Genomic DNA, 457,985 nt, shown 5'->3' with positions numbered 1-457,985 from the left:
GGCCATCGACCCGACGAAGGGGGTCAGGGCGCCGGGGAGTCGTGCCTCGACGAAGGACTGCACATGTCCAACGATAGCCGGGTGGACGTGCACACGCCGACGTTTCGTCCGCGCGTGCACCTCCACCCGTGGGGGTCGCTACTACTTCTTGGCCTTCTCCACGGCGCCGGCGTCGGAGGAGAGCGCCGCGATGAAGGCCTCCTGCGGAACCTCGACGGTGCCGATGTTCTTCATCCGCTTCTTGCCCTCCTTCTGCTTCTCGAGCAGCTTGCGCTTGCGGGAGATGTCACCGCCGTAGCACTTGGCGAGCACGTCCTTGCGGATGGCGCGGATGGTCTCGCGGGCGATGATCCGCGATCCGATGGCGGCCTGGATCGGCACCTCGTACTGCTGTCGCGGAATGAGCTCGCGCAGCTTGCCGGCCATCATCGTGCCGTAGGCGTAGGCCTTGTCCTTGTGGACGACGGCGCTGAAGGCGTCGACGCCGTCGCCCTGGAGCAGGATGTCGACCTTGACCAGGTCGGCCGACTGCTCCCCCGCCTCCTGGTACTCCAGCGAGGCGTAGCCACGCGTGCGGGACTTCAGCTGGTCGAAGAAGTCGAAGACGATCTCGGCCAACGGCAGCGTGTAGCGCATCTCGACGCGCTCCTCGGACAGGTAGTCCATGCCGCCGAGCTGGCCGCGCTTGCCCTGGCACAGCTCCATGATCGGGCCGATGAACTCGCTCGGGGCGAGGATCGTGGCCTTGACGATCGGCTCGCGCACCTCGGCGACCTTGCCGTAGGGGAACTCGCTCGGGTTGGTCACCTCCACCGCGGTCCCGTCGTCCATCGTCACCTCGTAGATGACATTGGGCTGGGTGGAGATCAGGTCGAGGTTGAACTCGCGCTCGAGGCGCTCGCGCACGATCTCCAGGTGGAGCAGCCCGAGGAAACCGCATCGGAAGCCGAAGCCGAGCGCGGCGGAGGTCTCCGGCTCGTAGGCCAGGGCGGCGTCGTTGAGCTTGAGCTTGTCCAGCGCGTCGCGCAGCGTCGGGTAGTCGCTGCCGTCCATCGGGTAGAGGCCCGAGTAGACCATCGGCCGGGGCTCCCGGTATCCCCCGATGGCCTCGGTAGCCGGTGCGGCGGCAGCCGTGACGGTGTCACCGACCTTGGACTGGCGCACGTCCTTCACGCCGGTGATCAGGTAGCCGACCTCGCCGACACCCAACCCCTTGCTGGCGACCATGTCCGGTGAGATCGCCCCGATCTCGAGGAGCTCGTGGGTGGCCCGCGTCGACATCATGACGATCTTCTCGCGGGGGTGGAGGGCTCCGTCGACGACGCGCACGTAGGTGACGACACCGCGGTAGTTGTCGTAGACGGAGTCGAAGATCATCGCGCGAGCCGGGGCGTCGGCGTCGCCCACTGGCGGGGGGAGCTGGGTGACGATCTCGTCGAGGAGCTCCTCGACCCCTTCGCCCGTCTTGCCGCTGACCTTGAGCACGTCGGACGGGTCGCAGCCGATGAGACCGGCGAGCTCCTGGGAGTACTTCTCCGGCTGGGCGGCCGGCAGGTCGATCTTGTTGAGCACCGGGATGATCGTCAGGTCGTTCTCCATGGCCAGGTACAGGTTGGCCAGGGTCTGCGCCTCGATGCCCTGGGCTGCGTCGACGAGCAGGACCGCGCCCTCGCAGGCCGCGAGCGAGCGGGAGACCTCGTAGGTGAAGTCGACGTGCCCCGGGGTGTCGATCATGTTCAGGCAGAACGTCTCGTCGACCGCCTCCCACGGCATCCGCACGGCCTGGGACTTGATGGTGATGCCGCGCTCACGCTCGATGTCCATCCGGTCCAGGAACTGTGCCCGCATCTGCCGCTCCTCCACGACCCCGGTCATCTGGAGCATCCGGTCGGCGAGCGTGGACTTGCCGTGGTCGATGTGGGCGATGATGCAGAAGTTGCGGATCTGCGCCGGCGGGGTCGCATTCGGCGGGAGGGCCTCGCTGGCCTTGGGTGACACGGGTGGCGGACCTCGGGGTTCGTCGGGACAGGGGTCGGTCACCCATCCTCCCACGGCCGGCCCACCGAGCCGAACGACACCGCGACGCGGCCGGGCTACGGTGGCCCCATGGACGGCTACCCCGGTGACTACGACGGCGACCCACCGTTGGAGTGGGCCCCCACGCCGAGGGAACCCACGCCGTCCCCGGGCGAGATCGTGTGGGCCCGCGTGCCCTACGAGGAGGACCACACCCAGGGCAAGGACCGCCCGGTCCTGCTCATCGGTCGCGACGGCCCGTGGTTGCTGGCACTGCAGCTGACGAGCGTCGACCATGACCTCGACGAGGCCCAGGAGGCCTCCGTCGGACGCTACTGGATCGACATCGGCTCCGGTGGCTGGGACCACCGCGGTCGGCGCAGCGAGGTGCGCGTCAACCGGGTCGTCCGGGTCGATCCCGCCGCGGTCCGCCGTGACGGCGCGGTCCTGGACGAGCAGCTCTTCGTCGCCGTCGCCGAGGCCGTGCGGGCCGTCGCGCGGGGACGGGAGTACGACGACGACCCGGTCTGAGCGCACGAAGAGGGCCGGTCACCACTGCGGTGACCGGCCCCCCATCGAGGTTCAGTGGTGCTCGGCTCAGAGCGTGTTGACCTTCTTCGCCATGGCCGACTTCTTGTTGGCGGCCTGGTTGGCGTGGATGGCGCCCTTGGTCACGGCCTTGTCGAGCTTCGTGCTCGCGGTGACGAGAGCCGACTTGGCAGTCTCGGCGTCGCCGGCCTCGACGGCCTTGCGGACCTTGCGGATCCAGGTGCGCAGCTCCGACTTGATCGCACGGTTGCGCTCGGTGCGCTCGTTGTTGGTCTTCACGCGCTTGATCTGGGACTTGATGTTTGCCACAGGTGTACTTTCTTTGCTCGGTCGATGGTTGCCGTTAGAGGGCGGCAAGGCGTCTCGGGACCGGCGTGGGGACACCGTGGGAGAGACACCCTGGGTGGTGCTCGCTGTACGCACACGACCATGCGCGCACGCAAGGAGCAAATCTAGCAGCGCCGCCCACCCCCGCCAAACTTGGCGGTCAGGAGCCGTTGCGCTCCCGCGAGATCGTCAGGATCGCCTTCTCCACCGAGTACACGGGGTCGCGACCGCCGCCCTTGACCTCGACGTCGGCCGCGGCAATGGCCTGGATGCTGCGTCCGAGCGCGTCGCCGCTCCATCCCTGCAGCGCTCGGCGGGCCTTGTCGATCTGCCACGGCGCCATCCCGAGGTCGCGGGCGAGATCGGCGCTGCGGCCACGCCCCGCTCCCCCGACCTTCGCCAGCTGCCGCAGCTGCATGGCGATGACGGCGACGATCGGCACCGGGTCGACACCGACGTCGACCGCGTGCCGCAGCAGCCGCAGGGCCTCACCCGTACGGCCGGCCACCGCGGCGTCGGCCACCTTGAAGCCGGTCGCCTCGACCCGCCCTCCGTGATACCGCTCGACGACGTCGGCGTCGATCGTGCCGGTGGTGTCGTCGACGAGCTGCTGGCAGGCCGAGGCCAGCTCGCGCACGTCCTTGCCGACGGCCTCGACAAGGGCCTGGACCGCCTCCGGGCTCGCCTTGCGCCGGGCCGTGCGGAACTCGTTGGTGACGAACTCAGCCTTGTCGCGGTCGCTCTTGATCGCCGGAGCCGGGATGACGAGGGCCTTGGCCTTCTTCAGCGTGTCGAGGACCTTCTTGCCCTTGTTGCCCGAGGCGTGCGTGACGACGAGGGTCACCGAGTCCGCCGGGTCGGAGAGGTAGGTCAGCAGGTCGACCTGGAGCGCGTCGGGTGCCTGGTGCAGGTCGCGCACGACGATCAGCTTGTCCTCGCCGAAGAGGGAGGGACTGGCCTGCACGGTCAGCTCGCCCTCCTGGTAGCCCTCCGCGGTGAGCGTGACGACGTCGACCTCAGGTGCGGTCACGCGCACGTCGGCGATGACCTGCTCGACGGCGCGGTCGGCGAGCACCTCCTCCGGTCCCGAGACGAGGACGAAGGGCGGGGCGCCCTTGCTCAAAAGAGCGCCACCCTCGGCTCCGGCGGGAAGATCTCGTCGAGAGCGGCCTCGTCCTCGGCGGTGGGTACCCACCTGATCGCGTCGGCGTTCTGCACGACCTGCTCGGGACGGGTGGCTCCAGCGATGACGCTGGGGACGCTCGGGCGGGAGGCCAGCCAGGAGAAGGCGACCTGCAGCTCGGTCAGGTCGCGCTCGCGGGCGAAGTCGCCGAAGGCGCGCAACTGGTCGAGGTCGGTGCGGTCGAGGACGTGCTGCGACTGCGCCAGTCGGCTCTCCTCGGGCGCGGTCCCCGAGGAGTACTTGCCGGTGAGCAGCCCGCTGGCGAGCGGGAAATAGGGCAGGACGCCCAGTCCGTAGGCCTGCGCCGCGGGCATGACCTCGAGCTCGGCGCGGCGGTCGAGGAGGTTGTAGTGACTCTGGCTGGAGATGAACCGTGACCCACCACGCGCACGGGCGACGAACTCCGCCTCCGCGATCTGCCACCCGGCGCGGTTGGAGTGGCCGATGTAGCGGACCTTGCCGTCGCGGACCAAGTCATCGAGGGCCGCCAAGGTTTCCTCTATCGGCGTCAACGGGTCCGGGCTGTGGAACTGGTAGAGGTCGATGTGATCGGTGCCCAGGCGCCGCAGCGAGGCCTCGACCGCCGTCATGATGTAGCGCCGCGAGCCGCGAGCGCCGAAGTCGGGGCCGTTCGTTCCCCTGACATCCATGCCGAACTTCGTCGCGATGACCACCTCGTCGCGGCGGCTGCCCAGGGACGCGCCGAGCATCGCCTCGGACAGGCCGGGCTCGGCGCCATAGGTGTCGGCGGTGTCGAAGAGGGTGATGCCGGCGTCGAGCGCGGCGTGCACGACGGCGTCGCTGCCCTCCTGGTTCTGGGTGGCGGCTCCGCGACGACCAAGGTTGTTGCACCCCAGGCCGACGGCGGAGACGGTCAGGCCGGAGCGTCCGATACGGCGAAGTTCCATGGGCGACAGGCTAGCCCCGGGAGGGGACAGCGAGTCCGAGCGCCTTCGCGCGGGCCGCGACCGCCGACTCATCGCGCGCGAGTGAGGCGGCGAGCTCGGTCAGCGGCAGTCCGAGGTCGACGCCGTCCCGTAGCTCGTCGTCGTCCTGGCTGGACCACCCTTCGCCCTGCGTGACGGCCGTGCGCACCCCGTCGGCCGGACCGGGGTCGGCGGCGACCGGCTGTCCGGTCATCCCGCGCTTCGCCGGGTCGGCGACGGGCTGCACCTCGGGGGCGATCTGGTCGAGGCGTCGCAGCGCGCCGAGGACGAGCCCACGGTCGGTCGTCGGCCAGAAGGGAGGCAGCGAGCGCTGCAGGAAGCCGGCGTAGCGCGCCTTGATCATCCGGTTGTCGAGGAAGGCGACCACGCCGCGGTCGTCGCCCTTGCGAATGAGTCGGCCGGCGCCCTGGGCGAGGCGCAGGGCGGCGTGCGTGGCGGAGACCGCCATGAAGCCGTTGCCGCCACGGCGGGCGATCTCCTGGGTGCGCGCCGACGAGAGCGGATCGTCGGGTCGGGGGAAGGGAATGCGGTCGATGAGCACGAGCTGGCAGGCGCTGCCGGGCACGTCGACGCCCTGCCAGAGGGTGAGTGTCCCGAACAGGATCGTCTTCGGGTCCCGCGCGAAGTCGCGCACGAGGGTGCCGATCATCTCCTCGCCCTGGCAGAGCACTGTGAACTCGTCGTCGAGGCGCTCGCGCATGGCCTCGCTCGCCTCCTTGGCAGCGCGCATGGAGGAGAAGAGCCCCAGGGTGCGACCGCCCGCCGCACGCACGAGTGCCTCGATCTCGTCGAGGGTCTGCGAAGCCAGCCCGTCCCGGCCGGGAGCGGGCAGGTGCTCGGCGACGTAGGCGATCCCCTGCTGGGCATAGTCGAAAGGGGATCCGACGTCCAGACCGGTCCACTCGGGAGCACCGGGGCCGCGCAGGCCGAGCGTGCCCGCGACGGCGTCAAAGGTCCCGCCGAGCTCGAGGGTGGCCGAGGTGAGGATGACTGTGCGGTCGCGCACGGAGTCGTCGTCGTCGGTGGCACCGGTACCGAAGATCCGCTCCCGCATGCGCATGGCAACACTCATCGGTGCCACCCGCAGCAGCGGTCCGCGTCGCGGGTCGCGGCTGACCCACATGACGTCCAGCTCGTGCTCTTCGAGCATCCGCGCTGCGGTCTCGTGCAACTCGTCGACCGCGGCGAGGGCGATCTGGCGGGGCCCGTCGACGTTCTCCCCCTTCGGTGGCTTCATCTGGGTGAGCAGGGTGCGGGCGACGTCGCGGCACCGACCGAGGATGCTCGCCAGGGAGTCGGGGATGCCGGCCGTCAGGCGCCCCTCGGGGGCCTGCTCCAGCACCGCCTCGAGGTCGCCGGCGAGGTCATCGAGGTCGTCGGTGGACTCTGCGTACTTGCGCGCCCGCTTGGCCGCGGCGCGGATCGAGCCGGGGGTCAGCTCGTCGGTGACCGTCGAGGTGACCCGGTCGACGAGCTCGTGGGCCTCGTCGATGACCAGGACGTCGTGCTCGGGCAGCATCGGCCGCCCCTCGAAGGCGTCGATGGCCATGAAGGAGTGGTTGGTGACGATGACGTCGACCTCCTTCGCCGCCTCGCGCGAGCGCTCGACGAAGCACTCGGCGACCATCGGACACTTCGAGCCGAGGCACTCCTGCGCGGAGACGGAGACCTGGCGCCACGCCTTCTCCGAGACGCCGGGGACGAGCTCGTCCCGATCACCGGACTCGGTCTCGGCCGCCCACTCCCGGACCCGCACGACCTCCTTGCCCAGGCGACCGGCGACAGCATCGACCTCGCCGACGTCGAACATGCCCTCGTCCTCGTCGGGGAAGCCGCCCTCGACCTTGTGCTTGCACACGTAGTTGCGGCGGCCCTTGACGATCGCGTACGTCGGGCGGCGCGTGAGGTGACCGGCCAGGGAGTCGGCGAGCCGGGGCATGTCCCGATCGACGATCTGCGCCTGCAGGGCGAGAGTCGCCGTGGCCACGACAGCGGGGTGTCCGGTCCGCTGGGCGTGCTCGACCGCGGGCACGAGGTAGGCCAGTGACTTGCCGGTGCCGGTGCCTGCCTGGACGAGCAGGTGCTCCTCGGTGTCGATGGCGCGGGCGACGGCGTTGGCCATCTCGACCTGCCCCGGGCGGGTGGTGCCGCCCACTCCCCCGACGGCGGCGGCGAGCAGGGACTCAACTGACGAGGACACCGCACCACCCTAGGTGCCCGAGCCGACCCCCCGCACCGGCCATCCACACACTTGCCCGCACCCAAAACGCCCCAAGGTTGTGTACCTTGGGTTCACAACCTTGGGATCCAATTGGGGGGACCGATCATGACCACCACCACCGAGCGCCTCGCCGGGACCACCACCTCGCTGCAGCACTACGCGCTCGCCGTCATCGCCGCGAGCCTGGCCATGCAGCTCGTCCTCGCCGCGTGCGGACACGCCGTCGGCATCCTCGCCGGCGTCCTCACGGCCCTCATCGCCCTCGGGTACGCCGGCTTCCTGCTGCGCAACCGCGACCGACTGGGCAAGGTGCGCTTCGGCCTCCTCGCGGCCCACGTGGTCACGTTCGCCGCGGTCGTCGGCGGCTACCTCGGGCACTTCTTCCTGCTCGCCGTCTCCGGCAACGCTGCGGTGGCGGCCCCGTCGGCCGGCGAGGACTTCGTCATGGACCCGGGGTGGTTCGGGGTCGTGGTGGGCATGCCGACCTTCTGGCTGATGGGTCTGCTCGCCCACTCCCTCGGCGCGATCCTCGGTCGGGGCTTCGAGGCCCCCCGGTGAAGGAGCCCACCGAGGCGCAGGAGTGGCTCGACGAGCTGGTCACCGGGTGGGTCGAGGTCTACAAGAAGTCCATGACCACGCTCGTCCTGCTCCAGATCATCGACGAGCTGTCGGCAGTCCCCGCCGCGACGATCCGCACCGAGTTCACCGACCGCACCAGCTGGCAGATCACCGAGCGCGGCCTCTACCGCACCCTCAAGCGTCTGGCAGGCAGCGGCCTGCTCAGCGTCGAGGCGGTCCCCGTCGAGCGCACGGGCCGGCCCCGCAAGGACTACTCGCTCACGGACCTCGGACTGGACTTCCTCGCCCGGCTCCAGTCGACCACCGCGGCGGTGGATCCATCGAAAGGTTGATCGCAGGACCAACCTCCAGCGCGATGTGGCCAGGCCCCCTCCGCGGCTGGAATGGATGGCATGACAGCGACCCTGCGGCCCCATCGTCCCGACAGCCCTCCACCCGGCCCTGCACGAAGTCCGGCAGCCCGCCTGACCGGCCGCCGCGGCGCCGCCATCGTGCTCGTCCTGGCCCTCGTCGTCATCGGCCTGGCCAGCACGCTGCTCGGCTCCACCCAGGCGCCTCCGCGGGGCGACAACTATCCCTCGACCGCCGAGTCGGCGCTGGTGGCGGAGCAGCTGGACAGCTTCCCCGACAGCGACCAGGTACCGGTTCTGCTCGTAGCGACGAAGGGGGGCAACACGCTCTCCGATCAGGACGTGTCCGCCTTGGACGCCATGGCCGGCCAGCTCCCCTCCGCCGACGCACCCTCCCCGGCTCGGGTCTCCCAGGACGGCGAGGCCGCAGTCATCACGCTGCCCGTGACGACCTCCGCGGACTCCGACACCACCGTGGAGAAGATCGCGACGCTGCGCAGCGACGTCGCCGACCACACCCCCTCCGGCATGACGGTCGAGGTGACCGGTGGTCCTGCCTTCGGCGCCGACATCACCTCCTCCTTCGACGGGGCGAACTTCACCCTGCTCGCCGTGACCATCGGGGTCGTCGCCCTCCTGCTCCTGCTCACCTACCGCTCGCCCGTGCTCTGGCTGGTGCCGCTGCTCGTGGTCGGGATAGCCGACCAGCTCGCGGGCACCATCACCACTGCCGTCGGTGACTTCAGTGGCCTGCCCTTCGACGCCGGAATCGTCTCGGTGCTCGTCTTCGGGGCCGGCGCCAACTACGCCCTGCTGCTCATCTCCCGCTACCGCGAGGAGTTGCACGAGCACGAGGACCACCGTGCCGCTCTGGCCGCCGCCTGGCGCGCCACCGTCCCCGCGATCCTCGCCAGCAACGCCACCGTCGTCCTCGCCCTGGGCACGCTCCTCCTCGCGAGCGTCCCCGGCACCCGTGGACTCGGCCTGGCCTCGGCCGTCGGTCTGGTCATCGCCCTGCTGGCGATCACCTTCGTCCTGCCCGCCGCGCTCGCGCTCGTCGGTCGCAAGGTCTTCTGGCCCTTCATCCCGCGTCCCGGTGACGACCTCGACCACGAGGGCCTGTGGGCCAAGGTCGCCCGCCGCGTCGTCGCCCGACCGGCCGCGCACCTCGTCAGCGGCCTGGTTCTGCTCGCCGTGCTCGCCTCCGGGCTCTTCGGCGCGAGCATCGGCCTGAGCCAAGCGGACTCGTTCCGGACCGCCTCCGAGTCCGCAGACGGTCTCGTCACCGTCGGCGAGCACTTTCCCGCCGGGGCAGCGGCTCCCTTCACCATCACGACGGACACCACCGCCACGGACGCGACCATCACCGCCCTCGAGGACGTCGACGGCGTGACCAGCGTGCACCCCACCGGCACCAACGGTGCCGGCCTGACGCAGCTGACGCTCACCGGTGAGCCCGCACCGGGCTCCCCCGCGAGCCTCGACCTCGCCATGGAGCTGCGCGAGGCAGCCCACGGCGTCACCGACGCCAACGCCCGGGTCGGTGGCGGCTCGGCCGAGCTGCTCGACGCCCGCACCGCGGCCGAGAGCGACCTGAGCACGGTCGTCCCGCTCGTGCTCCTCGTCAGCCTCGCCGTGCTGGCGCTCCTGCTGCGCGCCGTGATCGGCCCGCTGGTACTGCTCGCCCTCAACGCCGCCAGCGCTCTGGCCGCGCTGGGTCTGGGCGCCTGGCTCGACGAGCACCTCCTGGGCCACCCGGCCCTGGACGTGCAGGTCCCGCTCGTGGCCTTCCTCTTCCTCGTCGCCCTGGGGATCGACTACACGATCTTCCTCATGCACCGGGCCCGGGCGGAGTCGGCCGAGCACGGCACCCGGGAGGGCGTCGCCCGAGCGGTGGCCCGAACCGGCGCCGTCATCACCAGCGCCGGCATCGTCCTCGCCGCGGTCTTCGCCGCACTGGGGGTACTCCCGCTGGTCGTCCTGGGCCAGCTGGGCCTGATCGTCGGACTCGGAGTGCTGCTCGACACCCTGATCGTGCGCACGGTCATCGTCCCGGCGGCGACTGCTCTGATCGGGGACCGCTTCTGGTGGCCCTCTCGCCCCAGCCGGGTAGCGTCGCGTTCGTGAACGCTCCAGACGTCGCGGAACCGGCCACGCCCCACACCCAGCACGCCCGCGTGGCCGGTCCCATCGGCGTTCCCGGCGAGGACTCCGTGGCCTCGGGTACGACCCGCTGGTTGAGGTGGGGACAGCACGCCCTCCTGGCCGCCCTCGTCGTGATCTGCGCGACCCGGGCCATCGGCGCCGGGGCGCACCCGGTCGCCGAGGTCGGTGCCCTGGCGGCCTTCGTCGGTTGGTACCTCGTAGGGATCCCCCTCGGCCGGCGCGGGGTGGGTGGCGCGGCCTGGTTCGTCGTGCTCGCCCTCGTGTGGGGAGGCCTCGTCCTGGTCTCCCCGGAGAACGTCTGGCTCGCCTTCCCCCTGTGGTTGCTCGCCGGCCACCTGCTACCGCTCGGCAGCGGCATCCTCCTCTCGCTGGCGATCCTCGTCGTGGTCGTCGCCGAGCCGATCCGGCAGGCGAGCGCGACGAGCTTCGCCGCCGTCATCGGACCCTTCATCGGCATGGTCGTCGCGCTGGGGATCTCGCGGGCGCAGATGGCCCTCGTGCGGGACGGCATCGAGCGCCAGCGGCTCATCGCCTCGCTCTACAGCGCCCAGGAGGAGACCGCCGCCCTGAACGACGAGCTCGCCCGTGTGCAACGGGCGGCCGGAGCGACGAGCGAGCGCACCCGACTCTCCCGCGACATCCACGACGGCCTCGCCCAGGGGTTCTCCTCGATCCTGCTCCTGGCCCGCGCCGCCCGCGCCGAGGAGGACCCCGCTCGGGTGCGCGAGCTGCTGGAGCACCTCGAGAACGGTGCTGCCGAGGGACTGGAGGAGTCACGCCGGGTCGTCGGCGCCCTGGCCCCCGCCGATCTGGACGAAGGGGGTCTGACCGCCGCTCTGCACCGGGTCACCGACCGCTTCGAGGTCGAGAGCGGCGTGCAGGCGCGTGTCGTCGTCAGCGGCAACGTCCCGCCCGTGGCCACCACCACCGAGGTGGCTCTCCTGCGGTGCGTTCAGGGCACCCTGGCCAATGTCCGCTCGCACGCCCGGGCCTCGAGCGTCGTCGTCAGCCTCGACGTCACCGGCGACGCCCTGCGCGTGGACGTCGTCGACGACGGGTGCGGCTTCGATGCCAGCGACTGGACCACCCGCTCGCCCGCCGGCGACGGCGGCTACGGGCTGCGCGCCACGCGGGCCCGTCTGCGCGAGCTGGGCGGCGGCCTGGCCGTCGAGTCGGGCCCGGGTGAGGGGACGGCGATCTCGGCCTGGCTACCCGTGCACACCCACGCACCCGAGGAGGGGCAGCGATGAGCGCTCGCGTCGTCGTCGTCGAGGACCACCCGGTCACCCGGATGGGGATCATCGCCCTGCTCCGGCAGAGCGAGCAGATCGAGGTCGTCGGCGAAGCCGGGACCGGTGAGGATGCGATCGCCGTCGCCGCCCGGGAGACGCCTGACGTCGTCGTCACTGACCTGCGTCTGGGCGAGGGCCTCGACGGGGTCGGGGTGACCACCGCCCTTCGCTCCCGAGCGAGCGCGCCCGCGGTCCTCGTCCTGACCACCTACGACACCGACCGTGACATCGTGCGTGCGGTCGAGGCCGGGGCCGCCGGCTACCTGCTCAAGGACGCCGACCCTGCAGAGATCACCTCCGCCGTCGTGCGGGCAGCCGCCGGTGAGACGGTGCTCTCCCCCGCTCTGGCACAGCGGGTCGTCGCCCGCATCTCACGGCCGCAGGCCGACCTGTCCACGCGTGAGGTGGAGATCCTCGCCGCCGTCGCCCGTGGACTGCCCAACCGGCAGATCGCCAAGGAGCTGGTCATCTCCGAGGCGACCGTGAAGACCCACCTCGTGCACGTCTTCACCAAGCTCGACGTCGACTCGCGCACCGCCGCTGTCGCCCGCGCACGCGAGGACGGTCTGCTCAGCTGAGCGGCTTGAGCCGGTAGCCCACTCCCCGCACCGTCAGGATGCGCTCGGCGCCGATCTTGGAGCGAAGGGAGCGCACGAAGACGTCGACGACGTTCGACCCGGGGTCGAAGTCCATGTCCCAGACCATGCCGAGCAGCTGCTCGCGGGAGAGCACCTGGTCGGCGTGCTCGACGAAGGCCTCCAGCAGCGCGAACTCCCGGGCGGTCAGCTCGACCTCGCTCCCACCGATGAGCACGGTGCGCCGGCGGACGTCGAGACTGAGGTCACCGGCGGTCAGGGTCGCCTCCTCGGCGGGGGCGGCACCCCCTTCGCGCAGTCGTAGTCGCACCCGGGCGAGCAGCTCGGCGAACTGGAAGGGCTTGGTCATGTAGTCGTTGGCCCCGCCCTCCAGGCCGGTGACCGTGTCGTCGACGCCGTCCCGGGCGGTGAGGATGATGACCGGGATCTCCACGCCGTCCCCGCGCAGGCGGCGCAGCACCTCGAAGCCGTCGAGACCCGGCAGCCCCACGTCGAGGACCAGCAGGTCGAAGGCCCCGGTGGAGGCCAGCGCCCACGCCTGTCGTCCGTCGGCCGTCAGCGTCGTGACGTAGCCGCTGGCCCGCAGCCCCTTGTCGATGAAGCTGGAGATCTCCGGGTGGTCCTCCGCGATGAGGATGGCGCTCATCTAGTCCTCCGATGTGCTCGGCGCCAGGTCGTCCTGGCTGCTGTGGTCCTGCTCGTCCGGGATGAGGAGGGTGAAGACCGCGCCCTCCCCGGGCACGCCGCCCACCCGGACACCGCCATCATGTCCGTCCGCGATGGCGCTGACGATGGCCAGCCCGAGGCCGGCACCGCTGTGGCGGCGGCCGTCGAGTGGCTCACCGTGGGTGAACCGCTGGAAGATGCGCTCCCGGTCGGCCGCGTCGACACCGGGTCCGGTGTCGGTGATGCTGATGGCCAGGCAGGGCCCCAGCTCCGGGTCGTCGGTGAACTGCGAGGTCAGGGTGATCGCGTCGCCGTCGGCGGTGTGCTGGACGGCGTTCTGCGCAAGCTGCAGCACCGCCTGGGTCACCCGATCGGCATCCAGCCGGGCCTCGCCCTCGGCGATCAGGTCCACCCGCCAGCGCCGGTCGGCCAGCGCCGAGATCTTGGCCTCGAGGGCGACGGTGAGCATGGAGACGTCCACGCCCTCGACAGGGCGGATGAAGTCGGGACGATCGGCCTTGGCCAGGGCGATCAGGTCGGTGACGATCCGGCTCATCCGGTCCAGCTCCTGGGTGACCACGCGCATCGTCACCGCTCGCGAGGCGGGGTCGTCGTCCATCAGCTCGAGATGCCCCCGGATGACGGTGATCGGTGTGCGCAACTCGTGGCCCGCATCGTCGACGAAACGCTGCTCCGTCCGGAACGCCTCCTCGAGCCGGTCGAGCATCCGGTTGAAGGTCGAGGCCAGGCCCGACACGTCATCGTGCCCGACGTCGATGCGACGGGTGAGGTCCTGCTCGGTGATCTCCTCGGCCGCCGCGTGGACGAGGCGCACGGGGCGCAGCAGCCGACCGGCGACGATCCAGGAGACCACCCCCGCGAAGAGGAGGGCGGACACCGAGGCGATCACGAGCATGCGGGTCGAGCGATCAACCTCCACCATCGCCGGACCGGTGAAGGACGTCACGAGGAAGACGGCGTCCTCGCCATCGGCGACATCGACGATGGCTCTGGCCCACCGCATCTCACCGGCCGGGGTCTCGTGGATCCCGGAGGAGGACCGGGCTGTCTGCTCGAGCAGCTCCTGGTCCCGGGTGAGGTCGTACTCCTGGGCCGTCGGCGCCTCGGCCCCTCGGGAGATGGTCACGGCGCCCTCGGTGCCGACGTAGCCGACGAGCATCTCGTCGGCGCCGGGCTGCTGCCGGGAGAGGTAGGACTGCAGGAGCCGTTCGGCCGAGGTGAAGGGACGCGAGGTCTTCGGGTCAACACCGTCCCGGCTGAAGGCACGAAACTCCTGGACCTCCTGCGTGACATCGGCGTTGGCGCGCTCGGTCACGGTCAGGTGCAGGGTCTCGTGCACGACGATGACGACCGAGAGCAGGGTGACGAAGAGGATGAGCACGATCCACGCGACGATCGTCTCGCGGGACAGCCGGGGCCGGCGCCGCCGCGGGACCACCTCAGCGGACATCAGTCGTCGTCATCGTCATCGTCGTCGTCATCGTCATCGTCATCGTCATCGTCATCGTCATCGTCGTAGACCGGCGGTGGCGGCGCCTGGGTCCGGGTCACCGAGGGCTCCGGTGTCCACGTGGGTCGGGTCGTCGACGTGGGCTGGGGCGTCGCTCGGGTGGTCGAGGTCGGGGTCGGCGTGGACGAGGACGACGGTTGCGAGGAGGACGTCGACGATGAGCCCGACGTCGGTGAGATCGTGCTCGTCGTCAGCTCCACCGGCCCCTTCTCGACGGGCGGGGGGTCGGCCGGCGCGGCGGCGACGCGGAAGCCGAGGAAGACGAGCAGGGGCACGCTGAGCAGTGCCACGACGAGCAGGCCCTCGCGTCCGATGCGCCAGCGGCTCACGACGGGACTCCGGTGCTGGTGCGGTCTGGACGGGTCATCAGGACGGTTCCTCGGTCGGTGAGTCGATGCACTCGACCATAGAGAAGAGCCATGAGCCGTGCGTGAAAAACACATGAGGAGATCCTCATCAACCACGCTCAGGTGGGTCGAGATCGAGGCGGGAGGACTCAGCGACCGAGGATCTTCCCCCAGAACCCGCCACGGGGGGGCAGCTGCGCCAGCCCTGGCTCGGTGTCCGGGGTGGGTGGTTCTGCTCGCAGGGCGCCGACGAGCAGTGCCGACCCGGGCGCGGGACCGGCCAGTGTCGTCGGGTCGAGGCTCCACTCCGCCGCAACGCCCGGCAGACCTCCCTCGACGACGTCGACCTCGCGCTGTACGGCGCCGCGCTCGACGAGGAGGCAGTGACGCGCTCCGTGCTCGGCTGTCCCGAAGAGCTGTACTCCGGTCCCGAGCATGGCCGACAGCGTCGTGATCCGGGCCGTGGAGGGACTGGCCATGTCCTGACCGACGACGAGCGTCCACCTACCGCCTGCTCCCGGGATGGGAGGCAACACGGCCGTCGCGCTGCCGAGCGCCTCGCGGACGGCCTCGTCGACCTCGGTGACCCGACCGTCGGTGAGGCCGAGCGCCTCGACGACGCTGTGCTGCGCCTGGTCCCGCACGGCCAGCCAGGTCTGCTCGTGGCCGAAGGGCACCAACTCGCTCACAGCGACCTCGCCATGATGACGCCGTCGCGGTCGTCGTCGGCCGCCACGCGCAACGCCCCCGGCACCCGACCGACCTCGGCGTAGCCGTAGCGCGTGTAGAACTCGCCCAGGCCGGTGCCACCCCGGTAGTCCAAGGTCACCAGCTCCACGTCCCGCTCACGGGCCGCCCGGTGCAGGCCGGCCATGAGGAGTGCGCCGTGGTTGGTTCCTCGCCGGGCCGGGTCGGTCATGATCCGCTCGAACGTGGCTCCGTGACGCGTGAGCTGCCCGGTGGAGCCGACCACGAAGCCGAAGCCGAGCAGATCGCCCACCGGGGAGTTCAGGGACACGCATGCCGTCTCGCCCGCCTCCGTGCGCGTCGCGTAGCCGTCGAGCACCGGCGCGACCTCCTGGGCAGAGGCTCCGGGCAGGAACCCGACCGCCCCACCGGCGTCGTTCACCTCGACCCACATGGCGAGCATCGCCTCACGGGCACGCGAGGGGATGCGTTGGGCGACACGGACGTACGGCAGCTCCAGGACCTGCCAGTCCCCCTCGTCGGTGGTGTGGTCGAGATCCGTCACGTGCACCATCCCGGCCGACTCGAGGGTCGAGCGGGTCGCGGCATCCTCCGGAGCGATCCGCATGCGGACCGGAAGGTCGGGCAACCACTCGATCGCGTAGGCGGTGGCCAGCCGCAGGGCCCGAGCCTCGAGGGCCCGGCTGCCGGCCGTCTCGACCGTGCGCAGGGTGAGCCGGATGAACTGGGCATGGGCGCGCAGACCGACGAAGCCGACCGCATCGCCCTCGACGTCGCGAATGACCAAGGTGCCGTACCCGTGCTCGTCCCAGTGTTCCTGCCACGTGGCGATGATCTCCGCCGGTCGCTCCGCCTCGGCGGGGACGCCCATCAGCTCGGCCACGAGTGAGATGTCGGCGACGGCGGGCGCGTGCATCGTGATCGTGTCGGTGGTGATGGCACGGGGCAAGGAGTGCCCGTGCTCGTCCGTGGTGAACTGCGAGTAACTCACAGCCCCATGGTGCACCACCGCTGCGTCACTGGGACCATGTGGTCACGATGACGTCGACACACACAGCCCCCGAGCACCTGTCCATCCCGACCGGGACGGACGCCGATGACGTCTTCGAGCGCTTCACGCAGTGGTCAGGCGATCGCGGGCTGACTCTCTACCCTCACCAGGAGGAGGCACTGCTCGCGCTCCTGGGGGACGACCACGTCGTGCTGGCGACGCCCACCGGCTCGGGCAAGTCACTCGTGGCCACCGGTGCCATCGCGCACGCGCTCGCCCAGGACCAGGTCGCCTTCTACACCGCACCGATCAAGGCCCTGGTCAGCGAGAAGTTCTTCGACCTGTGTGCCACCTTCGGCGCCGACAACGTCGGCATGCTCACCGGGGACGCCTCGGTCAACGCCGACGCCCCGATCATCGTGTGCACCGCAGAGGTGCTGGCCAACCTCGCCCTGCGCGAGGGCAGCACGGCCGATGTCGGGCTCGTGGTCATGGACGAGTTCCACTACTACGCAGAGCCCGAGCGTGGCTGGGCGTGGCAGGTACCGCTGCTGGAGCTGCCGCAGGCGCAGATGTTGCTGATGTCGGCCACGCTCGGCGACACCCGCGCCATCGAGGAGGACCTGGCCGAGCGCACCGGCCGCGGCGTGGTCGTGGTCAACGACGCCGAGCGTCCTGTGCCGCTGACCTTCTCGTGGGCGATGACGCCGCTGCAGGAGACGATCGAGGAGATCATCGACTGGCGCCGGGCGCCGGTCTACGTCGTCCACCAGACCCAGGCGAAAGCCTCGGAGCACGCCCGGCTCCTCCAGACGCTCAAGCTGCTCAGCAAGGACGAGAAGGAGGCCATCGCCGACCGCCTTGCGACCTTCCGCTTCTCGGCCGGCTTCGGCCGCACCCTCTCGGCCATGCTGCGCCGCGGGGTCGGTGTGCACCACGCGGGGATGCTGCCGCGCTACCGGCGGCTCGTCGAGCAGATGGCCCAGGCGGGACTGCTGAAGGTCATCTGCGGCACCGACACCCTCGGCGTCGGCATCAACGTGCCGATCCGCACCGTGCTGTTCACCTCGCTGACGAAGTTCGACGGCACCCGCCACCGCGTGCTGCGCGTGCGCGAGTTCCTCCAGATCGCCGGGCGCGCCGGTCGTGCGGGGTACGACACCCAGGGCTACGTCGTCGTCCAGGCACCCGAGCACGTCATCGACAACCACCGCGCCCTCGCCAAGGCCGGGGACGACGAGAAGAAGCGCAAGAAGGTCCAGCGCAAGAAGGCGCCGGAGGGCTTCGTCGTGTGGACCGAGGACACCTTCACCAAGCTGACGACGGCACAGCCGGAGACGCTGCGCTCGCGAATGAAGGTCGACAACGCGATGATCCTCAACGTCGTCGCCCGTCCCGGCGACGCGGTCGCGGCCCTCTCCCGCCTCACCAGGGACAACCACGAGGAGGCGAAGGGGAGGGCTCGCCTCGCCCGTCGCGCCATCCGTCTGGGGCGCAGCCTCCTCGACTCCGGTGTGCTCGAGCGCCTGGCCGAGCCGGACGGGACGGGTCGCACGGTGGACCTGACGCTCGACCTGCCGAAGGACTTCGCGCTCAACCAGCCTCTCGCCCCCTTCGCCCTGGCCGCTCTGGACCTGCTCGACCCGGACGACCCGGGACGCGCCCTGGACGTCGTCTCGACGATCGAGTCGGTCCTGGAGGCACCACGGGCGATCCTCATGGCCCAGCAGCACGCGGCCCGCGGTGAGGCGATCGGGGAGATGAAGGCCGACGGCATCGAGTACGACGAACGGATGCGCCTGCTCGACGAGATCACCTGGCCGCAACCGCTCGCGGAGGAGCTCGCGGCCGCCTTCGAGACCTACCGGCAGACTCACCCCTGGCTGCCGGAGGAGGCTCTGGTCCCCAAGTCGGTCGTGCGGCTGATGTGGCAGGAGGGCATGTCCTTCGCGGACTTCGTGCGCCGATTCGAGCTCGGCCCGCGCGAGGGACTCGTGCTGCGCTACCTCACCGACGCCTACCGGACCCTGACGCGCACGGTGCCCGAGGCCCACTCCTCCCCCGAGCTGGAGGAGATCATCGAGTGGCTCGGCGAGACCGTGCGCCAGACCGACTCCTCGCTGCTGGACGAGTGGGAGGCGCTGGCCAACCCGGACGAGCACACTGCGGGTCTGGTCAGCCACGAGGAGGCCGCTCCTCCCCCGCGCCCGCTGAGCGCGCGCCGGGGTCCCTTCCGCGCGATGGTCCGCGGTGCGATGTGGCAGCGGGTGGACCAGGCCTCCCGCGACGACCTCAGCGCCTTGGCCGGCATCGAGAGCGCCGCGGCCGGGCTAGCCGACGACGGCCGCACCCCGGTCATGCGATACGAGGACTGGGACGTCGCGCTCGGCGACTACTGGGACGAGCACGATCGGATCGCAACCGACCAGGACGCCCGCGGACCCCATCACCTGCACATCGAGGAGGAGACCGGCCCGCCACCGGGAGTCGACGACACGAAGGACCCGCAGGACGTGCGGTTGTGGTTCGTGCGGCAGACGCTGGCCGACCCCGCGGGTGACCACGACTGGGTCATCGAGGCCACCGTCGACCTCGACGCCTCCGACCGGGTCGGTGAGGCCGTCGTGCTGGCCACCGCCCTGAGGCGACTGTGATCCTCGTCGACCCACCCACGTGGCCCGGCTGGGGCCGCACGTGGAGCCATCTGGTCTCGGACGACTCGATCGAGGAGCTGCACGACTTCGCCGGGCGGCTCGGTATCCCCGGCCGGCTCTTCGACGAGGACCACTACGACGTGCCGGTCGAGCGCTACGACGAGGTCGTCGCGGCCGGGGCGGTCGAGGTCAGCGGGTCGCAGCTGATCCGCCGACTGCTCGCCAGTGGGCTGCGGGTCACGCAGGCGCAGCGAGCCGGTCGATCTCGCGGGTGAGGTTGACCCGCGCGCGCCTCGTCCACTGCTCGTGGGCGTGGTCGGTGAGGTACAGCCGCTCGCGTGTGGCGAAGGGGGTCAGCACAGCGGTCCGCCCCCTCGCGTAGTCCATGGCCCGCACCTGCCGGTACTCCAAGCGCACCTGGTGGCAGTAGGCGTCGAAGCGCTGGGCGGGCGCTGCGAGGATCCACAGGTCCGCGTCGTGGAAGGCCTTGGTCGCCGGGTCATCCGTCGTCATCTCGTGGGTCGCGCTCTCGCGAACCAGCCGGGCGACCCGCCCGACGTCGTCCTCCGCCAGGCCCAGCCGCGGCAGGTGGTCCTCGGCGAGCACCGCCGAGGATTCCTCGTTGGCTCCTGCGGACGCAGCGGCGTCGTAGACGGCGTCGTGGAACCACGCCGCCAACCCGGCCAGGTGACGATCGCGCGATGGCAGCTCCCCCGCGTCGTGCAGCTCGTCCAGGGCGGCGAGCACCTCCGCCAGGTGCACCGCGTCGTGGTAGCTGCGGTGGTCCTCCAGCCAGCGGTCGAGCAGGTCCGTACCCTCCGCGAGCAGGAGTTCTCGCCCGGCCTCGGCGCCCAGGGCACTGACGTCGGCGAGCCACCTGCTCCGGAGGGTCTCCACGCACAGAACGCTAGTCCGCCGCAACCACTGGTGGTGGAACAGCCCCCCGTCGGGCGGGTCGCAGGCGTCGGGCGGCGTCGTGGACGGTCTCCCCCAGGCGGGTCATCCGCGGGGTCGCGAGGGTCCACACCTGCCAGTACAAGGGCACGTCCCGATGGGCGCGCCGGCGCAGCAGGACGAGCGCACCGGTCTCGAGGTCATCAGCCAGTTGTGCCTCCGGGACCATCGCCCAGCCGAGCCCGGCGCGCACTGCCGCCACGAAACCCTCGGAGGAAGGAACCTGCGAGCACGGCGGGTCGGTGGTGACGCCGAGGGTGCGCAGGACACCCCGCTGCAGCTCGTCCTTGGCGTTGAAGCGCAGCACCGGCATCGAGGCCCAGTCGACTCTTCTTCCCCGGATGAACCGCTGCGCCAGCAGGGGCGAGGCGACGGGCAGGTAACGCATCGCGCCGAGGGGCTCGGTGCGGCAGCCGGCCACCGGGGTCGGGTCGGCTGTGATGGCCCCGACGACCGACCCCCGGCGCAGGTGGTCGGCGCTGTACTCCTCGTCCTCGACCTCCAGCTGGAGCCGGACGTCGTCCCAGGCCGCGGCGACCCGCAGGACCGGCTCGAACCACGTCGCGAGGGAGTCCGCGTTGACTGCGACCGGAAGGTCGACGGCGGCGCCACCCCCTTCGCCCATCGCCGCGCGGGCGTCCTCCTCGAGGACGACCATCTGACGGGCAGCTCGCATCAACGCCTCACCCGCGGTCGTGGCGCGGCAGGGCGTCGCGCGCTCGACGAGAACCCGCCCAGTGTCGCGCTCCAGTGCCTTGATGCGCTGGCTCACCGCGGACGGAGTGACGTGGAGGGCACGGGCCGCGGCGTCGAAGGTGCCGTGGTCGACAACGGCCAGGAGGGCGCGCAGCTGATCGATCTGCATGAAGCAATACTAATGATCATGCAAGATCATTCGCTGTGCTTCACACAGCGAACCGCCTAGCGTGAAGGGGTGCCGACCACTGCCCTCGCCGGGATGCTCACCGGCCTCGCCCTCATCGTCGCCATCGGCGCGCAGAACGCCTTCGTCATGCGGCAGGGCCTACGTCGGGAGCACGTGGCGCAGGTCGTGCTCATCTGCATCGCGGCCGACGCGACGCTCATCCTGCTCGGGACGGCGGGGGTCGGTGTCGTGGTCTCGTCCCACCCCGGCCTCGTGCAGGGGGTGACCTGGCTCGGCGCCGCCTACCTCGTCGGCTACGGCCTGCTCGCGCTGCGCCGGGCGGCCGCCCCCGGGCGCCTCTCCGTCGGCGCCGCCCCGGCCTCGCGAGGGTCGGTCGTGCTGACAACGCTCGCGCTGACCTTCCTCAACCCGCACGTCTACCTCGACACGGTGCTCATGCTGGGGTCGATCGCCAACGGCTTCGGCGACCAGCGCTGGGCCTTCGCCGGCGGTGCGGTGGTGGGCAGCATCGTGTGGTTCACCGGCCTCGGCCTCGGTGCGCGCGCCCTGGCCGGCCCACTCGGCCATCCCCGCACGTGGCGAGTGGTCGACGGGGTCATCGGGGTGATGATGATCGCCCTGGCGGTGCGGCTGACGACCGCCTGAGGTCAGGCGGTGGTGGTGGCGAAGGGGGCGAGCTCGGCGGCGAGGTCGGGCATCACCTTCGCGCGGACCCGGGTGCCCTGCGCGATGTGCTCCTCGGTGATGAGCTCCGCCTCGTCGTGGAGTCGGCTGACGAGGTCACCGCGGGAGTATGGCAGGAGCACCTCGACGTCGATGTCCGGCTTGGGCAGCTCCTCGGCGATGAGGTCGAGCAGCGCGGGCACGCCCTCACCGGTGCGCGCCGACACGGCGATCGAGTACTTCTCGTGACGCAGGATCCGGTCGACGACCTCCGGATCGGCCAGGTCGGCCTTGTTGACGACGATGACCTCCTTGACGTCCGTGGCGTCGACATCCGCCAGGACGCCGCGGACCGCAGAGATCTGCCCCTCCGGGTCGGGGTGGGAGCCGTCGACGACGTGCAGCAGCAGGTCGGCGTCGGCCACCTCCTCGAGCGTGGAGCGGAAGGCCTCGACGAGCTGGTGCGGCAGCGCACGCACGAAGCCGACGGTGTCAGTGAGCGTGTACTCGCGCCCGTCGACGGTCTCGGCGCGGCGCACGGTGGTGTCCAGGGTGGCGAAGAGCTGGTTGTCGACGAGCACACCGGCGTGCGTGAGCCGGTTGAGCAGCGTCGACTTGCCGGCATTGGTGTAGCCGGCGATGGCCACCGCGGGTACCGCCTTGCTGATCCGCCGGGAGCGGCGGGTGTCGCGGTGGGTCTTCATCCCCGCGAGGTCGCGCTTGAGCTTGGCGATGCGGGAGTTGATCCGACGGCGGTCGAGCTCGATCTTGGTCTCACCGGGTCCGCGCGAACCCATGCCGAGTCCGCCGGCGGCCTGGCCGCCGGCCTGCCGGGACATCGACTCACCCCAGCCACGCAGGCGCGGCAGCAGGTACTGCAGCTGGGCGAGCTCGACCTGCGCCTTGCCCTCCCGGGACTTGGCGTGCTGGGCGAAGATGTCGAGGATCAGCGCCGTCCGATCGATGACCTTGACCTTGACGACGTCCTCGAGGGCCCGGCGCTGGCTCGGGGCGAGCTCGGTGTCGCAGATGACCGTGTCGGCGCCCTCCGCGAGGACGATCTCGCGCAGCTCGGCGGCCTTGCCCGAGCCGAGGTAGGTGCTCGGGTCGGGGTTCTGCCGGTGCTGCAGGACGCCGTCGAGCACCTCGGAGCCGGCGGTCTCGGCGAGGGCGGCGAGCTCGCGCAGCGAGTTCTCCGCGACCTCGACGCTCCCGTCGGTCCACACGGCGGCCAGGACGACCCGTTCCAGACGCAGCTGGCGGTACTCGACCTCGGTGATGTCCTCGAGTTCGGTCGAGAGGCCGGCCACCCGGCGAAGGGCGGTCCGCTCCTCGCGGTCGAGCTGGTCGCCGTCGAAGCCGCCGTCGACGAAGCCATCGGCGTCATGGGTGGGGTCGGCGAGCGCGTCGGCGCGTCGGGAGAGGACCCGATCGATCGTCGGGTCGAGATCCGGCTCGACGTGGCTCATACCCTCATCAGGGCTCTGGTCGCTGTTCAGTGGTTCTGTCATGTTCTCCTCAGGGTCTCACCATGGAACGCCTGAGGGCCACTGATTACTCCCGCGGAGCGCGCCGAGGTTACTCCGAGCCGACTGTGACCTCGCGCACCCAGCCCTGGCCGCCGCGGACGTCGACGACTCGGGTGTGACGACGGTCGGGCGACCCCTGCCAGTGCTCGACACGGGCTGGCCGCAGGTGCCACAGTCGCCAATCCCCCGGCGCGACGGCTGCGCGGGCGTCCGGACCGCGCGCGGCCAGGTCCGCCTCGGCTTCCTCGCGTGGGGCCTCGACCACCTCACCCCGGACGCGGACTGCACGCATGACCGGCTGCCACCAGAAGCCGAGCGCGGCCGCTGGTGAGTCGGCGAGCTGCAGGCCCTTGCGGCTGGAGGCCGTGCTGGCGAAGGTCCACCCTTGCTCCGAGACGTCCTTGAGGATGAGCACCCGAGAATCGGGCAACCCGTCGCCGTCCACCGTGGACAGCGTCATCGCACGCGGCTCCGGCGCACCCGCGGTCACGGCTTCGTCGAGCCAGGTGAGGAAGAGCTCCACCGGGTCCGCCGGCAAGGTCGCGGTATCCAACGCCGGCGGCGTTCCCGTCAGGGACCGGATCGACGCCAGCCGGTCGCGGGCGGATCGAGCCGGGCTCACCCCTTCGCCAGGGTCCGGATGTCCGTCGCCTCGGTGCGCTCCGCGTCCGCCCGCTCGTCCTCGGTCATCTGCTGGCTGTCGATCTCGGCCTGCACGCGTCGCAGGTAGTGGTCGATCTCGGAGCGGGTGCGATCGTCGTCCCAGCCGAGCTCGCGGGCCAGAATCCGACCGGCCGACTGTGCGGCCTCCACACCCCGGTCCGTCGTCTCGATGGAGATGCGGGTGCGGCGGGTGAGCAGGTCGTGGAGGTGGATCGTGGCTTCGTTGCGGGCGGCGTGGACGACCTCGACCGTGAGGTACTCCTCGGCGCCGGGCAGGGGCGTGGCGAGGGAGCGGTCCTGGTCAATGAGCGAGAAGAGGTCGACGGCCAGCGACCCGTACCGGTCGAGCAGGTGGGTGATGCGCCACGGCGGCAGGTCATGGCGACGGCTGAGGGTGTCGAGCTGGTTGACCAGCGCCTGGTAGCCCTCGGCGCCCACCAACGGGATGTGCTCGGTGACGCTGTCGGGGACGCCGGCGGACAGGTCCTCACGGGCGGCGTCGACGGCATCGGCGGCCATCACCCTGTAGGTCGTGTACTTGCCGCCGGCGATGGAGATCAGCCCCGGCTGTGGACGGGCCACGGCGTGCTCGCGGCTCAGCTGCGAGGTCTCCTCGCTCTCCCCCGCGAGCAGCGGCCGCAGCCCGGCGTAGACGCCCTGGATGTCCTCGCGGGTCAGCGGCGTGAGCAGGACGCCGTTGATCTGGTCGAGCAGGTAGTCGATGTCCGCGGCGGTCGCGGAGGGGTGGGCCCTGGAGAGATTCCAGTCGGTGTCGGTGGTACCGATGATCCAGTGGGTGTTCCACGGGATGCAGAAGAGGACGGAGGACTCGGTGCGCAGGATCAGCCCGGTCTCGGAGTTGATCCGGTCACGGGCGACGACGAGGTGCACCCCCTTGCTCGCCCGGACGTGGAAGCGGCCACGACCGCCGGCCATCGTCTGGATGTCGTCGGTCCACACGCCGGTGCAGTTGATGACGACGGACGCGCGGACCTCGGCCTCGTCCCCGGTCTCCACGTCGAGGACCTTCGCGCCGACCACCCGCTCGCCCGCGTGGAGCAGGCCGGTGACCTTCGCGGAGTTCAGGACGGTCGCGCCGTAGGCCGCTGCCGTGCGGACCACGGTCAACGTGTGGCGGGCGTCGTCGCACTGCGCGTCGTGGTACATCAGCCCGCCGTGGTGCGCGGAGGGTTTCAGGCCGGGCGCGATGCGGCGCACTCCCCCCTTCGTCAGCTGCTTGGTGCGCGGGACCGACCGGGCGCCGCCCATCGTGTCGTAGAGGGTCAGCCCGGCGGTGACGTAGGGACGCTCCCAGACCGGGTGCGAGAGCGGGTAGAGGAAGGAGACCGGCTTGACCAGGTGGGGCGCGATCCGGGTGAGCATCAGCTCGCGCTCCTGCAGTGCCTCACGCACGAGAGAGAAGTTCAGCTGCTCGAGGTAACGCACCCCGCCGTGGAAGAGCTTGCTCGAACGCGAGGAGGTCCCGGAGGCGAAGTCGCGCTGCTCCACCAGCGCCACCTTCAGGCCCCGGGTGGCCGCGTCGAGGGCGACCCCGGCGCCGGTGACGCCGCCACCGACCACCAGGACGTCGAGGTCCTCCTGCGCGATCCGACGCCAGGCCGCTGCGCGCTGGTCGGCGTCCAAGGGGGTGGCGACGGGCATGGTTCCTCCGGAGGATGTGGGCGAAGGGAGTGACTCCCCTTGCCCGCCAACGGTACGTGCCGATTCGCCCGGCTCGCGATGCAGACCTGAGAAGATGCTGACATGAGCAGCTCCACGACGTACGTGCTGGCCATCGACCAGGGGACGACGAGCACCCGCGCCATCGTCTTCGACCGGGAGGGAAGCGTCGTCGCGACCGACCAGATGGAGCACGAGCAGATCTTCCCGCGGGCCGGGTGGGTCGAGCACGATGCCCTGGAGATCTGGGACAACACGCGACGGGTCATCGGCGGGGCTCTGGGCAAGGGCAATCTCAACTCCGGTCACATCGAGTCCGTAGGTATCACCAACCAGCGCGAGACGACCGTGGTGTGGGAGAAGGCCACCGGGCAGCCGATCCACAATGCCGTCGTCTGGCAGGACACCCGGACACAGGCGCTCGTGGACTCGTTGGCGCAGGACGGGGGGACCGAGCGCTTCAAGGACGTGTGCGGGCTGCCGCTCGCGACGTACTTCGCGGGGCCGAAGATCGCCTGGATCCTCGACCGCGTCGAGGGAGCCCGCGAGCGCGCCGAGGCCGGCGAGCTGCTCGCCGGGACGATGGACACCTGGGTGCTGTGGAACCTCACCGGTGGCGCGGACAACGACGGGGTGCACGTCACCGACGTGACCAACGCGTCCCGGACGATGCTGATGGACCTGCGCACACTCGAGTGGGACGAGTCGACGTGCGCGGCGATCGGGGTGCCGATGCAACTGTTGCCGCAGATCCGCTCCTCCTCCGAGGTGTACGGGCAGTGCCAGCCGGGTGTGCTCAACGGCACGCCCGTCGCCGGGATCCTTGGTGACCAGCACGCGGCGACCTTCGGGCAGGCGTGCCTGACTCCGGGGACGGCGAAGAACACGTACGGCACGGGCAACTTCATGCTGCTCAACACGGGCACCGAGATCGTCACGAGCGAGAACGGACTGCTGACGACGCTCTGCTACAAGCTCGGAGACGCCGACGCGGTGTACGCCCTCGAGGGGTCGATCGCGGTGACCGGGTCTCTCGTGCAGTGGCTGCGCGACAACCTGGGCCTGATCAGCTCATCACCGCAGGTCGAGGAGCTGGCCACGAGCGTGGAGGACAACGGCGGGGTGTACTTCGTGCCGGCGTTCTCCGGCCTGTTCGCGCCGCACTGGCGCCCGGACGCGCGTGGCGCGATCCTGGGCCTGACACGGTTTGCGAACAAGGGGCACATCGCCCGGGCGGCGCTGGAGTCCACGGCGTACCAGACGCGGGACGTCCTCGACGCGATGCAGGGTGACGCCGAGCGGGCCGGTGGCCGGTTGAGCGAGTTGAAGGTCGACGGCGGCATGGTCGCCAACGAGACGTTGATGCAGTTCCAGGCGGACATCCTCGGCGTGGACGTCGTGCGGCCGACGATCGCCGAGACGACGGCCTTGGGTGCTGCCTACGCGGCCGGCCTGGCCGTCGGGTACTGGGAGTCGACCGACGAGATCACGGCGAACTGGTCCGAGGACGCACGCTGGAGCCCGCAGATGGATTCCGCTGAGGTGGAGCGGCTGCTGCGCAACTGGTCCAAGGCGATCACCAAGACCCTCGACTGGGTCGACGAGGACGTGGTCTGAGCAGCGTCAGACGGAGTCGATGAGCAGCGCGGCCGCCTCGGGGTCGTAGGCCTCGAGTGATGAGTCGGCGAAGAGGTGTGGTGGATCACGCTGCGCGCAACCCCTCGTAGTAGATCTCCAGTCGGGACCGGTCATCGCCCAGTGGCGCTCGGCCATGGCCGAGCAGGGGTGCAGCCTCGGAGGTGAACTCGGAACCTGTCGGCGTGGTCAGTCGAACCGTGTGCGGCCCCCCGCCGCCCGGGTCCAGACCGGTCGAGACGACCTCCGTCCGCCATCCGGGTTCCTCCTTCACGAGGTTGTGTCGTTGGCAGGCGCCCATAGCGTTGGCTGCTGAGGTCCCTCCCCCGCGGGCGTGCGGGGTGACGTGATCGACCTGTCGTGCCGGCGCATCGCACCAGGGCACCCGGCAGGTCGCGTCACGCAACCCGATCAGCTGCCGCAGCACCCCGCTGAAGAGTCGGCGGCTGGAGTCCATCGCGACCAGGTCACGATCACCGGGAGCCGTCCACAACCGGCGCAGCCACACCTCGGTCCCCGTGTCGCACAGGCGAAGCAGATGCTCCCTGGCCATGTCACCGGGCACGGCACCCCAGCCGGGAATTTCGACCTCGTCGTCCAGGTCGTCGGCGGCAGCCGCCCGACCAGTGCGTGCCTCTGCCCGCGGGACGATCGCGTCCTCGCGCATGACGAGCCCGACCTCGACGGGCTGCACCTGCCCCTCGTCGCGGCCGGACAGCAGCTCCAGCGCGGTGTCTACCATCCACGCACCCCGCCCGCGCTCATCAGCGGCTCGAGCCGCGTCGACCTCGGGGTCCCCCGTCGCGACGAAGCGAGCCTGCTCGGCTGCTGTGAGTGCTGCGTAGGCACCCACGACCTCGGGGAGCGGCCCAAGGATGCTCAGACGGGCCATGCCATCCGGCGCAGGCCGCACACCGACATGACGGGAGCCGGCGGCACGACGACGCCGCTCCACGATCGCCTCCTGGTCGAGGTCGATGGCGACCCGCTGCGCAGCGGCTGTGAGCGCCCGGTCACCCAACGTCGAGAGGTCCCCCGCGAGACGCCGGTCTGCCTCGATGCGGTCCGCATGCGAGAGGCAGGCCGTCTCGCGCACGACGATCACGGCTCGTGACTCGCTGATCTCACCGGCGGTCAACGCGGACATCGTGCACGTCAGCTCGTGGACGAGCGCCTTGGCTGCCCCCACGTGCCGGTCCGCCTGCCACGGCGAGCAACGACGGGCCAGCGCGACCTCCGCGCGAGTGGCGCTGCGGCGACACGAGGCGTCCCGCCTGGCGATCTCCTCCCGCACGACCGCCTCAGCAGCCCGTGAGTCCCGGTCCTCGACGAAGCGCGAGGTGGCGCGCGCCTGCAGAGCGGCAGCCGCTCCCTTCGTCGACTCGAGCGCGGTGATGACGCGCAGGAGGTCGGCCTCGGACAAGCCGTCGACCGCTGCCGCGCTCAGCGCCCTAAGGACGTCATCGAGCTGGTCCGGCAGCATGGCAGCATCCTCGATCTCGGGTGCTCCCTCTGCCGTCTGCTCGATCATCGACGCCTCCTGTGGCTACTCTTTCATTATCGAACATATGTTCGAATACGTCAAGGGTTTGCGGGAAGAACCTGTGATGTGTCAGGACATCGGTGACAGTTGCCCAGCGGCGCCGGCCCCACATCCCACCTTCTCCGGCAGTGTGGCGCGCAGCACCGACAACTCGCCCTAAGGTGTCCCCGTGACAGAGCCGACCGACCACTACTTCACGGACAGCCCCGCAGCGAGCGACACCGAGCGCCGCACGCTGCACACCCACCTCGCGGGGCAGGACGTGACCGTGGAGACGGCCGGCAAGGTCTTCTCCCCCGGCGGTCTGGACAAGGCGACGGCGATCCTCCTCGACGAGGTGCCACCGCCCCCTTCGTCCGGGGACCTGCTCGACCTCGGCTGCGGCTGGGGCCCGGTCGCCCTCACCCTGGCCATGCGCTCCCCCGACGCCACGGTGTGGGCGGTCGACGTCACCGAGCGCGCCCTCGACCTCACCCGCCGCAACGCCGCCTCCCTCGGCCTGACCAACGTGCGAGCAGTGCGCCCCGAGGGCGTGCCGGCGGACCTCCCCTTCGCCGCCATCTGGTCCAACCCCCCGATCCGCATCGGCAAGCCGGCCGTCCACGAGCTGCTGCGCATCTGGCTCCCCCGCTTGGCGAAGGGGGCCGACGCGCACCTCGTCATCGGCAAGAACCTCGGCGCGGACGGCTATGGCCGCTGGGTCACGGACGAACTGGGCCTTCCGACGCAGCGGGTGACGACGAGCAAGGGATTCCGCGTGCTGCGGGTCAGTCGCCCCGGGGCGGGTTGATCGTGTCGCCCTCGTAGGTCAGGTCGTCGTCCTCGCGGACCTCGAAGGCCTCGAACCGTTCGTCCGCGAGCACCACGTCGACCAGTGAGCGGGGCCCCGCCACGACCGTGCTGTCCCAGTCGATCTCGCTCGCCACGACCCACGCCCGGTCGGTCGGCCAGAGCAGTTGCGGGCTGATGCCGGACAGGCCCGGCTGCACCCCGATCCCCGCGTGCTCCGCCCACGTCGGGTCGGCCAGTTCGGCCGTCGACGTGGCGAAGGGGAGCATCTCCCGCTCCGGCCACTCCAGCCACGGGCCCCGAGCAGCCGCTGCGCGGACCTCCGGCGCCACCGACCACCGGTGGCTGGCATCCATCTCATTGCGCCACACCCGCCGGGCGAGCCAGCCCCGCAGGCCACGGCCTTCCTCGACGTACACGGACCACCCGTGACCGCTCAGCTCGCCCCAACCGGTCCAGATCCCGGCCACGAGGTCGCCGGGTGACCTGGTCGCTGCGGCCAGGTGCTCCGTCAGCGCACCAAGCAGGTCGAGATCGAAGTACCCCTCCTGCGTCTGGCCGACCCGCCAACCATCATCGAAGTCCACGCCCTGATGGATGTCCGCCAACCGGTTCCACTGCACGAGCGGGTGCATGGTCGCTCCGACCCGCTCGGCCACCTGCGACCATTGCCAGCGGGTCTCCTCCAGCACCGGGTGCATCCCCCACTCGTCCGTGACGCTGAGATCCTCCAGCCTTGCGGGTACGGGGTGCAGGAGTCGCGCGTAGGCCTCGAAGCCGGTGCCCGCGACTCCACCGACCCGCGCCCAGTCACCGACTCGGGCCAGCAGCCAGTCGCCGGACGTGATGTCAGTCAGCAGCTGCACGTCACACCAGCGTCGTCGTCCCGTCGGCCACGAGGGCCGCGGGGCCGGAGAGCGCCACCTCGCGCCCGGGCAGCAACCGCACCTGCAGCGTGCCACCGGGCACCTCGACCTTCACCTGCCCGGCCGCGTCGACGTCACCGGACCAGAACGCCAGGCCGATCGCGGCGGCGCACACACCGGTCCCGCAGGAGCGGGTCTCCCCCACGCCGCGCTCGTGAACGCGCATCGAGATGTGGCCCGGTCCGAGCACGCGGACGAACTCGACGTTGCTCCCCTCCGGCGGGGTCGGGTTGACCACGGGCGGCGTGCGCAGCCGAAGACCGTTGAGCGAGACCGTCTCCGGCAGGGCCACGACGGTGTGCGGGTTGCCCAGGTCGAGGGAGAGCGCCGAGTACGGCTCGGTGACCTCCTCGGCCTCCTCGACGTGGACGAGCGCATCGAACCCGTCGGCGTGGGCGGTCGCCTCGTCGACGAAGCGCCACGTGCCCATGTGGGTGACGACGTGGTCCCCTTCGAACCGGATCCGCTTCAGCCCCGCCCTCGTCGCGATCGCGAACTCGTCCCCGACGAGCCCCTCCCGCCGCAACCAGACCGCGAAGACCCGCGTGCCGTTGCCGCACATCTGCGCCGGCGACCCGTCGGCGTTGCGGTAGTCCATGAACCACTCGGCCTCCCCGGCCATCGCACGCACCGACTCCTCGTCGGCGGCAGCGGTCGGCACGATCCGGATCACCCCGTCGCCACCGATGCCGGCGTGCCGGTTGGCGAGCAGGACGACCTGCTCGGGGGTCAGGTCCAGCTCGGCCTCGAGGTCGGGGATGAGGACGAAGTCGTTCTCGGTCCCGTGGCCCTTGGTGAAACGCAGCGTCATGGGGCTCATTGTGTCGGACGTCGGGCGAGCTCCAGCGCTGCGGCTCGCAGTCCGGCGTCCGCGGCGTCCAGCCACTCCACCCGGTGGTCGGGGCGCCACCACGACTCCTGCCGCCGGGCGTACCGTCGCGTCGCCTGCGCGGTCTGCGCGATCGCCTGCTCGCGGGTGATCCGACCGTCGAGATCGGCCAGGGCCTGCGAGTAGCCGATGGCCCGTGAGGCGGTCCGCCCGTCGCGCAGCCCAACTGCATCGAGCGTGGCCACCTCGTCGAGCAGCCCGTCGTCCCACATCGCCCGGGCACGACGCTCGATCCGCGTGGTCAGCGCGTCCCAGTCGTCGCGCAGCCCGATCACGAGCGAAGGGCGCCGGTACCGCTTCGTCGGTGCCGTCGCCGAGAACGGGCGGCCGGTGATCTCCACGACCTCCAGCGCCCGGATGATCCGACGGAGGTTGTTGGCCTGGATAGCCTCTGCGGCAGCCGGGTCCACCCCCTGCAGCCGGGCGCGGAGGGCCTCCGGACCCCCTTCGTCCTGCGCCTCGGACTCGAGCCGCGCCCGCACGGCGGGATCGGTCGGCGGGATCTGGAGGTGGTCCAGCGCGGCTCTTGCGTACAGGCCCGACCCTCCGGCGAGCACCGGCACGAGCCCACGCCCTCGGATGTCGACGATGGCCGCCTCGGCGCGCTCCTGGTAGTCGGCCAGGGTCGCCTCGTCGGTGACCTCGAGCACGTCGAGCACGTGGTGCGGGATGCCGCGACGCTCCTGGGGAGGCAGCTTGTTGGTACCGATGTCCATGCCGCGGTAGAGCTGCATGGCATCGGCATTGACGACCTCACCCCCGAGCGTCTCGGCGAGGTCGAGCGCCAGGTCGGACTTGCCGGTGGCCGTGGCGCCGACGACGGCGATGACCTGCGGGATCACAGGCTCTCGTCGGACTCCTCGTCGTGGCCGAAGGGGTCCGGTCCCTCGCCGGGCAGCCAGGTCAGGCCGGGCACACCCCACTCCTGCGCCCGCACGACCTTCTTGGCCTTCTTCTTCCACTTCTCGTTCAGCCGGTCGATGTAGAGGAAGCCGTTGAGGTGGTCGTACTCGTGCTGCATGCACCGCGCGAACCACCCGGTCGCACTGAAGGCGATCTCGTTGCCGTCCATGTCGTAACCGGTGACCTCTGCCCGCTCGCCCCGGCGAAGGGGGAAGGAGTACCCGGGCACGGACAAGCACCCCTCCGACTCATGGTCGCGGTCGGGCTCCCCCACGGCCGGCTTGGTGGGCTTGACGTACGGGTTGATGAGGTGGCCGAGGGTGGGCACACCGTCCTCGTTGTCCATGTTCCACGTGAAGATGCGTAGGCCGACCCCGATCTGGGGGGCGGCCAGGCCGACACCGTGGGCGGCCTCCTGGGTGGCGTACATGTCCTGGATGAGGGTGCGTAACGAGTCGTCGTACTCGGCGACCGGCTCCGCTCGGGTGTGCAGGACCGGCTCACCACAGATGGTGATCGGGTGGATGGTCATGAGCGGTATCTTCCCGCACCGCCCGGACGTGACGAAGCCGGGGCCGGCTCAGCGGTGCCGGCCCCGGCTTCGCGGGGTACCGAGTCTCAGGCCTGCTTGATGGCCGAGACCTCGAGATTGAGGGTGACCTTCCTCGAGACGAGGACGCCGCCGGTCTCCAGGGCGGCGTTCCAGCTGAGGTCCCAGTCCTCGCGCTCGACCGTCGTGGTGGCGGTGAACCCGGCGCGGACGTTGCCGAAGGGGTCCTGCGCGGTGCCGTCGTACTCGACCGCGAGGGTGACCGGCTTGGTGGTGCCCATGATCGTCAGGTCGCCGGTGAGGTCGAAGGACCTGCCCGAGACGTTGGAGACTCCGGTCGATACGAAAGTGATCTCCGGGTGAGTGTCGACATCGAAGAAGTCGGCGGACTTCAGGTGGGCGTCACGGTCGGCACTGCCGGTGTCGACGGAGGCGGTCTTCATCGTCGCGGTGGCGCTGGACGAGGCGAGGTCATCGCCGATGGTGATGGTGCCCTCGAGGTCGCGGAAGTAGCCGCGGACCTTGGTGACCATCGCGTGGCGGGCGACGAAGCCGATCTCGGTGTGGCTCGGGTCGAGGACGTAGGTGCCGGCGGCGAAGGTGTTCAGGTCTGTCATGGGGGTGCTCCTTGTGGGGAATCGGGTGCGCGTGGCGTTGTGAGCACGACACTAGTTGAACCTTAATTGAATTGTCAACTACATTCGTTCGTCGACGCGTCACCCGTTTCGGTTGAGCCGACCGTGCACATCGTGTTTGAGTGGATTCAGCCCCACAACAGGTATCCCGACGAGTAAGGAGTCGACAATGGGTTTCGATGACCTCGCAGGCAAGGCCGGCGACGCGCTGAACAGCGAGAAGGGCGAGGAGCTGAGCGACCAGGGCCTCGACAAGGCCGGTGAGTTCGCCGAAGGCAAGGGCGTCGACGGGGACAAGGTCGACAAGGCTCGCGACTTCGCTGACGACAAGGTCGGTGGCGGCGACGACGGCGGGGACGGCGACAACTGAGCCCTCCCGCAACGCTCGAAGCGTCGCACTGAGCTGCGACGAAGGAGCCTCGAAGTGGGGGCGGATCACCACATGGGTGATCCGCCCCCTTCGTCGTGCTCGGGTGGGATGAGCGGCTACGCGCCGCAGGCAGGCTCCGACGCCTCAACCGGTTCGGGAGCGCCGATGCGCGGCATCCCCAGGGAGACGTTCGGCTTGGCGACGGCGCCCTCGCCTCCCTGGTCCTGCAATGCCGCCCAGGCATCGCCGCCCCTCGTCCGGCGCACCGAGAAGGCGCCACCCTCCAGCGCGGAGTCGGCGACGAGGTGGTGCGGTGCGCCGTAGGTGACGCCGACGGTGACCATGTCGCCCGGACGGGGGCGCTCGGCCTCGGGCAGCCCCTCCGGCAGCGCGAAGTGCACGAGCCGGTTGTCCCGGGATCGACCACTCAGGCGGGCGGTCTCGGAGTCCTTGCGCCCCTCCCCCGTGGCGACGAGCACCTCGAGGTCGCGTCCCTCCTGTGCCCGGTTGCCGGCCCAGGAGATCTCCTCCTGCACCTGGATCAGGCGCTCGTAGCGCTCCTGGACGACCTCCTTGGGCACCTGGTCTGCCATCGTCGCCGCCGGCGTGCCGGGACGGATGGAGTACTGGAAGGTGAAGGCGGAGGAGAATCGCGACTCGCGCACCACGCGCAACGTCTCCTGGAAGTCCTCCTCCGTCTCCCCCGGGAAGCCGACGATGATGTCGGTGGTGATCGCCGCGTCCGGGATCTGCTCGCGCACCCGGTCGAGGATCCCGAGGAACTTCTTCGAGCGGTAGCTGCGACGCATCGCCTTCAGCACCCGGTCCGAGCCCGACTGCAACGGCATGTGCAGGCTCGGCATGACGTTGGGCGTCTGCGCCATCGCGTCGATGACGTCGTCGGTGAAGGCGGCCGGGTGCGGGCTGGTGAAGCGCACCCGCTCCAGCCCCTCGATCTCGCCGCAGGAGCGCAGCAACTTGCCGAAGGCGTACTTGTCGCCGAACTCCACGCCGTAGCTGTTGACGTTCTGCCCCAGCAGGGTCACCTCGACGACGCCCTGGGCGACCAGCGCCTCGAGCTCGGCGAGGATCTCTCCGGGACGGCGGTCCTTCTCCTTGCCGCGCAGGGCCGGGACGATGCAGAACGTGCACGTGTTGTTGCAGCCCACGGAGATCGACGTCCAGCCCGAGTAGGCGGAGTCGCGGCGCGTCGGCAGCGTCGAGGGGAAGGTCTCCAGGGACTCGAGGATCTCGACCTGTGCCTCCTCGTTGTGGCGGGCGCGGTCGAGCAGCGCGGGCAACGAGCCGATGTTGTGCGTGCCGAAGACGACGTCGACCCACGGGGCCTTCTCGACGATCGTCGCGCGGTCCTTCTGCGCCATGCAGCCACCGACGGCGATCTGCAGGTCGGGGTTGCGCTGCTTCAGCGGGCGGAGCATGCCGAGGTTGCCGTAGAGCTTGTTGTCGGCGTTCTCCCGCACCGCGCAGGTGTTGAAGACGACGACATCGGCGACCTCGCCGCGCTCGTCGCTGGGCAGGCTGGCGATGTCGGTGTACCCGGCGGTCTCGAGGAGGCCGGCGAGGCGTTCGGAGTCGTGGACGTTCATCTGGCACCCGTGGGTGCGCACGTCGTAGGTCTTGGGCGTCGCAGTCATGGCAGATCAAGGGTACGTCGGGCGAAGGGGGCGACCACACCCCTCCTTCGAGGTTCCTCCCTCACGCCTCAGGACGACGCTTCGCCCGGACGACGCCGAATGAAAAGGATTCATCACGAAGGCCCGGCAGGTCCCCACGCATGACCTGCGCCACGTTAGGTTGACCGCATGACCGTCACCTCTCCCGACAGCATGACCGCTGCCCGAGGCCAGCCGCTCGTGGTGCTCGACGACGTGCAGAAATGGTTCGGGGACCTCCACGTCCTGCAGGACATCGACCTGACGATCAAACGCGGCGAGGTCGTCGTCGTCATCGGCCCCTCGGGGTCGGGCAAGTCCACCCTGTGCCGCACGATCAACCGCCTCGAGCCGATCGAGGCGGGCACGATCGCCCTCGATGGTGAGAAGCTGCCCCAGGAGGGCAAGGCCCTGGCGCAGCTGCGCGCCGAGGTCGGGATGGTCTTCCAGGGCTTCAACCTCTTCGCCCACAAGACGATCCTGCAGAACGTCACCCTCGGACCGATCAAGGTCCTGGGCAAGAGCAAGGCGGATGCCGAGAGGCGGGCCAAGGAGCTGCTCACCCGCGTCGGCATCGCCGAGCAGGCCGAGAAGTACCCGGCCCAGCTCTCCGGTGGCCAGCAGCAACGCGTCGCCATCGCGCGGGCCCTGGCCATGGACCCGAAGGTGATGCTCTTCGACGAGCCGACCTCGGCGCTGGACCCGGAGATGATCAAGGAGGTCCTCGACGTCATGGTCGACCTCGCCGAGCAGGGCATGACCATGGTCGTCGTCACCCACGAGATGGGCTTCGCTCGCACGGCCGGTGACCGGGTCATCTTCATGGCCGACGGGCGCATCGTCGAGGAGAACACGCCGAACGAGTTCTTCACCAACCCCCAGTCGGATCGCGCCCAGGACTTCCTCGGCAAGATCCTCTAGTACTCACCCCACCCACCACCACAACGCCACACAGCTCGAACGTCGAGCCCGTAGGGAAAGAGGACAACCCATGGCACTGAAGAAGACCAAGGCCTTCGCCACGATGGCCGCCCTGGCGCTGACGTTGGCCGCCTGCGGTGGAGACAGCGGCGGTGACGTCGACGTGGCAGACAGCCCGGAGTTCGACTCGGGCACGACCATGGCCGAGCTCGCCGACTCCGGGAACATCACCATCGGCGTGAAGTTCGACCAGCCCGGGATCGGTTTCATGCCGCCGGGCGCCGATATCCCCGAGGGCTTCGACATCGAGATGGCCAAGATCGTCGCCGGCAAGCTCGGCATCGCGCCGGAGGACGTCACCTGGAAGGAGACGGTCTCCGACAACCGCGAGCCCTTCCTGGAGAACGGCACCGTCGACATCGTCGTCGCGTCCTACTCGATCACCGACGATCGCCGCGGCGTCGTCGGCCAGGCCGGTCCCTACTACGTGACCGGGCAGCAGCTGCTCGTGCGCGAGGAGGACAAGGACAAGATCACCGGTCCCGACGACCTCGAGGGCGTCAAGACGTGCTCCGTGACCGGCTCGACGTCCATCAAGACCGTTACCGAGGAGTACGGTGCGGAGCCGGTACCCTTCGACACCTACTCCGCCTGCGTGACCCAGCTGGAGAACGGGTCGGTCGACGTGGTCACCACCGATGGTTCGATCCTGCTCGGCTATGCCGCCGAGGCGCCGGACGAGCTGGAGGTCGTCGGCGACACCTTCAGCGAGGAGCGCTACGGCGTGGGCTTCTCGAAGGGTGACAACGACATGTGCACTTTCCTCCACGACACCATCCAGGAGTCCTTCGAAGACGGGTCGTGGGCCAAGGCATTCGAGTCCACCCTCGGCAAGTCGGGTGTGGACACGCCGGAGCCGCCGAAGCTGGACGAGGGCTGCAAGGCCTGACCGGTCGACGCATCCGGCTCCCGGGGCCGACGGACACACCACCCGTCGGTCCCGGCTAGCCGCACAGAGACCTCGCCCCATCCCATCCCGAGGCCACGAGAGGACGTCCGTGGGTCCTGATTACTTCTCCGAGCTGATCGCCAGACTCGCTGATGGCTTCTTGGTGACTCTCCGCCTGCTCGGCTGGTCGCTGCTCTTCTCCACCGTCCTCGGCACGGTGCTCGGCGCGATGCGCGTCTCCCCCCTCGCGCCGTTGCGCTTCGTTGGGACGAGCTACGTCAACATCTTCCGCAACACGCCGCTCGTGGTGCTCTTCCTCATCGTGGTCGTCGGTCTGCCCGGGATCGGTTTCCTCCCGGACTTCTTCTGGCGCGCGGTCATCGCACTGTCGACGTACACGGCGGCCTTCGTGTGCGAGTGCGTGCGTTCGGGAGTGAACACGGTCGACCCGGGGCAGGCCGAGGCCGCCCGGTCCATCGGCATGGGCTTCGGTGCCTCACTGCGCTTCGTGGTCCTACCCCAGGCCTTCCGGGCGATCATCCCCCCACTCGTGAGCGTCTACATCGCCCTGACGAAGAACACCTCCGTGGCAGCCGTCTTCGGCATCACCGAGGCGACCTACCAGCTGAGCAACCTGATCAGGGACTTCCCCGGGTCCCTGTGGCTCAACTTCTTCGGCATCGCCCTGGGCTACATCCTCATCGTGGCGGTGCTGTCCACCATCGCGAGCTGGTTCGAGCGTCGCGTGGGGGTGGCCGCATGAGCACCGTCCTCTTCGACACGCCGGGCCCACGGACACTGGCACGGCAGCGGATCTACACCGTGATCGCGGTGCTGGTCATCGCTGCCCTCCTCGCCGCGGCGCTGCGACAGCTGTGGACCAAGGAGATGATCACCCCCGACCAGTGGGAGGCCTTCGGCGAGCCTCGGATCCTCATGGCGCTGCTCGAGGAACTGATCCTGGGCACCCTCGCCGCGGCAGTCGTCGCCATCCTGTTCGCGGTCACGTTCGGGGCCGTCTTCGCTGCAGGGCGCCTGTCCGACCGGGCGTGGATCCGTCTGCCGTCCCGGGCGATCGTCGAGTTCTTCCGGGCCGTGCCGGTGCTGCTGATGATCTTTGTCGCGTACTTCGGCTTCGGCAGCACGCTCGGACTTTTTTGGTCCCTCGTCCTCGCCCTCACGCTCTACAACGGGTCGGTGCTGGCGGAGATCTTCCGCGCCGGGATCCAGGCCGTCCCCACGGGGCAGAGCGAGGCCGCGTACGCCATCGGGATGACGAAGTCCCAGGTCATGGTGCAGATCCTCGCCCCCCAGGCCGTGCGGTCGATGCTGCCGGCCATCATCAGCCAGTGCGTCGTCGCACTGAAGGACACGACCCTCGGCTTCGCCATCGGCGCGCCCGGCATCGTCGACGTCGGGGAACGGATCTACCTCGCCAGGGTGTACAACAACCCGTTCGCGGTGGGCATCGTGCTGGCAGCCGTCTTCATCATCATCAACTACAGCCTCTCGAAGCTCGCCGTGTACCTCGAGAGCCGGATGCGTCAACAGGGCACCAAGGCGCTCCACCTCGTCGACGCCGGGGGAGGTGGCGGCTAGCCACCTGTCGGGCGTTTCAGCCCACGCGCGTGTAGGTGATCTCGAGATCGAGCTCCGCCAGCGGTGACCCGACGAACATGCCCCGGAAGGGCGAGACGTCGTCGTAGTCCCGGCCACGGCCGATGACGACGTGGTCGAGGCCGACCGGGCCCGGGTTGGTCGGGTCGATCGGGTACCAGTCGCCGTCCCACACCTCGACCCAGGCGTGGTTGCGGGCCACGACACTGCTCCCCCGCTCGATCTCCCCGGACTCGTCCGTGACGTAGCCGCTGACGTACCGAGCCGGGATGCCGATGGAGCGCAGCCCGCCGAGGGTGATGTGGGCGAAGTCCTGGCAGACGCCACGGCGCTGCCCCCACACCTCGGCGGCCGTCGACTGCCAGCCGGTGATGCCCGGCTCGTAGGTGAGGGCCTCGTGCACCCGGTCGGCCAGGGCGATAGCCGCTCCCCGCGGGGTGGGCTCGTCGGCGGCCTGCGCCGCGAGCTCGGCCACCTCCGCCGGAGGTGCCGTGCGCGGGGTCTGCGCGAGGAACTCGCTCAGTCGGTCCTGGGTTTCCGCGGATCGCACCACTTCCCAGCCGGTGTCCGGCGCCTCCACCGCCACCTCGGAGCGCTCGACGAGGCTGATGGCCTCGATCTCGAGCACGTCGTGCGGGGTCTGTGCCTCCATCGACATCACTTGGGTGCCCCAGTGGTCCTCGTAGACGTTGCTCCACGTCAGGGGCCGCACGCGGACCCGGGCCTCGAGGGTCGCCTGACCCGGCTCGTCGACCGGGGTCATCCGCAGCTCGTTGTGCGAGGTCGACACCTCGCCCTCGTAGCGCATCGTCGTGTGGTGGACGATGCGGTAGCGCCTGCTGCTCATACGATCTCTCCCGTCCACTCCTGGACCGGCGCCGACATGAAGTAGCGCGCGCCGACCGCGTCCGATGCCGCCATGACGGCCTCCTGGACCTCCTGCATCCGCTCCGGCAGGTCGCGCAGGACCACCTCCGGGTTGCTGAACTCGAGCGAGGTGCGGATGTGCCCGAGGATGCGACGGGCCTCGTCGGAGAATCCGACCCGGTCCTTGTCCGGGGAGAGCACGATCAGCCGGTCCTCCGCCTCCTTCAACGCCGCGATCACCGAGCGCGGGAAGCGCCGGTCGAGCGTGAGGAAGGCCGCGGCAGTCCGGTCGGTGACCACGCCCCGCATGGTGCGCAGCATGGCCTGCTGAGCACCGCAGCTGGCCAGCACGGACCCCCAGGCGGGACCGAAGTCGCTGGCACCCGTGGCGACCAGCCGCGCGGTCATGTCCGCGCGCTCCAGTGCCCGTCCGAGGACGAGGAAGTCCCATGCGTCGTCGTGGCTCATCGTCGTGTCGGCGAGACCTGACACGAGCGCAGCGCGCTCACGCACCCAGCCGAGGTGGTGCTGGGTCGCCCGACCCGGCGTGAAGACGTTCCATCGGTGGTAGGTCGTGTTGATCGTCTCCCACATCTCGGTGGACACCGTCTCGCGGGCCCGGCGGGCGTTCTCCCGGGCCGAGTGCCACGAGCCGGAGATCGCGTTGGGGTTGGCCGCGTCGAAGACGAGCATCCGGCTGGTGCCGGTGTAGTCGACCTCGCCGACGTCGTCGTAGCCCATGATCCCGCGCAGCACCATCGTGCAGGCCGTCTGCTCATCCGTCGCGGGATCATCGAGCAGCTGCAGGCGCAGCGTGTCGACGATCCGGGCGGTGCCATCCGCGCGCTCGACGTACCGGCCGATCCAGAAGAGGGCGTCGGCGATCCGGCTGAGCATCATGACCGGTCCTCCTGGGTCGATGGACTCTCGTTGGGCGCACCAGAGCCGAGGAAGATGACCTCGCCCTCGTCGGACTCCTGCGACAGGCGGTTGTAGCGACCGGCGAGCACCCAGGTGTCCTTCGACCCGCCACCCTGGCTGGAGTTGACGACGAGCTGCCCCTCGGGGAGTGCGACGCGGGTCAGGCCACCGGGCAGCACCGAGACCTCGTCGCCGTCGTTGACCGCGAAGGGCCGCAGGTCGACGTGCCGCGGCTGCAGCGCCCCGTCGATCAGGGTCGGGACCGTCGAGAGCTGGACGACCGGTTGGGCGATCCACCCGCGCGGGTCGTCGAGCAACTTGGTCCGTAGCTCGTCCAGCTCGCCGGGGGCGGCATCGGGACCGACGACCAGCCCTTTACCGCCGGAACCGTCGACCGGCTTGACCACCATCTCGTCGAGACGCCCGATCACGTCCTGGAGTGCCTCCGGCTCGTTGAGCCGGTAGGTGTCGACGTTCGCCAGGATCGGGTCCTCCTCGAGGTAGTACCGCGTCAGGGCCGGGACGTAGGAGTAGACGAGCTTGTCGTCGGCCACGCCGTTGCCGATGGCATTGGCCAGGGTGACCCGGCCGGCTCGGATCGCGGAGACCAGCCCGGTGACCCCGAGCATCGAGTCGCGGCGGAAGTGCACCGGGTCGAGGAAGTCGTCGTCGATGCGTCGGTAGATCACGTCGACCCGCTCCTCGCCGTGGGTGGTGCGCATCCGCACCTCTCCCCCACGCACGACGAGGTCGCGGCCCTCGACGAGCTCCACGCCCATCATCCGCGCGAGGAGCGTGTGCTCGAAGTAGGCGCTGTTGTAGACGCCGGGGGTGAGGACGACGACCGTCGGCTCGGCCGTCCCCTCGGGCGCCGAGGCCCGCAGCGCCTGCAGGAGCATCCGCGGGTAGTCGTGCACCGGGCGGATGCGCATCGTCGCGAAGGCCTCGGGGAAGACATTGGTCATCGCCCTGCGGTTGGCGATGACGTAGGAGACCCCGGAAGGGACCCGGACGTTGTCCTCCAGCACCCGGAAGGTGCCCTCTTCGTCCCGGATGAGGTCGATGCCGCTGACGTGGGCCCGTACACCGTTCGGCGGCCGCAGGCCGGCGACCGCGCGGTGGTAGTGCGCCGAGGTGGCGATGAGCTTCCACGGGATGATGCCGTCCTCGACGGCCCGGGGCAGGCCCTGGGGGCGCGAGTAGATGTCGTCGAGGAATGCCTCGAGAACCTTCACCCGCTGGGCCACTCCGAGCTCCACCGTCTGCCAGGCGTCGGCGTCGATGACGCGCGGCACGGCGTCGAGCGGGAAGGGCCGCTCCTCGCCGGCGTGGTCGAAGGTGACGCCCTGCTCGAAGAACATCCGGGCGAGCGCGTCCGCCCGCTCCTTCAGCTCACCCGGTTCCATCGAGCGCAGCGTGTGGTGGATGGGCTTGTACGGTGCCCGTGGCTCGCCCGACTCATCGAGCATCTCGTCCCAGGCCGCTCGGGGGGCATAGTTGCCGAAGAGAGAGTCGAGATCAGTCACGAGCCCACACTAACGGCGCCGGGCCCCGCCTTGGCCGCGGAGACGGCCACGGACCCGGACCGGTCTGCGCACCGCGCACGAGTCGCGCTCCGGTGGAAGAATCGACAGCGACACAGATCGATGTCCTCATCGTGTCGATCCCACAGCTCGCCGTTCGACGAAGGTGCAGGAGGGCGCACCCGGCGCCCCCGAACAAGCGCAGAACACAGGAGAGTGTCATGAAGTTCATGCTCATCATGCGGGCCACCCAGGCGGCAGTCGACGCCATGGCCGACCTCGACATGGAGACGGTCATCAACGCCATGGGTGCGTACAACGAGAAGATGGTGAAGGCCGGCGTCCTGCTGGCCGGCGACGGGCTGGCCGATGACCCGGAGAACAGTTTCGTCGTCGACTTCGACGCCGACCCCCCTGTGGTCACCGACGGCCCCTACGGCGAGGTCCACGAGCTGTTCAACGGGTTCTGGATGCTGCAGGTCTCGTCGAAGGCGGAGGCGGCCGAGTGGGCCCGGCAGTGCCCCCTCGGCCCCGGCAACAAGTTGGAGGTCCGTCGGGTCACCGACGAGAGCGACTTCGCGGACTTTGCCGACAACGAGTTCCTCCGCAAGGAGGAGGGCTGGCGGCAGGAGCAGGCCGCGCGGACCGCCGGTGGGCCGACTGAGTGACCTCGTCGGCGGAGGTCGCTTCCCGTCTGGAGGCGGTGTGGCGAAGGGAGTCGGCCCGGGTGGTCGGCTCCCTCGCCGCATTCACCGGCGACCTCGGTCAGGCCGAGGACCTGGCGCAGGAAGCCCTGGCGCAGGCGCTCAGCCAGTGGGAACGTGATGGCGTCCCGACCAGCCCGGGTGCGTGGCTGACCGCGGTCGGCAAACGTCGCGCCATCGACGGGTGGCGCCGGCGGGGTCGCCTGGCCGAGCGGGAACGCACCCTCGCCCGCGAGCTCGAGCAGGACCAGCAGGAGAGCACCGTCGCCGACGAATGGGAGCCGATCGACGACGACGTGCTCCGTCTCGTCTTCACCGCCTGTCACCCGGTGCTTTCGCGCGAGGCGCAGATCGCACTCACCCTCACCGTCGTCGCCGGGCTGTCCACCACGGAGATCGCGCGGATGTTCCTCGTGCCGGTCCCGACCGTGCAGCAGCGGATCGTGCGCGCCAAGAAGACCCTCGCGGCGGCGAAGGTACCGTTCGAGGTGCCCGACTCCGCCGAGTGGCAGGCCCGGATGGGCGCGGTCCTGCAGGTGATCTACCTCGTCTTCACCGAGGGCTACGCCCCGACGAGCGGGACCGCCACCCTGCGCCGGGACGTGGCGGGCGAGGCACTCCGTCTGGGGCGGGTGCTCGCGGGGCTGCTCCCCGCCGATCCGGAGGTGTGGGGCCTGGTCGCACTGATGGAGCTGCAGGCCGCGAGGTTCCCTGCACGGGTGTCCCGGGACGGGGCCCCGATCCTGCTCGAGGACCAGGACCGCACCAGGTGGGACCGCAACCAGATCCGCTTGGGCACTGCGGCGCTCGAGCGGTCCGATGCCCTCGGCCGCGGCCGAGGGCCCTACGCCCTGCAAGCGGCCATCGCCGGCTGCCATGCCGTCGCCGCGAGCGTCGCGGACACCGACTGGGACCAGATCGTCAGCCTCTACCAGGCCCTGGAGTCCCTCGGGCGCAATCCGGTCGTGGCCCTCAACCGCGCGATCGCCGTCGCGATGGCCTCGGGTCCCGAGGAAGCACTGGCCATCGTCGACGAGGTGGCTGCGTCCGGTGCACTGGACCGCTCGCACCTCGTGCCCAGTGTCCGGGGCGAGCTGCTCACCCGACTCGGCCACACCGAGGAGGCCCGGCACGCCCTGAAGCAGGCGGTGTCACTCGCCACGAACGACCGTCAACGCGAGCTGCTCGAGTCGAAGGTCGCCGCCGTCAGTCGCGCTGGTGCTCCGGCTGGGCGTCGAGAGCCTCGTTGATGACCAGTCGGGAGACCTCGGGCCCGTATCCCTTGCGGGCGAGCATCCCGGCCAGGCGTCGTGTCTGGACGGCGCGGTCCAGGCCGTGCATCGAGCGCAGCTTCTTCTCGACGAGCTCGTGGGCGCGGGCACGCTCGTCCTCGGGCTCGATCTCGTCGAGGACCGCCTGTGCGAGCTCCTCGTCGACCCCCTTCTTGCGCAGCTCGTGCGAGAGCGCCCGTCGGGCCAGCCCCCGACCGGCCTGCTTGGACCGCACGAACGTCTGGGCGTAGGCCTCGTCGTCGACGAGGCCCACCTCCTCGTAGCGGTCGAGTACCTCGGCAGCGACGTCGTCGGGGCAGCCCTTTCGGCGCAGTGCCTGCTCCAGCTCGGAGCGCGACTTCGGCGCCCCGGTGAGCAACCGCAGGACGACGGCACGAGCGATTGCGTACGGGTCGGCGTCCTCGTCGGTTGCCTTGGGGTCGGGTGGGGGGATCCTTCGAGGCTCACCGGCAGAGCCGATTCGCACCTCAGGGGCCGCGCCCTCGTCGGCGCCTCCACTCTCAATGGCGGAGACCGCCTCGCGCAGCCCTTCGAGGCTCGTCGCTGGCGCTCCTCGCACCTCAGGACGACGCTGCTCAAGCGTGCGCGTGGCGGTCTCCGTGGCGTCGTGATCGCTCATGACCAGCTCAGAAGTCGACCGGAACCTCGGCCGGCTCCGCCGTTGCCTCTTCCTCGACGGGCGCGACACCAATGCCCAGCTTGGTCTTGATCTTGGCCTCGATCTCGTCGGAGAGCTGCGGGTTGTCCTTGAGGAACTTGCGCGCGTTCTCCTTGCCCTGACCGAGCTGGTCGCCCTCGTAGGTGTACCAGGCGCCGGCCTTGCGGACGAAGCCGTGGTCGACGCCCATGTCGATCAGGCCTCCCTCGCGCGAGATGCCCTGCCCGTAGAGGATGTCGAACTCGGCCTGCTTGAACGGCGGGGAGACCTTGTTCTTCACGACCTTGCAGCGGGTGCGGTTGCCGACCGGGTCGGTGCCGTCCTTGAGGGTCTCGATGCGTCGGACGTCCAGGCGGACCGAGGCGTAGAACTTCAGCGCCTTGCCACCCGTGGTCGTCTCGGGCGAGCCGAACATGACACCGATCTTCTCGCGGAGCTGGTTGATGAAGATCGCCGTCGTACCGGACGTGCTGAGCGCACCGGTGATCTTGCGCAGCGCCTGGCTCATCAGGCGGGCCTGCAGACCGACGTGGCTGTCCCCCATCTCGCCCTCGATCTCGGCGCGGGGCACGAGCGCGGCGACGGAGTCGACGACGATGATGTCCAGCGCGCCGGAACGGATGAGCATGTCGGCGATCTCCAGGGCCTGCTCACCGGTGTCCGGCTGGCTGACCAGGAGGGCGTCGGTGTCGACACCGAGCTTCTTCGCGTACTCCGGGTCGAGCGCGTGCTCGGCGTCGATGAAGGCCGCGATGCCGCCGCCCTTCTGCGCATTGGCCACGGCGTGCAGGGCGACGGTCGTCTTGCCGGAGGACTCCGGGCCGTAGATCTCGACGACACGACCGCGGGGCAGGCCGCCGATACCGAGGGCGACGTCGAGGGAGATCGACCCCGTCGGGATGGTCGCGATCGGAGGGCGCACGTCATCGCCGAGGCGCATGACCGCACCCTTGCCGTGTGCCTTCTCGATCTGCCCCATGACGCTGTCGAGGGACTTCAGCTTCTGCTCGTGCTGCTTGCTGTCGATGGTCGTGACCTCAGCCATGCCACACCTTCCTTGTCATCGTGTCGGGCGCGCCCACCGGCGACCGGATCCGCACTGTCGGACGTCTCGTGCTTGTCTGGTCAGACGCTAGGAGCCACCACCGACAACGGTCCGCAGCTGCCGTGGGGCTGTGGACACCGGTGCTGTCGGATGAGCACCTGTGTACGACGCTACCCGAACACGTGTTCGAGGTTGGGAGCGGCGCGCCGACACGCCGCACCGGATGCCGCGAGCGTGCGGCTACTCCCCCGACAACGCGAGCCGGGCGACCGTCTCGTACCGGGGCCGACGCCTCGGCCCCTCCCCCAGGTGCGAGGCGATGAGCTCGATCTCGCGCACCCGCCACCGGGACGAGGAGAAGGTGTCGAGCACGCGCAGCCACTTCGTCGCCTCGATCGAGCGCTTCAGGCGGGCCAGGGACAGATGGGGGACGAAGGCCTTGCCGTCGGGGGTCGCGCCCGAGACGTTCGCCGCAGCCCGCGCCCCGGTCGCCAACCTCGTGAGCGACTCCCCCGCCACCTCGTCGACGCCGAGCCACAGCACCTTGGCCCGGGACGGCTCGGGGAAGCACCCGGCGCCCCCGAGCACCACGTCGAAGGGCGTGACCCGCGCCGCCGCCACGCCGAGGTGATCCACGAACTCGTCCTCGCGTGCGTCGGGCACCGAGGCCAGGAAGGCGAGCGTCAGGTGCCACTGCGAGGGGTCGATCCACGGCATCCCCTCCCGGGGAGCCAGGAAGTCGGCCAGCTCGTCGAGCACGTCCTGCGGCGGCACCACCGCGACGAACATCCGCTGTCCCACCCGCCCAGACTGCCACGCTCCCGGGCGCTCAGGAGGGCCTCGCCCACGAGAGGCGGGGCCGGCTCACTCCGAGGGCTCGTTCGCGATCCGAGGCGGGACCGGCATGGGCGCCCGGTCGATGCCGAGGCGCCGGTGCTCGGGGATGTCGAGGTCCTCGCACAGGGACTCCCAGACGGTGCGGGGTGACATGCCCTCCGCCAACGCGGCGGCTGCGGTGCGGTCCCCGAGGGCGTGCACGACGTGACCCCGGGCGAGCGTGTCGGCGTAGGCCGCACCGAACTCGTCCGTCATGAGGGTCCAGAATCGACTCACGCGCACCCGCACAGGCTAGTTGCTGTCGAGAGTGTCGGTGACAGGCGGCATACTGCAGCCACGACGACGAAGGAGGACGCCGCATGGGGCGCCCGACGACCCGGTGGCACATGCCCGCCGAGTGGCAGACGCACGAGCAGACGTGGATGGCCTGGCCGAGCCACGGCTACACGCTCGGCGACACCGAGGCGGAGGCCGATGAGGCACGGCGTACGTGGGCGAACGTCGCCCGTGCGGTGGCCGCCTTCGAGCCGGTGACCCTGGTCGTCCAACCGCGCGACATCCACGAGTGCCGTGAGTACCTGCGCAACGATACCGCCCACCCGATCGACATCGTCCTGGCCGATCTCGACGATGCCTGGATGCGCGATATCGGCCCGACATTCGTTCTCGGCCCCCAGGGGGAGCTCGGCGGGGTCGACTGGGTCTTCAACGGCTGGGGCGCCCAGGCTTGGGCCTCGTGGGAGCACGACGCCCGGGTCGCCGCGCAGGTGGCGGACGCCTCGGGAGCCCACCACCTCCCTTCGCCCATCGTCAACGAGGGTGGCGGACTGCACGTCGATGGCCGGGGCACGGTCCTGCTCACCGAGACCGTCCAGCTCGACCCCGGCCGCAACCCCGGCGCGACGAAAGCGGACATCGAGGCGGAGGTCGGCCCGCTGCTGGGTGTGGACACCTTCATCTGGTTGCCGCGCGGCCTGACGCGCGACTACGACGAGTTCGGCACCCGAGGGCACGTCGACATCGTCGCGACCTTCACCGAGCCGGGACGTGTCCTGCTGCACTGGCAGGAGGACGAGTCGCACCCGGACCACGCGGTCTGCCGCGAGCTGGAGCAGGTACTGCTCGCCGCGAGCGACTCGGCCGGGCGCTCCCTGCAGGTCACCCGCATCCCCGCGCCCACCGCGCTGACCGACGAGGAGGGACCGGTCGACTGGTCCTACGTCAACCACCTCGTGTGCAACGGCGGCGTCGTCGCGTGCGTCTTCGACGACCCCAACGACGAGCGTGCGCTGCAGGTGCTGCGCGAGGTCTACCCCGGCCGCGAGATCGTCGGCGTCGACGCCCGTCCTCTCTTCGACCGAGGTGGCGGCATCCACTGCATCACCCAGCAGGAGCCGTTGTCCGCATGAGAACCGATCTGCTCGCCTACGTGCCCGCGGCGGTGACGACAACCGTGGCGGCGATGGCCGGACGGGACCGTATCCACCTGGTCAGCAAGCTGGCTCTCGCCCCGACGCTCGCGGCCGGCGTCGCCGCGACCCGGTCGACGCGTCCGCGCGGACGCACGACGACACTGCTCGCCGCGCTCGGCGGCTCCCTCGTCGGCGACTGGTTCATGTACCGCTCGGGCCAGACCGAGGGAGCGACCTCCCGGCAGCAGATGCGGCTGGGCGCGAGCGCCTTCGCCGTCCAGCAGGTGGGGCTGATCCGCACGTTGCTGCGCGACGGTGCGCGGCCGCAACCGGTCCCGTCGGCGGCTGCGGCAGGGGTGATGGGCGTGCTCGCAGTGCTCGACTCCGACGGCGGCGGCCTCCCCGACCCCGTCCTGGGCGGGTACGGCGTGCTCCTGGGCTCGATGTCGGCACTGGCCATGGGCGAAGGGGGCCCACCGCGGCCTCGTCGCGGGGTCGCCCTGGGCGGGGCCCTCTTCCTGCTCTCCGACGCGGCGATCATCGTCGGCCAGCAGTACGCGACCACACCCCGACGGCGGATGGTCGCCGACGGCGTCATCCTCTCGACGTACACGGCGGCCCTGGCGTTGCTGGTGCACGGCCTGCGCGATTGAGAGGTAGCGGGGAGCCGGCTTCGTTGTTACCTTCCAGTAATGAGCCTCCATCCGCTGCCCAAGTACACCCCCGCCCTGCGTGGCCGTCGCGTCCTGATCACCGGCGCGGCCCGGGGCATCGGCGCCGCGACCGCCGACCTGCTGACCGCCCACGGGGCGCGCGTGGCCGTGATGGGCCTCGAGCCCGACCTCCTCGCCGGTGTTGCCGCGCGCAACAACGCCCCATGGCGTGAGTGCGACGTCGCCGATCCGGGCGCCGTGGACCGGGCGGTCGAGGATCTGGTGACCGAGCTCGGCGGTCTCGACGTCGTCATCGCCAATGCCGGTATCGCCAAGCAGCTGCCGCTCATCGGCGGGCAGCCGGGCGTGATGGAGGCCCACCTGCGGGTCAACACTCTCGGCACCTTCTACACCCTGCGCGCCGCTGGTCCGCACATCAGCCACCCGTCCGGGTACGCCCTGGCCACCGCGTCCTTGGGCGGGGCCGTGCACGTGCCCCTGCTGGGGGCCTACAGCGCGAGCAAGGCCGCGGTCGAGGCCATCGGCAACACGCTGCGCCAGGAGATCAGGCCGAGCGGGGCGAAGGTCGGGGTCGCCTACTACTCCGAGCTGGAGACCGACATGACCGAGCGGGGTTTCGCCACCAAGGCCGGCGAGAAGCTCACCGGCGGTGGCACCGTCAGCGGTGTCGCGCCCATCGAGGCCGGCCTGCGCGCCCTCGAGCGCGGCATCGCCCGGCGCAGCCGGCGGATCACTGCCCCGGCCTGGGTCGCGCCGGTCGTGCCGCTGCGCCATGTCGCACAGCGGGTCATCGAGCTCAAGCCCCTGCCCGATCTCGAGGAGTCGCTCGAGATCGCCCGCACGGAGCAGATCGGCTACACCACCGAACAGCCGAGTACCGGGCCCGCGACGCTCGGGTCGGGCGAGTCGGCATGACTGCGCGGATCGCCCCGGGCGGCCTGAAGGACCTCGGCCCGATCCGCTGGGGGTTCTCCCGGGCCGCAGGCAAGGTCACGGGCACCGAGCCACCGGCGATCTTCACCACCCTCGGCCGCACCAAAGGGCTGTTCACCGGCTGGCTGCACTTCGCCGGTCGGCTGATGCCCTTCGGCTCGCTGCAGCGTCGGGAGTCGGAGATGGTCATCCTCACCGTCGCGACGCAGCGGGCGTGCGAGTACGAGCGGGAGCACCACCGCCTGCTCGGAAGGCGCGCCGGCCTGACCTCCACCGAGATCGAGGGGATCCTCGCCGACGAGGTCGTCGAGTCGCTGAGCCCGCGCGAGCGAGTGCTCCGCGAGAGCGCCCGAACCCTCGTGCGGGCCAAGGACCTCGATGACGAGCAGTGGGCGGCCTTGCGGCGCATGACCACCGAGCGCGAGGCGATCGAGCTGCTCCTGCTCGTCGGCCACTACGACATGCTCGCGACGACGTTGATGACGCTACGTCTGGAGCCTGACCAGCACCGGTGACCGTTGGGCTGGTCCTTCTCCGGCCCGGCCCGTCAGGAGGTTGTCCACCGGAAGGTCGCGAGACCTCGGCGTGTCGGCACCCGAGCGCCTATCGTGGGGACATGACAGCGATCGATCTGGAACGCAAGGTGCGTCAGCACGACAACGACATCTCTGCCGTCTACACGATGATCGCTGACATCCAGAACACCCAGCGGCGCCACACCAACCGCTTCGACGAGTTGACCGAGGACGTCGGGTCACTCGACGGACGCATGTCCTCTCTTGAGAAGCGCACGTCCTCGCTGGAGGCAAAGGTCGACTCGCTCACCGGCAAGGTCGAGTCTCTCGAGGGCAAGGTCAACTCTGTGGACGGCAAGCTCGATCAGGTGCTGGACCTGCTGAGGCGCTGAGTCGGCTCGACCACCGCGGGACAGCGACGCTGTCGGCGGTCGGTGGCAGGCTGACCCCGACATGACCGACGACGTCCTCGACCGCTTCTCCCCTGCCACCGCTGCGTGGTTCGGGAGCAATTTCGCCGCGCCCACCGCGGCGCAGGAGGGCGCGTGGCGGGCGGTCAGCGCCGGCTCCCACGCACTCGTCGTCGCCCCGACCGGCTCGGGCAAGACCCTCTCGGCCTTCCTCTGGGCGCTGGACCGACTCGCCTCGCAGCCACGTCCGCAGGAGCCGCTGCGGCGCTGCCGGGTCCTCTACATCTCCCCGCTGAAGGCCCTGGCAGTCGACGTCGAGCGCAACCTGCGCTCCCCGCTCGTCGGCATCGGCCACGCGGCCGACCGCCTCGGTCTGGCCGCCCCCGAGGTCAGCGTCTCCGTGCGCTCCGGTGACACCCCGGCGAAAGAGCGCCGGGCCTTCGCCAAGGCCCCCAGCGACGTCCTCATCACGACCCCCGAGTCGCTCTTCCTCATGCTCACCTCCGGGGCGCGCGATGCGCTCGCGGGGGTCGAGACCGTCATCGTCGACGAGATCCACGCCCTGGCCGGCACGAAGCGCGGCGCCCACCTGGCACTCTCACTCGAGCGGCTCGATGCCCTGCTGGACCGGCCTGCCCAGCGAATCGGGCTGTCGGCCACCGTGCGACCGACTCAGGAGGTCGGCCGCTTCCTCACCGGCGGTCGTCCCGTCGAGATCGTCGCGCCGACCTCGCACAAGCAGTGGCAGCTCGACGTCGTCGTCCCCGTCGCCGACCTCACCGAGCTCGGCGGGTCCACCGGGGACCTCAGCGGTGCTGCCGCGAGCGAGCCGCAGCGCACCTCGATCTGGCCACACGTCGAGGAGCGGGTCGTCGACCTCGTCTCGCAGCACCGCACGACGCTCGTCTTCGTCAACTCGCGTCGGGTCGCCGAGCGCCTCACCGGACGGCTGAACGAGATCTGGCACGAACGCACCGCTCCGGCCGAGGATTCCCCGCCACCGAGTCGTCCGCCGGCCGAGATGATGGCCCAGGCCGGGTCCGACGCAGGCGCGCCGGCGGTCCTCGCCCGCGCCCACCACGGCTCGGTGAGCAAGGAAGCACGCGCCGAGATCGAGGAGGACCTGAAGTCCGGGCGCCTGCCCTGCGTCGTCGCCACCTCCAGCCTCGAGCTCGGCATCGACATGGGTGCGATCGATCTCGTCATCCAGATCGAGTCACCCCCCTCGGTGGCCTCCGGCCTGCAACGGGTGGGCCGCGCCGGGCACCAGGTCGGCGCCGTCAGCCACGGCGTCGTCGTCCCCAAGTTCCGCGGCGATCTCGTCCAGTCCGCCGTCGTCGTGGAGCGCATGCGCGAGGGCGCCATCGAGGCCCTGAGCGTCCCGGCCAATCCGCTCGACGTCCTCGCCCAGCAGGTCGTGGCGATGTGTGCCCTCGACGACTGGCAGGTCGATGACGTGGGCGAGCTGGTGCGGCGGGCCGCCCCCTTCGCGTCGCTGCCGGAGAGCCTGCTGCACGCGACCCTCGACATGCTCGCCGGGCGCTACCCCTCCGAGGACTTCGCCGAGCTGCGCCCGCGCATCACCTGGGACCGGGTCGCCGGCACCGTCGTCGGCCGCCGTGGCGCACAACGGCTGGCGGTGACCAGCGGCGGCACGATCCCCGACCGTGGCCTGTACGGCGTCTTCCTCGCCAGCGGGGACGGTCCCGGTCGTCGGGTGGGTGAGCTCGACGAGGAGATGGTCTACGAGTCACGTGTCGGCGACGTCTTCACCCTCGGCACGAGCAGCTGGCGGATCGAGGACATCACCCACGACCAGGTCCTCGTCACGCCGGCACCGGGCCAGCCGGGCAAGCTGCCGTTCTGGCACGGCGACCAGATCGGGCGTCCGGCCGAGCTGGGCAGAGCCGTCGGCGCCTTCGTCCGTGAGGTCTGCGGCCTGGACGCGAAGGGGGCGACCGCCCGCCTGTCCGAGGCCGGGCTGGACCCGTGGGCGGCGGATAACCTCCTGCAGTACCTCGCTGAGCAGCGCGAGGCGACCGGTCTGCTGCCCGATGACCGCACGATCGTCGTCGAGCGCTTCCGCGACGAGATCGGTGACTGGCGGATGGCGGTCCACTCCCCCTTCGGCGCGCAGGTGCACGCGCCGTGGGCGCTGGCGGTCTCCGCGCGGATGCGCGAGCGCTTCGGCGTCGACGTGCAGGCGATGCACGGTGACGACGGGATCATGCTGCGTCTGCCGGATGTGGAGTTCGGGGACGAGACGGGGCTGCACGCAAGCGAGCTGCTCGACCTGATCACCCTGGATCCGGCCGACGTCGACACCCTCGTCACCGACGAGATCGGGGGTTCGGCGCTCTTCGCGGCGCGGTTCCGAGAGTGCGCAGCCCGCGCCCTGCTGCTCCCCCGCCGACGTCCGGACAAACGCCAACCGTTGTGGCAGCAGCGCCAGCGCGCTGCCTCCCTGCTGCAGGTCGCCAGCGGGCACTCCGACTTCCCGATCGTGCTCGAGGCAGTGCGTGAGTGCGTCCAGGACGTCTTCGACGTACCCTCCCTGACCGAGCTGATGACCGCGATCACGCGACGACGGGTCACGCTCGTCGACGTCGAGAGCCCGCGGCCTTCCCCCTTCGCCACGTCCTTGATGTTCGGCTACGTCGCGCAGTTCCTCTACGAGGGCGATTCGCCGTTGGCCGAGCGGCGCGCTGCCGCCCTCACCCTCGACCCGACGCTGCTGGCCGACCTGCTCGGGCGCGGTGAGCAGCTCTCCCTGGCCGACCTGCTCGATCCCCGGGCCGTGGAACGCACTGCGGCCGAGCTGCAGCACCTCGTGCCCGCGCGTGCCGCGCGGGATGCTGATGACCTCTCCGACCTCGTCCGGGTCCTCGGCCCGCTGGGGCTCGCCGCTCTCGTCGAGCGCAGCGTCCCCGAGCTCGATGAGCCGTCCGTTCGTTCGGCCCTGGCCGCGCTCGAAGCGGCTCGCCAGGTCATCCGTGTCCCGGTCGCGGGCGAGGAGCGGTGGGCGAGTATCGACGACGCCGCCCGCCTGCGGGACGCCCTCGGTGTCTCCCTTCCCGCTGGTCTACCGGGCACCGCACTCGAGCCCGTCGCCGACCCGTTCGGCGGCCTCGTCACCCGCTACGCCCGCACGCACGTGCCCTTCGCCGCCACGGACCTCGCCGAGCACTACGGCATCTCCCGGGCCGTCGCCGTCGATGCCCTGCGCCGGCTCGTCCACGCGGGGCGGCTCGCCGAGGGCGACCTGTTGCCGGTCGAGTGCGGGGGCCGAGGTGGCGAGTTCTGTGATGTCGAGGTGCTGCGGACCCTGCGTCGGCGCTCGCTCGCGGCGCTCCGCCACGAGGTGGAGCCGGTGGAGCCACGGCAATACGCTCGCTTCCTCACGGCGTGGCAAGGCATGGGGAGGAGGATGCGCGGGCGCGATGGCGTGCTCCGCGTCGTCGAGCAGCTCAGCGGTGTCCTGCTCCCGGCCAGTGCGCTCGAGGCGCTCGTGCTGCCGGCGCGCGTCGACGACCCGGTCGCACCGTTGCTCGACGACCTCATGAGCAGCGGTGAGGTGCTCTGGGCCGGGCACGGACCGCTGCCCGGCGACGACGCCTGGGTCAGCCTGCACCTCGCGGACGGGGCGGCGGCGACCCTGCCCGTGCCCACGAGTGACGACCTGACCGAGCTGGAACGGGCCGTGCACACGGTGCTGGGAAGCGGGGGTGCGTACTTCTTCCGGGACATCGCCGACGCGGTCGCACGAGCCGAGGTCGAGCACGCAGGTGGCGGCTCGCCCCGGAGTCCGGCGACCGATGACGAGCTGGCCGACGCACTGTGGTCCCTCGTCCACCGTGGGTTGGTCACCGGCGACACCCTGGCCCCGGTCCGCGGCCTCCTCGCCGGTGGTCGCTCGGCGCACCGCGCTCCCCGTCGCCCGATGAGTCGCAGCCGGTACGGGGGTCGCCCCCGCCTGGGCAGGTCAGGAGTCCCGAGCCGTAGCGGACCGCCGCGTGTGGCCGGCCGCTGGTCTCTCCTGCCCGCCGCCGAGACCGATCCGACGATCCGCGTGCACGCAGCCGCCGAGGGACTGCTCGACCGGTATGGCGTGGTCACCCGCGGAGCCGTCGTCGCGGAGGAAGTCACGGGCGGATTCGCAGCGATCCACCGGGTGCTCAGCGTGGCTGAAGAAGCCGGACAGGTGCGCCGCGGGTACTTCGTCGAGGGGCTGGGTGCGTCCCAGTTCGCCGTGCCGGGCGCAGTGGACGAGGTCCGGTCGACCCGTGCGAGCCAGGAGGCGCTCGTCCTCGCCGCCACCGACCCGGCCAACGCCTGGGGAGCCGCCCTGCGGTGGCCCGAGCGCTCTGCGGACCGGTCCGGGCACCAGCCCGGGCGCAAGGCCGGTGCACTCGTCGTCATCGTGGACGGGGAGATCGTCCTCTACGTCGAGCGCGGAGGTCGCACCCTGCTGACCTGGGGTGATGACCCGGGGGTGCTGGGAACTGCGGCGCAGGGGCTCGCCGATGCCGTGCGCCGTGGTGCCCTCGGCCGGATCACGGTGCACAAGGCCGACGGCACGCCGGTTCTGGGCTCCACCGATCCGCTCGCGCTCGCGCTGACCGACGCCGGCTTCACGATGACCCCGCGCGGGTTGCGACTGCGGCCGACCGGGGGTCGCTGACCGTGCCCGAGGGTGACACCGTCCGGCGCTCAGCGCAGCGTCTGGGACAGGCGCTCGCCGGGGCGCAGCTGACGCTCGTCGACATACGCTGGAGCACCACCGGGGAGGACCCGGTGCGCGACGCACGGGTCGAGGAGGTCGTCGCCCGGGGCAAGCACCTGCTCCACCGCTTCGACAGCGGATGGACCCTCCACACGCACCTGCGGATGGAGGGGGCCTGGCGCATCGAGGCGAGCAACTCACCGGCGGCGATACGGTACCTGCGTCGTGCGGACCTACGCGTGGCCCTCGGGACCGCGTCGTGGACGACCCTGGGCCTGCGCCTCGGGGAGGTCGACCTCGTGCGCAGGGAGGACGAGCACCGGCTCGTCGCGCACCTCGGGCCCGATGTGCTCGGCCCGGACTGGGACGTGGCGGCCGCCGTCGCGCGCCTGTCCGCGGCTACGAACGACACGCTGGCCTCGGCTCTGCTCGACCAACGCAACCTGGCGGGGGTCGGTACCTTCTGGGCCAGCGAGGCGCTCTTCGCCCAACGGTTGCACCCGTGGCAACCCGTGGGGCAACTCACGCTCCCCGAGCTCACCGCCCTCGTGGAGCGGGTACACGCACTGATGGGTCGCGGCTTCGACCTGGCGATGCAGTCCTCGACCGGCGAGCGCCGCTCCGATCGCCGGAGCTTCGTCCACGGTCGCGTCGCTCGCCCGTGCCGACGGTGCGGCTCGACCATCCGGGTGGCCCCATTGGCCGTGGGTGGACAAGAACGCGCCTTCTTCTCGTGCCCCGGCTGCCAAGGGGGACTGGCACCCGCCGATGACGGGCGGGATCAGCCGCCCTTGGGCCACCGTCGTCAGTGAGGCCCGACCGGATGGTCAGGCTGCGGAGACGACCGTCTCGTCGCGGTTGGCCACGGGTAGTGCGACCGGGGCACTCGCACGCTCGGCACGGTCGGCCCGCAGGGCGATCTCGGAGAAGACGACGGACATCGGCAGGTCCAGCGCCTGGCAGATGGAGGCGACGAGCTCCGAGCTCGCTTCCTTCTCACCGCGCTCGACCTCGCTGAGGTAGCCGAGGGAGACCGAGGCCCTGGCGGACACGTCCCGCAGGGTGCTCCCCCGGGCACGCCGGGCACTGCGGAGCACGTCGCCGAGCTCTTCTCTCAACAGCACCATCGGGGCCCACCTCCTCATGTCCTTCGTCACGCTCCACCGTACATCGGGCCACCGTCAGCAGACAGGGCGACCTCGTGACCGAGAACGAGCGCGGCCAGGACGGCATCGGTACGCACCTGCGGCCGGTCTCCGGTCAACGCCAACACGCGCGTTGTCACTCCCGTGGGAGCCGCGCACGCCAGCCACACGGTTCCGGCCGGGTGGCCCTCGCTCGGGCCCGGTCCGGCGACCCCGGTCGTCGCCAGGGCGACGTCCACCCCGAGCACGCGGCGCGCGCCCAGGGCCATCTGTGCGGCGACCTCCTGGGCGACCGTGCCGACGCGCTCGACAAGCTCCGCCGGGACACCCAGAACGTCGATCTTCACACCAGGGTCGTAGGCCACCACGGAGCCGCGGAAGACCTGCGATGCGCCGGCGACCGCGACGAACGTCGCCGCGAGGAGGCCCCCGGTCAGCGACTCGGCAGTGCCGAGCGACCAGCCCCGAGCAGTCAGACCCTCCAGCAGGCGGCCGGCCTCGGTGTGCGGCTCAGTGGCCACCGTTCGCCTTGCGGTCGCGCTTCATCCGGGCCCGCTCGCTCGTCGTGCGCAGAGTCAGCGCCTTGATCACGTAGTCGACCCCAGTCGCGATCGTCACGACGAGCGCGGCGAGGAGGACGCCTCCGGCCAACAGGCGGAAGAAGTCCTCTGCGGGGAAGGTCTGCAGTGGCATGACGAACAGGCCGATCGCCACACCCTGCAGGACGGTCTTGATCTTGCCGCCACGGCTGGCCGGCATGACCCCGTGGCGGATGACCCAGAAGCGCAGGGCGGTGATACCGAGCTCGCGGGCGAGGATGACGATGGTGATCCACCACGGGATCTCGTCGATCATCGCCAGGGAGATGAAGCCGGCCCCCGTGAGCGCCTTGTCGGCGATCGGGTCGGCGACCTTGCCGAAGGTGGTGACGAGCCCCTTGGCCCGCGCCAGGTCGCCGTCGATGCGGTCGGTGATGATCGCGACGGCGAAGACACCCCACGCCCACCAGCGCGAGCTCGTGTCGTCACCGCCGTAGCGCAGCACCAGCCAGACGAAGACGGGCACGAGCAGGATGCGCAGGACCGTCAGGGCGTTGGGCAGGTTCCACGGGCTCGGCTCGGGCGTCGTGGTGCTCGGGTCGGCCGACGGGGACGGCTCGTTGCTCATGCCGACACCTCCGCGATGAGGTCGATCCCCTCGGTGTCGACGACCGTCGCGGTGACGAGCGTGCCCGGCCTGAGCGCGTCGACCGCTCCGGTGAGCACGGTCGCGCCATCGATGTCCGGGCCCTGGTGGTCGGCCCGTCCGACGGTCTCACCGGTTTCCTCGTCGATCTCCTCCACGAGCACGGTGATGCTCTCCCCGATGCGCTCCTCGGCGCGCTGGGCGGTCAGCTCCTCGGCGAGGCGCGTGATCCGCTCGACCCGCTCGGCGATCACGTCGGGCTCGACCTTGTCGGTGAGTCCCTCGCCCTCGGTGCCGTCCTCGTCGGAGTAGCCGAAGACGCCGACGACGTCCAGGCGTGCCTCGACGAGGAAGCGCTCGAGCTCGGCCACGTCCGCCTCGCTCTCGCCGGGGAAGCCGAGGATGACATTGGAGCGGATCCCGGCCTCCGGCTGGCGCTCGCGCACCGAGCGGATCAGCTCGAGGAAGGAGTCGGTGTCACCGAAGCGACGCATCCGGCGCAGGAGCGGTCCCGAGGCGTGCTGGAAGGAGATGTCGTACCAGGGCACGACACCGGGCGTGGCGGCCATCGCGCGCAGCAGGCCGGGACGGATCTCCGCGGGCTGCAGGTAGGACACGCGGACCCGCTCGACGCCCTCGATGGCGACGAGCTCGGGCAGCAGCTGCTCCAGCAGGTCGAGGTCGCCGAGGTCCTTGCCGTAGGACGTGGAGTTCTCGCTGACGAGGAAGAGCTCGCGCACGCCCTGGGAGGCCAGCCATCTCCCTTCGGCCACGACGTCGTTCGGCCGGCGGGAGACGAAGGCTCCACGGAACGTGGGGATGGCGCAGAAGGAGCACCGGCGGTCGCAGCCGGAGGCGATCTTCAGCGGGGCCCACGGCCGGTCGTCCAGGCGGGCACGCGGCAGGTCGTTCGCACCGTGCCCCGGCACGGCGACATCGGCCGTAGCGGCCTCCCGCTCGACCGGCGAGATCGGCAGCAGCTGGCGTCGGTCACCGGGCGTGTGGGCCTCGGGCGCGTGCCCGTCGAGGACGGCGCGCAGGTGGTTGGACATGTCGGTGTAGGAGTCGAATCCCAGGACGGCATCGGCCTCGGGCAGCTCGTCGGCGAGCTCCTTGCCGTAGCGCTCGGCGAGGCACCCGACGGCCACGACCTTCTGCGTCCGACCGTGCTCGCGCAGGTCGCCCGCCTCGAGGATCGCGTCGATCGAGTCCTTCTTGGCCTGCTCGATGAAGCCGCAGGTGTTGACGACGGCCACATCGGCCATAGCGGCATCGTCGACAAGGGTCCAGCCCTCGGCGGTCAACCGCCCGGCGAGTTCCTCGGAATCAACTTCATTGCGCGTGCACCCGAGGGTGACGAGAGCGACGCTACGGGGCACGGACATGCCCTCCACTGTATGTGGCCCGCGCCCGTGCTCGGTCCCCAACCGTGGTCAATTGCGCGCTCGCATCACCGTCAGGGCCACCAGGCGGGAGATGACCATGGCCACGTAGAGCACGCCGGTCAGCTGCTCGATGATCGTCGCGGCACGGGCGTGGGGCTCGACCGGGACGATGTCCGAGAGGCCGACGCTGGTGAGGTTGGCCCCGGAGAAATACAGCAGTTCCAGGAAGGAGCGCTGCGGACCTCCGCCGTCGCCGGCCATGAATGAGCCGGGGGCCATCGTCTGGATGGCGACGTAGAGATAGGCAAAGGCGAAGAGCAGCACGGTGAAGGCTGCGGCGACGGCGAAGAACTCGTCCTTGGTCACCCACGTGTCGGCGAACATGTACGACACCAGGCCGTAGGCGACGTAGACGTAGAAGATCGCCAGCAGCAGGTGTGCAACGAAAGTCACCGTGGTGTTCGAGGGGTCGACGACCGACCACACCTCCAGGACATAGGCCGGAAAGCCGATGAGCAGGGCCAGCCAGGTCAGCGCCGGAGTCGAACGCACGGTCCAGACACCGAAGGTCACCGCGAGCAACGACATGCCGGCGATGGCGGCCCGCCCCCAGGACTCCGACTCCACCCACGGCAGCAGGGCTATCGCGAAGAGCTGGACGAAGACGAGCACCGCCGACGGCTGCTTGCGGATGACTGCCGCCCAGTAGTGCGCGCCCGTCGGACGGCTGTCGAGCTCGTACCAAGCCTTCGTCATGCGTCCAACTGTAGGTGTCGAGCGGCGATCTAGACTGCCCGACGTGTTCACCGGGCCTCTTCTGCTTCCGCCGCTCCTGCTCCTCGTACTCCTCCTGGTCAGCGGGGCGGCCAAGGCGCGCCACACCGACGCCACACGCAGCGCCTTCTCCCAGCTCGAGCTGCCGCGGGTGCTGACCAACTCGCCCGCGCCCCGCGCGCTCCCCTGGGTCGAGATCCTCCTGGCGGCCGCTCTGCTGGTGGCCCCGCCCCCCTTCGCCTTGCCCGTGGCCGTGATCGCCACTCTGCTCTTCGCCGGCTACCTCGTCGTCATCGCCCGCGCGCTGACCTTCGACCACCCGGTGACGTGCAGCTGTTTCGGCGAGCTGGGCCTCGGTCAGGTCACCCGTCGGACCGCCGTGCGCAACGTCCTGCTGGTCATCGTGGCCCTGCTGGGCGTCTGGTCCGCCACCGCCGAGGCGTCCGTGGCGAGTCGGCTCGTCGACGCCTCCGGCGTCGAGTGGATGTGGCTGGGCCTGGTCGTGCTCACCGGCGCAGTCCTCGGGACCACCTTCGGTGGGCCGAAGGGCGGCTCCCCCACCTCGTCGGTGGTCGGCGCCCACCCCTCCGACGCCGAGGGCGAGCTGGACTACCTGCGCCAGCCCCTCCCCTTCGCCACCCTCGCGGACGCCGACGGCAGCCTGCACAACCTCACTGAGCTGACCCGCACGGGTGCCGTGGTGCTCGTCTTCATCTCACCCGGCTGCGGATCGTGCCGGGCGGCGATCGAGAGCATCCCGCAGTGGTCCACCGACCTCGCGCCGGTGCGGGTCATCGGCGTCGTCGCCCAGACGATCGAGGCCACCGTGGCCGCCGTCCCGGAGCTCGAGGGCCACCTCATGCACGACTCGAAGGGCGTGACCATTCGCATCTTCGGTGCCCGCACACCGAGTGCGGTCCTGCTGGGCGGGGACGGGATGCTCGCCGGCGGGCCGGTCATGGGCGGCCACGAGGTCACGGCCTTCGTCGAGGACGTGCGGGGGGAGCTGCTCGCGGCCGGAGTTCTTGCCCCCGCCTGATCACCGGTAGTTGTCGGTCAGTGTCCAGGCGTCCTCGTCGTCGTCCTCGGTCCACTCCTGCGCAGGCGGGTCGGTCCCGATCGGGTCGTCCGCATAGCGGTCGCCCCGTGCGGGCACGGCCGTGGTGTCGACCATCTCGCCCTGCTCGACCTCGTCGGCAGAGTCCTGGTCGAAGGCCTCCTCGGTCCGGCCCCCCTCGGGCTCCGGCGGGTCCTCGCCCTTCATCAGGGCCAGCGTGGTCGGCAACTCCTCCGGGGTGACGAGCACGTCGCGGGCCTTCGACCCCTCGGAGGGACCAACGACTCCGCGGGACTCGAGCAGGTCCATCAGACGGCCGGCCTTGGCGAAGCCGACCCGCAGCTTGCGCTGGAGCATCGACGTCGAGCCGAACTGCGTCGTCACGACCAGCTCGGTCGCCTGGAGCAGGACGTCGAGGTCGTCGCCGATGTCCTCGTCGATGTGCTTCTTCGGCGCCTCCGGGGGCGCCACGTCCTCGCGGTAGGTGGGCTTGAGCTGACCGGTGACGTGCGCGACGACGTCCTCGATCTCGGACTCGGTCACCCAGGCGCCCTGGACACGCATCGGCTTCGACTTGCCCATCGGCAGGAACAGCGCATCCCCCTGGCCGAGGAGCTTCTCTGCGCCCTGCTGGTCGAGGACGACCCGGGAGTCGGCCAGCGACGACGTCGCGAAGGCCATCCGTGAGGGGACGTTGGCCTTGATCAGGCCGGTCACGACGTCGACCGAGGGACGCTGCGTCGCCAGCACGAGGTGGATGCCGGCGGCACGCGCCAGCTGGGTGATGCGCACGATCGAGTCCTCGACGTCCCGCGGAGCGACCATCATCAGGTCGGCGAGCTCGTCGACGATCACCAAGAGGTACGGGTAGGGCTCCAGGACCCGCTCGCTGCCGGGGACCGCCTCGACCTTGCCGGCCTTGACGGCCTTGTTGAAGTCGTCGAGGTGCTTGTAGCCGTAGGTCGCGAGGTCGTCATAGCGCATGTCCATCTCGCGCACGACCCACTGGAGGGCCTCGGCGGCCTTCTTGGCGTTGGTGATGATCGGGGTGATCAGGTGCGGGATGCCCTCGTAAGCGGTCAGCTCCACGCGCTTGGGGTCGACGAGGACCATCCGCACCTCGTCCGGGGTGGCCCGCATGAGGATGGAGGTGATCATCGAGTTGACGAAGGAGGACTTGCCGGAGCCGGTGGCGCCGGCGACGAGGATGTGCGGCATCTTCGCCAGGTTGGCGATGACGTAGCCGCCCTCGACGTCCTTGCCGACGCCCATGACCATCGGGTGCTCGTTGTTGCGCGCGACATCGGAGCGCAGCACGTCACCGAGGCAGACCATCTCCTTGTCCGCGTTGGGGATCTCGATACCGATGGCCGACTTGCCGGGGATGGGACTGAGGATCCGCACGTCCGCGGAGGCGACGGCGTAGGCGATGTTCTTGCTCAGGGCGGTGACGCGCTCGACCTTCACGCCGGGGCCGAGCTCGACGACGTACCGGGTGACGGTCGGACCGCGGTGGAACCCGGTGACCTGGGCGTCGATGCCGAACTCGTCGAGGGTGTTGGTCAGCGCCTCGACGACCTGGTCGTTGGCCTCGGAGCGCTCCTTGTGGGGCGGGCCCGGCGTGAGGTACGTGCTCTCCGGGAGGGTGTAGGTGACGTCTCCGGCGAGGGCCAGCTGCTCCACCCGCTGCGGCAGCTGCGCCGTGGGCGGTGCCTCGAGCACGGTCTTGCTCTCGGCCTTGACCGGGGCGACGACGGGGTTGGCCGTCGGGCGCTTCTCCCCGGGACGCGGGCCACCGGCCTCAGGCTGCTCGATCGGGGTCGTCGCGGCGGACGCGGCGGCGGCCTTCTTCTTGCGGCCCTTGCCGTCGACCGGCTGGACGACGGCTGCCTGGTCGTAGGCGGTGTCGCCGTCGCGTTGACCGGAGAGCGCCTCGTCGTCCGCTGAGCGGCGTCGACGCCGGGCCCGGTTGACGGCGGTCCCGGGGGCATCACCGGCGGCCGGCTGCTCCTTGACGTGTGCGGGTACCTCACCGGTGAAGGCGGCGCGGACGTAGGCCAGCCGCTGCGGGACCTCGTGCAGCGGGGTCCCCGTGAGCAGCAGCAGGCTGAAGAGGCCGAGGAGGATCAGCAGCACCGTCGCGGGCCACGGTGTCACGGCCGTCGCGAGCGGATCGGAGGCGAGGAACCCGACGATGCCTCCGGCATCACGCATGGGGGCAGCGCCGACCGGGGGCTGCGGGATGTCCTTGGCGATGTGGGTCAGCCCGGAGGCCGCGAAGAGAGCCATGACGGTGCCGAAGCCCAGGCGGGCATCCGCCGCCTCGTTGCTCGGGGTGCGCAGCAGGCGCACGCCCAGGAGCAGCAGCACGATGGGCAGGGCGTAGGCGACCCGACCGAAGGTCCCCGCGAAGACCGCGTGCACGACGTCGCCGAAGGCGCCGGGCAGGCCCCACCACTCCCGCACGGCGACGACGAGGGCAAGGGCGAGGAAGAGGAAGCCGAGACCGTCACGACGGTGCTCCGGCTCGATCTGGCTGGCCCCGTGCCCCATCCGGCGCACGCCCGAGCCCGTGGCGTGCGCGACACCCATCCAGGTGCGCTGGACGGCCGCGAGCGGCAGGGGCAGACCGCCCCCGGACGCACCCTTCTTGCGGGCGGCGGGGGCCTTGCGCTTGGCAGCCGGCTTCCGCCCCGAGGGCCGCGTGCTGCCACGGGGTCGCGAGGCGGCGCTCTTGCGAGCGGTGGTCGACGGGCGAGTGGCCATGTTTGCAGGGTAGGGGAAAGACACGCCTGACACACGCGTCACACGCGCAACAGGCGGTAGCCTCCCCCGGTGGACTCCCGCACGATCCTCGTCATCCTCGTGATGGGCGCGCTCGGCATCGGTGTCCTCCTCGGGCTGCGCAGGGGCACCTACCGTCGCGCCGACGAGACCGGTCCGCTCCCCGACCACTGGTGGGTGGTGCCGCTCGCTCCCTTCGCCGGCGTCCTCGTCGACCAGGCCCTCGCCGACCGCCCGTGGCCGGTGCTGCTGCCCTACCTCGCGCTGGTGCCCGCCGGGCTGGCCCTGGCTGCGATCGACGCGGACGTGCACCGGCTGCCCAACGCGATCACCCTGCCGCTCGTGCCGATCGAGCTCGTCCTGCTCGCCGGGGCGAGCGCTGCGACCGGCGACTGGGACTCCCTTCGCCGGGCCGGTCTGGCCGCGCTCCTCGTCGGTGGCGCCTTCCTCCTGCTGGCTCTCGTGCTCTACGGGCGCTCGATCGGGATGGGCGACGCCAAGCTCGTCGTCTCACTCTCGGCCGCCCTCGGCTGGCTCTCGTGGGGCCACGTCCTGGCCGGACTCTGGCTCGGCTTCGTCCTCGGCGGCGTGGTCGCCCTGGGACTGCTGCTGGCCCGTCGGGCGAGCCGGGGCACCCACCTGGCCTTCGGCCCCTATCTCGTGAGCGGCGCGCTGCTCGCCGTCCTGCTCGGCTGACGTCCCACGACCCGAGACGTGCACCGCCCGAGTGGACACGACGAGCCCGACATCCGCTACCGTCTCGACCCAAGGTCACGAGTACCAGCGACAAGCCCCGGCTAGCTGGTCGGCAACCCTCCTTCCGCGGTGGGGTGCTCCGGGTGACGACCTGGCCGGCGACGCAGTGTCGTCCGGCAAGCGCGGACTCACGGTCGACACCTGGGTCCACGACCCGATGGAGTCCCCCATGACCGTGTCCGACCTGCGTCCCACCACCACCACCGCCCTGCCCCAGCTGGTCTCCGCGGGCCTGAGCTACCGCGACCACGACGGCTCGAGCGTCGAGTACGCCCATCTCGACCACGGCGCGACGACCCCCGCCCTGGTCGCCGTCACGCAGGCGGTCACCGCCGCCGCGCTCACCTACTCCTCCGTTCACCGTGGTGCCGGCTTCGCCGCCAGGGTGACCAGCTCGCGCTACGAGGCGGCCCGCGAGTCCGTGGCGGCATTCGTCGGGGCCCGCGATGATGACCAGGTCGTCTTCACCCGCAACACGACCGACTCGTTCAACCTGCTCGCCCGGGCACTGCCGACCGGCACGACGGTCTTCGTCTTCGCCTCCGAGCACCACGCCGCGCTGTTGCCGTGGTCCGACGCCGTGCGCCTGCCCATCCCGCACAGCCATGCCGAGGCGATCACCCTGCTCGACCAGGCTCTGCGCGCCCACCCCGGTGAGCACCGCCTCGTCGTCGCCACCGGTGCATCGAACGTCACCGGCGAGCGCTGGCCCATCGAACGGCTCGCCGACCTGGCGCACGCGCACGGGGCCCGCTTCGCGCTCGACGCCGCCCAGGTCGCTCCGCACCGTCGCGTCGACATCGCGGCCCTGGGCATCGACTGGGTCGCCTTCTCCGGTCACAAGATCTACGCGCCCTTCGGCGCGGGTGCCCTGGTGGGCCGCAGTGACTGGCTCGACGCGGCGGATCCCTACCTCGTCGGAGGTGGCGCCACGGCCCGGGTCGGTGACGGTGCCGTCGAGTGGACCGCCGGCCCGGCCCGCCACGAGGCCGGCAGCCCGAACGTCCTCGGCGCGGTCGCCCTGGCCACCGCCTGCGACGTCATCAGCGAGCACGAGGAAGTGATCGTCGCCCACGAGCACGCCCTGCGCACGCGCCTGCTCAGTGGCCTCGCCGCCATCGACGGAGTGCGCGTGCACACCCTCTTCGGCGGACGGACGGGGGCACCGGTCGCGATGATCACCGTGGACGGGCGCGACAGCGCCGAGGTCGCGCGCGTCCTCGGGGAAGAGCACGGTATCGGGGTGCGCGACGGGAGGTTCTGCGCGCACCTGCTCGTCGACGAGCTCCTCGCCGACCGTCCGCAGACGACCGCCGTGCGGATCAGCGCGGGACTGGGCACGACGAGCGAGCACGTGGACCGGCTGCTCGCCGCCCTTCGCTCGTTGTAGGCGGGACTCAGGCCTCGACGACCACCGGGATGATCATCGGACGGCGACGGATCTTGCCGCCGACCCAGCCGCCGACGGCGCGGCGCACGACCTGCTGCAACTGGTGCGGGTCGGTCGTGCCCTTGCGGGTGGCTTCCTCGATGGCGGCGATGATCTTGGGCCGCACCTGGGTGAAGATCTCCTCGTCCTCGGCGAAACCACGCGCGGTGATCTCCGGGCCGGCGACGATCTTGCCGCTCGAGGAGTCGACGACGACCATGACGGAGATGAAGCCCTCGTCGCGCAGGATGCGACGGTCCTTGAGCAGCTCCTCGGTCGCGGCACCGACGCTCGAGCCATCGACGTAGGTGTAGCCGCAGGGCACCGCCCCGACGATGCGCGCGCGACCGTCGATGAGGTCGACGACGATGCCGTCCTCGGCGAGCACCACGTGCTCGGGGTCGACACCCGTGTCGATGGCCAGCTCGGCGTTGGCCACGAGGTGGCGCCACTCGCCGTGGACCGGCATCACGTTGCGGGGTTTGACGATGTTGTAACAGTAGAGCAGCTCGCCGGCGCTGGCGTGGCCGGAGACGTGCACCGTGGCATTGCCCTTGTGCACGACGTCGGCTCCCAGGCGCATCAGGCCGTTGATGATCCGGTAGACGGCGTTCTCGTTGCCGGGGATCAGGCTCGAGGCGAGCAGGACGGTGTCGCCATCGCCCACGTCGATGCGGTGGTCGCGGTTGGCCATGCGCGACAGAGCAGCCATCGGCTCGCCCTGGCTACCGGTGCACACCAGGACGACCTCGTCGTCGGGCAGCTGATCGAGCTTCTTGACGTCGACGAGGACGTTGTCCGGGACGTGCAGATAGCCCAGGTCGGCGGCGATGCCCATGTTGCGCACCATCGAGCGGCCGACCATCGCGACCTTGCGCCCGGAGCGCTCGGCGGCATCGAGCACCTGCTGGACGCGGTGCACGTGACTGGAGAAGCAGGCGACGATGACCCGGCGACGCGCCTTGCGGAAGACGTCGTCGATCGAGCCGGCGATGTCTCGCTCGGGCGTGGTGAAGCCCGGGACCTCGGCATTCGTGGAGTCGGTGAGGAAGAGGTCGACTCCCTCCTCCCCCGCGCGGGCAAAGGCACGCAGGTCCGTCAGGCGTCGATCAAGCGGCAGCTGGTCCATCTTGAAGTCGCCGGTGTGCAGCAGGGTGCCGCCGGGCGTGCGGAGGAAGAGCGCCAGCGCGTCAGGGATCGAGTGGTTGACGGCGATGAACTCGCAGTCGAAGACGCCGAGCTTCTCGCGGCCGCCCTCACGCACGCCCAGGGTGTAGGGCTTGATCCGGTGCTCCTTCAGCTTCGCCTCGATGAGCGCCAGCGTGAGGGTCGAGCCGACGAGCGGGATGTCCGGCTTGAGCTTCAGCAGGTACGGGACCGCACCGATGTGGTCCTCGTGGCCGTGCGTGAGGACGATCGCCTGGATGTCGTCGAGGCGATCGGCGATCGCATCGAAGTCCGGCAGGATCAGGTCGACGCCGGGCTGGTGGTCCTCGGGGAAGAGGACACCGCAGTCGACGACGAGCAGCTGCCCGTCGTGCTCGATGACGGTCATGTTGCGACCGACCTCACCGAGCCCGCCGAGGGCGGTGACGCGCAGCGCGCCCTTCTTCAGCGGCGGCGGCAGCTGCAGGTCGGGGTGGGGATGGCTCATCAGGCGGCTCCGATTCCGGATGCGTTGAGCCCGGCGCGCAGGACCTCTAGGTGCTCCTCGGGGCCCTGAACGTAGGGCAGGCGGACAGTGGCGTTGTCGATGATCCCGAGCTCGACGAGGGCGGCCTTGACCATGATGGCGCCCTGCGAGGTGCCCATGATCGCGTTTACCACGGGGATGAGGCGGTGGTGGACGGCCCGGGCGCTCGCCAGATCACCGGCGTCGAGCGCGGTGACCATCTCGCGATAGTGGTTCCCGGCCACGTGGCCGACGACGGAGACGACACCGTGGGCGCCCTGGGCGAGGAGGGGGAGGTTCATCTCGTCGGCACCTGAGTACCAGAGCAGGTCGGTCGCGGCCATGACCTGCGTGGAGGCCCACAGGTCCCCCTTCGCGTCCTTGACGGCGAGGATGCGCGGGTGCGACGACAGCGCAATCAACGACTCCGTCGCGAAGGGAGTGGCCGTGCGCCCCGGGATGTCGTAGAGCATGATCGGCAGGACCGCGGCGTCCGCGATCGCGCGGGTGTGCGCGATCAGGCCCGCCTGGGTCGGCTTGTTGTAGTACGGCGAGACGACGAGCAGGGCGTCCGCCCCGGCCTCGGTCGCCTCGGCGGCCATCTGGATCGCGTGGGCGGTGTTGTTCGAGCCGACGCCCGCTGTGACCTTCAGGCGGTCACCCGCGGCGGCCTTGACCTCGCGGACCATGGTGATGCTCTCGCCGGCGGTCAGGGTCGGCGACTCACCGGTCGTGCCGTTGACCACGACCCCGTCGTGGCCGGTCGCGACGAGATGCTCGACGACCGCGGCCACGGCCGTGGTATCCAGCGCGCCGTCGGGCGTCATGGGGGTGACCATCGCCGTGATCACCCTGCCGAAGGGGGAAGTCGTCGTCATGCGTTCAGGGTAGCCGTCAGTGCCCCCGTCTATCGTGGCGCCATGCGCCAGTACCTCGACCTGATGTCCCATGTCCGCGACCACGGTGTCGAGAAGGACGACCGGACCGGTACGGGGACCCGCAGCGTCTTCGGTCACCAGATGCGCTTCGACCTCGCCGAGGGGTTCCCGGTGCTGACGACCAAGAAGCTGCACCTGCGCTCGATCATCGGCGAGCTGCTGTGGTTCCTGCGTGGCGAGACCAACGTCCGGTGGCTGCAGGAGCGCGGCGTCTCCATCTGGGACGAGTGGGCGGACGAGTCCGGCGACCTCGGCCCGGTCTACGGGCACCAGTGGCGCTCCTGGCCGGACCCGGACGGGGGCACCATCGACCAGATCGCCGCCCTGATCGAGGGTCTGCGCACCACCCCCGACAGCCGTCGGCACATCGTCTCCGCGTGGAACGTCGCCGAGGTCGGCGAGATGGCGCTGCCGCCGTGCCACACGATGTTCCAGTTCTACGTGGCCCCCGGGGTCGACGGCGCCCGTCCTCGTCTGTCCTGCCAGCTCTATCAACGCAGCGCCGACATCTTCCTCGGCGTGCCCTTCAACATCGCCTCCTACGCGCTGCTGACGATGATGGTGGCCGCGCAGGTGGACATGGAGCCGGGCGAGTTCGTGCACACACTCGGCGACGCGCACCTCTACCTCAACCACCTCGAGCAGGCCGACCTGCAGCTGACCCGCGAGCCCGGGCCGCTGCCGAGGATGGAGATCGCTGCCCGGGAGTCCATCGACGCCTACGAGATCGAGGACTTCACCCTCGTCGGCTACGAGGCCGCGCCGAGCATCAAGGCACCGATCGCCGTATGAGCCTGCCCCGCCCCCTTCCCCGGTCCCTGCGCGGCCGCGTCCCGCTGACCGCTGCCGCCTACGCGGTGATCACCCGTGCGGGTGAGCACGGCCGTGAGGTGCTGCTGCAGCTGCGCCGTGGCACCGACTACATGGACGGCTGGTGGGCCTGCGGCGCCGCTGGTCACCTCGAGGACGCCCAGTCCCCCAGCGAGGCGCTGGCACAGGAGGCGCAGGAGGAGCTGGGCATCACGATCGAGGCCGCCGAGCCGTTGACGACGCTCCAGCGTTCCAACCCCTTCGGTCCGCTCGAGCAGCGCGCCGACTTCTTCTTCCACGTCACCCGGTGGTCCGGCGAGCCGAGGCTGCTCGAGCCGGACAAGGCCGCTGACCTGCGGTGGTTCCCCCTGCAGACGCTGCCGGACCAGGTCGTCCCCCACGAACGGGTCGTTCTCGAGGCACTGCGGGAGGGAGAGGTGCCTCCCTTCATCGAGCGGGGCCACGACCAGCGGCTGACGCTCGTCGCGGCCCTCGGCTCCAACGGCGCCATCGGCGTCGACGGGGGCATGCCGTGGCACCTGCCGGAGGACCTCGCCCACTTCAAGGCCGTGACCATGGGCGGGGTGATGATCATGGGCCGGCGCACCTGGGACTCCATCGGCCGGGCCCTGCCGGGACGCACGACCATCGTCGTGACCTCCGACCGCGAGTGGTCCGCGCCCGGCGCGCTCGTCGTCCATGCCCTGCACGAGGCGATCTCCGTGGCCGGCCCCGGTCAGACCTTCATCGCCGGCGGCGGCGAGATCTACCGGCAGACGATCGACCTGGCCTCCCGTCTCGAGCTGACCGAGGTCGCCGCCTCGCCCGAGGCCGAGGTCTTCTTCCCCGAGGTCGACCCGAGCGACTGGCGCGAGGTCTCCCGCACGCCACGGGGAGGCTTCGACTTCGTCACCTACGAGCGTCAACCGTCGACGTTCACCTGACTCTACATGAACCTATATGGTTCATAATGAACGAAATGAAGCTATGATGTTCATATGACAGTGGTGGTCACACTCATCGGTGACGTCGTCTCCTCGCGCAGCGCGCCGGACCGGCGGGAGTTGCACGCGCTCCTGCAGGAGACGCTCACCGCCGTCACCGCGGCGACCGCCCCCATCCACCCCCTGCGCATCACCGTCGGTGACGAGTTCCAGGGCGCCTGGGAGCGGCGGGGCCAGGCACTGCACGCCGCCTTCCTGCTGCGACTGACCCTCCTCCCCCGGGTCGAGACCCGTTACGGCCTCGGCCGGGGCGAGGTGACCGACCTCGAGCAGGACGGCACCGTGCAGGACGGGCCGGGCTGGTGGAGCGCCCGCGAGGCCATCACCACGACGAAGGGGGCGGAGGCCGACGTGCGCTCCGACGGCCTCGTCGTGCGCACCCGCTGGCACGAGGGTGGCCCCACGGGCCTGGCCGTCGACGCGGCGGTCCGGCACCGCGACCTGCTCGTCGCCGGTCTGGACGAGCGGTCGCTGCGGCTGCTTCGCGGCCTCCTCCTCGAGCGGACCCAGCGCACCCTCGCCGCGGAGGAGAGGATCAGCCCCACCGCGGTCTCCCGGCGGGTCCATCGCGACGGGTTGGCGCAACTCATCGCGATCGACGCCGATCTGGCGGATCTGCCATGAGTGTCTTCGCGATCCTGCTCGTCGCCATCGGTGTGGCCGACCTCGCTCGCAGCATCATCGAGCAGCGGAGCACCCGCGAGGGCGACGCCACCCGCTGGCGGGTCCACCGCATCGGCACCGAGGCGGGCATCGTCTCGCTCTGGTTCGGCGCAGCCCTGGCCGGCCTGCTGACCACGACATCGGGCTGGCTCCTCGTGGCGTTGGCGACCGTCTCCCTCGCTGCGTGGCTGCTCGTCTCCGGGTGGGCTCTGACCCGCGATCGCGGCCACGTCATCGCCCTGTCCACGCTGGCCGGTGGGCTCGTGGCCCAACTCGCCCTCGCCGGGTGGGCGCCGCAGGCCGGTGGTGCACTGGCGCGGTGGATCACCTGGGCGGACCTGCCCTGGTCCCCCGAGCCGGGCCGGGCGCTACTCATCGCAGGTCTGGCGCTCGTGCAGCTGAGCACGGGCAACCTCATCGTGCGACTCGTCCTGATCAGCACGGGGGCCATGGCTCCCGGACCACCGATCGACCGGACGCAGGCTGCGGACCGGGCGCAGGAGCCGGACCAGCCGTCCGACACGCTCAAGGGTGGCCGTCTCCTGGGACCGCTGGAGCGGATCTTCATCCTCGGCCTCGGCCTCGCCGGACAGGTGACGGCCGCGGGGATCGTCATCGCTGCCAAGGGCCTGATCCGTTGGCCGGAGCTGCGCTCGTACGCACGGCCCGGGTCCGCCGGCGGACGCCACTCGGACATCGACACCGTGACCGAGTACTTCCTCGTCGGCAGTTTCGTCAGCTGGCTCGTCGCGCTCGGCGCTCTCGTCCTCGCCCTCTGACGCGGTGCATCAACGAGACAGGTCGATGTGGGCGATCGCCGGCTCGACCAGACTGCCCAACCACACCCGGCCGTCCTGCTCGCGCACGCCGGTGGCCATGTGCCAGCTGGTGGCGTCTGAGGACAGGTCGTGCACCAGCGAGCCGGCGGAGTCGTGGGCGGTGAAGCGCACGGTGCGCTTCGGCGTGGGCTTGACCGCGTCGGGCAACCGCAGGGCGAGGTCCCGCACCCGCTGCGGCGCCTTCTGCAGCATGCCCAGGACCGGGTCGGGCGGGGAGGCGATGGCCGACCAGATCAGCCCGTCCGACCCACGCGAGATGTTGTCCGGATAGCCCGGCAGGCCGGTGACGAAGAGCTGCTCCGCGGGCGGCACGACGCCACTCCCTTCGCTGCCGACGACGTGGTCGGCCACCGGCAACCCACCGCTGAGCTCGACCCGGCGGATGCGCTGCAGCGCGGTCTCCGCGACGAGGACGGCGCTCTCGTCCGGCAGCAGGGCCACACCGTTGGCGAAGGCAAGCCCGTCCAGGACCGTCGTGACGCTGCCGTCGACCGCGCGCCGCAGCAGCCGTCCGCTGCGGGTGTGCTCGATGAGTTCGGACTTCCACACCTCGACGCCCCAGTGCCGGGAGGAGTCGCTGAACCAGATCGTCCCGTCGGCGGCGACGGCGGCGTTGTTGGTGAAGACCATCGCGGCACCATCCACGTGCGTGACCAGTTCCTCGATCGCCCCGGTCCCGTGCACGTCGACGGCGAGCAGGCCGCGCCTCGCATCGCACACGAGCAACCGCCCGTCCGGCAGCCACTCCAACCCGAGGGGCCGGCCTCCCGTCTCGACCACCCGCTCACTGCTGCGCCCGTCCGGGGTCACCGCGATGACGGCCCCATCGACGGTCCCGGTCCACACCCGCCCATCGGGCCCCACGAGCACGTCCTCGGCCCCGAGGCCGGGGACCGGCACGATCGTCAGCGGCATCATCGTCTCCATCACCCCACCGTAGGGCTCCGGCGGGGACGAAGGGAGGGCTGCGCCGTGGCCTTCGCCGCCTTTCGTATGCTGGCGGGCGTGCCGATCCTCAGCGAGACCACCGATGCCGTCACGACCCTGACCATCGACCGGACCCACCGCCGCAATGCCCTCGACCTGACGACCCTCGAGGAACTGGACGCGGCGGTCACCGCCGCCGTCGAGTCCGGCTCGCGGGCACTCGTCCTCACCGGCGCGGACGGACACTTCTGCGCCGGGGCTGACCTGACCGAGCTCGAGGACGTCACCTTCACCGAGCGGCTCGCCGAGGTCCTCGAGCACCTCGCCGGTGTCCCGATCACGTCGATCGCGGCGATCTCCGGCTCGTGCATGGGTCTGGGGATGCAGCTCGCGGTCGCGTGCGATGTCCGGGTCGTCGAGGACGGTGCCCGCTTCGCCATCCCCGTGGCCAAGCTCGGCCTGATGGTCAACAAGTGGACGCTCGAGCGCGCCGCACGCTTCTGGGGTGAGGGCGCAGCCCGGCACATGGTGCTCACGGCCGCGGTCCTGGACCACGAGGACGCGTGGCGCCTGGGCTTCACCCAGCGTCGGGGCGGCCTCGACGTCGCTCTCGACCTCGCCCGGGCAGCCGTCCCGCTGGCCCCGTTGACCCAGCAGGGGTCGAAGGTCGGGATGGACTCCCCGACCGGCCCCGATGCGGCCTACGAGGAGGCATTCGCACGTGCCTGGGCCAGCTGTGACCTCGCCGAGGGTCAACGTGCCTTCACGCAGCGCCGTTCCCCCGTCTTCCAGGGCCGCTGATGCCCACCGCCGACGCCAGCGTGCGCGCCGCCAGCGCCAACGACGCCCCGGCCGTGGGGCAGGTCCAGGCCCTCGTGTGGCAGGAGGCCTACGACGGCATCGTCCCGCCGCAGGTGCACGCAGCCTTCGACCCCCAGTCCTTCGCCGCGGCCTGGCGCGACTCCCTGCGCACACCGCCCGAAGGGGTGCACCGCCTGCTCGTCGCCTGCGCCGGGGAACAGGTGGTCGGCTTCGTGGCCATCGGGCCCAGCCAGGACCCCGACACCGGCCAGACCACGGGCGAAGTCACCGCTTTGGGCGTCCACCCGATGCACCGTCGGCAGGGCCACGGCTCCCGGCTGCTCAACGCCGCCGTCGACATGTTGCGCGACGCCGGCGCCGACCACGTCACCGTCTGGTGCCTCGTCCAGCACGAGGGCGTGCGGGCCTTCCTCACCGGCTCCGGACTCGAGCCCGACGGCGCCTACCGGGACCGGGTGATCTCTCCCGAGGAGGACACGGCCCGCGAGGTGCGACTTGTCGCGACCCTCACCGACGACGCCAGCCCGGAAGCGGCTGGGTGACCCACCCGTCGCCTGCGGCGCACGCAGACGCTCGTCGGCAGGGCCTGTCCGTCGGCGTGGCCACGGGGGTCTACGGAATCAGTTTCGGTGCCCTGGGTGTCGCGTCCGGCCTCGACGTCTGGCAGACGATGGCCCTGTCGCTGCTGTTGTTCACCGGTGGGTCGCAGTTCGCCTTCATCGGCATCATCGGATCCGGCGGAAACCCGGTCACGGCCGTGGCCACCTCCACCCTCCTGGGGATCCGCAACGGCCTCTACGGCCTGCAGCTGGCCAGGGTGCTGCAGCTGACCGGGTGGCGTCGGGCGGCCGCAGCCCACCTGACCATCGACGAGTCCACGGCCGTCGCGCTGGCGCAGACGCAGCCGCAGGTCCAGCGCACCGGGTTCTGGGCGGGAGGGCTGGGCGTCTTCACCTTCTGGAATCTCTCGACGCTCGTTGGCGCGATCGTCGGCAACGCCATCGGTGACCCGCGCGTCTGGGGGCTCGACGCCGCAGCGGCCGCCGCCTTCGTCGGCCTCATCTGGCCCCGCCTGCGCGAACGCACCGGAAGGGTCACGGCCGCGCTGGCGGCAGTCATCGCCCTCATCGCCTTCGCCCCCACACCGGCCGGTGTCCCCGTGCTCCTCGCCGCCATCGCGGCGGTCGTCGTCGGGCTCGTCGACTCGGCCCCGAGCCGGGCCCGTGACATCGAGCAGCCGGAAGGGGACTTCCTGTGAGCACCACCACCTTGTGGCTCGCCGTCCTCGCCGCCTGCGTGCTGGGCTTTGCGGCGAAGTACGCCGGGTATCTCGTACCCGAGTCCGTCGTCGACGGTCGGCGTCGTTCCCGGATCATCGGCCTCCTCCCGGTCGCCCTGCTCGCCGGGCTGGTCGTCACCCAGACGGTCGGAGGCGAGGGCGACATCGTCGTTGACGCCCGGCTGGCGGCCGTCGCCCTCGCCGTGGTGCTGCTGTGGCTGCGGGCCAACTTCGTCATCGTCGTCGTCGCGGCAGCCGCCCTGGCCGCCGGCCTGCGAGCGCTCGGCTGGGGCTAGAGCTCCAGGCCGGCGGCCGCTGCGAGGGTCCGGTCGACGAACTCGATCGCGGTGGGCGGTGGACGCTCCGCGACGTGCGCCAGCAGGATGCTGCGTGCAGGCAGGGCGGGCGCGATGGGCAGCAGACGCACTCCGGGGTCCTGCGGGTCGACCGACAGTGCAGGCATCACGGCCGTCCCGATACCTGCTCGCACCATGGCCTGCACCGCAGCATTGTCATTGCTGCGGAAGGCAAAGGCCGGCTGGATGCCCGCGGCACTGAAGCCCCGCTCCACCAGCTCGTGACATGCGCACTGGTCGTGTCCGATTAGTGGGCGGTCCCCCAGGTCCCGGATCGAGAGCGCCTCCTGTGCCGGGTCGCCGGCCCGGACGACGGCGACGAAGGTGTCGCGCACCACCTCGCGCACCGTCAGCCCCGGGGCATCGACCGGGCCGACGAGGAAACTGACGTCCAGCCGGGCGCTGCGCAACGCCCGGATCAGCACGTCGTTGTCGTTGCTCTCCAGGACGGTCACCTCGACAGCCGGACTGTCCTGACGCAACTCACCCAGGACAGCCGGGAGCAACCGGGCCGACACCGACTGGAACGTCCCGATCGCGAGTCGACCCCAGGTCCCGTCGCGCAACGACGCGATGCGCAGATCCAGCAGGTCCGCGGTGGCCAAGAGGTCCCGGGCGACATCGAGGACCTCCAGACCCACTGCGGTCAGGACCACCGGCCGAGGCCCTCCGGGTCGGTGGAAGACCGTGGCCCCCAACGTCTTCTCCAGGGTCGCGATCTGACTGGTCACGGCCGCCTGCGAGAAGCCGAGCCGTGCGGCCGCCCGCCGGTAGGAACCCTCCTCGTGGATCGCGACCAACGCCGCGAGGTGGCGCAGACTCAGGTCGGTGGCGGCCATGGGCACACTCTAGCCAGCGATCGACTTTCCCGAACAGCATGGGCGGAAGTGACCACTTTTGTCAGTCACACGCCCCTGCCAGCATGGAGGCAACCCACGGATGATCAGGAGTGCCACATGACAACCGCAGCCCTACGGCCGTCCGCCGTCGTCGACGCGACCACGGCGGAAGAGTTCGCCGCGACCGGGGCCGTCATCGTGCGCGGCCTCTTCAGCCCCGAGGAGGTCGCGACCATCGAGCGGGGCATCGAGCGCACGCTGGCCGAGCCCAGCCCCCGCAAGAAGGTCGCGAGCAGCGCCACCGACCCGGGGAGCTTCGTCGAGGACTTCTGCAACTGGCAGCGGATCGAGGAGTTCCGCCGGGTGGCGTACACCTCGCGCGCTGCGGACGTGGCCGCAGCGCTGACCGGGAGCGAGCGCATACGCCTGTACCACGATCACGTCCTGGTCAAGGAGCCCGGAACCCAGCAGGAGACGCCGTGGCACCAGGACCAGCCGTACTACAACGTCGACGGCCTCGACAACTGCTCGATGTGGGCTCCCGTCGACCCGGTGGCGGCGGAGTCGACGCTGGAGTTCCTCGCCGGGTCGCACCGGCAAGGATGGCTCATGCCACGCACGTTCATGTCGAACGAGGCCAGGTGGTTCCCGGAAGGTTCGCTCTCCGAGCTACCGGACATCGAGGCCCACCGCTGCGACCACGACATCCGTGGCTGGGCGATGCAGCCGGGGGACGCGGTCTTCTTCCACATGCTGACGCTCCACCACGCCTACGGCGTCCCGGGCACCACAAGGCGTCGCGCCTTCTCGCTGCGCTTCCTCGGGGACGACATGGTGCACGCGCCGCGCCGATGGGTGACCTCTCCCCAGTTCGACGGGCTCGAGGACGAGATCGCGGCCGGAGCCCCCATGGACCATGGCCTGTTCCCCGTGCTGCGCGAGGGCCGCGCCGCGCAGGCAGGCCCGATCGACTAGAGCCCTCGCCTCAGAGGCCGAGCACGTTCTCCAGCCCCACGGTCACACCGGGGTGCTTGCCGACCGCGCGCACGCCGGCGAGGACGCCGGGCATGAAGGAGACCCGATCGAAGGAGTCATGGCGGAGGGTGAGCATCTCGCCCTCGTTGCCCAGGAGGACCTCCTGGTGGGCGACGAGGCCGCGCAGGCGGACCGCGTGCACCGGCACCCCCTCGACCTGTGCGCCACGGGCCCCGTCCGGGTCCTGGGTCGTCGCATCGGGGACCGCCCCCAGCCCGGCCTCCTCGCGCGCGGCGCCGATCATCTCGGCGGTGCGCGTCGCGGTGCCGCTCGGGGCGTCGACCTTGCGCGGATGGTGCAGCTCGATCACCTCGACCGACTCGTAGAAGCGCGCGGCCTGCTTGGCGAACTGCATCATCAGGACGGCACCGATGGCGAAGTTCGGCGCGATGAGCACCCCGACGCCCCCCTTCGCCTCGACGTCGCTGCGTAGCTCCCCGGCCTTGGCATCGGTCCAGCCCGAGGTGCCGACGACGACGTGGACGCCCCTGGCGACACAGTGGCGCACGTTGCCCTCGCTGGCAGCGAGCACGGTGAAGTCGATGGCGACGTCCGCGCCGCCGAGGTCGCCGAGGTCGTCCCCGTCGTCGTATCGGCCGACGAGCTCGAGGTCATCGGCTCCCTCCACCGCGTCGCACGCCGTCGAACCCATGCGCCCTGCGGCGCCGATCACTGCCACCTTCGTCGTCATTGCCACAGCCTACGAGCGACGGCCAGCACCCTTCGCCCCCGTCCGCGATCGAGCCGCGAAATTGCCCAGGACACGCACCGGACAACCGTCGTTCACCTGGAATTCACCTTGATGCTAGGGTCAAGGTGAACAAACGATGAACACGAGGTGTCCGACATGGCCGTTACTCCCCTGACGAAGAAGTCCGAGGCTCGTCCGGCTCCGCGCCTGACCTGCACCTGGGTCGCCGTTCGCGGGGATGGCGGCCGGACCCGCATGGAGATGCGCTGGGTGGAGCAGGCCGCTCCCCGCTCCACCCGATCCGCCGCCTGAGCCCGGTGCGCACTGCCGTCGAGCAACGCCGGCCGAGGAGTGGGCGTGCACGACCTCGGCGTCACTGACCGGCGGCAGCCACAACCTGCTCCCAGGTGACCTGTCGAGGGGCGCCGGCCCGATCCGGCGTCGCCAGGATGGCGATGGCTCGCAGTCGCTCCCGCTGCCCCAGGTCTGCGCCGAAACGGTCGAGGACGAGGACGGCACGTGGACGGGCGAGACCACCCATCACTTCGCGCACCGTCTCCATCAGCTCCACCGCGACGCCGTCCAGGTCCGGGTCCGGGCCGACCTCGGAGCTGAGGCTGACCGCGGCGACGAGCGAGCGCCCGAGATCGGGGTCCTTGCGGGAGGTCACCTCGGCGGCCTCGACGAAGGGGTGGTCCGCCAGGACCTCACGGACCTCGCGGAGGGAGACCAGCTGCCCGGAGATCGAGACCACCTCGTCGGTGCGCCCCAGGAAGTCCATGCGTCCGTCGCCCCGACGAACGACCAGATCACCCGTGGCGTAGCTACCGGGGTGGCGGGTCCAGTGCATGTCCGCGACCCCCGCCTGCGGGCCCTCCACACCGACCATCGTGCCCGCCCACGGGAGCCGAAGGATCGCCTCGCCGGCCTCACCCTCCGCGACCGGCCTCCCCTCGGCGTCGACGATGTCGAGGCCACAGTCCGGCACGGGAGCCACGTCGTCACCACCGCTGCCGTCCACCTGGACGATTCCGCCGAGCTCGAGCTGGCCCCAGGCGTCGACGACATCGATCTCCCTCGAGGCGAAGGCCTGCCCCAACCAGGACCGCAGCTCCTCCTCGACCGGCTCACCGGCCGTGGTGACCCGGCGCAGCGAGGGCAGCTCGGAGGCCTCGGGCAGCTCACGGGCCCAGCCCCGCACGGTCCGCGCCACGGATGGGGTCGTGACCATGCTGTCCACTCCGTATCGGGCGACGATGTCCCATGCCCGGGTCTGCGAGGGCTGGTCGAGCGTGCCCTCGTACATCACGACCGTGTCGCCGTAGGCCAGCGGACCGTAGATGCCGTGGAACTGGGTGACGGTCCAGGCGATGTCAGCAGCGCACCAGAAGACGCCACCGGTGCGCAGGCGACGGTGGACGGCCGTGGCCCCGGCCAGCATGGTCGCGGTGCCGTGCACGATGGAGACGGTCTGACCACCTCGGTGGGCCAGGGGGATTGCCGCGATCGGGTGGTCGGCCGGCAAGGACGCGGGCGCCGATGGGTCACCCACCGGCGGCGTCACGCCGCCGGGCCGTGCCGGGGCCACGAGGTCGTGGTACCAGCGATCGCCCTCGAACCACGCGACGTCCATCCCCGTGCGGCGCACGACGATGGTGTGCTCGACCGATCCGCCGGCAAGGAGTGCGTCGTCGGCGCGCGACTTCAGGGGAAGCACGGTCCCGCGCCGCCAGGCACCGTCCTGGGTGAAGAGCACCTTCAGGTCGAGCAGCTCCAGTCGGTCCCCGAGGGGCTCGACCGGCAGAGGGGCCGGCAGCACGGTGTGGATCGCACCGATGCGGGCGCAGGCGAGCATGATGACGACGGTCTCGGGGAGCCACCCCAGGTGCAGACCGACGCGATCGCCCCGGTCGACACCCATCCCCCGCAGTGCGGCGGTCAGCGCCAGCACCTCGTCGTGCAGCTGGGCGTAGGTCAGGGTGCGCCGGTCCCCCGGCTCCCCCTCCCAGTGGATGGCCGCCTGGTCGGCCCGGTCGGCGAGGTGCCGATCGACGCAGTTGGTGGAGAGGTTGAGGGCACCGCCGACGAACCACCGCCCGGAGCGTCCGCCGGGCAGCCACAGGTCGGCGAAGGGGGTGTCGAAGGAGATCAGGTCGGCGATCTCCTCCCACGAGGACGGCGGGGCAATCTGCCAGATGGCTGCGGGGTCCGGCTCAGGCATGGCCGAGCGTCCTTCCTGCCGCGCGCGCTGCGCGACCGAGCTTGCCCGCGACGGCCTTGACGACGTGGTCGTCATCGGGATCGTCGATGTTGGCCGCCAGGACGGCGACCGTCACCCCCTGCCCGTCGACCACCGGGACAGCCACCTCCGGTGGCATCGTCGGGTCCTCCGGAGCCAGGGCGAGGTGATCGGCCGCCGCCCACCGGGCGCGGGCCTCGTCGGTGGCTGTCTGGCGGTCGTGGTCCTCGGCGCGGTCCAGGGAGCGCTGCCACACGTCGTCGTCCTCGGCACGCGCGGCGAGCAGTCGGCCACCGGCGCACGAGAGCGCCGGCGTCACCCGGTGCGCGTCCCGGTAGGGGCCGGGACCGGTCCCGTCGACGCGGTCGACGTAGATGACCTCGCCGTGGACCAGGATCTCGACGTGGATGGTGTGCTCGAGCTGGTCGCGCAGCTGCGAGAGGTAGGGGCTGAGCGCTCCGAGCAGGGGCAGCCGGGAGAGGTAGTGGTTCGCCAGCCGGGTCAGCTCGGGCCCGAGCCCGTAGCGGGATGAGCGGGGGTCCTGGACGACGAGGTCGGCCAGGACGAGTGAGCGAAGCAGCCGGTGGACGGTGGGCACCGACAGCCCCGACCGTTCGGCCAGGTCGGTCAGCTGCTGGTAGGCGGGCCCCTCACCCAGCAACTCGAGCAGGCGCACGGCATTGCGCACCGTCCCGAGACCGCCCCGACCGGCCGTTGCCGACTCAGGCACGTGCGATGCAGTCACCACGACCCCCCTCTTCCGACGTCATTGCGCGAACGCCATCGAGTCAATCATGTTCGGAGACACATTTCTGAACAAGGTGCTTGATTTTCACATAATGAAAACCTAGTGTCACTTCCAGCAGTTTCACCGTCGAAACCCGAAAAGGGAGGGTCAGTGCTGACCAGGGCCTACCAGCACTCGCTACGCGGAAGCCACCTGCCCGCAGGCGAGACGCTCCTTGACGTCGATGACGTCACGCTCCGATTCGGCGGGGTCACCGCCTTGCGTGGGGTCTCCTTCTCCGTCACCGAGGGGCACATCCACTCGATCATCGGCCCCAACGGCGCCGGCAAGTCCTCCCTGCTCAACTGCATCAGCGGCCTCTACCGACCGCAGGAGGGCCAGATCCGTCTGCAGACCGCCGCTGCCCCTGCGGGTGACGGCAGCGCCGGGAGGGTCAGCACCCACCAGCTGACCACGCTCCCACCACACCGGATCGCGCGACTGGGCGTGGCCCGTTCCTTCCAGAACATCGAGCTCTTCCACGCGATGAGCGTCCTGGAGAACCTCATGCTCGGCCGCCACATCCACATGGACCACAGCGTGTTGAAGTCGCTGCTGTGGTTCGGCCCCGCCCGCCGGCAGGAGATCCGGCACCGTCACCTCGTCGAGGAGGTCATCGACCTGCTCAACCTGCAGGCGGTGCGCAACACGCCGGTCGGCTCGCTCGCCTACGGCATCCAGAAGCGCGTCGAGCTCGGACGCGCCCTGTGCCTCCAGCCGTCCCTGCTCCTGCTGGACGAGCCCATGGCCGGGATGAACGCAGAGGAGAAGGAGGACATGGCTCGCTTCGTCCTCGACGTCCACGAGCTGGCCAGCGTCTCCGTCGTCCTCATCGAGCACGACATGAACGTCGTCATGGACATCTCGCACCGGATCAGCGTCCTGGACTTCGGCGCGCTGATCGCCGACGGCACCCCGGCAGAGGTCATGGCCGATCCGGCAGTCATCGAGGCCTACCTCGGAGCCGAGGGCGAGGAGGACGCGCATGTCTGACGTGCGAGGTGACACCTTCCCCCAACTGCTCGCCGGACTTGCCGCCACGCGCGGCGACGACGTGGCGATGCAGGAGAAGCAGTACGGCATCTGGCAACCGCTCACATGGAGCGAGTACGAGCGCCGGGTGCACGACACCGCCCACGGACTGGCTGCCCTGGGCATCTCCCGTGGCGAGATCATCGCCGTCCTCGGCGACAACCGACCCGAGTGGCTCATCGCAGAGCTCGCTGCCCAGAGCATGGGCATTGCCGTCGTCGGGATCTACCCGACCTCGATCGGTGAGGAGCTGCGGCACATCCTGACCACCTCCCGCGCGCGGATCGTCGTCGCCGAGGACCAGGAACAGGTCGACAAGCTGCTGCGTCTGCTCGAGGAGGAGACGCCGAACGATGCCGAGCCACTGCGCATCGAGAGGATCGTCTACTACGACCCGCACGGTCTGGAGCAGTACCGGGACCAGGTCCTGATGGAGTTCACCGAGCTCGAGGAGCTGGGCCGTGGTCGTGCAGCCGAGCACCCGGGGTGGTTCCACGAGCAGATCACGGCCGGGTCCGCCGACGACATCGCGGTGATCTGCACCACCTCCGGCACGACCTCGCGACCGAAGCTCGCCGAGCTCTCGCACCGCAACCTGCTGGCCATGGCCGACCACCTCACGAGCATCGACCCGATCGACCGGAAGGACCGCTACGTCTCCTTCCTCCCCTTCGCCTGGATCGGGGAGCAGATGCTCGCCGTCGCCTGCGGGCTGTCCCGGGGCTTGACGATCTCCTTCCCGGAGGACTCCTCGACCCAGCGCAGCGACATGCGCGAGATCGGCCCGGACGTGATGTTCTCGCCGCCGCGGATCTGGGAGTCGATGCTCTCGGAGGTCCAGGTGCGCATCGACGAGGCCGGCTGGCTCAAGCGTCGCGTGTTCGGCTGGGGCTACTCCATCGGCGACACGGTCGCAGAGATGCGGGTCAGCGGCCGGAAGCCCGGGCCACTCCTCTCGGCCACGCATGCACTCGCCGATGCCGTGTCCACACGTCCGGTGCGTGACCAGCTCGGGCTGACGCGCATCCGCCGCTGCTACACCGGTGGTGCTCCCATGGGCCCGGACGTCTTCCGCTTCTTCCACGCCATCGGCGTCAACCTCAAGCAGATCTACGGCCAGACCGAGATCTGCGGCATCGCCGTCGTCCACCGTGACGACGACGTCCCCTTCAACACCGTCGGCACCCCCATCCCGGGGACCGACATGCGCATCAGCGACGACGGAGAGGTCATGCTGCGCTCGGACTCCGTCTTCCGTGGCTACCACCGCCAGCCGGAGGAGACGGCGAAGATCGTCGATGCCGACGGATGGCTGCACACCGGGGACGCGGGATACCTCGACGACAACGACCACCTGGTGATCATCGACCGCGCCAAGGACGTGCTCACCGCATCGGACGGCACCCGCTACTCCAGCGCCTTCATCGAGAACAAGCTGAAGTTCTCCCCCTATGTCGAGGAGGCGGTCGTCTTCCCACCGGAGGACAGCGCGGACGGCATGACGGCGATGGTCATCATCGACCCGGCCACGGTCGGGTCCTGGGCGGAGAACGAACGCCTGAGCTACACGACCTACACCGACCTCGCCGGCAAGCCGGAGGTCCAGGAGCTCATCGCCGAGGAGGCCAGCCGAGCCAACGAGGACCTGCAGGAGGGGATTCGAGTGCGTCGATTCGTCCTGCTGCACAAGCAGCTCGACCCCGACGACGACGAAATCACCCGCACCCGCAAGGTCCGCCGCAACGTCATCGCCGACCGCTACGGCGACATCATCGCGGCCCTCGCACGTGCCGACGACAGGGTCGACGTGCGCAGCCGCATCACCTACCAGGACGGCTCGAGCACCGAGCGCGTCCTCGAGCTGGGCATCTTCGACCTGACCACCTACTCGGTCCCTGAAGGCAGGGGCCGTCGACCCGTCTGGAGTGGCCGCCGATGAGCACCTTCATCAACCAACTGGCCTACGGGCTGGCAGATGGGTCGATCCTGGCGCTGGCCGCCCTCGGCTTCGTCCTGATCTACAAGGCGACGGGCGTCATCAACTTCGCCCAGGGAGAGTTCCTGCTCGTCGGGGCATACATGTTCTACACGGCGTTCGTCGTGCTGAACCTCCCCCTGGTGGTTGCCGTCGTCTTCGGCGTGGTCGTCGCGACCCTCATCGGTGTACTCGTCGAACGGCTGATCCTGCGCCCGATGGTCGGCGAGAACCCGATCAGCATCATCATGGTCACCATCGGTCTGTCCTCGCTGCTGAAGGCCCTGGTCCAGGCGTTCTACGGGACGTCCCCCAAGCGGCAACCACCCATCCTCCCCACGGGGTCGGTCGAGATCCTCGGCGCCACGGTGCCCGTCAACCGGCTGGCCGCGATCGCCATCGCCGCGATCGTGCTCACCGCGTTCACGGTGTTCTTCCGCAAGTCGCGCCACGGCATCGCCATGCGCGCTGTCGCCGACGACCAGCAGGCAGCCATGACGATGGGTATCTCGGTACGACGGATCTTCGCCCTGGCCTGGGCCCTGGCCGCCGTGAGTGCGCTCATCGCGGGTGTTCTCGTCGGTGACATCTCTGCCGTGGACAACAACATCGCCGCCTTCGGTCTGCTCGTCTTCCCGGTCGTCATCCTCGGCGGCCTCGACTCGGTGCCGGGCACGATCATCGGTGGTCTGACCATCGGCCTGCTCAAGCAGTTCACCGCCGGATACCTCGACCCGGGGCTGGCAACCGTCATCCCGTACATCGTTCTCGTCCTGATCCTGCTCGTGCGCCCGTACGGCATCTTCGGCGAGACCCGCATCGAGAGGGTGTGACCTGACGATGGCCGCCACGGCAACCGGAATCCACCACCGCAGCTACACCTCCGAGCTACGACTGCGGGCCACACGGGCCGAGTACTTCCGTCTCGGTCTGATGACCGTCCTGCTGCTCATCCTGCCCTTCGTCCTCGACAACTTCTGGCTCTCCCAGGCCAACCTCATCCTCATCGCCGTCATCGGTGCCGTGGGGCTGAACATCCTGGTCGGGTACACCGGCCAGATATCCTTGGGACAGGGAGGCTTTCTCGCGGTCGGTGCGTACAGCTCCGCGATCCTCTCCGACCGGATCGGGCTGCCCACCCCGCTGGCGATCCTCGTGGCGGTGCTGCTCACCGCTGCGGTCGGCACCTTCTTCGGCCTCCCGGGCCTGCGGTTGAAGGGCCTCTACCTGGCCATCGCCACGCTCGCCAGCCAGATGATCATCGAGTTCGTCATCCGTCGGTGGGACTGGCTGACCCTTGGCCAGGGCTACCTCAACGTCGAGCGGCTGAACCTCTTCGGCTTCCAGATCGGTGGGCGACAGGTCTTCGAGCAGCAGTGGTACTGGGTCCTGCTCGTGCTCGCCGTCCTGACGGTGCTGACCGCCCGCAACCTCTTCCGGACCGGTCTCGGCCGCTCCTTCATGGCCGTGCGTGACCAGGACATCGCGGCCGAGGCGATCGGCGTGAACATCCCGCGGGCCAAGCTGACAGCCTTCGCCGTCTCCTCCGGGTTCGTCGGGCTGGCCGGCGCACTGACCGCCCACTACAGCGAGGTCGTCTCCTGGGAGAAGTTCACCCTCGACGTCTCGATCCTCTACCTGGCGATGATCATCGTCGGAGGACTGGGCAGCATCGCCGGCGCCGTCTACGGGGCGATCTTCATGACGATGCTCCCCGAGCTGATCCGCCAGCTCTCGCTCGGGCTCGGGGACACCCTCCCCTTCCTCGCCGACGAGCTGCCGGCCGTGCGAAATGCCGTCTTCGGGCTCGTGATCATCCTCTTCCTCATCCTCGAGCCACGCGGCCTCGACCGGATCTGGCATCGGATCAAGGACTACTTCCGCTACTGGCCCTTCCGCTACTGACCACCAACCGACCCACCGCTGGTACACCCACACAAGGAGACAACGATGTCTGCACGAACCCGCTCGCTCGCGGTGGCCATGGCCGCTGCCTCCGCTCTCGTCCTGTCGGCCTGCGGTGGCGGTGGCGGCGGGGGAGGCGCCGACTCCGACGAGGCCATCCCGATCGGCATCATCGCCGACCTGACCGGCGCCACCGGTGACGTCGGCAAGCCCTACAACGAGGGCATGCTCGCCTACGTCGACTGGCGCAACGAGGAAGGTGGCATCGAGGGCCGCCAGATCGAGGCCAAGTCGAACGACTACGCCTACGAGGTACCCCAGGCCGAGCAGCTGTACAAGCAGTACGTCAACGACGGCGTCGTCGCCATCCAGGGCTGGGGCACCGGTGACACCGAGGCCCTCTCCGGCAGCGTGTCCAGGGATGAGCTGCCCTTCATCTCGGGGTCCTTCGCCGAGCCGCTGACCGATCCGGAGGAGGCGCCGTACAACTTCATCATCGCGCCGACCTACTCCGACCAGATGCGCATCGCGCTCAACTGGATCTCCGAGGACAGCGGCGGCAAGAGCGACGTCGCCGTCTTCCACAACGACAGCCCCTTCGGCGAGGCCCCCGTCGCGGACGGCAAGAACTGGATCGAGGAGGAGGGTCTGGAGCTGGGCTACGAGGCCTACCCCATGCCGAGCGGCTCGCAGAACTTCGTCGGCCTGCTCTCCCAGGCGAAGGACCAGGGGGCGAAGTACATCGTCATCCAGAACGTCGCCTCCCCCGCGGCGCTGGTCGCCAAGGACATCGCAGCCCAGAAGCTGGACATGAAGATCGTCTGCCTCAACTGGTGTGCCAACGAGTTGTTCATCGAGTCCGCCGGACCCAAGAACGCCGAGGGGCACGTGCTCGTGCAGCCCTTCGCCCCGATGGCCGCCGACAAGGAGGGCCACCAGGTCATCAAGGAGTACGCCGAGGCGAATGGCATCGACACCGCCGACATCGGCACCTCCTGGGTGCAGGGGTGGTACGCCATGGACGTGATGGCCGAGGGGATCGAGGCCGCGCTGAAGAACGGTGACGACCTCACCGGCACCGCCATCCGTGAAGGCCTGGAAACCATGGGGGCGATCGAGACCGGCGGCGTCGTCGGCGACGGAAGCGTCGAGTTCAGCGCCGACAGCCACCGTGGCTCCACCGCCACCGGCATCTACCGGGCCGAGGACGGGAAGATGGTCGAGATCGAGGACGGCGCCACGCTGTGAGCCAGTCCATCGACGCCCACTCCGCGGGGGCGGCGGCTGCCGCTCCCGCGGGGGGACTCCTCGCCCTGAACAACGTCGAGGTCATCTACGACGACGTCATCCTCGTCCTGCGCGGTCTCTCCCTGTTCGTCCCGGATGGCGAGATCGTCGCCCTCCTGGGCTCCAACGGAGCCGGCAAGTCGACCACCCTCAAGGCCGTTTCGGGACTGCTGCCCAGTGAGCGTGGTGCGGTCACCGACGGTTCCGTCACCTTCGCGGGAACGGACATCACCACGATGGACGCGCCCGACCGCGTCCGCGAGGGGATGAGCCTGTGCATGGAGGGGCGCCACGTCTTCGAGCACCTCACCATCGCGGAGAACCTCACCGCCGGTGCCTACACCCAGAAGAACACGGCCGACGACCTCGACCTGGTCTACGAGTTCTTCCCCAAGCTGGCCGACATGCGCAACCGCGTCGCGGGCTACCTGTCCGGAGGCGAGCAGCAGATGCTGGCCATCGGACGTGCCCTGATGGCACGCCCCAAGCTGCTCATGCTCGACGAGCCGTCCCTGGGTCTGGCTCCCCTGCTCGTGCAGGAGATCTTCGGCTACATCAAGCGGCTGAACCAGGAGCAGGGACTGACCGTGCTCGTCGTGGAGCAGAACGCCCGCCGCGCCCTGGAGGTGGCCGACCGCGGCTACATCATGGAGCAGGGGCGCATCGTGCTCGAGGGGTCGGCCGCCGAGCTGCGGGAGAACCCCGACGTCAAGGAGTTCTACCTCGGCCTCGGCGAAGAGGGCGGGCGCAAGAGCTACCGCGACGTCAAGCACTACCGGCGCCGCAAGCGCTGGCTCTGAGCCCACCACCTTCACACCACTGACGAGGAGCTGGTATGTCCATCAAGGCTGCCCTGCGCACTCATCTCGCGGACCACGACCTCGATGCTCGTGTCGCGACCCTGATCGCGCGGGCCGTCAGCGTCCCCGGCCTGGCCGACAGGTTCACCCGGGCCGGGCTCGACCCGCAGGACGTCCGCGGTGTCGCGGACCTCACCTCCCTACCGGTCCTGCCCAAGGACGCGGTCATCGCCCAGCAGGCGCAGGATCCCCCCTTCGGCGGTCTGCTGGCTCCCGACGCCCGGGTGGCGCGGGTCTTCCAGTCCCCCGGCCCGTTGTACGAACCCCAGCTCGTCGGTGACGACTACTGGCGCTGGGGGCAGGTCTTCACCGACCTGGGCGTCGGCGCCGAGGACACCGTGCTCAACTGCTTCGGCCACCACCTCTCCCCCGCCGGGGCGATGATGGAGGCCGGGGCGCACGCGGCCGGGGCCACCGTCGTGCCCGGCGGGATCGGTAGCCAGGACCTGCAGGTGCGTGCGATCGCCGATCTGGGCGTGAGCGCCTACTGCGGACTGCCCAGCTACCTCAAGGTCCTCATCGAGCGCTTCGACGAGCAGGGTCTGCCGGCCGACCGGTGGCGGCTGGAGAAGGCCATGGTCACGGCCGAGCCCCTCCCCGACTCCCTGCGCGGGCTGCTCACCGAACGGGTAGCGACGGTGCGGATGGCGTACGGCACCGGGGAGACCGGACTGCTCGCCTACGAGAACGGCGACGGGCACGGGCTGGCCCTGGCCGACGGGGTCCTCGTCCAGGTGTGCGACCCCACCGGCACACCCGTCGAGGACGAGACCGAGGGCGAGGTGGTCGTCACCGTCCTGCGTCCGCAGTACCCGCTCGTGCGCTTCGGCACGGGCGACCGCTCCGGGTGGACGACGGCTCCGGATGGATCGCTGCGCCTACGTGGGGTCCTCGGCCGCACCGGCGCCGCGGTGAAGGTCAAGGGGATGTTCCTCCATCCCAGCCAGGCCGCCACCCTCATGTCCGGCATCGAGGGGGTGACGGACTACCGGTTCGTCATCGGCCGCGAGGACCACGTGGACACCCTTCGCTGCGAGATCGTGCCCACCGGCGGCGGTGACCCCACCGCGCTGGCTGCGCTGACCGGGCAGGTCGCGCAGCGGGTGCGTGAGGGGCTGCGCTTCCGCGCCGAGGTCGTCGCCGTCTCCCGGCTCACCCCCGGTGACGGACCCCTGCTGGACGAGCGCGACTGGGACTGACCGCTCGGCAGTGCCCCATCCCATGACGAAGGGGGCGGACCCTCCCCTCGGGAAGGTCCGCCCCCAACGTGTGTGGGCTGACGTCAGTCGGCCTGTCCGGACTCCGGGGCGTCCGTGGACTCGCCACCGTCGTTGTCGCGGCGACGACGGCGGCGACCGCCACCGTCACGACCGCCGTCACTGCGGCCGCCACGACCACCCTCGTCGTCGCCCTTCGAGCCGGAGGAGAGCTCTTCCTCCTGCTCGGGGGTGAGGACCGCGGCGAGGCTGAGCTTGCCGCGCGGGTCGATCTCCTTCAGCTCGACCTGGACCTTCTGGCCCACGCCGAGGATGTCCTCGACCGCGTCGATCCGCTTGCCACCGACGAGCTTGCGCACCTCGGAGATGTGCAGCAGGCCGTCCTTGCCGGGCAGCAGGGAGACGAACGCGCCGAAGGTCGTCGTCTTCACGACGGTCCCGAGGAAACGCTCGCCGACCTCAGGCATCTGCGGGTTGGCGATCGCGTTGATCGCGTTGCGCGCAGCGTCGGCGGAGGGGCCGTCGACCGCACCGATGAAGACGGTGCCGTCGTCCTCGATGCTGATGTCGGCGCCCGTGTCGTCCTGGATCTGGTTGATCATCTTGCCCTTGGGCCCGATGACCTCACCGATCTTGTCGACGGGCACGTTGACCGTGATGATCCGCGGCGCGGTCGGCGCCATCTCGTCGGGCGCGTCGATGGCCTCGTTCATGACGTCGAGGATGTGCATCCGGGCGTCACGAGCCTGGGTCAGCGCGCCACCGAGCACCGAGGCGGGGATGCCGTCGAGCTTGGTGTCGAGCTGGATGGCGGTGATGAACTCACGCGTGCCGGCGACCTTGAAGTCCATGTCACCGAAGGCGTCCTCCGCACCGAGGATGTCGGTCAGGGCCGCGTACTGCGTCTCCCCGTCGACCGTGTCGGAGACCAGGCCCATGGCGATGCCGGCCACGGCGGCGCGCAGCGGCACACCTGCGTTGAGCAGCGACATCGTGGAAGCGCAGACCGAGCCCATCGAGGTCGAGCCGTTGGACCCGAGGGCCTCGGAGACCTGGCGGATCGCGTACGGGAACTCCTCACGCGTCGGCAGCACCGGCAGGAGCGCGCGCTCGGCGAGCGCTCCATGTCCGATCTCGCGGCGCTTCGGGCTGCCGACCCGACCGGTCTCACCGGTCGAGTAGGGCGGGAAGTTGTAGTTGTGCATGTAGCGCTTCTTGGTGACCGGGCTCAGCGAGTCGATCGTCTGCTCGAGCTTGAGCATGTTCAGCGTCGTGACACCCATGATCTGGGTCTCGCCCCGCTCGAAGAGCGCCGAACCGTGCACGCGCGGCAGGATCTCGACCTCCGCGCCGAGGGCGCGGATGTCGGCCAGGCCACGGCCGTCGATGCGGACCTTGTCGCGCAGGATGCGCTGACGGACCTGCGCCTTCTGCACCGAGCGGTACGCGGCGGACAGCTCCTTCTCGCGGCCGGCGAACTCTCCCGGAGCCTCATCGGTGCCGGCCAGGGACGCCTTCATGGCGTCCTTGATCTCGTCCAGACGGTCCTCACGCTCGGCCTTGCCGGCGATCGTCAGGGCGGTGGCGAGGTCGCCGGAGGTGGCCTTCTCGACGGCTGCGTAGGCGTCGTCCTCGTAGTCGAGGAAGATCGGGAAGTCCTCGACCGGCTTCGCGGCGCGCGTGGCCATGTCGGCCTGGGCGTCGCACAGGACCTTGATGAACTTCTTCGAGGCCTCCAGGCCCTCGGCCACGACCTCCTCGGTCGGGGCCTGCTTGCCCTGGTTCTGCACCAGGTCCCAGGTGGCGAGGGTGGACTCGGCCTCGACCATCATGACGGCGACGTCGCCCGTCTCGGTCAAGCGGCCGGCGACGACCATGTCGAAGGTCGAGCGCTCGATGTCGCTGAAGTTCGGGAAGGCGACCCACTGGCCGTCGATGAGCGAGACGCGCACCGCGCCGATCGGGCCCGAGAAGGGCAGACCGGAGATCTGGGTGGAGGCGGACGCCGCGTTGATCGCGAGGACGTCGTACTGGTGGTCCGGGTGGACCGACAGGACGGAGATGACGACCTGGACCTCGTTGCGCAGGCCCTTCTTGAAGGTCGGGCGCAGCGGGCGGTCAATGAGGCGGCAGGTGAGGATGGCGTCCGTGCCGGGACGGCCCTCACGGCGGAAGAAGCTCCCGGGGATGCGGCCCGCGGCGTACATCCGCTCCTCGACGTCCACCGTCAGGGGGAAGAAGTCGAGGTGCTCCTTGGGGTTCTTGCTCGCGGTCGTGGTCGACAAGAGCATCGTCTCGCCGTCCAGGTAGGCGCTGACGGCGCCACCGGCCTGCTGGGCGAGGCGCCCGGTCTCGAACCGGACGGTGCGGGTGCCGAAGGCGCCATTGTCGATGGTGGCTTCGGCGGCAGTGATCTCAGGACCCTCCATCGGGTCCTCCTTTTCTCTCTACGTACCGGGTGCATCGTCGTTGTGCCCCGGTGTTTCAGTTGTCGTGCTGATTTCCGGGTGTCTGACCGACCCCGGATACGCGAAGAAGCGGCTCCCGATGGCGGGAACCGCTCTCCACGACGTCCTTATCGGCGCAGACCGAGGCGCTTGATCAGCGCACGGTAACGCCCGATGTCGGTGCTCTCCAGGTAACGCAGGAGGCGGCGACGCTTACCCACCAGGAGCAGCAGCCCGCGGCGGCTGTGGTGGTCGTGCTTGTGGTCGCGCGAGTGCTCGGTGAGATCGGTGATGCGCTGGGTGAGCATCGCGATCTGGACCTCCGGGGAGCCGGTGTCGCCCTCGACGGTGGCGTAATCGGCCATGATCTGCTTCTTGACTTCAGCGGTCAGCGGCATGCTGCGACACTGCTCCTTCTCTGGGGTTGTTGCGCGGCGCGCCCGGGCTGGTTCACCGGGGCTCTGTGGATCCGCGGCCGATCTAACGGCAACCCTTGGAGATTACCAGTGCGCCACTTACCTGCCCTAATCGAGGCTCATAGGTGGGTCATGTGCCCTGCGATGCCCTCGACGGCCTCCTTGACCGCCTCGGAGAGCGTCGGGTGGGCGAAGACGTTGCGGGCGACCTCGTCGGCGGTGAGGTCCCACTGCTGCGCGAGCGTGAGCGCCGGCAGCAGCTCGGTGACGTCCGGGCCGATCATGTGCGCGCCGAGGAGCTCGTTGTACTTCGCGTCGGCGACGACCTTGACGAAACCGGTCGAGTCGCCGAGACCCACCGCCTTCCCGTTCGCGGAGAAGGGGAAGGTCGCGGTCTTGACGTCGTACCCCTTCTCCTTCGCCTGCTCCTCGCTGTAGCCGAAGGAGGCGATCTGCGGGTGGCAGTAGGTCGCCCGCGGGATGAAGTCGTAGGCCACCGGCATCGTCTCTGCGCCGGACATGTGCTCGGCGGCGACGACACCCTGCGCCTCCGCGGTGTGCGCGAGCATCAGCTTCGCGGTGCAGTCACCGACGGAGTAGATGTTCTCGACGTTGGTGCGGCAGTACTCGTCGATGGCGATGGCGCCGCGCTCGGTCAGCTCGACCCCGGCGGCGTCCAGGCCGAAGCCCTCGACCCGCGGGGCGAAACCGATCGCGGAGAGGAGCTTGTCCGCCTCGAGGACCTCACGCTCGCCCCCCTTCGCCGGGGTGACGGTGACCTTGACACCGGATCCGGTGTCCTCGACGGCGTCGACCTTGGTGTTGAGCATGACCTTCACACCGAGCTTCTTGTAGTGCTTGGCCAGCTCCTTGGAGATGACCGGGTCCTCGGTGGGGACCATCCGGTCGAGGAACTCCACGATCGTGACGTCGACGCCGAAGTTCTTCATGACATAGGCGAACTCGACGCCGATGGCGCCGGAGCCGGCGATGATCATCGAGCCCGGGAGGTTCTCGTCGAGGATCTGCTCCTCGTAGGTGACGACGTTGTCACTGAGCTCGACACCGGGAAGCATCTTCGTCGTGGCGCCGCTGGCGATGATCAGCTTGTCGAAGGTCACCGACTTCGTCTCGCCGTCGTCGAGCGCGACGTCCATCGACGTGGACGAGGTGAGGGTGCCCCAGCCGTCGATCTCGGTGATCTTGTTCTTCTTCATCAGGAAGTGCACGCCCTTGACGATGCCGTCGCTCACCTGGCGGGAGCGGGCGTGCGTGGGGCCGTAGGACATCGTGGCGTCGCCCTCGATGCCGAACTTCTTCTTGTCGTGGGTGAGCATGTGCGCGATCTCGGCATTCTTGATCAGCGCCTTGCTCGGGATGCACCCGACGTTGAGGCAGACACCGCCCCAGTACTGCTTCTCCACCACGGCAACGCTCTTGCCGAGCTGCGCCGCACGGATCGCCGCGACGTATCCACCGGGTCCTGCACCGAGCACTACGAGGTCGAAGTCAGCCATGCGGGACAGCCTAACCACCAGAACGTGGCCTGCACCACGCAGGTGGTTCGCCTCTCCTGCGGGCGTGGAGTCAGGGCGTGTCCTCGGCCAGCTCCTCGTGGATCTGCCGGGCGATCGGTGCCGACGTCGCTCCCCCGGTCCCGCCCTGGGAGACGACGACCCCGACGACGTACCGCGGGTCCTGCACGGGTGCGTAGGAGAGGAACCAGGCGGTGTCCTCCTGACCGTGGACCTCTGCGGTCCCGGTCTTGCCCGCGACCGGCCACCGCTTCAGGGGGAAGTCGGCGAAGGCCGAGTGTGCGGTCCCGTCGGGCTGTGCCACGACGTCCTGCAGCGCCCGGCGCAGCAGGTCGCCCGACCTCCCCGGTAGATCGATGCTGTCGACGTCCCCGACGGCGAGGTGGGTGCGGGTGCCTTCGGCGGTGACCTCGGCTCTGCCCAGGTGCGGCTTCGCGACACGCCCCTCCTGCGCGATCGCGCCGAAGACGCTCGCCATCTGCAACAGGGTCGCGGTGACGTCGCCCTGCCCGATCGACAGGTTGGCCTCGTCACCGGGGCGGAAGAGATAGCCGCTCTCGCAGTTCTCCCGGGCCAGTGCCTTGAGGTAGCGCGCATCGGCGCGGTCGGTCATGTCCGGGTAGCCCGTCTCCGCCCGTCGGCAGGTCTCCTCCTTCGTCGACTCCCACCACTGGCGCTTCCACTCCCGGTCCGGGATGCGGCCCGCGGACTCGGTCGGCAGGTCGATCCCGGTGGGTGACCCGAGGCCGAGCAACCGGGCGGTGCCGATGAGCGGGTCACCACCGTCGTCCTGTGCGTCCAGGCCGCCCTGGGCACGCCACACTGCCTCGGCCACCCGGTAGAAGACCGTGTCGCAGGAGACGGTGATCGCCCGGCGCCACGAGATCCACCCGTAGGCGCGCGACTGGTAGTTGTGGAAGGTGCGGTTGCCGATCCGGTGGGACGAGGTGCAGTTGACCTCCTGGTCGAGGTCGACCCCGGAGGCGACCGCTCCCGGCAGGGAGACGACCTTGAAGGTCGACGCCGGTGGTTGTGCCACGCCGGTGACGCGGTCGATCAGTGGGCTGTCCGCCCCCTTCGTCAGGCGGTCGTACTGCTCCTGGGTCACGCCCCGCGACCAGACCGAGGGGTCGTAGGTGGGCAGGCTGGCTGAGGCCAGGACGCCACCGTCACGCAGGTCGAGGACGAGCGCCGCGGCGGTGTCGGCCGTGTGGCCGCGCTCGCGGGCTGCCCGGACGCCGTCGGCGAGCGCTTCCTGGGTCGCGCGCTGGATCCTCAGGTCGAGGGTCGTGACGAGGTCCTTGCCGGGGACCGGGTCGGTGCGATCGACCTCGTCGACGGCGACACCGCGCGCGTCGACGCGCACGGTGCGCTGACCGGCGCGGCCGCGCAGCAGGTCGTCGTACTGCAGCTCCAGGCCGGCCGCCCCGACGAGGCCCTCCCCGGTGATCTGCCCGTCCGACTCCGCCACGGTCTCCGCGCTCGGTCGGGCCAGGTAGCCGGTGGTCTGCGCGGCGCCACCCCGCTTCGGTCCGAGGTAGGAGCGCACCGGCTGGGTCGTCACGACCACTCCTGGGTAGTGCTCCGGGCGCTCGGCCAGGGCGGCAGCGCGCGCGGGGTCCGCGTCGACCACCAGCGGCACCGGCACGAGCGGCGACCCGGGCCAGCACAGCGGCGGGTCAGCGGCGCCGGGGGCACCGCAGAGGGTCGTCCTCCCCCACAGCCGGGCGAAGGGGAGGTCCAGCGCCTGCGCGATCCGGCGGACGGTCGCGCGTCCCCCGTCCGGCGCGTCGGCGAGCGCTGACCTCTCGATCGTGACGTCGGTACGCACCGCGTTGTCGACGATGGGCCGTGAGTGCCGATCGAGGATGCGACCACGCAGGGCGGGCAGCGGGACGCTCGCCGTCACGGGTGCGTTCACGCCGGCACCCTCCTCGTGGTCGGTCAGCTGCATCTGCCCGAGGCGCCCGAGCAGGACTCCCGCGAGCAGGAGCAGGACGGCGAGGGAGGCGAGCATGCGCACCTGCAGTCGTGGGGCGTTGCGGCTCATGCCCACCGCCGGGTGACCAGGCCCGCCTCCAGTCGCACGATGAGTGCGACGAGCACGAGAGACAGGGTCGCGGTGGCGAGCACCTCCCAGGCGAGTCCGGCCCAGGCGATCGGGCGCGCGCTGGCCAGGTCGACGAGCACCGGCAGGGCGCGGGCGACGAGCAGGGAGACGGTGACGACGGGGACGGGCCACCACCACGGGTGCCCGGCTCGGCGGCGGGCCTGCCCGGCGAGCCAGCCCGCGGCGGCGTAGCCGAGGGCGGAGATCGCGAGCGGGTCGGCGACCGGCGGGGCGAGGTCGAGCAACCATCCGCCGACGAGACCGAGCAGGGCACCGGCCGGCGACCCCGAGACGAGGGCGACGCCGACGACCACCACCAGGACGAGGTCGGGCGGGCCCGCCACCCCCCGCGCCCCCAGCGCGAGCATCGCGACGAGTGCCGCCGCGACGAGCAGCAGCCGCACGGGCCAGCGCAGTCCGCTCACGAGGTCGACTCCGCACCGGTGACGACGGCGACGACGTCGAGCGAGGTCAGGTCGACGGCGGGGTCGACGAGAGCGGTGTCGGTGAGTGTGCCGGGTGGCCGCGCGACGTCCGTGACGGTACCGATGGTGATCCCCGGCGGGTAGGGACGGGCGCCCGGGCTACCGAGGGTGACGACCTCGTCACCGGTCTCGACCTCGTCGCGTCCCAGCTGGGTGACGACGAGCTCGTCCGCATCGTGGGAGGTGGTGGGGTCGGACCCGGTGAGGGTGCCGATGATCCCCTCCTGCCCCGTGCGCACACCGACGACCGCGCGGGGAGAACCGACGACCTCGACGTCGGCCGTCCACCTGCCGACCTCGACGACGCGGCCGACGAGGCCCCCCGGGGCGATGACGGCGCTGTCGGCCCGGATCCCGTCGTGTCGTCCGACGTCGATGGTGACCCGCTGCGGACCGGACGCACCGGCCCGGTCGAGGGCGACGACCCTGGCCGTGGTGGTGCCCGTCTCGAGGGCCGGCAGGTCGTCGGCCTGCTCGGCGACCCGACGCTGCTGGCGAAGCCGGCGCACCTGTTCCGCCAGGCGGAGGTTCTCCTCCACCAGGCTGGAGGCCTCGTCCCTCCCGGGCGCCACGAGACGCTCGACCGGGCCGAGGACGGCGGCACCCGCACCCCGCACGGGGCCCAGGGGCGCTCCGGCCAGGTCCGCGAGGAGGACGAGCAGGGTCAGCCCCAGCAGGGCGAGCAGGAGGCGACGCATCAGAAGCGGTGCCCGTCGACGAGGACGGGCTGGAGGGCGGCGAAGTCGTCGACGCACCGGCCGGCGCCACGGGCGACCGCGCGCAACGGGGCAGGGGCGACGGTGACCGGAATTCCCAACTCGTGGCGCATCCGCGCATCGATCCCCTGCAGGAGCGCGCCACCGCCGGTGAGGGTGATCCCGCGCTCGAGGACGTCCCCGGCCAGCTCCGGCGGACAGCGGTCCAGGACCTCGCGCACGAGTGCGATGACCGTCCCGACGGGCGCCGCGATGGCCCGTCGGATCTCCGCGGAGCCGACGTCGACCGTCTTGGGCAGACCGGTGACGAGGTCGCGTCCCCGCACGCGGGTGCTCACCTCGGTGGCCAGGGGGAAGGCAGACCCGACCTTGACCTTGATGTCCTCGGCGCTGCGCTCCCCCAGCAGCAGCGAGAGGTTGCGGCGCACGTGCTCGGCGATCGCCTCATCCACCGCGTCACCGGCCGTACGGGTGCTGCGGGAGGCGACGATGCCACCCAGGGCGATCACCGCCACGTCGGTCGACCCGCCACCGATGTCGACCACCATCGAAGCCTGGGTGTCGGTCACCGGTAGCCCGGCACCGATGGCCGCCACCATCGGCTCCTCGACGAGGTAGACCCGCCGGGCGCCCACGCGCAGCGCAGTCTCCTCGACGGCGCGCCGCTCGACACCGGTGATGTCGCTGGGGATGCAGACGACGACGCGCGGACGCACGATGCTCGACATCCCGACGCGCTCGGTGAACCAGCGCAGCATCTGCTCGGCCGCGTCGGGCTCGCTGATGACGCCGCCCCGCAGGGGGCGCACGGCGCGCACGGCTCCGGGAGTACGACCCAGCATCTCCTTTGCCCTGCTGCCGGCAGCCACGAGCCCACCGGTCTCGACACTCAGGGCGACGACGCTGGGCTCGTCGAGGACCACCCCCTGCTCCCGCGCATGGATCAGGGTGTTGGCCGTCCCCAGGTCGATCGCGAGATCACGCGACATGCCCTGGAACGCGCGGCGCACGCGGGACCGCCCGGCCACGTCAGAGGCCGGGGAACCAGATGCCGATCTCGCGCGCGGCGGACTCCGGGGAGTCCGAGCCGTGCACGATGTTCTCGTCGACCGTGCCCGACCACTTGCGGCCGAGGTCGCCACGGATCGTGCCCGGGGCCGCCTCGGTCGGCTTGGTCGCGCCGGCGAGGGAACGGAACCCCTTGATGCACTCCTCGCCCTCGATGACGAGCGCCGCGGCGGGCCCGGAGGACATGAACTCCAGCAGCGGCTCGTAGAAGGGCTTGCCCTCGTGCTCCGCGTAGTGGGCCGCGAGCTGCTCGCGGGTCGGGGTGACCACCGCGAGCGCGACGAGGGTGTACCCCTTCGCCTCGATCCGGCGGATCACCTCGCCGGTGAGGCCTCGGCGGAAGCCGTCGGGCTTGACGAGGATGAGGGAACGTTCGGTCTGCACAGTCTCGGTCACGGGGCCCAGCGTAGTCACGCCGCGATCGTGCCCGTGCCCAGCAGGGCGAACAGGCCCAGGGCGAGGATGATCCGGTAGATCATGAAGGGGGTGAAGGTGTGCGTGGTGATGTACCGCATGAACCACGCGATGACGGCGTAGCCGACGACGAAGGCCACGATCGTCGCAGCCCAGATCGGGCCCCACGCGGTGCCCGATCCCACGGCCTCGCCGCGCAGGACCTCCACGACCTGGAGCCCGCCGGAGGCCAGGACGGCGGGGATGGCCAGCAGGAAGGAGTAGCGGGCCGCGGCCTGACGGGTGTAGCCCATGAAGAGGCCACCGGCGATCGTGCCACCGCTGCGGGAGACGCCGGGGACGAGCGCCAACGCCTGCCACAGGCCGTAGAAGATGCCGTGCTTCCAGGTCAGCTGCGTCAGCTGACGCTCCTGTCGGCCGACCCGCTCGGCCACCATGATGACCAGCGCGAAGACGAGCAGCATGGTCGCGGTGAGCCACAGGCTGCGCAGACTGGTCTCGATGTGGTCCTTGAAGATCAGGCCGAGCACGCCGATGGGGATGCTGCCGACGATGACCAGCCACCCCATGCGAACGTCCGGGTCGCTCTGCGGGACCTTGCGCGCGAGGGCGAGGACCCACTTGCGGATGATCGTGACGATGTCCCGCCAGAAGTAGATGAGCACGGCCGTCTCCGTCCCCAGCTGGGTGATCGCCGTGAAGGCCGCTCCGGGGTCGTCCTGCCCGATCAGCTGCCCGATGATCGAGATGTGGGCGCTGGAGGAGATCGGGAGGAACTCGGTCAGCCCCTGCACGAAGCCGAGGACGATGGCGGTCAGGTAGTCCATCAGCCGTCCTGCTCCTCGCTGAGGGCGCGGGCGATCTGCTCACGGTCCACCCGCCGCCCCACGCGCTGGCAGTAGCCGTACAGCAGCGCGAAGATGAGGCCGACGACGAACATCATCGTCACCCAGAACCCCGAGAGGATCGACAGGATCTGCACGACCCAGCCCAGCGCGGGGCCGAAGGGACGCTTCATCAGACCGGCGGCGATGACTGCGAGCACCGCCAGCGCGCTCATCAGGACGAAGGGGGTCAGGACAGGTAGACCAGCGATGACCGGGCCCTGGTCCGGGTTCAGCCCGCGGCCGGTCAGGGCACCGAAGAAGATGACCAGCGCCTGGCCACCGAGGACGGCGGCGAGCATGCGCCACATGAACTTGCCCTGCGGGCGAGTCCGCCCGGGTGGGGTGCTGTCGGAAGTCACGGACGACAGGGTATGTCGCGCACCGCCGTCGGCCACATCGGTCAGTCCTGGTCCGGCAGCTCGAGTGGCTGGACCTCCGGCTGCTTGACCGGTACCTCGACCTCGGTCACCCCGAGGAGCAGGCGTACCTCGCCGACCGTGACGATCGAGCCGGTGGCGACGACGCCGCCCGACACGCCCCCTTCGTCCGCCAGCTGGGCCGCGTGGTCCAGCGCATCGGGCAGCTCGTCGACGATGGTGACGCGGTGGTCACCGAAGACCTCGGCAGCGATCTCCCCGAGGCGCGAGGGGCGCATCGCCCGGGGTGACGTGCTGCGGGTGATGACGACCTCGTCCAGCGCCGGCTCGAGGGCCTCGAGGATCCCGACGACGTCCTTGTCGCTGAAGATCGAGACCACCCCGACGAGCCGACCGAAGGTGAAGGAGTCCTTCAGCGCCTCGGCGAGCACGGCCGCCCCGTGCGGGTTGTGGGCGGCGTCGACGATGACCGTGGGGCTGCGGCGCACGATCTCCAGGCGACCGGGCGAGGTGGCCGCGGCAAGACCGGCGGCGAGCACCTCCTCGGCCAGCGGTTGCTCACCGCCGCCGAGGAAGGCCTCGACGGCTGCGACGGCGAGCGCGGCATTGTCCGCCTGGTGCGCGCCGTGGAGATGGAGCAGCAGGTCGCGGTGGTCCCCGGCGAGGCCGCGGAAGGAGACCATCTGCCCGCCGACGGCGACGTCGCGCTCCAGCACCCCGAAGTCGATGCCCGCGACGGCGAGCCGGGCGCCGACCTCCTCGGCCCGGTCGGCGAGGATCGCGGCGACGTCCGGGTCCTGGGGCGCCGAGACCGCGATGGCGTCGGGGTGGATGATCCCGGCCTTCTCGTGGGCGATGTCCTGCACCGAGTCACCGAGGAAGTGCTGGTGGTCCACCCCGATCGGGGCGATCACGGCGACCTCGGCCTCGACGACGTTGGTCGCGTCCCAGGACCCGCCCATGCCGACCTCGACGATCGCCACGTCGACGGGGGCGTCGGCGAAGGCGGTGTAGGCGAGTGCGACGAGGACCTCGAAGTAGGTCATCCGCGGCCCGTCCTGCGAGGCCGAGCGGGTGTCGACCGCGTCGACGAAGGGCGCGATGTCCGCCCAGGCGTCGAGGAAGGCCTCTCGCGTGATCAGCTCACCGCCGATGGTGATCCGCTCACGGACGTCCTGCAGGTGCGGGGAGGTGAAGCGGCCGGTCTTCAGGCCGGACTCGCGCAGGATCGACTCGATGATCCGCGCGGTCGAGGTCTTGCCGTTGGTGCCGGTGATGTGGATGACGGGCAGCGCCCGCTGTGGCTCCCCGAGCAGGTCCATGACCGCCCGGATGCGCTCGAGGCTGGGCTGCAGGTCGTGCTCGGGCGCGCGGGCGAGGATCCCGTCCTCGACCTCGCGCATCCGCTTGCGCAGCTCGAGCTCTTCGGCGGCCTGTCGCTGCTTGGCATCGGGGGCTGGGCTCATGGGCTGATTGTCGCAGCCGCGCGGCTCAGGGGCTGGCCGCGGGGTCGAGCATGACCAGCTGGAAGACGGCGTCGGTCACCGCCCGCACCTCGTGCAGGACCAACGCGTCGAGGTTGGCCAGTCCCCCGGGGCCGAGGGTTGCCGTCTGGTCGCCCGCGACGAAGTCGACGGTGCCGCGCAGGCACTGGACGAGGATCGGGAAGTTCGCCTTGTGCTCGTCGAGGACCTGGCCGGCGGCGAAGCGGAACATCACCACCCGGGCGCCGTGACCCACCAGTGCCTTCTTCACTCCCGGTCGGGCCCCCCTGCCCTCCGGAGGCAGGTCCAGCAGGCCGTCCACGTGGTGCAGTGTCGTGTCCATGACCCGAGGTTAGCCCGTTGACATGTGACCATTTGGTCACCTATCGTCGTTGACGTGTCTGATGACGACCTCGTGTTCAAGGCCTTGGCGGATCCCACTCGCCGGGCGCTGCTGGACGCGCTCTTCGAGCAGGACGGGCGCAGCCAGTCCGAGCTCGAGGAGGTCGTCCAGGAGCACACGGAGATGACCAGGTTCGGGGTGGCCAAGCACCTGCGGCTGCTCGAGGAAGCGAACCTCGTCCTCCCCCGCAAGGAGGGGCGGAGCAAGCGGCACTTCCTCAACGCCGTCCCCATCCAGGCGATCCACGAGCGCTGGATCGACAAGTACACGGCAGCGCGGGCCTCCGCGCTGCTCGATCTCAAGAGAGCACTGGAGGACGAGTCATGAGCGAGACACAGATTCACCGCATCTTCATAGACGCCACCCCGGAGAAGGTCTGGCAGGCGATCACCACCCCGGAGTTCAGCCGTCTCTACGGCTATACCGGCGACGTCTCCTACGACCTCACCCCGGGTGGCCACTACGAGCACCGGGCGAGTGCGGAGATGCTCTCAATGGGCATGCCCGAGGTCGTCGTCACCGGCGAGGTCCTCGAGTCCGACCCGCCCCGTCGCCTCGTGCAGACCTGGGGCCCGGTGTGGATCGAGGACGAGGAGCCGGGCACGCTCACCTGGGACATCGAGCCCACCGCGGACGGCGCCACCCGCCTGACCCTGACCCACGACCTGACGGGTCGTCCGACGACGGCCGAGCAGGTCGCCGGCAACCCCGACCCGATGGCCGACGGTGGCGGCGGCTGGCCGTGGGTCCTCTCCGGCATCAAGACCGTGCTGGAGACTGGCGAGCCGATGGAGTCCGGAGTGTGGGAGCGGCAGGCCTCCGCCACCTCCTGACCATGGGCGAAGGGGGTGGGTCACCGCTGCGGTGACCCACCCCCTTCGCGCATGGGTGGGTGCGATTCAGGCAAGCCCCATGGCCCCCTTCATGTGGTCGATCACCTCGCCGTGCAACTCGGCCGGGCTGAAGAGGATGACCTCTGCGTCGGTGATGACCCGCACGCTGTGCCCCCCTGGCCAGTGGAAGGCATCGCCGGCGGAGCAGCGCTCGGACTCACCGTTGGCGTAGCTGACCTCGACCTCACCGGCGAGGACGTACCCCCAGTGCGGCGCGTAGCACAGGTCGTTCTTCAGCCCCTTCAGCAGCGGCGCGATGTCGGTCCCGGTGGCGAGCGAGAAGTACTCCGCGGCCATGGTGCCCGAGGCCGCACCGAAGTCACCCTGCTGCCGGGCCACCGCACCGGGTGCGTCGATGTGGACGGGAATCTTGTCCTTGAGAATGTGCATGATCGTCATCTCCCTGGTGCCCCGCCCTGGCGAGGCGGTGTGTGTTGGCACCTGATGGGCGTGACACACCGCTGTCACACTGTGACAAGGCGGGGTGTGGCTCCTTGGAGGGGACATGGCAGACCAGTGGTCCGACGTGGAGCTGCGCGCGCAGGCGGCCTACGGGGCCGGCGACCTCGAGGGGTGCGTCGGGGCGTGGGAGCAGTTGTATGCCCTGCGGCTCGAGCACGGCGATCCCGTCGGCGCGGCCACTGCCGCCACCAACGCGGCACTCTTCCTGCTCATCGACACCGGCCTGATGGCACCGGTCCGTGGGTGGGTGGCCCGCGCGGGCCGCGCGCTCGAGGACATCCGCGAGCCGAGCGGGGCGAGCGCGATGATGGCCGCGGTGCTCACCTACGAGCGCTTCCTGTCCGGGGACCGCGAGGCAGCCGCACGTCACGCCCGGGTGGCCGTTGACCTGGGATCCCGGCTCGGGCTGTCGCTGCCGCTCGCCTTCGGGCGGCTGGCCCAGGCGCGCCTGACGATCCTGACCGGTGAGGTCGCACAGGGCCTGAGGCTGCTCGACGAGGTGGGCTCGACACTGATGTCGGGTGAGGTCGACGACCTCGCGTCCGGGATGTTGATGTGCGAGGTGATCTGCGCTGCCCAAGGCATCGGTGACCACGAGCGGGCCCGCGAGTGGACCCTGATCATGGACGAGTGGCGTGGCGAGCGCGGCTTCGGCACGATCCACGGCCGGTGCCGTCTGCACAAGGCCGAGCTGCTTCGTCAGTCGGGACCCGGTAGCGCAGCCGAGGCCGAGGCACTGGCCGCGTGCGCGGAGCTGCGCCCCTGGATGCGTCGTGAGTTCGGCTGGCCGTTGACCGAGCTGGGGACCATCCGGCTCCGGCGGGGTGACATCACCGGGGCGATGGAGGCATTCGACGCGGCCGATGACCACGGTTGGGCCCCTCAGCCGGGGGCGGCCCTCCTGACAATGGCCGGTGGGGATCCTGACGCCGCCGCACGGGAGATCGCCGGGGCGCTGGCTGCACCAGCGCGCGTCCCCTCGAAGGAGCAGCCTCCCTTCGGCGAGCTGCGGCTGGCTCCCCTGCTGGAGGCGCAGGTGGAGATCGCCGCGCTGCAGGGGGACACCGCGACAGCAGTTGCTGCATCCCGACATCTCGCCGATACGGCACGACGGTTCCCCAGCCTCGGACGCGAGGCAGCCCTCGCGCTCGCCATCGCCAGGGTCGAGCTCGTCACGGGACACCCCGAAAGGGCACGGGACCGGGCGTTGAGCGCAGTACGGCTCTTCGACCAGGCGGAGGAGACCTTCCAGTCAAGCTGTGCGAGAGGCGTCCTGGGACAGGCACTGGCGATGCTCGGGGACGAGGGCGCAGAGCAGATGTGGGCCGCGGCGTCCGCGGGCTTCGCGCAGTTCGGACCCTCGTACTGGGCGCATTCGCTGACGCGACCTGTCATGCCCCGCGAGGGGTCGGTCCCGATCCGCACCGGGCCGGTCCAGACCGGAGCATTCACCGCGTCCGGCGGGCAGCGGACAGTCGAGTTCCTCGGCCGTGAGGTCGTCGTCCGTGATCTCACCGGGTACCGCGCCATCGGCCGCTTGCTGGAGGTGCCCGGGAGGCACATCTCGGCGATCGACCTGGTCGAGGCGAGTCCTGGTCGGACCGTCTCCTGCGACCACGGGGAGTTGACGGCCCGGCACGGCCCGGACGCCGGACTGCCCGTTCTGGACGACCAGGCACGAGCGGCCTACCGACGCCGTCTGGCCGAGATCGATGCGGACATCGCCGACGCAGACGTGCGAGGCGACGCGGACGGCTCCGAGCAGGCTCACGCGGACCGTGAGTACCTTGTCGGGGAGCTGTCCCGAGCCATTGGTCTGGGTGGGCGCGATCGAACTACCGGAGGCACCACCGAACGGGCCCGAACCAGCGTGACTCGCACGATCAAGTACGCCATGAAGGCACTGGCGGAGCACCACCCCGAAGCCGCCGCGCACCTGCGTTCCCGAATCCGTACGGGCAGCTACTGCTGGTACGAACCCGACCCGGCGGCACCGGTGAGCTGGGCGACGAAGGACCTCACAGCAGGGCGATGACCACCGGGACGAGCAGGCTGGTCAGCAACGCCGTCAGACCCATCGACAGCCCGGCGAAGGCGCCCTCCGTGGGGTGGTCGTGCAGGGCCCGCGACGTGCCGACCCCGTGCGAGACGGCGCCCAGGGCCAGCCCCCGGGCGCGGTGGTCCCGAATGCGCAGGCGGTCGAGGAGGCCGGGCCCCAGGACCGCACCGAGCAGCCCGGCGAGCATCGTGAAGACCGCGACCAGCGCCGGCACACCCCCGATCTGATCGGCGATACCGATCGCCACCGGTGTCGTCGCGGACTTGGGCGCCACGGTGAGCTCGAGCGCCCGATCTCCGCCCAGCGCCCGGACCGTCAGCACGGCGGAGCCGATCGAGACGATGGCGCCGACCGGCAGGGCCACGAGGAGGGGCACGAGCATCTCCTTCAGGTGGTGCGCCTGACGGTGCAGCGGGACCGCCAGGGCCACGGTCGCCGGACCGAGCAGTACGTGGATGAGCAACCCGCCCTCCATGTACGTCTCGTACTCGACGTCGACGGCGGCAAGCAGCGCCATGACGAGGCCGGCGGCGATGAAGACCGGTTGGGCCAGCGGGTGGCCGCCCGTGCGATCCCGCAGCCAGACCCCGGCACGGTAGGCCAGCAGCGTGACGAAGATCCACGTCAACGGCGACGTACGCAGGTAGTCCAGAGCAACACTCACGACGACTCCCCGGACAGGGACTCATCCGCTGCGCCGCGGCGACGCACGAGCAGCGTCGCCAGACCCGCCACCGTCACCAGCCCGGCGGCCCAGGACAGGACCAGCCCACCGGTCACCGGCAACCACTCCTGCCGGATCGTGCCCGCGTGCACCATGATCCCCACCGTCACCGGGACGAATAGCAGCTGCAGGTGGCGCAGCAGGCCGTCGGCCACGCGCAGGGTCCCCGACTGCTGACCGGGACGGCGCACGGACAGCACCCCGAAGAGCAGCACCATGCCCAGGACCGGGCCGGGGACGGGCAGGTCGAGCCAGCGAGCCACCACCTCGCCCACGAGCTGGCACCCGAGCACCCACAGCGCGCCGTTGATCATGGGGCCATTGTCACAAGTCGTCTCCGCTCGTTCGACGGCTCAGATCTTGCTGACCTTGATCCGCACGGGCTCGCTGCCGGAGAGGTCGGCCTGCGTGACACCGTCACCCAGCGCCAACGCCTCGAGGTTCGGCGCGGAGCCGAACTGGCTCGCGAGCGTCTCCTCGAGGACGAGGTTCTGGTGCGTGGCGACTGCCTCCCAGACCGGTTGACTGCCGGTGATCGTCAGGCTGATCCGGTCGGAGACGTCCAGGCCGGCATCACGACGAGCTTGCTGGACCGCGCGGATGACGTCGCGGGCCAGGCCCTCGGCGGCCAGCTCGTCGGTGACCTCGGTGTCCAGGACGATGAAGCCACCGATGGCGGCGGGCAGCATCGCGGTGGCGCGCTGGCTCCCTTCGTCATCCGCCGCGACGGTCTCGAGCGCGTACTCGCCCTCGACCAGCTCGATGCCGCCGGAGGTGACGGTGCCGCCCTCGGCGACCGACCAGTCCCCCGACTTCGAGCCCTTGATGGCCACCTGGACCTGCTTGCCCAGACGCGGGCCGGCGGCGCGGGCGTTGACGGCCAGCTTCTGGCTCACGCCGAACTCCTCGGCGGCCGGGTCGGTGATGTCGAGCAGGCTCACCTGACGCACGTTGACCTCATCCGCGACGATCGCACCGAAGTCGGCGAGCGCGGCCGCCTCCGGTACGACGACCGTGAGGTCACGCAGGGGCAGGCGGTTGCGCAACTTGTTGGCCTTGCGCAGCGCGCTCGCTCCGGAGCAGACCTCCCGCGCCGCGTCCATCGCCTGGACGAGGTCGTGGTCGGCGGGCAGCTGGGTCGCGTCCGGCCAGTCGGCGAGGTGCACGGAGCGCTCCCCCGTCAGGCCCCGCCAGATCTCCTCGGTCGTCAGCGGGAGAAGGGGGGCGGAGACCCGGCAGAGCACCTCCAGTGCCGTGTAGAGGGTGTCGCAGGCACGCTTGGCGTCGGCCATCGAGTCGGACACGGTGTCGGCATCCGCTGCATCGGTGGCCCAGAACCGCTCCCGGCTGCGCCGGATGTACCAGTTCGTCAGCACGTCGGTGAAGGAACGGGTGCTGTCGCAGGCACCGGCGATGTCGTACTCGTCCAGGCGCGCGGTGGCCTCCTCGACGAACTCGCGCAGCTTGGCCAGCAGGTAGCGGTCCAGCGGGTCGGTGGAGTCGGTCGACCACGTCGCCTCGTAGCCGGACCCGAGTGCGTTGGCGTAGAGGGAGAAGAAGGAGTAGCTGTTCCACAGCGGGATGAGGACCTGGCGCACGCCCTCCCGGATGCCCTGCTCGGTGACGACGAGGTTGCCACCGCGCAGGATCGGGCTGGACATGAGGAACCAGCGCATCGCGTCGGCGCCGTCCCTGTCGAAGACCTCGTTGACGTCGGGGTAGTTCTGCAGGGACTTCGACATCTTCTGCCCGTCGTTGCCCAGGACGATGCCGTGGCTGACGACGGAGGAGAAGGCCGGCCGGTCGAACAGCGCGGTCGCCAGGATGTGCAGCGTGTAGAACCAGCCGCGCGTCTGGCCGATGTACTCCACGATGAAGTCGCCCGGGAAGTGGTGCTCGAACCACTCCGCGTTCTCGAAGGGGTAGTGCACCTGGGCATAGCTCATCGAGCCGGAGTCGAACCACACGTCCAGCACGTCCTCGACGCGGCGCATCGTGCTCCTGCCGGTCGGGTCGTCGGGGTTGGGCCGGGTGAGGTCGTCGATGAAGGGACGGTGCAGATCCGGCTCACCCTCGGAGTCCACGGGCAGCCGGCCGAAGTCGCGCTCGATCTCCTCGAAGGAGCCGTAGACGTCCAGGCGCGGGTGGGCCGGGTCGTCGGACTTCCACACTGGGACGGGACTGCCCCAGAAGCGGTTGCGGGTGATCGACCAGTCGCGGGCGTTCTCCAGCCACTTGCCGAACTGGCCGTGCTTGACGTGCTCGGGCACCCAGGTGATCTGCTCGTTGTTGGCGAGCATCCTGTCCTTGATCGCCGTGACCTCGACGAACCAGGACTCGACGCCCTTGTAGATCAGCGGCTGGCGGCAGCGCCAGCAGTGCGGGTAGGAGTGCTCGTAGGACTCACGGCGCAGCAGGATCGTGCCGGGGCTGATCGAGTCGGCCTGCTCCCCACGCGTGGTCGCCTTGAGCGCGTCGATGATCGGACCGTTGGCGTCGAAGACGAGCAGGCCCGCGTAGTCGGTGACCGGCGCGGTGAAGGTGCCGTCCTTGGCCACCGGCATGACGGCCTCGATGCCCTCGCGGTCGGTGACCTCCTTGTCGACCTCACCGAAGGCGCCGGCGGTGTGGACCAGCCCGGAACCGTCCGTGGTCGTCACGGCGTCGTCGGCAGCAACGACCCGGAAGGCATTGGCGTGCCCCGCGTAGTACGACATCGGCGGCGTGTAGGTACGACCGACGAGCTGAGCACCGGTGTAGCGACCGACGATCGTGGGCTCGTCACCGAGCTCACGCGCGTAGGCACCCAGTCGGGCCTGCGCGAGGACGTACTTGGCACTCGCGCCCTCGACGCCGGGTACGGGCGCCTCGACGACGACGTAGTCGATCTCGGAGCCGACCATGACCGCGAGGTGGCTCGGCAGGGTCCACGGGGTCGTCGTCCACACCAGCAGGCGTGCCCCGTCCAGGACGGGGTCCTCGCCGGTGGTGTCCATCTGCACGCCGACGGTGACCGCGGGGTCCTGCCGCTGCTGGTAGACCTCGTCATCCATCCGCAGCTCGTGGTTGGACAGCGGGGTCTCGTCCTGCCAGCAGTAGGGCAGGACGCGGAAGCCCTCGTAGACCAGGCCCTTGTCGTACATCGACTTGAAGGCCCAGATGACCGACTCCATGAAGCCGGGGTTGAGCGTCTTGTAGTCGTTGTCGAAGTCGACCCAGCGCGCCTGGCGGGTGACGTACTCGCGCCAGTCACCGGTGTACCTCAGCACCGACTCGCGGCACTTGGCGTTGAACTTCTCGATGCCGAGCTCGCGGATCTCGTCCGTGGTCTTCAGACCGAGCTGCTTCATCGCCTCCAGCTCGGCGGGCAGGCCGTGGGTGTCCCAGCCGAAGCGCCGCTCGACGCGCTTGCCGCGCATGGTCTGATAGCGCGGGACGACGTCCTTGACGTAGCCGGTGAGCAGGTGGCCGTAGTGCGGCAGCCCGTTGGCGAAGGGAGGCCCGTCGTAGAAGACGAACTCGTTCGTCCCGTCCGTGCCGGGGTCGCGCTGATCGACCGAGGCCTGGAACGTGCCGTCGTCCTCCCAGTACCTGAGCACGTGCTGCTCGATGTCCGGGAAGGACGGGGAGGAGGCGACAGTGGTCGCGTCGGTGGTGGAGACCTTGGGGTAGGTCATCGCGGCGGCTCCGGGGGTGCTCGGCGTGGTCAACTCGTTGTCTGCCACGAGGACGATGGCTCGGCCACCGCGGTACCACCCCGCTTGTCCACCCCCTTCGCGCGAAGGGAGGAGACCGCTCTTGGTCGATCGGTCGTGACGTGACCATCCGTCCGGGTCTAGTGAGGTGCGTGTGCTGCTGGGCTGCCCAGCACCCGTTCTTCCGGAAGGCTCGCCGCTGATGACGGCTCGAACGCCTGTGGTCACCAGTGTAGGGCAGCGCGAACGAAGGCTGAGATGCCACTGCGTGCCGCGGACGCAGCCCCGAGTCCACACGGAGTACGATGAGGCCCAGCACTGCCGCGAGGCAGTCGCGCGCCTCAGGGGAAGCCGGTGGAATTCCGGCGCTGTCCCGCAACCGTGAGCCCACCGGGCGAGTCGGAAAACCTGAGTCGACGCGAGGCTCCACCACAACCCGTCGAGGACAGCGGGTCGAGCCCGACGCAGACCGCGACCGGGTGTAGGCACCAGTCCCAGCTCGAAAGGTCGCGACATGCGTTCTCTGCCCACCCTGGCCCTCACCGCCTCCATCGGCGTCGTGGGCCTGGCGCTCGCCCCGGCCGCGTCCGCGGCCAGCCCGGACGACTCCGTCGCCTACCTCGCCGCTGAGCTCGAGGCCGGCGGCGACCGACTCACGGGTTCAGGCGGCGGACAGACCTTCGACGACCTCGGACTGACGATCGATGCCGTCCTCGGGATGACCGCGGCCGGCACCGGTGGCGACGCCTCGGCCGCCGCCGCTGACTACCTCGTCGCAAACGTGACTGCGTACACCGGCGCCGGTGACGAGATCTACGCCTCGGCCACCGGCAAGATGCTCACCTTCACCGGCGCCCGCGGCCTCAACCCGAAGGACGTCAACGGGGTCGACCTCGTCGCGCAGCTGCAGGGTCTCGAGCAGGCCAACGGCCAGTTCACCGACCAGTCCGAGTACGGCGACTTCTCCAACACCCTCGGCCAGTCCTTCGGCCTCATCGGTCTGAAGCGCGCGGGGGTCAACCCCTCGACCGAGTCCGTCGAGAGCCTGCTGTCCCAGCAGTGCTCTGACGGTGGCTTCGTCCTCGACTACCCGGACGAAGGCGAAGAGGGCGTGGAATGCGTCTCCGACCCGGACGCGACCTCCCTCGCCGTCCAGGCTCTCGATGCCGTCGGGGGCCACGACACCGAGGTGCAGTCCGCGGCAACCTTCCTCGAGGACAACCAGGACGGTGCCGGCGGTGTCGGCGGCGGCACGTCGACTGAGGCGAGCAACGCCAACAGCACCGGCCTGGCGTCCGTGGCCTTCGGCCTGGCCGGCCGCGACGCGGCTCGCAGCAAGGCCCTCGGCTACCTCGAGTCGCTGACACTCGGCTGCGAGACCCCTCAGGTTGCCGGCGGTATCGCCTACGACCAGGCCTCCTTCGACGCGATGGGGGCCGACTCCGAGTCCGACGCGATCACGACCCGCGCCACGGCGCAGGCACTCATCGGCGTGACCGGGACGTCCTACGCCGCGGTCACGAACGAGGGTCAAGCCGCCGCGACCCCGGTGATCGACTGTGACAGCGCCTCGACCCCGACCGACCCCGAGCCAGGCACCTCCGAGCCCACGGACGAGGCCGAGCAGACGGGCGACGACGGCCAGAGCGACGACGCGAGCGCCCCGGTCCGTCCGGGAGTCGTGCAGACCGACGGTGGCTCCGCTGCGGGCTCCAGCACCCCGATGCTTCTCGGGGGCGCCGGTCTCGGCGTCCTGGCCGCAGGCGCCATTCTCGTGGCCCGTCGGCGTCTGGCCGAGCAGCGCCACTGATGCGCCGTCTCGTCGCTCGTCTGGGCCTGGCCACCCTGCTGGCCGGGGGCGGTCTGTCCATGACCGCCCCGGCCCAGGCGGCGGCCTGCACCGGTACGAGCGGCGTGACCGTCGTCGTCCAGAGCGGTTCCGGCGCCGATGTCCGGTGTGCCTCCGGCGACCACCCGTCGGCCCGCGACGCCCTGGTAGCCGCCGGCTTCTCCGTCGAGCAGGTCCAGACCCAGCCCGGCGCCGTTTGCAAGATCAACGGCCTGCCGGACACCCCCTGCGTGCGAATGCCGCCGAAGAGCCAGTACTGGGCCTTTTTCCACGCGCCGGCCGGCGGGTCGTGGAGTTACTCCAACACCGGAATCTACGCCTATGACCCTGCGCCGGGCACGGTCGTCGGCTTCAAGCTGGGATCCGGAGGAGCGCCGAGCATCGCCCCTCCGAAGGTGGCCGCTCCAGCACCCCCCAAGCCGAGCACAAACCCCAAGCCCAAGCCCAAGCCGAGTCCCCCGGCGAAGCCCTCGGCGCCCGCCAAGCCGAAGGCAACACAGGGCTCAGGGTCATCAAACGGCCCGGGGTCGAGCGCGCCGAGCAGCTCACCTGCCGCCGGTGGAGCGACGCCCTCGGGCGGGGACGGCGCCAAGCCGTCGTCTCCGGCGGCCTCATCCTCGAGTGCGTCCAAGGACGCCAGCGCGTCGAGCACATCCCAGGCCAAGAAGAAGAAGGCTGAAGCCAAGAAGAAGGCCGACGAGAAGAAGAAAAAGAAGGCCGAGAAGAGCAGCACGAGTTCGTCGTCGAGCACCACCGCGGCCAGCGAGTCCTCGACCTCCGGTGGCGACCCCACCGACACCGCGAACGCATCCAGCACGTCCGACTCAGCCGATGACGGTGGCGGCGCCCTCGTGCCGACCCTCGTCGGCGTCGCTCTGCTGGTCCCCCTGGGCGGAGCTGCCCTCGTGGTGGCCCGACGACGCGGAGCCTGACCCTCTTCGTGTCCTCGTCGACCCCCCGAGCGCTGCACCCCGGGGCCTGGTGGCTCTGGGCCATCGGACTCGCAGTGGCGGTGTCGCAGACGACCAACCCGCTCGTGCTGCTCATCGCGGCCGGGGTGGTCACCTTCGTCGTGGTCAGTCGGCGCTCGGACTCCCCGTGGGCCCGCGCATTCAAGCTCTACGCCGTCCTCGGGGCCTTCATCATCGGACTGCGCGTCATCCTGCACGTCCTCGTCGGCCTGAAGTGGGGCGAGATCACGATCCTGCCGCTGCCGCTGATCGAGCTGCCCAGCTGGGCTTCGGGTATCAACCTGCTCGGTGACGTCGGCCTCGAGGGTCTGCTCGCCGCGGTCTTCGAAGGCATGCGGCTGGCCACGATGATCCTGTGTGTCGGTGCGGCGAATGCGCTGGCCGACCCGAAGCGGATGCTCGCCGCCCTGCCCGGTGCCCTGCAGGAGATCGGCACGGCCGTCATCGTCGCGATCAGCGTCGCCCCGCAGCTGGCCCAGTCGGTCAAGCGGGTGCATCGGGCACGCCTGCTGCGCGGGGACTCCGCCCGCGGACTGCGCGCGTTTCGCCGCGTCGCGATGCCCGTCCTCGAGGACACCCTCGAACGGTCCATGGCCCTGGCCGCGTCGATGGACTCCCGTGGGTACGGGCGACGAGGTGAGGTCTCGCGCGGTCAGGACCATCTGACCGGGATCTTCACCCTCGGCGGCCTGCTCGGGATGTCCGTCGGCAGCTATGGCCTGCTCGACCGGGAGAGCCCGGACTGGGTCGGCCTTCCGCTCCTCCTCGTCGGCATCGGCCTCGGCGGCCTGGGCCTGGCCCTCGGCTCGAAGGCCGTCTCCCGCACGGTGTACCGCCCGTCACCGTGGCGGGCGCCGGAGACTCTCACCGCGGCCTGCGGGCTGCTCGCCGCAGCCGCCGCCTTCGCCAGCCTGAGGTGCGAGCCGAGTGCGCTGACGATGCCGTTGAACCCCATCGGGCCACCACCACTGCCGTGGCTGATGACTGCCGGCCTGCTCGTCGCCGCACTCCCCGCAGTGCTCACCCCACCACCCCCGCTGGCCCGGGTGCGTGACCGGCCGCGACGCCGCGTGGACCCCTGCGAGAGCGAAGGGAGTCCGGCATGACCTGGGCGCCGGACCACTCGATCCTCTTCGAGGACGTGACGATCACCTACGACGGTGCCGCCACCCCGGCGCTGACCGGGGTCGACATGGCGGTCGAGGAGGGCGAGCTCGTCCTCGTCATCGGCCGGACCGGCTCCGGCAAGTCGACGCTGCTGCAGGCGATCAACGGCCTCGTGCCGCACTTCACCGGCGGCCACCTCGACGGTCGCGTGCTCGTCGCGGGACGGGACACCGCCACCCACCGCCCGCGCGACCTCGCGGATGTCGTGGGGGTCGTCGGGCAGGACCCGCTCGCCGGATTCGTCACCGAGCACGTGGAGACCGAGCTGGCCTACGGCATGGAGCAGCTCGGCCTGCCGCCCGCGACGATGCGCCGCCGGGTCGAGGAAGTCCTGGACGTCATGGACATCGCAGAGCTGCGCGATGCGCCGCTGCGCGACCTCTCGGGGGGCCAGCAGCAGCGGGTGGCCATCGGCTCCGTGCTGACCCAGCACCCCCAGATCATCGTGCTCGACGAGCCGACGTCCGCACTCGACCCGACGGCCGCGGAGGACGTGCTCGCCGCGATCTCCAGACTCGTGCACGACCTGTCGACGACCGTCGTCGTCGCGGAGCACCGGATCGAGCGCGTCATCCACCACGCCGACTCCGTCGTCCACGTCGCCGACGGACGCGTCGAGCACGGCAGCCCGGCGCAGATCATGGCGCGCTCGAGCGTCGCGCCGCCCGTGGTCGACCTGGGGCGGCTGGAGCACTGGTCCCCGTTGCCCCTGTCCGTGCGGGATGCTCGCCGGGCTGCCGGGCCGCTGCGCCGTCAGCTCGGTGAGGTGGCGCCCCCCACTCCCCCGCCGGCTCGGTCCGGTGGTCTCGAGGCGAAGGGGGTCACCGTCACCCACGGACGGCTGGTCGCCGTCGACGACATCGACCTGGCGCTGCGGCCCGGGACGATCACCGCACTCATGGGCCGCAACGGGGCCGGCAAGTCCTCCCTGTTGTGGGCTCTGCAGGGCTCCGGGGCCCGGACCCGGGGCACCGTGTCCGTCACGGCCCCGGAGGGCGACCTCGACCCAGCACAGCTCAAGCCGGCCGAGCGCCGCGAGCTGGTGGGGCTGGTGCCCCAGACGGCCAGTGACCTGCTCTATCTCGAGACGGTGGGCGCGGAGTGCGCGCGTGCCGATGCCGACTCCGCGGTCACCGACGGCACCTGCGCCGATCTGCTCGAGCAGATCGCACCGGGCATCCCCACCGATCGGCACCCGCGCGACCTGTCGGAGGGGCAGCGACTGGCCCTCGTGCTGGCCGTCCAGCTCACAGCCGACCCCCCCGGTTCTCCTGCTCGACGAGCCGACCCGAGGCCTGGACTACACCGCCAAGAGTGCGCTGCACCGGGCCCTGCAGGGCCTCGCCGCCCGCGGACGCACGGTCCTGCTGTCGACCCACGACGTGGAGTTCGTCGCCGAGGCCGCCGACCGAGTCGTCATCATGGCCGACGGTGAGGTCATCACCGACGGCGCGACGGCCGAGGTCGTCGTCTCCTCCCCCGCCTTCGCCCCACAGGTCGCCAAGGTCCTCGCGCCCGCGCCGCTGCTCACCGTGGATGACGTCCGGGCCGCGCTGGCCGCACGGCGGACGGGCGAAGGGAACCTCTCATGAGTCGCTCGACGGCGATCGAGTTGCGCCCCCGAGCACTGGTCGCGATCGGCCTGACCAGCGTGGCCGGGATCGTCGCCTTCCTCTGGCCCCTGTTCATCTCCGAGGATGCGGCACTGGCCCACTCCGGCGATGCTCCGCTCGTATTCGCCGGAATCCTCGTCGGTGTCCTCGCGGTCGTCCTCGCAGAGGTCAGCGACGGCGGACTGGACACGAAGGCGGTGGCGATGCTCGGGGTGCTCTCTGCGGTCGGTGCCGCCCTGCGCCCCCTCGGGGCGGGCACCGCCGGCCTCGAGACGGTCTTCTTCCTGCTCATCCTCGCCGGACGGGTCTTCGGGCCGGGGTTCGGCTTCATCCTCGGCGCGACGACGCTGGCATCGAGCGCCCTGCTCACGGCCGGCGTCGGGCCGTGGCTGCCCTTCCAGATGCTGGCTGCGGCGTGGGTCGGTCTCGGGGCAGGGATGCTCCCGCGCCTGCGCGGGGCGGGCGAGATCGCCCTGCTCTGCACCTACGGGGCCGTCACGGGTCTGCTCTACGGCGTCGCACTGAACTTCTCCTTCTGGCCCTTCACCGTCCAGGGCGAGGAGTCGCTCTCCTTCGTCCCCGGTGATCCGGTGCGGGAGAACCTGACCCGCTTCTTCGCCTTCTCGCTCGCCACCTCACTGGGGTGGGACCTCGGGCGGTCACTGACGAACGTCGTGCTCATCTCCCTCACCGGGCGGCCGATCCTCGCCGCACTGCGCCGCTCCGCCCGCCGGGCCTCCTTCTCCCCACGGTGACGGCCTTCCCACCGGGGCCCACGCGAAGCACACAACTGCGGTGTCTGCGAGAATCGCGACCATGCCGACGGACCTCGACCGACATGAAGCGTGGCTCAGCCGCGAGGACCTGGACAACATCCGCGGACGGGTGCCCATCCTCTACGTCGCGGCCGTCCCCGTGCGCGTGGCCGACAACGGCTCGGTGACCCGCGTCGGGCTACTCCTACGGGCCTCGGACACGGGGACGATGGATCGTGAGCTGATCGCCGGGCGGGTCAACTACCACGAGCAGGTGCGCGACGCCCTCGTGCGTCACCTCGAGAAGGACCTCGGACCGATGGCCCTGCCGTCGGTGCCCGCATCACCGGTGCCCTTCACCGTCGCGGAGTTCTTCCCCACGCCGGGGGTCACGCCCTTCCACGACCCGCGCCAGCACGCGGTCGCGCTGAGCTACATCGTGCCGGTACGCGGTGACTGCGCCCCGCAGCAGGACGCCCTCGACCTCGCGTGGCTCACGCCGGAGGAGGCCGGCGAGACCGGTCTGCAGGCCGAGATGGCCGGAGGGCACGGCGCGCTGCTCCAGCAGGCGCTGGCGCACCTGGGGCACAGCGGCTTCTGAGCCGCCCGCCTACTTCTTCCTGCTGAACTGGTCCTTCTTGCGACGCATGTCGCTGAAGTCCTTGGTGTGGGCCTCCTCGTACGTCGGTGCCGTGCCGCCGAGGCGGGCCGGGTGGAAGCGCAGCGCCTCCCCCGTCGGCTCCGGGTAGGCAGCGATGGTCTCGTCGAGCATCCGCTTCATCACCTCGCGAAGGTGGGTGGTCACCTCGGCGACGTCGTCGTCCGGGCCGATGTGGATGGGGTCCCCGATCGTGATGTGGATCGGCGTGCCGGTCCGGCCCAGCCGCTTGGGCACGTCCTTGGTCCAGATGCGCTGCGCCCCCCAGACGATGGTCGGCAGGATCGGCACGCCGGCGTCCTGGGCCATGCGTGCGGAGCCGGACTTCAACTCCTTGATCTCGAAGGAACGGGACATCGTCGCCTCCGGGTAGACACCGACGATCTGTCCCTGACGCAGCCGCTGGGTCGCCTCGACGAGGGCGCCGGCGCCGGCGTGACGGTCGACCGGGATGTGCTTCAGGCCGCGCATGATCGGGCCGGCGACCTTGTGCTGCCAGATCGACTTCTTGGCCATGAAGCGCACCCACCGCTTGCTCTTGCGGGCACCCAGCCCCGCGAAGACGAAGTCCATGTACCCGGTGTGGTTGATCGCCATGACGGCACCACCACGGCGCGGGACGTGGGCCTCACCCTTCATGGTGAAGCGGTAACCGTTGATGAGGAAGAGGGCCCGGGCGACGATGATGATCAACCGGTACAAGGGCTCGGGTGCACGCATGCCGACAGAGTACGACGTCTGCGCCCGAGGGTGGCCCCGACTGGCAGCGCAGTCGGCGCGGATGGGAAGATTCGGCTCATGACCGAGCACTCCCTGGCCCCTGACGCCGCCCGCATCCCGGAGCGTCCCTCCCTCGACGGGCTCGAGGAGAAGTGGGCAGCGGTATGGCGCGAGCAGGAGACGTACGCCTTCGACAAGGCTGGTGGGCGCGAGCGGGTCTTCTCCATCGACACCCCTCCGCCGACCGCGAGCGGGTCGCTGCACATGGGGCACGTCTTCAGCTACACCCACACCGACTGCATGGCGCGCTACAAGCGCATGCAGGGGTTCAACGTCTTCTACCCGATCGGGTGGGACGACAACGGCCTGCCGACGGAGAAGCGGGTGCAGAACTACTACGGCGTCCGGGGCGACTCCTCGCTGCCCCACGACCCGGACTTCACTCCCCCCTTCGCCGGGACGACGAAGACGATCAAGGCCGCCGACCAGGTCACGGTCAGCCGGCAGAACTTCATCGAGCTGTGCGACGAGCTGACGGTCAAGGACGAGGAGGCCTTCGAGTCCCTCTTCCGTCGGCTGGGCTTCAGCCTCGACTGGAACATCCAGTACCGCACCATCGACGAGCACTCCCGCGCGACGGCCCAAACGGCTTTCCTGCGCAACCTCGCCCGCGGTGAGGCATACACCGCCGAGGCCCCGGGCCTGTGGGACGTCACCTTCCAGACCGCGGTCGCCCAGGCCGAGCTCGAGGCCCGCGACCACCCCGGCGCCTACCACCGCATCGCCTTCCACGGCCCGAGCGGGCCCGTGCACATCGAGACCACCCGTCCCGAGCTGCTGCCGGCGTGCGTGGCGCTGATCGCGCACCCGGACGACGAGCGCTACCAGGGGCTCTTCGGCTCGAGCGTCACGTCCCCGATCTTCGGGGTCGAGGTCCCGGTCGTCGCCCACCGCGGCGCCGAGATGGACAAGGGCGCCGGCATCGCGATGTGCTGCACCTTCGGTGACCTCACCGATGTCATCTGGTGGCGCGAGCTGCAGCTGCCGACCCGCTCGGTCGTCAACCGCGCCGGACGGATCGCCGCCGAGGTTCCCGGCTGGGTCGCATCCGCGACCGGGACGCGGGTCTACCAGGAGATGTCGGGCAAGACCGTCCACTCCGCCCGCCAGGTCGTCGTGGACGCCCTGATCGAGTCCGGCGACCTCATCGGCGAGCCGGAGAAGACCCAACGCAAGGCGAACTTCTACGAGCGCGGTGAGAAGCCGTTGGAGATCGTCACCTCGCGCCAGTGGTACATCCGCAACGGCGGCCGCGACGCGCAGCTCAACGAGACCCTCCAGTCCCGGGGCGATGAGATCGCCTTCCACCCGGACTTCATGAAGGCGCGCTACAAGAACTGGGTCGCCGGCCTCAACGGCGACTGGCTGATCTCCCGCCAACGTTTCTTCGGCGTGCCGATCCCCGTCTGGTACGCCCTCGACGCGGACGGCGAGCCGCAGTACGAGTCACCCCTCGTGCCCCAGGAGTCGCAGCTGCCGATCGACCCGACGGCGAGTGTGCCGAGCGGGTACACCCAGGACCAGCGCGACCAGCCGGGTGGATTCACCGGTGACCCGGACGTCATGGACACCTGGGCCACCTCCTCCCTGTCGCCGCAGATCGCCGGCGACTGGCTGGGCACCGAGCGCGGCGAGAGCGACCTCTTCGACAAGGTCTTCCCGATGGACGTGCGCCCACAGGGACACGACATCATCCGCACGTGGCTCTTCGCGAGCGTCGTGCGTGCGCACTTCGAGCACGGCAGCGCCCCCTGGAAGAACGCCGCGATCTCGGGCTGGATCCTCGACCCCGACCGCAAGAAGATGAGCAAGTCCAAGGGCAACGTCGTCACGCCCGAGGACGTCGTCGTCGAGCACAGCGCCGACGCGGTGCGCTACTGGGCCGCCTCCGGGCGCCTGGGTACCGACGCCGCCTACGACACCGGTCAGATGAAGATCGGCCGCCGACTGGCGATCAAGCTGCTCAACGCGAGCAAGTTCGCGCTCGGGTTCGGCACCGTCGAGGGTGACCTCGTGGCCGCCGTGACCAACCCGCTGGACCAGTCGATGCTCGCCGGGCTCGCCCGGGTGATCACCGACGCGACGGCCGGCTTCGAGGGCTGGGACTACACGCGCAGCCTCTCGGTGACCGAGACCTTCTTCTGGACCTTCTGCGACGACTACATCGAGCTGGTCAAGGACCGTGCCCACGGCGGGGACGGACGGGACCCGGCGGGAACGGATTCCGCGCGCGCCGCCCTGCGCCTGGCGCTCGATGCCCTGCTGCGCCTGCTCGCGCCGATCCTGCCCTATGCCACCGAGGAGGTCTGGTCCTGGTGGCACGAGGGCTCGGTGCACCGCGCCACCTGGCCGACCGCCGACGAGCTTCCTACCGGCGGCAACCCGGCCGTCCTCGGCGCCGTCGGCGAGGCCCTCGGCCAGGTCCGCAAGGCCAAGTCCGATGCCAAGGTCGGCATGCGCAGCGAGGTCACCTCGGCCACGCTCGTCGCCCCGGCCGGAACGGCCGAGCTCGTCCGGGTCGGTGAGGCCGACCTGCGCAGCGCGGGGCGACTGACCGGGTCCTTCGGGCATGCCGAGGGCGAGGAGATCGAGCTGCGCGACGTCGAGCTCATCCCCTTCGTCAAGCCGAAGAAGAACTGAGCGTCCCCCCGACCGGCGCCCGGCGCAGCGCCTCCGGAGTCGGATCGGGACTCAGCTGCGGCACCCGCCACGGGGCCGTGGCCGGCACCCCGGCGCCCGCCCGACGGTGCCCGGTGGGCTGGATCAGGATCCATGGGACCGGCCAGCCGCCCAGGTCGAGGCGTCGCCGGGCGAACGCGTCCTCGGCCAGGGCCAGCACCCGGCCGGAGCTCGGCTCGTACACCATCAGCTCGCCGGGACGTGCACCCGGGACGACGAGGACGATGTGGCGCGGCAGCAGGGTGTTTCCCACGTAGAGGGCAGCCGGCTCCCCGTCGACGACGAGGTCGGTCAGCCGTCGGTACCGGGCGCGCAGCGACTCCTGCGAGTGGCCACGGACCGAGACCAGCCGATAGCGCGTCCCGACCCGTGAGGAACCGTGCTCCAGCTCGTGCTTCAGGCCCCACGGAGGTGTCCCCAGAGCCCGCGGCCAAGCCATGGCCAGTCCCCCGCCCGGGGTCGCCCAGCCATTCGTGCGGGCCTGGACGGTGCGCTCCCAGGACGCGAAGCGCTCGGCCTGCGTGCTGCCCTCCGCGCCGGGGACCGGGTGCCCCTCACCATGGACGACCCACCGAGCGAAGGGCGCGTCGACGAGCATCCGCGCCACGGTCGCGCACGCCGAGCCACAGGTCGTCGGGCTCTGCTGTCGAGGGCCCGATGACCCGGTCGTCAACCGGAAGGGTGCGCTCACCCGTCCATCCTGTCAGGTGGGTCAGGCGGAGCGCTTGTGCTTGCGCTTGCCGCTCTCCTCGTGACGCACGATCGTCGGCAGGACGTTGTCGCGCACGACTTCCTCGGTGACGACGATCTGCTTGATGCCCTCGTCGCTCGGGGCGTCGAACATCACCGGGAGGAGCACCTCCTCGAGGATCGCACGCAGACCGCGGGCACCGGTCCCGCGGGCGATCGCGGACTCGGCGATCGCCTCGAGGGCATCATCGGTGAACTCCAGCTCCACGCCGTCGATGTCGAACATCTTGCGGTACTGCTTGACCAGTGCGTTCTTCGGCTCGGACAGGATCTCCACCAGGGCCTCGCGGTCGAGCGGGCTGACCGTGGTGATGATCGGCAGGCGCCCGATGAACTCCGGGATGAGGCCGAACTTCATCAGGTCCTCGGGCATGACCTCGGTGATCGCCTCGGCCAGGTCCGTGGACTTGTGCAGCTCGGAGCCGAAGCCCAGCCCCTTCTTGCCCACGCGCGACTCGATGATCTTCTCCAGGCCGGCGAAGGCACCGCCGACGACGAAGAGGACGTTCGTGGTGTCGATCTGGATGAACTCCTGGTGCGGGTGCTTGCGTCCACCCTGCGGCGGGACGGAAGCGGTCGTGCCCTCGAGGATCTTCAGCAGCGCCTGCTGCACGCCCTCACCGGAGACGTCCCGGGTGATCGAGGGGTTCTCCGACTTGCGGGCGACCTTGTCGACCTCGTCGATGTAGATGATCCCCTGCTCGGCCTTCTTGGTGTCGTAGTCGGCCGCCTGGATGAGCTTCAGCAGGATGTTCTCGACGTCCTCGCCGACGTAACCGGCCTCGGTCAGTGCCGTGGCGTCGGCGATGGCGAAGGGGACGTTCAGCATCCGTGCGAGCGTCTGGGCGAGGTAGGTCTTGCCGCACCCGGTCGGGCCGATGAGCAGGATGTTCGACTTGGCGATGTCGACGTGGTCCTCGTCGCGCTTGGCCGCAGCACCGTCGTCGGCCTGGATGCGCTTGTAGTGGTTGTAGACCGCGACCGCCAGCGCCTTCTTCGCCTTGTCCTGACCGACGATGTACGTCTCGAGGAAGTCGAAGATCTCGCGCGGCTTGGGCAGCTCCTCGAGGCCGAGGTCACCGGAGTCGGTCAGCTCCTCCTCGATGATCTCGTTGCACAGGTCGATGCACTCGTCGCAGATGTACACGCCCGGACCGGCGATGAGCTTCTTGACCTGCTTCTGCGACTTGCCACAGAAGGAACACTTCAGCAGGTCGCCACTCTCTCCGACTCGTGCCACGTCCGGTCCTCTCTGCCTGGTGGGTCGACCCGTCCGGTCGCCTGTGTGTCGACGGTACCCAAACGGGGTGTCTCGACCCCCATTCGACACCCCCGGACGGGCGCACGTCCTCCTTGTCCGCTATGAGCGCAACGGTGGTGACCGGGCCCGAGCAGCACGAGGGGCCCCGGTGGTCCGGGGCCCCTCGTGCTGGTGGTCGCTCAGTCCTCGAGGGAGGCCTTGCGTGGGCTGAGCACCTCGTCGATGAGGCCGTACTCCTTGGCTTCCTCGGCGGAGAGGATCTTGTCGCGCTCGATGTCCTCGCGCACCTCCGCGGCGGTCTTGCCCGAGTGGCTCGCCCAGGTCTCCTCGAGCCAGGTGCGCATCCGTAGCACCTCGTTGGCCTGGATCTCGATGTCGCTGGCCTGGCCGTACTCACCGCCGGCGAGCGCCGGCTGGTGGATGAGCACGCGGGCGTTCGGCAGGGCGAAGCGTTTGCCCTGCGTGCCGGCGCCCAGGAGCACGGCAGCCGCGGACGCCGCCTGGCCGATGACGAAGGTCTGGATGTCCGGACGGATGTACTGCATCGTGTCGTAGATCGCCGTCATGGCCGTGAACGAGCCGCCGGGGCTGTTGATGTACATGAGGATGTCGCGCTCGGGCTCCATCGACTCGAGCACGAGCAGCTGGGCGATGACGTCGTCGGCGGAGGCATCGTCCACCTGCACCCCGAGGAAGATGATCCGGTCCTCGAAGAGCTTGGTGTAGGGATCCGTGCGCTTCATGCCGTACGAGGTGCGCTCCTCGAACTGCGGCAGGACGTAGCGGTTCGACGGGCCGGGACGCATCGGGGCGCCACCCGGCTGATTGGTACGGAGCTGGGGGTCGAAGTTCATGGTGTCTCCTGGTGGCTCGCGGGGAAGGGGCTCAGTCGCTGACGGGGTTGGCGTCCCCGCGACCGGCCTGATCGGAGCGCTCGAAGACGTGGTCGACGAAGCCGTACTCCTTGGCCTCCTGCGCGCCGAACCAACGGTCACGGTCGGAGTCGATGTGGATCTGCTCCTGCGTCTGCCCGGTGTGCTCGGCGATGAGCTCGGCCATCTGGGTCTTGACGAACAGCATCTGCTCGGCCTGGATCTTGATGTCGGAGGCCGTACCACCGATGCCACCCGAGGGCTGGTGCATCATCACCCGTGCGTGCGGGGTCGCGTACCGCTTGCCGTGCGTGCCGGCCGACAGGAGGAACTGGCCCATCGAGGCGGCCAGACCCATCGCGACGGTGGCGACGTCGTTGGGGATCCACTTCATCGTGTCGTAGATCGCCATGCCCGCAGAGATCGAACCACCGGGGCTGTTGATGTAGAGCCAGATGTCCTGCTCGGGGTCCTCCGCGGCCAGGAGCAGCATCTGGGCGCAGATGGCGTTCGCGTTGTCGTCGCGCACGTCCGACCCGAGGAAGATGATGCGCTCCTTCAGGAGGCGCTGGTAGATGTGGTCGTCGAGTCCCATCCCGCCCTGCGGGCCGGCCGCGACGATCTCGCTGCTGTTGCTCACGCTCACTCGCTTCTCCGCCGTGACGGCGGTGCCTTCGATCAATGGCCTGTACCTGACTGTCCTTTTCACTGACCCTAACGCTCGTCGGCCCGGACTGTTTCCCGTCCTCGGTACGTGTTCGCCGTGAGCGCAACGCATGCAGCGAAGGGGGTGTGGCTGCGCACACCAGGCAGCTCGCTCACGGCGCCTGCTCGGGCGGGCTGACCAGGAGGGCGAGACCGGCGAAGCCATCGAGCTCGACGTGGAAGCCGTGCAGCTGGTCCACCTCGCCGAACGCCGACCCGTCACCCAGGTCCATCAGGCGCGACCCGGGCTCGAGACACTCGCTGATCACCGTCCCGGCGACCGGCTCGGCGGAGAAGTTGAGCACGGTCACCTGCAGCTGTCCGGGGACCTGCTCGTACTCGTGCACCAGGACGAGCATCGCCTCGTGGGCGACGTCGGGGATGTCCACCTGACGGGTCGTGGCGATCGCGAAGTAGCCGCGCAGGTGGAGGATCTCGCGCAGGCGGGTGACGAAGGAGTCGCGCTCCTGCAGCTGTCGGTCGACCGGTCCGTAGAGACTGCGTGCCCGGGGCATGCCTGACGTCGACCCCTGCTCGTCCGGCGCGACGTCGAGCAGGTCGTAGGCCGGCCGGTGGATCCACCGCGTGTCGCCCTCGTGCAGGAGACCCTCGATCTCCTCCGCCGCGATCGGCAGCGCCCCGACGAGATCCCACCCCGACAGCGCGAAGACGCCGGGTTGGAGTGCGTTGAACATCACGAGCAGGAGGTGGGCACGACGCACCTGCTCGACCTGCTCGTCGGTGATGGTGTCGAGATCGGTGATCCCCAGCGCCGCGGTGATCACGGACGCGGTCGTCGAGGCGATGCCGTTGGTCGTGAAGACGAGGTTGTAGGGAGCTGCGTCCCCGGTCAGCGCGTCGGTCAGCTCCCCGCGGACCGTCTCGGCCAGCTCCTCCCCCGTCACCTCCTCCTCGCGGAAGGTGTAGACGTCCTCGCGGTGGCGACTGGCGAAGTGGACGAGCTCGTAGGTCAGCTCGTCGTGGTTCTGCAGCGCGTGCACCAGCCCGGCCGCGTCGACGCCCAGGCGCTGCGCCTCGCGCAGGGTCAGCCGCAGGAACTCCGTGTCCCCCGTGGCGAGCGCGTGGTGGTAGGCGGGCCGGGTGATGAAGTCGTAGGACAGGTCGGCGCCGCCGGCCGCGGTGTCCCTGATGTCCTCGATCGAGAGGTTGAGCTCCTGGAAGGTGAAGCCACCCACCTTGCGCACCATCGAGCCGATGAGCTGGTTGGCGGCCTCCGAGAGCGGGTGCCCCTCGGACCAGGCCGGGCCGACCTCGAGGGTGCGCTCCACCCCGAGGAAGCCGTTGGCGTCCAACCGCAAACCCCCGGAGCCCAGGTCGCCGATGCTGTGGAGGGCGTCCCCGATGACCAGGCGCATCCCGGCGAAGGTGGGGTCGAGCCAGTTGACCGAGGGCTGCCCCTCCTTGAAGTAGTGCAGGTAGACCCAGCGGCGGGTCACGCCGTCGGGACCCGTGACCGGCGCCGTGGCCGACCAGTTGGTGTCCTTGACCCCCGGCACGTGGAAGATCACCCGCTGCAGCTCGCCGATGATGTGTCCGGCCTCCGTGAGGGCCATCTCGTCGACCTCGTCGAGGTTCGCCGAGTCCCTGCCCTCGGGGACCTCCGGGAGCAGGTGCCACTCATCGGCAGGGATGGAGATCATGTGGTAGATCCCCGGGTAGTCGTCCACGCCGAGCTCGGCGAGACGGAAGTCGGCACCCTTGCCGGTGTGTCCCGGGACGACGTCGTCGATGACGGTGCCCTCGTGCTCGGCGGCGACCCGGCACATCTCCCGGAAGTCCTCCTCGGTGCCGAAGAGGTCGTCGATGTGCGTCCCGATGCGGTCGAAGTGCCCGTCGACGCTCGGCGTCGGGTTCCACCCGGACAGACCTCCGGCTCGCTTGACCGGTCCGGTGTGCACCGCGTGGATGCCGATCTGCTCGAAGGCGGCCCACAGCTCCGGGTCGGCGAGTGTGGCGAGGAAGGACTCCCCGCGTCGGGTGATCATCGAGATCGGGTAGGCGGTGAACCACACCGAGGCCGTCTGCACCGCCGCCCGCGGGTCGGGGCGGGCGTAGGGGTTCTGCCACATGGAGCCCAGACCGCTGAACTGGTTGGAGATGTCCTTGGCGTCCTGGAGCATCGACTGACTGCGCAGCCAGTCGACGTAGACCGGGTTGGACCCGACCGGATCGCCCGAGCGCTGCTGTGCCGACGAGGGCGATGCCTGGGAGCGGAGCCGGGCCCGGGGACGCAGGGCCTTCGGCCGTGCCGGGAAGAAGATCCGGGCGAAGTTGGGCTCTCCGGGGTCCTCGACCTCGAGCGCTTCGGGTGCCTCGGGCGGATCGTCGTCGAGCTCGCTCATGGCGCCAACGCTACGACGTGGCGACGTCGTGCGCTGCCGTGTCCCCCGGATCGACCCCGCCAGCGTCCCCGGTCGGCGTACCAAGGTGCTCACGGGCCCACCGCGGCACCACGAAGAGCGCGTCGGCCTCAGCCGTGACCCGACCCTGCGGATCGCGGATGTCGCCGCGGGCACGCACCTTCCATCCGTCCACCTCCTCGACCCAGGCGCGGGCGACGTGCTCGATCCCGAGCAACGTCGGACGTCGGTAGGTGGTGTTGAGGTAGGCGGTCAACCCCGGGCGCCCGACCCTCGCCGGCGCCGAACCGACGACCTGGTCGAGGACGGCCGCAATCATCCCTCCGTGGACGCACCCCGGGGGGCCCTCGTAGCCGGCACCCAGGCAGAAGGTGGCGCTCATCGTGCCCTCCGTGTCGCCCGTGACCGCCAGGGGTGGAGCGATGGGGTTGCGCATGCCGGCCATCGGGTTGCCGTGATCACGCAAACGCCCCCCACTCGTGGTCTCGAGACCGAGAGGTTCGCTCTGGGCCCGTACGAGAAGCCGCTGCGTCAGCGTCCGGACCTCCTGCGCGACGGCCGTCAGCGTGTCGTCATCGACACGCGTGCGCACGCACGCATCGACCATCTCCCGAAGGCTCACGGCGAGGTCACCCTGGGCCTGCTCGGTGGCCGCGAGCGCGTCCGGGTCCTCGACGGTGGCGGGAGAGGCGAAGACGCCGTCGGTCATGGGTGGTCCTCCTGGTGGGCGGGTACTGAACGAGTGTGCAACGACGAGGGCGCGGAGGCAACGGCCACGGCGTGGGCGAACGACCGCTCGCGCACGGCGGCCACCGCGACGAGAGCCGGCAGGGACAGCAGACCCACGACCAGCAGGGAACGCAGCACGCCCACGTGGTCCCCCAGCAGGCCGAGCAGGGGCGGCCCGACGATGAAGGCGAGATACCCGATCGTGGAGACGACCGACAACCGGGCGGCCGCACGCGCCGGGTCGTCCGCGGCCGCGCTCATGCCCACCGGGAAGCCGAGGCTGGCTCCGACCCCCCAGAGCACGATCCCGGCGAAGGCGAACGGGGTCGACCCGAGGACGACGAGGAGGGAGCCGACACCGGCGAGGGCGAAGAGCCCGCGGAGTACCGGCACCCGACCGAAGCGGTCGAGGAGTATCACTCCGGCCAGGCGCCCGCAGGTCATGGCGCCGAGGAAGGTGGCGAAGGCCAGGACACCGACCCAGCCCTGCTGCTGATGGCCGTCGGTGACGGCGACGGCGATCCAGTCGTTGGCCGTGCCCTCGGTGAGCGCGGCCACCAGGACGACCAGGCCGATGACCAGGGTGCGTGGCTCGAGCCAGGCACTCCCCCACACGGCGGTGGCCCTCGCCTCGCCGGTCGGCTGGTCCCCGGTGGCCAGGAAGGCGCGCGCCGTGGGCAGCCCCAGCATCAGGACGAGGAGCCCGGCACCGGCGAGGTGTACTAGGACGGGCACGTGCAGGGCCACCAGCACCGTCGCGACGAGGGCACCCAGGACCGTCCCGCCCGAGAAGCAGGCGTGGAAGAGCGGCATGACGGTCCGGCCGAGACGCTGCTCGACGGCGGCGCCCTCGTGGTTCATCGCCACGTCCCACAGCGAGACCCCGATGGCGAAGACGAGGAGTCCCAGAGCAGTTGCCCCGGCCCGCCCGGCGAGGTCGAGTCCGGCGCCGAGGCCCACGAGGCCGAGGGCAGCGACGAGGATGCCGATGATCGTCGTGCGGGCAGCGCCCAGGGCGGTGATGATCCGGCCGGCCATCGGCAGCGCGAGCACGGACCCGAGCGCACCGGCGAGCAACGTGCGGCCGAGCTCCCCCGGGGTGAGCGCGAGGTCGGACTTGATGTCGGGGATGCGCGATGCCCACGAGGCGAAGCCGAAACCGTTGACCGCGAAGGTCACGAAAACCGCGTTGCGGGCACGACGAAGGCGGTGTCCTGAGGCGTGAGGGCCCCCGGGCCCGAACCACGAAGGGGGGTCACCACCCGTGGGCGATGACCCCCTTCGTCGTGGGGTGGGAGCGGTCAGGCCTGCTCGTCCTCAGTGGTCTCGGACGCCTCGGCGGACTCGTCCTCGACGACCTCGTCCGCACCGTCGTCCCCACCGGGGGTGATCTCCTCGAGGTCGACCGCGTTGCCGTCGGCGTCGACGATCGTGGCCTTGTCGAGCGCAGCGGCCAGGGCCTTGCGGCGGGCGACCTCACCGACCATGCCCTCGACCTGGCCCTGCTGGTCGAGCATCTGGGCGAACTGGTTGGGCTCCATGCCGTACTGCTGGGCCTGCATCATCAGGTACTCGATGAGCTCGGGCTGACCGACCTCGACCTCCTCGGCCTTGCCGATGGCGTCGAGGAGGAACTGGGTCTTCAGCGCCTTGCGGGTCTGCTCGTCGACCTCGGCACGGTGCTCGTCGTCCTCGAGGCGGCTCTCCTGCTCGAGGTGGTTGTGCACCTCGGTCTCGACGATGCCCTCGGGGATGGCGATGTCGGTGTTCTCCAGGAGGTGCTCGAGGACCTTGTCCCGGGCCTGGATGCCCTGCTCGAACTTCTTCGCCTGCTCGGCCTGCTTCGCGACGTCCTCACGCAGCTCGGCGGCGGTGTCGAACTCGCTGGCCATCTGGGCGAACTCGTCGTCGACCTCGGGCAGCTCGCGGACCTTGACCGACTGGACGGTCACGGTGCAGTCGGCGACGGTCCCGGCCTGGTCGCCACCGGCGAGCGGGGCGGAGAAGTTCTTGGTCTCCCCCTTGCTCATGCCCAGCAGCGCCTCGTCGATGCCCTCGAGCATGTTGCCGGAGCCGACCTCGTAGGAGACGCCCTCGACGGAGTCGACCTCCTCGCCAGCGGCTTCGGCCCTGAGGTCGATGGAGACGAAGTCGCCGTTCTCGGCGGTGCGGTCGACGCCCACGAGGGTGCCGAAGCGCTCACGCAGCTCGGTGAGCTTCTCCTGGACGTCGGCGTCGGTGACCTCGAGGTTGTCCACCTGGATCTGCAGGCCGTCGTAGTCCGGGAGGACGACCTCCGGGCGAACGTCGACCTCGACGGTGAACTTCAGGTTCTCCTCGTCGGTCATCGGCACCTCGGTGATGTCCACCTCGGGCTGGCCGATCGGGTCGATCTCGGTCTCGTCGACGGCCTTGCCGAAGAACTCCGGGAGGGCCTCGTTGACTGCCTCCTGGATGACCGCGCCCTTGCCGACGCGCTGCTCGATGATCCGCGCGGGCACCTTGCCCTTGCGGAATCCGGGAACCTGGATCTGGTCACCGATGGACTTCAGGGCCGCGTCGACGTGCGGCTGGAGCTCCTCGCTCGGGACCTCGACGGTCAGCTTGACCCGGGTCGGGCTGAGGTTCTCGACGGCACTCTTCACTGCAGGCACTCCACACGATCTTTGACGACGACGGGGGTTGGGGCGCTGGCCTTCCGGTCGGACTATCGACCCTTGGGCGCGCACGCACCGTCCCGGCTGTCCGGGACACGAGCAACCACTGTATCGGCTGGACTCCCACAGACCGAATGCGCCGGCACTCAGTCCTGGCGCGGCACCAGCGAGATGAGGGTGAGCTCGCCCTCGATCGACGACTTCTCGGTGACGACGCCGACCTCGTCACCGCGCACGGTGAACAGGGCGATGGCCTTGCCGTCGTACATCTTCTGGAAGTGCTTGTAGGTGTACTTCGCCGTCAGTGAGGTGCGGCGCACGTCCATGCCCTTCGCCCGGTCGGTGAGCTCCTTGTACTCCAGGACGGGTGCGAAGGGGGTGCGTGCGGTCAGGTGGGAGGCCGTCTCCGTGCGGTCGGCACCGACGTGCTCGAGGGCCGCGGGGGCCAGCTGGAAGACGTGCGCCCGGCCGAGCACGTGGGAGAACTCGCGGGCGGCGATGGTGTTGCGTTCGTCCTGGTCGGTGGCCGCGACGAAGGTCTTCAGGCCCGCCATGTCCATGTCGCGCACGACGTAGTCGCTGAGCAGGTTGGCCATCTCGACCCGCACCCCGGCCATCCGGGCCCGGTGGAGCGCCGCGCGGTAGACGGTGACCATGACGACGTCGACACCCTCCTCACCGAGTGCCTTGGCCACCCGCACGATCCACTCGTCACCCCCGGCGAGGATGACCCCCTGGGGCGAGGTCGTCGCCAGGCCGAGACGCTCCGCGAGCCGTCCGACGCCGAGTCCGTAGATGGCGACCGTGGCGACGATGACGAGGAAGACCAGCGGCACCATCTGGCCGGCCTGCTCCCCGAGCTGACTCAGCCGGGCCGCGTGCTCGGGGTCGGACACGCGATCCGCCGCGTGGGTGAGCTCGAGCGCGAAGACGCTCGTCACCGCGGCGGCGACGATGCCTCGCGGCGCCATGAAGGCAAGCAGGCGCCGCTCCTCCTTCGTCGAGCCGGTCCCCAGGAGCCCCAGGAGGATGCTCACGGGGCGCACGACGAGCACGAGCGCCAGGACGAAGATCCCCGCGACGGGCGCGACCTGGAGGACCGCGTCGGGCGCGACCCGGCCGGCGAGGACGATGAAGAGGATCCCGACGAAGAGCACCTGCAGGTGCTCCTGGAACTGGGCGACGTGCTCGAGGTGGAGGTTGGGCCGGTTGGCGAGGTAGACGCCCAGGATCGTCACCGTGAGCAGCCCGCTCTCCGACGCGATGGCGTTGGAGAGGGCCAACGACCCCACTGCGGCGGAGAGGAAGACCGCGCCGTGGAGGAAGTCGGGCACGAGGTGGCGCTTGATGGCGAACTCGAGCAGTGCACCCAGGACGAGGGCGATGACCACGGCCGTGACGATGGTCGTCCCGAGGGAGGTCAGGACCGCACTGACGGGGTCGGCGGAGGCGCCGGCGAGCACGGCCTGGAAGACGAGGACCGCGAGGATCGCGCCGATCGGATCAACGACGATGCCCTCCCAACGCAGGAGGGCTGCGATCCGCCGGGTCGGGCGCAGCTGACGCAGGATCGGCCCGATGACGGTCGGTCCGGTCACGACGAGGACGGCCCCGACGAGCAGCGCGAGCTCGATGGGGAATCCGAGCAGCCACCCCGTCAGGGTGATCAGTGTCCAGGCCACCAGGACCGTGACGGTGCACAGCCGCACCGTGCTGCGCCCAAGATCGGCGATGTCCTTGAACCTCAGCGACAGGCTGCCCTCGAAGAGGATCACCCCGACGGCCAGGCTGACGCCGCCGAAGAGGACGTCCCTGCCGAGCACCGCGTCGGGGGTGACCACCTGGCCGAGGCCGAAGCCGACGAGGAGGAGGATGAGGATCGAGGGGATTCGCACGGCCCACGCGATGACCTGGCAGGCCACCGCCAGTGCGGTCACGAGCGCGAGGTAGCTCGCCGGGTCGGTGATCACGGCGACAGACTGCCATCCCGGCAGTGGCGCGCACCAAATGATGGCCACCGTGGTCGGGGTAGCCGGATTCGAACCGACGGCCTTCCGCTCCCAAAGCGGACGCGCTACCAAACTGCGCCATACCCCGTTGACCCGATTGCGCTCGGGCCGTGTGCGGGCACTAGGCTAACCCCTGCCGCTCCGGCCGTTGCGCCCCAGGCCGACTCACGGAGGGCGCGCGGGTGTAGCTCAATGGTAGAGCCCCAGTCTTCCAAACTGGCTACGCGGGTTCGATTCCCGTCACCCGCTCCATCTGTCCGCGGCGATCTGCGACAGGACACGGTCGCTTAGGTGAGGCTCTCCAAAGTAGGAGTACAGTCCTCCCCGTGCTTGCCAACTACCTGATCGGACTGCGCGAGGGCCTCGAGGCCGCCCTCGTCGTCAGCATCCTCATCGCCTACCTGGTCAAGTCCGAGCGGCGGCACCTCCTGTCGCGGATCTGGACCGGGGTCGCGCTGGCAGTGCTGATCAGTCTCGCCTTCGGGGCGCTGTTGACCTTCGGTCCTCGCGGCCTGACCTTCGAGGCCCAGGAGCTGATCGGCGGCAGCCTGTCGATCATCGCCGTCGGCTTCGTCACGTGGATGATCTTCTGGATGGCCCGCACCGCCCGCGGGCTCGCAGGGGAGCTGCGCGGCCGCATCGACGAGGCCGCCGGAGGCCAGCACGCCTGGGGGCTCGTCGTCGTCGCCGTCCTCGCCGTGGGACGGGAGGGCCTGGAGACCGCGCTCTTCCTGTGGGCCACCTCCCGCGCGGTCAGCAGCGACGGCGGCTCCACCTGGACACCCCTCGTCGGAGCCGCACTCGGCATCGCCACCGCAGTCCTGCTCGGCTGGCTGATCTACCGCGGCGCGATCTCGATCAACCTGTCCACCTTCTTCACCTGGACCGGGGCCTTCCTCATCTTCGTCGCAGCCGGCGTCCTCGCCTACGGCATCCACGACCTGCAGGAGGCGCACTTCCTGCCCGGACTGAACACCCTCGCCTTCGACGTCTCCCACATCATCGACCCGAACACCTGGTACGCCACGCTGCTGAAGGGGATCTTCAACTTCACCCCGAGAACCACGGTCCTGCAGGCCATCGGCTGGGTGGCCTACGTCGTCCCCGTCCTGACCCTCTTCGTCCTCGGTGCCCGCCGGCGGACACCCCGCCCTTCGCACGCCACCCCCGTCACCACTGCCTAGAAGGAACCCGACCGATGAACCTGCGACACCTCGCCACCGGTGCCTCCGTTGCCCTGCTCATCCCCACCCTGGCCGCCTGCACCAGCAACTCAGCGCCCGCGCAGGACGAAGGGGGAGACGACCGGGCCATCTCCGTCACCTCCACGCAGGACGCCTGCGACGTCTCCTCCACCCAGGTGCCGGCCGGCACGTTGACCTTCGACGTGACCAACGAGGGCTCGCAGGTCACGGAGTTCTACCTCCTCGGTGAGGACGGCCTGCGCATCCTGGGTGAGGTCGAGAACATCGGCCCGCAGCTCTCCCGCGAACTCGTGGTCAACGTGCCTGCCGGTGCCTACACGACAGCATGCAAGCCGGGCATGAAGGGCGAGGGCATCCGCGCGGACTTCACCGTCGCGAAGTCCGAGGAGGGCGAGGTCCCGGTGGCCGACGAAGCCACCGTCACGCAGGCCGAGGCCAACTACGCCACCTACGTGAAGGACCAGTCCGATCAGCTGCTGACCACGACACAGGAGTTCGTCGAGCTGTACAAGGCCGGCACGGACGACGAGGCCAGGGACCTGTACCCGCGGGCACGTGTCCACTGGGAGCGCATCGAGACGGTCGCCGAGTCCTTCGGTGACATCGACCCGAAGCTGGACGCCCGTGAGGCCGACCTCGAGGAGGGCCAGAAGTGGACCGGCTGGCACCGCATCGAGAAGGACCTGTGGCCGCAGGACGCGCAGGACTACACCCCGCTGACCGATGCGGAGCGCGCCACCGTCGCCGATGATCTGCTGGAGACCACCACGACGCTGGACACGCGCCTGCAGGACATGACCTTCACCATCGACCAGATCTCCAACGGGTCGATCGGTCTCCTCGAGGAGGTTGCCATGGGCAAGATCACCGGCGAGGAGGAGATCTGGTCCCACACCGACCTGTGGGACTTCCAGGCGAATGTCGACGGGGCCCGCGTGGCCTACGAAGGTGTGCGACCCGTTCTCCAGGCCAAGGACGAGCAGCTGGCCACCGAGCTGGACAGGCGCTTCGAGGCACTCCAGAAGGAACTGGACCGGCACCGCACGGGCAAGGACGGTTTCGTCTTCTACACCGAGCTGTCCGACTCCGACGTGCAGGCACTCGCCGATGACGTCAGCGCCCTGTCCGAGCCGCTGTCGAAGCTGACGGGAGCGATCCTGTGAGGCGCCGCAGATCTCCTGACGAGCCCGACGAGGCCAGTGAGGCCAGTGAGGCCGGCGAGGCCAAGGACACGGGCCACCGGCCCTCCCGTCGCGCTGCGCTCCTCGGGGGCAGTGGACTGCTCGGGGCCGTGGGCCTGGCCGGTGGCTTCGCCGCAGGGCAGGCGGTCGCGGATGACAGCGACGAGGGCCACCCGACGGTCTTCGACCTCTACGGCACCCACCAGCCGGGGATCTCGACCCCGGTGCAGGACCGGCTGCACTTCGCCGCCTTCGATGTGACCACCGCGTCCCGCGACGAGCTGATCGAGATGCTGAGGGAATGGACCAAGGCCGCGGAGCGGCTCATGCACGGTGACTCCGCGGGGCCGGTCGGCCCCACCTCCGGTGACTACCGGATGCCTCCGGACGACACCGGTGAGGCGATCGGGCTGCCCCCCTCCCGCCTGACCCTGACCTTCGGTTTCGGTCCGAGCCTGTTCACCGACGAGGAGGGCGTGGACCGCTTCGATCTGGCCGGTCGCCGCCCAACGATGCTCGCGCCACTGCCGCACTTCCCCGAGGATGCCCTCGATCCCGAGCGCAGCAACGGTGACCTGTGCGTCCAGGCGTGTGCCGATGATCCGCAGGTGGCCGTGCACGCCATCCGCAACCTCGCCAGAATCGGCTTCGGCACGGTCCGGATGCGCTGGTCCCAGCTCGGCTTCGGCAAGACCTCGAGCACGACCACCGGCGAGGAAACGCCCCGCAACCTCTTCGGGTTCAAGGACGGAACCATGAACATCACCGCCGACGAGGATGCGGAGCTCGACGAGCACGTGTGGGTCTCTCCCGAGGACGACCCCGGCGCCGACTGGCTGGCCGGCGGGTCGTACCTCGCGGTGCGCCGGATCAACATGCGCATCGAGACCTGGGACCGTCAGCCCCTGGGCGCCCAGGAGGAGTTCATCGGACGGACCAAGGGCGGCGGCGCACCACTGTCCGGAGGCAAGGAGCACAGCCAACCCGACTTCGACATGGAGGGATCCACCGGGCCGGTCATGCCCCAGGACTCCCACGTGCGGCTGGTGCACCCGTCCCACAACGGCGGCGCACGGATTCTGCGGCGGGGCTACAACTTCGTCGACGGGTCGAGCGCGCTGGGCGATCTGGACGCCGGTCTGTTCTTCCTCGCCTACGTGCGCGACCCGGACCGGCAGTTCATCCCGATGCAGAACGCGATGGCCAAGAGCGACGCGATGATGGAGTACCTGAAGTTCACCGGGTCGGCGCTGTTCGCCATTCCCCCGGGCGCTCGGAAGGGCGAGTACATCGGGCAGGCACTCTTCACCTGATCCGACGCGAGAGGCAACCCACATCCCCCCTCGCGCGTCTGGTTCCACATGACGTGGTTCACACGTCGCTCCGCGGGGCACCGCGCCCCCGGCCGAAGGGGAAGAGATCATGGGTACTCGTCGTCAGTTCACTCGTCTGGGCATCGCGGCCGTGGCCGCCGCTGCCACCGTCGCCGCCGTACCGGCGGCCGCACCAGCCAGCACCTCCGGGCCCTACTGCGGGATCTGGTGGGGGTCGACCGCCACATCGGCCCCGACCCAGACGACCGGCACGCTGACCGACGTGCGTTCCGGTCGGCACGCGTGCTTCGATCGGCTCGTCCTCGACGTCGACGACGTCCCGGGCACCCTCGGGTACAGCGTTCGCTACGTCAACTCGGTCCGCGCCGATGGCAGCGGTGCCCGGGTCCCGTTGCGGGGAGGTGCTGACCTGCAGGTCGTCCTGAGAGCACCGGCCCACACCAACCACGGCGTCCCGACCTACCAGCCGTCCCACCCGCGCAACCTGGTGGACGTTACGAACTACCGGACCTTCCGTCAGGTGGCATGGGCGGGCAGCTTCGAGGGGCACACGACCATCGGGCTGGGGGTGCGGGCACGACTGCCGTTCCGCACGTTCGTGCTCGACGGTCCCGGTGACGGCGCCCGTCTGGTCATCGACGTCGCGCACCGCTGGTGACGGTGGTGATCCCGGCCGCCGGTCGGTCAGCTGCGCGGGGGTCGGTCGCCCGTTCGTGGTGAGCCTTCGCACGTGGATCGACCGGCCGGCGTCTTGGGATCACTGGTCCGACGCACACACCGCACCGACGGCGGGTGACGCGGACCCGGTCATCGCTGTGGCCGTCTCCTCGATGAGGCGGGGCGTCACCCGTCCACCTCCGGTTCCGAAGGGATTCGCCAGGGACACGACGATGAGCAGCAGGACGACCGTGAAGACGCTCGACATCGACACCAGCAGCGCCTGCGTGTTGCGTCGTGCAGGCAGGGTCACGGCGAAGATCAGCATGACGACGAACACACCGCCGCCGACGAGCAGCGCCCAGAGCATCGGGGGCATTCGCGTCTCCGCAGCCACGATGCGGATCTCTCGGGCGGTGGAAATACTGCCGATCTGCGAGGCCAGGTTCGTCGCCGACGCGGCATGCAGGGCGCCTGTCGCCGGCTCGTCCCGCTCGCCGAGCGAGAGGACGAGGTCGAGGTACGTCGCGTCGACCTCGGGGGACCCGCCGGTGTGCTCCGCAAGTGCCGGCCAGTCGTGGGTCGGCACCGAGCGGGCGTAGCAGATCAGCGCGCGCTGGACCGCGGGCCGCGAGCCGGGGAAGAGCTCAGCCTGGTTGTAGGCCGTCCCGATCGACGTCGCCTCGGCGCCGACCGCCTGCCGCGCGTCGGCGAACTGGCCGAAGAGGAAGAGGATCGAGAAGCCGACGACGACGCCATAGGCGGTCGCGATGTACGACAGGGTCGATGCCCACGAGTTGACGTGGACCTCTCGGTCCCCGACGAGCTTGCGGGCCCCCACACACAGCGCGAAGGCCACGAGGAAGGCGACGACGAGAAGCACTGCATTTCCTTCGGGGCTGCTCATGGCCGCTGCCCCTCCTCTCTGGCCGACTCCTCACGAGGCAAGGATCCGCGCCTTCTGCGCGGCGAACTCCTCGTCGGTGAGAATCCCCTGAGCCTTCAGATTGGCCAGCTCAGTGAGCCGGTCGATGATCGCGTCTCCACTCCCCCCTGCCTCCGCTACCGGCGCAGGTGGACTCACTGGTGGAGGGGCGGCGGCTGGGGCGTATACCCGTGGCTCGGCCGCCGGAGGGGAGGCCTGTGCGTCCTGGGCGGCGAAGCGTGCCGCCTGTCGTCGTTGCACGCGTCCACTCGCGGCCGACGCGGTACCGGCGATGACCGCCGTGCGTGCAACGCCTCGAAGTAGTCCCGGCATGGTGTCCTCCTGGGTTGGTGATGGCGTTGATCGGTGAGGCTGTCAGTGCTCGGACTCAGCGGCGTCCAAGGCATCCAGGAGTAGCTGGGCCGGGATGCGCTCGCTCGCCGCCACCCGTCCACCCGCGGCATCGACGGCGGCCACGAACCCGCTGGCCCACGTGTTCTCGATGGCGATGAGCAATCCGGTCATCCCGGGCTCGAGGGCCTCGCCTGCCTGGTCCAGGTCCGAGGAGTCGAAGAGACCACTCTCGGCGCCCGCGAAGGCCTCGAAACCGTCGAGCCCCGGGGCCGCGTCGCTGACGCCCACCCGTGTCGCTCGTCCGGTGTCGTCCTTGCGCACGGCGGCCACGTCGAACAACCGAATGAGCCCGCGGTCGAGCACAGCGGCCAACTCCGTGGCCACAGGGCTCGTGGTGGCGTGCTCGGGAAATTCGATGAGAAAGAAGTCGAGGGGCCCGAGGGCTGTTCCGTGCGTCATCAAGCGCTCCTGGTGTCGTGGGCGGCTGAGGATCGAGCGTCGCACTGCGAATCGCCGGCCGCATCATGCGAGATGGGTGATCGCGGCGTCGGACTCTCATGGGGACCAGACACACCGTCGGCTCCTCGGGATGCACAGAACGGCCCCCAGAGCGCTGGGCGATGCTCGGTCCGCGTCGCGATGCGCAGCGAGCGCCCGTCCGCAGTACCCAAGTCGGCGACCGCAGGGTCGTCGCCCAACCAGTGCAGTGCCCTCCGCTCGTCATCGGCAGCGGCCCGAACGAGGGTCGCGACGACGTGGAAGTGCTCGTCGCGCCACGCTGCTGGGCTCCCACGCCAGGCGAGAACGTCGGAGACCCACACGGCGTGCCCGCGCATCCAGCGATGGTGGCCGGGCAGACAGATGCGTGCCGGGATGTCCCCCTCGCGCTTGCGCAACTTGCGGTTTCGCAAGATGAAGACGGAGATCCCCATGACGCACAGCCACAGCGGGACACCCAGCATCAACAGCAGCGTCCAGATCATCAGGTGCCTTCCGCCGCGGTGATCGAGTCATCCTCATTCTCCGCCCCACCGCGACTGCGGGAGTCATGCTATGTGGGTGACGTGCAGCCGCAGCGCACGTGGTGGGCTGTGTCGATGGACAGCGATGGCGCGTCAGCAGCAGTGGTCCCGCAGGTCGCCGCATCGGAGAGTCGAGCACTCGACAGCACACCCTCGGGGGTGCTCCAGGACGTGACCAGCACGAGGACGCTGAGGCTCCTGCTCGGCGCCGCGGCGATCGCATTCCTCGCTGTGACGATCAAGGCCGCCAGCGACATCGTCGGACCGTTGATGCTCGCGCTCGCGTTGACGATCGTCTTTCACCCACTGCGCAAACGCCTGTCCCGGCACGTGCCGGGATGGTTGGCATCAGTGAGCGTCCTCGTCGGCGTCTACCTCCTGCTCATCGTCCTCGGGCTGATGCTCCTGGTCTCATTCGCTCGCATGGCGCAACTGTTGCCGCAATACCAAACTCAACTCAACGAGGAACTGGCAATCATCGGAACCACCCTCCACTCGTGGGGGATCTCGCAGAGCCAGTTGGAGACGATGAAGGACTCCGTGAACACCGCACGCGTGGCATCGGCTGCGGCCTCGGTACTCGGCGCGCTGCTGGGCGTGCTGTCCAACTTCTTCTTCATCGTGGTTCTGCTGCTCTTCCTCGCCTTCGACGGCGCGCAGACCGAACGGCTCATGACACACGCCGCGCGTTTTCGGCCCAATGCCGTCGAGGCGATGTCCTCCTTCGCTCGGGGGACGCGGGCCTACCTGAGCGTGTCGGCCGTCTTCGGGCTCATCGTCGCAGTGATCGACACCGGCGCCCTGTGGATCATGGGGGTGCCCGGCGCCTTCGTGTGGGGTGTACTCGCGTTCGTCACCAACTTCATCCCCAACATCGGTTTCGTCATCGGGGTGGTCCCCCCGGCGCTCATCGCACTGCTTGACGGAGGACCGAGCCTGATGATCGCGGTCATCATCGTCTACAGCGTGATCAACTTCGTCATCCAGTCGATCATCCAACCGCGGTACATCGGCAACTCAGTCGGCCTGTCGACGACGTTGACCTTCCTCTCCCTTGTCTTCTGGACCTTCATCCTCGGACCGCTCGGGGCCATCCTCGCGGTGCCGATGAGCTTGCTGCTCCGAGCGGTGGTCGTCGAGGCGGACCCCGCGAGCCGATGGCTCCTACCACTCGTCAGCGGCCAGCTCGAGCCGGAGCTCGACCACCCGCTCGCACCCGACGAGCCAGACCCCGAGCCCGAGCCCGAACCCGCCTGACACTCATCCCACCTGCATGATGCGCGCAGGCACGGCACGGCGTTGACTGGTGGCCAGCCACCGAAGGAGCAGAGGGCCCATGGACCACGCAGAGCAACTTCGACACCTCGCCCTCGACAACCACGACGAGCTGACTCCGCTCGGGGCGATCGATCCCAAGACACGTTCGCTCGTACGCTTGGGCGCTCTCGTCGCAGTCCTGGCCGGGGTCCCCTCGATCCGGGTCGAGATCGATACGGCTGTGGGTGCGGGGGCGACCGAGGCAGAGATCCTCGGCGTCCTCGACGCACTGCTGCCGGTCGTGGGTCGCCCCAGGGTCGTGGCGGCCGCACCGAAGGTGGCCCTGGCCTTGGGCGAGGACGTGGACCTGCTCCAGCTCCCGGGGTTGAGCTGACCTACGTCAGTGTCCGAGCAGGCCGATTTCGAGGGCACGGTCGACCGCGGCACCCCGGGTGGTGACGCCCAGCTTTCGGTAGATGGATCCCACCTCCGAGCTCACGGTGTTGCGCGAGATGAAGAGGCGTTGGCCGATGCCGGCGAGCGTCAGATGCGTCTGCAGGTAGGGCAGCAGCCTCAGCTCCGCCGGGGTGAGGGGGACAGTCGCCACCCGCTCCACCGTGTCCACGAGCGTTCTGCGGAATCGGTCGATGTCCTCGACGAGGGCTCCCATCGCGGGGCGTCTGACGAGGATCTCGTCGATCTCGCGGAGGACGTGCACCGCAGCCGTGCGGTTGCCGTCGTTGACGAAGGCCTTGGCGAGCTGCAGATGGACGCGGATCGCCAGGAAGGGCAGCACATGAGTGCAGTCGACACGGGCGCGCATCGCTCGGGACAGATGACCCTGCGCCGTCGACGTGTCCTCCCGGTGCTGTGCGACCCGGGCAGCGACCGCGTAGACGAAGGCCGACAGGGCATAGCCCTCCAGGTGGTGCTCCTCGATCATCCGGACGGCCGCGTCCACTCGTGCCTCCGCCTGCGACCACCCCCCGTCCTCCATGGCCAAGAGCGCCAGCTCGGCTTCGCTCAACATGACAGACGTCGACGATCCGACCTCGAGCGCGCACGCCGACGACCGGGAGAACGCGTCTGCCGCCGCGTCCCTGTCGCCGACGAGCAGGGCCGTCGACCCGAGTGCGTACAGGGCGGTGGCCCGCCATGGACTCCACTCCGGCTCGTACGCCGCAGCGAGCGCCGCGTCTTCGTACGCCATACGGGGACCGTGCAGGCACATCACGGCACGCACCAGCGCACGGGTCGACGCGAACTCGGCTCGGCGCCGCTCGGGCAGCGTGTCCTCGTCGATGTCCTCGAGCACGGCAGCCCACCGTTCCGAGCTCGGCGACTTCCCCTGCAGGAGCGCGGTCCACGTCGCGACAACGAGCAGATCCGGCGACGCCTGGATCACCGCGTCCTCGATTCGTGAGAGCCACCCGATGATCACCGCGAAGTCCCCCCGCGCATAGGCAGGCACCGCCGTGGCCGCGATGAGTCTCGCCGCACGGGTCGGCTCCCCGGCCGCTAGTAGGTGATCAACAGCCGCTTGGGGGCGACCGTGCTCTTCGAACCACGTGGCGGCCCGCACGTGCAACTCGCCGACGATCTCGCCCTCATCACGGTTGAGTTGTGCGACCAGGAAGTCACGGAACAATGAGTGGTAGCGAAACCGGAGTCGGCGGCGGTCAAGGGGAACGAGGAAGAGGTTGAGCTCCTCGACACGTCGCAGGTGTGCGGACGAGTTGGAGATCCCCACCACCGCGTCGCACAAGGGAGCGGACAACTCCTCAAGAATTGCGGTGCGCCGCAAGAAGCTCTTCAGATCTTCCGGTAGGCGGGCGAAAGCCTCGAGGTGGAGGTAGTCGGAGATGGCGCGCTCATCGCCGAAGAGCGACTGCGCATCTCCTCCGGCGCGGACGGTCAATGCGTAGAGGAAGAGTCCGGCCGGCCACCCTTCGGAGCGAGCAACCGCTGCGGTGACGTCTTCGTCGGACACGACGACCCCGCTGTCGCTGAAGATCTGCCGAGCACCGTCGGCATCGAGTCGAAGGTCGTCGGCACCGATCTCGAGCATGTCCGCACGCAGCCGGCGCCGCGTGACAAAGGTCTGCTCGTACCGACTCGTCAGGACGAGCTGTGAGCCCTCGGGTACGTCGGCGAGGGCGACCTCCAGAGCGTCCTGGCACTCATCCGAGCCCACGGCGTGCAGGTCGTCGATGAACAACACGAAAGGTTCCGGGGCTTCGCGTATCACGGCCGCGAGCAGGGGCGCGGCCCCGCCGAGAACGGCGACCTCGGTCCCCCGCATCTTCGGCACGATGTCCGCTGCCCGTGGGGTGATGGACCTGCAGGCCATCGCCAGGACCGTCAGCAGCGCACCGGCCTCGTCATCGAATCGGTCGAGTGATGCCCACGCGACACGACGGTTCTCCAGGTGGGCCCACTCGGCAGCCATGGTGGACTTCCCGTACCCCGCTGGCGCAGTCACCGTGACGACGCGCCCACTGCTTCGCTGCGCCGCTTCGATGAGCGGACGCCTGGTCACCGTCCCCCGGCTCGGCCGGTTCACGATGACCTTGCCTTCCAGAGAGACGGACGCCGGACTCACCGCTAGTAGGGGCGAGACCCCGTGGGACTTCGTCATGGCGTTCTTCCCCCCCCCGACCGACAACCGTGTCCTGCCCTTCCTACCATCACGGCCGTGGTTCGGGGTATAGCAGGACGACGCGGCTGACCAGTCGCTCGTCCATGCAGGGTCACTGCAACGCGGAGGTCAGACGGGCCAGGCCGTCCACCACAGTGCGTCTGGTCGGTTCCATCGCCCACTGCTGCGCGGTCAGCTCGGTGCTGATGCTGCGGTACTCGTCCTCGACCCGTCGCATCTGCTCCACGTAGTGCCGCGACCTGACCATGAGGGAAACCTCGCAGTTCAGGCCGAACGAGCGCATGTCCATGTTGCTCGACCCGATCACCGCGACGTCGTCATCGATGCTGAAGTGCTTGGCGTGCAGAATGTACGGCGCCGGGTACTGGTAGATGCGCATGCCGGCGTCGAGCAGCGACGCGTAGTACGAGCGTTGCGCGTGCCAGACCAGGGCCTGGTCCCCGATCTCGGACACGAACAGCTCCACGGTGACTCCGCGTGCGATGGCGGCCATGATCCCGCGCAGCATGGACTCCTCCGGGACGAAGTACGGGCTCGTGACCGCCACCCGCTCCCGGGCGGCGTAGAGCAGGCTCAGGAAGAGCTGGAGGTTGTTCTCCACGGGGTATCCGGGGCCACTGGGCACCAGCTGGCACTCGAGGAGCTCGCCCGCCGGGGTCGTGGCGGTCACCGACGGCGGGTCCGTGGCGGGCAGGCGCTCGCCCGACTCCATGTACCAGTCGGTCGCGAACACGAGATCGACCGACGCGACGACCGGGCCCTCGATCCGGGTCATGAGGTCCTGCCACTTCAGTCCGCGCGAGATGTTCCCCTTCTTGTTGTAGGTGCGGTCGATGAGGTTCTGGGAGCCGATGAAGGCAGTGCGTCCGTCGACCACGAGCAACTTGCGATGGTTGCGCAGGTCCAGTCGCTGGTAGCGGCCCTTGAGCGGCTGCACGGGCAGCATGAGATGCCATTGCGCACCCATGGCGTCGAGACGGGCGATCGTCGCCTTGTAGTCGCGACAGTGCGAAGAGGCCCAGTGGTCCAACAGCACACGAACGGTCACACCACGCTCCACGGCTGCTTCGAGCGCGTCGAAGAACGGGGAGGTGCTCTCGTCGAGCGACAAGATGTAGAACTCGACGTGCACGTAGGTTCGCGCACCCGCGATCTCCTGGGCCATCGCGTCCAAGGATTCGGCGTAGTCCCCGATGAGTGAGCCCCGGTTGTCGGCCAGCAGGGGCATGGCGGTGTGCTCTTCGTTCATCCGGACCACCCCGGCCACCCACTCCGGCCACTGCGAGGTGTCCGGCTCGGGCGACTGCGCGGCGTGCTCGGCGATGACGTCGTCCATCTCCTCCTGCTTGTGCAGCCGATGACGCGGCAACTTGGGATTCCCGATGAGCAGGAACAGCAACCCCCCGAGCACCGGGATGAAGAAGATCGCCAGGAGCCAGGCCATGGCCGCCGTGGGGCGTCGGTTGGGCGGTACGTATATCAACGCGAGGAGCCGCAGCCCCAGGTCCAGCAACAGCAACCCGCTGCCAAGAGAGGCGACGTAGAGCAGTGACATGGGTATCGCCTTCGTGGGAGCCGGATGGGTCGCCGTGCGTTGGCGTTGGCCGAGTGCGTGGCGATCCAGACTCACACGACCCAGTCGTCCCCGCGTCCCCCAATGAGCGTGAATCGGTCGGTATGAGGGACGACCCGGTGCCGCACGACGGTGTCAGGTGGGCCGGGTCAGTCCTGACCGGTGACTCGGAATTCGTGGATCGACCGGCCGGCACCCCTGCCCTTCTCCTCGAACCCGGCACTGGGTCGCCAGGTCGGGCGCTCCCCCTCGACCACCACGACATCGCCGTGCTCCTCGAGCTGACCGCGCACGTGGTCGGCGTAGGCGGCGTGGTCGGTGGCGATGAGCAGGTGGCCGCCGGGGCGCAGTCGGTGCAGCAGCATGTCCAGGGTGTCCTGCTGGATGAAGCGCCGCTTGGCATGACGTGCCTTCGGCCACGGGTCCGGAAAGAACAGGTGCACCGCCTCGAGCTGGTCCGCGCCGACGCACTGCACGAGGTACTCGATGGCATCCCCCCGGTGCACGCGGACGTTGTCCAGACCTTCCTCCTCGGCGCGGACCATCAGCCGCGCGACTCCGGGTACGTGCACCTCGGCGGCGACGATCCCGTGGTCGGGCCGCTCGCGTGCGTAGGCGATCGCAGACTCCCCGTACCCGGAACCGATCTCGAGGACGACCGGCACGTCCCGACCGAAGACCTCGGCGGAGTCGAGCGGCGTCGTCGGGACCGCGAAGCGCGGCAGGAGCGTGTCCATCCGATCCTGGATCTGCTGGGACATCCGCCAGCGGGGGGTGAACGTGCGCACGGTGGCACGGTGGCGCCCCTCCTGCGTCAGCGGGGTGTCCGTCAGGGGTGCCTTGTGGGGGTCGGGCTCGCAGGTGCTCACGGCCGCACAGGCTATCCCGCCGCAGGCAGTGACCGTCAGTCGCGCCAGATGATCACGGCGGCACGGTCATCGTCGGCTCCCGCACGTCCACCGTCGACGAGGGCCTTGGCCAGCCCGGGGTAGCCCCGGGTGAGCCGGGCCTGGGCGGCGCCCAGCATCCAGTCGATGCCGTCGTCGAGGTCACGGCCACGTGACTCGATGATGCCGTCGGTGTACACCAGCAGGGCGTCGCCGCGGTTGAGGACGGTGTGTGCCTGGGGGTACTCGGCCTCAGGGATGAGCCCGAGCGCCGGGCCGCGATTGCCCTCGAGCGGGACCCAGCGCCCGGAGCCGGCGTCGTAGCGCATCGCCGGCGGGTGGCCGGCCGAGGCGACCGAGGCCTCTCCTGTCTCCAGGTCGAGGCAGACGTGCACGGCGGTGGCGAAACCCTCGTCCCACATGTCGCGCTCGAGGAACTCGTTGGCCATCGGCAGCACCCGGTGCGGGGTGGCCGAGCCGATGACGCCGCCGAGGGCGCCGGCGAGGACGAGCGCGCGGGTCCCGGCCGCCTGTCCCTTGCCGCTGACGTCAGCGAGGACCATCTCGAGCTGACGGCCGCACCGACTGCTCGAGGTGATGTTGAAGTCGCCGGCGAAGGCGTCTCCGTGCGCGGTCGCGAAGGACCGCTCCGCGTGCCACCCGGACGGCAGCCGTGGGATGTCACCCATCGCACGCAGGCGGGAGCGCAGGTCCGAGAGCATGCGGTCACCCTCGAAGGTGGCCGCACCGTGGTGCGAGCGCGAGGTGGCGACCGCGTACATCAGTGCGAGGGAGACCATCAGCGGGAGGGCGCCTCCCATCCCGCCGCCGGAGAAGATGAAGGACCATGCGACACAGGCGAGGACAACCCCGAAGACCATCCGCACCTGCTGCAGGGTGCACAACGTGGTCGCCAGGAGGCACACGGGCACGAGCGTCACGAGCGGGATCGTGGCGGCCCAGACCTGGTGGGCGACGGCGATCGCGAGGACGGTGGTCAGGACCGCCAGCAGCAGCGGCGTCCCCTCGACTCTTGGCAGCGACCGCGGCAACCACCGCCGCTCCGCCCACGCAGGAATGCGACTCGGCAGGATTGCAGACACGCTCTACTCCCCCGGTCGTCCTGTGCCCCACCAAGTGGTGGGACCTGACCGCACCATAAGCGCGCAGACGCCGTCTGTGAAGTGGCCGTGACCGATCGGAAACCTGGTGAGCACCCGTGTCAGGGGCGCGGTTTCGACCTCAGGGCAGCGGCGGGAGGGTGCCGTCCCCCTCGAAGGCGCTCACCATGTCGATGCGCCGCTGGTGGCGCTCCTCGCCCGTGAAAGCGGTCGCGAGGAACACCTGCACCATCTCCTTGGCCTCGGCGAGCGACTGCATCCGGCCGCCCATCGACAGCACCTGGGCGTCGTTGTGCTCGCGGGCCAGACGGGCCAGCTCGGCGTTGTAGCACAGCGCCGCCCTGATCCCGGGGACCTTGTTGGCGGCCATCTGCTCACCGTTGCCGGAGCCCCCCAGGACGATCCCACGGCTGCCCGGGTCGTCGGCCACGGCCTGGGCGGTCCGCAGCACGAAGACGGGGTAGTCGTCAACGGCGTCGTACTCGAAGGGGCCGTGGTCGGTGACCTCGTGGCCCTCCGTCGCGAGGAAGGTGAGCAGCTCCTGGTGGAGCTCGAAGGCCGCGTGGTCGCCGCCGATGTGAACGCGCAAGATCTCTCTCCGGTGTGTGGAAGGGGTGGGCCGACGTCAGTCGAAGATCGGCTCGCGGGTGCGGGTCCGCTTCAGCTCGAAGAAACCCTCGGTACCGGCCACGAGGACGCAGCCGTCGAAGAGGGCGCCGGCAGCCTCCCCCTTCGGGGCCGGGGAGACGACGGGGCCGAAGAAGGCGACCTCGCCGACCGAGATCACCGGGGTGCCCACGTCGTCGCCGACGAGGTCGATGGCCCGGTGGTGACTTTCGCGCAGGAAATCGTCGTGCTCATCGGTGTCGGCGGCCTCGATCAGCTCGGCCGGCAGGGAGACCTCGGCGAGCGCCTCGGCGGCAGCGGCGCGGAAGTCCTGCTGCTCCTCCAGGTGCAACCGGGTGCCGATCGCGTCGTACAACGGCTTGGTGACCTCGTCGCCGTGGGCCCTGCGGGCTGCGGCGATGACCCGGACCGGCGTCCAACCGCGCTCCATCACGAGGCGGTAGTCGTCGGGCAGGTCACGGCCCTCGTTGAGCACCGACAGGCTCATCTGGGACCAGGTGACCTCGATGTCACGGACCTGCTCGACCTCCATGAGCCACCGAGAGGTCATCCATGCCCACGGGCACAGGGGGTCGAACCACATCTCCACGGACTGCTTGGGCATGTCCTCATCGTTGCAGACCCACGGGGCAGATCCCTCGCCGGGCCCGGTGCGTGAAAGCATGGGAGAAACCGTCGATGCGAAGGAGCCCCCGTGCCCGGGAAGAACCTGACCCGTGAGGAGGCCGCGGAACGTGCGGCCATCGTCGCGGTGGACGACCACGCGATCACGCTCGACCTGACGACCTCGCAGACGACGTTCGCGACGACCAGCACGATCCGCTTCACCGCGAAGGGAGGGTCGAGCACCTTCGTCGACTTCATCGGCGATTCCGTGGACGAGGTCGTGCTCAACGGCGCCGCCCTCGATCCCGCCGAGGTCTTCGCCGACCACCGCGTGCGCCTGGATGACCTCGCTGCGGACAACACGGTGACCATCCGCGCGACCGGCCGCTACATGAACACCGGCGAGGGCCTGCACCGTTTCGTCGACCCGGTCGACGGCGAGGTCTACCTCTACACGCAGTTCGAGGTGCCGGACAGCCGTCGGATGTACCCGGTCTTCGAGCAGCCGGATCTCAAGGCGAGCTTCACCCTCACCGTGACCGCTCCCGCGCACTGGCAGGTCATCGGCAACTCCCCCACGCCGGAACCGACGCCCGTGGAGGATGCTGCGGGCCGGGGGCTGGCCACCTGGGCCTTCGCGCCGACCGAGCGGATGAGCAGCTACATCACCGCCCTGGTCGCCGGCCCCTACGACGTCGTGCGCGACTCGCTGACCTCGGGTGGCAAGGAGGTGCCGCTGGGCATCTTCTGCCGCAGGTCGCTGACGCAGTACCTCGACGCGGACAACCTCTTCGCGCTGACCAAGGCCGGTTTCGCCTTCTACGAGGAGGAGTTCCAGCAGGGCTACCCGTTCACGAAGTACGACCAGGTCTTCACGCCGGAGTACAACATGGGCGCGATGGAGAACGCCGGCTGCGTGACCTTCCACGAGATGTACGTCTTCCGTTCCAAGGTCCCCGACGCGCTGGTCGAGCGCCGCGCCCTGACGGTCCTGCACGAGCTGGCGCACATGTGGTTCGGCAACCTGGTGACGATGAAGTGGTGGAACGACCTGTGGCTCAACGAGTCCTTCGCCGAGTGGGCGTCGACGACGTGCCAGGCCGAGGCCACGCAGTGGTCCGATGCGTGGACCACCTTCTGCACCCACGAGAAGGCCTGGGCCTACCGTCAGGACCAGCTGTCCTCGACGCACCCGATCGTCGCGCCGATCCGTGACCTCGAGGACGTCGAGGTCAACTTCGACGGCATCACCTACGCCAAGGGGGCCTCGGTCCTCAAGCAGCTCGTCGCCTACGTGGGACGCGAGTGCTTCCGCGAAGGCATCCGGGCCTACTTCGTCAAGCACGCCTGGGGCAACACGACCCTCGACGACCTGCTCGTCGAGCTCGAGGCCACCTCCGGCCGGGACCTGCGGTCCTGGTCGCAGCTGTGGCTGGAGACGGCCGGGGTCAACACCCTGCGTCCGCTCGTGGAGGTCGACGAGCGCGGCCACTACGTCGACGCGGTCATCGAGCAGACCTACGCCGAGGGCTTCCCGACGCTGCGTCCACACCGCCTCGCGGTCGGCCTCTACGACCTCGTCGACGGGACCCTTGTGCGCCGCGAGCGCATCGAGGTCGACGTCGACGGTGAACACACGCCCCTCCCCCAGCTGGTCGGCCAGCGCCAGGGCGACCTGCTGCTGCTCAACGACGACGACCTGACGTACGCCAAGCTGCGTCTGGACGAGCGATCCCTCGCGACGCTGCTCGCACACCCGACCGCCTTCGATGAGTCGCTGCCGATGTCGCTGTCGCTCGCGTCGGCGTGGGACATGACCCGTGACGCCGAGATGGCCGCCCGCGAGTACGTGGAGCTGGCCCTGCCGGTCCTCGACGGGCTGGACGACTCGACACTGCTGCGCACCCTGCTGTCCCAGGTGTCGACGTGCGTGGGAACCTACTGCGCACCCGAGCACCGGGAGACGCTGCGCGAGGAGGTCGTGACCTCATACCGCTCCCTCGCGCAGGCGGCGGCGCCCGGCAGCGACGCGCAACTGCAGCTGGTGACCGCGCACTCGGGCATGCTCGCGCCGGGGGACGACACCAGCCTCGTCGCGGGCCTGCTCGACGGCAGCACCCCCTTGGCGGGGCTGGCCGTCGACACCGACATGAGGTGGACCCTCCTGACCGGCCTCGCCGCCGCCGGCGAGGCCGACGCCGAGGCCATCGCACAGGAGGCGAAGGGGGACAACACGGCCACCGGCCGTGAGCGCGCCGCGCGAGCCGCTGCGAGCATCCCCACCGCGCAGGCCAAGGAGGCCGCCTGGCAGGCCGGTGTGGTCAGCACCGACACACCCAACTCGGTCGTGGACGCGCACGGACTCGGTTTCGGCCGCACCCACGACCCGGCGCTGCTCACCCCCTTCGTCCAGCGGTACCACGACGCCCTGGAGCAGGTGTGGCAGCAGCGGACCCACGCCATCGCAGAGGGCATCGTCCTGGGGTTCTACCCGATGGCCCTGGCCGGGCCGGACCTGCTCACGGCCACCCAGTCGTGGCTCGACGAGCACCCGCAGGCCCCCGACGGCCTGCGCCGGCTCGTCGCGGAGGGCCGTGACACCGTCGCCCGTGCCGTGCGGGCACAGGAGCGTGACAGCCGTTGATGTCGAGCGGTATCCCGATCATCGACCTCCCGAAGGCCGTTCAGCCGCCATTCGACGATCTCCCCTGGGCTGCCGTGCTCGATTGGCTGCTCGGGGCACCGCTGAGGATCGTCGTGACCATCGTCCTGGCCTACGTGGCCCGGCGTGTGGTGAACCGGGCGATCAACAAGGCCATCGAGAAGTCGATCGAGCGCAGCGAGGCGGCCCAGGCCAAGCGGGACCACAAGCGCGCCAAGGGGATGTCCGCGAACACCGTGCGCGAGCGCTCCCGGCAACGCGCCCTGACGACCGGTTCCCTGCTGCGCAGCATCGCGACGATCGTCATCGGTACGATCACGGCGCTGACCGTGCTGGAGCTGATGGGTATCCCGTTGTCTCCGCTGCTCGCGTCCGCGGGTGTCGGTGGTGTCGCCCTCGGTTTCGGTGCGCAGGCACTGGTGAAGGACTATCTGTCGGGCATCTTCATGATCCTCGAGGACCAGTACGGCGTCGGTGACTACATCGACACCGGCGAGGCCGTCGGTACCGTCGAGGAGGTCTCCCTCCGGGTGACGCGGCTGCGCGACTTCGACGGCGTCGTCTGGTACGTGCGCAACGGCGAGATCCTGCGCATCGGCAACCGCAGCCAGGGCTGGTCGACGGTCATGGTCGACCTGCCCTTCTCCTATCGGGAGGACGTCGACCACGTCATCGACATCATCCGGCTGGCGGTCTCGGCGATGGACGCGGACGAGCACTGGGGCCCGAAGCTGCGCGAGGCGCCGAGCGTGCTCGGTGTCGAGACGATCACCGCCGGGACCGTGAGCGTTCGCGTCTTCGCCACCTGTGCACCCAACGAGAACTGGGGACTCCAGCGCGAGATCCGCCGCCGGGTCAAGGACGCCTTCGACCGCGAGGGCATCGCCGGGCCCCCGCTGCCGCCCATCGGCGGCACCCACACGATCTGAGAGGCTTGACGAGAAGTGGACGCACAACCTTCCGGCACCTTCTACGAGCAGGTCGGGGGCCACGAGACCTTCGTGCGCCTGGTACACGCCTTCTACGAGGGAGTCGCCCAGGACCCGACGCTGCGTGCCCTCTACCCCGAGGCCGACCTCGGTCCCGCCGAGGTGCGTCTGCGGATGTTCCTCGAGCAGTACTTCGGCGGTCCGACGACCTACAGCCAGCAGCGTGGCCACCCACGCCTGCGGATGCGCCACGTCCACTACGCGGTCACGCCGGAGCAGCGCGACCGGTGGATGCGGCACATGCTGGCCGCGATGGACACCCTCCAGCTGCCCGAGTCACACGACGCGGCCATGCGCGACTACTTCCGCCGGGCCGCCGACAGCCTCATCAACGCCGACGACGAAGGAACCCGACTGTGACCGCCCCGGTCCCCGCCCCCCTTCCCACCCGAGACCTGCACCCCGCCTCCGCAGCGGACGCCCCATGGTGGCGCGATGCCGTGATCTACCAGATCTACCCGCGCTCGTGGGCCGACGGCGACGGCGACGGGGTCGGTGACCTGCCGGGCACCACCGCCCGGCTGGAGTACCTGCGCGACCTCGGGGTCGACGCGGTGTGGCTCTCCCCCTTCTACCGCTCCCCCCACAACGACGGGGGCTACGACGTGTCCGACCACCGGGACGTCGACCCGCTCTTCGGGAGCATCGCGGACGCGGACGCCCTCATCACGCGCGCCCACGAGCTCGGCCTGCGGGTCGTCGTCGACCTCGTGCCCAACCACACCTCCTGGGAGCACGAGTGGTTCCGGGCGGCGCTGGCTGCCGCGCCCGGCAGCCCCGAGCGGGATCGCTACATGTTCCGCGACGGCCTCGGCGAGGACGGCGAGCTGCCGCCGACGGACTGGCTGTCCAACTTCGGTGGGGGCGCGTGGACCCGGGTCACCGAGCCCGACGGTACGCCCGGCCAGTGGTACCTCCACCTCTTCGACCCGAGCCAGCCGGACCTGAACTGGCAGAACCCGCAGGTGCGCGCCGACTTCGAGGGGATCCTGCGCTTCTGGCTCGACCGAGGCGTGGACGGCTTCCGGGTCGACGTCGCCCACGGACTGGTGAAGAAGGAGGGCCTGCCCAACTACGACAAGCACCCGGGCGGCCTGCTCGAGGTCACGCACGAGGCCCCGTACTGGGACCAGGACGGCGTCCACGAGATCTACCGCGCCTGGCGTGAGCTGCTCGACTCCTACGGCGTCCCCGAGCGGATCATGTGCGCCGAGGCCTGGGTGGCCCCGGCGGACCGGCTGGCCCGCTACGTCCGTCCGGACGAATTCCACCAGGCCTTCAACTTCGATTTCCTCGAGACCCCGTGGCTGGCCGAGCCGCTGCGCGACGTCATCGCCAAGTCCCTGGCTGCGAGCGACTCCGTGGGCGCACCCGCGACCTGGGTGTTGAGCAACCACGACGTGCTGCGCCACGCGACCCGCTTCGCCCTCCCCCAGGACGCTGCCCGCCCCAACGGAATCGGCGCGCAGGACCCGCAGCCGGACGCCGAGCTCGGGCTGCGCCGGGCCCGGGCGGCGACCGCGCTGATGCTCGCGCTGCCCGGTGGGGCCTACGTCTACCAGGGCGAGGAGCTCGGTCTGCCCGAGCACACGAGCCTGCCCGATGCCGTTCGCCAGGATCCGACCTTCATGCGCACCGGTGGCCTGGAGCGCGGACGTGACGGGTGCCGCGTGCCGATGCCGTGGACGAAGGGGGCCCGCGCCCTGGGCTTCAACACCACCGGGGCCGCATGGTTGCCGCAGCCGCAGAGCTACGCAGACCTGGCCGTCGACGTGCAGACCGGCGTCGAGAGATCGACGCTGGAGATGTACCGCTCGCTGATCGCGCTGCGCAAGGAGCGGGCGCTGGGCCGCGGCGCCCTCGCCGAGGTCGAGGGCCTGGGCGCGGACGTGCTCGGCTACCTCGTCACCGCGCCCGACGGCGAGCGCACCCTCGTCATCGCCAACCTCTCGACAACCCCCGTCGAGCTGCCGGAAGGCGCCACCGCGATCGCGGCCTCGGGCATCCTCGACGGGCGGCAGGTACCCACCGACACGACGGTCTGGGCCACACTCGGCTGAACGACGAAGGAGTCCTCATGGCATCGATCCTGCTGCTCCACTCGGCCCTCGGGCTGCGCCCGGGGGTCCACGACTTCGCGGAGCGGTTGCGCGGGCACGGACACGAGGTCAGCGTGCCCGACTTCTACAGGGGCCACGTCTTCGACGTCGAGGCCGAGGGGATCGCCCACCGGGACGCGCACCCGGAGTACTTCGAGCACGTGCGCGCCGTCGCCGACGAACTGCCCGATGACACGGTGCTCGCCGGGTTCTCGCTCGGGTCCTTTTTCGCGCAGCGCCTGGCCGCCAAGCGGCCCGGGGCACGCGCGGCGATCCTCATGCACTCGGTCGCCGCGCCGCGGCCCCCGTGGTCCGGGGTGCCGGTGCAGGTGCACCGGTACGCCACCGATCCATGGATCTCGCCACCTGATGTCGATGCCCTGGCCGAGGCGGTGCGGGACAGCGGCGCCCCCTTCGAGGACCACGTCACCTCCGGGCGGGGACACCTGTTCACCGACCCGCAGGGCCCTGACTTCGACGAGGCGGCCCGGGACGCGACGATCGAACGCATCCTCGGTTTCCTCGACGAGGGCGAGGCGGCATGAGCCGCGCACTGCCGGCCGAGCGCCTTCCCTACTTCGCCGATGGGGCGCCCATCGGGCTGGCCCACCGTGGCGGGTCGACCTACGAGCCCAATGTCGGCCGGGAGAACACCGTCGCTGCCTTCCGTGAGGCCGTCGAGATGGGCTACCGATACCTGGAGACCGATGTGCATGCGACCGCCGACGGTCGCCTCGTCGCCTTCCACGACGACGTCCTCGACCGGGTCACCGACCGACGCGGCACCATCGCGGACCTGCCGTGGAGCGAGGTGTCCGCCGCCCGCATCAACGGCACCGACGCAGTACCGCTGATGGACGAGCTGTTCGAGACCTTCCCGCAGGCGCGCTTCAACATCGACATCAAGGCGCCGGCAGCCCTCGCGCCCCTGACCGAGGCGATCCGCCGCCACGACGCACTCGACCGCGTGTGCATCGGCTCATTCAGCGACTCCCGGCTGCGCGCGGCACGCAAGGCCCTGGGCCCCCGCCTGGCGACGTCCGCGGGCCCGACCGACGTCGCCACGATGCGGCTGCTGCCCTCGGTCGTCTCCCGCCTGCTGCGCTCCCCTGCGCAGGCCCTGCAGATCCCCGTGACCCACCGCATCGGACCGCTCACCCCCACCGTCGTCACCAGGCGTCTGGTCGAGACCGCCCACCGGTTGGGCAAGCACGTCCACGTGTGGACCATCGACGAGGCCCCGGAGATGCACCGGCTGCTCGACCTCGGCGTCGACGGCATCGTCTCCGACCGGATCGACACCCTCCGGGACGTGCTCGCCGAGCGGGGGCACCCCCTTCGTCCCTGACGGCGATGTCGGCGCCTGTCACGAGAAATACCGGGACACGGGTGCACACAACGCCGTACGGCCGGCGCGCGTCAGCGATGCAGCGCAGCGAGGACCTGCTCGACCGCGGTGGGGCGCCCGGCCACGCTCCACACGTGTCCACGCACCTCGACCTGCTCGGTCCGACCGCCCGCGGCGGACACCAGTGCGGCCCCGGGCAACCAGTCCCACTCCGGGACCGACTGCTGGGCCCACACGCCGACCCGACCGCCCGCGACCGACGCCAGATCGCACGAGCCGGAGCCGAACATCCGCACCGTCGCAGCGCCGGAGATCGCCGCCAGCCACGGCTCGCGCAGGTCGGCATCGGGCAGGACCGCGGGGTGCAGGTAGGTCGCCATCGCCACCTCGGCCAACGGCAGGTCAACCAGCGGCTCCAGCGCGGTGCCGTTGAGCCGCGTCGGCAGCGCACGCCCACCGACCCACGACTCGTCGACCGCGTCCTGGTGGACCGCTCCGAGCACGCGACCGTCCTCGTCGCGCAGTGCCAGAGCGCTGCACCACGTGGACAGCCCCGCCAGGAAGTTGTAGGTCCCGTCGACGGGATCGATGACCCATGTCCGCCCGGACACCGACCCCGCCTCGGCACCCTCCTCACCGACGATCCCGTCATGGGGCCGCAACCTCAGCAGCGCGGCCTCGACGAGCTCCTCGGCCGCGTGGTCGGCCGCCGTGACGATATCGGAGACGGAGGTCTTCTGCTCACCGGCGAGCCCCTCGGAGCGCATCCGCGCCGCGAGCCCCGCAGCACGTCTGGTCAGCTCCACGGCGAGGGTGACGTCGTCGACGTCGACGGGGATGTCCGCAGTCAGGGTGTCCACGAAGCCCACCCTAGGCCGGGATCATCGAGCGATGACGAAGCCCCGGTCGGTGGCCACACGCGTCCACGGCCCGGCCGCGTGGACACTTGCCGCGGACTGCTCGTCGGGTCGCAGGAAGCCCAGGACGTGCAGCCCGAAGGCGGTGCCCGCGGGCACCGGCGGGACCGTGTCGGTGTGCCGGCCCCAGACCCGGGACCGCAGGTCCGCCACGGCGGCGCTGCCGGAGCCCTCGGGAGCCCCCTGTGCGACCTCCTCGATGCCGGCCAGCGCCACCTCCCCCAGCCGGGCATCCGGGACCGCGCCGACGGGTTCCCAGCCGGAGCGGGGCGGGCTCAGCGCGCCCCACGTCGGCTGGGTGGTCATCGGCGGGTCGGGGATCTCGGTTCCGCTGCGGGCCAGGCGGTCGGTCACGGCCCCGAGCGGGACGGTGCGGTCACTGGTCACCGGCTCGGCGAGCGCGAAGGTTCGCAGACCGAGCACCAGGCCGGCACTGCCGAGCCCGCGTCCGGGGACCACGCAGGTCCACACCGCCAGGACGTCACCGACGGCCTGCAGCCGCACGTCCCCGGAGTCGTCGACCCGCCTGGCCCGCGCCAGGTAGGTGGTCAGGTCCTGGGCACTCGCCTCGTCGACCAGCCGAAGTGTCATCGACGTCGCCTCATCGCTGCCGGCTCGCCGAGGTAGGCCCTCAACGCCGACCGCTCGTCCTCGCCGAGCTTCCTCGGTCGTTGTGCTGCTGTATCAAAGGCAACCAGCGTGCTCTCGGCACGGGCGTAGACCGTCTCGCTGTCAGGGTCACCGATGTCATAGGCCATCTCCCAGCTGGCGCCGCCGATGCGGGTGATCCACATCTCGATGCTGACCGGCTCGGGGCGGTAGGTCAGCTGGCTGAGGAACTCGATCTCCTGCCGGGCGAGGAGCACGCCGGACCTCAGCATCCGCTCGCTGCCGCTGGCGTGGAACCAGTGGCTGAAGGCCCTGATGCGCGCCTCCTCGAGGAGACGGTGGTACTGGACGTTGTTGACGTGCCCGTAGGCGTCCATGTCCCCCCACCGCAGGCCGATCTTGGCGGTGAACCGTGAGGAGGACGACGGGTGATCGCTCATGTCCACATCCTCGCACCGCGGTCGTGCTCGTCCCCACCCCGTGCGGTGGGGACGGCGTGGTCACCGGGCTCACCTACGGTGGCTGCATGACCTCCTCCCCCGCGGCCACCACGCTTCTCGACGACGCAACCACGGTCCTGCGACGGCTCGTCGGTCGGGACGACGTGACCTTCCGCGAGGGGCAGTTCGAGGCGATCGAGGCGCTCGTCGGCGGCGGGTCACGGGTGCTCGTCGTGCAGCGCACCGGGTGGGGCAAGTCGGCGGTCTACTTCGTCGCCTCACGGCTGCAGCGGGCGAAGGGGGCCGGCCCGGCCCTCATCGTCTCTCCCCTCCTCGCGCTGATGCGGGACCAGATCGCGGCGGCCGAGCGGGCCGGCGTGCGTGCCGTGTCGATGAACTCCGCGAACGCCCAGCAGTGGGACGAGGTCCGCGGTCAGCTCGCCCGGGACGAGGTCGACGTCCTGCTGGTGAGCCCCGAGCGGCTGAACAACCCCCGCTTCCGCGCCGAGCAGCTGCCTGACCTGACCCGCCGATGCGGCCTCCTCGTCGTCGACGAGGCGCACTGCGTCAGCGACTGGGGCCACGACTTTCGCCCCGACTACCGCCGGATCAAGGACCTGCTCGGCGAGCTCCCCGAGGGCACGCCGGTACTCGCGACGACGGCGACCGCCAACGAGCGCGTCGTGCTCGACGTGGCCGAGCAACTGGCCGCCGGGGCCACCAGCGAGGTACTGACGATCCGCGGCCAGCTCGCCCGCGACAGCCTGCGGCTGGCCGTCCTGCCCCGCTCGGGGATGGACCACCACCTCGCGTGGCTCTCCACCCACCTCGGCCGGCTCCAGGGCAGCGGCATCGTCTACACCCTGACCGTCAGTGCCGCCGAGGACGTCGCCGCGGCACTCACCGCCGCCGGGCACACGGTCGCCGCCTACACCGGTCGCTCGGACGCGGAGGAGCGGGCCGGCATGGAGGAGGCGCTGCGCCACAACCAGGTCAAGGCGCTGGTGGCGACAAGTGCCCTGGGCATGGGTTTCGACAAGCCGGACCTCGGCTTCGTCGTGCATCTCGGGGCGCCCTCGTCGCCGGTCGCCTACTACCAGCAAGTCGGCCGTGCCGGCCGTGCCACCGAGCGGGCGGACGTCGTGCTGCTGCCCGGGCACGACGACGTCGCCATCTGGAAGCACTTCGCCTCCTCGTCGATGCCCCGGGAGGACCAGGCGGCTGCGGTGCTCACCGCCTTGGCGGAGGCCGGCAAGCCACTGTCCACGGCCGCCCTCGAGACCATCGTCGACATCCGCCGCACTCGCCTGGAACTGCTGCTGAAGGTCCTCGACGTCGATGGTGCCGTCCAGCGCGTCAGCGGTGGCTGGATCAGCACGGGGCAGCCGTGGGTCTACGACGCGCAGCGGTACGAGCGCGTCGCCGCCGCTCGCGAGGCCGAGCAGCAGCACATGCTCGACTACATCGCCACCGACGGTTGCCGGATGGCCTTCCTCCAGCGCACCCTCGACGACCCGAGCGCGACGGACTGCGGGCGGTGCGACCGCTGCGCGGGTCCGTGGATCGACGCCGATGTCGCCGAAGACGCCCTGGGTTCGGCCCGTTCCACGCTCGACCGGGCCGGCATCGATCTCGACCCCCGAGCCCAGTGGCCCACGGGGATGGACCGGCTCGGGGTGCCGGTCAAGGGAAAGATCCCACCGGAGGAGGGCATGTCCCGCGGGCGAGCGCTGGCGCGCGTCACCGACCTGGGGTGGGGCCCACGGGTGCGTGAACTGCTCGCGGACGACCAGCCCGTGCCGGAGTCAACCGTGCGTGCCGTCGTGCGAGTGCTCGCCGAGTGGGGGTGGGGCACCCGTCCCGCCGGCATCGTCACCATTCCCTCCCGAAGTCGTCCCTCACTCGTCACCTCACTCGCCGAGCAGCTCGCTGCGATCGGGCGACTGCCCGTCCTCGGCTCCCTCGACCTCGTCGACGGAGGACCCATCGGGCAGCCGGGCGGCAACTCGGCCTACCGACTCTCGGGCGTGTGGGAGCGACTGGAGGTCGGACCGGAGCTCGCGGCCTCGCTGCCCGGGCTGTCCGGCCCGGTCCTGCTCGTCGACGACGTCGCGCACTCCCGGTGGACGCTCACCGTCGCGGCCCGGGCCCTACGACGCGCCGGGGCAGTCGAGGTCCTTCCCTTCGTGCTGGGCATCGACGGCTGAGGACGCCGACATCGCATAGCCTTCGTGCCTGACCCGATGAATTGGAGACGGCTCGTGACCGACGACCTCACCCCCGCCGAGCGCCAGGCGCGCTCCCTGGCAGACCTGCTGTCCGTCCTCGAGCTGCAGCGACTCGGCACCGCGACGATCACCGTCACCGGCATCGACGACACCGACAACGTCAGCAGCCGCGAGGCCGACGTCTACATCGCGGACAGTCTCGTGCAACCCCACCATCGGGTCTACGGCGGCCAGGTCCTGGCCCAGTCCCTCATGGCGGCCAGCCTCACGGTGCGCGACGAGCACCCGCAACGACTCCCCCACTCGCTGCACGCCTACTTCATGCGACCGGGTGACGACACCCAGCCGATCCGCTTCTCGGTGGAGCGGATGCGTGATGGTCGCTCCTTCTCCGCGCGTCGGGTCCACGCGATGCAGCACGGCCGCCCGATCCTGTCCCTGAGCGCCTCCTACGAGGACCCGGCCAACGGCCTGGACCACCACGACGAGATGCCCGACGTCCCGGCACCCGAGGACCTGCCCGCGGTCGCGGACAAGTTCGCGGCCATCGACCACCCACGCGCCCAGTACCTCGTCGGCCGCCCCGTCGACCACCGCTACGTCGACGGCGACATCACGATGCAGCCCGGCGACGCCCGCCGGGCCCGGCAGGACGTGTGGTTCCGTCTCCTCGGCGAGGTCGGCACCGATCCGTACCTCCAGGCCTCGGTGCTGGCCTACATGTCCGACTACACCCTGCTGGAGTCGGTCCTGCGACGCCACGGACGAACGTGGACCGATCCGAGCCTGCGCGTGGCGAGCCTCGACCACTCGATGTGGTTCCACCGGATCGTCGACCCCGCGCAGTGGCTCCTGTACTCGCAGGAGTCCCCCTCCGCCCAGGGCGGTCGTGGGCTGGGCGTCGGGAAGGTCTTCACCCGAGATGGACTACTCACGACGACCATCGCCCAGGAAGGCATGATCCGGGTCAAGGACGACTGATCCGAGGCCTTCATTTTTATTCGCCATTTCCACTACCCGGGGAAATACCACTCCCCGGACTGCCACGCGTCGCCGCCGGACCCCGGCCATGCCGCAATCCCCATGAGATCAAGGGATTAGACCACTAACCTGTTGCGTAATTCACCGCGACGCGGCGACACGACCCTTGCTGGGTCAATTCCTCTTTATCTGGCAGAGTGACGTCCGTGACAGTCTCCGAGGGGTCCACGCGCGGGAGCGCCGGTGCCGGTCGTCCCGGCGCCGGTCTGCTGCGGTCGGCCGTGCGGCGGGACATCGTCGACACCCTGGCCAACCTGCCCGGTCCGCAGCGGACCGAGGGCCTGAGCGCCCGCGAGCTGGGTGACCTCGTCGGACTGCACGTCACGACCGTGCGATTCCACCTGACCCAGCTCGTCGAGGGCGGACTGCTCACCAGCCGCTCGGTACGCACGCCGGGCGCCGGCCGACCGACGAAGAAGTACGTCGTTGCTGCCGGTTCCCTCGACCGCCTGCCGCTTCAGGCCTACCGCCTGCTGGCGACCCTGCTGACCGAGACCTTCGATGCCCGTCACGCGGATGGCCGACACCTGGGCCCTGAAGAAGTCGGCATCGCCTGGGCACAGGAGCACGTGGCCCATCCCGACGCACCCGCACCCGCACGCACCGCCGGCGAGTGGTCGAGCACCGTCGGACGCCTCGTCGACACCCTGCGGGTGTGGGGATACACCCCCAGCGTCCGCACCGAGGACTCCGGACGCACCGCCCGGATCGACCTCGTGGACTGTCCCTTCATCCAGCTCGCCAGAGCCCACCCCGAGGTCGCCTGCGGTATTCACCGCGGGCTGATCCGCGGCACCCTCGACGTCCTCGGCGAGCGCGACGCCGAGGTCTCCCTCGAGCCCTTCGTCGGCCCGACCCACTGCTTGGCCCACGTCACCACCCGGGCGGACTTCGCCCCTTCAGGAGGCAACTCATGACCACCACCCCACGACCCGCCTCGGAGCTCCCCCGCTCCGCAGGCCTGGACGGCTCGCTCTCGTCCGCCCTGGTCGGCACTCGACGCTTCTTCACCAAGGCGGGCATCTCCCAGGACCAGCGCTCGATGTTCGTCGAGGGTGGTCGCGAGGGTGATGTCTTCTACCGGGACCGGTGGAGCCACGACAAGGTCGTGCGCAGCACGCACGGCGTCAACTGCACCGGTTCGTGCTCGTGGAAGGTCTACGTCAAGGACGGGATCATCACCTGGGAGGCGCAGCAGACGGACTACCCGACCACCGGCGCCGACCGGCCGGAGTACGAGCCGCGCGGCTGCCCGCGCGGCGCGGCCTTCTCCTGGTACACCTACTCCCCGACCCGGGTGCGCTACCCGTACGTGCGCGGGGTGCTGCTCGACATGTACCGCAAGGCCAAGGCCACCTACGGCGACCCGGTCGTCGCGTGGGGATCGATTGTCCAGGACGAGGACCTGACCCGCACCTACAAGGCCGCCCGCGGCAAGGGCGGCCTCGTGCGCGCCTCGTGGGCAGAGGCCGTCGAGATGGTCGCCGCCGCGAAGGTCTACACGATCAAGCGCTGGGGACCGGACCGCATCGCCGGCTTCTCTCCCATCCCCGCGATGTCGCAGGTCAGCTACGCCTCCGGTGCCCGCTTCCACGAGCTCATCGGCGCCCCGATGCTCTCCTTCTACGACTGGTACGCAGACCTGCCCAATGCCTCGCCGCAGATGTTCGGCGACCAGACCGACGTGCCCGAGTCCGGTGACTGGTGGGACGCGGCGTACCTGATCATGTGGGGCTCCAACGTCCCGCTGACCCGCACACCCGACGCCCACTGGATGATCGAGGCCCGTTACCGCGGGCAGAAGGTCATTGCCGTCTCGCCCGACTACGCCGAGAACGTGAAGTTCGCCGACGAGTGGGTCGCGGCCGCTCCCGGCACCGACGGCGCCCTGGCGATGGCCCTGGCCCACGTCGTGCTCAAGGAGTACTTCGTCGACCAGCAGGTCGACTTCTTCACCGAGTACAACCAGACCTTCACGGACCTGCCATACCTGATCAGCCTGGAGCAGTCCGAGGACGGGACCGCCTACCGTCCGGGCAAGTTCCTCGTGGCCGGCGACCTGGACCACCCGGAGGCCACGAGCGAGAACGCCATGTGGAAGCCGGCGGTCCTGGACGAGAGCACCGACGAGATCGCGATCCCGCGTGGCTCGATCGGCCACCGCTTCGGCGAGGAGGGCGTCGGCCAGTGGAACCTCGATCTCGGTGACATCCGTCCCCGCCTGAGCCTCTACGGGTCCGACGAGGCCGTCGAGGTCGAGCTGCCGCGCTTCGACAACCTCGAAGGGGCCGCGATCCAGGAGCGCCGGGGGGTTCCGGTGCGGCGCATCGGCGGCCACCTGGTCACGACCGTCCTCGATCTCATGCTCGCCCACTACGGCGTCGGCCGTGACGGCCTGCCCGGGACCTGGCCGAGCGACTACACCGACGCGAGCGTGCCGGCCACGCCCGCATGGGGCGCCGAGCTCAGCGGTGTCCCCGCCGAGCAGATCGTGCGCCTGGCGCGGGAGTGGGCGCAGAGCGCCATCGACACCAACGGTCGCGGCATGATCATCATGGGCGCCGGTGTCAACCACTGGTACCACGCCGACCAGGCGTACCGGACGATGCTCGTCCTCTCCACGATCACCGGCTGCCAGGGCCGCAACGGCGGCGGCTGGGCGCACTACGTCGGCCAGGAGAAGGTTCGCCCGCTCATGGGCTTCCAGCAGATGGCCTTCGCGCTGGACTGGGTCCGCCCGCCGCGCCACATGAACCAGACCGCGTACTGGTACGTCAACACCAGCCAGTACCGCTACGACACCTTCTCCGCCGAGGAGATCAACGGCAGCACCGGGGCCTTCGACGGTCGCACGACCATGGACCTGCTCGCTCAATCGGCCCGGCTGGGCTGGGCCCCGTCCTACCCCCAGTTCGACCGCAGCAGCCTCACCGTGGCCGACGAGGCCGCCGCTGCCGGCGTCCCCGTCGGTGACTACGTCGCCTCCTCCCTGAAGGAGGGCAGCCTGCAGTTCGCGATCGAGGACCCGGAGAACCCGGACAACTTCCCACGCGTGCTCTCCCTGTGGCGCTCCAACCTCTTCGGCTCCTCCGCGAAGGGCAACGAGTACTTCCTCAAGCACCTGCTCGGGACGAGCAACGCGGTCAGGGCGAAGCAGGCCCCGCAGGACCTGCGCCCGCAGGAGATCGCCTGGCCGGAGGAGCTGCCCGAGGGCAAGCTCGACATGCTGATGACCATCGACTTCCGCATGACCAGCTCGACGCTGCTGTCGGACGTCGTCCTGCCTGCGGCCACGTGGTACGAGAAGCACGACCTGAACACCACGGACATGCATCCCTACGTCAACTCCTTCAACCCGGCGATCGCGCCACCGTGGCAGTCCAAGACCGACTGGGAGGCGTGGAAGGAGATCGCCAAGCGCTTCTCCGAGATGGCCGTCGACCACCTCGGCACCCGTACGGACGTCGTGGCGAAGCCGTTGTGGCACGACACCCCCGAGGCGATGTCGGCGGTCCACGGCCGAGTCCTGGACTGGAAGCACGGTGAGTGCGAGCCGGTCCCCGGCAAGACCATGCCGACCATCGCCGCCGTCGAGCGGGACTACACCGCCGTCTACGCCAAGCTGACCGCCATCGGACCGCTGCTCGAGGACGTCGGCATGGTGACCAAGGGCGTGAAGTACGACCCGACGCGTGAGATCACCGAGTTGCGCCAACTGAACGGCGAGGTCCGGGGTGGTCCCACCGCGGGTCGGCCGAAGCTGGACACCGACATCAACGTCGCCGAGGCGATCCTGCGCCTGTCGGGTACGACGAACGGGCACCTGGCGACCGAGGGATTCAAGGACCTGGAGAAGCGCACCGGCCAGTTGATGCACGATCTGTCCGCGGAGCACGAGGGTGCCCACGTGACCTTCGCCGACACCCAGGCGGGGCCGGCACCGGTGATCACCTCACCGGAGTGGTCCGGCAGCGAGTCGGGTGGTCGCAGGTACGCCCCCTTCACGCAGAACATCGAGCGGCTCAAGCCCTTCCACACCCTCACGGGGCGCCAGCAGTTCTACCTCGATCACGACTGGATGCTCGCGATGGGCGAGGGGTTGCCGACCTACCGTCCACCGCTGAACATGACCCGCCTCTTCGGTGAACGCCCCATCGGCGACACCCACCAGGCCGAGGGCGAGGCGGTGTCCGTCGCGGTGCGCTACCTGACGCCGCACAACAAGTGGTCGATCCACAGCGAGTACCAGGACAACCTCTTCATGCTCAGCCTCAGCCGTGGCGGCCAGGCGGTGTGGATGTCCGACCAGGACGCGGCCAAGATCGGGATCAAGGACAACGACTGGATCGAGGCGGTCAACCGCAACGGCGTCGTTGCCGCACGTGCCGTCGTCAGCCACCGGATGCCCGAGGGCACGGTCTTCATGCACCACGCACAGGACCGGCTCATCGACGTCCCCCTGACGGAGACCGATCAGAAGCGAGGCGGCATCCACAACAGCCTGACGCGCATCCTCGTCAAGCCGAGCCACATCATCGGCGGGTACGCGCAGCTGTCCTACTTCTTCAACTACATCGGTCCGACCGGCAACAACCGCGACGAGGTCACGATGATCCGCAAGCGAACGGCTCCGGTCGAGTACTGACACCCACAGGGGCTCCGCCCCGTGCACCCCCGAATAGCTTAGGAGACGACATGCGCGTCATGGCCCAGATGTCGATGGTGATGAACCTCGACAAGTGCATCGGATGCCACACCTGCTCGGTCACCTGCAAGCAGGCATGGACCAACCGGGCAGGCATGGAGTACGTCTGGTTCAACAACGTCGAGACCCGGCCCGGCCTGGGATACCCGCGCGGGTACGAGGACCAGGAGGAGTGGAAGGGAGGCTGGGTCCGTTCCCCCAACGGTCGCCTCAAGCTGCGCGCCGGTGGTCGGATCAACAAGCTGCTCAACATCTTCTCCAACCCGAAGATGCCCAGCATCAGCGACTACTACGAACCGTGGACCTACGACTACGAGACGGTGCTCAACGCACCGGCCCAGAAGAACTTCCCGGTCTCCCGGGCGTACTCGTTGATCTCGGGCAAGCCGATGAACATCGAGTGGTCGGCCAACTGGGACGACGACCTCGCCGGCAGCTCGGAGCACGCCGCCAAGGACCCGATGCTCAAGGGCATCGAGGACAAGGTGAAGTTCGAGTTCGACCAGACCTTCATGTTCTACCTGCCGCGGATCTGCGAGCACTGCCTCAACCCGAGCTGCGCGGCCTCCTGCCCCTCTGGCGCGATCTACAAGCGCGAGGAGGACGGCATCGTCCTGGTCGACCAGCACAAGTGCCGCGGCTGGCGCATGTGCGTCACCGGCTGCCCGTACAAGAAGGTCTACTTCAACCACAAGACTGGCAAGGCGGAGAAGTGCACGTTCTGCTACCCCCGGATCGAGGTTGGCATCCCGACCGTCTGTGCCGAGACCTGCGTCGGGCGACTGCGCTACATCGGCCTGATGCTCTACGACGCCGACGCGGTGCTCGACGCGGCGTCCGTGGAGGACGACCACGACCTCTACGAGGCGCAGCGCTCGGTCTTCCTCGACCCGTACGACCCCGAGGTCCAGCGCGAAGCCGAGAAGGCCGGCATCCCGGGTGACTGGATCGAGGCGGCGAAGAAGTCCCCGGTGCGCCGGCTGATCATGGACTACAAGGTCGCCCTCCCGCTCCACCCGGAGTACCGCACGATGCCGATGGTCTGGTACATCCCGCCGCTGTCCCCGGTCGTCGATGTCATCAAGGACACCGGCTACGACGGGGAGGACCACGACAACCTCTTCGCCGCGATCGACACCCTGCGCATCCCGGTCGAGTACCTGGCCAACCTATTCACCGCCGGGGACGTCGAGCCCGTCGACCGGGTCCTGCGCAAGCTCGGTGCGATGCGCGCGTACATGCGCGACATCAACCTCGGCCGCGACCCGAAGGCGCACATCCCCGAGTCGGTCGGCATGGAGGAGGAGGACATGTACGACATGTACCGCCTGCTCGCGCTGGCCAAGTACGACGAGCGGTACGTCATCCCCACAGCCCACGGCGAGCAGGCCCACTCCCTCGAGGAGCTGGCCACCGACTGCGCCGTCTCCGGCTACGACACCCAGCCGGACGAGGGCTCCGGCCCCTTCGGCGAGGGTTCCGGCAGCGGGTCGCTGACCCCCGTCGCGGTGGACAACTTCCACATGCTGCAGAATCGTCAGACCTCTGACGAGCTCGTCGGGGGCGGCGACAAGTCCGGCCGGGTCAACCTGCTCAACTGGGACGGCAAGGGCACCCCGGAGGGCCTCTTCCCCGAGTCGGACCGCGAGAAGGCGGGTGACTCGCGATGATGCCGTGGCGACGGCACCGACGCAGCGCACCGTCCCTCGGTCCGCAGGCACAGGCCGATGCCTGGCAGCTGATCTCTCTGCTGCTGGACTACCCCGACGAACGGCTGGCCTCCCTTCGACCGCTCCTGCGCGAGAGCGCCAGCGGCCTGCCCGAGCACGTCGGCGGCCCGCTGCTCACCTTCCTCGACCGCTTGGAGACCGTCCCGCTGCAGCAGGTGCAGAGCGAGTACGTCGACACCTTCGACGTCACCCGCAAGTGCTCGCTGCACCTGACGTTCTTCCTCCACGGGGACACCCGCAAGCGCGGAGCGGCCCTCGTGCAGTTCAAGCAGGCCTACCGTGCTGCCGGGGTCGAGATGGCCGAGGAAGGGAGCGAGCTGCCGGATCACCTGTCCGTGATCCTGGAGTTCGGAGCGACCACGGACTCGGCCAGTGCGTGGAAGCTGCTCAACGACCACCGGGTCGGGATCGAGCTGCTCCATCGCGCCCTCACCGACCGTGAGTCGCCGTGGCGTCCGGTCGTCGTCGCACTGCGGGCGACGCTGCCCACCCTCCAGGGCGACGACGAGCAGGCCCTCGCCCGGCTCATCGCCGAGGGCCCACCCCAGGAGGAGGTCGGCATCGACCAGTCCCCGTACGCCATGGACCCCGCTCTCGAGGAGGCAACCGCTGCCCAACCTCCCACGCCCCAGCCGTCCGCCCGGGCCGACCTCGGCCCGACCATCCCCGTAGGAGCCCCCCGTTGACTGACTTCCTCTGGGTCATCGTTCCCTACCTGTGCCTGGCGACCTTCGTCATCGGGCACATCTGGCGCTGGCGCTACGACCAGTTCGGGTGGACCACCCGCTCGTCGCAGCTCTACGAGAGCAAGCTCCTACGCATCGGCAGCCCGCTCTTCCACTTCGGCATGCTCGGTGTCCTCGCCGGGCACATCATCGGCCTGGTCATCCCGAAGCTGTGGACCGACTTCCTGGGCATCAGCGACAGGGCCTACCACGTGCTCGCCCTCGCCGGCGGTATCCCGGCCGGCATCGCCGCTCTCGTCGGACTGGTCATCCTCGTCTACCGTCGGCGCATGACCGGCCCGGTCTTCTCCGCGACGACGGTCAACGACAAGGTGATGTACTTCTTCCTCGGCGCGGTGATCATCTTCGGGATGTGGAACACCATTGCCGGGTCGCTGCTGGAGTTCGGCGGTCACTACAACTATCGCGAGGGCGTCTCCCCGTGGTGGCGCAGCATCTTCCTCTTCCAGCCGGAGCCACAGCTGATGGCTCAGGCACCGTGGGGCTTCAAGGCGCACGCCATGAGCGCGATGATCCTCTTCGCGCTGTGGCCCTTCACCCGCCTCGTGCACGTCTTCTCCGGGCCGATCGGGTACCTCACCCGGCCCTACATCGTCTACCGCAGCCGTGATCGCGTCCGCGGTGACGAGGCCGGGATCAGCGGGCCGCAGCGCGGCTGGGACCACCCGGAGCTGCAGAAGCGCAAGTGAACTACGGTCGGGACATGACCCTGCCAGCCCTCGTCGACCCGGGTCCCGCGCTGACAGGCGAGCAGGTCAGCCGATACTCGCGTCACCTGCTCATGCCGACCATCGGCGAACTCGGCCAGCGCCGCCTGCTGGCGTCCCGGGTCGCCGTGGTCGGTGCCGGCGGGCTGGGCTAGCCGTCGCTGCTCTACCTTGCCGGCGCGGGCGTCGGATCGATCACCGTCATCGACGACGACCTCGTCGACGAGACGAACCTGCAGCGCCAGGTCATCCACGCCTCCGCTGACATCGGTCGGCCGAAGGTCGACAGCGCACTTGAGCGGGTGCGGGCACTCAACCCGGACGTCGCGGTCACCGGCGTGGGCGACCACCTGGGCGCCGCCAACGCGGCACACATCCTGGCCGACCACGACCTCGTGCTCGACGGCAGCGACAACTTCGACACCCGCTATGCGGTGGCCGACGCCTGCGCCGAGCTCGGGATCCCCCTGGTGTGGGCGGCGGTGTTCCGGACCGAGGCGCACCTGACCGTCTTCTGGCCGAGTGCGCCCGAGGGGGTCGCGGCGCCCGGTCTGCGTGACCTGTTCCCGCAGCCACCTGCTCCGGGCACCGTCCCGGCCTGCGGTGACGCCGGGGTGGTCGGTCCCCTCGTCGGGCAGGTCGGCTCGATGATGGCGACCGAGGCGATCAAGCTGATCACCGGCGTCGGTCGATCGCTGCTCGGTCGGGTGCTCTTCATCGACGTCCTCGCCGCGACCCAGCGGGAGATCCCGCTGGCCGCGCGCGCCGGGCGCACGCACTCGCCACGGAAGCCACGCCGACGCGCGACACCGGCGCCGACCTCTGGTGGTGGCGTGACTGCCGTCGTATCCCCCACGGACCTGGCGAGCCGGTTGGACGGGGCACAGGCCCCCTTCGTCCTCGATGTGCGGGACGCCCACGAGCTGGCCGACGGTGTCGTCCCGGGCGCCGCACACATCCCCGTGTCGATCCTCACGTCCGACCCTGCCTCGAGCGCGGACGTCCCGACCGACCGTGACGTCGTGCTCGTGTGCCGCGCCGGCCCACGCGCCGAGCTGGCGGCCACCGCCCTGCGGGCCCGCGGGTACGAGCGGCTCTTCGTCCTCGAGGGCGGGATGCTCGCCTGGTCCGCACCCGTCCCGCACGAGCTGGAGATGCCATGACCACCACCCGACGCACCCTGCTGACCGTCGAGGAGTACCTCGCCGAACTGATGACCGACCTGCTCGGCGGGACCGGGCCGATCCGGCAGACGCAGGACGTGCCGCTGGCGCAGGCCCTCGGACGGGTGCTCGCCGAGCCGGTGCGCGCGGTCGGGGACGTGCCGGCCTTCGCCAACTCGGCCATGGACGGCTACGCCGTGCGGCACACGGACCTGACCACCCTGCCCACGTCTCTGCAGGTCGTGGCCGATGTCGCGGCCGGCTCCGCCGACGACCCTGCGCTCGAGGCCGGGCAGTGCGTGCGCATCATGACCGGCGCCCCCCTACCGAGCGCCGCTGACACGATCGTCCCGGTCGAGCTCACCGACGCCGGGACCGAGGTCGTCGCGATCAACGAGGCACCCGAGCCGGGACGCCACGTGCGCGGCGCCGGTGAGGACGTCCGCGCCGGTGACGTCATCGTCCCCGCCGGCACGAGTGTCACCGGCCGCGTCCTGGGCAGTATCGCCGCTGCGGGTACCGGGACGGTCACCGTCCGCCGCCGCCCCGTCGTCGCCGTCGCGGCGACGGGAGACGAGCTGGTGGCCCCGGGCGGGAGCCTTCGGCGCGGTCAGATCTTCGAGTCCAACGGGACCCACCTCGCCGCGACCCTCCTGGAGCTCGGCGCCGAGGTCAGCCGCTCGGTCGTGCTCTCCGACGAGGCCGACGCCTTCGCCGCCGACCTCGACGAGCTCGCCGACGGCGCCGACCTCGTCCTGCTCACCGGTGGCGTGAGCGTCGGCGCCTTCGACGTCTCCAGGATCGTCCTCGAGCGCTCCGCGCAGGGAGTCTTCCGGCACGTGCGCATGCAACCGGGCAAGCCCCAGGGGTGGGCCCGCTGGAACGGCGTGCCCGTCCTCGCCTTCCCCGGCAACCCCGTGAGCACGGCGATCTCCTTCGAGGTCTTCGGGCGTCCCGTCATCGACCACCTGCTCGGTCGGGAACAGCCGGACGGGCCGACCACCGCGGTCGCTGCCACCGGATGGCGCTCGCCGGCCGGCCGTCGCCAGTTCGTACCCGTGGGCCTGACCAGCGACGAGACCGGACGCCTTCTCGCAACGCCGACCCACCGCCGCGGTTCGGCCTCGCACATGGTCACCTCCCTCGCGGGTGCCCGCGCCGTGGCGATCGTCCCCGAGGACACCGACGAGGTCACCGCCGGCGACCTCGTCGAGATCAGGAGCCTGTAGATGGAGCATCCGCTGACCCACCTCGACCACCGGGGCAATGCTCGCATGGTCGACGTCACCGACAAGACACCCACCGTGCGCGCCGCCACAGCAGCCGGGCGCGTGGTCACCTCCCCCGAGACCGTCGCCCTCCTTCGTGATGGTGCCGTGCCGAAGGGAGACGTGCTCGCGGTCTCCCGCATCGCCGGCATCCAGGCGGCGAAGAAGACCCCCGAGCTGCTCCCGCTCGCGCACGTCATCGGCGTGCACGGAGCGGTCGTGGACCTGCAGATCACCGACAACGGCATCGAGATCACCGCGACGGTGCGCACCGCCGACCGCACCGGTGTGGAGATGGAGGCACTGACGAGCGTCACCGTCGCCGCCCTGTCGGTCATCGACATGGTCAAGGGCCGTGACCGCACCGCCCACATCACCGACGTCCGGCTGCTGGAGAAGACCGGCGGCCGCAGCGGTACCTGGCGGCGGGAGGACAGGTGATTGCCTTCGACGCCGTGGTGCTCGCCGGCGGCGCCGCACGACGCCTCGGGGGGGTGAGCAAACCCGATGTCGAGCTCGCCGGACGCCGCCTCATCGACAGGGCGCTCGTCGCTGTCTCGGACGCCCGCGAGATCGTCGTCGTCGGCGACGTCGACGTCCCCGAAGGGGTGCACCGCACGATCGAGGACCCGCCCCTCGGTGGTCCGGTCGCCGGTGTCGCCGCGGGGGTGGACGTCCTGGCCACGACCGCACCGACGGCCGGCTGGACCGTGCTGCTCGCCTGCGACCTCGCCGACCCGCTGCCGGGGCTCGGCCGCCTCATCGCCGCGTGGGCACACGCCCAGCGCACGGATGCGATCGACACCGACGAGCACGACGGCTGGTGCCTCGCCGACTCGACCGGACGCCCGCAGTGGCTCTTCGGCATCCACCGCACCGAATCCCTGCAGCGGGCCCTGGCCCGCTTCGACAGCCCGCGCGACCGCTCGATGCGCAGCCTGCTCGCCGAGTCGACCCTCGTGACCGTCCCCGCCGCCGACGACGACGTGGCCGACATCGACACCTGGACCGACCACGCCCGCTGGGTCGAACGACTGGAGGACGACGATGACTGACCTGGACGCCGAGCAGACCCGCTGGGCCAACTGGATCGAGGACGCCTGCGCGGCGGTGGGCATCGAGCCCGAGTCGGTCGACGTCCCCGGGATCCACATCCTCACCCGGCAGATCGCGCACGGCTTCGAGCGGCCGATGGCCCCCGTCGGCGCCTATGTGCTCGGGGTCGCGGTCGGGCACCTCGAGGCACAGGGCCGACCGGTGGACCTCGAGTCGATGCGACGGGCCATCGCCGGGACGATCAAGGACCAACCAAACAAGGACGGTGCGTGATGGCACGGGTTCGCTACTTCGCCTCAGCCGCCGAGGCCGCCGGGACCGACGAGGAGCAGCTCGACGGAGCGAGCGTCGGCGAGGTCCTCGCCGCCGCGGAGCGCGCCCACGGTGACCGGCTCGCCGAGGTGTTGACGCGGTGCTCGGTCCTGCACGAAGGCCGCTACGTGGACGACCACGGCGCCCTCGTGCAGGCGAGCGACACGATCGACGTGCTTCCCCCCTTCGCCGGAGGCTGATGACACAGCGCCGGGGGGGTGGGACTCAGCCGCCGATGGCGCTCATCGGCCGCGGCGGCTGGAGGAAACCGGGCTCATTGATCCCGTGCCCGGGCTTCTTGCCCGCCAAGCAGAAGTGGATCAGGTCCACGATCTCCTCCGGGTCGCCGCTCTCACGCAGCGGAGTACGCAGGTCGGTCTCGCCCTGGGCGAAGAGACACGAACGCAGCTGACCGTCCGCGGTCAGCCGCAGGCGGTCGCAGGCCCCGCAGAAGGGCATCGTCACCGACGCGATGACGCCGACCTTGGCCGGACCGCCGTCCACGTAGAAGAGCTCGGCGGGAGCGGCGCCGCGGCCGGGCACCTCGGTGAGAGTGAACTCGGTGCGCAGCTTCGCCAGGATCTCCGCGCCGGTGATCATGTTCGTGCGCTGCCACTCGTGCCCGCCGTCGAGCGGCATCTGCTCGATGAAGCGCAGCTCGAAGCCGCGCCGCAGCGCCCAGCGCAGCAGCTCCACCGGCTCGTCGTCGTTGAAGCCCGGCATCAGGACGGTGTTGATCTTCACCGGGTGGAAACCGGCCTCGTCCGCGGCGTCGATGCCGGCCATCGTGTCCTCGAACCGGTCCCGACGGCTCAACTGCTTGAACCGGTCCGGATCCAGTGTGTCCAAACTGATGTTGACGCGCGACAAACCCGCCTGGCGCAACGGCTCGGCCAACTTCGGCAGACGGATGGCATTGGTCGTCATCGACACCTCGACCGGACCGGCACCGCCCTCCATCGCGGAGATGCCGGCGACGATGTCGACGACGTCGGGACGCAGCAGCGGTTCACCGCCGGTCAGGCGCACCTCCTCGACCCCCGCGTCGACGGCGATGCCGACGACCCGCAGGAGCTCCTGCGTGGTCAGCAGCTCCTGCTTGGGGAGCAGCGGCACGCCCTCCGCGGGCATGCAGTAGGTGCATCGCAGGTTGCACTTGTCCGTCAGCGAGATCCGCAGATCGCGGTGCAGGCGGCCATGGGTGTCCATCAGTGGGCGGGTCATCAGCAACTCATTCCTGACCATACGTGGGAGCCGTCGACCTCGAACTGCTGCTTCCAGACCGGCAGCTCGTGCTTGATCGCCTCGACGACGGCGCGACAGAGGGTGAAGGCGAGATCACGGTGGGCGCTGCCGACCACGACGACGAGCGCGAGATCACCGACATCGAGGTCCCCGATGCGGTGGGTGGCGGACACGTCCGTCTCGCCCGCGGAGTCGTGCTCCGCGACGGTCCGCGCGACGACCTCCTCGATGAACCGCCCAGCGTCCGGGTGGCAGGTGTAGCGCAGTGCGACGACCTCACCCGCGGCCTCGGGATCGTGGTCCCGGACCTGCCCGACGAAACTCGCGACCGCACCGTGGGTGGGCCGGTCGACGCTCGTGAGCATGGCGGCCAGGTCGATCGCCTCGGTGGAGATCCACGCGCTACGTGTCATCAGTGATCGCCTCCGGACAACTGGTCGAGGATGTGACCCACGAGGGGCAGCAGGACGTCGAGCCCCTCGCCGACGGCCTTCGGGCTGCCAGGCAGGTTGACGACCAGGGCGCCGGGAGAGTCGGGGCCCGCGTCGACGACACCCACGAGCCCGCGGGAGAGGGCGGCGAAGGGGGTGTTGCGCGCCCCTTCGGCCCGCAGCAGCTCGGCCACTCCGTGGAGCTCGCGGTCCAGAACGGGCGCGGTGCCCTCCGGGGTGCGGTCGTGGGGCCCCACGCCGGTGCCGCCCGAGGTGATCACGAGCCGGGCACCGGTGGCCAGCGCAGCGCGCAGGACCTGCTCGACCTCATCGGCCCCGTCGGGCACGAGGCTGGCGCTCGTGTCATAGCCGCCGGCCCGCAGACGCTCGACAGCGGGCGGTCCGGAGAGGTCCTCCCGCACGCCGGCGGCAGCGCGGTCGGAGACGGAGATGACATGTGCCGCAACGGCCACGGTGCCTCCCTCCATTCGATGTTCACTCCAGTGTCTCAGGTCTCATCAAGCCCCCGACCCGGGGCTCGCCCCATCATCGCCGCGACGCCGACAAAAGACGAGTGCTGCCGGCCACACCCTCTCGGGTCCGGCCGGCAGCACGTCGTGCAGGGGGGAGGTCAGAGGCCCAGGTCGCGGCCGATGAGCTCCTTCATGATCTCGTTGGTGCCCGCCCAGATCTTGTGGACGCGGGCGTCCTTCCAGGCGCGGGCGACGCGGTACTCGTTCATGAAGCCGTAGCCACCGTGCAGCTGCACGCACTCGTCGAGGACGTCGCACTGGATCTCACCGGCCCACCACTTCGCCTTGGCGGCATCGACTGCGGTGAGCTTGCCCTCGGCGTGGGCCACCACGCAGGAGTCGATGTAGGCCTCGGAGACCTCGACCTTGGTGACGAGCTCGGCGATCTTGAACTTGTTGTGCTGGAAGGTGCCGATCGGCTGACCGAAGGCCTTGCGCTCCTTCGTGTACTCGATCGTCTCCTGGAGGATCTGCTTGGCGCCGGCGATGTTGGCGATCGCGTTGCCCAGGCGCTCCTGGGGCAGGTTCTGCATCATCGAGATGAAGCCCATGCCCTCGGGGCCGAGGAGCCGGTCGCCGGAGACGCGGACGTTGTCGAAGAACAGCTCGGAGGTGTCCGACTCGGGCTGGCCCACCTTGTCCAGGGGCTTGCCCTTGGTGAAGCCCTCGTCCTCCTTCTCGAGGACGAACAGGGAGATGCCCTTGGCACCCTTCGTCGGGTCGGTCCGCACCGCGACGACGGCCAGGTCGCACTGGTAGCCGTTGGTGATGAAGGTCTTCGACCCGTTGATGACCCAGTCGCCGGAGCCGTCGTCGGCCTTCACGGCGGTGCTCTTGAGGTTCGCGAGGTCCGAGCCGCCGGACGGCTCGGTCATGCCGATGGACAGAATCTTCTCGCCGGTGACGACACCCGGCAGCCAGCGCTCCTTCTGCTCCTGGGTGCCCATCGAGACGATGTACGGCGCGGTGATGTCGGAGTGGATGCCGAAGCACGACGAGGTCGCGGCGTTGAACTTCGACAGCTCCTCGGCCACCACGGCGTTGAAGCGGTAGTCGTCGATGCCCGCTCCGCCGAACTCCTCGGGAATGGTCAGGCCGAAGAACCCCTGCTGACCGGCCTCGAGCCAGACCTCACGGGGGATCGTGTGCTCGGCGATCATCGACTCGGCGCGCGGCACGAGCGAGCGCTCGACGAACTGCCGGACGGAGGAACGGAAGGACTCGTGGTCCTCGTCGTAGATGTTGCGGGGCATGAGCCCACCTCTCTGGCACCGACGTGCCGAAAACTTGTGCTAAGCGCTTGCTTAGTCTTACTCCGAGCGGGCATGCTGTCAAACGTGACGGTGCCGACGCCATCCCTCCCCGCGCACGACAACCCGACGGTCGTGCGCCTCTTCGAGGCCGCCGCCGATGCCTTCGCGGACAAGGGGTTCCACGCGACGACGACCCGGGACATCGCCTCGCGGGCCGGACTGTCCCCCGCCGGGGTCTACGTCCACTTCGCGAGCAAGGAGGACCTGCTCTTCCAGCTCAGCCGCGTCGGGCACGAGGGCGCGCGCGATGCCCTGGCTGCGGCCGCTGCCGAGGCCAACTCGCCCACGGAGGCCCTGTCCGAAGTGATCTCGACCTTCGCCCAGTGGCACGCGGAGCAGTACCAGGTCGCGCGGATCGTCCAGTACGAATTCCGCCACCTCTCCCCCGACCACCAGCGCGAGGTCCTCACGCTGCGTCGCGAGATCGACGGGGTCGTCGAGGGGATCATCACCGAAGGCGTCGCGTCCGGAGAGTTCTGTGTCGAGGACACCCGCGTCACGGCCCTGGCCGCGCTGTCACTCGTCGTGGACGTCGCGCGCTGGTACCACCCCGGCGTCAGGCGCACCCCCGAGGACATCGGCGCTGACTACGGCCGACTCGTGCTGCGGCTCGTCGGGGCATCATGAGCCTGCCCCGCGTCGTCATCGCCGGCGGGTCCGGGTCCCTCGGGCGGCTGCTCGCCGCCCGACTGGTCGAGCACGGTCACGACGTGCGCATCCTCACCCGCCGGGTGGACCCCGGGAATCCCTTCGAACAGGTCGTCTGGGACGGCCGCACCGTCGGCGACTGGGGCGATGTCCTGCGCACGGAGGACGAAGCGGGCGTCGCCCTGGTCAACCTCGCCGGCAAGCTCGTCGACGTGCGCCCGACGGAAGCCAACGTCGCCGAGCTGCGCCGCTCACGGGTGGAGTCCACCCGGGCTCTCGTCGAGGCGAGTCATCGTCTCGAGCGGCCGCTCGTGGCATGGGTGCAGGGTTCGACGACGGCGATCTGGTCCGATGCCGGGGAGGAGCGGGTCACCGAGACCACTCCCCTGCCCGACCCCGGCCTTCCACAGATGACCGGCGTGGCCCGACCGTGGGAGTCAGCGACGCAGGGAGCGAATGCCGACCACCTCGTGCTGCTGCGCACCTCGATCGTGCTCGACCGGAACGCCCCCGCACTGCAGATCCTCGCTCGCCTGACGCGCGCGGGTCTCGGGGGTCGGGTCGGGTCCGGGCAGCAGTGGTTCAGCTGGATCCACCACGAGGACTGGGTGCGGGTGGCCATCGCCGCGTTGGGTCTCGACCCGCAGGTGGGCGTCCCCGAGGGGCCGCTCGTCGCGGCGGCGCCCCACCCCCTTCGCAACGCAGACCTCATGGCCGCCCTGAGGCGCCATCTGCGCCGCCCCCCGGCACCACCCACTCCCGCACCGCTGCTGCGCCTGGGCGCGGTCGTGCTGCGGAGCGACCCGGCCCTGGCACTCACGGGTCGGCACTGCACGTCGGCGGTCCTGGCGGACGCCGGCTTCACCTTCGCCCAACCGGACATCGACTCCGCCCTGGCCCAGATCTACGGCTGATCCCCGTCCGCGGTCACTCGACGGAGATGGCGAAGGGGGCAAGCAGCCCGAGCGCACCGACCGGGTCGACCCGCAGGCCCTCGACGCGGGTGGAACGCACGTCGATGACGTAGTCGCGGGCACCGCGCAGGTCGGCGCCCCGCAGGTCGGCCCGCACGAAGCGGGCGCCGGCCAGCGAGCAGTCCTCGACCACGACGTCCGTGAGGATCGCCCCGTCGAAGTCCACGTCCACGAGCACGCACCGTTCGAACCGCGCCCCGGTCAGGTCAAGACCGCTGAAACTACCCATCGACAGCTGGCAGTCGGCCCAGGTGGACGGCTGGGGCGAGATCACGGGCGCGCCCATCGTTGACCACGAGGTGGCCAGTGCCTTGCACCCGGTGAACGTGCACCCGTCGAGGACGCTGTCGGGCAGGCTCACCCGCGAGAGGTCGACCCGCTCGACGGTGCACTGCTCGAAGCGGACCCCGGACAGCTGCGCACCTGCCCAACTCGCATCGCGCAGCGTGCACCCGACGAGCTCGACGTCGGCGAGTCGTTCGCCGTCCTCGAGACTCCCGGTGAGCACCTCGTCGACGATGCTCGAGCGGCCGTTGATCTGGTCGGCCAGAGAACGCATCGACTTTCAGTCGCGGGTGAGGCGACGATAGGTGACGCGGTGCGGCCGCGCGGCGTCCTCACCGAGGCGCTCGATCTTGTTGGCCTCGTAGCCCTCGAAGTTGCCCTCGAACCAGTACCACTTGGCGGGGTCGGCCTCGGTGCCCTCGTAGGCGAGGATGTGCGTCGCGACGCGGTCGAGGAACCACCGGTCGTGGGAGATGACCACGGCACAGCCCGGGAACTCCAGCAGGGCGTTCTCCAGCGAGCCGAGGGTCTCGACGTCCAGGTCGTTGGTCGGCTCATCGAGCAGCAGCACGTTGCCGCCCTGCTTGAGCGTCAGCGCGAGGTTGAGACGGTTGCGCTCACCACCGGAGAGCACACCGGCCTTCTTCTGCTGGTCGGGGCCCTTGAAGCCGAACTGGCTGACGTAGGCACGCGAGGGGATCTCGACATTGCCGACCTGGATGAAGTCGAGCCCGTCGGAGACGACCTCCCAGACGTTCTTCTCCGGGTCGATGCCCGCACGGCTCTGGTCGACGTAGGAGAGCTGGACCGAGTCGCCGATGTCGACCACGCCGGCGTCCGGCTCCTCGATGCCCACGATGGTCTTGAAGAGCGTGGTCTTGCCGACACCGTTGGGGCCGATGATACCGACGATGCCGTTGCGCGGCAGGCTGAAGGACAGGTCCTGGATGAGCACCCGCTCGTCGAAGCCCTTCTTCAGGCCCTCGACCTCGATGACCTTGCTGCCCAGGCGCGGGCCCGGCGGGATCTGGATCTCCTCGAAGTCCAGCTTCTTGGTGCGCTCGGCCTCGGCGGCCATCTCCTCGTAGCGCGCCAGACGCGACTTGGACTTCGTCTGCCGGGCCTTGGCGTTGGAGCGGACCCACTCGAGCTCGGACTGCAGTCGCTTGGCGAGCTTCTGGTCCTTCTTGCCCTGGACCTGCAGACGCTCCTGCTTCTTCTCCAGGTAGGTGGAGTAGTTGCCCTCGTAGGGGTAGAGCCGGCCGCGGTCGACCTCGGCGATCCACTGGGCGACGTTGTCCATGAAGTACCGGTCGTGAGTGACGGCAAGGACGGCGCCGGGGTAGCTTGCGAGGTGCTGCTCGAGCCACAGCACCGACTCGGCGTCCAGGTGGTTGGTGGGCTCGTCGAGGAGCAGCAGGTCGGGCTTCTGCAGGAGGAGCTTGCACAGCGCGACGCGGCGGCGCTCACCTCCGGAGAGGTGAGTGACCGCCTCGTCCGGGGGCGGGCAGCGCAGTGCGTCCATCGCCTGCTCGAGCTGGGAGTCCAGGTCCCACGCATCGGCATGGTCGATGTCCTCCTGGAGCTTGCCCATCTCCGCCATGAGCGCGTCGAAGTCCGCGTCGGGGTTGGCCATCTCCTCGGAGATCTCGTTGTAGCGGTCGAGCTTGGCCTTGATCTCGCCGGCGCCCTCCTCGACGTTGCCGAGGACGGTCTTCTCCTCGTTCAGCGGCGGCTCCTGCAGCAGGATGCCCACCGTGGCGCCCGGCTTGAGGCTTGCCTCGCCGTTGCTCGGCTGGTCGAGCCCGGCCATGATCTTCAGGATGGTCGACTTGCCGGCCCCGTTGGGCCCGACCATCCCGATCTTGGCCCCGGGGTAGAAGGACATCGAGACGTCATCGAGGATGACCTTCTCGTTGTGCGCCTTGCGTGCACGAACCATGGTGTAGATGTAGTCGGCCATGGAGGCAGGCTATCCACTCCTGCCCCCATGCCCGAATCGCGCCGCAGCTCAGGCAGGCAGGGCTTCCGCCTCCTCCGGCTCCTCGGGTACGGCCCCCGAGAAGGACGGGGACTCCCCCTTCGCGTCGGCCGTCACCGGGGGCAGCCCCCAGCTCTGACCGTCGCTCTCCTCGAGCCGCTCCTTCATGCGGGTGTATCCGCCCTCACCGGCGGCCTCCTTGGCAGGGTCGCTGCCACGGCCCGACTTCGCGTACTCGGTCGTCCCGAAGGTGAGGTCGTGACCGACGCTGTAAGCGTCGATGTCGGCCGAGGACCCCCAGGACTCGTCGGCTCGCTGGAAGTCGTTGATCGTCAGGCGGCCGCGGACGACCACCGGATCACCCTTGTGCAGCGAGGTGTGCGAGTTCATCCCCAGCGAGCGGTAGGTCGCGACGTTGTAGTAGCTCGTCGGGCCGTCGATGAAGACCCCCTCGCGGTTGCGTCGACGAGCATTGGTGGCCAGCCGGAAGGTCGTGAACTGCACCCCGGCTCGGGTGGTGCGGTGCTCGGGGTCGGCGACGAGGCGCCCGGCGACGGTCAGCTCGGTCTCATTCATCACGTGATCCTCTCTCCAGCCCACCTCGGCCGGTGGGCTCGTGGGAACCACCCTCACGAGCCTGCGGCGAAGGAACCACGCCTCGCCCGGGGGCTGTGGACCGCGTCGGTGGACGCGGCGACCTTGTGGACGCTCAGCCCAGGACGCGGCGCAGGTCCGAGCGGGTGTCCGCGTGCTCGGAGAGCACTCGGTGTACCGGCTCGACGACGTGCTCGTCGGCCACCGAGCCGATGGACTCACGCAGTCGACCCCTGATCACGGCAGCGCGCCGACGGGCCCCGGCACTGGCCAGCCACCGCGACAGTGCGGCGAGGAGCAGACCGGCGAGCAACCCACCGGCGAGCAGCAGGAAGGGTGCGGCGAAGGGTCCGACATCGACGGTCGGGATCTCGGGCAGCTGCAGCCATGCGGCCGCTGCGATGACGAAGAGCCAGACCAGGCCGACCACTGCGGCCAGGGCGAGGACGACCTGCAGCGCCCCGAAGAGCGGCCACCACAGCGGCTTGCGCGCCCGCAGCGACGTCGCGAGCACGGCCTGGTCGAGGGTGTCGGCGAGGTCGTGCTCGGCCGGCCGGGCGGCGTCGGCGACGGCATCCGCCCATCGGGTCGGCAATCCCTCGCCCGCGCTGGTCCCGATGCGTCGCGCGGCGAGGTCGACTGCGGCCCTCGCAGCCGGCGCGGGCGGAGGGATCGAGGAGCGGCCCAGCACCGCGCGCATGTCCTGCTCGGTGATGTCGGGGGTGTCCGCGTCCTCACGGTCGAGTCGCAGCCGTTTCAACGGCGCCGGGCGGAAGGCCCGGATCCACCGTGTGAAGGGCCAGCCCGTGCGCGCCCACGACTCGAGGCGGTAGTCGCGGGCGACGGCATCCACGACGGTCGGGACGCCGGCGCTGCGGCACAGGGCGTCGACGAGCTCATCGCGAGCGCGATCAGGGACGCCGGCGTCCACGTCCGCGACGGAGTCGCCCAGCCCGTCGGCAGCGGTACGCAGGTCCGCGGCCAGCCGGTGCCGGACAGCGTCAGCGTGCGCCACGGCTCCCTCCAAGTGCGTACGCAACTCGTCGATCCCGGCCCCGGTGACGGTCGAGGTGCCGATGACATCGTGGCGCTCCAGCCCGTCGCGCTCGAGCAGCTGGGTGAGGTGGGCGGTGATCTGCTCCTGCCCGCCCTGCGGCAGACGGTCGATCTGGTTGAGGACGACGAGGGTGACCGCGCCGTAATCGCGCAGCACCCCGACGTAGTCGTCGTGCAGGACGGAGTCCGCGTACTTCTGCGGGTCCGTGACCCAGACGAAGACATCGACGAGCTCCAGGACCCGGCGCGCCTCCCGCCGGTTGGACTCCTCCCGGGAGTCGAAGTCGGGCAGGTCGACGAGCACGAGGCCGTCCGGACCGTCGTCTGCCGTCGGGACCTGGTGGCGGGAGCCGACGGACAGCCAGTCGAGCAGCTCGCCGGCCGGTTCGTCACCCCACACTGCTGCGGTCGGTGTGGAGGTCGTGGGGCGACGCAGGCCGACGGTGGCGACGTCCGCCCCGATCATGGCGTTGAAGAGGGAGGACTTGCCGGACCCGGTCGCCCCGGCCAGGGCGACGACCGTGTGCCCCCCGACGAGGGAGCTGCGCTCCGAGACCTTGCCCAGGACTTCCCGTGCCCGCGCGGCCGGCCCGGGCTCGAGGCGGGCACCGCCTGCCCGCAGTGCCCGAGAGAGCGCGTCAACCCTGGCGGAGATCTCCTCCGCGGCGAGCGGGGCGCCGTCCTTGCGACGAAGGGAGGGCAGTGGGCTCATCGCAGACCCTCCTCGACGGCGGTGACGGCCTTCTGCAGGCGCCGGATCTGGGCCTCGCTGACGGTCAGATCGCCCGTCACCTCGGTGTAACGCCCGCGCTCGCCCGTGAAGAGGTCGTCGACGCGCTCGAGGAGTAGCGTGCGGGCCTTCACGGCCATCTCGCGCACGGCCTGGTCGCCGAAGATCGCCTCCAGCACCTTCTGCGCCAGGGCGGTGGTCCCACCGGCGATCGCGACCTCGGGGGCGACGAGTACGCCACCGGTGTGGGCGAAGGAGACGAGCATGAGGAACAGGCCGATGCCGTTGACGCCGTAGGCGGCGACCCGCGCGTTGGTGCGGCGATTGGCCCCCTCGGACCGGACGATGTCGAGCACGTCCCCCTGCCAGTCCCGCACGAGTCGCTCGACGTCCTCCTCGATGCCACGCGAGGACCGGGCCAGTCCGGGGTGCTCGTCGAGCACGATGGGGCCGGCCTCCGTGCCCCGCCAGGTGCGCGCGACCGTCGCCGCGGCAGTGTCGGCCTCGGCCAGCAGCAGGGCCGAGACGCCGGTCTGCAGTGCCTCGTCGAGCTCGGCGGTCGGCTCCGGGCCACGCACCGAGGCGGTGACGCGGTCGCGGATCCTGGCGACTCCCTTCTCCACCTTGCGGAAGAACTCACCGGTGCCGACGAACTCCTGCCACCGGGCCAGGACCTCGCCGCGCAGGAGCTGCCCGTCCGCCATCCCCTCGGTGACGCCCTCCTCGGCGCGGTCGTAGGCGTCGTAGGCGACCTTGGCCAGACCGCCGACCTCCTCTCGCTGGGCTCGGGTGGCCCCCACGAGTGCGTCGAGCCGGCCGTCGAGGGAGCGCAGGGCACCCTCGAGCGTCTGGCGGACGATGATGCTGCGGGCCTTCTGGTCGCCGGCGAGCGCGGTGAGCCAGCCGTGGACCCGGGCGATGTCCGCCTCCGGGATGAATCCCCAGGCGTCGAGCTCGGCCTCGGGAACCGTGAAGACCGGCGAGGTGCCCATCCCCTGCTCGCGCAGCATCTCGATCAGGTGGGAGCGCACCTCGTCCATCCCCGGGCGGTCGACGCGGTCCAGGACGATCGCCACGGCGGTCCCCCGGTCGCAGGCCTGGCGCAGCAACCGCCACGGGATGGCGTCGGCGTAGCGCGCCGCCGTCGTGACGAAGAGCCACAGGTCGGCGGCGGCCAGGAGCTGGGCGGCCATCTCGCGGTTGGCGGAGACGACGGAGTCGATGTCCGGTGCGTCCAGGATCGCCATCCCGGACGGGAGGTCCTCGGAGGGCTCCAGGCGCACGGTGCCCGGCTGGGGCTCGGCGTCGCCCCCGGTGACGCGGGCGAGCGAAGGGAGGACCCGCCCGTCGCGGAACCACGGCTCGTCATCGGGGTGGTGGATGAGTACGGGGCTGGTCGTGGTCGGCCGGAGCACGCCGGAGCGGGAGACCTCGCGGCGGAGGATGGAGTTGATCAGCGTCGACTTGCCCGCACCAGTCGATCCGCCGACCACGGCGAGCAGAGGCGCATCGATCGAGGACAGCCGCGGGATGACGTAGTCGTCGAGCTGGTCGAGGAGCGCGGCGCGCTCCCGGCGCGCTTCGCGTGTGGACGCGAGGTCGAGGGGGAGGTCACTGCGCTCGACCTCGTCACGAAGCGCCGAGACCCGCGCGAGCATGCCGTCGAGGTCGACCGGTCCCGTCGTCATCTCGCCCATGCGCACACCTTATCCAGCGCGACGCGTCCTCCCGGAATCCGCTGCGCGCCGTGGCACGTGGTGTCAGGATCACGTGCATGGCAACGACGAAGGCACTCCTGGTGGGCGCGGGTCATGCGCACCTTCACTTGATCAGGCGCGCCGACGAACTTGCTGCCGCAGGATACGAGATCCATCTGCTGGCGCCGCGGTACTTCGACTACAGCGGAGTTGCCTCGGCGATGGCCGTCGGTGGTCTGCCTCGCGGTGCGGGGAGAGTGGATGTGCGGGCCCTCGCCGGCTCGACCGGAGTGAACTTCCACGAGGGCAGGTTGCTCAGCCTCGACCCGGTCCGTCGGATCGCCACGGGCGCGGATGGCGCCCAGCTGGCCTATGACGCGCTCTCGCTCAACATCGGCAGCGTCGTCTCGCCGCAGGGCATGCGGGTTCATCCCAGCGTCGTGCGCGTGAAACCTCTGGCCGCTCTGATGGCTCTGGATGCCCGCCTGCAGGAGTCGACCCGCTCTGCGACCACCGTCACGATCGTCGGCGGGGGCGCTACCGGCATCGAGCTGGCCGCCCAACTGGCGACCCGGTGGGGTGTGGGTCGGGTCCGGCTCGTCGAGTCCGGCCCCGCCATCGGCGCGGACCTGCCCCCCGGAGCCCGCGAACGGGTGCTGCGTGTCCTCGCGCGGCGGGGCGTGGCCATCCACACCGGGTGCCTCGTGCAGGAGATCGGCGAGCGAGGCCTGGTCTGCGCCCACGGGTGCGAGATCGCACACGACGTCGCGGTCCTGGCCACTGGACTGTCAGCGCCCCCCGTGCTCGAGGAGTGGGGACTCGGTGATGAGCGCGGCGTACCGGTTCGTGCGACCCTCCAGCACACGCATCGCGATGAGATCTATGCCGTGGGCGACTGCGCCCAGTTCCTCCCCCGCCCGCTGCCACGGCTCGGGGTCCACGGAGTGCGTCAGGGACCGGTGCTGCACCAGAGCCTGCTCGCTCGGATCCATGACCGCGACCTGCCGCAGTACACACCACGACGTCGCGCGCTCTCCATCCTCGACCTCGGTGGCGGTGTGGGCCTCGCCGTCCGAGGACGCTGGTGGTGGTACGGCGCTGGCGTGCTCCGGCTCAAGCGCCGCATCGATGAGCGGTGGCTGACGATGTATCGACTGCGATGAACACGACCCTGACGCACCGGTCCGGCAGACCGGGAAGGAACGCCACTCCCAGGGGGTTACCCAGTCGTGAATGACTCCCAGCCCCAGGACAGCGCGCCTCGCAAGGCCCGCTTCCGCGAGTGGGTGGAGCCCGAGATCGAGGTACTGCTGCGGGTGGCGCAGTCCATCACCGCGAATCGGGCGGACGCCGAGGACCTGGTCCAGGAGACGTTGCTGCGCGCGTACCGGGCTGTCGACCGCTTCGACGGCAGGCATCCACGGGCGTGGCTGCTGACGATCCTGCGTCATACGAACGCCAACATGCACCGTCGGCAACGGCCGGGCACCATCGGGGACTGGGAACTCATCCGCGCCGCACAGCCGGCGTTCGGACGCTCGGAACTGCCCAGCGCCGAGGACAGTTTCGTCGACCAACGGCTGCACGAGGACCTGGCGGCCGCCATCCGCGCGCTCGACCCCCGATTTCGGGCGGCGCTCATCCTCGTCGACGTCCACGACCTCAGCTACGGCGAGACCGCCGCGATCATGGGGGTCCCCGTGGGCACGGTGATGTCTCGCCTGAGCCGGGCACGCCAGCGCGTGCGCACGTCGCTGAGGTCCAGCTCACTCGTTCGAGGAGGCCTGTCATGACAGGGACCCTGCGGCAGATGCTGACCTGCCACTGGTCCGCCCGCCGTATCCAGCGCTATCTCGATGCCGACCCCGCTGCACCCCTGACGCCCGGGGAGATCTCGCGCCTCGAGGGGCACCTGGCCACCTGCGCACGGTGCACGCGGGTCGTCGCCGAGCACCGGACGCTGCACCGGGCGCTGTCGCTGTGGTCGGGCGGGATGGATGTTGACCCCGGGTCGGTCCAACGCATCCGGGACTTCCTGACCACGATCAACGACGAGGACCACGCATGAACGCCGGCCGAACCAAAACCGCGCCCGCCGACGACGACCTGTGGGACCTGCTCGTTGTGGGCGGTGGCACGGCCGGAATCGTGGGAGCGAAGACCGCCGCACACCTGGGTGCCCGCGTCCTGCTCGTGGAACAGGAGCGCACCGGAGGAGACTGCCTGTGGACGGGCTGCGTGCCATCCAAGGCGCTGCTGGCGGCCGCGTCCGTCGCCGCCAGCGCCCGCACTGCCCACCGGTTCGGCGTCGGCGTGGGCGAGATCTCCGTCGATTTCACCCAGGTGATGCGTCATGTGCGCGCAGCGATCGACCACATTGCCCCCGTCGACTCGATCGAGGCACTGGAGGAGTCCTCGGTCGCGGTCACCGAGGGCACCGCCCACTTCACCACAGCGGACTCGGCCGAGATCGACGGGACGAGGGTGAGGTTTCGGCAGGCCCTCGTGGCCACCGGGGCCGCACCGGCGCTCCCGCGCATCCCTGGCCTTGCCGACGTGGGGTACCTGACCAGCGAGACCGTCTGGGATCTGGATGAGCTCCCTGCCGACTTGGTCGTCCTTGGTGGCGGCAGCATCGGCTGCGAGCTGGGTCAGGCCTTTGCCCGCCTGGGCAGCCGGGTGTCCGTGGTCGAGGGCGCGCCCTCGATCCTTCCGCGCGAGGACCCCCGCGCGGCCGAGGCGCTCGCCCGTGCCCTCGTCGACGACGGGGTGGAGCTGCACACCGGCTCCGGCGTCGAGGCGATCGAAGCCACCACCGGAGGGGCCGGGGTCCTCCGTCTCGGCAACGGGCGGCAGGTCCCCTTCACCCGCCTCCTCGTCGCCGTCGGGCGCACCCCCCGCACCGTCGACCTCGGGCTGGACGCCGCGGGGGTCGAGGTCGATGACCGCGGCTTCGTCGTCGTCGATGAGCTGCTGCGCACCACCAACCACCACATCTGGGCGGCCGGGGACCTGACCGGCCATCCCCAGTTCACCCACACCGCTGGAGTGCACGCGAGCCTGGCTGCCTCGAATGCCATCGTGGGAGTGCGCCGCAAGGTCAACCTGGCCGCGGTGCCCAGGGTGACGTTCACCGATCCGGAGGTCGCGGCCGTCGGCCTCGCGAGCGACACCCGTCTGCCGGGCCTGCACTGCGTCGAGTGGTCGCACAGCCACGTCGACCGAGCTGTGGCAGAGGCCGCAGTCGATGGCACCACCCGACTCGTGGTCGGCAAGCGCGGTCGCATTCTCGGTGCCACCGTGGTCGGCCCACGAGCGGGTGAGACCCTCGGTGAGCTCACTCTGGCGATCACCCGGGGACTGACCACGCGCGACCTCACCGGCGTGATCCACCCCTATCCCACGTACAACGACGGGCCGTGGAATGCGGCGGTCTCCGACGTGCGGGACCAACTCGCACGGCCCACCGCCCGACGCGCCCTGGGAGTGCTCGTGCGGACTCGTCGCTGGCGGCTACGCCGGGCTGCCTGACGACGGATGAGAGGCATCGACAGACCGTCCGCGGCGAGCCCACTCACGACAGATCGCGAAATCCGGCCACGATGCGCTGGGCGGCACTGATACCGACGACCCCCGCCCACACGGTGGCGATGGTGCCGGAGTGCACGGGCACGAGCAGCCACAGCGCGTGCACTGCGACGGTCTCGGTGCCCTCGGCGAGACCGCCGAGGAAGCTGAGCGAGCGCCCGTCGTCTCGTTGACGACCGGTCCGCTCCGCGATGGAGGAGAACGCCAAGAAGGCCGCGCCGTTGATGTAGTAGGCGAAGAGAACCCCGAGGAAGGGCAACCAGCCGACCTCGTACTGGGCGGTCGCGCCGACGGCCACCCCGATCACGGTGGCGCCGTACACCACGAAGTCGGCCGTGATGTCGAGGAAGCCGCCGGCCTCTGGCCGTGGACCCTCCTCGCCACCACGAGCGGCCGCGCGGCGCCGCCGAGCAAGAGGGCCATCGAGCCCGTCCATCAGCCGGGAGAACACCCACAGTGCCAGTGCCCACCACCACAACCGACCGGCGGCGGTCGCCGCACTGGCCAGCCCGGTGGCCAGGCCGAGCAGGGTCAATCCGTTCGGGGTCACCCCCGGTCGATCGAGGAGCCCGGCCAACCCGGACAAGGGCGGGTCCAGCAGGCGGCGAGCCGCTGTGTCAAACATGGGCCCGCTCATCGCTGCTGTGCTCGCCGCGAGGCTCGTTGAGTCGTCGCGCCCACCACGACCCGCCCACGATGAGCAGGACCAACGCAGAGAGGGCGGCCGCCAGACCCCACGGGTCGGAGCCGTAGGCACCCAGGGCAGCGTAGGCCAGGCATCCGGGCACCATCCCGATGGCGCTACCCAGGACGTAGTGCCGCACCCTGACACCGGTCAGCCCGGCGGCGTAGTTGACCGCATCGAAGGGGACCAGGGGCACCAGCCGAACCAGCAGCACCGCCGACAGTCCGTGGGCGGTCAGCAGTGCGTCGACGCGCTTCACCCGTCCACGAGTGAGCCGATCGACCGCCTCCCGCCCCAGCACCCGCCCCAGGCCGAAGGCGACGACGGCGCCGACCAGCGCGCCGGCCAAGGAGAGACCGGCTCCCGCCCACAGGCCGAAGAGGGCACCGCCGGCGATCGTGAGCAGCGATTTGGGGCCGGGAACGAGAGCCAGCACCGCATAGAGGCTGACGAAGAGCACGGGCGCCCAGATGCCGGCGACGGCGACCCGTGACCTCAGTGCCGCGATGTCCGGGGGCCCCAGCACGATCGCGAGGACAGTGACGCCGAGCAGCATGAGCGCCAGGAGTGCTGCCTTGACTCCAGCGACGCGCCCCATGCGTGCTCCTGACTGGTGCTGAACGGTGTGTACTACTGCGGGAAGTCCCCGAGCATCCCGAAGTGTTCCTGATGTGACATGTTGCCTGCCCCGGAGGTCCGATGCACCGACGTTCTGCTCGACTTCTCCTGCCGGCCGCGCTGCTGATGTCCATGATCTCCGCCTGCGCCGCTCCGGTTGCGCCCGGAGGCTCCACGACCGGGAACCGCTCCTGGACGCAGATCTCTGACCAGGCCACGGGGCAGACCGTCGACCTGTGGATGTACGGAGGCGACCAACAGGGCAATGCCTACGTCGACGACGTACTCGCGCCCGCCGCAGCCGATCTCGGAGTGACCCTACGACGAGTCCCGGTGGCTGACACCTCCGACGCCATGACCCGGATCCTGGCCGAACGCCAAGCCGGTGAGGAGGATGGCGCGGTGGACCTCGTGTGGGTCAACGGAGACAATTTCGCGACCGGCAAGCAGGCTGACGCCTGGCGCTGTGGCTGGTCCTCCCAACTACCGAACATGACGTACGTCGCACCGGATGACGCTCTGGTCACCCACGACTTCGGGACCCGGGTCGACGGCTGTGAGGCACCGTGGCACAAGGCGCAGTTCACCCTGGTCTACGACTCCGCCCGGATCGCGGAGCCTCCCACGACGCTCTCCGGCGTCCTGCAGTGGTCACAGGACCACCCCGGACGCTTCACCTACCCGGCCCCACCTGATTTCACCGGCTCGGTCTTCCTCCGGCAGGCGCTCTACAGCACCTCCGGTGGAGTCGACGAGATCCCGGCACGATTCGACCAGGCCACGTACGACGACCTGGCCCCGGCCTTGTGGGAGACGCTGGACGACGTGGCCGCGTCCCTGTGGCGCCAGGGACGAACCTACCCCCGCGACTCCGTCGCCCTGGACCGTCTCTACGCGGACGGCCAGGTGGACCTGACGATGACCTACGGTCCCGCAAGGCTGACCGGACTCGTCGAGGACGGCACCTTCCCGCCGACCACACGCGTCCTCCCTCTGGAGGAAGGAACGATCGGCAACGCCAGTTTCCTCGCCATACCGGCCACGGCCGGTGACGCCGAGGGCGCGATGGTGGTGGCCAACGTCGCGCTCTCGCCCGAGCAGCAGGCGATCAAGGCCGACCCCGGCACATGGGGTCAATTCACCGTGCTCGACACCGACCTGATGAACGCGTCCGACCGGGCACGATTCGAGGACCTACCCACCTCTGACATCGTTCCGCCGTACGAGGTCCTTTCACGCAATGCCCTCCCCGAGCTGGGTTCGTCCTGGGTGACCGAGCTCGACGAGGGCTGGCGTCGGGCGGTCCTGGGAGCCGGGTCATGACGGATGGCGGCTCCGGGGCCCGACTCGTTGCGCCAGCAGTGGTCCTGGTCGTGGCGGTCACCGGTACGGCACTGGGCGCCGTCCTCGCCACGAGTCTGGGCCTCCTGCCCCTCGTCGGCCAGCCCCGACTGAGCGCTGATGGCTTCACCGTCGTGGCCGGCGACCTACGCGGTGCGGCGCAGGAGTCCCTCGTCACGGCCACCACGGCGACCGTCCTCGCCGCGATCATCGGTCTCACCACCGCCACGGTCATCGTGCGCGCCGGTGGCGGAGCCCGTCTCGTCATCGGGTGTGCCGTCGTGGCGCTCACGGTGCCGCACCTCGTCGGAGCGGCCGCGACGGGGCTTCTCCTCTCCGACGTGGGGCTGGCTCAGCGCTGGACCGGGATCCCGGCTTCATCGTGGCCTGATCTGGTCGGCGGCCGATGGCCGTGGGCCACCGTGCTGGAACTGGCGTGGAAGGAGTCGGCCTTCGTGGCGCTGGTGGTGGTCGCCGCCATCGGGCGCCCCTACGCGGAACTGCGGGAGGCGGCAGCGGTGCTCGGCGCGACCCCGAGGGCCCAATGGCGGCGCGTCATGGTGCCCTTGGCCGCGCCCGCCCTCACCGCCTCGTCGCTCATCGTCTTCCTCTACTCACTCGGTACCTACGAGGTTGCGCGACTGCTGGGTCGCGCCTACCCGGAACCGCTGCCGGTCATGGCCTACCGACTCTTCACCAACATCGACGTCACCGCCCGACCCCAGGCAGCCGCCACCGCGGTCGTCGCGACGGCACTGGCGCTGACGGCAACACTGATCATCCTTCCGGTCCTGCATCGACTCGGAGCCGAGCGATGAGGCGCCGGCAACCCAACCACCTCACGATGCGCTGGACACGCCCAGCGACGGTCACGGCGCTGCTCGTGCTCTGGCTGGTCATTCCCCTGGTTCCGCTGGTGATGTGGACCGGCGCCGCGCGCTGGTCGGGCACGGCTCGGGTGCCCCAGGAGCTCGGGCTGGACGCGTGGCACGATGCGCTGGACTCGGGGGTGCTCACGGCGTTGGGCCTGTCCGTGCTGCTGGGAGCGGCCGTGGCGCTGATCGCAACACCTCTGGGGGCCCTGGCCGGGCGGGCACTGGGGTGGCGACTGCTGCGCCGGCCCACCCTCCCTTCGCTCGTGCTGCTCGGTCCGGTCGCTCTGGCCCCCTTCGCCGTCGCGATGGGGCTGGACATCGTCATCCTGCGACTGGGCATCCCCGGAGAAGTCGCCGTGGTCCTCGTCCTGAGCGTGTTCGCACTGCCCTACACCACCTTCACCCTGAGGGCCACGTACCTGTCCCTGGACCCGGCGCTGGAGGAACAGGCCCGTGTCCTGGGCGCCACCCCGGCCCGGGCGCGGCGGCGGACGACGCTGCCGGCGGCAGCCAACGGCCTGGTCACGGCAGCGGGTCTGGCCTTCCTCGTCGGGTGGAGCGACTACGCCGTCACCCTGCTGATCGGGGGCGGTCAGATCATCACCGCTCCCATCCTCATCGGCTCCGCGGCCGCCGGCTCGGGCAACGACGCCCTTACGGCGACCTTGGCCGTCCTCGCCAGCCTGCCACCGCTGGCCGTCCTCGCCGTCTACACCTACGTGGTGGCACGCACCACGACGAAGGGGTATCGATGACCCTCGCCCTGCGCCTGTCCGCCATCACCCATCGGCACCCGTGCGCGACCGGCGCGACCCTGACCGACGTCGACCTCGACGTGTGGGCCGGCCAGATGGTCGCCGTCCTCGGCCCCTCGGGCTCCGGCAAGACCACGCTGCTGAGGGTCGCAGCCGGCCTGGAATCTCCCGAGTCCGGTGAGGTCCTCCTCGACGGGGTGGACGTGTCGGGTGTGCCACCGGAGCGACGTGACCTGACCATGATGTTCCAGAAACCACACCTCTTCCCGCACCTGAACGTGCTGGACAATGTCGCCTTCGCCGACCGGCTGCGCAGCCGGGACAGGACGTCCAGCCGGGTTGCCGCGCAGCGATACCTCGACCTCGTCCACCTCGGAGGCCTCGGCCGCCGCCGGCCGCGGCAGCTGTCCGGTGGCCAGGAGCAACGCGTCTCGCTGGCGCGAGCTCTCGCCGCCCAGCGCCGGGTGATGCTCCTGGACGAGCCCTTCAGCAGTCTGGACACCGGCTTGCGTGCTTCGATGCACCGACTGATGGATGAGGTCCGCGCCACCCTGCAGCCCACGATCGTCATGGTGACCCACGACCTGGGCGAAGCCGAGCTCGCTGACCGTGTCGCCGTGCTCGTCGAAGGACGTATCGAGCAGGTCGATGTCATCGAGAGGCTGTACGCAGCGCCGCGGACACTCGCCGTCGCCCGCCTGGTCGGCGGCTTCAACGAGTTGCCCGGCAGGATCGAAGGGGGTGTCCACCACTCGAGCTTTGGGTCCTTTCCCCTCCCCGGCGAGGTCGAGTCGACGGGCCCGTCGATCCTGGTGGTGCGCAAGGAAAGACTCGAGCTGGCCCCCCTCGGCACGTCCCCGACGCTCACCGGCCTGGTCGTGCACGTCCGCCAGTCCGGCGCCCATCAGGACGTGGTCGTGGCTCTCGAGCACCAGGGCGTCGCGGCCGGGCCCAGGATCACCGTCGAGGTACGACTGGGCTCGACGCTCCGTCCCGGCGACCGCACCGGTGTCCGACTGCCCGGGGCACACGGCCTGTGGGCGGTGGCCGATACGGAGAGCGCGGGGTCGGCGACAGCACAAGAGGAGCCGGGACCACGTGACCGGGTGTCTCTGCGGGGCGCCTGATACTCAGGCTCACCACCTCGCAACATCGGTGATCGTGCGCCTCCGGCGAGACTCGAACTCGCGACCTCGGGATTAGAAAGCCCTTGCTCTGTCCAGCTGAGCTACGGAGGCACTCCCCGACCGCGGGTGGCCACGGTCGGGGCGGGTTTCAGTGTAGTGAGCCAGCCGACCTGACATGATCGGGACCATGTCCGCGAGAGTCATCGTGCGTGAGGCGGAGGTCGACGACGGCCTCGCCGACTTGGCGCTGCTCGACGACGGCGAGCGCGCCAGGGCCGGACGCAAACGCGACGCCGCCCCCTTCGTCACCGGCCACGCCCTCGTGCGACGCACGCTGGGCGAGCTCCTCGGGGAGGACCCGGCGAGCCTGTCCTTCGAGCGGCGGTGCACCACCTGCCGCAGCGAACTGCACGGCAAGCCGAGCCTCGTCGACGTGCCGGGGTGGCACTTCTCGCTCTCCTACACCTCCTCGCTGGCCGTCGTGGCCGTCGCGCAGGGGATCGACGTCGGTGTCGACACCGAGGACCTCACCGACGCCGACTTCGAGGGCTTCGCGGACATCACGCTGGCGCGCGAGGAACTCCTGGCCTTCGAGCACCTGGACGGGCAGGATCTGCTGATCTCCCGGGCCCGGGTCTGGGCCCGCAAGGAGGCCATCCTCAAGGCAACCGGCCACGGCCTGGTCGTGGACCCGTCCGAGGTCCTCGTCACCGGTCCGCTCGACCCGCCGGGGCTGCTCGCCTGGCGCGCCGATGAGCCCGCGCCTGCGTCGGTGTCCCTGGTCGACCTCGATCTCACTACCGCCAACCACCGCGCGGCCGTCGCCGGCCTCACCGACGAGCGGCTCGAGGTCGTCAGCGGCTGACGGCGCCGGCGAACTCGCGCCGTCGAGCGGTCATCGAGTCGAGTAGGACCCGCTCGCGCTGCAGCGTCTCCGCGTCGAAGGTGTGCCGGTGCATCCGTCGACGCAGCAGGGCCAGCTCCGAGGCGCAGTCCTGGAAACTGCGCATCGACGCCGTGCCGGTCGCTCCGCCGTGGTGCTTCGCCCACGAGCGTGCCCGGCGGCGTGCCTTCATCGTCGAGAGCATCCCGACCTCGTCGCTGGAGAGCCACCCGGTGGCGGCGTAAGGCATCAGGTACTCCCCGATGATCCGGCCCTCGCGACGGCGGGCCCACACGAGGAAGATCACGAAGGCGACGAAGGCGACGAACCCGCAGGCGAGGCCGAGGAGCAAACCGGCGCCGCCCCCCGCCGACGCCGACAGGTTCCACAGTCCGTGGCACAGCACGGCCCCGCACCAGCCGAGGACCGGGGCGACGGCCTTGGTCGCCCGAGAGGCCGAGACGGCGGCCAGGCCGACGCCGATCCCGGTCAGTGTCGTGAACATCGGGTGCAGGAACGGGCTGATGATCCCCCGCACGACGAAGGTGGTGGCGAACCCGCCGAGGCCGTGCTCGATCGCTGCCCCGGCGAAGTACTGGATGTTCTCGGTGAAGGCGAAGCCCGCGGCGACGATGCCCGCGTAGACGATGCCGTCGGTCAGTCCGTTGAACTCGTGGCGCATGAACCACCACATGATGAGCAGGAAGAGGCCCTTGAAGGTCTCCTCCGTGAAGGGCGCGATGAGCACGGCCGTGAGCACGTCCGCGGACTGCGCACTGGTGACGCTCATCAGGAAGGCGCCCCCGAGCGAGTTCGCGACGAGTGCCAGCGCGGTCGACCCGAGCGCCCCGTACAGGAAGGCCGTCACGAGGTAGCGCCACGGCTCGGCCTCGAATCGGTCGAGCCAGAGGAAGAACGGAACCACCAGCGTCAACGGCAGCAGCGCGGCCAAGAGGCTGATGGCCGTCCACACGAGACCGAAGCTGTAGCCGTAGAAGAGGGCGAAGAGGGCACCCAGCACCACGGACATGGCGACGACGAGGCCGCTGAGCAGCCACGTACGCAAGGTCGGTCGCGGGGTCGGGTTCGTCTGGGCCTGGGTGGTGACGTACTGGTGGGTGTACCACTCCGGAGAGGGCGGTACCCCCACGGCAGGGGGCTGGGGAGAGGGCAAGCTCATGCCCACACGCTAATCGAGTGCGGGGCGCTCCGGCAGCGGTCGATATGGTGATCGGCGTGACTGCACCAACTCAATCCCCGTCCGAACGCATCGTCTGGATCGACTGCGAGATGACCGGCCTCTCCCTCGAGCACGACGCGCTCATCGAGGTCGCCGCGCTCGTCACCGACTACGAGCTGGAGCAGGTGGGCGACGGCATCGACGTCATCGTGCGTCCACCGGACGCCGCCCTGACCCAGATGAACGACTTCGTACGCGACATGCACACCACCTCCGGGCTGCTCGACGTGCTCGCCGAGGGCATGTCGTTGACCGACGCCCAGCAGGCCGTGCTCGCGCACATCAAGGAGATCGTGCCCGAGGCCGGCAAGGCCCCCCTCGGCGGGAACAGCGTCGCGACGGACCGCGCCTTCCTGCAGCGGGACATGCCCGATCTGGAGGGCCACCTCCACTACCGGATGATCGACGTCTCCTCCATCAAGGAGCTCGCTCGTCGTTGGTACCCCCGCTCCTACTTCGCTTCACCGAAGAAGAACGGTGGCCACCGGGCCCTCGCCGACATCACCGAGTCGATCGCCGAGCTGCGGTACTACCGCGAGGCGGTCTTCCTGCCCCAGCCCGGCCTCGAGACCGCGGAGCTGAAGAAGATAGCCGATCGGTACCAGGTCGGCTGACACCCCGACACGAGAAGGCCCCCGGACGAACTCGTCCGGGGGCCTTCTGCACTGGGGTGAGTAACGGGACTTGAACCCGCGACCCTCGCGACCACAACGCGATGCTCTACCAGCTGAGCTATACCCACCATGTGCCTGTCTTGGGCAGCGCGGACCATCGTACCTGCTCCCAACCGGTGCTCATGACCACCCTGCCTCCAGCAGGTTGCCAGCTCGATCAGGCACGATGGTCGGGTGACGACTTCAGCCATCCCACATCCCCCCTTCGCCCGCGTGCTGGGCTCACTCCTGGCCCTGGCCGCCCTCTTGGGCGCCATGGTCCTCACCGCCGCCCCCGCGGACGCACATGCCCGCCTGGAGGGGTCCAGCCCCCAGGACGGCGCCACGCTCTCGGCCGTGCCGCCGGAGATCATGCTGCGCTTCAACGAGCCCATCCAGGAGGGCCTGAACCAGGTCAGCGTGAAGTCCGGCTCGACCGACGTCGCCAAGGGAGACCCGCAGGTCGACGGCTCGAAGGTCTACCAGCCGGTGGAGTACACGATGGACCCCGGGGAGTACACGGTCACCTTCAAGGTGGTCAGTGCCGACGGGCACCCCGTGAGCGACTCCTTCACCTTCACCTACGCGCCCGCGGACAACGAAGGCAAGGTCGAGGAGGAGCCGGACGCCGCCCCCGACTCCCCGTCGGAGACCTCCTCCCCTGCACAGGAGCCGAGCGAGTCCCCCAGCCCGAGCGAGACCACCGGCGAGGACGAGGGTGACTCGACCCCCAGCGAGAGCTCCACGAGCAGCGACGAGTCCGCGACGGCCCAGGACGACCCGAGCGACCAGGCCGCCGACGAGACGGCCCAGGAGGGCACCTCCCCGTGGTGGTGGGCCCTCGCCGCGGGTGCACTCGTGGTGGTCATCGGTGGACTCGTGATGCTCGTCCGCGGGCGCCGCGACTCCGATGACGACGAGGCCCCCCGCGACTGACCCGTCCCGACGCAGGAAGGCCCCGGAGAGATCTCCGGGGCCTTCCTCGTGTGTGGTGCGCCAACAGGGACTTGAACCCCGAACCCGCAGAGTATGGGGCACCTAGATCAGGATGGATCACGAATCCTCAGTTTCGCCCGGCATATCAAGGGAGTTCGTCATCTGTGACATCATGGCGGTTCATCTTCAATGTAGGTAAATCAGGGGGTTTATGGGTAACAACATCGGTAGCGGGAGGGCCCACCACGGGCCCAGACGAGAGGGAGCAGCATGCACAGCACGACGATGAGCACAGCGGCACACACAGCCGTCCTCGACCCGATGACAGGTGAAACGCTGTTGATTCGCCCGAACCGAGACGAGGACGTGCGCGATCCGTTCACGCCGTTGTCATCGGCACACGTTGCCGACTGGTCCGCCATGGTGCAGCGGCTCGACGGGATGGGCTGGGAGCCCTCCGAGGACGACAACGGGGGCACGCTCGACGCTGGCGAGACTGCGGACGGTCGGGCGATCTTGGGCCTGTACTGCCCCGAGCCGATCCATGAGCAGTGCGACCTAGACCGGCTGGCGGCCGCCAGTGCTGACCTGATGCGTGAGGTTGACAGGCTGACAGCCATGCCCTAGATTTCTATTTGCGCCCCCTTGATTTGGGGCTATTTGTATTGCCTTGACATGTACAGAGATGATCTGTAATGTCGAAGGAGTAGGACAAACACGGGGAACCACTCCCCGTCATACAGAACGTGAGCACCTACCTAGACGACCTCTAGCGGGTGCTCTCGCATTGCTGAGAGGCGATCTCTATATCGGCTCGAAGCACTGGACCAGTCCTAACGGGCTGGTCTTTTTTTATGCACAGACGAGAGAGAGGAGCAGGAAGTGAGTGAAGACAGCGGACAGCGACACATGACGCCCAAGGAACTGGCGGAGCGCTGGGGATGCAGTACAGGACACCTGGCCAACCTGCGCACCGAGGGCAGAGGGCTGCCATTCCTCAAGTTTCCCGGCCGCGTGCTGTACCGGCTAGCCGACGTACTCGCCTACGAAGACGCGCACGTCGTCGGGCCGGTGAGTGCGTGAAGCGGTCGGAGCAGCTAGAGGCGGAGTTTCTTGCACTGGACAGCGACGCGGCTAAGTGGAACGCCGCCCGGACTGAGGTCTGGTCGGCAGAGATGTCCCTCAAATCCACGAGGTCTAAGGCTCCCCAGTGGGCCGACATGCCGGATATCGCGGACTCAAGGGAGCGGGGCGCAGTGGAGCGGCTAGAGGCGGCACGGGCGCACCTGTCCACGCTGAGGACTCCCGCCGAAACCCTGATGCGGCGCATGGCGCTTATCAATGCGATCTATGAGGCAGAGGAGCGGGCCTAGTGGACGAGCGCAAGGTTTGCAGGGACTGCCGTAAGTGGTTGCCCATTGAACGGTTCGGAGTGCGCAGAAACAGCAAGGACGGACGACGTAGAGACAGGTGCGGGGTCTGCCTCGACGTGTGGATATTGGAAGGAGCGAAGAAGGAATGAGCGAGGTACTGACGAGCGGACTAGTGATCATCTGCCCAAGTTGCGGGACGCCAAAGAGTGAGGGCGAGTACAGGAATCGCAGGCGTACCGGCTTGCGTGTTCGGGACGAGGGTCAAGTCCCCGGTAGTGGTGTAGCGCTGCGTGATCCTTCGGGGTGGGGTTAGGCGGTCAGGGCGGGCATGGTTTCGGCTCCGATCTCGGGGTCGGTGGTGGTGATGAGAGTGACGCGGCAGCGGGCCAGGACGTCGAGGCCGAGGTAGCGCCGTCCTTCGGCCCATTCGTCGGTCTGTTCGGCCAGGACGGCTCCGACCAGACGCACGATGGCGTTGCGGTTGGGGAAGATCCCAACGGAGTCGGTCCGGCGTCGGATCTCGCGGTTGAGGCGCTCCTGGGGGTTGTTCGACCAGATCTGGGTCCACACGTCCTTGGGGAAGGCTGTGAACGCGAGGATGTCCTCCCGCGCGCCGGCGAGGTGCTCGGCCACCTGTGGGAGCTTCTCGTCGACGTACTCGATGAGCCGGTCGAACTGGGCCTGCACGCTGGGTGCGTCGGGCTGGTCATAGACACTGTGCAGCATCGCCTTGACGGCCGGCCACATCGACTTGGGCGTGACGTCCATCAGGTTCGCGGAGTAGTGGGTGCGGCATCGCTGCCACGCGGCGCCGGTCAGGTTCGCCGCGATCGCTTCCTTCAACCCTTGGTGGGCGTCGGAGGTGACCAGACGTACCCCGGTCAGGCCGCGGGCGGTCAGGTCGGCGAAGAACTCGTTCCATGCGGACCCGGTCTCGGAAGTGGCCACGCGCAGTCCGAGGACTTCGCGGTGCCCGTCGGCGTTGACCCCGGTCGCGAGCAGTACCGAGGTGGCGACCACGCGCCCGCCCTCGCGGACCTTCATCGTCAGCGCGTCGGCGGCGACGAAGGTGAACGGTCCCGCCTCGTCAAGGGGGCGGTGGCGGAAGTCCTCGACGATCTGGTCCAGGTCGGCCGCCATCCTGCTGACCTGCGACTTGGACAGGGAGTTGATGCCGAGGGTCTTGACGAGCTTGTCCATGCGGCGGGTGCTGACGCCGGCGAGGTAGCAGTCGGCGACGACGGTGATCATCGCCGACTCGGCCCGCTTGCGGCGCTCGAGCAGCCACTCGGGGAAGTAGCTGCCGGTGCGCAGCTTCGGGATGGCGACGTCGACGGTCCCCACGCGGGTGTCCAGGTCGCGGTGGCGGTACCCGTTGCGCTGCGCCGAGCGGCCCGGTGTGGGGCGGCCGTACTCGGCGCCGACGACGGCGTCGGCGTCCGCGGACAGCAGCGCGTTGATCATCGTCTGCAACAGCGAACGCATCAGATCCGGGCTTGCTTCGGTCAGGGCTTCACTCAGCAGGCCCGCAGGGTCGACAATGTGTGGTGCGGTCATCGTGATGACTCCGTTCGAGGATTCGGTAGAAGGTTGACTCGAAGGATCACACGGTGGCCGCACCTATGCCCTCAGGGGCACCTAGTCTGCCACCGCGCTACACCACTATGCGGGACTCAACTGGGACGAGTGCCACGCCTGCTTTTACAACAGACAGAAGCGATGGGAGCGACGAGATAGGAAGGAGGTTCAGGACGGGAATGGTTTGGGCTGAGCGTGACGAGCCGGTGCGTGAACTACAGCGCATGCGACTTGGCGGGGACTATCTCCAGCGTGAGCGGATGATCTGTTATGTGCCACCGCGTCACCTGCGCGGGATGACAGGTGAGCAGGACGGCAGAGGCCAGGTGTCGCGGGATCGGTGGCTGTCGGTCTGGGAGACATTGTCAGTACGTCGTGAAGTGAAGAACACCGCAGCGCAGCTGTCTCTATGCGGCTGGGATCACGTGTCAGGATCGCCAACTCATCCCCGGACAGTCGGCCTCATGGCGGAGGATGCCCAAGTCTCTAGGGCAACCATGGAGCGGTTCATCTCTACAGCGAAGGGATGCCAGATGCTGACGCAAGAGCGGACCGTTACATATCGGGCTGGGATGAGAGCCACGCCGGTATACGCGCTGACTGTGCCAGCGGAGAAGGTCGGAGCACCGAGCGACCTCGACAGCGAGTTTCAGGCACTGGCTGAGATGAGCCTGCAAATGGCCGACTTGGATGGCTGGCAGAACCGGTCAGATGAGCCGCCAGACTGGGCCATCGGCCGCTAAGTGAGGCATACATAGTTAGTAGTAGTCAGTGGCTGGAAAGTTTGGGGGGACAGGTGCCAGGCACCTAACTCTCAGCGGCTGAGACTGTCTCGGCTACGCGCCCCTTTGGGGGGCGCGGGTCCCGACCGCAGCGGCAGCGGCTGTGTGTTCTCACCAGAGGGCCAGCCGCCAGCGTTAGGGGGGCCTTCGGCCCCACAGAGACAGGCGGTAAGCAGCCAGCGCTTGGGGGCCCTCCGGGCCCACAGAGGCAGGCACCTATCGCCAGCGCTAGGGGGGCCCTCCGGGCCCACTGGACCTAACCCTTACTGCCGATGCCCTAACCCTCTGCCGGTGCGGTCGGTTCCGATATGCGGATGCCCTCCGGGCCCGCACGTCGGTTCCGATGTCACTGGCAGGAAGCAAGACCCCGTTGGCGATACCGCTAGCGGACAACTCAACAGAGAAGGAGAACAGAGCATGACGACCAAGACGAGCACCAAGAAGACCACGAGCACCCACGGCTACGTTCAGGACGTGGCAGACCTGACGCTCAATCAGAGCGCCATCGACGAGCACCGCGAAGCGGTGGCTACGGCAGCGGCTGAGGTTCGCGCCAGCGCTGAGCGTGTGCAGGACACGACAGACGCACTGGACGACCTGCGAGCCGATGCTGGCGCAGCCGGTGCCAACGTCACAGGTGCTGACATCGCCGCTGCCCGTGCTGAGATTGAGGCTGCCGAACTGGCACAGGCCGGAGCGGTGAAGCGTCAGCGCAGCCTCTCCCGTCAGAAGATCGTGACTGACCTCGACTACATCACTGCCGCTGAGCCTGCCGTCTCCCGTCTCCTCGACGGGCTGGCACCGACCTACTACGGCGTGGGCGCTGCACCTACCCGTCTGCCGGACGGCATGGACCTGCCTGCCCTCCTCCTCACCCATGAGGCGGACACAAAGCCTGTCGACCGGAGCGGCAGGGAAGAGGCCGTGCTCACGCTGTCGTGGTTCCGTAACAGCCTCACTCGCTCCATGGATGAGTTTCACGTGCGGGAGGTCTTCGAATCCACGTTTAGGGACGCTGGCACTGTCCGAGCACGCACCGGGCGAGAGGTTGGTGATGGGGTCTACCTCGACGTCGTGAGCGTCACCCCGGCCATTGCACCGGAGATTCCCAAGCTGATGTACCTGCCCCGAGTCGGCAAGGCGGACTACAACGCCGCCCACTCGATCATGCAGAGCCATGTCCTGCCACACTTCGGCACCTACGAAGACGGGATGGGGGTGAGCCGTCGCAGGCTCACCCTCCACTACCTCGCCAACGTGGGTCCCGACGCTGAGGCTCAGGTGAAGTCCGTCAAGGAGGACAACGGCAAGCGCTCCACCGAGTACGTGGCCACCATGCGCTACACGCTGGCACCGGCAGAGCGGCAGCGGTTCGGCCGTGAGATCGCGGACAACGTTCGCCGCCTGCGGGAACTACCCGCCTACGTTGCCGACGCTGGCAAGGCCGCCGTGGGCATGGAGACGCCACACGGTCGCATCACTGAGTGCAAGGCCACCGTCGAGAACGAAGTAGAGGGCAGCATGGTCGGTCAGCCGACCACGGCAACCGTGCGCATCACCTACACGGCTCAGTCCCGAGTCTGAGGACGGGAGTCCCTTCCGCCTCTATCGGGAGTGCCAACCACGTGGCGTCTCCCTGTCTGAGACTGAGCGACTGCCCCGGCTGGACCTGATCCGTCCGGCTGGGGCAGTCCCCCGGCTCATCGACTCCTCAACCTGCGCGCCAAACTCAGGAGTCCCACGGCAGACAACCCGAAAGCGCTACAACCTGCACTCACCAACGGCGACATGCCGACGACTTCCCCGGCATCATGGGGATCCAGTGCATGAGAACCATTCTCAAAGGACTTTCCAACTTGCGCGCAAGCGCAGCAGCTATGACCTACCGAGCAAGAGGATCCTACGCAGGGGGTCATACCCCCACAGTCCGGGGCATGGATGGCTAGCGCAGCGCATAAGGCACCTGTGAGCGATTCTGAGCGACCCTAAAGAGGTTCGGGCACCAGACACCCAACCGTCAGGTAAACGCCTGTCAGGGCCCTTTACGGCAATCGACTAGAGGACGGCAGGTCTGGAGCAAGTCAGGGCGAGCGCTGGCACCGGCTCGACGTCAGGACGAGCACGAGAGGCGGCCGGGAGTAATCAGCCAGGTCGATCTATCCGCTGGCAGGACGAGACGGGCCGGGGCACTACTCCCCTACTGCCGTGGCATGGGTGCCGTGATGCTGTGCCCTGAGTGGCAGCCGTAGCGTTGCCCGCATGATTCTCAACGCGCTGGCCCTCTCCTTCCTCGCGGTCGCTGCGGTGCTTGAACTCTGGGCACTGTGCATCAACTGGCGCCCCCCTCAGAGCATTGGCCCGAACACACCCGGCGCGATCGCAGTGTCTCCCGATGCCAAGCGCCACCACCGCGCCCAGACTCTCGCCATTCTTGGCGTGCTAGCTGCGACGCTCGGATCAGCCGTGTCTATGTGGGCACCTGGGTTCATGGACTAACCGGCGCGGGAGCCAGCGTCAGCCCGACCCAGCCGAGAGCGCTTGAACACCGAACCCGTTACCGATAAACTCTCACCCATGAGCAGACCAAGACTGGAGCCAGGTACGGCCGGGGATGTTGAAATCTTCGGGCTGTACCTCGACGGGGCAAAGTGGCGCACCTACGGCAAAGACAAGCCGCAACCAAAGCGCTGGGAGCAGGTGGAGCGCTGGCGCGCCCGTTGCTACTACCGGGGACATGACGGCGTGCGCGGTGAGGTCTCCCGACAGATCGACGGTGGCAGGCGCAAAGCCACCGTCGTGGCTGAGGCAACCGACGCAGTGAACCGGGCCGTAGCCGAACGGCTCGACCGTCACGGCGTCATCGGTGGTGAGAACATGCCGCTAGTTGAGGCCGGTAGGCAGTGGCTCGACTTGGTGGACAGGCCCGACTCTGGACTGTCGGAGGCAACACGCACCGCATACCGGGGCGCATGGTCCCGTCACGTTGACGCTGCCGGCTCATCCGTCCGTGGCTTGACGCTGGCAGAGGTCAACCGCCCGCCTGTCCTGCGTCGTCTCCTCCAGTCCGTAGCCGACGAGCACGGCACCGGATCGGCAAAGATGACGCGCTCTGTCCTGTCAGGGATCATCGGGCAGGCAGTCAACGACGGCGTACTAGCGGCTAACGCCATGCGGTCTGTGAAGCCGGTCAAGGCGAAGGATGGGCAGTCTCGCCAGCGTCGCAAGTCTGAGGACGAGCGGGACACTGAGCGGGCCCTGACGAGGGCTGAGCGTGAGGAGATACTGACCCACGCTGACACGCTGGCGGAAGCCAAGACGTGGCACCGGGTCGGCCGTAAGGCGCAGACGACAGCGGACTTGCTGCACTTCCTCGCAGGGACTGGCGTGCGCATCGGTGAGGCGTGGGACCTGCGCTGGGAAGACCTCGACCTCGACGGCCGCTCAGTGAGGATCAGGGGCACCAAGACGCAGGGCTCACGTCGCACGCTCGGCTTGCCGGATTGGCTGTGTGAGCGTCTGAGGGCACGTGTTGAGCGTGAGGACACGTCGGGGCTGGTCTTCCCTGCACCTGCCGCCGATGATCCGGAGCGTCCGTGGGATCGGTCTAACTCCAGTCGTGCCGTGGCCGCTGTGCTGCGTAGCGCTGGGTATGGCTGGGCAACACCGCACGTGTTCCGCCGTACCGTGGCCACGCTGTTGCATGAGGCGGGTATGCCGCTAGTGAAGATCGCAGACCAACTGGGCCACGCTGACCCGTCGATGACGATGAGGGAGTACCTGGGTCGCACGTGGGACAACGCCGATGACGACCTGTCAGCGCATCTCTGAGGGGTTTATGGGTAACAAAGTAGGTAACGGGTCCTACCGGAGGGCAGTAGTTGCCCCAGAGAACCCCGGAAAATCAACGTTCTTGGTGCGCCAACAGGGACTTGAACCCCGAACCCGCTGATTAAGAGTCAGCTGCTCTACCGCTTGAGCTATTGGCGCGCGAGGAGAGACATTAGCAGCATGGGAGGCCGCGCGCGAAATCGGCTCTCACGAGCCGGCTTCGGCGATGGCGAAGGGGGTCGGTCCAGCTGGACCGACCCCCCCTTCGAGGCTCCTTCGTCGCACCTCAGGACGACGCCTTCGCCTCGTGCGTCGTGGCTCACCAGGAGCGCTTCTCGCGCTGGCGCTCCCACTTCTTGCTCTTGCGCTTGCTCGAGACGACCTTCAGCACGATGACCACGCCCACGGCCGCCGCGGCCATGGCCACACGGTCCATGCGCAGCTCGCCGGAGTCGGTCTTGATCGCCCTCTCGAAGGACGCCTTCGCCGACTCCTTCTGCCGGGAGATGACGTTCTTCGGCGCAGCCCGCACGCTCAACTCGTCGATCGTCTGGGCCAGTCGGTCACGGGTGGTGACGATGTCGTTCTCGAGCTTGGTGATGCTCGGGTTGTCGTTGCTCACGTGGTGTTCCGTCCTTACTCGATGCCGAGGTCGCGGCGGATACGGGCAACGTGGCCCGTCGCCTTGACGTTGTAACGGGCGTGGGTGACCACACCGTCTTCTCCGACGACGACCGTCGAGCGAATGACTCCCTCGACGACCTTGCCGTACAACTTCTTCTCACCATATGCGCCCCAAGCCGTCATCGCGGACTTGTCGGCGTCGGAGAGCAGTGTGATCGTCAGCCCATCGCGCTCACGGAACTTCGCGAGCTTCTCGGGTTCGTCCGGGGAGATACCCACGACCTCGGTGTCGGCGGCGCGCAGCGCCTCCAGGGAGTCACTGAAGTCGCAGGCCTGTGCCGTGCAGCCCGGCGTCATCGCCGCCGGGTAGAAGTAGACGATGACCCGCTTGCCGCGGAAGTCACTCAACGACACGTCCGTGCCGGTGTCATCAGGGAGGGTGAAGTCCGGGGCGTGGTCGCCCGGGGTGAGTCGCTCGCCCACGAATGCCTCGCAATCTGCCTGCGCGTCGGTGCCGGAGGACGGGTCAAACCTATCCCAGCGTCGACCGCTCGGGCAGCCCAGCGACCGCTGCATCAGGTGCAAATGCTGTGCAATAGTGGAATTCCTGCCCCGATGACACGAGGAGATGCAGCGATGCACGTTCCTGACGGATTCCTCGACGGCCCCACCTCCGTGGGCACCGCCGCGATCGCAGCCGTTGGAATCGGGGTGGCCCTGTGGCGCAGCCGCGGATCGCTCGACGACCGCAGCGCGCCGATGGCGGGGATGGCCGCCGTCTTCGTCTTCGCGGCCCAGATGCTCAACTTCCCCGTCGGTGCCGGCACCTCCGGGCACCTGCTCGGTGGAGCACTCGCGGCAGTCCTCGTGGGGCCGTGGACGGCAACGTTGTGCATCACGGTCGTGCTCGTCGTGCAGGCCCTGCTCTTCGCCGACGGCGGCATCACTGCGCTCGGGACGAATGTCACGCTCATGGCGGTGGTCGGCGTCTGGGCGGGCTGGGCCGTCTTCCGTGCTGTCTTGCTGCTCCTGCCACGGCGCACCGGCTCGGTGCCGGTCGCTGCCGCCATCGCCGCCTTCGTCTCCGTCCCCGTGGCGGCCCTGGCATTCGTCGGGCTGTATGCCGTGGGCGGCCAAGCCGCCATCCCGCTCGACGCGTTGGCCACGGCAATGCTGTCGTGGCACGCGCTCATCGGCATCGGCGAGGCGGTCATCACCTTCCTGGTGGTCGCCTCGATCACCGCCGCCCGTCCCGACCTCGTCGTCGGCGCGGCAGGCCGACGACCGGCGGACCTGACCCGAGCAACCCCGAAGGTGGCGGCATGAAGTCGAAGATCAGCACCCGCACGGTCGTCCTGGCCGGCGTCGCCGTCGCCGTGCTGCTCGCGGCGGTCGTCTCGTTCTACGCATCGGGGTCGCCCGACGGCCTGGAGCGCGTGGCCGAGTCCCTGGGCTTCTCCACCAGCGCGAGCGACCACGCAGCCGATGGTTCCCCCTTGGCCGACTACGGCGTGAGCGGGATCGCGAACGCCCGCCTGTCCAGTGGTCTCGCGGGCATCATCGGTCTCGCCGCCGTCGGCATCCTCATGGCTGCCCTGACCCGTGTGCTGCGCCGGGGCGACTCCGACTCGACGGAGGACTGAGTGGGCGGCCACCACGGCCGCACCCTGCACGTCGCCGGAGCCTCCGCCGTGCACCGACTGCCCGCCCACGTGAAGGTCGTCGCGCTCCTCGTCTTCGTCGGCGCGGTCGTGGCGACCCCACGTGAGGCGTTCTGGGCCTACGGGTTGCACGCCCTCGGGCTGCTGGTGGCCATCGTCGTCTCGACCGTCCCCTTCCGGGTGCTGCTGCCGCGACTGGTGATCGAGGTCCCGTTCGTCGTCTTCGCGCTGCTCATGCCCTTCGTCGCGGTCGGACCACGCACGCAGGTGGGTCCGTTGGCGTTGTCCATCGCCGGCCTGTGGGGGGCGTGGGCGCTGCTGGCGAAGGGGACGCTGGGCGCCTTGGCATCGCTCCTGCTGGCGGCCACGACCTCACCGACGGAACTCGTGGGCGGGTTGGCCCGGCTGCGGTTGCCGCGACGGCTGGTGGAGATACTCGCCTTCATGATCCGCTACCTCGACGTCGTCACCGGGGAGTTGCGGCGCATGCGCATCGCTCGGGAGTCCCGCGGTTTCGCCGGGAGGTCCCTGGCCGCTTGGCCGGTGGTCGCGAGCTCGGCGGGCGCGCTGTTCATTCGCTCCTTCGAGCGGGGCGAGCGCGTGCACCTGGCGATGCTCTCGCGCCGCTACACCGGAGACCTGCACCTCGGTGCGGGGGCGGAAGCACCCCAGGCCGCGTGGGTGCGCGCACTTGCGCTGCCCTCGGTCGCTGCGCTCGTCGCGGTCATCGCCCTCGGGACGGGGGTGTGGGCGTGAGCACACCGGTCGTGGAGCTGCGGGGGCTCCGGCACGCCTACCCGGACGGGCACGAGGCGCTGCGTGGTGTCGACCTGCACGTGCACCCGGGCGAGCGGGTCGCGTTGCTCGGTCCGAACGGCGCCGGCAAGACCACCCTCGTTCTCCACCTGAACGGCGTGCTTCGTCCCGACTCGGGGACGGTGACGATCTCGGGTCTGCCCGTCGCCCAGGACTCCTTGTTGGAGGTGCGCCGGCGGGTGGGGATCGTCTTCCAGGACCCGGACGACCAGCTGTTCATGCCGACGGTGCGCCAGGACGTCGCCTTCGGTCCGCGCAACCTCGGGCTACGCGGCGGGGAGCTCGACGCGCGCGTGGACGCCGCCCTGGCAGCGGTTGACGTGTCGGACCTCGCCGATCGGCCACCCCACCACCTGTCCTTCGGACAGCGTCGACGCGTCGCGGTCGCGACGGTGCTGGCGATGGAGCCGGAGATCCTCGTCCTCGACGAGCCCAGCAGCAACCTCGACCCGGCCGCGCGCCGGGAGGTCGCCGACATCCTGCGAGGACTGGACGTCACCGTCCTGATGGTCACGCATGACCTGCCCTACGCCCTCGAGCTCTGCGAGCGGTCCGTCCTGCTCTCGGATGGCCTGGTGGTCGGTGACGGCCCGACGGCCGACGTGCTCGGTGACCGTGCGCTCATGGCCGCGCACCGGCTCGAGCTGCCCTACGGGTTCGACCCTGCGTCGGTACCGGCGCTGAAGCGGCGCTGAGACGGCACTGAGACCGTGATGGCGCTGGGCGACGTCGCCGGGTGCCATCACGCACGTCACCGAGTAGCCGTCAGTCGGTCACCCCGACAAGCGTCGGCTCGATCAGGAGCTCACTGCGCAGGCTCGCCGCGATGAAGCACTCACGGTGGGCGACCTCGATCAGCCGTTCCACCTTTGAGCGCGGCGCGGGGGCACCGAGTGTGATCCGTGGCCGCAGGACGATCCGTGTCACCCACATCGGCCGGTTGCCCCTCGGCATGTGGCCGACGGCGTCGTCGCGGTAGTCAACGACATCCAGCCGAGCCCGCGCGGCCACGGCGAGGAAGGACAGCAGCTGGCAGCTGCTCGTGGCAGCCACGAGCAGCTGCTCGGGATTGGGCCGGTCCGCGTCCCCCATGAAGGCAGCGGCGCTGCTGGCCCGCACCGCGTCACCCGCCAGTGCCAGCTCGTGCTCACGCGGGTAGTCGTCGTAACCGACACCAGTCGAACCGGTCCAGTTGAGGGAGGTGACGAAGGAGTGGTCGCTCACTCCGCCTAGACTGCCTGATCGAGCCGAAGTGGCGGAACAGGCAGACGCGCCAGGTTTAGGTCCTGGTGCCCGAAAGGGTGTGCGGGTTCAAGTCCCGCCTTCGGCACTCAGCCCAGATGCTCCCTCAGCAACGGGACCATCCCCCGGAAGGCATTGCCCCGGTGGCTGATCGCGTTCTTCTCCTCGTCGGTGTACTCGGCCAAGGACCGCGCGCCACCGTCCGGCACGAAGATCGGATCGTAACCAAAGCCGTTATCCCCCACCGGCGCCCGTGCAATGACACCCGGGGCCATCCCTTCGCTCACGACCGTCGCCCCACCGGGGACAGCGAGCACGGCCGCACACCGGAAGGCCGCCCGGCGGTGCTCGTCGGGGACGTCCGCGAGCTGGTCGAGGAGCAGCTGCAGGTTGCGACGGTCCTTCTCGGCACGGGGCAGGTCCTCGCCCCCGTGCAGCCCGGACCACCGAGCGGAGAAGATGCCCGGCGCACCTCCGAGGACGTCCACGGCCAAGCCCGAGTCGTCCGCGAGCGCCGGCAACGAGGTCGCCCGGGCGACGTGCTCGGCCTTCAGCCGTGCGTTTCCGGCGAAGGTCACCTCGGTCTCGGGGATCTCGCCGACCTGCGGGAAGGCGGCCATCGAGACCACCTCGAGATCCAGGTCGGTCGCTGCCTCAGCGAGGATCTGCCGGAGCTCGTGCACCTTGTGCTCGTTGTGCGTCGCGAGGACGACCCGACGAGTCACCGTTGGCGCTCCCGCGGGGTCCCGGCGAGCGCGGCCTGCTGCTTCTCGGTCAGGTCCGCGCACCCCGTGGTCGCCAGATCGAGCAGCTCACCCAGGAGCGCCCGGTCGAAGGGGGCGCCCTCGGCCGTCCCCTGCACCTCCACGAATTCGCCGGTGCCGGTCATGACGACGTTCATGTCGGTCTCGGCGGTCGAGTCCTCCGGGTAGTCCAGGTCGCACACGGCGCGCCCGCCGACGACGCCGACGGAGACCGCGGCGAGGGAGCCGGTGAGCGGCTTCGCCGAGGCGGCGACGAGGCCACGGGCGCGGGCGTCCTCGATCGCGTCGGCCAGGGCGACGTAGGCACCTGTGATGGCCGCGGTTCGGGTACCACCGTCGGCCTGGAGCACGTCACAGTCGAGGACGATCGTGTTCTCCCCCAACGCCTTCGTGTCGATGACCGCACGCAGGCTGCGACCGATCAGGCGGGAGATCTCGTGCGTGCGACCGCCGACCTTGCCCTTGCGCGACTCGCGACCGCTGCGGGTGTTGGTGCTGCGCGGCAGCATCTCGTACTCGGCGGTGACCCATCCGGTGCCCTGGCCCTTCAGCCAGCGTGGCACGCCGGCTTCGAATGACGCGGCGACCAGGACGCGGGTCTTGCCGAACTCGACGAGGACGGACCCCTCCGCGTGGTCGAGCCAGTTGCGGGTGATGCGCACCTCGCGCAGCTGCCCGGGGGTGCGTCCGTCATGGCGGGGGGTGGTGTCAGTCATGGGCTCAGGCTAACGAGCCCATGGCGACATATGCTCACTGCCGTGGAGAAGCTGAGTGAGATCCCTCTGCCCGATGGGGGCACAACCGTCCTGCAGGTCTCCGAGGCAGCGGATCCGGGCGCACCCCTGGTCATCGTGCTCCCGGCCATGGGCGTGCCCGCCGGCTACTACGGCCCCTTCGTCGACGAGTTGGCCAGCCACGGGGTGCACGCCGCGGTGGCCGACTACACCGGGCAGGGAGAGTCCGTCCCCGCGACCGGTCGTGGTCGCGACCACGGCTACGCGCACCTCGCCCACGAGTGGCTTCCCCGTGTCCTCGACGAGCTGCGCACGGGCCATGACGGCCCGGTCATCGGCCTGGGCCACTCCCTGGGCGGACACATCCTCCTCGCCCACCTGGCCCGCGCCGACTCAGTTCTGGACGGGCTGGTCCTCGTCGGGTCGGGTACACCGCACTGGCGCGCCATCGATGGCCTGAAGACACTCGGCCAGACCCAACTCGTCGGCGTGCTCTCCCAGGTCCTGGGGTACTGGCCGGGTGATCGGCTCGGCTTCGGCGGGGTCCAGCCCCGCACCCTGATGCGCGAGTGGGCGGCCTTCTCCCGCACGGGACATCTACGCCCCGGGGGCAAAGGCATCCGGGAGGGTCTGCGCGACCGCGTCCTGCCGGTCCTCGTCGTCGACCTCGACAACGACACGCTCGCTCCGCCGAGGGCGATCGACGCTCTCGTCGGAATGCTCAGTGGCGCGGACCCGCAGCGGTGGACCTTCACCAAGGGGCCCGATGACCCCGGCAAGCCGGTCAACCACTACTCCTTCCCCGCTCCCCCGAGATCATCGGCGAGCGCATCGCGAGTTGGGTGACCGGCGCAGTCGTCAGTGACGGGTCAGGTCCTGCGTGATCCGTTGCTCGGCACCGACCTCCACCCGGGTGGGCGCACCGAGGACGAGTGGCATCATCGGCTGCTGGTGACCGAAGTCCACGTCCAGCACCACGGGGACGTCGAGGTCACCGAGGGCCTCTCGCACGGCCTCGTGCTGGGTCAGGGTGGCGCCGTCCGGTGCCGGTGTGCGGCCGATGAGCACGCCGGCGCATCTCTCGAACCATCCGGCGAGCCGGAACCCGTGGAGCGCCCGGGCGATTGTGAAGGCATCGTCCCCGCCGGCCTCGAGCAGCACGATCGGCGGTCTCGACTGCTGCTGCGCCCAGGTCGGCACATCGGCGAAGGGAGTCCCCACCAGGGGTGAGAGCACCTCGATGCACCCACCGACGAGTGGTCCGACGACGTCGACGGACGAGCCGTCGAGGAGCGACCACTGCGTGGGTACGGTCAGGGTCAGCTCGTCGACCTCGGGGTCGGCGACGTAGTCGTCCCACCCGTCTGCCCGACGGTGCGTGGCGGCGCGCTGGGTGAGCTCGCCCCCTTCGGCCATGGCGACGTCCAGCCAATGGACCAGGCCGGGCGCGGGAGCGTAGGGCGTGTCCATGAGATTCATGCCGTGCAGGGTCGCCCAGCCCGAGCGCAGGGTGAGCGCCAGCATGGTCGTCGTGGTGTCGGAGAAGCCCACGTACCAACCCGGTTCGCACTCGGCGAGCAGCTCGAAGTCCAGGAACGGCAACAGGTCGATCCCTGTCTCGCCACCCCAGGGCGGCACCACGGCGGCAACATCCGGGTCGACGAGCAGCGCCATCAGTTCGTCGGCACGAGCCTCCCTCGACGCGCTCACGTGGTGGTCGTCGCGATCGCGCAGGCAGACGCCTTCGATCACCTCGAAGCCCGCGCGCCGCAGGTAGGCGATCCCGGCGTCGAGACGCGGCCACAGCTCGGGCGTCACCCCCGAGCTGGGAGCGGTCACCGCGATCGTGTCACCGGGACGAAGGGGGGCGGGCAGTCGCGTGGACATGGTGCAAGTCCATCAGATGGACCTGACGGCGGCGAATGACATCGTGAGACGGGAATTTGCTTAGGTTCACCTAACCACTAGTCTGCCTCCTGCCCTCGACCAACCCTGCCCCGGAGCCCATCGATGACCACACGACGTCGTGCGCTGGCGATCACCGCCGCGCTCACCCTTCCCCTGGCCGCCTGCGGCACGTCCGATGGCCCGGCGGACCCGGGCCAAGGGGACTCGCAGGCGAGCGTGTCGGTCGAGCACGCCATGGGAAGCACCGAGGTGCCCTGCACACCCAAGAAGGTCGTCACGCTCGGCCAGGGACAGACCGACTCCGTCCTCGCCCTGGGTGTCACGCCCGTCGGCGTCGTCGACCCCTGGACCGATGACTGGTACGAGTACCTTCCCGACGAGGTCGAGGAGGCCGAGGTCGTCGGTACGGAGATCGAGCCGGACCTGGAGAAGGTCGCCTCCCTCCAGCCGGACCTCATCGTCGGCTCCAAGCTTCGCCACGAGGCCGTCTACGACAAGCTCTCCAAGATCGCGCCGACGGTCTTCTCCGAGACGATCGGTGTGACGTGGAAGGAGAACATCTCCCTGTGGGCGCAGGCCCTCTGCATGCCCGAGAAGGGCGAGGAGATCGTCACCGACTACCAGGAGCGGGCCGACCAGCTCGGCAAGGACCTCGAGGAGGCCGGCAAGCAGGACCTCGAGGTCTCGATCATCCGCTTCATGCCCGACCAGGTGCGCATCTACCTCACCGGCTTCCCGGGGTCGATCATCCGTGACGCCGGCTTGGAGCGCCCCGAGTCGCAGCGCGTCGATGACTGGGAGAAGTCCGAGCAGCTGGTCGAGATCTCCGAGGAGCGCATCCCCGACATGGACGGCGACGTCATCTTCCAGATGGTCTCCTCGGAGCACTACGCCCAGCAGGGCACCTCCACCGTGGACGAGCAGATCGAGCGGTGGACCTCCACGGACCTGTGGAAGGGCCTCTCCGCCGTCACGCAGGACGATGTCGTCATCGTCGACGAGAGCCACTGGAACCTCGGTGGGGGCATCGGAGCCGCCAACGCGATGCTCGACGACCTCGAGGGCAACCTGCTCACCGACAAGTGAGCCTGACCGTGCGTCCGGCCGGGGCACGTGGGGCCACACGCGTGCCCCGGCCGGGTGCCACCCGGGTCCTCCTCGTCCCGGTGGCACTGCTGATCGTTCTCGTGGTCATGGTGCTGGGCAGCTTTGCCATCGGATCGGCCCGCCTCCCGACGAGCGAGGTCGTGGAGGCCCTCCGTGGAGTGAGGACCAGCGAGGCACACCTGATCGTGCTGGACCTGCGACTGCCCCGGACCATTGCCGGCGTCATCGCCGGGCTGTGCCTGGCCCTCGCCGGCGTGCTCCTGCAGGGTGCGACGCGTAACCCGCTCGCCTCCCCGACCCTGCTCGGGATCACCGCCGGCGCCGGCTTCGCCGTGGTGGTGACCGTCGCACTGCTCGACGTCCCGTCCCGGTTTGCCGTCTGGGCGGCCTTCGTCGGTGGTGCCGCTGCCGCGAGCCTGGCACTGGCACTGGCCGGCACCGGTCGGGACGCCATGTCCCCGGTCCGGCTGGCCCTGTCGGGCGCCATCATCTCGCTGCTGCTGTCGGCGTGGACCCAGGCGCTGCTCGCCCTCAACCAGGCGAACGCCGATGAGGTGCGCCACTGGCTGGCGGGGTCCCTCGCCGGACGCGACGCCGCATCAGTCCCACCCCTGCTGCCCGTCGTCGGGATCGGCCTGCTCGCCTGCGCCCTCCTCGCGCGGCCGCTGGACGCGCTGTCCCTCGGCGACGAGACCGCCGTCGGCCTGGGGCAACATCCCGGACGCGTGCGCCTCCTCGCCGGTGCCGCGGCCGTCGGCCTCTCGGCCGTTGCCGTTGCTCTGGCCGGCCCGATCGCCTTCCTCGGCCTGATCGTCCCCCACGTGGCCCGTGCCCTCGTCGGGTCCGCACACCGCGACGTACTCATCACCTCGGCCCTGCTCGGTCCGATCGTGCTCCTGATGGCTGACATCATCGGCCGGGTCATCGCCCGACCGACCGAGGTCCAAGCGGGCGTGCTCACCGCCATCATCGGTGCACCCGTGCTCATCCGGGTCGCCAGCCGGGTGAAGGGATCCCTGTGACCACGCTGCCCCACCGGGCCCCGCCCCGGTCACTCGTCCTCCCGTCGTCCCTTGCGTTGGGCGTGCTGTGTCTGATGGCCCTCGCCATCACCCTCGGCTCCAGCGACCTGTCGCTCAGGTCTGCCGTGCCCGCGGTCTTCGGGCTGGGCGACCCCGGCGAGATCTTCATCGTGCGCGAGCTGCGCCTCCCCCGGGTCCTCGTGGCAGTCGGCGTCGGCGCCACCCTCGGCGCCTCCGGCACGCTGATGCAGGGCCTCATGCGCAACCCGCTGGCCTCCCCGGACATCATCGGAGTCACCGGTGGCGCCAGCCTGGCGACCGTGCTGGCGATCAGCGCCGCCGTCGGGCCCGCCCTGCTGCCCCTCGCCGCAGGTGCCGGCGCACTGCTCGCGACGATCGTGCTCCAGGTTCTCGCGCACAGCAACAGCTCCGGGGCTCGGCTGGTCCTCGTCGGCATCGGGCTGCATGCCATCGCAAGCGCCGGGGTGACCCTGACCATCGCCCGCATTCCCGCAGACCGACTCGGTGCGGCCGAGGTGTGGCTCGCGGGCAGCCTGCACGGCAGGACGTGGACCCACGTCACCACCATCCTTCTCGGCGCCGCCCTGACCCTGCCGTTGGCCTACGGCCTGCTGCGCCATCTGAAGACACTCGAGCTCGGGGACGAGCTCGCCGTGGGTGCGGGCGTGCGGGTCACCAGGACCCGGCACCTGCTCCTGCTCTCGTCCGCGCTCCTCGCCGGGGTGGCGGTGGCCGTCTCGGGACCGATCGCCTTCGTGGCCCTGGGCGCACCGCACATCGCGCGGCGTCTGGTCGGACCGACCTCACCGGCCACGCTCACGACCGCCGTCCTCGTCGGCGCGCTGCTCGTGCTCGCAGCCGACCTCATCGGCAAGAACCTGCTCGCCCCCACCTCGCTCGCTGCGGGCGTGGTGACCGCCGCGCTGGGGGCCCCCTACCTCCTCTGGCTCCTCCATCGGATGGGACGCACCTCATGACGACCTCGATGACCTCCGCACTCCCCCAGCGACCGCTCGTCCAGGCGCAGGGCCTGCACGTCGGCTACGGCGACCGTGCCGTCCTGAATGGTCTGGACCTGCACCTGCCGGACGGCGCCATCACCGCCATCGTCGGCCCCAACGGTTGCGGCAAGTCGACGCTTCTGCGATCCGTCGGCCGGGTCCTGCGGCCCAGTAGCGGAGCCGTACTCCTCGATGGTCGGCCCGTCCACGATCTGCCCACCCGGGAGGTCGCCCGCAGTCTCGGCCTGCTCCCCCAGACCAACGTCGTGCCCGAGCAGCTGACCGTCCGCGACCTCGTCTCCCGTGGCCGCTTCCCGCACCGGGGCGCCTTCGGTCGGTGGTCCCCGCAGGACGAGGAGGCCGTCCTCGAGGCGATGACCGCAACGGGTACGACCGAGCTCGCGGACCGGGCCGTCGACCAGCTCTCCGGCGGGCAGCGCCAGCGGGTCTGGGTCGCGCTCGTCCTTGCGCAGCAGACGCCCGTGCTCCTGCTCGACGAGCCCACGACCTACCTCGATCTCGCTCACCGGCTGGAGATCCTCCACCTGCTGCGAGAGCTCAACGTCGAGCGTGCGATCACCGTCGTCATGGTGCTGCACGACCTCAACGAGGCCTGCCGCTACGCCGACCACGTCATCGCCATGCGCGAGGGCGGGGTCGTCGCAGAAGGTTCGCCGGTGGACGTCGTCACGCCCGACCTCGTGCGGCAGGTCTTCGGGGTCGAGTGCCTCACCGTCCCCGACCCGGTCGCCGGGACTCCGATGGTCGTCCCCACCTGATCACCACAGCACGCACAGCGGGCTAACCTCCTCGTCATGACCCGACTCGCCATCTGCTTCGACCTCGACGGGACCCTCGTGGACTCCCTTCCCGACATCATCGGCAGCATCCGCGACTCGCTCGCCGAGCACGGGTTACGCGTGCCCGCCGTCGACGACGTCCGGCCCCTCATCGGCCTCCCCCTCGAGGACCTCTTCGCCGACCTCGCCGAGACCGACGCCGTGACGGGTCTCTGCGACACCTACCGACGGATCTACCCGCTGCGGTACACGGACAACTCCGCCCCCTTCGCCGAAGTTGCGCAGGTGCTCACCGGCCTGCGCGAGCGCGGGTACCTGCTGGCCGTGACGACGACCAAGCGCAGCGCGATGGCGCGCGACGTCGTCGCCGCACTCGGCCTGACACACCACCTCGACCATGTCCAGGGCACCGACGACTTCCCGGCCAAGCCGGAGCCGGACGTCATCGAGCACGCTCTGCGGGCCCTGGGTGCACGAGGTGCGTGGATGGTCGGTGACACGACCCACGACATCCACGCGGGGCAGGCAGCCGGGCTGTCCACCTTCGCCGTCTGCCGCCCGGAAGCAACGCACGACCGTGCGACGCTCGCCGCGTCCTCACCCGACCGGCTGGAGGAGTCGCTCCTGCCACTGCTGGATGCCACCTGGGGCAGGACGAAGGCGATGTCCTGAGGCGCGATGCAGGAGCCTCGAAGGGGAGCGGGACCCTCAGATCTCGTAGGTGGTGTCCGGCCGGGCCAGCTCGACCTCGCCGGGCCAGACCTGGGCAGCCTGCGCCCGGCAGACCTCCGGGTCGTTCCACGCCGGGATGTGCGTGAGCATCAGCCGCCCGACTCCCCCGGCGTCCACGGCGGCCTGCGCGGCGCGGCGGCCCGTCAGGTGGATACCCCGTGCCTCGTCACGCCCCTCGACGAAGGCCGAGTCGACGAGCGCCAGATCGGCACCCGCGAAGAGGGGAACGAGGGAGTCGCAGGTGTCGGTGTCACCGCTGTAGGCGAGAACCCGGCCACCGGCCTCGACCCGGAATCCGTAGGCCTCGACGGGGTGCTCGACGAGGAAAGGGCGCACGACGAAGGGTCCGATGTGCGTGGGAACGCTCGTGGAGAGGCGACGGAAGTCGAGAACCGCCGCCATCCCCCCTTCGTCCAGGCCCTCGTAGGCTGCGGCGAGTCGCTCGGCCGTCCCGCCGGGGCCGTACACGGCCAAGCGCCGTGACAGCGGACCGTCGGGGTCATAGGTGCGCGTGACGTAGAGCCCCGTGACGTCGATGCAGTGGTCCGGGTGCAGGTGGGAGATGACGACCGCGTCGAGATCCGCGAGCTTCGTGTGCCGTTGCAGCGCACCGAGTGCGCCGTTGCCCAGGTCGAGGACGAGCCGCCAGGTACGCCCCTCGTGGACGGCCGTGACCAGGTAGCACGACGCCGGTGAGTCCGGACCGGCGAAGGAGCCGGAACAGCCGACGACGGTGAGCCTCATGCCTCGTCCCCCGTGTTGCCGATGACGGTCGCCACCTCGGGTCCGAGGAAGCGGCGGGCCAGCGACCTGAACTCGTCCGGGTCCCCCGTCGTGGTGAACCCGTGGTTGGGTCCCGGCAGGGTGTCCGGGCGCAGCAGTCCGCGGTCCGCAAGGACACGGTAGACGTCTTTGGCGGTCTCCTCGGCAGATGAGACGAGCGTGACACCCTCACCCATGACGTAGGACAGGGCACCGGTCAGCAGCGGGTAGTGGGTGCAGCCGAGGACCAGGGTGTCCACGTCGACCTCGCGGAGGGGGTCGAGGTACTCGTGGGCCACCGCCAGGACTTCGCTGCCGGACGTCGTGCCGGCCTCCACGAGCTCGACGAAGCGAGGGCACGGCTGGGAGAACAGCTGCGCCGTGGGCGCCGCCGCGAAGGCATCGAGGTAGGCGCGCGAGCGGTGCGTGCCCTCGGTGGAGATGACGCCGATGCGGTGGTTGCGGGTGGCGAGCACCGCCCGACGCACCGCCGGCCGGATGACCTCGACGACGGGGACGGAGTACCGCTCGCGCGCGTCGTGGAGGACCGCTGCCGAGGCGGTGTTGCAGGCGATGACGAGCACCTTCACGCCATGCTCGACGAGCCGGTCGAGACACTCGAGGGCGAACTCGCGGGTCTGCGCGATCGGGCGGGGTCCGTAGGGTGCCCGGGCGGTGTCACCGAGGTAGGCGATCGACTCGTGCGGCAGCTGGTCGATGATCGAGCGGGCGACGGTCAGCCCGCCGAAGCCGGAGTCGAAGATCCCGATCGGCTGGGCCGCGGCGTCCACGCAGTCGGTCACGCGTCGCCCCCCGGCCCCGCGTCGCTCGTGAGGGCTCCGGTGAGCGACTCCTGCAGCCAGGTGAGGAAGTCGTAGACGCTCAGGGCGAAGACCGCGGGGTCGTCCGGCTCGAGGTCCGCCGCGACCTCCTCGAGTCGCTCGGCGTCCTCGTCCGTGCGCAGCCCGAGCCGCTCGCCCATGACCAGCCGCACGTCGGTCAGCGCGATCATCACCGCGGGGGCCTGTCCCCGGGTGAGCACCCACTCGTCGTCGACGGCCTCGTCGAGCGTGCGCACCGTCGTCATGAGGTTGGCGTGCTTGCGGCTGCGCAGCCCCTGCTCGGTGAAGCGACGGAACTCCGCCGCCTCCTGCTCGTCCTCGCGGTTGCCGGTGGGAAAGAGCCGGTCCAGCGCCGGGTCACGGTCCTCCAGCGACCCGAAGGCCCGGTCCGGGACCTCGCCCGAGTCGGTCACGGTGTCAGTCAACAAGTCACCCAGCCCGGCGACGATCGCGTCGAAGGGGTCGGTGCTCTCCCCCTTCGCCCGCGACGTGGGCTCGACGAGTGCGGCGACCTGCGTGCACAGGCCGGCCACGACCGATCGTTCGTGCTCGTCGAGGACGGCGACGAGGCGATCGCCCTCGGGTCGGAAGGCGCGGGCCATCAGTCGTCCTTCTGGAAGGTCGCCCACAGGCCGTAGCCCTGGAGCGCCTCGGTGTCGGCTTCCATCTGCTCCTTGGGACCGTGCGCGACGACGGCGCGCCCCTTGAGGTGGACGTCCATCATCAGCTTCTCGGCCTGTGCCCTCGGGTAGCCGAAGTGGGTCTGGAAGACCCAGGTCACGTAGTTCATGAGGTTGACCGGGTCGTTCCAGACCAGCGTGATCCAGGGGACGTCGAGGGACTCGACGGCATCGGGTTCGACGGCCTGCTGCTCGACGGGGGCGGTGGACACGCCCTCCACCCTAGAGTGGCTGGCGTGACGAACCGACCCAGCACCGCGCTGCTCACCGATCACTACGAGCTGACCATGCTCCAGGCCGCGCTGCACAGCGGAGCCGCGTCCCGCCAGTGCGTCTTCGAGACCTTCGCCCGACGCCTGCCCTCGGGCCGCCGCTACGGCGTGCTGGCGGGCACCGGACGCGTCCTCGACGCGATCGAGGACTTCCGCTTCGGCGATGCCGAGCTGGCCGACCTGAGCGAGCGGGAGGTGGTCGATGCCACCACCTTGGACTTCCTCGCCGACTACCGGTTCGAGGGCAACGTGTGGGGATACGCGGAGGGTGAGACCTACTTCCCCTACTCCCCCGTGCTCGTCGTCGAGTCCGACTTCGCCCACGGCGTGATCCTCGAGACGATCATCCTCTCGATCCTCAACCACGACACGGCCGTCGCCTCCGCCGCCTCGCGCATGACCGGCGCGGCGGGGGCCCGCCCGGTGATCGAGATGGGCAGCCGTCGCACCCATGACGGGGCCGCGGTCTCGGCTGCACGGGCGGCCTACATCGCCGGCTTCGCTTCGTCGTCCAACCTCGAGGCTGGACGTCGTCACGGGGTCCCCACCGGCGGGACCGCCGCGCACGCCTTCACGCTGCTCCACGAGAGCGAGCGGGAGGCCTTCCGGGCGCAGGTCGCCTCCCTCGGCACCGACACCACCCTCCTGGTGGACACCTACGACGTGGGCGAAGGGGTGAACACGGCCATCGAGGTCGCCGGCGCCGGCCTGGGCGGGGTCCGTCTCGACTCGGGTGACCTCGTGGTCCAGGCGAGCGAGGTACGTGAGCAGCTCGACTCCCTGGGGGCCGCCGGGACCAAGATCGTCGTCACCTCCGACCTCGACGAGTACGCGATCGCGGCGCTGGCGGCGGCGCCCGTCGACACCTACGGCGTCGGGACCCGAGTGGTCACCGGCTCTGGCCACCCGACCGCCTCGATGGTCTACAAGCTCGTCGCGCGCGAAGATGATGACGGCGAGATGATCGGCGTCGCGAAGCAGAGTCAGGACAAGATCTCCGTCGGTGGCCGCAAGTACGCGCTTCGGCGACGCAACGAGCTCGGCGTGGTCGAGGCCGAGGTCCTGGGCATCGGCGAGCAGCCGGTGAACGACGGGGACGACCGCGACCTGCTGGTTCCGCTCGTCACCGCTGGCGAGGTCATCGGTCGTGAGCACTGCACCCTGGCTGCGGCCCGGGCACGGCACGAGGCGTCGATGGCCGAGCTACCGCGCTCGGCGCACCAGCTGAGCGAGGGTCAGCCCGCCGTCGAGACCGTCTTCCTCACGGAGACACCGTGACCGGGACCCTGACGCGTCTGGCCCCCACCCTCGATGCGCTCGTCGACGACGGCGCACTCGTCGGCTGGGTCGCCGGGGTGCAGGACCCGGAGGGCGTCGCGGTCGCTGCGGGCGGGCACCGCCGCGTCGGCGGTCCGCCCATGAACCCGCAGACGCTCTTCAGCATCGCCTCCTGCAGCAAGCCCGTCGGTGGCGTGCTCGCCCTGCGCCTGGCCGAGATGGACGTCCTGGCCCTGGACGACCCGGTGGAGCGCTGGCTGCCGGAGCTGGCCGGGCCCCGGGTGCTCGTCCGTCCCGACGCCGACCTCGACGACACCGTCCCTGCCGAGCGGCCGATGACCGTGCGGCACCTGCTGACCATGACCCCCGGCTTCGGGTGGGTCAGTGAGGGACCGCTCGCCGTCGCCATGAACGACGTCGGGGTGGCACCCGGCCCGTTTCCCCCGCCGATGGGCCCAAAGGAGTACATGACCCGGCTGGCCTCCCTTCCGCTGGCGAACCAGCCGGGGTCCACGTGGCGGTACCACACGAGCAGCGACGTCCTCGGGGTGCTGCTCGCGCGGGCTGCCGACACGTCGGTGGACGACCTGCTCGAGGAGCACGTGCGTGGCCCCCTCGGCCTCGTCGACACCGGATTCACCGGCGACCCCGACCGGATGGCCGGCGTCCACACAGCGGCGCTGACCGGCGGCCTCGTGCCCTTCCCCCTGCCTGAGGGAACCTTCACGACGCCACCGGAGTTCGAGTCCTTGGCGACCGGCCTCGTGGCCACGGTCACCGATCAGCTCGCCGTCCTCGCCTCGCTCGTCGGCACCGGCCCCGCCCTGCTGACCCCCGAGTCACTGCAGGAGATGCGCCGGCCCCACATCACCGACGACCAGCGCTCCGCCGTCGCGGACCTGCTGGATCCGGACAGCAGCTGGGGTCTGCACGTGGAGACCCGGCCGGACGGCGTTTTCGGCTGGGCCGGCGGTCTGGGCACCATCGGCTACGCCGATCCCGCGACCGGACGCGCGGCCTTCCTCGCCACCCAGGTCACCGTCGACGCGCCCGGGACCGTCGCGGCCTTCGATGCCTTCTGGCACCTGCTCGACTGAGGGTGGCATGGTGGCGGGTATGGCACGCGCACTGTTGTTGGTCGACCTCCAGAACGACTTCTGCGAAGGGGGGTCCATGGGGGTCGCGGGCGGCGAGGCCGTCGCCGCCCGGGCCGCGGAACGAGTCCTGGCGGACCGACCCGGGCGCGAGTCCACCGAGCACGAGTACGAGGTCATCGCACTCACCGCGGACTGGCACCACGACCCGGGGTCGCACTGGGCCACCCGGGGCGCACCGGACTTCGTGACCAGCTGGCCGGTGCACTGCGCAGCGGACACCCCCGGGGCGGACTTCCACGACTCCTTCCACCCGGTCCTCGACCGCGTCGACGAGGTCTTCCGCAAGGGCGCGCACGAGGCCGCCTACAGCGGTTTCGAGGGGTTTGCGGTCGGGGACGGGCAGACCGGCCTGGCCGACTGGTTGCGCCAGCGGGGCGTCACCGACCTCGACGTCGGCGGCATCGCCACCGACCACTGCGTCCGCGCGACCGTCCTCGACGCCCTGCAGGAGGGGTTCGCAGTGCGGCTCCTCGTCGACACCATCGCCGGGGTCGCGCCCGGGACGAGCGAGGCGGCGCTGACGGAGATGATCGAGGCAGGCGCCGTGGAGTGGGCAGCGTGAGCGTCGCCGCCCACCGTGCCCTGTTCATCTCGCTGATCAACGACGCGTCACTCTTCCCACCGGCACAGCTGCCGATGGACCAGGCCCTGCGGGCCCACGCCGCCCACCGCCGCGCCGGGTACGCCGACGTCGTCGGTCCCTTCCTCCTCGGGGTACCGGCCGTCGAGGACCTGACCAGGGCGATGGACACCGGAGCACCTGTGCCGCCCGCAATCGGGCTGGTCGCCCGCCCCGGGACCGCCGTCGCGGACATCGACGCCTCCTTGGGGGCGCTGCGGGCCCTCGGGCGGCCGCGGGTGGTCTCCCTGGACGCGGCCTGGTCGCCCGAGTGGCGCAACCTCGACTTCGGCGAGCTGGTCGTCAACCTCGAGATCGGTCGCGAGGGGCAGGGTGAGGCGCTGGACGACATCACCTCGGCAAGCGACTTCGTCGACGTGCGAGCAAAGTTCCGCACCGGACCCACGCCGGGCTGGTCCTGGCCGGGTGCCGCGGAGCTCGCCGACGTCATCCTGGCGACGGGTCGGCGCCACCTGCCCCTGACCCTGACCGGCGGGATGCACCACGTGGTCCGGGGTGAGTACCTCGTCGACGCGACACCCCAGGAGCAGCACGGACTGCTCAACGTACTCGTGGCAGTCCACGCCAGCGCAGGTGGCGTCGACGCGACCACAGTGCGAGACCTGCTGGAGATCCGGGATGCGTCGGCCCTCGCCGACAGCGTCGCCGGGTGGTCGAGCCCTGACATCGCCGCCGTGCGCGCGGCCTTCACCGGCTACGGATGCTGCGACGTCACCGACCCGATCGGCGAGCTGCAGGAGCTCGGCCTGCTCACCGTCGGCGAGGAGTGACCCTCAGGAACGCTCGCGGGGCTGCTTCCCGACGACGACCTGCGTACCGGCGATCTTGTCGTGCAGGGCCTGTCGACGCGCGTCCTTCAGGGGCCAGAGCAGGTCCAGCGCGCGGAAGACGACCTCGACCATGCACGTGAGGACCCACAACACGCGCAGGATCATCGGCAGGAGCATCCGCATGAAGGCCGTGCCGAAGCCGAGCGGCCCCGGATGGTGCACGCCGCGCACGTGGATCCCGGCCATCATCTTGCCGGGAGTCGCTCCCCTGGCGACCAGGAACCCGATGCCGTAGACCGCCTGGACGAGCACCATGATGGCGACGGCGATGAAGAGGTACTCGTAGTCCAGGTACTGGAGGTAGCTGGAGGCCTCCTCGAAGGTCACCGGGTCCGGCGTGCCACTCATCGTCCCCTCCATCGCCCGCCGCCAGTAGTCGGCCATGAAGAGCCACCAGGCCCAGCCGGAGGTCAGCAGGACCAGCACGCCCATGATCACGGTGTCGATGAGGTAGGCGGTTGCCCGGGTCCCGAAGCTTGCCAGCGGCTGGCCGTCAGCAGTCGTCGGCCCTGCAGGCGATGTGCCCCATCCGGGCTGCTGCGGGGCCTGCGTCTGCCCCTGCGCACTGGGCCGTCCGAAGACGTCGCGTCCGGGGCCGGACGCCTGTGCGTACTGGCCACCCTGCTGGGGGGCGGGGTCCACCGGCTGCGCCGAGCGGGTCTGGCGTGGCACGCGGTGATCGCTCCAGACGACCCCGTCGAAGTACCGCAGTTGGGTGTCGTCCTCCGGATCGTCGTACCAGCCGGCGCGCTCGGGGAAGCTCATGACCTCACGATCTCACGTCGTCGCTCGCCGCCGGCACGGCCTCCCGGGCGGTTGCCGTCAACGTCGCCGACCGGGTGGCCACGGCCCGGCGACGGCGCCAGATGATTACGACGACCGCGATGACCAGCAGCACCGCGACGGCGGCCACCGTGCCCGGCCAGCGGGCGGCGGCCGCCAACCACGCCCGGGCGGCGGCGAGCCCGACCGTGGCGTACAGCGCGGCCCAGATGATCGATCCGAGCGTGACCGCGGGCAGGTAGCGACGCAGCGGCATGCGGGTGATCCCGGCAGTGCCGTTGACGGCGGTCTGGATACCGACCGTGAGGAAGCAGACCACGACGGCGAGCGGGCCCCAGCTGTTGACCAGATCACGGGCCTTCTGCCAGCGAGGAGAGGTGCCCCCTTCGTCCGACCGCAGGTATCGCCGTGACCCGGCGGCCGCGCCTCGACCGAGCCAGTACGTCGCATTGGCCCGGACCATGACGACCAGGAAGAGCAACCCGAAGGTCGGGAGAAAAGCGGTCCAGGTCACGCCGGCCCACCCGCTGCGGCGTGCTCCGGGGCACGCGCAGCAGCGAGGTCGGCGAAGACGCGGCGGTTCAGCTCGAAGCTGTCCACCGCGGCAGCGACGATCCGCCGGTGGGTGCCGGCGTCGATCTCGAGGGCGTCGAGCGTCGCTCGGTAGGCGTCCTTGTACGGCTTCGGCTTGGGGATCTGCGTGAAGCGGTAGAACGTCAGCCCGGCGGGTGCCACCTCGTAGTGACGCTGGACCATCCGCGCGATGGCCTGCCCGCCGGAGAGATCACCGAGGTAGCGCACGTAGTGGTTGGCGAGCATCATCTCGGGTGTGTGCTCGGCGCGCAGCCGCATCGCGTAGTCCGCCGCCGCCGGCACGATGGGAAGCTCACCCGTCGCAAGCCGGACCTGGACGTCCTCACCGGCCAGATGCACCAGGTCCTGCTCCAGAGCACCCACCCGGTCCAGCCGGTGGTCCATCACCGGCTCGAGCAGCGGATGGCTCGCATAGTGCCCCCACAGGACCTCTTCGAGGGCTCGGTAGATCACCATCTGCTGAGCCGCCAGCGCCACGAAGGCGGGACGACATGCCTGCCCAGCCATGAGCTGCTCGACGAAGGCCGACCCCTCGGCATCCGCGTGGGCCGTCGCGGTCTCGGTACGTAGCGCCACGGAAAGGGGCGTGACCATCGGAACTCCTAGAGTGAGGCTTACCTAACCTTACCCTTAGCGGCGCTTCCGGACCAGAGCACGCCCCCTTCTGGTCAGAGGTTGCCGCGCTTGTCCTGCTCCCGCTCGATCGACTCGAAGAGCGCCTTGAAGTTGCCCTTGCCGAAGCCGAGCGAGCCGTGCCGCTCGATGATCTCGAAGAAGACCGTCGGGCGGTCGCCGAGCGGCTTGGTGAAGATCTGCAGCAGGTAGCCGTCCTCGTCACGGTCGACGAGGATGCCGCGGGCCCTCAGCTCCTCGATGGGCACGCGCACCTCGCCCACGCGCTCGCGGAACTCTGCGGCGTCGTAGTAGGCATCCGGAGTGCTCAGGAACTCCACGCCCTCCTTGCGCAACTCATCAACCGTGCGCAGGATGTCGTTCGTGGCCAGGGCGAGGTGCTGCGCGCCGGGTCCGGTGTAGAAGTCGAGGTACTCGTCGATCTGGCTGCGCTTCTTGGCGATCGCCGGCTCGTTGAGCGGGAACTTCACCCGGTGATTACCGCTGGCGACGACCTTGGACATCAACGCGGAGTACTCGGTCGCGATGTCATCACCGACGAACTCGGCCATGTTGGTGAAGCCCATGACGCGCTTGTAGAACTCCACCCACTCGTCCATCTTGCCCAGCTCGACGTTGCCGACGATGTGGTCCAGCGCTTGGAAGAGCCGCTTCGGGGCGCCGTCGCGTTTGACGAAGGTCGAGGCCTTCGCGACGTAGCCGGGCAGGTACGGACCGTCGTAGGTCGTCCCGTCGACCTCGCGCTGGATCAGGGTGTGGCGGGTCTCGCCATAGGTGGCGATGGCGCCCATCCGGACGGTGCCGTGGTCATCGCTGACCTCGTACGGCTCATCCAGGACGCTGGCCCCGGCGGAACGGGCCTGCTCGATGCACTTGTCGACGTCGGGCACCTCGAGGGAGATGTCGACGACGCCGTCGCCGTGCTTGGCGTGGTGGGCGATGAGGGGGCTGTCGGGCTTGACCGCACCCTTGATGACGAAGCGGATGGAGCCGGACCGCAGGACGAAGGACTTGTGGTCCATGTGTCCGTTCTCCGGGCCGGAGTAGGCGACGAGCTCCATGCCCCACGCGCTCTGGTAGTAGTGCGCGGTCTGGGTCGCGTTGCCGACGACGAAGGTGATCGCGTCCCACCCGGTCACGGGGAAGGGGTCGGCTGCCTCGTCGTACTCGACGAGCCCGACGAGTTGCTTGAGCTGGGCGAGGTCGAGCTCGGCCTCGCGCTCCTGCTGGGTGAGTTCAACGGCGGTGTTCGACATGTCATCAGCATGTCGACCGTCACATCTGTGCGCAATCAATCACATCGCGAGTGCACACGGTGCGCAATCTGTTGCCATCCGAGGCGAGCTGTGGTGACAATCTGTCCATGACCTTCCCCGGGGCCCACGAGGCCGTGATCGACGATCTGGACGCCCGCCTGATCGCTCTGCTCAGCGAGCAACCGGCGATCGGCGTCCTCGGCGCCTCCCGCGAGCTCGGGGTCGCCCGGGGCACCGTGCAGGCCCGCCTCGACCGCCTCCGCACGAAGGGGGTGATCCGCACCCTCGCACCGACCATCGACCCGGCCGCTCTCGGCTACCCCGTGACGGCCCTGTGCACCCTGGAGATCCGCCAGCGACTCGGCCACCAGGCCGTCGTCGACCACCTCAGCGCGATCCCCGAGGTCCTCGAGATCCACTCCACGACCGGAGCCGGGGACCTGATCATCCGCATCGTCGCCACGGACAACGCGGACCTGGGTCGAGTCATCGACGAGATCATCGATGACACGCACGTGCTGCGGGCCAGCACCTCGGTCTGCCTGGTGACGCACCAGACGATGCGCACCGGCCCCCTCGTGGAGGCGGCCGCCCGACGCCGCACCTAGAACGTGTCGCTGAGCATCCCCCAGGCCAGGAACACCGTGCCGATCACCATGCCGAAGTGCGCGATCCGGGAGAGCCACGGGCCGCTGGTCCAGCCGTCTCCACTCAGACTCTCCGCGTGACGTCCGCTCGCCCGGCGCCACCGGGCGAGGAAGGTCAACCCGATGAGCGAGGCGATGGCCAGACCGACGATCGCCAGCCACATCGCCGTGGTCGAGGAGACGATGTCCAGCAGGCGCAGGGCGACGAGCAGCAGCCCGGCGCCCCCGGCGGCGGAGTGCAGATTGATCACCCACGGCGCGATGTCGGTCATCCCGCGCTGACCGCGGTACCTGCGCAGCCGCACCTGGGTGAGGACGAGCGCCAGCACCCCGAGTGCCACGAGGATCCACGCGATGGCTGTCATGACTCCATGATGCCCAAGGATGACCCCCGGAGGTGGGAGGTCGGCCGACCTGGATCAGCGGCGACCGACGAACCAGCGACGGATCCGCTCGATCCGCTCGGTGACCTGCTCGCTGCTCGCCTGCGCCAGCTCAGGGCCGCCACAGGCCCGTCGCAGATCCATGTGGACGTTGGCGTGCGGCGACCCGGACTTCTGCGCGTAGGCCGAGACGAGCTTGTTCAGCTCCTTGCGCTGCGAGGCCAGGGCGCGGTGCGCGGCGACGGGGGCGTCGTCCTTCGCCCCCGTGGCGCCGGTGCGCTTGGACTGCTTGGTCTGGCGCTCGCTGAGCAGGGCGTGCACCTGGTCCGGCTCGAGCAGTCCGGGCAGGCCGAGGTAGTCCTGCTCGTCCTGGGAGCCGACCTCGGCGTGCAGCCCGAACTGCTGCGCGTCGTAGAGGACGTGGTCGAAATGGGCGTCGGACTCCAGCGCCTCGAAAGCACCCTGGAGGTCGTCGCTCGCGGACTCGCTGCGGTTGGCCGCGGCGAGCATGCCCTCCTCCTGCGACCACATGGGGGCCTCGTCGTCGGACGACTCGGGACGGTCCAGGGCGTGGTCGCGCTGCTCCTCCAGGGCCCCGGCATGGGCGAGGATGACCGGCACGCTCGGCAGGAAGACGCAGGCGGTCTCCCCGCGGCTGCGGGCGCGCACGAAGCGTCCCACGGCCTGGGCGAAGAACAACGGCGTCGAGGTGGAGGTGGCGTAGACCCCGACGCACAGGCGGGGCACGTCCACCCCTTCGCTGACCATGCGCACGGCAACGAGCCACCGGGAGGTGTCGGAGGCGAAGTCCTCGATCCGCTGCGAGGCGCCGGAGTCGTCGGACAGGACGACGGTCGGCTTCTCCCCCGTGACCCCTTGCAGGATGCGCGCATAGGCGCGCGCCTGGGTCTGGTTGGACGCGATGACCATCGCCCCGGCGTCGGGGACGCCCCGGCGGACCTCGGTCAGGCGCTTGTCGGCTGCGGCGAGGACCGAGGGGATCCACTCCCCCTTCGGGTCCAGCGCGGTCCGCCAGGCCTGCGCGATGACGTCCTTGGTCATCGGCTCACCCAGCCGTGCGGCGACCTCGTCCCCGGCCCGGGTGCGCCACCTCATCGCCCCGCCGTAGGCCATGAAGAGCACCGGGCGCACGACGCCGTCGCGCAGTGCCTCGGCGTAGCCGTAGGTGTAGTCGCTGCTCGAGCGCAGGATCCCGTCGTCGCCGTACTCGTAGCCGACGAAGGGGATCGGGTTGGTGTCGGAGCGGAAGGGGGTCCCGGTCAGCGAGAGGCGGCGGACCGCCGGCTCGAAGGCCTCCCGGATCCCGTCACCCCACGACTTGTTGTCTCCCCCGTGGTGGATCTCGTCGAGGATCACCAGGGTGCGCCGCTGCCGGGTGCGCTGCTCGTGGACCGACGGGCGGGAGGCCACCTGGGCGTAGGTGACGGCGACTCCGTCGTAGTCGCTGGAGGTGACCGCGGTGGTGTTGGAGAACCGGGGATCAAGGTGGATGCCCACTCGCCCGGCGGCGTCGGCCCACTGGGTCTTCAGGTGCTCCGTGGGTGCGACCACGGTGATGTTGGTGATCTCGCCTGCCGACAACAGCTCGGCGGCCACCCGCAGCGCGAAGGTCGTCTTGCCCGCGCCCGGGGTGGCGACCGCGAGGAAGTCGGCGCGACTGGAGTCGAGGCACTCCCGCAGGGCCTGCGCCTGCCAGGCCCGCAGCTTGCCGGCGGTACCCCACGCAGCCCGCCTGGGGAAGGCGGGTGACAGGTTGGAAGCGGCAGACTGACTCATCGCAGGGTCACTTTAGATCGCCGTGGTGACAGGAGACGAAACGCCCTCGGCGACGGTGCTCAGGAGCGGGTGTTCTGGGCGACCATCGTCTGCAGCCCGGTGCCGAGCTCGCCGCGCGAGTCGGCCAGCGTCGTGTGCACCGTGCCGCCGTGGCCGGGACTCGCGAGCGCCTGCGAGCTCATCCGGATCCACTCCCCCTCGGGGTCCCGGTCGAGCGCGACGTGCAGGTCGCAGTTGATGTAGGTGTGCCGGCGCGGGTCGAGCGTCAGCGTGATCCCACCACCGGAGTCGGCGAGGACGAGCGTCCGCTGCCACGGGGTGATGTCCTCACCGGCCACGAGCGGGACGAGTGGTCTGCCCCAGGCGACCGTGACGCCGCCCTGCCCGACGCCCCCTTCGACCATGCGCCACTCCACGGCCTGCAGGTAGCCGTGCGTGTGGGCGCCGGGCATCTCCAGATGGCCGGTGCCCGCGGCCTCGGGGACGGCCCCGACGTCGCCGGCACGGCGACCGATCAGACGGGGGAAGTCGTCGGGAGCGCGAACGATGCGCCACGAGCGGGCGACGGCGACGGGGACGCCGTCAGCCGAGGCCGTGGCCTGCAGCAGCTGCATCGACCGGCCGTCGCGCACGGTCTCGACGTGGACGGTCAGGGGCACGACGGGGATGGGACCGAGGATGTCCAGGCGCACGTCGGCCAGCCGCATGCCCGTGCGCGGTTCGTGGCCCGCCATCGCGCGCGCGAGGAGTGCGGACGGCGGCCCGGCGTGCTGGGCGTGCGGGCTCCACGGCCCCGCCGTCGTCGGGAGCGACTCGAAACGCCCCTCGTCCACCTGACGGTAGAAGGAATCCACGTCGGGCCTCAGTCCTCGCCGTCCTGCGGGTCGCGCAGCCCGTCGTAGATCTCCTTGCAGATCGGGCAGACCGGGAACTTCTCCGGGTCGCGTCCGGGGGTCCACATCTTCCCGCACAAGGCCCTGACCGGCTCGCCGGACAGGGCGCTCTCGAGGATCTTCTCCTTGCGCACGTAGTGGCTGAAGCGCTCGTGGTCCCCCGGCTCGGCGACCTGGGGCTCCGGGTCGGTGCGCTCCAGCAGGCCGGTCGACGTACCCGGCCCACCGGGCTCCGGGAGTGCGCCGGGCTGGTTGGGGTCGAGGGGTGTGCTCATGCCCCCCATCCTAGGCGCCACGAGGCATGGCGAGCGGCTGGTACCCGGCCTCGGTAGCGACCTCTGGCCATGTCTCGAGGCGTTGGGTGCGGGCGCTCAGTTCAGTGCCGGGTCGACGGGGTAGGTCGAGGCCCAGCCGATCGGGCCGGCCTGCCGACGCAGGACCCGCCGCCACAACGTGGCGGGGTCCTGGTCGAAGACGTCCCCGACCTCGGCGTCGACGACGTACCAGCCGCCGCGTGCCTGCTCGTCGGCGAGCTGCTCAGCGCTCCACCCGGCGTAGCCGGCGAAGATGCGCAGCGCGCTCACCTGCGGCCAGACGATCTCCTGCGGGGCGTCGAGATCGACCAGCGCGACCGCACCGAAGAGACGCTTGAGTCCCGGTGGTGGCTCGACGTCGCCGGGCAGGCCGGCCAGGCCGATCGCCGAGTCCAGCTGGACCGGGCCGCCCTGGAAGATCCGCCGCGGCTCGCTGGCCCCCTCCTGCCACCCGGGCAGGACGTCGTCGACCGAGGCATCGAGGGGCTTGTTGAGCACCACGCCCTCAGCGGTCTCCTCGTCGTGCTGGAGCAGGAAGACGACACTGCGGGTGAAGAGGTCGTCCCCGAGCTCTGGCGTGGCGACGAGCAGCTTGCCGGCCAACGAGTTCTGCATGGCACGAGCCTAGGCCCGCTTCGAGCCCTGCCGGCCCTGACGTCCACCGCCGTCGCGACGCTGGTTCCCGCCGCCGGTGCGCCGACGGTCCTCTCCCCGGTGGTTCCGGGCGCCACGGGGGCCCCGGGTACCGGAGTGGCGACGCGCCGGACGCGGGTCGACGAGCTTGCGGAAGTCGGCGTCGGGGATCGGCTCGCCGCTCGGCTCGGTGGCCCCGATGTCGGTGAGGACCTGGTCCTGGGGGTCGACCTTCGTCGGGCGGGCCTCGAGTCCGGCGGCCGAGGCCATCCGGGTGACCTCACGGCGCTGGTGCGGCAGGACGAGGGTGACGACGCTCCCCTTCTCCCCCGCACGGGCGGTGCGCCCGGCACGGTGGAGGTAGTCCTTGTGGTCGGCCGGCGGGTCGACCTGCATCACGAGCGAGACGTTGTCGACGTGGATGCCTCGTGCGGCGACGTCCGTGGCCACGAGCACCGGGATCGCACCGGTGCGGAAGGCACCGATGACCTTGTTGCGCACGTTCTGGGCCAACCCACCGTGCAGGGCGGCCGCGGGGACACCCTCCTCGCGCAGCTGGCCGGCGATGCGCTCGCACCCGAGCTTGGTCCGGGCGAAGACCACGGTGCGGCCGGGACGCGAGGCGACCCGGGCGGTGATCTGCTTCTTGTGCTGCGGGTCGATGAGGAACAGGTGGTGCTCCATCGTGTCCACGCTCGCGGCGACGTCGTTGGTGTTGTGCGTGACCGGGTCGGCCAGGTACGTCTTGACCAGGTCGCCCACACCGCGGTCGAGCGTCGCGGAGAAGAGCAACCGCTGGCCACCGGGGGCGCAGTCGTCGAGGATGCGGGACACCGACGGCAGGAAGCCCATGTCGGCCATGTGGTCCGCCTCGTCGAGGACGGCCACCTCGATCTCGTCGAGAGTCAGGGCGCCGCGGTCAAGCAGGTCCACCAGGCGTCCGGGTGTGGCGACGAGCACGTCGACGCCACGGTCGAGCGCCGCGGTCTGGCCGGTGTAGGACAAGCCGCCCGCCACGAGCTTGTGTCGCAGGCCAACGACGTGCACGAGCGGCTCGAGCGAGTCGCTGACCTGCATGGCCAGCTCACGGGTGGGCACGAGAATCAGGGCGCGGGGTTTGCGGCTGCGTGCCCGACCACCCGCGAGGCGGGTGAGGAGGGGCAGACCGAAGGCCAGCGTCTTGCCGGAGCCGGTCTGTCCCCGACCGAGGACGTCCTTGCCGGCCAGGGCGTCCGGGATGGCCGCCTCCTGGATGGCGAAGGGGGTGGTGATCCCGTCGCGCGCCAGACGCTCGACGAGCACGGGCGGTAGACCGAGCGTGGCGAAGGCGTTGTCCTCGGCCACCTCGACCGGGCCGGTGAGGGACGTGCGGGACGCCTTGGTCCAGGTGTCGGCCTCCATGCGCAGCGCCTCCGGGTCCTCGACGGGCTCGACGGGCCGGCGGGTCTGCTCACGCTCGAAGCGCTGGGTGGGCCGGCGACGGTCGTCCTCGCGGCGGGGACGACGGTCGTCCTCGCGGCGGGGACGACGGTCGTGGCCGCCACCACTGCGCCTGTCGTCACGGCGCTCCCAGGTCCGCTGACCGCGGTCCTCGGTGCCGTCGCGACGCACGCGCTTGGGACGATCGCCCGAAGGGGCGCCGTCACGCTCGCGCCACCGGTCCTTGGTCCGGGGAGCGTCCTCGGCAGGCCGCTGGGCCTGGCCGCGGTGCGGGCGCTTGGGCGGGCGTTGGGATGCTGCCTTCTTCTTGGCAGCGGCATTCTTCTGGGCAGTCGTCCAGCGTTGCTTCTTCTTGGGCGGCACGGGGCAGCTCACACTTCCGTCGATGGATGGGTAAACCCGCAACTCTTCGCGGGCGACATCCACTGTCGAAAGCGTCGTGCGAGTTCCTAGAGTCGGCGACGACGTGGTCGCCGAAACCACAATGATATCGCGACTGACGCGCCTGCCACGCCAACCAGGTCCGCGACGACGTCCCGCGGATCGCCGGAGCGGCCCGAGAGGCAAAGGTGCTGGACGACCTCGCTCACCGGCGCGTGGAGCACGCCGGCCACTGCGACCAGTGGCCACCACCGGCGCCGCGTCAGACCTGCGGCCAGGACCGGCGCGGCGAAGGCCAGCACGTGAACGATCTTGTCCGCGTGTGGGATCGGCGCCGACGGGCCGGGAGCCGACGGGACGTACAGCACGACCAGCTGCAGCACCAGGAGCAACCACACGGCAACAGGTACCACCCATCGCGCGGACCGGAGTTCGTTCACCGGATCAGCACAACACACCTGCTTTGGCCACCGTGCGGGCATGCCGCCTACCATGGAAGTCATGACCAAGATCACCGATCTCGATCTCGACCTCTTCCGCTCCACCGTCTCGGGCGAGGGGACCGTGATCGTCGACTTCTGGGCAACCTGGTGCGGCCCGTGCCGTCAGTTCGCGCCCATCTTCGAGGCCGCCGCCGAAGAGCGCTCCGACATCACCTTCGCGAAGGTCGACATCGACGACAACCCGCAGTTGGCTTCCTTGGCGAACGTCTCCTCCGTCCCGACACTGATGGCCTTCCGCGACGGGATCCTGCTCCACCAGAGCGCCGGCGCCCTGCCCAAGGCACAGTTCGAGCAGCTCCTCGATGCCGTGCAGGACGTGGACATGGAGGACGTCAAGGCCCAGGTGGCCGCCCGCGAGGGCGCTGCGGACTGAGACGAAGGGGGTAGCCATCCCCCTGACGGTGTGGTTGCGTGTAAGGACACCACCACAGGAGGTCATCCGTATGGGATTCGACGACAAGCTGGACAACGCCAAGGACAAGGCGGCCGGGAAGGCCAAGGACGCCGTCGGCGACGCCACTGACGACAAGGATCTCCAGGCCGAGGGTCAGGCCCAGGAGGCCAAGGGCAACCTGAAGTCGGCAGCCGAGAACGTCAAGGACACCTTCAAGTAGGGCCACCCCATGACGAAGCGAAGGGCGGGACCGCAACGGTCCCGCCCTTCGTCGTACTGCGTGACGTGTGTCCACGATGGTGGAGGTGGCGGGAATCGAACCCGCGTCCACTGGAAGACGATCAGGGCTTCTCCGGGTGCAGTGCGCTATGGATTTTCTCGGCCCCGGGGCTCGCGCGCACACGTTCCCCGACAGGCCCAGTCGCGTTGGAGTCCCACAGTGTCCCGCGACGAAACACTGCAGCAAGATCTCTAACTGACGCTGGGATCTAGGTCGAGATCAAACCTAGGCCAACGGACTTCGGGCTCGCTCAGGCAGCGAGGGCGAAGTCGGTGCGCTTGGAATCGGCACCTATTGGTTTGCACGGGGCGTTGACGAGATGACCGTGCATCCTCGACCCGCTTCCCCTGAAGGACCGGCCAGTGTCGAAACCGATCACCCCCATGGGGTGGACACGTCACGCTGTTGAGTTGTGCGATTCAGTATTGCCGACAACGTCGGTGTCGGCCAAACGCATTCCCGCTCAGCGACGCCTCTTCATCTGGTCGGACATCGCCCGGTCCGCCTCACGGCGGTCCTGCTGCTCGCGCAGGGTGTGCCGCTTGTCGTAGTCGCGCTTGCCCGTGGCCAGCGCGATCTCGACCTTGACGCGTCCGTTGCTGAAGTACAGGGACAGCGGCACGATGGTGCGTCGACTGCCCTGGACCTTCACGGACAACTTGTCCAGCTCGGACCGGTGCAGCAGCAGCTTGCGACGACGACGCGGCGTGTGGTTGGTCCACGTCCCCTGGACGTACTCGGGGATGTGCACCCCCTCGAGCCACAGCTCGTCACCGTAGAAGATCGCGAACCCGTCGATGAGGCTGGCCCGACCCATGCGCAGTGCCTTGACCTCGGTACCCATGAGTGCGAGGCCGGCCTCGTAGGTGTCCTCGATGAGATAGTCGTGGCGCGCCTTGCGATTACGGGCAACGACGAGCTCGCCCGGTTCCTTCTTCTTCTTCGTGGCCACGGGACTCCCCCCTTCGCTGCTCGATCTGTCCGGGGTCACCGTACCCGTTGCGCCGGTCATCGGCGCCATCGGTTTTGTTGCCGAGCGGGCTGCTAGAGCCAGCGTCGTGGGTCGACCGGGGTGCCGTTCTCGCGGGTCTCGAAGTGCAGGTGGCAGCCTGTCGAGGTGCCCGTCGTGCCCACGTACCCGATGACCTGACCGCGCTCGACGTGACCGCCGCTGACGGCGAATCGCTGCAGGTGGTTGTAGGTCGTGGCCAGGGAGGTCCCACGCTTGACGCCGTGGTCGATGACCAGCTGGTTGCCGTACCCACCTGCGACGCCGGCACTGATCACCGTGCCGGAGGCGGCCGCACGCACCGCCGTCCCGCAGCTGGCGGCGTAGTCGCGACCGGCGTGCAACCGGGAGTAGTGGAGGATCGGGTGGTACCGGTACCCGAACTGAGAGCTCACGGGCGCGCTGCTCGGGGCCGAGAGGACGCCGGAGCTGGGCGCGGGCTTCGGTGGCGCCGGCTTCGGTGGCGCCGGCTTCGGGGCGGGGGCGGACGGGGCGGACGGAGCACTCTCGCGCGAGGCACGCTCACGCTCCCGGCGCTGCTGCTCCGCACGCTCGCGCGCCTCGGCTTCGCGACGCTCCTGGGCCTTGCGGGCCTTGCGGATCTCCGCCTCGCGGATGCGCGCCTGGCGGGCCCGCTCCTCGAGGATCTTGGTCAACTTGTCCGACTCGGCCTGCAGGCTCTCGACGCGCTTCGTGTCCTTCTTCTTCGCACGCTCCAGCGCGGCCGCCTGACTCGACTGGTCATCCTCGAGGGACTCGAGGTCGGCCTGGGCCGCATCCGCAGCGGAGCTGGCCTCCTGCGCCGAGGCGAGCGCACCCTCCTTGGTCTCCTTGGCCTGCTTCGTCTGCTCACGCAGGGCCTGGAGCCGGTCACCGGTGGAGACGAGGTTGGCGCGTGAGGTGCTCAGGTCCTGCAGCGCGGCGCCCTGGGTCTCGCCGACCGACTCGGCCATGATCATCTTGTCGATGAAGTCGCTCGGGTCCTCGCTGCCGACGGCCACCTTCATGGTGCCGATGCCGTCGCGCTGGTAGACCTGCCCCGCGAAACCGCCGACCTCCTTACGGGCCCGGGAAATCCGGGTGCTCGTCGTGCGCAGCTCCTTCTCGGCCTTGTGCTCGTTGGCCTGGGCCACCTCGTGGGCGGCCACCGCATCGTCGTACTCGCTCTGGGCAGACACCTCGGCCGCCGCGGCCTGCTCGGCCTTCGACCTAGCCGCCGGCAACTTGCCTCGGGTCTTCTCCAGCGCATCGTGCGCCTCGACCAGATCGGCTGACGTCTCCTGCAGGTCGCCGCGCGCGTCGGACAGCTTCTCCTCGACGTGCTCCTTCTGCTGCTTCGGATCCGGATCGGCAGAAGCGTAGGTGACGACTCCCCCGAGCAGGCACACCGACAGCGCCGCGCTCACGAGGGTGCGGGCATGACGGGCAGCCACGGGGGGGCGATCAGGACACATCGAGGGCCACACTAGTCACATCCGCACCAACTGAACAGTCGTGGCACGCCCACCGGCGCGCCGGGCTACACGCGAAGGTAACGCCAGAGGGTGACCGTCGAGGTCCCGATGGCCAGCAGCACGACCCCGATGACGAGGAAGGGAGCGATGATCCACACGTCGCTGGAGGAGATGAACGCCGTTCCTGCGGTCTCCCGCAGGAGATAACGGTCGAAGAGCGCCCAGGCGGACACCCACAGCAGTCCGATGGACATCACCACACCGATGAGCCCGGACAGCACCGTCTCGAGGATGAAGGGGGTGCGAATCGTGCCGTTGGAGGCTCCGACGAGCTTCATGATCGCGATCTCGCGCCGACGGGTGAAGGCCGCCTGACGGATGGTCGTGGCCATCAGCAGCACCGCGGAGACGAGGGTGAGGACGGCCAGGCCGACCATCACGCCGGTGATGATGTTGATCGCCCTGAACAGCGGGGCGAAGACCTCGCGCAGGTTCGGCACGCTGGCCACCCCCGGGGCGCCCTTGAATGCAGAGGCCACCGTCGCGTACTCCTCCGGGTCGGTCAGCTGCACGCGATAGCTCGCCGGGATGTCCCCGACCCGGATGTGGCTGGCGAGCGGGGAGTTCTTGTAGTCCTCCTTGAAGCGTTGGAACGCCTCCTGCTCGTCCTCGTAGTACACGTCCTTGACCAGGGGCTTCATCTCATCCAGCTGCGAGGCGATGGACTCCTTCTGGTCCCCGGTCACGGCACCCGACGAGCAGTTCGGCTGGGATGAGGTCTCGGTGCACAGGTAGATCGAGACCTGGACACGGTCGTACCAGTACCCCTTCATCTGGTCGACCTGCTGCTGGGCGAGCAGGCCGACCCCGAGCAGGTACATCGAGATCATCGTCACGAGGATCACCGAGACGGCGATCGACTTGTTGCGCCGCAGGCCCTCCCAGGCGTCGGCGAGTACCGAGGGCTTCATCGCAGCAGGTCCTCCGCGTCGTCGTCCCAGTCGTCGAGGGCGTGCACCTCACCCAGAGGTGGGTCCTCGGGGGGCGCCGGTCGGTCGGCGTCCTCCTCGAGCCGCTCGGCCTCGCGCTCCTCCCGGTCGCGGGCGTCGACGACCTTCGGCACATAGCTGCCGCCGATCTCGTCGCGGACGATGTGCCCGTCCTCGAGCTCGACCACCCGTTGCTGCATCTGGTCGACGATGACGTTGTCGTGGGTCGCCATGACGATCGTGGTGCCCGAGTCGTGGATGCGACGCAGGAGCTTGACGATCTCCAGGCTGGTGGCCGGGTCGAGGTTGCCGGTGGGCTCGTCGGCGAGCAGCACCGGAGGCTTGTTCACGACGGCGCGCGCAATGGCGACCCGCTGCTGCTCACCGCCGGAGAGCTCGTGCGGCATCCGCTCGCCCATGTCGGCCAGACCCACCATCTCGAGGGTCTCGGGCACGAGTGCACGGATCGCCCGTCGCGGTCGGCCGATCACCTGCAGTGCATAGGCGACGTTCTGCTTGACCGTCTTGTTCGGCAGGAGCCGGAAGTCCTGGAAGACCGTGCCCACCTGCCGCCGCAGCTGCGGGACCTTGCGCTGGGGCATCTTGCGCAGCTCGTGGCCACCCACGAGCAACCTACCGCTGGTGACGACCTCCTCGCGGATTGCCAACCGCACCAGGGTCGACTTGCCGGAGCCCGAGGCGCCGACGAGGAAGACGAACTCGCCGCGCTCGATGTTGAGGTCGATCTCCTCCAGCGCCGGGTGGCTCTGGCTGGGATACCTCTTGGTGACGTTCTCGAATCGGATCATCAGGTGCTCGGGGCCTCAGCGGTGCGAAGGGGGAAACGGCCGCCTGAAGGATATGCCGCATCGCTGCGAGGTCGTGACACCCGGGAGACCTCGGCGCGTTACCGCCGAACGCGTTGCCGCTGCGCTCCGGTCAGTCGTCGGACTTGGCCTGCTCGATGCGCCAGCGGATACCGGCCTCGATGAACTGGTCGATCTCTCCGTCGAAGACGGCCGAGGAGTTGCCGGTCTCGTGCTCGGTGCGCAGGTCCTTGACCATCTGGTACGGGTTGAGCACGTACGAGCGCATCTGGTCACCCCAGCTGGCCTTGACGTCGCCGGCGAGCTCCTTGCGCTCGGCGGCCTCCTCGGCCCGCTTGGCCAGCAGCAGGCGGGACTGCATGACGCGCAACGCGGCCGCGCGGTTCTGGATCTGCGACTTCTCGTTCTGCATCGACACGACGATGCCGGTCGGGATGTGCGTCATCCGCACGGCGGAGTCGGTGGTGTTGACCGACTGGCCGCCCGGGCCGGAGGAGCGGAAGACATCGATCTTCAGGTCGTTGTCCGGGATCTCGATCGAGTCCGTGCCCTCGATCAGTGGGATGACCTCGACCGCTGCGAAGGAGGTCTGGCGACGCCCCTGGTTGTCGAAGGGAGAGATCCGCACCAGGCGGTGGGTCCCGCCTTCGACGGAGAGGTTGCCGTAGGCGTAGGGGACGTTGACCTCGAAGGTGGCCGACTTCAGGCCCGCCTCCTCCGCGTACGAGGTGTCCATGACCTTGGTCGGGTAACCGTGGCGTTCGGCCCAGCGCAGGTACATGCGCATGAGCATCTCGGCGAAGTCCGCGGCGTCGACGCCTCCGGCCCCGGCGCGGATCGTCACGACGGCCGAGCGCTCGTCGTACTCCCCCGACAGCAGGGTGCGCACCTCGAGCTGGCTGACCGCCTTGGCGACCTTCGCCAGCTCGGTCTCGGCCTCGGCGAGGACCTCGGAGCCCTCCGCTCCCCCTTCCTCGACACCCATCTCGATGAGCGCCTCGAGGTCGTCGATGCGGGTGTCCATCGCCCGGATGCGGTCACGCTCGTGGTTGGCCCGGGACAGCGCGGAGGTGACGCCCTGCGCCGTGTCCGGGTCGTCCCACAGGTTGGGCTCGGCCGCCTGCTGCTCGAGGTCGGTGATCTGGGCCTCGAGGGCGTCCAGATCGGTCACGTCACGCACCGACGCCATGGTCGTGCGGAGGTTCTGGATCTCGGATGCGAAGTCAACTGCCACGATGAGCCACCCTACGGCAGGGTCGACCTCTGCTCATCCGCCCCGGGGGCTGCTGGAGATGAAGGGACTGATCCACCGGGTCTTCGGGTCGCGGTCGATCAGAAGCGTCTTGATCAGGAGGGTGAAGGGGATGGCCAGCAGGGCACCGAGTGCACCGAAGACGTACGCCCAGAACATCAGCGACAGGAAGGCCGTCGTCGCGTTGATACCGACGGCGTCGCCGGTGAACTTCGGCTGGAGGATGCCCTGGATGATGAAGTTGACGACGCTGTAGATGACGATCACCCAGAGCATCGTCGACACCCCACCGGAGAGCAGTGCGATGAAGGCCGGCGGGATGAGGCCCAGGACGAAGCCGACGTTCGGGATGTAGTTCGTCACGAAGGACAGCAGGGCGAAGGTCATCGCCAGCGGGACGCCGAGCCACTTCAGGGCCGCGTAGTCGATGACCGCGACGATCAGTCCGAAGATCGTCGAGACGATCCAGTAGCGGCGCACCCGGTAACCGAAGGCCACGAGGGCGTCGGCGACGTCGGGCTTCTGCCGGTGGATGGCCTCGAGGCGCGGGCCGAAGCCTCCTGAGTCCATGACCAGGAAGATCATCACCGTCAGCAGGAAGAGCATCGTCGTCGTCAGTCCCGTGACGGTGTTGGCCAGCGACGTGGCGATGCCGGTGAGGTTGCGCAGGTCGAAGTTGGCGATCGCCCGGTCGATCTCGTCGGCCTCGATCCCCCGCTCGGCCAGCATCAGGCGCAGGTCGGTGATGACGGCGGTGAAGGTGCTCGTGTAGTCCGGTCTGGCCAGCTCGGTGGCGAAGCGGCTGGCGGCCACGCCGATCGAGGCGCCGAGTGCAGCGATGATGCCGTAGAGGATGGTGATGAGCAGCAGGCCCGCGACCGCCGACGGCAGGACCCGACGCAGTGCCTTGTAGACCGGGTACACCGCGATGATCAGGGTGACTGCGAGGAAGGTCGGTGCGACGATCCCGGCGACCTGCTTCAGGCCGAAGATGGCCACGATCCCGGCCGCCGCCCCCACCAGCAGGGTCAGCGTCGGGGGCAGGGAGATGACCGTGGTGGGGCGCAGGTCCGGGTGCTCGTGCTCACGGTCCGGGTCGTCCAGCTCGTCGGCGGGGATCGTCGGCTGCGCGGCGGCCACCGGGGCCGCAACCGTCCCCTCCGTCGAGTGCACGACCTCGGGCTCGTCGCTGGTGGTGGCCTCGGGCTCGTCCGCCGTGGTGGGCCGCGACGCGGTCGGCTCCTCCTGCGTGTCGGACACGGGGTCGGCCGGCTCCTGCTCCACGTGCACCCCTCCTCCCGATCGACGCGGTGTCGTCTGCGGGGTCATCGTGTCAGGTCGAGGTGGGCGATGGGGCGAAGTCAGGGCGCGTCGATGACGATGTCCGCCCGGGCGCGTGATTCCACGCCCACGGTGACCGAACCACCCAGCGAGCTGATCAGCCCCCCGACCATCGGCAGGTCGGCCTCCCCCACCAGGCGCACGACGGCGGTGCGCCCGTCCGGTGTCCCGGTACCTCCCGCCACCGACCAGCTCGCCAGGCCGTGGGGGCGCTCTCGGCCGGTGAGGTGATCGACCGCGGCACTGCGCACCGTGTCGTCGGTCAATGGCAGGGCCTGCTGCGCCAGTCCCGTGTCATAGACCTGCTCCGCCCCCTCGTCGGTGGCCGCGAGTGCGGCGGCGTCGGCCGCGTCGAGCAGCCGCATCCGCGAGATCTGCGCCGAGGTGACGGCCAGGCCCCCGATGATCACGGTCATGGCGATGACCGTCAGCCCGAGGATGAGGACGGTCAGCTGCCCGTCCTCGCAGCGAGCGCGGGTGCGCACGAGCCGGACGAGTCCGGACAGGCGTCTGCCGAGACGGCGAAGGGGGGTCATCGCGCCTCGTACTCCGGGACGGGAACCACCTGGGTGGCCGAGACGGGGATCTCCAGCGGGATCACGCCGCCGAGGACGGCAGGAGCCAGCGGCAAGGGGACGGCCACCGCGGCGCGGGTGGTCACCACCGCGCCGGGTGAGAGGCACGGACTGGCCGTGCACGAGACCGTCACCTCTCCCTGGGCCTCGAATCCCTGGTCGGCGAGTGCGAGGTTCGCCGCCGCGCGCGAACGGGCGTGTGCGGCCGCGTCGTCTTTGGCCGTGACGAAGGCCCGGGCCGACTCCCGCGGCCTGGGTGACGGCGTACGAGCCGGCCTGCAGGCGGGCGAGACAGAGGACCAGGTAGACGAGCGGGACCAGCAGGAGGATCGCCAGCCAGGAGAACTCGATGACGGCGCTCCCTCCTTCGTCCGAAAGGCGGCTGCGCCAGGTGCTCACTGGTCCTCCATGAAGGCTCGGCCACTCACCTCGAGGCTCTCGCTCGGACCGATCGGTCCGACGAGCGGGATCGGGGCGGTCACGTCGACGACGAGAACCCGCACATCCGCAGCCGTGGTCTGCACGCTCGCGGAGACCCCTCCAGCGAAACGGCTGGAGAGCGAACCGGAGATCAGCTCGCGGGCACGACCTGCACCCTGCTCGGGTGTCGCCCCGTCCCGTGCCCCGTACCGGGCTCCCTCTGCGGCGCAGCTGATCAGGGTGTTGCGTACGTGCAGTGCCAGACCGAGCTGCAGGACCGCGAGGAAGACGAACATCAGCAGGGCCGAGGTCATGACGAAGTCGACGACCGCGGACCCGCTCTCCCCACGCAGCCGGTCGGCACCGATCACGGGCCGTTGGCGACGTCGTCGAGCGCCTGCTCGAACATCGAGGTCAGTCGCTCCCCCGCGACGGTCCACAGACCGGTGACCAGGGCGGCGGTCATGAGGGTGATGAGGACCCAGCCCGGCACGTCACCGGTCTCGTCGTCGAGGCGGGCAACCGCGCGACGCGTGACCTCGCCTAGCCGGATGTGGGCCCTGATGAGTTGATCGGACATGTGGATCTCCTTCGTGGCGTGGTTGTACTTGTCGATTCACATCTGGAACTGGAAGAACGAGAGGCCCGGGAAGAGCGCGAAGAGGACGGTCACGGGAAGCACACCGAAGACGACAGGGATCATCATCGTGATCTCCTTCTTGCCACCGACCTCCATGATCTGGCGACGTCCTTCCTCACGCACGTCCTGCGCCTGCGCTCGCAGGATCTCGGCCAGGGGCGTGCCTCGCTCCACGGCGACGACGATCCCGTCGACGAACCGGGCCAGCGAGATCAGGCCGGTGCGGTCGGCGAGACCCTGCAGCGCCTTCTGGAGGCTCGCGCCGGCACGGGCATCCGCGAGGCACCGGCCGAGCTCGTCCGACAGCTCCCCCTCGGACAGGCGCACGACCCGTTCGAGGGCCCCCGTGGTGCCTTCCCCAGCACCGACGGCGAGAGCGAGCAGCTCGGCGACCGTGGGGAACTCGGCGAGCATCCGCTCCTCGCGTCGGTTCGCCTCACGGCTGAGCAGGGCGTCGCGCACGACCACCCCGCAACCGAACCCCAAGGCGATGAGCAGCAGGAGCAGCACCGGTGACCGGCCCTTGCTGGTGACGGCGAGGACTCCGAGCACACCACCGAGGGCTGCGCCGGCAAAGCCGTAGACGACCTGCTCGGCCCGGAAGTGGTCGGTGTCCGGGGCGCGCCCGGCGCGCTGCAACCGTCGACCCACCGAGGACGTCCCCCCGAGCACCGACTCGACCCGGCGGGCGAGATCGGTGACGAGCGGACGCAGGACGGTGGGAATGATCGCGGCGAGGGGCACCTGCTCGACCTGCAGGAGGCGGGATGGCCGTGGAGTGTCGCGCAGGTAGGGCGCCAACCGGTCATCGAGGGTGGCCCGTCGGTTGCGAGGCAGACCCTGGATGACCAGCAGCACGCCCATGGCGAAGGCCAGCCCGAGGGCTGCTCCACTTCGGCCCGGGCCGATGGAGTGGACGAGGTCGGTCATCGCAGCACCCGCTCTTCCTCGGGAAGGCGACCGATTCGGATCATGGCCTGATAGGCCACCACGGAGGCGGCAGCGCCGAAGGCGAGAACGACCGCCCCGGCGGTGGTGTTGTACGCCTGAACCGATTCCGGGCGGGTCGAGAGGAAGGCCAGGACGAGCCACGGCGCGGCGACGGCCAGCCGTGCGGCACTGACCGTCCAGGACTGTCGGGTCTCCAGCTCGCTGCGGGTGCGGGCGTCCTCGCGCAGGAATGCCGACAGCGTCCGCAGGAGCGACCCCAGATCGGACCCACCGACCTCACGTGCGATGCGCAGAGACTCCACCAGTCGGTCCCCGACGGGGTCGGCCAACCGGTCCTTGAGCCGATCCAGGCTGTCGTTGAAGCGTCCGGTCGTGCGGTAGTCACCAGCGAATTCCGCGAATGCCGGACGCAGCTCCTGTGGCCCCCGGACCGCCAGCTGGGCCAGGGCTTCCGGTAGGGCCAGCCCGGCCCGTACCGCTGACGTGACGTTGTCGACCACATCGGGCCACAGCTCCCGTAGTTGTGAACGCCGTGATCGAGCCCGCATCCGCACCACTGCCAGGGGCGCCCAGCCGGCCATGACCGCGAAGCACAGGGCGATGCTGGGGACCCGGGTCATTGCCGTGACCGTGGCCAGGACAAGGACGAAGGCGATGACGCAGGCGACGAGCAGACCCACCGGGCCCACTCCCCGGTATCCGGCCTGCGCCAACTCGTCACGCAGGCGACGCAGGAGGGGATTCTCCCCGCGAGTGCGCGTGGTCTCCTCCTCGCGCGGCCACGTGGACCACCAGATGAGGAAGAGCCCCGTACCGAGCACGGCACCCACGACGACCCCCGTCACGCAGGACCACTCCCGAGGAGCGCCGCCAGGTCGTACCCGGCGTGCTCGAACCGCTCCCGGTGCGGCGGGTAGCCATCGGCCCGCACCAGGGTGCCGTTGCGGGTGGTGAAGATGTCGGTCGTCTCCACGACGTCGTTCTCGATACGGCCGGGCAGCGCGACGATCTCGCGGACACGCCGCGTGCCATCCCCCTCGAGCGCAGCATGGACCACGAGGTCGATCGATCCAGCCACGGTCGGCACGACGAACCGCGAGCCCACGTTCTCCCCGGCCAGGAGAGGAAGGGTGCACATCTTCGTCACCGCCTCCCTGGCAGAGTTGGCGTGGACCGTGCACATCCCGGGCAGGCCGGAGTTGAGGGCGATGAGCAGGTCGAGGCTCTCGGCCTGGCGTACCTCACCGACGATGATCCGGGAGGGGCGCATTCGCAAGGCCTCCTTGACCAGGCGCCGCAGCGGGATCTCTCCCGCTCCCTCGAGGCTGGGCTGCCGGCACTGCATCGCGACGACATCGCGCCGTGGGATCTTCAGCTCGAAGACCTCCTCGCAGGTGATCACCCGCTCGCGGGGCGGCAGCGCCGCAGACAGGCAGTTGAGCAGCGTCGTCTTGCCCGCTTGCGTCCCCCCTGCGACCAAGATGTTCAGACCGGCGGTCACGGCAGCCTGCAGGAAGACCGAGGCGTCCCGCGTCAGCGTCCCCAAACGCACCAGGTCGTCCAGGTGATCGGCCTTGACGACGAACTTTCGTATGTTGACGGCCCAGTGCTCCCGGGTGATGTCCGGGATGACGACGTGCAGCCGACTGCCGTCCGGCAGGGTCGCGTCGACGAATGGCGAGGAGAGATCGATGCGTCTGCCCGAGGACTTCAGCATCTTCTCGACGAGGTCCCGCACCTCGTCGGCAGTGAGCACCGTGGTCGTCAGCTCGGCGACGCCATTGCGCGCGACGAAGACCTGGCTCGGCGAGTTGATCCAGATCTCCTCCACGAGAGGATCATCGAAGTACTGCTGCAGGGCCCCGAAGCCCGCCACGGTATCGAGGACGGCCTTGACCGCGGCCTCACGGTTGCCCAGGACGGGGAGCCCACCCTGGATGCTGCGATCGTCATAGTCGCTGACGGCCTCCCGCACGAGGTCGGCGACCTCTCCCGACTCGCGCACCGGGTCCAGGCCGGTACGGCGGATCAGTTCGCGCACCTCTGTCTCGACCGTCTCGACCGCGTCCATGTTCCTGCCCCGTGTAGCTCGTGTTCCGTGGCGAAGCGCTCCCCTCGCCCGGGAGACATTAGCGATTTCCCAGGAGTTCGCATCTCGAGAATCCACAGGATGCTCCGACCGGCCCGTTCGCGGCCCCTCCTGTGGACAACTGAACGCCTGGTCGGGCGCTGCGTGTCTACCGTGCGCACATGCTCCTGCAGATGACCGTGATCGATGTCCGACGCGGCGCACAGCGACTCGTGGAGGTCCGCGCCACGGCCCACGACACGGCCGTGGACCTGCTCGAGGCGCTGGGGTTCGGCTCGGACACGTCAATGCACGTCGACGACAAGGAGGTCCCACCGGAGGCGCCGGTCGGGCTGCCACCACTACTCGACGGGAGCATCCTCGTCCTCGGTCACGACCATGGCTCGGTGACGAGGTCCACGGTCCCTGCGCCCCTTCGCCTGACGACGACTTCGGGGCCCGACTCAGGACGGACGCTCTCGCTGACACCGGGCCGCCACGTGGTCGGTCGCGGGGAGATGGCCTCCCTCCGACTGGACGACGACACCCTTTCTCGCGAGCACCTGGCCGTGTCGGTGGATCGGGACGGCGTCCTCGTGCACGAGTTGGATGCGACCAACATCACGCTCGCCGACGGTGAGCGCCTGCCCTCCCAGGGGTTGCGTGCCCGGGTCGGCAGTTGCGTGCACGCCGGGAACACGACCTTCATGCTCGAGGCCCACCGGTCACGCCCCTGCCGCCGCCGACCCAGCGGCTCCGGGACGATCATGGTCAACCCGACCCCGCACTTGGCCTCCACGCACGTGACGCCACGGATCACCATCCCGCAGGAACCGAGCGCCCCGGCCCGGCGACGCATTCCCTGGGTGATGGTCCTCCTGCCGCTTCCCTTCGCGGCCCTGCTCGCCTTCTTCTTCGGCCCCCGGATGCTCCTGTTCGGACTCCTCACGCCCGTCCTCGCCATCGGATCGACCCTTTCCGACCGCTCATCCGCACGCCGTGACCACAGGGAAGCCCGAGCGGAGTGGGTGAACAAGAGGACACGGACCGGAGAACAGCTCACGAGTGCCCTTGCCCTCGAACGACGCGAGCGCCTCAGGTCGGCCCCGGACGCAACGGCGCTGCTCGATGCGGCCCGCGGCGACTCGTCCCGGTTGTGGGAGCGCCGTTCCGGGCACCCGCAGCACCTCGACCTGCGTCTCGGGATGGCCCCTCTCCCGGCCCGACTCGAGGTCGAGCGTGGGCACGGCGACCGCGACCACCCCGTGCTCGATCATGTCCCCCTCGTCGTCGACCTCGAGGAGGCCGGCGTCCTGGGGATCGCCGGTGGGCGTGACGAACGTGACCGGCTGGCCCGTCACCTCCTCGGGCAGCTGACGGTCCTGCACTCCCACCACGACGTGCAGATCTCGGTGGTGGCCACTCACGAAGGGTGGTGGTCCCCCTTCCGTTCACTGGTGCACCTGCGCGAACACGACGATGCTCCCGGGTCAGGCAGGGCCACGGCCGACGAGGACGACGCCCTTGCCCTCTTCGCCGGTCACGCCGCCGCCATCCGGGAGCGTGATCGCCAACCCTCCGGCGCGCGAGCGGAGGATACCCGACCCACCGCGCTCGTCCTCGTCATCGACGACGTCGACAGGTGGCGCGGCGACCCGAACCTGCGCACCGCCCTCGTGCAGGGCCGCCCCAACCGTGTCCTGGTCGTTGTCCTCTCCGACACCGCCGAGGGTCTCCCGCACGAGTGCGGTGCCATCGTGCAGCTGGACGGCGACCGGGTCGCCCTGCACGTCGCCGGTAGGCAGTCCGCCCGTGGTGTCATCGACGGTGTGGGCCCGGCATGGGCCCACCGGGTGGCCTCCGGGCTGGCCCCCCTGCGGGATGCCACCCCCGATGACTCGGGCGCCGGCCTGCCGGAGGCAACCCGACTGGTCGACCTGCTGGACCTCGATCCTGACGATCCGGATGCGATCCGGGCCGCCTGGTCGGGCAGACCAACCGGGCCCACCGACCTCGATGTCGTCGTCGGACTCGCCACGGACGGCGAGTTCCGCATCGACCTGCGCCGCGACGGCCCCCACGCGCTCATCGCTGGCACCACGGGGTCGGGCAAGTCGGAGTTCCTGCAGAGCTGGGTGGCATCCCTGGCGGCCCGCTCGTCGCCGGACGAGATCACCTTCGTGCTCGTCGACTACAAGGGTGGCGCCGCCTTCGCCGAATGCGCCCGTCTGCCGCACACCGTCGGCGTCCTCACCGACCTCGAGCCGGCACAGGCCGAGCGCGCACTGACCAGCCTCGATGCCGAGCTGACGCGGCGCGAGCACATCCTGGCCACTTCCGGGGCCAAGGACATCGACGACCACAGGGGGGCCCCGCTGCCGCGCCTGATGATCGTCATCGACGAGTTCCGGATGCTGGCCGAGGAGCAACCGGAGGCCCTGGCCCATCTGATGAAGATCGCTGCCGTCGGCCGTTCCCTCGGCGTGCACCTCGTGCTGGCCACCCAGCGTCCGGGAGGCATCGTCTCCGCGGACATCAAGGCCAACGTCAACCTGCGCATCGCCCTGCGTGTGCGCGACCGGGTCGACAGCGAGGACGTCCTGGGTGTCCCGGATGCGGTCGACCTGCCCGAGACCGCGCCCGGACGAGCCCTGGCCCGAACCGGAGGATCGCCCGCCCGCAGCTTCCAGACCGGCCGGGTGGCCGGCCACGAGGCCCCGGGTTCCGACGGGGTCCTCGTGCGCGACCCCGGGTCACCGTGGCCGACAGCGCCGCAGTGCGCGGACCTCGGCCCCACCGACCTGCAGCGAATCGCGGCCACGCTGACCAGGGTCGCAGCGGACCTGCAGACCGCGCAGCCGCACCGCCCGTGGCTGCCGCCCCTGGCCTGCGTCATCACCGCCGAAGAGCTGCCTACTCCCGGCGAGCACGACCTCGGTGCCCCCTTCGCGCTCGTCGACCGTCCGGAGCGCCAGGAGCAGGTGCCCTTGACGTGGACCCCGTCCAGCGGCCACTGGATGGTCGTCGGCGGCCCGGGCACCGGCCGGACCACAAGCATTGCCGCGATCGTCACTGCCGCCGGCCGCCGGTGGTCACCTGACCGCCTGCAGGTCCAGGTCATCGGTGACGGCTCTTCCGTGCTGACCGATCTCACCCGTCTGCCGCACGTGGGCAGCGTGGTCGACGGCGAGGACCGGCCGCTGACCCGTCGCTTCCTCGCCCGCCTGGAGAGCGACGTGGCCCGGCGTCGAGCCCGGCTGCGCGCCAGCGGGCACTCGACTCTCGATGCATGGTGGGCGGCGTACGAGGCCGATCCTGTAGGCGATGCGCCTGACCCGCACCTCCTGCTGGCGGTCGACGGGTGGGGGCGCGTCACCCAGCCCCTCGGCGGGGCCGACCTCGGCGAGACCGCCGAGCTGCTGGAGACGCTCCTGCGGGACGGCGTGGCGGCCGGCGTGTGCGGCGTGGTCACGGGTGGTCGAGAGCTGCTCTCCGGGCGGATCTCCTCCCTCATCACCACCCGGCTCGTGCTGCACCTCCCGGACCGGGGCGACGCTTCACTCGCCGGGCTGAAGTCGTCGGAGAGCTCCGGGCGTCGGATCCCAGGGCGTGGTCGGACGCAACCCGGTGGGCACCTCGTGCAGGTGGCGCAGCCATCCGGCGAGTCATCGGCGGGTGCGGGGCACGCGGTCTCCGGTCACGAGCGCTCCCGCGCGTGGCGCGTCGAACCGCTGCCCGAGGAGGTCGCCGCCGCTCGTCTCCCGGAGCCGACCACCGAACGGATGCCGCTCGGCCTCGGTGGTTCGGGGGTCGAGCCGGTGGTCTGGCGCGTCCCCGGTGCCCGGAGGATGCTCGTCTGCGGCCCCCCGGGCAGCGGCCGCACGACGACGCTGGTCACGATCGCCCGGCAAGCCATGGCCGCAGGTCACCCAGTGGCGCTCCTCGGCGGGAGCGACCTGACCCATCACCCGGACCTGGCCGACGCCACCGTCTGTGACCCCCAGGACCGCGATGGCCTCATCGCCCTGCGCCGCGCGCATCCGGACCTTGCGGTCGTCATCGACGATGCCGAACGCGTCGAGGACGAACCCGTCGCCGATGTGGTCAAGGAGATCCTGCGTCGGGCCGACGGCGACCGCGGGCTGGTCGTGGCGTCCACCGCCACACAGACGGCCGCAACCCGGGTGCGCGGGCTCGTCGCGGAGATCGCGCGCACCCGTGCCGGGGTTCTCCTGCAGCCGACGAGCCGCAGCGACGGGGACGCCCTCGGCCTGCGCGTTCCGCCACTCCCGCGCCTCCCCGGCCGCGGCTACCTGATCACCCAGGGCCGAGCCGAGGAGATCCAGGTGGCAAGTGGGACTGTGCCGGCAGGAGAAGGGTGACCGGCACGAAGGGGCAAGGGTGGGATCGGCCCGGCTCAGGCCGCTGCCCGGACCTATAGGACAAGGCGCAGTCGATTATCTACGATTCCGGGCGGTGCGCCAAGGGCACGACGAGACTCACGAAGGATGCCCGCGAACCGCCCTCGGTGCCTCACGAAGGAAATGCCCGCGAAATCGGTGGATGCTGCTGGGGCATGGGAAGTGAGTTGTCGATGGCCTCTCGTGCCGAGGTGACGAACAAGTACGCCAAGGCGTACGCGAAGGCGAGCAAGAAGGATCGGGGCCGAATGCTCGATGAGGTGGTCTCGGTGACCGGCTGGTCCCGGGACAACGCCCGCCGCCGGCTTGTCGCAGCCGCCACGGCGCCGCCGGGGCCGGGCCGGGTGGTCGCGGCGGCGATGCGCAAACCGCGGGCGCCGAAGTTCTCCTACGACGCGCGCAAGGTGCTGCAGCGGGTGTGGGCCGCCTCTGGCGGGCAGTGCGGGAAGTACCTGGTGGTCTCGATGCGCGTGCACCTGGACGCGCTGGAGCGCCACGGCGAGCTCGTCGACGGCGTCGATCGCTACAGTCGCGCGGTACGCACCGAACTGCTGTCGATGAGCGCCGCGTCGATCGACCGGTACCTCGCCCCGGCCAAGGCCAAGGACGCCATCGGTGGGGTCGCCACGACCAAGCCCTCGCCGCTGCTTCGTTCGAGCATCGCCATCCGCCGGGCCGGGGACGAGGTCGAGGACGAGCCGGGGTTCTTCGAGGGCGACACCGTCGCGCACTGCGGACCCACCCTCAAGGGTGAGTTCGCGCGCACGGTCAACCTGACCGATGTGCACACCGGCTGGGTCTTCACCCGCACCATCCGCAACAACGCGCACACCCACATCCTGACCGCGCTGCAGGCCGCCGTGAATGAAATCCCTTGCGCGGTAACGGGACTCGACTTCGACAACGGTGGCGAGTTCCTCAACCATCCCGTCATCGACTGGGCCGCCGACCGCAAGATCTACTTCACCCGGTCCCGGCCGTACAAGAAGAACGACCAGGCCACCGTCGAGTCGAAGAACAACCACCTGGTGCGCAAGTACGCCTTCTACTACCGCTACGACACCCCCGAGGAACGCGCCGTCCTGGCCCGGCTGTGGCCGCTGGTCAACGACCGGCTGAACTATCTGACCCCGACGAAGAAGCCGATCGGGTACGGCAGCGACCGCAACGGGCGCCGCACCCGCCTGTACGACCCGCCCCAGACCCCGCTGGACCGGCTCCTGACCGCCGACGTCCTCTCGCCCGCCCAGCAGGCCGAGCTGACCGCCTACCGCGACACGCTCAACCCCGCCGAGTTCGCCCGCCGGATCGGCGACCTGCAAGAGCGACTGGTCCTGCTGGCCAAGGACAAGACCGAACAGCTCTACCTGGCCAGCTTCCCCTCAGCCCTGCCCAACGTCCACAAAGGCATCCGCGTGCGAGCCAGCTGACACGCCACCCACTTTCGCGGGCACTTCCTACCTGAGGCACGGATCTCATTTCGCGGGCATCTTGACGTGAGGCACTACGGGGCAGATCCCACTCTTGTCCCGGCAACCCGCGAGGATCAGGCCACCGGAGGCGTGCGCGGCGGCGAGGTGCGCCGCTCCCCCGTCGCCTCGAAGGCCGCCGCCATGGTCAGCAACGCGTTGTCGTCCCAGCCGCGCCCGGCGAAGGTCAGCCCGACCGGCATGCCGATGTCGGCCATCGTGCCCATCGGGACCGTGACCGTGGGGATGCCCAGGTGGCGCGGGACGAGATTGCCGTTGGCCACCCAGACGCCGTTGCGCCACCCCAGGTCCGCCGAGGACTCGCTGACGTCCATGTCCGCGGGGGCGACATCGGCGACCGCGGGAAAGATCACCGCGTCCAGGCCGAGCGCGTCCATCCACTCCTCGAGGTCCACCCGGCGGGTCTCCTCGAGGCCGCGCAGACCCCCTTCCAGCAGTGGGAGCGAGGTGACGTCCCCGACGACCCCCTCCTGACGTGCCCGGGTGACGTAGTCGGCGAGGTCGAAGTCGAGATCCCCGTAGCGATCGGGCAGCGCACCCTCCGGCTGCGGGAAGATCGCCGGCCCGTCGACATCGACGAGCCGGTTCAGGTGCGGGTCGCCGTTGGCGCGCAGGAAGGTCTCCCAGCCCCACATCGACTGCTGCCAGATCTCCTCCTCCAGATACCCCGGCGGCAGCAGGCCACGGGTCGCGACCGTCGGGGCACCGGCGCGGTCGCCCTCGTAGTTCGACACCACCGGGAAGTCCGTCTCGACGACCTGCGCGCCGGCCGCGTCGAGGTCCACGCGCGCCGCCTCGAAGAGCGCCAGGATGCCGGGTCGGGGCACGATCGCCTCCCCCGTCGGCCCACCGAAACCGGTGCCTGTCCCGGCCTCCTGGTCGGTCCCGAGGTACATCCGCGGCACCCCGAGGCGCAGCCCGCGAAGGGGGCTCGGGTCACCAGCGCGCAGGGCCGGGTAGGAGGGCGGACGCACGCTCGAGGACGCGGGCACCTCGATCCACGGCTGGGTGCGCCACAGGTCCCCCGTGGTGTCGAGGTCGTCGGCGACGACGACGTCGAGCACCTCGAGCAGGTCGGCCATCGTGCGGGTCTGCGGGACGACGACGTCCATCGACGGCACGAGCGGCCAGTTGCCACGCACCGAGATCACGCCTCGCGAGGGCGTGTAGGCGCACAGTGCGTTGTTGCTCGCCGGCGCCCGACCGGAGGACCACGTCTCCTCACCGAGGCCGAAGGCCGCGAAGCTCGCCGCCGTGGCCGTCCCCGACCCGTTGGACGAGCCGGAGGCGAAGGCCGCGGTGAGGAAGTCGGCGTTGTAGGGGCTCTCGGCCCGGCCGTACACGCCCCGCTGCATTCCTCCGTTGGCCATCGGCGGCATGTTCGTCAGGCCGATGAGTACCGCGCCACCCGCGCGCAGTCGCGCGATGGTGAATGCATCGTGCTGGGCCACCAACTCGGCGAAGGCCGGGGAGCCGCTGGCGCAGGTCAACCCCCGGGCGAGGTAGGAGTCCTTGGCCGTGTACGGGATCCCGTCGAGCGGACCGAGCGGCGCCCCCTCGGCGCGGCGGCGGTCGGCGGCCCGGGCATCCCGCAGCGCCTGCGGGTTGGGTACGACCACGGCGTTGAGCCGGATGCCCTCGGTGTCGTACGCGGCGATCCGGTCGAGGTAGGCCCTCACCAGGTCCTCGCTCGTCGTCCCACCCGAGACCAGCGCGGCACGCAGCGAGGCGATGTCCGCCTCGACGACGTCGACGCCGCCCGTCACAGGGCCCGGTCCTCGATGTCGTGCGCCGGCGAGAGCACGGCGGCGGCAATACCGACGATCGCCAGGAGCGCCAACCCCAGGCCGAACCACAGCCCCGTCGACGTGCCCAGCGTCCACGACGCCGGCAGGAGGAGCAGGTTCCACACGATGGTCGGGGTCCGGGGCCACAATCGCCCGCGCAACCACGACATGCCGACGGCGAGCAGCAGGATGGCGAAGATCAACGAGACCACGAGCGACATGGACGCCGTGTTGGCATCGAAGGCCCGGTCCCCGAGCAGCTCCAGCGCGTACGACCCTGCGGTCACGAAGAGCAGGGCCGACTCGACGAGGCAGACGGCGCCGGCCGCGCGCGGAGGTACCAAGTGGTCAATGGGAAGCTGCGGAATGCTCACGCCAGAAGGGTAGGTGACGCGGCACACGTCAAGTGACACCCGAGTAAGTCTCGACACACAGGGTGGTCATCGCGGTAGGTTTGACCTTCGTGTGCCTGACACAAGGAAATTTTTCCGGTTGTCCGGATCGTTGTCCCTCAGGCACCGCAGACCCAGGCCATTGACGACCTCCCCCGAAACCAAGGAGCACATCCCCCATGGATTGGCGCGACCGCGCAGCCTGTCTGGACGAGGATCCAGAACTCTTCTTCCCCATCGGCAACACCGGCCCCGCGATCGCCCAGATCGAGGAGGCCAAGAAGGTGTGCCGTCGCTGCGAGGTCATCGACGAGTGTCTCCAGTGGGCCATCGAGACCGGTCAGGACGCCGGCGTCTGGGGCGGACTCTCCGAGGACGAGCGCCGCGCGCTCAAGCGCCGCAAGGCCCGCGCCCGCCGCGCCGGCTGAGTCCCCAACGCACGCTGACCGCCGTCTCCGAGCACCTGCTCGGGGGCGGTTTCGTCGTGCGGGCGCAGGTCAGCGGTTGACGCCCTGCAGGCGGGCGCTGAAGCGCACGCGCGTCCCCCTCGGCTCGGCATCGTCCCACCGGATCTGGCCACCGAGGTCCTGGACCATCGACGTGACGATCCGCGTGCCCAGACCGGCCCGGCTCGGTCGGAATCCCCGCGGCAGGCCCTCACCGTCGTCGACGACGGTGACCCGCAGGATGTCCGTCTCCCCCTCGTCGGTGCGGTGCGCATCCACCTCGACGCTCCCGCCGTTCGGGATCCCGTGCTCGACGGCGTTCTGGATCAACTCGGAGAGGATGAGGCCGATGGCCGTCGCGTCCTCGGCCTGCATCGTCCCGAAGGACCCGGTGAATCGGGAGTCGATCGCACCCGTCGTCCGTGCCACCTCGACGACCGCCCGCAGCCCCCGGACCGCGACATCGTCGAAGTCGACCGTGTCCGAGAACCCCGTGCTCAGCGCCTCGTAGATCAACGCGATGACGCCGACGCGTCGTTCTGCCTCCTTCAGCGCCGTGCGGGCCGACTCCTGGGGCATCCGCCGGGACTGCATGCGCAGCAGCGCCGCCACCGTCTGGAGGTTGTTCTTCACCCGGTGGTGGATCTCGCGGACGGTCTGGTCCTTGGTCATCAGTTCCTCGCCGTGGCGGCGCAGCTCGGAGATGTCCCGGACCAGGACGATCGCCCCATGGCGATGTCTGCCCGCCATCAGGGGGATCGCGCGCATCGCGAGTGCAGCTCCGTCGGTGCTGACGTCGGCGCGCCACGCCGCCCGACCCATCGCCACCATGGCCAGGCTCTCGTCGACCTGCCCCACCTGGCCGGTGACACCACTGACCACCCGGGCGAGAACCTCCGACTCGAGTGGCCCCTGGTGGCCCAGTTGGCGGATGGCACTGACCGCATTGGGCGAGGCATACTCGACGACCCCCGACTCGTCCAGCCGGATCACCCCGTCGCCCACGCGAGGCGACCCCTGCCGCGCGCCGCCGGGCGTGGACGACTGCATGGGCCAGCTGCCTTCGGGCACCATGGCGAAGAGATCGTCCCCCATCGCCGCATAACCCTCCTCGAGGCGGGTGTGCGGCCGTCCGCTGTCCAACAGATCATGGATGCTCAACACGCCGATCGTTCGCCCGTCCCGGCGCACGGGCCGGGCCCGCTCGTGGATCAAATCCTGCCCACGCGCACGCACGTGCTCGCTCATCCCCTGCTCGGCGGCGTCGGCGACGAGCTCGCCGAAGACGGCGCTCGCGCCCAGGCCGACGGCGTCCTCGACGAAGACCATCGGTCCGGTCATAGGCCGGGTGTGGGCGGCAGCGACCCAACCATCCTCCTGGGCGATCCACAGGACGAGGTCACTGAAGGCGAGGTCGGCGAGCACCTGCCAGTCCTCGATGAGCAGGTGCAACCGCTCGGGGTCTCCCCGCTCGAGGCCGGGGGTGATCCGCAGGAAGTCCGCAAGTGTCTGCACGCCGCGATCCTAACGACGGGCAGACACCGGCCATCGGGTCATCGGGTCACCGAGCGCAGCGTGCGCAACGCGACCGACAGCGCAGCCACACCGGGGTCGCTCAGCTGCCGGATCCCGGCGAGCTGGGTTTCGACCCGCGCCACGGCCTCGTCGTGGTCGTGGCGCCAGGCCGTGTACCGCTCCTGCGCATCGGCGCCGTCCCGGTCGAGGACCGATCGGGTCAGCGTCTGCAGGGTCGCGTAGAGGTCGTCCCGCAGCGCGGCACGGGCCAGCGAGTCCCACTGCTGCTCGCGGGGCAGGTGCGTGACCATCGTGAGCAGTTCGTCGATGCCGAAGGACTCCGACAGCAGGAAGTAGGCCTCCGCCACCTCGCGCGGCGTGCGCCCGCTGTCGTGCGCCATGTCGATGATGTCCAGAAGGGCGAAGCTGTCCAGCAGCGAGGCCGCGGAGCGGGCAAGGTCGTCGGGCACTCCGTCGCCGGCGAGTTCATCGGCCTTGTGCGCCAAGCGCTCCGCCTGCGACCCGTCGAGGAACATCGGGACCAGCGGCGCGAGGCGGGAGACCTCCGCGAACCGCCCGATCTCCTCCGCCGGTTGCAGCCGCCCCGGACGGGAGGCGAGGAACCACCGCACCGAGCGGTCCATCAGCCGACGGAACTCCAGGTACAGACGGGTCTGCACCTGGGTGGGCACGACGTTGTCGAGGGTCTCGACGCGAGCGACGAAGTCGTCGAGGCCGAAGACCTCCCGGCTGACGAGGAAGGCTCGGGCGATCTGGACCGGCGTCGCACTCGTCTCCTCGACGGCCCGCTGGACGAACGTGATCCCACCACGGTTGACGAGGTCGTTCGCCACGGCGGTGATCACGATCTCCCGGCGAAGGGGGTGCCCCGCCAGGTCCTCGGCGAACCTGTCGTCCCGCAGTGGGCCGGGGAAGTAGTTGCGCAGCTGGCGCTCGGTGGCCGGGTCGTCCGGCAGGTCCGACTCGAGCAGGTCCTCCTTGAGGGCCATCTTGGAGTAGGCAAGCAGCACCGCCAGCTCCGGCGAGGTCAGGCCCCTCCCCTCGGCGAGGAGGTCCTTCACCTCGCTGGTGCCGGGCAGGAACTCCAGCTCGCGGTCGAGGTCGCCACGATCGGTGAGCGTCTCCATCAGGCGCTCGTGCACGGTGATCATCGTGCCGTCCTGGGCACGCGCATTGCCCACGAGGACGTTCTGCTCGTAGTTGTCGCGCAGCACCTGCTCGGCGACCTCGTCGGTCATCGACGCGAGCAACTCGACGCGGTCGTCCTCGTCGAGGGCGCCACGCCGGATGGCTTCACCGAGGAGGATCTTGATGTTGACCTCCCGGTCCGAGGTGTCCACACCGGCGGAGTTGTCCAGGGCATCGGTGTTGATGCGCGTCCCGGAGTGGGCCGCCTCGACGCGGCCGCGCTGGGTGGCCCCCAGGTTGCCCCCTTCGCCGACGACCCGGGCACGGACCATGGAGCCGGTGATGCGGATCGCGTCGTTGGCCCGGTCGCCGACCGCCGCATCGGACTCCTGCGCGGACTTGATGTACGTGCCGATCCCGCCGTTCCACAGCAGGTCGACCGGCGCCTGCAGCACTGCGTGGATCAGCTCGTTGGGGGTGAGGTCCACCGGACCGTCGAGCCCGAGCGCACGTGCGGCCTGCTCGCTCACGGGCACCGACTTGGCGTTGCGGGACCAGACGCCGCCACCCTCGCTGATCAGGGACCGGTCGTAGTCGTCCCAGGTGCTGCGCGGGAGGGCGAAGAGTCGCTCGCGCTCGGCGAAGGACGATGCGGCGTCGGGCTCGGGGTCGATGAACACGTGCATGTGGTTGAAGGCGGCGACGAGCCGGATGTGCTGCGACAGCAGCATCCCGTTGCCGAAGACGTCGCCGGCCATGTCACCGACCCCGACGACGGTGAAGTCCTGCGTCTGGGTGTCGTGACCGAGCTCGCGGAAGTGTCGTTTGACCGACTCCCACGCGCCGCGGGCCGTGATCCCCATCCCCTTGTGGTCGTAGCCGACCGACCCGCCGGAGGCGAAGGCGTCGTCGAGCCAGAAGCCGTACTCACGGGCGATCGAGTTGGCGAGGTCGGAGAAGGACGCGGTCCCCTTGTCGGCCGCCACGACGAGGTAGGAGTCGTCGCCGTCGTGCCGGACCACCCGCCCCGGCGGGACGATCTCGCCGTGGACGCGGTTGTCGGTGACGTCGAGCAACCCCGAGATGAAGCTCCGGTACGCCGAGCGGCCGGCCTCCATCCAGGCATCACGGTCGAGCGCCGGGTCGGGCAGCTGCTTGGCGAAGAACCCGCCCTTGCTCCCCGTCGGCACGATGACCGCGTTCTTGACCATCTGCGCCTTGACGAGGCCGAGCACCTCCGTGCGGAAGTCGTCACGCCGGTCGCTCCAGCGCAGCCCTCCTCGGGCCACCGCGCCGAATCGCAGGTGCACGCCCTCCACCTGTGGGCTGTGCACCCAGATCTCGAAGGCCGGGTGCGGCTTGGGCATGTCCGGGATCCGGGCCGGCTCGATCTTGAAGGACATCCGGGGCAGGGGCGCACCCGCCTCGTCGGTGACGAAGTAGCTGGTGCGCAGCACGGCGCGGACGAAGCCGCAGAAGGAGCGGATGATGCGGTCGTGCTCGAGCGAGGAGACGTCCTCCAGTGCCGCGTCGATCCGGGCGATGATCTCGGCCTCGGCCGCCTCGCGTGCCTCCCCCGCAGTCGCGTCGAAGCGGTCCGGGTCGAACCGTGTCTCGAACAGCTCGACGATGTCCCGGGCCACGGCCTGGTGCTCGACGAGTGCGGACTCGAGCGTGCGCTGCCCCCAGGAGCTGCCCGCTTGGCGCAGGTAGCGGGCGACGGCTCGCAGCAGGGCCGTCTGGCGCCAGGTCAGGCCGGCACGGATCACCAGGGCGTTGAATCCGTCGGAGTCGGCACTGCCCGACTGGACGGCCGCCACCGCGGACTCGACGAGATCGCGCAGCTTCTCGTGGTCGTGCGCCTCCCACACCGCGGGGTCGTCGACGCGCAACCTGAAGTCGTAGATGCCCGCGGTGACGCCGTCCCCGCGGGTGAGCTCATAGGGCTCCTCCTCGGTGACCTGGACGCCCAGGTCCCGGAAGATCGGCATCAGGTCGTCGAGGATGAGCTCCTCGATGCTGAAGATCTTGAATCGGCGGACCGCGGGGTCCGCAGCGTGGCCGTGGTTCGGGCGGGGGTTGTACAGCGCGCAGGCGAAGGGGGTCCCCTGCTCGAGGAGCGCAAGGTTCTTCAGGTCGGCCACCGCCTGGACGGAGTCGAAGTCCTCCTCGTAGTCGGCGGGGAAGCCACCTGCCCACGGGGAGATCAGCTGCTCGGCGACGTCCCGACCGACGAGTTCCTCCGCCTTGCGCGTGAGTCGCTCCTCCCACGTCAGGACGGCCCCGGTGATGGCCTCGTCGATGTCATCGCGGGCCCGTCCCTCGGGCAGCCGGACCCCGTTGCTCCCCCGCAGGATGTAGTACAACCGGGCCATCGGCTCCTCGGAGACGTGCGCGGTGAAGGTGACCTCGTCCGCGCCGGTGGCCTCGCAGAGCTGCTCCTCGACCCGATGGCGCACCACGGTGGTGTAGCGGTCACGGGGCAGGTAGATCATCGCCGTGACGAACTGCCCGCCGGAGTCCAGCCGCAGGAAGGTGGCCGTGCGCATGCGGTGGACCATCTGCTGGATGCGGGTGACCACCCGCAGGAGGTGCTCCACGGGCGCCTGGAAGAGCTCGTCACGCGGGAAGGTCTCGAACAGCCGTCGGGCGAAGCCACCGGAGTGGCTGTTGCGGGTCCACCCGGAGCGGTCGAGGACCGCCTGCACCTTGTCGGCGATGAGCGGGATCGTCAGCACCGAGCTGGTGTAGGCGGTGGACGAGAAGAGTCCGGCGAGCCGACGCTCCACGAGCATGCCGTCCTCGTCGTGGACCCGCACGGCGATGAGGTCGGGATGGGTCACCCGGTGCACCGGCAGGACCGACCGCGACTTGCCGATCGACAAGCAGGTGCCGACTGCATCCTGCTCGCGGGTGCCGCTGCCGAGCGGGGTGATCGACTCGGCCGTGGAGTCCTCGCGCAGGATTCCCAACCCGCTGCCCGGGATGGGGGTGACCGCGACCGAGCCGTCGGCGCCGGCCTCGACCTCGTGGTCGCGGACACCGATGAAGGTGAAGTGGTGGTCGACGAGCCACCGGAGGAACTCCGCGGCCGCCTGCTGCGACGCGCTCGAGCCCGGTCCCCGACCTGCCTCGAGATCGGCTGCCAGCTCCAGGGTCGCGTCCTGCATCGGCTGCCAGTCGTCGACGGCCATCACGACGTCGTCGATCACTTCGCTGACTCGCTCCTCGACGACCGCGTGGTCGTACTGGTCCTCGAGCTCGATGCGGATCCACGACTCCTCGACCGCCTCGGCCCCGGCACGGTCCTGCCTCGGGTCCACGTCGAGGACCTCGACCAGCGCGCCCTGCTCGTCACGACGGACGGCGAACTGCGGGTGGAGCAGCAGGGAGACGCCGATACCCTGCCCGGCGAGCTCGCCGAGGACGGAGTCGACGAGGAAGGGGCGGTCAGCGGTGACGATGTGCAGGACACCGTCTGCGGCGCGTACGACGGTCTCCTCGGGGTGGCGGTGCAGGGCAGCATCCCGATGGGCGAGCGCCATGTCGACCAGAGCCCGGGGGCCTCTCCCCTGCAGCTCCGTGATGTCTCCGTGTCGGAGGTATCGCTCCACGAAGGCCGGGTCGACCCCGGCGGCGGTGGCGGCCTCGACGAGCGCTGCAGGGTCTCCGAGCACGGCGTCAGGGGCAGAAGTGGCAGGCAGTTGAGCCATGGATGGGCGTCCTCGTTCTGCATCTCGCGGGTGGTGGGGACGGCGTTGTCCCCACGTCGAGCCTAGTACCACCATGATGCACGTCACACAGCCGACCCGCCGTGCCCGTCGGTCCGCTCGATGGGCCTGTGGACACGCGGAGGCGCCACCCTCGCCAGCGTCGCTACGCTGGCCGGACCATGCCCCCTTCGCACCCGCGCCCCGAGGACGCAGCCGCGCTCGTCGACGCGCTCACCGCGACCGGCGACCACTGCGCCGCCGAGGGCGAGGCGCTGATCGACCACCTGGTCACGGTCGGCGACCACGCCACCCAGGCCGCCCTGGAGACGACGATCGACGCCGCGGTCGACGTCCTGCGCGAGCTCTCCGCGACATGCCGTGAGCTGTCGCTGGCCCTGTCCGCCGATGCGGCACCGGCCCGTCGCACGAGTCGGGCCAGCGCCCGGGTGCAGGATCCGCGATGACCACCCCGCTGCTGGGCGACCCCGCCTCGATGAGCGCCCTCGGCGCCTCCCTGCGACGCACTGCGGTCCATCTGACCGCTGACGGTGAGGCCCTCGCGAGCGCCGTGGCCCGGGCGACCCCCGGCTGGCGGGGTCCGCGCTCGGTCCAGCTGCGCGGGCGCACCTCGACCGCGGCCGAGCAGACCACTGCCGTCGCGAGCGCCCTCGACGAGGTCGGACGCTCACTCCAGAGCGCCGCGGCCGACCTGTCCGCGGCGATCGCCCGCCTGCGCGAGCTCGAGGACGCCGCGGCCACGATGGGGCTGGAGGTGCGCGAGGGTGCCGTGACCAGGGGATGGGGCATCACCGGTGTCGCGGACGCCGCAGCGGTCCGCGACGAGGACGACCGGCGTCTCCACCTCCAGGAGCGGGTCCACCAAAGCGTCACCGCCCTGGGCCGCCACCGTGCCCGGCTGGCCAAGGACCTCGCTCGCGCCCAGGAGCTGCTGGCCCGCGCCGCCGACGAACTGCGCCGATGACACCGGAGCCACCCCGACGGGGCTAGCGTGTCGCCATGAAGATCTCGCGCACCACCTACTTCGACGCCGGCGTCGAGGACGTCTTCGCCGTCATCGCCAGCGAGGACCACCAGCGGGCGAAGGTCGCAACTCGGCTCGGCCGGTCGAGCGCGACGGCCACCGACCTGGGCGGTGGCCGCACGGACGTGCGCACCGAGCGGGTGCTGCCCACGCACGGCATGCCCGCGGCCGTCTCGTCCCTCGTCGGGGACACCCTGACGGTGACGGAGGAGCAGACGTGGCGACCGGCCGGCCCGGACGGCTCACGGACCGCCGATCTCGGGATCCGGGTCGCGGGGGCACCGGTCCAGCTGCGCGGGACGGTGACCCTGTCACCAGCGGGCGAAGGGAGCCACCTGGTCGTCGACGCCGACCTCACCTGCTCGGTGCCCATCCTGGGCAGGAAGATCGAGTCCGCGGCGAAGCCGACGATCGAGGAGACCTTCGACCACGAGGTGCGACTGCTCAGGGAGAGACTGCGCTGACCAGCCCGTCCAGCTCGGTGACGTCGTACCAGAGCAGGTCGTCGTAGCCGGTTCCGACATCACCGCTGCCCTCCTCGACGTGGAATGACACGACCTCGTCCAGGCGCAGCCGCTCCTGCCCGGCCAGGAGAGCTCCATCGCCGGCATCCTCGCGCGGGCCCGTGTCCGCGGCGGCCACGACGCGAGCGCCGGGCCCCAGTGCGCGGGCGGAGTCCAGCGCCTGGCACATCGCCTCGAACTCCAGGTCCTCCTCGTCGGCTGCGGGGTCAGCAGCCCGCAGCGCGCTGGTCACGCCGTGTGCCTGCCGTGCGGGCAGGTCAGCGGCGTCGCGGACCTCGGTGAGCTCGCCGACGAGCATCGGCAGGTAGACGCGCATCAGTACGACCGGCCCGATCCGGGGGTCGTGCGCAGCTCGGCGAGGGCGTCCTCGATGCACTGGGCGAGAAGCCCGAGGTCGGCCAGGGTCTCCCGGTCACCGTTGAGGCCGAAGTACACCTTGCCGTCGTAGGACGTGAGGCCGATGGCCAGTCCCTGCTCGCGGCCCAGCGGCATCACGGGGTAGGTCTCGCACAACCGCGACCCCTCGACGTAGAGCGCCTGCTGGGGTCCGGGGACGTTGGTGATGACGAGGTTGGACAGGCGACGTGACATGGCGCTGCCCAGACGGGCTCCGAGACTGTGCAGGGTCGGCGGGGCGAAACCGCCGATCGAGGCGAGCGACCCCGCGTCGACGCCTTCGGCCGACGCCGACTCGATCTGCTGACGCATCGCGAAGGAGATCTGGTGCAGCCGCATCGAGGGGGTGTTCTCCCCGATGGGCAGGTCGATGAAGCAGGCGGTCATGGCCGCATCGGTGAGCTGGTCTCCGGTGCCGTTCACGATGCTCACCGGCACCATGGCGCGAACCTTGGAGGCGCCGGTGACGGGCAGGCCACGCGTCTGCATCCAGCAGCGCAGGGCCCCGGTGACGGTGGCGAGGATGACGTCGTTGATCGTCACGTCGTCGACGTAGCGGCCTCGGGTCAGGCGGCTGCGCACCTGACGGTAGTCGTCGAGGTCGGTCTCGACCATGACATAGCGGCGGGCGGCACCCACCGGGGCATTGAGCGGGGAGCTCGGGGCGGGCTTGGCGCCGACCCTGGCGAGGGTGGAGACGACCCGACCGGTCGTCTCCACGGCCCGGCGTCCGGTCTCGCCCACATCGCCCAGCCCGGCGCGCACACCCTGGATGACGCGGGCGGGGTTGATGACCGAGCCGAGGACCGCGTCGGCGACCAGCCGCAGGTGGGATGGCTCCGGGTTCGGCTCCCCGGCGCGCTGGTCGACCGGTACCGCTTCGGGGTCGATGATCAGGTGGGCGAGATCGACCGCGTGGATGCCGTCGACCATCGCCTGGTGGACCTTGGTGATGATGGCGAACGTGCCGTCCGCCATCCCTTCGACGAAGTAGGCCTCCCACAGCGGTCGGTCCCGGTCGAGGGGTCGGGCCATGATCCGGGCGACGAAGTCCTCGAGCTCGATCCCCGAGCCCGGAGCGGGCAGCGCCGAGCGACGCACGTGGTAGGTCAGGTCGAAGTGGACGTCGTCGACCCACACGGGGTTGTCCAGCCGTGCGGGGACCGGGCGGATGCGCTGGCGGTACCGGGCGTGACCGGCGATCCGGTCCCCGACCACGGCGACGAAGCGGTCGTAGTCGAACCCCTCGGCCGGGGGCTGGAAGATCATGACGGAGCCGACGTGCATCGGCAGGGTCGACTCCTCCACGTAGAGGAAGGCCGCGTCGAGGGCACCGAGTCTGTTCACCACGCCGTCATGGTGACACGGACCGACCGATCAGGCACCCCCCTGCGGGTGTGACGTCATCGGTGGGAGGCGGGCAACGCGAGGTCGGCGCAACCATCGCCGTGCCGGGCGTCGGATCGGGCTGCGCCCGGTGAAGAGAGCGGCAACCTGGCCGATCGCCAGCCGCAGCTCGCTCTCGGGCGCGCACTCGACCAGCGTCTGCCCGGACAACAGCCCGGCGTCCGCTGCAACAGGGTCATCGGGGAGGAAGATCACGTCGTCGAGGCCGGCGAAGCGCTCCAGGGACTCCGCGACCCGGCGACGAGGATCCGGACCGACCGAGGAGGCGCGTACGCGGTTGACTACCGGCCGCGGTCGCGGTGAGCGCACCTGCCCGACGGCCTGGACGGCCCGGACCATCCGCTGCAGCCCGATCGGGTCAGCAGCCCCGACGAGCAGCAGCTCGTCCGACTCGGCGAGTGCCGTCAGGGTCGTCGCGTTGCGTCGCGGAGCGAGGGTGTCGTAGCTCAGCTCCTCGTCGTCCTCGATGTTGAAGCCACAGTCGAGGACGACGACGGCGGCCAGTGACCTCGCGAGCTCGATGATCTGCTCGATGGCAGCGGGACGCACCTCGGTCCACCGGCTGGCGGTGGGGATCCCGGTGAGCACGCGCAGGCCGGGGGCAACCTCGACGGCCAGCCGGGCCAGCGACGGCAGGTCCAGGGTGCCCAGCTCCGACGCCCGGGCCGCGGCAGCCAGTCCCGGCGCCTCGTCGAGCACGCTGAGCAGCTGCGCCACCGAGGCACCGTAGGTGTCCAGGTCGACGAGCAGGGCGGGTGTCCCGCTCGCGGCCACCTCGCTGGCGAGGTTGACCGCAAGCGTGCTGCGTCCGGGGCCCCCCGTCGGGCCCCACACGGCGACGACGGTCCCGGGAGCGTCGTCGCGCGGGCGGGGGGTCTGCTCGTCCTCGGCCTCCTCGTCGATGGGCGAAGGGGGGCCCTCCCCGGCGGCCGACTCGTCGAGGTCGAGCGCGAGTCCGGCGATCGCGGCCATGGTGACGTCCGCGGACGTCAACGCCTCCACGAGTTCCTCCCGGGGGGTACCGAGGTGGATGTGCTGCGGGATCCCCAGTTGGCGCAGTTGACGCTCCTGGTCCTCGGCCCCCTCCCGGCTCGCACCCACGACCCGCACCCCGTGGTCGGTCAGGTGGCTGAGGGCATCTCGGTCCAGTCCGCGCAGCTCGCCGGAGACGAGGGCGACGTCGCCGCGACCGGCGGAGGCGGCCGCCAGCAGGTCGGCCAGGTCGGCGCAGCGTCTGCCCACCACCACGCCAGGGAGCCGATCGACGATCTCGACCATGCGCCCCTCCCAGTCGGGACCGAGCGCCGTCAGGACCGTCGCACTCACGTGTCGTCCCTCCGCTCGCTGCTGGACTCCAGCACCAGCTTCACCGGGGTGTCCTTCTGGTCGTAGGAGAGGATGTCGGCCACCCGCCCCTCCGGCACGACGATCACCGCGGCCGACCCGGCCCCGGCGCCCAGGACACCGCGCGACGACTCCGGCAGGGATGAGACGGTGGCCCGCTCGACCAGCGGGGCGTAGGTGACCGGCTCGTCCGACGCGCTCTCCCCCTTCGCCGCCTCCGGGACGTAGACGGTCACCCGGGAGCCGACCGCGAGGTTGCTCAGGTAGATCGGGTCGACCCGTACCGGGACCTCTCGGACCCGCCTGTCCGTCGGGTCGACCACGGCTGCCTCGGGGACGAGCTCGCCGGGCTCCAGCAGCCGGTCCATGATCGCCCCGTTGGGCAGTCGGTCGTCGACCCGGAGGTAGTCCGGGGCCGAGTCCCCGAGCTGGACGTCCACGCGCACGAAGTCCTCCTCGGTCACCGCATGACCGGGAGTGAGGGTGTGCTTGGCAGCCCACATGCCGACCCGGTCGTCCGCCGCGCTGAAGGCGGCGGAACCGATGACGACGGCCAGCAGCACGAGAAGGACTCCGACGATGAGCCGGGCGTCCTTCCACGAGGGTTTGACCAGGCGACGGGCGGTGCGGGTGGGCAGGGCGCTCACGTGAGTCCTTCGGGTCGGGGTCGAGCCTGCCGCAACATCATGCACGGTCGGCGGCCGGTCTGCCGGTCGACTGTCCACAGGAGCGTGCCGGTGTGGACGCCGAGGTCACCGCCGGTGGCAGACTGAGCGCATGGCCCGCAAGTTCATTCCGCTGACCGAGGTCTCCGAGGTGCTCGGCGTCTCCGCCGCCCAGGCCTATGCCCTGGTGCGCAGCGGGGAGCTCCCGGCGATCAAGGTCGGAGGGCGCGGCCAGTGGCGGGTCGAGGTCGACGAGCTCGACGCCTACATCGAGCGGATGTACGCGCAGACCCGTGAGTTCGTGAGCAAGGACACCGGCCGCAGCTAGGGCCGCTGTCAGGTCGAGGCGATCATCGCCACCGCGGCGAAGGGGATGACCCGTTCGCCACGGACGTTCTCCGGTCGTCGCGGTGAGTCCAGCGGGTGCTCGGCGACGTCGAAGGCATCGGCGCCGACTGCATCGATCGTGCCGTGCACGGCACCCCCGTCCACGTCACGCACGACCACTGCACGGCGGTCCCGGCTGACGCCCCGCACCGCCGAACCGAGACCGAACCGCCGAGCACGGGTGTCATCACGGGCACGCCCCAGCCCGGAGATGCCCAGCACCGCTGCCACGGGTACGAGCAGCTGACGTCCGCCGTCCTCGACGAGGAGCACCCAGCCGTCACCCGAGTCCTCGACCCGCCCCCGTACGACGGCGGCGCCCCGCAGCCGCAGCGTGACACCGGCACCCACTGCACCCGCGATGCGTTCACCCACGGTGATCCGGGCGCGCTCCAAGCGAGTTCGCTCGGCCACCTCGGCATCCAGCTCGAGCCGGGACTGGGCAGCCACCCGGGCCTCGAGGTCCTCGAAGAGTCGGTCCCAACGCACCGCCCCAATGTATCGGCCGGTCACCCTGTTGCGCATCAGCGGACGCCATGGTTTGCTATTAAACAACTGCAAACGACATCAAACCTCATCATCTGCCACTCAGGTGATGCTGACGACGTCAGGGGGATGGAACATGACACGTTCACGCACAGCTCTGGCGGTGGCCTGTCTGCCCGGCGGCGCCGTCCTGACGACAGTCTTGTCCCACAACGCCGCCCGCCTGCTGGTGAGTGGCTCATCCCGGGCCGGCGACCCTGCCGCCGCCGTCACAGGGTTGGCCGCCACCGGCGCGGCACTCATCGCGGGATGGCTCACTCTCTGCCTCGCCCTGACCTTGGCCGCCGAGCTCCCGGGCGCCGTCGGCGACGTGGCCCGTCGCTTGCGTGACCAGGTGACCCCGGCGCTCGTCCAGCGCTGGGCTGCGCTCGCCCTGGGCGCCTCGGTCGGTGCCACCATCGCGCCGGGAACCGCCGTGGCAGCCGTGCAGGTGAGCGAGACACCGACGCCGGGCCCCCTGCCGGCCCCCGACTTCGCGCCGACCGCTGACCCGGGCGAAGAGCACACGTCCGCAGTGCCGGCACCGGGCTGGCCACCCGCTGTCAACCACGTCTCGGGCCCCGGGTGGGTCCCCAGCCGCCCCCCGGCCCGTCACCGCACCGATCCGCACCTGCTGACCGGCGCACACCGCTCCATCACCGAGGAGCAGTCCGTCGTCGTCCGGCGCGGCGACACCCTGTGGTCCATCGTCGCCACCCGCCTCGGGCCCGCCGCGACGGACCTGGAGATCGCCCGGGCCTGGCCCCGGTGGCACAAGGCCAACCGCACGGCCATCGGCGAGGACCCGCACTCCCTGCGGCCCGGGACGCAGCTCACTCCCCCACCCGCAACCTGACCACCTGACGCCACACCGATCGAGGGGAAGACCATGACCGCTCTGCAGCCACTGCACGTCCTGCCGTCACCACGCCACGCGCCGGCAGGGATCCCACTGCCGACGCACGCGCAGGGGCGGGCGGAGCGGGCGCTGGCTGTGACGACCTCACCGTCCTACGTGCAGGATTCATTGGCGGTCGACTTCGCCGCGGCCAGCGACGAGCAGCTCTTCGGTCCGCAGCCGACCCGGGCGTGCGACCTCCCTGATCCCCGGGAGTGGGCGGCGCACATCGCCCAAGCCCTGGTCGAGGTGATGCACGGCATCCGACCACCGAGCCAGGTGATGCGGTGGTCGACCCCCGAGGTCTACGCCATCGTGGCCAGACGCGGCTCCCGGACCGCACGGCGAGCCACCCGAGCACGAGGGCCACGCCCCGCGCACCGCACCCGGGTCACGCGGGTGCTCGTCTGCGAACCCGCCGACGACGTCGTGGAGGCATCGGTCGTCCTCGTCGACGGAGAGCGGGTGCGCGCATTGGCGCTGCGTCTCGTCGGCCGCGACGGGAGGTGGGTCGTCGAGGCCCTGCAGGTCGGCTGAGGGCCACCGGGCTACCCCGGTGACCCTCAGTGGTGTGCCCGCAGGGGGGCGGCGGTTCTACTGCTTGGCTGCCTTCTTCGCCTTCTTCGCCGCAGCGCGTCGCTGGGCACGCGAGGTGCCGGCAGTGGAGGAGCCCCCTTCCTCGCGCTCCTCCACACCGCCGTCCTCGGACGGTGACGAGTAGTGCAGGTGCTGGTTGCCGCGGTGCTCGTCCTCCAGGCCCTTGGCCGAGATGGCCGGGCGCTGCCCGCCACCACCCAGCAGATCGTCGACGGTCTTGGGCTGCGTGGTCGACTCGGGGACCGTGGGCACCTCGACCTCGGTGTTGAAGAGGTAGCCGACCGACTCCTCCTTGATGGCGTCGTTCATCGCCTCGAAGAGTTGGAAGCCCTCGCGCTGGTACTCCACGAGCGGATCGCGCTGGGCCATCGACCGCAGACCGATGCCCTCCTTCAGGTAGTCCATCTCGTAGAGGTGCTCGCGCCACTTGCGGTCCAGGACCGAGAGGACGACTCGACGCTCGAGCTCTCGGGTGACCGGCTCGCCCAGCTCGGCCTCACGACGGTCGTAGGACTCGTGGATGTCGGTGACGATCTCCTCGCGCAGGTTCGCCGCGCTCAGCTTCGACAGGCCACCGGACGCCTCGAGCAGGGCCTCCTTGTCCAGTCCCACGGGGTAGATCGCGCGCAGGGCGGTGAAGAGGCGGTCGAGATCCCAGTCCTCGGAGAAGCCCGTGTTGGTCTCGGCGTCGGCGTACCCGCCGACGACGTCGGTCATGAAGTGACGGATCTGCTCCTGAAGGTCCTCACCCTTCAGGACCCGACGACGCTCCTGGTAGACGACGGTGCGCTGCCGGTTGAGCACGTCGTCGTACTTGAGGACGTTCTTGCGCATCTCGTAGTTCTGGCCCTCGAGCTGACTCTGGGCGCCTTCGATCGACTTCGTGAGCATCCTGCCGGCGATCGGCGTCTCGTCGTCGATCTTGGCAGTGGTCATCACCCGGTCGACGAAGCCGGCGTTGAACAGGCGCATGAGGTTGTCCTCCAGCGAGAGGTAGAACCGTGACTCGCCGGGGTCACCCTGGCGACCGGAGCGACCGCGCAGCTGATTGTCGATCCGCCGCGACTCGTGGCGCTCGGTCCCGAGCACGTACAGGCCACCGGCCTCGGTGACCTGGTCGTGCTCGGCCTGGACGGCCTTCTCGGCCTCGGCGAACGTCTCGTCCCACACCGCCTCGTACTCCTCTGGCGTCTCCTCCGGGTCGAGGCCGCGCTGGCGCAGCTCGGCCACTGCGCGGAACTCCGGGTTGCCACCGAGCATGATGTCGGTACCGCGACCGGCCATGTTCGTCGCGACGGTGACGGCGCCCTTGCGGCCGGCGTCGGCGACGATCGAGGCCTCCCGCTCGTGGTGCTTGGCGTTGAGGACCTCGTGCTTGATCCCCCGCTTGCGCAGCATCTGGGAGAGCAGCTCGCTCTTGTCCACACTCGTCGTCCCGACGAGGACGGGCTGACCGCTCCCGTGGCGCTCGGCGATGTCGTCGACGACGGCACTGAACTTAGCCGTCTCGGTGCGATAGACGAGGTCGGCCTGGTCCTCGCGGATCATCGGCTTGTTGGTGCGGATCGGCACGACCCCGAGGCCGTAGATGGAGTTGAGCTCCCCGGCCTCGGTCTGCGCGGTACCGGTCATGCCCGAGAGGGTCTCGTACATGCGGAAGTAGTTCTGGAGGGTGATCGTGGCGAGCGTCTGGTTCTCGTTCTTGATCTCCACCCCCTCCTTGGCCTCGATGGCCTGGTGCATGCCCTCGTTGTAGCGACGGCCCGCGAGCATGCGGCCGGTGTGCTCATCAACGATGAGGACCTCGCCGTCCATGACGACGTAGTCCTTGTCGCGGGTGAAGAGCTCCTTGGCCTTGATGGCGTTGTTCAGGTAGCCGATGAGCGGCGTGTTGACGCTCTCGTAGAGGTTGTCGATGCCGAGCAGGTCCTCGATCTTCTCGATACCCGGCTCGAGGATGCCGACGGTGCGCTTCTTCTCGTCGACCTCGTAGTCCCCCTCGGCCTCGATGCCGCGCATGAGGTCGGCGCCATGGCCGCGCTCGAGCTTCTTGACCATCTTGGCGAACTCGACATACCACTTGGTCGGCTGGTCGGCGGGGCCGGAGATGATCAACGGGGTGCGGGCCTCGTCGATGAGGATCGAGTCGACCTCGTCGACGATGGCGAAGTTGTGTCCGCGCTGGACGAGCTCGTCGGTGTTCCACGCCATGTTGTCGCGCAGGTAGTCGAAGCCGAACTCGTTGTTGGTGCCGTAGGTGATGTCCTTGGCGTACTCCGCCCGACGCTGGGCCGGGGTCATCGACGAGAGGATGACCCCGGTCTCGAGACCGAGGGCACGGTGGACGCGGCCCATCAGCTCGGCCTGGTACTCCGCCAGGTAGTCGTTGACCGTGATGATGTGCACGCCCTTGCCCGCGAGGGCGTTGAGGTAGGACGGCAGGGTCGCGACGAGGGTCTTGCCCTCACCGGTGCGCATCTCGGCGACATTGCCCATGTGCAGGGCGGCGCCGCCCATGATCTGCACGTCGAAGTGCCGCTTGCCGATCGTCCGGCCGGCGGCCTCGCGCACGGCCGCAAAGGCCTCCGGCAGGATGTCGTCAAGGGTCTCGCCACCGTCGAGCCGCTCCCGGAAACTGTCGGTCTCGGCCCGCAGCTCGGCGTCGGAGAGCTTCTGGAAGTCCTCCTCGATCGCGTTCACCTGGGCGGCGATGCCCTCCAGCCGCTTGACGGTGCGGCCCTCTCCGGCGCGAAGGATGCGCTCGACGATCTTCACGAACTGATCTCCTGACATGGTCGATCCGGGCACGGCAGAACGCCACGGCCCGAAGCAGTCTGCCCTACAGGTTAATGGTTTGCGGACCCACAACCGAGCGGGCACTCTGACCGCCATGAACGATGACCCGCAGCACGGGGTTCCCACCGGCTCCTTCCCCGAGGTGGTTCCGGTGCTCACCGACGGGCCGGTGCGGCTGCGAGCGATGAGCGAGGAGGATCTGCCGGCCCTCGTCGAGCAGTCCAACGACCCCGACACCGTCGAGTGGACGAGCGTTCCCCAGCCCTACGACCTCGGCAGCGCCCGCGAGTTCCTCGCCGCGCACGCGTCGGGCTGGTCGGACCCGGACGGGACCTTGCACTGGGCCATCGAGCTGCTCCCCCGGGACGGGGCACCGGGGTACCCCTTCGCCGGGATCATCGACCTGCGGCCGAGGGCGAAGGGCGAGGCCTGGCAGACCGGGTTCGTCCTCCACCCGGCTGCTCGCGGCCGTGGGGCGATGTCCGGGGCGCTTCGGCTCGCCGCTCGGTGGGCCTTCGACCACGGGGCCCCGAGCCTGTACTGGTGGGCGGCTCGCGGCAACTTCGCCTCGTGGCGGGTCGCCCACGCCTGCGGGTTCACCCACCACGGCACCCTCCCCAGCCGGGTGCACCACCGCGACCTCGGCTCCAGCGACGCCTGGGTGGCCTCGCTGCTGCCCGACCAGGCGATGATGCCGCGCCGTGCGTGGGTCGAACCGACCCTCATCGAGGCCGAGGGGCTGCGGCTGCGACCGATCCGTGACGACGACCGGGCTGTCGCCGAGCCGCACGACCACCCCGCGCACCACATGCCGGCCCACGGCATCCCGAGCCCGCAGACCTTCCAGGACTGGCTGCTGCGGCGGCGTGAGGGCATGTCCCTGGGCCGCAGCGTCAACTGGTGCATCGCCGACGCGACCAGCGACGACCCACTCGGAGAGGTCCTCGTCTTCGTGCGCGACGGTTCGCTCGTGGAGGGCGGCACGGCGGAGCTCGGCTACGCACTGCGCCCGAGCGCGCGTGGTCGCGGGGTGGCCGGACGGGCGGCCCGGCTGGCCACCGAGCACGCGCTGCGGCCGGTTGCCGAGGGTGGCCTGGGACTGCGGCGACTCGTCGCCGAGACCGCCGCCGACAACGAGGCGAGCAACGCGGTCCTCGCCGGGGTCGGGTTCACGGTGTGGGGTCGCGAGTCGGCCGCCGACGCTCCTGGTGGGAGCGCGCGCCCGGCCCTGCACTGGGAGCGCCTCGCCGCACAGTGATCAGCCGGCGGCGACGCCGTTGGTCAGCCCGAGCCAGCCGGCCATGAGCCCCAGCTCCTCGTCGAGCTCGGCGCGGTCGTCCCTGCCGCCGCGCCCGGCCTCCCACGAGATCTGCCGCGCTCGCAGCACCCCCGCAGCGCGATCGGCCTTGAGGTCGACCCGACCGATGAGCTCCTCCCCCAGGAGGAAGGGCAGCACGTAGTACCCGTGCACCCGCTTGTGGGCCGGCGTGTAGATCTCCAGGCGGTAGTGGAAGTCGAAGAGCTGCTCGATCCGGGGTCGGTGCCACACCAGGCTGTCGAAGGGGGACAACAGCGCGCGGGCATGGACGGCGCGGGGGCGGCGGGCCCGCTCGTGCAGGTACCAGGGCTTGTCCGTCCCCTCGACGCGGACCTCCTCCACCTCGCCGTCGGCCACCAACCGGGCGAGCGCCGGACGCACCTCCTCGCGCGGGATTCGGAAGTAGTCGGCCAGATCGGCCTGCGTGGACAGGCCCTGCGCCCGCGCGGCGATTCGCACGAGCTCGACGTAGGCCTGTTGCGGAGGGAGCCGACGGGTGCGGTCCAACCACGGGCCGCTCTCCCCCTTGGGCACGACCCGGGCCAGACCGGCATAGCGCCGCTCGAACTGGCTCGTGCGGCCGGCCGAGGAGATCCGGCCGGCCCAGAAGAGGTACTCCAGTGCGCTCTTGACCAGGGACCAGTTCCAGCCCCAGTCCTCCGCGGGGGCGCGACGCTCGTGCCCGAGGGCCGCCTCGATCTGTCGGGCGGTGCGTGGCTGCCCCGTCTCCACCTCGGCGAGCACGGCCGCGACCAGATCGGGGTGGTCCCGGGCGATGCGCTGCATCCCACCCCAGGACCCGTCCTCGGCCCGCTCCATCCGCGGGTGCTCCATGAGCGGCCACGTCGCCGGGGTCATCAGACTCGCCTCGTGCGCCCAGTACTCGACCATCCGACGCGGCGCCCGGTCGCGCATCCGGTCGAGCAGGGCGGTGTCGTACGGCCCGAGCCGAGCGAAGAAGGGCAGGTACTGGCTGCGCGTGAGCACGTTGACACTGTCGATCTGGACCAGACCGACAGTGTCGAGTACCCGCTGCAGGTCGCGGGTGCCCACCCTCCGATCAGGCCGTGCGCGGGCAAGTCCTTGCGCCGCGAGCGCGATCCGGCGGGCCTGAGCGGGGCGGAGCGTGCGAACAGTCACGGGCCCACCCTGCCGTGCGGCGCCGACGGCCGCCACAGGACGCGGCGAGACGCCGGATCGCGGACGGAGGTGTGGGGGCTCGTGCGAAGCCCAAGGGCCACCCCCAGCCTCCGTCCGCGTGACCTCAGGTCCTGGCCCCGGCCCCCTGGGCCAGAGCCGCCTCGATGGCGACCCCGTCCACTCCCGTGGCGCCGAGGTCGCTCCCGTCGGCACCGTCCTGCACCTCGAGGTGGATCACCCCGTAGGACCAGCCGCGGCGGCGGTAGACGACGCTCGGACGGTCGTAGTCCACGTCGTGGAAGAGGAAGAAGTCGTGCCCGACGAGCTCCATGCGCCGCACGGCCTCGGCCAGGTTCATCGGAGCTGACTCGTGCATCTTCTCGCGGACCTCGATGGGGCTGTCCCCGATCGTGCCGAACTGATCCGGCTCCTCCTGCTCCTGGGCGGGCTGGTCGAGCGCCAGTGGCTCGGTCAGGTCCGCAGTCGCGGCGGCCACTGAGGTGCGGCGTCGGCCACGACGGACATTGCGCTTGTCGTGGGCGCGGCGCAGGCGCTCGAGAAGCTTCTCGGCGGCGAGATCCACTGCTGCTTGTCGGTCATCGTGGCTGGCCTCGGCGCGGATCACGGGCCCCTTGGACCGGCAGGTGACCTCGACGCGCTCGCTGACCTTCGCCTGGCGCGGGTTGGGCTCGTGACTCACCATGACCTCGATCCGCTGGACGCGCGGGTCGAGCTGGGGGACCTTCGACAGCTTGCTCTCGACGTAGTCCCTCAGTCGATCGGAGACGTTGACGTTGCGTCCGGTGATGGCAATTTCCACGGAGTCCTCCTGGGACATCGGTGCTGCATGGGGGTACGCCTGGCGAGGGCGTGTCAGCCGGGGCACCACCTCCGTTCCCGGGTCGGCGGGACGGCCGTTCGCACGGCGGAGGACGCAAGGGGCCCCTGCGTCGTACCGGTTGTCCGGTCCACAACGGGGCCCATGACGACACGTTAGTCCGGACACGGGCGGAAAGGTAGACCCGGCGTCGGCGATCGGCGCGGCGTGATCATCGCGACCGCGAGATCCACCCGGGACGCCCCCGCACCGAGAAGCGCCCGGCGCCCCTCGGTCAGGGTCGCTCCGGAGGTGAGCACGTCATCGACGAGCACGATGCGCTTCCCCCGCAGCCGGTGGGGACGGCGCGGGGTCATCGACCCATCGAGGTTCGCCAGCCGGGCAGCCCGGTCCAGCCCGGCCTGGTCCGCGGTGCCCCGACGCAGGCCCAGTCCCGCCTCGACGACGACGCCCGGGCCGAGCAGACGGGCAGCACGGTCGGCCAGCAGGAGCATCGGCCGGTCCCCGCGCCGTCGGATGGCGGCCGGGGCGGACGGGACGGGCACGAGGAGGACAGAGTTGCCGTGGCGGTGACCGGAACCGCCCTGCGCGGCCCTGCGGACGGCATCGGCGAGCAGCCGTGCGAGCACGTCGACGAGGTCGCGCCGGTCCTCGTCCTTGAAGGCGCGCACCAGCCTCGCGGCCACGCCCGCATAGCGCACGGTGGCGTGGCACCCGGGCCAGTCGGGAGGGACCGGATGCGGAGCGAGGGGCCCGAGCGACGGTACGGCGAGCTCGCACAGCGCTCCACGACACCCGGTGCACACGGTCACCCCCGACCGGCCGCACCCGGCGCAGGTACGTGGCAGCACGAGGTCCCCGGCTGCGGCCAGGGCGCTGCCGAGACGCATGGTGACCACGCGTCCAGCCTGACGAACGCGACAGCAGCGCTCATCCCCCTTCGCCCGGGTGGGGACATCGGCACCACGGGGGTGCGGGTGTGGGCGACGGCGTCAGACCCCGGCGGTGACGACGCCGTCGATGGCCTTCAGCTCCTGCCACCGACCGCCGGCACGCTGGAACATACGGTCCTTCTTCGTCCGGATCACGACGTCCTGGTCATCGCCGGTCGTGGTGATGGCAACGGCGCCCTTGCGCTCGGTCATGGCCCTGACCGGGCCACCGACCTCCACGAGGTAGGGCTGCATGTCCTTCTGCTTGTCGCGGCGACCGATGACGGCGAGCGTGGACTGGCCGACCCACACCGCATCGAGCATCTCGACCAGCTCTGCCCCGATGCGAAAGCCCTGAGGGGAGGTCGTGGTCGGCAACCCGTTCGCCCGACGGGCGATGCCGGAGACCTCCAGGATGCTCCCGGTCCCGGGTTCGTCCTCGGAGATCACGGCGATCCGACTGCCCTCGGGGGAGACCACCGCGGCTTGCACGAACCGGGCGCCCAACCACTGGGCAGGCACGTGCTGCGGGGCGGACTCGGCCTGGTTGGTGGGGTCGACCGTGGAGTTGATCGCCCACAGGCGATGGCCCTCCTCGCGGCCGAGCCCGGAGCCGCCGACCCAGAGCACACCGCCGTAGTCGTAGCAGGGGCGGGTCATCGCGGCGGCAAAGGGACCCACGTGCACGTAGTCGCCGTCGTCGAGCACGCGGTGCAGGTGCTCCCGCCCGGCGTCGACAGCCGCCATCTCCTTGCCATCAGGCCGCAGCGCCAGCAGGCGCCACTGCGGCTCCAACGGCGGGAAGGGCGACTCCTCCTGACGCACGTCCGCGGCGGAGACGGAGGTCAACCGGACGTCCGCCGGCACGACCTTCTGCCCACGACGGACGAGGACCGTCGGCTCGTTCGTCTGGGTCCGGTCGACGAAGCCGAGCTGCTCGGGCGAGGTCAGGGGTGCCGTCACGCCGAGGTCCAGAGGTGCACCCGAGAGGGTGATCGCCACCTCCGTGACCCCCGGCAGGGACATCAACGTGGCCACGAGTTGTGCCGCCAGTCGCTTGCGGGCGGTGGCGTCGTCGGCGACCGACTCGCTCTCGAGGTCGACGATCGCCACCCCGCTGCGTACCGGGACGGCGTCCACGGCGAGCCTCGCCCCGATGTCGCTGGAGACGGCCTCACGCAGGTAGCTGGGGATGCTGCCCAGCTGGGCGCGGGTCAACCGGGTGGCCATCTGGTCCTGGGTCACCCACCGCTGGTCCACGACCAGCGCGTTCCACCCGATTGCCGGGTAGTGCACGGGGTACTCGCGGTAGATGTAGTCGACCTCGGGCTCCTCGAGGAGCCGGCCGAACCCCTCCTGGAGCTCGTCGATGCGCCACTCGCCCTCGACTCGCTCGACGTGGAAGTCGAAGGCGGCACCGTCGTAGGGCGGGGAGACCAGGTAGCGAGCATCGGCGTTGATGCGCGCGACGACGCGCGCGCTCACCCGGTAGTCCCCCTTGCCCAGATCCTGGACCTCGAGGTCCCCGGTGTAGATCACCGTCTGGCTGTCCGGGATCCAGCCCTGGGCCGTCGCCTGCGTGAGGTAGGAGCGGGTGACCTCCAGGCCCTCACCGCTGGTGGACCCGGCGCGCAGGAAGCCCCGGATGACCTCCTCGGCCGTGGCACCGGGCGTGGGCCCGTTGGGCGTGCGCGAGAGCGGCTGGGGGCGGGGGCCGTCGATCGGCTCCCCGGGGCGGATCGTCGAGCTGGTGTTCAGCCCGCAGCCGGCGAGCGTACCCACCACCGCCAGGCCGAGCGCGCTGCGCCGGGTGATGTCCTTGCCGGTCACGCGGACCCGACCTCCCCGGGCAGCCGCCCCTCGCGCGGCGTCAGTGGCAGCGGGGACGTCGTCAGCGGGGCACCGGCCGCACGCGGCACGGTCAGCCGGAAGCGGGAGCCCTCTCCCGGTTCACCCCATGCCTGCAGCCACCCATGGTGCAGTCGGGCGTCCTCGAGTGCGATGGCCAGGCCGAGTCCGGACCCGCCGGTGGTGCGGGTCCGGGCCGGGTCAGCGCGCCAGAAACGGTTGAACACGAGCGACGCCTCGCCGGCCTTCAGCCCCACACCGTGGTCCTGGATCATCACCGCCGCGGCCTCGTCGTCAATGCCGACCCAGATGTCGACAGGACGACCTTCACCGTGCTCGATCGCGTTCACGACGAGGTTGCGCAGGACCCGCTCGATCCGTCGTGAGTCGATCTCGGCGACGGCGCTCCGAGCCGGCTCCCGGTGGACGATGACGTCGCTGCCGCGGGCGTCGGCGATCGACTCCGTCGCCAGCACGACGCGGTCGATGATCGCGTAGAGGTCGACCGGGTCCTGCTCGAGGACCGCCGCGCCGGCGTCGTAGCGGGAGATCTCGAGAAGGTCGGCGAGCAGCTCCTCGAAGCGGTCGAGCTCGTCATGGAGCAGCTCTGCCGAGCGCCCGGTCACCGGGTCCATCTCGTCCCGGGAGGAGTGGAGCAGGTCGGCGGCCATCCGGATCGTCGTCAAGGGCGTGCGCAGCTCGTGCGAGACGTCGGAGACGAAGCGCTGCTGCACCCGCGAGAGGCCCTCGAGCTGGCGGATCTGAGTCTGCAGGTTGTCGGCCATGTCGTTGAAGGACTGCCCCAGCAGCGCGAGGTCGTCGTGACCGCGCGCGGACATCCGCTCGTTGAGGTGTCCGGATGACAGTCGCTCGGCGGCCGAGGCGGCCCGGCGTACCGGCGTGACAACCATGCTCGTGACGATGTAGGCGATACCGGAGACGAGGCCGATGAGAAACAGCGCACCCAGGAAGAAGGAGCGCGAGATGGTCTGCAGGGTGGCCTGCTCCTGGTCCATCGGGTAGATGAAGTACAGGTCGTGGTTGCCGGCCGTCGGCACCTCGATCCGGGACCCGACCACGACGGCCGGGCCGGCGTCGGTGTTGAGCGGCACACCCGTGAGCGGCTCCGTGGCCCCGTCGACGTCGGAGCGCTCCAGCTCGATGGTCATCGTCTGCTGCCGGGCAGGGTCGGCGGCCACTGCCTGGCGAAGGGCGGCAGGGACCTGGTCCAGGCCGACGCCCTGCGGGTAGGCCACTGTCGAGATCGTCGAGGACTCGTTCTGCGTGCTCGGGGTGAGGATGACGTAGCGGCTGTCGTCACCACTCGGCGGCGCGAGGGACCGGGCCACGAAGTCGGAGGCGGACACGTCAAGCTCCCCCGGCTCGACGTCGGTGTTGTTGAAGTAGCTCTGTGCCCGGGTGGTCAGCTGGAGCGAGTCGGCCTGCGAGTGGTCGATCTTCTCCTCGACGAGGCCGTCGGCGATGGAGCGGTACATCGTCAGGCTGATGATCGAGACGACGACGAGACCGAGGACGAGCGTGCTCGTGACCACCCGGAATCGCAGTGAACGCCGCCACAGGTCGACGACCGCCTGCACGGCCCGCGCGAGGGCGTGCGCCCGGGTCGCCGTCGAGGCGCCCGACTCCTCGGCGCCCGACGCGTCCGAGGCCTCGGTCGCCTCCGTCGAGGGCGCCGAGGCCATGCTCAGGCCGACCCGGCCTTGTACCCGACTCCCCGGACGGTGACGACGATCTGGGGGTTCTCCGGGTCGTGCTCGATCTTGCTGCGCAGGCGCTGCACGTGCACGTTGACCAGGCGGGTGTCTCCGGCGTGCCGGTAGCCCCAGACCTGCTCGAGGAGGACCTCACGGCTGAAGACCTGCCACGGCTTGCGTGCGAGGGCGACGAGGAGGTCGAACTCCAGTGGCGTCAGTGCGAGCGGCTCGTCCCCCCGCTTGACCGAGTGCCCGGCGACGTCGATGGCCAGGTCGCCGATCGTCAGCCGCTCCGGCTCCGGCTCGTCTCCGCGGCGCAGGCGGGCGCGCAGCCGCGCGATGAGCTCCTGGGGCTTGAACGGCTTGACGATGTAGTCGTCGGCGCCCGACTCGAGGCCGACGACCACGTCGACGGTGTCGGTCCGGGCGGTGAGCATGACGATCGGGAGCCCCGACTCCTGCCGGATCCGTCGGCAGATCTCGATCCCGTCCATCCCGGGCAGCATGACGTCGAGCAGCACCAGATCAGGTCGGGCCTCGTGGAAGGCGTCGAGTGCCCGCGCTCCATCGGCGACGTGCGCGACGTCGAGCCCTTCCTTCCGGAGGACGATCCCGAGCATCTCTGCCAGCGCCTGGTCGTCGTCGACGACGAGGACACGTCCCTTCACGGTGATCCCTTTCGCACGTGTGGTCTGCTGCCCGTTCATCATCACACAGGCACCGGCATGCACCGGGCAGCCATCGCCGTTATCCTCAGGATCGAGGTCCGGCGATCGGCCTGCGGACGAGGGAGCAGTACCCGCACCAGGACAAGACTGACTCACAAGGAGTAGTCATGTCCTGGCTCGTCCTCATCGTCTCGGGGATGCTCGAGGCGCTGTGGGCCACCGCTCTGTCCGCGTCGCGGGGTTTCACCCGACCCGGACCCACAGTCGTCTTCGTCGTCTCCCTCACCGCGAGCATGCTCGGTCTGGCGTGGGCCATGACCGACATCCCCACCGGCACCGCGTACGCCGTCTGGGTCGGCATCGGCGCCACACTCACGGTCGTGTGGTCCATGGCGAAGGGGGAGGAAGTCGCCTCCGCCGGCCGGTTGGCACTGCTCGTCCTGCTCGTCGGCTGTGTCGCCGGCCTGAAGGCGGTGGCTTGACGTGCCGTGGCTCGTCCTGCTGGGCAGCGCCGTCCTCGAGGCCGTCTGGGCCACCGCCCTGGGCCGTTCCGACGGCTTCACCCACCCCACGGCGAGCGCCGTCTTCGTCCTCGCCCTCGCGATCAGCATGCTCGGCCTCGGGGTCGCCGTGCGCACGATCCCGATCGGGACGGGCTACGCGATCTGGACCGGAGTCGGCGCCGCGCTCACCGTCACCTGGGCCATGACCACCGGGGAGGAGACCTTCGCCCCGGTCAAGGCAGTCCTCATCGCCGGGATCATCGTCGCCGTCGTCGGCCTGAAGCTCGTCCCGACCCGGGACCACGACTGAACGGTCCAAGGACGGGGTTGGCGCGACTCAAGGAAAAGTCCGGACTTCGCACCCGACGTGACAATCACGTCAAGCGGTCCGGACTTTTCCCTAGCGCCTCCCCGTGCCTTGAACCGCGCTCCGGATCCTCGGAGTCCGGGCTCAGTAGCGGTAGTGCTCCGGCTTGTACGGCCCCGCGACGTCCACGCCGAGGTACTCGGCCTGGTCCTTGGTCAGCTCGGTCAGCTCGACGCCGAGGGCGTCGAGGTGCAGGCGCGCGACCTTCTCGTCAAGGTGCTTCGGCAGCGTGGTGACGCTCGGGTTGCCGTCCTCGTCGACGTACTCCTCGGCCTTGGCGAAGAGCTCGATCTGCGCGATCGTCTGGTTCGCGAAGGAGTTGCTCATCACGAAGCTCGGGTGACCGGTGGCGTTGCCGAGGTTCATCAGGCGCCCCTCGGACAGCACGATGATCGAGCTGCCGTTGGCGAAGGTCCACTCGTGGACCTGCGGCTTGATCTCGGTCTTGGTGATGCCCGGCGTCCGTGCGAGGCCGGCCATGTCGATCTCGTTGTCGAAGTGCCCGATGTTGGAGACGATCGCCTTGTTCTTCATCGCGGCCATGTGGTCGGCGGTGATGACGTCGAAGCACCCGGTGGTCGTGACGAAGATGTCGCCGTACGCGGCGGCCTGGTCCATGGTCGTGACCTGGTAGCCGTCCATCGCGGCCTGCAGCGCGCAGATCGGGTCGACCTCGGTGACGATGACCCGGGCACCCTGGCCGGCGAGCGCGGCGGAGACGCCCTTGCCGACGTCCCCGTAGCCGGCGACGACCGCGACCTTGCCGCCGACGAGGACGTCGGTGGCGCGGTTGAGACCGTCGAGCACGGAGTGGCGCGTGCCGTACTTGTTGTCGAACTTGGACTTGGTGACCGCATCGTTGACGTTGATCGCCGGGAAGAGCAGTTCGCCGGCCTCGGCCAGCTGGTACAGGCGGTGCACGCCGGTCGTGGTCTCCTCGGTGACTCCCTTGATCCGCTCGGCGACCGCGGCCCACTTCTGCGGGTCCTGCTCGAGGGTGCGACGCACGAGGGCCTTGACGACGGTGAACTCCTCGGGGTCGTCCTCCGTCGTGGGCGGGACCTGGCCGGCCTGCTCCCAGGTACGACCGTTGTGGACGAGCATCGTGGCGTCGCCGCCGTCGTCGAGGATCATGTTCGGGCCGTCGATGCCGTCACCGGTGTCGGCCCAGGTGAGGATCTCGTGGGTGCAGTCCCAGTACTCCTCGAGCGTCTCGCCCTTCCAGGCGAAGACGGGAACACCCTGCGGGTCCTGCGGCGTGCCGTTGGGGCCGACGACGATGGCCGCGGCGGCCTCGTCCTGGGTGGAGTAGATGTTGCAGCTGGCCCAGCGCACCTGCGCGCCGAGGGCGGTGAGGGTCTCGATGAGCACCGCGGTCTGCACGGTCATGTGCAGCGAGCCGGCGATCTTCGCGCCCTTGAGGGGCTGCGACTCGGCAAATTCCTCGCGGATGCTCATCAGGCCGGGCATCTCGTGCTCGGCGAGACGGATCTGGTGGCGGCCGGCCTCGGCGAGGCCCAGGTCGGCGACCTTGTAGTCGAAGGACACGTGAAAACTCCTGTGACAGGTGGGTTCGGACCCGGCGCGACCCTTCTGGGTACTCGCGGGACATCACCCACGCCGGCACCGCCCATTGTATGCGGCAGCGCGGCCCCGAGCGGTCCGGGTCAAAGACATGGCGCACGTCCGGACGTGCGGGGTGTCCTTCACCCAGCGGGGCGCAACCGCACCATGCGCACCTCGTCGGCACCCAGGCGCGGGTGCCGGGACGGCAGCACCGCCTCCATCAGTTGCTCGGCCACCCCGCTCCCGTGGTGCCGGGACGCCAGGTAGAGCGACCAGAGCTCGGTGTCGGTCGGTGGGTTGTCGTCGCGCGGTGGCCCGGTGCTCGCCCAGCCGATGGCCACCCCGTCCTCGTCGTGGGCGACAAGAGTGCGAGCGCCCTCCGCGGAGCAGCCCGCCTCCTCATGGGCGACCGCTCGCTCCCGCCACCGGGCCACGTTGTCCGCGTCGTCCCGCCCATCGAGGACCCGGGACGGCAGCAGGCCCGAGTACGTGGCCCGCCACAGGTCGTCCTGCAGTCGCGCGACCACGTCGGCGTCTGCCCCACGAAGGGGGTCGATCCGCACCATGGTCATCGTCGGGCCCCGGGCCTCAGTGGGCGGCCGCGTCCTTCGAGCCGTGGCCGAAGGGGAGCACGTGCATGACCGCGACCACGACGGCACCGACGACGGCACCCAGGATCATCGAGCAGACCGTGTTGGTCAGCCAGCCGAGAGCGCCGCCGAGCGCACCGGTCGCGTCCGCGACCGAGACCTCGAGGTGGTGGACGGCGTCGTACAGCGGGGGCCAATTGATCGGGTCCTCGGCCAGCCCGACGAGGATGATGTGCCCGCCGACCCAGAGCATCGCGAAGACGCCCACGACCGACAGGGTGGTGAGCAGCTTGGGCATGCCCTTGACCAGGCCACGACCGAGCCTCTGCGCGGCGTGGGAGCCGGAGGTGGTCAGGTGCAGCCCGATGTCGTCCATCTTCACGATGAGCCCGACGGTGCCGTAGACACCCAGGGTGATGACGACGGCGACGACGACCAACACCGCCAGCAGGAACCAGAAGGAGGACCCGAGCCCCTCGTCGAGCACTGCCTTCAGGGAGATGACCATGATCTCCGCGGAGAGGATGAAGTCGGTCGTCACGGCGCTGCTCACGATCTTGTCCTCGTCGACCTTCCGCCGCTCCCCCGTATCGGCGGCGACGCTGGTCTTCGGGCCGTGGCCGGAGACCTTCTCCCAGATCTTCTCCGCTCCCTCGAAGCACAGGTAGGTGCCACCGATCATGAGCAACGGCGACAGCGCCCACGGCAGGAAGGCGTTGAGCAGCAGGATCGCCGGGATGATGAAGACGAGCTTGTTGCGCAGCGACCCGACGGTGATCCGCTTGATGATCGGCAGCTCACGCTTGGGATCGAGTCCCTCGACGTACTGCGGCGTCACCGCCGTGTCGTCCACGACGACGCCGGCGGCCTTGGCGCTCGCCCGTCCCGCGGCCGCGCTCACGTCGTCGACGGACGCGGCAGCCATGCGTGCCAGCACGGAGATGTCGTCGAGGAGCGCGACAAGACCCCCGCTCATGACAGGGCTCCGGCTGCGTCGGTGGGGCAGGTCGTCGTCAACACGCGGTCAGCGTATCCAGCGCGGCGGCCCCACGAGCGACACCGGCCGGCTCAGGCGCGCGGCGGCGACTCGATCTGGTCCTCGACCGGATTCAGGTCGAGGCCCAGCAACGCGTTCTCGACGACCTCCGTCAGGGCCGGGTGGATCCAGTACTGGCCGCGCACCATCTGCGACACCGGCTGGTCGAAGGCCATCATCTGGATCAGCGGCTGGATCAGGGTGGACGCCTCCGGGCCGATGAGGTGTCCGCCGACGAGCCGTCCGGTGCGGCGGTCCGCGACCACCTTGCACACGCTCGTCGTGTCCTCCATCGCCCACCCGTAGGCGGTGTCCCCGTACTTCTGCACCTTCGTCACGACGTCCACGCCGGCCGTCACCGCCTCGGCCTCGGTCATCCCGACACTGGCGATCTGCGGATGGGTGAAGACGGCGGCCGGGACGGCATCGTGGTCGAAAACCCGTGGGTCGTCGGGGTGGGCCAGGTTGTGCGCGACGGCTCGGGCCTCGTGGTTGGCCACGTGCTTGAGCTGGAAGGGCGAGGACGCGTCCCCGAGGGACCACACACCGTCGACGGTGGTGCGGCCGTGGGCGTCGACGACCACCCGGCCGTCGTCGTGCACGTCCACCCCGGCGACGTCGAGCCCCAGGCCCGAGGTGCTCGGTGCGCGACCGGTCGCCACGAGGACGACATCGACCTCGACGTCGCTGCCGTCGGACAGGGTGGCGGTGATCCCCTCCTTCGAGGCTCCTGCGTCGCGCCTCAGGACATCGCCTCCACCACGGCGCAGGTCGGTGACCGTGGTGGAGGTGCGCACGTCCCACTGCTCACGCGCCCTGGTCGTGAAGACCTCGACGAGCTCGTCGTCGAGGTGGCGCAGCAGCTCCCCACCGCGCGCCGAGATGGTGACCCGGGTACCGAATGCCGAGAAGATGTGGGCCATCTCGGCGGCGATGAATCCACCACCGACGACCAGCATCCGCTCCGGCCGCTCGGGCAGACGCATCACCGTGTCAGAGGTGTGCAGCGTGATGTCCTCGCGCTCGGCCACCGCCGCGATCTCCTCGGGGATGCTGGCGTGGGACCCGGTGGCGATGACGATCTGCCCTGCCCGGACTTCCTCGGTGCCCCCGTCCCGCAGGTCGACGCGCAGCGTGCGGGGTCCGGTGAATCGCGCGTGTCCGCGCAGCAGCTCGAGGCTCGTGTCGTCGCGGCGGTAGGCCTCACCCGCGGCAGCGATCTGGTCGATGCGTCCGGCGAAGACGCGGTCACGCACATCGGTGAAGCGGACCCGGTCGAGGGTGGCGTCGACGCCCAGTCGGCCGCCCTCGCGCACCATGGTGGCGACCTCGGCCACGTGGACGTACATCTTCGTGGGGATGCAGCCGACGTTCAGGCAGGTGCCACCGAAGACGTCACCGCCCTCGATGATGGCGAACCTTCGGTCGGCGAGCTCGTGCGTGACGAGACCGTTGCCGGATCCGCTACCGATCACGGCGATGTCGACGTCGATCACTCAGATGCCTTTCGTGGGAGGTGGAGATCATCGATACCCGGTGCGCTCGCCGGGTCGAAACCGTGACCGATCGCGAGGTAGGTGCTCGCAAAGTCCGTCAGGGCGATGTGGTCGGCCAGCCGCTCGAGGTCGTGGCCGGGGCCGGCCACCTGCGCCAGGACGCGGACCCCGGAGCCCTCGGCCTGATCGGCGACGGACTGGGCAGTGTTGTGTCGCTCGACCGCGCGCGGGTCGTCGTCGTGGGTGGGGACCGGGTCGCGCAGCAGGACCAGTCCCAGAGCCGGCCGCGCGGGGCCGTCCAGGTAGGGATCGGCGAAGATGTCACGCCCTCCGTCGGGCGCCGTCGTCCCCGACCCGGCAAGTGGACCGGAGAGGCAGGCCACCACTTGGGACGCTGCGTCCGGCAGCCGTCCCCACGTCGAGGGAACCCGACTGGTGCGGGCGAGCATCGCGCTCGTGCGACGCGCGGCGACACCGGTGACGGGTCCGTCCCCCAGCACGACCGGGGCGATCTCGCTCAGGTCGGTCGCCAGCGACTTGGCGGGGTTGACGAAGTGCTCGGCATCGGGGCGGCACGCCTCCGCCTGAGCATCCAAACGGTCCGCGACCGCGAGGAGCACGCTCGCCGACACGTCGATGACACCGCACACCGAGGTGGCGAGCACTGCGGGGACGAGCAGGCTCCACAGCGCCGTGCGCGAGTGCCCGGTGCCCGAGTCGATCGGCACGTGCACCCCACGCGCAGCCGCCGCGGCACTCGCGAGCGGACTGTCCGGTGCCCCGATGGTCAGGACGTGCGCGCCGCGGCGGCCCGCCTCGCGGGCTTGACGGACAGGCCCCTCCGCCCGACCGGACTTCGAGACCGCGATGACCAGGTCCAGGGCCCCGACCCAACCGGGAAGGGGGCCGGATCCGTCCGCCGTGAGAAGCACCGGCGAGCGGTGGGAGACGAGCAGGTCGAGGACGGAGGCGACAGCCTCTGATCCGCCGACCGCCGCCACGTGGACGGCTCGGGGACGCTCCCCGCCCGCGACCCGCTCCAGGTCGCTCTCCTGGCTCAGGGTGACCGCGCGACGCACCTGGGCGCCGGCGCCGGCGAGCGCCCGGAGCATGTCGGAGGCGTCGATGGCGTGGCGACGCTCCTCGTCGTCGAGCAGGGTCTCGTCGAAGGGCGACATGATCGACCTCAGGCCGGCTTGCGGGCCTCGTCGACGAGCAGCACGGGGATGCCCTGGTCCACCCGGTAGGCAAGGCCGCACCCGGCACTGGTGCACACCAACTCCGGTCCGGAGTCGCCGCTCTCGTCGCGAAGCTCGGTGCGGCAGGCGGGGCAGCGCAGGATCTCGCGCAGCCAGGGCTCGATCGTCGACGTGGTCATCGTGTCTCCCGGATCATCATCAGCACATCGTCTCGTACCTGGGTCATCGTGTGGGTGTCGGCCGCCTCGACATTGAGTCGCAGCAGTGGCTCGGTGTTGCTCGCGCGCAGGTTGAACCACCACATCGGCTCCTCCGCCCGGGTGACGGTCATCCCGTCGAGGTCGTCGAGAACCACGTCGTCGCGGCGCGCGTAGGCATGCCGCACGCGCTCGGTCACGGCGACGGCGTCCGCGACCGTGGAGTTGATCTCCCCCGAGGCGACGTAGCGCTCGTAGGGGGCCATGACCTCGCTCAGCGGGGCGTCGGACTCCCCCAGCGCCGCGAGGACGTGCATCGCGGCGAGCATGCCCGTGTCGGCGAACCAGAAGTCGCGGAAGTAGTAGTGCGCGGAGTGCTCACCGCCGAAGACGGCGTCGTGCTCGCTCATGACCGCCTTGACGTAGGAGTGCCCCACCCGGGTGGGCACCGGCCGCGCGCCGGACTCGGCGATGATCTCGGGCACGGCGGCAGAGGTGATCGCGTTGTGCACGATCGCGACCTCCCCTGCCCCACGGCCGGCGGCGACCTCCCGGGCCACCTCGCGGCGGGCGATCATCGCGGTGATCGCGCTGGGGCTGATCGGATCCCCCGCCTCGTCGACGACGAAGCACCGGTCCGCGTCACCGTCGAAGGCGATGCCGATGTCGGCCCCGTGGCTGCGCACCCGCTCCTGCAGGTCGACGAGGTTGGCGGGGTCGAGCGGGTTGGCCTCGTGGTTGGGGAAGGTCCCGTCGAGCTCGAAGTACATCGGATCGATCGTCAGGGGCAGGTCGGCCAGTCCTGCGTCCGTCCCGAGGACGGCCGGGACGGTCAGGCCGCCCATGCCGTTGCCGGCGTCGACGCTCACCCTCAGGGGCCGCGACCCGCCCAGGTCGACGAGGCCACGCAGGAAGGCGGCGTAGTCCGCCAGGACATCGCGTCTCGACACCTGACCCGGGGTGACGCCGTCGAAGGTGGTCACCCCGGCGTCGAGGTGCTGTTGGGCCAGGTCACGGATGCGCGCCAGGCCGGAGTCCTGCCCGACGGGCCGGGCCCCGGAACGGCAGAACTTGATGCCGTTGTACCGCGCCGGGTTGTGGCTGGCGGTGAACATGGCGCCCGGCATACCGAGCGCGCCACTGGCGTAGTAGAGCTCGTCCGTGCTGGCAAGGCCGATGAGGACGACGTCGGTCCCGCGGGCGGTGACACCGGCGGCGAAGGCGTCGACGAGTTCCGATGAGCTCGGCCGCATGTCGTGGCCGATGACGACCCCCGGTGCCTCGTCGGCGAGCGCGATCACCTCGGCGAAAGCGGCGGCAAGGGCATGGACGACGTGGACGTCCAGCTGGTCGGGCACGAGCCCACGCACGTCATAGGCCTTGACGAAGTCGGCGAGGGTGGTCACGACGTCAGCCTAGTTCGCCGGTGGGCGGTCGCGGCGGCCGCATGGCGACGGCCGTCGCTCGTGGGGCCGACGTTCCGCGTGGGCGCCGCGAAGGGGGTCAGTCGAGGTCGCGCAGGACGCGCAGGTGGCCGCGGCGGCCGGTCTCGGTCACGCTGTCGGGCTCCGGCCGGGCGCTCGTGGGGACGTGTGCGGTGCGCTCGGAGTCGGTGGCGGGCGCGGGGCGGGTGCGCACCGCCTCCGCGATGGCGACGAGGTCGTCATGGGACGCCGGCGCCGGCTGGTCGGTGGCCAGTCGCACGACGTCCCAACCGCGGGGGGCGGTCAGGCGCGCGGCGTGCTGGTCGCAGAGGTCGTAGGCGTGCGGCTCGGCGTAGGTGGCCAGAGGGCCCAGCACCACGGTCGAGTCGGAGTAGACGTAGGTCAGCGTCCCGGCAGCCGGTCGCGGGCACGCCGCTCGGGAACACTGTCGGGAAAGAGTCACCCGTGCACGATAGGCCACGCCTGCATCGGCCCCGCGGACCGGCGCGCCGCGGGGCTCTACGATCGTTGTGATGAGCCGCTACCGGGACCGACGAGGACGCGGGATCCGTGGGCCGTTGGCCCACCCGGGTGTCCCGGCGATGACCTCGCGGGCGCAGGCCTTCGACGACCTGGTCCTCGATGTCGCCCGCCGCTACGAAGCCGTGCTGGGACGGCGCTGGTCACAGGTGGAGTTCGCGGTCGAGGAGGTCCCACCCTCCGACCCCGCATCGTGGGAGGACGGTGTCCCACTCGCCCGGTTGTGGCCGTCCAGGGGGAGACTGCCCGCCCGCATCGTCGTCTACCGTCGCCCGATCCTCACAGCGGCTCGGGGACGCAACCACGCGGTCATCGTGCACGACGTTCTCGTCGAGCAGATCGCGCTGCTGCTGGGCGTGGCCCCCTGGGAGATCGACCCCCACCGGCCCTGAGCGTCCTCAGCGCTGGTGGACGACCTCGATGTCGCGTACGGCCACCCTCGAGGACTCGATGGGCAAGGACGTCGCGCGGGCCTGCTCCGCGCCGTCACCACCCACGAGTAGCGCCGCGGCGTGGACCACGCCGCTGGTGGGCCGCACCCACACCGCTTCGGCCGCTGCGACGGGCACGGCAGTGCTGTGTCCCGCCGCCAGTGAGACCTCCTGCTTGGTGACCTCCCCGTCACGCAGGGCGAGCACCTCCGCCGTCGCCGGCTCCTCGTCTGCAGTGACGCTGACGGACCGGGTGACGTCGCCACCCGTCGTGGCGGGCAGCGCGACCCCACCGAGGGATCGCACGGCGGTGGTCGCCACCGACCAGGCCATGTCACGGGTCCCGTCGGGTGCCCGGGTGGTCAGGTGGGCGGCCGCCACGACCGGTTCGTCGGACTCGACGAGCCAGCCGTGCACCCCGGACTCCTGCTCGGGCAGGTCGAGGTCGACGGCGCTGCCGGCCGGGACGGTCTCGACGCTCGCGCTGCGCGAGCCGTCCTCGCCGAGACTGCGGACCTGGACGACGGCGTCGCTCCCGCCGGGCGCCCCGACGACGACCCCGCGCTCGTCACCGCCGGCGCCCGCTGGGATGACCTGGCGCCTGCTCGGTGAGGTCGTCGCGGCCGTGGTCTCGACCCCGGCGGGGACCAACCCGTCGAGGTGGTGGTCGACGATCGTCGGGACGACGAGCCCGTTGCTGCTGGAGACGTGCACCGCCTGCGGTGCGTCCGTCCCGCCGATCGCGTCGAGGAGGACGACCGTGCGGTCCCGCGGCGGGACGACGACGGACTCCTCCCCCTTCGCCCCGAGCGCGTCGAGCGTCACGGAGACGGCGTTGGCGCCGGGATTGGTCAGCACGAGGTGCTCCTGGCGGCCGTCCTCGGCGCCGCCCGAGACGAGCCACGCGTCGGCGATCGGTGCCGTGCACGGCATCGCGGCCAGACCAGTCGCCCGCTCGCCACCGGCGACGAAGGACTGCGACATGACCGCACCGGGGGCATGGTGCTGCCGGGCACGGACCCGCACCGGCCCATCGAGCTCGTCCTCGACCAGGTCGGTGGGGCCACTCCTGGGCGGCTCGTCCTGATCGGTGTCGCTGCTCGGGTCGGTGGACAGGTCCCGGATGCTGATCTCCCCCGGCTCCTCGCTCGGGGTGATCACGCCCTCGAGCACCGGGCCCGGCGCTGTGTGCGCCGAGATCTCGCCGGTGACGTCGACCTCGGACTTGTCGGTGAACGGGTCACCCGGGCAGTAGGCGGTGACGCTCGTCGCCGCGACCTGCTTCCCCGCGACCTGCGGTGCCGCGTCGGTGGGGACCGCCCCGAGGCGATCGACGCCCAGGACGATCCCCGCGGACAGCGCACCGACGGCGATGACACGGGCCACCGGGTGGGCCCAGGCGCGGCGGTGCCCTGACGGACTGGTCATCGGGTCTCCTCCTCGCCCTCGAGGTCCGCACGGCGCTCCGTCGGAAGAGCCAGGTAGAGCGTGAGCACGAGGGCGGCGATCTGGACGAGCTTCCACAGCAGGTGGCCGGCACCCACGTCGATGCTCACCTCATCGGTGCCCTCGGGCAACTCGTAGGTCGGTACGGCGCTGTGGGTTTGCACCTCCAGCAGTTCCCCGTCGGCGCGCACCTGGACGCGGTCACTCCAGTCGAGCGACTCGGCGATGCTCAGGTGCTCGCCCTCGGGCACCGGGACCGGCCCGTCGGTGTCGGCGTGCGCTCCGGTGCCCTCCACGGGCGCGCTGGACCCCTCGCTCGTGACGCGCGCCCGCGAGGAGGTCGAGCCATCGGTGACCGGGGAGCGCACGGCCCAAGTGACGCTCCCCGCGCTCGACCCGAGCCGGGACAGGCCCGGAGAGGCATCAAGGAGGCGGCCCTGCGCCTCGGTCGCGTCGATGACGACGAGGTTCGCGACGCCCTGCTCGGCCAGGACGTCCGCGGGTGCCCGCTCGCCCTCGCCGTGGCCGAGCGCCCGGGCCACCGCGCCGGCCACCTGCTCCTCACCGGCGACGGGAGGCAGCTGGTACGGCAGGTCGCGGACGAGGTCGCCCGGCTCGCTGCCCAGGAGACGGTAGGCGAGCTGGCCCTCCCCCGACTCCACGACGAGGGTGCGGGTGGCGGTCGGCCCCTCCGCGCCGGCGATCGCGACGAGCGGACGAGGGTCGCGCCAGGTCGACAGCTGGTCACCGTAGGAGTGCTTGGCGACGACCACGCCGCTGCCGGCGGCTGCCACGACGAGCCCGACAGCGGGCAGGACCAGCAGGGAGCGTCGACCGGCGCTGCGAAGGGAGCGCAGGGACGGCGGCAGTACCTCTACGGCGAGCAGCACGGCGACCAGGGCAGCACCGATGAGGACGAGCTGGCCGGTACCGGCCCACGGGGTGATCGCCTCACCGGCCTCCGCCGCTCCGGAGGGCCGGTACCCGAGGACCAGGTGCGGGGCCCCGACGGCCCAGGCCAGCCCGAGGACCGCGGCGGTCGCCGCGACCCAGGAGGCCCGGCGTGGGCCGGGGACGAGCAGCGCGAGGGCACCGACGGCCAGCACACCAGCGGTCCACCACGTGGTCGTCGCCCCGTCGGGTAGCTGCCCGAGTGCGAGCTGCCAGGACGGCAGGTCGGCGGGGGTGTCGGTCAGGCCCCACCCGGTGAGCAGGCGAGCTGGCTGGCCGCGCAGCGTCAGCAACCACGGTCCCGCCAGGAGCAGGGGCGTGAGCACGAGGGTGACACCACGCCAACGACCGCGCCCACCGCCGAGCAACAGGTGACCGAGGCCGACCAGGGCGACGACGATGCCGGCCAGGGGCGCCACTGCGGCGAGCAGAGCCCCCCACAGACCGGTGCGCACGACATCGCTGTAGGGCGTGCGGGGGCGAGGGACGCGCACGAGACCAGCGACCACACGGGGCAGCAGCACCAGCGCGAGGAGGGCGCCGATCCTCCCTTCGCCCACGGCCACCGCAGCAGGTGCGCTGGTCACCCAGGCCAACGCCACCCCGGCGCGCAGCCAACGACGGTCGGTGAAGGTCCGCGTGCTGACCCAGGCGACCACGGCGGCCAGGGGCAGCGCGACGATGACGAAGAGGGCGAGGACGATCCCCGCGGGCGAGTCGGCGTTGCCGACGGCGGGGACCCAGCTGAGCACGGTGGTCAGACCGCCGAGGACGACCACGGCGGGCGACTGCTCGAGCCCGTGGCCCCAGCCCTGACCGTGCCACGCCATCCACCAGGAGTCCCACAGCTGACCGCCGGTGGCGCGGCCGCCGAGCAGGTCGCCGCCGACGAGGCCGGCGTCGAAACGGTGGCGCAGCTCGTCGGTGATGTGACGCGCGGCCCAGCCCGACATCACGGTCGCCGCGACGACCACCCACAGCAGCGGGTGCAGCAGGACGCTGCGGCCCTCGGTCTCGAGGGAACGCGCGGCGACGCCCGGGTCCCGGCCTCCGGAGCCGCGGGCCTCGTCGACGAGCCGGCGCAGGGCCACCGAGGGGGCGACGAAGAGAGAGGCGAGGTCACGGCGGGCGACCTCACGCGGGGCCTTGCCGCGCAGGCGCGAGCGCAGGCTGCGGGGATCGATCGCGGCGGGGAGGCTGGCCAGCTCGGCCGCGCCCATCCCCGGTCGCTTGAGGACGACGAGGGCCAGCCCGCCGAGGAGGGAGCCGACGAGGATCCACAGGGCCAGCAACGGTGCCACCAGGAGATTCGCGCGCGTCAGCGCCACCCGCCGGGCCTGCCTGTGGTGGTCAATGGTCGCCCTTCGCTCGGCCACCGTGGGTTCGACCGCGACGGCAGCGCCCGGTGCGAGCACGACCCGGTGGCCCGCGCGCTGGGCGCGCCAGCCGAGATCGAGGTCGCCGCCGAAGTCCCCCATGCCGGGATCGTGTCCATCGAGCTGCTCGAGGACCTTGCGGTCGATGACCAGGCCCTCCAGCGGTGCGGAGATCGCGTCGACGACACCGTCGTACTGGCCCTGGTCGGTGGTGCCGGCGAGAGGGTCGGGGACGATCCGTCCGGTGCGGGTGACCTGCAGCCCGAGCCGCACGATCCGCGACGGGTCGTCCTCGTCGACGAGCTTGGGCGTGACCATGCCGACGCCGCGCCCGGCGGCGGAGACGAGCCGACGCAGGGCCTGCGGGTGTGGCCGCGAGCGGGAGGTGAGCACCCACACCAGGTCTCGTCCCAGGTCGGTGCGCGGGAGGCGCTCGACCATCGAGGGCAGGATCCGGCGCAGTCCGCGCCCGGAACCGAGCGTGGTCGTCAGGACGTCGATCTCGGCGTCCTCCACGGACTCGATGAGGTCGCTGGTGTCCCCGAGCCCGTCGAGGGCACCGTCGACGAGGAGGATGCGATCAGGCGCCTGCTCCTGCGCGAGGAGGGCGCGCAGGGTTTGGCCCGTTCCCTCCCGTGTACGCGCCACGACGACGGCCGTGACGGTCGCTGGAGGCGTCGTCGTCCGCCGGGAGGGAGTGGCGGAGGACGTGGCGGAAGACTGCTGCGTCACGACCTCGTCGACGGTCAGACCGCGCGCTTCTTCAGCTTGCGGCGCTCACGCTCGGAGAGCCCGCCCCAGATGCCGAAGCGCTCGTCGTGCTCGAGGGCGTACTCGAGGCACTCCTTGCGCACCTCGCACCCCGTGCAGACCTTCTTCGCCTCGCGAGTGGATCCGCCCTTCTCCGGAAAGAAGGCTTCAGGATCGGTCTGCGCGCACAGCGACCGCTCCTGCCACGACAGCTCAGTGGACTCCTCGTCGATTTCATCAGCGGTGATCAGGTGAAGCTCGTGCAACATGGTCCCTCCTCGACCTCGGCACTCGACCCGGACTTCATGTCTGTCACACCAAAAGTGTTACGACATGCCCGTAATTACATGCGTGTCATACGTGCGTCGTCAAGCCGGAGGGGGTAAAGAGCGCTGAGCGGTCGGCCGGTGCACGCCCGGCGGTCGCTGCCTGCGACGATGAACTCCATGCGCATCACCGTCATCTCCGGGGGCGAACCCGGTGCCCGATTCACCCGCGGACTGCTCGACCACCTCGAGCGCAGCCCCGACCTCGCGGGCTCGCAGGTCACCGTGATCGCCAACACCGGGGACGACGTCTCCCTGTGGGGCCTGCGGCTGTGCCCGGACCTCGACCTGCTCGTCGACACCCTCGGGACGGCGAAGGGGACCGACCCCCGGCCCTCGCACGTGGTCGGCGACGAGCTGGCCGCCCTCGGCCTGGAGCCCCGGTGGTACCCGGTCACCGACCGTGAGATGGGCGTCCACGTCGCCCGCACCGCCTGGTTGGGGCGGGGCGACTCGCTGACCGAGGTCACCACCCACCTCGCCACGGCCCACGGCGTGCCCGAGCACGTCCGCGTCATGCCGATGTCCGATGTCCCGGTCGAGACGCACGCGGTGCTCGACGGGCCCGAGGACCAGCGTGCGGTGCACGTGCAGCAGTGGCGCCACGAGCTCCAGCGACCCGCCGCCGCCCGCTTCGTCGTCGCGGGCCTGGATCGCGCGAACCCCGCTCCCGACGTCCTGGACGCCATCCGCGGCGCGGACGTCGTGCTGCTGCCCCCGAGTGACCCGGTGCTCGCCCTGGGCATCGTCATGGGCGTCCCGGGCGTGCGCGACGCCCTGCGCGGCACCTCCGCGCCCGTGGTCGGGGTCAGCCCCGTCGTCGACGCGGCCCCGGCACCGGAGCCGCTCGCGGCCTCCCTGGCGACCGTCGGCGTGGACGCCACCTCGGGCGGTGTCGCCGGACTCTTCAAGGACCTGCTCGACGGGTGGGTCGTCGACCCTGCCGACGCCTCGGCAGCGCGGGCCGGTTCCCGGTGGGCCACCTCGGCGCACACCGGGCCGCTCGCGGGCTCCGCCCCCACGGACGTGGCCGCGACCGCCCTGGCGCACGCTCTCTCCCTTCGCCCTGAGGCCTGACCTCACCAGCGGGTGGGCAGGTGCCCGGGAAGGCTGCGTCGAGGTCCGCGCCGGGGGCGAGGGCCGGCAGCAGCCGTGATCACCCGCTGGGCGCGGTAGCGCTGTCCCGCGTACGGCGCGAGGAGCTGGGCCATCCGCGCGTCGTCCCCGACGACCCCGTCCAGGGCGAGGGTCACGTCCTTGGCGACGTGGTAGTCCCCGAAGCTCGGTGAGTCCGCGTCGCCGAGTGCCCGCTGGGCGACCTCCGCGTCCGTCCACACGCCGATCCCCGGCAGCGAGCGAATCCGCCGGTGTGCCTCCTCCAGCGGCAACCCGGCGCACTCGTCGAGCCGTCCCGCGGCCCGCATGGCCGTGACGACCGTGCGCGAGCGCGATCCGTCGACGCCCGCCCGCACCCAGTCCCACGACGGGATCCGGGCCCACTGCGCGGGACTCGGCGGGGCGACCAGCCCGCGCGCCTCCCCCGGCCCCGGAGCAGGGGTGCCGAACCGACGCACGAGCTGACGCAGGCTGCTGAATGCCTCGCGGCCGGTGACCTTCTGCTCGATCACCGAGCACACGAGCATCTGTGCGACGAGGCCGTTGGCGGGCACGCGCCAACCGGACATGCGTGGCCACCCCCGCGCGACGAGGTCGTGGTGCGCGGTGAAGCCACTGGGGTCGTCCCGCCCGCCGAGCAGATCGGGGAGCCGGTCGAGCATCCAGTCCGCGCCCGGGCCCCACGCGCAGGCGAGCACCTCCCCGCCATCATCACCGACGTGAAGGGTCACCGGCCCCGCCGGCGTGGTCCAGGCGAACCACCACCCGTCGCCTCCGTGCGCGCTCGTGGGGTCACCGCCACCCCGGACGAAGGGGGCCAGCGTCCGGTCGACGTCGAGCGGCTCGGGTGGCCGGTGTCGTCGGGTCCTCACGGGGCCAGCGTGGCGATAGATTGACCGCAATGCGACCGACGGAGCACGTGCTGGACATGTTCGCCGTGCCCGGCGACACCGAGCCGGTGCCCGGCGGGCACGGCCACAGCGTCCGCGCCGGCGACCTCGTCCTCTCCCCCGGCCGCGACGTGTCGAGCGTGGACGTGCTCGCCCCGGTCCTCGCCCGGCTGGCCGCCGACCTTGACACCCGACCGGGCCGGGACCACCGCGACCTGCGGATCGCGATGCCCGTCCCCGCGCGGGACGGCAGCTGGGTGGTCGACGGCTGGGCCGCGACGCGCTACGAGCCGGGCGTCGTGCCGCTGACCGACCTCGCGGTCACGCGCGCGGTCGGTGCGGTGCTGCACGCCGAGCTGGCCGTCCGTGTGCCCGTCCCGCGGTTGCCCCACCGCCAGGACCGCTGGGCGCGGGCCGAACGGGTGGCCTTCGGCGAGACCCCCGTGACCACCGACGCCCTCGGCCCGGACGGCGGCGAGCTGCTGCGCGCGCTCGTCGCGCACGGCGACGACTCGCCACTCGGCCCCGACCAGCTCGTCCACGGCGACCTCGCGGGCAACGTGCTGCTCGACCCCCGCGGGGCCCCGCTCGTCATCGACGTCTCCCCGTACCGGCGCCCGGTCCTGTGGGCCGAGGCGCTCCTGGTGCTCGACTCGGTGCTGTGGCACGGCGCCGACCCCGCGGTCATGCAGGAGTGGGCCACCGGAGCTGCGGGCGTGGCGATGGCCCGCGCTGCCGCCTTCCGGCTGCTCAGCGACCGTCCTGCCGACGTCGGTGCCTACACCCGGGCACTCGGCCCGCTCCTCGCCCGGCTGCGGACCTGACCGGGTCATGACTCGGGCAGGAGGTCGTGGCTGTGGCCCCACAGCCACCCGACGGCGGCCCACACGACGTCACCGAGCACGGTGAGGAAGCGCGCGAGCACCACCACCGCGGCGGCGGCGGAGAGCGACAGCTGGGTGGCCAGGAGCAGGACCATGATGCCGTCGCGCACCCCGACCCCCGCCGGGACGACGATGCTGAAGGTCCCGATGCCGGTGGCGAGCAGGTATCCGGACACCGCGACGAGGAGCAGTCGTGCCGGGTCCGCCCCCTCCGGAGCCAGGTCACGGGCCAGCGCCCACACCGACATCCCCCCGATGAGCCAGGAACCGGTGAACCACGCGCTGGAGAACCCGACCGCCGCCGGCCCGAGGTCGTGATCGAGCGGGGGCCGACGCAGCACGTGCAGCGCGTGCCGGATGCCAAGGTTGAGCAGGGGTGGCCACAGCAGGGGCAGCAGCACGACGATGATCAGCGGCACGCTCCACCACGGGAGGGTGACCTGACCACGGGTGAGCAGGACGGGCAGTGCCGGCAGCCCGGCGATCATCCCGGTCACGGCGGACAGTCCGATGCACAGGAGCCCGCACACGGCGGTGCGGCGGCGGGGCACGCCCAGCCGCGCGGCCATCTCGGTCTGCACGAGGACCGACCACACCGACCCGGGCAGGTACTTGCCCAGCTGGCCGACGAAGAAGACGCCACTCGCCGAGGCGATGTGCAGGCGGGATCCCAGGTCGGCCAGGAGCACCCGCCACCCGAGGACGGTGAGGAAGGGGGAGAACAACGCCAGCAGCGTTGCCGCGGCGAGCGGGGCCGGCCCGAGGCGTCCGAGGTCGGAGCGCACGGCCTCCCAGTTGGTCCACAGCGCGATGCCCACGGCGAGCAGGACGACGACGAGGAACCCTGCGCGCAGCAGGTCGACGACTCGCTGACGCGGGGTGCGCACCGCCGCCTGGTCGATCTCGCTCATCTCGGCTGCAGCCTAGGCGACAGCAGGGCGGGCTCAGCGCAGGTCGCCCCCTTCGTAGGGTGGGGCCATGCCCACCCCCGCATCGGTCCTCTCCGACCTCAACGACCGCGACTCCGCCGCTCCGCGGATCACCTGCTATGACGATGTCCCCGGCCCGACCGCGGGTGAGCGCATCGAGCTGTCCGGACGCGTCCTGGGCACGTGGGTGAGCAAGGCGGGCAATGCCCTCCAGGAGGAGTGGGACATCGAGCCCGGCTCGGTGGTCCGCCTGTCGATGCAACCGCACTGGCGGTTGCTCTACTGGGCCTGGGCCGCGTGGTCGGTCGGCGCGCACGTCGACCTCGACGGCGACCTGACCGCGGACCTCGTGGTCACCGACGACGCTGGTTCGCTGCCCGATGAGGGGCCCGCCGTCCTGGTCACCCGCGGCGCACTGGCCCGGTCCGCCGGTACCGACCTCCCCGACCCGGTGATGGACGAAGCGGCCGAGCTGGCCTCCTTCGGTGACGACTTCGTGGCCTGGCAGGAGCCCGACGAGGACGACCTTGCCCTCACCCTCGAGGGCAGCTCGCTCACCCACGCAGCCGCGGTCGCGGATGTGGTCGCAGCCGTCCCGGTGGCGACGGGAGCCCGCCTGCACCTGGTCGACCCGACCGCCGGCCGGCTGCTGCGCGCGGCGATGTCGGCCTGGGCCGGCGGCGGATCCCTCGTCCTCCAGCTCGGCGGAGTCGACGCGCAGACGTTGACCCGTCGCGCCTCGAGCGAGGGCGTCACCGCCGAGTGATCCGTGGACCAGCGGGGTGACGCCCTCGTTCCCACGCCTGATCGGCGATCAGGCCGGGATGAGCACCTCACGCTCGAGGGCCTGCCAGGTGACCGCACCGACGTAGCCGGTCCGGGTCAGCCCGTTGCGCTCCTGCAGGGAGCGGACCGCCTGCTCGGTGGCCGGGCCGTACACGCCATCGGTGGGCATGCCGAGCCGCGACTGCAGTGCCGTGACCGCGGGGCCGGTCGAGTCCGGCTTGAGGACCGTGGTGCGGTAGGCGAGGAAGGGGTACTTCGTCGCCTCGAGCGCATCCCAGGTCTGCTCGTCGACCATGCCGGTGATCGGCAGCCCGTGGCTGCTCTGGAAGCTGCGCACCGCCTTCGCCGTCGCCGTGCCGAAGACCCCGTCGACGGCGACGCCGCCGACGACCTGCTGGACGTTCTTCACGGCCGCGCTGCGCGTGCCCTCGGCGAGGACCATCGACTTCAGCCCGGCGAACTCGGTCGTCGTGGCGACAGTGGCCACCCCGGCGGATCCGAGGAAGGACGCCCGTGCCATGGACTGGGCACCGCCGCCACGGGAGAGCAGGGCCTCCCACGTCTTTGCCCCCACGATGCCGTCGGCCGTCAGCGAGTTGCGACGCTGGAAGGACCTGACCGCCGAGGCCGTGTTCGACCCGAAGATCCCATCGACCTTCAGATCCAGGGCCCGCTGCAACTTCTTCACCGCAGCCCCCTTCGACCCCTGACGCACCGTCGCCGGGATCTTCGTCGACGAGGACGAATCACCCTTCGAGGAATCGTCCTTCGACGAACCGCCGCCCTTCGAGCCACCCGACGACGACCCCTTCGACCCGAGCAGCTTGCGCCAAGTGTTCGCCCCCACGATGCCGTCGGCCGCCAGGGAGTTCTTTCGCTGGAAGGACCTGACCGCCGAGGCCGTGTTCGACCCGAAGATCCCATCGACCTTCAGGTCCAGGGCCCGCTGCAACTTCTTCACCGCAGCCCCCTTCGACCCCTGACGCACCGTCGCCGGGATCTTCGTCGACGAGGACGAATCACCCTTCGAGGAATCGTCCTTCGACGAACCGCCGCCCTTCGAGCCACCCGACGACGACCCCTTCGACCCGAGCAGCTTGCGCCAGGTGTTCGCCCCCACGATGCCGTCGGCCGCCAGGGAGTTCTTTCGCTGGAAGGACCTGACCGCCGAGGCCGTGTTCGACCCGAAGATCCCATCGACCTTCAGGTCCAGGGCCCGCTGCAACTTCTTCACCGCAGCCCCCTTCGACCCCTGACGCACCGTCGCCGGGATCTTCGTCGACGAGGACGAATCATCCTTCGAGGAGTCGTCCTTCGAGCCACCCGAGGCGCCCGTCTTCTTGTACGACATGCCCTTCAGTGCCTTCCAGACATTGCTGTCCACGACCCCGTTGACCTTCAACGACTTCTTGCGCTGGAAAGACCTGACCGCCGAGGCCGTCTGCGACCCGAAGATGCCGTCCACGCCGATCTTCAGCTCACGCTGCAGCTCCTTGACCGCAGCGCCCGTGGACCCCTGGCGCACCGTCGCCGGGATCTTCGTCGTGCCGCCCGAGGAGCCCGTCTTCTTGTAGCTCTTGCCGTTCAGGGCCTTCCAGACGTTGCCGTCGACGACCCCGTTGACCTTCAGGGCCTTGCCCTTCTGGAACTCGCGCACGGCGGCATTGGTCTTCGGCCCGAAGACGCCGTCGACGGACAGGCCGAGGATGCGCTGCAGTGCCTTGACCGACGCGCCGCGAGAGCCGAGGCGCACGGTGTCCTGGGTGGTCGGCGGTGTCGTGGTGGACTCCCCGCGTGCCGGGACCTTGCCGAGCGCGACCATCTTGGCCCACGTCGCCGCGTCCAGGACTCCGGTCGCGCGGACTGCGTGGTTGCGCTGCCAGGAGATCAGCGCGCTCTTGGTCGCCGGACCGAAGACCCCGTCGGCGCCGGTGCCGATGACCTTCTGCGCCAGCTGCACGTCCGGTCCGCGCGCCCCCTCGCTGAGGGTGGGGTAGGACTTCGGCGGAGTGATCGGGACGGACGGGCCGGAGGGCGAGGTCGAAACCCCGGTCCAGGCCTTGCCGGTCCACCAGGAGGTGCGCTGCATGGCGCCGTCCCAGCTGAAGCTGAAGTGGATGTGGTCCGTGTGCGGGTTGGGACCGTGGTAGTCACGCCAGCCGGCGTCCATCTGGTACGTGCCCCAGATCTTGCGGTCCCAGATGACGTACATGATGCCGAAGCGGCGGGCCATGGCTCCCTGCCGTCCCTGCGCATCCGGTGCCATGAGCCACGCCAGGACCGAGTCCGCGACGCCGCGCTCGTGCTTGTCGTAGGCGTTGAGCATCCAGTCCAGGGCGCGGCCCTCGGAGTGCTCGGTGACGCCGCCGGTGCAATTGCGCGAGATCCCGTAGTTGTACTCGCCGTAGTGGCTGGCCACCAGGCGGGCGAACGCGAGCACGCCCGGCTTCGCCCTCGGGTCACACGTGTCCTGCGGGACGTACGGCGAGGCGACGTCGAGATCGCCGGGCAGGTTGTTGTTCGTCGGCGGGCTGGGAACGGCGGCTCGAGCCACGTTCCCGGTGGCAAGGGGAAAGGCGAATGCCGGAATGAGGGCGGCGCCCACCAGGCGGACGGAACGTGACACGCGGCTGCTCCTAGGAGAGGGCACGGGCAGGGGAACCCGATCGGATTTAAACGAACCCTCATTCGTCACACTCGTCACAGAGTGCTCAGAAGTCAGGCCAGTCACTCTTATTCCACGGGTCACGTAGGACACGCCAGCCCCACAAGCCAATTACATACTTGTCATTCCTTCTCGGTGGCGGGCCGTCACCAGCCTGTGATCACCCCCTTCGTCCCCGTCCATGTGCTCCCCGCCCACTACCCACCGCCCCCTGTCTGGTTAGGCTCTGGGCATGGACAAAGTTGTCACCTCACCTGCCGAGGCCGTCGCGGACATCCCCGACGGCGCCACGCTCGCGGTGGGCGGATTCGGGCTGTGCGGCATCCCGAGCGTGCTCATCGACTCCGTCCAGGCGTTGGGGGTGAAGGATCTCGAGTGCGTCTCCAACAACTGCGGCGTCGACGACTGGGGACTGGGAGTTCTGCTGGGCGGCGGCCAGATCCGCCGCATGGTCTCCTCCTACGTCGGCGAGAACAAGGAATTCGCCCGCCAGTACCTCTCCGGCGAGCTCGAGGTCGAGCTCACCCCGCAGGGCACCCTCGCCGAGAAGCTGCGCGCCGGAGGATCCGGTATCGCCGGCTTCTGGACCCGCACGGGTGTCGGCACCCAGATCGCCGACGGCGGCCTCCCGTGGCGCTACGACACCGACGGGAACGTCGCCGTCTCCTCTCCTGCCAAGGAGACCCGCACCTTCGCGGTCAAGGAGCGAGCCGCCGACGGCACGGTGGTCGACACCGAGCACGAATTCGTCCTCGAGGAGGCCATCACCGCCGACTACGCGCTGGTGCGCGCCACCCGGGGCGACCGGCACGGCAACCTCGTCTTCGAGACGACCACCCGCAATTTCAACCCGCTGTGCGCGATGTCCGGCCAGGTGACGATCGCCGAGGTCGAGGAGCTCGTCGAGCCCGGCGACATCGACCCCGCGGACGTCCACCTGCCGGGCATCTACGTCCACCGCGTCGTCCCCCTGACGCCGCAGCAGGCCGCCGACAAGCGGATCGAGAAGCGCACCATCAGCGACGAGAGCAAGGAGGCCTGAGATGGCACTCACCCGTGAGCAGATGGCCGAGCGCGCGGCCCGGGAACTCCAGGACGGCGACTACGTCAACCTCGGCATCGGCATGCCGACGCTCGTGCCGAACTACGTGCCCGACGACGTCGAGATCGTCCTGCAGTCCGAGAACGGCATCCTCGGCGTCGGTCCCTACCCCACCGAGGCGGACATCGACGCCGACCTGATCAACGCCGGCAAGGAGACCGTGACCCTGCGCAAGGGCGCCTCGATCTTCGACTCGGCCACGAGCTTCGGGATGATCCGCGGCCGGAAGGTCGACGCGGCGATCCTCGGTGCCATGCAGGTCGCCGAGAACGGCGACATCGCCAACTGGATGATCCCCGGCAAGATGGTCAAGGGCATGGGCGGCGCGATGGACCTCGTCCACGGCGCCAAGAAGGTCATCGTCCTCATGGACCACACCGCCAAGGACGGCACCCCGAAGATCCTCCCGGAGTGTGAGTTGCCCCTGACCGGCAAGGGCGTCGTCCAACGGATCATCACCGACCTGGCCGTCATCGACGTCACCGACGACGGTCTCGTCCTGCGCGACCTCGCCCCCGGTGTGACCGAGGACGAGGTTCGCGAGAAGACGGGGGCGAGCCTCACCGTCGACTTGACCTGACCTTCCGAGCCCCACCGGGCAGTGCCACCGCTCCCGACGAAGGGGTGGGGCGCGGCCCTTGGGCTGCGCGCAGTGGGGCCGTGCCACCGCTCCCGACGAAGGGGTGGGGCGCGGCCCTTGGGCTGCGCGCCGTGGGGCCGTCCCCGGTCCGCGCTGAGTCGTGCCGACCTCACCCTTCCCCCGTCCGCTGGGAACCCATCCCTCCTTCGCCATCATGGCCGGGATACCTCGATCGGGCCGTGAAGCCTTCGGATGACCACATCATTTCGCGGTCAGATCGCGGCTTCCCGGTCGCCCCAAGACCTCCGGGGCAAAAAGGGTGGGCCGCCTCAGGCCTTGTGGTCCGGCTTGGCGAGGTTCTTGGGGCTGGTGAGGAAACCGATCCCCCAGGACCAGTGCATGGTGACGATCGCGAGGGGGACGCGGGCACGCACGGGGGCGGGCTCTCCCTTCGCGATGAGCCAGCCGCCGACGGAGACGGCCGCCGCGTAACCGGCGGGGACCAACCACGCGGGCCGCCACGCGATGCCCAGGACGCCGGCCGCGAGGGTACCCACGACCATGGCGGGCGGGGCCAGGTAGCGGGCGTTCGCCGTGCCGGGGTGCTGGCGGGCGACGACGCGACGCCAGCGTCCGTAGTTGAAGTACTGATCGGCCAGCCGCCTCACGGTGGACCGGGGCCGGTAGGTGACGACGAGGTCGGGGGTGAACCACACCCGGCCACCGCCGGCGCGGATGCGGTGGTTCATCTCCCAGTCCTGGGCACGGGCGAAGTGCGGGTCGTAGCCACCGACCCGCTCGAGTGCTTCCCTGCGGAAGACCCCGAGGTAGACGGTGTCCGCCTCCCCGGCTCCCCCTCCGGTGTGGAACCGGGCGCCGCCGACACCCAGGGGGGACTTCATCGCACAGGCGATCGCGCGCTCGAGGTCGCTGACCCCGACCGCGTTCATGACCCCGCCGACGTTGTCGGCCCCCGTCTGCGCCAGGGTCGCGACGGCGGTGCTCAGGTAGTCCCTCGGAATCTCGGCATGCGCATCCACCCGCGCGATGATCTCCCCGCTCGACGCGGCGATCGCGGCATTGAGCGCATCCGGGGTGCGCCCGGAGAGATTGGGCACGGCCCGCACCCGGGGGTCCGCCGCCGCCAGCTCGGCCGCGACCTCGGCGGTCCGGTCACTCGACGGACCGACGGCGAGCACGATCTCCAGCTCGCCGGGCCAGTCCTGACGCAGGATCTGCCGGACCGACTCCGCGAGGTGCCGCTCCTCGTCCAGGACGGGCATGATGACGCTCACTCGGGAAGACACGGGCTCCAGTATGGACAAGGTCACGACCACCGCTCCCGGGACTCGCCGCTCGCATCATGCGGGTTGCGGGCTCTTTTGCTCATATCCTCGTTCGCATGCCTGATCGCCCCTCCCGCCCCCGTCGGCCCTCCGGCGACCCCCCGTCCGGAGGCCGCGACGACGACGCGATCGTCTTCGACGCCCGACGAGGCCGTCGAGACGGTGACGACACGGCCCGGGCGATCCCGACCGGCCGGCGCGAGCGTCCGGCACGTCCGGCCGGTGGCGGCCAGTCGGCCCAGCGTCCCCACGCTGCGCGACGTCCTCCGGCGAGCGGGGGCGAGCCCAGCACCCGGGTGATGCCCACCGGGACTCCCCCCTCGCGCCCCGCCGGAGAGGGTCCACATGGCGGCCGGCCCGCGCGCGCCACGGGCGGCACGGGGGGAGCCGGTGGCGCCGGGGGGCGCGGCCCCGCTCGTCCTCGGCGCCGACGGCCGGGCCGCACGTTCGTGTCGGTACTGCTCGTCCTCGTCCTGGCCTGGGTCGCCGGCATGTTCTGGGCCGTCAGTGCCTCGTGGGCCCAGGTCGGCAAGGTCGATGCCTCCCCGGACGGCGACCGCCCCTCCAGCGATGGACGCAACGTCCTCCTCGTCGGCAGCGACTCCCGCGCCGGGCTGACCTCGGATGAGCAGAAGCGGCTCGGCACCGGGAGCGACACCGGGGGTGCCCGCACCGACTCGATCCTCGTGCTGCACACCGGCAGCGGCCCCTCGACACTGGTGTCGATCCCCCGCGACTCCTATGTCGAGATCCCCGGCCACGGGATGAACAAGATCAACGCCTCCTTCAGCATCGGCGGCGCGGAGCTGCTAACCGAGACGATCGAGCACAACACCGGCCTGAAGATGGACGGCTACATGGAGATCGGCTTCGGCGGTTTCGCCCACGTCGTCGATGCCGTGGACGGGGTCGAGATCTGCGTCAAGAACGCCATGGACGACGAGAAGGCACACATCAACCTCCAGCCCGGGTGCCAGGTCCTCGACGGCAAGACCGCCCTGGGCTACGTGCGAGCCCGCTACTCCGATCCCAAGGGCGACCTTGGTCGGGCCCAGCGCCAGCGAGAGTTCCTCGGCGCCCTGACGGACAAGGTCATTTCCCCGGCCAACCTGCTGCTCCCGTGGCGCGTGCACGCCCTGGGCACCTCGAGCGCCGGCGCACTGACCGTGGGCGAGGACGACTCGATGATCAGCACGGCGCTGGCGCTGTGGGCGTTCCGCGGGATCTCCTCGGGTGACGGCAACTCCTTGGCCGTCCCCACCAGCAACACCAGCCTGCCGACTCCGGCCGGGACGGCCGTGCAGTGGGACGAGGCCCGGGCAGAGCAGCTCTTCGCCGACCTGCGGGCAGACGAGCCGCTGTCGATCACGCCCGACGACGGTTGATGCCTGCCCCCGGCCGCGTGAGCGTGGTCACACGGACGTTAGTGTGACTGCCATGGACAACAGCATGGACGCAATCGGGGTCGTGGGATGCGGCCTCATGGGCGCGGGTATCGCCGAGGTGTGCGCTCGCGCCGGCTCGGACGTCGTCGTCGTGGAGTCGAGTCAGGAACGCGCCGACGCCGGCCGTGGTCGACTGGAGAAGTCGCTGCGGCGGGCCGAGGAGCGTGGGCGGCTCGACAGCGCGGACGCCGTCCTCGCGCGCATCCGGGTCGTCACCGAGCTGAGTCAGCTCGCCGACCGGGACATGGTCGTCGAGGCCATCGTCGAGGACGAGTCCGCGAAGGTCGACCTCTTCAAGCAGCTCGACGAGATCGTCGAGTCGCCCGAGGCGATCCTGGCCTCCAACACCAGCTCGATCCCGATCATGAAGCTCGCGACCGTGACCAAGCGCCCGGGCAACGTCCTCGGCGTGCACTTCTTCAACCCGGTACCCGTGCTCAAGCTCGTCGAGCTCGTCCCCTCCCTGATGACGGCCGAGGAGACGACGGAGCGTGCCCGCGCCTACGTCGACGGCAAGCTGGGCAAGCACGCGATCACCTGTCAGGACCGGGCCGGTTTCGTCGTCAACAGCCTGCTCATCCCGTTCATCCTCAGCGCGATCCGGATGTACGAGTCCGGCTTCGCCACCGCCGAGGACATCGACCAGGGCTTCGTGCTCGGTGCTGCCCACCCGCAGGGCCCTCTGGCCCTGGCGGATCTGATCGGCCTGGACACGACGATGGCGGTCGCCCAGTCGCTCTACGAGGAGTTCAAGGAGCCGCTCTACGCTCCCCCGCCGCTGCTCGCCCGCATGGTCGACGCGGGCCTGCTCGGCCGCAAGGTCGGGCGTGGGTTCTACACCTACGACGGCTGATTCACGACGAAGGCCCCCGCTCACCGAGCGGGGGCCTTCGTGGCGTCCGCGGGACCAGCGGATGGAGCGGTGACCGACACGGACGATGGATGGGGTCGCGCACGACTCAGGCCGCCGCCCGGACCGTCACGACACGGCGAGCGCCCGGGCCAAGGAGTCCGGGCGGTGCGCCAAGTGCCGGCGCCATCCGCCGTCCGTGCATGCCAGAGTTCAGCGCGAGGTCGGCAGGCCCTTGAGAAGCTGACGTGCCATCACGACCCGCTGGACCTGATTGGTGCCCTCGTAGATCTGGGTGATCTTGGCGTCGCGCATCATCCGCTCCAGCGGGAAGTCACGTGTGTAGCCGGCACCACCGAGCAGCTGGACGGCGTCGGTCGTGACCTTCATGGCGACGTCGGAGGCGAACGCCTTGGCCGCTGCACCGAAGAAGGGCAGGTCGTCGTCGTGGCGCTCGGACTTGGCCGAGGCCACATAGACCATCTGGCGGGCTGCCTCGAGCTCCATCGCCATGTCAGCCAGCATGAACTGGATGCCCTGGAAGTCGGCGATGTGCTTGCCGAACTGCTTGCGCTCCTTGACGTAGGCGAGAGCCTCGTCCAGAGCCCCCTGTGCGATGCCGACGGCCTGGGCGCCGATCGTCACACGGGTGTGGTCCAGCGTGCGCAGCGCGATCTTCAGGCCCTCGCCCTCGGCACCGACGATGCGATCGCCGGGGATGCGGCAGCTGTCGAAGTGCAGCTCGCGGGTGGGCGATCCCTTGATGCCGAGCTTGCGCTCCTTCTCCGAGAAGCCGAAGCCCTCGTCGGACTTCTCCACCACGAAGGCGGAGATGTTGTTGCCACGCGGCCCGTCCGGGTCGGTGACGGCCAGGACCGTGTACAGCTCGGACTCACCGGCGTTGGTGATCCACGCCTTCTGCCCATTGAGGACCCAGTCGTCGCCGTCCCGGGTGGCCTTGCACTTCATCCCGGCGGTGTCGGAGCCGGCCTCCCGCTCGGACAGGCCGTAGGAGAATCCCTCCCCCTTCGCCAGTCGCGGCATGTACCTCGCGTTGAGCTCCTCGGACCCGGCCAGGATGACCGGCATCGAGCCGAGCTTGTTCACCGCGGGGATGAGCGAGGACGAGGCACAGACGCGCGCGACCTCCTCGATGATGATGGACACCGCGAGGGCGTCCGCACCGACGCCACCGTGCTCCTCCGCGACGTGGGCCGCGTGGAAGTCGGCGTCGATGAGGGCCTTGTTGGCCTCCGCCGGGAAGCGGGACTCCTCGTCCACCGCCGCGGCGAAGGGGGCGATCTTGTCCTCCGCGATCGCCCTCACCGCCTCGCGGATGGTCTCGTGGTCCTCGGAGGTGCGGAACAGGTCGAAGTCTGGGTTGGCGCTCACGACTGGTGATGCTACCCGTGTCGACGTCTGGCGTCAGGAGTCGGTGCCGAAGAGGTCACGGGTGTAGATCTTGTCCGCGACGTCGGTCAGGGCGGGGGTGCGTCGGTTGGCGATGATGACGTCGCAGGCCGCCTTGAACTCCTCGAGGTCACGCACGACCCGCGAGCCGAAGAAGGTCTCCTCCTGCATCACCGGCTCGTAGATGAGCACCTCGACGCCCTTGCCCTTCAGACGCTTCATGATCCCCTGGATCGAGGAGGCCCGGAAGTTGTCCGAGCCGGCCTTCATGATCAACCGGTGCACACCCACCACCCGCGGCCCGCGCGCCAGGATGTCCTCGGCGACGAAGTCCTTGCGGGTGCGGTTGGAGTCGACGATGGCCTGCATGAGGTTCTGCGGGACCTCGTGGTAATTGGCCAGCAACTGCTTGGTGTCCTTGGGCAGGCAGTACCCGCCGTAGCCGAAGGACGGGTTGTTGTAGTGCGTGCCGATCCGCGGGTCGTGACCGACGCCGTCGATGATCTGACGGGTGTTCAGTCCGTTGGTCGCGGCGAAGGTGTCCAGCTCGTTGAAGTAGGCCACCCGCATGGCCAGGTACGTGTTGGCGAAGAGCTTGATCGCCTCGGCCTCGTTGGCGTCCGTGAGCAGCACGGGGACGTCGCTGTCCTGCGCCCCGGCGACGAGCAGGTCGGCGAAGTGACGTGCCCGCTCACTCACCTCCCCGACGACGATGCGGCTGGGGTGAAGGTTGTCCCGCAGGGCCTGCCCCTCACGCAGGAACTCGGGGCTGAAGATGAGGTTGTCGGTACCCAGCTTCTCCCGCAGGGCCGCGGTGAAACCGACGGGGATGGTCGACTTGATGACCATGACGGCCGTGGGGTTGACCGCCATGACGTCCCTGATCACGCCCTCGACCGAGCTGGTGTCGAAGTAGTTGGTCTGCGGGTCGTAGTCCGTCGGCGTCGCGATGACGACGAAGTCGGCCCCGCTGTATGCCCTCTCCTTCTCCAGCGTGAAGGTCAGGTCGAGGTCACGGTGGGCGAGGAAGTGGTCGATCTCCTCGTCCTCGATCGGGCTGTGCCCACGCCCCAGCATCTCGACCCGACGGGCATCGATGTCGAAGCCCACGACCTCGTTGTGCTGGGCAAGAAGGACGGCCATGGACAGGCCGACGTAGCCGGTCCCGACGACGGCGATCTTCGTGGTCACGTGGTTCCTCACAGGGCTCGCAGAAGGTCTGGGGAAGGCACCCCACGACGAAATTGTCTCCTGCGCGTCACACAATCCGCGACCCGGCTGGCGCGGGCCATTGATTCCCGCGTGCGGTCGGCGTTGGATGGGCCACATGAGCCTCACGCACACGAACAACACCGAGACGATGCGACGCCTCATTGCCGACCCCGGGAGGTGGGTCGTCGTGGGCCTGAGCAACAACGACGACCGCGACGCCCTCCGAGTCGCGCAATGGCTCAAGAAGGAGATGCACAAGGCGATCATCCCCGTGCACCCGTCGGCGGAGACCGTCGACGGCGATACCGGCTACGCGACGGTGTCCGACATCCCGGACACCGACATCAAGGTCGTGGACTGCTTCGTCAACTCCGAGCACGTCGGCGGGGTCGTCGATGAGGTCATCGCCAACAAGGACCGCCTGCAGATCGATGCCATCTGGATGCAGCTGGGCGTCGAGGACCCGGCCGCCGCCGACCGCGCCCGGGAAGCCGGGCTGCTGGTCGTGATGAACACCTGCCCGAAGATCGAGTGGCGCAGGCTGCGGGGCGAGGGCGCGGCCCGTTGATCTAGCCGGCCGATCTGCGCTCGCGCAGCCGCTCCCCCTTCGCCCGGGCCTGCGCGGCCAGTTCCGCTGCGAACTGCGCCAGCGACGAACGCAGCCGCGCCGCTTCCTCGCCCTCGCCGGCCCCGAGGATCCGCGCGGCCATCAGACCCGCGTTGCGGGCGCCGCCGACCGCCATCGTCGCGACGGGGATGCCGGCGGGCATCTGCACGATCGACAGCAGGGAGTCCATCCCGTCGAGGTGCTTCAGGGGGACCGGGACGCCGACGACCGGAAGGGTCGTCACCGACGCCAGCATCCCCGGGAGGTGCGCCGCTCCCCCGGCACCGGCGATGATCACCCGCAACCCGCGCACCTGTGCCTGCTGCCCGTACTCGATCATCTCCGTGGGCATCCGGTGCGCCGAGACCACGTCCGCCTCGTAGGCGATCCCGAGGTCGTCGAGGACCAGGGCCGCCGGTTCCATGGTCGGCCAGTCGCTGTCGCTGCCCATGACCAGAGCGACGCGTGGGGTCGTCTCGTCCGTGCGGGCCTCGGTGCTCTCGTTGCTCATTGCGTGATCACTCCCTGGATGTAGTCGGCCGCGTGCTGCGCGCGCTCGCGCAGGTCGGCCAGGTCGTCGCCGCAGACGTTGACGTGCCCGATCTTGCGCCCCGGCCGCACGCCCTTGCCGTAGAGGTGGATCTTGAGCTCGGGGTCGCGGGCCATGAGGTGGCGGTAGGTCGGGTAGAGGTCGGGGTGCTCCCCCCCGAGGACATTGCCCATGACGGTCCACCGGGCCCGCGGCCGGGGTGAGCCTAGTGGCAGGTCGAGCACGGCCCGCAGGTGCTGCTCGAACTGCCCGGTCACGGCGCCGTCCATGCTCCAGTGGCCCGAGTTGTGCGGACGCATGGCCAGCTCGTTGACGAGCACGCGGCCGTCAGCGAGCTCGAAGAGCTCGACGGCCATCACCCCGGTGACCTCGAGCGTCGCGGCGATGTCCAGACCGACGAGGGTCGCGGTGCGGGCGGTGTCCTCGGACAGGTCGGGGGCGGGAGCGATGACCTCGGTGCAGATGCCGTCCGTCTGGACGGTCTCGACCACCGGCCACGCAGCCGCCTGCCCGGAGGGGCTGCGGGCGATCAGGACCGCCAGCTCCCGGACGAAGGGGACGGCCTCCTCCACGAGCAACGGCTCACCGCGGCCGGCCGCGGTGACCAGCCACTCGTCGAGGTCATCCACGCTCTCGGCGACGAGAACCCCCTTCCCGTCGTAGCCGCCCCGGGGGGTCTTGGCGACGATCGGCCACCCGACCTGTGCGGCGAAGGCGGTGACCTCCTCGGCGGTGGAGGCCGCGGTCCAGCGGGGGCAGGGCATCCCGGCCGCCGTCAGGGCGTCGCGCATGACGAGCTTGTCCTGGGCGTGCTGCAGGGCAGCGGGCGACGGGTGGACGGCGATGCCGTCGTCCACGAGGGCCTGCAGCACGTCCGCGGGCACGTGCTCGTGGTCGAACGTGACCACGTCGCACTCGCGGGCGAAGGCCAGCACCGCCTCGACATCGGTGTGCTCGCCGACCGGTGACGAGGGGATGACGAGCGCCGCGCTGGAGTGCGCGTCCTCGGCGAGCACGGAGAGGGTCAGCCCCAGCTCCGTCGCGGGCCCGACGCACATCCGGGCGAGCTGACCGCCGCCGATGATGCCGACGACGGGAAATCCTCCAGGGGCACGGTGGGGTATCGACACGATGAGAACCCTACGATGCCTCGGTTCGGGCATGCCGCGTCTACCCTGCTGGAGATGGCCGATTCCACGCAGCCGCCGGCAGGCGCCTCCGCCGACGTGCCCCGCGAGCGCGCGCCCGGGCGACTGGCCGGCCTCATCGACACGCTCTGGCACGAGATCGCCAAGTTCGGCGTCATCGGCGCCGTGGCCTTCGTCATCGACATCGGCGGGATGAACCTGCTGACGCACACGGTCCTCGAGGGCAAGGTCACCACAGCCCGGATCATCAGCGGGGTCGTGGCGACCCTCTTCGCGTGGCTGGGCAACCGCTTGTGGACGTTCGCCCACCGGCGCTCCCGTCCCGCACACCATGAGGTGTCGCTCTTCTTCCTCGTCAACGGCGTGGCGCTGGCCATCTCGACCCTGACGCTGGTCCTCTCGCACTACGGTCTCGGCCTGACCTCGCGTCTGTCCGACAACGTGGCAACGATCTTCGGGATCGGCCTGGGCACCCTCTTCCGCTTCTGGGCCTACCGCCGCTTCGTCTTCGTCGACGAGCCGATGGACGTCGACACCTCACCGCTGCACCACGAGAGCATTCGCGCGGACGAGACCGGCATCAACGACACCCCGAGCTGAGTCGGCTCAGCGCCGCCCGGGTCCGGAGAGGAAGACGGCGAAGACGGCGGGCTGGGCCTGCACCAGCTCCAGGCGCCCGCCGTTGCGCTCGGCGAGCTGTCGCGCCAGTCCGAGACCGAGACCGGATCCGCTCGAGGTCACCGAGCGCTCGAAGATGTGCGGCGCGATCGCGCTGGGGATCCCTTCGCCCTCGTCCTGGACCTCGAGGACGACTGACCCGCCCGATCCGCGCATGGTGATCGTCACGAGGCCGGCGCCGTGGGCCAGGGAGTTCTCGATGAGGCCCTGCAGGATCTGCGAGAGGTCCATCGGCGCACACCTCACCGCCAGGCCGGGGGGCCCGTCCACGCGCATCGTGCGGTGCGCGGCGGTGAAGGCCGGCTGGTACTCCCTCTGCAGGCCGGCGAGCACCGAGTCCAGCGAGATCTCCGGGACCTCGCCGCCGTCCTGCGTGCGGGAACGCAGCGTGTCGACGACCCCGCTCAGACGCTCGACCTGGGTCACGGCCACGGCCGCCTCGTCGCGGATGTCGTCGAGATCGTCGGTCTCGGCGATCTCCTCCAGGCGCATCAGCAGGGCCGTCAGGGGTGTGCGCAGCTGGTGCGAGGCATCAGCAGCGAAGTCCTGGTCGAGCGCGCGCTGGCGTGCCAGCTCGCCGGCCAGACGCGCGATCGCCTGCGTCGTCGCGTCGATGTCGGCCAGGCCGACGTTGGAGCGAGGAAGGGCACCGCCCCCCTCGCGGATCGTCTCGATCTGGTGGGTGATGAAGGTCAGGCCCCGCGATCGACGCCGGTCGATCACCCGGAGCACGGTCAGGGCCGCGAGACCGGCGATCGCCGCACCGGCCGCCGGCGCGAGGACGACCCAGACCGGGGGTTCAAGACCGAGGACGGCCCCGCCGCCGGCGACGACGAAGAAGACGGGTCCCAGCACCAGGGCAGTGACCGCCGCGCCACCGACGGCCACCGAGACGAGCAGCCAACGGACCAGCGAGCCGTAGGTCACGAGTCGAATCGGAATCCGACCCCGCGCACCGTCGCGATGTGCGTCGGGTCCGAGACGTCGTCGCCGAGCTTGCGGCGCAGGACGGAGATGTGCATGTCCAGGGCCTTGGTCGAGCCGTACCACTCGGTCTCCCAGACCTCACCCATCAGCTGCTCACGGGTGACGACACGTCCTCGCTCACGCACCAGGACGCTGAGCACGGAGAACTCCTTGGCCGTCAGTGGCAGTTCCTCGCCGTGGAACCACACGCGGCGGCTGTCGAGGTCCATGCGCAGCGGCCCGCTCGGCTCGATCGCCTCGTCGTTGCGTCGCCTCAGCAGCGCACGCACCCGGGCCATCAGCTCCGCCAGGCGGAAGGGCTTGGTGACGTAGTCATCGGCCCCTGCGTCGAGCCCGACGACGGTGTCCACCTCGTCGGCGCGGGCGGTCAGGATCAGGACCGGCACGTCGGAACCCGTGGCGCGCAGGCGACGGCACACCTCGAGCCCGTCAAGGGTCGGCAGACCGAGATCCAGGACCAGCAGGTCGGGCGGTGTGCCGAGGGCGACGTCGAGGGCCTCGCGACCGTCGGAATGCACGCTCACGTCGTACCCCTCGCGCACGAGCGCACGTGCCAATGGGTCGGAGATGGCGGTGTCGTCTTCGGCCAGCAGCACTCGGGTCATGGTCGGATCATAGGAACTCATCCTCAGACGTGCGCGGTGACATCGGTGGCGCGTCGCGCTCCGGTGACCCTCACGAGGCGGCTCGGGACGACCTCCCCGATCCCTCGGAGTGAACGGCGGCGGGTCGGGACGGTGGCGAATCCGCTGAGCGGCTCGAGCAACCGAGTGAGGGCGTCGTCGACGTAGACGCCGCCGGGTGGGGCGACGGCGGTCAGGCGGCTGGCGCGGTTGACCGTCGTGCCGAAGACGTCGCCGAGCCGGCGCACGACCGGACCGTGGGCCATACCGATCCGGGCCTGCGGGAGCAGGTCGTCCTCGGTCATGGCCTCGACGAGATCGAGCGCGATGGCGGCCGCGGGGGCGACCTCGAAGGTCTGGAAAAGCACCTCGTCACCCACGGTCTTGATGACTCGTCCGCCGTGGGCGGTGACGATGTCGGTGCACAGGTCCTCGAAGCGCTGGACCAGCCGGGCCAGGTCCCTCTCGGTCAGACGCCGAACGACGGAGGTGAAGTTGACCAGGTCGGCGAAGCCGATGACCGACATGCGGCCGGCGTCCTCCTCGACGGTCAGCAGTCGCTGGATGGTCGCGGTCAGCTGTCGGCGCCACACGTAGAGCAGCAGGGGCTCGACCTCGTCGGCGAGACCGGAGAGCCAGGCGGCCGCGACCTCGGAGTCCCCCACGGCCTCATCCTCGGTCGGCTCCTCGTCGCCGTGGCGCTGGCGGGCGACCTCCTCGAGGACGAGCTGGGCCTGCCACGCGGCGAGACGGTCCATGGTCCGGGCCAGAGCGCGGGTCATCGACAGCGCGAACTCCTCGGGGAACTCGCCCTCCCGGACCAGCCGGGCGACCCGCGAGAGCGCCTCCAGGTCGGCCTCGGTGAACATGTCATCGCCCTCCTGGACGATGGGGAAGCCCATCGCGTGCCAGAACTTGCGGGCGGAGCGCACCGAGACCCCGGCGCCGCGGGAGACCTGCCGCCGGCCCATCGAGGCGGGTCGACCGAGCAGGACGCGCTCGAACTCCTCCGGGGCACCATCGTCCGGCAGGCCCGGCTCGTCAGGGTCGTGCCCGTGGGCTCCGGCGTACGGCACAGCACCTCCGTGGGATCGATGGTTCAGCTGGACGACGCGCCGGGCAGACGGATGTGCTGCACGTCACCTGCCGCAACGGTATCCGAGCCGTGCGCCCGGATGACACGCAGGCAGCCGTCGAGATCCAGACCCGTGGTCTCGACCTCCTCCCGGGTGCCGTCGGGGTGGTGCACGACGACGCGACGCCCCAGGGTGGCGCAGGCGGCCGAATAGTCCGCCCTCACCTGCGCGGCCCGCTCCCCCCCTTCGGCCAGGGCGGTGTGCAGGTGCCGCAGGTGGGTGAGCACCGCTGCGGCCAAGGTGGTCCGGTCGACGTGCGCACCGACGAGGCGAAGGGAGGTGGCCGTCTCGACCGGCAGGTCACCACGGCCGTGACCGACGTTGATGCCGATCCCCACCACCACACGACCATCCGGTTGCGACTGGCACAGGATGCCGCAGACCTTTCGACCGTCGTCCCCCGGCAGGAGGACGTCGTTCGGCCACTTCAGGTGGGCATCCACCCCTTCGTCCACCAGCGCGGAGCGCACGGCCAGTCCAGTCGCCAGCGGCAGCCAGCCCGGGGGGGCGACGGGAGGGACGACGACGGACATCGCCAACGAGGCACCCGGGGTGTCCTGCCACGGGCGACCGAGCCGGCCGCGGCCAGCCGTCTGGTGCTCGGTGATCACCGGTGACCACAACACGCCACGCGCGGCCGCCTCCGCGTTGGTCGAGCCGACCCTGGGGAGATGCACCACCTCCCCCCAACCCTCGTCGGGAGGCAGCAGGTTGGTCAGTCGTTGGACATCCATCGGGGTCGGCACAGCGTCAAGGTTAGGCTTCGCACCATGTCCCAGAGCACCGAGACCACTGACGCTCAGTCGATCGGCGGCACCGACGTCCCCGTCGACATCGACATCCACACGACGGCCGGCAAGCTCGCCGACCTCAAGCGTCGTGTGGCCGAGGTCGCGAACGCCGGTTCGACCCGCGCCGTCGAGAAGCAGCACTCCCGCGGCAAGCAGACCGCTCGTGAGCGCATCGCACTCCTCCTCGACGAGGGCAGCTTCGTCGAGATGGACAAGTACGCCCGCCACCGATCGACCGCCTTCGGCCAGGAGGCCAACCGGCCGTACGGCGACGGCGTCGTCACCGGCTACGGCACGGTCGACGGTCGTCAGGTCGCCGTCTTCGCCCAGGACTTCACCGTCTTCGGTGGCTCCCTCGGTGAGGTCTTCGGCGAGAAGATCACCAAGGTGATGGACTTCGCGATGAAGATCGGCTGCCCGGTGGTCGGGCTCAACGACTCCGGTGGTGCCCGCATCCAGGAGGGTGTGGTCTCCCTGGGCCTCTACGGCGAGATCTTCAAGCGCAACGTGCACGCCTCCGGTGTCATCCCGCAGATCTCCCTGATCATGGGCCCCTGCGCCGGCGGCGCCGTCTACTCCCCCGCGGTCACCGACTTCACCGTCATGGTCGACCAGACCTCGCACATGTTCATCACCGGCCCGGACGTCATCAAGACCGTCACCGGTGAGGACGTGGAGTTCGAGGATCTCGGCGGTGCGCACACGCACAACAGCAAGTCCGGGGTCGCGCACTACATGGCGGCAGACGAGGACGACGCGATCGACTACGTCAAGGCGCTGCTGAGCTACCTGCCGAGCAACAACCTCGAGGACCCGCCGATGTTCGGTGAGGAGCTCGACCTCGAGGTCAACGACACCGACCGGGTGCTGGACACGATCATCCCGGACTCACCGAACATGCCCTACGACATGAAGCAGGTGATCGCCTCCGTCGTCGACGACGGCGACTTCCTCGAGGTGCACCCGCTCTTCGCGCCGAACATGATCTGCGGCTTCGCCCGGATCGAGGGCCGTTCGGTCGGCGTCGTCGCCAACAACCCGATGCAGTTCGCGGGCACGCTCGACATCGGCGCCTCGGAGAAGGCGGCCCGCTTCGTGCGCACCTGCGACGCCTTCAACGTCCCGGTCCTGACCTTCGTCGACGTGCCGGGCTTCCTGCCGGGGACCGACCAGGAGTGGAACGGCATCATCCGTCGCGGCGCCAAGTTGATCTTCGCCTACGCCGAGGCCACCGTCCCGCTCGTCACGGTCATCACCCGCAAGGCCTACGGCGGCGCCTACGACGTCATGGGGTCCAAGCACCTCGGCGCCGACATCAACCTCGCGTGGCCGACCGCCCAGATCGCCGTCATGGGCGCCCAGGGCGCGGTCAACATCCTCTACCGCAAGCAACTGAAGGCCGCCGAGGACGAGGGCCGCGACGTCGAGGCAGCACGCCAGGAGTTCATCTCCGCCTACGAGGACGCCCTGGCCAACCCGTACGTCGCCGCCGAGCGTGGCTACATCGACACGGTCATCACGCCGAGCAACACCCGGATGAACGTCAGCCGGGCGCTGCGCGCGCTGAAGACCAAGCGCGAGACGCTGCCGCCGAAGAAGCACGGGAACATTCCGCTGTGACATCGACGACACCCACGCACGAGCAGCCGGACACCGAAACGCCCGCGGCCCCGACGGGGCCGCGCATCGAGGTCATCGGGGACGCCTCGACGGAGCAGGTCGCCGCGCTCGTCGCGGTGCTGTCAGGTATCGGTGGTGATGGTGACGAGGAGGCGCCCGGCCCCGCGTCGCGCTGGGCCTCGCGCGAGCGGCTCGTGCGCGCGCCACTGCACCCGGCCCCCGGAGCCTGGCGGGCCGCGGCCTTCCCCGGCTGACCTCTGGACGACGTGTACGACGCATTCGAAGAAGGACCGCGCCCTTTGGGCCGCGGTCCTGCTTCGAGTTGTCCTCGGCCACACCCGCGTCGACGCCATCGCCGCCCTCCACAGGTCTGGCGTGGAGCAGGTCCATCCCGCGCCGGTCAGCCACCGTACTGCCATATCCACCTCGCGCGCCGCCCGGTCCCGAGAGCTGCTGTACCGGGCGAGTGAGGCCGCCGAGGACGCGGACGGGGTCCTCTCCCGGGCCCAGCTGAGAGCCATCGGCATCGGCCGTGACCGTGTCGCGGCGCACGTGCGGGCCGGCAGGTGGCGGCTGCACGGCCGGCACACGGTCGCCCTGCACACCGGGGTCCTCTCCGACCGCGCTCGCGCCTGGCGCGGCGTGCACGAGAGCTGCGGCGACGCGCGGGTGGACGGGGTATCCGCGCTGCAGCTCGCGGGCGTGACCGGGCTCAGCGACCAGATGGTCCACGTGTCACTGCACCATCTCTGCCAGGTCCGCGACATCGACGGCGTGGTGCAGCACAAGGTGTCCCGTCGCGCCGAAGGCGAGTGCACCCTGCCCGGCCTGCCCCGCACCCCGCCTGCCCTGGCCGCACTGCGCGCGGCGCAGTGGGCGGTCAGCGACCGTGCGGCGGCCCTCTTCCTCGTCCTGCCCGTCCAGCAACGCCTCGTCACCGCCGAGCATCTGCGGGAGGCCCACGAGGCATACCCGGGGCGACGGCGAAGGGCGCTGGTCGCCCAACTGATCGAGGACGCGGCTGACGGGGCACACTCGCTGGGCGAGCTCGACATCATCCCGCTGTGCCGCCGGCATGGCCTGCCCCCACCCGACCGGCAGGTCCTGCGCAGGGTCGACGGCCGGTCCCGGTACCTCGATGCCTACTGGAAGGAGGTGGGCCTGGCACTCGAGATCGACGGCGAGGCCCACTCAGCAGGGCTGGAGGTCACCTTCGACCACCTGCGGCAGAACGCCGTGACGATGCAAGGAGACACGGTCCTGCGGATGAACCTCATCGGGCTGCGGCTCGAGGGCGATGCCTTCTTCGCGCAGGTGTCGACCACCTATCGCTCGCTGCTGCGCCGACGCCGGTGATCATTCGAAGAGGCGTCGCGGCCCCGGAGCCGCGACGCTTCTTCGACCCGGCGGATACTCTCGGTCCATGCCTCGAATCCTCTCCGTGAACGTCGGTCGACCGAGGCTGCAGCGTGTCCCGAAGGGGCGGCCCACCGGCATCGACAAGCACCCCGCCGACGTGATCTCGGTGGCGAACCCCGGACCCCGACGCGTGGTCGACGGGCACGGTGTCTCCGGCGTCGCGGCCGACCACGTGGGCGATGGCCGATTCCACGGCGGGTGGGACCGGGCCGTCTACGCCTACGCGCGTGAGGAACTGGACCTGTGGGCCGACGTCCTGGGTCGCGAGCTGCGCGAGGGGCACTTCGGCGAGAACCTCACGACGAGCGGCATCGACGTCGATGCCGCCGAGGTCGGCGACCGGTGGCACATCGGCACCGCCGTCCTCGAGGTGCGCTGGACCCGCCAGCCGTGCGCGACTTTCGGGGAGTGGATGGGTGAGCCCGGCTGGGTCAAGCGGTTCATGGAGCACGGCCGCACGGGCGCCCTGCTCAGCGTGGTCGAGCCGGGGGACATCCGCACCGGGAACCGCATCGAGGTCGAGCCCTCGGGGTCGGGCATCACCCTGCCGATGGTCCTGCGCGCAAAGACCGGCGACGTCGGCCTCGCCCGCAGGGTCATCGACGCCGGGGTCTACACCGGCCACCGGCGCCAGCAGATCGTCGACGTCCTCGAGCGCGATCACTGACGGCTGATCGGCACCCGCGCGTCCTTGACGTGTAGTTCGAAGAAGACACGCGGCCCTTGTCACGCGAACCTTCTTCGAATCACACGGTCAGGAGGGGCGCGCCAGTCAGAAGAGCGAGAGCGGCTCGTCCTGCACCGGCTCGGTCACCTGCTCGGCACCTGCCTCGGCCGTGCCTGACCGTGCGCCCGGGACACCGGGTCCTGCCTCCGGCGCCGCGCCCTTCGCCCACGCCGCGGCAGCGCTCGTCGCGAGCCGGTCGGCCTCCTCGTTGAGCTCGTGACCGGTGTGGCCCTTGACCCACTCGAAGGTCACTCGACGCCCGGCCATCGCCGCGTCGAGCGCCTGCATGATCTCGACGTTGAGGACCGGGTTGCCGTCCTTCTTGCGCCAGCCCTTGCGCTTCCAGCCGGGCATCCACGCGGTGATCGAGTTGATCACGTACTTGCTGTCGCAGATGACGTGCAGGTCGTCGTCGAGGTGGGCCGTCTGCTCAAGCAGGTCCAGGACGGCCATGAGCTCGCCCATGTTGTTCGTCCCGTGCGCCCATCCCCCGCGGTCCCAACGGTCCTCGTCGATGTACCAGCCCCAGCCGGCGGGCCCGGGGTTGCCGAGGGCGGAGCCGTCGGCGGCAGCAGTGAGGGTCATGCGGTCACTCCGTGGGGCGAAGGGGGAAACGGCTGCGGTCTTCCTATCAGACGCGTGCCAGCACCTCACCATGGACGATGACGAACCACCCATCGGGTGAGTCCGTCCACGCCCGCCACCCGTCGACGACTTCGGCGATGGTGACCTCGTCACCCAGCCCCTGGGCGAGCACCTCGTCGTGGAAGTTCGACTCCACGGCGCGCTGCTGCCACTGGCCGCCCCACCAGGCCCGCGCGTCGTCGTCGGCGTAGCACCAGAGCGAGGCGCCCGCCCTCACATCAGCCAGTCCCGCCTCGTGGCACCACCGCAGCAGGTGGCGCCCGGCGTCGGGCTCGCCGCCGGCACCGCGGGCAGCGGCCCGGTAGAGGTCGAGCCAGCGGGTGAGCCCGGGATGGGCCGGCGCCCAGGTCATCGCCTCGTAGTCCGCGTCACGCACGGCGACGAGGCCCCCCGGACGGGTCACACGAGCCATCTCCCGCAGCACGGCCACCGGGTCGCCGACGTGCTGGAGCACCTGGTGGGCATGGGTGACGTCGAAGGAGTCGTCCGCGAAGGGCAGGGCCAGCGCGTCAGCCACCTCGAAGACGGTGCGGCCATCCCCCTTCGTCCCGGCCGCGGAGCGGGCCCGCTCGATGACTGCCGCGGATCCGTCGACGCCGACCGCCTCGCCCACCCGCTCGGCGAGATCGAGGGTGATCGATCCCGGACCGCACCCGACGTCGAGGAGCCGCGTCCTCGGCCCGAGGTACGGGAGCAGGTACCCGGCCGAGTTCTCGGCGGTGCGGTCGCCATGGGAGGCGACGACGGACGGGGTGTGGCCGTGCACGTATCGACTCATGAGCCGATTCTGCGCGCGAAGACCCCCACAGATCGGTACCGTCCGGGAGGTGAGCAACGAGACATCCCGCCCCATGACCGACATCGACCGCATCGCCGAGGCCCACTTCGACGCCGAGGTCGAGCTGTCCCCGATCGCTGCGACCTACCTCGGCCTCCCGGGCCGCGACGAGGACCTCGACGACTTCTCCCCAGCGGGCTTCGCCGCGGTCTCCCGCCTGCGCCGGGAGACCCTCGCCGCGCTCGAGGACGCCACGCCCGTGGACGACGTGGACCGGGTGACACTCGAGGCGATGCGCGAGCGGCTCGGCCTCGCCGAGGAGATGCACGCGGCCGGTCTGGACCTCGGTGAGATCAACGTCCTCGCCTCGCCGATGCAGGCGGTGCGCGACGTCTTCGACATGATGCCCGCCGCCACCGGCGACAACTGGGCGACCATCGCCCGCCGGATGACCAAGGTGCCGACCGCCCTCGAGCAGTGGACCGACTCCCTCGCCGCGGCCGCAGCGGACGGGCACATCGCCCCTCGTCGCCAGTACGAGCGGTGCATCGACCAGTGCGCCGACCTGACCGCCCCGGACGGCTACTACGCGGGCTTGGTGCGGGATGCCTGCCTCGACGGCGGGGCGCCCCTGGCCGACTCGGTCATGACGGACCTGGCCCGCTCGGTCGAGGCCGCTTCCGGGGCCTACCGTGACCTCGCCGAGCGGCTGAAGCCCTTGCGCGACAAGGCCCCCGAGGCGGACGCCTGCGGGATCGAGAAGTACCGACTGCACTCACGGGCCTTCCTCGGTGCGACGATCGATCTCGAGGAGACCTATGCGTGGGGCCAGGCGGAGCTGGCCCGGATCACCGCCGAGATGACCGCCGTGGCCGAGCAGATCTCCCCCGGTGCGAGCACCGAGGAGGCCATCGCGATCCTCGACGACGACCCCCGATACCAGCTCCACGGCACCACTGCGCTGCAGAGGTGGATGCAGGAGAAGGCCGACGAGGCCATCGATCTGGTCGCCCCGCACCTGGACATCCCGGAGCCGGTGCACACGATCGAGTGCATGATCGCCCCCACCCAGACCGGCGGCATCTACTACACGGGGCCGAGCGACGACTTCGCCCGGCCGGGGCGGATGTGGTGGTCGGTCCCGAAGGGGGTCACCCAGTTCGGCACGTGGCGGGAGCTGACGACCGTCTACCACGAAGGCGTTCCCGGCCACCATCTGCAGATCGGCCAGACCGTCCACCGGCGCGGCCTGCTCAACCGGTGGCGACGACACTCCGCCTTCACCTCCGGCCATGCCGAGGGCTGGGCCCTCTACGCGGAGTGGCTCATGGCCGAGCTGGGCCACATGGACGACCCCGGCAACCGGATGGGCCTGCTCGACGGGCAGTCGCTGCGTGCGGCGCGAGTGGTGCTGGACATCGGTGTGCACTGCGGCTTCGAGGCCCCGGCCGAGGTCGGTGGGGGCGAGTGGACCTACGACAAGGCGTGGTCCTTCCTCAGCGCCCACGCCAACATGGACGAGGGCTTCCTTCGCTTCGAGCTGGACCGGTACCTGGGGTGGCCGGGGCAGGCTCCGAGCTACAAGATCGGCGAGCGGCTCTGGCTGCAGCTACGCGAGGAGACGTCCCGCCGTGAGGGAGCGAACTTCGACCTGCGGGCCTTCCACCGTCGCGCGCTCGACATCGGAGGCGTCGGCCTGGACACCCTGCGCACGGCGGTGCTCGGGTCCGCCTGACCGCACGACGAAGGGGGCGGTGCCGGATCACCGGCACCGCCCCCTTCGCCCATTGGGTCAGAGACGCCAGCAGCTGTTGGCCGTGTTGCGGCCGGCGAAGCGCTTCTCGAAGAAGTACATCGACTTCTCGACGTGCGGGATCATCCCGCCGATGTGCGTCGGGGTCAGACCGGGGTTGAGCGTCACCCGCGAGCCCTGGTCACACCAGTCGCTCGCGAGCTGCTTGCCGACCTCGAAGGGGACGACGTCATCGCCCCACGCATGGTTGATCACGACCGGAGCGCTCGGCTCCATCGTGCCGATCCGCTGCTCCTCCACCGCTGAGGCGAAGGGCTCCGTGGCGAGCAGCTCGGTCAGGTCCAGGCCACTCTCGGTGTACTGGCCGCTGTCCTTGAAGGCGTGGCTGAAGAGGTCGAAGACGCAGTCCCCCTCGACGGCCGCGGCCACCCGCTCACCGGCATCGTTGAGCAAGGGCGCCGGGTCGATGTGCTCGGCCGTGGCGACACCGAGCAAGGCGAAGAGCGCGAAGGCGTTGTACAGGCCGCCGTCGATGTTCGCCCCGACCTTGGCGAGGTCGGCGGGCGGGGCACCGATGGCCGAGCCCTTGATGGCCAGCTCGGGCGCGTAGGTCGAGGCCAGCTCGGCGGCGGCCGCAGCGGCGCCGCCACCCTGCGAGTACCCCATCAGACCGACCGGGTTGTCGCCGTCCACGTCGTCGCCCTGCAACTGCTGCGCGGCCCGGGCCATATCGAGGGAGGCATGGCCCTGGGCGGCACGGACCATGTAGGTGTGCGTCCCGGGAGTACCCAGCCCCTGGTAGTCGGTCATGGCGACCGCGTAGCCGCGGGAGACCGTGCGGGCGATGCCGATGCCCTCGTACTCGACGAGCTCCGCCATCTGGCGGGAGGGTGCGCACCGGTCGGCGATCCCCTGCGTACCGGCCGTGTACGAGATCAGCGGTCGCTCGGAGGAGCCCACGTAGTCGCTCGTCGGCACGAAGACGGTCCCGGTCACGGCGATCGGCACCCCGTCGGCGTCGGTCGAGGAGTACATCACCCGTGTGGCCGTGACGACGCCGGAGGACAGGCCCAACGGGTCGAGCAGGAAACTGGCCGGCTCGGTGCGAATGACCGTCCCCGGCGTGCTCGGGATCTGCGCCGGCGGCTCGTAGAAGTCGGGGCGCTCCGGCTCCGGCGTGTCGGTGAGGGTGCTGGCGCCGGCCGTGCCGGGGACCTCCCCCGGGCCGGCCTGGGCGGTCCCGGCGAGCGGCACGGCGATGGCGACTGCGAGCGTGGCTGCGGCGGCGGAGCGCGTGGCGAGGGAACTCATGGACGTCCTGTCTGTGGCGGGAGCGAGATCCCCCGACCGGTCAGGGGCTGACCCCGGACACAGGCGACCTCATCACTGGGTGGGCACAAGTTACCGAGTGGTCACCCCAGCGGCAACCGGTGGATGATGTGCTCATGCACACGCTCGTCCTCGCCTCCGCATCCCCCGCCCGTCTCGGGCTGCTGCGCGCCAGCGGCCTCGACCCGCAGGTCGTCGTCAGCGATGTCGACGAGGACGCGGTCGAGTCACGGGCCCGGCAGCAGGACCCGCACCTCTCCCCCGCCGGCTTGGCCCAGGTGCTGGCGGAGGCGAAGGGGGCGGCCGTGAGGGGCCGCCTGGCCGGGGACCACCGGCTCGTCCTCGCCTGCGACTCGGTACTCGAGATCGACGGCGCCGTCCACGGCAAGCCGGGCACGCCCGAGGTCGCCCGCCAACGCTGGCGCTCGATGCGCGGCCGCACGGGGGTGCTGCACACCGGGCACTGGCTGATCGACCCCGTCAGCGGCCGGACGGCAGGGGCACCGGCGAGCGCCACGGTCCACTTCGCCGACGTCACCGACGCCGAGCTCGAGGGCTATCTCGCCACCGGCGAGCCGCTGCGCGTCGCGGGTGCCTTCACCCTGGACGGGTTCGGTGCCCCTTTCGTCGAGTCGATCGAGGGTCACCCGAGCACGGTGGTCGGCCTGTGCCTGCCGCTGCTGCGACGGCTGCTGGCCGACCTCGGCGTCGACTGGTGGGACCTCGCCTCCGCCTGACACGGACGAAGGGCGGTGGTGGGCCCATCGGCCACCACCGCCCTTCGTCGAGCAGCCGGTCAGGACACGGGTGTGCCCACCGCGGCCTCCGCGTCGACGATGCCCTTGCCGTACATGAGGCTGAAACCTCCGCGGGTACCGAACAACGGGTGCCGCGCGGTGGTGAGGATCGCTTCCTCGACACCGGCCATCGAGCGCCCCTGGGCGGAGAGCAGGGCCGCGACGCCGGCGACGTGTGGTGTCGCCATCGAGGTGCCCGCGTAGGCGTCGTAGTCCGCGCCGCCGCACTCCGGGGTACCGGTACCGCGCGGGACGGTGGAGATGATGTCGTCCTCGCAGGGGCCACCGAGCGGGCTTCCCGCGCCACCGGGGGCGGCCACGGACTTCCCGCTGAGCTTGATCGGCAGCTCGGAGAAGTAGGACTTCAGCTCGTTGCGGTCGGTCGCACCGACACAGATCGAGTCGCTGTTGAAGGCCGGGTCGTTGCACAGCAGGGTGGAGGTGTTGCCCGCCGCTGCAACGGTCAACGTGCCCCTGTCGCGGGCGTACTCGATGGCGTCCACGGTGGTCGTGTCGAGCCCCAGGGCCCCGATCAGCTGCATGCCGGGCAGGCTGCCGAGGCTGAGGTTGATGACGTCCGCGCCGTTGTCGGCCGCCCACCGGATCCCCTCGGCGATGTCGGCATTGGTACCCGAGCCGTCCTCGAGCACCTTGATCGGCATGATCTTGGCGTCCGGGGCGACCCCCGCGACGCCGAGGCCGTTGTCGGCGAGGGCGGCGATCGTGCCGGCGACGTGGGTGCCGTGCGCGTCGGTCTCCTGACCGACACCGTCTGCGCCCTTCCAGCCACCGTCGCCGCAGGGACCCTGATGGCCCTCCGCGCAGGAGAAGGTGGCGCCCGGCACGAGCTGGCCGGCCAGGTCCGGGTGGCCGAGGTCGACGCCGGTGTCGACGACCGCGACGGTGGCGCCTCCACCGGTGGACTCACCCCACGACTGCTCGGCGTTGATCTGGTCGAGGCCCCACAGATCGGTTCGAAGGGGGTCGCTGGTCGCCGCTCCGGCGCTGCCGGCGGTGGCCACGAGGCCGACCGCGCAGGCGGCGGCCGCCAAGGGTGCGATCCATCGAGTGCTGCGCTGCATGGTGAAGATCCTTCGTCAGGGAACACGACGGAGACATCTCCGCCAACGACTACCCGACGGTAACAACGCGGTGGCGGTCATGCAGCGCGAGCGGCGCGAGGCTCATCACACCGGCGGGATGTCCCGTCGGCGGGTGGAGAACGTGCGTTCCCGACCGCGTGCGTGGCGCAGTCGGGTGAGCAGCTCGCGGCGCAGGCTCTCCGGCTCGATCACCTGGTCCAGGACGAGGTCGGCCGCCAGGCGCTCCAGGTCGACGTCCTCCTCGTACTCGGCGCGTGCCCTGGCGATGAACTCGTCGCGGGCGGCCTCACCGTGCTCGGCCTCGACCTGGGCGATCTTGTTGGCGTACACCGCGTTGACGGCGGCCTCGGGGCCCATGACGGCGATACGCGCAGTCGGCAGGGCGATCGTGGCATCGGGAGCGAAGCCCGGGCCGCCCATGGCGTAGAGGCCGGCACCGTAGGCCTTGCGGATGACGACGCAGAACTGTGGCACGGTCGCCGAGGAGACCGCCGAGACCATCTTCGCCCCGTGGCGGATGATGCCACCGCGCTCGACCTCGGAGCCGATCATGAAACCGGGCACGTCGGCCAGGTAGATCAGCGGGATCGAGTAGGCGTCGCACAACCAGATGAAGCGCGAGGCCTTGTCAGCACTGTCGGTGAAGAGCACACCGCCCTTGGCCATCGAGTTGTTGGCGACGATGCCGACGGTCTCGCCCGCCATCCGACCGAGGCCGACGACGAGCTCCGGGGCGAAGAGCGACTTGACCTCGAAGAAGGAGTCGTCGTCGACGAGCCCGTCGATGACGTCGTGGACGTCGAAGGGCTGCGACTCCCGCTCGGGAATCGTCTCGCTCGTCAATTCCGCGGAGGGCCCCTCCGGCTCGTACGAGGGCAACTCGCTGTGCCAGTTGAGCGGGAGATAGCTCAGCCAGATCCGCGCCGTCTCGATGGCCTCGGTGTCGTCGGCGACGAGGACGTCACCCACGCCGCTGACGGTGCAGTGCATCCGGGCGCCACCCATGTCCTCCAAGGACACCTTCTCCCCCACGACCATCTCGGCCATGCGGGGACTGCCCAGGTACATCGAGGCATTGCCCTCGACCATGATCACCAGGTCGGTGAAGGAGGGGATGTAGGCGCCACCGGCTGCGCTCGGGCCGAAGAGGCAGCAGACCTGGGGCACCTTGCCGGACAGGGCGACCTGGTTGTGGAAGATGCGCCCGGCACCGCGGCGGCCGGGGAACATCTCGACCTGGTCGGTGATCCGGGCCCCCGCGGAGTCGACGAGCCAGAAGACGGGCAGCTCCTCGCGCAGGGCCGTCTCGGTCGCGCGCACGATCTTCTCGACCGTGCGGGCGCCCCAGGAGCCGGCCTTGACCGTCGGGTCGTTGGCGATGATGATCACCGGGCGGTCATCGACGAGACCGCGGCCGGTGACCACGCCGTCGGCCGGCAGGCCCGTGGCGAGGGCATTGGCGTAGCGCCCGTCCTCGACGAACGAGCCCTCGTCGACGAGCAGGTCGATGCGGTCGCGGACGTAGAGCTTGTTCTGCGACTCGAGCTTGGCCGCAGCCTTCTCGGTGGGCCGCTCGGAGGCCGCATGGGCCTCGGCGATGCGCCGACGGACGTCCTCGACCTTGGGGTCGAGCGGGTACGGGGTGGTCATGTCGCTCCCTTCGCTCAGGCCGACAGGCCGAGGTGGCGGGCAATGACCATGCGCTGGACCTCGGAGGTGCCCTCGCCGATCTCGAGGATCTTGGCATCGCGGTAGAAACGGGCGACCGGGTACTCCTCGATGAAGCCGTTGCCACCGAAGATCTGCGTCGCGATGCGGGTCGCGCTCACCGCCGCCTCGGAGGTGTAGAGCTTGGCGATGGCGGCAGCCTTGGCGACCTCCTTCGTCGAGCGCAGGCCGCGGTCGGCCTGGTCCTTCAGCCACGCGGCCTTGTAGGTGAGCACCCGGGAGGTCTCGGCCATGACGGCCAGGTCGGAGACCGGGAAGGAGACGCCCTGGTTGGCTCCGATCGGCCGACCGAAGGAGGTGCGCGTGTTGGCGTACTCGGTCGACAGCTCGAGCATGCGCTGGGTCAGACCGGTGGCGAGCGCCGAGATGGCGATGCGGCCGTCGTCGAGGGTCTTGAGGAACTGGCGGAAGCCCTTGCCCTCCTCGCCGACGAGATTGCCCGCGGGCACCCGGCAGTCGGCGAAGCTCAGGCCGTGGGTGTCGGAGATGTGCCAGCCGAGCTTGTCGTAGGGCTCCTCGACGGTGAAGCCGGGGGTGCCGCTGGGGACGAGGATCGCCGAGATCTGCGCGCGGCCGTCCTCGTTCGTCCCGGTCCGGGCGGTGACGGTGACCAGGGAGGTGATGTCGGTACCGGAGTTGGTGATGAAGGACTTGGCGCCGTTGACGACCCACTCGTCGCCCTCGCGCTTGGCGGTGGTGCGGGTGCCGCCCGCGTCGGAACCGGCGTCGGGCTCGGTCAGGCCGAAGCCGGCCAGGGTCTTGCCGGCCACGAGGTCCGGCAGCCACTGGTCACGCTGCTCGTCGTTGCCGAAGGAGAGGATCGGGTTGATGCCCAGGCCGACGCCCGCGGAGAGGGTGATACCGATCGACTGGTCGATGCGGCCGAGCTCCTCGATCGCGACGCACAGGGCCGTGAAGTCGGACTGGACGATGCCGTCGACCGTCTCGGCCTGCCCGCCCCAGCGCTCGGGGACGACGAGGCCGAAGAAGCCCATATCCCCCATCTTGCGCACGACCTCCAGCGGGAGGTGGTGATCCTTGTCCCACTGGGCGACGTGCGGCTCGACCTCGCTCTCGGCGAAGTCGCGCACCGCGGCGCGGAAGTCCTCGTGGTCCTGCGAGAGCTCGAACATGCCCGACCTTTCCCTGCGTACCGACGTCGTCGCCGGGTCGCTTGCGTTGCTTGACGTTGACGTCAACGTAAAGCATAGTGCCGTCCATGACAAGCCCGACGAAGGGGGACCCAGGCCCCGCTCCGAGCGCGCCGGCCGGCGGCCCGGCCCCCGCGGACGCGACGTGGAGCATCCGCGAGATCGCCGACGAGTTCGGCATCACCACCCGCACGGTGCGCCACTACGAGGACATCGGACTGATCTCCCCCGAGCGGATCGGCACGACGCGCATCTTCCACCGGCGGGAGCGCACCCGGCTCTCGTTGATCATGCGCGGCCGGCGGCTCGGCTTCCCGCTGGATGAGATCGCCACCATCGTCAACCTCTACGACGTCCCGCGCGGCAAGCGCAGTCAGCTGGAGTACGTGCTCGGGCAGATCGACGAGCGTCGGGAGGACCTGGAGCAGCGGCGGCGCGACATCGAGGACGCGCTGACCGAGCTGGGCACCTTCGAGCGGCGCTGCCGGGACGAGCTCGACGCGCTCTGACAGAGGCGCCCCGCAGTTACGCGCGGGTCTGGCGGGCGGCCTTCGCCTGCTTCTTGAGCATCTCCGTCTCGCCCCGCACCTCAGCCCCCTCCCCCTTCGCCCTGATCTAGGCTCGACGCGGATCGCATTGACATTTGCTAAAGCAAAGATCTACGTTTGCTTTAGCAAACACATCGCCGTACTCCCAGGGGAACCACACGATGCACACCTCCACCGCCACGGTCCAAGCGCTCCTTGGTGCCGGCCTGTCCGGGGTCCTGGCGCTGACCGGCGCCGTCACCACCACGAGCAGCGCCACCGCAGGCACGGCAGCCACGTCGACCGCCACGGAGGATCCGGGCGAGCTGTTGCTGATGCTCGACGCGTCGGGGTCGATGAAGGAACCCGACCCGGCCGGCGGCACCAAGATGGCCGCCGCGAAGAAAGCCCTCACCGGCGTCGTGGACTCCCTCCCCAGAGACGCACACGTCGGCCTGCGCGTCTACGGGGCCACCGAGCCCGGCGGCACCCCCACCAAGGCCGCCTGCGCCGACACCCAGCTCGCCGTTCCCATCGGACCGGTGGACAAGCCCGCTCTGACGAAGGCCATCAGGGGCTTCGAGGCGAAGGGCGAGACCCCTATCGCCCACTCCCTGACCAAGGCCATGGACGACCTCGGCACCAAGGGCAAGCGCAACATCGTCCTCGTCTCCGACGGCGAGGAGTCCTGCGTCCCCGACCCCTGCCCCGTCGTGAAGAAACTCGTCAAGAACGGCGTCGACCTGCGCATCGACACCGTCGGCTTCGGCGTCAAGGACACCGCCCGCAAGCAGCTCCAGTGCATCGCCGACGCCGGCGACGGCACCTACTACGACGCCAAGGACGCCGACCAGCTCGCCACCAGCCTGACCAAGATCTCCACCCGAGCCGTGCGCCAATTCAGCGTCGAGGGCACCCCGATCACCCTGACCGAGGACAAGACCGACGCCCCGACCGTCACGCCGGGGCGCTACACCGACACGTTCTCCGTCAGCGCCGAGCCCCGCTACGCCCGCATCAAGCGAACTCCCAACTCCATCGTCCACATCGGCCTCGTGGCGCGACCGCCTTTCCAGGACCGCGAGATGAACGACTCCGAGTTCTGGGAGATCATCACCTACACCCCGGACGGCGAGCAGTGCACGAGAGGCTACTCGACGAGCACGGAGTTCTTCCGCGGCGTGGAGTCGATCACGGTGGGGACCTCCGTCAACAACCAGGTCACGGACCCTGCCGCCGACAACGCGTGCGCAACGTCCGACGAGCTCCTCCTCGAGGTCACCCACGACGAGGGCAAGGGCACGGACATCCCCGTTCAGCTCGTCTACGTCGAGGAGCCCCCGGTCCGAGACCCGGACTCACTCCCCGCGCCCCTGGATGGCGAGAAGATCACCGGTTGGACGGCCAAGGGCGATGGTTCCGCCGAGCCGGTCGTCGGCGGTGGCGGCTTCGCCGACGCCGCCACTCTCGCTCCTGGGTCCTACGAGGAGACGATCCTGGCCGGTGAGCAGCTCTACTACCGGGTGCGTGTCGGCTACGGCCAACGTGCCGCCTTCACCGCCCGTGTGTCGACCGAGGGAACCCCGTTGGGGGAGGGCGGCAGTCAGGAGTTGGACTCCACCGACTACATCCTCTTCACGGTCAACTCGTGGAACCCCGCCCTGCGTGAGATCACCCGAATCAATGAGGGCGAGCCAGAGAACCGCGAACACCTCAGCAGCCACGCACACTCGCTGGTGCTCGGCGAGTACATCCCCGAGGTCCGCTACCGGAACAAGGACGCAAGCACGTATGGATCGGACCACGAGGAGTTCGATCACGCCTCGATGAGCGGCTACTACTACTTCGCGATCGGCCGCGAGAGCTCCAGGGGTGACGACCTCGACGCACCGTTGACGGCGCAGATCGACGTGGACGTCAAGGGTGAGATCAGCGGTGAGCCGCGCTTCGCCGGAGCAGCAGACACATCGGCACAGAGCCCATCGCCGACAACGGACGGGCACGGCACCTCTAGCAACAGCGACAACACGCGAGCCTCGACCACCACGTCCCAGGACGAAGGCGGTTCACGCCTTCCCTGGATCGGTGGCGGCCTGCTGGCCGCGATCGTCCTCGTCTCCGGGGCATGGTTCGGCCTGCGGCGCAAAGGCTCCAGTCAGTCGGAGCGTTCCCAGGAGTAGTCCCCGTCGGTCTGCTCGCAGATGACCTCGATCCCGTCCGAGGTCGTCTCCCGCAGGCCGACGTCGCTGAACTGGCACGGCTGCCCGACCCGGCTGACCACGGTGCCAACCTCGACAGAGCCGGACGTGGGGCTCGTCCGCGACGACTCGCCCGGTGACGAGGAGCTGCTCGAGTTCGTCGGATCACTCGTGCTCGACGAGCTCGACACCGGCGGACTGGTCGCGCTGTCGCCACCGCCCGAGTCGCCGCCGGACAGGGACGTCCAGGCAAGGACGGCCGCCACCACCACGACCGCGACCGTCACGACGCCAGCCGCCAGAAGCCTCGCTCGCTTCCGATGGGGCGGGTGCACCGGACCCGGCGTCGACACCGCTCCGGAGACAACACGGGATCCGGACGCAGATTCGGGCTCGCGCGCGGGCACAATCGTGTCCGCGTACTGTGCCGGATCAGAGCCCACCGCCGGTGAGGGATGGGACGCAGGGGGCTCGCCCCCTTCGTCCGAGAGCTGACGCACGAGGGTGGTCGGCTCGAGGAGCCCGGCCTCACCCCCGCACGTGTCGAAGACCTGCTGCAGCACCTCGACATCCCCGGCCGCGCCGGGCGTCCAGGCCAGTTCTGGCGCTTGCAGGCGAGCGGTCGCGGCCGCAGCGTCCGGGCGGTCGGTGGCGTCATCGACCAGGAGGTCGCTGGTCAGCTGCCAGAGTGCCTGTGGCACGTCGCCGGGGCGCTCGACGGCGAACGGGTTCCCGTCGATCGGTACCGCCGTGAGCATGTACCGCGCGAGGGCACCGACCGCGTACAGGTCGCTGGCTCTCGTCAGCTCGCCCCGTCGCTGCTCCGGGGCCATGTAGCCGGGTGTGCCGATCGCGGCATGCGTCTCGGTCAGGCGCGGCCCGTCCAGCTCGACCGCGATCCCGAAGTCGGTCAGGTAGGCGTGCGGACGATCGGGACCGGTGGCCGCGAGCAGGACGTTGGCCGGTTTGACGTCCCGGTGCACGATCCGCGAGTCGTGCACGGCGGAGAGCGCATCAAGCAGCTGCCGCAGGATCTCCGCGACGAAGGGGGCCGGCAGGGGCCCGTGGTCACCGACCAGGGTGGCGACCGAGCCCCCGTCGACGACCGGCATGGTGAACAGGACCCGGTCGTCCTCACCGGCCCAGCCGAGCGGGGTGACGACGTGGGAGTGCTGGACCCGGAAGGCGGTCTCGCGCACGAAGCGCAGGAGCGCGGCCGCGTCGGACTGGCGCAGGACCTTGGCCGCGACCACCGAGTCGGTGCGCCTGTCGTGGACCCGCCACACCGAGCCCATGCCGCCCTGCCCGAGGAGGTCGAGCAGCTCGTATCGTCCGGCGAAGACCTCACCCATGCGCGCCCTCGGCCGCCTTGCGCAGCAACGAGGACAGCCGGGGATGCTCCGCCGCGAGCAGGTCCGCAGCCCCGCGCAGGTCGGCGGGACCGGCCACCTCCCGCAGCCCAGCGACCGTCGCCTCCTCGGAGTCGCTGGTCGGCCGGGTGGTGGCGTAGGTGCCCTGCACCTCGTGCACCGCCTCGATCCGGGCCGCGAGCTCCTCCGGGGCCAGCCCCGGCGCCTCGTCCACGAGCTCCAGCAGGACGTAGAGGCGCTGGACGACGGCGGGGTTGCCGATCTTCGTCCGGCGGCCCGAGAGCAGCTGGGAGAGCATCGGCGCCGAGAGCCCGAGGGTCCGGGCCAGTCGGCCCTGTGTCAGGCCCAACGCACCCATCACCCGGTCCGCGAGATCGCGCAGCGGCTCGCCGTACAGCTCTCGCTGCCGGGTGAGGGTGCTGGCGACGTCATCGGACACGTGATCCCCTTTCGATCTCCCTGCATCCTAGGGAGGAAGCTCCCCGAAGGTTCCTCCCGTCCGCGTGTCCGGCAGACTGCGCGCATGACCCACACCCCTCGTTTCGCCTCCGTCGACGACGTCCGTGAGCGACTGGCCGCGCACGGATACCTCGCCTCGGACGCGATCGCGACGACGGTCTACCTCGCCGACCAGCTGGGCAAGCCGCTGCTGGTCGAGGGGCCGGCCGGTGTCGGCAAGACCGCCCTGTCGGCTGCCGTCGCGGGCGCGACGGACGGTGAGCTCGTCCGCCTGCAGTGCTACGAGGGCGTCGACGAGGCCCGGGCGCTGTACGAGTGGAACCACGCCAAGCAGCTGCTGCGGATCACCGCCGCCGGCGCCCACCACGACGCGAAGGGGGCGGACGAGGCCGACTGGACCTCGGTCAAGGAGGACATCTTCACCGACGAGTTCCTCCTGGCCCGGCCGCTGCTGACCGCGATCCGCAACGAGCACCCGACCGTGCTGCTCATCGACGAGCTGGACAAGGCCGACGTCGAGATCGAGGGCCTGCTGCTGGAGGTGCTCTCCGACTTCCAGGTGACCGTCCCCGAGCTGGGCACGATCAAGGCGGCGCAGACCCCCTTCGTCGTCCTGACCTCCAACGCCACCCGCGAGCTGTCCGAGGCCCTGCGACGCCGCTGCCTCTACCTGCACATCGACTACCCCGAGGCGTCGCTCGAGCGGCAGATCGTCGCCCTGACCGTGCCGGACCTCGACACGACCCTCGCCGAGTCCCTGGTCCGGCTCGTCGGCGCCCTGCGTCAGATGCGCCTGCGCAAGTCCCCCTCCGTCGCCGAGACCATCGACTGGGCGCGCACCCTGCTCAGCCTCGGGGCGTCCGGGGACCTCGACCCGGAGCTGATCCGCTCGACCCTCGGGGTCGTCCTGAAGCACCAGGAGGACATCGAGCTGGCCGCGGCGAAACTGGACCTGGACAGTGTCCTCACCTGACCCGCTGGGGACGCGGCTGGTCGACCTGGGGCGCTCCCTTCGCCTGCACGGGGTGAAGGTCGGGACCTCGGAGATCACCGACGCCGCCGCGGCTGCCCGGGTGCTCGGGCTGCAGGACCGCGAGCGTCTGCGCGCCGGGACCGCCGCGGCGATGATGCGCCGCTCGTCGGACCGGGCCCTCTTCGACCAGCTCTTCGACATCCACTTCCCTGCCGCCGTGGGGCAACGCACCGGCGAGGCCGAGGCCCCCGACCCGACCGACACCGCCGGTGCGCGCGAGCGGGCCGCAGCGATCCGCGATGAGCTCGTCGACGCCCTCGCGCGCGCCGACGACGATGCGCTCGACCGGCTCGCGGCACGGTCCCTGGCCGAGCTCGGACGGCTGACGAACGAGGCGAGCACCGGCGGGTGGTCGGCGCACCAGGCGATCGAACGGCTCGCCCCGCAGACCGCCATCGCCGCTGCGCTGCAGCGGGCCCGGGACGCCGGGAACGTCACCGGCGGCTCCGGTGAGGGGTCGGGTGGCTCCGGTTCGGGTTCCGGTGGCGCGTCGGGTGGTGGCGGCGAAGGGGACCCGAGCTTCAGCGACAGGTACGACCGGGACGAGATCCGTGGTCGAGTCGGCCACTTCCGCCGGCGGATCGAGACCGAGGCCGCGCGACGCAATGCCGAGGTCCGTGGACGCGACCGCATCTCGCGCTACGGGGTGCGGGACCCGTTGGAGCGCAAGGACTTCCTGCTCACCGGCACCACCGAGGCGGCCGAGCTGCAGGCCGCTATCGGGCCGCTCTCCCGCAAGCTCGCCGCCAAGCTCGCCGCCCGGCAGCGGCGCCATGCGCGCGGGGCCATCGACATCCGCCGCACGCTGCGTGCCGCGATGTCCACCGGGGGTGTCCCGATCCGTCCGGCTCACCGCCGCCGCCACCGCAGCCGCGCGGACATCGTCCTGCTGTGTGACATGTCCGGCTCGGTCGCGGGGTTCTCCCGGTTCACGATGATGCTGCTGCAGTCCCTGGCCGGGGTCTTCCGCCGCGTCCGGTTCATCGGCTTCGTCAACACCTGCGACGACATCACCGAGCTCGTGCGGGAGAGCCGCATCGGCGAGGACATCCGCGAGCGCGTCTCCCGGGAGGCGACGATGACCCGCTGGCACGGATCCAGCGACTACGGCGCGGCCTTCGTCGACGCGGTCGAGCACCACATCGATGCCATCGGCCCACGCTCGACGCTCCTCGTCCTGGGCGACGCCCGCACCAACGGCACCGAGCCGCAGGTGGACGCGCTGCGCGAGCTCGTCACCCGAGCGAAGCACGCGGTCTGGCTCAACCCCGAGCCGGTCGGCCAGTGGGACACCGGTGACTCCGTGGCCGGGAGGTACGCCCAGGTCGTCGACATGCACGAGGTGCGCACCATCGACCAGCTGCGGCAGTTCGTCTCCCGGCTGCCGGTCACCTGACGCCCCCTTCGCAGCTCCCGAGGTTGTGCGAATTTGGGGGCGGATCTCCAGAGGAACTCCAGACGTCGTCCCGGTGATCTCCCGGCCGGTGTCCATAGCCTGAGTGCATGACCGACACCGCACCCACCCGCCTGCTCGTCGTCGAGGACGACCCGACGATCAACGAGGCACTCACCGACAGGTTCGAGGCGGAGGGTTTCGCGGTGGTGCGAGCGCACGACGGGCCGGGCGCAGTGGCCGCGTACGAGCAGCACTCCCCCGACCTCGTCGTCCTCGACCTGATGCTGCCCGGCTTCGACGGGCTCGAGGTGTGCCGGCGCATCCAGGCCGAGCGACCCGTGCCGGTCCTCATGCTCACCGCCCGCGACGACGAGAGCGACATCATCGTCGGTCTCGGCGTCGGGGCCGACGACTATCTGACCAAGCCGTTCCGGATGCGCGAGGTCGTTGCCCGGGTCCGGGCGCTGCTGAGGCGGGTCGAGCGCGCCGCCGAGCTTCACCGGGACGCCGGCCCCCTCCAGCACGACGGGCTGTCGCTGGACGCGCGCACCCGGCGCTGCACCGTCGACGGGGAGCCGGTGCACCTGACGCCCACCGAGTTCGACGTCCTCGTCCTGCTCGCCCGCGAGCCCGGCGCAGTCCTGCATCGCGAGCACATCGCCACGCAGCTGTGGGGCTGGGACGACTCCAGCCGCACTCTCGACACCCACGTGAAGTCCCTGCGCACGAAGATCGGGCCCAGACGCATCCGCACCGTCCACGGCGTCGGCTATGCGCTCGACGACGGGACCGACCGATGAGTCGCACCGAGCCCCTCGTCGGACTGTCCTCCATCCGCACCCGGCTGGCCGTGCTCGTGGGGGCGAGCATCCTCGTCGCCGCGCTCGTCGGCACCGTCGGCGCACAGGCCGGCGTCCCGCTCTGGCTCGGCCTACCCGCGACGATCGCCCTCGCCCTCGTCGTCACCCGGTGGCTCGCGACCGGGATGACCACTCCCCTTCGTCAGATGACGCAGGCGGCCGAGCGGATGGCCCGCGGTGACTACGGCGCCCGGATCACCACGACCGGTCGTGACGAGGTCGGGACGCTCGCCCGAGCGTTCACGACGATGGCCCGGGACCTGCAGGAGGACGAGGAGAACCAACGCCGGCTCGTCGCGACCGTCGCGCACGAGCTGCGCACGCCACTGAGCGCTCAGCGCGCCCTCCTGGAGAACCTCGTCGACGGCGTCACCACCCCCAACGACGCCGCGCTCGGCAGCGCGCTCGCCCAGTCCGAGCGACTCAGCTCCCTCGTCGCCGACCTGCTCGATCTCTCCCGGCCCGACGGCGGCATCCCGCTCAACCCCAGCCGGGTCATGGTCAGCGACCTCCTCGAGTCCGCCGTCCACGAAGCCTCCCTCCACGACCGCGAGGTCACCCTGGTTGCCGATGTCGACCCGCTCGACCTCACCATCACCGGGGACCGAGCCCGCCTGGCGCAGGTCACCGCCAACCTCCTGGACAACGCCGTGCGCCACAGCCCCTCCGGTGGGACCGTCACCGTGGCCGCCCGGCGCGAGCACGACCAGTGGTCGCTCACCGTCACCGACGAGGGGCCAGGGTTGTCGCCGGAGCGTGCCGAGCACCTCTTCCACCGCTTCGGTCAGGGCGGGGACGAAGGGGGTGGCACCGGCCTCGGTCTGGCGATCGCCGCGTGGGTCGCGGACATGCACGGCGGTGCGATCCGGGCGCTCACCCCCGGCCCACCGGTCGCTGAGGTGCGAGGCCGCCCGCGGCCGAGCCTCGAAGCGCAGCAGAGCACAGGCGCCCGGATGCGGATGACCCTGCCTGTTGACCCGACGTTGTCCTTTCGAGACGGCTCGTTCCTCACCTCCTCAAGGACCGAGGACACCACCCCCGTTGACCCCACCGACCAGGAGCACCCAATGACTGACTCCACGGCCGTCACCACAGCAGCCCCGGCTGCACCCCCTTCGTCCCTGCTCGGGCGGTGGTGGCCCGAGCGGGTCACCACACCCAGACCGGACCTGCTGCTCGCCGCCCTCGGCGTCGGGATCGTCGCGGCGATCCTGCTGCCGGACAATGCGATCGGACTCGGGATGCTGATCGTCCTGGCCTGCGGCGGGCTGGCCATCTGGCTCGCCTCACCCCGGCGCGCCGCGAGGTGGTCCTGGGTCGCCGGGGCACTGGCCCTCCCCTTGGCCCTGACGACGGTGCTGCGGGACAACCCGGGCTTCACCTTCATAGCCGTCGCCATGGCAGGCGTCCTCGCAGCCACGTCCTGCACGGACGCCCGCACCGTCCCCGGCATCATCGCCGCCGTCGCGGCCTGGCCGTTCTCGGCGCTGCGCGGTCTTCCCCTGCTGGACCGGACGATCAAGGCACTCGCTCGTCAGGGCAGGACGTGGTCGGTGCTGCGAACCGCCGCCGTCAGCCTCGTGCTGCTCCTCGTCTTCGGCGGTCTGCTCGCCTCCGCCGACGCCGTCCTCGGGTCGTGGGCCGCTGCGCTCGTACCGGAGCTGAGCGACATGGTCGTCTTCCGGACCTTCACCCTCGTCTTCTTCACCGGCATCACGCTCGCCGGGCTGTACCTGTCCATCAACCCACCCCACGTCGAGAGCCTCCCCCGTTGCACCGCGCGGATCCCGCTCTGGGAGTGGGCCGTTCCGCTGGGGTTCGTCATCGCGGTCTTCGTCGCGTTCATCGTGGCGCAGGCGGCAGCGATGTTCGGCGGGCACGACTACGTCCTGCGCACGACCGGAGTCACCTACGCCGAGTCGGCCCGCGAGGGCTTCGGCCAACTGACCGTGGCCACCGCCCTGGTGCTGGTCCTCGTCGCCGCGGTGCGCGCTTGGGGCCGCGTCGAGACCACCCGCGACCACCGTGTGATGACCGCGTTGAACGCCGCCCTGTGCGTGCTCACCCTCATCGTCGTCGCGTCGGCTCTGCGTCGGATGGCGCTGTACCAGGAGGCCTTCGGCTACACGGTCCTCCGCGTGAGCGTCGACCTCTTCGAGATCTGGCTGGGGCTGATCGTGCTGGCCGTACTCGTCTCGCTCTTCACCCCGACGCGCCGGTGGCTCGGCCGGACCGTCCTCGCCAGCGCAGCCGTCGTGACGATCGTGTGGTCCGTCGGGAACACCAGCGCCTGGGTGGCCGAGCACAACATCGAGCGATGGGAGGCCAGCGGCACGCTCGACGAGCGCTACCTCGCCTCGCTGTCCGACGACGCGGTGCCGGCGATCCACACCAGCGCGCTGCCCGAGGACGTAAAGGCCTGCATCCTGCGGTCCGGTCGCACCACGGAGGCCGCCGACGACGGTCTGCCGGGGTGGAACCTCTCCCGTGAGCGCGCCGAGGAGATCCGCAGCCAGTACCCGGAGCCGGACCAGTGCGTGCTCAGTGACCGCTGAGCGACGCACGTCTGCAGCAACTCGTATCGTCCGCAGCAGGTCGAACCACTGCGGACGATACGTACTGCTGCCTGCAGTAGTTCGTATCGGGCGGGGGCGAGGCGGAGTGGACCGGGATCACGATGCGGGCCGTGCGTCGACCCGTCGCCACACGCAGTAGTCTGCCGCCCATGGCCATCAGCAAAGTCCTCATCGCGAACCGCGGCGAGATCGCCGTCCGCATCGCCCGCGCCTGCGCCGATGCCGGCGTCGGCTCCGTCGCCGTCTATGCCGATACCGACCGTGACGCCCTGCACGTCAAGGTCGCCGACGAGGCGTATGCCCTCGGCGGGTCGACCCCCGGCGACAGCTACCTGGTCCAGGAGAAGCTCCTGGAGGTCGCGAAGGAGGCGGGCGCTGACGCCGTCCACCCCGGGTACGGCTTCCTCGCGGAGAACGCCGAGTTCGCCCAGGCCGTCATGGACGCCGGGCTGACCTGGATCGGCCCCGGCCCCGAGGCCATCGACGCCCTGGGCGACAAGGCCAAGGCCAAGCACATCGCCGTCAGGGCCAACGCCCCTCTGGCTCCCGGCACCAAGGACCCGGTCAAGGACGCCGACGAGGTCGTCGCCCTCGCCGAGGAGTTCGGTCTGCCCATCGCCATCAAGGCCGTCTACGGCGGTGGCGGTCGTGGCCTCAAGGTCGCGCGCACGATGGAGGAGATCCCCGAGCTCTTCGACTCGGCCGTCCGCGAGGCCGTGTCGGCCTTCGGTCGTGGCGAGTGCCTCGTGGAGAAGTTCCTCGACAAGCCGCGGCACGTCGAGACCCAGTGCCTTGCCGACCAGCACGGCAACGTCGTCGTCGTCTCCACCCGCGACTGCTCCCTGCAGCGCCGCAACCAGAAGCTCGTGGAGGAGGCCCCGGCTCCCTTCCTCACCGAGGAGCAGCACACCGAGCTCGTCCGTGCGTCGAAGGCGATCCTCAAGGAGGCCGGCTACGTCGGCGCCGGCACCTGCGAGTACCTCGTCGCCCAGGACGGCACGATCTCCTTCCTCGAGGTCAACACCCGCCTGCAGGTCGAGCACCCCGTGAGCGAGGAGGTCACCGGCATCGACCTTGTCCGCGAGATGCTGCGCATCGCCGATGGCGAGGAGCTCGGCTACGACGACCCGGTCGAGCGTGGCCACTCCTTCGAGTTCCGCATCAACGGCGAGGATGCCGGCCGCAACTTCATGCCGGCCCCCGGCACCGTCACCCACATGCGCGTGCCGCACGGTCCGGGGGTCCGCTGGGACGCCGGGATCGAGGAGGGCGACACCATCGCCGGCGCCTTCGACTCGATGATCGCCAAGCTCATCGTCACCGGGGCCAGCCGCGAGCAGGCCCTCGAGCGCTCCCGCCGCGCCCTGGCCGAGCTCGTGGTCGAGGGCATGCCGACGGTCATCCCCTTCCACCAGACGATCGTGTCCGACCCGGCTTTCGCACCAGCGGACGGCGCCCCCTTCACCGTTCACACCCGGTGGATCGAGACCGAGTTCGACAACCAGATCGCGCCCTACGGTGGTGAGATCGGCGAGGCCGCCGAAGGCGACGGCGAGCGCCAGAAGATCACCGTCGAGGTCGGCGGCAAGCGCCTCGAGGTCGTCCTGCCCGGCGACCTGGCCCTCGGCGGAGGCGGCGGCGCCAAGAAGAAGAAGGCCCCGAAGCGTTCCGGTGGTGGCGGCGGCGCCGCCGCGGTCTCCGGCGACAGCCTCGCCGCCCCGATGCAGGGCACGGTCGTCAAGATCGCCGTCGAGGAGGGTCAGGAGGTCGCCGAGGGTGACCTGGTCGTCGTCATCGAGGCGATGAAGATGGAGCAGCCGCTCAACGCACACAAGGCCGGCACCATCACCGGCCTGAAGGCGCAGGTCGGCGAGACCATCAACAACGGCGCGGTCATCGCCGACATCAAGGACTGATCCCCTCGGCGGACCAACACACCGACGAAGCCGCCCCCGGCACGCCCACCCGGCGCGTCGGGGGCGGTTTCGTCATCGCCGTCCTCGCCCTGTGCGGGACCATCGTCTCGCTGCAGCAGACGATGGTGCTACCACTGCTGCCGGACCTGCCGGACCTCATCGGCACGAGCACGAGCAACGCCTCGTGGATGATCACCGCGACCTTGATCGCCGGAGCCGTGGCCACACCGGTCATCTCCCGCATGGCCGACATGTACGGCAAGCGCCGGATGATCCTGCTGACCCTGGCGATCGTCGCCGTCGGTGCGCTTATCGGTGGCGTCTCCACCGCCCTTCCCCTCCTCATCCTCGCCCGGGTCCTGCAGGGCATCGGGACGGCCCTCGTCCCCGTGGGCATCGCCACCATGCGCGACGAGCTGGACCCCGACAAGGTCCCGCTGGCCGTCGCACTGATGAGCGCGACCCTCGCCATCGGCGCCGGCGTGGGTCTGCCGCTGGGCGGCTACCTGGCCGAGGCCTTCGACTGGCACGTCGTGCTGTGGCTGCCGGGGCTCCTCGCGCTCCTGATGATCGCCCTGGTCCTGCGCACCGTCTCCGAGTCGCCCGTGCGGACCGCTGGTGCCTTCGACTTCCGCGGCGCGATCCTGCTCAGCCTCGCTCTCGTCCTGCTGCTCCTGGCCGTGTCGAAGGGGGCGGACTGGGGCTGGACGGACGCCAGCACCCTCGGGACGTTCGCCACCGGCCTCGTCCTGCTCGCGGTCTTCGTGCCGCTCGAGCTGCGCATACCCAACCCTCTCGTCGACATCCGAACGGCTGCGCAACCCGTCGTGGTGTCGGCGAACACGATCTCCGTCCTCATGGGCTTCGGCATGTTCCTCAACATGCTCGTGTCCACCCAGCTGCTGCAGACGCCGACGGACACCGGCTACGGGCTCGGCCTCGACGCGCTGCACGCCGGGCTGTGGATGGCCCCGTCCGCCGTGGCCTTCGGCGTGCTCGCGCCGGTGTCCGGGTGGGTGACCCGACGTTTCGGTCCGGAGCTGGCGATCGGTATCGGCAGCGCGATCATGTTCGTCTCCTACCTCGCCCGCATCCCCTTCAGCGACTCGGTGGCCCTCGTCGTCATCGGCACGCTCGTCGTGACCGCCGGCACGGCCCTGGCCTACTCGGCGCTGCCGACGCTGATCATGCGCTCCGTGCCCGTCACCGAGACCGCTGCCGCCAACGGCCTGAACACCCTCCTGCGCTCGGTCGGCACCTCCACCGCCAGCGCGGTCACCGCCGCGGTCTTCGCCGCGACGATCACCTCCGGCACGGGCGGCTACCCGACCTTCGGCGCGATGACGCTGATGTTCGTCCTGGCAGGCGTGGCGGCGGGCATCAGCACCGTGCTCATCCTGCCGTTCCTGCGCCGTCGCGCTGCCGACGGCGACGACCAGCCCACCGAGCGACTCACCGTCGACCACGTCGTCCACGGCCGCGTCGTGGATGGCCGGGGGGAGGAGGTCCCGGGCGCGATCGTCACCGTCATGGGCGGCCGGGGCAGCCACGTCGACTGGGCGCGCACGGACTCGGCGGGTGACTTCAGCGTCGCCACCGGGGGCCCGATCCGCCACCTCTTCGTCGTCTCGGCCCAGGGCTGGTCACCCGTGTCGTTCTATGCCGACCTCAACGACGACCGGAGGCTGGCCCCCTTCGTCATGCGGGACCGGCTGACCGTCCGCGGCCTGATCACCGACCCGCAGGCGGTGCCCGCCGTGGACGTCTCGGTCGTCATCACCAAGCGGACCGGAGGGGCGCTCTCGTGGGTGCGCACCGACGATGCGGGCCGATACACGCTGCCACTCCCCCGTGAAGGCGTCTACGACCTCACGGCCGTCGACCGCGGGACGCAGGCGACGCGTAGCCAGATCCTGACGATCGGGGGCCGGTCGGTCGAGGTCGACCTGCAGCTGGAGGAGCCCGCCCTCAGTCCGACGGGTGCAGACGCCGGGCCGCCTCGGCAAGCGTCCCGGTGAGCGAGGGGTAGACCGTGAAGGTCGAGGCGACCTGGTCGACGGACAGGCGGTTCTGCACCGCGATCGCGACGGGGAAGATCAGCTCCGAAGCGCGCGGGGCGACGACCACACCGCCGAGCACGGTGCCGGTACCCCGGTAGGCGAAGAGCTTGACGAAGCCCTCGCGGATGCCCAGCATCTTCGCCCGCGGGTTGCGTGAGAGCGGCATCATCACGGCCTCGACGTCCGCGTTGTCCTCGGCGTCGGCGGCGCTGATCCCGACGGTCGCGATCTCCGGGTCGGTGAAGACGTTGCTGGAGACGGCCGACATGCGAAGGGGGGTCACCGCGTCGCCGAGGGCGTGCGCCATGGCGGTACGTCCCTGCATCGCGGCGACCGAGGCCAACGCGAAGACCCCGGTGCAGTCGCCCGCCGCGTAGATGCCGCGCACGGAGGTGCGCGAGACACGGTCGGTGACGATGTGCCCTGAGTCGCTCAGCTCGACGCCGACCTCCGACAGGCCCAGGCCGGCCGTCTGCGGGACGGCGCCGACGGCGATGAGGACGTGGCTGCCCTCGACCTGACGACCGTCCTCGAGGGTGACGACGACGCCGTCACCCTCCCGCGTGGCACTGGCCATCCGGGAACGGTTGAGGATGGTCATCCCGCGTCGGCGGAAGACGTCCTCGATGACCGCGGCCGCGTCCTGGTCCTCCTGGGGCAGCACGAGGTCGCGGGAGGAGACGAGTGTGACGTCGCTGCCCAGTCCGAGGTAGGCCTGCGCGAGCTCGGCGCCGGTGACACCGGAGCCGACGACGATGAGCTTCTCGGGCAGCTCCGGCAGATCGTAGATCTGCTGCCAGGTCAGGATCCGCTCCCCGTCCGGTGTGGCGGAGTCGAGCACCCGCGGGGTGGCCCCCGTGCTGACGAGGACGACGTCGGCGTCGATCGCCTCGGAGCCGGCCTCGGTCTCGACGATGACGCGGTGCGGGCTCTCCAGTCGTCCGCTGCCGGCGACGACCCGGACACCGACCTCGGTCAGCCGGGTCATGATGTCGCTGGACTGCGCGGCGGCCAGGCCGAGGACGCGCTCATTGATGGCCGCGAGCTCGGCAACCGGCTCGGCAACCGGGTCGCCCTGGTCGTCCTCGAGGTGCACCCCCAGCTCGGAGGCGACCTCGAGGCCCCCGAGGTAGTCGGCGGTCGCGATGAGGGTCTTGCTGGGGACGCAGTCGGTGAGAACCGCCGCACCACCGATGCCGTCCCGGTCGACGACGGTGACGGTGGCGCCGAGCCGGGCGGCCACCAGGGCCGCCTCGTAGCCGCCGGGGCCACCGCCGAGGATCACAACAGAACTGGTTCGTCTCACCCGCTCATCCAATCACCCTTGTACATTGCGGATGTGATCGATGCGACCTCTGCCGGTACCGGCAGCACAGATGAGCCAGACAGCACCACCCCCTTCGCGCTCGCCCGGGAGGCTGCGGCGACCATCGCCGAGCGCTCCGGTGTCGAGCAGCACGACATCGCCCTCGTCCTGGGCTCGGGGTGGGGGCAGGCCGCGGACCTGGTCGGGCAGACCCGGGCCGCCTTCGACCAGGCAGAGGTGCCCGGCTTCGCCGCCGCTGCCGTGGCCGGCCACTCCGGGCAGGTGCGCTCGGTCGACATCGCCGACACCGGGCGCCGCGCCCTCGTCTTCGGCACGCGGACGCACTTCTACGAGGGACGCGGCGTGCGCGCCGTCGTCCACGCCGTGCGCACCGCGGCCGCGGCCGGCTGTCGCGCGATCGTGCTGACCAACGGCTGCGGTGGCCTGCGCCCCGAGTGGGCGCCCGGCACGCCCGTCCTCATCAGTGACCACATCAACCTCACCGCGACCTCGCCGATCGAGGGTGCGAACTTCGTCGACCTCACCGATCTGTACAGCTCCCGGCTGCGCGAGACCGCCCGGGAGGTCGACCCCGGTCTCGGTGAGGGCGTGTACGCGCAGTTCCGCGGACCCCACTACGAGACCCCTGCCGAGGTGCGCATGGCCGGGGTGCTCGGCGCGGATCTCGTCGGCATGAGCACGACGCTCGAGGCCATCGCCGCACGGGAGGCAGGGCTGGAGGTCCTCGGCGTCTCGCTCGTGACGAACCAGGCCGCCGGCATCAGCGAGACCCCGCTGGCCCACGACGAGGTCGTCGCCGCCGGGCGTGCGGCGGCCGACCGGTGCGGACGTCTGCTGGCCGACATCGTCGGCCGGATCTGAGCCATGGGGCACACCGGACGCCACGGCACGGGCGATGTCGACGACCTCGTTCGGGCAGCACGCGAGTGGGCTGCGGACGATCCCGATCCCGACACCCGGGCCGAGCTGGAGTCGGTCCTCACCGCCGTCGAAGGCGGTGTCCTGAGGCGCGACGAAGCGGGTCCCACGTTCCGCGTGGGCGCCTCGAAGGGGGGTGATCCCGCCGCGGTCGCCGACCTCACCAACCGCTTCGCCGGCCTGCTGCAGTTCGGCACCGCCGGGTTGCGCGGCGCCCTCGGCGCCGGCCCGAACCGGATGAACCGCGCCGTCGTCATCCGTGCGGCCGCGGGCCTGGTGGCCCACCTCAAGGAGGGGACACACGCCCCCTTCGTCGTCATCGGCCGGGACGCGCGCTACAAGTCCGACGCCTTCGCCACCGACACGGCCGCCGTCGTCACCGCTGCCGGGGGACGCGCGGCAATCCTGCCGGGACCGCTGCCGACCCCGGTGCTCGCCTTCGCCATCCGGCACCTCGGTGCGGACGCCGGGGTCATGGTCACGGCCAGCCACAACCCGCCGCAGGACAACGGCTACAAGGTCTACCTCGGCGACGGCAGCCAGATCGTGCCCCCCGCCGACGAGCAGATCGCCGCCCAGATCGCCCGGATCGCATCGGTCGCCTCCGTGGCGCGGGTCGAGTCCGGGTGGGAGCTGCTCGGCGAGGAGGTGCACGAGGCCTATCTCGAGGCGATCAGCGCAGTGGTCTCCCCCGGGACGCCTCGTGACGTGAGCGTCCTGCACACCTCCCTCCACGGCGTCGGGGACACGACGGTGCGGCAGGCCTTCGCCCGCGCCGGGTTCCGTATGCCGCAGCGCGTGGCGAGCCAGGCGGACCCGGATCCGGACTTCCCGACGGTCGCCTTCCCCAACCCCGAGGAGGACGGTGCACTCGACCTCGCGCTCGCGCAGGCCGGGCAGACCTCGCCGGACCTCGTCATCGCCAACGACCCCGACGCCGACCGGTGCGCCGTGGCGGTCCCGGACGCGCAGGCCAACGGTGGCTGGCGGCTGCTGCGCGGCGACGAGCTCGGAGTCCTGCTCGCCTCACACCTGATGATGCGTGGTGTCCCCGAGGGACGCCGGATGGCCAACTCGATCGTCTCCTCACGCCTGCTCGCGGCGATGTGCGCGCAGTCGGGGGTGCCCCACGAGGAGACCCTCACCGGTTTCAAGTGGATCGCGCGCGTGCCCGGCCTGCACTACGGCTACGAGGAGGCGCTCGGCTACTGCGTCGCCCCGGACCTGGTCAAGGACAAGGACGGCGTCTCGGCCGCTCTGCTCATCGCCGAGCTCACGGCCATCCTCAAGGCCGAGGGGCGGAACCTGCTGTCCGTCCTCGACGACCTGCACACCCAGCTCGGCGTGCACACCACGGACGCCTTCTCGATCCGGGTCACCGACCTCGCCGACCTGGGGGTGCTCATGACCCGACTGCGGCAGGACCCGCCATCGTCGCTCGCCGGTTCGGTCGTCACCCGGGCCGACGACCTGGCCCTCGGCAGCGATGCACTCCCACCGACGGACGGGTTGCGCTACCTGCTCGACGACGCCACCCGGATCATCGTGCGGCCATCGGGGACGGAGCCGAAGCTGAAGGTCTACCTCGAGGCGATCGAACCGGTCGCCGGCCGCGCGGACCTGGTTGCCGCACGCGAGCGCGCCGCTCGGCGGCTGGCTGCAGTGCGTGCCGCGATGGAGGCACTGACCACCCTGTCCTGACCCGACTCGTAGACTCTCCCGCTGTGACCGCGCCCGACCAACCCCCAGGACCCGGACGGGTCGTCGTCCTCGCCGGGCCGAGCGGCTCCGGCAAGTCCCGTCTCGCCGACCGCCTGCGCCGGACCCACGGGTGGCCGATCGTGCGGCTGGACGACTTCTACCGCGAAGGTGACGACCCCGCACTGCCGCGCAGCGAGGAGCTGGGGATGGTCGACTGGGACCATCCCGACAGCTGGGACCAGGACGCGGCCGTCGCGGCACTGCGCCGCCTCGTCGAGACCGGCAATGCGTCGATGCCCCTGTACGACATCGCCAGCTCACGGGCGAGAGGCGAGCACACCGTCACCGCACGGGACGACGACCTGGTCCTCGCCGAGGGGATCTTCGCGGCCGAGGCCGTCCCCGCGCTGCGTGAGGCGGACCTGCTGCACTCCGCGTGGTGCATCCGCCACCACCGGTGGCACACCTTCCTCCTGCGCTTGGTCCGTGACCTCGTCGAGCGCCGCAAGCCTGCGTGGACCCTGGTCCGACGAGGTCTGGTGCTCACCCGCGAGGAGCCCCGGGTCGTCGCACGCCACGTCCGGCTCGGCGCCCAGCCGGCATCGCCGAGGCGGGCCGAGCAGGCCCTCGCCGGAGCCTGAGGAGCAGACGGTGTCCCCGACGTCGTACCGCACCATCGCCCGTGACGGCGAGGTGGAGATCGAGGTGAAGCGCTCACGCTTTCGCTGCACGCTCGAGCGGGTGGAGTCGCAGGAGGCCGCCCGGGCGGTCGTGGAGAGGTTGCGCAAGGAGCACTGGGACGCTCGCCACCACTGCTCCGCCTTCATGATCGGTCCCGGTGGCGGGCTGCATCGTTCCTCCGACGACGGTGAACCCGCCGGGACCGCGGGTGCGCCGATGCTGGAGGTGCTGCGCGGTCAGCAGGTCAGCGACGTCGTCGCGGTCGTCACGCGGTGGTTCGGCGGGGTGCTCCTCGGTGCCGGAGGCCTGGTCCGGGCCTATGGCGACGCCGTGCGGGCCGGTCTGGACTCCGTGGGGACTCTGGACCGCTGGCTGGTCCTCGAGCACGAGCTGGCACTCTCCCACGCCGAGGCCGGCCGCATCGAGCACGACTTGCGCTCCCGTGGCGTCGCCATCCTCGACATCGAGTACGCCCGCGAGGTGACGCTGCTGCTCGGTGTCCCTGCCGAGCGGGCGCAGGTCCTCGTCCCGATGGTCGCGGAGGTCACCACCGGCGCCGGTGAGCTCGTCGACGTCGGCTCACGCTGGGTCGACAGGCAGCCGTAGGGTTGGTGACATGACTCGCGCCCCCTTCGCCCCCGGCAGCACGCTGACCGTCCAGGACGTCGCTGACCTCATCGATCACGCCCTGCTCAAGCCGGGGCTGACGCCCGACGAGGTGGCCACCTCGGTCCGTGAGCTGGCGGGCCAGCGCATCTGGAGCGTGTGCGTGCGCCCGAGCGATGTGGCCCTGGCTGCGGCGACCATCGCCGACGTTGCGGACAGCCCGACGCGGGTGTGCACCGTCATCGGCTTCCCGCACGGGACGACGTCCACTGCCGCCAAGGTCGCCGAGTCCCGTCAGGCCCTCGCCGACGGCGCGACCGAGTTGGACATGGTGCTCAACATCGGCCGACTGCGTGGCGGGGACGTCACGGCGGTGCGAGAGGACATCGCCGCCGTGGTCGAGGTCGGCCACGGCGCCGGGGCGCTGGTCAAGGTCATCTTCGAGACCGCGCTGCTCGATGAGCGGGCGAAGCTCGATGCCTGCCGGGCGAGCTCCGACGCAGGGGCGGATTTCACCAAGACCGCGACAGGTTTCGCCGGCGGCGGCGCCACGCTGACCGATGTCGCGCTCATGCGGGCCAACACCCCCGAGCGCATGGAGGTCAAGGCCTCCGGCGGGGTGCGCAACATCCCGACCCTGCTGGCGATGCTGGCCGAAGGGGTCACCCGGATCGGCACCTCGAGCACGACCGCACTCCTGGCCGAGGCCGAGCAGGTCGGATCCGGTGGCCTCGTCGTCCCCGAGCCGGGCCAGACCGCCGGCACCGCTGGGACGGGCACCTACTGAGCGTCACCGAGGATCGGCTGGGGATCAGGCCGGGGCGGCGGTCGCGTAGGCGGGCTTGATCGTCCCCTCGATCAGCTCGAGCCGTTCGTCGAAGGGGAGGAAGGCGGACTTCATCGCGTTCGTCGTCACCCAGCGCAGGTCGGCCAGGTCCCAGCCCGCTTCGGTGACGAGGGCGTGCATCTCCTTGGTCATCGACGTGTCCGACATCAGTCGGTTGTCGGTGTTGAGGGTGACGCGGTAGCGCAGTCGGGTCAGCAACGTGATCGGGTGGGCCGCGATCGACGGTGCGGCACCGGTCTGGACGTTGCTGTGCGGGCACATCTCCAGGGGCACCCGGGTGTCGCGCACGTACGCGGCCAGACGTCCCAGCCGCAGCTGTGACGGGTCCTGCAGCACCGCTGCATTGGCTCCCAGCGGGTCGTCGGTGACGGTGCCGCCACCGAAGCCGATGTCGTCGACGATTCGCACGCCGTGGCCGAGGCGATCGGCCCCGCACCACTGCAGGGCCTCCCAGATGCTCGGCAGCCCGAAGGCCTCACCGGCGTGAATCGTGAAGTGCGCGTTCTCGCGCCTGAGGTACTCGAAGGCATCGAGGTGACGGCTCGGCGGGTGCCCCGCCTCGGCACCCGCGATGTCGAAGCCGGCGACTCCCCGGTCCCGGTAGCGCACCGCGAGCTCGGCGATCTCGCGGGACTTGGCGGCGTGCCGCATCGCGGTCAGCAGGCCCCGCACGACGATCGGGTGTCCCTCGGCGGCGGCCTCCTCCTCGCCCTCGCGGAAGCCGGCGTCCACCTCCTCGACGACCCGGTCCAGGGTGAGGCCGGCCTCGAGGTGCTGCTCCGGCGCGTAGCGCGACTCGGCGTAGACGACGCCGTCGCGGGCGAGATCGAGGACCGACTCCCGAGCGACGCGTCGCAGCGCTGACGCGGTCTGCATGACACCCACGGTGTGCGCGAAGGTCTCCAGGTATCGCTCCAGGGAACCGGAGTCGGCCGACTGACGGAACCAGGTGGCCAGACCCTCCGCCGTACGGTCGGCACCGTCGACCGGCAGCTCGTGGCCGATCTCGTCGGCGATCTCGAGGACGGTGGCCGGTCGCACCCCTCCGTCCAGGTGGTCGTGGAGGACGACCTTGGGAAGTGCGCGGATCACCCGCTCGTCAGCGCTCATCCCTCCTCCTCGCGGTTGACCGTGTCGGGAGCGAAGGCCGGCGTGCAGATCGCGACGTACTCGGCATCGTCCGCGCCGGTCGAGTAGCGCACCCGCTCCCCTGCCCTGGTGACGATGCTCTGGCCGGCCGTGACAGTCGTCGTGCCGCCATCGTGCTCGACGACGACCGTCCCGGCGATGACGAGGGTGACCTCGTCGAACTGCGGGCGTTGGGCCGGCTCGGACCAGCCCGCCGGTGCCTTCATGTGGGCGAGCGACATCGCATCCGTGCCCGTCGCGACGCGGCCGACGTGCTCTGCGATGACCTTGCCACCCGGTACGTCGATGATCGAAGGGGTGTCGTTCAGCTCGGGCATCGTCATCCTCCTGAAGTGATCCGGTCGAGCACGACCGAGCGTGTCGTCGGGGGCGTGTCGCTGATCCGCCAGGCACCGTCCAGTGCCTTCAGCGCCCGAGCGAAGCGCCCCGGGGTGTCGGTGTGCAAGGTCATCAACGGGTCACCACGCCGGACGGGCTCCCCCGGACGGACATGCAGCTCCACGCCGGCAGCGGCCTGCACCGGGTCCTCCTTGCGGGCCCGACCGGCGCCGAGGCGCCAGGCGGCAAGCCCGACGGCGAAGGCGTCGACGTGCTCGAGGTGGCCGTCGGTGTCCGCACTGATCGTCTCGGTCGCCGCCGCGGTCGGCAGGGGTGCGTCCGGGTCCCCTCCCTGCGCGGAGATCATCCGGCGCCACACGTCCATCGCGCGACCGTCGGCGAGTGCGGCCCTCAGCTCCTCCGGGCCCACCTCGCGGCCAGCCGCACGGGTCATCTCGTCGGCGATGGCCACGGTCAGCTCGACGACGTCCTGCGGACCACCTCCGGCGAGGACCTCGAGCGACTCGCGGACCTCCAGACCGTTGCCCGCGGTCAGTCCGAGTGGGACGGACATGTCGGTGATCAGGGCGACGGTGTTGACGCCAGCATCGGTGCCGAGATCGACCATGGTGCGGGCCAGCTCGGTGGCGTCTTCCCGCGTCTTCATGAATGCGCCCGAGCCGACCTTGACGTCGAGGACGAGCGAGCCGGTGCCCTCGGCGATCTTCTTGCTCATGATCGAGCTGGCGATGAGCGGGATCGCCTCGACGGTCCCGGTGACGTCCCGCAGGGCGTAGAGCTTCTTGTCGGCCGGGGCGAGCCCGGCCCCAGCGGCGCAGATGACGGCGCCGACGTCCTCGAGCTGCGCAAGCATCGCGTCGTTGGTGAGGTTCGCCTGCCAGCCGGGGATCGCCTCGAGCTTGTCGAGGGTGCCTCCGGTGTGTCCGAGCCCGCGCCCGGAGAGCTGGGGCACCGCGACGCCGAAGACGGCGACCAGTGGGGCGAGCGGGAGGGTGATCTTGTCACCCACCCCGCCCGTGGAGTGCTTGTCCGCGGTGGGGCGGCTCAAGGAGGCGAAGTCCATCCGCTCACCGCTGTCGATCATCGCCGTGGTCCAGCGGGCGATCTCCGGCCGGGTCATGCCGTTGAGCAGGATGGCCATGGCCAGCGATGACATCTGTTCGTCGGCGACGACGCCGCGGGTGTAGGCGTCGACCACCCAGTCGATCTGGGAGTCGCTCAGCTCACCCCGATCACGCTTGGCGCGGATGACGTCGACGACGTCGTGGTTCTCGACCGGATCACTCACGGCGCTCCCTTCGTCAGGTCCTGCGCCCCGAATGCCTGGGGCAGGATCTCGGTGAGGGAGAGGTCTCCCTCCGGTGTGCGGATGACGCACTCGGCTCCGCCGTGCTCCCACAGCAGCTGGCGACAGCGTCCGCACGGCATGAGCGTCTCGCCGCGTGCGTCGACGCACCAGACCGCGACGAGCCGGCCCCCGCCGGTGCGGACCAGGTCACTGACCAGACCGCACTCGGCACACAGGCCCACCGCGTACGAGGCGTTCTCGACGTTGCATGCGCTGAGCAGCCGGCCGTCGTCGGCGAATCCGGCGACTCCGACCGGGAAGTCGGAGTACGGAGCGTAGGCACTCCCCATGGCCTCGACGGCAGCGGCGTGCAGCTGCTGCCATCCGTCCTGGGTCAGGGGCGCCACGTCAGTGCCCTTCGCCCCGGCGATAGACCTTGCCGTTCGCCGCCGGCATGCGTAGCCGTTGGCTGGCGAAGGCCAGGACGAGCAGGGTCGTCAGGTGGGGCGCGAAGCGGGTGAAATCACCGACCACGGTGTCGGTGAGCATCCACAGGATGATCACGACGATGCCGGCGACGATGGCGATGCTGCCCTGGACGAGCCGCTGGCGGCGCACGATCTGCCACACGCCGATGGCCAGGAGCAGGACTCCGACGAGGAGCAGCAACGCGTGGATGGCCTCGCCACCACCACGCAGCTGGAGGGCGTCGATGTAGCCGAAGAGCCCGGAGCCCATGAGGACGCCGCCGGGGCGCCAGTTGCCGAAGATCATCGCTGCAAGGCCGATGTAACCGCGACCACCGGTCTGGTCCTCGCGGTAGGCGCTCGAGGCGACCATCGCCAGGAATCCACCGCCGAGACCGGCGAGGCCACCGGAGGCAGTGACCGCGATGTACTTGTACAGGTAGACGTTGATGCCGAGGGTCTCGGCCGAGGCAGGGGACTCGCCGCAGCTGCGGACCCTCAGGCCGAAGGCGGTGTGCCACAGCACCCACCACGTGCCCAGGATGAGCAGCAGCGCGATGACGGTGAGCACGGACAGGTCGGTCGTCACTCCGCGCAGCAGCGCGGCGACGTCGGAGACGAAGAACCAGCCGTGGTCCTCGATCGACCCCAGCAGGTTGGAGACGCCGGGCAGGCTCACGCTCGGAAGCGACGGCAGGGGTGGCGACTGGACGTCGCTCCCGCCCTCGAGGTCACCGAAGAAGCGTGACGCGAGATAGCTGGCCACACCGAGCGCCACGATGTTCAGCGCGACACCCGAGACAATGTGGTCCACGCCGAAGGTGACCGTGGCCAGCGCATGCACGAGGCCACCGAGTGCGCCGCAGACCATGGCGCCCACGACGCCCATCCACGGCCCACCGTGGATCGCGCCGAAGGCTGCGCCCCAGGTCCCGAGGATCATCATCCCCTCGAGCCCGATGTTGATGACCCCGGCCCGCTCCGACCACAGGCCACCCAGACCGGCGAGCGCGAGCGGCATGGCCCAGGCCAGGGCGGCACTGATCGTCCCCGAGGAGAAGATGTCGTCCTTGCCGGTGATCTCGCGGACGATCGCGATGACCACGATCGCCACTGCCAGTCCGAGGGGCCACGCCCAGAACGGAAAGCGTCGTCCCGTCGGCAGGGGCCCCGCTTGCGTCTCGGGTGCACTCACGAGCGTGCTCATGCCGAGGCTCCTTCCGCCGGTGCTCCCGCGTCGAGCTGGCGGGTGACCTGCTTCTGCTCCAGCCGTTGCTCGAACCGGTGGACGACCTCGTAGGCGATGACGACCGCCAGGAGGATCACGCCCTGGATGATGTAGACGAGCGCCGGGGAGACCCCGGCCTGCAGCTGCAGTCCGTCGGATGCCTTCTCCAGCCAGGACCACAGCAGGGCGGCGAAGGCCATCCCCACCGCGTGGTTGCGCCCCAGGAGGGCCACGCCGATGCCGATGAAGCCGACGCCTTCCTGGAAGTTCAGTCCATAGCTGTGGTCGGCGCCGAAGAAGGCCGGCATGCCGATGAGACCGGCCACGGCACCCGAGCCGATCATCGCCAACAGGACCATGCGCGAGACCTTCACGCCGCTGGCGAGGGCCACCGTCTCGGACTCGCCCGTGGCGCGCACGTCGAAGCCCAGGCGGGTGCGGTTGACGACGAACCAGTAGACGCCGCCGACGATGACCGCCAGGACCAGCAGCGTGTAGACGAGGTTGGGAGCGTCCGGGACGAGGGGCAACCCCTCGAGCTGGCTCGACTCCGGGATGGTCGTCGTGTTGCGGGTGTTGCTCCCCTCGGCGCGGTGACCCCAGGTGCGCAGCCCCCAGCCCACGAGTCCCGCCGAGATCATGTTGAGCATGATCGTCGAGATGACCTCGGACACGCCGCGCCTGACCTTCAGCCAACCGGCGATACCGGCCCAGAAGCCGCCGACGGCCATGGCGACGAGCATCGCGAAAATGATGTTCAGCGGTCCCGGCAGGTACCCCTGGCCGGCGAAGATCGCCGCGGCAAAGGTGGCGAGGCGGTACTGGCCGTCGACACCGATGTTGAACAGCTTCATCTTGAAGCCGATGGCGACTGCGACGGCGGCGATGTAGTACGTGATCGCGCTGTTGAAGGTGTTGACCAGCGTGCGTGGCCTCGGCTCGGACAACAGCGTCTGCCACACGAGCCCGACCGGGTCTCCCACGGCGATGAGCACGACCGAGGTGACGACGAAGGCCACGACCACCGCCAGCAGCGGCGCCGAGAGGTTCAGCGCCAACCGGCGCGGGGAGAGCTTCATGACGCGTCCTTCCCGGCACCGGTCATCGCGCTGCCCAGCTGCTGACTGGTCACGCTCTCCGGATCGAACTCACCGGTGAGGCGTCCGCGGAGGATGACCCGGATCGTGTCGGAGAGCCCGATGAGCTCCTCGAGGTCGGCGCTGATGAGCAGCACGGCAAGACCTTCCCTGCGGGCCTGGCGAATGAGGTCCCAGATCGCTGCCTGGGCACCGACGTCGACACCGCGGGTCGGGTGGCTGGCGATGAGGATCTTGGGGTGGTGGCTCATCTCGCGTCCGATGATGAGTTTCTGCTGGTTCCCGCCGGAGAGCGACCCTGCGGTGACATGGATGCTCGGGGTCCGCACGTCGTACTCCGCCACGATGCGCTCGGTGTCGGTCCGGGCCTCGGTGGGGGTGAGGATCCCGTGCTTGGACGAGGGTGCCTCGGTCTGGTGCCCGAGCATGCGGTTCTCCCACAAGGGCGCGTCGAGGAGGAGGCCTTGGCGGTGCCGGTCCTCGGGGATGTACCCGACGCCGGCCTCGCGGATGCTGCGGACGTCCCAGTCGGAGATGTCGGTGTCCTCGAGGACGATCCGGCCGGCCGAGGGCTCGCGTACGCCAATGAGGACCTCGACCAGCTCCGCCTGCCCGTTGCCCTCGACCCCGGCGATCCCGAGGACCTCCCCGGCCCGGATGCGCAGCGCGACGTCCTCCAGGAGAGCGCGCCCACCACCGTGGAGGGTCACGCCGTCGGCCTCGAGGACGACGCGGTCGGTGACTGTCGACTTCTCGCTCTCGGGTAGCGGCAGCTCGCTGCCGACCATGAGCTCGGCGAGCTGACGGGAGGTGACGTCGCCGGGCAGGACGGTGTCGACGGTGGTCCCGCGACGGACCACGGTGATGCGGTCGGCCACGGAGAGCACCTCGTCGAGCTTGTGGGAGATGAACAGGACGGTGATGCCCTCTCGCTTCAGCTCGCGCAGGTTGCCGAAGAGCTCCTCGACCTCCTGGGGCACGAGGACCGCGGTCGGCTCGTCGAGGATGATGGTGCGGGCACCGCGGTAGAGGACCTTGAGGATCTCCACGCGCTGGCGGGCCCCGACCCCCAGGTCGGCGACGAGGGCGCCGGAGTCGACGTCGAGGCCGTAGTCATCGGAGATCCGGTCGATCTCCGCGCGGGCCGCCGCACCGATCCCGTGCAGCTTCTCCGCCCCGAGCACGACGTTCTCGGTGACGGTCAGGTTGTCAGCAAGCATGAAGTGCTGGAAGACCATGCCGACGCCGTGCTTGATCGCATCCGCGGGAGAGTGCAGCGTGACCTGCTCGCTGTTGATGCGGATGGTGCCCTCGTCGGGGCGCTGGACCCCGTAGAGGATCTTCATCAGCGTGGACTTGCCCGCACCGTTCTCGCCGACGATCGCGTGTACCGTCCCCCGCGTCACAGCGAACGAGACGTCGTGGTTGGCAACGACTCCGGGGAAGCGCTTGGTGATCCCCTCGACCTCGACGGCCATCTCCCCGCTGGGCGCGCCGGTTGGCGAAGGGGGGTCCGGGACGGTCCTGCTCATCGTGCCTCCGTGGTGCGTCTGCGACGTGCTGCCGCAGGCGAAGGATACCGCCGACATACCTCGGGTCCGGTCGCGCGCGGTGCACGTGACCGGACCCGGGGTCAGTCGATCTGCGTCACTTGGACGGGACGGTGATCTCTCCGTCGATGATCTGCTGCTTGTACTCGTCGAGCTTGTCGGTGATGTCGTCGATCTTGCCACCAGTGGTGGAGTACGAGACACCGCCGTCCTTGAGGTTGAACTCGACCAGGCCGGAGATGTCCTCGCCCTCGGTCGCCGACTTCAGGTAGTCGAAGACCGCGACGTTCACGTTCTTGACCATCGAGGTGATGATGACGTCCTGCACGTCCTCCTCGGCCGTCTTGGCCTGGTCGGAGTCGACACCGATCGCCATCTTCTTGTTCTCCTTGGCCGCCTCGAAGAGGCCGGCACCGGAGCCGCCGGCCGCGTGGTAGATCACGTCGGCACCCTTGTCGTACATTCCCTCGGCGGCGGTCTTGCCCTTGGCCGGGTCGGCGAAGCCGGAACCGTCCTCGGCGAGGTACTTCACCTGGATGTCGATGTCCGGGTTGACGGCCTTGGCGCCGGCCTTGTAGCCCGCCTCGAACTTGTTGATCAGCGGTACGTCGGTGCCACCGATGAAGCCGATCTTGCCGCTCTTGGACTTCAGCGCCGCCGCGGCACCGACGAGGAAGGAGCCCTCGTGCTCGGCGAAGACGAGCTGCGCGATGTTGTCGCCCTTGGAGGCGTCGGACGCGTCGTCGATGATCGCGAAGTTGATGTCCGGGTTGTCCTTGGCCGCGTTGCCGATGGCCTTGGCGTAGATGAACCCGACGCCGATGATGTTGGTGCAGCCCACGTCGACCAGCTGGTTGAGGCGGTCCTCACGGGCAGCGTCGTTCTCACCCTGGCTGGCCTCGACCTCCTCGGTCTCGATGCCCAGCTCGTCCTCGGCCTGGTCAAGACCCTTGGCGGCGGAGTCATTGAACGACTGGTCGCCGCGGCCGCCGACGTCGTAGGCGAGGCACGCCTTGACGTCCGAGCCGGACCCGGACGCCGACGTCTCGTCCTCGGTGCTGCTGCCGCCGCAGGCGGTCAGTGCCAGGGCGGCCACGGACATGACCGACGCAGCCTTCACGGTGTGACGCAAGGCGCTCTCCTTCATAACAGGGGTACTTGGGCACGCATGTGCCATCCAGGGATGCTACGTGCAGGTAGCCCCCGGGATCGCATCCGTTGGCCACTGTCCACCCAACCGTTATCAGACCGCGATGGAGTCCACCCCGGGAGAGGGAAACCCCTGTCGCTCTCAGTCGTGCTGCTCGACCCGGGTCCACTCCCCCGCGGCGGCGAGTGTGAGCAACGCCGCCCCGTTGCGCACCGCGCCCTCGTCGATGACGAGATCGCCCTGGTGCAGGTCGAAGACACGACCGCCGGGGGCACGAGTGCCCAGCCGGGCCAGGGCGCCCCGCGACTCGTGGAGCATCCATGCGAAGTCCTCGCCACCGAGGCTGTGGGGCGTGGGCACGGGGCGCATCCCTGCGGCCATGGTGGCGCGGCCGAGGGCAGCGACGGCCGAGACGTCGTTGACGACGGGCGGCACTCCCCGGATGTGCTCGACGGCGGCATCGACCCCGTAGGGCGCGACCACCCCGTCAACGACCTCGTGCAGCAGCGGACCGATCTCCTCCCACAGCCCGACGTCGAGCATGCGCACGGTGCCCTGGACCACGCCGGTGGAGGGGATGACGTTGATCGCCTCACCGGCGGTGACCCGGCCCCAGACGACGACCAGTCCCGAGCGCGGGTCCACCCGCCGACTCAGCACGGCCGGGACGTCGGTGACGACCTTGGCCAAGGCGTAGGTGAGGTCCTCGGTGAGGAAGGGACGCGACGTGTGTCCACCCCGCCCGCGCAGGGTGACGGTCACCTGGTCCGCGGCCGCGGTCAGCGCTCCCTCACGCAGACCGATCTCACCGACGTCCAGTGCGGGGTCGCAGTGCACCGCGTAGACGGTGTCGACGCCGGACATCACCCCGGCCTCCACGTACGCGAGGGCGCCTCCGGGCATGACCTCCTCCGCGGGCTGGAAGACCAGGCGCACGGCGACGTGCCGGGCGGCCAGCTCGTCGGCGACCTCGGTGAGCGCCAGACCGGCTCCGAGCAAAGCGGCCGTGTGCACGTCGTGGCCACAGGCGTGGCAGACGCCGTCGTGGGTGGAGCTCCAGTCCAGCCCGGTACGCTCGCGCACCGGCAGAGCGTCGATGTCCCCACGCAGGGCCACCCGCCGACGGGGATTCTTCGCACCCAGGTCGACGACCAGGCCGGTCTCCCCGATCCCCCGTGGTTCCAGCCCGGCCTGCTCGAGGCGCTCGCGCAGCCGTGCGGTCGTGCGGTGCTCCTGCCATGACACCTCGGGGTGTGCGTGCAGGTCCCGCCGGAAGTCGATCAGCTCGGGAAGGAGCCGGTCGATGGCGCCGAGGAGCGTCGGGGCAAGGGGGGCAGTCATGGCGGTATGGACTCTACCGATCTGCGATCACGGCATGTGAAGGCGCGAGGAGGATGCACATGGCTCTCAAACGAGGTCAGTACGTCCCTCGTCCTTCAGTGCCTGCACGACGAGCCTGACGTCCTGGGCCCGGGCCCGGCTGGTGACCAGGAGCGCGTCGTCGGTCTCGACGACGACGATGTCCTCCAGACCGACGACCGCGACCATGCGACCGGACTCGGACACGACGAGGCCCTCGGAGTCGATGGAGCGGACGTTGGCAGCGTCCCCGACGACCGTCATCGGCTCGTCCTCGTGGGCCAGGAGCCCGGTCAGTGCCTTGAAGTCACCGACGTCGTCCCAGTCGAAGGACCCGGGCACCATCGCCACGAGTCCCTCGTCGGCGGCGGGTTCCGCGACGGCGTGGTCGATGGCGATCTTCTCCAGTCCGTCCCACAGTTCCCCGAGCCGGCCGGGCTCGGCGGCGATCTGCCGCAGCCGTGCGGCCAGCTGCGGGTGCCAGCGGCCGAGCAGGTCGAGGAGAACACTCGCCCGGACGACGAACATGCCGGCGTTCCACCGGAACTCGCCAGTGGCCAGGTACGAGGCGGCTCGGCGTGCGTCGGGCTTCTCGACGAACTGGCGCACCCGGGAGGCGGTGGGGAATCCGTCCAGCGGCGGCCCCTGCTGGATGTAGCCGAAGCCGGTCGCGGGGTGGGTCGGCTCGATGCCGATGGTGACCAGTCGCTCGCTCCGCGCCGCCACGGCGACTGCCTCCTCGACCGCTGCGTGGAAGCCGCCCACGTCGCTGATCGCGTGGTCGGCGGCGAAGGACCCGATGATCGCCTCCGGGTCGCGACGCTCGAGCACCGCAGCCGCCAGACCGATCGCAGCCATGGAGTCCCGGGGTGACGGCTCGGCGAGCACGTGGTCGTCGGTCAGGTCGGGCACCTGCTCACGGACCGCGTCGACGTGCGCGGCACCGGTCACGACGAGCACGCGGTCGTCGGCCAGGCCCCGCAGGCGGTCGACGGTCGACTGGATCAGGGTGCGCCCGTCTCCCGTGAGGTCGTGCAGGAACTTCGGCGAGCTTGCTCGCGACACCGGCCACAGGCGGGTACCGGCGCCCCCGGCCGGGACCACTGCCCAGAGCCTCTCCAGCTCCTCGCTCGACGTCATGGCGCGAACGCTACCGGGAGCACGGCGAGCTCGTGCGGCCAAGATGCCATCAGGCGCCCGCCCCGGACATCACCCGGCGACCTCCTTGCGCCGCCACGATGGGAGCCACATCACGATGAGTGCTGCAGACGCTCGCCCGTGAGGTCGAAGTCGACCATCGGCCGCCAGACCTCGTCGGCGCCGTGGTCGTAGAGGTGGAAGCGGCTGACCTCGAAGGACGCGTCGAAGCCGGCGAGGTCGTCGAAGGCGCGGTCGAGCCCCGACTCGTCGATGTCGTGGGCGATGGTCACGTGCGGGTGGTAGGGGAACTCCAGGTCTCGTGAGACCGGTCCACGGCGGACGGCCTGTTCCAGCCGCTCGCACATCGGGATGCCTTGGGAGACCTGGACGAATACGACGCGGCTGACCGGCAGGAAGGTGCCGGTGCCACGCAGGCGCACCGTGAAGGGTCCGTGGTTGCCCGCGACTCCCTCGAGATGCCGGACGAATCGATCCATCTCGCTCGCAGCGATCTCCGTCGGCGGCATGAGCGTGATGTGCGGTGGGATCGCGTGGGCCATCGGGTCCCCGACGTCCTCGCGCTGCCGCTGCAGCTGGCCACACCACGGCTCGGGCACTGCGATCGAGACCCCGTGCACCGCCATCCTCAGCCTCGCGTGGCGGGGAGCAGGCCGACCCGGTCGTAGACCCGGTCACGGGTCGCGGAGGCGACCTCGGCGGCGCGGGTGGCTCCCTTCGCCAGGATCGCGTCGATCTCACCCGGGTCGTCCATCAGCTCCGCCATCCGCCTCTGGTAGGGCTCCACCGCGGCGACGACGACGTCGGCGACCTCCTGCTTCAGGTCTCCGTAGCCCCTGCCCGCGAACTGGGCCTCGAGGTCGGCGATCGTCGTCCCGGAGAGGGCCGAGTGGATCGAGAGCAGGTTGGACACGCCGGCCTTGGCCTCGGGGTCGTAGCGGACCTCGCCCTCGGCGTCGGTGACGGCGGAGCGGATCTTCTTGGCGATCCGCTTGGGCTCGTCGAGCAGCGAGATCAGGCCCTTGTCGGAGGAGGCCGTCTTGCTCATCTTGCCGGTCGGCTCCTGCAGATCCATGATCCGCGCGGACTCGGTGATGATGTGCGGCTCGGGTACGACGAGCGCGTCGCCGAAGCGCTGGTTGAAGCGCAGCGCCAGGTCGCGGGTGATCTCGAGGTGCTGGCGCTGGTCGTCGCCGACCGGTACGCGTGCCGCGTCGTAGACGAGGATGTCGGCGGCCATGAGGATCGGGTAGGTGAAGAGGCCGACATTGGCATTGCTGCCCTTGGCCGTCTTGTCCTTGAACTGCGTCATCCGGTTGGCCTCGCCGAAGGCGGTCTGGCAGGCCAGGACCCACATCAGCTCGGTGTGCTCGCGCACGTGGCTCTGGCAGAAGATCGCCGAGCGCTCCGGGTCGACGCCGGCGGCGATGTACTGGGCGGCCGTGATGCGACTGCGACGGGTGATGTCGGCCGGGTCCGTCGGCACGGTGAGTGCGTGCAGGTCGGCGACGAAGTAGTACGCGTCGAAGTCCTCCTGCAGTCCCACCCAGTTGACCAGGGCTCCCAGGTAGTTGCCGAGGTGGAGGGAGTCGCTGGTTGGCTGCATCCCGGAGAGGATGCGTGGCCGCTCGGAAGCCGTGGTCATGGGCGTCATTGTGTCAGTTGGGCGACCGCACCCCGCAGCCACTCCGCGCCGCAAGTGATGCGGCGCTCCTCGACCAGCTCAGGCCGCCGGCGTCGGGTCCGCCACGTTGCGCAGCACGGGATACCGCGCTCGGCCGAACGTGTGGACGGGACGTTCGACCACGAGATACATGGCCCACGCGGCAAGGGACACGACGGGGAGACAGATGGCGATACCGACGACGAACGCCAGACGATCGTCGGAGACGTGCGGCCGGACAACCTTCCCGAGCATCAGCGTAATGGGCTGGTGGAGCAGGTAGAAGCTGTAGGCGCCCAGCCCCCATCGCTCCAGCGGGGTCCGCTCAAACACGGCGCCGAGTTGGTCCACGGTCAGCAGCACCAAGAAGCCCGAGGCAAGTGCCCACAGGGCGACCTGCCCGACACGGACTCCGATGGTGTTGGCCCCTATTGCCACGATCGCGGTAGCCACCACCATGGTCCAGAGGACTCGACGCCGGGGCACTCTGCCCAGAGTGACCACGCGTGCGCAGGCCATCCCCGTCACGAACTGGATCAACCTCACCGGCAGGTTGTGCTCGTCGGTCAGTGCTGCCCCGATGGCACCGGGCAACTCCACTGCAGAGAGCGCCACCGACATCAGCGCCGTGACGGCCACGATGGGCGTGACACCCCACCGTTTCGCGACCAGCACGAGCACCGGGAAGACGGCGTAGAGCTGGACCTCGAGTGCGACGCTCCAGAGGGAGCCGTTGATCGTGGCCAGGTGCTGTGGCGACCAGGTCTGGAGCAGCACCATGTGCCAGGCGAGGTCCTCGAACGACGCCTGCTCCGCCACGATCCACGTTGCGATCGGCGAGAAGGCGATGACCGTCGCGAATGCCAGAGCGACGTAGTACGGCGGCAGGATCCGCGTGGCCCGCCGCCGCAGGAAGTTAGCCGTGTCGAGGCCGCGGCCAGTGGCGAAGACCGGCAGGCTCAGCACGAACCCGGACATGACGATGAAGACGTCGACGCCGTGTGCACCGCTGGAGAGGAGTTCCGGCAGCTTGAAGGGAAGCCCCGTCAGTCCCCAGTAGGCGACCAGGTGACAGATGAAGACGGCCAGTGCCGCGAGGATGCGAAGCGCATCGAGTCCTCCGACGTGATTCACCCTCGACATCGCAGAGACCTCTTGGCCTATTCCGCGAGCCGCGCCGCGGCGGCCTGCAGGCGGAGGGCGAACCGCTCCGGGGAGAACGCCTCCACGTGGTCGCGCACCGCGTGCGGATCCCACTCGGCGGCGCGTGCGGCTATGACGGATTCGCGGATCGACGCGGCCGTGGGCTCGTCGAAGAAGGTGCCGTTCACCCCTTCGGCGATCGTGTCGAGGTACCCACCGGCACGAAGGGCGAGGGTCGGCTTGCCGAAGGCGCCCGCCTCGAGCGGGGTGAGTCCGAAGTCCTCGTGGCTGGCCGCGACGAGGGCCCGACTGTTGGCATACACCCAACGCATCTGGGCATCGGTCAGGCGCGTGACCACCGCGACATTGGGCGGAGCGGCGGCCTGCAGCTCCTCGAGCATCGGACCGGCGCCGACGACGACCAGCCGTTCGGGCAGACCGGAGAAGGCCTCGATGATGCGGTGCACGTTCTTGTACGGCATCAACCGGGAGACGACGAGGTGGAAACCATCCCACTGGGCCACTTCGGGCACCGGCTCCCGGTCTCCCGTGGAGTCGACGGCGAAGGGGGGCGGGAGGACCTCGGCATCGATGCCGTAGGCCCCGTCGATGCGTTCGCGCACGACGTGGGAGTTGGCCAGGTAGACATCCCCGGTGGCCGCAGCGCGCCGGTCCCATGCCTTGAGGGGGGACCGCAGCGCCAGGAGCGCCAAGCCGATCGGCGAGCGCCTCGGGTCCCGTCCCAGGTAGCGCTGCGACTGGTACAGCCAGCGTGCCGGCGCGTGGCAGTACACGAGTTTGCGTCCGGTCGTGGGAAACCCATGGGCCCATCCGCTGCTGCTGGCGATGACGACGTCGGCGTCGATGCGTAGCCGGCTCGAGGCGAAGGGGAGGAAGGGCAGCGCCACCCGGTGGTTCCGCCGCAGAACCCCGATCCTGTTGAGCGGGCTCACCCGGACATCGGCGTCCCGGAACTCGGGGAAGGTCCCCTCCGGGTCGTACAACGTCGTGTGGATGGTCGCGTCCGGGAAGGTCTTGAGCATGGCCAGGACGACGCGCTCCGCTCCTCCGCGCTGGGTGAGGTAGTCGTGGGCGATTGCCACACGCGGACGCTCGCGTCCGGCGACTTCCTGCCAGACACCCACGATCGTGTCCGTGCTCGGTCCGATGCCCAGAGCGGTGCGCGCGCGCTCCCAGCCGGCCCGCCCCCTTCGCTCGGCCTCGTCCGCATCAGCGAGCGCCGAGTCCATGGCTGCAGCCAGTGCGTCGACGTCGCCGGGTGGGACGAGCCAGCCGACCGGCGCCGGCCCGTCACCGGCGATCTCGGGCACACCGCCGGCGTCCGTGGCGATCACTGGCACACCGCGCGCCATCGCCTCGGCGACGACCTGACCGTAGGGCTCGGGCGTGGGTGAGGCGTGGACGGCGACGGTCATCGCATCGAACTCGAGGGCCGGATCGTCGCTGAAACCGGTCAACTCCACCCGGTTGGTCAGACCCAGTCGTTCGATCTCGCGGCGGATTTGCGCCTCGTGCTCCTCGTGGCCGAACATCGGCGACCCGATGATCCGGAACCTGGCCTCGGGGTGCGCCTGCGCGATGCGAGCGGCCGCACGCACGAACTCCAGCTGCCCCTTGGTCGGGGAGATCCGGCCGACGATGCCGACGACCGGGAGCGCCGGTCGGGGGCGAGGCTCGGACGCGATCTGGTCGGGCGTCAGACCGGGGTGGGCGACAGCGAGACCGCGCGCCCCCGGAAGCGTGGCTGCGGTGGCTCGCGAGTTCGTGATGACCCGTTGCGGCCCCCGGGTCGCCACCTGCCGCACGAGGCGGACCACGGGAGCGGGCAGGTAGTCAGGGGCGATCCGGTCACGGACGTGCCAGACGAGTGGACGGCGAGCGAGACGTGCCGCGGGGATCCCGAGCAGGTGGGTCTTGAGGGTTGTCGTGTGGACGACGTCGACCTCCAGCTCACGCAGCCGTCGAGCCAGCCTCATGACGAAGGGCGCGGACCGCACCGCCGAGGTTGCGGCCGTGGCGGCCCCGGCTGCCTGGTACCGGGTGGTGCCACCGATTCCCTCGTCCAGCGGGAGTACCTCGACCTCGTGGCCACACTCGCGCAGACGAGTGACGAGCGGACCGTGGGCAAAGAGGATGACCCGGGCCTGCACGTCCGATCGGGTCGCCAGCGTGCCCATGAGCCGCACCAGTGCCAGCTCGACACCACCAAACTGTGCCGTGTGGCCAAGAATCGCCACCCGTACCGGTCCGTGCATGTATCTCTCCCCAGATCGTCGACTGGAGGCAGCCTAGACCGAACTGTCACCTCGCTAGGCCCCACGAGGTGACGGCAGAAGCGAGCGCGCCACCGAGCGCATGCAAGGATCACACCATGGTGGCGGTGCACTGGGTGAGCAACGAGACACCGGACCAGTTCGGTCAGGGGGGCCAGCGCCGACAGTTCTTCCAGATCCGCGCCCTTGCAGAAGCGGGGCACACCGTTCGGGTCGTCACCCTCGCCGGCCCGCAGGACGACACCTCGGTGCGCGCGGTTGCCGACGACGTGCATCGCCTGCCGCCGCTGGAGTGGCGTGGTCGATTGCCCCGACCGGGGCGACGACGCGCGCTCAGGCGCCGTCTCGCAGCGTGGGGCGAGGTAGTCGTCGTCGCGCACGGTGAGAGCTGGGAGCGGTTCGGGTGGGCGGCGCCCAAGGACCGGCCCACGGTCGTCGACCTCCACAACGTCTTCAGTCGGTGGTCGGGGTCCGGCAGCAGTTCGCGGGCCTGGCTCGATCTCGAGCGGCGCATCCGGCACGAGGCGACCGTGGTCACGGTGACCTCGGCCCGTGAGGCAGCCTCGCTGATCGACGGCCCCGCGCCTGTGCTGGTCGTCGAGAACGGCATCGACCCTCAGGAGTGGTCGATCGAGCCAGCACCTGCGTCGACGCCGGTCCTCAAGCTCTTCGGCAACTGGTCGTGGCAGCCCAACACGGTTGGACTCAACTGGTTCATCAACGAAGTCTGGCCGTCAGTGCATCTGGCGACGGGTGCGACGTGCGCGGTCGCTGGTTCCGGCCTCGACCCTGCCATTGCGGCCGCGCCCGGGGTGGAGGCATGGGGCCGGGTCGACGACCTGCAGGCCTTCCTCAGCGACGCCTGGGCCATTGCCATCCCGCTGCCGGAGAGTGTCGGCGCACCTGTGAAGTACGCCGAAGCGCTTGCCGTCGGTGTCCCGGTCATCACCACGGATCAAGGAGCGCCGGGGTATCGGGGCCTGCCTCGGATCGCGGACGAGCGGGACGAGTGGATCCCGGCCCTCACCGAGTGGCTGGACACCGAGGGGCCGCCGACCCGGCTCGACCCAGAGCAGCGGCAGGCCCGTCTGGACACGCTGGCGTGGACAACTGCGACCGCGCCGCTGGCGACGTGGGTGTCGGGGCACGGCGAAGATGTTGACCTCGCGCCCCGCCCGACACGCTCACGACCCTGATCATCATCGGCGTCGTAGAGGTCTGATCGGCAATGACACCATCCGTCGCACCTTGGCCTGCATCCGTGCGAGCACTGCCCGTGCCCTGCTTCGCAGGCTGAATGAGTGACCGACCTCGCCTGCCAATTGCCTGATCTCTCGCTCAAGAGGGGCAGCCTCGGGCGTCAAGAGCGTGACCTCGTAGTCCTCTTTGGCCTCGGCGTACGTGCGGTAGTCGAATGTGCCCGCGGCAAAGAATGGCGGCGCCAACCCCAGCAACTCCAGGGCATAGATCGTGCGCAGGCACTTGAAGCACGCGGAGCAGTTCGTCGATGGCGCGTCGAACTCCTCACGAATGCACACGTCCAAGTGGTTCACCGCATCAGGTACGTCGGCCATGACCCGCGTCTTGTCGACCCGGGTGTACTCACCGCCAACAGACCGCAGCTGGAGCGACGAGGTGGACAGCAGTTGCAACCCGATTGACTCACTCGGACTGCTGGTGGAGCTCGGACGCACATGCATGTGGCGGTAGTGGCTGGAGGAGGCGTAGAGCCACAGTCCCAGGCCCGGAGCGAGAAGGTGTGCCACGGCCGCATTGCGGGCCGTGTGCGTCTGCAGGAAGGCGGTGTGTCCATGACGACGCCCGAGTTGGTAAGCGGCGTCCACATTGGAGTCCACGTCGATCACGGGTAGACGTGTTGGTTCCAGTGCGTGCCGGACATCGCTGAGGCGGCGCGTGAACAACGCATCTGCCTTCCCGGCGCCGTGCGAACCGACGTTGTTGAACAACCAGTGGGTCACTCGCAACGACGGTGGACAATCCTCGTCGAGGAAGTAGTCGTGCAGCAACGCATACGAATCGACGCCGCCAGAGAACCCCGCCGCGACACCGGGGCCAGCGGCTTCTGGCGGTGCCACATCGTCACTCGTCACGGTGATCGCCCGATACTGCGGGAAAGCGCTGCGGTGCAGGTGCTGGTACTCGTGATTGAGCCGAAGGAGCAGTTCATCCGTCACCACCCCGTGCAGGTGCAGGTCCACACCAAGGCGCATCGCCGGCAGCACCAATGCGACGGCAAAGGGGTCGCTTCGACGCGTGACCATGTCTTCGACGTGACGGGGCACCTCGAACCACAACTCATCAACCGCCGCTCCGGCGAGTCTTGTCGTGACCCGGAGTCTCGTTCCCACCCCCGCCGTCCGGGGCTGATCAACGACAAGCACGTACGCCTCCTCAATGACACGCGATCGCGACGCATCACGCTCTAGGGTGTGCTCGGAGTGTAGATCCGGGCCCGTCGGCCGCCAGGGCGCACACCGGTTCCGGCTCGTGCCGGGAACCGAGACCCGATGGGGGGGGTTGATCATGGGCGAAGGGCCGCGACTGACTCGGGGACAGTTGCAGCAGCGGGCAGCCTCCGGTGCCGCTTGGACTGTGCTGCACACGGCCCTGTCACTCCCGGCGGCCTTCGTGGTCAACATCGTGCTCGCGAGAGTCCTCGGTCCAGCGGGCTTCGGGCGGCTGGCGTACCTGACGGCCGTGATGAGCATCGCCACCCTCATCGTCTCCGCAGGGATCAGCTCGGGCCTGATCCAGTTCGGGTCAAAGGCACACGCGAGAGGAGACCGCGGCCGTGTCCAAGCCCTGCTGTCCCGGTCCCAGGGCTTTCGTGTGTTGTGGGCCGCACCCCTCCTCACCCTGATCGTGGTCCTGCTGGGTGAGGGGCGGCCGGCGTTGCTCGTCGGCGCGGTGGTCTTCGGCGTTTGGGTACCGGCCGCCGTCGGTGGAGCCACTGCGTGCCTGACGATCGAGAACCGCACCGCAGCCGGCGCCAAGTTGGCCATCGTGATGAATGTCGTCACGCAGGCGGCAGTGCTGCTCTCGCTCTACTCGATGGGAACGCCCGACGGAGTCTGGCTGACTCGTCTGGTCGTGAGCGGGATGGCTCCCTTGCTGGCCATTCCCATCATCGCCCCGATCTACCGGCGGGCGGTGCTTCGCATTCGGGCGCCCTGGCGGCTACCCCGCGAGTTCTGGCGGTACGCCCTTCCCGCGGGGGCCTCGGGAGTCGTGGCCGGGTTGGCCCTCGACCGGACGGAAGTCATCCTGCTGGAACAGCTCTCCACCGCGCAGCAGGTGGGCATGTACGCGCTGGCCTTCGGTCTGGCCGGTCATGCCTTCGCTCCTGCGCAGAGTCTGCTGACACCGTTGGTTCCGGCCGTATCCGGCCTACGGGAGGTCGATGGGGAGGCTGTCGGGCGAGCTTTCCTGCGAGTGTTGCGCACATCATCAACGATCATCGGCGCAATCATCGCCGTTGGAGCCCCGGTCCTCGCGATTCTCGTACCCGTCATCTACGGCGCCGAGTACACCGCGGCCTCCAACTTGGTGTTCGTACTCACGGCCACCGCCGGCCTGACTGTGGTGACCTTTCCCATGATCTCCTTCGTCTCCTCGCGTCTGCGGGGCATGAGCGTGTTGCGATTGAACCTGCTGGCTCTGGGAGCAATGGGAGCTCTGGCGCTCCTCACCGTGCCGGTGCTCGGCGCATGGGGGGCAGTCTTGGCCAAGGCATCGGTCGGACTGGTCAGGTTCGGCTGGCTGCTGCTCACTGAGAAGGAGAGCTTCGAGACACCGACACGGGCCAGCCTTCGCGCCTCGAGCCCCATGTGGCTGGGGATGGCCGCAGCCGTGGCCAGTTATCTCGGCACCACCCTCGTCGCCCTTGGACCTGGCCTTCAGGCACTGATCGCGCTCCCCGTGAGTGTCCTCACCTTTGCCATCGGGTTGTGGGTCTCGCGCACCGGGCTGACTCCCGCTGACGCCGGGATCGTCTCCAGCATCGGACCGAAGGCCGTCCGACGCGTGACGACTCCCTTGGCCCGTTGCTTGGCGTGGGCAAGGTAATCACCCGGTTCAGCACAACGGAGAGTGCAGGAGGTCATCGTCCTTTGTGGGCGAACGCTCGCCACGGACGATCGCGGCTGACGGGTAGCCGCGGAATGGTCGACTCCAGACGAAGGACTGACTCCGCCCGCGCGTCATCTTCGGCCTGGTCGGTTCCCGCGAGCACGTCGGCAAGGGTGGTGTCCGGGGCCACGACGATCTCGCGGCTGCGACCGGGGGTCATGACGGCTTCGTAGTCGCGGAACTTGAAGTCCCCGCCCCACAGGTCGGGCTGCCTGCGGGTCCACGCGGCCGGGATGCCCAGCGCGTCCGCCACGATCAGGCCGTGCAGGGACGTGGTCACGATCGCGGAGCACGAGGCAATGTGTCGGATGACCGGGCCGGGTCGAGCCCGCACGTCGATCACCGTGACGTCCTGCCCGGTCCGTGCCGAGAACTCCTGCAGTCCCGGCTCCTGACGATGGAAGCCATGGGGAACCAGGCCCAGGCGCCAGCGCGCACGCAGCCGGGGGACGTGACGCCCCACGAGAATGCCGGGGTCGCCCAGCGGGACATCCTCGGTGACCCCCAGGGCATCGCGGGTCAACGGGCCACGAAGCGCCAAGACCGGCGCGCGGGGAATGCGCGTGGTCTCGCCATGGAGCAGACCGGATCCCCAGATGACGCCGTCGAATTCCTCGGGAACCTGCTCGAGGATGCTCCCGACGCCTGCCAGTCGTGCCGCTGCGGGGGACGTGTGGACGGCGATGATCCCGTATCGCGCGAGGACCCACGGCGTGAGGGCGTCGCCGAAGTTGGGGTGACCGTCCCACCAGTACGCCGGCAGGACCGCCGGATGTGATGTCCGGGCGCGGACGGCTGCATCGACGACCCGCCCCACGGATCGTCCGCGGCGGCGACTCACCGAGTCATAGGGCCACCAGCGATCAAGCCGGCGCTCCTCACCCACCGCGCACCTCCCCTAGGCCCGCGTACAGCTGGCGATATCGCTGGGCGACGGCAGCCCAACTGAAGTCCGGAACGCGACCTCTGCCCGCATCAGCAAGTCGCCGAGCGAGCCCGTCCTCGGTCAGAATCCGCTTCAGACCTCCTGCGAGTGCGTCCACATCGGTCGGGTCGACCAGCAGGCCATCGACACCGTCCGCGACGAACTCTGGCATCCCTCCGTGAACCGTCCCGATGAGTGACGTACCCGAGCGCCACGCCTCGAGCGCAACGATGCCGAAGGCCTCGTTGCGACTCGGCACTGCGACGACATCTGCTGCCGCCATCGCGGAAGCGACCTCTCCCGGAGTGAGCTGCCCGAGGAAATGGACGCGCTTGTCGATGCCCAGCTGCACAGCCTGCTCGCGAAGGGCGAGCGTCTGCGACCCATCTCCCCCGATCACGAACTGGACGTGCTCCAGGCGGGAGTCGGCTGCCGCGTCCAGCAGCAGGTCAAAACCCTTCATCCGCTCGACCCGACCGACTGCTAGGACGACCGGCCGTCCGACGGGTAGTCGAACCAACTCTCTGGCGGGAGGTTGGAGGTCTATGCCATTGGGAACGACGCCGCCATCGACAAGTCCGAAACGCCTCCGCAAGTCGGCGAGGACGAACTGCGTCGGAGCCGTCACCACTGCAGCATCTGCGATGGCCCGACGCAGGGCCGTCCGCAGGAGCGCGGACTGATCGTAGACGCCGTGGTCGTCCATGAAGGTCTCCCCGTGCGAGGTGACGATGAGCGGCTTGCGTGTCAGTCGGTGCAGTGACCACCCATAGACCCCATTGGGTCCGAAGCAGTGCACGTGCAGCACATGCGGACGAAGGGAGCGCATCGCTCGCCACCAGGCACTCAGAGTAGGTGGGGCTGCCACCAGGAAACGTGCCAGCGCCCTTGCGTCACGCGCCGGCAGTGGCGTCGGAAGGTACCGAACGACGATGCCGTCGACCATTCCCTCCCCAAGCCGCTCGCCCCGGTCGACGGTCCACACCTCTACAAGATCACCTTCCGCAGCAAGCTCGCCGGCCACGGCCCGTACGTGCGTTTCCACGCCCCCGGTGTGCGGGTGGAAGGACGACGCAATGAGCGCGATCCGTCGCGGCTTCCTCTGTGCCACCGTATCCCCCTTCGTCGAGCCCCGTGCATGCCATCATGACAGCACCAACCCTGCCCTCGGAGTGACCATGACCCGACTGACCATCGCGCGGATCGCCTCCGACTCGATGCTGGGAACGGGCCTGTACGAGGACCGGATCGTCATGCACTCACCGAAAGCCCTCCCTGCCGATTGGACGGTCGACCAAGCGGTCGTGCGCTCCCTTCGCTCTCCGCTCCCCGGGACCCACCGACTGCCGCTCGGGAAGGTCGCGAGCGCCCCCGCGTCGGCACGCCGCCTCATCGGTCGGGCGCTGTACCCCCGTGATGCCGTCGTCCACCGGATGAGTCTGGAGCTGCCCCCTTCGCCCCATGCCGACGTGCTCACGCTGCACGACGTCGTGGCCTGGAAGTACCCGGACGAGTCCGCCCCGGTCCCCGCTGCCGCAGAGGAGATCCGGCGCGCGGCGGCGGTCGTCTGCGTCTCCGCGTTCAGCGCCGCCGAAGCCGTCGACCTGCTCGGCATCGACCCACCGCATGTCGTGCACAACGGCGTCGACGAACGCTTCTTCGACGCCGCACCCGCCACGCCCGCGGATCTGCGGTCCGTAGGGGTCCCCTCCCCCTTCGTGCTGACCACGGGTGGCGCATCCGAGCGCAAGAACCTCGCCGGGCTGGCCGCAGCGTGGCCACTCGTCCACGCCACCAGACCGGAGCTCACCCTCGTCCTCACCGGTCCCCCCCACCCGCGTCGAACCGCGCTCTTCGCCCACCTGCCGAACGTCGTACTCGCCGGCCTCGTCGATGCCGGCCTCGTCCCACACCTCATCGCCGCCGCCGAGGCGGTAGTCGTGCCCTCGCTCTACGAGGGTTTCGGGTTCCCCGCCCTCGAAGGCATGGCAACCGGGGTCCCGGTCGTCGCGGCGAACACCAGCTCCCTTCCTGAGGTCGTCGGCGATGGCGCGCTGCTCGTCGCGCCGGACGCGCACTCGATCGCCGAGGGCATCATCGACGCCACCGGCGATGATCCCGAGGTTCAACGAGTGGCTGCGCGAGGAAGGGCCAGGGCAGACCACTTCACCTGGGAGCGGAGCCTGGCGGGGCATGCGTCGGTGTGGACGTCGGTCGCCGAGGGACGCTGATCGCACCGACCAGTCCGGCAACGACGCCGACCAGCAGCACCGAGGCGAGGACATCACTGGGGCGGTGCGCATATCCCACGACGCTGCCGAGGCACGCGAGAGCGACGAGCCCGAGGAGCACCCGGTCCAGCCACGCCGGACGAAGGGGGATGAGCAACGCGATGGCGACGACGGCTGCGGTCACCGCAGTGACATGGGTGGACGGCAGCGTGTTCTCCACGTACGAGTACCCGTGGTCAGGCCGTGGCAGCCACTGCCTCAGCAGCCATGATGTCGGTACCGACATCAGGACGACCGACGCACCCATCAGCACGCGACTCCACCGTCTGCGCAGCACGGCAACCGTGCCGATCACGACGAGCGCCACCAGGGCAGCCCGGGGCAGCACGGTGCGCCCCAGGAAGGGGAGCCATTCCCCCAGCGGCCCGATACCGACCTCCTGCACGAGCCCGAAGATCTCGTCGTCCACCCACTGACCGGGCACTGTGAGCACGCCAAGGGCATAGATCAGACACAAGGCTGTCGCTGCGCAGACGGTGCTCGCCACACCCCGCGACGACAAGAGGTACGTCATCCGAGCACCCCCTGTCGTGGTTTCTCTGCTGTTGGCCAACCCCAGATTTGCGTCCAGCAGACAGTCAGGATATTGCCACATTGAGTAAGTAATCAGTAAGGTCTGATTGATCGTGCGGGAAGTACCGATGCCTGCATCGCACAATGAGGGGAAGTCATGAGCGAAGGAACCACGAAACCCGTCTCCCGCCGGACGGTGGCCAAGGGCGCTGCCTGGGCGACGCCGGTCATCTTGGGGGGCACCGCGGCACCGGCCTATGCGGCCTCGGTCCGCAAGGACCCCGGCATCAATGGCTGGGTCCTCAACAGTCCGAGCGGAGGGTGGAACTGTCGCTACTCCCTCGATGTGGACTCCGACCCGAACTACTCTGGAGGGACACCCGACGGGGCTCCCTTCGGTCTCTACTTGTATGACGTGCTACCGAATGCTGTCATCACCGATGCACGACTGGTGTACTGGATCATCGGCAACCAGAACGCTTCTGTCTCGGCCGGGAGCGGCCACTCCACGTGCTGGAACTTCGCAGGACGCGGACCACTCGCAACCAAGGCCGACGGGCTCCAGTACCGGCCGTACACGTTCAACTACAACAACAACTGCCCGATCGATCCCGGCAACGTAGCCACGGATGGACGTCTGTACCTGGGTAACTTCCACGTCGAGTTCAGCTTCACGCAGCCGGGAAACAGGTGCGATGACGTCACCTACTGGGCGCAACGCTCCATCACCATCGACCAGTACGGCGACGGCAATCCGGAGGTGTTGACCTTCGAGAGGCGGAACGGCACCCGTGGCCCGTACTCCGGGGGGAACGCCAGAATGGCTCCGCCTCCGCAGCCCGAGGGCGCGACTGAAGGTGCGACCGGGGCACACCTGGCCTGAGCTCACACCGGTCGCCTCGACCGCTCCCTGAAGGCGGATGAAGGGCATCGCACGAGAACACTCGTGCGATGCCCTTCGTCGTCAGTCGATGCCTGCCGTCAGGTCACTGCCGTCGGCCGGCTCCTGCCTCGGTGGCCCTTCGGCCGCTACGGGTCTCGCGGGACGCGTCCTGACCGTAGGCGTGGTAGCCGTAGCGGTACTCGCCGCTCCCCTTGCCGGCAACGAAGTTGCGGGCGAAGCCGGACACGCGCGCACCGACCGTCTCCAGCTGCCTCAGCGCAGCCGCCAGGTCCTTCTTCCTCGTCCGGTCGACGCCCACGACCATGAGCAACCCTCCGGTCAGCCGCTCGATGACGACGGCGTCGATGACCGGGACCACGGGCGGGGAGTCGATGAGCACGAAGTCGTACTGCTGCACCAGGCTGGTCAGCAGGGCCTCCATCGGCGCTGAGCCGAGCAGCTCGCTCGGGTTCGGCGGGATCGGGCCCGCGGGCAAAACATCCATACCGGCGCTCCCCCACGACTGGATGACCTCATGCTCGTCAGCCTCCCCCAGGAGCACGGTCGTCAGGCCGACACTCCCCTCCATCCCCAGGGTCCGAGCCACCGACGGGTTGCGCAGGTCGGCATCCACGAGCAGGGTGCGCCGGCCCGAGTCGGCCATCGCGAGCGCGAGATTCACGGCGGTCGTCGTCTTGCCCTCCCCGGGCACGGCCGAGGTCACGACGAAGGAGTGCCGGCCGGTGGTGACATCGATGAACATCAGGTTGGTGCGCAAACGCCGCACGGCCTCGGCGTGGCGGCCGTGAGGTTGGTCCTCGAGGCTGATCAGCCCCCTCTTGGGCGTCTGCTCCAGCGGCAGGCCGGCGAGCATCGGTGCGTCCGAGTGGGCGCGGATGTCCTCCTCGCCGCGCACCTTGGTGTCCAGCGCGTGCCGGAGGAAGGCCAGCCCGATCCCGAGCACGAGGCCGGCGAGCAGCCCCAGCCCGATGTTGCGTACCGGGTCCGGCGACGTGGGACGCGAGGGAGCCACCGCCGGCTCGATCGGCGTGGAGACGACCTTCTGACCGGACGAGGCGAGCAGGGTGGAGAACTCCCCGGCCACGGCACCCAGCTGGGGCCCCGCCTCGTTGGCCACGTCGGCGGCCTCCTGCGGATCGGATGCCCGGGCCGTGATGTTGAGGATGGAGGTCGATCCGGTCACGCTGGCCCGGACGCTGATCGGGTGGCCCGGCTCCATGTCGAGTTCCTCGCGCAGGGGCTCCAGCACCGCCGGGGTGTCGAGGATCGAGACATAGGTCTCGAGGTCATCGCTGGTGAGCGCGAAGACGCCCCCCTGCGACGCCTCGCCGGAGCGCTCGGTACTGAGGTAGATCCGCGCGCTGGCCTCGTACACCGGCGTCGTCAGCAGGGTCGCCGCGACGGCCGCCAGGACCGCCAGGACCACACACGAGACGACGATCGTCCACCGCGTGCGCAGCACACCCAAGAACTCGCTCAACTGCACAGTCGACTCCTCCCCAAGCCTGAACGACACCGTCCTCGGTGCCGCGAAGGTAGGGTCGACATGACGCCACCCACCCGCTGCCGAGGAGTGTATAAGGTGCGGATCCTGCGGATCTCCCACAGCGGCGTGGTGGATGACTGGCGGGAGCGGGAGCGGGTTGCGCGCAGGCTCGGCCACGAGGTCACCTCGGTGACCGCCCGGCGGTGGGACGAAGGGGGGCGCGACGTCCCCCTCGACCCCCGGCCGGGCGAGGACGTCATCGGTGTCCGCACCCTCGGGATCCACCCCGCCCTCTTCGTCTACGATCCCCGCCCGCTGTGGCGCCTGTTGCGCCGGGAGTGGGACGTGCTCGACCTGCACGAGGAACCCTTCGCGCTCGCGACGGCCGAGGTGCTCGCCCTGCGGGCGCTACGGGGCGCGCGGATGCCGTACTGCCTGTACTCGGCGCAGAACATCGACAAGCGCTACCCTCCCCCCTTCCGCTGGCTGGAGCGCTGGGCCCTGCGGCACGCCGCCGCCGTGAGCGTGTGCAACGAGCAGGCCGGTCAGATCGTCACCCGCAAGGGCCTGGCCGGTCGAGCCGTCCTCATCGGTCTGGGCATCGACTCCGACCGCTTCACACCAGAGGGGCGACGGGCGCACCACGGGGTCGATCCCGTCCGGGTCGGCTATGCCGGTCGGCTCGCTCGCCACAAGGGCGTCGACGTCCTCCTCGAGGCCGTCGCGGCCACCCCGAACCTGCGACTGGTCGTGGCCGGTGCTGGCCCCCAGCTGCAGGATCTGCGCGAGCGGGCGACCAGCCCCGATCTGGCGGGACGGGCGGAGTTCCTCGGCCCGGTGGGCAAGGCGGACCTACCCGACTTCTACCGTTCTCTGGACGTGCTCGCCGTGCCGTCGCGAACCACCCCCGGGTGGCTGGAGCAGTTCGGGCGCGTCGTGGTCGAGGCGATGGCCTGCGGCACACCAGTCGTGGCCACCGACAGCGGCGCCCTGCCCGACGTCGTCGGGGGTGCCGGGCTCCTGGTGCCACCCGGTGACCCCGACGCCCTCGCCGCGGCCCTGGCCCGTGCTGGCGCCGATGACGACCTGTGGACGACAATGCAGCGGAAGGGGCTCGCGCGAGCGCGCGAGTTCGACTGGGGCGTGATCGGGGAGCAGTACGTGGCGCTGTACGAGGACATTGCGAAGGGGGCTGGACCGGTCGTCGTCGACGGCCCCGAGATCATCGTGGTCGCCTTCCACTCCGCGCAGATGCTGCGCGAGACCCTCGGCCCCATCTCGCACCTCCCGGTCACCGTCGTCGACAACTCCGGCGACCCGGACGTTCGTCGTGCCTGTGCGGACCTGGGCGTGCGGTACCTGGACTCCGGGCGCAACGGAGGCTTCGCCTTCGGGGTCAACCACGGGCTGGCCCACCGACTCCTGCCCGGCGCTGACGTGCTGCTGCTCAACCCCGACGCGGTCGTGGACGAGGCGGGTATCCGCGCGCTGCACACGGCCCTGCACGCGGAGCCGGATCTCGCCAGCGTCGGGCCGGCCCAGGTCGATGGTCACGGACGTCCCGGCCGGGTGGCGTGGCCCCTTCCGACACCGTGGGGCGCTGCTGCCGAGGCCATCGGTCTGGGCCGGTTCGGGACCGATGACTACGTCATCGGGTCCGTGCTGCTGCTACGTGCGCAGGCGCTGGACCAGGTCGGAGCCCTCGACGAGTCCTTCTTCCTCTACGCCGAGGAGACGGACTGGGCGAAGCGTGCAGTCGATCTCGGGTGGCGCCACCGCCTCGTGTCGCAGGTCAGCGCACTCCACCTCGGCTCGGCGACGAGCACCGACACCCGTCGCCGGGACGCTCACTTCCACGCCTCCCAGGAGCGCTACCACCGCAAGCACTTCGGCGCCATCGGCTGGCAGGTCACCCGGGCGGCAGTGATCGTCGGGTCTGCTGCGCGGGCTCTGCTCCTCGACGGTTCGCCCGCCGACGCGGCCCGCGACCGAGTCCGTCGCTACCTGCGCGGGCCCGTCGCCGTCGAGGCGGAGCTGACAGGCACGCGGGAGCGTCCACTCCAGGACACACCGTGATGGGAGCAGCGCGCGCACACGCGCCCACCGTCGCGGGTCTGCTCGTCGCAGCGATGCTCGCCGCAGCCATCGGCTGGGTGGCCCCGGGCCGGCCCGCCATCGCGCTGGCCTGCGCGGTCGCCGTGCTGCTCCTGGGCGTCGCCGCACTCCAGAACGCGCTCGTCCCGCTGCTGGTCCTGCCCTTGCTGTACGTCGTGGCCCGGGCCGGCTACGGGGCCACGGACCTGTCGGTGTCCGACGCCGCGCTCGTCATCGGCACCGCCACCGCGCTCGTCTTCGCCCGACGCCCCTTCAGCCGAGAGATGCGCAACCTGCTGTGGCTGACCGCGGTGTACCAAGCGGCGACGCTCTTCACGGTGGTCTTCAACCCCTACGTGGCCAACCTGCTGGACTGGGTGCACTCCTGGGTCCTCGTCGCAGGGGCGCTCCTCGTCGGCTGGGCCGTCGGGCGAGAGGGGCGAGGCAGCACCGGTCTGCAGCTCATGCTCGCGGCGGCGGTGGTCCTGGCGACCTGGGTCATCGGCGTCGGGCTGCTGCAGGTCCTCCGCGGCGACTTCCAACCCGTGTACCTGCCCCACGAGATGCACAAGAACTTCCTCGGGACGATCCTGGGCACCACCGCACTCATCGCCTACATCCGACCGTCATGGCTGGAGGTCGGGCCACGGACCGCCATGGTCATCTTCTGGTGGCTGGTGATCGGGATCGGCTTCACGCAGTCGCGTCAGGCCATCACCGCCCTGGGGGTCACCCTCATCGTCCTCGTCCTACGCACCCGCACGGACCGCCGGAGATCACGCGCGGCACTGCTGGCGGTCGTTCCGGCCATCGCCATCGTGCTGACCCTCGTTCGTGATCAGCTGTCCAGCGGCAACATCCACAACTCGGCCTTCCAACGCCTCGAGTGGTTCGAGGACGCCATCGAGATCTGGCAGACACAGCCGTTGGTCGGCGTGGGGCTGCGCTGGTGGTACACCGACCGCTTTCCCGGTGGGTTCCAGCCGCCGAATGCCGAGATCGAGGTCCTCACCTCGGCGGGGATCATCGGGCTCATCGGCTTCCTCGTCCTCATGGTCGGCAGCATCGTGGTCCTGTGGAGGATGCCGCCGACCTACGGGATGCTCGCGGTGCTGGCCGTCCTCAGCCGCTTCGTCCAAGGGCAGCTGGACCTGTTCTGGGTGGCCGCCCAGACCTCGGTCCCCTTCGTGATCGCGGGGATCTGTCTGGGCGCCTGCGCCAAGCACGAGGACGAGGAGCATCTCCGCCACGATGCGATGAGCCCATCATCGGTCCGGCCCGCATCTGCAGCACCGGCCGAGGCAGGCAGGGCATGAGGATCACGCACGTCGTCTGCACCCCCAGCTTCGCCGGCGTCGAACGTCACATCGCAGTCCTGGCCGCTGCCCAGCACGATGCCGGGCACGAGGTGACCGTGCTCGGTGGCGATCAGGCACCCATGCGCGCGGCGATCAGCCGTTCGGGCGTCCGACTGCTGCCGGCCCCGGACCGCACGACGACGCTGCGCCATCTGGCGGGCGCTGCCGGACGACGCGCCGATGTCGTGGCCACCCACATGACCGAGGCGGACCTGACCGCTCTGGCCAGTCCGACCCTGGCCCGCACCCCGATCGTCAGCACCCGCCACTTCGCGGCACGAAGAGGGTCCACCCGGGCGGCACGCGCAGTTGCCGAGCGGTTCCAGCAGCGCCTGGCCGCCGAGATCGCGGTGAGCGAGTACATCGCGGGCACCATCGACGTGGACGCCGTCGTCATCCCTCCCGGGGTCCCGATTCGCCCCGACGGGCAGCCCCCGTCGACACGCGACCGGACAGTGCTGGTCGCCCAGCGCCTCGAGGCGGAGAAGGCGACCGAAGTCGCGGTCTCGGCCTTCGCCGAGTCCGGCCTGCACGAGAGGGGGTGGCGCCTGGTCATCGCGGGCGACGGGTCGCTGAGGGTAGAGCTGGAGATGCTCGCGCGGCGGCTCGGCATCAGGGAGGTCACGGACTTCGTCGGCCACCGTCACGACGTCGACCTACTGATGGCTCGCGCCGGCATCCTGCTGGCACCGTGCCCGGTCGAGGGGATGGGCCTGACCGTCATCGAGGCGATGGCCTGTGGGACCCCGGTCGTGGCAGCAGCAGCCGGTGGTCACCTCGAGAACGTCGGCGGGGTCGCCGACGCGGCGCTCTTCGCGTCGGGTGATGCGGTGATGGCCGGCCGGCTGCTCGCCGATCTGGCGTTCGACCCGGCCCGACATGATCGCTACGGGCAAGCACTCCGTGAGCGGCAACGGCGGGCATTCTCCGTTGCGGCCCAGGCGGAGTCCACCGAGTCCCTCTACCGGCACGTCATGGCCAGCAGGTCCCCCCGTGAACCGCGGCCCGGTCACGGGCAGGACCTCGTCGTGATCTCCCTCGAGCCCTGGGACCGGGTCTGGCGCCGCAACCAGCATCTGCTGACCGGCCTGTTGCGCGCCGACCCCTCCCTTCGTGTGCTCTTCGTCGAGCCCGCCCGTGACCCCCTGCACAGCATGTGGATCGGGCACTCGCCGAGGACCGGACGGGGCCTGCGCAGAGGGCCCCATCTACCCGGCGTCGCGCCCGACGCCTTGTGGCTCCTCGAGCCGACCAAGGCACTGCCGCGCCGCATCGATACGCACCAGGACGAGCGCTGGGCCGCCGCCATCCGCCGGGCCTGTGAACGTCTCGGCTTCACTCGACCGGTGCTGTGGGTCAACGACCCGCAGGGCGCCTTGGTCATGCAGCGCACCGGATGGCCAACCCTCTACGACATCACCGATGACTGGCTGGAGGCCGACCGGGGATCGACCACCCTGTCGCGTCTGGCGTCGCACGAGGCCACCCTGTTGGACCAGGCCGTGGAGGTCGTCGTCTGCTCACGGGCCCTCGCCGCGACCAAGTCCTCCAGACGTCCGGTGACGCTGGTCCACAACGCCGTGGACATCGACGCGACTGCTCGGCCGACCGCGCGACCAGAGGACCTTCCCGTTGGTCCGGTCGCGATCTACGTCGGCACGCTCCACTCGGACCGACTCGACATCGACCTGTGCGTGCAGACGGCGAGCGCACTCGCGGGCCGCGGCACCGTCGCGCTCGTCGGTCCCGATGCGCTGACGCGCGCCGAGCAGGACCGGCTGGACGCTGCGGGGGTCGCGCGGTTGGGGGCGAAGGACCGGCGGCTCGTCCCCGGCTACCTCCAGCACGCCGACGCGCTCCTCGTGCCGCACGTCGTCGACGACTTCACCGACAGCCTCGACCCGATCAAGCTCTACGAATACCGTGCCGTGGGCCGCCCCGTCATCAGCACCCCGGTCGCCGGTTTCCGGGAAGCCGCCGACGGCCGCCTGCGAGTGGTGGATCCGGGGGACTTCCCCGCCACCGTTGCCGCCGCACTACCGGCCTCCGACCGGTACCCCGCTGGCGTGGACCACGGGGTACCCACGTGGACCGATCGGGTGCGCGAGATGCAGACCGTGCTCGACCGCGTTCGGCACCGGGGTGACGCCCGTGCGAGCAACGCAACCACGGATCTGCCCTTGGCGGTACGGGTCCGCTTAGGACACGCAGCCGCTCAACACCTCGCCGCGCGGCACGACCTGGACGTCCTGCACATCAAGGGCGACTCCCTGGACGAGCGGCTCGTCCACGAGGGCCGTCGGGCGAGCGACGCCGACGTGCTCGTGCGGCCCGCCCACCTCGAGAGGTTCCTCGCCGTGTGCGCGGGGGCCGGGTACCGGACGACGAGCCGGTTCGCCACCGGCTCTCCCTTCGAGCACTCCACCACGCTGTGGCACGACCTGTGGGGTTACCTCGACGTGCACCGGCACTACCCCGGCATCGGACTGTCACCGGCCGAGGCCTTCGACCGGCTGTGGTCAGCGAGGGTAGAACGCGCGATCGCCGGGGTCACGTGCCCGACGCCGGACATCCCCGCCCAAGTGGGATTTCTGGTTCTGCACGCAGGGCGCAGCCTCCCCGACGGTCAGGCCACCGCCGACGTCAGTCACGCCTGGGACGGGGCGCACGTTGAGCTGCGGCAGGCGGTGCGCGCATGGGTCGGCGAGTTCCGTGCCGACGTGGCCTTCGCCGCGGGGACCGGCCAGCTGGCCGACCTTCCCCCTTCGTCCGAGAAGGACCTCTGGCTGGCGGTTACCCGCGAAGGACGACTGCAGGAGTGGCGCGCCAGGATTGCAGCTGCCCCCGACCTGGCCACTCGTGCCCGCCTTCTGGCCCGTCTGCCGGTGGTGAACACCGACCACCTGGCCACGCGTCTGGGCCACCGGCCCAACCGCCGCGAGATCGCCCGCGAATTCCTGGACCGGGCCCGTCGTGCGGTGGCCGAGTACCGGGGGCGACGATGACCCACCGCATCCCGAACGACCTCGCCTGGACCCTCTCCGACAACGACGACGGAACGTCTGTCCTGTACCTCGCGCGCCTGCCCCGGGGCCCGATCTCGGTGCTCCGCGGCACGGCAGCACTCATCTGGCTCGCCACCACCGAAGGGCCTCGGGAAACGGTGGCCGACCGGGTCGCCGACGAGGCAGGTGTGGAGGTCGACGGCATCCGTGACGAGGTGGGTGACTTCGTGGACCAGCTGGTGGCCGAGGGGTTGCTGGGGCCCCGGTCAGCCACTTAGCCGGCAAGACGCCACTGGTAATCGGGCTCATACCCGTGCGGACGGTGGCGTCGTACGCCCTGGGGGAAGCCGTGCACGATCTCGTAGATGTCAGGCAGGACGTCCTCAGGAATGGCCGCGAGGAGGTACTCGTCGATCCCGGTCACGTCGATCTTGAGCAGATCGATGTGGTCCTCGAGGCGCAGCACACCCCGCAGGGCATCGCCGATGCCCTGCGTCGTCGCATCTCGGCCCGAGGTGGTCGCAAACGCCACGGGGTGCACGGTGCACCGACTCGCGAACGGGGTGACGTTGCGCTGCACCACTTCCACGTGGCTCGGGGACGGCTCCCAGACGTGGACCCGAGTCGTGTCCGAGCGGCTGAGGAAGTACGCACTGCTGATCCCCGCTCGACTGCCGACATCGACGACCACCTGCGGCGTTCCCGATCCGTATTCACGACGGTGGAAGGACCGCGTGACCTCGAGCGCGTCACGCGCGGTCGGCACCCACAGGCGGACCACCCCAACAGGAGTGCGCAGCGAAGCCTCCCACGGATACGGACCGCGTCCTACGACAAGGTGCTCGAATGAGTCGATCGGATCGGAGCTGCGGGCGAGCACGCTCGCAAGGGCACGATAGGTACGTCCTCGAAACGACCCCCGCCAGCCATGACTCGTAGCCATCAGTACGCACCGTCCCTGCCGACAACCGCGGCGTATGTCCGCCACAGGATGATCATGTCGAGCGCGACCGACCAGTTCTCGACGTAGTACAGGTCGAGGCGCACCGACTCGTCCCAGGAGAGGTTGCTGCGTCCGTTGACCTGCCACAGCCCCGTCATGCCAGGCTTGACGAGCAGCCGACGGTGCACGTCGTACTCGTACTGGGACACCTCGGCCGGCAGCGGGGGGCGAGGGCCGACGAGGCTCATCCTCCCGAGCAAAACGTCGAAGAGCTGCGGCAGCTCGTCGATCGAGTACCGCCGGATGAACCGGCCGAAGGGAGTGACCCGAGGATCATCCTCCATCTTGAAGAGCACGCCGCGATCCACCTGCCCTCCGGTGGCCCCTTCGCTCGTGGGCGCGGGTCCGAAGGCGTGGTGACTGGCGTTGTCATCCGGTGTGGAAGCGAGCAGGTGCGTCTGCTGGCGCTTCAACTCCTCCAACTCGGCCTCCGCGCCAACCCCCATCGAGCGGAACTTCGTCATCTGGAAGGGCTCGCCGTCCAGCCCGATCCGCTCCTGCCGGAAGAGGACAGGACCCCCGTCATGGAACTTGATGACAGCGGCCACGACCAGCATCACCGGTGAGAAGACGATCAGCAGGACCAGGGCGGCCAGCCAGTCCAGCACGGACTTCATGATCAACGGGGCTCCCGAGAACGTCGGGGCCTCGATGTGCAGCAGGGGCAGGCCGGCCACCGGACGGGCCACCACCCGTGGCCCCGCGATCTCGGTCAGCCCCGGGGACACGAGCAGCTCGATCCCGCTGCCCTCCAGTGCCCAGCCCAAGCGCCGAAGCCCGGCAGGCCCCAGACGGTGCACCGCCCCGCAGGCGATGATGTCGACTCCCAGCTCCATGGCCACCTGAGCCGCCTGGTGCTCGGTACCGACGACCGGGACCCCGCCCACACACTCGTCATCCGTGGTGGACGTGCAGACCCCGACGACGCCGTACCCCGTCTCCGGCGCCCCGGTGAAGGCCTCGATGAGGCCACGGGCGTGGGCAGCCTCCCCCACGACCAGGACATCGTGGTTGAACTCCCCCGTCCGTCGCCTCGCGCCCAACCACCGCCGCCACATCCGGCGCGCGATGAACAGACCGAGCAGCCCAGCGGGCAGAGCGAGCAGCACATAGCCACGAGCCACCTCGATCTTCAACGCATAGGCAAGCAGTGCGACCGTGGCGAAGAGCCGCAGGGTGGCAGTCATCAGCAAGCGGTACTCAGTCGCGCCACGGCCCAGAGTCTGCACCTCGTAGGCGCCGTGCAGTCGCAGGGAGAGCCACCACGTCACAGCGAGCGCCAAGCTGAACGCCGGGTAACCGAGCGAGAACCGGTCACCGCTCGCCGCGATGTCCGAACCGGCGTCGAGGCCGAAGCGCACGATCAGGGCACCGAACACCGCCCACACGATCACCACGAAGTCGGTCAGGGCAACACCGGTGCGAACCCGGACCAGTCCATCGGGGCCCTCGTACTCCGCCGACGCCCTGGACCCCCGGGGAGCGACCGCAACCATGTCAGAGCTGCCTGGCCTGCTGGACGGACGTCTCGTCGGCGCCCTGCGCCAACCTCAGAGCATCCGCCATTCGACCACGCGGAGCCACCTGATTCTCGTCCCTCCAGCGACGCAACTGCGCCAACCGCTGCTCAGCGTCGGGTGCCGAGCGGGATCCCCGCTTGTGCTCCGTCCTCATCAGGACCAACCGCCCCCCGAAGTAGGCGAGCAGCGGCAGAACTGCCCACATCAAAAACACTGCTGTTTCTACCTGCACGAGATGTCCCCTCCCCGGGATCAATAGATCGCTGGATCACGACTTTACCAATTGCTTACTACTCTGACCAGACTCTTACCAACGCAGTCGCCTACCGACTGCCGCGTCGTGAGCCTGACCGGCACGTGGGAAGATCGGGGCAAGGAACCGCACACCCACGGAGGGACACACATGACCGCGAAGATCATCTGGACCAAGATTGATGAAGCGCCGGCGCTGGCCACCTACTCGCTCCTGCCGATCGTCCAGGCCTTCACCTCGGGCACCGGTGTGGAGCTCGAGACGAGTGACATCTCGCTCGCGGCTCGCATCCTCGCCCAGTTCCCCGACCGCCTCACCCAGGATCAGCGCGTCCCGAACAACCTCGCCGCGCTCGGCGAGCTGACCCAGTCGCCCGAGGCGAACATCATCAAGTTGCCGAACATCTCCGCCTCCGTGCCGCAGCTGAAGGCCGCCATCACCGAGCTGCAGGGCCAGGGCTACGACCTGCCGGACTACCCGGATTCCCCCCGCACCGATGAGGAGAAGGAGGTCGCCGCCGCCTACGCCAACGTGCTCGGCTCCGCCGTCAACCCCGTCCTGCGCGAGGGCAACTCGGACCGCCGTGCCCCCCAGGCCGTGAAGAACTTCACCAAGAAGCACCCGCACCGCCTCGGGGAGTGGACCGCCGACGACAAGGCCCGCGTCGTGTCCATGTCCGGGGGCGACTTCTTCGGCAACGAGAAGTCGGTCGTCATGCCCGCCGATGACACCCTGACGATCACGCTCACCACCGCCAGCGGCCAGAAGAGCGTCCTGAAGGACTCCCTCGCGGTGACGAAGGGAGAGATCGTCGACGGGACCTTCATGTCCGCGTCGGCGCTGCGAGCCTTCTACCGGGAGCAGATCGAGGTCGCCCGCCAGGAGGGCCTGCTGCTTTCCCTGCACCTCAAGGCCACGATGATGAAGGTCTCCGACCCGATCATCTTCGGTCACGCCGTCGCGGCCTGGCTCGGCTCGGTCGTCGACACCCATGCCGAGGCCCTCGCCGAGGCCGGTGTCGACCTGCGCTACGGACTGGCCTCCCTCTACAGCCAGCTGGAGACCCTCCCGGAGGAGACCGCTGCCGCCATCCGCGACGACATCGACGCGCTGTCGACGCAGCGCCCGGCCCTGGCGATGGTCGACTCCAGCAAGGGCATCACCAACCTGCACGTGCCCAGCGACGTCATCATCGACGCCTCGATGCCGGTCGTCATCCGTGACTCCGGCCAGATGTGGAACGCCGACGACGGCCAGTCCGAGACGCTCGCGATGATCCCTGACCGGTCCTACGGCACCATGTACGCCGCCGTCATCGAGGAGCACAAGAAGAACGGCGCCCTCGACCCCGCGACGATCGGCACCGTGCCCAACGTCGGCCTCATGGCGCAGAAGGCCGAGGAGTACGGGTCGCACCCGACCACCTTCGAGATCCCCGAGGCCGGCACCGTCGCCGTGACGAACGCCGCCGGTGAGACCCTCATGGAGCATGCGGTCGAGAAGGACGACATCTGGCGGATGAGCCGGGTGAAGGACATCCCGGTCCAGGACTGGGTCAAGCTCGCCGTTACCCGGGCCCGCGCCACCGGCGCCCCGGCCGTGTTCTTCCTCGACGAGAAGCGCGCCCACGACGCGCAGGTCATCGCCAAGGTCGACCAGTACCTGGGCGACCACGACACCGATGGTCTGGACATCCGCATCCTGCCGCCGCAGGAGGCGGTCGTCTTCTGCCTGGAGCAGATCCGCGCCGGCAAGGACGCCATCTCCGTCACCGGCAACGTCCTGCGCGACTACCTGACCGACCTCTTCCCGATCCTCGAGCTCGGCACGAGCGCGAAGATGCTCTCGATCGTCCCGCTGCTCAACGGCGGTGGCCTCTTCGAGACGGGCGCCGGGGGCTCCGCACCGAAGCACGTCCAGCAGTTCCTCAAGGAGGACTACCTGCGCTGGGACTCCCTCGGCGAGTTCTCCGCGCTGGGTGCCTCCCTGGAGCACCTCGCGCAGAACTTCGACAACCCGAAGGCGCAGGTCCTCGCGGACACCCTCGACACGGCGATCGCGACCTTCCTCGAGGAGAACAAGTCCCCGGCCCGCAAGCTCGGTCAGATCGACAACCGCGGCAGCCACTTCTACCTTGCGCTCTACTGGGCACAGGCACTGGCTGCGCAGGACACCGACGCCGAGCTGCAGCAGCGGTTCACCTCCGTCGCCGAGCGGCTCGCGTCCGATGAGGAGACGATCGTCGGTGAGCTCATCGACGCCCAGGGCTCGCCCGTCGACCTCGACGGGTACTACAAGCCCGACACCGAGAGGGCCTCGGCCGCGATGCGTCCGAGCGCCACGTTCAACGCGGTGCTCGACTCCATGTGAGCCGTCCCGTGATGCGAAGGGGGCCGCGCGGGCTGTTGCCGGCGCGGCCCCTTCGTGTCCGGGCTCAGACGATCGGCTCCGCAGTGCCGCCGCTGTCACGCCATCGACCGACGTCGGTCAGGAGGTCACGCAACTGGGTGCGCGACTCCTCGACGACGGGGGGCACCGCTGCTGCGAGGTCCGCACGGATCACCTCACGGTCATTGAAGGAGGTCAGGATCGCGTCCACGGCCTCGCCTCCGGCGCTCTGCCGGGCATCGACCACCTGGGAGCGCATCCCGCAGGTCTCGAAGACGCCCGACGCCTTGTCGCTGTATGCATAGGCAGCGGCCGGCGTGAGCGTCGAGAGGGCAGCGATGGTGGAGTGCATCCGACTGCCGACGAACCAATCGAGACGGGAGATGCACCACTTGAGCTCTCTGGCATCAAGATCCGGTGGCACCACACGGGTCCGGGACCTCTCCCGTGACGAGAGCTGCTCCCGGATCCGCCTGATGGCTGCCATGTCGCTCTCACCGACTCCCCCCGACGAGTGCACGTGGGGGACGAATACCACCTGCGCTTCGGCCGCGAGCAGACCACGAACCAGTTGCGTCATCGTCGCGAGGTAGTCCCCCGCAAGCGCGAACCGTGTCCGGGCGGCGCTGTCGAGCAGGAGCCCGCTGACGTTCACGCCTGCCGTCAGACCACTGGTCCACTGCTCGACCTGCTCAGCGACCCCCTCCGTGGGACGTCGCGCCTCCAGGCCGAAAGCGACATCGACCCCCCTTCGCAAACGCGTGTGATCGGCGTCGGGACCGGCCAGCGACAGGAGCTGCTCGTGGCTCCACGGGTCCCGGGCGAATGCCACGCTCGAGGAACGGATGATCCGTTCGGCGCTCGTGCGTCCACGGGACGTGGTAAATGGACCATAGGTCTGGGGCAGCAGCACCAGGGGCCGTCCGGCCCTGATGGCGGCTCGCTTGGGCGCTGACACGGCAGCAAGGCGAGCAGGGCCGTACAGGTCCGTGAAGCTGTCGCCACCGCTCAGGTCGAGGACGGCGTCGGCGGCTGCGAAGCGGGCTGCTGCCGGATTCGCATCCGCTCGGCCCAGCGCCTGGGCCAATCGGATCCGGGCCCAGCTCTCCGGCCGGTGCCATCGCCGCGACCACCGCACCCCCACGAGATCGGAACGAGCGCCGAACGCGGGTGCAGCCCGGACACCCCATCCGTCGTCCAGGACGCTCAGGGCCGCATCTGCACTGTCACGGCCGATGCTGTCGATGACCGCTCGAGCCAGTGCCTCTACGCCGCGATTACCGGTCCCGAGGGAGGCTCCGGCGAGCACGAGACGCAGCCCGGTCGCGATGCCGGTGTGGTCGCGTGGACCACGGGACGACCCGGACATCACCAACGCACCGGTCGACCCACCAGGTGAGCAAGGCGGCGGCGGGCCGACCTCCCCTTCGCCCGCCAGCCGGTGTAGGCCCTCGGGTCGAGGGAGGCCGACTGCAGAAGGTAGGCACTGTGCCGCAGCTGGTCCGTCCACGCGTCCACCGTTGTCACCCCGTTCTTCTCGGCGGACAAGGGCATGCGTGACAACAGATCCGCATCGGTGTGGATCAGGGTGTGCGGCGAGCGCGGATCATCCATGTGGTCCTCGGGCACGAAGGGGTGGTAAAAGCCGTTGACCGCACCCGCCCGCGCAGTGCGGATGCAGTAGGCGGTGAAGGACTCGTCGGGGCCGAGCAGTCCTGCGCGATCCACGACCGCCCGTGACATCAGGTATCCACTGCCCTGCACCCAGAGGTTGCGCATGAGCTGGTGCCCACGGGCGTAGGTCTGGATCTTGCGACGGGCCAACTCCGGCCGGGAGTCCTCCGGGGGATGACGCCAGCTGCCGATCACGCCGAACTGCGGGTTCGCCTCGTGTGCCTCGGCGAAGGTGTCCAACCAGCCGGGACTGACGAGGCAGTCGTCGTCGACCTTGGAGACGAAGCGTGCACTCGACTCACTCCACAGCCAGCAGGTCGGCTCACGCAGCCGCACGTTCTCCCGGCTGTGGTGGAAGCGGTGCACCCTGTCATCGCGTGTGAAGGGCCGGATCGCCTCGAGAGTGGCCTCGTCATCGCCGTTGTGCCACAACCACACCCGATCCCCCTCTCCCAGAGTGGACAGCAGGCGGGGCAGGCTCAGGTGGAGATACCCGGCGCTGCGGTGGGTGATCATGAGGATGTCGGCCCGGTGACTCATGGCAGGACCCTCGAGCCGATCAGGTGTGGATCGATCACGGCGCAAGTTGTCGAGAACCCCCGGTCCCTCATGTCACTGAGTATGCTGCAGAAGTGGGGCACCTTGCAGGTGTCCAAGCCGATTTCTCGGCGGAATGGGGTTTCGATGGACGTCTGGCGGATCACAGTGGCGGTGCTGCGCCGCTGGTATGTGTTCCTGCCACTTCTCGTGGTGTCAGGGCTGAGTGCGTATGCAGTCGGCGAGGGGGTGCATCCACAGTACGAAGTCACCGCCACCGCGATCCTCGTGCCCGGGGCCCAGGAGGCCGAGATCGACAACCCGTACGGCAGCATCGAAAGCACCAGCGATGTGTTGTCCATCGTGCTGGACGGCCCCCCGGTGCGGGACGAGCTCGAGGACCAAGGGCTCAATCCCGACTACGAGATCGACACGCGCTCCCGGAGCAGCATCATCGACGTGACGGTGCTCAGCGATACCAGGCCCGAGAGTGTGGCCACGGCCGAGGAAGTGCTCGAGGTCGCCCAGCGGGAGTTGTCCCAGCGGCAGGATGCTGCCGGCCTCCCGAAGGACACCCAGATCAGCTTGGAGGTCCTTCGGGCGCCAGCTCTGTCCCAGGTGGTGACCGACGGCAGAATGCGCAACATGGCGATCGTCGGCATCGCCGGTGCGGCACTGTCGCTGCTGGTGGCCATCCTCTTCGACGACTTGGTCGGGATCATCAAGCGGTGGGTTGAGCGTCGACGGCGCCTGCGGCGCTCGCACCCGTCCGAACTCTCCCCCAGCATCCCGCGACGGGAACGACGTGGGGCAACCCCCTCTGACGAACCTCGGCAGCGCCAACCCGACGACACGCCCTCGCAGCCATCCGCAGGGGCAGAGGCAGCCTCACAGCGAGACCCGACGGCGACTGACGACCGCGAGTCGGCGTCGAGCCAGGGCCGCGCGTGAGTGGGGTCAGGTGACCTGCAGTGGTCGGCAAGAGTGCCCGTTCGGAGGGTGACCCCTGGCAGCCGATCCTGCTGCATCTCCCCACCCCGCTCCAGCGGGCACGGGAGGACCGGACGCCGGTGCTGCTGCGCGGCGGCACCTTCACCACCGTAGGACTTCTCGTCCTCTTCCTCGCACTGCAGTTCCTCATCCCCGCCCGCCTGGTGATCGGTGGCATGGGCGCGGCGGGTCGCCCGTCAGTGGCCATCGGGATCCTGCTCGCCTTCCTGTGGGTCGTCTCGGCGGTCCGTCCCCATCGCCTCCCTCGGGGACGACAGCCGATCCGATGGGTGATCGGAGTCTTCGTCCTCACCCAGCTGATCGGGTACGTGGTGGGCTTCGATCGCCTGCCATCGCAGGCACAGGCAAGCGCAGCGACCCGCTGGCTCATCGTCGTGGCAGCCATCGCCGGTGTGACGCTGGCGGTGGCGGACGGAGTGCGCACGCGGTACGAGTTGGACCGGGTGCTGCAGTTCCTGGTCTTCCTCTCCGGCCTGATGTCCCTCGTGGGTGTACTCCAGTTCTTCGGGGTGGTCGACCTCGTTCAATACGTCCGGATTCCGGGTCTGCGATTCAACTACGAAGTGCTGGGGGTCGCCTCGCGAGGAACCGCAGGTATTCCTCGCGTCGCAGGCACGGCCAATCACTACATCGAGTTCGGCGTCGTCCTGGCGCTCGCGCTGCCTGTGGCCATGCACTATGCCCTCTTCTCACGGCCGGGCCTGCAGCGGTGGTGGCGCTGGGTCGCCGTGGTCCTCATCGCGCTCGGTATCCCGCTCTCGGTTTCCCGGTCGGCCCTGGTGACCGTCGTGGTGGGGATGGGCCTGATGGCGGTTGTCTGGCCCTGGCGGCAGCGCTACAACGCGTTCGTTCTCGCGGTGCTGGCAACCGCGGTCTTCCACGTGCTCAACCGTGGGGTGCTCGGCACGATCAAATCGCTCTTCACGAACGTCGAGAACGACCCGAGCGTCACTGACCGAATCGAACGGACAGCACGGGTGCTGGAGCTGTGGCACCAACGCCCCGTATTCGGATGGGGCGCCGGGATGGTGACCCCGCAGGAATTCCTCCTGCTCGACAACCAGATCTACGGGTTCCTGCTCTCCGGTGGTGTGCTCGCCGTACTCGGCTTCGCGGCCCTTTTTCTTGTCCCATACCTACTCGGTCGCAGCACCCGCCTCCGCGGCCGGGACCAGGAGACCCGGCACCTGGGCCACGCGCTGGCCGTCACCATGCCGGCGGCTATGGTCGCCAGCGGAACCTTCGACTCCTTCTCGTTTGCCACTTTCGTCGGCATGGTGTGCATCCTCATCGGAGCCACCGGGGCTCTGTGGCGGCTCGACGAGACGTCGCCGTCCCGCGCCTTGCAGGTCGCCGGGCCCGGCGACAGGTTCGTCACCACCGCCCTGATGGCACAGGTACGCACACGCGTGCGACAGGTCTGGAAGGACCCGCACCCGGGTAGGATCCCCGGCTCCCCACGTCCGTCGACTCCTGGGGACCGGCGCCGCGACGACGACAATTCGCTGCGCACGGTCCCGTAGTCCTCTGGTCAGTGGATCATCTTTGGGCCAGACTTCCTCCATGGAGGGGATGCCCGGTCGCGCCGTACGCACCGCGCGCGCCTTTGCGGCGGCGGTGCACAGGCCTCCCTATGTGATGCCGGGCCACTACTACTCCCCCACCACGTCGCTCACCGACCGCGAACGCGCCGTCGCGTGGCGGACGGCGCCGGTGGTCGGGGTGGACCTCAACGAGACCGGACAAGAGCGGCTGGCCCGCCGCCTCGCGCCGCTCATGGTCCAGCTGCCCGAGGACCGGTGGGAGCCCAACGGGATGTACGGTCGCGCCGACGCTGCAGTTCTTCACGGCATGCTCCGTCACCACGAGCCGAAGCACCTGCTCGAGGTCGGGTCCGGCTACTCGACCGCCGTCGCGCTGGACGTCGTGGACAGATATCTGCCAGACCTACGGATCACCTGCGTGGAGCCGAACCCGGACCGGTTGCGAACTCGGCTGCGTCCCGGGGACGAGGTGGTCGTCATCGACGAGCCAGTGCAGGATGTACCGATCGAGATCTTTGCCCAGCTCGGGGCCGGGGACATCCTCTTCATCGACTCCACGCACGTGCTGAAGTCCGGGTCCGACGTGGCGTGGCTGTACCTGCACGTCCTGCCCACCCTCTCTTCGGGTGTCGTCGTGCACGTTCACGACGTCCACTGGCCGTTCGAGTACCCCGAACGCTGGATCCGCGAGGGGCGCGACTGGACGGAGGCCTACCTGCTAAGAGCCTTCCTCACCCACAACGATGCGTGGCAGATTCTCCTGATGACGTCATGGGTGTGGGGGAAGCGTCCGGCTCTCGTGCCCGAGTCGCTGCGTCACCAGCCCACGGGGTCGCTGTGGATGCAGCGGCGGTAGGAGAGGTCGACCAGCACCAGGAGTCGCCCGTGCTCGACTGCCTGCTGGTCGTCGTCTCCTACCGCAGCGCCTCTGACGTCGCCGGCTTGCTGGAGACGGTGCCGGCTGCCGCTGGCGATCTCTCATGGCACGTCGTCGTCGTCAACAACGAACCCGCCGATGACCTCGCACGAATCGTCGCCGACCACCCGGACGCGGAACTCGTGGAGTCGGGGAAGAACGTGGGGTACGCCGGCGGGATCAACCGTGGGCTGCTCGACGCGCCTCCCACCCGGTGGACGGTCTTCCTCAATCCCGACCTGCGTCTCGGACCGGGATCCATCGCCCGGCTGACAGAGGTGGCCGGCCAGAGGGACGCCGCGGTGCCGACGATCGTGGATGGCGAAGGGGTCCTGCAGTGTTCCCTTCGTCGCGAACCAACCATCCTCGGCTCAGTCGGTGACGCGTTCTTCGGTGACCGATGGCCGGGCCGCCCGCCCGTGCTCGGCGAGACCATCCGTGATCGGGCAACGTACGCCCATCCCGCAGTCGTCGCCTGGGCGACGGGAGCACTGCTCGTCGTGCCCAGCGCGGTCGTGAGGAGGGTCGGTCCATGGGACTCGGGGCACTTCTTCCTCTACTCCGAGGAGACCGACTACTGCCGCCGGTTGCGCAGTCTGGGAGTGGAGGTCCGTTTCGTACCGGACGCGGTCGTGCGCCACCAAGGCGCCGGGTCAGGAACCTCGGATGCGCTGCACGCCCTGCAGGAGGTCAATCGCGTCCGCTACTTCCGCAAGTGGCACGGTCGTCTGGCGTCCGCGGGTTTCGCCGGGGTCGTGGTCCTGAACAGCGCGATCCGTACTCATCGATCGCAGAGCCGAGCGGCACTGCGGGCGCTGGTGTCATCGAACGCGCGCGCGTCCCTGCCCGGGGGTGGCAGGTGAGCACCCCGATCGGCAGCATCATCATCGCCGCCCATGACGAGGAGGCCGTCATCGCACGCGCATTGCGACACCTCTGCGACATCGCCCAGGAAGGACTGGTCGATGTCATCGTGGTCTGCAACGGCTGTCGCGACCGGACAGCGCAGGTGGCCCGGGAGTTCTCCCGGGTCCGGGTTCGCGAGTTGCCTCAAGCGTCGAAGACCGCGGCCCTGCGGGAAGGGGACCGGATTGCTGTCCCCGGCCCCCGGGTCTATCTCGATGCCGACGTCGAGATGACCGGCCGGGCCGCCGTGGCGACCCTGCGTGCTCTCACCGATGGCGCGCTCGCCGGCCGGCCGCCCCGCCGGTTCGAGACTGCACGCGCACACTGGTCGGTCCGTCGCTGGTATGCCGTCCGGGAGAGGCTGCCGTCCATCTCCGGGACACTGTGGGGTTCCGGCTGCTATGGGCTCTCCGTGGAGGGCCGGGCACGGTTCGCGGAGTTTCCCGAGGTCATCGCTGACGACCTCTTCATCGACTCACTCTTCACGATGGACGAGGTGACGATCATCGCGACCGACGCGGTGGTCGTGCACACCCCCCTCCGGCCCGCAGACCTGTTGATGATCCTGCGACGCAGATACAGGACGCAAGAGGGGCAATGGGTCGAGGCGGGGCCGGGGCCGCTGTCCCCCGGGCAGCGCCGTCAGCTGCGTGATCTTCGGGCACTCATCCGACGCGAGCCGGCCCGCATCGGTGATGTCGTCGTGTACTCCGCGATGATCGTCTTGGCGCGCCTGCGAGCACGATTCGGTCCATCACCACGGTGGGAGCGAGACACGAGTTCTCGTGAACTGTCGGAATGAGCATGGCGACGCCATTCCCTTCATCGCCCCGATCTCAGGGTCCAGCTACCGTCACCCCCGCTATACTTCGCGGCAGATGCGCTGACTCAGAGCCGAGCGAAGCGGGGTGGTGGACATGGTCTTCAAGCAGGCATTCCAACGGCTGCCGCCCGTGGCCCGACGGGATGCCGTCATCGAGGCACTGCTGGTGGAGCGGGGTCAGGCGTCGTTCTTCTACAAGTTGCGCGAAGCCAAGCGGGTGCGACAACTGCAGTCCCCACAGGACGCACCGGCCCCCGTGTGGGAACTGAACAACAAGGCGTCCGGATACGACTTCGCGCACAGCCACGGCGTTCCCATTCCACGGGTCTATGGTCAGTATGCCGATACCGCCGACATCGATTGGACCGCTGCACCCGCCGAGTTCGTCATCAAGATGACGCAGGGCACCGCTGCGCAGGCAGTCTGGCCGCTGGTGCGGGAGCGCGACGGGTACCGCGACCTCCTCAACGGCGCACCGGACGTCATTTCCCCGGACGATCTCGCCTTGCGAATCGACGCCCTCCACCACGACGAGGACGCCACGATTCTGATGGAGGAACTCCTCCCCGCTCCGGGGAACTCCACCCTCCGGGTTCCACCTGACTACAAGCTGCTCTGCTTCCACGGGGTCGTGGGCTTGATCACGGTGATCGGACGGACGCAGCGGTCCGGTAAACGGCTCGGATCGCGGCACTTTGCAACGGACGGCACCGACCTTGGCAATGCCGTGGTCGACACCCTGACCAACACTCGCTTGCCGCCTCCAGTTCACCTCAAGGAGCTGATCGCTGCCGGCGAGACGCTCTCCGCGGCCATCCACTCACCCTTCGTCCGCGTGGACATGTACGACACAGCGAAGGGCATCTTCTTCGGCGAGATCACTCCGGACCCCGGGGGCAACCACGTGATGCGGGAGGACGTCGACCGGTATCTGGGCAGTCTGTGGGAGAGTGCCCAGCACCAGTTGGAGCAGCAGGCGATCAGCGTCGACATCAGGAAGCCGGTCTACGGACACCACGAGCGTCGATTTCCCGTGGTTCCCTTGCGAGCAGTCCCATGAGCGCCGACAGGGACCGCGTCCTGCTCGAGCTCCCACTCCCGCTCGGGTCGGCTGCCGTCAGGCTCGATGCTCTCAGTCTGGCGGTGGCCATCGAGGACGGCTGCGGTGTGGTCCTGCCGGACCGACTGATCACCGCTGACCACCTGCGCAACCGAGAGTCCATCGAGGCTGTCCTGGACAGCCTGGCGGAGTAGCCACCGATGTGCGGAATCGCCGGGGTCCTCTCCTTCGACAACACACCGGAGATCGACATGATCAGGCGCATGCTGTCCAGACTGTCGCACCGCGGGCCGGATGGCAGCGGTATCTACCGGGACGCACACGTCGCCCTGGGTCAGACACGGTTGGCCATCGTCGACGTGGTCGGTGGTACCCAGCCGATGAGCAACGAGGACGGCTCGGTGTGGATCACCTTCAATGGGGAGATCTTCAATCACGTCGAGCTGAGGAGCGAACTCGCGGCCCTTGGGCACCGATTCCGCAGTCACAGCGACACCGAGGTCATCGTGCACGCGTGGGAGCAGTGGCAGGAAGGGTGCTTCGCACGGTTCAACGGCCAGTGGGCCCTGGCGATCTGGGAACGGGATCGGCAACGCCTGATTCTCTCCCGGGACAGGTTGGGCGTGCGTCCTCTTTACCTGTTCCGCGATCGGGGCCGGATCGTCTTCGCCTCGGAGGTCAAGGCGATCTTCGCCGATCCGGGGGTGCCCCGCTCCTTCGACCGTGTCGGTCTGGCCGAGACCATGACCTTCTGGAGCACGATCGCGCCCCGGACGGTTTTCGTAGGGATCGAGCAGCTGCCACCCGGCCATCTGGCCGTCATCACGCGGGAGTCGTACGACGTCCGCGCCTTCTGGCGTCCGGAGTTCCCGCCGCTTGGGCAGGAAGAGCAACAGGACCTGGAGCGCAACGCCGACGACGTGCGCGAGCGGCTCATCGAGGCCGTGCGTCTGCGGTTCCTACGCAGTGATGTCCCCGTCGCTGCCTACCTCTCCGGGGGCATCGACTCGGCCGTCATCGCGGCCGTCATCTCCCGCTACACCGACGTGCCGCTGCACACATTCTCGTTGCGGTTTTCTGACGTCGACTTCGACGAGGGGCCTTTCCAACGCAGGATGGCCGAGCGTCTGGGGACCGAGCACCACGAGGTCACTGTCTGCGCGGGCGATATCGGCGCGGCCTTCCCCGAGGTGGTGCGACACGCGGAGACTCCGCTCCTGCGAGCGGCCCCCGCCCCAATGCTGCTGCTGTCCGCGCTCGCCCGCGAGCACGGCTACAAGGTCGTGGTCACCGGGGAGGGCGCCGACGAGGTCTTCGCCGGGTACGACATCTTTCGCGAAGGGCGACTGCGCGAGTTTGTCGCCCGCGACCCCGACTCTGCAGTGCGCGCAAGCGCTCTGGACCTGCTGTACCCGTGGATGGCCCGCGCGCCGGGGCAAGCCCCCGCCTTCGCCCGCGAGTTCTTCGGCCGCAACCTTTCGGCCGATGACCCCGCGATGTCTCACCGACCACGCTGGGACAGCACGGCATCACTGCTGGCTCTGACCACACCGCACGCAGACTGGCCGACCGACGTCACCGGAGGCCTCGTGGCCGCGATGCCCGCCCAGAACAGCGCTTGGGACCCACTGAGCCGGGCCCAGTGGCTGGAGATGACCACCCTCCTCCCCGGCTACATCCTTGCCTCGCAAGGTGATCGGATGCTCATGGCCAACTCGGTGGAGGGGCGCTTCCCGTTCCTGGACCGGGACGTCGTCGACCTGGCAAATCGTCTGCCCAGCCGGCACAAGCTGCTCGGGATGGACGAGAAGCACGTCCTGAAGAGGGCCTTCTGGGACCTGCTGCCGGAGTCCATCCTGACCAGGCCGAAACAGCCCTACCGGTCCCCGGATGCGTCCGCCTTCTTCGGCAATGAGTCGGCGCCGTGGGTTGATGAGGTGATGGCCCCCGACGAAGTGGCTGCAGCCGGTATTTTCGAGCCCGCAGCCGCGGCCTCACTCATGAGGAAGTGCCGGAGGAAGGGTGGAGCGCGTATGGGAAACACAGACAACATGAGAACTTTGGCCATGATTTCCACCCAGCTCGTGTATCGCCAGTTCATCCTTGGTGACGGATCATCAGGGGCCGCCCAACCACTGGCGGAACCACTGACGGTGATCGATCGAGCAGCGCACAGTTAGGGATCGCCATGTCAACTGCATTCGGGCCACACACACTGCGGATCGACCTTCCCGCCATGACGGACCAGATTGGGGCCCGCATCCGGGACCACCTCAGACGAACCCGGAAGAAGGGAGTCGTCGTGGCCCTCTCCGGGGGCATCGACTCCAGCGTGGTCGCAGCGCTGGCTGTCGAGGCCGTCGGCGCCGACCGCGTCTTCGGGATCCACATGCCCGAGAAGGAGTCGTCACCCGAGACGCTGAGCATCAGCACCAGCCTCTCCGAGGCCCTCGAGATCGACTCTTCGACGGAGGACATCACTCCAGTCCTGGCGGCGTTCGGTGCCTACCGACGCAGAGATGACGCCATCCGACTCGTCTGCCCCGAGTATGGCCCGGGATACTTGTCCAAGATCGTGCTCCCGTCAGTGGTCGACTCCGACAGCTACCGGCTCTTCTCGGTGGTGGTCGTGGACCCACACGGGGAGCGACAGCAGTACCGCCTCACTCCTGAGGCGTACCTGAGCATCGTGGCCGCGACCAACTTCAAGCAGCGCGCGCGGAAGACCCTCGAGTACTTCCACGCCGATCGGCTGAATTACGTCGTCGGGGGCACGCCCAACCGCCTCGAGTTCGACCAGGGCTTCTTCGTCAAGCTCGGCGACGGCGCCGCAGACATCAAACCGATCGCACATCTCTACAAGTGCCAGGTGTACGCGCTCGCCGAGCACCTCGGCGTCCCCGAGCAGATCCGCACCCGACCGTCCACGACGGACACGTACTCCCTCCCCCAGTCGCAGGAGGAATTCTACTTCTCCCTCCCGCACGAGCGCATGGACCTGTGCCTTTACGGCAAGAACAATGACGTACCGAAGGAGGAGGTCGCGGCGGCCAGCGGGCTGACGATGGAGCAACTTGATCGCGTCTACCGCGACATCGACCAGAAGCGCCGAGCAACCGAGTACCTCCACATGGCGCCGGAGCTGGCCGGGGACGTCCCGGAGGTATGACCCGTCCCGGAAATCCACCCGCGTCGGTTGCATCGTTCACTCCTGCTGCACCAACTGGAGCGACTCGTGCAGGTGATGGCACCACGGCGCCAACAGTCGGGTGTCGGTGCCTCCATCGAGGTACGCCAGCACGGAGGTGATGATCGACCGAACACACTTCAGCTCCATGCCCAGTCGAACCAGATCGCGATCGAATGCTGCGCCCGTCGTCGCCTCGTAGCCCGAGACGAACTGGTCAACCGTGTGCGGGTCTGCGCCCACGAGCACCACGGCGCCCGCTCCGACCTCCAGCGCCCACGGCGCCCGGACGACGTTGTCGAAGTCGAGCAGAGCCCGCACGTGGAAGCCCTCGTCGAGGATGAGGTTCTCCCAGTTGACGTCGTTGTGGATGAGCCCAGTTTCCGACCGCGGCACGCGGTGCGCGATCGAGTTCTTGGCGAGCGTCTCGGCTCGCGCCGCCACCTCGGGAAGGACGCGGAGGGCCCACCGGTCGAAGTCGGACTTTCGGGGCTTCAGGCGCAGCACTTGCCATCTGGACACCAGCCGGCGGCGAGAGCCATGAATTCGGCGCACATTTGCGCGGGGCACTCTCAACAGTCGATCGGGGTCGCCTTCCCCCCCTTCATCCAGGTCCTGGCTGCCGACCATGTGCAGGGTCGCGATCATGACCGCCAATTCGCGCACGAGGTGGGGTCGAGCCCTGATCAGGGCGTCCCGACCGCCGATGGACACCTGCTGTCCCTCGACCCAACGGTGGAGGGAGTACCAGGCGGGACCGTTGCGGACCACGGTCTCGCCGCTTCCGGCGATGCAGAGTGGTGCCACCGGGAAGCCTGCCTCGGCCAACCGGAGCTCCAGAGGGTGAGACCTGCGCAATCCTTCGACCGCACTCAGCGACGTGTATCGCTTCAGTGCCCAGTCCCGGTCGTCCACCCGCACCCGAAACCCGCGAGTCCGCCCAGTTCCCGACACCAGCGGGGCGACCACATCAATCGACGAGGGGTCGATCCCGAATGCCGCCAGCGCACCCGAGATCGTCGCCCCGGTAGAAGACCGCACCCGGGGCCTGCCCGCGCGGGAAACCGTCATACGTGAGTGTAGCCTTCGGACCTAGTCCTCCCCCGTGATCGCGGCTAAACTGACCGCCGGGGGGCATGGATGACATGGGGATTCGAGCGATGGTCCGTCGGCGATGGGGCCGTGACACCCTGCCCACGGCGATCCGCGGCCACGACGGCCAGTTCTCGGGTGCCCCTCGACGAAGGCCCCCACACGTCGCGATCATCGTCGAGAACCTACCGCTGCGTCTGGACCGACGTGTGCGCCATGAGTGTCAGGCACTGATCCGCGCCGGGTACGCCGTCAGCGTGATCTGCCCCAAGGAAGAGCCCGGCGAGGTCGATGAGCATGTTCTCGACGGGGTACACGTGTACTCCTACCGCGCCTTCGAGAGCACCGGGGGCGTCCTCTCCTACTTCTGGGAGTTCGCCACCTGCTTCGCCCACACGTCGTTGCTGACCTTGCGGATCCACCGCACCCGGCCCTTCGACGTGCTTCAGGCCTGCAACCCTCCGGACACGTACTGGCTGCTGGGAGCGTTCTGGAGGCTCATGGGACGGCCCTTCGTCTTCGACCAGCACGATCTGTGCCCGGAGGTCTACCAGGCACGGTTCCGCCAGGACGGTCTCGTGTACTCCGCGCTGCTGTGGAACGAACGGCAGACCTACCGCACGGCGGACCGGGTCATCTCACCCAATCCCGGCTACCGCGAGGTCGCCCTTGACCGTGGCCGGATTCCCCCGCACCTCGCCACAGTCGTGATGAGCACCCCGGACCCGAAGCTGATGAAGCGCGGAGGGCAGCACCCCACGCTGCGACGCTCACGCAAGCACTTGATCTGCTACGTCGGCATCATGGGGCCACAGGACGGCGTCGACAATCTCCTCGTGGCCATCGACTGCTTCGTCCACCACCTCGGCCGACGCGACACCCACTTCGCGCTGCTGGGTTTCGGGGACAGCGCCGCCGCACTCCGCGACGACTGCACCTCACGCGGGCTCGACCCGTGGGTGACGTTCACCGGGCGCGTGGACCACGAGGAGATCAGCAGGTGGTTGTCCACCGCGGACATCGGCGTCACCCCGGACCCGCCGAACGAGTTCAACCACCGATCGACGATGAACAAGACCCTCGAGTACATGGCACACGAGGTTCCAGTGGTCGCCGTGGACCTGCGGGAGACCCGACGGTGCGCCGATGATGCCGCCGTATACGTCTCGGGTACCGACCGGCTCGAAGCGGCCCAGGCGATGTCCGACCTGCTGGACGACCCCGTTCGACGAGAACATATGGGACGACGGGGCCGGGCCCGCATCGAAGGCGAACTGGCATGGCGGACTCAAGCGAGGGAGTACGTGCAAGTCTTCGATGCACTGACAACAACCGGTCGTCAGCCGTCCAGGTGACGAACTTGACCCGGTCCGTGACCGTAGCCGCCGCCTTGGTCGCTGCGGTGACGCTGAGCGCCTGCCAGTCCACCTCGTCCGACAACGATGGTTCACCAACCGGGGCCACCGCCTTGGGCGACACCACTCCTGCGTCACCGAGCAGCGCGGTACCTGAGTTTCCGGATGCGCAGAGCACGGGCGTTCCGGCAGGGGTCGAGCTGGAGCCATCCGACAGCCTGCGGATCACCCAGGACGGCACCGTGATCGACGGCTTGCACGTCAACGGAGTCATCACCATCGACGCGGATGACGTGACCATTCGCAACACCCTCGTCCAGACAGGCACCAGCCTCTACCCCATCAAGGTCACCGACGACACCACGGGCGCCGTCATCGAGAACGTCGAGGTCGACAACGAGGGAGGCACCGGCATCGGCATCTACCTCCAAGGCGCTGCCACCGTGCGCAACGCCAACATCCACTCCGCCGAGGACGGCATCCGCATCCAGGAGGACAACGTCCTCATCGAGGACTCCTACATCCACGACCTGCAGCCCCACGAGGGCGGCCACCACGACTCCATCCAGATCCGCAACGGCGACAACGTCACCATCCGTGGAAACAACCTGCAGGCATACGTCCCCTCCCTGGACACCCCGCTGAACGCATCCCTGCAAATCGGATCCCTCGCCGGAGACCACCCGATCAGCAACCTCCAGGTCATCGGCAACCTCATGAACGGCGGCAACTACACCATCAACGGCGGCCGCAGCGGCGACACCGACAGCGCCCACTACGCCGACAACCGCTTCGGCGACGACTACCGCTACGGCGCCGTCGGCAACCTCCAGGACGGCAGCGTCTGGGAAGACACCAACGTCTGGCACGACACCGGAGAACCCGTTACGCGCTGATCTTTCGGGCCGCCACCGCGGCATGCGCATGTCGGCCCGAACGAATGATGAGGCCATGATCGATCGCGACGACTTCGGCAGTCCGTGAGACGCCGACTTGAAGGCTGATCGACTTGCCCTATCATGGGCGCGTCCATTTTGCTGGAGCGCCACGTCACGGTTGCATCACGATATGGACGACAGTCTCCGCACATAGCGGTGGCCGCAATTTCCCCAATTGTGACTCGACAGTATCAAGCAGGGCCCGTCATCACGATGGCGCCCTGAAGAAGGAGATCAGAACGTGACTTTCCGAGCGACCACGAGCCGCGGCATCCGGGTCCGAAGACGAGCCGTCACCGTCACCGTTGCGCTGACCGCAGCTGCAGCGCTGAGCGCCTGCCAGCCCTACGGTCCCAACGGCCCCGGCAGTGTCATCCCTCCCGATGGGAACGGCTCCTCGGCCGAGCCCACCGAGCCGACCACCGAGCCGACCACCGAGCCGACCGAGCCGACCACCGAGCCCACCGAGCCGACCGAGCCGACCACCGAGCCCACCGAGCCGACCGAGCCGACCACCGAGCCCACCGAGCCGACCGAGCCGACCACCGAGCCCACCGAGCCGACCGAGCCGACCACCGAGCCCACCGAGCCGACCGAGCCGACCGAGCCGACCACCGAGCCCACCGAGCCCACCGAGCCGACCGAGCCGACCGAGCCGACCACCGAGCCCACCGAGCCGACCGAGCCGACCGAGCCGACCACCGAGCCCACCGAGCCGACCGAGCCGACCACCGAGCCCACCGAGCCCACCGAGCCGGCACCCGAGCCGACCACCGAGCCGGCACCCGAGCCGACCACCGAGCCCACCGAGCCGGCACCCGAGCCGACCACCGAGCCCACCGAGCCGGCACCCGAGCCGACCACCGAGCCCACCGAGCCGGCACCCGAGCCGACCACCGAGCCCACCGAGCCGGCACCCGAGCCCAGCTCCCCACAGGGCTTCCCGGATGCGCAGAGCACGGGCGTTCCGGCAGGGGTCGAGCTGGAGCCATCCGACAGCCTGCGGATCACCCAGGACGGCACCGTGATCGACGGCTTGCACGTCAACGGAGTCATCACCATCGACGCGGATGACGTGACCATTCGCAACACCCTCGTCCAGACAGGCACCAGCCTCTACCCCATCAAGGTCACCGACGACACCACGGGCGCCGTCATCGAGAACGTCGAGGTCGACAACGAGGGAGGCACCGGCATCGGCATCTACCTCCAAGGCGCTGCCACCGTGCGCAACGCCAACATCCACTCCGCCGAGGACGGCATCCGCATCCAGGAGGACAACGTCCTCATCGAGGACTCCTACATCCACGACCTGCAGCCCCACGAGGGCGGCCACCACGACTCCATCCAGATCCGCAACGGCGACAACGTCACCATCCGTGGAAACAACCTGCAGGCATACGTCCCCTCCCTGGACACCCCGCTGAACGCATCCCTGCAAATCGGATCCCTCGCCGGAGACGACCCGATCAGCAACCTCCAGGTCATCGGCAACCTCATGAACGGCGGCAACTACACCATCAACGGCGGCCGCAGCGGCGACACCGACAGCGCCCACTACGCCGACAACCGCTTCGGCGACGACTACCGCTACGGCGCCGTCGGCAACCTCCAGGACGGCAGCGTCTGGGAAGACACCAACGTCTGGCACGACACCGGAGAACCGGTCCGCTAGGTCATCCTCCTGCACGGCGACCCGTCAGCGCACGAGCCGGTCAGTCGACCTCGAGTCGGATGATCCGGTCATCCGAGGCTGACGGGTCGCCCCGGCCGTCCGTGTTGGACGTGACCACCCACAGGTCATCGCCTGCAGCGGCAGTGACGGCCCGCAACCTCCCCAGATTCAGCTGGTGGTCGCGCGGCTCCCCGAGCTTCCCGTCCGAGCGGATGGGTACGTGCCACAGCCGCTCTCCCCGCAGTGCGGTCATCCAGATGCCCTCGTCGGTGACAGCAATCCCGGACGGGGACGCCTCGTCCGTGGTCCAGGTGACGAGGGGGTTGATGTAGTCAGAGTCCTCGGCCCAGCCCTCGACATGGGGCCAGCCGTAATTACCGCCGGCCTCGATGAGATTGAGCTCGTCATACTCGCTACTGCCGAACTCGGAGGCATACATGGTGCCGTCGCTGGTCCAGCCGATCCCCTGGACGTTCCGGTGCCCGTAGCTGAAGACCTCGTTGTCGAAGGGGTTACCGGGCGCCGGTTCGCCCGACGCCGTCAGCCGAAGGATCTTGCCGGCAAGGCTCGAGGTGTCCTGCGGGAGGTCGAGGTTCCGGGCATCTCCGGTCGTCACGTACAGATGGCCGTCCGGGCCGAACGCCAGCCGTCCTCCCGAGTGGTTCTCGTTGGTCGGCACCCCCTCGAGGATGACCTCGGGATCCACGAGGTCATCGCCCTCCATCTCGTAGCGCAGGATCCTGTTGTCCGACTTGGTCGTCAGGTACATGTAGATCCCGCCGTCCGGGCCGATGGCGAGCCCGAGGAGTCCGTCCTCACTCTCGTGCTGCACCCCCGGCACGGCGCCCCCTTCGCCTCCCGCATCCAGGACGGTCGTGCCCTCGTCGTCGAGACGCAGCACCTTTCCCGAATCCCGCAGTGTCACCAGCGCCGACCCGCCGGGAAGGAAGTCGACATCCCACGGGGTCTGCAGGTCGGTGGCCACCGTCTCGGCAATGCTGACCTTGCCCGACTCCTCGGGCTCATCCGGGTCCGCGGGGTCGATGCCGCTCGTCGGTGACCGGGAGGAACTCGGTGCGGGTCCACCTCGCGGCTCATCCTCCGGTGCAGACGCTGAGCACCCCACAGTGACGGCCACAGCGGACACCCCGAGCACTGCCCACAGCCGAGTGTTGAGGCGTCGTACTCGTCGCATCCAGACCTCCTGCGGGCGGACCTGCGTGCCACCAGCACCAGTACACGACAACGATACTGCCTCAGACAGTGGGATCACATAGGCGAATCGGCTTGTTTCCGGGTCACGAAGGCCGTGACGCTCTCCATGCTGTCCAGGTTCGCCGGGATCGTTTCGTGGTCGGCCACCGGTACTCCGAGATCACCCTCGAGGAACTCGACCAGCTCGAGAACCCCGGTCGAATCGAGGATGCCGCTGGCCAGTAGCGAGTCAGAGTCGCCCGGCATCTTGGACGCATCGCCAAAGAGGAAGTTGGTCAGAATGAACTGACGAACCTGACTCAGCACGTTATCGCCCATTCCAACCTCACTCCAGCGCTCGTGGATCGACCCCTGCCGTCGGCGTGGCAGTCACGCTACCCTAGGACCGCGGTACGAAACCCGGATTTCGACCCAGCAAGGGGTGGCAGGTGGTCCAGCAATCCGCCAATGTCGGCGATCTGCTCCTGCGCGCGGGCCGCGACGAGGACCTCGCGATCATCGACCGCGACGGTCCCCACACCTATGCCACGCTCCGACGGGCGACGAGTGCCCTGGCTCGATCCATCGCGACATGGGACCTGCCTCCCGGATCCAGGGTCGGGTTGTTCAGCCGCAACTCGCTCTTCTGGGCCGCGTCGTACTTGGCCATCCTGCGATCCGGGCACGTGGCGGTTCCGTTCGCCACTACCCTGACGACCCGTGACGTGCTCGCGAAGGCCGAGTTCGTCGACTGCGACACGTTCTTCATCGATCCAGCTCTCAGGGCCACCGCCGCCGGGGTGGCGGACGCCGTCACCCGGGTAGCCGGCCCGTCGCTGCTCGAGGAGCCGCTGCCTTCCGCTCTCGCGCCCTTCGCAGCAGTGGACGCTGACGACGACGCCGTGCTCATGTTCACCTCCGGGACGACCTCGGCGCCACGAGCAGTGCGCGTCAGCCACCGCAACATCCGGGCGAACACCGACTCGATCCTGCAGTACCTCGAGCTCACCCCCGAGGACCGGATCGTGGTCGTGCTCCCCTTCTCCTACTGCTACGGCGCATCACTGCTGCACACGCACCTGCGCGCAGGTGCCAGTCTCTCGATCTGCGACACCTTCGCCTTCCCCGAGACGGTGATCGACACGATCCGACGGGACGCCTGCACCGGCCTGGCCGGGGTGCCTTCCACATATCAGCACCTCCTTCGCGCCAGCTCGTTCAGGACCACTCCACTGCCGTCACTGCGGCTGCTCCAGCAGGCCGGTGGGCGCCTGCCCCAACCACAGGTCGACGCCGTGGCCGCCAGCCAGCCCCAGGCTCGGCTCTTCGTGATGTACGGCGCAACAGAGGCCACCTCACGGCTTTCCTACCTGCCCCCGGAACTGCGCGAGGAGCGCCGCGGCTCGGTGGGACGGGGGATTCCCGGCGTCACCCTGAGCGTGGTCGACGACGACGGACGGGAGGTCGCCGCCGGGTCTGTGGGCGAGGTCTTCGCCCGCGGGGAGAGCATCACGAAGGGGTACTGGAGGGACCCGGAGGGCACGGGCACGCGATTCGTGGACAGCGGACTGCGCACTGGTGATCTCGCCTACGCCGATCCCGACGGCTTCATCCACATCGTCGACCGCAAGGCCGACTTCATCAAGTCCTGGGGCATCCGCGTGTCCAGCCAGGAGATCGAGGACGCAGTGGTCGCGATGCCCGGCGTGCATGCCGCCGCCGCGGTGGGCAGGCCCGACGAGGCGGCGGGCGAGTCCATCGTCCTCTTCTACGTGGCTGCCGACGACATCGAGGTCACTCCCGAACAGGTGTTGGCCCACTGTCGGAGCACCCTGGCCCGCCACCTCGTCCCGCATGAGGTGCACCCGATCCCGGGCCTGCCACTGAACCCGAACGGCAAGATCGTCAAGGCTGACCTGAAGGCACTGGCCGCCGACTCCTGAGTCGGCTGGAGAGGGGCGCATCATGCATCGACTCGTCCTGAACGTGTCGCACGCAGATCTTGTCGCAGTCAGCAACGCGCACGTGTTCTTCGCCCACCAGTCCGTCGGCCGCGCCGTCCTCGACGCCGTCCCCCGCCTGTACGCCACCCACGACCTGCCGGCTCCTCGGGTCGCTGAACTCGCTGACGCCGAGCCCGGTGACCATCTGGTTCACACCCGCATCGGCGAGAATGGTGACCCGCTCGGCAAGGTTGACGAGTACGCCGCACTCGTGCGTGGAGGCATTGGTGACTGGGCCGACGCGGCAGTCCTGAAACTGTGCTACGCGGACATTCGAGCGGGGAGCGACGTCACCGGGATCTTCGCCGCCTACAGGGATACTCTGTCCGCCCTCAGCACGGAGTACCCGAACGTCGCCTTCGTGCCGGCGACGGTGCCCCTGACGACCAAGCGCGGCCGTGTCGCAACACTGAAGGGGTGGCTGGGACGCGGCGACCGGCACGGGCCCGAGCACAACATCGCAAGAGATGACTTCAACGCGTTGGTTCGTGCGGAGCACCCCAGGACCGAGCGCCTCTTCGACATCGCCTCCATCGAATCCACCGCCAAGAGCGGCCACGGCACCGTCGGATGGCACCGCGGGCGGACCTACCACGCGCTCGACCGGGCCCGGGCGCGCGACCACGGACATCTCAACGAGGACGGCGCGGACACGGTGGCAGCTGACCTGATCACGGTGATCGCGACGGCGTTGCGTGAGTGAGCCCATGGGCATCATCGGGCTGGGCACGGACATCGTGGACGTCGCTCGCCTCACCCGCCTGATCGAAAGGGGTGGCCCGCGCTTCCTCGAGCGGTGGTTCCGCGCCTCCGAGCTGGAGATCCGGCCGGGTGGATCGGAGGCCCTGCACGTGGCCGCGCTGCTGGCGACCAAGGAGGCCACCGTGAAGGCGCTACGGGTGTCAGCCAACGGCCCCGTTCCCTGGCGCGACATCGAGGTCACCCTGCAGCCCGGGCTGAGTCTCCACGGGAGGCTGCGTGCGTTGGCCGCCGAGCGTGGCGCCTGTGCCTTCCGCGTCTCGATGGCGCAGACGCCCGACCATGCCATGGCCACGGTCGTCGCGCTCTCCAAGGCGGATCAGGCCCGGCTCTGACGCCGCGTGATCTCGTGCACCTCACGGAAGAAGTCGCTCTGCTCGATCAGCTCCTCCTGCGGGCCGAGACCCGAGACCCGACCGTCAACCATCACGACCACGCGGTCACACACGGCCAGCGTCGAGAGCCGATGCGCGACCAGGACTGTGATCGTGTGCTTCTTGATCTCCTCGAGTGACTTCTGGACGAGCTCCTCCGAGCGGGCGTCCAGGGCGCTGGTGGGTTCGTCGAGCACGAGAACAGCAGGGTCCTCGACCAGTGCTCTCGCCAGGCAGATACGTTGGCGTTGACCACCAGACACGGCGTTCACACGCTGCCCGATGATGGTGTCGTAACCCTTCGGCCACGAGACGATGTCGTCGTGGATGTGCGCCTGCTTGGCTGCCGACACGATCTGCTCCTCGGTGAGCCAGTCCCGGTGCAGAGCAATGTTCTCCCGCACCGTTCCCCAGATCACCTGCGCGGACTGGGGCACGTAGGCGACCTGCCTCTGCCAGTCCGCACGTCGAGTCCTGCGCACGTCCCTGCCATTGACGAGCAACGCCCCTTCATGTGGGTCGCGCAGCCGCAGCAGGACCTGGACGATCGAGGACTTGCCCGCACCGGAGGGCCCGACGATCCCAATCGCCTCACCCCGGTGTAGATCGAAGCTCACGTCGTTCAGAACATCGACGCCCGGCCGGTAGGCAAGAGCGATGCGCGAGAGCTCGATGACCCTGATCTCGTCTAGTGGCTCGACACCATCCTGTTGCGGATTGGCACGGTAGCGGCCCAGGGCATCGGCGATGTGGTTGAGGAAGGGCACCCGCTCATCGATGGTCGTCACCGCGGTCTGGATCTGCTGGGCGTACGTGAGCGCACGGATGAGCAGCAGGATGACAGCCGCGAGCGCGGCGAGCTCGCCGGCGCCGACCAGTGCCACGACGATCAACGCAACCACCAGGAGCAGCATCGCCACGCTCTGGTAGAGCCCGGGCAGCGCCATCGACATGAAACGCGTGCGAACGTATGGATTCCGGACGGACTCGACATGGTCGTGGAAGCCGGAGCGGAAGGCGCTCGTGGCGCCGAAGACCTCCGTCTCCTCGGCCATCAGGACGACTTCCTGGACGGTGTTGGTGAAGGATATGTTCTCGCCGCTCAGCCGCTTGGCGTGCCGCCGCAGACGGCGCGACATCGGTCGTAGCACGATGAAGAGAGCGACAGCGGCTACCAGGAAGACTGCTGCAGCCACGATGTTCTGCAGGAAGGCTCCCACAGCCATGGTCACGAACATGATCGTCGCAGTCAGACCCACGCCCATGCTGATCACGGTCATTCCCGCGTAGGACGCGTTCTGCATCATGAGATTCTGGAATGCCCCATCGCGCTCCATGGACTTCACGGACCAGGACGCCGAAGTGAATGCCTCGAACAACTGGATCCGTATGTCGGCCAGCACCTGAGCGCTCATCCGCGCGGGGAGGTAGGCCAGGACCAGTTGGAGGCCAGCGCGCAACAGTGACATTGCGATGGCAACCGCAAAGGTCGTGGAACGATCCATCTGCATCGTCACGGGACCCAGGTCATAGTTGACGCCACTCTGGCCCTCGGCCGCCCCGACCGCCATCGTCGCTATCAACGTCAACAGGCCCGCCTCGACGAAACCGGCCACGATCGACACCACCACGACCGCGCCAAGAAGGATCTTGGAAGAGCGGAAGAACGGCGAGAGGCGATGCCACGCACGTCGTAGGCGAACCACGGTGTGGAGAGGCCCGGACCGCTGTCGCGTCTCCGGCTGATTCACGGCCCGAGACCCGGGGAGCCGCAGTGGGTATGACGCAGACTCATCGGCACATCCGCTCCTCAGGGTCGTTGTCACGCAACATACATCCCGTGGGGACACCGCGTCGGCGGATGAGCACCCCGGAATCTGGGGTGGCGAGGCCGGCACGAAGACCCGCCTCGACGTGTCGCCACGTCGTGAGGGCCCCGGGAGACCCATCGATCCACTAAACTCGCCACTCATGGGCGATGGCGCCCGGGACCACTGCCTCGGGGGACAAGCGATGCGTCAGCAGTTCAGGAGTGCGGCCAGGCGAGTACGACGCCGCCTGCAACGACCCACGCGCACGGACCTCCTTCCGCCCGCGCAACGTCTCGACCAACGCCCGGACCTCGAAGAATTTCAGATCGGCCGCTTTTCCTGGGGTCATCTGACAGTGTCCTACCGGACGCCCGGATGCGGGTTGACAGTCGGTCAGTTCTGCTCGTTCGCCTACGGCACCCGAATCGTCCTCGGTGGGGAGCACCAGGCGGACTTCGTCTCGACCTACCGGTTCCCGTCCTACCCACCCTTCAAGGAGGCCAGCGGAGAGCTCGCTCACCGGCCGACGGTGACCGGCGGAGACGTGACCATCGGCAACGACGTATGGATCGGACACGGCTCCCTCATCCTGTCCGGAGTCAGTCTGGGGGACGGCGTCATCGTCGGTGCCGGCAGCGTGGTGCGGCAGAACGCTCCTCCCTATGCCGTTGTGGTCGGCAACCCCGCCCGCGTCTCCGGGTTCCGCTTCGCTCCCGAGCAGATCGAGGCGTTGTTACGTATCAAGTGGTGGGACTGGAGCGAAGATCGCCTCGTCGCCGCCATGCCCCAGCTCGTGTCCGACGACATCCAGGGCTTCATCGACGCCCACGACCGCGAAGGCTGAGCACCGTGCCGGGACAGGGCACCGGTGTCACTGCCAGTGTGATCATCCCCGTCCGCAACGCCGCGAAGACCCTGCCTGACCAGCTGGCAGCCCTGGCCCTTCAGGACGCCGACATCAAGTGGGAGTTGCTGGTGGTCGACGATGGCTCGAGCGACGAGTCACCCGACATCATCCGGGAGCACGCAGACCGCTTCCCGCGGGTGCGCTCGTTCAGCTGTGAGCGTGCCGGCGCCAACGCCGCCCGCAACACCGGCGCCGAGCAGGCACGGAGTGACCATCTGCTCTTCTGCGATGCCGATGACGTCGTCGACGTGTCCTGGGTTCGCGCACTCTCCGCCGCGCTCGACGAACACCACGCGGTAGGCGGTCGTCTCGACAACGACACCTTCCCGCACGGATACATGCCCCGTCACCCTGACGCGCTCCCCATCGCCGGCGGCTTCCTCCCCCGCGCCATCGCCGCGAACTTCGGAGTACGGCGCTCCGTCTGGAAGGAGGTCGGCGGCTTCTGCGAGGACTACGCGTACGGCAGCACCGACACCGAGTTCTGCTGGCGCGTCCAGCTCGCCGGATACGAGTTGCAGTATGTCCGGGACGCAGTCGTCGCCTACCGCCATCGGACCACGCTGCGTTCAGCAGCCCGCAAGTCCTACCGCACGGGCCAGGCGCAGGTGCAGCTCTACCGCGACTTCCGCGAGAGCGGTATGCCGCGATCGAGCTGGCCGCGGACCGTCGGCCGCTGGGGGAGACTCTCCCTCAGGATGCCTCTGGCGATCGTCTCCGAGTCCTACCGGTGGACCTGGGTCCGAGAAGCGGCCCACGCCTGGGGCCGCGTCGTCGGCAGTGTCCGCCTCGGACTCCGGTACCTCTAGCGTCTCCAGCCTCGCCGGCGTCCACCTCCCCGCCTGTCCACGTAGTTGACGACGCACCCCTCGCAGGTGTCCTCTCCCCTTCGTCCTGCCCTCGGGGTGGTGCAGTCGCGCGCGGCGGCCTTTTCCACCATGCTGGCCACTCCGGACCGGAGATTCCAGCCCGGCCTCCACGAACGGCGGCCCGCGTTGACTCATTCACTCCCCCACCGTCTCGGCGCCGAGTTCCTGGGCACCTTCTGGCTCGTCCTCGGCGGCTGTGGCACTGCGATCTTCGCCGCCCAGCACGTCGTCGACGGAAAGGACACCGGTTTGGGTGTCGGCTTCGTCGGCGTCGCTCTGGCCTTCGGTCTGACGGTCCTGACGATGGTCTACGCCGTCGGTCACGTCTCCGGCGGTCATTTCAACCCCGCCGTCACCCTCGGCCTGGCCATGGGCAAGCGCTTCCACTGGAAGGACGTCCCGGCCTATGTCGTCACCCAGGTCGTCGCGGGCCTCGTTGCGGGTGTCGTGCTCTTCGTGATCGCCAGCGGCAAGGAGGGCTTCGACGCCGGCGCCGGCTTCGCGGCCAACGGGTACGCGGAGCACTCCCCCGGCGGGTACTCGCTCATGGCCGTGCTCCTCGCCGAGATCATCCTCACGGCCTTCTTCCTCTACGTCATCCTCGGTGCGACCGACGAGCGGGCGCCCGTGGGCTTCGCACCGATCGCCATCGGCCTGTCCCTCACCCTGATCCACCTCATCGCGATCCCGATCAGCAACACCTCGGTCAACCCGGCCCGCTCGACCGCCGTCGCCTTCTTCCAGGACGGCGCCACCGCCCAACTGTGGGCATTCTGGGTCGCTCCGATCATCGGTGCGCTCATCGCCGGCGCGACCTACGCGCTCATCACCGGCGTCGAGCGTGCCGGTGTCGACGTCGAGGGCGTCGACCAACCCTGATCGCTCCGGCCACCGGTGCGTCGACCCGCCCTCACGGGCGCAGGCGGCGCCCTTCGCCGTCCCCGATCAATCCGTTTGCGCCGCCGGCGCCGAACCCCTTGACATGAAGGTTCGCACTGCCACAGCAGCCGCATGCGGGATCCTCGCGACCGCGCTCGGTGGCGCTGCCGCCCACCTGGTCGCGTCTCTCGTCTCGCCCTCGGCCTCACCTGTGCTCGCCGTCGGCGGCCAGGTCATCAACCTCACCCCCACACCCGTCAAGGAGTGGGCGGTCTCAACGTTCGGCACCGCGGACAAGCCCATCCTCATCGGATCGGTCATCATCGTCACCCTGCTCCTGGCCGCACTGGCCGGGCTGCTGCGGCTGCGTTCCCGGGCCGCCGCGGTCGCCGTCCTGGTGCTGCTCACCGCACTCGCCGGTGCCGCCGCGGTGCTGCGACCGGAGACGGGCTCCTTCGCGTGGCTGCCGGCCCTCGTCGCGGCCGTCGTCGGGGTGGCCACCCTGGAGCTGCTCGTCTCCCGGACCTCACTCCTGCGCCCGGACCACGCCGTGCCCGGCGAGCCGACCCGCCGCGGGGTCCTCGCACTCGGTGGCGCAGGCGTCGGAGCAGCCGCCCTCGGGGTCGGTGGCCAAACGCTCATCCACCGTCGTGCACCCACCACGATCACCCTGCCTCCCGCCGTCGACCCCCTGCCACCGCTGGCGAAGGGGGCGGACCTGGGCAAGGCGGGCATCGCCCCCTTCGTCACCCCGGCCAAGGACTTCTACCGGATCGACACCGCCCTGCTCGTGCCGAAGGTCGACCCGCGCGACTGGTCGTTGACCATCGATGGTGACGTGCCGGATCCCTTCACGATCGATCTCGACGAGCTGCTCGCCATGCCCGCGGTCGAGCGGGACATCACGCTCAACTGCGTGTCCAACCCCGTCGGCGGCCCCTACATCGGCAATGCCCGCTGGCTCGGTGTCCTCACCCGTGAGCTCTTCGCCCGCGCCGGCCTGGAGGACGACTCACGCGACCCGGACCTGCAGGTGCTGTCCACCTCGACGGACGGGATGACGATCTCCACACCCCTGACCGCTCTGCTCGACGACCGCGACGCCCTCGTGGCGGTCGGCATGAACGGTGAGCCCCTGGCGGCCGAGCGTGGTTTCCCGGCCCGGCTCCTCACACCCCGGTTGTACGGCTTCGTCGGTGCCACCAAGTGGCTGACCCGGATGACCGTGACCCGCTACGACGAGCAGAGCGCGTATTGGACGGAGCGGGGCTGGGCCACCGACGGCACGGTGAAGACGCAGTCACGGATCGACACCCCAGCCCCCTTGGCGCGTCTCGACCCCGGCCGCACGACCATCGGTGGGGTCGCCTGGGCGCAGGGACGCGGGATCAAGAAGGTCGAGGTGCGCGTCGACGACGGTCCGTGGCAGCGGGCCACCCTGGGCGCCGAGGCGGACATCGACTGCTGGCGCCAGTGGTTCCTGCCCTGGGACGCCACCGACGGGCGCCACGACCTCACCGTGCGGGCCACCGACAGAACCGGCGCGGTGCAGACGACCGACACGGCCAACCCCTTCCCCTCAGGGGCCACGGGACTGCACTCCCTCGCAGTCACCGTCGGCTGACCAATCCGACCATGCGCACTGCTCCGAACTCCAGATGCACACTCCCACAACGCCTTTGGAGGCACCCGATGAACCCCAGGACCACCACGCGCTTGGCCGCGACGTTCGCCGCCGTTGCCCTCCCCTTCGCCCTGACCGCCTGCGGCTCGGACGGGGACTCCGGCACCAATGCCTCCGACTCCACCAGCTCCTCCGAATCCATGACCTCCGAGAGCTCGGAGGGCATGGAGGGAGATGACGCCATGACCGCGTCCGCACCCTTCGGCGATGGCTGCGCCGCCGTGCCCGAGGACGGCAAGGGATCCTTCGACGGCATGGCCGAGGACCCCGTGGCCACCGCGGCCGGCAACAACCCGGCGCTGAGCACCCTCGTGGGCGCGGTGAAGAAGGCCGAGCTCGCCTCGACGCTCGACTCCGCCGAGGACATCACGGTCTTCGCGCCGACCAACGACGCGTTCGACGCCATGGATCCGGCCACGCTCGACAAGGCCATGAACGACCCGAAGGGCCTGCTCTCCACGGTCCTGACCCACCACGTCGTCGAGGGGCGCCTCGCGCCGGAGGACCTGGCCGGCACCCACTCGACACTCGCCGGCGACGAGGTCACTGTCGAGGGGTCGGACGAGGACTTCACCGTCGGGGATGCGCAGGTCGTCTGCGGCAACGTGCAGACCGCCAACGCCACGGTGTACATCATCGACGGCGTGCTGATGCCCACAGCGAAGTGATCGATCACGCATGATGGGTTCCGTGACCCCTTTCCCCAGCAAGAACGACGGCGACGGCGCCACCGGTGCCGCCTCCGCAAGCGCGACGGCGTCAGGGGTCACGGAGTCCGACCGGCTCACTGCCACGCTCCGGGCCACGGCCAAAGGGGATGACGCCGCCTTCGCCCGTGTCTACGACGACACGTCGGCGAGGGTCCACGGCCTCGTGCTGCGGGTGCTGCGCAACCCGTCCCAGGCCGAGGAGGTCACCCAAGAGGTGTACCTCGAGGTCTGGCGACGCGCCAGCTCCTTCGACCCGGCGAAGGGGTCGCCCTATGCCTGGCTGATGACCCTGGCCCACCGACGGGCCGTCGACCGGGTCCGCAGCAGTCAGTCGGCCACCGCGCGGGACGAGACCTGGGAAGCCCGTACCCGCGACATCCACTACGACGCGACAGCCGAGAAGGCGACCGAGAGATTGGAGGCCCACCGCGTGCGCACCGCCCTCCACGAGCTGACGGACGCACAACGGGAGGCCGTGAGTCTGGCCTATCTCGGTGGGTACACCCACCGCGAGGTGGCCAGCCTGTTGGACCTACCCCTCGGCACCGCCAAGACCCGCATCCGGGACGGGTTGATCCGCCTACGAGACCAGTTGGGAGTGACCTCATGAGCGAAGACCTGCACAGCCTCTCCGGCGCCTACGTGCTCGATGCCCTCACCGAGCAGGAACGTGCGGACTTCGAGATGCATCTGCGTCGCTGCCCGACCTGCCGTGACGAGGTCGACTCGCTGCGCGAGGTGGTCCCGCTGCTCGCCGAGACGGTCGCGAGCGAACCGCCCCCCTCGCTGCGCGAGAGCATCCTCGACCAGGCGGCCCGGACTCGGCAGGACCCACCGGTCGCCGTCCAGCAGGCGGAGGTGACACCGGCCGTGCCCGACCGCCAGCAGCCCGCACACGCCCGCGTGGTGCCCCTTCGAGGCTCCTCCGTCGCACCTCAGGACGGCGCGCTTCGGCGCCGTCGATGGGCAGTCGGCCTCGCCGCAGCAGCAGCGCTCGTCGTCGGCGGTGGCGTCACCTGGCAGGTCGTCGAGCAGACGACCACCAGCGTCACCGAGCAGATCGCCTCGGCACCGGATGCCCGCACCTGGCAGGCCGAGACCACCGGCGGCGCCACGATCGCCGTCACCCGCAGCGAGAACATGGGCGAGGCGGTACTGCAGGTCGAAGGCCTGGCGGATCCCGGCGAGGGGCATGCCTACCAGGCCTGGCTGCAGAACGAGGAGGGCAACATGGTCCCGGCCGGCGTGATGACCGGGACCGACGGTGAGATGGTCCTCGACGGCGACGTCAGTCAGGCGAAGGGGGTCGGCGTCACCGTCGAGCCGGCGGGCGGCTCGGAGCAGCCGACCACCGACCCGATCGCCCTGATCGTCCTGTCCTAGGACGCGGTGTCCCTACGACTCCTCCGCGGAGTAGGGTCGGACCCGTCAACTGCTCCCCAACACCCGCACGAAGGGGTACGAGATCTCGTGAGCACCACTCCCGTCAAGGTCGCCGTCACCGGCGCAGCAGGCCAGATCGGCTACAGCCTCCTCTTCCGCATCGCCAGCGGATCTCTCTTCGGTCCCGACACCCCCGTCGAGCTCCGACTGCTGGAGATCACCCCGGCCCTGAAGGCACTGGAGGGTGTCGTCATGGAGCTCGACGACTGCGCCTTCCCGACGCTGGCCGGAGTCGAGATCGGCGACGACCCGGAGAAGGTCTTCGACGGCGTCAACCACGCCCTGCTCGTCGGCGCCCGCCCCCGCGGCCCGGGCATGGAGCGCGGTGACCTCCTGGAGGCCAACGGCGGCATCTTCGCCCCGCAGGGCGCCGCGCTGAACAAGGTCGCGGCCGACGACGTCCACGTGACGATCACCGGCAACCCGGCCAACACCAACGCCCTGATCGCGATGAACAACGCACCGGACATCCCCGACGAGCAGTTCTCCGCGCTGACCCGCCTCGACCACAACCGCGCCATCAGCCAGCTCTCGAGCAAGCTGGACGTGCCGGTCACCGACATCACGAAGATGACGATCTGGGGCAACCACTCCGCGACCCAGTACCCGGACCTCTTCCACGCCGAGGTGGGCGGGAAGAACGCCGCCGAGACCGTCGGCGACCAGGACTGGTTGGAGAACACCTTCATCCCGACCGTCGCCAAGCGTGGCGCGGCCATCATCGAGGCCCGTGGCGCGTCGTCGGCGGCCTCGGCCGCCTCCGCGACCGTCGACCACGCCCGCGACTGGGCGCTGGGCAGCCCCGAGGGCAACTGGGTGTCGATGTCGGTCTGCTCCGACGGCTCCTACGGCGTGCCGGAGGGCCTGATCTCCTCCTTCCCCGTCACCGTCTCCGACGGCAAGTGGGAGATCGTCCAGGGCCTGGAGATCGACGACTTCAGCCGCGGCCGGATCGACGCCACGGTCGCCGAGCTCGCCGAGGAGCGCGACGCCGTGACCAAGCTCGGGCTCATCAAGGGCTGACGCCTCACCTCACCCGCACCCGATTCTCGGGTGACCCGATGAACCCCGGGTTTGCAAGAGTTTCATACTCGTGCAATCCCGGGGTTTGTCTTGTCGAGTGGTGCGATGTCCTGCGGAGCAGCGCTCAGCGCGGCGACATGTCGAGGGTGAAGCCGGAGACGACGACCAGCACCGCGAGGACGACGAGGGTGAGGGCATCGAGGGCCCGGCTGCGCACGACGAGGCCCCCGGCGCGGTCCGGGGCAAGCACGATCCGCAGCAGCGCCGCCAGCACGAGTGTGGCCCCGATGACCGCGGTCGCCCGCAGCACGTGGTCGCTGAGGACGAAGAGCAGCCCCACCACGATCCCCGCGGCGATGACCCACCACGCCGCCAGGGGCGGCACGTCGAGCGCAGGGCGCGCCTGCTCGGACAGGTCCTCGCTGGCGACCTCCTCCGGGCTGGGCTCCTCGTGGACGTCCTCGTCAGGCACCGGCGGCCCCGACGACGTTGGCCAGCAGCATCGCGCGGGTCATCGGGCCCACACCGCCGGGATTGGGGCTGATCCAGCCGGCGACCTCGGTGACGTCGTCGGCCACGTCGCCGGCGATCCGGCTCTTGCCGTCCTCGCCCTCGACCCGGCTGACCCCGACGTCGAGCACCGCGGCGCCCGGCTTGACCATGTCGGCGGTGATGATGCCGGGCACCCCCGCGGCCGCGACGACGATGTCCGCCGTACGCACCTCCGCCGCAAGGTCCCGCGTCCCGGTGTGGCACAGGACCGGCGTCGCGTTCTCGCTGCGCCGGGTGAGGATCAGGCCGAGTGGCCGCCCGACGGTGATGCCGCGCCCGACGACTGCGACCTTGGCGCCCTTGACCGGCACCTCGTGCCGCCGGAGCAACTCGATGCAGCCCATCGGCGTGCACGGCAGCGGGCCCGGCTCCCCCAGCACCAGTCGGCCGAGATTGACCGGGTGCAGCCCGTCGACGTCCTTCGCCGGATCGACTGCCGAGAGGATCGCGTTCTCGTCCAGCCCCGTCGGCTGCTGCACGAGGAAGCCGGTGCAGGCCGGGTCCTCGTTCAGCTCCCGGACGACCGCCAGGACCTCCTCCAGCGTCGAGTCGGCCGGCAGGTCACGGCGGATGCTCGTGATCCCGATCTCGGCGCAGTCCCGGTGCTTGGCGCCGACGTACCAGCGGCTACCGGGGTCGTCACCGACCAGGACGGTGCCCAGACCGGGAGTGATCCCGCGCTCCTTGAGCGCGGCCACCTTGGTCTTCAGCTCGTCCTTGATCGACGCGAGTGCCGCCTTGCCGTCGAGGATCTGTGCAGTCACGTGGTCATCCTTCCAGTGCGTGGCGCTGATCAGTGGGCGAAGTGCCGCGTACCGGTGAAGTACATCGTGATCCCGGCGGCCTCCGCCGCCTCGACGACCTCGTCGTCACGCACCGATCCACCGGGGGCGACGACCGCGGAGACCCCGGCGTCGAGCAGGACCTGCAGACCGTCCGCGAAGGGGAAGAACGCGTCGGACGCTGCGGCGGCCCCCTTCGCCCGGTCCTCACCCGCGCGCCCGATCGCGAGGTGGCAGGAGTCGATGCGGTTGACCTGGCCCATGCCGATGCCGACGGAGCCGCCGTCTCTGGCCAGGAGGATGGCGTTGGACTTCGTGGCCCGCACCGCGCGCCAGGCGAACGCGAGGTCGGCGAGGGTCCTCTGGTCGGCGGCCTCACCGGCCACCAGGGCCCACCGGGCCGGGTCATCACCATGCCCCTGGGTCGGCTTCTCCTCGTTCGTCGCCTCGACGACCGCGTCGATCGTGTCGCGGTCCTGGACGAGGACTCCACCAGAGATGGGACGCACCTCGACTCCCCCCGGTGTCGGCGTGGCGACCGTGAGCAGACGACGGTTCTTCTTCTCCTTCAGGATCTCCAGCGCGTCGGTGTCGAAGTCCGGGGCGAGGACGACCTCGGAGAAGGTGTCGTTGAGTGCAGTCGCCATCGCCGCGGTGATCGGGCGGTTGCTCGCGACGATGCCGCCGTATGCCGAGATCGGGTCACAGGCCTGGGCGCGCTCGTAGGCGGCCTCGATGCTCCCGCCGACGGCGATGCCGCACGGGTTGGCGTGCTTGATGATCGCGACCGTCGGCTGGTCACCGTGATCGTGCGCGGCCCGCAGCGCGGCGTCGGCGTCGACGTAGTTGTTGTACGACATCGCCTTGCCGTGCAGCTGCTCGGCCCGGGCAAGTCCCGCGACACCGTCGGCGACGTAGAGGGCCGCACGCTGGTGCGGGTTCTCGCCGTAGCGCAGCGTCTGCTCACGGGTCCAGGTGCCACCGATCTGCGCGTCGAAGCCGGTGCCGTCGCCGGTGTCGGCGACCGCGCCGGCCATCCAGTCGGCGACCGCCACGTCATACCGGGCCGTGTGGGCGAAGGCCTCGGCCGCGAGTCGCTGGCGCTGCTCGAGGGTGAAGCCGCCACCGCGGACGGACGTCAGGACACTGCCGTAGCTGTCCGGGTCGGTCACGATCGCGACGGACGCGTGGTTCTTCGCCGCGGCGCGCACCATCGTGGGGCCACCGATGTCGATCTTCTCGATGCAGTCCTGGACGCCAGCACCGGAGGCCACGGTGTCGGCGAAGGGGTAGAGGTTGACGACGACGAGATCAAAGGGTGCGACCTGCAGCTCCTCGAGCTGGCGGACGTGGTCACTCAGACGGGTGTCGGCGAGGATCCCGGCGTGGACCCGCGGGTGCAAGGTCTTCACGCGGCCGTCGAGGCACTCGGGGAACCCGGTGAGGTCCTCGACCTTGGTCACGGGCAGGCCGAGCTTCTCGATCAGTGCGGCTGAGCCACCGGTGGAGACCAGCTCGACACCGGCGTCGACGAGGCCGGCGACGAGGTCCTCCAGGCCGGACTTGTCGAAGACCGAGACGAGGGCGCGGCGGACGGGGCGGGGATCGGACACGGATGCTCCTGATGGGTCGGCTTCGCGATGAGCGCACCCAGGCGGGCGATGCACCCCGACGTTCACTCCCCGGTGGTGACCCACCTTCGCCAGTCGTGAGGCCCCAAGTCTACGGCGGTCCGGTCGGGGCCAGCCAATCAGCCGACGAGGCAGCGACGGCCCTCGACCCGCCACCCACCGGTGGCCATGGCCGTGACGACGTCGACGAGCATCTCGCGCTCGACGACCTTGATCCTCTCGTGGAGCGACTCCTGCGTGTCCTCGTCGGTGATCTCGACGACGCGCTGCTCGATGATCGGACCGGTGTCGACGCCCGCGTCGACGAGATGGGCGGTCGAGCCGGTGACGCGCACGCCGTGGGCGAGGGCGTCACGTACCCCGTGAGCGCCCGGGAAGGAGGGCAGCAGCGCCGGGTGGGTGTTGAGGAAGGTCGCGGACCCGAGCGTGGCCGGGCCCAGGATCTTCATGAACCCCGCAGTGACGACCAGGTCGGGGGTGTGCTCGCGCACTCGCTCGGCCAGTGCCGCATCCCACGCGGTCCGGTCGGCGTGGGCACAGACCGCTTCGACGAAGGTCGGGACGCCGGCGGCCTCGGCCCGCTCGAGGCCCGCGCAGCCCGCCCGATCGGCACCGACGGCAACGACCTCCACCGGGAGCGCGCCGGCCGCCTGCGCGTCGAGCAGGGCCTGCAGCAGCGAGCCGGATCCGGAGACGAGGACGAGGAGGCGAAGGGGGCGGCGCACGCCGCAAGTTTAGGGTCAGCGGCGCAGGACCCACCACTCGCGGGCGAAGACCGCGAGTGCACCCAGGCCGAGCTCGAGGACGAGCGCGAGGCCGAGCCACGGGGTCGGCGCGCCGAGGTGGGCGAGGTGCTCGGCCCCCAAGGAGGCGCCGCCGAGCAGGTCGAGCGCGACGACGCCCAGGGCAGCGACCCCGACGGAGACGGCGATCACCGCGAGCTTGGTCTGGGTCGCGGCGAGCCGAGGCACCCAGACGAGCGTCTCGCGCCCCAGCCACGCGCCGACGAGCAACGGCAGCAGGACGAGCAGGTGGGTGGCCCAGTGCAGGTCCCCCGGCTGCGGCTGCGCCGCGAGCACCGGGACCATCGGCAGCAACCCCGAGTCCGCAGCGGCCCATGTCGTGCTGGCTCCACCGATCGCGAAACCCGGCCCGGCGGCGAAGGAGGCACCCCAGATCCCCAGGTTCGGCAGCAGACCCACCTGCAGCAGCACCAGCAGCAACCCACCGAAGAAACCGGCTCCGAGGTCGGCGTGAACCTGCATCACGCGGGCGATGTTGACCCCGACGGCCACGAGCACGAGCACGGAACCGACCGCGACGGTGACCAGCGCTCCCTTCGCCCCGGGGACGAGGCCCCGGTGCAACGCGACGGGGGCCCTCCCCCACACGGCGAGGACGCGGTCGGGCAGCCCGTGCGCCCAGGCCAGGGCCACCGCCGGGAGCACGACCAATGGGAGGATGAGGGAGAGCACCTCCGGTCCGGCCGGCGCGAGCAGGCCGAGCAGGGCCGCGATCACGCCGACTGCGGCGTAGCCGCCGAGCCAGGACCCCTGCAGACGCAGGCCCGGCACCTCCGGCAGGCCACGACGCGCGCCATACCTGGCCAGCACGAGCAGGGCGAGTGTCCACACCAGCGGAGTGAACGCCACGGTGCCCCCGTCGAGGGCGAGCCGGGCCCCGCCGAGCACGAGCCAGAGGAGCGCGCCGGCGCCGATCGACTCCCCCACCCCGGCAGCGGCACGGGGGACGGCCAGCGCCGCGAGCAGGACGAGCACCAGGGGTGCGAGCAGCCCCGCGAGGGCCGTCAGCGCTCCCGTCCCGGCCGCCCGCACCTCGGGGCGCCGGTGGAGGCCGTCGTCGACGGTCGTCGCGGACCTGATGAGCTCCAGCACGGTCACGCCCCCATCGTGACCCACGAAGGCGCACGCGGGGCGCAGACAAGCCGTAGCGTCGGAGGTGAATTGTCGGGTCCGATGCAACCAGGTGTCGCTCTCGCGCGTCTGGAGGGGTGTATGAAGGGAGGGAAGGTGTCGGCGGCGGCCGAGTTCGACGAGTTCTACCGAGCCTCCGCGCAGCGAGTCGTGCACGTCGTCTACGCGTCCACGGGTGACCTCGAGCTGGCCAAGGACAGCACGCAGGAGGCCTTCGCCCGGGCGTGGCAACGGTGGGACCAGGTCAGTGCGGCCGATGAGCCACTGGCGTGGGTGCGCACCGTCGCGCGGCGCATCGCCATCTCCGCGTGGCGCAAGGACACCAACCGGACGAAGGCGATGGAACGACACGGCGAACCGGGCGGCCCCGCCGCCCCGAGCGAGGACCGCGTGGCCGTGGTTGCCGCGCTGCGCACCCTGGGGCCGGAGCTGCGCGAGACCTTGGCCCTGCACTACCTGGCGGACATGTCCGTCGACGAGATCTCCTGGCAGACGGGTTCCCCGCCGGGAACGATCAAGGCGAGGCTGCATCGCGGCCGTGCCCAGCTGGCCATGGCCATGACCGCACCCGAGTCCGAAGGAGGTCCCGATGACCAGGCATGACGACTCGTCGTGGGGACCCGATGAGGACGAGCTGGTCCGGGCCGCGCTGATGTCGCTCATGGACGACGTGTCGGACCAGCCCCTGCCCGAGCCGGAGTCCGTCCGCGCCCGTGCCGAGGGTCGGGGCACGGGTGAGGTGAGCGACCTCGCGGTCCGCCGCAGCCGCCGACGCTCCTTCGCCTTCCTCGCGGGGGCGGCCGCCGCAGCCGTCCTCGCCACGACGGCGGGCCTCTACGTGGCCAACCAGTCTCCCGACCGTCCGGTCGCGACGTCGAGCACGCACCAGGAGACCACGAGCGGATCGAGCACGGCTGCCTCGCGCCTGACCATGCTCAGTGCGCGCACCTGGTCAGCGGTCCTCGACCGCCCCGTCGCCACGACGACCACGGACGCGCCCGACGGGAAGGGCTGCTTCGAGTCCACCGACGACGCATCGTGGACCCGCGGTGCGCCCGAGCTCGCCGACGGCAGCATCCCTGCCGTTCAGTGGATCGGCCTGCCCCGGAGCGGCTCGAGGCCGTTGACGCGCGCCGTCGATGCGGCCCTTGAGCGCTGCGACGACCTGACGACCACCGACCGCACGCGTGGCACCCTGACCGACGGTGCGACCTACCGCGGTTGGTTGATGGAGGACACCGACGGCACGCGAACCTGGCGGGTCGAAGTCACCGACGGTGACGGGCTGTCCTTCCTCAGGGTTCCCGCGTCGGGCAACGACAGTCCCACTCCCGAGGAGATCCGAGCGCTGGCCCTGGCCGTCATCGGCGAGGCCGACCTGGCGCGGGAGACCTCGACGTCCCAGACGTCAGGCCGCACCGACACGGCCACGGACACCGACCCGACGACGGCTTCCTCACCGGCCACGACGCTGGTCCCCCCGCCCCAGCCCACCGGCGCCAGCACCGGCGACCCCTCGGGCACCGGCACCACCGCCGCGCCCTCATCGAGCTCGTCGTCGCCCCCGACCGATGACGTCATCGACAGCGCACGATTCGTCCCGGCGGACCGGTGGGCGTCCCCGGCCCTGACGGGATCTGCGGCGACGACGGCAGGCCCGCTCCGCCTCGAGGGTTCCCCGCCGTACATCGAGGCCTGCATCACCAGCGAGCTCGAGGCCCCGGTGGCGGCCACCGGAATCCGGTCCGGCCCGGGCGAGGACAACTACTTCGCCCGGCAGTACATCGCCCTGTCCTCGGACCCGGACACCGCGCGCTCGGAGCTGCTCGCCGGCTACAGCAGCGGGGCCTGCCCCGGCCCGGCGATCGGTGGGACGTCCACCCAGCTCACCTCGAGCATCTTCAAGCTGCAGCAGGGCGACCTCACCAACTACATCGCCGTGGTGCGGATGCAGGGCCAGGGCATCTCCGTGCTGGAGCTGGCCGAGGCGAAGACCGCGCCGCGGCCGTTGACCGACTCCGTCGCGGTGTCGGAGCTGACGAGGATGTCCGACCTGGCCGCCGCGCGCTGAACCGGCGGCGGGCGGTAGGACAACGCCGACCCGGGAGCAGGGGGGATCGACCGGGTCGGCGCTGCGCTCTCAGGCTAGCCCGTCACCGAACGGAAGACACCCTCCTGAGGTGCGAGTCACGCGGATCGTGTCGCCGACCGGTGCCGCGCGGGTGCTTCAGGGGCGGCGCAGCAGCAGGGCCGTCGCCACGGCCGCCTCGGCGGCCTCGCGACCCTTGTCCTCGGTCGAGTCGGGCAGGCCCGCGCGGGCGAGCGCCTGGGCCTCGTCGTCACAGGTGAGCAGGCCGAAACCGATCGGCGTGCGGGTGTCGACCGCGACCCGCGAGAGGCCGTCGGTCGCGGCGGCGCACACGTAGTCGAAGTGCGGCGTGCCGCCACGGATCACCACGCCCAGGGCGACGACCGCGTCGTGGGCCCCGGCCAACGCCGATGCCACGACCGGCAGCTCGAAGCTGCCCGGCACACGCACGACCTCGGCCGTGATCCCTGCGTCGCCGAGGGCCCTCTGTGCCCCCGCGACGAGGCCGTCCATGATGACGGTGTGCCAGCTGGAGGCGACGATGACGACCTTCAGGTCCCCCGCGTCGGTGATGTCGATGCTCGGCGCTCCGTGCCCGCTCATGTCGTGCTCCTGTCCTGGGTGTCGGCCGGCAGCCACGGCAGGTCGTGGCCCATCCGGTCCCGCTTGGTGCGCAGGTAGCGCAGGTTGTCATCGGTGATCCCTGCCGGCAGTGGTGTCCGGCCGGCGACCTCGACGCCGAGGGTGCGCAGTGCCTCGACCTTGGCCGGGTTGTTGCTCAGCAGCTGCAGGCGGGTGACCCCCAGCTCGCGCAGGACCTGCGCGGCATGGGTGTAGTCGCGGGCGTCGACCGGCAGCCCCAGGTCGGAGTTGGCGTCGACGGTGTCGGCACCCGCGTCCTGCGCGGCGTACGCGCGTAGCTTGTCGATGAGGCCGATGCCCCGTCCCTCGTGGCCGCGGACGTAGACGATCACCCCGGCGCCGGCATCGACGATGGCTCGCTGGGCGGCCTCGAGCTGGGGCCCGCAGTCGCACCTGCGGGAGCCGAAGACGTCCCCGGTGAGGCACTCGCTGTGCACGCGCACCAGCGGGGTCCCGGTCGTGATGTCGCCGTGGACGAGCGCGATGTGCTCGCTGCCGTCGATCCCGGAGCGGAAGCCGTGCGCGATGAACTCGCCGTTGGTCGTGGGCAGCCGGGTCGTCACGACCGGCTCGATGAGTGCCTCGGTGCGACGGCGGTGCTCGACGAGGTCGGCGATGCTGACCAGCGGCCAGCCACGCTCGTCGGCGAGGCGACGCAGGGAGGGAAGGCGGGACATGGAGCCGTCCTCCTCGACGACCTCGCAGATCACGCCGGCGGGCGCCCGGCCACCGAGGCGGCACAGGTCGAGCGCGGCCTCGGTGTGGCCGCGCCGCACGAGCACGCCACCGTTGCGGGCACGAAGGGGGAAGACGTGGCCCGGCCGGGCCAGGTCACCGCGCACCGTGGCCGGGTCGGCGAGCAGCTGCGCGGTCCGGGCCCGGTCGGCGGCACTGATGCCCGTGGTCACGCCCTGGGCGGCATCTACGGAGACGGAGTAGGCGGTGCCCTTGGCGTCCTCGTTGATCGCGGTCATCGGCGGCAGTGCGAGCCGGTCGAGCTCCTCGCCGGTCATCGACACGCAGATCACTCCGCTGCCCAGGCGCACGGTCAGAGCCATGAGCTCGGGGGTCGCGGCGTCGGCGGCGAAGATGATGTCGCCCTCGTTCTCCCGGTCCGCGTCATCGACGACGAGCACCGGACGGCCCGCGGCGATCGCCTCGATCGCGATCTCGATGTCGTCGAGCAGGTCATCACGTCGGGTCATCGGTTCTCCCCCGGGCTGAGTGCGAGCATGCGGTTGACGTATTTGCCGAGCACATCGACCTCGATGTTGACCCGGTCGCCGACTCCCTTGCGGCCCAACGTGGTCAGGTCGAGCGTGGTGGGGATCAGGGCGATCTCGAGGTAGTCCTCGCCGATCGCGGAGAGCGTGAGGCTCACGCCGTCGACGCAGATCGAGCCCTTCTCCACCACGAAGGGGGCCAGCTGCGGGTCGAGGGAGAGGCGTACCTCTTCCCAGCGGTCGCCGGGGCGGCGCTGAAGGATGGTGGCGGTGCCGTCCACGTGCCCCTGGACGAGGTGCCCGTCCAGGCGTGCGCCCAGGACCATCGCCCGCTCGAGGTTGACGGCGTCACCCACGGCGAGGTCACCGAGTCCGGTACGACGCAGGCTCTCGGCCATGACGTCGAAGGTGACTTCATCCCCCTTCGCCTCCGTGTCTGTGACGGTGAGGCAGGCGCCGTTGACGGCGATCGAGGCCCCGTGGGCGGGGTCGCTCGTGGTGACGTCGCCGCGCACGGTGATCCGGCTGGAGTCGGTGCCCGCCTCGATGGCGATCACCTCCCCGAGCTCCTCGATGATCCCGGTGAACATCAGCTGTCCCTTCTGACGGTGGCGGTGATGGCGACGTCGTCGCCGAGGCGGGCGACGTCCGTGGTGGTCAGGCGCAACGCCTCGGTGATGGTGGTGATGCCCGCGTCCTGCAGGACGGGGCGGCCGCTGCCGAGCAGGGCCGCAGCGATGTGGGCGACGACCTCGTCGACGAGGTCGGCCGCGACGAAGGAGCCCGCAAGGTGGGCACCGCCCTCGAGGAGGACGGAGCGGATGCCCCGCTCGTGCAGGGCAGCCAGGACCGCTGCCAGGTCGAGCCCGGCGCCCGCGCGCGGGACGGCCACGACGTCGATGCCTGCGGCGACCAGGTGGTCGGCGGCCGCGCCGTCGGCGACGACGACGAGGGTCGGTGCAGCCTCGTCGAGGACCCGTGCGGTCAGGGGGATCCCGGCGGTGGAGTCGAGGACGACGCGCACCGGCTGGACGACGTCGGCGACATCGCGTGCGGCCAGGTGCGGGTCGTCGGCGCGCAGCGTCCCGGCCCCCACGAGGACCGCGTCGCACCGGGCACGCAGCCGGTGGACCTCTGCGCGGGCCTGCGCACCGGTGATCCACCGGCTGGTGCCGTCCGCGGCGGCAGTGCGCCCGTCAAGCGTGGCGGCGAGCTTCCAGGTGACGAAGGGGCGGCCGTGCGCCATGGAGTGCAGCCAGGCGCGGTTGACGTGCGCGGCCGCCTCACGGCCGGTGCCGACGAGCACCTCCACCCCCGCGTCGCGCAGCTCCTGCGCTCCTCCCCCGGCCACCGCGGTGGGGTCGGGCACGGCGATCACGACGCGGGTGATCCCGGCGGCGATCAGCGCCCGGGTGCACGGACCGGTGCGTCCGGTGTGCCGGCACGGCTCGAGGGTGACGACCGCGGTACCTCCCCGGGCCGACTCCCCCGCCGCACGCAGCGCGTTGACCTCGGCGTGCGGCCCACCGGCGGCTTCGTGGAGGCCCTCGCCGACGACCCGGCCGGCGGCGTCGAGGACGACGCACCCGACGACGGGGTTGGGGCTGGTCCGGCCCAGGGCACGGCCAGCCAGCGCGACGGCTCGCGACATGGCGACATCGACCTCGGCTGCCTGGCCGACCGGCTGGCTCATGGGGCCCTCTCGTGCTCTGACGCGAGCCACGAGGCGAGGGAGACACGTCCTGCGACGTGACGGTGTGCACCGGGAAGTCGACTGCTCGACCTCGACCGTGCCGGCGGAGAACCACGCGGCACGGCGGCGCCACCGCGTGCTGCCTCCCATCCGGACTTTCACCGTCGGTGCTGGAGTTCCACCAGCTCGGCTCCCCTCCGTGAGGACGAGGAGTTCGCGGACTGTCACCGCCGGCTCGGATTTTCACCGACCCCGGAGCACGCGTACGACGTTCGTTCGTACGCGGTCAGGATACCCCCGATGCAGTGGCGGGCACATGTGGGTCTGCCCACACGAGCGAAGGGGGCGATGACCACCCACGTGGTCATCGCCCCCTTCGCCGGGAGGTGCAGGTCCTACTTGCTCAGGCCCTGCATGATCTCGCGCATGAGGTCAGCGGTCGCGGACGGCGTCTTGCCGACCTTGACGCCGGCGGCCTCGAGGGCCTCCTTCTTGGCGGCAGCCGTTCCGGAGGAGCCGGAGACGATGGCGCCGGCGTGGCCCATCGTCTTGCCCTCGGGAGCGGTGAAGCCCGCGACGTACCCGACGACGGGCTTGGTCACGTTGTCCTTGATGTAGGCCGCCGCACGCTCCTCGGCGTCGCCACCGATCTCGCCGATCATGACGATCGCGTCGGTCTCGGGGTCGTTCTCGAAGGCCTCGAGGCAGTCGATGTGCGTGGTCCCGATGACCGGGTCGCCGCCGATGCCGACGCCCGTGGAGAAGCCGAACTCACGCAGCTCGTACATCATCTGGTAGGTCAGCGTGCCGGACTTCGACACCAGACCGATGCGGCCCGCACCGGCGATGCTGGCCGGGATGATGCCGGCATTGGACTGCCCGGGGCTGATCAGACCGGGGCAGTTCGGCCCGATGATCCGGGTCGCCTTGCCCTTGCTGTAGTTGTAGAACTCCGCGGAGTCCTTGACCGCGATGCCCTCGGTGATGACGACGGCGAGCCCGATCTCCGCGTCGATCGCCTCGACGACGGCGGACTTGGCGAAGGCCGGCGGCACGAAGATGACCGACACGTCGGCGCCGGTCTCCTTCATCGCGTCGGCGACGGAGCCGAAGACGGGCACGGACTGGCCGTCGGGGAAGTCGACGCTCTGGCCGGCCTTCTTGGGGTTGACGCCGCCCACGACGTTGGTGCCGGCGGCGAGCATGAGCGTGGTGTGCTTCATGCCCTCGGAGCCGGTCATGCCCTGGACGATGACCTTGGAGTCAGCGGTGAGGAAGATTGCCATGTCTGTTCTCTACGTCCTAACGTCTTTAAGCAAGCTCGGTCTTCGCGGCCAGCTCGGCCGCCTGACGGGCAGCGCCGTCCATGGTGTCCTCGATGGACACCAGCGGGTGGTTGAACTCGGCGAGGATGCGGCGACCCTCCTCGACGTTGTTGCCGTCGAGGCGGACGACGAGGGGCTTGCTGGCCTCGTCGCCCAGGGTCTTCAGGGCGCCGACGATGCCGTCCGCCACTGCGTCGCAGGCAGTGATGCCGCCGAAGACGTTGACGAAGACGGAGTTGACCTGCTCGTCGCCCAGGATGACGTCCAGGCCGTTGGCCATGACCTCGGCCGAGGCGCCGCCACCGATGTCGAGGAAGTTGGCCGGCTTGGCCTTGCCCCCGGTGTGGTCCTCACCCGCGTAGGCGACGACGTCCAGGGTGCTCATGACCAGGCCGGCGCCGTTGCCGATGATGCCGACGTTGCCGTCGAGCTTGACGTAGTTCAGTCCCAGACCCTTGGCCTTGGCCTCGAGCGGGTCGGCCGCGGCCGAGTCCTCGAGGGCAGCGTGGTCGGGCTGGCGGAAGTCGGCGTTGCCGTCGAGGGTGACCTTGCCGTCGAGGGCGATGATCTCGCCCTGCTCGGTCTTCACCAGCGGGTTGACCTCGACCAGGGTGGCGTCCTCGTCGCGGTAGACGACCCAGAGCTTCTTGATCGCCTCGGCGACCTTCGGCTGGTCGGCGGCCTCGAAGCCGGCCGCCTCGACGATCTCCTTCGCCTTGGCGTCGTCGATGCCGACGTTGGGGTCGACCGCGATGCGCGCGAGCGCCTCGGGCCGCTCCACGGCGAGCTGCTCGATCTCCACGCCGCCCTCGACGGAGCACATGGCCAGGTAGGTCCGGTTGGCCCGGTCGAGCAGGATCGAGAAGTAGTACTCCTCGGCGATCTGCGCGCCCTGGGCGATCATCACCTGGTGGACCGTGTGGCCCTTGATGTCCATGCCCAGGATGGCCTCGGCGTGCGCCTCGGCCTCGTCGGCGGTCTTGGCGACCTTGACGCCGCCGGCCTTGCCACGGCCTCCGGTCTTGACCTGGGCCTTGACCACGGTGACGCCGCCGCTCTGGACGCCGATGGTCTCGGCGGCGGCCCGCGCCTGGTGCGGGGTGGTGGCAACGGCGCCGGCAAGAACCGGGACGCCGTGCTTCTCGAACACGTCGCGTGCTTGGTACTCGAAGAGATCCACGAGGGTGATTCCGTCCTCTGCTGTGGTAACGGGGTGCGGGTCGAGAGTAGCGCCCGCAGGGTGGCGTCAGCACGTCCGGTCCGTCCACAGCGGTTGAAACGTCCATCACGGACCGGTCTCATCTGTTGCACCCGGCAGTGGACACAGGGTTACCCTTCGGTCACCATGGCTCTGCAGAAGGCATCTGAGAACGCCGACGCGAGCAGCGAAGCGGCACCGGCGCCGCCCTCGCTGCGCAGTGGCGTGTGCCAGCAGCTGAGAGCAATGGCCACGCTCCAGGCGGCGGCCTTCGCCGCGGTCGAGGTCGTATGGGCGTCGACCCACATCTCGCTCTACCCCTTCGGCGCACGCCGGCCGCGCCGAGGGCCGGTTGGTCAGGGCTACCGCATCGAGCACCTCTCGCCCCTGCAGCGCGGGATGTTCGTCTCCGGGGTCACCGAGCTGGGGACGCCGATCCTGCTGCTGCACGGCCTGGCTGACAACCACTCGATCTTCGCGCTGCTGCGCCGGGGTCTGCTGCGTCGCGGGTTCTCCCAGATCTTCGCGATGAACTACTCGGCCCGCACCAAGGACGTGCGCACCCTCGCCGTCCAGCTGGCCGAGGAGATCGAGGCGATCGCCCAGGAGACCGGGTACGAGCGGATCCACGTGGTGGCGCACAGCCTCGGCGGCGTGATCGGCCGCTACTACGTCACCCGGCTCGGCGGTGACGAGCGCGTGCACACTCTCGTCACGCTGGGCGCTCCCCACACCGGGACGCTCCTGGCCCACGTCGCCCCGACCCCGCTGGCACGTCAGCTGAGACCCGCCAGCCCGCTGATGCGGGAGCTGAACCAACCGGCCCCGGGGTGCCGCACCCGCGTGGTCGCCTTCTGGTCCGACACCGATGAGGCGGTCGTGCCGGCCGTCAACGCGTCCTTGGAGCAGGAGGGCGTCGCGACGACGAACGTCCGGCTGCGCGGCGTGGGACACATCTCGCTACCCATCCTGCCGAGCGTCGTCCACCGCATCGCCCGCAGCCTGACCCAGCTCGACAGCGGCGGCGACCCCACCGCGTCGGTGACGCACCTCGCCCTCTCGACCTGACCCGCACCCGCGGTTTTCCGGCGATCCTGGCCGACGTCGACGACCCGGTTTTGCGTAACGAAATGGTCACGCTAGGGTTTCGGAGATTTGTCCTAGATCCCCTGCCGAGGACGACGTCTTTCTCATGAGTGACTATTCGGGTCGACACCGTCCTCCCACACGCGCCGAGCGCCGTGCCCTCGAACGCCGCTCCCGCCTCCCCAAGAGCTTCTCCGCCACCTACGCGCTGCCGACCGCTGCCGCCGTGACCTTGGCGCTCACCGCCGTCGGTGCCACCGCCGCCGAGTCCTCGCCCTTCTCCGGCGAGGTCGCCGAGCAGGCAGCTGCCTCACTCAGCGCCACCACGCTGCTCGAGGACCCGCAGCTGGGCAAGGACGCGCGCATCGAGGTCGCCGCTGCCTCCCGCGACTCATCCGGGCTGTCCGAGCGCCGCCGCGCCGTGTCCGACGACGTCGTCGACAGCCAGGTCCGCGCCCAGGAGCGCGCCGACCGTGACAAGAAGCGCAAGGAGCTCGTCGCGAAGAAGAAGGCCGAGCAGAAGGCCGAGAAGTCGGCTGCCGGCTGGGTTCGTCCACTGGCCAGCGGGTCACTCACATCCGGCTTCGGCTTCCGTTGGGGACGGTTGCACGCCGGAGTCGACTACGGCGCATCCGTCGGCACCCCGCTGCGCGCCATGGGTGACGGCACCGTCGTCGGCGCCGGTCCGATGAGCGGCTACGGCGTCTACATCGACGTCGAGTACGCAGACGGGACCGTCTCGCGCTACGGGCACCTCTCCTCCGTCGCCGCCTCGGTCGGTCAGCAGGTCGCCGCCGGCGACACCGTCGCCTACTCCGGCAACACCGGGCGCTCGACCGGCCCGCACCTCCACCTGGAGATCCGCCCCGGCGGCGGTGAGCCGGTCGACCCGACCGGCTGGCTGACCGAGCGCGGCATCCTCTGACGCGTCCACCCCGGACAGGCACGAAGGGGGGCCGACCAGTTGCTGGTCGGCCCCCCTTCGGCATGGCGGCCCGGTCAGATCTTCTCGAGTGGGGCGTAGCGCAGCAGCAGGCGCTTGACCCCGTCCTCACCGCCGAAGTCGACGTGTGCCATCGCCTTGTCACCCTCCCCCTCGACGCGGATGACCGTGCCGAGACCGAAGCTGTCATGGGTGACCTTGTCCCCGTCTGCGAGCGCGATGATCGGGCGGTTGCCCGGTGAGCGCACGCCCGGACGTGCGGCCAGCCGCGCCACCGCGGGCTCGCGGGCGCCACCCGGGCCACCGAGCGGCGGACCGGTGCGCTCCCACCGCAGCAGGTGCTCCGGGATCTCGTCGAGGAAGCGCGAGGACGGGTTGTACTGCGGCGTACCGAAGACGTTGCGCACCGCGGCGCGGGACAGGTGCAGGCGCTCGCGGGCACGGGTGATCCCGACGTAGGCCAGGCGGCGTTCCTCCTCCAGCTCCGTGGAGTCACCCAGGCTGCGGTTGTGCGGAAAGGTCCCGTCCTCCATGCCGGTGAGGAAGACGACGGGAAACTCCAGCCCCTTGGCCGTGTGGAGCGTCATCAGGGTGACCACACCCTGCTCGACACCGTCCTCGGCGCCGCCCTCGTCGTCCGGGATCTCGTCGGCGTCGGCGACGAGACTCACCTGCTCGAGGAAGTCGTCGAGGCTGACCACCTCACCGGTCTCCTCCCGGGTGGCGTCGAACTCTCGAGCCACACCGATGAGCTCGGCGAGGTTCTCCAACCGGGTCTCGTCCTGCGGGTCGCGACTGGCCTGCAGCTCGGCCACGTAGCCGGTGCGCGTCAGGACGGCCTCGAGGAGGTCACCGATCCCCCCTTCGCTCTCCTGCTGCTCCCGCAGCCCCTCCAGGAGCGAGGTGAAACCGGCGATCGACTTCACCGAGCGGGTGGCGATGCCGGGCGCGTCCTCGGCACGGCCGAGGGCGGCGATGAGGGGGATGCGCTCGCGCTCGGCGAGCTGCCCGACCGCGATGAGCGCGCGGTCGCCGATGCCGCGCTTGGGAACGTTGACGATGCGGCGCAGGTTGACCGTGTCGGCGGGGTTGGCGATGACGTGGAGGTAGGCCAGCGCATCCTTGACCTCGCGTCGCTCGTAGAAGCGGGTGCCACCGACGACCTTGTACGGAAGGCCGACGCGGACGAAGACCTCCTCGATCGCACGAGACTGCGCGTTGGTCCGGTAGAACACCGCGACGTCGCCCGGGCGCACGCCGTGCTCGTCGTGGAGGTCGTCGATGGTCTTGGCGACGAAGGACGCCTCGTCGTGCTCGTTGTCACCGACGTAGCCGACGACCGGCTCACCCTCGCCGGCCTGTGTCCACAGGTTCTTCTTGCGGCGGGACTCGTTGCGCTCGATGACGGCATTGGCTGCGGCGAGGATCGTGCCCGTCGAGCGATAGTTCTGCTCGAGCACGATCGTGCGCGCATGCGGGTAGTCCTGCTCGAACTCGATGATGTTGCGGATCGAGGCACCGCGGAAGGCGTAGATCGACTGGTCCGCATCACCGACGACGACGAGGTCGCTCGGCTCGACCGCCTTGGGGTCGCGCTCCGCCGGGTCGTCATGACCTCCCACGAGCTCACGCACCAGCTGGTACTGCGCGTGGTTGGTGTCCTGGTACTCGTCGACGAGCACGTAGCGGAAGCGACGACGGTAGTGCTCGGCCACCTCGGGGAAGGCCTGCAGGATGTTGACCGTCGTCATGATGATGTCGTCGAAGTCGAGCGCATTGGCCTGGCGCAGCCGTCGCTGGTACTCGCTGTAGACCTGCGCGAGCGTGCGGTCCTGCGGGGTCCCACCGGTCTGGGCGTCCTCGTCGATCGAGACGCTGCGGGCGAACTCCTCCTCGTCGACCAGCTCGTTCTTCAGGTTGGAGATCCGGTGGCCGAAGGAACGCGGTGGGAAGCGCTTGGGGTCCAGGTCGAGGTCACGCATCACGAGCGCCACGAGCCGCTGGCTGTCGGCGGCGTCGTAGATGGAGAAGTTGCTCTTCATCCCGACCTTGGTCGCCTCGCGGCGCAGGATCCGCACGCATGCGGAGTGGAAGGTCATCACCCACATCGCCCGCGCCCGCGGCCCCACGAGCTCCTCGACCCGCTCGCGCATCTCGGCGGCGGCCTTGTTGGTGAAGGTGATCGCGAGGATCTGGCCGGGCTGGGCGCCCTTCGTCGCGAGCAGGTGTGCGATGCGGTGGGTGAGCACGCGGGTCTTGCCGGAGCCGGCGCCGGCGACGATGAGCAGTGGCCCACCCTCGTGGACGACGGCCTCGCGCTGGGCGTCGTTGAGGCCGGCCACCAGCTCCTCGGCGTCGATCTCGTGGGGGGCGCGACGATGGGCGTGCGCGGCTCGGGTCGGGCCCTCGTCGGACATCGCCCACGTGGGCACTCCGGAATCGGTCACCTCCCGGGTCCAGTCGCCGGGCAGGGCATCGGGAAGGTCGTCGAAGAGGCTGCTCATGTCGCGCTCCAGCCTACGTCGGGGGGCCGACACTCCCTTCGCCCGAGTACGGTGCCGCGGTGAGCCCGATCCGTGACGACCTGACGTTGTTGCGCGACCGCCGCTTCGCCGCACTCTTCGGGGCCCGGACGCTGTCCATGCTCGGTCTTGCCTTCGCGCCCGTGGCACTCGCCTTCGGCGTGCTCGCGCTGCCGGGCGCCGACGCCGGCACGCTGTCGGTGGTCGTCGCCGCCGAGGCGATCCCGCACGTGCTCGGGTTGCTGCTCGGTGGCGTCGTCGCCGACCGGTACCCGCGTCGTCTCGTGATGTTCACCGGCGAGTGCCTCTCGCTGACCGCCTGGGCCGGGATCGGCACCATGCTGCTGACCGGGTGGGCTCCCCTGCCCGCACTCTGCGGCTTCGCGGTGCTCACCGGCCTGGCCGGAGCCGTCGTCTGGCCGGTCCTGTCCGGAATCATCCCCGAGGTCGCCCCGCGCGAGCACTTCCAGGCGGCGAACGCCCTGCTCGCGGTCGGCGCCAACGTCGCCCGGATCACCGGGCTGGTCTCGGCCGGAGCGGTGGTCGTCCTCGTCGGCCCGGGCTGGGCGCTCATCTCTGCCGCGCTCGTCTACGCCTGCGCGGCCGTCTTCGCCTGGCGGATCGGGGCCACGCCGCGCCCCGGACACCAGGGCGGCACCTCGGCCGTCGCGGAACTGCGCGAAGGGTGGCACGAGTTCTCCTCCCGCCAGTGGCTGTGGGTCGTCGTGGCCCAGTTCGCCCTATTGGTGCTCGCCTGGCAGGGCGCGCACACGGTGCTCGGCCCCGTCGTCGCGAAGGCCGAGCTCGGGGGCGCCGCAGCATGGTCGGCGATCCTGACCGGCGAAGCGGTCGGGATGCTCATCGGGGTGGTGATCGCCCTGCGGATCCGCCCCCGCCGTCCGATCCTCGTCGGCGTCCTGCTCACCGCGACCACCGCACTGCCCTATCTCCTGCTCGGCGTCGGGGCCCCGCTGCCGTGGATCGTCATCGGCGGCTTCCTCATGGGGCTGGGCATGGACGTCTTCAACGTGCTGTGGCAGACGACGATGCAGCGGGAGGTCCCGCCGGAGGCGCTCTCCCGGGTGGCCTCCTACGACGCCTTCGGGTCGATGGTCTTCGGGCCGGTCGGGGTGCTCCTCGCCGGCCCGGCCGCCGTGTACCTCGGCGCCCGCCAGGCACTGCTCGTGTGCGCGGGGCTGATCGTGGCATCAGCGCTGCTCGCGCTGCTGTCGCGGGAGGTACGCACGCTGCGTGCCCCCGACCGGGTCACACCGGTGGTCGAGGGCGAGTACTCCCCACCGGTCGACCCCGTCGGCTGAGGTCCGCTACGCGACGGCGACACCCAGCGACATCGCGCCGAGCGCCCTCGGTCCGTCCTGCTGGTAGAAGTGCTCGAGCTCGACACCGGTGAACCCGGCCGTCTCGAGCATCATCCCCGGCTCCCGCGTGAGGTGGCACCCGCCGGCGATCCGCTTCTGGATCGGCTCCAGCCGGCGCTGCCAACGGCGCACGGCCTCGTCGGGGGCCAGACCGTGCTCGAGGACGTGCAGCGTGCCGCCCGGTCGGAGCACGCGCCGCACCTCCTGCAGGGCCGCAACCGGATCCGGGATCGTGCACAGGGACCACGTCACGAGCGCGGAGTCGAAGGCGTCGTGCGCGAACGGCAGCTGCTGCCCGTCCAGCCCGGCCCGCTCCACCGGGACACCGCTGGCGGCGATCCGATCGGCAGCCAGGCGCCAGGCCAGGTCGGCCGGCTCGACGGCGCGCACCCGCGTGACCGCCGCGGGGTAGCACGGCACGTTGAGCCCCGACCCGAAGCCGATCTCGACGACCTCACCGTGCAGGTCGGCGCAGACCCGCCATCGGTGCGGCTCCATCGCGGCGATGCCACAGGTCGCATCGACCAGCCGAGGCAGGACGTGATCGCGGTAGAGGCCCACGGGCCACCCCCTTCGTCAAAGTCCCAGTGTGGCAGCGCGCCGCCACGACATACGATCGGCAGATGGCCCAGATCGTTCGCCCCGACGCCCGCTACCGGCACTCCTACCTCGCCGCGCACGACGAGTTCGACGGGGCGCACCGCGACGGTGACGGCGAGTGGGAGCAGGCCGCCGACCCGGCGACGGGCTTCGAGGGCTACACCTTCACCCGCGAGGGCCTGGCGGACAAGGACGAGTTCATCCGCTTCGTCCGCAGCCGCCGCGCCGAGGAGCTGCCCGAGTCACCCCGACCGGCCGGGCACGTCCCGTGCACCTTCCTGTGGATCGTCGAGGGTGATGAATACCTCGGCTCGATCGCTCTACGACACGAGCTCAACGACTTCCTGCTCGAGCAGGGCGGTCACATCGGCTACTCCATCCGTCCTTCGGCAAGGCGGCAGGGGCACGCGACCACCGCCCTTCGCCAGGTGCTGGAGCTGGCCGGCGAGCTGGGGATGGAGCGGGTCCTGCTCACCTGCGACGAGGACAACCCGGCCTCCCGCGCGACGATCGAGCACGCCGGCGGCGAGTACGAGGACTCCCGCGCCGGCAAGCGTCGATACTGGGTGACCGCGATCACGACCGACCGTCCCGCAGGCGCCGTCATCGGGTGAGTCGGGCCTAGGCTGACGTCCATGGCGAAGGAGCACGGCGCGGACGTGCACCTGTCGGTCGGCGAGCGCGAGGTGCGCATCTCCAGTCCCGAGAGGATCTACTTCCCCGCTCGCGGTGAGACCAAGCTCGACCTGGCGCACTACTACCTGTCCGTGGGCGAGGGCATCCTGCGCGCACTGCGGGAGCGACCGACGATGCTGCACCGCTTCCCCAAGGGAGTCTCCGGCACCAAGGTGCACCAGAAGCGGCTGCCGAAGGGGGCACCGGACTGGGTCTCGACAGTGCGCCTGCACTTCCCCCGCTACGACCTGCACGCCGACGAGCTGTGCCCGACGCACCTCGCCGAGATCATCTGGGCGGTGCAGATGTCGACTGTCGAGCTGCACCCGTGGAATGTCCGCTCCGCCGACGTCGACCGGCCCGACGAGTGGCGGATCGACCTCGACCCGATGCCGGATGCCCCCTTCGCCCGGGTGCGACGGGTGGCCGGGGTGTGCCGCGAGGTCCTCGACGAGCTCGGCATCGTCGGGTACCCCAAGACCTCCGGGGGATCCGGGCTGCACGTGTACGTGCGGATCGCGCCGCGGTGGGAGTTCACCGATGTGCGAAGGGCGGCACTCGCCTTCGCCCGCGAGGTGCAGCGGCGGGCGCCGCAGGACGTGACCACACAGTGGTGGCGCAAGGACCGCGACCCGGCGACGGTCTTCGTCGACTACAACCAGAACGCCCGCGACCACACGATCGCCGCCGCGTACTCCGTGCGGGGCAACGCCGAGGGAACTGTCTCGACACCGGTCACCTGGGACGAAGTCGCCGACGTCCAGCCGGGCGACTGCACGATCGCGACGGTCCCGGAGCGGTTTGCCCGCCTCGGCGACCTGCACGCGACCATCGATGACGTCGCCCACGACCTCACCCCGCTGCTGGAGTGGGCGGAGCGTGACGAGGCGGAGGGTGCTCAGCCGCCCGTCGAACCGCGAGCCCCCCACTAGGGTCGCGGGATGAGCACTCCCTCGCATCCCGCGGTCGACCGGGTGGTCGCCGCACTCGCCGAGTACGACCTGCACCCCGAGGTCCTCTGGCTCGACGATGCCGTCACGACCGCGCCGCTGGCGGCCGCTGCCATCGGAGTCGAGGTGGGGCAGATCGCCAATTCCCTCGTCTTCACCCTCGACGACGAGCCGCTGCTCGTGCTCACCTCGGGCGCCCACCGCGTCGACACCGACTGGCTCGGCGCCCGGCTGGGTGGCACCATCGCCCGCGCCTCGAAGGAGACCGTCCGGTCCGCGACCGGGCAGGTCATCGGCGGCGTCGCTCCCCTCGGCCATCCTGCTCCCGTGCGGACCGTCGTCGACACCGATCTCGAGCGGTATGACGAGGTGTGGACGGCCGCCGGCCACGCGCGAACCGTCTTCCCGACGAGCTACGCGCAGCTGCTGCGCATGACCGGCGGCGAGCCGAGCCCGGTCACCCCGTGACGTCAGCGGCGCAGTGCCGCCGCGACCCAGTGCTCCAGGCCGGCCTCGTCCTCGACCGCGTCGGGCGAGACGTCGAGCCAGCTGGGCCCCATGTCCCTCTCCCCCATCAGCGCCTGCTGCGCGTACCACGAGCCGACGTCCTGCAGCAGGCTCTCGCCCTCCGACGGGTCGACACGGACGAGCAGTCCACCCCCGCCGCGCACCCCGAGCGCGATGGCCCCACCCACCATGAAGATCAGCGAACCGAACATGCGTTTCTCGTCCCACTCGACGCCTCGATCTGACAGGGATGAGCGCAGCCGGTTCGCCAGTTCCTCGTCGATGGCCATCGACCCACACTGGCAGATGTCTATGGTGGGCAGGTGCCCGAGGACGTCTCTCTCCCCCACCCGGTGACGGGCGCGCCCTTCGCCTCGCCCGTGCAACCGGCGACCGGGTGGCCCGACGATGTCGCCACCCCCGCGACCCCCGTCGCCCGCACCGCCGCGCAGGTACGCCGCCTGGCGAAGGGAGCGCTCGGCCCCACGGAGCTCGACGCACGCATCTCCGTCTGTCGGGCGTGCCCGCGCCTGGTGGCCTGGCGGGAGGAGGTCGCGGTGACCAAGCGGGCCGCCTTCGCCGACGAGCCCTACTGGGGCCGACCGGTGCCCGCGTTCGGGCCGACTGACGCCCCGGTGGTCATCGTCGGTCTCGCCCCCGCGGCCCACGGAGCCAACCGCACGGGCCGCATGTTCACCGGCGACCGCTCCGGCGACTGGCTCTACGGCGCCCTGCACCGCGCCGGGTACGCGAACCAGCCTCAGTCATGGGCCGCCGGTGACGGGCTCGAGCTCGACGGGGTCCGGATCATCGCCCCCGTGCGCTGCGCCCCGCCGCAGAACAAGCCGACGACTGACGAGAAGCGCTCCTGCGCGCCGTGGCTCGACGCCGACCTCGCGCTGAGCGCACCGCACGTCCGCTCGATCCTGTGCCTGGGCTCGATCGGCTGGGACACCACGATCGCCGGAGTACGCCACGCCGGGTGGGAGGTCCCGCGCCCGAAGCCGAAGTTCGGCCACGGCGCCCGAGCCACCCTGCGCACACCCGAGGGGCGCGAGGTCGCCCTCGTGGGGAGCTACCACGTCAGCCAGCAGAACACCTTCACCGGCAAGCTCACCCGGGCGATGCTCGACGAGGTCATCGCTTCCCTGTGACACACGTCCTATCGTGAGGGCATGACCACCACCACTGCGCTCGTCGTCAGCCGTCACGGAGGACCGGAGGTCCTCGAGGTCCAGGAGCGCGAGGTGCCCACGCCCGGGCCCGGTGAAGCGCTCGTCGAGGTCGCGGCCGGCGGGGTGAACTTCATCGACGCCTACCAGCGCGCGGGTACCTACCCGACTCAGCCGCCGTACGTGCAGGGCTTCGAGGCCGCAGGAACCGTGCGTGCGATCGGTGACGGCGCGGTCGTCGCGGTGGGTGATCGTGTCGCGTGGTCGATGACCATCGGGCTGCACGCCGGCCTGGTCATCGCGGACTCGGAGAAGCTGCTGCCGGTACCCGACGGCGTGGACCTCGAGACGGCGGCCGCGGCGACACTGCAGGGCATGACGGCCCACGCACTGGTGACCGACGTCCACCACGTCACGCAGGGCACGGTCGCGCTGGTGCACGCTGCTGCCGGCGGGGTCGGACAGCTGCTCACCCAGATGATCGTCAGCCGCGGCGGCCACGTCATCGCCACCGCCGGGTCCGCGGCGAAGCTGGAGATCGCCCGCTCGCGCGGCGCCGCCGAGACGATCGACTACAGCGAGGCGGACGACCTGTCCGGGGCCGTGCGGCAGGCCGCCGAGCGCCTCGGCGCGACCAAGGGCGTGGACGTGGCCTACGACGGGGTCGGCAAGGCGACCTTCGACGACTCGCTCGCGTCGCTTCGCCCGCGCGGGACCATGGTCCTCTTCGGCGGCGCGTCCGGCCAGGTGCCCCCCTTCGACCTGCAGCGGCTCAACTCCGGCGGCTCGCTCTTCGTCACCCGGCCCAGCCTGGCGCACTTCATCAGCGAGCGGGAGGAGCTGATGATGCGCGGGCGCGAGCTGTTCGCCGAGATCGACTCCGGCACGCTCGACATCGCCATCGGGGGCCGCTTCGGTCTTGACCGGGCCGCGGAGGCGTACCGCGCGCTCGAGGGACGGGCGAGCACCGGCAAGTTGTTGCTCATCCCCTGAGTCCACGCAAGGTGTGTCGCGCGGCAGTTCAGTGTGTGAGCGACGAGAACAAGCGGTTCGTGGCCGCCTGAGGCGCGAACTGCCGCGCGACACACCCCTGTGGAAAGCCGAGAAGCCGAAATGGCCAGCGCTGGAAGGCTGGGCGGATGAGCGTTGTCACCCTCCATCTCGCCCAGGCCGGCGGCTCAGCCACGCGCGCCGAACTGCTCGACGTCGTCACCACTGGGACCTTCGAGGCTGCGGTGAGGAGTGGCGAGGTCGTCCGCCACCGGCGAGGCGTCTACGGCCTACCGCTCGACCCGGCAGAAGATCGCGTTGCGCAGATCGGCGCCCTGCTCAGTCACCGCAGCGCCGCTCTGCACCACGGACTCAACGTCCTGCACGCTCCCGAGCTCCCCGAGGCGGTGATCTCTCGGAGTCGCAGTCTGCCGGTTCCCCACGACGTGGATCTGCGGTTCCGGTCACTGACACCGGAGTCCGTCGACGGGCAGGCGACGACCGCGCTGCAGACGGTGGTCGACTGCGCACGGGACCTGCCGCTGCCGGAGAGCCTCAGCGTGGCCGACTCCGCCCTACGATCGGGCGCGCTCACCCGGGCCGACCTCGACCGTGCACTCGAGTCACTCCCTCGCACCGGCCGCGCTCGGGCCACGCGAGTGCTGCAACTCGCCAGCGCAGAAGCCGCCAACCCCTTCGAGTCGGGGCTGCGCGCCCTGGCGACCGAAACCACCGACCAGACCTGGGTGCCTCAGGCTCCCGTCACGCTGCGCAACGGGAGGGTGCTGCACGCGGATGCCGGTCATCTGGCGAGCCGGGTGACGCTCGAGGCCGACAGCCAGCAATCCCACAAGAGTCGTGCCGACATCATGCGCGACTGCAACCGCTACAACGAGATGATCCTCGCCGGCTGGGTGGTGCTGCGCTTCGCGTGGGAGCACGTGATGTTCCACCCCGACTGGGTGCGGGAGGTCATTGCGTGGGTGGTGGGCCAGCGCAGGGGCGTGTCGCGCGGCAGTTCGATGTCAGCGTGACGAGAACATGCGGTTCTCAGGGCCCGACACCACGAAGTGCCGCCCGACACACCCTGACGGTCAGCTCACCAGAGGAAGGCAACGAGGGCGTTGACGACCGCGAGCCCGGCGGCGACGAGCGCGAGCGTCTTGCCGTTCTCACCACGCTTGCTCTTGCCGTTGCCGATCTCGGCGCAGGCCAGGACGGCGATCATGATCACGAGCTTGGTGCCGATCTTGGCGTGGTTGACCGGGTCGTCACCCGCCTCCGCGAGGCCGGTGAGCCCGAGCCCCACGAGCAACTGGATGCGAGCGCCCCACGTCTGGATGACGTGCACGTGGCCGGCGACGAAGGGCGCCACGATGATCGCCAGCATCGCGAGCATGTGGAGGATGTAGAGGATGAGGTGCAGGGCGTCCATGCCCTCACCCTAGGCGTCGCGCTCGCAGACCCCCGGCAGGGGCTCAGTCCACCCCGGCACCCGGCAGGTACGGCAGCGCCGTCCCCACCATCGCCGCGCGTGGCAGGTCCGACAGCCGGTCGAGGGGGACCCACGCCGCGGCCCCCGTCGACCCATCGATCTCGACGACCCTGGCTGCGGTGGGCCGCGGACAGTCCGCCAGGTAGATCAGGCGCACCGCGTGGAAGTTCTCCTGCGCGTCCACGTAGTGCTTCGACTGCACCTGCACCAGGTCACCGACCTCGACGTGTTGGCCGGTCTCCTCGTGGACTTCGCGGACGACCGCATCGAGCGGTTCCTCGTGCGGATCGACGCCCCCGCCCGGCAGGGTCCACAGCCCACCGGCGCCACCACCGACCCAGCCGGCCAGACGTGACATGAGCAGCTGGTCGCCGTCGCGGACGAGCGCGTACGCCGCGATCCGTTGCAGCACACTCGCTCCGCGTCCGGCCGGCTCGAGCGTGGGCGCCACCACGGCCTGACCGAGCGCCTCGACGGCGTAGTGCACCTCGACGCAGCCGTCGGCACCGAGGACGGAGCGCACCAGCTCACCGGCCAGGCCGTGCTCGGCCAGCAGGTCCGCCGGGTCCCGACCGTGCGGGAGTGGCCAGCGACCGGCGTCCTCGGCCACGACGACGACACTCATGCGCCCGCCCGCCGGTACTCGGCGACGACGAGGTCCACGACTCGCCCCCACGTCTGGCTCGGCGGTGTGCCCACGTTGTGCTGGGCGAGGCGGGTGCGCAGGGTCGCGTCGGCGGCCAACCGCACCAGAGCATCAGTGAGCCCGGCGTCATCGGGAGCGAGCAAACCGCTGGTCCCGTCCGTGACAACCTCCGCCAGGCCGGAGTCGGCTCTGGCGATGACCGGCAGGCCGGCAGTGCGGGCCTCGAGCGCAGCGATCCCGAAGGCCTCCAGCCGCGTCGTCGAGAGGTAGACGTCGCACTCCCGGTAGTGCCCGGCCAGCTCGGACCGGGACACGCTCCCCCGCCACCGCACGACGTCGCCCAGACCCAGTGCAGCACTGCGGGACTCGAGCAGCGCCCGCATCGCGCCATCACCGAAGACGTCGAGCACCAGCGCCCCCGGCCCCAGTCGCGCGTGCGCATCGGCCACCACCCGCAGCAGCGCACCGACGCGCTTGCGGGGCGCCAGCCGGGTGGCGGTGACCACACGAAGCGGCCGCGCTGTGAACCGCACCGGTCCGGCCGGCCAGGCCCCCGGGTCGATGCCGTTGGGTACGACGCCCACCGGCAAGCCCGGCGCGGCGTGACCCACTCCCTTCGCCGCGACCTCGGAGACCGCGGACAGCACGGCCCCCTGGCCGGTCCACGTCCGCAGGGCCGGGCGCAACGTCAACGCAGCCTTGTCCAGGACGCAGTGGAAGGTCAGTGCCGTCGGCAACCCCAGCCCCGTCGCCACCCTGGCCATGTCCCAGGCGAAGGGGGACACCACGCCCAGGTGCACGTGCGCGATGTCGAACCCGCCGTGCTGCAGTCGAGCGCGCACCACGGGAGGAGCCATCGGGTTGACCGGGACGTCACCGGGCAGGTGGAGCGCCATCCGGTGCACCGGGACGCCGTCGACGATCTCGACCGTCCCGCCGCGCTCCCCCTTCGCCCCCCGCGTCGCGGTGAAGACCTCGACCTCGTGCCCGGCCGCCAGCAGGTGCACGGCGAGGTCGCTGACCTGGGACTCGATCCCACCGGTGCGCGGCGGGTAGCAGTCGGAGAGCAGGGCGACCTTCACTCCCCCAGAGTGCCATGGGGTGCGTGTGGAACAGTTGCACTCGATGGACCAGCCAGCCGCGCGCCGCACCCTCGTGGTCTTCCACGCGCACCCCGACGACGAGGCCCTGCTGACCGCCGGCACGATGGCCCGGGCGGCGGCCGACGGACACCGTGTGGTCCTCGTGGTCGCCACCGATGGTGCGCTCGGCCTGACCGATGAGGCCACCTACGGGACGACGGGTGCGGCCCTTGCCTCGACCCGTGGCCGGGAGCTGACGGCGAGCGCCGGCGCGCTCGGGGTCGCCCGCACCGTCGAGCTCGGGTACGCCGACAGCGGCAGCGGCCCGGACGTCCTCCCCGACCCCCCTGGCAGCCGCCGGTTCGTGCGGGTGCCACTCGAAGAGGCCGCTGCGACCCTGACGGAGGTCCTCCTGCAGGAGCAGGCCGATGTCCTGACGACCTACGACCCCAACGGCGGGTACGGCCACCGCGACCACGTGCGCGTGCACGAGGTGGGGTCCAGGGCCGCCGACCTCGCCCGCGAGCGTGGCCTGCCGGTGACGGTGCTGTGGGCCACCGTCCCGCGCGACCTGCTCTGCCGCGCAATCGACCTCGCCGCGAAGGTCTACCGTTTTCCCCCTCAGTTCGACCGGTCGAGCTTCGATCGGGCCTACTGCGCCGGCGCCGAGATCACCCACCGCGTCCCGGTGCGCCGGTACGCGAGGGCCAAGCGGGCGTCGATGCGCGCCCACGCCAGTCAGGCCACGGATCCCGGCGGCGGCGACCGCACGCTCGGGATACTCGCACGCATCCCCCGCCCGCTCTTCGACCTCGTCTTCGCTCGGGAGTGGTTCCTCGACCCGGCGGCGCCGCCGGGCACGACCCGCACCGACGTCTTCGAGGGGCTGACATGAGCGAGCCCACCAACCACCGGCGCGGGTCCCCGGCACTGCGCGTCGTGCAGGTCGTCCTCGGCCTCGCGCTGGCTGCCGCCCTGCTGTGGTGGGGGCTGCCCTTCTTCGCGCAGACGACCTGGGCCGAGGTCGGCGACGTGCTCGCCGGGGTCTCGCCGTGGAAGGCCGCGCTCTTCACGGGCTTCGTCATCGCCGGCCTGTACTGCTACACCTTCGTCATGACCGGCGCCATGCCCGGGTTGAGCCACCCCCGGGCCCTGGTCCTCAACGTCTGCGGCTCCTGCGTGTCCAACCTGCTGCCCGGTGGTGGTGCCGTCGGACTGGCTGCCACGTACTACATCGCCAAGTCGTGGGGGTTCACCGTCTCGAGCGTGACGACGATGGCGGTCGTGACCGGGGTGTGGAACGTCCTCGCCCGTGCCGCGCTGCCCGTCATCGCGATCATCGGCCTGTCGTGGGGCGCGCAAGGGCTCCCGCAGTCCATGCAGGAGGCGGCCTGGGCGGCGATCATCACCGGCGCCGTCGTACTCGGTCTCTTCGTCGTCGCGGTCGTCACCGATGCGGGCGCGCGGGCCCTCGGGAGGGGGCTGGACCGATTGGTGCGCTTGGTCCGTCGCGGGCACGGCGACGGAATCGAGCGCGGCCTGACCGGGCTGCGGGCGCAGATCGCGCAGACGGTGCGCACCGGGTGGTTGTCCATGACCCTGGGCATGGTCGGCTTCTTCGGCCTGTACTACGTGCTCTTCCTGCTGTGCATGTCCACCACGGGGGTAGAGCTGCCCTTCGGGCAGCTCTTCGCCGCGTACGCGATCGGCCGGCTGCTGACCGCGGTCGGGGTCACGCCGGGCGGGCTGGGAGTCACCGAGGCCGGCACCGTCGCCGCCCTGGTCGCCTGGGGCGCCGACCCGGCGGCATCCGTGGCCGGGGTCGTGATCTTCACGGTCTTCACCCACCTGCTCGAGGTCCCGCTCGGGGCGATCGGGTGGATCGCGTGGAGTGTCATGCCCCGGGCGAGCCGCGACGCGGTCGCCGAGGCCGCTGAGACGGGGCGCTGAGATCAGCCCAGCAGGCGTGCCACCTGCCGGGCGTGCGCCTGAGCGGCCACCTCGTCGTCGAGCTCTTCGGGCTCGAAGTCCCGACCGGTCGCCAGCCCGGCCGACCACCCGATGAGGGCGTCGGCGAGCCGTGGGTTGGCCGGCAGGATCGGGCCGTGGAGGTAGGAGCCGATGACGTGCCCGGTGACGGCACCCTCGGTGCCGTCGGAGTCGTTGTTGCCCTGGCCGTGCCTGACCCGACCGAAGGGATCCTGCCCCTGGCCGAGCACCGTTGCCCCGGAGTGGTTCTCGTAGCCGACGACGTCACCGAAGTCCGTGGAGAGCACCACCGGCCCGATCATGCGGGTCGTGTTGCCCTGCGTGGTCACGTCCAGGATGCCCAGGCCGGGCACACGTTTGCCCTCGACGGTGACGAAGGAACGCCCGAAGAGCTGATACATCCCGCAGATCATGAGCATTGGCACACCCTCGGCGGCCAGGGCCCGCAGCCGGTCGGCCCGGCGCTGAAGGTCCTGCTCGACGGTGACCTGCCCGGAGTCCTGGCCGCCACCCCCGACCACGAGGTGAATGGTCTCCGGCAGGGGCTGCCCGGGGTGGTGCTGGTGCACCACCGGCACGTAGCCGTGTCGCCGGATGCGCGCGGCCAGGCAACGCGTGTTGCCGAGGTCGCCGTAGATGCTCATCTCGCGCGGGTACATGTGCACCAGGTGGATCTCACCCTTGCCCTCGTTGCCGGGGTCGGCGGGCCGGTCGGAGGCGGCCGGCTCCCCGAGGATCGTGACGTCGCGGGGGTCGTGTGGTCCGACGTTGCTCATGCCCCTCATCCCTTCGCCTCGGGGGCGTCGACGCCCATCTCGGGCAGGTCGTAGCGTTCACCGAGCATCCGGCGCAGCGCGAGCATCGCGGTGTAGGAGGTGAAGATGCGTTTCGGCTCACCCTCGTGGTCGGCGAGGAAGGTCGTCAGAGCCCTCGCCAGGTCGGTCTCGGTCGCGGCGACGGGCACGTCGTCGTACTGCAGGCGCAGCGCCATGTCCCAGCCGCGCACCCCGGAGGTGAGGGCCACCCCCTTCGCCCGCAGGGACTCGAAGCTGACGTCGTAGAGCCAGGAGACGTCCCGACCGTCCGCGTAGTCGTCGTTGATGGCGATCATCGTCGCGGCCGGCGTGCTCGCGTAGGTGCTCAGCGCGACGGTGAAGCCGGCCGGGTTCTTGACCAGGACGAGGTCGAGCGGTGTCCCGTCGACGTCGATGACCTCTCCCCGGCCGAAGGGGGGCGCGACCGTGCGCAGCGCCTGCTCGGTGGCCTCGTGGCGGAACCCGGCACCGAGCAGGTGCTTGGCACTCGCGCTCGCCGCGGTGGCGTTGATCATCGCGGCCAGACCGCGCTGACGCAGGGTCACGGGACCGAGGGCGCCCCCTTCACCCGCCGCGCCGAAGGTGATCCGCAGCGACTCCTCGTCGATCGGCGCCAGTAGGCCGTCGCACTCACCGGCGGCCGGCGGGGCGAAGTCCTCCTGCTCCCGCGAGTCGTGCTCGGACAGCTCGCCGATGCGGTCGGCGACCGACGCGTCCAGGCCGAACCAGGTGACGTCGACGTCCGGCGCGAGGGTGGTGGCGATGCGGTTGACGAAGGGGTCATCCCGGTTGAGCACTACCCCGTCCGTGGTCATCGCGGCCAGTTGGGTCAGTAGGCGCGCCGTGTGGTCGATCTCGGCAAAGCGGTCGAGCTGGTCACGGGCGACGTTGAGCAGGAGCGCGTGGGTGGGTGCGACGGCGCGACCGAAGTGGAGGGCGTGCGCCTCGTCGAGCTCGAGGACGGCGATGTCGGCCTCCAGTCCGCCCCGCAAGGGCATCTCGGCGAGCATCGCGGAGATGACCCCCCGGGTGAAGTTGCTCCCGGTGGCGTTGGTGAAGACCCGCTTGCCGTGGGCGCGCAGGATGGCGACGAGCATCTTGGTGGTCGTCGTCTTGCCGTTCGTCCCGGAGACGACGACGATGCCACCCGGCACATCAGCGAGGGTGTGGGCGAGGAACGCCGGGTCGATCTTCTCCGCGACGAGCCCGGGCAGCGCAGAACCCCCGGCGCCACCGCCCTTCAGACGGGCTGCGCGTCGGGCCGCCTTGCCGGCAAGGGTGGCGATCGTCGTTCTCAGCACCGGATCACCCTAACGGGGCACTGGTGCCGGGACGCGCTGCGTACTCGCTGCTGCGCGGCTGTCCCGACCGCTGCGCGATGGCGTCCATGGTCTCGTCGGTGATCGCCCGCAGCAACTTGCCCTTGACCAGCTCGGCCTCGAGGGCGGCGACGTCGACCGGCGCAGCGAAGCGCACGGTGACCTTGTGCGGGCGCAGGCCCCTCGTCCCGGCCGGCTGGGCCCGGTCCGTGCCGATGAGCGCGCAGGGGACCACCGGGGCGCGGGAGGCCACCGCGAGACGACCGACGCCGGTGCGTCCCTTGTGCAGCATGCCGTCCCGGCTGCGTGTGCCCTCCGGGTAGATGGCGAAGGCACCCTGTGCCGCCAGGTGCGCCTCGGCGAGCTCGAGCGAGCGCGCCGCGGCCTTCGCGTCGGAGCGGTCCACGGGGATCATCCCGCCGAACTCACCGAACCACAGTCGCTTGACCCATCCGAGGAGGCCGGTGCCCTGCAGGTACTCGGCCTTGCCGAGGAAGCCGACCTTGCGGCCCGTGGCCAGCGGGATCACCATCGAGTCGACGAAGCTGAGGTGGTTGCTGGCGATGATCACCGGACCGGTCGCGGGCACGTGCTCGCGCCCCTCGACCTCGAGTCGCAGGTAGGCCTTCAGCGGCGGACCGACGAGAACCCGACGCAGCAGCCACTCCCCCACCCTGATCGCGATGCCTGCCATCAGGACCTCACTCCCACTCGATGGTGCCCGGCGGTTTGCTCGTGACGTCGAGGACGACGCGATTGACCTCTGCGACCTCGTTGGTGATCCGGTTGGAGATCTGGGCGAGCACGTCACCGGGGACGCGGGTCCAGTCGGCGGTCATCGCGTCCTCGGAGGAGACCGGGCGCAGGACGATCGGGTGACCGTAGGTGCGACCGTCCCCCTGGACGCCGACCGAGCGCACGTCGGCGAGGAGGACGACCGGGCACTGCCAGATCTGCTGGTCGAGGCCGGCCGCGGTCAGCTCCTCCCGGGCGACGGCGTCGGCTCGGCGCAGGATGTCGAGGTTGTGCTCGGTGACCTCGCCGATGATCCGGATGCCCAGACCCGGTCCCGGGAAGGGCTGGCGGTCGACGATCTCGTCGGGGACGCCGAGCTCACGCCCGACCTGGCGCACCTCGTCCTTGAAGAGGGCACGCAGCGGCTCGATCAGCTTGAACTGCAGATCGTCGGGCAGGCCGCCCACGTTGTGGTGGGACTTGATGTTGGCCGCGCCGGAGCCGCCGCCGGACTCGACCACGTCCGGGTAGAGCGTGCCCTGCACGAGCCACTTGACCGGGTGCTCGTCGTCACCGCTGCCGACGACGTCCCGCGCTGCCTGCTCGAAGACGCGGATGAACTCGCGCCCGATGATCTTGCGCTTCTCCTCCGGGTCGCTCACGCCCGCGAGCGCCCCCAGGAACTGGTCCCTCGCGTCGACGACGACGAGTTTGACCCCGGTCGCCGTGACGAAGTCCTGCTCCACCTGCTCCGCCTCGCCCTGACGCAGCAGACCGTGGTCGACGAAGACGCAGGTGAGCTGCTCACCGACGGCACGCTGCACGAGCGCCGCAGCCACGGAGGAGTCGACGCCCCCGGACAGGCCGCACAGCACCCGGTCCTGTCCGACGGTCTCGCGGATGATCGCGACCTGCTCGTCGACGACGTTGTCGGCGGTCCAGTCCGCTTCGAGGCCCGCCCCTCGGCGCAGGAAGTTCTCCAGGACGTTCTGGCCGAAGGTGGAGTGCATGACCTCCGGGTGCCACTGCACGCCGTACAGGCGTCGCTCGTCGTCCTCGAAGGCCGCCACCGGTGCCCCGGACGTGCTCGCCGTGACGCGCATGCCCGCGGGCGCCTCGGTCACGGAGTCACCATGGCTCATCCACACCGACTGCTCGGCGGGCTGGTCGGTGAAGAGGGTCGAGTCCTGATGGCTGACCTGCGCCCGGGTCGAGCCGTACTCGCTCAGCCCGGTCCGCTCGACCGTCCCGCCGAGGGCCCTGACCATCGCCTGGAAGCCGTAGCACATGCCGAAGACCGGGACCCCGGCCTCCAGCAGGTCGCCGTCCAGACCGGGAGCGTCCTGCGCGTAGACGGAGGAGGGTCCGCCGGAGAGGATGACCGCAGCCGGGCCCTTGGCGAGGACGTCGGCCGCCGACATCGTGTGCGGCACGACCTCGCTGTAGATGTTGGCCTCACGCACTCGACGGGCGATGAGCTGGGCGTACTGGGCGCCGTAGTCGACGACGAGGACCGGGGAGGTCTTGAGCGAATCCGTCACGCGGACAGGTTACCGGCCCCTCCCCTACGAACTAGAGCCAGCAGCACTTCATATCAGGGGTGGGTGAGTGGGGTGACCTCACGGACGACGCGACGCTCCTCCACGAAGGCGACGAAGGGGATGCACGCGAGCAGCAGGATCGCGATCATCCGGCCGACCGACCAAGCGACCTTGAAGCCGAGATTGGCCGTGGCGACGGCGAAGACCATGAAGATCAGGCCGTGCACCGGCGACCACCAGGCGAGCACGTCGTTGTCGAAGCCGTACTTCAGGACCATCTCGAGGATGAGGACGAACATCGCCAGACCGGCGACGATCGCGCTCACCCGGAAGAAGGACAACCCGCCCGCGATCGCCCGCGGGTCGGCGCTGACTGCTGCCTGCTTGTCGTGCGTGCTCACGTCACGTGCTCCTTGCTCTCCACGGCCTCGGCCGCTAAGTCACGGCGCGCCGCCTGACGCACCATCTTCGTCCACATCCACAGCGGGAACGCCGCGAACAGCCACCACTGGAACGCGTACATGGCGTTGCGCCACTGCAGCGACGTGTCCGGTAACGGCGGTGGGACCCGCTCGACCCCCTCGACCTGCTCGCGTCCGTCCTCACTGAGAGCGAACGCGAACCCGTTGTAGATCTCGCCCGGCCAGACGTTGACCAGCTTGGCGATGTCCACCGAGGTCATCTCGCCGTCGGCGAGCCCGACACCCTCGTCGGGTGCTTCCTTGGGTGCCAACGAGCCGAGGAGCTCGATGGTGCCCTTCGGGGCCGGGGGCGGGTCCTCCCCCTTCGGAATCCACCCCCGCACCACGGCGAGGTTGGCGCCGGTCCCGGCCACGACGAAGCGGTCGAGGACCCAGGCACCGGGCTGGTCCTTCAGCAGGCGACCGACCACCAGGACCTGGTCGCCGGTGTACTCGCCGGTCGTCGTCACCCGCTGGCCGGACCCGCCGTCGGGGAAGTCCTCGAGGGGCTCCATGAAGTCCTCCAGCGCGACGACCGGACGGTCCTGGATCTCGCGCACCGCGTCGGCCCGGGCCTCGTCGTGCGCGACCGACCATTGCCACCGACCGGCGATGATGAATACGACGCCCATCACCAGCGCCAGGGCGAGCAGCCCCAGAAAGCGAGGGCGAAGAGCGGTCCGGAGCACGTCCTCAAGGCTACGTCTGCGATCCGGGTCACCCGGACGCAGCCCTGCACGCCGCCCGCTGCGAAACCTCAGACAGCGACGTGCGGCATCCCGAGGTTGACCTTCGCACTGGGGTGCGTGAAGTCCTGCACCGCACGGACAAGCGGCGCCACCGGCTCCAGACGCTGGTACGGCTCGCCCTGCGCTGGACGTGGATCGGTCTCACCGACGTTGGGCCACAGCGAGAAGGCCCGCTCGGCCTGCGCGGTGATCGTCAACGACGGGTTGACCCCGAGGTTCGCCGAGACGGCGGACCCGTCGCTGACCGTGATCCCGGGGTGGCCCCACAGACGGTGGTAGGGGTCGATGGTCCCCTTCTCCGGGGAGTCACCGATCGCGACGCCACCGAGGAAGTGGGCGGTGAGCGGGATGTCGAAGGCCTCGCTCCACGTGCCGCCGGCGAAGGTCTCGATGCCGACTCGCTCGGCCAGCCGGTCCGCGATGACCTTGATGCCCCGGTGCCCGGCCTCGATGTAGGTCGGATTCTTCTCGCCGTGCCCCTGGCGCGAGGTCAGGCGGCGGCCACCGAGCGCGCTGCGGCGCAGGGACGTCGTCAGCGAGTTGTCGAGGCTCTGCATGACCAGTCCGATGACAGTGCTGTCCGCGAAATGGACGCCCGGCGGGAACCATGCCTTCAGGGCCGGCAGCTGCGTCGGCAGGGCCGCGAGCAGCTTGACGAAGCGCGGGGTCCGTCCCGTCTTGCGCGGGGCGAGGAGTGTGGTGAGCAGGCCCATCGCGTCCGAGCCCTTGCCGTAGCGCACGTTCTCGATGTGCGTGTCCTCGTCCGGGTGGAAGGACGTGGTGATCGCGACCCCCTTGGTGAGGTCGTCCGCTCCGGTCGGGGGTCGCTCGGTGAGGGCGCCGACGAGTGCTTCGGAGTTGGTGCGCGTGAGCTGACCGAGGGTGTCGCTGACGTGCGGCAGTTCACCGTCGTCCTTCATCCGGTGCAGGAGGTTCTGCGTACCCCAGGTGCCAGCTGCGACGACGACGTGGCGCGCAGTGGTGACGCGGGCAGTCTTGTCGCCCGGCTTGTCGGTTGCCTCGTGGCGCACGCGATAGATCTCCCGGCCGTCGACGTCCGTCCCGGGGACGATCCCGACCCGGGTGACGGTGCGCATCGGCAGGATCTGGGTGCCGAGCTGCTCGGCGAGCGCCAGGTAGTTCTTCATCAGGGTGTTCTTGGCACCGACCCGGCAGCCGACCATGCAGTTGCCGCACTCGGTGCACATCGTGCGCTCGGGTCCGGCCCCGCCGAAGTACGGGTCCGCGACGGTCCGGCCGGGGACGTGCCCCCCTTCGTCCGTCTCGAAGAAGACCCCGACCGGGGTCTTGACGAAGGTGTCGGGCACGCCCATGTCCGCAGCGGCCACACGCATGACGTCCTCGACCGGCCCCTCGCAAGGGTTGGTCATGACGCCGAGCATCGAGCTGGCCGTGTCGTAGTGCGGCTTCAGCTCGGACTGCCAGTCGGTGATGTGCCCCCACTGCCGGTCGGTGAAGAAGACCGGCGGCGGCACGTAGAGGGTGTTGGCGTAGTTGAGCGACCCGCCACCCACTCCCGCGCCGGCGAGGATCATCACGTCCTTGAGCATGTGGATCCGCTGGATCCCGTAGCACCCCACCTTGGGCGCCCACAGGAAGTTCTTCAGGTCCCAGCTGGTCTTCGCGAAGTCCTCGTCCTCGAACCGGCGCCCGGCCTCCAGGACCATGACCCGGTATCCCTTCTCGCTCAGGCGAAGGGCGGCGACGGAACCTCCGAAGCCGGATCCGATGACGAGGACATCCGTGTCCACCCTGCTGTCGACGCCTGCAGCGTGCGCCGTGGTGCTGCTGCTCACTTCATCCCCAGCATCTTCATGGCGCGCAGGCCGACGGTCATGACCTTGCCGTAGGCCGCGTGGCTCATCCCGAACGCGGGTGCGATCGGCATGACGTACTGGGCGCTGATCGTCTGGGCCTCGGTGTACTTCAGGATCCCCTCGGCGCCGTGGCGACGGCCCATGCCCGAGTCCTTCATCCCGCCCATGGGGGCACCCATCGACGCCCACGTCGCGGCGTAGCCCTCGTTGATGTTGACCGTGCCGGTGCGGATGCGCTCTGCGATGCGACGCCCACGCGCCACGTCCGAGGTCCACACAGAGGAGTTCAGGCCGTACTCGGTGTCGTTGGCCAGGGCGATCGCGGCCTCGTCGTCGGCCACCCGGTAGATCGAGACCAACGGACCGAAGGTCTCCTCGTCGCGGCAGCCCATGGCGGCAGTGACTCCCTCGAGGACCGTCGGCTCGAAGACGTAGGGCCCGACGTCGGGGCGGTGCTTGCCTCCGGTCAGGACGGTCGCTCCCTTCGCCACGGCGTCCTCGAGGTGCGCCGTGACCGTCTCGAGCTGGCCCTGGTCGACCAGCGAGCCCATGTCGTGGCCGTACTCGAGCGCGGTGCTCAACGTCATCGCCTTGACGGCGGCGACGAAGCGCGGGACGAATTCGCCGGCGATGCCCTCGTGGACGATGACGCGCTCGGTGGAGATGCACAGCTGGCCGGCGCTGGAGAAGCAGGCGCGCACGGCACCCTCGACGGCCTTGTCCACATCGGCGTCATCGGCGATGTAGACGGAGTTCTTGCCGCCGAGCTCCATGCTGAAGGAGACGAGACGGGCCGCCGCGGACTGCGCGACCTTGCGGCCCGTCGCGGTCGAGCCGGTGTAGCAGACGTAGTCGGCCGAGTCGACGATCGCCTGGCCTGCCTCGGAACCACGGCCGAGGACGACCTGGAAGACGCCCTCGGGCAGCCCGGCCCGTACGAGCAGCTCCACGGCGGCCAGCGCGGTGACCGAGCCCTGCTGGTCCGGGCGCAGCACGACGGCATTGCCGGCCATGAGGGCCGGCAAGGCATCGGTGATGGACAGGCTCAACGGGTAGTTCCACGGCGAGACGACGCCGACGACACCCTTGGGGTGGTGCAGCACGCGGGTCTGGGTGATGACCGGCAGGGCACCCTGCACAGACCTGGGCCGAAGGTGGGCCTGCGCGGTGCGTGCGTAGTAGCGCGCGGCCATGGCGGTGTCGGCGACCTCCTCGAAGGCCTGCACCCGCGTCTTGCCGGACTCCAGCTGGATGAGGTCGAGCAGGTCGACCTGCTTGTCGAGGACGAGGTCGTGGAACCGCAGCAGGATGCGGGCCCGCTCTGCGAAGGGGGTCGCGGCCCAGCGCCCCTGTGCGGCACGGGCGGCGTCCATGGCGCGCGCGACGTCCTGCTTCGTCGACAGTGGCAACGCCGCGATCGGTCCACCGGTCATCGGCGAGGTCTTGGTGAAGGTCTCCGCCGTGGGCGAGGCCACGACCCGACCGGCGAGGCGTCGGGCCCGGCTCGGGTCGACCGCGTACGTCGCAGTGGGGTCCAGCTCTGGGTCAGCGATGGTCTCCGAGGTCATTACCCAAGGGTAGGTCCGTGCGCGTGCGATGGCCACAGGACCTTGGTCACTGAAAGACGCAGCTCGGCTCGGCTCAACTCAGCTCGGCTGGTGCGGGGCGACGACGACCTCGATGCGTTGCAGCTCCTTGACCTCGGTGTAGCCGGTCGTGGCCATGGCCCGACGCAGGGCACCGACGAGATTGGTGGTGCCGTCGGCCGAGCGGCTGGGCCCGAAGAGGACCTCCTCCATCGGCGCCACGGAGCCGACCTCCACCCGGGCACCGCGCGGCAGCTCGGGGTGGTGCGCCTCGGCTCCCCAGTGGAAGCCCCGTCCGGGCGCCTCCGCGGAGCGGGCGAGCGTGGCCCCGAGCATCACGGCGTCGGCACCGCAGGCGATGGCCTTGACGATGTCGCCGCTCGTGCCCAGTCCGCCGTCGGCGATGACGTGGACGTAGCGACCGCCCGACTCGTCGAGGTAGTCGCGCCGCGCGGCGGCAACGTCGGCGATGGAGGTGGCCATCGGGGCCTGGATGCCCAGCGCCTGGCGGGTGGTCGAGGCGGCCCCGCCACCGAAGCCGACGAGCACACCGGCGGCTCCGGTACGCATCAGGTGCAGCGCGGCGGTGTAGGTCGCGGCGCCCCCGACGATGACCGGCACGTCGAGCTCGTAGATGAAGCGCTTGAGGTTCAGCGGCTCGCTGCGGCTGCTCACGTGCTCGGCGGAGACGGTGGTGCCGCGGATGACGAAGAGGTCGACCCCGGCGTCGACGACGGTCTTCCAGTACTGCTGGGTGTTCTGCGGGCTGAGGGCGCCGGCGACGGTGACCCCGGCCTGCCGGATCTCGTGCAGCCGCTCGGTGATCAGCTCGGGCACGATCGGTGCGGCGTAGATCTCCTGCATGCGGGCCGTCGCGCGGGCCGGGTCGAGCGAGGCGATCTCGGCCAGCAGCGGCTCGGGGTCCGCGTACCGCGTCCACAGGCCCTCGAGGTCGAGGACCGGAAGGCCGCCGGCCTCGCCGAAGGCGATCGCCGTCGTGGGCGACATCACGGAGTCCATCGGGGCCGCGATGACGGGCATGTCGAAGTGGTAGGCGTCGATCTGCCAGTCGAGGGAGACCTCCTGGGGGTCGCGGGTGCGCCGGCTGGGCAGCACCGCGATGTCGTCGAAGGAGTAGGCCCTGCGGCCCCGCTTGGCTCGCCCGATCTCGATCTCGTTCACCCTGCCACCCTAGATGGGGGTTGGTGCCGACGCGGACGAGGGCGCATACTTGCATGATCCGTGCATGTACTTCTCGAGTGCGCGGTGGCTCCGGCGGCTCGGCCGTCGCACCCATTTCGCTCTTTGTCTGGAGACACCCGTGTCGGCTCCCGCCCACGACCCATCACTGCTCGAGCAGTACCCTCCGACAATCGACGCAGCGGTCCTGAAGATCGCCGGCGTCGTCGTCCTCGGGTCGATCATGGCGATCCTCGACATCACCGTCGTCAACGTCGCCCTCCCCCACTTCCAGACCGACCTGGCACCCGGAGAGACCCCGCTGGCCTACTCGACCGTCGCGTGGACGGTCACCGCCTACACGCTCGCGCTCGCCAGCGTCATCCCGCTCACCGGCTGGGCCGCCGACCGCTTCGGCACCAAGCGCCTGTACCTGCTGGCCATCGCCTTCTTCGTCGCCGGCTCGACCCTGTGCGCCTTCGCGCCGAGCATCGAGCTGCTCATCGGGGCGCGGGTCGTCCAGGGCCTCGGCGGCGGCATGCTCATGCCACTGGGCATGACGATCATGACCCGCGCCGCCGGGCCGGCCCGCATCGGTCGCCTGATGGCGATCCTGGGGGTGCCGATGCTCCTCGGCCCGATCGGCGGTCCGATCCTTGGTGGCTGGCTCATCGACAACGCCCACTGGCTCGGCCGTCCGAGCTGGACGTGGATCTTCCTGATCAACCTGCCGATCGGCCTCATCGCCCTGGTCTACGCCTCCCTCGTCCTGCCCAAGGACCACACCGAGCCGAGCGAGTCCATCGACCTCATCGGCCTGCTGCTGATGTCCCCCGGGCTGGCCCTCTTCCTCTACGGGGTCTCCTCGATCCCGGAGGCAGGCACCGTGATGGCGACCAAGGTCCTCGCCCCGGCGGTCGTGGGCGCTGTGCTCATCGCGGCCTTCGCGTGGTGGTCGATGAAGCCGCAGCACCCGCTGCTCGACCTACGTCTGCTCGCCAACCGTCAGTTCTCCGTCGCGGCCCTGACGATGTTCCTCTTCGCCGCGGCCTTCTTCGGTGGCCTGCTGCTGATGCCGACCTACTTCCAGCAGGTGCGTGGGGAGAGCACCATGGCGGCCGGCCTGCTCATGGCCCCGCAGGGCATCGGCGCGCTGGTGACGATGCCGATCGCCGGTGCCCTCGTCGACCGCTACCCCGTCGGTCGCATCGTCCCGGCGGGCATCGCCCTGATCACCGGCGGGATGTTCGCCCTGACCCAGCTGACCGACGAGTCGAGCTACTGGGGCTTCGTCATCCCGGCGCTCTTCGTCATGGGTCTGGGCATGGGCGCGACGATGATGCCGCTGATGACGAGCTCGCTGAAGGCCCTCACCGGCGCGCAGGTGGCACGCGGCTCGACCATGCTCAACATCACCCAGCAGGTCGCCAGCTCCTTCGGTGTCGCCATCACCTCCGTCCTGCTCACCCGCGGGTTCAACCAGCACCCGGTCATCGGGCAGGCGCAGGCCTTCGCCGAGGCGAGCGAGGGGGTGAGCGACCCCAGCGCACTGCAGCAGCTGCTGGCGACGTTCCCCGAGATCGCCGACATCGCCGCCGGCCTCTCCGATCCTGGTGCCCTCGGCGGCGCCATCCACTCCGCGGTGACCAGCGCCATGGCCGAGGCCTTCGCCTCGACCTACTGGGTCTCGGCGTTCCTGTGCCTGGCGACCCTCGTCGTCGCGGCCTTCCTTCCCCGCAAGCGCGAGGCGAGCCACATGCTCGACGAGGCGCCGCAGGAGGACGCGCCGGTCGTCCTCCACTGAGGCGACCGCCTCAGGCGTCAGGGCGAAGGGGGTGACCCCCGGAATCGCGCGTCGCGCCCGGTCGTTGGGAAGATGGAGACGACCACCACCACGGAAGGACCACGCATGCCCAGGATCAGGGCGGCCGCCGTGCTCACCGCCGTCGAGTCCGCTCGGCGGTGGGCGCACCAGAACCCCGACAAGGCCACCGGGTACATCGACAAGGCCACCGGCTTCATCGACAAGCGCACCAAGGGCAAGTACCACAGCCAGATCGGTGGTATCTCCAGTCAGGCGAAGAAGGCCTTCACCGGCCAGCAGGGCGTCTCCGGGACTACCGTTCCCGGCGAGACCACGGGGCGCACCGACCGTCCGTACCCGGACATGCGGGCCTGAAGCACCCCCTTCGCCGTCCGGCTCAGGCCTCGCTCGTCTCGAGGACCCGCAGCACGTTGCCGTGTGCGAGTGCGGTGAGGTCGGCGCGTGACCAGCCCCGCTCGGCGAGTGCCGTCAGGAGGGCCGGGTAGGTCGAGACGTCCTCGAGGCCGACGGGTGTCTCGTCCACCCCGTCGTAGTCGGCACCGATCCCCACGTGCTCGATGCCGACGACCTCGCGCAGGTGCGTCAAGTGCGCGACGACGTGCTCGATCGTGGCCACCGGGTCGGGCAGGACGTCGGTGCGCCCGAGGGACTCGTCGGCGCGCGCCTGGTTGACGAACTTCGGCACGACGTTGGCCATGACGATCCCGCCGTTGGCGGGGATGCGCTCCAGGACGTCATCCGGGACGTTGCGCGGGTGGTCGCAGATCGCCCGCGCGCCGGAGTGGCTGAACATCACCGGCAGCCGCGTGGCGTCGAGCGCGTCGTGCATGGTCTCGGCGCTGACGTGGGAGAGGTCGACGACCATGCCGAGGTCGTTCATCGCCGCCACGACCTCCCGGCCGAAGTCGGTCAGGCCCCCGTGCACCCGCTCGTCGGTCGCCGAGTCCGCCCACTCGGTGTTGTCGTTGTGCGTCAACGTCATGTAGCGAGCGCCCCTGGCCGCGAAGGCCGCCAGCGTCTCCAGCGACCCTGCGATGGAGTGGCCGCCCTCCATGCCGATCAGTGCGGCGTGCTTCCCGTCGCCCCACGCCGACCGCACGTCCGCGGCGGTGCGGGCAGGGACCATCTCCTCGTACCGGGCGCACAGTGCCTCCACGAAGTCGATCTGCTCGTGGGTGGCCGCCACCGCGGCGTCACCGGCGAAGGAGCACGGCACCCACACCGACCACAGCTGGGCGGCCAGACCCCCTTCGCGCATCCGCGCCAGGTCCGTGTGCAGCTGCGGCTGGGACTGCGCGATGTCGCAGGCGTCGAGGTCGTACCCGGCGAGCTCACGGTGGTGCCACGGCAAGTCGTTGTGGCCGTCGAGGACGCGGATGCGGGCGCTGCTCGTGCTCATCCCTCCAGTCAACCACCTGCTGACGGCAGGGGTGTCCCGTCCGCCGTCGCACGGGCATGCTGGGCACATGTACCCCGGACCCCACAACGCAATCACCGACGTCCCCGGCGTCCGCGTCGGCCACACCACCCGTGACGAGCCCGGGTGGCTGACCGGTACGACCGTTCTCGCGCCCCCGGTCGGGACCTGCGCGGGCGTGGACGTGCGCGGCGGTGGCCCCGGCACCCGCGAG

The 457,985-nt window shown here is 70.0% G+C and carries 436 protein-coding genes, 6 tRNA genes, 1 other RNA gene, 1 pseudogene and 5 riboswitches (2 of these 449 cut by a window edge); of the genes and pseudogenes, 208 read left to right on the top strand and 236 right to left on the bottom strand.

The window, feature by feature from the left end:
• On the bottom strand, positions 1–63 hold the 5' portion of the coding sequence (locus BJY20_RS14055) for a helix-turn-helix domain-containing protein (RefSeq protein WP_185992101.1). The gene continues 756 nt to the left of window position 1, outside the view; 63 of the gene's 819 nt are visible here — the first part of the coding sequence; the start codon lies at positions 61–63; the stop codon falls past the left edge of the window.
• Positions 64–141: 78 nt separating this feature from the next.
• Positions 142–1,998, bottom strand: coding sequence for a translation elongation factor 4 (lepA, locus tag BJY20_RS14050; protein WP_185992100.1), 1,857 nt, complete (start codon positions 1,996–1,998; stop codon positions 142–144).
• Positions 1,999–2,106: 108 nt separating this feature from the next.
• Between lepA and BJY20_RS14045 the strand changes: the two genes are divergently transcribed.
• Positions 2,107–2,547, top strand: a complete 441-nt coding sequence (locus tag BJY20_RS14045; RefSeq protein ID WP_185992099.1) for a type II toxin-antitoxin system PemK/MazF family toxin — start codon at positions 2,107–2,109, stop codon at positions 2,545–2,547.
• Positions 2,548–2,613: 66 nt separating this feature from the next.
• On the opposite strand, the gene rpsT is transcribed toward BJY20_RS14045, so the two are convergent.
• From rpsT to BJY20_RS14025, 4 genes are all read right to left on the bottom strand, one after another.
• Positions 2,614–2,874 (bottom strand): 30S ribosomal protein S20, encoded by a 261-nt coding sequence (gene rpsT / locus BJY20_RS14040; RefSeq protein WP_185992098.1) that lies wholly within the window; start codon positions 2,872–2,874, stop codon positions 2,614–2,616.
• A 178-nt stretch (positions 2,875–3,052) separates the two neighbouring features.
• Complete coding sequence (gene holA / locus BJY20_RS14035; RefSeq protein ID WP_185992097.1) at positions 3,053–4,015, bottom strand: DNA polymerase III subunit delta; 963 nt, start codon at positions 4,013–4,015, stop codon at positions 3,053–3,055.
• Positions 4,012–4,983 carry an aldo/keto reductase gene (locus BJY20_RS14030; protein WP_185992096.1) on the bottom strand — a complete coding sequence of 324 codons (972 nt, stop codon included), beginning with the start codon at positions 4,981–4,983 and terminating at the stop codon, positions 4,012–4,014. Before BJY20_RS14030 ends, holA begins: the two co-directional genes overlap by 4 nt.
• Before the next feature lie 10 nt (positions 4,984–4,993).
• Complete coding sequence (locus BJY20_RS14025) at positions 4,994–7,222, bottom strand: helicase C-terminal domain-containing protein (RefSeq protein ID WP_185992095.1); 2,229 nt, start codon at positions 7,220–7,222, stop codon at positions 4,994–4,996.
• Positions 7,223–7,348: 126 nt separating this feature from the next.
• On the opposite strand from BJY20_RS14025, the gene BJY20_RS14020 reads away from it, so the two are divergent.
• The 5 genes from BJY20_RS14020 to BJY20_RS14000 are packed head-to-tail and all read left to right on the top strand — an operon-like array spanning position 7,349 to position 12,208.
• Positions 7,349–7,801, top strand: coding sequence for a hypothetical protein (locus BJY20_RS14020; RefSeq protein WP_185992094.1), 453 nt, complete (start codon positions 7,349–7,351; stop codon positions 7,799–7,801).
• On the top strand, positions 7,798–8,154 hold the full coding sequence (locus BJY20_RS14015; protein WP_343062911.1) for a PadR family transcriptional regulator: 357 nt from the start codon (positions 7,798–7,800) through the stop codon (positions 8,152–8,154). Before BJY20_RS14020 ends, BJY20_RS14015 begins: the two co-directional genes overlap by 4 nt.
• Positions 8,155–8,214: 60 nt before the next feature.
• Positions 8,215–10,299 carry an MMPL family transporter gene (locus BJY20_RS14010; RefSeq protein ID WP_185992093.1) on the top strand — a complete coding sequence of 695 codons (2,085 nt, stop codon included), beginning with the start codon at positions 8,215–8,217 and terminating at the stop codon, positions 10,297–10,299.
• The gene (locus BJY20_RS16545; protein ID WP_185992092.1) at positions 10,296–11,588 is read left to right on the top strand and encodes a histidine kinase; all 1,293 of its coding nucleotides are present in this window, start codon (positions 10,296–10,298) and stop codon (positions 11,586–11,588) included. Before BJY20_RS14010 ends, BJY20_RS16545 begins: the two co-directional genes overlap by 4 nt.
• Positions 11,585–12,208, top strand: coding sequence for a response regulator (locus tag BJY20_RS14000; protein ID WP_185992091.1), 624 nt, complete (start codon positions 11,585–11,587; stop codon positions 12,206–12,208). The genes BJY20_RS16545 and BJY20_RS14000 overlap by 4 nt, the downstream gene beginning before the upstream one ends.
• Here the strand turns inward: BJY20_RS14000 and BJY20_RS13995 are convergent.
• The 5 genes from BJY20_RS13995 to BJY20_RS13975 form a co-directional block, all read right to left on the bottom strand.
• Positions 12,201–12,872, bottom strand: coding sequence for a response regulator transcription factor (locus tag BJY20_RS13995; RefSeq protein WP_185992090.1), 672 nt, complete (start codon positions 12,870–12,872; stop codon positions 12,201–12,203). The genes BJY20_RS14000 and BJY20_RS13995 overlap by 8 nt on opposite strands.
• The gene (locus tag BJY20_RS13990) at positions 12,873–14,363 is read right to left on the bottom strand and encodes a sensor histidine kinase (RefSeq protein WP_185992089.1); all 1,491 of its coding nucleotides are present in this window, start codon (positions 14,361–14,363) and stop codon (positions 12,873–12,875) included.
• Positions 14,363–14,752: a hypothetical protein gene (locus tag BJY20_RS13985; RefSeq protein ID WP_185992088.1), complete on the bottom strand. Its 390-nt coding sequence runs from the start codon at positions 14,750–14,752 to the stop codon at positions 14,363–14,365. Before BJY20_RS13985 ends, BJY20_RS13990 begins: the two co-directional genes overlap by 1 nt.
• 167 nt (positions 14,753–14,919) lie before the next feature.
• A complete protein-coding gene (locus BJY20_RS13980; RefSeq protein WP_185992087.1) occupies positions 14,920–15,459 on the bottom strand; it encodes a hypothetical protein in 540 nt (179 codons plus the stop codon).
• Entirely contained in the window at positions 15,456–16,469 is a 1,014-nt protein-coding gene (locus tag BJY20_RS13975; RefSeq protein ID WP_185992086.1) for a hypothetical protein, read from the bottom strand. The genes BJY20_RS13980 and BJY20_RS13975 overlap by 4 nt, the downstream gene beginning before the upstream one ends.
• Before the next feature lie 47 nt (positions 16,470–16,516).
• Here BJY20_RS13975 and BJY20_RS13970 point away from each other — a divergent pair, with 47 nt between their 5' ends.
• Both BJY20_RS13970 and BJY20_RS13965 read left to right on the top strand, forming a co-directional pair.
• Complete coding sequence (locus BJY20_RS13970; protein ID WP_185992085.1) at positions 16,517–19,123, top strand: DEAD/DEAH box helicase; 2,607 nt, start codon at positions 16,517–16,519, stop codon at positions 19,121–19,123.
• Positions 19,120–19,398: a DUF4031 domain-containing protein gene (locus tag BJY20_RS13965; RefSeq protein ID WP_185992084.1), complete on the top strand. Its 279-nt coding sequence runs from the start codon at positions 19,120–19,122 to the stop codon at positions 19,396–19,398. The genes BJY20_RS13970 and BJY20_RS13965 overlap by 4 nt, the downstream gene beginning before the upstream one ends.
• Here BJY20_RS13965 and BJY20_RS13960 read toward each other — a convergent pair.
• Positions 19,361–20,020: an HD domain-containing protein gene (locus tag BJY20_RS13960; RefSeq protein WP_185992083.1), complete on the bottom strand. Its 660-nt coding sequence runs from the start codon at positions 20,018–20,020 to the stop codon at positions 19,361–19,363. The genes BJY20_RS13965 and BJY20_RS13960 overlap by 38 nt on opposite strands.
• A 10-nt stretch (positions 20,021–20,030) precedes the next feature.
• Positions 20,031–20,942 carry a LysR family transcriptional regulator ArgP gene (locus tag BJY20_RS13955; protein ID WP_185992082.1) on the bottom strand — a complete coding sequence of 304 codons (912 nt, stop codon included), beginning with the start codon at positions 20,940–20,942 and terminating at the stop codon, positions 20,031–20,033.
• Between the two features lie 69 nt (positions 20,943–21,011).
• Between BJY20_RS13955 and BJY20_RS13950 the strand changes: the two genes are divergently transcribed.
• Complete coding sequence (locus BJY20_RS13950) at positions 21,012–21,608, top strand: LysE/ArgO family amino acid transporter (protein WP_425484158.1); 597 nt, start codon at positions 21,012–21,014, stop codon at positions 21,606–21,608.
• 2 nt (positions 21,609–21,610) lie between these two features.
• Here BJY20_RS13950 and hflX read toward each other — a convergent pair whose 3' ends face one another.
• From hflX to BJY20_RS13935, 3 genes are all read right to left on the bottom strand, one after another.
• Complete coding sequence (gene hflX, locus BJY20_RS13945; protein ID WP_246297720.1) at positions 21,611–23,095, bottom strand: GTPase HflX; 1,485 nt, start codon at positions 23,093–23,095, stop codon at positions 21,611–21,613.
• A 109-nt stretch (positions 23,096–23,204) separates the two neighbouring features.
• The gene (locus tag BJY20_RS13940) at positions 23,205–23,777 is read right to left on the bottom strand and encodes a pyridoxamine 5'-phosphate oxidase family protein (RefSeq protein WP_185992080.1); all 573 of its coding nucleotides are present in this window, start codon (positions 23,775–23,777) and stop codon (positions 23,205–23,207) included.
• Positions 23,774–25,480 (bottom strand): glycerol-3-phosphate dehydrogenase/oxidase, encoded by a 1,707-nt coding sequence (locus tag BJY20_RS13935; protein WP_185992079.1) that lies wholly within the window; start codon positions 25,478–25,480, stop codon positions 23,774–23,776. The genes BJY20_RS13940 and BJY20_RS13935 overlap by 4 nt, the downstream gene beginning before the upstream one ends.
• 102 nt (positions 25,481–25,582) lie before the next feature.
• On the opposite strand from BJY20_RS13935, the gene glpK reads away from it, so the two are divergent.
• Positions 25,583–27,115: a glycerol kinase GlpK gene (gene glpK, locus BJY20_RS13930; RefSeq protein WP_185992078.1), complete on the top strand. Its 1,533-nt coding sequence runs from the start codon at positions 25,583–25,585 to the stop codon at positions 27,113–27,115.
• An 85-nt stretch (positions 27,116–27,200) separates the two neighbouring features.
• On the opposite strand, the gene BJY20_RS13925 is transcribed toward glpK, so the two are convergent.
• A complete protein-coding gene (locus tag BJY20_RS13925) occupies positions 27,201–28,664 on the bottom strand; it encodes an HNH endonuclease signature motif containing protein (protein ID WP_185992077.1) in 1,464 nt (487 codons plus the stop codon).
• A gap of 181 nt (positions 28,665–28,845) precedes the next feature.
• On the opposite strand from BJY20_RS13925, the gene BJY20_RS13920 reads away from it, so the two are divergent.
• Positions 28,846–29,466 carry a methyltransferase gene (locus tag BJY20_RS13920; RefSeq protein WP_185992076.1) on the top strand — a complete coding sequence of 207 codons (621 nt, stop codon included), beginning with the start codon at positions 28,846–28,848 and terminating at the stop codon, positions 29,464–29,466.
• Here the strand turns inward: BJY20_RS13920 and BJY20_RS13915 are convergent.
• From BJY20_RS13915 to BJY20_RS13895, 5 genes are all read right to left on the bottom strand, one after another.
• The gene (locus BJY20_RS13915; RefSeq protein WP_185992075.1) at positions 29,444–30,331 is read right to left on the bottom strand and encodes a hypothetical protein; all 888 of its coding nucleotides are present in this window, start codon (positions 30,329–30,331) and stop codon (positions 29,444–29,446) included. The genes BJY20_RS13920 and BJY20_RS13915 overlap by 23 nt on opposite strands.
• Before the next feature lies 1 nt (position 30,332).
• Complete coding sequence (gene dapF / locus BJY20_RS13910) at positions 30,333–31,202, bottom strand: diaminopimelate epimerase (protein WP_185992074.1); 870 nt, start codon at positions 31,200–31,202, stop codon at positions 30,333–30,335.
• Between the two features lie 5 nt (positions 31,203–31,207).
• Complete coding sequence (gene miaA, locus BJY20_RS13905; protein ID WP_425484156.1) at positions 31,208–32,122, bottom strand: tRNA (adenosine(37)-N6)-dimethylallyltransferase MiaA; 915 nt, start codon at positions 32,120–32,122, stop codon at positions 31,208–31,210.
• Entirely contained in the window at positions 32,119–32,715 is a 597-nt protein-coding gene (gene def / locus BJY20_RS13900; protein ID WP_185992073.1) for a peptide deformylase, read from the bottom strand. The genes miaA and def overlap by 4 nt, the downstream gene beginning before the upstream one ends.
• Positions 32,716–32,801: 86 nt before the next feature.
• Complete coding sequence (locus BJY20_RS13895) at positions 32,802–33,350, bottom strand: YceI family protein (RefSeq protein WP_185992072.1); 549 nt, start codon at positions 33,348–33,350, stop codon at positions 32,802–32,804.
• A 187-nt stretch (positions 33,351–33,537) separates the two neighbouring features.
• Here BJY20_RS13895 and BJY20_RS13890 point away from each other — a divergent pair, with 187 nt between their 5' ends.
• On the top strand, positions 33,538–33,738 hold the full coding sequence (locus tag BJY20_RS13890) for an Rv0909 family putative TA system antitoxin (protein ID WP_185992071.1): 201 nt from the start codon (positions 33,538–33,540) through the stop codon (positions 33,736–33,738).
• A 116-nt stretch (positions 33,739–33,854) separates the two neighbouring features.
• On the opposite strand, the gene miaB is transcribed toward BJY20_RS13890, so the two are convergent.
• Positions 33,855–35,393: a tRNA (N6-isopentenyl adenosine(37)-C2)-methylthiotransferase MiaB gene (gene miaB, locus BJY20_RS13885; protein WP_185992070.1), complete on the bottom strand. Its 1,539-nt coding sequence runs from the start codon at positions 35,391–35,393 to the stop codon at positions 33,855–33,857.
• A gap of 192 nt (positions 35,394–35,585) precedes the next feature.
• Here miaB and BJY20_RS13880 point away from each other — a divergent pair, with 192 nt between their 5' ends.
• The 4 genes from BJY20_RS13880 (at position 35,586) to BJY20_RS13865 (ending at position 38,880) form a co-directional block, all read left to right on the top strand.
• A complete protein-coding gene (locus BJY20_RS13880) occupies positions 35,586–36,332 on the top strand; it encodes an amino acid ABC transporter ATP-binding protein (protein ID WP_185992630.1) in 747 nt (248 codons plus the stop codon).
• 70 nt (positions 36,333–36,402) lie between these two features.
• Positions 36,403–37,281 (top strand): glutamate ABC transporter substrate-binding protein, encoded by an 879-nt coding sequence (locus tag BJY20_RS13875; RefSeq protein ID WP_185992069.1) that lies wholly within the window; start codon positions 36,403–36,405, stop codon positions 37,279–37,281.
• Positions 37,282–37,390: 109 nt separating this feature from the next.
• On the top strand, positions 37,391–38,044 hold the full coding sequence (locus tag BJY20_RS13870) for an amino acid ABC transporter permease (RefSeq protein WP_343062910.1): 654 nt from the start codon (positions 37,391–37,393) through the stop codon (positions 38,042–38,044).
• Positions 38,041–38,880, top strand: coding sequence for an amino acid ABC transporter permease (locus tag BJY20_RS13865; protein ID WP_221935335.1), 840 nt, complete (start codon positions 38,041–38,043; stop codon positions 38,878–38,880). The genes BJY20_RS13870 and BJY20_RS13865 overlap by 4 nt, the downstream gene beginning before the upstream one ends.
• Positions 38,881–38,896: 16 nt before the next feature.
• Here BJY20_RS13865 and BJY20_RS13860 read toward each other — a convergent pair whose 3' ends face one another.
• From BJY20_RS13860 to BJY20_RS13850, 3 genes are read right to left on the bottom strand one after another with little or no spacing between them, the layout of a single operon-like run.
• The gene (locus tag BJY20_RS13860; protein ID WP_185992068.1) at positions 38,897–39,745 is read right to left on the bottom strand and encodes a transglutaminase family protein; all 849 of its coding nucleotides are present in this window, start codon (positions 39,743–39,745) and stop codon (positions 38,897–38,899) included.
• Entirely contained in the window at positions 39,742–40,665 is a 924-nt protein-coding gene (locus BJY20_RS13855) for an alpha-E domain-containing protein (protein ID WP_425484155.1), read from the bottom strand. The genes BJY20_RS13860 and BJY20_RS13855 overlap by 4 nt, the downstream gene beginning before the upstream one ends.
• Positions 40,662–42,155: a circularly permuted type 2 ATP-grasp protein gene (locus tag BJY20_RS13850; protein ID WP_185992626.1), complete on the bottom strand. Its 1,494-nt coding sequence runs from the start codon at positions 42,153–42,155 to the stop codon at positions 40,662–40,664. The genes BJY20_RS13855 and BJY20_RS13850 overlap by 4 nt, the downstream gene beginning before the upstream one ends.
• A gap of 275 nt (positions 42,156–42,430) precedes the next feature.
• On the opposite strand from BJY20_RS13850, the gene BJY20_RS13845 reads away from it, so the two are divergent.
• Positions 42,431–42,877: a YciI family protein gene (locus BJY20_RS13845; RefSeq protein WP_185992067.1), complete on the top strand. Its 447-nt coding sequence runs from the start codon at positions 42,431–42,433 to the stop codon at positions 42,875–42,877.
• Entirely contained in the window at positions 42,874–44,163 is a 1,290-nt protein-coding gene (locus tag BJY20_RS13840; RefSeq protein WP_185992066.1) for a sigma-70 family RNA polymerase sigma factor, read from the top strand. The genes BJY20_RS13845 and BJY20_RS13840 overlap by 4 nt, the downstream gene beginning before the upstream one ends.
• Here the strand turns inward: BJY20_RS13840 and BJY20_RS16180 are convergent.
• The 4 genes from BJY20_RS16180 to BJY20_RS13820 all read right to left on the bottom strand — a co-directional run bounded on the left by BJY20_RS16180 (position 44,120) and on the right by BJY20_RS13820 (position 47,021).
• Positions 44,120–44,824 carry a regulatory protein RecX gene (locus BJY20_RS16180; protein ID WP_246297163.1) on the bottom strand — a complete coding sequence of 235 codons (705 nt, stop codon included), beginning with the start codon at positions 44,822–44,824 and terminating at the stop codon, positions 44,120–44,122. The two genes, BJY20_RS13840 and BJY20_RS16180, sit on opposite strands and share 44 nt — an antisense overlap.
• Positions 44,825–44,831: 7 nt before the next feature.
• On the bottom strand, positions 44,832–45,908 hold the full coding sequence (gene recA, locus BJY20_RS13830) for a recombinase RecA (RefSeq protein WP_185992065.1): 1,077 nt from the start codon (positions 45,906–45,908) through the stop codon (positions 44,832–44,834).
• Positions 45,909–46,148: 240 nt separating this feature from the next.
• Positions 46,149–46,709, bottom strand: a complete 561-nt coding sequence (thpR, locus tag BJY20_RS13825) for an RNA 2',3'-cyclic phosphodiesterase (protein ID WP_343062909.1) — start codon at positions 46,707–46,709, stop codon at positions 46,149–46,151.
• 63 nt (positions 46,710–46,772) lie between these two features.
• A complete protein-coding gene (locus BJY20_RS13820) occupies positions 46,773–47,021 on the bottom strand; it encodes a DUF3046 domain-containing protein (RefSeq protein ID WP_343062907.1) in 249 nt (82 codons plus the stop codon).
• Between the two features lie 83 nt (positions 47,022–47,104).
• On the opposite strand from BJY20_RS13820, the gene BJY20_RS13815 reads away from it, so the two are divergent.
• From BJY20_RS13815 to BJY20_RS13785, 7 genes are all read left to right on the top strand, one after another.
• On the top strand, positions 47,105–48,154 hold the full coding sequence (locus BJY20_RS13815) for an agmatine deiminase family protein (protein WP_185992063.1): 1,050 nt from the start codon (positions 47,105–47,107) through the stop codon (positions 48,152–48,154).
• The gene (locus tag BJY20_RS13810; protein ID WP_185992062.1) at positions 48,151–48,810 is read left to right on the top strand and encodes a lysoplasmalogenase family protein; all 660 of its coding nucleotides are present in this window, start codon (positions 48,151–48,153) and stop codon (positions 48,808–48,810) included. The genes BJY20_RS13815 and BJY20_RS13810 overlap by 4 nt, the downstream gene beginning before the upstream one ends.
• Positions 48,811–48,849: 39 nt before the next feature.
• The gene (locus BJY20_RS13805; protein WP_185992061.1) at positions 48,850–49,746 is read left to right on the top strand and encodes an SDR family NAD(P)-dependent oxidoreductase; all 897 of its coding nucleotides are present in this window, start codon (positions 48,850–48,852) and stop codon (positions 49,744–49,746) included.
• Complete coding sequence (locus BJY20_RS13800; protein WP_185992060.1) at positions 49,743–50,279, top strand: carboxymuconolactone decarboxylase family protein; 537 nt, start codon at positions 49,743–49,745, stop codon at positions 50,277–50,279. Before BJY20_RS13805 ends, BJY20_RS13800 begins: the two co-directional genes overlap by 4 nt.
• A 101-nt stretch (positions 50,280–50,380) precedes the next feature.
• Positions 50,381–50,671, top strand: coding sequence for a DUF7310 family coiled-coil domain-containing protein (locus tag BJY20_RS13795; protein ID WP_185992059.1), 291 nt, complete (start codon positions 50,381–50,383; stop codon positions 50,669–50,671).
• 61 nt (positions 50,672–50,732) lie between these two features.
• Positions 50,733–55,370: an ATP-dependent helicase gene (locus BJY20_RS13790; protein ID WP_185992058.1), complete on the top strand. Its 4,638-nt coding sequence runs from the start codon at positions 50,733–50,735 to the stop codon at positions 55,368–55,370.
• Positions 55,371–55,372: 2 nt separating this feature from the next.
• Positions 55,373–56,224, top strand: coding sequence for a DNA-formamidopyrimidine glycosylase family protein (locus BJY20_RS13785; protein WP_185992057.1), 852 nt, complete (start codon positions 55,373–55,375; stop codon positions 56,222–56,224).
• 15 nt (positions 56,225–56,239) lie between these two features.
• On the opposite strand, the gene BJY20_RS13780 is transcribed toward BJY20_RS13785, so the two are convergent.
• Genes BJY20_RS13780 through BJY20_RS13760 form a run of 5 tightly spaced genes read right to left on the bottom strand, consistent with a single transcriptional unit; the run spans position 56,240 to position 59,883 of the window.
• Entirely contained in the window at positions 56,240–56,539 is a 300-nt protein-coding gene (locus BJY20_RS13780; protein ID WP_185992056.1) for a helix-turn-helix domain-containing protein, read from the bottom strand.
• A 26-nt stretch (positions 56,540–56,565) separates the two neighbouring features.
• On the bottom strand, positions 56,566–57,078 hold the full coding sequence (locus BJY20_RS13775; protein ID WP_185992055.1) for a nicotinamide-nucleotide amidohydrolase family protein: 513 nt from the start codon (positions 57,076–57,078) through the stop codon (positions 56,566–56,568).
• Positions 57,068–57,724, bottom strand: coding sequence for a CDP-diacylglycerol--glycerol-3-phosphate 3-phosphatidyltransferase (pgsA, locus tag BJY20_RS13770; RefSeq protein ID WP_185992054.1), 657 nt, complete (start codon positions 57,722–57,724; stop codon positions 57,068–57,070). Before pgsA ends, BJY20_RS13775 begins: the two co-directional genes overlap by 11 nt.
• Entirely contained in the window at positions 57,721–59,127 is a 1,407-nt protein-coding gene (gene rimO, locus BJY20_RS13765; RefSeq protein WP_185992053.1) for a 30S ribosomal protein S12 methylthiotransferase RimO, read from the bottom strand. The genes pgsA and rimO overlap by 4 nt, the downstream gene beginning before the upstream one ends.
• A gap of 48 nt (positions 59,128–59,175) precedes the next feature.
• Positions 59,176–59,883, bottom strand: coding sequence for a potassium channel family protein (locus tag BJY20_RS13760; RefSeq protein WP_185992052.1), 708 nt, complete (start codon positions 59,881–59,883; stop codon positions 59,176–59,178).
• Positions 59,884–59,926: 43 nt separating this feature from the next.
• Between BJY20_RS13760 and BJY20_RS13755 the strand changes: the two genes are divergently transcribed.
• The gene (locus BJY20_RS13755; protein ID WP_185992051.1) at positions 59,927–60,940 is read left to right on the top strand and encodes a MauE/DoxX family redox-associated membrane protein; all 1,014 of its coding nucleotides are present in this window, start codon (positions 59,927–59,929) and stop codon (positions 60,938–60,940) included.
• Here the strand turns inward: BJY20_RS13755 and BJY20_RS13750 are convergent, their stop codons facing one another.
• Complete coding sequence (locus BJY20_RS13750; protein WP_185992050.1) at positions 60,941–63,724, bottom strand: DNA translocase FtsK; 2,784 nt, start codon at positions 63,722–63,724, stop codon at positions 60,941–60,943.
• A gap of 69 nt (positions 63,725–63,793) precedes the next feature.
• On the opposite strand from BJY20_RS13750, the gene BJY20_RS13745 reads away from it, so the two are divergent.
• Both BJY20_RS13745 and BJY20_RS13740 read left to right on the top strand, forming a co-directional pair.
• Positions 63,794–64,438, top strand: a complete 645-nt coding sequence (locus BJY20_RS13745; protein ID WP_185992049.1) for a prepilin peptidase — start codon at positions 63,794–63,796, stop codon at positions 64,436–64,438.
• 73 nt (positions 64,439–64,511) lie between these two features.
• Positions 64,512–64,627: riboswitch (SAM riboswitch) on the top strand.
• A gap of 40 nt (positions 64,628–64,667) precedes the next feature.
• Positions 64,668–65,888, top strand: coding sequence for an aminotransferase class V-fold PLP-dependent enzyme (locus tag BJY20_RS13740; protein WP_185992048.1), 1,221 nt, complete (start codon positions 64,668–64,670; stop codon positions 65,886–65,888).
• A 7-nt stretch (positions 65,889–65,895) separates the two neighbouring features.
• Here BJY20_RS13740 and BJY20_RS13735 read toward each other — a convergent pair whose 3' ends face one another.
• Together BJY20_RS13735 and dapA are read right to left on the bottom strand one after the other, a co-directional pair.
• Positions 65,896–67,581 (bottom strand): ribonuclease J, encoded by a 1,686-nt coding sequence (locus BJY20_RS13735; protein WP_185992047.1) that lies wholly within the window; start codon positions 67,579–67,581, stop codon positions 65,896–65,898.
• Positions 67,581–68,477, bottom strand: coding sequence for a 4-hydroxy-tetrahydrodipicolinate synthase (dapA, locus tag BJY20_RS13730; protein ID WP_185992046.1), 897 nt, complete (start codon positions 68,475–68,477; stop codon positions 67,581–67,583). The genes BJY20_RS13735 and dapA overlap by 1 nt, the downstream gene beginning before the upstream one ends.
• Before the next feature lie 42 nt (positions 68,478–68,519).
• Between dapA and BJY20_RS13725 the strand changes: the two genes are divergently transcribed.
• From BJY20_RS13725 to BJY20_RS13710, 4 genes are read left to right on the top strand one after another with little or no spacing between them, the layout of a single operon-like run.
• Complete coding sequence (locus tag BJY20_RS13725; RefSeq protein ID WP_185992045.1) at positions 68,520–69,329, top strand: thymidylate synthase; 810 nt, start codon at positions 68,520–68,522, stop codon at positions 69,327–69,329.
• Entirely contained in the window at positions 69,326–70,291 is a 966-nt protein-coding gene (locus tag BJY20_RS13720; RefSeq protein ID WP_185992044.1) for a dihydrofolate reductase, read from the top strand. Before BJY20_RS13725 ends, BJY20_RS13720 begins: the two co-directional genes overlap by 4 nt.
• 54 nt (positions 70,292–70,345) lie before the next feature.
• Entirely contained in the window at positions 70,346–70,975 is a 630-nt protein-coding gene (locus BJY20_RS13715) for a SatD family protein (RefSeq protein WP_185992043.1), read from the top strand.
• Positions 70,972–71,793: a hypothetical protein gene (locus tag BJY20_RS13710; RefSeq protein WP_185992042.1), complete on the top strand. Its 822-nt coding sequence runs from the start codon at positions 70,972–70,974 to the stop codon at positions 71,791–71,793. Before BJY20_RS13715 ends, BJY20_RS13710 begins: the two co-directional genes overlap by 4 nt.
• Positions 71,794–71,802: 9 nt before the next feature.
• On the opposite strand, the gene BJY20_RS13705 is transcribed toward BJY20_RS13710, so the two are convergent.
• Positions 71,803–72,780 carry an SMP-30/gluconolactonase/LRE family protein gene (locus BJY20_RS13705; RefSeq protein WP_246297161.1) on the bottom strand — a complete coding sequence of 326 codons (978 nt, stop codon included), beginning with the start codon at positions 72,778–72,780 and terminating at the stop codon, positions 71,803–71,805.
• 78 nt (positions 72,781–72,858) lie between these two features.
• On the opposite strand from BJY20_RS13705, the gene BJY20_RS13700 reads away from it, so the two are divergent.
• Genes BJY20_RS13700 through BJY20_RS13685 form a run of 4 tightly spaced genes read left to right on the top strand, consistent with a single transcriptional unit; the run spans position 72,859 to position 75,177 of the window.
• Positions 72,859–73,581 carry an enoyl-CoA hydratase-related protein gene (locus tag BJY20_RS13700; protein ID WP_185992041.1) on the top strand — a complete coding sequence of 241 codons (723 nt, stop codon included), beginning with the start codon at positions 72,859–72,861 and terminating at the stop codon, positions 73,579–73,581.
• Positions 73,581–74,144 carry a GNAT family N-acetyltransferase gene (locus tag BJY20_RS13695; RefSeq protein WP_185992040.1) on the top strand — a complete coding sequence of 188 codons (564 nt, stop codon included), beginning with the start codon at positions 73,581–73,583 and terminating at the stop codon, positions 74,142–74,144. Before BJY20_RS13700 ends, BJY20_RS13695 begins: the two co-directional genes overlap by 1 nt.
• Positions 74,141–74,860 carry an AzlC family ABC transporter permease gene (locus BJY20_RS13690; protein ID WP_185992039.1) on the top strand — a complete coding sequence of 240 codons (720 nt, stop codon included), beginning with the start codon at positions 74,141–74,143 and terminating at the stop codon, positions 74,858–74,860. Before BJY20_RS13695 ends, BJY20_RS13690 begins: the two co-directional genes overlap by 4 nt.
• A complete protein-coding gene (locus tag BJY20_RS13685) occupies positions 74,857–75,177 on the top strand; it encodes an AzlD domain-containing protein (RefSeq protein WP_185992038.1) in 321 nt (106 codons plus the stop codon). Before BJY20_RS13690 ends, BJY20_RS13685 begins: the two co-directional genes overlap by 4 nt.
• Here the strand turns inward: BJY20_RS13685 and BJY20_RS13680 are convergent.
• Entirely contained in the window at positions 75,174–76,076 is a 903-nt protein-coding gene (locus BJY20_RS13680; RefSeq protein ID WP_185992037.1) for a LysR family transcriptional regulator, read from the bottom strand. The genes BJY20_RS13685 and BJY20_RS13680 overlap by 4 nt on opposite strands.
• A gap of 117 nt (positions 76,077–76,193) precedes the next feature.
• Here BJY20_RS13680 and BJY20_RS13675 point away from each other — a divergent pair, with 117 nt between their 5' ends.
• Positions 76,194–77,051 carry a phytanoyl-CoA dioxygenase family protein gene (locus tag BJY20_RS13675; protein WP_185992036.1) on the top strand — a complete coding sequence of 286 codons (858 nt, stop codon included), beginning with the start codon at positions 76,194–76,196 and terminating at the stop codon, positions 77,049–77,051.
• Positions 77,052–77,061: 10 nt separating this feature from the next.
• Here the strand turns inward: BJY20_RS13675 and dapB are convergent, their stop codons facing one another.
• Positions 77,062–77,802: a 4-hydroxy-tetrahydrodipicolinate reductase gene (gene dapB, locus BJY20_RS13670; RefSeq protein ID WP_185992035.1), complete on the bottom strand. Its 741-nt coding sequence runs from the start codon at positions 77,800–77,802 to the stop codon at positions 77,062–77,064.
• 156 nt (positions 77,803–77,958) lie between these two features.
• Between dapB and BJY20_RS13665 the strand changes: the two genes are divergently transcribed.
• Positions 77,959–78,114, top strand: a complete 156-nt coding sequence (locus BJY20_RS13665) for a hypothetical protein (protein ID WP_185992034.1) — start codon at positions 77,959–77,961, stop codon at positions 78,112–78,114.
• Positions 78,115–78,175: 61 nt separating this feature from the next.
• Here the strand turns inward: BJY20_RS13665 and BJY20_RS13660 are convergent, their stop codons facing one another.
• Together BJY20_RS13660 and BJY20_RS13655 are read right to left on the bottom strand one after the other, a co-directional pair.
• Entirely contained in the window at positions 78,176–80,023 is a 1,848-nt protein-coding gene (locus tag BJY20_RS13660; protein WP_185992033.1) for an AMP-binding protein, read from the bottom strand.
• Complete coding sequence (locus BJY20_RS13655; protein WP_185992032.1) at positions 80,016–80,786, bottom strand: helix-turn-helix domain-containing protein; 771 nt, start codon at positions 80,784–80,786, stop codon at positions 80,016–80,018. The genes BJY20_RS13660 and BJY20_RS13655 overlap by 8 nt, the downstream gene beginning before the upstream one ends.
• Before the next feature lie 153 nt (positions 80,787–80,939).
• Here BJY20_RS13655 and BJY20_RS13650 point away from each other — a divergent pair, with 153 nt between their 5' ends.
• The 7 genes from BJY20_RS13650 to BJY20_RS13620 are packed head-to-tail and all read left to right on the top strand — an operon-like array spanning position 80,940 to position 89,086.
• Positions 80,940–81,821 carry an ABC transporter ATP-binding protein gene (locus BJY20_RS13650; RefSeq protein ID WP_343062906.1) on the top strand — a complete coding sequence of 294 codons (882 nt, stop codon included), beginning with the start codon at positions 80,940–80,942 and terminating at the stop codon, positions 81,819–81,821.
• Complete coding sequence (locus BJY20_RS13645; RefSeq protein ID WP_185992031.1) at positions 81,814–83,799, top strand: AMP-binding protein; 1,986 nt, start codon at positions 81,814–81,816, stop codon at positions 83,797–83,799. The genes BJY20_RS13650 and BJY20_RS13645 overlap by 8 nt, the downstream gene beginning before the upstream one ends.
• On the top strand, positions 83,796–84,668 hold the full coding sequence (locus BJY20_RS13640) for a branched-chain amino acid ABC transporter permease (RefSeq protein ID WP_185992030.1): 873 nt from the start codon (positions 83,796–83,798) through the stop codon (positions 84,666–84,668). Before BJY20_RS13645 ends, BJY20_RS13640 begins: the two co-directional genes overlap by 4 nt.
• A 7-nt stretch (positions 84,669–84,675) precedes the next feature.
• Complete coding sequence (locus BJY20_RS13635; RefSeq protein WP_185992029.1) at positions 84,676–85,740, top strand: branched-chain amino acid ABC transporter permease; 1,065 nt, start codon at positions 84,676–84,678, stop codon at positions 85,738–85,740.
• Between the two features lie 45 nt (positions 85,741–85,785).
• A complete protein-coding gene (locus BJY20_RS13630; protein ID WP_185992028.1) occupies positions 85,786–86,988 on the top strand; it encodes an ABC transporter substrate-binding protein in 1,203 nt (400 codons plus the stop codon).
• The gene (locus BJY20_RS13625) at positions 86,985–87,827 is read left to right on the top strand and encodes an ABC transporter ATP-binding protein (protein ID WP_343062905.1); all 843 of its coding nucleotides are present in this window, start codon (positions 86,985–86,987) and stop codon (positions 87,825–87,827) included. The genes BJY20_RS13630 and BJY20_RS13625 overlap by 4 nt, the downstream gene beginning before the upstream one ends.
• Before the next feature lie 35 nt (positions 87,828–87,862).
• Positions 87,863–89,086: a phenylacetate--CoA ligase family protein gene (locus BJY20_RS13620; protein ID WP_185992027.1), complete on the top strand. Its 1,224-nt coding sequence runs from the start codon at positions 87,863–87,865 to the stop codon at positions 89,084–89,086.
• A gap of 83 nt (positions 89,087–89,169) precedes the next feature.
• Here the strand turns inward: BJY20_RS13620 and BJY20_RS13615 are convergent, their stop codons facing one another.
• The 12 genes from BJY20_RS13615 to BJY20_RS13560 all read right to left on the bottom strand — a co-directional run bounded on the left by BJY20_RS13615 (position 89,170) and on the right by BJY20_RS13560 (position 101,386).
• On the bottom strand, positions 89,170–91,533 hold the full coding sequence (locus BJY20_RS13615; protein WP_185992026.1) for a polyribonucleotide nucleotidyltransferase: 2,364 nt from the start codon (positions 91,531–91,533) through the stop codon (positions 89,170–89,172).
• Positions 91,534–91,679: 146 nt separating this feature from the next.
• Complete coding sequence (gene rpsO, locus BJY20_RS13610; RefSeq protein ID WP_185992025.1) at positions 91,680–91,949, bottom strand: 30S ribosomal protein S15; 270 nt, start codon at positions 91,947–91,949, stop codon at positions 91,680–91,682.
• A 137-nt stretch (positions 91,950–92,086) separates the two neighbouring features.
• Positions 92,087–93,484, bottom strand: coding sequence for a dihydrolipoyl dehydrogenase (gene lpdA, locus BJY20_RS13605; RefSeq protein ID WP_185992024.1), 1,398 nt, complete (start codon positions 93,482–93,484; stop codon positions 92,087–92,089).
• A 70-nt stretch (positions 93,485–93,554) separates the two neighbouring features.
• Positions 93,555–95,552, bottom strand: a complete 1,998-nt coding sequence (locus BJY20_RS13600; RefSeq protein ID WP_185992023.1) for a penicillin-binding transpeptidase domain-containing protein — start codon at positions 95,550–95,552, stop codon at positions 93,555–93,557.
• Positions 95,549–96,037, bottom strand: a complete 489-nt coding sequence (mreD, locus tag BJY20_RS13595) for a rod shape-determining protein MreD (protein WP_185992022.1) — start codon at positions 96,035–96,037, stop codon at positions 95,549–95,551. Before mreD ends, BJY20_RS13600 begins: the two co-directional genes overlap by 4 nt.
• Positions 96,034–96,795 carry a rod shape-determining protein MreC gene (mreC, locus tag BJY20_RS13590; RefSeq protein WP_185992021.1) on the bottom strand — a complete coding sequence of 254 codons (762 nt, stop codon included), beginning with the start codon at positions 96,793–96,795 and terminating at the stop codon, positions 96,034–96,036. Before mreC ends, mreD begins: the two co-directional genes overlap by 4 nt.
• On the bottom strand, positions 96,795–97,802 hold the full coding sequence (mreB, locus tag BJY20_RS13585) for a rod shape-determining protein (RefSeq protein ID WP_221935334.1): 1,008 nt from the start codon (positions 97,800–97,802) through the stop codon (positions 96,795–96,797). Before mreB ends, mreC begins: the two co-directional genes overlap by 1 nt.
• A gap of 40 nt (positions 97,803–97,842) precedes the next feature.
• Entirely contained in the window at positions 97,843–98,265 is a 423-nt protein-coding gene (gene ndk, locus BJY20_RS13580; protein ID WP_185992620.1) for a nucleoside-diphosphate kinase, read from the bottom strand.
• A 26-nt stretch (positions 98,266–98,291) separates the two neighbouring features.
• Positions 98,292–99,122: an undecaprenyl-diphosphate phosphatase gene (locus BJY20_RS13575; RefSeq protein ID WP_185992019.1), complete on the bottom strand. Its 831-nt coding sequence runs from the start codon at positions 99,120–99,122 to the stop codon at positions 98,292–98,294.
• A complete protein-coding gene (locus BJY20_RS13570; protein ID WP_185992018.1) occupies positions 99,122–99,541 on the bottom strand; it encodes a DUF4233 domain-containing protein in 420 nt (139 codons plus the stop codon). The genes BJY20_RS13575 and BJY20_RS13570 overlap by 1 nt, the downstream gene beginning before the upstream one ends.
• A gap of 41 nt (positions 99,542–99,582) precedes the next feature.
• Entirely contained in the window at positions 99,583–101,025 is a 1,443-nt protein-coding gene (locus BJY20_RS13565; RefSeq protein ID WP_185992017.1) for a bifunctional folylpolyglutamate synthase/dihydrofolate synthase, read from the bottom strand.
• 25 nt (positions 101,026–101,050) lie between these two features.
• The gene (locus BJY20_RS13560) at positions 101,051–101,386 is read right to left on the bottom strand and encodes a cupin domain-containing protein (protein ID WP_185992016.1); all 336 of its coding nucleotides are present in this window, start codon (positions 101,384–101,386) and stop codon (positions 101,051–101,053) included.
• A 54-nt stretch (positions 101,387–101,440) separates the two neighbouring features.
• Here BJY20_RS13560 and BJY20_RS13555 point away from each other — a divergent pair, with 54 nt between their 5' ends.
• Complete coding sequence (locus BJY20_RS13555; protein ID WP_185992015.1) at positions 101,441–101,773, top strand: helix-turn-helix domain-containing protein; 333 nt, start codon at positions 101,441–101,443, stop codon at positions 101,771–101,773.
• Positions 101,770–102,279, top strand: coding sequence for an SRPBCC domain-containing protein (locus tag BJY20_RS13550; protein ID WP_185992014.1), 510 nt, complete (start codon positions 101,770–101,772; stop codon positions 102,277–102,279). Before BJY20_RS13555 ends, BJY20_RS13550 begins: the two co-directional genes overlap by 4 nt.
• Positions 102,280–102,345: 66 nt before the next feature.
• On the opposite strand, the gene BJY20_RS13545 is transcribed toward BJY20_RS13550, so the two are convergent.
• Positions 102,346–102,738: a cupin domain-containing protein gene (locus BJY20_RS13545; RefSeq protein WP_221935333.1), complete on the bottom strand. Its 393-nt coding sequence runs from the start codon at positions 102,736–102,738 to the stop codon at positions 102,346–102,348.
• Between the two features lie 106 nt (positions 102,739–102,844).
• Between BJY20_RS13545 and BJY20_RS13540 the strand changes: the two genes are divergently transcribed.
• On the top strand, positions 102,845–104,836 hold the full coding sequence (locus tag BJY20_RS13540; RefSeq protein ID WP_185992013.1) for a hypothetical protein: 1,992 nt from the start codon (positions 102,845–102,847) through the stop codon (positions 104,834–104,836).
• Here the strand turns inward: BJY20_RS13540 and BJY20_RS13535 are convergent.
• From BJY20_RS13535 to ileS, 3 genes are read right to left on the bottom strand one after another with little or no spacing between them, the layout of a single operon-like run.
• Positions 104,820–105,524: an LrgB family protein gene (locus BJY20_RS13535; RefSeq protein WP_343062903.1), complete on the bottom strand. Its 705-nt coding sequence runs from the start codon at positions 105,522–105,524 to the stop codon at positions 104,820–104,822. The genes BJY20_RS13540 and BJY20_RS13535 overlap by 17 nt on opposite strands.
• Complete coding sequence (locus BJY20_RS13530) at positions 105,521–105,898, bottom strand: CidA/LrgA family protein (protein WP_185992012.1); 378 nt, start codon at positions 105,896–105,898, stop codon at positions 105,521–105,523. Before BJY20_RS13530 ends, BJY20_RS13535 begins: the two co-directional genes overlap by 4 nt.
• Before the next feature lie 39 nt (positions 105,899–105,937).
• Positions 105,938–109,261 carry an isoleucine--tRNA ligase gene (gene ileS, locus BJY20_RS13525; RefSeq protein WP_185992617.1) on the bottom strand — a complete coding sequence of 1,108 codons (3,324 nt, stop codon included), beginning with the start codon at positions 109,259–109,261 and terminating at the stop codon, positions 105,938–105,940.
• Positions 109,262–109,624: 363 nt separating this feature from the next.
• Positions 109,625–109,688: riboswitch (cobalamin riboswitch) on the top strand.
• Positions 109,689–109,793: 105 nt separating this feature from the next.
• Here ileS and BJY20_RS13520 point away from each other — a divergent pair.
• The 7 genes from BJY20_RS13520 (at position 109,794) to BJY20_RS13495 (ending at position 116,235) form a co-directional block, all read left to right on the top strand.
• A complete protein-coding gene (locus BJY20_RS13520; RefSeq protein WP_185992011.1) occupies positions 109,794–111,089 on the top strand; it encodes a prenyltransferase/squalene oxidase repeat-containing protein in 1,296 nt (431 codons plus the stop codon).
• Positions 111,089–112,060, top strand: a complete 972-nt coding sequence (locus BJY20_RS13515) for a hypothetical protein (RefSeq protein WP_185992010.1) — start codon at positions 111,089–111,091, stop codon at positions 112,058–112,060. Before BJY20_RS13520 ends, BJY20_RS13515 begins: the two co-directional genes overlap by 1 nt.
• Positions 112,061–112,068: 8 nt before the next feature.
• A complete protein-coding gene (locus BJY20_RS13510) occupies positions 112,069–113,205 on the top strand; it encodes a CbiQ family ECF transporter T component (protein ID WP_185992009.1) in 1,137 nt (378 codons plus the stop codon).
• Positions 113,202–114,701 (top strand): ABC transporter ATP-binding protein, encoded by a 1,500-nt coding sequence (locus BJY20_RS13505; protein WP_246297160.1) that lies wholly within the window; start codon positions 113,202–113,204, stop codon positions 114,699–114,701. Before BJY20_RS13510 ends, BJY20_RS13505 begins: the two co-directional genes overlap by 4 nt.
• Positions 114,688–114,858 (top strand): hypothetical protein, encoded by a 171-nt coding sequence (locus BJY20_RS16175; RefSeq protein WP_246297159.1) that lies wholly within the window; start codon positions 114,688–114,690, stop codon positions 114,856–114,858. Before BJY20_RS13505 ends, BJY20_RS16175 begins: the two co-directional genes overlap by 14 nt.
• Positions 114,855–115,634, top strand: a complete 780-nt coding sequence (locus BJY20_RS13500; RefSeq protein WP_185992008.1) for an ECF transporter S component — start codon at positions 114,855–114,857, stop codon at positions 115,632–115,634. Before BJY20_RS16175 ends, BJY20_RS13500 begins: the two co-directional genes overlap by 4 nt.
• Before the next feature lie 61 nt (positions 115,635–115,695).
• Positions 115,696–116,235 carry an NUDIX hydrolase family protein gene (locus tag BJY20_RS13495; protein ID WP_185992007.1) on the top strand — a complete coding sequence of 180 codons (540 nt, stop codon included), beginning with the start codon at positions 115,696–115,698 and terminating at the stop codon, positions 116,233–116,235.
• A gap of 9 nt (positions 116,236–116,244) precedes the next feature.
• Here BJY20_RS13495 and BJY20_RS13490 read toward each other — a convergent pair whose 3' ends face one another.
• Entirely contained in the window at positions 116,245–117,012 is a 768-nt protein-coding gene (locus BJY20_RS13490) for a lysophospholipid acyltransferase family protein (RefSeq protein WP_185992006.1), read from the bottom strand.
• A 78-nt stretch (positions 117,013–117,090) separates the two neighbouring features.
• On the opposite strand from BJY20_RS13490, the gene valS reads away from it, so the two are divergent.
• The gene (valS, locus tag BJY20_RS13485; RefSeq protein ID WP_185992005.1) at positions 117,091–119,712 is read left to right on the top strand and encodes a valine--tRNA ligase; all 2,622 of its coding nucleotides are present in this window, start codon (positions 117,091–117,093) and stop codon (positions 119,710–119,712) included.
• Here the strand turns inward: valS and BJY20_RS13480 are convergent.
• From BJY20_RS13480 to BJY20_RS13435, 10 genes are all read right to left on the bottom strand, one after another.
• Positions 119,693–120,442, bottom strand: coding sequence for a hypothetical protein (locus BJY20_RS13480; protein WP_185992004.1), 750 nt, complete (start codon positions 120,440–120,442; stop codon positions 119,693–119,695). The genes valS and BJY20_RS13480 overlap by 20 nt on opposite strands.
• Before the next feature lie 21 nt (positions 120,443–120,463).
• Positions 120,464–121,741 (bottom strand): ATP-dependent Clp protease ATP-binding subunit ClpX, encoded by a 1,278-nt coding sequence (clpX, locus tag BJY20_RS13475; RefSeq protein WP_185992003.1) that lies wholly within the window; start codon positions 121,739–121,741, stop codon positions 120,464–120,466.
• A 200-nt stretch (positions 121,742–121,941) separates the two neighbouring features.
• Positions 121,942–122,616 (bottom strand): ATP-dependent Clp protease proteolytic subunit, encoded by a 675-nt coding sequence (locus BJY20_RS13470; RefSeq protein WP_281366045.1) that lies wholly within the window; start codon positions 122,614–122,616, stop codon positions 121,942–121,944.
• Between the two features lie 31 nt (positions 122,617–122,647).
• The gene (locus BJY20_RS13465; protein WP_185992615.1) at positions 122,648–123,229 is read right to left on the bottom strand and encodes an ATP-dependent Clp protease proteolytic subunit; all 582 of its coding nucleotides are present in this window, start codon (positions 123,227–123,229) and stop codon (positions 122,648–122,650) included.
• A 223-nt stretch (positions 123,230–123,452) separates the two neighbouring features.
• A complete protein-coding gene (gene treS / locus BJY20_RS13460; RefSeq protein ID WP_185992002.1) occupies positions 123,453–125,702 on the bottom strand; it encodes a maltose alpha-D-glucosyltransferase in 2,250 nt (749 codons plus the stop codon).
• Between the two features lie 10 nt (positions 125,703–125,712).
• Positions 125,713–126,429, bottom strand: coding sequence for a PaaI family thioesterase (locus BJY20_RS13455; protein WP_185992001.1), 717 nt, complete (start codon positions 126,427–126,429; stop codon positions 125,713–125,715).
• Positions 126,426–127,628, bottom strand: coding sequence for an MFS transporter (locus BJY20_RS16540; protein WP_343062902.1), 1,203 nt, complete (start codon positions 127,626–127,628; stop codon positions 126,426–126,428). The genes BJY20_RS13455 and BJY20_RS16540 overlap by 4 nt, the downstream gene beginning before the upstream one ends.
• A 122-nt stretch (positions 127,629–127,750) precedes the next feature.
• The gene (gene tig, locus BJY20_RS13445; RefSeq protein ID WP_185992613.1) at positions 127,751–129,094 is read right to left on the bottom strand and encodes a trigger factor; all 1,344 of its coding nucleotides are present in this window, start codon (positions 129,092–129,094) and stop codon (positions 127,751–127,753) included.
• A gap of 158 nt (positions 129,095–129,252) precedes the next feature.
• Positions 129,253–131,076 (bottom strand): cation:proton antiporter, encoded by a 1,824-nt coding sequence (locus BJY20_RS13440; RefSeq protein WP_343062901.1) that lies wholly within the window; start codon positions 131,074–131,076, stop codon positions 129,253–129,255.
• A gap of 50 nt (positions 131,077–131,126) precedes the next feature.
• Positions 131,127–131,203: transfer RNA gene (locus BJY20_RS13435), tRNA-Pro, on the bottom strand.
• A 90-nt stretch (positions 131,204–131,293) separates the two neighbouring features.
• Between BJY20_RS13435 and BJY20_RS13430 the strand changes: the two genes are divergently transcribed.
• The 5 genes from BJY20_RS13430 (at position 131,294) to BJY20_RS13410 (ending at position 135,493) form a co-directional block, all read left to right on the top strand.
• A tRNA-Gly gene (locus BJY20_RS13430) sits at positions 131,294–131,367 on the top strand.
• 74 nt (positions 131,368–131,441) lie between these two features.
• Positions 131,442–132,299: an iron uptake transporter permease EfeU gene (gene efeU, locus BJY20_RS13425; protein ID WP_185992000.1), complete on the top strand. Its 858-nt coding sequence runs from the start codon at positions 131,442–131,444 to the stop codon at positions 132,297–132,299.
• A gap of 14 nt (positions 132,300–132,313) precedes the next feature.
• Positions 132,314–133,483, top strand: a complete 1,170-nt coding sequence (efeO, locus tag BJY20_RS13420) for an iron uptake system protein EfeO (protein ID WP_185991999.1) — start codon at positions 132,314–132,316, stop codon at positions 133,481–133,483.
• Positions 133,480–134,814: an iron uptake transporter deferrochelatase/peroxidase subunit gene (gene efeB / locus BJY20_RS13415; protein ID WP_185991998.1), complete on the top strand. Its 1,335-nt coding sequence runs from the start codon at positions 133,480–133,482 to the stop codon at positions 134,812–134,814. The genes efeO and efeB overlap by 4 nt, the downstream gene beginning before the upstream one ends.
• Before the next feature lie 109 nt (positions 134,815–134,923).
• Positions 134,924–135,493 (top strand): AMIN-like domain-containing (lipo)protein, encoded by a 570-nt coding sequence (locus BJY20_RS13410; protein WP_246297158.1) that lies wholly within the window; start codon positions 134,924–134,926, stop codon positions 135,491–135,493.
• Positions 135,494–135,592: 99 nt separating this feature from the next.
• Here BJY20_RS13410 and BJY20_RS13405 read toward each other — a convergent pair whose 3' ends face one another.
• From BJY20_RS13405 to BJY20_RS13390, 4 genes are read right to left on the bottom strand one after another with little or no spacing between them, the layout of a single operon-like run.
• Complete coding sequence (locus BJY20_RS13405) at positions 135,593–136,399, bottom strand: bestrophin-like domain (RefSeq protein WP_185991997.1); 807 nt, start codon at positions 136,397–136,399, stop codon at positions 135,593–135,595.
• Positions 136,400–136,429: 30 nt separating this feature from the next.
• Positions 136,430–136,750 (bottom strand): SHOCT domain-containing protein, encoded by a 321-nt coding sequence (locus BJY20_RS13400; RefSeq protein ID WP_185991996.1) that lies wholly within the window; start codon positions 136,748–136,750, stop codon positions 136,430–136,432.
• Between the two features lie 42 nt (positions 136,751–136,792).
• A complete protein-coding gene (locus BJY20_RS13395; protein WP_185991995.1) occupies positions 136,793–137,230 on the bottom strand; it encodes a DUF6325 family protein in 438 nt (145 codons plus the stop codon).
• Positions 137,230–137,754 (bottom strand): hypothetical protein, encoded by a 525-nt coding sequence (locus BJY20_RS13390; protein ID WP_185991994.1) that lies wholly within the window; start codon positions 137,752–137,754, stop codon positions 137,230–137,232. Before BJY20_RS13390 ends, BJY20_RS13395 begins: the two co-directional genes overlap by 1 nt.
• A 114-nt stretch (positions 137,755–137,868) precedes the next feature.
• Between BJY20_RS13390 and BJY20_RS13385 the strand changes: the two genes are divergently transcribed.
• Together BJY20_RS13385 and BJY20_RS13380 are read left to right on the top strand one after the other, a co-directional pair.
• Positions 137,869–139,050 carry an AI-2E family transporter gene (locus tag BJY20_RS13385; protein WP_185991993.1) on the top strand — a complete coding sequence of 394 codons (1,182 nt, stop codon included), beginning with the start codon at positions 137,869–137,871 and terminating at the stop codon, positions 139,048–139,050.
• A gap of 79 nt (positions 139,051–139,129) precedes the next feature.
• Complete coding sequence (locus tag BJY20_RS13380; RefSeq protein ID WP_185991992.1) at positions 139,130–139,444, top strand: carboxymuconolactone decarboxylase family protein; 315 nt, start codon at positions 139,130–139,132, stop codon at positions 139,442–139,444.
• Between the two features lie 6 nt (positions 139,445–139,450).
• Here BJY20_RS13380 and BJY20_RS13375 read toward each other — a convergent pair whose 3' ends face one another.
• The 6 genes from BJY20_RS13375 to BJY20_RS13350 form a co-directional block, all read right to left on the bottom strand.
• On the bottom strand, positions 139,451–141,499 hold the full coding sequence (locus BJY20_RS13375; protein ID WP_185991991.1) for a LuxR family transcriptional regulator: 2,049 nt from the start codon (positions 141,497–141,499) through the stop codon (positions 139,451–139,453).
• A gap of 301 nt (positions 141,500–141,800) precedes the next feature.
• A complete protein-coding gene (cls, locus tag BJY20_RS13370) occupies positions 141,801–143,264 on the bottom strand; it encodes a cardiolipin synthase (RefSeq protein ID WP_185991990.1) in 1,464 nt (487 codons plus the stop codon).
• A gap of 167 nt (positions 143,265–143,431) precedes the next feature.
• Positions 143,432–144,151 carry a tRNA (guanosine(46)-N7)-methyltransferase TrmB gene (trmB, locus tag BJY20_RS13365; protein WP_185991989.1) on the bottom strand — a complete coding sequence of 240 codons (720 nt, stop codon included), beginning with the start codon at positions 144,149–144,151 and terminating at the stop codon, positions 143,432–143,434.
• Between the two features lie 35 nt (positions 144,152–144,186).
• Entirely contained in the window at positions 144,187–145,272 is a 1,086-nt protein-coding gene (locus BJY20_RS16535) for a SpoIIE family protein phosphatase (protein ID WP_185991988.1), read from the bottom strand.
• A 139-nt stretch (positions 145,273–145,411) separates the two neighbouring features.
• Positions 145,412–145,879, bottom strand: coding sequence for a ribose-5-phosphate isomerase (locus BJY20_RS13355; protein ID WP_185991987.1), 468 nt, complete (start codon positions 145,877–145,879; stop codon positions 145,412–145,414).
• A 36-nt stretch (positions 145,880–145,915) separates the two neighbouring features.
• Positions 145,916–146,521, bottom strand: coding sequence for a mycothiol-dependent nitroreductase Rv2466c family protein (locus tag BJY20_RS13350; RefSeq protein ID WP_185992610.1), 606 nt, complete (start codon positions 146,519–146,521; stop codon positions 145,916–145,918).
• Between the two features lie 90 nt (positions 146,522–146,611).
• Here BJY20_RS13350 and pepN point away from each other — a divergent pair, with 90 nt between their 5' ends.
• Genes pepN through BJY20_RS13320 form a run of 6 tightly spaced genes read left to right on the top strand, consistent with a single transcriptional unit; the run spans position 146,612 to position 153,621 of the window.
• Positions 146,612–149,167, top strand: a complete 2,556-nt coding sequence (gene pepN, locus BJY20_RS13345) for an aminopeptidase N (RefSeq protein ID WP_185991986.1) — start codon at positions 146,612–146,614, stop codon at positions 149,165–149,167.
• Positions 149,167–150,114: a mechanosensitive ion channel family protein gene (locus tag BJY20_RS13340; RefSeq protein ID WP_185991985.1), complete on the top strand. Its 948-nt coding sequence runs from the start codon at positions 149,167–149,169 to the stop codon at positions 150,112–150,114. The genes pepN and BJY20_RS13340 overlap by 1 nt, the downstream gene beginning before the upstream one ends.
• 15 nt (positions 150,115–150,129) lie before the next feature.
• The gene (locus BJY20_RS13335) at positions 150,130–150,534 is read left to right on the top strand and encodes a globin domain-containing protein (RefSeq protein WP_185991984.1); all 405 of its coding nucleotides are present in this window, start codon (positions 150,130–150,132) and stop codon (positions 150,532–150,534) included.
• Complete coding sequence (locus BJY20_RS13330; RefSeq protein WP_185991983.1) at positions 150,531–152,234, top strand: glycoside hydrolase family 13 protein; 1,704 nt, start codon at positions 150,531–150,533, stop codon at positions 152,232–152,234. Before BJY20_RS13335 ends, BJY20_RS13330 begins: the two co-directional genes overlap by 4 nt.
• A 17-nt stretch (positions 152,235–152,251) precedes the next feature.
• Positions 152,252–152,818, top strand: coding sequence for a dienelactone hydrolase family protein (locus BJY20_RS13325; RefSeq protein WP_185991982.1), 567 nt, complete (start codon positions 152,252–152,254; stop codon positions 152,816–152,818).
• On the top strand, positions 152,815–153,621 hold the full coding sequence (locus BJY20_RS13320) for a glycerophosphodiester phosphodiesterase family protein (protein WP_185991981.1): 807 nt from the start codon (positions 152,815–152,817) through the stop codon (positions 153,619–153,621). Before BJY20_RS13325 ends, BJY20_RS13320 begins: the two co-directional genes overlap by 4 nt.
• A gap of 71 nt (positions 153,622–153,692) precedes the next feature.
• Here BJY20_RS13320 and BJY20_RS13315 read toward each other — a convergent pair whose 3' ends face one another.
• The 3 genes from BJY20_RS13315 to BJY20_RS13305 are packed head-to-tail and all read right to left on the bottom strand — an operon-like array spanning position 153,693 to position 155,587.
• On the bottom strand, positions 153,693–154,481 hold the full coding sequence (locus BJY20_RS13315; protein WP_185991980.1) for an inositol monophosphatase family protein: 789 nt from the start codon (positions 154,479–154,481) through the stop codon (positions 153,693–153,695).
• 21 nt (positions 154,482–154,502) lie between these two features.
• Positions 154,503–155,129, bottom strand: coding sequence for a DUF8185 domain-containing protein (locus tag BJY20_RS13310; RefSeq protein ID WP_185991979.1), 627 nt, complete (start codon positions 155,127–155,129; stop codon positions 154,503–154,505).
• Entirely contained in the window at positions 155,126–155,587 is a 462-nt protein-coding gene (locus tag BJY20_RS13305) for an acyl-CoA thioesterase (protein ID WP_185991978.1), read from the bottom strand. Before BJY20_RS13305 ends, BJY20_RS13310 begins: the two co-directional genes overlap by 4 nt.
• An 86-nt stretch (positions 155,588–155,673) precedes the next feature.
• Between BJY20_RS13305 and BJY20_RS13300 the strand changes: the two genes are divergently transcribed.
• The 14 genes and pseudogenes from BJY20_RS13300 to BJY20_RS13240 all read left to right on the top strand — a co-directional run bounded on the left by BJY20_RS13300 (position 155,674) and on the right by BJY20_RS13240 (position 170,743).
• Positions 155,674–157,794, top strand: a complete 2,121-nt coding sequence (locus BJY20_RS13300; protein ID WP_185991977.1) for a RecQ family ATP-dependent DNA helicase — start codon at positions 155,674–155,676, stop codon at positions 157,792–157,794.
• 54 nt (positions 157,795–157,848) lie between these two features.
• The gene (locus BJY20_RS13295; protein WP_343062899.1) at positions 157,849–158,796 is read left to right on the top strand and encodes an acyl-CoA thioesterase; all 948 of its coding nucleotides are present in this window, start codon (positions 157,849–157,851) and stop codon (positions 158,794–158,796) included.
• A gap of 206 nt (positions 158,797–159,002) precedes the next feature.
• Positions 159,003–159,773 carry a helix-turn-helix domain-containing protein gene (locus BJY20_RS13290; protein WP_185991975.1) on the top strand — a complete coding sequence of 257 codons (771 nt, stop codon included), beginning with the start codon at positions 159,003–159,005 and terminating at the stop codon, positions 159,771–159,773.
• Complete coding sequence (locus BJY20_RS13285; RefSeq protein ID WP_185991974.1) at positions 159,770–163,501, top strand: nitrate reductase subunit alpha; 3,732 nt, start codon at positions 159,770–159,772, stop codon at positions 163,499–163,501. Before BJY20_RS13290 ends, BJY20_RS13285 begins: the two co-directional genes overlap by 4 nt.
• Positions 163,502–163,551: 50 nt before the next feature.
• Positions 163,552–165,231: a nitrate reductase subunit beta gene (narH, locus tag BJY20_RS13280; protein WP_185991973.1), complete on the top strand. Its 1,680-nt coding sequence runs from the start codon at positions 163,552–163,554 to the stop codon at positions 165,229–165,231.
• On the top strand, positions 165,228–165,977 hold the full coding sequence (gene narJ / locus BJY20_RS13275; protein ID WP_221935332.1) for a nitrate reductase molybdenum cofactor assembly chaperone: 750 nt from the start codon (positions 165,228–165,230) through the stop codon (positions 165,975–165,977). Before narH ends, narJ begins: the two co-directional genes overlap by 4 nt.
• On the top strand, positions 165,974–166,726 hold the full coding sequence (narI, locus tag BJY20_RS13270) for a respiratory nitrate reductase subunit gamma (RefSeq protein WP_185991972.1): 753 nt from the start codon (positions 165,974–165,976) through the stop codon (positions 166,724–166,726). The genes narJ and narI overlap by 4 nt, the downstream gene beginning before the upstream one ends.
• A 14-nt stretch (positions 166,727–166,740) precedes the next feature.
• A pseudogene (locus tag BJY20_RS16530) lies at positions 166,741–167,442 on the top strand (HesA/MoeB/ThiF family protein); the annotation flags it as partial.
• 9 nt (positions 167,443–167,451) lie between these two features.
• Positions 167,452–167,907, top strand: coding sequence for a rhodanese-like domain-containing protein (locus tag BJY20_RS16525; protein WP_425484178.1), 456 nt, complete (start codon positions 167,452–167,454; stop codon positions 167,905–167,907).
• Positions 167,904–169,136, top strand: coding sequence for a molybdopterin molybdotransferase MoeA (locus BJY20_RS13260; protein ID WP_185991971.1), 1,233 nt, complete (start codon positions 167,904–167,906; stop codon positions 169,134–169,136). Before BJY20_RS16525 ends, BJY20_RS13260 begins: the two co-directional genes overlap by 4 nt.
• The gene (moaC, locus tag BJY20_RS13255) at positions 169,137–169,616 is read left to right on the top strand and encodes a cyclic pyranopterin monophosphate synthase MoaC (protein ID WP_185991970.1); all 480 of its coding nucleotides are present in this window, start codon (positions 169,137–169,139) and stop codon (positions 169,614–169,616) included.
• Positions 169,613–170,230 carry an NTP transferase domain-containing protein gene (gene mobA / locus BJY20_RS13250; RefSeq protein ID WP_185991969.1) on the top strand — a complete coding sequence of 206 codons (618 nt, stop codon included), beginning with the start codon at positions 169,613–169,615 and terminating at the stop codon, positions 170,228–170,230. Before moaC ends, mobA begins: the two co-directional genes overlap by 4 nt.
• Entirely contained in the window at positions 170,223–170,504 is a 282-nt protein-coding gene (locus BJY20_RS13245) for a DUF6457 domain-containing protein (protein ID WP_185991968.1), read from the top strand. The genes mobA and BJY20_RS13245 overlap by 8 nt, the downstream gene beginning before the upstream one ends.
• Positions 170,504–170,743: a MoaD/ThiS family protein gene (locus BJY20_RS13240; protein WP_185991967.1), complete on the top strand. Its 240-nt coding sequence runs from the start codon at positions 170,504–170,506 to the stop codon at positions 170,741–170,743. Before BJY20_RS13245 ends, BJY20_RS13240 begins: the two co-directional genes overlap by 1 nt.
• 25 nt (positions 170,744–170,768) lie before the next feature.
• On the opposite strand, the gene moaA is transcribed toward BJY20_RS13240, so the two are convergent.
• From moaA to BJY20_RS13220, 4 genes are all read right to left on the bottom strand, one after another.
• Positions 170,769–171,767 carry a GTP 3',8-cyclase MoaA gene (gene moaA, locus BJY20_RS13235; protein ID WP_185991966.1) on the bottom strand — a complete coding sequence of 333 codons (999 nt, stop codon included), beginning with the start codon at positions 171,765–171,767 and terminating at the stop codon, positions 170,769–170,771.
• Positions 171,767–172,201: a molybdenum cofactor biosynthesis protein MoaE gene (locus BJY20_RS13230; RefSeq protein ID WP_185991965.1), complete on the bottom strand. Its 435-nt coding sequence runs from the start codon at positions 172,199–172,201 to the stop codon at positions 171,767–171,769. Before BJY20_RS13230 ends, moaA begins: the two co-directional genes overlap by 1 nt.
• Positions 172,201–172,692 (bottom strand): MogA/MoaB family molybdenum cofactor biosynthesis protein, encoded by a 492-nt coding sequence (locus tag BJY20_RS13225; protein ID WP_343062898.1) that lies wholly within the window; start codon positions 172,690–172,692, stop codon positions 172,201–172,203. Before BJY20_RS13225 ends, BJY20_RS13230 begins: the two co-directional genes overlap by 1 nt.
• A 158-nt stretch (positions 172,693–172,850) precedes the next feature.
• A complete protein-coding gene (locus BJY20_RS13220; RefSeq protein ID WP_185991963.1) occupies positions 172,851–174,005 on the bottom strand; it encodes an acyl-CoA dehydrogenase family protein in 1,155 nt (384 codons plus the stop codon).
• An 84-nt stretch (positions 174,006–174,089) separates the two neighbouring features.
• On the opposite strand from BJY20_RS13220, the gene BJY20_RS13215 reads away from it, so the two are divergent.
• Complete coding sequence (locus BJY20_RS13215) at positions 174,090–174,692, top strand: TetR/AcrR family transcriptional regulator (protein WP_343062897.1); 603 nt, start codon at positions 174,090–174,092, stop codon at positions 174,690–174,692.
• On the top strand, positions 174,689–175,627 hold the full coding sequence (locus BJY20_RS13210; RefSeq protein ID WP_185991962.1) for a DUF1731 domain-containing protein: 939 nt from the start codon (positions 174,689–174,691) through the stop codon (positions 175,625–175,627). Before BJY20_RS13215 ends, BJY20_RS13210 begins: the two co-directional genes overlap by 4 nt.
• 13 nt (positions 175,628–175,640) lie before the next feature.
• Here BJY20_RS13210 and BJY20_RS13205 read toward each other — a convergent pair whose 3' ends face one another.
• The 5 genes from BJY20_RS13205 to BJY20_RS13185 form a co-directional block, all read right to left on the bottom strand.
• A complete protein-coding gene (locus BJY20_RS13205) occupies positions 175,641–176,246 on the bottom strand; it encodes a pentapeptide repeat-containing protein (RefSeq protein ID WP_185991961.1) in 606 nt (201 codons plus the stop codon).
• Positions 176,247–176,252: 6 nt separating this feature from the next.
• Entirely contained in the window at positions 176,253–177,935 is a 1,683-nt protein-coding gene (ettA, locus tag BJY20_RS13200; protein ID WP_185991960.1) for an energy-dependent translational throttle protein EttA, read from the bottom strand.
• 48 nt (positions 177,936–177,983) lie between these two features.
• Positions 177,984–178,529: a single-stranded DNA-binding protein gene (locus BJY20_RS13195; RefSeq protein WP_185991959.1), complete on the bottom strand. Its 546-nt coding sequence runs from the start codon at positions 178,527–178,529 to the stop codon at positions 177,984–177,986.
• A gap of 133 nt (positions 178,530–178,662) precedes the next feature.
• Complete coding sequence (locus tag BJY20_RS13190; protein WP_185991958.1) at positions 178,663–180,315, bottom strand: GTPase; 1,653 nt, start codon at positions 180,313–180,315, stop codon at positions 178,663–178,665.
• Positions 180,312–182,030, bottom strand: coding sequence for a dynamin family protein (locus BJY20_RS13185; protein WP_185991957.1), 1,719 nt, complete (start codon positions 182,028–182,030; stop codon positions 180,312–180,314). The genes BJY20_RS13190 and BJY20_RS13185 overlap by 4 nt, the downstream gene beginning before the upstream one ends.
• A 77-nt stretch (positions 182,031–182,107) precedes the next feature.
• Here BJY20_RS13185 and BJY20_RS13180 point away from each other — a divergent pair, with 77 nt between their 5' ends.
• The 4 genes from BJY20_RS13180 (at position 182,108) to BJY20_RS13165 (ending at position 185,561) form a co-directional block, all read left to right on the top strand.
• Complete coding sequence (locus BJY20_RS13180) at positions 182,108–183,193, top strand: NAD(P)/FAD-dependent oxidoreductase (protein ID WP_185991956.1); 1,086 nt, start codon at positions 182,108–182,110, stop codon at positions 183,191–183,193.
• Positions 183,194–183,259: 66 nt separating this feature from the next.
• Positions 183,260–183,823, top strand: a complete 564-nt coding sequence (locus BJY20_RS13175; RefSeq protein WP_185991955.1) for a sigma-70 family RNA polymerase sigma factor — start codon at positions 183,260–183,262, stop codon at positions 183,821–183,823.
• Positions 183,820–184,098, top strand: a complete 279-nt coding sequence (locus BJY20_RS13170; protein ID WP_185991954.1) for a zf-HC2 domain-containing protein — start codon at positions 183,820–183,822, stop codon at positions 184,096–184,098. The genes BJY20_RS13175 and BJY20_RS13170 overlap by 4 nt, the downstream gene beginning before the upstream one ends.
• Positions 184,095–185,561 carry a dihydrolipoyl dehydrogenase family protein gene (locus tag BJY20_RS13165; protein ID WP_185991953.1) on the top strand — a complete coding sequence of 489 codons (1,467 nt, stop codon included), beginning with the start codon at positions 184,095–184,097 and terminating at the stop codon, positions 185,559–185,561. Before BJY20_RS13170 ends, BJY20_RS13165 begins: the two co-directional genes overlap by 4 nt.
• 43 nt (positions 185,562–185,604) lie before the next feature.
• Here BJY20_RS13165 and BJY20_RS13160 read toward each other — a convergent pair whose 3' ends face one another.
• Both BJY20_RS13160 and BJY20_RS13155 read right to left on the bottom strand, forming a co-directional pair.
• Positions 185,605–186,243, bottom strand: coding sequence for a CDP-alcohol phosphatidyltransferase family protein (locus tag BJY20_RS13160; protein WP_185991952.1), 639 nt, complete (start codon positions 186,241–186,243; stop codon positions 185,605–185,607).
• Entirely contained in the window at positions 186,236–186,901 is a 666-nt protein-coding gene (locus BJY20_RS13155) for a TVP38/TMEM64 family protein (protein ID WP_185991951.1), read from the bottom strand. Before BJY20_RS13155 ends, BJY20_RS13160 begins: the two co-directional genes overlap by 8 nt.
• 101 nt (positions 186,902–187,002) lie before the next feature.
• On the opposite strand from BJY20_RS13155, the gene BJY20_RS13150 reads away from it, so the two are divergent.
• From BJY20_RS13150 to BJY20_RS13135, 4 genes are read left to right on the top strand one after another with little or no spacing between them, the layout of a single operon-like run.
• Complete coding sequence (locus BJY20_RS13150) at positions 187,003–188,244, top strand: ABC transporter substrate-binding protein (protein WP_185991950.1); 1,242 nt, start codon at positions 187,003–187,005, stop codon at positions 188,242–188,244.
• A complete protein-coding gene (locus BJY20_RS13145; RefSeq protein ID WP_185991949.1) occupies positions 188,241–189,080 on the top strand; it encodes an ABC transporter permease subunit in 840 nt (279 codons plus the stop codon). Before BJY20_RS13150 ends, BJY20_RS13145 begins: the two co-directional genes overlap by 4 nt.
• 26 nt (positions 189,081–189,106) lie before the next feature.
• Positions 189,107–189,892 (top strand): ABC transporter permease, encoded by a 786-nt coding sequence (locus tag BJY20_RS13140; RefSeq protein ID WP_185991948.1) that lies wholly within the window; start codon positions 189,107–189,109, stop codon positions 189,890–189,892.
• The gene (locus BJY20_RS13135) at positions 189,889–191,019 is read left to right on the top strand and encodes an ABC transporter ATP-binding protein (RefSeq protein ID WP_185991947.1); all 1,131 of its coding nucleotides are present in this window, start codon (positions 189,889–189,891) and stop codon (positions 191,017–191,019) included. The genes BJY20_RS13140 and BJY20_RS13135 overlap by 4 nt, the downstream gene beginning before the upstream one ends.
• Before the next feature lie 37 nt (positions 191,020–191,056).
• Here BJY20_RS13135 and BJY20_RS13130 read toward each other — a convergent pair.
• Positions 191,057–191,130 (bottom strand) — tRNA-Arg (locus BJY20_RS13130).
• A 76-nt stretch (positions 191,131–191,206) separates the two neighbouring features.
• Here BJY20_RS13130 and BJY20_RS13125 point away from each other — a divergent pair.
• The gene (locus BJY20_RS13125; RefSeq protein ID WP_185991946.1) at positions 191,207–191,884 is read left to right on the top strand and encodes a 4'-phosphopantetheinyl transferase family protein; all 678 of its coding nucleotides are present in this window, start codon (positions 191,207–191,209) and stop codon (positions 191,882–191,884) included.
• On the opposite strand, the gene BJY20_RS13120 is transcribed toward BJY20_RS13125, so the two are convergent.
• The gene (locus tag BJY20_RS13120; RefSeq protein WP_185991945.1) at positions 191,874–193,082 is read right to left on the bottom strand and encodes a PrsW family intramembrane metalloprotease; all 1,209 of its coding nucleotides are present in this window, start codon (positions 193,080–193,082) and stop codon (positions 191,874–191,876) included. The two genes, BJY20_RS13125 and BJY20_RS13120, sit on opposite strands and share 11 nt — an antisense overlap.
• Positions 193,083–193,126: 44 nt before the next feature.
• Between BJY20_RS13120 and orn the strand changes: the two genes are divergently transcribed.
• Entirely contained in the window at positions 193,127–193,756 is a 630-nt protein-coding gene (gene orn, locus BJY20_RS13115; RefSeq protein WP_185991944.1) for an oligoribonuclease, read from the top strand.
• Between the two features lie 52 nt (positions 193,757–193,808).
• Here orn and BJY20_RS13110 read toward each other — a convergent pair.
• Positions 193,809–193,884 (bottom strand) — tRNA-His (locus BJY20_RS13110).
• A gap of 106 nt (positions 193,885–193,990) precedes the next feature.
• On the opposite strand from BJY20_RS13110, the gene BJY20_RS13105 reads away from it, so the two are divergent.
• The 4 genes from BJY20_RS13105 to BJY20_RS13090 all read left to right on the top strand — a co-directional run bounded on the left by BJY20_RS13105 (position 193,991) and on the right by BJY20_RS13090 (position 196,104).
• On the top strand, positions 193,991–194,731 hold the full coding sequence (locus BJY20_RS13105; RefSeq protein ID WP_185991943.1) for a copper resistance protein CopC: 741 nt from the start codon (positions 193,991–193,993) through the stop codon (positions 194,729–194,731).
• A gap of 270 nt (positions 194,732–195,001) precedes the next feature.
• Positions 195,002–195,358 (top strand): hypothetical protein, encoded by a 357-nt coding sequence (locus BJY20_RS13100; protein WP_185991942.1) that lies wholly within the window; start codon positions 195,002–195,004, stop codon positions 195,356–195,358.
• Between the two features lie 255 nt (positions 195,359–195,613).
• The gene (locus BJY20_RS13095) at positions 195,614–195,814 is read left to right on the top strand and encodes a helix-turn-helix domain-containing protein (protein ID WP_221935329.1); all 201 of its coding nucleotides are present in this window, start codon (positions 195,614–195,616) and stop codon (positions 195,812–195,814) included.
• A complete protein-coding gene (locus BJY20_RS13090) occupies positions 195,811–196,104 on the top strand; it encodes a hypothetical protein (RefSeq protein ID WP_185991941.1) in 294 nt (97 codons plus the stop codon). The genes BJY20_RS13095 and BJY20_RS13090 overlap by 4 nt, the downstream gene beginning before the upstream one ends.
• Before the next feature lie 309 nt (positions 196,105–196,413).
• On the opposite strand, the gene BJY20_RS13085 is transcribed toward BJY20_RS13090, so the two are convergent.
• Positions 196,414–197,661 (bottom strand): IS256 family transposase, encoded by a 1,248-nt coding sequence (locus BJY20_RS13085; RefSeq protein WP_185990375.1) that lies wholly within the window; start codon positions 197,659–197,661, stop codon positions 196,414–196,416.
• 1,220 nt (positions 197,662–198,881) lie between these two features.
• Here BJY20_RS13085 and BJY20_RS13080 point away from each other — a divergent pair.
• A complete protein-coding gene (locus BJY20_RS13080; protein ID WP_185991940.1) occupies positions 198,882–200,048 on the top strand; it encodes a hypothetical protein in 1,167 nt (388 codons plus the stop codon).
• A gap of 990 nt (positions 200,049–201,038) precedes the next feature.
• Positions 201,039–202,292, top strand: a complete 1,254-nt coding sequence (locus tag BJY20_RS13075; RefSeq protein WP_185991939.1) for a tyrosine-type recombinase/integrase — start codon at positions 201,039–201,041, stop codon at positions 202,290–202,292.
• An 83-nt stretch (positions 202,293–202,375) separates the two neighbouring features.
• Here BJY20_RS13075 and BJY20_RS13070 read toward each other — a convergent pair.
• From BJY20_RS13070 to bcp, 3 genes are all read right to left on the bottom strand, one after another.
• Positions 202,376–202,451: transfer RNA gene (locus tag BJY20_RS13070), tRNA-Lys, on the bottom strand.
• Between the two features lie 160 nt (positions 202,452–202,611).
• Positions 202,612–202,914, bottom strand: coding sequence for a DUF3618 domain-containing protein (locus tag BJY20_RS13065; protein ID WP_185991938.1), 303 nt, complete (start codon positions 202,912–202,914; stop codon positions 202,612–202,614).
• Positions 202,915–202,928: 14 nt separating this feature from the next.
• A complete protein-coding gene (bcp, locus tag BJY20_RS13060; RefSeq protein WP_185991937.1) occupies positions 202,929–203,399 on the bottom strand; it encodes a thioredoxin-dependent thiol peroxidase in 471 nt (156 codons plus the stop codon).
• A gap of 153 nt (positions 203,400–203,552) precedes the next feature.
• On the opposite strand from bcp, the gene BJY20_RS13055 reads away from it, so the two are divergent.
• Genes BJY20_RS13055 through BJY20_RS13040 form a run of 4 tightly spaced genes read left to right on the top strand, consistent with a single transcriptional unit; the run spans position 203,553 to position 206,088 of the window.
• Positions 203,553–204,242 carry an energy-coupling factor ABC transporter permease gene (locus tag BJY20_RS13055; protein ID WP_185991936.1) on the top strand — a complete coding sequence of 230 codons (690 nt, stop codon included), beginning with the start codon at positions 203,553–203,555 and terminating at the stop codon, positions 204,240–204,242.
• Positions 204,239–204,559 (top strand): PDGLE domain-containing protein, encoded by a 321-nt coding sequence (locus tag BJY20_RS13050; RefSeq protein WP_185991935.1) that lies wholly within the window; start codon positions 204,239–204,241, stop codon positions 204,557–204,559. The genes BJY20_RS13055 and BJY20_RS13050 overlap by 4 nt, the downstream gene beginning before the upstream one ends.
• A complete protein-coding gene (gene cbiQ / locus BJY20_RS13045) occupies positions 204,560–205,333 on the top strand; it encodes a cobalt ECF transporter T component CbiQ (protein WP_185991934.1) in 774 nt (257 codons plus the stop codon).
• Entirely contained in the window at positions 205,330–206,088 is a 759-nt protein-coding gene (locus tag BJY20_RS13040) for an ATP-binding cassette domain-containing protein (protein WP_185991933.1), read from the top strand. Before cbiQ ends, BJY20_RS13040 begins: the two co-directional genes overlap by 4 nt.
• Before the next feature lie 70 nt (positions 206,089–206,158).
• Here the strand turns inward: BJY20_RS13040 and BJY20_RS13035 are convergent, their stop codons facing one another.
• Positions 206,159–206,617, bottom strand: a complete 459-nt coding sequence (locus tag BJY20_RS13035; RefSeq protein ID WP_185991932.1) for an OsmC family protein — start codon at positions 206,615–206,617, stop codon at positions 206,159–206,161.
• Between the two features lie 22 nt (positions 206,618–206,639).
• On the opposite strand from BJY20_RS13035, the gene BJY20_RS13030 reads away from it, so the two are divergent.
• A tRNA-Leu gene (locus BJY20_RS13030) sits at positions 206,640–206,723 on the top strand.
• Between the two features lies 1 nt (position 206,724).
• On the opposite strand, the gene rdgB is transcribed toward BJY20_RS13030, so the two are convergent.
• The gene (rdgB, locus tag BJY20_RS13025; protein WP_185991931.1) at positions 206,725–207,360 is read right to left on the bottom strand and encodes an RdgB/HAM1 family non-canonical purine NTP pyrophosphatase; all 636 of its coding nucleotides are present in this window, start codon (positions 207,358–207,360) and stop codon (positions 206,725–206,727) included.
• Positions 207,357–208,115 (bottom strand): ribonuclease PH, encoded by a 759-nt coding sequence (gene rph / locus BJY20_RS13020; protein WP_185991930.1) that lies wholly within the window; start codon positions 208,113–208,115, stop codon positions 207,357–207,359. The genes rdgB and rph overlap by 4 nt, the downstream gene beginning before the upstream one ends.
• Before the next feature lie 42 nt (positions 208,116–208,157).
• Between rph and BJY20_RS13015 the strand changes: the two genes are divergently transcribed.
• Positions 208,158–208,979, top strand: a complete 822-nt coding sequence (locus tag BJY20_RS13015; RefSeq protein WP_185991929.1) for an alpha/beta fold hydrolase — start codon at positions 208,158–208,160, stop codon at positions 208,977–208,979.
• 12 nt (positions 208,980–208,991) lie between these two features.
• On the opposite strand, the gene BJY20_RS13010 is transcribed toward BJY20_RS13015, so the two are convergent.
• Positions 208,992–210,020, bottom strand: a complete 1,029-nt coding sequence (locus BJY20_RS13010; RefSeq protein WP_185991928.1) for a S66 family peptidase — start codon at positions 210,018–210,020, stop codon at positions 208,992–208,994.
• A gap of 123 nt (positions 210,021–210,143) precedes the next feature.
• Here BJY20_RS13010 and BJY20_RS13005 point away from each other — a divergent pair, with 123 nt between their 5' ends.
• The 5 genes from BJY20_RS13005 to BJY20_RS12985 all read left to right on the top strand — a co-directional run bounded on the left by BJY20_RS13005 (position 210,144) and on the right by BJY20_RS12985 (position 214,664).
• Positions 210,144–211,127, top strand: a complete 984-nt coding sequence (locus BJY20_RS13005; protein ID WP_185991927.1) for an ABC transporter substrate-binding protein — start codon at positions 210,144–210,146, stop codon at positions 211,125–211,127.
• Positions 211,128–211,207: 80 nt separating this feature from the next.
• The gene (locus BJY20_RS13000) at positions 211,208–212,170 is read left to right on the top strand and encodes an iron chelate uptake ABC transporter family permease subunit (RefSeq protein WP_185991926.1); all 963 of its coding nucleotides are present in this window, start codon (positions 211,208–211,210) and stop codon (positions 212,168–212,170) included.
• A gap of 74 nt (positions 212,171–212,244) precedes the next feature.
• Complete coding sequence (locus BJY20_RS12995) at positions 212,245–213,168, top strand: FecCD family ABC transporter permease (protein ID WP_185991925.1); 924 nt, start codon at positions 212,245–212,247, stop codon at positions 213,166–213,168.
• Positions 213,169–213,176: 8 nt separating this feature from the next.
• Positions 213,177–213,971, top strand: coding sequence for an ABC transporter ATP-binding protein (locus BJY20_RS12990; protein WP_185991924.1), 795 nt, complete (start codon positions 213,177–213,179; stop codon positions 213,969–213,971).
• Between the two features lie 36 nt (positions 213,972–214,007).
• Positions 214,008–214,664, top strand: a complete 657-nt coding sequence (locus tag BJY20_RS12985) for an HAD family hydrolase (protein WP_185991923.1) — start codon at positions 214,008–214,010, stop codon at positions 214,662–214,664.
• Between the two features lie 36 nt (positions 214,665–214,700).
• Here BJY20_RS12985 and BJY20_RS12980 read toward each other — a convergent pair whose 3' ends face one another.
• From BJY20_RS12980 to clpS, 4 genes are read right to left on the bottom strand one after another with little or no spacing between them, the layout of a single operon-like run.
• Positions 214,701–215,468: an MBL fold metallo-hydrolase gene (locus tag BJY20_RS12980; protein ID WP_185991922.1), complete on the bottom strand. Its 768-nt coding sequence runs from the start codon at positions 215,466–215,468 to the stop codon at positions 214,701–214,703.
• A complete protein-coding gene (murI, locus tag BJY20_RS12975; protein WP_343062894.1) occupies positions 215,465–216,289 on the bottom strand; it encodes a glutamate racemase in 825 nt (274 codons plus the stop codon). Before murI ends, BJY20_RS12980 begins: the two co-directional genes overlap by 4 nt.
• A complete protein-coding gene (locus BJY20_RS12970) occupies positions 216,286–216,930 on the bottom strand; it encodes a DUF2017 domain-containing protein (protein WP_185991921.1) in 645 nt (214 codons plus the stop codon). The genes murI and BJY20_RS12970 overlap by 4 nt, the downstream gene beginning before the upstream one ends.
• Positions 216,930–217,220: an ATP-dependent Clp protease adapter ClpS gene (gene clpS / locus BJY20_RS16155; protein ID WP_185991920.1), complete on the bottom strand. Its 291-nt coding sequence runs from the start codon at positions 217,218–217,220 to the stop codon at positions 216,930–216,932. Before clpS ends, BJY20_RS12970 begins: the two co-directional genes overlap by 1 nt.
• Positions 217,221–217,235: 15 nt before the next feature.
• Here clpS and BJY20_RS12960 point away from each other — a divergent pair, with 15 nt between their 5' ends.
• Genes BJY20_RS12960 through BJY20_RS12945 form a run of 4 tightly spaced genes read left to right on the top strand, consistent with a single transcriptional unit; the run spans position 217,236 to position 221,125 of the window.
• The gene (locus BJY20_RS12960) at positions 217,236–218,558 is read left to right on the top strand and encodes a nicotinate phosphoribosyltransferase (protein WP_185991919.1); all 1,323 of its coding nucleotides are present in this window, start codon (positions 217,236–217,238) and stop codon (positions 218,556–218,558) included.
• Positions 218,555–219,655 carry a serine hydrolase gene (locus tag BJY20_RS12955; protein ID WP_221935327.1) on the top strand — a complete coding sequence of 367 codons (1,101 nt, stop codon included), beginning with the start codon at positions 218,555–218,557 and terminating at the stop codon, positions 219,653–219,655. The genes BJY20_RS12960 and BJY20_RS12955 overlap by 4 nt, the downstream gene beginning before the upstream one ends.
• A gap of 19 nt (positions 219,656–219,674) precedes the next feature.
• Complete coding sequence (locus BJY20_RS12950) at positions 219,675–220,277, top strand: isochorismatase family protein (protein ID WP_185991918.1); 603 nt, start codon at positions 219,675–219,677, stop codon at positions 220,275–220,277.
• On the top strand, positions 220,274–221,125 hold the full coding sequence (locus BJY20_RS12945; protein WP_185991917.1) for a hypothetical protein: 852 nt from the start codon (positions 220,274–220,276) through the stop codon (positions 221,123–221,125). Before BJY20_RS12950 ends, BJY20_RS12945 begins: the two co-directional genes overlap by 4 nt.
• A gap of 3 nt (positions 221,126–221,128) precedes the next feature.
• On the opposite strand, the gene BJY20_RS12940 is transcribed toward BJY20_RS12945, so the two are convergent.
• The 4 genes from BJY20_RS12940 to hppD form a co-directional block, all read right to left on the bottom strand.
• Complete coding sequence (locus BJY20_RS12940; protein ID WP_185991916.1) at positions 221,129–221,950, bottom strand: RDD family protein; 822 nt, start codon at positions 221,948–221,950, stop codon at positions 221,129–221,131.
• A 4-nt stretch (positions 221,951–221,954) separates the two neighbouring features.
• Entirely contained in the window at positions 221,955–222,482 is a 528-nt protein-coding gene (locus BJY20_RS12935; RefSeq protein WP_185991915.1) for a VTT domain-containing protein, read from the bottom strand.
• Positions 222,479–223,156 (bottom strand): biliverdin-producing heme oxygenase, encoded by a 678-nt coding sequence (locus tag BJY20_RS12930; RefSeq protein WP_185991914.1) that lies wholly within the window; start codon positions 223,154–223,156, stop codon positions 222,479–222,481. Before BJY20_RS12930 ends, BJY20_RS12935 begins: the two co-directional genes overlap by 4 nt.
• Positions 223,157–223,230: 74 nt before the next feature.
• Positions 223,231–224,451 (bottom strand): 4-hydroxyphenylpyruvate dioxygenase, encoded by a 1,221-nt coding sequence (gene hppD / locus BJY20_RS12925; protein WP_185991913.1) that lies wholly within the window; start codon positions 224,449–224,451, stop codon positions 223,231–223,233.
• Between the two features lie 107 nt (positions 224,452–224,558).
• On the opposite strand from hppD, the gene BJY20_RS12920 reads away from it, so the two are divergent.
• Positions 224,559–225,059 carry an Lrp/AsnC family transcriptional regulator gene (locus BJY20_RS12920; protein WP_185991912.1) on the top strand — a complete coding sequence of 167 codons (501 nt, stop codon included), beginning with the start codon at positions 224,559–224,561 and terminating at the stop codon, positions 225,057–225,059.
• Here the strand turns inward: BJY20_RS12920 and BJY20_RS12915 are convergent.
• The 7 genes from BJY20_RS12915 to BJY20_RS12885 all read right to left on the bottom strand — a co-directional run bounded on the left by BJY20_RS12915 (position 225,056) and on the right by BJY20_RS12885 (position 231,379).
• Positions 225,056–225,463, bottom strand: coding sequence for a hypothetical protein (locus BJY20_RS12915; RefSeq protein WP_185991911.1), 408 nt, complete (start codon positions 225,461–225,463; stop codon positions 225,056–225,058). The genes BJY20_RS12920 and BJY20_RS12915 overlap by 4 nt on opposite strands.
• A gap of 54 nt (positions 225,464–225,517) precedes the next feature.
• A complete protein-coding gene (locus BJY20_RS12910; protein WP_185991910.1) occupies positions 225,518–227,278 on the bottom strand; it encodes a DEAD/DEAH box helicase in 1,761 nt (586 codons plus the stop codon).
• A gap of 59 nt (positions 227,279–227,337) precedes the next feature.
• Positions 227,338–228,132, bottom strand: a complete 795-nt coding sequence (locus BJY20_RS12905; RefSeq protein WP_185991909.1) for an acyl-CoA thioesterase domain-containing protein — start codon at positions 228,130–228,132, stop codon at positions 227,338–227,340.
• A gap of 8 nt (positions 228,133–228,140) precedes the next feature.
• Positions 228,141–228,446, bottom strand: coding sequence for a DUF3039 domain-containing protein (locus tag BJY20_RS12900; protein WP_185991908.1), 306 nt, complete (start codon positions 228,444–228,446; stop codon positions 228,141–228,143).
• A gap of 96 nt (positions 228,447–228,542) precedes the next feature.
• Positions 228,543–229,100 carry a YqgE/AlgH family protein gene (locus BJY20_RS12895; RefSeq protein ID WP_185991907.1) on the bottom strand — a complete coding sequence of 186 codons (558 nt, stop codon included), beginning with the start codon at positions 229,098–229,100 and terminating at the stop codon, positions 228,543–228,545.
• Between the two features lie 9 nt (positions 229,101–229,109).
• Positions 229,110–230,933 carry a DEAD/DEAH box helicase gene (locus tag BJY20_RS12890; RefSeq protein WP_343062893.1) on the bottom strand — a complete coding sequence of 608 codons (1,824 nt, stop codon included), beginning with the start codon at positions 230,931–230,933 and terminating at the stop codon, positions 229,110–229,112.
• 74 nt (positions 230,934–231,007) lie between these two features.
• Positions 231,008–231,379: a VanZ family protein gene (locus BJY20_RS12885; protein ID WP_221935326.1), complete on the bottom strand. Its 372-nt coding sequence runs from the start codon at positions 231,377–231,379 to the stop codon at positions 231,008–231,010.
• A 61-nt stretch (positions 231,380–231,440) separates the two neighbouring features.
• Here BJY20_RS12885 and trxA point away from each other — a divergent pair, with 61 nt between their 5' ends.
• Positions 231,441–231,815, top strand: coding sequence for a thioredoxin (gene trxA, locus BJY20_RS12880; RefSeq protein WP_221935325.1), 375 nt, complete (start codon positions 231,441–231,443; stop codon positions 231,813–231,815).
• 70 nt (positions 231,816–231,885) lie between these two features.
• Positions 231,886–232,056, top strand: a complete 171-nt coding sequence (locus tag BJY20_RS12875) for a CsbD family protein (protein ID WP_185991906.1) — start codon at positions 231,886–231,888, stop codon at positions 232,054–232,056.
• Between the two features lie 77 nt (positions 232,057–232,133).
• On the opposite strand, the gene ssrA is transcribed toward BJY20_RS12875, so the two are convergent.
• From ssrA to BJY20_RS12805, 14 genes are all read right to left on the bottom strand, one after another.
• Positions 232,134–232,499: a transfer-messenger RNA gene (gene ssrA, locus BJY20_RS12870) on the bottom strand.
• 80 nt (positions 232,500–232,579) lie between these two features.
• Positions 232,580–233,068, bottom strand: a complete 489-nt coding sequence (gene smpB, locus BJY20_RS12865; protein WP_343062892.1) for an SsrA-binding protein SmpB — start codon at positions 233,066–233,068, stop codon at positions 232,580–232,582.
• 92 nt (positions 233,069–233,160) lie between these two features.
• Positions 233,161–234,558, bottom strand: coding sequence for a peptidoglycan DD-metalloendopeptidase family protein (locus tag BJY20_RS12860; protein ID WP_185991904.1), 1,398 nt, complete (start codon positions 234,556–234,558; stop codon positions 233,161–233,163).
• Positions 234,559–234,644: 86 nt separating this feature from the next.
• Entirely contained in the window at positions 234,645–235,550 is a 906-nt protein-coding gene (gene ftsX / locus BJY20_RS12855; RefSeq protein ID WP_185991903.1) for a permease-like cell division protein FtsX, read from the bottom strand.
• A complete protein-coding gene (ftsE, locus tag BJY20_RS12850; protein ID WP_185991902.1) occupies positions 235,547–236,377 on the bottom strand; it encodes a cell division ATP-binding protein FtsE in 831 nt (276 codons plus the stop codon). Before ftsE ends, ftsX begins: the two co-directional genes overlap by 4 nt.
• Positions 236,378–236,507: 130 nt before the next feature.
• Complete coding sequence (gene prfB, locus BJY20_RS12845; RefSeq protein WP_185991901.1) at positions 236,508–237,629, bottom strand: peptide chain release factor 2; 1,122 nt, start codon at positions 237,627–237,629, stop codon at positions 236,508–236,510.
• Positions 237,630–237,662: 33 nt separating this feature from the next.
• Positions 237,663–238,931, bottom strand: coding sequence for an AI-2E family transporter (locus BJY20_RS12840; RefSeq protein ID WP_185991900.1), 1,269 nt, complete (start codon positions 238,929–238,931; stop codon positions 237,663–237,665).
• A gap of 77 nt (positions 238,932–239,008) precedes the next feature.
• On the bottom strand, positions 239,009–239,524 hold the full coding sequence (locus BJY20_RS12835; protein ID WP_221935324.1) for a pilus assembly protein TadG-related protein: 516 nt from the start codon (positions 239,522–239,524) through the stop codon (positions 239,009–239,011).
• The gene (locus tag BJY20_RS16325) at positions 239,521–239,649 is read right to left on the bottom strand and encodes a hypothetical protein (protein ID WP_281366044.1); all 129 of its coding nucleotides are present in this window, start codon (positions 239,647–239,649) and stop codon (positions 239,521–239,523) included. The genes BJY20_RS12835 and BJY20_RS16325 overlap by 4 nt, the downstream gene beginning before the upstream one ends.
• Before the next feature lie 309 nt (positions 239,650–239,958).
• Positions 239,959–240,354, bottom strand: coding sequence for a TadE/TadG family type IV pilus assembly protein (locus BJY20_RS12825; RefSeq protein ID WP_185991899.1), 396 nt, complete (start codon positions 240,352–240,354; stop codon positions 239,959–239,961).
• Positions 240,351–240,563, bottom strand: a complete 213-nt coding sequence (locus BJY20_RS12820; protein WP_185991898.1) for a hypothetical protein — start codon at positions 240,561–240,563, stop codon at positions 240,351–240,353. Before BJY20_RS12820 ends, BJY20_RS12825 begins: the two co-directional genes overlap by 4 nt.
• Positions 240,564–240,599: 36 nt before the next feature.
• A complete protein-coding gene (locus tag BJY20_RS12815; protein ID WP_185991897.1) occupies positions 240,600–241,553 on the bottom strand; it encodes a type II secretion system F family protein in 954 nt (317 codons plus the stop codon).
• On the bottom strand, positions 241,550–242,419 hold the full coding sequence (locus tag BJY20_RS12810) for a type II secretion system F family protein (RefSeq protein ID WP_185991896.1): 870 nt from the start codon (positions 242,417–242,419) through the stop codon (positions 241,550–241,552). Before BJY20_RS12810 ends, BJY20_RS12815 begins: the two co-directional genes overlap by 4 nt.
• The gene (locus BJY20_RS12805) at positions 242,416–243,645 is read right to left on the bottom strand and encodes a TadA family conjugal transfer-associated ATPase (RefSeq protein WP_185991895.1); all 1,230 of its coding nucleotides are present in this window, start codon (positions 243,643–243,645) and stop codon (positions 242,416–242,418) included. The genes BJY20_RS12810 and BJY20_RS12805 overlap by 4 nt, the downstream gene beginning before the upstream one ends.
• A gap of 179 nt (positions 243,646–243,824) precedes the next feature.
• On the opposite strand from BJY20_RS12805, the gene BJY20_RS12800 reads away from it, so the two are divergent.
• Both BJY20_RS12800 and BJY20_RS16150 read left to right on the top strand, forming a co-directional pair.
• Positions 243,825–248,024: an FtsK/SpoIIIE domain-containing protein gene (locus tag BJY20_RS12800; RefSeq protein ID WP_185991894.1), complete on the top strand. Its 4,200-nt coding sequence runs from the start codon at positions 243,825–243,827 to the stop codon at positions 248,022–248,024.
• Between the two features lie 212 nt (positions 248,025–248,236).
• Positions 248,237–249,493: a DDE-type integrase/transposase/recombinase gene (locus BJY20_RS16150; RefSeq protein WP_185991893.1), complete on the top strand. Its 1,257-nt coding sequence runs from the start codon at positions 248,237–248,239 to the stop codon at positions 249,491–249,493.
• Between the two features lie 116 nt (positions 249,494–249,609).
• Here BJY20_RS16150 and BJY20_RS12790 read toward each other — a convergent pair whose 3' ends face one another.
• Complete coding sequence (locus tag BJY20_RS12790) at positions 249,610–251,319, bottom strand: amidase (protein WP_185991892.1); 1,710 nt, start codon at positions 251,317–251,319, stop codon at positions 249,610–249,612.
• The gene (locus BJY20_RS12785) at positions 251,316–251,714 is read right to left on the bottom strand and encodes a hypothetical protein (protein ID WP_185991891.1); all 399 of its coding nucleotides are present in this window, start codon (positions 251,712–251,714) and stop codon (positions 251,316–251,318) included. The genes BJY20_RS12790 and BJY20_RS12785 overlap by 4 nt, the downstream gene beginning before the upstream one ends.
• A 197-nt stretch (positions 251,715–251,911) precedes the next feature.
• Between BJY20_RS12785 and BJY20_RS12780 the strand changes: the two genes are divergently transcribed.
• Positions 251,912–252,160 carry a WhiB family transcriptional regulator gene (locus BJY20_RS12780; RefSeq protein WP_185991890.1) on the top strand — a complete coding sequence of 83 codons (249 nt, stop codon included), beginning with the start codon at positions 251,912–251,914 and terminating at the stop codon, positions 252,158–252,160.
• A 69-nt stretch (positions 252,161–252,229) separates the two neighbouring features.
• Here BJY20_RS12780 and BJY20_RS12775 read toward each other — a convergent pair whose 3' ends face one another.
• Both BJY20_RS12775 and BJY20_RS12770 read right to left on the bottom strand, forming a co-directional pair.
• Entirely contained in the window at positions 252,230–253,693 is a 1,464-nt protein-coding gene (locus BJY20_RS12775) for a histidine kinase N-terminal domain-containing protein (protein ID WP_185991889.1), read from the bottom strand.
• Between the two features lie 38 nt (positions 253,694–253,731).
• On the bottom strand, positions 253,732–258,555 hold the full coding sequence (locus tag BJY20_RS12770; protein ID WP_185991888.1) for an NAD-glutamate dehydrogenase: 4,824 nt from the start codon (positions 258,553–258,555) through the stop codon (positions 253,732–253,734).
• A 179-nt stretch (positions 258,556–258,734) separates the two neighbouring features.
• On the opposite strand from BJY20_RS12770, the gene BJY20_RS12765 reads away from it, so the two are divergent.
• The 3 genes from BJY20_RS12765 to BJY20_RS12755 are packed head-to-tail and all read left to right on the top strand — an operon-like array spanning position 258,735 to position 260,061.
• Positions 258,735–259,019, top strand: a complete 285-nt coding sequence (locus BJY20_RS12765; RefSeq protein ID WP_185991887.1) for a hypothetical protein — start codon at positions 258,735–258,737, stop codon at positions 259,017–259,019.
• Complete coding sequence (locus BJY20_RS12760; protein WP_185991886.1) at positions 259,016–259,537, top strand: hypothetical protein; 522 nt, start codon at positions 259,016–259,018, stop codon at positions 259,535–259,537. Before BJY20_RS12765 ends, BJY20_RS12760 begins: the two co-directional genes overlap by 4 nt.
• Positions 259,538–259,572: 35 nt before the next feature.
• Positions 259,573–260,061: a DUF2505 domain-containing protein gene (locus BJY20_RS12755; protein WP_185991885.1), complete on the top strand. Its 489-nt coding sequence runs from the start codon at positions 259,573–259,575 to the stop codon at positions 260,059–260,061.
• Here BJY20_RS12755 and BJY20_RS12750 read toward each other — a convergent pair.
• The 4 genes from BJY20_RS12750 to BJY20_RS12735 are packed head-to-tail and all read right to left on the bottom strand — an operon-like array spanning position 260,042 to position 263,915.
• Positions 260,042–260,437 (bottom strand): DUF6912 family protein, encoded by a 396-nt coding sequence (locus tag BJY20_RS12750; protein ID WP_185991884.1) that lies wholly within the window; start codon positions 260,435–260,437, stop codon positions 260,042–260,044. The two genes, BJY20_RS12755 and BJY20_RS12750, sit on opposite strands and share 20 nt — an antisense overlap.
• Positions 260,437–261,867 carry a wax ester/triacylglycerol synthase family O-acyltransferase gene (locus tag BJY20_RS12745; RefSeq protein ID WP_185991883.1) on the bottom strand — a complete coding sequence of 477 codons (1,431 nt, stop codon included), beginning with the start codon at positions 261,865–261,867 and terminating at the stop codon, positions 260,437–260,439. The genes BJY20_RS12750 and BJY20_RS12745 overlap by 1 nt, the downstream gene beginning before the upstream one ends.
• 27 nt (positions 261,868–261,894) lie before the next feature.
• Positions 261,895–263,250 carry a CpaE/TadZ family protein gene (locus BJY20_RS12740; RefSeq protein ID WP_343062891.1) on the bottom strand — a complete coding sequence of 452 codons (1,356 nt, stop codon included), beginning with the start codon at positions 263,248–263,250 and terminating at the stop codon, positions 261,895–261,897.
• Positions 263,247–263,915 (bottom strand): hypothetical protein, encoded by a 669-nt coding sequence (locus tag BJY20_RS12735; protein WP_185991882.1) that lies wholly within the window; start codon positions 263,913–263,915, stop codon positions 263,247–263,249. The genes BJY20_RS12740 and BJY20_RS12735 overlap by 4 nt, the downstream gene beginning before the upstream one ends.
• Before the next feature lie 130 nt (positions 263,916–264,045).
• On the opposite strand from BJY20_RS12735, the gene BJY20_RS12730 reads away from it, so the two are divergent.
• Entirely contained in the window at positions 264,046–264,261 is a 216-nt protein-coding gene (locus tag BJY20_RS12730; RefSeq protein ID WP_185991881.1) for a helix-turn-helix domain-containing protein, read from the top strand.
• Between the two features lie 8 nt (positions 264,262–264,269).
• Here BJY20_RS12730 and BJY20_RS12725 read toward each other — a convergent pair whose 3' ends face one another.
• Positions 264,270–264,809 carry a hypothetical protein gene (locus BJY20_RS12725; protein ID WP_185991880.1) on the bottom strand — a complete coding sequence of 180 codons (540 nt, stop codon included), beginning with the start codon at positions 264,807–264,809 and terminating at the stop codon, positions 264,270–264,272.
• 133 nt (positions 264,810–264,942) lie between these two features.
• Between BJY20_RS12725 and BJY20_RS12720 the strand changes: the two genes are divergently transcribed.
• Positions 264,943–265,701 (top strand): LysM peptidoglycan-binding domain-containing protein, encoded by a 759-nt coding sequence (locus tag BJY20_RS12720; protein ID WP_185991879.1) that lies wholly within the window; start codon positions 264,943–264,945, stop codon positions 265,699–265,701.
• Between the two features lie 33 nt (positions 265,702–265,734).
• Positions 265,735–266,280, top strand: coding sequence for an Rv3235 family protein (locus BJY20_RS12715; RefSeq protein WP_185991878.1), 546 nt, complete (start codon positions 265,735–265,737; stop codon positions 266,278–266,280).
• Between the two features lie 57 nt (positions 266,281–266,337).
• Here the strand turns inward: BJY20_RS12715 and secA are convergent, their stop codons facing one another.
• A complete protein-coding gene (gene secA / locus BJY20_RS12710) occupies positions 266,338–269,133 on the bottom strand; it encodes a preprotein translocase subunit SecA (protein WP_185991877.1) in 2,796 nt (931 codons plus the stop codon).
• Between the two features lie 97 nt (positions 269,134–269,230).
• On the opposite strand from secA, the gene BJY20_RS12705 reads away from it, so the two are divergent.
• A complete protein-coding gene (locus BJY20_RS12705; protein ID WP_185991876.1) occupies positions 269,231–270,394 on the top strand; it encodes a GNAT family N-acetyltransferase in 1,164 nt (387 codons plus the stop codon).
• Here the strand turns inward: BJY20_RS12705 and BJY20_RS12700 are convergent, their stop codons facing one another.
• The 6 genes from BJY20_RS12700 to mtrA form a co-directional block, all read right to left on the bottom strand.
• Entirely contained in the window at positions 270,395–271,594 is a 1,200-nt protein-coding gene (locus BJY20_RS12700; protein ID WP_185991875.1) for a DNA glycosylase AlkZ-like family protein, read from the bottom strand. It abuts the gene before it with no gap.
• 124 nt (positions 271,595–271,718) lie between these two features.
• Positions 271,719–272,414, bottom strand: coding sequence for a ribosome hibernation-promoting factor, HPF/YfiA family (gene hpf, locus BJY20_RS12695; RefSeq protein ID WP_185992599.1), 696 nt, complete (start codon positions 272,412–272,414; stop codon positions 271,719–271,721).
• A gap of 173 nt (positions 272,415–272,587) precedes the next feature.
• Positions 272,588–273,322, bottom strand: a complete 735-nt coding sequence (locus tag BJY20_RS12690; RefSeq protein ID WP_246297660.1) for a ComF family protein — start codon at positions 273,320–273,322, stop codon at positions 272,588–272,590.
• A 102-nt stretch (positions 273,323–273,424) separates the two neighbouring features.
• The gene (locus tag BJY20_RS12685; RefSeq protein WP_185991873.1) at positions 273,425–275,194 is read right to left on the bottom strand and encodes an LpqB family beta-propeller domain-containing protein; all 1,770 of its coding nucleotides are present in this window, start codon (positions 275,192–275,194) and stop codon (positions 273,425–273,427) included.
• Positions 275,191–276,915 (bottom strand): MtrAB system histidine kinase MtrB, encoded by a 1,725-nt coding sequence (gene mtrB / locus BJY20_RS12680; protein WP_221935321.1) that lies wholly within the window; start codon positions 276,913–276,915, stop codon positions 275,191–275,193. The genes BJY20_RS12685 and mtrB overlap by 4 nt, the downstream gene beginning before the upstream one ends.
• Positions 276,916–276,917: 2 nt before the next feature.
• Positions 276,918–277,595: an MtrAB system response regulator MtrA gene (gene mtrA / locus BJY20_RS12675; protein WP_343062889.1), complete on the bottom strand. Its 678-nt coding sequence runs from the start codon at positions 277,593–277,595 to the stop codon at positions 276,918–276,920.
• Between the two features lie 91 nt (positions 277,596–277,686).
• Positions 277,687–277,752: riboswitch (guanidine-III (ykkC-III) riboswitch) on the top strand.
• Between the two features lie 10 nt (positions 277,753–277,762).
• Between mtrA and BJY20_RS12670 the strand changes: the two genes are divergently transcribed.
• Both BJY20_RS12670 and BJY20_RS12665 read left to right on the top strand, forming a co-directional pair.
• Complete coding sequence (locus BJY20_RS12670) at positions 277,763–278,077, top strand: DMT family transporter (protein WP_185991871.1); 315 nt, start codon at positions 277,763–277,765, stop codon at positions 278,075–278,077.
• Between the two features lies 1 nt (position 278,078).
• Entirely contained in the window at positions 278,079–278,408 is a 330-nt protein-coding gene (locus BJY20_RS12665; RefSeq protein WP_185991870.1) for an SMR family transporter, read from the top strand.
• Between the two features lie 141 nt (positions 278,409–278,549).
• Here the strand turns inward: BJY20_RS12665 and ahcY are convergent, their stop codons facing one another.
• The 8 genes from ahcY to BJY20_RS12625 form a co-directional block, all read right to left on the bottom strand.
• On the bottom strand, positions 278,550–280,013 hold the full coding sequence (gene ahcY, locus BJY20_RS12660) for an adenosylhomocysteinase (RefSeq protein ID WP_185991869.1): 1,464 nt from the start codon (positions 280,011–280,013) through the stop codon (positions 278,550–278,552).
• 158 nt (positions 280,014–280,171) lie between these two features.
• The gene (locus BJY20_RS12655; RefSeq protein ID WP_185991868.1) at positions 280,172–280,603 is read right to left on the bottom strand and encodes a GNAT family N-acetyltransferase; all 432 of its coding nucleotides are present in this window, start codon (positions 280,601–280,603) and stop codon (positions 280,172–280,174) included.
• Positions 280,604–280,619: 16 nt separating this feature from the next.
• Positions 280,620–281,597 carry a DUF808 domain-containing protein gene (locus BJY20_RS12650; protein ID WP_185991867.1) on the bottom strand — a complete coding sequence of 326 codons (978 nt, stop codon included), beginning with the start codon at positions 281,595–281,597 and terminating at the stop codon, positions 280,620–280,622.
• A 92-nt stretch (positions 281,598–281,689) separates the two neighbouring features.
• On the bottom strand, positions 281,690–283,153 hold the full coding sequence (locus BJY20_RS12645; RefSeq protein ID WP_185991866.1) for a mycothione reductase: 1,464 nt from the start codon (positions 283,151–283,153) through the stop codon (positions 281,690–281,692).
• Positions 283,150–284,331 (bottom strand): SIS domain-containing protein, encoded by a 1,182-nt coding sequence (locus tag BJY20_RS12640; RefSeq protein WP_185991865.1) that lies wholly within the window; start codon positions 284,329–284,331, stop codon positions 283,150–283,152. The genes BJY20_RS12645 and BJY20_RS12640 overlap by 4 nt, the downstream gene beginning before the upstream one ends.
• Positions 284,332–284,339: 8 nt before the next feature.
• A complete protein-coding gene (locus BJY20_RS12635; protein WP_185991864.1) occupies positions 284,340–284,531 on the bottom strand; it encodes a Trm112 family protein in 192 nt (63 codons plus the stop codon).
• The gene (locus BJY20_RS12630) at positions 284,528–285,955 is read right to left on the bottom strand and encodes a phosphomannomutase/phosphoglucomutase (RefSeq protein WP_185991863.1); all 1,428 of its coding nucleotides are present in this window, start codon (positions 285,953–285,955) and stop codon (positions 284,528–284,530) included. The genes BJY20_RS12635 and BJY20_RS12630 overlap by 4 nt, the downstream gene beginning before the upstream one ends.
• Before the next feature lie 97 nt (positions 285,956–286,052).
• Positions 286,053–286,436, bottom strand: a complete 384-nt coding sequence (locus tag BJY20_RS12625) for a DUF3499 family protein (RefSeq protein ID WP_185991862.1) — start codon at positions 286,434–286,436, stop codon at positions 286,053–286,055.
• A 70-nt stretch (positions 286,437–286,506) separates the two neighbouring features.
• On the opposite strand from BJY20_RS12625, the gene BJY20_RS12620 reads away from it, so the two are divergent.
• Positions 286,507–286,905, top strand: coding sequence for a metallopeptidase family protein (locus BJY20_RS12620; RefSeq protein WP_246297155.1), 399 nt, complete (start codon positions 286,507–286,509; stop codon positions 286,903–286,905).
• A 6-nt stretch (positions 286,906–286,911) separates the two neighbouring features.
• On the opposite strand, the gene BJY20_RS12615 is transcribed toward BJY20_RS12620, so the two are convergent.
• The 3 genes from BJY20_RS12615 to BJY20_RS12605 are packed head-to-tail and all read right to left on the bottom strand — an operon-like array spanning position 286,912 to position 291,736.
• Positions 286,912–288,372, bottom strand: coding sequence for a DUF5719 family protein (locus BJY20_RS12615; RefSeq protein ID WP_185991861.1), 1,461 nt, complete (start codon positions 288,370–288,372; stop codon positions 286,912–286,914).
• Positions 288,369–291,449: a glycosyltransferase gene (locus tag BJY20_RS12610; RefSeq protein WP_185991860.1), complete on the bottom strand. Its 3,081-nt coding sequence runs from the start codon at positions 291,447–291,449 to the stop codon at positions 288,369–288,371. The genes BJY20_RS12615 and BJY20_RS12610 overlap by 4 nt, the downstream gene beginning before the upstream one ends.
• A gap of 14 nt (positions 291,450–291,463) precedes the next feature.
• Positions 291,464–291,736, bottom strand: coding sequence for a WhiB family transcriptional regulator (locus tag BJY20_RS12605; RefSeq protein WP_185991859.1), 273 nt, complete (start codon positions 291,734–291,736; stop codon positions 291,464–291,466).
• A gap of 177 nt (positions 291,737–291,913) precedes the next feature.
• Between BJY20_RS12605 and BJY20_RS12600 the strand changes: the two genes are divergently transcribed.
• Entirely contained in the window at positions 291,914–292,870 is a 957-nt protein-coding gene (locus tag BJY20_RS12600) for a 2-phospho-L-lactate transferase CofD family protein (RefSeq protein WP_185991858.1), read from the top strand.
• A gap of 2 nt (positions 292,871–292,872) precedes the next feature.
• On the opposite strand, the gene BJY20_RS12595 is transcribed toward BJY20_RS12600, so the two are convergent.
• Complete coding sequence (locus BJY20_RS12595; RefSeq protein WP_343062888.1) at positions 292,873–293,781, bottom strand: DNA-3-methyladenine glycosylase family protein; 909 nt, start codon at positions 293,779–293,781, stop codon at positions 292,873–292,875.
• 29 nt (positions 293,782–293,810) lie between these two features.
• Between BJY20_RS12595 and BJY20_RS12590 the strand changes: the two genes are divergently transcribed.
• Positions 293,811–294,623 carry an aminoglycoside phosphotransferase/kinase family protein gene (locus tag BJY20_RS12590; RefSeq protein ID WP_185991857.1) on the top strand — a complete coding sequence of 271 codons (813 nt, stop codon included), beginning with the start codon at positions 293,811–293,813 and terminating at the stop codon, positions 294,621–294,623.
• A gap of 5 nt (positions 294,624–294,628) precedes the next feature.
• Here BJY20_RS12590 and BJY20_RS12585 read toward each other — a convergent pair whose 3' ends face one another.
• Positions 294,629–295,594, bottom strand: a complete 966-nt coding sequence (locus BJY20_RS12585) for a lysylphosphatidylglycerol synthase domain-containing protein (protein WP_185991856.1) — start codon at positions 295,592–295,594, stop codon at positions 294,629–294,631.
• Positions 295,595–295,661: 67 nt separating this feature from the next.
• On the opposite strand from BJY20_RS12585, the gene BJY20_RS12580 reads away from it, so the two are divergent.
• Positions 295,662–296,378: a TIGR03089 family protein gene (locus BJY20_RS12580; protein ID WP_185991855.1), complete on the top strand. Its 717-nt coding sequence runs from the start codon at positions 295,662–295,664 to the stop codon at positions 296,376–296,378.
• Positions 296,379–296,426: 48 nt separating this feature from the next.
• Here the strand turns inward: BJY20_RS12580 and BJY20_RS12575 are convergent, their stop codons facing one another.
• Entirely contained in the window at positions 296,427–299,024 is a 2,598-nt protein-coding gene (locus BJY20_RS12575; RefSeq protein WP_185991854.1) for a peptidoglycan-binding protein, read from the bottom strand.
• A 271-nt stretch (positions 299,025–299,295) separates the two neighbouring features.
• Here BJY20_RS12575 and BJY20_RS12570 point away from each other — a divergent pair, with 271 nt between their 5' ends.
• Together BJY20_RS12570 and BJY20_RS12565 are read left to right on the top strand one after the other, a co-directional pair.
• On the top strand, positions 299,296–300,105 hold the full coding sequence (locus BJY20_RS12570; protein ID WP_185991853.1) for a CoA transferase subunit A: 810 nt from the start codon (positions 299,296–299,298) through the stop codon (positions 300,103–300,105).
• Position 300,106: 1 nt separating this feature from the next.
• Complete coding sequence (locus tag BJY20_RS12565) at positions 300,107–300,745, top strand: CoA transferase subunit B (RefSeq protein WP_185991852.1); 639 nt, start codon at positions 300,107–300,109, stop codon at positions 300,743–300,745.
• A gap of 329 nt (positions 300,746–301,074) precedes the next feature.
• On the opposite strand, the gene BJY20_RS12560 is transcribed toward BJY20_RS12565, so the two are convergent.
• On the bottom strand, positions 301,075–302,052 hold the full coding sequence (locus BJY20_RS12560; protein ID WP_343062887.1) for a glycosyltransferase family 2 protein: 978 nt from the start codon (positions 302,050–302,052) through the stop codon (positions 301,075–301,077).
• A gap of 95 nt (positions 302,053–302,147) precedes the next feature.
• Here BJY20_RS12560 and BJY20_RS12555 point away from each other — a divergent pair, with 95 nt between their 5' ends.
• Together BJY20_RS12555 and BJY20_RS12550 are read left to right on the top strand one after the other, a co-directional pair.
• Positions 302,148–303,476 (top strand): LCP family protein, encoded by a 1,329-nt coding sequence (locus BJY20_RS12555; RefSeq protein ID WP_246297154.1) that lies wholly within the window; start codon positions 302,148–302,150, stop codon positions 303,474–303,476.
• A 52-nt stretch (positions 303,477–303,528) separates the two neighbouring features.
• Entirely contained in the window at positions 303,529–304,389 is an 861-nt protein-coding gene (locus tag BJY20_RS12550) for a 3-hydroxybutyryl-CoA dehydrogenase (protein ID WP_185991851.1), read from the top strand.
• Positions 304,390–304,599: 210 nt separating this feature from the next.
• On the opposite strand, the gene BJY20_RS12545 is transcribed toward BJY20_RS12550, so the two are convergent.
• Positions 304,600–305,778 (bottom strand): acyl-CoA dehydrogenase family protein, encoded by a 1,179-nt coding sequence (locus BJY20_RS12545; RefSeq protein ID WP_185991850.1) that lies wholly within the window; start codon positions 305,776–305,778, stop codon positions 304,600–304,602.
• Positions 305,779–305,811: 33 nt separating this feature from the next.
• The gene (locus tag BJY20_RS12540) at positions 305,812–306,987 is read right to left on the bottom strand and encodes a nucleotide sugar dehydrogenase (protein WP_343062885.1); all 1,176 of its coding nucleotides are present in this window, start codon (positions 306,985–306,987) and stop codon (positions 305,812–305,814) included.
• Between the two features lie 127 nt (positions 306,988–307,114).
• Between BJY20_RS12540 and BJY20_RS12535 the strand changes: the two genes are divergently transcribed.
• Positions 307,115–307,576, top strand: a complete 462-nt coding sequence (locus BJY20_RS12535) for a CoA-binding protein (RefSeq protein WP_185991848.1) — start codon at positions 307,115–307,117, stop codon at positions 307,574–307,576.
• Position 307,577: 1 nt separating this feature from the next.
• On the opposite strand, the gene purE is transcribed toward BJY20_RS12535, so the two are convergent.
• Both purE and BJY20_RS12525 read right to left on the bottom strand, forming a co-directional pair.
• On the bottom strand, positions 307,578–308,126 hold the full coding sequence (gene purE, locus BJY20_RS12530) for a 5-(carboxyamino)imidazole ribonucleotide mutase (RefSeq protein ID WP_185991847.1): 549 nt from the start codon (positions 308,124–308,126) through the stop codon (positions 307,578–307,580).
• Positions 308,123–309,295: a 5-(carboxyamino)imidazole ribonucleotide synthase gene (locus BJY20_RS12525; RefSeq protein ID WP_343062884.1), complete on the bottom strand. Its 1,173-nt coding sequence runs from the start codon at positions 309,293–309,295 to the stop codon at positions 308,123–308,125. The genes purE and BJY20_RS12525 overlap by 4 nt, the downstream gene beginning before the upstream one ends.
• Positions 309,296–309,349: 54 nt before the next feature.
• On the opposite strand from BJY20_RS12525, the gene BJY20_RS12520 reads away from it, so the two are divergent.
• Positions 309,350–309,913: a GtrA family protein gene (locus BJY20_RS12520; protein ID WP_185991845.1), complete on the top strand. Its 564-nt coding sequence runs from the start codon at positions 309,350–309,352 to the stop codon at positions 309,911–309,913.
• Between the two features lie 6 nt (positions 309,914–309,919).
• Here BJY20_RS12520 and BJY20_RS12515 read toward each other — a convergent pair whose 3' ends face one another.
• The 4 genes from BJY20_RS12515 to BJY20_RS12500 are packed head-to-tail and all read right to left on the bottom strand — an operon-like array spanning position 309,920 to position 313,483.
• The gene (locus tag BJY20_RS12515; RefSeq protein WP_343062883.1) at positions 309,920–310,918 is read right to left on the bottom strand and encodes a sensor histidine kinase; all 999 of its coding nucleotides are present in this window, start codon (positions 310,916–310,918) and stop codon (positions 309,920–309,922) included.
• Positions 310,915–311,583, bottom strand: a complete 669-nt coding sequence (locus tag BJY20_RS12510; RefSeq protein WP_185991844.1) for a response regulator transcription factor — start codon at positions 311,581–311,583, stop codon at positions 310,915–310,917. Before BJY20_RS12510 ends, BJY20_RS12515 begins: the two co-directional genes overlap by 4 nt.
• 23 nt (positions 311,584–311,606) lie before the next feature.
• Complete coding sequence (locus BJY20_RS12505; RefSeq protein WP_343062882.1) at positions 311,607–312,677, bottom strand: adenylate/guanylate cyclase domain-containing protein; 1,071 nt, start codon at positions 312,675–312,677, stop codon at positions 311,607–311,609.
• A 23-nt stretch (positions 312,678–312,700) separates the two neighbouring features.
• Positions 312,701–313,483: a biotin--[acetyl-CoA-carboxylase] ligase gene (locus BJY20_RS12500; RefSeq protein ID WP_185991843.1), complete on the bottom strand. Its 783-nt coding sequence runs from the start codon at positions 313,481–313,483 to the stop codon at positions 312,701–312,703.
• A gap of 24 nt (positions 313,484–313,507) precedes the next feature.
• Here BJY20_RS12500 and BJY20_RS12495 point away from each other — a divergent pair, with 24 nt between their 5' ends.
• The 4 genes from BJY20_RS12495 (at position 313,508) to BJY20_RS12480 (ending at position 317,234) form a co-directional block, all read left to right on the top strand.
• Positions 313,508–315,148, top strand: a complete 1,641-nt coding sequence (locus tag BJY20_RS12495) for an acyl-CoA carboxylase subunit beta (RefSeq protein ID WP_185991842.1) — start codon at positions 313,508–313,510, stop codon at positions 315,146–315,148.
• Positions 315,145–315,402, top strand: coding sequence for an acyl-CoA carboxylase epsilon subunit (locus BJY20_RS16520; RefSeq protein ID WP_185991841.1), 258 nt, complete (start codon positions 315,145–315,147; stop codon positions 315,400–315,402). The genes BJY20_RS12495 and BJY20_RS16520 overlap by 4 nt, the downstream gene beginning before the upstream one ends.
• Before the next feature lie 121 nt (positions 315,403–315,523).
• Positions 315,524–316,504 carry a hypothetical protein gene (locus tag BJY20_RS12485; RefSeq protein ID WP_185991840.1) on the top strand — a complete coding sequence of 327 codons (981 nt, stop codon included), beginning with the start codon at positions 315,524–315,526 and terminating at the stop codon, positions 316,502–316,504.
• A gap of 67 nt (positions 316,505–316,571) precedes the next feature.
• On the top strand, positions 316,572–317,234 hold the full coding sequence (locus BJY20_RS12480) for an MOSC domain-containing protein (protein WP_185991839.1): 663 nt from the start codon (positions 316,572–316,574) through the stop codon (positions 317,232–317,234).
• Positions 317,235–317,339: 105 nt separating this feature from the next.
• Here the strand turns inward: BJY20_RS12480 and BJY20_RS12475 are convergent, their stop codons facing one another.
• Both BJY20_RS12475 and BJY20_RS12470 read right to left on the bottom strand, forming a co-directional pair.
• Complete coding sequence (locus tag BJY20_RS12475) at positions 317,340–317,879, bottom strand: RNase H family protein (RefSeq protein WP_185991838.1); 540 nt, start codon at positions 317,877–317,879, stop codon at positions 317,340–317,342.
• Positions 317,880–317,925: 46 nt separating this feature from the next.
• Positions 317,926–318,717 (bottom strand): methyltransferase domain-containing protein, encoded by a 792-nt coding sequence (locus BJY20_RS12470; RefSeq protein ID WP_185991837.1) that lies wholly within the window; start codon positions 318,715–318,717, stop codon positions 317,926–317,928.
• Between the two features lie 73 nt (positions 318,718–318,790).
• Between BJY20_RS12470 and BJY20_RS12465 the strand changes: the two genes are divergently transcribed.
• Complete coding sequence (locus tag BJY20_RS12465) at positions 318,791–320,452, top strand: DUF885 domain-containing protein (protein WP_246297643.1); 1,662 nt, start codon at positions 318,791–318,793, stop codon at positions 320,450–320,452.
• A gap of 57 nt (positions 320,453–320,509) precedes the next feature.
• Here the strand turns inward: BJY20_RS12465 and BJY20_RS12460 are convergent, their stop codons facing one another.
• The gene (locus BJY20_RS12460; protein ID WP_185991835.1) at positions 320,510–321,781 is read right to left on the bottom strand and encodes a lipase family protein; all 1,272 of its coding nucleotides are present in this window, start codon (positions 321,779–321,781) and stop codon (positions 320,510–320,512) included.
• A gap of 134 nt (positions 321,782–321,915) precedes the next feature.
• Between BJY20_RS12460 and BJY20_RS12455 the strand changes: the two genes are divergently transcribed.
• Entirely contained in the window at positions 321,916–322,536 is a 621-nt protein-coding gene (locus BJY20_RS12455) for a Maf family protein (RefSeq protein ID WP_185991834.1), read from the top strand.
• Between the two features lie 59 nt (positions 322,537–322,595).
• Here BJY20_RS12455 and BJY20_RS12450 read toward each other — a convergent pair whose 3' ends face one another.
• The 3 genes from BJY20_RS12450 to BJY20_RS12440 all read right to left on the bottom strand — a co-directional run bounded on the left by BJY20_RS12450 (position 322,596) and on the right by BJY20_RS12440 (position 326,560).
• The gene (locus BJY20_RS12450) at positions 322,596–323,678 is read right to left on the bottom strand and encodes a S8 family serine peptidase (RefSeq protein ID WP_185991833.1); all 1,083 of its coding nucleotides are present in this window, start codon (positions 323,676–323,678) and stop codon (positions 322,596–322,598) included.
• A gap of 105 nt (positions 323,679–323,783) precedes the next feature.
• A complete protein-coding gene (locus BJY20_RS12445; RefSeq protein WP_185991832.1) occupies positions 323,784–325,349 on the bottom strand; it encodes an acyl-CoA carboxylase subunit beta in 1,566 nt (521 codons plus the stop codon).
• A 14-nt stretch (positions 325,350–325,363) separates the two neighbouring features.
• Positions 325,364–326,560 carry an acyl-CoA dehydrogenase family protein gene (locus tag BJY20_RS12440; RefSeq protein ID WP_185991831.1) on the bottom strand — a complete coding sequence of 399 codons (1,197 nt, stop codon included), beginning with the start codon at positions 326,558–326,560 and terminating at the stop codon, positions 325,364–325,366.
• A gap of 86 nt (positions 326,561–326,646) precedes the next feature.
• Here BJY20_RS12440 and BJY20_RS12435 point away from each other — a divergent pair, with 86 nt between their 5' ends.
• A complete protein-coding gene (locus BJY20_RS12435; protein ID WP_185991830.1) occupies positions 326,647–327,087 on the top strand; it encodes a MerR family transcriptional regulator in 441 nt (146 codons plus the stop codon).
• 200 nt (positions 327,088–327,287) lie between these two features.
• Positions 327,288–329,285: a vWA domain-containing protein gene (locus BJY20_RS12430; protein ID WP_185991829.1), complete on the top strand. Its 1,998-nt coding sequence runs from the start codon at positions 327,288–327,290 to the stop codon at positions 329,283–329,285.
• Here BJY20_RS12430 and BJY20_RS12425 read toward each other — a convergent pair.
• Positions 329,261–330,655 (bottom strand): serine/threonine-protein kinase, encoded by a 1,395-nt coding sequence (locus BJY20_RS12425; protein ID WP_185991828.1) that lies wholly within the window; start codon positions 330,653–330,655, stop codon positions 329,261–329,263. The genes BJY20_RS12430 and BJY20_RS12425 overlap by 25 nt on opposite strands.
• Positions 330,648–331,112, bottom strand: coding sequence for a hypothetical protein (locus tag BJY20_RS12420; protein ID WP_185991827.1), 465 nt, complete (start codon positions 331,110–331,112; stop codon positions 330,648–330,650). Before BJY20_RS12420 ends, BJY20_RS12425 begins: the two co-directional genes overlap by 8 nt.
• Before the next feature lie 84 nt (positions 331,113–331,196).
• On the opposite strand from BJY20_RS12420, the gene BJY20_RS12415 reads away from it, so the two are divergent.
• The 6 genes from BJY20_RS12415 to BJY20_RS12390 all read left to right on the top strand — a co-directional run bounded on the left by BJY20_RS12415 (position 331,197) and on the right by BJY20_RS12390 (position 340,931).
• Entirely contained in the window at positions 331,197–332,105 is a 909-nt protein-coding gene (locus BJY20_RS12415) for an AAA family ATPase (protein ID WP_185991826.1), read from the top strand.
• Positions 332,092–333,561, top strand: coding sequence for a VWA domain-containing protein (locus BJY20_RS12410; RefSeq protein WP_185991825.1), 1,470 nt, complete (start codon positions 332,092–332,094; stop codon positions 333,559–333,561). The genes BJY20_RS12415 and BJY20_RS12410 overlap by 14 nt, the downstream gene beginning before the upstream one ends.
• A 107-nt stretch (positions 333,562–333,668) precedes the next feature.
• Positions 333,669–334,361 carry a response regulator transcription factor gene (locus BJY20_RS12405; protein WP_185991824.1) on the top strand — a complete coding sequence of 231 codons (693 nt, stop codon included), beginning with the start codon at positions 333,669–333,671 and terminating at the stop codon, positions 334,359–334,361.
• Positions 334,358–336,976 carry a DUF4153 domain-containing protein gene (locus tag BJY20_RS12400; RefSeq protein WP_185991823.1) on the top strand — a complete coding sequence of 873 codons (2,619 nt, stop codon included), beginning with the start codon at positions 334,358–334,360 and terminating at the stop codon, positions 336,974–336,976. Before BJY20_RS12405 ends, BJY20_RS12400 begins: the two co-directional genes overlap by 4 nt.
• Before the next feature lie 170 nt (positions 336,977–337,146).
• A complete protein-coding gene (locus tag BJY20_RS12395; RefSeq protein WP_185991822.1) occupies positions 337,147–338,913 on the top strand; it encodes an acetyl/propionyl/methylcrotonyl-CoA carboxylase subunit alpha in 1,767 nt (588 codons plus the stop codon).
• Positions 338,910–340,931, top strand: coding sequence for an MFS transporter (locus BJY20_RS12390; protein ID WP_343062956.1), 2,022 nt, complete (start codon positions 338,910–338,912; stop codon positions 340,929–340,931). The genes BJY20_RS12395 and BJY20_RS12390 overlap by 4 nt, the downstream gene beginning before the upstream one ends.
• Here the strand turns inward: BJY20_RS12390 and BJY20_RS12385 are convergent.
• Positions 340,882–342,279, bottom strand: coding sequence for an NAD(P)H-quinone dehydrogenase (locus BJY20_RS12385; protein ID WP_343062881.1), 1,398 nt, complete (start codon positions 342,277–342,279; stop codon positions 340,882–340,884). The genes BJY20_RS12390 and BJY20_RS12385 overlap by 50 nt on opposite strands.
• Positions 342,280–342,312: 33 nt before the next feature.
• On the opposite strand from BJY20_RS12385, the gene BJY20_RS12380 reads away from it, so the two are divergent.
• The 5 genes from BJY20_RS12380 to deoC are packed head-to-tail and all read left to right on the top strand — an operon-like array spanning position 342,313 to position 346,993.
• Positions 342,313–343,161, top strand: coding sequence for a purine-nucleoside phosphorylase (locus tag BJY20_RS12380; RefSeq protein WP_343062880.1), 849 nt, complete (start codon positions 342,313–342,315; stop codon positions 343,159–343,161).
• A 3-nt stretch (positions 343,162–343,164) separates the two neighbouring features.
• A complete protein-coding gene (locus tag BJY20_RS12375) occupies positions 343,165–344,919 on the top strand; it encodes a phospho-sugar mutase (protein WP_185991819.1) in 1,755 nt (584 codons plus the stop codon).
• Positions 344,920–344,942: 23 nt separating this feature from the next.
• Positions 344,943–345,560 (top strand): uridine kinase family protein, encoded by a 618-nt coding sequence (locus BJY20_RS15735; RefSeq protein WP_343062879.1) that lies wholly within the window; start codon positions 344,943–344,945, stop codon positions 345,558–345,560.
• Between the two features lie 10 nt (positions 345,561–345,570).
• Entirely contained in the window at positions 345,571–346,206 is a 636-nt protein-coding gene (locus tag BJY20_RS15730; RefSeq protein ID WP_343062878.1) for a YigZ family protein, read from the top strand.
• A gap of 10 nt (positions 346,207–346,216) precedes the next feature.
• Entirely contained in the window at positions 346,217–346,993 is a 777-nt protein-coding gene (gene deoC, locus BJY20_RS12365) for a deoxyribose-phosphate aldolase (protein ID WP_185991817.1), read from the top strand.
• A 24-nt stretch (positions 346,994–347,017) separates the two neighbouring features.
• Here the strand turns inward: deoC and BJY20_RS12360 are convergent, their stop codons facing one another.
• From BJY20_RS12360 to BJY20_RS16515, 14 genes are all read right to left on the bottom strand, one after another.
• A complete protein-coding gene (locus tag BJY20_RS12360) occupies positions 347,018–348,163 on the bottom strand; it encodes an adenosine deaminase (RefSeq protein WP_185991816.1) in 1,146 nt (381 codons plus the stop codon).
• On the bottom strand, positions 348,160–348,519 hold the full coding sequence (locus tag BJY20_RS12355; protein ID WP_185991815.1) for a cupin domain-containing protein: 360 nt from the start codon (positions 348,517–348,519) through the stop codon (positions 348,160–348,162). Before BJY20_RS12355 ends, BJY20_RS12360 begins: the two co-directional genes overlap by 4 nt.
• A gap of 2 nt (positions 348,520–348,521) precedes the next feature.
• Complete coding sequence (locus tag BJY20_RS12350; protein WP_185991814.1) at positions 348,522–349,829, bottom strand: thymidine phosphorylase; 1,308 nt, start codon at positions 349,827–349,829, stop codon at positions 348,522–348,524.
• The gene (locus BJY20_RS12345; RefSeq protein ID WP_185992590.1) at positions 349,826–350,227 is read right to left on the bottom strand and encodes a cytidine deaminase; all 402 of its coding nucleotides are present in this window, start codon (positions 350,225–350,227) and stop codon (positions 349,826–349,828) included. The genes BJY20_RS12350 and BJY20_RS12345 overlap by 4 nt, the downstream gene beginning before the upstream one ends.
• Positions 350,228–350,237: 10 nt before the next feature.
• Positions 350,238–351,503 carry an ABC transporter permease gene (locus tag BJY20_RS12340; protein ID WP_185991813.1) on the bottom strand — a complete coding sequence of 422 codons (1,266 nt, stop codon included), beginning with the start codon at positions 351,501–351,503 and terminating at the stop codon, positions 350,238–350,240.
• Complete coding sequence (locus tag BJY20_RS12335) at positions 351,500–352,603, bottom strand: ABC transporter permease (protein WP_185991812.1); 1,104 nt, start codon at positions 352,601–352,603, stop codon at positions 351,500–351,502. Before BJY20_RS12335 ends, BJY20_RS12340 begins: the two co-directional genes overlap by 4 nt.
• Positions 352,600–354,153: an ABC transporter ATP-binding protein gene (locus tag BJY20_RS12330; RefSeq protein WP_185991811.1), complete on the bottom strand. Its 1,554-nt coding sequence runs from the start codon at positions 354,151–354,153 to the stop codon at positions 352,600–352,602. Before BJY20_RS12330 ends, BJY20_RS12335 begins: the two co-directional genes overlap by 4 nt.
• A gap of 115 nt (positions 354,154–354,268) precedes the next feature.
• The gene (locus tag BJY20_RS12325; protein WP_221935318.1) at positions 354,269–355,303 is read right to left on the bottom strand and encodes a BMP family lipoprotein; all 1,035 of its coding nucleotides are present in this window, start codon (positions 355,301–355,303) and stop codon (positions 354,269–354,271) included.
• 159 nt (positions 355,304–355,462) lie between these two features.
• Complete coding sequence (locus BJY20_RS12320; RefSeq protein ID WP_185991809.1) at positions 355,463–356,662, bottom strand: amidohydrolase; 1,200 nt, start codon at positions 356,660–356,662, stop codon at positions 355,463–355,465.
• A gap of 66 nt (positions 356,663–356,728) precedes the next feature.
• Positions 356,729–357,820 carry a mannose-1-phosphate guanylyltransferase gene (locus BJY20_RS12315; protein ID WP_185991808.1) on the bottom strand — a complete coding sequence of 364 codons (1,092 nt, stop codon included), beginning with the start codon at positions 357,818–357,820 and terminating at the stop codon, positions 356,729–356,731.
• Positions 357,821–357,930: 110 nt separating this feature from the next.
• The gene (locus BJY20_RS12310) at positions 357,931–358,464 is read right to left on the bottom strand and encodes a 2'-5' RNA ligase family protein (RefSeq protein ID WP_185991807.1); all 534 of its coding nucleotides are present in this window, start codon (positions 358,462–358,464) and stop codon (positions 357,931–357,933) included.
• A 2-nt stretch (positions 358,465–358,466) separates the two neighbouring features.
• The gene (gene trpS / locus BJY20_RS12305) at positions 358,467–359,483 is read right to left on the bottom strand and encodes a tryptophan--tRNA ligase (RefSeq protein ID WP_185991806.1); all 1,017 of its coding nucleotides are present in this window, start codon (positions 359,481–359,483) and stop codon (positions 358,467–358,469) included.
• Between the two features lie 78 nt (positions 359,484–359,561).
• The gene (locus BJY20_RS12300; RefSeq protein WP_185991805.1) at positions 359,562–360,635 is read right to left on the bottom strand and encodes an acyltransferase family protein; all 1,074 of its coding nucleotides are present in this window, start codon (positions 360,633–360,635) and stop codon (positions 359,562–359,564) included.
• Between the two features lie 26 nt (positions 360,636–360,661).
• Positions 360,662–362,920 (bottom strand): glycosyltransferase, encoded by a 2,259-nt coding sequence (locus tag BJY20_RS16515; RefSeq protein WP_185991804.1) that lies wholly within the window; start codon positions 362,918–362,920, stop codon positions 360,662–360,664.
• Positions 362,921–363,036: 116 nt separating this feature from the next.
• On the opposite strand from BJY20_RS16515, the gene BJY20_RS12290 reads away from it, so the two are divergent.
• Positions 363,037–364,134, top strand: coding sequence for a glycosyltransferase family 4 protein (locus BJY20_RS12290; RefSeq protein ID WP_185991803.1), 1,098 nt, complete (start codon positions 363,037–363,039; stop codon positions 364,132–364,134).
• Positions 364,135–364,137: 3 nt separating this feature from the next.
• Here BJY20_RS12290 and BJY20_RS12285 read toward each other — a convergent pair whose 3' ends face one another.
• Positions 364,138–365,340: a hypothetical protein gene (locus tag BJY20_RS12285; protein ID WP_185991802.1), complete on the bottom strand. Its 1,203-nt coding sequence runs from the start codon at positions 365,338–365,340 to the stop codon at positions 364,138–364,140.
• 13 nt (positions 365,341–365,353) lie between these two features.
• Here BJY20_RS12285 and BJY20_RS12280 point away from each other — a divergent pair, with 13 nt between their 5' ends.
• Positions 365,354–367,024: a lipopolysaccharide biosynthesis protein gene (locus BJY20_RS12280; RefSeq protein WP_343062877.1), complete on the top strand. Its 1,671-nt coding sequence runs from the start codon at positions 365,354–365,356 to the stop codon at positions 367,022–367,024.
• Between the two features lie 34 nt (positions 367,025–367,058).
• Here the strand turns inward: BJY20_RS12280 and BJY20_RS16510 are convergent, their stop codons facing one another.
• A complete protein-coding gene (locus BJY20_RS16510; protein WP_185991800.1) occupies positions 367,059–367,928 on the bottom strand; it encodes a polysaccharide pyruvyl transferase family protein in 870 nt (289 codons plus the stop codon).
• Positions 367,929–367,965: 37 nt separating this feature from the next.
• Positions 367,966–369,057, bottom strand: a complete 1,092-nt coding sequence (locus BJY20_RS16505) for a glycosyltransferase family 4 protein (RefSeq protein ID WP_343062955.1) — start codon at positions 369,055–369,057, stop codon at positions 367,966–367,968.
• Between the two features lie 133 nt (positions 369,058–369,190).
• On the opposite strand from BJY20_RS16505, the gene BJY20_RS12265 reads away from it, so the two are divergent.
• Positions 369,191–370,243 (top strand): glycosyltransferase family 4 protein, encoded by a 1,053-nt coding sequence (locus BJY20_RS12265; RefSeq protein WP_185991798.1) that lies wholly within the window; start codon positions 369,191–369,193, stop codon positions 370,241–370,243.
• Here BJY20_RS12265 and BJY20_RS12260 read toward each other — a convergent pair.
• Positions 370,179–370,736 (bottom strand): phosphatase PAP2 family protein, encoded by a 558-nt coding sequence (locus BJY20_RS12260; protein ID WP_185991797.1) that lies wholly within the window; start codon positions 370,734–370,736, stop codon positions 370,179–370,181. The genes BJY20_RS12265 and BJY20_RS12260 overlap by 65 nt on opposite strands.
• A 237-nt stretch (positions 370,737–370,973) precedes the next feature.
• Here BJY20_RS12260 and BJY20_RS12255 point away from each other — a divergent pair, with 237 nt between their 5' ends.
• On the top strand, positions 370,974–371,699 hold the full coding sequence (locus BJY20_RS12255; protein WP_185991796.1) for a hypothetical protein: 726 nt from the start codon (positions 370,974–370,976) through the stop codon (positions 371,697–371,699).
• A gap of 103 nt (positions 371,700–371,802) precedes the next feature.
• Here BJY20_RS12255 and BJY20_RS12250 read toward each other — a convergent pair whose 3' ends face one another.
• Positions 371,803–373,206 carry a polysaccharide biosynthesis tyrosine autokinase gene (locus tag BJY20_RS12250; RefSeq protein WP_185991795.1) on the bottom strand — a complete coding sequence of 468 codons (1,404 nt, stop codon included), beginning with the start codon at positions 373,204–373,206 and terminating at the stop codon, positions 371,803–371,805.
• Positions 373,207–373,302: 96 nt separating this feature from the next.
• Between BJY20_RS12250 and BJY20_RS12245 the strand changes: the two genes are divergently transcribed.
• From BJY20_RS12245 to BJY20_RS12230, 4 genes are read left to right on the top strand one after another with little or no spacing between them, the layout of a single operon-like run.
• On the top strand, positions 373,303–375,282 hold the full coding sequence (locus tag BJY20_RS12245) for a glycosyltransferase (RefSeq protein ID WP_343062875.1): 1,980 nt from the start codon (positions 373,303–373,305) through the stop codon (positions 375,280–375,282).
• Complete coding sequence (locus tag BJY20_RS12240; protein ID WP_246297628.1) at positions 375,282–376,616, top strand: O-antigen ligase family protein; 1,335 nt, start codon at positions 375,282–375,284, stop codon at positions 376,614–376,616. Before BJY20_RS12245 ends, BJY20_RS12240 begins: the two co-directional genes overlap by 1 nt.
• The gene (locus BJY20_RS12235) at positions 376,613–379,663 is read left to right on the top strand and encodes a glycosyltransferase family 4 protein (RefSeq protein WP_185991793.1); all 3,051 of its coding nucleotides are present in this window, start codon (positions 376,613–376,615) and stop codon (positions 379,661–379,663) included. Before BJY20_RS12240 ends, BJY20_RS12235 begins: the two co-directional genes overlap by 4 nt.
• On the top strand, positions 379,660–379,941 hold the full coding sequence (locus BJY20_RS12230; protein WP_185991792.1) for a PqqD family protein: 282 nt from the start codon (positions 379,660–379,662) through the stop codon (positions 379,939–379,941). The genes BJY20_RS12235 and BJY20_RS12230 overlap by 4 nt, the downstream gene beginning before the upstream one ends.
• Here the strand turns inward: BJY20_RS12230 and BJY20_RS12225 are convergent.
• Together BJY20_RS12225 and BJY20_RS12220 are read right to left on the bottom strand one after the other, a co-directional pair.
• Complete coding sequence (locus tag BJY20_RS12225; protein ID WP_185991791.1) at positions 379,938–380,195, bottom strand: hypothetical protein; 258 nt, start codon at positions 380,193–380,195, stop codon at positions 379,938–379,940. The genes BJY20_RS12230 and BJY20_RS12225 overlap by 4 nt on opposite strands.
• A gap of 410 nt (positions 380,196–380,605) precedes the next feature.
• Positions 380,606–382,162 (bottom strand): sugar transferase, encoded by a 1,557-nt coding sequence (locus BJY20_RS12220; RefSeq protein ID WP_185991790.1) that lies wholly within the window; start codon positions 382,160–382,162, stop codon positions 380,606–380,608.
• Positions 382,163–382,589: 427 nt separating this feature from the next.
• On the opposite strand from BJY20_RS12220, the gene BJY20_RS12215 reads away from it, so the two are divergent.
• Positions 382,590–384,809: an NADP-dependent isocitrate dehydrogenase gene (locus tag BJY20_RS12215; RefSeq protein ID WP_185991789.1), complete on the top strand. Its 2,220-nt coding sequence runs from the start codon at positions 382,590–382,592 to the stop codon at positions 384,807–384,809.
• 64 nt (positions 384,810–384,873) lie between these two features.
• On the opposite strand, the gene BJY20_RS12210 is transcribed toward BJY20_RS12215, so the two are convergent.
• Both BJY20_RS12210 and BJY20_RS12205 read right to left on the bottom strand, forming a co-directional pair.
• Complete coding sequence (locus tag BJY20_RS12210; protein WP_185991788.1) at positions 384,874–386,196, bottom strand: polysaccharide pyruvyl transferase family protein; 1,323 nt, start codon at positions 386,194–386,196, stop codon at positions 384,874–384,876.
• Complete coding sequence (locus BJY20_RS12205; RefSeq protein WP_185991787.1) at positions 386,196–387,041, bottom strand: glycosyltransferase family 2 protein; 846 nt, start codon at positions 387,039–387,041, stop codon at positions 386,196–386,198. Before BJY20_RS12205 ends, BJY20_RS12210 begins: the two co-directional genes overlap by 1 nt.
• Before the next feature lie 81 nt (positions 387,042–387,122).
• Here BJY20_RS12205 and BJY20_RS12200 point away from each other — a divergent pair, with 81 nt between their 5' ends.
• The 9 genes from BJY20_RS12200 (at position 387,123) to nadE (ending at position 396,467) form a co-directional block, all read left to right on the top strand.
• The gene (locus tag BJY20_RS12200; RefSeq protein ID WP_185991786.1) at positions 387,123–387,989 is read left to right on the top strand and encodes a YveK family protein; all 867 of its coding nucleotides are present in this window, start codon (positions 387,123–387,125) and stop codon (positions 387,987–387,989) included.
• A 20-nt stretch (positions 387,990–388,009) separates the two neighbouring features.
• The gene (locus BJY20_RS16500; RefSeq protein ID WP_185991785.1) at positions 388,010–389,572 is read left to right on the top strand and encodes an O-antigen ligase family protein; all 1,563 of its coding nucleotides are present in this window, start codon (positions 388,010–388,012) and stop codon (positions 389,570–389,572) included.
• 40 nt (positions 389,573–389,612) lie between these two features.
• Entirely contained in the window at positions 389,613–390,449 is an 837-nt protein-coding gene (locus tag BJY20_RS12190) for a class I SAM-dependent methyltransferase (protein WP_185991784.1), read from the top strand.
• Positions 390,431–391,372 (top strand): glycosyltransferase, encoded by a 942-nt coding sequence (locus BJY20_RS12185; RefSeq protein WP_185991783.1) that lies wholly within the window; start codon positions 390,431–390,433, stop codon positions 391,370–391,372. The genes BJY20_RS12190 and BJY20_RS12185 overlap by 19 nt, the downstream gene beginning before the upstream one ends.
• Positions 391,369–392,217: a glycosyltransferase gene (locus BJY20_RS12180; protein WP_185991782.1), complete on the top strand. Its 849-nt coding sequence runs from the start codon at positions 391,369–391,371 to the stop codon at positions 392,215–392,217. The genes BJY20_RS12185 and BJY20_RS12180 overlap by 4 nt, the downstream gene beginning before the upstream one ends.
• Positions 392,218–392,332: 115 nt before the next feature.
• A complete protein-coding gene (locus tag BJY20_RS12175; protein WP_185991781.1) occupies positions 392,333–393,298 on the top strand; it encodes an ATP-grasp fold amidoligase family protein in 966 nt (321 codons plus the stop codon).
• Complete coding sequence (locus tag BJY20_RS12170) at positions 393,295–393,492, top strand: hypothetical protein (protein WP_185991780.1); 198 nt, start codon at positions 393,295–393,297, stop codon at positions 393,490–393,492. The genes BJY20_RS12175 and BJY20_RS12170 overlap by 4 nt, the downstream gene beginning before the upstream one ends.
• A gap of 6 nt (positions 393,493–393,498) precedes the next feature.
• Positions 393,499–395,478, top strand: coding sequence for an asparagine synthase (glutamine-hydrolyzing) (asnB, locus tag BJY20_RS12165; RefSeq protein WP_185991779.1), 1,980 nt, complete (start codon positions 393,499–393,501; stop codon positions 395,476–395,478).
• A gap of 8 nt (positions 395,479–395,486) precedes the next feature.
• Positions 395,487–396,467: an NAD(+) synthase gene (gene nadE, locus BJY20_RS12160; RefSeq protein ID WP_185991778.1), complete on the top strand. Its 981-nt coding sequence runs from the start codon at positions 395,487–395,489 to the stop codon at positions 396,465–396,467.
• Positions 396,468–396,503: 36 nt separating this feature from the next.
• On the opposite strand, the gene BJY20_RS12155 is transcribed toward nadE, so the two are convergent.
• Positions 396,504–397,556 (bottom strand): aminoglycoside phosphotransferase family protein, encoded by a 1,053-nt coding sequence (locus BJY20_RS12155; RefSeq protein WP_246297150.1) that lies wholly within the window; start codon positions 397,554–397,556, stop codon positions 396,504–396,506.
• Positions 397,557–397,621: 65 nt separating this feature from the next.
• Here BJY20_RS12155 and BJY20_RS12150 point away from each other — a divergent pair, with 65 nt between their 5' ends.
• From BJY20_RS12150 to BJY20_RS16495, 3 genes are all read left to right on the top strand, one after another.
• Positions 397,622–398,932, top strand: a complete 1,311-nt coding sequence (locus tag BJY20_RS12150) for a glycosyltransferase family 4 protein (RefSeq protein WP_246297149.1) — start codon at positions 397,622–397,624, stop codon at positions 398,930–398,932.
• Between the two features lie 17 nt (positions 398,933–398,949).
• Positions 398,950–399,828: a right-handed parallel beta-helix repeat-containing protein gene (locus BJY20_RS12145; RefSeq protein WP_185991776.1), complete on the top strand. Its 879-nt coding sequence runs from the start codon at positions 398,950–398,952 to the stop codon at positions 399,826–399,828.
• A gap of 283 nt (positions 399,829–400,111) precedes the next feature.
• Positions 400,112–401,545: a right-handed parallel beta-helix repeat-containing protein gene (locus BJY20_RS16495; RefSeq protein ID WP_185991775.1), complete on the top strand. Its 1,434-nt coding sequence runs from the start codon at positions 400,112–400,114 to the stop codon at positions 401,543–401,545.
• Positions 401,546–401,585: 40 nt separating this feature from the next.
• Here BJY20_RS16495 and BJY20_RS12135 read toward each other — a convergent pair whose 3' ends face one another.
• Together BJY20_RS12135 and BJY20_RS12130 are read right to left on the bottom strand one after the other, a co-directional pair.
• Positions 401,586–402,740 carry a PQQ-dependent sugar dehydrogenase gene (locus BJY20_RS12135; RefSeq protein ID WP_185991774.1) on the bottom strand — a complete coding sequence of 385 codons (1,155 nt, stop codon included), beginning with the start codon at positions 402,738–402,740 and terminating at the stop codon, positions 401,586–401,588.
• 74 nt (positions 402,741–402,814) lie between these two features.
• Positions 402,815–403,078 carry an acyl carrier protein gene (locus tag BJY20_RS12130; RefSeq protein ID WP_185991773.1) on the bottom strand — a complete coding sequence of 88 codons (264 nt, stop codon included), beginning with the start codon at positions 403,076–403,078 and terminating at the stop codon, positions 402,815–402,817.
• A 110-nt stretch (positions 403,079–403,188) separates the two neighbouring features.
• On the opposite strand from BJY20_RS12130, the gene BJY20_RS12125 reads away from it, so the two are divergent.
• From BJY20_RS12125 to BJY20_RS12115, 3 genes are read left to right on the top strand one after another with little or no spacing between them, the layout of a single operon-like run.
• Positions 403,189–404,682: an AMP-binding protein gene (locus BJY20_RS12125; protein ID WP_185991772.1), complete on the top strand. Its 1,494-nt coding sequence runs from the start codon at positions 403,189–403,191 to the stop codon at positions 404,680–404,682.
• A 22-nt stretch (positions 404,683–404,704) separates the two neighbouring features.
• On the top strand, positions 404,705–405,445 hold the full coding sequence (locus BJY20_RS12120) for a hypothetical protein (RefSeq protein WP_185991771.1): 741 nt from the start codon (positions 404,705–404,707) through the stop codon (positions 405,443–405,445).
• Entirely contained in the window at positions 405,438–405,836 is a 399-nt protein-coding gene (locus BJY20_RS12115; RefSeq protein WP_185991770.1) for a 4'-phosphopantetheinyl transferase superfamily protein, read from the top strand. The genes BJY20_RS12120 and BJY20_RS12115 overlap by 8 nt, the downstream gene beginning before the upstream one ends.
• Here the strand turns inward: BJY20_RS12115 and BJY20_RS16490 are convergent.
• The gene (locus BJY20_RS16490) at positions 405,821–407,491 is read right to left on the bottom strand and encodes an ATP-binding cassette domain-containing protein (protein ID WP_221935315.1); all 1,671 of its coding nucleotides are present in this window, start codon (positions 407,489–407,491) and stop codon (positions 405,821–405,823) included. The genes BJY20_RS12115 and BJY20_RS16490 overlap by 16 nt on opposite strands.
• Positions 407,492–408,068: 577 nt before the next feature.
• On the opposite strand from BJY20_RS16490, the gene BJY20_RS12105 reads away from it, so the two are divergent.
• From BJY20_RS12105 to BJY20_RS12070, 8 genes are all read left to right on the top strand, one after another.
• Positions 408,069–408,530, top strand: coding sequence for a CatB-related O-acetyltransferase (locus tag BJY20_RS12105; protein WP_246297147.1), 462 nt, complete (start codon positions 408,069–408,071; stop codon positions 408,528–408,530).
• Between the two features lie 38 nt (positions 408,531–408,568).
• Positions 408,569–409,402, top strand: a complete 834-nt coding sequence (locus BJY20_RS12100) for a glycosyltransferase (protein ID WP_185991767.1) — start codon at positions 408,569–408,571, stop codon at positions 409,400–409,402.
• A 66-nt stretch (positions 409,403–409,468) separates the two neighbouring features.
• Positions 409,469–410,341, top strand: a complete 873-nt coding sequence (gene aqpZ / locus BJY20_RS12095; RefSeq protein WP_343062874.1) for an aquaporin Z — start codon at positions 409,469–409,471, stop codon at positions 410,339–410,341.
• 103 nt (positions 410,342–410,444) lie between these two features.
• Positions 410,445–411,965, top strand: a complete 1,521-nt coding sequence (locus BJY20_RS12090; protein WP_185991766.1) for a molybdopterin-dependent oxidoreductase — start codon at positions 410,445–410,447, stop codon at positions 411,963–411,965.
• 68 nt (positions 411,966–412,033) lie between these two features.
• On the top strand, positions 412,034–412,693 hold the full coding sequence (locus tag BJY20_RS12085; RefSeq protein ID WP_185991765.1) for a fasciclin domain-containing protein: 660 nt from the start codon (positions 412,034–412,036) through the stop codon (positions 412,691–412,693).
• Positions 412,694–412,706: 13 nt separating this feature from the next.
• The gene (gene sigK, locus BJY20_RS12080) at positions 412,707–413,345 is read left to right on the top strand and encodes an ECF RNA polymerase sigma factor SigK (RefSeq protein WP_185992586.1); all 639 of its coding nucleotides are present in this window, start codon (positions 412,707–412,709) and stop codon (positions 413,343–413,345) included.
• Positions 413,342–414,118 (top strand): anti-sigma factor, encoded by a 777-nt coding sequence (locus BJY20_RS12075; RefSeq protein WP_185992585.1) that lies wholly within the window; start codon positions 413,342–413,344, stop codon positions 414,116–414,118. The genes sigK and BJY20_RS12075 overlap by 4 nt, the downstream gene beginning before the upstream one ends.
• 87 nt (positions 414,119–414,205) lie before the next feature.
• Positions 414,206–415,201, top strand: a complete 996-nt coding sequence (locus tag BJY20_RS12070) for a malate dehydrogenase (protein ID WP_185991764.1) — start codon at positions 414,206–414,208, stop codon at positions 415,199–415,201.
• A 124-nt stretch (positions 415,202–415,325) separates the two neighbouring features.
• On the opposite strand, the gene BJY20_RS16100 is transcribed toward BJY20_RS12070, so the two are convergent.
• From BJY20_RS16100 to BJY20_RS12045, 5 genes are all read right to left on the bottom strand, one after another.
• A complete protein-coding gene (locus BJY20_RS16100) occupies positions 415,326–415,673 on the bottom strand; it encodes a DUF3017 domain-containing protein (RefSeq protein ID WP_185991763.1) in 348 nt (115 codons plus the stop codon).
• Entirely contained in the window at positions 415,666–416,517 is an 852-nt protein-coding gene (locus tag BJY20_RS12060) for a bifunctional methylenetetrahydrofolate dehydrogenase/methenyltetrahydrofolate cyclohydrolase (RefSeq protein WP_185991762.1), read from the bottom strand. Before BJY20_RS12060 ends, BJY20_RS16100 begins: the two co-directional genes overlap by 8 nt.
• A gap of 29 nt (positions 416,518–416,546) precedes the next feature.
• Entirely contained in the window at positions 416,547–418,148 is a 1,602-nt protein-coding gene (purH, locus tag BJY20_RS12055) for a bifunctional phosphoribosylaminoimidazolecarboxamide formyltransferase/IMP cyclohydrolase (RefSeq protein ID WP_185991761.1), read from the bottom strand.
• A gap of 28 nt (positions 418,149–418,176) precedes the next feature.
• A riboswitch (ZMP/ZTP riboswitch) is annotated at positions 418,177–418,255 on the bottom strand.
• A 30-nt stretch (positions 418,256–418,285) separates the two neighbouring features.
• Positions 418,286–418,891 (bottom strand): phosphoribosylglycinamide formyltransferase, encoded by a 606-nt coding sequence (gene purN, locus BJY20_RS12050; protein WP_185991760.1) that lies wholly within the window; start codon positions 418,889–418,891, stop codon positions 418,286–418,288.
• 15 nt (positions 418,892–418,906) lie between these two features.
• Positions 418,907–420,067, bottom strand: a complete 1,161-nt coding sequence (locus BJY20_RS12045; protein WP_185991759.1) for a cell division protein PerM — start codon at positions 420,065–420,067, stop codon at positions 418,907–418,909.
• Between the two features lie 114 nt (positions 420,068–420,181).
• Here BJY20_RS12045 and BJY20_RS12040 point away from each other — a divergent pair, with 114 nt between their 5' ends.
• A complete protein-coding gene (locus BJY20_RS12040; protein ID WP_185991758.1) occupies positions 420,182–420,703 on the top strand; it encodes an RNA polymerase sigma factor in 522 nt (173 codons plus the stop codon).
• Positions 420,690–422,171, top strand: a complete 1,482-nt coding sequence (locus tag BJY20_RS12035) for a hypothetical protein (protein ID WP_185991757.1) — start codon at positions 420,690–420,692, stop codon at positions 422,169–422,171. The genes BJY20_RS12040 and BJY20_RS12035 overlap by 14 nt, the downstream gene beginning before the upstream one ends.
• 156 nt (positions 422,172–422,327) lie before the next feature.
• Here the strand turns inward: BJY20_RS12035 and ribH are convergent, their stop codons facing one another.
• The 6 genes from ribH to sucC form a co-directional block, all read right to left on the bottom strand.
• Complete coding sequence (ribH, locus tag BJY20_RS12030) at positions 422,328–422,792, bottom strand: 6,7-dimethyl-8-ribityllumazine synthase (RefSeq protein WP_185991756.1); 465 nt, start codon at positions 422,790–422,792, stop codon at positions 422,328–422,330.
• Positions 422,789–424,036, bottom strand: coding sequence for a bifunctional 3,4-dihydroxy-2-butanone-4-phosphate synthase/GTP cyclohydrolase II (locus tag BJY20_RS12025; RefSeq protein WP_281366041.1), 1,248 nt, complete (start codon positions 424,034–424,036; stop codon positions 422,789–422,791). Before BJY20_RS12025 ends, ribH begins: the two co-directional genes overlap by 4 nt.
• The gene (locus BJY20_RS12020) at positions 424,033–424,644 is read right to left on the bottom strand and encodes a riboflavin synthase (protein ID WP_185991755.1); all 612 of its coding nucleotides are present in this window, start codon (positions 424,642–424,644) and stop codon (positions 424,033–424,035) included. The genes BJY20_RS12025 and BJY20_RS12020 overlap by 4 nt, the downstream gene beginning before the upstream one ends.
• Positions 424,644–425,747 (bottom strand): bifunctional diaminohydroxyphosphoribosylaminopyrimidine deaminase/5-amino-6-(5-phosphoribosylamino)uracil reductase RibD, encoded by a 1,104-nt coding sequence (ribD, locus tag BJY20_RS12015; RefSeq protein WP_185991754.1) that lies wholly within the window; start codon positions 425,745–425,747, stop codon positions 424,644–424,646. Before ribD ends, BJY20_RS12020 begins: the two co-directional genes overlap by 1 nt.
• Before the next feature lie 132 nt (positions 425,748–425,879).
• Positions 425,880–426,012: riboswitch (FMN riboswitch) on the bottom strand.
• A gap of 130 nt (positions 426,013–426,142) precedes the next feature.
• Positions 426,143–427,033: a succinate--CoA ligase subunit alpha gene (gene sucD, locus BJY20_RS12010; RefSeq protein ID WP_185991753.1), complete on the bottom strand. Its 891-nt coding sequence runs from the start codon at positions 427,031–427,033 to the stop codon at positions 426,143–426,145.
• A gap of 25 nt (positions 427,034–427,058) precedes the next feature.
• A complete protein-coding gene (gene sucC / locus BJY20_RS12005; protein WP_185991752.1) occupies positions 427,059–428,252 on the bottom strand; it encodes an ADP-forming succinate--CoA ligase subunit beta in 1,194 nt (397 codons plus the stop codon).
• A 165-nt stretch (positions 428,253–428,417) separates the two neighbouring features.
• On the opposite strand from sucC, the gene BJY20_RS12000 reads away from it, so the two are divergent.
• Both BJY20_RS12000 and BJY20_RS11995 read left to right on the top strand, forming a co-directional pair.
• Positions 428,418–429,338 carry an esterase/lipase family protein gene (locus BJY20_RS12000; protein ID WP_246297146.1) on the top strand — a complete coding sequence of 307 codons (921 nt, stop codon included), beginning with the start codon at positions 428,418–428,420 and terminating at the stop codon, positions 429,336–429,338.
• A gap of 124 nt (positions 429,339–429,462) precedes the next feature.
• On the top strand, positions 429,463–430,281 hold the full coding sequence (locus tag BJY20_RS11995) for a M23 family metallopeptidase (protein WP_185991751.1): 819 nt from the start codon (positions 429,463–429,465) through the stop codon (positions 430,279–430,281).
• A 74-nt stretch (positions 430,282–430,355) separates the two neighbouring features.
• Here the strand turns inward: BJY20_RS11995 and pcrA are convergent, their stop codons facing one another.
• A complete protein-coding gene (pcrA, locus tag BJY20_RS11990; RefSeq protein ID WP_185991750.1) occupies positions 430,356–432,803 on the bottom strand; it encodes a DNA helicase PcrA in 2,448 nt (815 codons plus the stop codon).
• 59 nt (positions 432,804–432,862) lie between these two features.
• Here pcrA and BJY20_RS11985 point away from each other — a divergent pair, with 59 nt between their 5' ends.
• A complete protein-coding gene (locus BJY20_RS11985) occupies positions 432,863–434,140 on the top strand; it encodes an MFS transporter (protein WP_185991749.1) in 1,278 nt (425 codons plus the stop codon).
• A gap of 6 nt (positions 434,141–434,146) precedes the next feature.
• Here BJY20_RS11985 and BJY20_RS11980 read toward each other — a convergent pair whose 3' ends face one another.
• Positions 434,147–434,761 carry a methyltransferase domain-containing protein gene (locus tag BJY20_RS11980; RefSeq protein WP_185991748.1) on the bottom strand — a complete coding sequence of 205 codons (615 nt, stop codon included), beginning with the start codon at positions 434,759–434,761 and terminating at the stop codon, positions 434,147–434,149.
• Positions 434,762–434,823: 62 nt separating this feature from the next.
• On the opposite strand from BJY20_RS11980, the gene BJY20_RS11975 reads away from it, so the two are divergent.
• From BJY20_RS11975 to BJY20_RS11965, 3 genes are read left to right on the top strand one after another with little or no spacing between them, the layout of a single operon-like run.
• Complete coding sequence (locus BJY20_RS11975; RefSeq protein ID WP_185991747.1) at positions 434,824–435,414, top strand: GNAT family N-acetyltransferase; 591 nt, start codon at positions 434,824–434,826, stop codon at positions 435,412–435,414.
• 21 nt (positions 435,415–435,435) lie between these two features.
• Positions 435,436–436,407, top strand: a complete 972-nt coding sequence (gene ligD / locus BJY20_RS11970) for a non-homologous end-joining DNA ligase (RefSeq protein ID WP_185991746.1) — start codon at positions 435,436–435,438, stop codon at positions 436,405–436,407.
• 9 nt (positions 436,408–436,416) lie between these two features.
• Positions 436,417–436,893, top strand: a complete 477-nt coding sequence (locus tag BJY20_RS11965; protein ID WP_185991745.1) for a YbaK/EbsC family protein — start codon at positions 436,417–436,419, stop codon at positions 436,891–436,893.
• A gap of 2 nt (positions 436,894–436,895) precedes the next feature.
• Here the strand turns inward: BJY20_RS11965 and BJY20_RS11960 are convergent, their stop codons facing one another.
• Positions 436,896–437,222 carry a TfoX/Sxy family protein gene (locus BJY20_RS11960; RefSeq protein WP_185991744.1) on the bottom strand — a complete coding sequence of 109 codons (327 nt, stop codon included), beginning with the start codon at positions 437,220–437,222 and terminating at the stop codon, positions 436,896–436,898.
• Positions 437,223–437,255: 33 nt separating this feature from the next.
• Between BJY20_RS11960 and BJY20_RS11955 the strand changes: the two genes are divergently transcribed.
• The 3 genes from BJY20_RS11955 (at position 437,256) to BJY20_RS11945 (ending at position 440,128) form a co-directional block, all read left to right on the top strand.
• Complete coding sequence (locus tag BJY20_RS11955; protein WP_185991743.1) at positions 437,256–438,086, top strand: uracil-DNA glycosylase family protein; 831 nt, start codon at positions 437,256–437,258, stop codon at positions 438,084–438,086.
• Positions 438,087–438,107: 21 nt separating this feature from the next.
• Entirely contained in the window at positions 438,108–439,097 is a 990-nt protein-coding gene (locus BJY20_RS11950; RefSeq protein ID WP_185991742.1) for a quinone oxidoreductase family protein, read from the top strand.
• A 146-nt stretch (positions 439,098–439,243) separates the two neighbouring features.
• Positions 439,244–440,128: a PDDEXK family nuclease gene (locus tag BJY20_RS11945; protein ID WP_185991741.1), complete on the top strand. Its 885-nt coding sequence runs from the start codon at positions 439,244–439,246 to the stop codon at positions 440,126–440,128.
• 65 nt (positions 440,129–440,193) lie between these two features.
• Here the strand turns inward: BJY20_RS11945 and BJY20_RS11940 are convergent, their stop codons facing one another.
• The 3 genes from BJY20_RS11940 to BJY20_RS11930 are packed head-to-tail and all read right to left on the bottom strand — an operon-like array spanning position 440,194 to position 442,317.
• Positions 440,194–440,529: a hypothetical protein gene (locus BJY20_RS11940; protein WP_185991740.1), complete on the bottom strand. Its 336-nt coding sequence runs from the start codon at positions 440,527–440,529 to the stop codon at positions 440,194–440,196.
• Positions 440,530–440,572: 43 nt separating this feature from the next.
• Positions 440,573–441,214, bottom strand: a complete 642-nt coding sequence (locus BJY20_RS11935; RefSeq protein ID WP_185991739.1) for an NUDIX domain-containing protein — start codon at positions 441,212–441,214, stop codon at positions 440,573–440,575.
• Positions 441,211–442,317 carry a glycosyltransferase gene (locus BJY20_RS11930; RefSeq protein ID WP_185991738.1) on the bottom strand — a complete coding sequence of 369 codons (1,107 nt, stop codon included), beginning with the start codon at positions 442,315–442,317 and terminating at the stop codon, positions 441,211–441,213. The genes BJY20_RS11935 and BJY20_RS11930 overlap by 4 nt, the downstream gene beginning before the upstream one ends.
• A gap of 43 nt (positions 442,318–442,360) precedes the next feature.
• On the opposite strand from BJY20_RS11930, the gene BJY20_RS11925 reads away from it, so the two are divergent.
• The gene (locus BJY20_RS11925; protein WP_185991737.1) at positions 442,361–443,212 is read left to right on the top strand and encodes a PIG-L deacetylase family protein; all 852 of its coding nucleotides are present in this window, start codon (positions 442,361–442,363) and stop codon (positions 443,210–443,212) included.
• Positions 443,209–444,267 carry a lysylphosphatidylglycerol synthase transmembrane domain-containing protein gene (locus BJY20_RS11920; RefSeq protein ID WP_185991736.1) on the top strand — a complete coding sequence of 353 codons (1,059 nt, stop codon included), beginning with the start codon at positions 443,209–443,211 and terminating at the stop codon, positions 444,265–444,267. Before BJY20_RS11925 ends, BJY20_RS11920 begins: the two co-directional genes overlap by 4 nt.
• Positions 444,268–444,269: 2 nt before the next feature.
• On the opposite strand, the gene BJY20_RS11915 is transcribed toward BJY20_RS11920, so the two are convergent.
• The 9 genes from BJY20_RS11915 to BJY20_RS11875 form a co-directional block, all read right to left on the bottom strand.
• Positions 444,270–445,082: a type 1 glutamine amidotransferase gene (locus tag BJY20_RS11915; protein WP_185991735.1), complete on the bottom strand. Its 813-nt coding sequence runs from the start codon at positions 445,080–445,082 to the stop codon at positions 444,270–444,272.
• Between the two features lie 5 nt (positions 445,083–445,087).
• The gene (locus BJY20_RS11910; RefSeq protein WP_185991734.1) at positions 445,088–446,422 is read right to left on the bottom strand and encodes a MurT ligase domain-containing protein; all 1,335 of its coding nucleotides are present in this window, start codon (positions 446,420–446,422) and stop codon (positions 445,088–445,090) included.
• Between the two features lie 4 nt (positions 446,423–446,426).
• On the bottom strand, positions 446,427–447,134 hold the full coding sequence (locus BJY20_RS11905) for a lysophospholipid acyltransferase family protein (protein ID WP_185991733.1): 708 nt from the start codon (positions 447,132–447,134) through the stop codon (positions 446,427–446,429).
• A 7-nt stretch (positions 447,135–447,141) separates the two neighbouring features.
• Positions 447,142–448,716 (bottom strand): glutamine-hydrolyzing GMP synthase, encoded by a 1,575-nt coding sequence (guaA, locus tag BJY20_RS11900; RefSeq protein ID WP_185991732.1) that lies wholly within the window; start codon positions 448,714–448,716, stop codon positions 447,142–447,144.
• Positions 448,717–448,769: 53 nt separating this feature from the next.
• Entirely contained in the window at positions 448,770–449,117 is a 348-nt protein-coding gene (locus tag BJY20_RS11895) for a DUF3817 domain-containing protein (RefSeq protein WP_185991731.1), read from the bottom strand.
• Positions 449,114–449,866 carry an SURF1 family cytochrome oxidase biogenesis protein gene (locus BJY20_RS11890; protein ID WP_185991730.1) on the bottom strand — a complete coding sequence of 251 codons (753 nt, stop codon included), beginning with the start codon at positions 449,864–449,866 and terminating at the stop codon, positions 449,114–449,116. Before BJY20_RS11890 ends, BJY20_RS11895 begins: the two co-directional genes overlap by 4 nt.
• A 68-nt stretch (positions 449,867–449,934) precedes the next feature.
• A complete protein-coding gene (locus tag BJY20_RS11885; RefSeq protein WP_343062872.1) occupies positions 449,935–451,743 on the bottom strand; it encodes a GMC family oxidoreductase N-terminal domain-containing protein in 1,809 nt (602 codons plus the stop codon).
• On the bottom strand, positions 451,740–453,332 hold the full coding sequence (locus BJY20_RS11880) for a succinic semialdehyde dehydrogenase (protein ID WP_185991729.1): 1,593 nt from the start codon (positions 453,330–453,332) through the stop codon (positions 451,740–451,742). Before BJY20_RS11880 ends, BJY20_RS11885 begins: the two co-directional genes overlap by 4 nt.
• 78 nt (positions 453,333–453,410) lie before the next feature.
• The gene (locus BJY20_RS11875) at positions 453,411–454,532 is read right to left on the bottom strand and encodes a GuaB3 family IMP dehydrogenase-related protein (protein WP_185991728.1); all 1,122 of its coding nucleotides are present in this window, start codon (positions 454,530–454,532) and stop codon (positions 453,411–453,413) included.
• A 139-nt stretch (positions 454,533–454,671) separates the two neighbouring features.
• Here BJY20_RS11875 and BJY20_RS11870 point away from each other — a divergent pair, with 139 nt between their 5' ends.
• Together BJY20_RS11870 and BJY20_RS11865 are read left to right on the top strand one after the other, a co-directional pair.
• Positions 454,672–456,333 (top strand): DHA2 family efflux MFS transporter permease subunit, encoded by a 1,662-nt coding sequence (locus tag BJY20_RS11870; protein ID WP_343062871.1) that lies wholly within the window; start codon positions 454,672–454,674, stop codon positions 456,331–456,333.
• Between the two features lie 105 nt (positions 456,334–456,438).
• Positions 456,439–456,708 carry an antitoxin gene (locus tag BJY20_RS11865; protein WP_185991726.1) on the top strand — a complete coding sequence of 90 codons (270 nt, stop codon included), beginning with the start codon at positions 456,439–456,441 and terminating at the stop codon, positions 456,706–456,708.
• 22 nt (positions 456,709–456,730) lie between these two features.
• Here the strand turns inward: BJY20_RS11865 and BJY20_RS11860 are convergent, their stop codons facing one another.
• Entirely contained in the window at positions 456,731–457,753 is a 1,023-nt protein-coding gene (locus tag BJY20_RS11860; protein ID WP_185991725.1) for a dipeptidase, read from the bottom strand.
• A gap of 67 nt (positions 457,754–457,820) precedes the next feature.
• Here BJY20_RS11860 and BJY20_RS11855 point away from each other — a divergent pair, with 67 nt between their 5' ends.
• Positions 457,821–457,985 carry the 5' end (the start) of a P1 family peptidase gene (locus BJY20_RS11855; protein ID WP_185991724.1) on the top strand. 861 nt of this gene lie beyond the right edge of the window, so the window shows 165 of its 1,026 coding nt (coding positions 1–165); the start codon lies at positions 457,821–457,823; its stop codon lies off the right edge, out of view.

It is taken from the genome of Janibacter cremeus (assembly GCF_013409205.1).
Taxonomy (GTDB): Bacteria; Actinomycetota; Actinomycetes; order Actinomycetales; family Dermatophilaceae; genus Janibacter; species Janibacter cremeus.
This window is presented reverse-complemented; position numbering and strand designations above follow the sequence as displayed.

Coding starts and splice junctions, on each gene's coding strand:
- BJY20_RS14045 (WP_185992099.1), top strand. CDS start 2,107: ATGGACGGCTACCCCGGTGACTACGACGGCGACCCACCGTTGGAGTGG.
- BJY20_RS14030 (WP_185992096.1), bottom strand. CDS start 4,983: ATGGAACTTCGCCGTATCGGACGCTCCGGCCTGACCGTCTCCGCCGTC.
- BJY20_RS14020 (WP_185992094.1), top strand. CDS start 7,349: ATGACCACCACCACCGAGCGCCTCGCCGGGACCACCACCTCGCTGCAG.
- BJY20_RS14010 (WP_185992093.1), top strand. CDS start 8,215: ATGACAGCGACCCTGCGGCCCCATCGTCCCGACAGCCCTCCACCCGGC.
- BJY20_RS14000 (WP_185992091.1), top strand. CDS start 11,585: ATGAGCGCTCGCGTCGTCGTCGTCGAGGACCACCCGGTCACCCGGATG.
- BJY20_RS13995 (WP_185992090.1), bottom strand. CDS start 12,872: ATGAGCGCCATCCTCATCGCGGAGGACCACCCGGAGATCTCCAGCTTC.
- BJY20_RS13990 (WP_185992089.1), bottom strand. CDS start 14,363: ATGTCCGCTGAGGTGGTCCCGCGGCGGCGCCGGCCCCGGCTGTCCCGC.
- BJY20_RS13970 (WP_185992085.1), top strand. CDS start 16,517: ATGACGTCGACACACACAGCCCCCGAGCACCTGTCCATCCCGACCGGG.
- BJY20_RS13955 (WP_185992082.1), bottom strand. CDS start 20,942: ATGCAGATCGATCAGCTGCGCGCCCTCCTGGCCGTTGTCGACCACGGC.
- hflX (WP_246297720.1), bottom strand. CDS start 23,095: ATGAGCCACGTCGAGCCGGATCTCGACCCGACGATCGATCGGGTCCTC.
- BJY20_RS13935 (WP_185992079.1), bottom strand. CDS start 25,480: ATGCCCGTCGCCACCCCCTTGGACGCCGACCAGCGCGCAGCGGCCTGG.
- glpK (WP_185992078.1), top strand. CDS start 25,583: ATGAGCAGCTCCACGACGTACGTGCTGGCCATCGACCAGGGGACGACG.
- BJY20_RS13925 (WP_185992077.1), bottom strand. CDS start 28,664: ATGATCGAGCAGACGGCAGAGGGAGCACCCGAGATCGAGGATGCTGCC.
- dapF (WP_185992074.1), bottom strand. CDS start 31,202: ATGACGCTGCGTTTCACCAAGGGCCACGGGACCGAGAACGACTTCGTC.
- def (WP_185992073.1), bottom strand. CDS start 32,715: ATGACCATCCACCCGATCACCATCTGTGGTGAGCCGGTCCTGCACACC.
- BJY20_RS13895 (WP_185992072.1), bottom strand. CDS start 33,350: ATGACAGACCTGAACACCTTCGCCGCCGGCACCTACGTCCTCGACCCG.
- BJY20_RS13890 (WP_185992071.1), top strand. CDS start 33,538: ATGGGTTTCGATGACCTCGCAGGCAAGGCCGGCGACGCGCTGAACAGC.
- miaB (WP_185992070.1), bottom strand. CDS start 35,393: ATGACTGCGACGCCCAAGACCTACGACGTGCGCACCCACGGGTGCCAG.
- BJY20_RS13880 (WP_185992630.1), top strand. CDS start 35,586: ATGACCGCTGCCCGAGGCCAGCCGCTCGTGGTGCTCGACGACGTGCAG.
- BJY20_RS13875 (WP_185992069.1), top strand. CDS start 36,403: ATGGCACTGAAGAAGACCAAGGCCTTCGCCACGATGGCCGCCCTGGCG.
- BJY20_RS13865 (WP_221935335.1), top strand. CDS start 38,041: ATGAGCACCGTCCTCTTCGACACGCCGGGCCCACGGACACTGGCACGG.
- BJY20_RS13860 (WP_185992068.1), bottom strand. CDS start 39,745: ATGAGCAGCAGGCGCTACCGCATCGTCCACCACACGACGATGCGCTAC.
- BJY20_RS13855 (WP_425484155.1), bottom strand. CDS start 40,665: ATGATGCTCAGCCGGATCGCCGACGCCCTCTTCTGGATCGGCCGGTAC.
- BJY20_RS13850 (WP_185992626.1), bottom strand. CDS start 42,155: ATGCTCGATGAGTCGGGCGAGCCACGGGCACCGTACAAGCCCATCCAC.
- BJY20_RS13845 (WP_185992067.1), top strand. CDS start 42,431: ATGAAGTTCATGCTCATCATGCGGGCCACCCAGGCGGCAGTCGACGCC.
- BJY20_RS16180 (WP_246297163.1), bottom strand. CDS start 44,824: ATGAGCGATCACGACGCCACGGAGACCGCCACGCGCACGCTTGAGCAG.
- recA (WP_185992065.1), bottom strand. CDS start 45,908: ATGGCTGAGGTCACGACCATCGACAGCAAGCAGCACGAGCAGAAGCTG.
- BJY20_RS13815 (WP_185992063.1), top strand. CDS start 47,105: ATGGGGCGCCCGACGACCCGGTGGCACATGCCCGCCGAGTGGCAGACG.
- BJY20_RS13810 (WP_185992062.1), top strand. CDS start 48,151: ATGAGAACCGATCTGCTCGCCTACGTGCCCGCGGCGGTGACGACAACC.
- BJY20_RS13805 (WP_185992061.1), top strand. CDS start 48,850: ATGAGCCTCCATCCGCTGCCCAAGTACACCCCCGCCCTGCGTGGCCGT.
- BJY20_RS13800 (WP_185992060.1), top strand. CDS start 49,743: ATGACTGCGCGGATCGCCCCGGGCGGCCTGAAGGACCTCGGCCCGATC.
- BJY20_RS13795 (WP_185992059.1), top strand. CDS start 50,381: ATGACAGCGATCGATCTGGAACGCAAGGTGCGTCAGCACGACAACGAC.
- BJY20_RS13790 (WP_185992058.1), top strand. CDS start 50,733: ATGACCGACGACGTCCTCGACCGCTTCTCCCCTGCCACCGCTGCGTGG.
- BJY20_RS13780 (WP_185992056.1), bottom strand. CDS start 56,539: ATGGTGCTGTTGAGAGAAGAGCTCGGCGACGTGCTCCGCAGTGCCCGG.
- pgsA (WP_185992054.1), bottom strand. CDS start 57,724: ATGAGCAACGAGCCGTCCCCGTCGGCCGACCCGAGCACCACGACGCCC.
- rimO (WP_185992053.1), bottom strand. CDS start 59,127: ATGTCCGTGCCCCGTAGCGTCGCTCTCGTCACCCTCGGGTGCACGCGC.
- BJY20_RS13760 (WP_185992052.1), bottom strand. CDS start 59,883: ATGACGAAGGCTTGGTACGAGCTCGACAGCCGTCCGACGGGCGCGCAC.
- BJY20_RS13750 (WP_185992050.1), bottom strand. CDS start 63,724: ATGGCCACTCGCCCGTCGACCACCGCTCGCAAGAGCGCCGCCTCGCGA.
- BJY20_RS13740 (WP_185992048.1), top strand. CDS start 64,668: ATGACCGTGTCCGACCTGCGTCCCACCACCACCACCGCCCTGCCCCAG.
- BJY20_RS13735 (WP_185992047.1), bottom strand. CDS start 67,581: ATGAGCCATCCCCACCCCGACCTGCAGCTGCCGCCGCCGCTGAAGAAG.
- dapA (WP_185992046.1), bottom strand. CDS start 68,477: ATGACGACGACTTCCCCCTTCGGCAGGGTGATCACGGCGATGGTCACC.
- BJY20_RS13725 (WP_185992045.1), top strand. CDS start 68,520: ATGCGCCAGTACCTCGACCTGATGTCCCATGTCCGCGACCACGGTGTC.
- BJY20_RS13720 (WP_185992044.1), top strand. CDS start 69,326: ATGAGCCTGCCCCGCCCCCTTCCCCGGTCCCTGCGCGGCCGCGTCCCG.
- BJY20_RS13715 (WP_185992043.1), top strand. CDS start 70,346: ATGACAGTGGTGGTCACACTCATCGGTGACGTCGTCTCCTCGCGCAGC.
- BJY20_RS13710 (WP_185992042.1), top strand. CDS start 70,972: ATGAGTGTCTTCGCGATCCTGCTCGTCGCCATCGGTGTGGCCGACCTC.
- BJY20_RS13705 (WP_246297161.1), bottom strand. CDS start 72,780: ATGGAGACGATGATGCCGCTGACGATCGTGCCGGTCCCCGGCCTCGGG.
- BJY20_RS13695 (WP_185992040.1), top strand. CDS start 73,581: ATGCCCACCGCCGACGCCAGCGTGCGCGCCGCCAGCGCCAACGACGCC.
- BJY20_RS13680 (WP_185992037.1), bottom strand. CDS start 76,076: ATGGCCGCCACCGACCTGAGTCTGCGCCACCTCGCGGCGTTGGTCGCG.
- BJY20_RS13675 (WP_185992036.1), top strand. CDS start 76,194: ATGACAACCGCAGCCCTACGGCCGTCCGCCGTCGTCGACGCGACCACG.
- dapB (WP_185992035.1), bottom strand. CDS start 77,802: ATGACGACGAAGGTGGCAGTGATCGGCGCCGCAGGGCGCATGGGTTCG.
- BJY20_RS13665 (WP_185992034.1), top strand. CDS start 77,959: ATGGCCGTTACTCCCCTGACGAAGAAGTCCGAGGCTCGTCCGGCTCCG.
- BJY20_RS13660 (WP_185992033.1), bottom strand. CDS start 80,023: ATGCCTGAGCCGGACCCCGCAGCCATCTGGCAGATTGCCCCGCCGTCC.
- BJY20_RS13645 (WP_185992031.1), top strand. CDS start 81,814: ATGTCTGACGTGCGAGGTGACACCTTCCCCCAACTGCTCGCCGGACTT.
- BJY20_RS13640 (WP_185992030.1), top strand. CDS start 83,796: ATGAGCACCTTCATCAACCAACTGGCCTACGGGCTGGCAGATGGGTCG.
- BJY20_RS13635 (WP_185992029.1), top strand. CDS start 84,676: ATGGCCGCCACGGCAACCGGAATCCACCACCGCAGCTACACCTCCGAG.
- BJY20_RS13630 (WP_185992028.1), top strand. CDS start 85,786: ATGTCTGCACGAACCCGCTCGCTCGCGGTGGCCATGGCCGCTGCCTCC.
- BJY20_RS13620 (WP_185992027.1), top strand. CDS start 87,863: ATGTCCATCAAGGCTGCCCTGCGCACTCATCTCGCGGACCACGACCTC.
- BJY20_RS13615 (WP_185992026.1), bottom strand. CDS start 91,533: ATGGAGGGTCCTGAGATCACTGCCGCCGAAGCCACCATCGACAATGGC.
- rpsO (WP_185992025.1), bottom strand. CDS start 91,949: ATGCCGCTGACCGCTGAAGTCAAGAAGCAGATCATGGCCGATTACGCC.
- lpdA (WP_185992024.1), bottom strand. CDS start 93,484: ATGGCTGACTTCGACCTCGTAGTGCTCGGTGCAGGACCCGGTGGATAC.
- BJY20_RS13600 (WP_185992023.1), bottom strand. CDS start 95,552: ATGAGCCGCAACGCCCCACGACTGCAGGTGCGCATGCTCGCCTCCCTC.
- mreC (WP_185992021.1), bottom strand. CDS start 96,795: ATGCGTCGCCTCCTGCTCGCCCTGCTGGGGCTGACCCTGCTCGTCCTC.
- mreB (WP_221935334.1), bottom strand. CDS start 97,802: ATGTCGCGTGATCTCGCGATCGACCTGGGGACGGCCAACACCCTGATC.
- BJY20_RS13575 (WP_185992019.1), bottom strand. CDS start 99,122: ATGGACTACCTGACCGCCATCGTCCTCGGCTTCGTGCAGGGGCTGACC.
- BJY20_RS13565 (WP_185992017.1), bottom strand. CDS start 101,025: ATGAGCCCAGCCCCCGATGCCAAGCAGCGACAGGCCGCCGAAGAGCTC.
- BJY20_RS13560 (WP_185992016.1), bottom strand. CDS start 101,386: ATGGACACGACACTGCACCACGTGGACGGCCTGCTGGACCTGCCTCCG.
- BJY20_RS13550 (WP_185992014.1), top strand. CDS start 101,770: ATGAGCGAGACACAGATTCACCGCATCTTCATAGACGCCACCCCGGAG.
- BJY20_RS13545 (WP_221935333.1), bottom strand. CDS start 102,738: ATGACGATCATGCACATTCTCAAGGACAAGATTCCCGTCCACATCGAC.
- BJY20_RS13540 (WP_185992013.1), top strand. CDS start 102,845: ATGGCAGACCAGTGGTCCGACGTGGAGCTGCGCGCGCAGGCGGCCTAC.
- BJY20_RS13530 (WP_185992012.1), bottom strand. CDS start 105,898: ATGATCAACGGCGCGCTGTGGGTGCTCGGGTGCCAGCTCGTGGGCGAG.
- ileS (WP_185992617.1), bottom strand. CDS start 109,261: ATGACCTACCCCAAGGTCTCCACCACCGACGCGACCACTGTCGCCTCC.
- BJY20_RS13520 (WP_185992011.1), top strand. CDS start 109,794: ATGCGTTCTCTGCCCACCCTGGCCCTCACCGCCTCCATCGGCGTCGTG.
- BJY20_RS13515 (WP_185992010.1), top strand. CDS start 111,089: ATGCGCCGTCTCGTCGCTCGTCTGGGCCTGGCCACCCTGCTGGCCGGG.
- BJY20_RS13505 (WP_246297160.1), top strand. CDS start 113,202: ATGACCTGGGCGCCGGACCACTCGATCCTCTTCGAGGACGTGACGATC.
- BJY20_RS16175 (WP_246297159.1), top strand. CDS start 114,688: ATGGCCGACGGTGAGGTCATCACCGACGGCGCGACGGCCGAGGTCGTC.
- BJY20_RS13500 (WP_185992008.1), top strand. CDS start 114,855: ATGAGTCGCTCGACGGCGATCGAGTTGCGCCCCCGAGCACTGGTCGCG.
- BJY20_RS13495 (WP_185992007.1), top strand. CDS start 115,696: ATGCCGACGGACCTCGACCGACATGAAGCGTGGCTCAGCCGCGAGGAC.
- BJY20_RS13490 (WP_185992006.1), bottom strand. CDS start 117,012: ATGCGTGCACCCGAGCCCTTGTACCGGTTGATCATCATCGTCGCCCGG.
- valS (WP_185992005.1), top strand. CDS start 117,091: ATGACCGAGCACTCCCTGGCCCCTGACGCCGCCCGCATCCCGGAGCGT.
- BJY20_RS13470 (WP_281366045.1), bottom strand. CDS start 122,616: ATGAACTTCGACCCCCAGCTCCGTACCAATCAGCCGGGTGGCGCCCCG.
- BJY20_RS13465 (WP_185992615.1), bottom strand. CDS start 123,229: ATGGGACTCGACGACCACATCTACCAGCGCCTCCTGAAGGAGCGCATC.
- treS (WP_185992002.1), bottom strand. CDS start 125,702: ATGAGCGAGCTCGACGACGATCCGCCCGAGGCACCCGAAGCGCTCGAG.
- BJY20_RS13455 (WP_185992001.1), bottom strand. CDS start 126,429: ATGACCGACGGCGTCTTCGCCTCTCCCGCCACCGTCGAGGACCCGGAC.
- efeO (WP_185991999.1), top strand. CDS start 132,314: ATGAACCTGCGACACCTCGCCACCGGTGCCTCCGTTGCCCTGCTCATC.
- BJY20_RS13410 (WP_246297158.1), top strand. CDS start 134,924: ATGGGTACTCGTCGTCAGTTCACTCGTCTGGGCATCGCGGCCGTGGCC.
- BJY20_RS13405 (WP_185991997.1), bottom strand. CDS start 136,399: ATGAGCAGCCCCGAAGGAAATGCAGTGCTTCTCGTCGTCGCCTTCCTC.
- BJY20_RS13400 (WP_185991996.1), bottom strand. CDS start 136,750: ATGCCGGGACTACTTCGAGGCGTTGCACGCACGGCGGTCATCGCCGGT.
- BJY20_RS13395 (WP_185991995.1), bottom strand. CDS start 137,230: ATGACGCACGGAACAGCCCTCGGGCCCCTCGACTTCTTTCTCATCGAA.
- BJY20_RS13390 (WP_185991994.1), bottom strand. CDS start 137,754: ATGATCTGGACGCTGCTGTTGATGCTGGGTGTCCCGCTGTGGCTGTGC.
- BJY20_RS13385 (WP_185991993.1), top strand. CDS start 137,869: ATGGACAGCGATGGCGCGTCAGCAGCAGTGGTCCCGCAGGTCGCCGCA.
- BJY20_RS13380 (WP_185991992.1), top strand. CDS start 139,130: ATGGACCACGCAGAGCAACTTCGACACCTCGCCCTCGACAACCACGAC.
- BJY20_RS13375 (WP_185991991.1), bottom strand. CDS start 141,499: ATGGCTGCCGAGTGGGCCCACCTGGAGAACCGTCGTGTCGCGTGGGCA.
- cls (WP_185991990.1), bottom strand. CDS start 143,264: ATGTCACTGCTCTACGTCGCCTCTCTTGGCAGCGGGTTGCTGTTGCTG.
- BJY20_RS13350 (WP_185992610.1), bottom strand. CDS start 146,521: ATGCCCAAGCAGTCCGTGGAGATGTGGTTCGACCCCCTGTGCCCGTGG.
- BJY20_RS13340 (WP_185991985.1), top strand. CDS start 149,167: ATGTCGAGCGGTATCCCGATCATCGACCTCCCGAAGGCCGTTCAGCCG.
- BJY20_RS13325 (WP_185991982.1), top strand. CDS start 152,252: ATGGCATCGATCCTGCTGCTCCACTCGGCCCTCGGGCTGCGCCCGGGG.
- BJY20_RS13320 (WP_185991981.1), top strand. CDS start 152,815: ATGAGCCGCGCACTGCCGGCCGAGCGCCTTCCCTACTTCGCCGATGGG.
- BJY20_RS13310 (WP_185991979.1), bottom strand. CDS start 155,129: ATGACACTTCGGCTGGTCGACGAGGCGAGTGCCCAGGACCTGACCACC.
- BJY20_RS13305 (WP_185991978.1), bottom strand. CDS start 155,587: ATGAGCGATCACCCGTCGTCCTCCTCACGGTTCACCGCCAAGATCGGC.
- BJY20_RS13300 (WP_185991977.1), top strand. CDS start 155,674: ATGACCTCCTCCCCCGCGGCCACCACGCTTCTCGACGACGCAACCACG.
- BJY20_RS13285 (WP_185991974.1), top strand. CDS start 159,770: ATGACCACCACCCCACGACCCGCCTCGGAGCTCCCCCGCTCCGCAGGC.
- narH (WP_185991973.1), top strand. CDS start 163,552: ATGCGCGTCATGGCCCAGATGTCGATGGTGATGAACCTCGACAAGTGC.
- narJ (WP_221935332.1), top strand. CDS start 165,228: ATGATGCCGTGGCGACGGCACCGACGCAGCGCACCGTCCCTCGGTCCG.
- BJY20_RS13260 (WP_185991971.1), top strand. CDS start 167,904: ATGACCACCACCCGACGCACCCTGCTGACCGTCGAGGAGTACCTCGCC.
- moaC (WP_185991970.1), top strand. CDS start 169,137: ATGGAGCATCCGCTGACCCACCTCGACCACCGGGGCAATGCTCGCATG.
- BJY20_RS13245 (WP_185991968.1), top strand. CDS start 170,223: ATGACTGACCTGGACGCCGAGCAGACCCGCTGGGCCAACTGGATCGAG.
- BJY20_RS13240 (WP_185991967.1), top strand. CDS start 170,504: ATGGCACGGGTTCGCTACTTCGCCTCAGCCGCCGAGGCCGCCGGGACC.
- moaA (WP_185991966.1), bottom strand. CDS start 171,767: ATGACCCGCCCACTGATGGACACCCATGGCCGCCTGCACCGCGATCTG.
- BJY20_RS13230 (WP_185991965.1), bottom strand. CDS start 172,201: ATGACACGTAGCGCGTGGATCTCCACCGAGGCGATCGACCTGGCCGCC.
- BJY20_RS13220 (WP_185991963.1), bottom strand. CDS start 174,005: ATGCCCCGCAACATCTACGACGAGGACCACGAGTCCTTCCGTTCCTCC.
- BJY20_RS13210 (WP_185991962.1), top strand. CDS start 174,689: ATGAGCCTGCCCCGCGTCGTCATCGCCGGCGGGTCCGGGTCCCTCGGG.
- BJY20_RS13205 (WP_185991961.1), bottom strand. CDS start 176,246: ATGCGTTCTCTGGCCGACCAGATCAACGGCCGCTCGAGCATCGTCGAC.
- ettA (WP_185991960.1), bottom strand. CDS start 177,935: ATGGCCGACTACATCTACACCATGGTTCGTGCACGCAAGGCGCACAAC.
- BJY20_RS13195 (WP_185991959.1), bottom strand. CDS start 178,529: ATGAATGAGACCGAGCTGACCGTCGCCGGGCGCCTCGTCGCCGACCCC.
- BJY20_RS13190 (WP_185991958.1), bottom strand. CDS start 180,315: ATGAGCCCACTGCCCTCCCTTCGTCGCAAGGACGGCGCCCCGCTCGCC.
- BJY20_RS13185 (WP_185991957.1), bottom strand. CDS start 182,030: ATGGGCGAGATGACGACGGGACCGGTCGACCTCGACGGCATGCTCGCG.
- BJY20_RS13180 (WP_185991956.1), top strand. CDS start 182,108: ATGGCAACGACGAAGGCACTCCTGGTGGGCGCGGGTCATGCGCACCTT.
- BJY20_RS13170 (WP_185991954.1), top strand. CDS start 183,820: ATGACAGGGACCCTGCGGCAGATGCTGACCTGCCACTGGTCCGCCCGC.
- BJY20_RS13165 (WP_185991953.1), top strand. CDS start 184,095: ATGAACGCCGGCCGAACCAAAACCGCGCCCGCCGACGACGACCTGTGG.
- BJY20_RS13160 (WP_185991952.1), bottom strand. CDS start 186,243: ATGTTTGACACAGCGGCTCGCCGCCTGCTGGACCCGCCCTTGTCCGGG.
- BJY20_RS13155 (WP_185991951.1), bottom strand. CDS start 186,901: ATGGGGCGCGTCGCTGGAGTCAAGGCAGCACTCCTGGCGCTCATGCTG.
- BJY20_RS13150 (WP_185991950.1), top strand. CDS start 187,003: ATGCACCGACGTTCTGCTCGACTTCTCCTGCCGGCCGCGCTGCTGATG.
- BJY20_RS13145 (WP_185991949.1), top strand. CDS start 188,241: ATGACGGATGGCGGCTCCGGGGCCCGACTCGTTGCGCCAGCAGTGGTC.
- BJY20_RS13140 (WP_185991948.1), top strand. CDS start 189,107: ATGCGCTGGACACGCCCAGCGACGGTCACGGCGCTGCTCGTGCTCTGG.
- BJY20_RS13135 (WP_185991947.1), top strand. CDS start 189,889: ATGACCCTCGCCCTGCGCCTGTCCGCCATCACCCATCGGCACCCGTGC.
- BJY20_RS13125 (WP_185991946.1), top strand. CDS start 191,207: ATGTCCGCGAGAGTCATCGTGCGTGAGGCGGAGGTCGACGACGGCCTC.
- BJY20_RS13120 (WP_185991945.1), bottom strand. CDS start 193,082: ATGAGCTTGCCCTCTCCCCAGCCCCCTGCCGTGGGGGTACCGCCCTCT.
- orn (WP_185991944.1), top strand. CDS start 193,127: ATGGTGATCGGCGTGACTGCACCAACTCAATCCCCGTCCGAACGCATC.
- BJY20_RS13100 (WP_185991942.1), top strand. CDS start 195,002: ATGCACAGCACGACGATGAGCACAGCGGCACACACAGCCGTCCTCGAC.
- BJY20_RS13085 (WP_185990375.1), bottom strand. CDS start 197,661: ATGACCGCACCACACATTGTCGACCCTGCGGGCCTGCTGAGTGAAGCC.
- BJY20_RS13080 (WP_185991940.1), top strand. CDS start 198,882: ATGACGACCAAGACGAGCACCAAGAAGACCACGAGCACCCACGGCTAC.
- BJY20_RS13075 (WP_185991939.1), top strand. CDS start 201,039: ATGAGCAGACCAAGACTGGAGCCAGGTACGGCCGGGGATGTTGAAATC.
- BJY20_RS13055 (WP_185991936.1), top strand. CDS start 203,553: ATGCACGTTCCTGACGGATTCCTCGACGGCCCCACCTCCGTGGGCACC.
- BJY20_RS13050 (WP_185991935.1), top strand. CDS start 204,239: ATGAAGTCGAAGATCAGCACCCGCACGGTCGTCCTGGCCGGCGTCGCC.
- rph (WP_185991930.1), bottom strand. CDS start 208,115: ATGACTGACACCACCCCCCGCCATGACGGACGCACCCCCGGGCAGCTG.
- BJY20_RS13010 (WP_185991928.1), bottom strand. CDS start 210,020: ATGTCCACGCGACTGCCCGCCCCCCTTCGTCCCGGTGACACGATCGCG.
- BJY20_RS13005 (WP_185991927.1), top strand. CDS start 210,144: ATGACCACACGACGTCGTGCGCTGGCGATCACCGCCGCGCTCACCCTT.
- BJY20_RS12995 (WP_185991925.1), top strand. CDS start 212,245: ATGGCCCTCGCCATCACCCTCGGCTCCAGCGACCTGTCGCTCAGGTCT.
- BJY20_RS12990 (WP_185991924.1), top strand. CDS start 213,177: ATGACCTCCGCACTCCCCCAGCGACCGCTCGTCCAGGCGCAGGGCCTG.
- BJY20_RS12985 (WP_185991923.1), top strand. CDS start 214,008: ATGACCCGACTCGCCATCTGCTTCGACCTCGACGGGACCCTCGTGGAC.
- BJY20_RS12980 (WP_185991922.1), bottom strand. CDS start 215,468: ATGAGGCTCACCGTCGTCGGCTGTTCCGGCTCCTTCGCCGGTCCGGAC.
- BJY20_RS12970 (WP_185991921.1), bottom strand. CDS start 216,930: ATGGCCCGCGCCTTCCGACCCGAGGGCGATCGCCTCGTCGCCGTCCTC.
- BJY20_RS12950 (WP_185991918.1), top strand. CDS start 219,675: ATGGCACGCGCACTGTTGTTGGTCGACCTCCAGAACGACTTCTGCGAA.
- BJY20_RS12940 (WP_185991916.1), bottom strand. CDS start 221,950: ATGAGCTTCCCCGAGCGCGCCGGCTGGTACGACGATCCGGAGGACGAC.
- BJY20_RS12930 (WP_185991914.1), bottom strand. CDS start 223,156: ATGGTCACGCCCCTTTCCGTGGCGCTACGTACCGAGACCGCGACGGCC.
- hppD (WP_185991913.1), bottom strand. CDS start 224,451: ATGTCGAACACCGCCGTTGAACTCACCCAGCAGGAGCGCGAGGCCGAG.
- BJY20_RS12920 (WP_185991912.1), top strand. CDS start 224,559: ATGACCTTCCCCGGGGCCCACGAGGCCGTGATCGACGATCTGGACGCC.
- BJY20_RS12915 (WP_185991911.1), bottom strand. CDS start 225,463: ATGACAGCCATCGCGTGGATCCTCGTGGCACTCGGGGTGCTGGCGCTC.
- BJY20_RS12910 (WP_185991910.1), bottom strand. CDS start 227,278: ATGAGTCAGTCTGCCGCTTCCAACCTGTCACCCGCCTTCCCCAGGCGG.
- BJY20_RS12900 (WP_185991908.1), bottom strand. CDS start 228,446: ATGAGCACACCCCTCGACCCCAACCAGCCCGGCGCACTCCCGGAGCCC.
- BJY20_RS12895 (WP_185991907.1), bottom strand. CDS start 229,100: ATGCAGAACTCGTTGGCCGGCAAGCTGCTCGTCGCCACGCCAGAGCTC.
- trxA (WP_221935325.1), top strand. CDS start 231,441: ATGACCAAGATCACCGATCTCGATCTCGACCTCTTCCGCTCCACCGTC.
- BJY20_RS12875 (WP_185991906.1), top strand. CDS start 231,886: ATGGGATTCGACGACAAGCTGGACAACGCCAAGGACAAGGCGGCCGGG.
- ftsX (WP_185991903.1), bottom strand. CDS start 235,550: ATGAAGCCCTCGGTACTCGCCGACGCCTGGGAGGGCCTGCGGCGCAAC.
- ftsE (WP_185991902.1), bottom strand. CDS start 236,377: ATGATCCGATTCGAGAACGTCACCAAGAGGTATCCCAGCCAGAGCCAC.
- BJY20_RS12835 (WP_221935324.1), bottom strand. CDS start 239,524: ATGACCCCCCTTCGCCGTCTCGGCAGACGCCTGTCCGGACTCGTCCGG.
- BJY20_RS12820 (WP_185991898.1), bottom strand. CDS start 240,563: ATGTCCGATCAACTCATCAGGGCCCACATCCGGCTAGGCGAGGTCACG.
- BJY20_RS12815 (WP_185991897.1), bottom strand. CDS start 241,553: ATGACCGACCTCGTCCACTCCATCGGCCCGGGCCGAAGTGGAGCAGCC.
- BJY20_RS12805 (WP_185991895.1), bottom strand. CDS start 243,645: ATGGACGCGGTCGAGACGGTCGAGACAGAGGTGCGCGAACTGATCCGC.
- BJY20_RS12800 (WP_185991894.1), top strand. CDS start 243,825: ATGCTCCTGCAGATGACCGTGATCGATGTCCGACGCGGCGCACAGCGA.
- BJY20_RS16150 (WP_185991893.1), top strand. CDS start 248,237: ATGGCCTCTCGTGCCGAGGTGACGAACAAGTACGCCAAGGCGTACGCG.
- BJY20_RS12780 (WP_185991890.1), top strand. CDS start 251,912: ATGGATTGGCGCGACCGCGCAGCCTGTCTGGACGAGGATCCAGAACTC.
- BJY20_RS12770 (WP_185991888.1), bottom strand. CDS start 258,555: ATGGCTCAACTGCCTGCCACTTCTGCCCCTGACGCCGTGCTCGGAGAC.
- BJY20_RS12765 (WP_185991887.1), top strand. CDS start 258,735: ATGCCCCCTTCGCACCCGCGCCCCGAGGACGCAGCCGCGCTCGTCGAC.
- BJY20_RS12760 (WP_185991886.1), top strand. CDS start 259,016: ATGACCACCCCGCTGCTGGGCGACCCCGCCTCGATGAGCGCCCTCGGC.
- BJY20_RS12755 (WP_185991885.1), top strand. CDS start 259,573: ATGAAGATCTCGCGCACCACCTACTTCGACGCCGGCGTCGAGGACGTC.
- BJY20_RS12750 (WP_185991884.1), bottom strand. CDS start 260,437: ATGCGCGTCTACCTGCCGATGCTCGTCGGCGAGCTCACCGAGGTCCGC.
- BJY20_RS12730 (WP_185991881.1), top strand. CDS start 264,046: ATGGCCCGCAAGTTCATTCCGCTGACCGAGGTCTCCGAGGTGCTCGGC.
- BJY20_RS12720 (WP_185991879.1), top strand. CDS start 264,943: ATGACACGTTCACGCACAGCTCTGGCGGTGGCCTGTCTGCCCGGCGGC.
- BJY20_RS12715 (WP_185991878.1), top strand. CDS start 265,735: ATGACCGCTCTGCAGCCACTGCACGTCCTGCCGTCACCACGCCACGCG.
- secA (WP_185991877.1), bottom strand. CDS start 269,133: ATGTCAGGAGATCAGTTCGTGAAGATCGTCGAGCGCATCCTTCGCGCC.
- BJY20_RS12705 (WP_185991876.1), top strand. CDS start 269,231: ATGAACGATGACCCGCAGCACGGGGTTCCCACCGGCTCCTTCCCCGAG.
- BJY20_RS12690 (WP_246297660.1), bottom strand. CDS start 273,322: ATGCGTCTCGGCAGCGCCCTGGCCGCAGCCGGGGACCTCGTGCTGCCA.
- mtrB (WP_221935321.1), bottom strand. CDS start 276,915: ATGGCCTCGGCGCCCTCGACGGAGGCGACCGAGGCCTCGGACGCGTCG.
- BJY20_RS12670 (WP_185991871.1), top strand. CDS start 277,763: ATGTCCTGGCTCGTCCTCATCGTCTCGGGGATGCTCGAGGCGCTGTGG.
- BJY20_RS12655 (WP_185991868.1), bottom strand. CDS start 280,603: ATGACCATGGTGCGGATCGACCCCCTTCGTGGGGCAGACGCCGACGTG.
- BJY20_RS12650 (WP_185991867.1), bottom strand. CDS start 281,597: ATGAGCGGGGGTCTTGTCGCGCTCCTCGACGACATCTCCGTGCTGGCA.
- BJY20_RS12640 (WP_185991865.1), bottom strand. CDS start 284,331: ATGTCGCCCTTCGACGAGACCCTGCTCGACGACGAGGAGCGTCGCCAC.
- BJY20_RS12635 (WP_185991864.1), bottom strand. CDS start 284,531: ATGACCACGTCGACGATCGAGCCCTGGCTGCGCGAGATCCTGCGCTGC.
- BJY20_RS12620 (WP_246297155.1), top strand. CDS start 286,507: ATGAGCCGCTACCGGGACCGACGAGGACGCGGGATCCGTGGGCCGTTG.
- BJY20_RS12615 (WP_185991861.1), bottom strand. CDS start 288,372: ATGACCAGTCCGTCAGGGCACCGCCGCGCCTGGGCCCACCCGGTGGCC.
- BJY20_RS12605 (WP_185991859.1), bottom strand. CDS start 291,736: ATGTTGCACGAGCTTCACCTGATCACCGCTGATGAAATCGACGAGGAG.
- BJY20_RS12600 (WP_185991858.1), top strand. CDS start 291,914: ATGCGCATCACCGTCATCTCCGGGGGCGAACCCGGTGCCCGATTCACC.
- BJY20_RS12590 (WP_185991857.1), top strand. CDS start 293,811: ATGCGACCGACGGAGCACGTGCTGGACATGTTCGCCGTGCCCGGCGAC.
- BJY20_RS12585 (WP_185991856.1), bottom strand. CDS start 295,594: ATGAGCGAGATCGACCAGGCGGCGGTGCGCACCCCGCGTCAGCGAGTC.
- BJY20_RS12580 (WP_185991855.1), top strand. CDS start 295,662: ATGCCCACCCCCGCATCGGTCCTCTCCGACCTCAACGACCGCGACTCC.
- BJY20_RS12570 (WP_185991853.1), top strand. CDS start 299,296: ATGGACAAAGTTGTCACCTCACCTGCCGAGGCCGTCGCGGACATCCCC.
- BJY20_RS12565 (WP_185991852.1), top strand. CDS start 300,107: ATGGCACTCACCCGTGAGCAGATGGCCGAGCGCGCGGCCCGGGAACTC.
- BJY20_RS12555 (WP_246297154.1), top strand. CDS start 302,148: ATGCCTGATCGCCCCTCCCGCCCCCGTCGGCCCTCCGGCGACCCCCCG.
- BJY20_RS12550 (WP_185991851.1), top strand. CDS start 303,529: ATGGACAACAGCATGGACGCAATCGGGGTCGTGGGATGCGGCCTCATG.
- BJY20_RS12535 (WP_185991848.1), top strand. CDS start 307,115: ATGGGCCACATGAGCCTCACGCACACGAACAACACCGAGACGATGCGA.
- purE (WP_185991847.1), bottom strand. CDS start 308,126: ATGAGCAACGAGAGCACCGAGGCCCGCACGGACGAGACGACCCCACGC.
- BJY20_RS12520 (WP_185991845.1), top strand. CDS start 309,350: ATGGCCGATTCCACGCAGCCGCCGGCAGGCGCCTCCGCCGACGTGCCC.
- BJY20_RS12510 (WP_185991844.1), bottom strand. CDS start 311,583: ATGACCCGAGTGCTGCTGGCCGAAGACGACACCGCCATCTCCGACCCA.
- BJY20_RS12495 (WP_185991842.1), top strand. CDS start 313,508: ATGTCCCAGAGCACCGAGACCACTGACGCTCAGTCGATCGGCGGCACC.
- BJY20_RS12480 (WP_185991839.1), top strand. CDS start 316,572: ATGCCTCGAATCCTCTCCGTGAACGTCGGTCGACCGAGGCTGCAGCGT.
- BJY20_RS12475 (WP_185991838.1), bottom strand. CDS start 317,879: ATGACCCTCACTGCTGCCGCCGACGGCTCCGCCCTCGGCAACCCCGGG.
- BJY20_RS12470 (WP_185991837.1), bottom strand. CDS start 318,717: ATGAGTCGATACGTGCACGGCCACACCCCGTCCGTCGTCGCCTCCCAT.
- BJY20_RS12465 (WP_246297643.1), top strand. CDS start 318,791: ATGACCGACATCGACCGCATCGCCGAGGCCCACTTCGACGCCGAGGTC.
- BJY20_RS12460 (WP_185991835.1), bottom strand. CDS start 321,781: ATGAGTTCCCTCGCCACGCGCTCCGCCGCCGCAGCCACGCTCGCAGTC.
- BJY20_RS12455 (WP_185991834.1), top strand. CDS start 321,916: ATGCACACGCTCGTCCTCGCCTCCGCATCCCCCGCCCGTCTCGGGCTG.
- BJY20_RS12450 (WP_185991833.1), bottom strand. CDS start 323,678: ATGCAGCGCAGCACTCGATGGATCGCACCCTTGGCGGCCGCCGCCTGC.
- BJY20_RS12445 (WP_185991832.1), bottom strand. CDS start 325,349: ATGACCACCCCGTACCCGCTCGACCCCAAGGTCGAGGACGTCCGTCGG.
- BJY20_RS12440 (WP_185991831.1), bottom strand. CDS start 326,560: ATGTTCGAGCTCTCGCAGGACCACGAGGACTTCCGCGCCGCGGTGCGC.
- BJY20_RS12435 (WP_185991830.1), top strand. CDS start 326,647: ATGACAAGCCCGACGAAGGGGGACCCAGGCCCCGCTCCGAGCGCGCCG.
- BJY20_RS12430 (WP_185991829.1), top strand. CDS start 327,288: ATGCACACCTCCACCGCCACGGTCCAAGCGCTCCTTGGTGCCGGCCTG.
- BJY20_RS12425 (WP_185991828.1), bottom strand. CDS start 330,655: ATGGGTGAGGTCTTCGCCGGACGATACGAGCTGCTCGACCTCCTCGGG.
- BJY20_RS12415 (WP_185991826.1), top strand. CDS start 331,197: ATGACCCACACCCCTCGTTTCGCCTCCGTCGACGACGTCCGTGAGCGA.
- BJY20_RS12405 (WP_185991824.1), top strand. CDS start 333,669: ATGACCGACACCGCACCCACCCGCCTGCTCGTCGTCGAGGACGACCCG.
- BJY20_RS12400 (WP_185991823.1), top strand. CDS start 334,358: ATGAGTCGCACCGAGCCCCTCGTCGGACTGTCCTCCATCCGCACCCGG.
- BJY20_RS12395 (WP_185991822.1), top strand. CDS start 337,147: ATGGCCATCAGCAAAGTCCTCATCGCGAACCGCGGCGAGATCGCCGTC.
- BJY20_RS12375 (WP_185991819.1), top strand. CDS start 343,165: ATGGGGCACACCGGACGCCACGGCACGGGCGATGTCGACGACCTCGTT.
- deoC (WP_185991817.1), top strand. CDS start 346,217: ATGACTCGCGCCCCCTTCGCCCCCGGCAGCACGCTGACCGTCCAGGAC.
- BJY20_RS12360 (WP_185991816.1), bottom strand. CDS start 348,163: ATGAGCGCTGACGAGCGGGTGATCCGCGCACTTCCCAAGGTCGTCCTC.
- BJY20_RS12355 (WP_185991815.1), bottom strand. CDS start 348,519: ATGCCCGAGCTGAACGACACCCCTTCGATCATCGACGTACCGGGTGGC.
- BJY20_RS12340 (WP_185991813.1), bottom strand. CDS start 351,503: ATGAGCACGCTCGTGAGTGCACCCGAGACGCAAGCGGGGCCCCTGCCG.
- BJY20_RS12335 (WP_185991812.1), bottom strand. CDS start 352,603: ATGAAGCTCTCCCCGCGCCGGTTGGCGCTGAACCTCTCGGCGCCGCTG.
- BJY20_RS12330 (WP_185991811.1), bottom strand. CDS start 354,153: ATGAGCAGGACCGTCCCGGACCCCCCTTCGCCAACCGGCGCGCCCAGC.
- BJY20_RS12320 (WP_185991809.1), bottom strand. CDS start 356,662: ATGACTGCCCCCCTTGCCCCGACGCTCCTCGGCGCCATCGACCGGCTC.
- BJY20_RS12315 (WP_185991808.1), bottom strand. CDS start 357,820: ATGACGTCGAGCGAGGAGCTGGAGAGGCTCTGGGCAGTGGTCCCGGCC.
- BJY20_RS12310 (WP_185991807.1), bottom strand. CDS start 358,464: ATGGCGGTGCACGGGGTCTCGATCGCAGTGCCCGAGCCGTGGTGTGGC.
- trpS (WP_185991806.1), bottom strand. CDS start 359,483: ATGACCACGGCTTCCGAGCGGCCACGCATCCTCTCCGGGATGCAGCCA.
- BJY20_RS16515 (WP_185991804.1), bottom strand. CDS start 362,920: ATGCACGGACCGGTACGGGTGGCGATTCTTGGCCACACGGCACAGTTT.
- BJY20_RS12290 (WP_185991803.1), top strand. CDS start 363,037: ATGGTGGCGGTGCACTGGGTGAGCAACGAGACACCGGACCAGTTCGGT.
- BJY20_RS12280 (WP_343062877.1), top strand. CDS start 365,354: ATGACACGCGATCGCGACGCATCACGCTCTAGGGTGTGCTCGGAGTGT.
- BJY20_RS12265 (WP_185991798.1), top strand. CDS start 369,191: ATGACCCGACTGACCATCGCGCGGATCGCCTCCGACTCGATGCTGGGA.
- BJY20_RS12255 (WP_185991796.1), top strand. CDS start 370,974: ATGAGCGAAGGAACCACGAAACCCGTCTCCCGCCGGACGGTGGCCAAG.
- BJY20_RS12240 (WP_246297628.1), top strand. CDS start 375,282: ATGGGAGCAGCGCGCGCACACGCGCCCACCGTCGCGGGTCTGCTCGTC.
- BJY20_RS12235 (WP_185991793.1), top strand. CDS start 376,613: ATGAGGATCACGCACGTCGTCTGCACCCCCAGCTTCGCCGGCGTCGAA.
- BJY20_RS12230 (WP_185991792.1), top strand. CDS start 379,660: ATGACCCACCGCATCCCGAACGACCTCGCCTGGACCCTCTCCGACAAC.
- BJY20_RS12220 (WP_185991790.1), bottom strand. CDS start 382,162: ATGGTTGCGGTCGCTCCCCGGGGGTCCAGGGCGTCGGCGGAGTACGAG.
- BJY20_RS12215 (WP_185991789.1), top strand. CDS start 382,590: ATGACCGCGAAGATCATCTGGACCAAGATTGATGAAGCGCCGGCGCTG.
- BJY20_RS12210 (WP_185991788.1), bottom strand. CDS start 386,196: ATGTCCGGGTCGTCCCGTGGTCCACGCGACCACACCGGCATCGCGACC.
- BJY20_RS12205 (WP_185991787.1), bottom strand. CDS start 387,041: ATGAGTCACCGGGCCGACATCCTCATGATCACCCACCGCAGCGCCGGG.
- BJY20_RS12200 (WP_185991786.1), top strand. CDS start 387,123: ATGCTGCAGAAGTGGGGCACCTTGCAGGTGTCCAAGCCGATTTCTCGG.
- BJY20_RS12190 (WP_185991784.1), top strand. CDS start 389,613: ATGGAGGGGATGCCCGGTCGCGCCGTACGCACCGCGCGCGCCTTTGCG.
- BJY20_RS12175 (WP_185991781.1), top strand. CDS start 392,333: ATGGTCTTCAAGCAGGCATTCCAACGGCTGCCGCCCGTGGCCCGACGG.
- BJY20_RS12170 (WP_185991780.1), top strand. CDS start 393,295: ATGAGCGCCGACAGGGACCGCGTCCTGCTCGAGCTCCCACTCCCGCTC.
- asnB (WP_185991779.1), top strand. CDS start 393,499: ATGTGCGGAATCGCCGGGGTCCTCTCCTTCGACAACACACCGGAGATC.
- nadE (WP_185991778.1), top strand. CDS start 395,487: ATGTCAACTGCATTCGGGCCACACACACTGCGGATCGACCTTCCCGCC.
- BJY20_RS12155 (WP_246297150.1), bottom strand. CDS start 397,556: ATGACGGTTTCCCGCGCGGGCAGGCCCCGGGTGCGGTCTTCTACCGGG.
- BJY20_RS12150 (WP_246297149.1), top strand. CDS start 397,622: ATGGATGACATGGGGATTCGAGCGATGGTCCGTCGGCGATGGGGCCGT.
- BJY20_RS12135 (WP_185991774.1), bottom strand. CDS start 402,740: ATGCGACGAGTACGACGCCTCAACACTCGGCTGTGGGCAGTGCTCGGG.
- BJY20_RS12130 (WP_185991773.1), bottom strand. CDS start 403,078: ATGGGCGATAACGTGCTGAGTCAGGTTCGTCAGTTCATTCTGACCAAC.
- BJY20_RS12120 (WP_185991771.1), top strand. CDS start 404,705: ATGCATCGACTCGTCCTGAACGTGTCGCACGCAGATCTTGTCGCAGTC.
- BJY20_RS12090 (WP_185991766.1), top strand. CDS start 410,445: ATGAAGGTTCGCACTGCCACAGCAGCCGCATGCGGGATCCTCGCGACC.
- BJY20_RS12085 (WP_185991765.1), top strand. CDS start 412,034: ATGAACCCCAGGACCACCACGCGCTTGGCCGCGACGTTCGCCGCCGTT.
- sigK (WP_185992586.1), top strand. CDS start 412,707: ATGGGTTCCGTGACCCCTTTCCCCAGCAAGAACGACGGCGACGGCGCC.
- BJY20_RS12075 (WP_185992585.1), top strand. CDS start 413,342: ATGAGCGAAGACCTGCACAGCCTCTCCGGCGCCTACGTGCTCGATGCC.
- BJY20_RS12040 (WP_185991758.1), top strand. CDS start 420,182: ATGAAGGGAGGGAAGGTGTCGGCGGCGGCCGAGTTCGACGAGTTCTAC.
- BJY20_RS12035 (WP_185991757.1), top strand. CDS start 420,690: ATGACCAGGCATGACGACTCGTCGTGGGGACCCGATGAGGACGAGCTG.
- ribH (WP_185991756.1), bottom strand. CDS start 422,792: ATGAGCGGGCACGGAGCGCCGAGCATCGACATCACCGACGCGGGGGAC.
- BJY20_RS12025 (WP_281366041.1), bottom strand. CDS start 424,036: ATGACCCGACGTGATGACCTGCTCGACGACATCGAGATCGCGATCGAG.
- BJY20_RS12020 (WP_185991755.1), bottom strand. CDS start 424,644: ATGTTCACCGGGATCATCGAGGAGCTCGGGGAGGTGATCGCCATCGAG.
- ribD (WP_185991754.1), bottom strand. CDS start 425,747: ATGAGCCAGCCGGTCGGCCAGGCAGCCGAGGTCGATGTCGCCATGTCG.
- sucD (WP_185991753.1), bottom strand. CDS start 427,033: ATGGCAATCTTCCTCACCGCTGACTCCAAGGTCATCGTCCAGGGCATG.
- BJY20_RS12000 (WP_246297146.1), top strand. CDS start 428,418: ATGGCTCTGCAGAAGGCATCTGAGAACGCCGACGCGAGCAGCGAAGCG.
- BJY20_RS11995 (WP_185991751.1), top strand. CDS start 429,463: ATGAGTGACTATTCGGGTCGACACCGTCCTCCCACACGCGCCGAGCGC.
- pcrA (WP_185991750.1), bottom strand. CDS start 432,803: ATGAGCAGCCTCTTCGACGACCTTCCCGATGCCCTGCCCGGCGACTGG.
- BJY20_RS11975 (WP_185991747.1), top strand. CDS start 434,824: ATGGCCCAGATCGTTCGCCCCGACGCCCGCTACCGGCACTCCTACCTC.
- ligD (WP_185991746.1), top strand. CDS start 435,436: ATGGCGAAGGAGCACGGCGCGGACGTGCACCTGTCGGTCGGCGAGCGC.
- BJY20_RS11965 (WP_185991745.1), top strand. CDS start 436,417: ATGAGCACTCCCTCGCATCCCGCGGTCGACCGGGTGGTCGCCGCACTC.
- BJY20_RS11960 (WP_185991744.1), bottom strand. CDS start 437,222: ATGGCCATCGACGAGGAACTGGCGAACCGGCTGCGCTCATCCCTGTCA.
- BJY20_RS11950 (WP_185991742.1), top strand. CDS start 438,108: ATGACCACCACCACTGCGCTCGTCGTCAGCCGTCACGGAGGACCGGAG.
- BJY20_RS11945 (WP_185991741.1), top strand. CDS start 439,244: ATGAGCGTTGTCACCCTCCATCTCGCCCAGGCCGGCGGCTCAGCCACG.
- BJY20_RS11940 (WP_185991740.1), bottom strand. CDS start 440,529: ATGGACGCCCTGCACCTCATCCTCTACATCCTCCACATGCTCGCGATG.
- BJY20_RS11935 (WP_185991739.1), bottom strand. CDS start 441,214: ATGAGTGTCGTCGTCGTGGCCGAGGACGCCGGTCGCTGGCCACTCCCG.
- BJY20_RS11925 (WP_185991737.1), top strand. CDS start 442,361: ATGGACCAGCCAGCCGCGCGCCGCACCCTCGTGGTCTTCCACGCGCAC.
- BJY20_RS11920 (WP_185991736.1), top strand. CDS start 443,209: ATGAGCGAGCCCACCAACCACCGGCGCGGGTCCCCGGCACTGCGCGTC.
- BJY20_RS11915 (WP_185991735.1), bottom strand. CDS start 445,082: ATGAGCAACGTCGGACCACACGACCCCCGCGACGTCACGATCCTCGGG.
- BJY20_RS11905 (WP_185991733.1), bottom strand. CDS start 447,134: ATGGCAGGCATCGCGATCAGGGTGGGGGAGTGGCTGCTGCGTCGGGTT.
- BJY20_RS11880 (WP_185991729.1), bottom strand. CDS start 453,332: ATGACCTCGGAGACCATCGCTGACCCAGAGCTGGACCCCACTGCGACG.
- BJY20_RS11865 (WP_185991726.1), top strand. CDS start 456,439: ATGCCCAGGATCAGGGCGGCCGCCGTGCTCACCGCCGTCGAGTCCGCT.
- BJY20_RS11860 (WP_185991725.1), bottom strand. CDS start 457,753: ATGAGCACGAGCAGCGCCCGCATCCGCGTCCTCGACGGCCACAACGAC.